Source organism: Vibrio sp. 1874, assembly GCF_033344395.1.
In the GTDB taxonomy this organism is placed as follows: Bacteria; Pseudomonadota; Gammaproteobacteria; order Enterobacterales; family Vibrionaceae; genus Vibrio; species Vibrio alginolyticus.
In genome coordinates, this window is sequence record NZ_JAWPOR010000002.1 from 288,358 (window position 1) to 749,730 (window position 461,373).

The following is a 461,373-nucleotide window of genomic DNA, read 5'->3' on the forward strand; positions in this document are numbered from 1 at the left end:
CATTTTTTATGCTTATCACACTCGTATTATCTAAGAACGCTTGTACATGCTTGAGTCGGAACACTAGTCATAAATATGGCATGCGGATAAAACAAGCTAGCAGCAGTGATTGCAACATTACATGGCTGAGCAATCGTGGTTTTAATCACATTGGTAAGCACAGCACCTGTATTATTTACTGTTTGAGCGGCGGCTTGTTGTGCCTGGTAAGACACGCAACCTGTCGTTGCATTGATCATCGCAGTGCTAAACAAAAGTTTGCGAAAAAACATATTCATATCCTTTGTGAATGCTTTGAATTACTTATATGTGGATTGATTCATAAATGAAACAAAACAGTGTTCAAAATATGTGTGCATTCACGAAATGAACATTGTTTTATAAAAAGACGTTTTTTTGTGATCTTAGTACTGGACAGACCAGGTTATGAAACTAAAGCCAATCCGTGCATTACGATTACGCCGAAGGTCAGTTTGCTCCTCATTCCTTGATATCCCTTGGGCTCGGCGTCTTGTTCGACTTTCCTCACGAGCTTTTCTGCATACCAAACAGCAAGATACCCAATTGCTAAGAGTAGGGTTGCGACTGCGTAATGTTTGTGGCCCTGCAGTAATGCGCCCCAAGCCAGTAAGACAAAAAGGTTGCTGAGAATTAATACATTTCGGCTAAGGCGATGGTAGTAATGCTCAATGCCATTACCCCAAAGGATGCCGGATAAAAAACTTAATATAACGGCGCTATATGCGATGAAAAATTGCTGACCACTTAAATTGAAGAGTGAGATGTCAGTGAAAATCAGCCCTAAACTAAACACAAATGGAACCAGGCCTAAGTAACCGAGTTGTAGCATGGTTGAGCGTGTTGTCATGGTCGTCACCTTATAATTGTTGCTCTATCATATTGGTAAGCGTAGTACTTGTCGGTGATGTGGAGCTTGGAAAAGTAGCAATAACTTTACCTTCAGAGCTAATTAGAAACTTGTAGAAGTTCCATTTTGGTTTTATGCCTGCTTGGTTAGTAATCTGGTTGAAGACTGGGTTCGCATCTACACCTAATACTGAAGAGCGAGCCATCATTGGAAAGGTTACCCCGTAATCGAGATAACAGACTTTCGCTGTGTTTGTTTCGCTTCCTCTATCTTGTCGAAAGTCATTGCTCGGGAAACCGATAACGGTGAAGTTTTGGTTTTTGTAAGTTTGATAGAGGGTTTCTAACTGTTCGAACTGAGGAGTGAAGCCGCACTGGCTTGCTGTATTGACGATTAGTAGTGTCTTTCCCTTAAAGCTTTCGCATAGATCGACTTCTTCCGTTGAGTTTAACAACCTTTGCTTACCTTGAAGAATATCAGGGCACTCAGATGCAAGAGCAAGCGAATTCATGGAGAGAAAGCTAACGAGAGCGGCGAGTTTCAGTAATCCTTTCATGGTGTTGTTCCCCTTGTTTTCAATAAGTATAACTACTCAAGTGCAAAGAGGATCGATCAAAAAAGCCGCACAAATGCGCGGCTTTTTTCAAGAGCTGAGATCTGACTATGCCAGTTTCAACTCGAACTGGTTCAGGTACATTACCATGTCTTCAATCGTCAGTACCGGCATGTTGTGCAGGCGACCGAATGCTACGATCTCCGGTGCCTTTGCCATCGTGCCATCTGGATTGGTCACTTCACACAGTACGCCAGCGGGTTGAAGCCCTGCCATTTGCATCAGATCAATCGTACCTTCTGTGTGACCACGGCGAGTCATTACACCACCTGGACGTGCACGCAGAGGGAATACGTGACCCGGGCGAGCAAGATCTTCCGGTTTTGCGTGCGGGTTTGCCGCCGTTTTAATGGTCGTTACGCGGTCTGCTGCTGAAACACCCGTTGTTACACCAACTTTCGCTTCAATAGAAACCGTAAATGCGGTTTGGTTTGCGCTGTTGTTGTTTACCACCATTGGAGGCAGTTCCAGTTTGTCTGCTTGAACATCTGTTAAGCACAAACAAACGATGCCGCTACATTCGCGGATCATCAATGCCATTTGCTCGTTAGTGAGGTGCTCGACTGAATAAATGATATCGCCTTCGTTTTCGCGATCTTCATCATCAAGAAGCAGTACGCCACGGCCTTCTTTTAAAGCGATAAGTGCGTTTTCAACGCGAGTAATTGGGTCGCCGAATTCGGCAAGTAGTGATGACTGATTCATGGTTAACTCCTAAATTTCACCAGAATCAGGGCGGTATGAGAGATCGCCGTAAAATACGATCAAAAAGAAGTGCACCAGCATTCTTAGCGATCTGACTCGCTATGCTGGTGTATTCTTATTCTCTTTCATCCGGACTATAACCGTCGGCTCTGGCATCTCACCAGATCTGCTGACCTCGACGAATCGAGCGCTCGCGGGCTCACTTGAAAAAGTATACCGCCGGTGGGGAATTTCGCCCCGCCCTGAGAACAATTAAAAATGTACCACTTCATCCAAGTTGTGAAGAAGTGGAGCTAGGATAGTACTGCGAACTGAATAGCTTGGAAAGTCGATTCCATCTGTATGATGGAAAAGTGTGCTATCGACGGAAATAATCTGTGCGAATAAAGTGATCAATCTGCTGCGGCACGAAGGTGTTGTAAATCAGGCTCGTATGCGTTTGCTTCACTTCGATATGATCTTGCATACCGTCCAGTCTTGTCTCTTCCACGGTAACGGTACCGTCCGACATGGTGTTGTCATTACGGATCAACAATGGGCGAGCACCAATCGGCATCGTTCCTGCGATACTGCCGAGTTTTTGAGGGAGATCCCAAGCGTCATCATGTTTGTTTAATCCGTGGTGTGGCGAATTGCCTAAAATTGCACCCAACCCGAGATCTTGAATTCGGCCTACAATGGACGCGCCTTTAAGAGGCGAACCGATAGCGACAACATGAGAGATTAAGTTAGTGCTCGGTTTTCTGTTGGCGAGATAGCGCTTAATCATCAAGCCTCCCAAGCTGTGTCCCACGAGGACGTTTGTGGTCAGTGGATTAAGCGAGTGATCAATAGAATCAAACAGTGAAGACTCATCGATAGCAACAGTGTTATAGCTGAGTACTTGCGTTTCGTATCCGAGTTTTCTCAGCTTTTGGCTAAGAGGCTGCATGACCAGCCCATGCATATAAAGACCATGTAAGATGATGATTTTCATAATACCTCCTAGATTTATGACGTCGTAGATATCCTACTCTAATTAACAAAGAACTACTTGTGCTTTGTGGTGCATATTTACGTTTTGCTGCAAAGTTTGACTGCTGTAGCAAGCGACTCAGCCCAGTAAATCCTGTACTTGTTGTTGCAATTGATGACGATTTAAAGACGCAGGACTTAACACTTCACCGATAACAACATCCACTTTTGACCAAAAACGAGTCGGTCGTTTTGTGAGAGCATGTCCGCCTTTGTGGCTGAAAAAAGAACCCCAAAGCCCTTTTAACGCCATAGGGATGACAGGAACAGGGTTACGTTCAAGGATTTTCTCTACACCAGGGCGAAACTCACCCAATTGACCGTTAGACGTTAAACGACCCTCAGGGAAGATACAGACAACCTCACCGTCGTTAAGTGCTTGTTCAATCTGCTCAAATGCTCGTCGGTAAGTGTCGGCACACTTACGTGGAGAACAGATCGGGATAACACCTGCATGACGGAATACATATTTAAGAACAGGTAGCTCGCTGATGGACTTGTCCATCACAAAACGAACCGGGCGAGTAGAGGTTCCCATCAAAATCAATGCATCGACATAGCTAACATGGTTAGCCACGATTAACGCAGCACCTTGTTCAGGAATATGTTGGCGCCCCTTTACGGACACACGATACATACAATGGCTGAGTAAATAACTGATAAAGCGTTGTGTGAATTCCGGTACTTGACGATAGACATAGATTGCCACGAAGAAGTTACCTATTGCCATCATGACAAACAGTTCCACAATAGAAAGCTCTAGTACGCTGAGTACAACGATCGAAACCAAAGCAGACACCACCATAAACAACGCATTCATGATGTTGTTAGCAGCAATGGCACGTGCACATTCCCCTTTGTTTGAACGCGATTGGATGAACGCATAAAGAGGAACAATAAAGACACCGCCGCTTACACCAACAAGGAACAGGTCAATCATGACGCGTAGATGTTTTGATTCAGCAACGAAGTTTTGCACATCATAAAAGTGCACCGGAAGTGATAGATAACTTGGGACTGCCCATAGCAAGTCGACGCCAAAGACTGTCAGACCAAGGATACCGAATGGCAAAATACCAAGCTCAACGTGGTTGAAAGAAAGTTTTTCACACAACCAAGAGCCTGTCGCGATACCAATGGAAAACAATGCCAACAGTAAAGAAACGACAGTGCTATCTGCGAACAAATGTTCGCGTGCGAAGTTAGGGAATTGAGTTAGGTAAGTCGCACCCATGAACCAGAACCAACTGATGGCAAGAATAGACATCCAGATGCCTCTCTGTTTTTTTGCCACTTTTAACGTGTTCTTTAAACCAGAAATCGGTTCAAATTTCGCTTTGTCATTCGATTGGCTAGGCATCGTTGGAATATTCACGCTGCTCATGAACCCAAGCAAAGACAAGGCAATCACGGTACAAGAAGCAATCAAGGTACCATTAGGAATGGCTAGCAGCAGGCCTGCGCTAAGCGTACCTATAAGAATCGAAAGAAACGTGCCCATTTCAACCCAAGCATTTCCTTTAACAAGCTCATTTGGTTTGAGCGCTTGTGGTAGCAAGGCGTATTTCACGGGACCAAAATAGGCCGATTGAGTGCCTGTCATAAACAGCAGAACCAGCATCAGCATGGCACTTTGGGTGGCAATAGCGGTTGCTGCGCAAGACATGATAGCTAGTTCGATGAGCTTTAGACGTCGGATTAATTTGGCTTTGTCCATGCTGTCAGCGACGGCACCAGCATGCGCTGAGAATAGAAAGAAAGGTAGGATGAATAAGCCTGCCGCCAAATTAACGAATAGATTGACAGATATTGGTAGGTTATCAATTTGGCTGTATGTCACCATCAATAACAGAACGTTTTTGTAGATGTTGTCATTGAGTGCGCCAAGGCATTGCGTCACAAAGTAAGGAAAAAAGCGTTTTGAGAAAAACATACGGGCCCCGATTAAACAAAGTCGAATGAGATGGGAGCACTTTATGCTCAATGAACGATTAAACCAGCTTTCTCTTTCTAGTGACGTTGTATGCCACCAAAAGTAACGAAATTCGTTACTTTTATTTCCATTTGTTTATTGAGTTACTAATTGCGAGACTTATTGGTGAGTTTTCTTTCCCATGGTTCAAATAAAGGGAACGTCCAGCGACGCATCGCAATAATCAGAGAGGTGCCGTGTTTTTCGTCCATATCGAGAGAGCTATCACTTTGGCAAGCCTGATAAAACTCATCGATGACCTTTTGCAGTTTCTGTTGTAGCTTCTTGTTGGTTGGTACACTCATCAATCCTGTTGCCATGGAGAACTTTTCATCTTCACCAGAAAAGTAGCTTTGGAAAAAGGCGTCTTGAACTTGCTGTTGGAAGAACCGTTGAATAGGGCCGCCCATCTGCCACTTAAATGTCGGAGATATACGCAAACGAATTTTGTTATTTGGCTGCAAGTCGATGATGTTCAGCCGATCCAAATGAGCAAGCTTTTGCACCAGTTCCAACTCATTGAAGGTATATTGCTGAACGATTTGTTCAAACTGATAGCCATTTACAACACAGATCGCCACGAGCAGCAGGGCTTTATCGTCAACCAGCTGCTTTTCTTGCTCTAACGTTAGCGACTCTAGACCTTTATTGTGCGCAGCCGCGAGCTTAAATAGTTCCGCCATTTCTAAACCAATCAATTGGCAAATTCGTTCTAAGCGCTCAAGGCTAATGTGCTGACCTTCAGCGAGTAAACGTTTGACGCTTCCTTCACTTAAATTAAGGTGTTGTGCAACATCCGCATAATGCAGCCCAGCTAACTTTAGTTGGCGTTTAAGCTCTTTAATTAACGTATAGCTTTCTGACATTTACGCTGTTACCTCGTCGTGTAACTGCTCTAGGTACGTTTGCATAAAGGTTTTGCGTTTTTGCGCTTCGCGTCTCGCTGACTCCGTGTTCATGGTTTCAGCGATTTTGAATAACTTGGTTTGAAAGTGATCCAGAGTGAATTGTTTATCGTTAAGTTCACGTTCTTCGGCAAATATATCGCTGTCGTTGTAAAGTTGCGCGTTAAATTGAGTGCTGACTTGAATGCATCGCGTCACGCCAATTGCGCCTAAAGCGTCCAGACGGTCGGCATCTTGGACGATTTTGGCTTCCAACGTATTTGGCCTGATGTTTGCGCTAAAGCTGTGTGCCTCTATCGCATGAGCAATGGCATCATGATATTGCTGCGGATAATCGATACTCTCTAAAAATGCGACCGCTTTTTTGGCTGCGATGATTGAGCTCTCTTTGCGATTTGGGTGATCTTTCGGGTAAGTAAAGCAATCATGCAAATAGGCAGCCGGTAATACAATCGCGATGTCTGCATTTTCTTCTTTGCAGAGCTGTTTCGCTGTTTTGACCACGCGTTTTACGTGTTTAAGATCATGAGCTGCATCTACTTGCATCTCTTGCTGCATAAATTCCAAAAATTGCGGTTCTATCTGGCTTAATGGCGTCATGGTTCATATCTACAACTAAAATGAAGTCAGAAGTATGCCCAACGCTTAGAATAATTTCCAAGTGCGATGGTGTAATTGAGATTCAGCCACCAGAACCTTGTGCAACGTTTGGTACTGAGCCGTTTTATATGGCCTTTCAATGTGTTCAGTGGTTTATGAGACAAGAATAGACAGAGCGAGCAGTGATGTTTACCAGTAGAAAAAAGGCCTGACGATGTCGTCAGGCCTTTTTCGTTTCGCCGATCTTTTTAGCGTTTGAACGTTACTTGCTCTGCTTGTTCAAGATGAATATGAGTTGTCGCAGGCTGTGTTTCTGCAATCACTTTACCGTGACGAACAGAGTAACGAACCGGCACTTGGCGACGTACTGCGTCAAAACCATTTTCTGCGGGAAGAATCAGTAAACTACCTGGTTTGCCTTCTTCAATGCCGTGCTTGTCTTGAATGTTCAGTGTACGTGCTGAATTGTTGCTGATCAGATCCAGTGAGTTGTTGATTTGGTCGTAACCCATCACCTGACACACGTGCAGACCCATATGCAGTACTTGCAGCATGTTTGCAGTGCCTAGTGGGTACCAAGGGTCAAATACATCATCGTGTCCAAAGCAGACGTTGATGTTGGCATTCAGCATCTCTTTCACTCGTGTTACGCCGCGACGTTTTGGGTAATCATCAAAACGTCCTTGTAAGTGAATGTTCACCAATGGATTTGCCACGAAGTTGATACCGGACATGCGTAATAAACGGAACAGGCGAGATGCGTATGCACCGTTGTAGGAACCCATCGCTGTGGTGTGACTGGCCGTGACTTTATTCCCCATATCAAACTTGTGCGCTAATGCTGCCAGTGTTTCAACGAACCGAGATTGTTCGTCATCGATTTCATCACAATGCACGTCGATCAGGCGGTCGTATTTTTTCGCTAACTCGAATACGTAGTGCAGCGATTCAATGCCATATTCGCGTGTGAATTCAAAGTGTGGAATCGCGCCAATCACGTCCGCACCTAATTTGACGGCTTCTTCTAGCAGCTCTTTGCCATTTGGGTAAGAGAGAATTCCTTCCTGCGGGAAGGCGACGATTTGGATATCTACCCATTCTTTCATCTCTTCACGCACTTCTACCATCGCTTTTAGGGCAATTAGGGTAGGGTCTGAAACATCGACGTGGGTACGAACGTGTTGTACGCCGTTTGCTATCTGCCATTTTAAGGTTTGTTTTGCGCGCGCTTTCACGTCTTCAATCGACAGCATTTCTTTGCGCTCAGCCCAACGTTCAATACCCTCAAACAATGTGCCAGAGATGTTCCAGCTTGGCTCGCCTGCGGTTTGAGTTGTATCTAAGTGAATGTGTGGCTCGCAGAAAGGCGCAACCGCCATACCGCCTTCAGCATCGATGATGTCACCGTTATGACTAAGCTCCACATCGTTGCTTTCAATGTGCTTGAATTGACCATCTTCAATCAAAATTTGCTGCAGACCTTCTTGTCCTTTTAGCGTTACGTTTTTGATCAGTAGTGTTGTCATGATGGTTCCTTACGCTGGCTGTGTAGCCAGTGCTTTTTTGTTAAGAATAGGATTAAGAATCAGGAAGCTAATTGCGCCGCCAAGTACAGCGTTAATCGGCACTACGCCAGGCAGGAAGTGTCCCGCACCAACGCCAATCACGACAGCGATAATGCCAGCCCAGTTAACGTTTTGGAATTGGGCGGCTTCAAAGTTTGCGTAGCGTTTACGGTTCGTGAAGAAGTCAGCGATGATCACACCGCCAATCGGTGGAATTGCCAAAGATAAGAAGGTCAGCCAGCCAACAAAGTTATTGTAGAGCCAGAGAGCGCAAAGTGTGCCAACAAGACCGTTCGCCATTGAGATGTATTTACTTGGTAAGCCTGTGATGTTGGAAAATCCAAGACCCGATGCGTAGAGCGCGTTGTCGTTGGTCGTCCAGATGTTCAAGCCAAGAACGATGATAGCTGGAATAAGAAGACCTTGCGCGATCATCACTTCAGAAATGTCTGATTGACCCGTCACCGACGCACCTGCCGCGCCAAAGATAAACATTAACGAGTTACCGATGAAAAATGCCACCATGGTGATCATCACGGCGCTGCGCGGCTTTTTACCAAAGCGTACGAAATCCGCCGTTAATGTACCAGCACTGACAAAAGAGCCGACAACCATCGCGAGAGCTATTGAAAAATCGAGTGGCTCGGTTGGTTGAACTTGTTGTAGTTCGCCAATACCACCAACGCTATTTACTGCCTCGATGACAGAGTAGCCGCCAAGTAGCGCAATGGCAGGAACGGCAATTGCTGACAACACCATCAGTGCGGAGATGCCAAAGTAAACGGTCGCGGTCATGAGCAAACCGGATACAAGGATCAACGTGTTGGTATCGATGCCCGTTGCTTTATGCACCGGAATCGCAAACATCGCGACACCAACTCCAAACCACCCAACTTGAGTACCGCCAAGAAGAGCGGAAGGAAGCCAAGAGCCTTTAGAACCAAAAGAGAAACGAGCAAGAAGGTGAGTAGAGAGACCAGTAGAAGCGCCGATGTAACCGAGGAAAGAAGTGTAAATACCGAGGATTAGGTTACCGATGAGAACAGCGAGGAAAAAATCATTGAAGGAGAGCCCAGTACCGAGAGAACCCCCAGTCCACATACTTGCGGAGAAAAAAGTGAGTCCTAACATCACCATTGTAAGTGATGCCACGCCTTTTCTGGCAGTGTTGGGAACTGGTCCAAGACTGTAATTATTGTCTCCAGCCATTATTACCTCCGCACATTGAAATATTTAATTATAGCACCTGGTTTTCAGGCAAACGGCGCGTATTATCGTGATGTAAATTTAATAGTCAATGATAAAATTGAAATTTAAACGTTTGCTTGGTTTTTGGTTTGTATTTTTTCCTTTAATAACAATGGTTTAATTTTTAAATTATAAAATTGAAAAATTTATTTTTACGTATTTTCTATGATTTATAGACAGGTTTTCTATGTGAAATTAGTGTTTTGAATTGCCATTTGTTTTTATGGATTAAATTTATCTATAACTCTGGGTTGTTCAGTCGATTTCTATGAAAAGAAAACGATTTCATGATGAGATTTTTGGTTTGGACGTTATTTGTTCTTTTTTTGGGTGTGTTTTCTTGGTTTTATTTTATGTAGGTGATTTATTTTTGTTGAAGCTGGTATTTCTAATGGTTTAGTGGGCGAATATTTGAATTTTATAAACAGTAAACAATCTGTTGTGGGTAAGAAAAGTACAACCGAGTTCGGTCAGAGGATAAGAGGGCAATAGCCACATAAAAAAATAGCCAACCGCAAAGAGTGCGATTGGCTTATATACATGTGAACAAAATCAAGTTCACTAACAACGTCAGTTGGCTAGGTGACCCTCGGCTTAAGAAGGGTCGATTTATATAATGCAGTTACTGTGCCAACTTTAATATGCCCTAAAATACGTAGTTTCTGTGACATGCGTTGCTTAAAGTTTGAGTATGTTTGCAATTTGCAACTGCGTTATGCAATTTGACTCTATTATGCTAATGATTGATTAATAAACAATGAACCTTTTAAAGCATGACTAAACTCGCCGTTCCTAAAAAGGCGAAAAAACCAACTACATCTGTCACTGTTGTTAGAATCACCGAGCCAGCCAAAGCGGGGTCCAATTTAAACTTATCCAGAATAATGGGAATCAGCACACCAAATAAAGCTGCGGTAATAATATTGACGATAATGGCCAGCGCGATGGTTCCCCCAAGAACCGGAGATTGAAACCACAATCCGGCGAGCCCGCCGATGATTAACGCCCAAGCAATGCCGTTCAGAGAGCCAATACCCAACTCATTTTTCAAAAGCTTGAAGCGGTTACCTGGGGTGATCTGATTAAGCGCCATCGCACGAATCATTAGAGTGAGCGTTTGGCTGCCAGCAATGCCCCCCATGGATGCAACAATTGGCATGAGCACCGCCAAAGCCACCACCTGCGCAATTACATCTTCAAATAGTCCGATAGTGACAGACGCCAAAATCGCAGTAAGCAGATTGATGCCTAACCAAACACCGCGCTTTTGCGAGCTTTTTAATACTGGCGCAAACAAGTCATCGCCTTCATCCATACCTGTACCGGCCATCAAACGTGCTTCGTAGATTTCACGCTGTGTACTCAATGCAAACTGCCAATCGACTTCACCGATCAGTGTTTGGTCTGCATCAGTTACAGGGAGAGCGGGCAGTGTGCTGTGTTCTAATGCCTCTACCGCTTCAGGAAGCATCATTTTACTGTCTAGCACCGTCACAGCCTCAATAACGAGTGTTTTTAAGCGAGTATCGGGGTCACCACGTAAGATATCGAAGTAGTTGACCGTTCCACGATACTGTTTATTACGATTAATCAGATACACCTGTTGAGGCGTGTCGTAGCTATAGCGCTCCATTAACTGCTTAGCTGTCCCAATCGTAATGTTGAAGGGCAGGGTGATGATCTTACGTTCAGCCCAGTGGCCGAGTTCTTCATCAGCATACTCGTTTGCTTGATCGTAAAGTTCCAACTCATCTTTTTCTATCAACGAGAGCGCTTCGTTGATGATCGACTCTGGCAACGAATCGGCCCATTCGATGAGCGACAAGTTGTCGAGTTTAGCGAGAGTTAGCTTTAGCTCGACTTCAGATAACGCATTGATGATAGAGAAACGTACGTCCGCACGCATTTCCGTTAACACGTCGATATGTAGCTCTAGTGGTAAAGCTCGCCATAAGCGAACACGATCGTCGATTGGAAAGGCTTCTAGAATCAGGGCAACCGCGCCGGGCTCGAGGCCCGCTTCAATAGATTCATTGAGCGTTGCGACTTGATCCGCTTCTTCGGCTTGGCCAATTTGCTGGATTAGAGTGGAGAGATCTTGAAACTTGCTCACCGAGTACCCCGATAGTTAATTCGTTTTATGGAAGTATGGCATGTTATTGAGATGCACAACTATGCATCTTAACCTTGCTCAAGGTACTTGAAAGTAACAGAAAAACAATAGGCTATTCGCTGTTGATGGTGAGATATGGCTGTACCAATTGGCGAATGTTCACTTTTGCGCCAATACGGGCTGCCAGCAAGTACATTCCGCCGATTTTTCTGTGCAAAAATAGGGCATCTGCTGGTGGAGTATGCCAGTATTCTTGCTCCATGCTTAGAATGGTGCCAGCCTCGCGAAGCTTTTGTGCTAAGCCGCTGGCTTTAAAGTCATAAGGCTCATCGACCAACATAGGTTCACATGCCATTTTCACTAGATCGAGAATCGCTTGGCGTTGGTCTGGAAGGATGGTTTGGCTGAAGAAGCCTATTTGTTCAAGCGCATCATTCAAGCCTTGTTCGTCATTGTTAACGACAGATGCGAAAGCTTGGCGATAGCCGGTACTGAACCGTTCGCTGTATTCGCGGGTCGCACCAAAGTCTAGCAAGCCGATTTGACGAGTGTTTTCGATATATAAGTAGTTGGCGAAGTTGGGATCGGTTTGCACCATCTTAAATTCGAACAGCTCTCGAAACAGTAATTCGAGTAGGCTGTGCATGACAAAATCTCGCGTACTCTGATCATAATGTTCGATTTGCTCAATCGGGCTACCATCAATGAATTCCATCGCGAGAACGGAGTCTGAGCAACTTTCAGTATGAATCTTGGGCACCACAAAATGAGGGTGCTCCTTCAAAGCGTCATGATAACGAATGGCAAATTGTGCCTCTCGTGCGTAATCGGCCTCGTCATGTAGCTGCTTTTTCGCTTCTTCGAGCAATCCTTTGTAGTCGACAGACTCGGGAATCAACCCAACGACCTTGAGCAGTGTACCGACATTATCGACGTCGCTATCGATACTTTTCCGTATGCCCGGATATTGCACTTTGACGGCTAGGTTATCGCCCGCATCGCTGTAGGCTTGGTGCACTTGTCCTATTGATGCACTGGCGATTGGTTTGAAGTTAAATGACAGAAACTCAGCTTTCCAATTCGTTCCTAGCGAACTTTCCATTACTGCGTTGAGTTGTTTTGCAGGCATTGGGTCTGCGTTGGAACGAAGACGGGAAAGAATATCGGCGAGTTGAGGTTCTAAAACATCACCAGCATCCATTGATAGCATTTGTCCAAGCTTCATTGCAGCGCCACGTAGATGAGCAAGTTGGTCGGTTAAACGCGCGATGTTCTGTGGCGTCAGCAAGAGGTCTTTCGCTTTTGGTTTGTTGCCTTTGGCTATCTGCTTCGTGCCTTCTGCAATCACATTGCCTGCGACACGGGTAGCAAGTGAAGCGAACTTGCTGAATCTTGAGATGCGATGGGTAGGTAGGCTTCTTTCCTTTGCCGACATGAATCTTCTCCGCTATTTACTAACTAATTGTTATACGGGAAAAGGATATGTTTGGATACAAATGAAAAGAAAACCGCCAGCGTAACTGGCGGTTTGCGAGTTTAGATAGAGTAGAAGAAGTACAGTTGAGACTTCATTCGGATGATGATCCCGCGAATCACATCTAAGAAGGCCATAAAGCCTATCGGTTTTTCACCGCTGACCCATGCGAGGCCAACAGAGCCAACAGGGATGTCGTAGCCTTCTGGCTCATCAATCTTAAGACGAACAAAGTGGTGTTTGTTCTGTAAGTTCTTTCCAGTGGTGACACGTACGGAATCATCGAAACCCAGTAGATTACCTTGTGACTCACCTGTTGCTTCAACAATGCCTTCGACGGTCGCTGAGAAGATCTTACCTGGGTAAACGGACGAAGAGAATTCCGCTGGCTGACCCGGTTTGATGTTACGAATCGCCTGGTGGTTGACTCGCATCAGCACGTACTTCTCGTTAGTGTACATGTTGATACGCGGCATCATCGATACACGCTGACCTTCACGCAGGATAAAGTTGGTGACAAAGCCATCTGTTGGGGCATGAACTTTTGTGCTATTCAAATCCCATTGCGCTTTTGCAATTTGCTCTTCAGCTTGGCGCAGTTCGGCTTGTTTAGTTTCAACTGCAAGTTCCGCTTTATGAATCGCCAGTTTTGCACGGGAAATATCGACTTGTTTCTTCTTGATTTGAGACTCAAGGGTCAACACGTTGTGACGTGCCATATCAACCGCACTCGATTGTTTGTCGATATCGCTTTCCGTGATGGTGTTGTGCACTACTCGGTTTTGCTCAACATAACGATCTAGCATTTTTTTCTGCAATTTGTAGTCAACTTTCGCCGCTTCCAACTGGCTCTTTGATGTTTCTAGATCTTGCACTAGCGCTTCGTGGTTAGCTTCTTCAATCTCGATGTCGCCTTTTGCTGTAGCTAATGCAACGCGAGCAGAATCAGCGGATACGTTCGCTTGATTTAATGCGATTTTGTATTGCGTTGGGTCAAGTTCATAAATGAGCTGACCTTCTTTAACTTGCTGATTCGGCTCAATGTAAATGTGGTCAACTTTACCTTTTACATTGGTTGAATCTGGACGCAATTGGATGTGTGGTGACTGCACGACAGAACCGCCGGATAAATCCATCGGGGTGAAGTTAATCAAACCTACCCAGACGAACATTAGCCAACCCAAGCCGCCAAGATAAGCGAACGATTTGGTTGCTTTGTTCCAAGGCATGCCAACCAAACGCAACAGATAGATGAAGAGTGCCCATACCGCTAAACCTTCTAACATTATGCTTCCTCTTTTGGCTGTGTTTCTGTTTGCGGTTTACTTTTCCATGTATCACGCAGATTGATGATGGCTTTTTCCATATCAACAAATGCAAAGATCACGGCTAGCACCCAAACCCAGTGCCAGATAAACCCTATCCAGGTCAGCGCAGTGATGAGCCCTATCTGATGATGATCTTTGCTGTGTGCTTTATTGATAGGTAATTCATGGATTTTCCAAAAGCCGTAACACGCGCCCGCGACACTCGCGATTAAAACGACAGCAGCAACAACATGTAACGCTGTATCTGCGCCTGTACCGACAAATGGGACACTCAGTAAACTCATTAAACGCTCCTCTATCAAACTGTTGGCGTATTGTGTTCTGAATTTGATTTGCGGCTTTCTTTGTGACAGATTCAATCACTACAGGATTAAATTTGATGTGATTGGTTATGAAAACGGTTCGGTTTATTCGCGCGATGGGCATTCTAAACATGCATAACCTCGCGTTATCTAAATACAATTTGGACTCGGATGAGTTAGGGATCCCAGCATCGGTGTTTCGTAATCCAATGACACTGATCCCGCTAAAAGCCGTTGCGGAATGGTACCGTTGTGTTGAACAAGCCAGTGGTGACCCGGATGTGGTGTTGAGTCTCAGCCGAGGTATTGAACTGCAAAAGCTAGGGCCAGTGGGACGCTGGTTATTCTCCGGCAATGATTTAGCCAGTACCATTCGGCGAGTGAATTATGGTGTGAGCAACCTACAATCAGGGGCGTTTTTTGCTGGCGAACAGTCGGGTAAAATCATCAAATGGACTTACCACAACCCGTTTATAGAAACGTCAGTAAAGGTGCACGATAGTATCCGCTGTGCGGTATTTATGATTAAGGTGTTACGCGAATTTCTTGGCAAAGATTACCAGCCTTTACGTGTCAAGGTTTCAGGCTCGAGAAAAAATACTGAGAGATACCGGGAATATTTCGGCTGCGAGGTGGAATGGAGTCAGCCAAAAACAGAGATATGGATCCCGGGAGATGACCGACTAGCTTCTCGCCAAGTGAGCCATCGAGAAGACAACCGTCTAGCGATGAGTTTTTCCGATTTGGATGATTTGCTTAATATGCCCGACCCAGAAGATGAGTTGAAAGTGATTTATGAAGTGGTGAATTACAGCAGCCATTATGGATTGCCAACGTTAGAGCGCGTTTCTTCTCTGCTTGATTTATCTGAACAGCAGTTTCAACGTCGTTTGCATAAATTAGGACTCAATTTTTCGACGGTTTCTGGCTATGTATTGAGTAATATTGCAGCTGGTTTGTTGAGTAAGCGCGTGAGTATTGATGACATTGCCACGCGCCTTGGTTACACCAATGTGGCGAGCTTCAATCGTATGTTTAAGAAACATCGTGGATTAACGCCCAAGCAGTATACGGGAAGATTAGAGAAGTAGTGCTCCACTTATCTCTATGAGTACAAGCAATAAAAGCCCTCAAAGTTGAGGGCTTTGTTATTTTTTTGTGTCGTTTTATGTGGTGGCTATTTCTTAGGACGCCAACTTAGTGCACTTGCAACAGCGCCGATGGCAATTACATCCTTTTTTTGTTCGCTAAGTTCAGGGAGCATCTGTACCGCAATGGTACCGTTCGTCTGCACTGCGGCAATTTCTTGTGTGCCTTCCTTAAAGCTATAACCCAATGGAATGTCTACCGCCATCATGGCGTCAGGACTAGTATGTACAGTTTCTACATTAAAGTGGGTGCTACCAATACGCACTACGCCTGTCTCTTTTTTCTCAAAGCTGATGTCGATGAGAGCGGATTTTGGCTCCATCGCAAACTCACCGACTTTTTTACCATCTTGAGTAATGTCACAGGTGTAAGGATCATTCCCACCAAAATCGACGCCCATGTAGTTAACCGACATACCGCCTCCAGTGCAGTTCAAAAGCCAAGTTTCCCCGCTGTCGATACGAGTCACTTCTGCGCCCATTGAACCTTCTTTGAAAGAGATACGGTTAAACCAACTTGAGTTAGAAGCACTGCGTGAATACTTGCCTTTGTACTTACCAGCAAAATCAAAATGGCCATCCGCACCGAATCCCCAAAAATCACCGTCGGTTTTGATCAGCATTTCTGGTTGTGCTTTTACGGCATCAGTACGATCCATGACGGCTAGGCCACCACAACCAGCAAGGAGCAAGGGAGCGAATAGAATAAGTTTCTTCATGTTTTTCATTTTTTATAGCTTGGTTACATCTAGGGTTTGGTCGGTGAATTGGATGTTCTGAATGTCGTACAACTCGTCAGTGCCTGTACTCGGGCACTCAACAGAAACGCTCTTTGCTTTGATAACAGTACATTCCGCCAGTTTGTGTGGCACTATATAGGTGTTGATACCGCCTTCACCATAAATGCTGTTGTCTTTGCTGTTGCCTTCAAAAGTATTGTTTTGATCATTACCGATCACATTCATCGCGTCGCCGCCAATGATCTTCACTTTTGTTAGCCACTGAGATTTGTAGGTGTACGCTTCTATCAAACCGTCTTTGTTGGGAGCCATACGGAAGGTAGGTACTGTGCCTGGACTTGTCTTTTCTGTGTAGAGCTTGACGCCCGCAGAGTCGATATTCGCGGTATATTGCAAGTATCCGTGGAATAAGCCACTGATCCAATCAACGGCTTGTGGATCTTGGGTTTGCATTTCTTCACGCGTTAACGCTTGGTAGCCATCTAAACCATGTCCGTTTGCTTTTGCTACACCCATGTAAGCTTCAAAAGCGGCAGCAAAATATTCGTGAGAATATGAAGGGCCCGTTTGTTTCACACTTTCAGGATCGAAGTCGTCCGATTTCCAATCGTCCCAGTCATACTGAGTAGGGCGCCACACCGTCGGTTTGCCCGATTGAATATCGTTATAGATGCTTAACGCATGAGCTTGAATGTCATTTTGCAGTGCCGCAGTCGCCGTGTTAGGTGCAATACCTTGCGCTTGGACCAAGTGTAAAATTTCTTCAAAAGCGGCGTCTCGTTCGGCTTTTTTACCAAGATTGGCGCAGTAATCGGCAAAATTACTCATGTAATGGCAATCGCCTTCAACTGTCAGTTCTCGATACATTAAAGATTGGCTATTCCTTAGCCAGTTTGGTGTTTCTTTACTAGTTACTAATGTTGACGCGATAGATGTGACAAGTGTATCCATATCATCTTCGTTAAGTACCATCATGCTTACAACAAACTTTTCTAGAGAACTCGTATCAAAAGAGTGTGCTAAGCCCGAGCTTGTAACTGCATCGTTCAATTTGCCTTGGCGAATCAGTTCGTTGATAAAGATTTTGGTTAGCATCTCATCATTCTGTTCGTCGTTTTCGGTCAGCATTAGTGTGGCATCACGCTCGGCTAATGTCTTAGCGATACGAGACTTGTCAGCACCGTACTTAGAGTCTGGTTGGTTTGTGAGAAGGTGTTGGATGATTTTGGCTGCACGAAAGATTTTTTCATTATTCGCACCGTCATCAACAGCCACAATGTGAAATGTATCGTTGTTGTTTGCTTCGGAAAGGGAGATTTTCACATAGTGAGTGAAGCCAGCATCAGCAGCCACTTTTAACTTGGCCGGAAACTCTGTAGAAACGACAGTTGGGATTGTGACAGTGCTCAATGTTGGCATTGGTGGTGTTGGAGGTGTCGTTGTCGATGGTTTCGAATTAGATTCACTGCCGCCACAAGCAGTTAGACTTATCGCGCAAAATATGGCTAAAGGTGTTAATTTGGAATATCTCATTTCATGTTACTCGTAGACTTTATTAGAGCAGGAAACTTAGAAGCAACATAAAGTCCTGTCTATATAAGAAAACTAAGTCATATATGTTGATATTGTTTTTTGGTAAGACCTATTATTCGATATATTTAAAAATATAGTGGATTTTTATTCCGAATTTTATTTTCTATGTGAAGCTATATTCTGATAATGAATAAAACCTCAGGTTATTGCATGGTTTTAGGGGTATAGAATGATTAGGATTATCGTATATGTATGGTTTGTAAGCGTATGTAAGCCTGCGTTTTATTAAAATTATCATTTAAGTAGGTTGCGCAGTATAGGACGAGCGATATACTCCCTCCATCATATTGGTGGAGTAAATGATTCATGGTGGGTAATACAATCTTACTGGTAGAAGACGACTCAGAGATTGCTCGATTAACCAAAATGTACCTCGAAGCCGAAGGATATACGGTAACTGTCATCGATAACGGTCAAAATGCATTAGAAACGATTAAGGGGCTCAAGCCGGACCTAGTGCTGTTAGATTTGATGTTACCAGGAAAAAATGGCGCAGAAATATGCCAAGAGGCGCGTAAGTTTTATCATGGTATTATCATTGTTTTGACTGCGACCGATGATGAAATGAGCGAGGTGAGCTTATTTAAGTTCGGTGCTGATGATTACCTTACCAAACCGATAAAAGGTAATATTTTGCTCGCCCGTATTGAAGCAGCGTTGCGTCGCTATTGTCGTCAAGTTGATATCGTTGAAGAAGAAAAGCTGAGCCGATATGGCATTAGTCTTTGTCTTCGTCGCTCCCAAGCATTTTATTTGCAAAAAGATATTGGTTTAACGAGTTCTGAGTTTGAAATTTTAGAGCTCCTGATGCTGAATGTCGATAAGCCAGTATCTCGTGAATCATGTTGCCGTCTTGCCCGAGGCATTGAATACTGTATTACTGATCGTTCGATTGATATGCGTATATCCTCACTAAGGAAGAAATTCTCCAAGGCTCATATCCATACGGCTACCATTAAAACCATACGTCACCACGGCTACATGCTGACAGGTAAATGACGCATGTTTTCCCTGTTTACTCGTCTATATGTGGGGTTAGTAACTGGCCTTGCGCTGACTGTTGCTTTGTTTCTCTTTATGGGGGAAGAGTACATGCGCAAAACAGAAGTCGGTGTTTTTTTGAGTGACGGTGCTTATTTTGTCGATCAATACATTGAGCAACGAGGCACTCCGGATTCTCTCTACAAGAAGTTAACCGAAAACGGCAAGCAAGATTTCTTTATCTTTGATTTAACATTGGTTGAAAACTGGGACGGATCACCGCCTTGTCGAGATTGTAATCTGCTGTACCGTATGCAAGGGATACCTGTTTATCTTATTGATGGCAGTACCTATGCTGCGGTATTCCCTTTGCCTAACACTTCGAAGAGTTTAGTTTTCAAAGAAAAAACGGATTTCTTTAGCCCACACGTTGATTGGAATGAAGATTCTGAGATTGTATTTATACTTACTCTACTTTTGGTTGTTGTATGCAGTTTAGGCATTATGGTTTACATACCTGTACGACGTCTTGACCGCCAAATTCGGCAACTAACGGCTGCGCAACAACAATTTGGTTCTGGTGAGTTGAATACGCGAGTCGAGCTAAAGCAATTTTCGCAACCCGTGAAAGAGCTCGCCCAAGGCTTCAACTGCATGTCTGAAGAGATTGAGAGACGAGTGCGCCAAACACACATCTTTACTCAAGCTATTCCTCATGAAGTGCGCACTCCGCTGAGTCGTATTCAGCTAGCGACGGATTTAGCTCGACGCACGAGTGGTGAAATGCAGGCAGAGTTACATGACGATATTGAACGATACGTTGATGTCGTGACGGATTTAACGTCCGACATTGTCATGCTGTCTCGCTTGAGTGTGAAAAACCACTCATGGATCGATTCTGTTGAAACCATGGAACTGCCACTTTGGTGTAAAAGCCGCATGAATTACCTAGGCTTAGAGTCCGCCATGTTGAGAGCAGAAAATAAACTCGCGAACCAATTGATTCACTTTCAGCCTACTTTGGGTAACCTTGTCCTCGATAATTTACTGCAAAACGCCAAGCGTTATGGTGAGTCCTGCGTTGAGGTGACGATTCGAACGGTAGCGGATTGCTGGAGCATCGATATTGAGGACGATGGTCCGGGCATCCCTGAGGCGATGCGAGAAGAAGTATTTATGCCATTTTCGCGCTTAGACAAAAGCCGCAACGCCGACATGAAAGGCTTTGGTTTAGGGCTTGCCATCGCTACCAGTGCAGCGCGGCAACTGGGGTGGGAGCTTTCTGTCGGCGAGAGTCACTTAGGCGGCGCACGTTTTACGGTGCTTATTCCTGCCAACGGTTAGAGTAGGCACTGCGGTAGTCTGGCTCTGCGATACCTTCATACAAATCGTCACAAGCTTGCAGTGGACCTACGACGGTTCGGTAGGGTAGGACACCTGCCCAAACAGGGATGTCCATGTCTTCCGCATCGTCGTTGACGCCAAAATTGCTGATTTTCACTGATGCCTCCGTGAGCGGGATACGCAGTAGCATGGTGGCTTTGAGTTCTTTTTCATTACTCAAACGGACTTGTTCTGTTCTCCCCGGAGCGATCTGTTCAATAAAGTGATTCAGCAACCTGTCTTTCTCTTGGTTATCTTCCACCATCTCAAACTGGCCAAAGACCACAACACTGCGATAATGCGCACTGTGGTGAAACGCACTTCGAGCCAATACCCAACCATCAAACAAAGTAAAGGTTAAGCACGTTTGCACTCCTTGTTTGAGTGAGCGTAACAGTCGACTGTTGTTGGCGCCATGGATATACACGTAATCATCGACACGCCATGCCAGCATAGGGATGACCACAGGGCCTGACTCGTTGGTTATCGCAATATGAGCGATTAGGCTTTCATCTATGATGGCGTGCAGTTTGCTAACATCAGAGACGGCTTTATGTGCGCCTTTCTTAATTTCCGTTCTATTGGTGTTGGATAGCATTTTCTCTCCTTGTTTGCTCACGATTACGAGCGATTGATCCTCATTCTTTGATTGCAATGTAGCGTTTAACTGGTAGCTTAAAGAGAGCCACTTTTAACTAATGGATGGATCCAGTTTGTCTTTGATTGATATCGGTGACCTGCATTTAAAAGACAGTGATGGAACGCGTCAGCAAGCGTTGTTTTTTGCTATTCGCAAGAAAATTGTTCAAGGACTGTGGATGAAGAATGGGAAGCTGCCTTCTACGCGGAAGCTTTCACAAGAGCTTAATCTAAGTAGGAATACCGTGATTTCTGCCTACGAACAGTTAGTGGCGGAAGGGTACTTGAACAGCCAAAAAGGTTCTGGTTTTTATGTTGCCGTAGAACTGCCAGAGCAGTACTTGCCTGAACCTAGTTCAGTTCAGAGAGACTCATCACCGAAAGCTCACTTTGATATCAACCGCGCATTTGCACCGGGTGTACCGGATTTGGACGCATTTCCGATGGCGCAATGGCAAAAGTTACTCACTCGCCATATGTCTCGTACTTGCTTGTTGGGGAATCAAGATATTCAGGGTAGTTGGGCATTGCGCTGTGCTTTAGCTGACTACCTCGCATCAAGCCGTTCAGTGAATTGTTATCCAGAGCGCATTATTATTACCTCTGGGGCGCAGCAAGCGTTGTCAATTGCGACGATGGTAGTGCTCAAACAAGGTGATAAGGTTCTGATGGAGCAACCAGGTTACGCGCAAATGCGGAAGTTGATTCAGTTCCAAAACTATCAATTTGAGCCTTTGTTCGTAACAGAGAAATTAGGTTTTGATGTGGAAGCGGTGACCTCAAGCGATGCCGATGCGCTGTATATTACACCAAGTAATCAATATCCGATGGGCACCACACTCAATACCGAGCAAAGAGGAAAGATCATCAACTGGGCGGTCGAACAATCAAGTTGGATCATCGAGGATGATTATGACAGCGAATTTCAGTTTGCTCATCGTCCCTATACCAGCTTACAGGGGCTAGCGGCTCAAATGGGTCGAGATGAGCGTGTGTTGTATGTGGGTTCCTTCAGTAAAGTGATGTTTAACGGATTGCGGCTTGGCTACCTTGTAGCTCCTGAACGTTTAGTAGAGCAATGCTTGGTGGTTAAGGATGCGTTAAGTGGTGATTCGCCGACGCATACACAAGAAGCATTGGCAGATTTTATTACTGAAGGTGGGTTATTACGTCATATTCGAAAAATGCGTCGGCTGTACAAAACTAAGCATGAACAGATGCATTTATCCATTCAACAGCATTTTGGCGACCGTGTTTGCGTCGTTAGCCAAGCGGCGGGGCTTCATATTACGTTGAAATGGCAAGACGGTATGGATGAGCAGCGTTTTACGAAACTAGCAGAGCATGAAGGGATCATCTTGCGACCTTTGAGCTATTATGAACACCCAGATTTTCAAGCACGTCACTGGCATGGTGCCGTGCTTGGTTACGGCAATATCGCGTTAGAGAACATAGACGCTGGTATCCAACGTTTAGCTCACATATTTCGAAATGGGAAGCGATGACTATTCAACTACACGTGTTTGTCGCTTATGTCGCCACTGTTTCCAAGGCAGTAAAAGTAGAGTAAAAATGCCAAGTGCATAAAACATTGACCAGCCTAAACATATAAAAACACCGGTACAAAGCAGTAGGGACAGTCCCGCAAGTGTTTTACCAAATCCTCGAAGCAATTTGAAAGCGGCTAACATCGCCAACATGTAAACCAGAACGAATACACTGTTTGCGAGTTTTAGGAAAAACTCCAGATCGAGCTGTGATAGGGTTCCTATCACACAAGATATCAATAATATGCCGCCAACTAATATGGTGGCTGAGAAAGGGACACCACGACGTGAAATCTTGGCTAGTGGACTAGAAGGACGATGTTCACGAGCTTGAGCCCAGACCATTCGCGCTAGGCTCTGTGTGTATAAGTTAACGCTCGCGAAACAAGCGGAGAAACCTATCAAGCTGATTATCCATTTGGCTCCATCGCCTAGTAGTTGGGCACTAAGCCAGGGGATGGATGCGTTATCAAATTGAGCGTTACCATACGCGCCAAATTTTAAAATAACGACAGAGCATGCCCAATAGGTAGCCCCTGCTACAAAACAACCGACCACAATGGCAATAGGGAAATCTCTTTGAGGGTTTTTGAACTCTTCCCCCATATGGGCAAAAGCCTCTATGCCAACAAAACACCAGAACATCACGCCTAACGCTGCGGTAATAGGCCAAATTGACTCTTGTGTGATGGCGGGCATCACAAGATCGGCGTTGTTAACGTCGCCTTTCCATAAAAATGCGCCAACAAGTGCGAAGACACTCAAAGCAATAAGAGTTTGTAAATGACCTGATGATTTTGTGCCCATCAAGTTGACGAACACAAGAAGTACTACTGTGAGAACTTGTGCAAACAGATTGTTGCTAATAGGCTCTGGCAATATTTGTTGTAGGAAGCCTGCGGCGAGTGCAATCGCGGCCGGAACCCCTACCGGAATGACACTAACAAATAGCCAAGCGACACTACTTTCCAGTTTGGCGTTAAAGGCTTTGCGTACAAAAAAGGCTGTTCCGCCCGCGTTGGGGTATCGTTTACCCAGTTGAGCAAAAGTCAGCGCAATAGGACAAATCGCGATGAACAATAAAATCCAAGCCCATAGTGAAAAATGGCCAGCTATACCTGCTGCGATAGCCGGGATCATAAACAGCCCCGTTCCCATTAATGTGGTGGATAACTGTGCGATACCTGATGTGAGTGAAATGTCTTTTTTGAGCTCTTCCATGCGAATTGATTCATCCAATGTTATGAGGCTTATTACGAAAAAGCTTGTGGCTTCTGGTTATTTCGTTTTATGTGTTTAAGCGATGCTATTTATGTGCTGAGTACTTAAGTTGGGAATTTGATTTCAATGTGTTATCTATTTTCTGTTGAAATGGATAACAGCACTCATCTCATGCCCGCCAAATAGCATATCCAAAATGTTAATAACAAAATGATTTACTAAACCGTCAATATGACGGTTGTTTTAAATAATTCCAACAAAATGTTGGTTTCTTATGCAGTTAGAATCGGTATAGAATGAGAAAAATAAGGAAAGCTTGGTAACGGTATGGACAAGTTTGATCATAAGATTGTGGATCTGCTCAGGCACAACGCTCGGCTGTCGGTGACTGAAATTGCGGATAAAGTAAACCTTTCTCGTTCTGCGGTAACGGCCCGTATTCGTAAGCTAGAGCATGACAAAGTGATTCTAGGGTATCACGCTGAAATTGCGCCTTCGGGTGGGGATTCGATTTGCGCCTATTTTGCCTTAAAGTTCGATAAATCAACCTCTACGTATTATTGCGAATCATACGCGGACGAGTTATACAAAATTGATGGCGTAAAATGGTGTCATGCGATCAGCGGTGAGACGGACATGATGGTTTTTGTCGAAGTGCCTACGATGGCTCGCTTGAACGAAATCAGAGATCAAATTCAACGATATCCAGAGCTTCGAAACCTGATGACTCATACCGTCTTAGCTGAATTCTTTAACACGACTGGGAACCTGTTTGTGAAGTGACCATGAATGGATGCTATGTTGAAAACCCTTCTGAGCGAATATGTTAAACAACATTAATTTTGAATCTACTTAGATCCTTGCATGTACTTTTAGAGGAGTGTCATGTCAGCCGGACCGCAGACCGTTTGCACATTACGCAGTCTGCCGTCAGTCGACAGCTTGCACAATTGCGCGATCTGTGTGGTGACCCACTGCTTATTCGTCAAGGTAATCAACTGATACCAACGCCACGAGCAATAGCGTTAAAATCAAAGCTTGATGCATTACTGGCTGAGTTTGACCATTTACTCGATGACCAACCTTTTGAGCCGCGGCAGTGGCAAGGTGAGCTTGTTATTGCTTCTAGTGACTACGTGGCGCAATACGTATTGCCCGATATTGCCTCTCACTTGGGTGAACAAGCGCCACAGTTAGATATGGCGTACCGACTGTGGCAACCCAACTTTCTTGATAAACTTCATGAGACGGGCATCCATATCGCGTCTTCTATGTATCCAGAAAAACCACAGAGTGTGTCGAGCGTTAAAATTGGTGAGGATTCATCAGTTTGTTTGATGAAATCTTCTCATCCGTTAGCAAAGCAGGACCAGATCAGTATTGAAGACTTGATTTCATATTCACACATCAAAGTGACTGGCGGCGGAGACAAAGATTCCTACACTGATTTAGCATTGAAAGAGCTAGGGCACACCCGCCACGTTACCTTTAAGGTTCCATTCTTCTCTGCTGCGATCAATCGCTTAGTTGCAAGTGAGCACCTGATGGTGGCTCCTGAACATATTGCCGTTAACCTCGCTAAGCATTGGGACTTAACCCATAAAGCATTACCACTCGAAACACCTATTCATCAATATTGGTTAATGTGGCACCCCAAATACGACACGGATCCTGCGCATAAATGGGTGCGAGAAGAGATTCGCTCAGTAATGCAAATTTCTGAATATTCCATTCGCTAATACGTACACCGTTTAGCTATGACTTGAAGTCATGATTAGTATGAATAACTTTGATTTCTAATTATACCTCTTCCGTTGATAGAGTGAGCGTCAAAGAGGGGAGATTCTTATGACACTAACAGTTTGGTTATCACTTTTTACCGTGTGTTTATTAGGGGCTATGTCACCAGGTCCCAGCTTAGCTATTGTCGCTAAGCACTCGTTGGCTGGTGGACGTATCCATGGATTAGCTACGGCTTGGGCTCATGCGTTTGGCATTGGTATATATGCGTTTATTACCTTGATTGGTCTCGCTGTTGTTTTGCAGCAAAGCCCGATGCTGTTCAAGACGATTAGCCTTGTGGGTGCGGCATATCTTGCGTATTTAGGGTTTAATGCTTTGCGTTCAAAAGGTGGTGTGGCTGCGAAGTTGGAGTCAGGTGAGGAGACAACGGTAATCCAGTCTGCGCGAGAAGGCTTTTTTATCTCGATTTTAAGTCCCAAAATTGCTTTGTTTTTTATCGCATTATTCAGTCAGTTTGTCGCGCTCGGTAATGATTTGAGTAATCAGATGATCATTGTTGCCACGCCGTTTGTTGTGGATGGGCTTTGGTACACCTTTATTACCCTAGTGCTATCGAGCTCTAAAGTCGTTGACAGAATTCGCTCTAAGGCAGTGTTGATTGATCGTTTGTCAGGGGTAGTACTCATGCTGCTGGCTCTTAGAGTGGTCGTAACGGTATAGACAAGCTCGCAAGACAGAAATACTAAAAGCAGCCCGTGTGGCTGCTTTTCAAAAAAGCACCCTGCCATTTTAAGGACAGGGTGAAAGCAAGAAGTTTCTCAGGAGCGGTCGGGGGAGAGAAACTCATCTAAATCTTATTTACTTACCGGCGAACCTCTTCAAATTCACCTTCAATCGCATCTGCTTTACCTGTATTAAACTCATACTCTTCGTGCATTTCTCTCTGCATTTTCTTGACGCGCTTTTCAATACGTTTACCGGTAATTAATGCTGCGATGGTCAACGGAATCGCAATGATCAAGCTAAATACTAACGTAAAAAAGCCGGTAATCAGTGCTAGTGCAGTTACAATAATCCGATTCATAATCATGACCTCTCTGTAATTTATGTGCTCAGATTAATGCTGTGAACATGAACAAAACATGAATGCTGACGTTCACTTTGTCCGGAGAGTGTCAAATGAATGAAACGAAAAAACGCCTGAGGGTGATCAGGCGTATAAACGGGGAAAAATATTAGTAATGCGCATGGCGCTTATTATTTAGAACAAATATGAGATATTGTCCGCTACGCTATGTGGTTAACGTTGTGGAGCAAAGTTCACCTATCGAGGGAATGTTTGGTAACGAACACCCATCATTTGTTCCATACAGTGCACAACTTGGCAGCTGTAACCGAATTCGTTGTCGTACCAGATGTAAAGTACACAACGCTTGTCTTGTGCGATAGTCGCTTGACCATCTACGACGCCTGCATGACGAGAACCAACTAAGTCAGTTGATACAATTTCTGTTGAATCGGTGTAGTCAATCTGTGCCGAAAGCTCAGAGTTCAACGCCATTTCACGCAAGTAATCGTTCAGTGAATCACGGTCTACGTCTTCACCTAAGTTTAGATTAGCGACTGCCATAGATACGTTTGGTGTCGGTACGCGAATCGCGTTGCCTGTTAGCTTGCCTGCAAGCTCTGGCAATGCTTTAGCAACTGCTTTTGCCGCGCCTGTTGAAGTCAGAACCATGTTTAGTGAAGCACTACGTCCGCGACGGTCACCAGAGTGGAAGTTGTCGATCAAATTTTGGTCGTTTGTGTATGAGTGCACGGTTTCAATATGGCCAGAAAGAACACCATATTTATCGTTCAGAGCCTTAAGGACTGGCGTGATTGCATTTGTTGTACAGCTTGCCGCAGAGATGATGGTGTCATCTTCTTTAATTACCGACTCATTTACACCGAATACAACGTTTTTGATGTCACCTTTACCTGGTGCTGTTAGCAGTACTTTCTCTGCGCCTTTACACGCTAAGTGTTGGCTCAGGCCTTCAGAATCACGCCAAACACCTGTGTTATCAACAACTAGCGCGTTATTGATACCGAAAGCTGAGTAATCCACTTCGCTTGGGTTATTTGCGTAGATGATTTGGATGTAGTTGCCGTTAACGATCAGTGCTTTACGCTCTTCATCGATAACAATGCTACCGTTGAACTGACCGTGAACTGAGTCACGACGCAGCAAGCTAGCACGCTTCTCCAAATCGCCTTTTTTACCGCCACGAACCACAATCGCACGTAGTCTTAGTGGGTAACCTGGACCACTTTTCTCAATGAGAAGGCGAGTAAGTAGTCGACCAATGCGACCGAACCCGTAAAGAACCACATCACGCGCTTTCAATGAAGAATCTGCGTCGCGAGCACCATCAAGTGCAGTGATAAGGAAATCGTTTAGAGAGCTTGTATCGTCATGTTCATTCCAGTACATAGTTGCCAATTGGCCAACATCGACACGGCATGAAGAAATGCTCATTTCACAAAGCGCTTGAATAATAGGCATCGTGTGCTCAAGCGAAAGTGGGTTACCGGTATAACGTCTTGCAACGCGATGAGTTTTGAGAATGTCTATAGTAGTAGCATTAATAAGCGTTTTACCAAACAGAACCACTTCGATTCCTTTTTGACGATATAGCTTACCAATTAGAGGGGAAATAGATTCAGCAATCGTTTGGCTAGTTTGCCAGTCTTGGAGATATTTCTCTGGACTCATTGTTGTATTAGACCTTTCACGTTTTGGGGGCTAACCATACTCTCTGCTGTTGCCTCTTCGGCAGCGTGCAAGAGTGTGGTGGGTTATGTAATCGGGTTGTAATAGTTATGTGTGCGGATTCTAAGGTCGGAGTCCTTATTCTGCTAGGAAAATTAAATCCAGTGTAAAACACTACTTAAGGGGACGTTAGTGGTGGATTAATGTGACTAAAACAGTGGTTTTCACGTATTGACATTTAGAAAGTAACTTACTTTTTTTGCGATGATAACGTTTGCTTTCAAATTATTTTTGTTGACAAAAATGAATATTTTGCATTTTTGTGTGATTTAACTCGATAAGGCAACTCAATAGGTAAACATACAATAGATGATTTCCTGAAAAGTGATGCGACTCTTAGTTGTGAGTGAAACTTTATTGTTTGCATCCAACTTTAAGATCAAAAAATATGACTTGAATCACAATTGCCACTTCATTAGCCGATGATAAAACACTCACAATAACCATAATCTAGGTAGGTGAATGTTGTTTGAAAGTAACAATGTCGTATATGCCTTTCAATGCGAGAAACTAGTCTAATATTAAATAAACGGATGAAATCAACCATTAGGCTGATGGATGTTGAGATTATCAATAAAAACACGCTTAGCACTCCTCGCACTATTACCCGCTGTGGTAATAGTGGTATTTGCAGTTCAGCAGTTTTCTGATAATGCGTTGCGCGTGAGCCGTCTCAATCAAACGGTTAGCAATATTCAAGGTTTCCAATTGATATCCAAGGCCTCCCACTTTATTTACTCCATAGAGAAAGTACGCCGACAGCCTGATCTTCAAGTCTCTGCAGCCATTAATATTGAAGAACAAGGTGAAGTTATTTCTTCTTTGCATCAAAAGTTTGTGAGTAACCCTAATACTGCTGAGTATGCTGATGAACTGAAAGAAGCCATGCTGGGGGTATTGTCAGGTAGATTGAGTGAGATGGACGACCTGGGTGATTGGGCATTTCAACAGCTCCAAAATATGTCGCGCTCTTTGTTGCAAAATCATCAATGGTATGGCAGTGACGATGGCATTCGCATGCAAAATTTTATTGCCTACCTTGCTCAGCTCTCTTTTTGGACACAGAAAGAAGCTTGGCTGACGAACCGTTTAGTCCAAGACCCTAAGAGTCGGCTAAGTCAAAGTATGTTTTATCAGGCGATTGACCGACAGCAGCAAAATTTGGATGCGTTTTTAAACTTAGGTGGGTCATACGAGCAAGTGGATAAATTGCTTGGCTTGTTTACTTCGCCGAGATATCAGAGAAACTTGGCGTCTCGCGGACAATTAATATCAGGAGACATGTCACAAAGTGACTACGCCGCGTATTTAAAAGAACTCGATTTTCGTGTGCAGCGCTTACAAGTGCTCATCGATGGGTTCACCAAACAAACTGAGCAGTCGCTTCTCACGCAGGTTCATGAACAAAAGGCCAATATAGCCATGATCAGTTTTGGCGTTGCCTTAGTGGTTATCCTGCTTTGTTGGCTCGGATTTAGTACTTGGTTCCGCGTTAACAGCAAACTCGATGCGATCATTCATACTTTAAACGCGTTGATCAACTCCGAAGAGAAGCAAACAAAAGTCAAAGTTGATGGAAGTGATGAACTGACCATTTTTGCTCAGCAAGTGAATCGAGTGGTTGAAGAAATGCAGAGACAAACTGAAGAAATACTGCATGCAAAAGAGTCAGCAGTATCGGCTAATCGTGCAAAATCTGTGTTTCTTGCCAACATGTCACATGAAATCCGCACGCCCCTTAACGGGATCATGGGCATGACAGAAATACTCTCTCAAAGTGAGTTGTCTTCGCATCAACAAGAAGTTGTTGATGACATTGACTCCTCATCTCAAACGCTGCTTACTTTACTTAACGATATATTGGATCTCTCTAAAATCGAGTCTGGACGATTGGAGCTGTCACTAGTAGAAGCGGATATCCGAGAAGTCGTGTATCAGTCGATGATTTTATTCCAATCCAAAGCAACATCTAAACAGCTAAAGTTAGGTATTAATTTAGCTGAAAATATCCCCATTCGCGTGATGGTCGATGATCATCGTGTCAAACAGGTAGTTACGAATCTGGTATCGAATGCGGTTAAGTTTACCGAAAGTGGGCATGTATGCGTTGATGTTAGTTATGAGGAGTTACTTGAGAAAGAACGTGGAGTGCTGAAGTTTAAAGTAGAAGATACCGGAATAGGCATTGATCAAGATAAGTTAACCACGATTTTTGAACCCTTTACTCAGGAAGATGAAGGAGTGTCGAGGCAATTTGGCGGCACAGGGTTGGGTTTGGCTATTTGTTGTCAGCTTGTGTCGATGATGGGGGGCAAGCTCGTAGCAACATCTACAAAAGGAGTGGGAACATGCTTTGAGTTCTCGATTGAGGTTGAAGCAATTCCGGTGTTTGGCTGGCGTTCGGAGGTAATTAATAAAGGGCTTTTGATCTGCTCAAATTACGACTACGCCGACCAAGTATTAAAAGAGTGTCGCTTAGCGAAAATCAATCTCTTTGGTGTTAATAATGTGAATGAAGTGCAAGCGATAAATGATGACTTTGATGTCATATTTCTGTGCCACAGTAACGACGCTAATACCGATGAAATCTTGGATAATCTATCATTTAATTACGATCTTCGCCGTGTGATTATTTGCCAGCATCATTTATCCACTCCCTACGAAAATGCAGAAAAAGTACATGCCGTACTCACATTACCTTTCCTTGGCAATCGATTTAAGCATGTCATTGATGATTTAGCTAAGGTTGAAAAGACTATGTCAAGTGACAATGTCACCAATAATGTTGTCAGCTCTGAATATCGAGCGTCGCGCTCTCATCGGAGGATCTTAATTGCGGAGGATAACTTGATGAACCAGAAAATAGCGAGTTTCTTTCTGGATAAAGCAGGTTATGACTATTTGATAACAAGCAACGGTCAAGAAGCGTTAGAAGCCATCACAAAGGGAGAAGAATTCGATGCAATTTTAATGGACTGCATGATGCCCGTGATGGATGGACTGACCGCGACGAAAGAAATTCGTCGTTGGGAAAAGAAAGCAGGACGTGAAAAAACGATGATTATCGCACTCACTGCGAGTGTTTTGGAAGAAGACATCCACAACTGTTTTGCGGCAGGCATGGATGCTTATTTACCTAAGCCGTATAAATCGAACCAGTTATTTGAGCTCTTTAGTGAATTAAAACTCGCCTAGCTAACATTTCAACTTAGACAAGGTGTCAAAACGATTAAGCCCCATTTCAGGGGCTTAGTTCTGATTATTCATCGTTACGCGTTGGCTTGAGCGCCTGCGAGTTTGCGTATGGTTTGGCGATAGGTTAGGTATGCGGAAACACCAGCTAACAGGTTGCCGATACAAGCGCCTAAGAGTAAACCTCGGATTCCATCCATTTGAGCGCCAACCCACAAGCACGGTAGGAAAAAGACAAACAAGCGCAGCGCTGAAATAGTGAGCGCGGTGTAAGATTTGCCTAATGCATTACAAAGAGAAACCATTAGCATACAAACCCCTAATGAACCCAAACTGATCGGCACTATCAGTAAATGCATTTCCAAGACTTGCTCGACTTGCACATCACTTGTCATCAATAATGCGAGTGGGTTTGCGACGGCAAATGTAATGGCAGCAATCAAAAGTTGGAAACCTAGAATGAATTTTACGGCAATACTGACGAGCCTTTGGATATCTTCATAGTTCTTTGCTCCAAGTAAGCGTCCAACCATTGGAGGCATAGACATTGTCAGCGCCAAGACCGAAACGATAGCAAAGAACTCATAGCGTGAACCAAGCGCCCAAGCGGCGACTGCTGCGGTTCCAAAGCTTGCCAATAATTTTGTTGCTAGCATGGAAGACAACGGTGGCAGCAGTTGGCTAATCATCGCAGGGCCCATAATGTTACCGATAGATGCAACACTTTTGGCTACGTTAAGATCTTGCCATTTTGTCGTTGCCCAGTGATTCTTTTTCACGCGAGGAGCGACGACTAAAATACCAAACCCAAAAGCGACGATGGTTGCTATTGCCGCTCCGTTAATACCCAAGTCAAACGTGAAAATAAATAGCGGATCGAGTACAAGGTTCACGCCGCTGGTTATCATCATCATTGTGCCAGGTAACATTGTATTGCCATTAGCTCGGCAGATACTGTAATAAAAATACAAAACCGCACCAGTCCATGAGCTTAATAACCACCAAGGCCAGTAACTGTCGATTATCGGCATAACAGATTCTGGAGCGCTTAATAGAGCTAAAATGGGGTAGCGCAAAAGCCAAATTAGCCCGCCAAAAATAGCGACACCAATTGAGCCGATCATCAATACCAATCCGCCAAGTTGTTTGGCATACCGACTTTCATTCGCCCCAAGAGCTTTAGAAATGACCGCTGTCGTTGCGATCCCTAGACCGACTTGAATGCCGATAATGACCATTTGCAAAGGCAGAGTGAAACCTTGAGCGGCTAACGGTAAAACGCCGAGCTGACCGATAAACGCGCTATCCACAAGCTGAAAGCTCATTAAAGACAGAACGCCAAAAAGCATTGGCCAGGTCATCGTAAATAATTGTTTTGCAAGCGTTGGTTGTGTACTTGTCGTAGTTGAAGACATAGAAAGCTGAATGCGTTAGGAATAAGAGTTAGATTGATTGTACACGGCGGTTAGTTTAGAGACAAAATAAACCCCGAGGAAGATATTCTTGCTCGGGGTTCGAAAATCTAGCTTACGCGTTTATTTTTTGCCGCTAGTTTGCTTGTCTTCTTCAGTCAGCTCACGAATGCGACGGCTGATGTCACGACGTGCTTTAGAGATCTCAGCGCTTTTAATGATGTGGTCATCAACACGATCTTCATAGTCTGCTTTCATATTTTTGATGATTGCGACGATTTCATCGTGAGTCATTTCTGGTTTGATGTAGTCTAGAAGGTTTTCTAGAAGATCAACACGTTTGCGGTTATCACGAACTTTCTTCTCGTTATCAAGAAGCTCACGTTTTAGTTTGTTTTTACGACGAGCTTGGTTAACGATTTCAAATACGCTACTCATAGTTCTCTTTCCTAATTTTATGAATATCTTCCTCGATTAAAGCACAACATCCAGTGGCATAACAGTCTTTAGATCAATAGCAATGCAGAGTTGAACATTTCTCAACCAATTGCGCTGTGTCCATATAATCGTGCTGCTTTCTTCGAGTTTTGGCCAACATTGTAGAATCCATCGATTCATTGTCATAACGAGGCCTTCACTATATTATCAACACCATTGAATGCAAAATGATGAACTTGATATGGACTCTGGTAACACTGCGGAGCAAGTAAATAGTCAAGATAATGAGCAAGTCACTCGCTCTGTGGCTGAAAAGTTAAAAACGGCGTATATCAACGCCCGTGAGCAACTCGAAATCATCGAAGTTGAGCTTAATCGTTCAAAAATAATGATGGTCGACCAAGATGGCAATTTGACGAGAGTGCCGATTCTCTCGGAGCATTGATACCTGACCCTATTCGTAAGGGGTGTCAGGTCTTACGCTATGCTTTAGCCTGACACCAACACCTGAACCGCTAACGCTTCTTGCACTGCTGTGTGAATTTATGGCGTATGATTTCGAAGCGATTTAGGTACAAAGTCAAATGCAAAAATAATAAGGAAATGCATTATGAAAGTTGAGCTAACGGCAATTGAAGCACGAGTTATTGGTTGCTTGATCGAAAAAGAAGTCACTACCCCAGATCTTTACCCCCTCAGCCTGAACGCATTAACCAACGCGTGTAATCAAAAAAGCAACCGTGATCCCGTGATGTCACTCTCTGAGTCAGACGTACTCGATGCCGTTGATGCTCTTATTGAGCGCAGGCTCGTCAGTGACGAAAGTGCGTTCAACAGCCGCGTCAGCAAGTATCAACACCGTTTCTGTAATACGGAATTTGGTGATTTAAAGCTGACAGAGCAGGAGAAGGGCATTGTATGCTGTATGCTTTTGCGCGGTGCTCAAACACCTGGGGAAATTCGTACTCGTACTAATCGTCTCGCGACATTTCATGATGTAAAAGAAGTGGAAACGGTCCTTGAGCATTTAGCAAGCGAAGAGAAAGGACCATTAGTGGTCAAATTACCACGTGAGGCTGGTAAGCGGGAGTCGCGTTATATGCATTTGTTCTGTGGTGATGTTGATGCGTCCGAACTTGCAGCGCCTGTGTCTGCTGCAAGCTCGAGCTCCGATCGAGTAAGTCAGCTAGAGCTCGAAGTCGCTCAGCTGAAAGAAGAGCTGGATGAATTAAAAGCTAAGGTTGAGTCACTGCTTTCATGATGGAAAATACAACGCAGCGTTGGAGTGTCTACCTGATACGAAATAACCGCAACGCGTTGTATTGTGGTGTTACCAATGATGTTGAACGAAGATTCAATCAGCACCAAACCGGAAAAGGAGCGAAAGCTTTGAAGGGAAAAGGCCCTTTGGTATTGGAATGGTCATCGGATTTTGAGTCAAAGACGCTTGCCATGCGAGCAGAGTACTATATTAAGCAACTAACTAAAGCGAAAAAAGAGCTGCTCGTTATGTCAAAAGCAAATATTGTCGTCGACGAACATCAACAAATGATGTTAGAGATAGTGGCACTCTGATAAGCCCTTGCTACGCAAAGATACACGGAAACCGCCTATGTCACATTGGCGGTTTCTTTTTGTTTTTGGAGTACCATGTAGGAATAAACTGACGCATAATGGGCTGGTGTTCTGTTTAAAGGTCCTGAGTATGAAAAGCGCGAAATGTCTCTACGTCATCGAGACAAAGGAAGCGACTCAATGTACTTTATTTGCATCCACTCAGACCAAGAACCAATTTACTATTGAAACAGACACTAAGAGGAAGGTAGATTACAAGAGTATAGGATGACTCGGCTAGGTAATGAATAGAGCTGAATTAGGCTCATAAAAAAGCTAAAAGAGCAGTAGATGAAAAAAGCGTTAGTATTCTCCCTGATTTCAATGGCCGCTTTTACGCCGAATGTGCAGGCCACCCAAGTTCTTAATGGGTATTGGGCATATCAAGAATTTTTAGACCAGTTTCCACAACAGAAGCAGCTAACTAGTGCGTTGGCTGAAGTGGTAAGAGAAACCCCTGTAGCCGTAGCAAAAGACAAAAAGCGTCCACTGAAAATTTCTGTTGTTTATCCAGGGCAGCAGATCTCTGATTATTGGATTCGAAACATCGATGCGTTTGAAAAACGCCTAGATAAGCTTGATATCGACTATCAACTAAATCAAGTGTTTACTCGTCCTAATGCAGATATAAAGCAGCAAAGTTTGTCTTTAATGGAGGCGCTGAAAAGCAACTCCGATTACTTGATCTTTACTCTAGATACCACAAGACATCGTAAGTTTGTTGAGCATGTCTTAGATTCAAAGAAAACCAAGTTAATTTTACAAAATATCACCACACCTGTTAGGGATTGGGAACATCATCAGCCGTTTCTTTATGTTGGTTTCGACCACGCAGAAGGAAGTCGTGAATTGGCCGTTGAGTTTGGCAAGCGTTTCCCTAAACATAGCCACTATAGTGTTCTCTATTTCTCGGAGGGCTACATTAGTGACATCAGAGGCAACACTTTTATCAACCAAGTGAACCGCGATAATCAATTTGAACTACAATCTGCTTACTACACCAAAGCAACAAAGCAATCTGGGTATGAAGCTGCAAAAGCCAGTTTGGAGAAGTATCCGGACGTTGACTTCATTTACGCGTGTTCTACCGATGTAGCATTAGGTGCTGTTGACGCTCTTAAAGAGTTAGGTCGTGATGATGTCATGATCAATGGTTGGGGCGGCGGTTCAGCAGAGTTAGAGGCGCTTTCTAAAGGGGAGTTAGACGTTACCGTTATGCGTATGAACGATGATACAGGTATTGCAATGGCTGAGGCCATTAAGTGGGATTTAGAAGGAAAGCCAGTTCCCACCGTTTACTCTGGTGATTTTGAAGTCGTTACCAAATCGGACTCTCCAGAAAGAATTGAAGCATTAAGAAAACGTGCATTTAGATACTCAGATAATTGATGACAACTACATCAAAAACAAGAAAGCGTCGCTCACTGTCGACGCTTATTACCAAAATAATTATTCTCGTACTTGCTCCGATCATTCTAGGCATCTTTGTTCAGAGTTATTACTTCTCGAAGCAGATTATTTGGCAGGAAGTCGACCGAACCAAGCAGCAGACCTCTGCCCTGATCCTGAACATTTTTGATAGCCATTTTGCAGCGATTCAGATTCATCACAACAGCAATTCGAAAAGTGATGTTGTATTGGATTTTTATACAGAACGTGATGAAGAGGCACTCAATTACTTTTTCATGAGTATTGACCAGAGTGATCCTTCCCATACACCGGAGTTTCGTTTCCTAACCGATCATCAAGGTATTATTTGGGACGATGGCAACGCGCATTTCTATGGCATCAACAACCTGATACTTAGCCGACTTGCCAGTCAAGTGACCTTTAGCAACAACTGGTATTATCTACCCTCACAGACCCCGATGGGAACTCGCCATCTTTTACTTCGTCGTGTACCCGTTTTACAACCTAAAACCGGTGAAGTGATGGGGTACTCTTACAATGTTGTTGTTTTAGATAATAACTTTGGGTTGATGGAAAGGTTAAAAAATGAAGGCTATGTCGACAATGTTGTGTTGGTCGCTAACAACACACCATTGGCAAGCTCATTAGTAGGAGATGAGGCTTATCAAATATTTGACGTACTCAAACGACGAGAGTCCCAGCACAAGCTTGACCAATTATTGATCATCAAAACCCCTATTGAGGTAAATGCCGCCGAGACTGACTTGTGCTTGCTTACTGTGCAAGACAATCAGAGCGTGGTGACATTGCAAATCCAACACCTGCTAGCAATGCTAGCCTCAGTTATCGGTATGGTTATGATTGCGCTAATGACTAAAGAATGGATCGAGAATCGAGTAGTTGAAGAGTTAGGATCCCTGATGGCATATACCCGCTCGGCTCGTGAAGAAAAAGGATTTGAGCGTTTTGAGGGGTCAGATATTGAGGAATTCGATCATATTGGTTCGACACTAGAAAACACTTTTGAAGAGCTTGAAGCACAAAAGCGGTCTTTCCGAGACCTGTTTAACTTTGCGTTATCACCTATTATGGTGTGGTCTGAATCGGGTGTACTTATCCAAATCAATCCGGCAGCACGCAAAGAGTTAGTCATGGAAAACGATATTGAAACCATGCACCCAGTGTTCAAAGGTTTCAAAGAAAAGTTGATGCCACACCTTCGCATGGCGGCTCAGGGAGCTACGTTGACAGGCGTTAATGTGCCAATTGGAGACAAAGTATATCGCTGGAACTTATCGCCGATTCGAGTTGATGGAGATATTAGCGGTATTATTGTTCAAGGTCAGGATATAACCACGCTAATTGAGGCGGAAAAACAGAGTAACTTGGCGCGCAAAGAAGCAGAGAAATCTGCTCAAGCCCGTGCCGACTTTCTGGCTAAAATGAGCCATGAGATCCGAACGCCAATCAATGGAATTTTAGGGGTTGCTCAATTGCTAAAAGACTCTGTGGAAACAGAAGAGCAGAATAACCAAATTGACGTACTTCGACATAGTGGTGAGCACTTACTTGCTGTTTTGAATGATATTTTGGACTTTTCGAAGATTGAGCAGGGTAAGTTTAATATCCAAAAACACCCGTTTTCTTTCACTGATACAATTCGAACGTTAGAAAACATTTATCGTCCTATTTGTGAAAGTAAAGGCGTCAACCTTGTCATTGAAAACAAAATAGATCCCAATGTTGAAATCTTTACTGACCAAGTTCGTCTGAACCAAATTTTATTCAACCTAGTCAGTAACTCAGTAAAGTTTACGCCCTCGGGTAGCGTGCGCTTGCATGCTGAACTGGAGCAGTTCTATGGTGCTGACAATAGCGTGCTGGTCGTGGAAATTACGGATACAGGTATCGGCATCGAGTCTGACAAACTCGACCAAATGTTCGAACCTTTTGTTCAAGAAGAAGCAACAACGACTCGAGAATACGGTGGCAGTGGCTTAGGGCTGACCATTGTGAAGAGCCTTGTCGACATGCTGGAAGGTGATGTTCAAGTCCGTAGTCAGAAAGGCTTAGGAACGACTTTTGTCATTACAATGCCAGTGAAAGATCGTGAGCGAGTACTCACCCCTCTTGATTCGAGTTTGCGAGTTAAGCCAGGTGAACTATTTGCAGAGAGTCTCAAAGTGTTGTTGGTAGAGGATAACCATACTAACGCATTCATTCTAAAAGCGTTTTGTAACAAGTACAAAATGCAGGTTGATTGGGCGAAAGATGGGTTAGAAGCAATGGAATTCTTAAAAGATCATACTTACGATTTGATACTGATGGACAACCAACTTCCGCATCTTGGTGGAATTGAAACGACCAAAGAGATCCGACAAAAGCTAAAACTAGGCACGCCAATTTATGCGTGTACTGCTGACACCGCGAAAGAAACCAGTGACGCCTTTATGGAATCGGGTGCAAATTACGTGCTTCTCAAGCCGATTAAAGAAAATGCGCTCCATGAAGCATTTGTGGATTTTAAACAGCGGTTCTTAGTCGAGCGAACATGAATAATTGGCTCACTACGAGATAACCCAATTATTCATTATCTGAAAAGCACAACACCATGACTGTGGGTTGTGCTTTTTTGTATCTGACCCTTTTACTCTTATACAAATCAGACTTTATTGGTCTCGACGTTTGTTGTGTACATCGCTGCATTTCAAGTTCAAACATAGTGTTGTGTTACTTAGATTTCTGCCCCTTCACTGACACACCCAACGTGATTTCAATCACAAAAAGATATTTACTTAGCGTGCTAACTATTTTATATTACTTAGCACGCTAAGTAATTGAGTAGATCTTATGATTCAAGACATCAACAGTTTGCGAGACCTTTCTCTGGCTGAAAAATTATCTCGTGTTGCTCGTTTGTGGAAAATGGTTGCAGATCGCGAGTTAGAGCCTTTAAACCTAACGTATCCGCGTTGGACTGCGTTATGGAAGCTTTATCGAATGGGTGACAACATCAGTCAGAAGCATTTGGCTGAAGCGCTTGAGATCGAGTTAGCGTCGTTGATGCGAACATTAAAATTATTAGAAGAGCAATCTCTGATCGTTCGCCATTGCTGTGAACACGATAAGCGAGCACGTATTGTTAGCCTCACAGAAGAGGGGAAAACCCTACTAAAGCAAATGGAGGCTCGAATTCTTCAAGTTCGAAGCAAGCTCCTAACGGACATCAACGACCAGGAACTTCAGCAGCTTTCATTGATTCTTGATCAGATTGCTCACAATGCGCTTGATTCACTTAGCGAATAAGTCAGAAAACCGAATAAAAAGAGAAGTAAACGCCTATGACTCCAGATCAAAAATTCGCACGTTGGATCAAATATTCTTGCGTCGCGTTTGTCCTTGTCTTTGCCTATTTTCTAGTTGCAGATCTCGCCATGCCGTTGACGCCTCAGGCAATGGCAACGCGTGTGGTAACTAAAGTGGCCCCCCGTGTGAGTGGGCAGATTACGCATCTTTATGTTGCCAACAACCAAGAAATAAGCCAAGGCGATCTACTATTTCAGATTGATCCCCAGCCTTATCAGCTCGCCGTAGAAAAGGCTCAACTTAACCTTGAGCGTGTGATTCAAAACAACGAACAACTTGATGCTTCTATTGCTGCGGCAAAAGCAGACGTTGAAGCGAGCAAAATCGTGGCGGAACAAAAAGTTCGCGAAGCAAAACGTCTTAATACCCTGTTTCACCGTAATGGTACTTCGCAACAGCAGCGCGATGACGCACAGAGCAGTGCAACGGCAGCTAAAGCGAACTTACTGGCCGCACGTGCTCGTTTAAAAGAGTTGGAAGTAAACCGCGGTGATTTAGGCGCGACGAATGTGAATATCCGCGTAGCGCAAAACCAGCTAAAACAAGCGGAACTTAATCTGTCTTACACTCAAGTCTCGGCGGAACATGATGGCGTTGTCGCTAACTTGCAGCTGGAGACGGGGGCCTATGCGGCAGCTGGTACACCTCTTGTCGCTTTAGTCTCCGATGACGTGGATATCATTGCCGACTTTCGTGAAAAGAGTTTACGACACTTTAATCAGAACAGCCGTGCGTTAGTGGCTTTTGATAGCTTACCTGGTGATGTATTTGAAGCTCGTATTACGAGTGTGGATGCCGGGGTCAGCTCGGGTCAATTCGATGCGGATGGTCGCTTAGCAACACCAACTGACTCAAACCGTTGGGTGAGAGACGCGCAGCGCTTACGTTTACATTTAGCTATCGATGAGCCTCAGCAGCGTGCATTTCCAGCAGGGGCACGAGCAACCGTGCAGTTGTTGCCAGAAAACGCATTATCTGGCTGGTTAGCGAGATGCCAGATCCAATTCTTGAGTCTTCTTCATTATATTTATTAACGAGGAGGCGATATGAAGTTATGGGACCACCCCATGTCGGAAAACGACTTCCGTCAGTGTTTGCGCATTGCAACTGGTGCGACTATTGGTTTCACTTTATGTAAAGTATTTGGTTGGAACTATGGCGTATTCTTTACTGTAACCCCGATGCTGTTACTTGGAATGGTGCCAGTCATGAGTCTACATGCCGCACGACAACTGATTTTTTCAGCGGTTGTGTGTGGATTAGAAGTTGGGGTGCTTGGTGGATTGTTTGGTGGGCACCCAGGCATGATGACAATCATTGCATTCGGGTTGTTCCTATATAAATTCGCCTGTATGTCAAAAGGGAGCTTGTTCTTATTTGGAGCGAACAGCGTACTGAGCTTAAGCATCATGCTGCATTTTGCTAGTTATCCAACCACTGACTTAAATGACCTAATATTTAGCAACCTGCAAGCGAATGTTATTTCAGTGATCGTTGCTTATGTGGTGACATTTTTGATTCCCGATGCGGAACCTCGTCAGCCACCAGCGAAACCGTCGCAGCCTAAACAGAGTCATCGAATGCGTCATGAAGCCCTTATGGGGGCGAGTATCGCTACAATGTCTTTCCTTGTATTCCAGCTATTTGACCTCAGTGACTCTATGTCTGCTCAGGCGACAACCTTACTTTTATTGTTTCCTATGCATTGGAACGGTGCTTTAGGGTATGCGCGAAAAAGAGCAATGGGGACCTTGATGGGGGTGACCTTTGGTATTGTCGGACAACTTGTATTATACGATTGGTCGGATACCTTATTGTTTATCGTCCCATTGCTTTGGATTGGGGCTATGATGTTCAGTTATATGCACGTGAAAGAGTCTAGCGGTTCGGGAGCCGGATTTGGCGGTTTAACCACATTAGGCATTTTGTTCGGCCAATATCTTACTCCGGATGGTGACTTAATGTTCAGTGCGCTGTATCGCGTGAGCAGTATTTTGTTTGCTATTGTTGCGACGCTGCTTGTGACCTATACGGTTCACAGAATACTCAACAGCTTTGAGGCGACGCGCTTTAGCGAGCAGTAAGTTCAGACGTTACTGGTTAGAAAGGATTGCTCCAGTAACTCTGTTTTTAGTTCGTGAGTCATCTCAATGGGACTGGCAAACTTAATTCCAACTACCCATCCCTTCACCAATTTCTTAATGTTGGCAATGACACATCGATTTTCTTCTCCGATATAGTGGCTTAACGGGCATTCGATGGTAACACTCTCACCCACGTTGAATTCGGGCTCAATCAAGGTTGATATACCAACACCTGCTAGAGAGAAATCGATAAGGCTACCGTCGTAGACATTCCCTGCATGAATAACGTTACAGTCCATTTGCAACTTGTAACGCTCATGTTCTCGAACTGGTTTGGTTGCAAATGTTCCTGGAATGCGGATAAACAAAAGGGGGGATGGTCGAACGGTCGTCGTCAGTACGCTGGACTTAAACGCAATGACATGGCCTAACTCCGTATCTGATACACCACGCACGATGACATCGGCGTTGGGGAGTTTCCTCATCACTTGCTCTTCAAGCAAACGCGTTGGTATATCAAGAATCAAATAAGCATTTTCTTTCATCCCAAGATAGGTGGTGGAATACGTATATTGATCCTTAGGCCCAAATTCTAAATTAGTAGAAAGTTTCATTCCCGGTTTGAGAAACCTATGCAGTTCATCTTTACTATGAGTGGCTGGCATCACATTGGCGTTTTAATTATTAGTTAAGCTGAGGCTATCAAAACGCCATTTTGTTATTCAAGATAGTAAGGCATAAGTTTTTGTAAAATCATCGCTATCTGTGAAGTGGTGGGCGATAAGTTTGGTTCATTCCACCTTTCATAAAGATTTGGCTTGCCACAATACTGCCGCATGTGACCAACATCAGCGCTAACCAAGTGAGAGAATCTGGTTGTTCACCAAAAATTGGAACGGCAAGAAGTGTCGCGACGACTGGAGTTAATGAACCAAAAGCAGCGCTGGCTTCGGCACCGATGATCCTAATTGCATAAATGAAAGTGAAAGAAGCGATTAAACCTGCGCCAACACCTTGTAGCATCGCGTGGCCAAATAACTCCTCCCATGGCCACTGGCTGAACGGTGTTACCACCAAATAACTGTCTACCCACCCGAAACCAACGGCGATGATGAGCAGAGCCAAAGACGCGATTGCAACGAATCCTGCACAGACGTGTGCATTAAGATTGGCGACACGAGCGCTGATGGTGAAAGCAGCCCACATGATGCTGCCAGTTAGAAACAGGATATGCCCTTGCAACTGAGACCAGTTGTACTCTGCGCCGCTATTCGAAAGAAGAAAAACAAAAATGCCTAACAACACCGTAGAAAGCCCGATTAAGCGGTGAGCACTCAGCGACTGTTGATAACAAAGTACCGCGATAGCAGAAACAAACAATGGCAAAGTGCCAGGTACTAATGCACTGCCGTGCGCCACGGGAGCGAAATGCATAGCCGTTCCGACGACCAGAAGATAGGGAAGGCCGCTTCCAACCACAACACTAACCAGGTAGCGTTTAGGCACGACGCGCAGCGACTGTTTATGCTTAATCACAAATGGTAATAAAATTATACTTGGGATTAGAAAGCGAACTAACGCGATATCGGCTGGCTGCAAGGCAGAAATTGCGCCCCCTTTTAAAGAAATAAAGAAACCAGACCAAAGCAGTAAGGTCGTTAATATAGCTGCGTATCCCAAGATCATTATCGACATGTCCATTTGTAAATGATGTGTTAATTGTTGAATAAAACTCTTGCCAAAGGGAGGCAAAGTTTGACGTAATTAGGCTTGATGTTAGTGATAAATTGCGTATAAGTGTTAATTGTTAGTGATTAAAGGCACGGAAGAATAAATGGATAAAATTGACAGGCAACTTATCAACCTAATGCAGAAGGATGCCACTCTGACAACGGCAGAACTTGCTGATCAAGTAGGGCTATCGGCATCACCTTGTGCAAGGCGCATTAAGCGTTTGGAGCAGGAAGGTGTAATTAGTGGTTATCGAGCTATTGTGTCCAGAGACACTGTAGGCATCGCGATGACTGTATTTGTTGAAGTGAGTTTAAATAACCACCAAGCTTCTTCGATTGATGAGTTTGAACATGCCGTTGTTGAGATGGATGAAGTGATCTCATGCCATGTCGTATCAGGGGCCTATGATTACCTGTTAGAGGTGGTCAGCAAAGATCTTGCTGGCTATGAAACATTTACTAGAAAGTTACAGCGATTAGAAAATGTGAAAGATATTCATACCCACCTGGCGATTAGACAAGTGAAAGGAAATGGCAGTTTGCCGATTTATGCATAAGAAAGATGAAATTTTTCGATAGACTTAAGATTGCTCACTATCATAGAAAGAGATATAGGCAGTTTGGTAAAGACAGAGCCCGAACTCTGGGATGGGCAGATAAGTATAGTCAGATCAGCCGTTTTGAGGCGTTGTGCCGAGGGTTAACGTTAGACGGTTCAAGTATTTTAGATATTGGGTGCGGCTACGGAGACTTGTTAGCGTTTATCGAACTTACGGGGGGGCTTCCTCAAAGCTATATTGGCATTGATCAGCAAAAACAGTTTATCTCTGAAGCCAGAAAACGAGATTTTCGTACGCAAAGTAAGTTTATATGTGGCGACTTTTCAACGTTGGTATTGCCTCGTTGCGACTTTGTTTTTGCTTCCGGATCATTGAACTATCAATCCACCAACCCAAATCATACCATTGAAATGATTGATAAAATGTACCGAGCGACAGAGAAAGGTTGTGTGTTTAACTTGTTGGATGAATCCAAACTACCCAGCATGAAAATGTTAGCGTCGCACAATAAAGAAGGTGTCTTTCGCTATTGTCGGTTGCTGTGTCCGAATACACGATTGATTGAGGGATACTCCGAGCACGACTTTACGATTGCCATGATCAAAAAAGCGGAGTCCGTTTCCTGACTCCGCTTAATAAATTCTTAAGCCTTATTGGTTTTTGTATTGTGAGATTTCACAGTTACCTGTGTATCTATCAACCTTGAATGAGAACGCGGCTGAATGGTATTCCCTCCCATCACTCCATATTGTTTCTCCGAAGATTTTACAAAGATCCAAATCACTGATTGAACCGAACTCTTTTACGTGCCTAACTACTGACAAAAACTTGGCTTTGGTAGCATTAGGACATTCCCTGTTACTTAATCGATTGATAACCATGTTTGTAGCATCATCTCCAGCCAAATGTGACTTTTTATTAAATTTTATTAATGGCTAAACTAACCAAAAAATGTCCATAAGTAAAGCATTAATGTGACGTATGTCTCTATAAATTGATTGTCTTGGTCATGGTTTAGTCAAGTTTGTCAAAGGGAACAATCCCATTATTTACATTTGATATCGTTCACGACTAAGGAAAGATAAAAAGCACGAATAACGTCCAATATTGGAGTGAAAAACCAACATCGTCTATTCAAAACTGGCTCTGTTTTTACTTCGAAACATCTTGAGCGTATTGAAGCGCTCGGGCTTCTTTATCATAGACTTGTGACAGAGTTTGATATTGTGAAGAGAGGCGCTTGTAATCTTCAGCAAGTTCCAAAGCGTTGGTGTTATACCATTCCGCAGTTATTTGATTGGCTGTTTTGTTTGACTCGCGGCACTTCTGGGCCAGTATCTCCCACCCATTTGCTGACCATTGGGATTGTGTGCTCAATTTAAGCAGCTGATTCGCTTTAGTTGTGAGCTCTTCTTTGTATTGAATCGATGCTTTTAATTGCGCTTTGAACACATTTTGGTTCGACTTGGCACGCCAAAGTAGCACGAGCTCATGCAGTGAAAAGGTTTCGGACAATAACTGACGCTGTTTATGTTCGGTCAAAAGTGTATTGAATACCTCAACATGCTGATTGTAATTGGACTCTAAACGATTGAATTGGGTAAGATTGTCATTCCACGACGATGGGTTACATTGAATATTGGCGTGCCCCGTTATCGGGAACAGAAGAAATAGTAGTATCCAATTGAGTCTGTTGATCATTATTGCTCGCGTTAGTTGACTTGCTCTTTTGAGTATATACCCAAATTTCTACGACATGCGTGCTGCTGGTGGGATAAGAATAAAGAATGAAAAGGAAAAGGGCATGAAGAAAATTCTCGTCGCATTGATTGTCATGCTGTTGCTCGGCGGAGCGGGGGCTGGATACTATTTCTTCTTTATGCAGAAAGATGAACCTGAAGCACCAAAGGCTACACAAGTCGAGCAATCGTCACTGCAAAAAGAAACATCCAAACCGATTCTGGATTTAGAAGCCGTTCCCCCGGAAGTTACCGAGTACTACGTTATTGAGCGTCGTGTCAATGTTTACAACAAGCCTAACCCTAATGCTTTAGTTGTCGATACGCTCTATAAGGGAGAAAAAGTATCGGTGTTAGAAAAAGTAGATGGGTGGTACCGAATCTCCGGCTATCTTGTCTATGAAGAGGGTGGAGAAGAAAAAGCCGAATGGTTGAATGCTGAAGGGTTATCGGATGCAGAGCCAGTTATTAAAGAGCAAGAGCGCTTAGAGATATTGGATGAATACCTACAGAAGTCGGATGATTTAAAAGTTCACTTGGATATTTTCCGTAAGAAAACACAGCAATTGTTAGACGATGAAACCTGTGATCCGAGTGATTTTGAGGAGCTCGGAGGCTGGGTTCGTTCTGTGACGTTCAAAAAGCGCAACGTTTACTTCATCTATTGTGGCGGTTTGGAGCAAGAGAACAAGATCTACTTAGATGTTGATAAGGGCGATATTTTTTATCGATAACTCACCACCAATTACACTAGTTTTCTAAAGACGTTTTGATAAATGCAATAACGATGCAAACCTGAAATCAGAGATTTATAACTTTTTAGTTGTGAACCATAATCAATAGGAATACTATCAACGAGTCAAGTGACCTAACTTGGCTCTTTGTGTTTTTAGTGAGTTCCTATGCCTTGGATTTACCTTAGAAAGTTGATTTTGCTGCTATTTGCAATGGTATTGCTACCAGTGCATGTATCTGCTGCGCAAATCGACCACAAGGCTCACGTACCGCACTTTTCTAAGCTACAACCTTTTGTAGCCGTAAGTGTATCGCCAAACTCTTCCGTCGATTTTTCTGAAGTTTCAGAAGAAAGCTCTCAATCTCCAGTATCTGAAGGCCATGCAAGTCTCGATTCCGTTGCTTTGTTTAACTCTCAGCGCTGGACGTCTTACTTACGGGAAGGGCTTGATGACGAGCACGTAGATTTTGTCGGCGATCTCACTACTCCGTTTTACGCTGATGCGGGTTACGCATACAGCTTGATGGACATTAACTGGCGTCACAACCAGTCCACATTTTATCATTTCACAAGCGATCATCGCATTTCTGGTTGGAAAGAGACCAATGCCATGTACGTCGCACTCAATAGTCAGTTTTCTGCCTAAACACCATTTATTTGCACCATTGTGCACTCTTAACACGACGATTGTATTCGACAGGACGTGAGCGTTCTGAGCATTTCATACCCTGAATTTATTCTGGGAGCATCTGTCGTGTGTTAAGCCTTGTTATTAAAAGCTTCACTTCATTGTGAAGGGATGATGTTTACATGAAAAAAACACCAAAGCAGCAAAAGAACAGAAAGCTGATGAATCACTACTCAGCTTGGAAATATGTCGTATTAATCACGACGGTCATTATTTTAACCCTAAGTGCTATACCAACTTGGTTTGGCGAACAGCCTTCTATCCAGTTGACGTTTGCGGATCAAAACAACAGTGAAATGTCGGTTGTTCATCTGAATCAACTGCTAAAAACCAACCATATTTCAGCCGACAAAATCATCGAAAAAGACGGCAAAACAACCATTGTATTCGATGGTGAAGATGCGCAAAGTAAAGCTCGTGCGTTGTTAAACAAAGAGCTAAATAAAGACGACAGCATCACTTTCTCATACGTATCGGTTGCGCCAGAATGGTTGAATGAGATGGGCTTTAGCCCAATTAAACTCGGTCTTGATCTTCGTGGTGGCGTTCAGTTCTTGTTGAATGTTGATGTGAATAAAGCGTTTGAAGAGCAACGTGATGCGTTGATTGATGAAATCAAAGCGAATCTGCGTGATCAACGTGTTCGTGGTGTGCAAGTTCGAGCAGAAAGCGGCAACCGAATTACGGTAAACAGTGACAGCGAGCAAGCATTGTCGGAAGTAAACAAGTTCTTGCGTCAAAACTACCCGGGCTGGATTTCAAAAAGTTCATCTCGTGGCTTTGTGCTTGAACCGAGTGAACAAAATATCCAAGAATTTCAATCGTCGACTCTTCAACAAAACCTGAAGATCATGCGTGGTCGTATTGAAGAACTTGGTATCACAGAAGCACTAGTGCAACGCCAAGGTAAAGAGAGCATTCGAATTGAGCTCCCTGGTGTACAAGATCCTGCTCAAGCGAAAAACGTTATTGGTGCAACAGCAAGCTTGGCGTTTTATGAAGTGAAAGATGCGAGCCAAGCACACAGCAGCCAAGATCTTGTTCTTCAAGATAATGACGGTCGTACTGTGATTTTGGCAAAACGACCAGTTCTAACGGGCGAGCACATCGTGAACGCTCGTGCTGGTGTCGACAAAATGGGCATGTCAGAGGTAAATATCTCTCTTGACCACGCTGGTGGTAAGAAAATGAGTGACTTCTCAGCGACTCACATCGGCAAGCCAATGGCGACCGTTTACCGTGAATACAAAACAAACGATCGCGGTGTAACTGAGCGTAGTGAGCGCGTTATCAGCGTCGCGACTATTCAATCTCAGCTTGGTAGCCAGTTCCGTATTACTGGGGCAGGTAGCATGGACGATGCGCAGCAGTTGGCGCTATTGCTTCGCGCGGGGTCACTGACCGCGCCAGTTACTATTGTGGAAGAGCGAACAATCGGTGCTTCTCTGGGTGCAGAAAACATTGAAAACGGCTTTGCAGCACTGGCTTTAGGTATGGGACTAACACTGACCTTTATGGCACTTTGGTACCGCCGCTTAGGTTGGGTAGCGAACGTGGCGCTTTGCGCCAACATGCTTTGTTTGCTTGGCTTAATCGCCTTGTTACCAGGAGCGGTTCTAACGCTTCCGGGTATTGCCGGTTTAGTGTTAACCGTCGGTATGGCAGTAGACACCAACGTTATTATCTTTGAACGTATTAAGGACAAAATGCGTGAAGGCCGCAGCTTCGCTCAAGCGATTGATCTTGGCTTTGACAGCGCATTCTCGACCATCCTTGATGCCAACATTACTACCATGATCACCGCCGTGATTTTGTACGCCATCGGTAATGGCCCAATCCAAGGCTTTGCCTTAACACTCGGATTAGGTTTGTTAACCAGTATGTTTACAGGCGTATTTGCCTCTCGAGCAATGATCAATTTAATTTGGGGCCGCGATGCCCGTCGTGATGTGAGGGTTTAATCATGGTCGAAATGCTAAAACAAAATATTCGTAAAATTCGTTACTTTACTACGCTAGTTTCCATCATTTTAACGGTGATCGCGATCGTCGCTCTAGGCTTTAAAGGGTTGAACCTAGGTTTGGACTTCACTGGCGGTATGGTGACAGAAGTAAAGGTAGATAAGCAGCTAACTAACCATGATCTGCTTGACGTTCTGCAACCAAAGCTTGGTGAATCTGCGTCAGTGACACGCTCTGGTGAAGATGGCCGTTGGGTGATTCGTTACTCTGCGCCGGAAGATGGACAAACGTTGCCAAGTGTAGAAGAGGTGTTGAAGCCAATCTCTCACCAAGTTGATGTTGTCAGCAACAGTATAGTTGGCGCTCAAGTTGGCCAAGACTTGTTTGAACAAGGTGGCTTAGCATTGTTGATTTGTGTGTTGAGTATTCTCGGTTACTTGTGTTTCCGTTTTGAGTGGCGTTTGGCCAGTGGTTCACTGTTTGCTTTGGCCCATGATGTGATCTTAGTGCTTGGTTTCTTTGCAATTACTCAAATGGAGTTCAACTTAACCGTTTTTGCAGCGGTGTTAGCAATTTTAGGTTACTCATTGAATGACTCGATCATCATTGCAGACCGAATCCGTGAGCTGTTGATTGCGAAACAGAGTTGGAAAACAGAAGACATCAATGATCAAGCTGTTATCGCGACGTTTTCACGCACTATGGTGACATCTGGTACGACATTGATCACTGTTGGTGCATTATGGATTATGGGAGGAGCGCCTTTGGCTGGTTTCTCAACCGCCATGTTTATTGGCGTTCTGTCGGGTACATGGTCTTCGATTTCGATTGGTACTGTGCTGCCGGAGTGGTTGAAACTGGAGCCGAAACATTATCTTCCAGTTGAGATTGACGCAGCGCCGTAGCATTATTTTTAAGGTAAAAGTGCTTGCGCCACTCATCTTGAGTGGCGCTTTTTTGTGCTTATTTCACGCGCATCAAGCGATGTTTCACAAGTCCCAAATCGAACTCTAAGACTTGTGAGCGCTTCATTGCTTCGACTTTATTCAACATCGACTCTTGGTAGCCTTTCTTCTTCATCCACTGAAGAGGTACAGAGAAAGCATCTTCATTAACGACATAAGACTCGCCTTTATGCTCACCGCTATAGACGTTCACAACCCAAACTCGGGCTTGAAAGTCCAATACTTCACCCATGACTTTAGCGATTTTATTCAGAATATTTTTCATTGTTTCCAGTTTGCCTTAGCTTAGTAGCAACCAGACACCAACCCCCATCATTAAAGTGCCTGCGATACGGTTCATTAGGCGTACATTCTTAGACTGACCTAATACGTGTTTCAACCCTTTACCACCAGTAGCGTACAGAGACATGCAAATGAACTCAAACAGTAAAATAATGGAGACAAGTATGATCAGTTGCGGTGCAAGTGCTGCGTTTTGGTCTATAAAAGGCGGTAAAAGAGAAATCATAAATGCCCAGCCTTTTGGGTTTGCGATTGCGGTAACGAAGCCTTGCATGATAAGTGCGATATTGTCACTCTTTGGTGTTTCTAAGTTGTCGACATTAATCGCAAGTTTCCCTCGCGACCGCCACATTTCAACACCAAGATAGAGTAAATAACCGCCACCAATGAACTTTAACGCGATAAACATCCAAGGATAATTGAGCATAATCGCAGCGATACCTAACACCGCAGAGACTGACACCAGCGCAACACCGAGAAGCTCTCCTATCATCATCCATAACGTGCGACGATAACCGATACTCATACCTAACGTTAGGGCGAGAGTCATGCACATACCAGGCGTGATTGAGACAAAAAAGAAAGTAGGGATGAACATACTGAGCAATGCAAGATTCATATCTGTTGATGATTTAGTGATTAAAGAGAAGCCACAAAGATAGTGCAAAGTGGAAAAGGATGCTACTACAAAGCGAACGATTACTTTCACTAGTAGCTAGTTGATGTTCTTCGAATATATAAATTTAAAATGAAATTATATTTTAATCTATGCGTCATAATAGTGCGTATTGCTCCAGTATGAGACAAGCTCTTATATCATTTTTAGATTAAATATATTTAATTTATTATATTTTATCGGTATTAATCATCACTGTATTAAAATAATCGAATTGATAACTAAATTATCATTAAATGCAGTAATTAAATGATATGTTTGATAATTATTTTTACTGATAATTGAATTATTATTCTAATATCAAGTTTGTTGTAATCATATAGGCTTAAAATTCAGATCTTAAATCATGACATAATGTAACGTCTACCATTCTGTATGTAAGTTCATGATATTTAATAATTATGTTTCTATTTCTGTTGGTGTGGCTTTTGTGGAAGTGAGATTTAAAACAATGACTTATGTAAAATTAACCATTTTATAACATTTCACGGGTAATGAGATCTAAATCAATCTTATGCAATTGGATGAGTTTTTTATTTGAAATGTAATATTTCTAGGTTAACTTAAAATAAAGGAAGCACGGGATTGGTTGTCAAAAGAATAAATAAACACGTCAGTTGGTGAACTATTTCATCAGTGTATTAAGTTTGCTTTTTAAATGCCGTTAAGAATGGAGTCTTCAATGAAGAAAGTCGCTTTGATCACTGGATCAAAAGGCGGAATTGGTTCTGCTATTTCCTCTCAATTAGTCAATGACGGTTACCGTGTAATCGCTACTTATTTCACAGGTAACTACGAATGTGCGCTGGAGTGGTTCAACAGCAAAGGGTTTACCAAAGATCAGGTTCGCCTTTTTGAGTTGGATGTAACAAACACGACAGAGTGTGCAGAGAAATTGGCGCAATTGCTTGGGGAGGAAGGAACCATTGATGTTGTTGTCAACAACGCAGGAATCACACGTGATGGCGTGTTTAAAAAGATGACTGCGCAAGCTTGGAATGATGTCATCAATACCAACCTCAATAGTTTATTCAACGTTACGCAACCCCTCTTTGCTGCAATGTGCGAAAAAGGCGGTGGTCGTGTCATCAATATCTCTTCAGTCAATGGTCTTAAAGGGCAGTTTGGTCAAGCAAACTACTCGGCGGCGAAAGCTGGGATGATCGGTTTCTCTAAAGCCTTAGCATACGAAGGTGCTCGCTCGGGTGTGACAGTTAATGTTATCGCTCCGGGTTACACGGGTACGCCAATGGTTGAGCAAATGAAGCCAGAAGTGCTGGAATCCATCACGAACCAAATTCCAATGAAACGTCTTGCGACACCAGAAGAAATTGCAGCATCAGTGAGCTTCTTGGTCAGCGATGCGGGCGCCTACATCACCGGAGAGACTTTGTCGGTGAACGGCGGCCTATACATGCACTAAGGAGAGAAGATGATGGAAAAAGTATTTATCGTAGCGGCGAAGCGTACTCCAATTGGTGCTTTTGGTGGCAGCCTGAAAAATACTTCTGCTGGCGATCTGGCAGCAGTAGCGATTAAAGGCGCGTTGGAAGCGGCAAAGTTGCCTGGCGACAAGGTTGACGAAGTGATTGTTGGCAACGTTGTTGGTGCAGGTCAAGGAATGGGTGTTGGCCGCCAAGCGGCACTGTTTGCGGGGATTCCTGAATCTGTTCCTGCATATGGCGTAAACATGGTTTGCGGTAGTGGCATGAAAACGGTCATGGATGCCGTGTCCCATATCCGTAGTGGCGATGCTGAGATCGTTGTAGCAGCGGGTGTTGAGGTCATGTCTCAGATTCCGTTTGCTGCACCAAGCAGCATTCGTGATGGCAACAAAATGGGCAATCTGGAGCTAAAAGATCTGCTCATAGCGGACGGTTTAACCGATGTTTACAACCAATATCACATGGGTGTGACGGCAGAAAACGTAGCAAAACAAATCGGCTTAACTCGCCAGCAGCAAGACGAATACGCGCTGTCTAGCCAACAGAAAGCGGTAGCCGCTATCGAAGCTGGCAAATTTCAAGACGAAATTGTGCCAGTGGAAGTAAAGCAACGCCGTGAAACCGTGATGTTTGATACGGATGAATACCCAAAAGCGAACGCGACAATGGAAGCCTTAAGCAAGCTACGTCCTGCTTTTGACCGCGAAGGCACTGTGACTGCGGGTAATGCATCAGGCATTAACGATGGCGCGAGTGCGATTATCGTGGCGTCTGAAAGCGCAGTTAAAGCGCATGGATTAACGCCGCTTGCTGAGATTGTAAGCTATGCGCAATCGGGTCTTGATCCGAAGATCATGGGCCTAGGTCCTGTTGAGTCGGTCAATAAAGCACTCGAAAAAGCAGAACTCACAGTAAATGATATCGACGTTTACGAGTTAAACGAAGCATTTGCAGCGCAAGCACTTGGCGTGATTCATCAGTTGGCGGAAACAAACCAAGTTCCAGTTAACGCGATTCAAGATAAAGCGAACTTTAACGGTGGTGCTATCGCGCTAGGACACCCGCTTGGTGCATCTGGAAACCGAATCTTAGTCACGCTGGTTCACGAGCTTCATAAGCAAAATGGTCAATATGGCGTTGCTTCACTTTGTGTGGGCGGCGGCATGGGCACGGCTGTGGTTGTAAAGACAGTTAAGTAATTATTTAAAAGGACATTTTTAATTCTTTCTCTAGGAGACAAACCATGTACACAGATTTCTTCAAAACATTTAGCGATCAAACTGAAAAAAATCTAGAACCTTACTTGAAGTTCAACAAGCTAGTGACAAAAAACGTAGAAGTGTTGACCGAGCTTCAATTGAACGCCATTCGCACATACAGTGAAGTGGGTCTAAACCAGATGAAAGCAGCGACAGAAATCAAAGACGTAACGTCATTGACTGCTTTCAACAGTCAGCAACTAAGCGTACTTACTAAACTTTCTCAACAAATGATGGATGACAGCAACAAGCTTCAAGCGATTGCAAAAGAGTTCAAAGAAGACGTTGAGAAAATGACTTCGGAAAATCTAAAGACTGTTACTCCAGTGTAATTTGTCCGATTCTCGCCGCCCCTAGATTTGGGCGGCGTTGTTTTTTCCGAATATAGGAGTAAGACTATGTTTCAACACTTCTTTTCGGACTATCTTGTGAAGCTTCAGGAAACCAATCATCAGTGGTGGCATGATTTCGAAGTGAACAAGGCAGTCGTGAACTCTCCTTTAAACAAGGCCATGCAAGAAGTGAACTTTGAGGATACTGCCAAACTGTTCGAACAAGCTGCGAATCAGCCTGCTGCGATTTTAAAGCTGCAAGCACAGTGGTGGGAACAGCAGCTGCAAATTTGGCAGAATGTTGCATTGGCAGGGAACCAAGCACAAATCGTCGAAGCTGAAAAAGGGGATAAGCGTTTCTCAAACGAAGCATGGCAAAATGAAGCCATGTATAGCTTCATCAAACAATCCTACCTTTTATTTAGTAAGACCTATCTGGACACCATCGAGTCTTTGGAAGGCTTAGATGAAAAGACGAAAGAACGTATTATTTTTTTCTCTCGCCAAGCCATTAACGCCCTTTCTCCTTCCAACTTCATCGCCACTAACCCAGAGCTTTTGAAGCTGACACTTGAGCAAAACGGTCAAAACTTACTGGCAGGCTTAGAGCAGTTGAAAGAAGACGTTGAGTCGAGCGCAGACATTTTAAAAATTCGTATGACGAATAACAATGCATTCCGCGTGGGAGATGACGTTGCGACGACACAGGGCAATGTGGTTTTTCAAAACGAATTGTTTGAGTTGATTCAATATCGACCTCTAACAGAGAAAGTGAATGCGACGCCGCTGCTCATCGTCCCACCTTTCATCAATAAATACTACATCCTTGATTTAACGGCAAAGAACTCAATGGTTCGATGGTTGTTAGAGCAGGGGCACAGTGTATTTATGATGTCTTGGCGCAATCCAGGCAAGGCACAAGCGCACATAGAGTTTGGTGACTACGTGACAGAAGGCGTAGTGAAAGCCGTCGCTGCAATTGAAGATATAACAGGACAAGAGCAAATCAATGCCGCTGGTTACTGTATTGGTGGTACTGTTTTAGCAAGCACGGTTGCGTACTACGCTGCAAAACGTATGAAGAAGCGCATTAAGTCTGCCACTTTCTTCACCACGTTGCTCGACTTCTCTCAACCAGGTGAAGTCGGCGCGTATATCAATGACACCATTGTTAGTGCAATTGAAGCGCAAAATAACGCAAAAGGGTATATGGACGGCCGTTCCTTAAGCGTGACGTTTAGTTTACTGCGTGAAAACAGCTTGTACTGGAACTACTACGTCGACAATTACTTGAAGGGTAACAGTCCGGTTGATTTCGACTTGTTGTACTGGAATAGCGATAGCACCAACGTCAGCGCTGCATCTCACAATTTCTTGCTTCGCGAGCTCTATTTAGAGAACAAGCTGGTGCAAGATAAAGGCGTCAAAATTGGTGGAGTATGGATTGATCTCAATAAGATCAAAATTCCTAGCTATTTTGTGTCAACGAAAGAAGACCACATTGCGTTATGGCAGGGAACTTACCGTGGTGCGCTGAACACGGGTGGTAACAAAACGTTTGTCCTCGGTGAGTCTGGTCATATTGCGGGCATCGTGAACCCTCCAGCTAAAAATAAGTATGGTTATTGGTTGAACGATAATTTGGATGACTCTGCTGATGAGTGGTTGAATAACGCGGAACACAAAGAGGGATCGTGGTGGACACACTGGAACGAGTGGTTACTCCAATTCAACCCTAAAGAGCAAGTTGAGCCTTTCCCTATTGGCTCAGAAAACCATCCGGTTATTGATGAGGCGCCAGGACAATACGTCAAACAGGTTCTGCCAGTAAAAGAATCTTAAACAACTCCCTATAGCAGTAAATCTTAGCGGCCTTTATGGTCGCTTTTTTTATGTATGATTGCTTGTTTATTGTTGGCAAGTACCATTGAGTAATAAATAAAAAGCGCCGAGCATTTGCTCGGCGCTCAGTGTCAACAAATAGGCTAGTTGACGAGTAGAGATGTGTTACGTTACACCTCTTTATCCTTACCAAATGACAGCAGCCAGAGAGAGATTGCTGCTACCGCCACAAAGCCGGAAAGAATAATCACTGGCATAGCACTGTAGCCAAGGATATGCCAAATTACAGATTCTAATGTACTCATGGTAAGTCTCCTTAGTGCCAGCCTTCAACGCCGCTCATGTCTGGTAGTTTGTGCGCAATACCTTTGTGACAGTCTACACATGTTTTCTCGCCTGAAGCTAGAGCGGTGGAGTGTTGTTCTGCCGCACGTGATCCTTGCTGAGAGTAATCCATGAAATCAAACTCATGACAGTTACGACATTCAAGAGAGTCATTCTTTTTCATACGTGCCCACTCTCGTTCTGCGAGGTGTCCACGACGCTCTTGGAACTTCTCTGGCGTATCGATCGTCTTCGTTACGAAGTGTGCAAATAGCTCTTTAGATGCCTGTACTTTACGAACGATCTTATCCGTCCATTCATGAGGAACGTGACAGTCTGAACAAATCGCACGAACACCAGAACGGTTGGAGTAGTGAATTGTTTCTTGAATTTCAGCAACGATCGGCGCGTGACAGCCAGAACAGAATTCTTCTGTGTTGGTTGCTTCCATACCTGTGTTGAATGCGCCCCAAAATAGAAGGCCACCAGCGAAGCCTAGAAATAAAACCACACCAGCGGCAGCTTTACTCGGGCTCGACAGTCTCTTCCAAAACGCTTTAAGTATTTTCATAAGTAACCTCTTAGTACTCGCGTTTCAATTACTGAAGCGAATCGACTGCCTTAAACTCGTTTTCCACTAGTGGTTTTGCATCCGTTTGTGGAACGTGACATTGCAAACAGAAGTAACGACGAGGAGACATATCTGCCAGTACCGCATCTTCTCTGTTTACATAGTGCGTTACGCTAATTTTAGTCGCACCTGACTCTTTTGCATTTTTCCAGCTATGGCATGCAAGACACTTGTTAGCATTTAACGAAATTTCGTAGTGACGAATGCTGTGTGGGATCAACGGTGGTTGATAAACATAGCTGTCTTCAACAATTTGATCTTTAGGGAAGTCTTTGAACTCGTCTGCTGGACGCGTATCTTCCAATTGAGACATTCCACGTAAAGATTCTAGACCTCCAATACCACCTGGATTATCCAACTCAGCTTGCGCAATGCCTGTCACTAACGCACCTACAGATAAAACTGCGACAAGTAATTTTTTCATCATTTCATCTCCGCCTTTATGGCTTAAATTCTTTATTAGGCCGCCATAATGACGGCCGTAGCATTCAGTATCTGAAGGTTAAGCAATCTTAGTGATTTTGACTGGGCACTTCTTAAAGTCTGTCTGTTTAGACAGTGGATCAGTCGCATCTAGGATAAGCTTGTTAATCAAAATACGTGCATCAAAGAACGGTACGAATACCAAACCTTTTGGCGGACGGTTACGACCGCGAGTTTCAACACGAACGCGTACTTCACCGCGTTTGTTTGCCATGAGTACTTCTTCACCACGACGAACATTGCGTGCTTTTGCGTCTTCTGGGTGCATGTAACACACTGCGTCTGGTACTGCTTTGTATAATTCAGGTACACGACGAGTCATGGTGCCTGTGTGCCAATGTTCAAGAACACGACCAGTACATAACCACATATCAAATTCATCGTTCGGTACTTCTGGTGGCGCTTCGTATGGCGCGGAAATGATCTTCGCTTTGCCGTCAGCATTGCCGTAGAAGTCCCAACCAGAACCTTCTTTCGCGTATGGGTCTGAACCTTCTTTAAAGCGCCACTGTGTTTCCTTACCATCAACAACAGGCCAACGTAGACCACGTACTTGGTGGTAGCGGTCGTATGGAGCCAAATCATGCCCGTGACCACGGCCAAATGTTGCGTATTCCTCAAACAGACCTTTTTGAACATAGAAACCGAAGTGGTGAGCATCGTCATTCAGTTCACGAGCTTCTTCGATAGGGAATTTGTCGACGTTACCATTGCGGTAAAGTACGTCGTACATTGTTTTACCACGGTATTGAGGCGCTTTCGCTAGAAGCTCTTCAGGCCACACTTCTTCCATTTTGAAGCGTTTCGAGAACTCCATTAGTTGCCAAAGGTCCGATTTTGCTTGACCGACTGTGCCCACTTGTTGGTACCAAGCTTGGGTACGACGCTCTGCGTTACCGTAAGCACCTTCTTTTTCAATCCACATTGCGGTAGGAAGAATAAGGTCTGCTGCTTGTGCTGTTGCTGTCGGGTATGGGTCAGACACAACGATGAAGTTTTCTGGGTTGCGGTAACCTGGAAGACGTTCTGTGTTGATGTTTGGACCGGCTTGCATGTTGTTGTTACATTGAACCCAGTAACAGTTCAGAACGCCGTCATTCAGCATACGGTCTTGCAATACGGCGTGGAAGCCAGGTTTTGGTGGAATCGTACCTTCTGGCAGTTTCCAGATGTCTTCTGCAATCTTACGGTGTTTAGGGTTAGCAACCACCATATCCGCTGGTAGGCGGTGAGCAAACGTACCAACCTCACGAGCGGTACCACATGCTGATGGTTGGCCCGTTAGTGAGAATGGGCTGTTCCCCGGAGTCGAGATCTTACCGGTTAGTAGGTGGATGTTGTAAACCAAGTTATTCATCCATACACCACGAGTATGCTGGTTCATACCCATCGTCCATAGAGACATCACTTTCGTGTTTGGATCCGCGTATTGCTTCGCAAGCTCGATAAGCTTCTCTTTCTCAACACCAGAGATTTCAGATGCTTTCTCTACTGTGTATGGCGCTACTGATTTCTTGTACTCTTCGAATGAGATAGAAGTGAGTTTGCCAGAGTTCGGGTTCTTCGCTGCTTTTTGTAGCGGATCATCGTCACGTAGACCGTAGCCGATGTCAGTGTCTGCTTGAGTGAAGTTCGTGTGTTTGTTCACGAAGTCCCAGTTTACTGCATCGTTTTCGATGATGTAGTTTGCGATGAAGTTAGCAATTGCAAGGTCAGACTGAGGATTGAAAATGTAGCCGTGGTCTGCCAACTCAAATGAACGATGGTAGTAAGTAGAAAGCACGTTCACTTTAACGTGAGGGTGGCTTAGGCGGCGGTCAGTAATGCGAGTCCATAGAACCGGGTGCATCTCTGCCATGTTTGAGCCCCAAAGAACGAAAGCGTCTGCGTTCTCAAAGTCATCGTAACAACCCATTGGCTCATCGATACCGAATGCGCGCATGAAACCTACAACGGCAGAAGCCATACAGTGGCGAGCGTTTGGATCAATGTTGTTTGATCGGAAGCCTGCTTTCATTAACTTTGATGCAGCGTAGCCTTCCATTACTGTCCATTGGCCTGAGCCAAACATACCTACGCTTGTTGGGCCTTTTTTCTCGAGGGAAGCTTTCCATTTCTCAGCCATGATGTCGAAAGCGTCATCCCAAGAGATAGGTGTAAATTCACCATCTTTGTGGAATTTGCCATCTTTCATTCGTAGCATCGGTTGAGTTAGACGGTCTTGACCGTACATGATCTTAGAAAGGAAGTAACCTTTGATGCAGTTCAGACCTTTGTTTACTGGTGCTTCTGGGTCACCCTGTGTTGCTACCACTTTGCCGTTTTGAGTGCCAACAAGAACAGAACAGCCTGTACCACAGAAACGACAAGGTGCTTTGTCCCATGTGATTTTGGTTTGATCAGAGCTTGCAATCAGGTTGGCTGCAGATGCTGGTAGTGTCACACCTGCGACAGCAGCAGCTGATGCAGCCGCGTTTGCTTTCACAAACGCACGTCTTGTCATTTTCATACTTCACCCTCGATTTGGGAATGTTGTGTTCCAGTGTCTTCTTCATCCGTTTCTTCAAGCCCAGTTTCGATTTGGTGATAAACCAATACCGTGCTTAAGACGTTCGGTAAATTGTTAATGGCATCGATAGTGTCTGTGATGAAACCTTGGTTCTCAGTTTCAAGTACGACGATAATCTTGCCTTCAGGACTGTCACCATAGATTTCCGCATTTTCGTGTGCTTCTATCTTTTGTTTGATTTCGTCCAAATGTTCCGGCAGCACATGTACTACCAAACTTGAAATATGCACTTCATTTAGTGACATATAGCTCTCTCATTTATTTTTATTGCCTTTGGCCGACGACATTCGGCTTAGGCTGTTGTATTGCTCACATTGATGGATGAAGTCGGGCACACTGAAACACAGGCGCCGCAGCCGTTACACTCATCAAGGTCTAAATTGGGTTGTGCTACTTTCCCCAGTTCTAATTTGAACTGAATTGCCATCGGGTCGCACATATCCCCACAACTTCGGCATTCGACATTTTGTTTTGCTAAGCAGTTATCGTTGATACTTGCTTTTGCTTGCCAAGGTTGTTCTGTTTCTGGCAAGAAAAGGGGCTCAGGACAGGCGTTTGCACATTGATAGCAAAATGTGCATTCATCGATGGAAAAATCGACCGAGGGGAATCCGCCATCACTTTTGGTTATAATCTTTGTTTCACAGGCCTCAATGCATTTACCGCAGCGAGTGCAATCGTCCGTAAACTGTTGCGGTTTAGTTAACCAAGGCAAACGTACGGCGTTGTCGGGGTGCGCTTTTCTTGCAAAGAGTCTTCTTCTGGAAAGGTCTACCACTTAGTCACCTCGAAACTTGGAACCCAAACTAAGCATAGTCCACAATTTTCATTAATAAACTGTCATTTAAACTAACGAAATTGTAGTTTTTGACATATTTGTATAAATACCTCTTAGGGGGTAAATGGTATGCAATATTGTTTTGGATCAATAAATTCCGTCGCAGGTGATCACATATTGATAAAGTTGAAAGGTAATGGGTTCATTGCACGTACATATAGGATTGTTAATGGGCGAGGAACTCAGATTGTTTAAAAATGTGAAAAAGTCGGTGACGCGCACGATTGCATCCGCGATGCTTCTTATTTTGCTGCTCTCAGTCGCTACGACTGGTTTTGCGATTTTTACGTTAGCGTCGAGTTTGAACGATGCTGAAGCCGTCAATGTTGCTGGCTCGATGCGAATGCAAAGCTACCGTCTGGCGAATGATATTCAGGTTAAATCTGTTGACTATTCTTCACATATTGACGCATTTGAACATTCGATATATTCACCTTCAATGAAAGCGCTTCAGCATTGGTCTGTGCCAGAAGACATCACTCACGATTACTACCGTCTTATTATCAGATGGCATGAACTCAAGGCGGTGCTGAGAGGAGACAACCCGGCAGAATATCAACTCCTAGTGGCCGGTTTTGTTGAACAAATCGATGAGTTTGTATTTAAGCTGCAGAGCTTTTCGGAGCAAAAACTGATTAACTTAGCCTGGATCGGCGGGTTAGGGTTGGGGGGCATTCTTTGTGTCAGTATGTTTGTCGTTCATTTTGTGCGCCTCGAAGTTGTTCGGCCTCTGCGTGCCTTAGTTTTTGCTAGCGAGCAAATTAAAAATCGCTCATTTAATATATCGCTCAATGTATCCAGCGATAATGAAATGGGAATACTGACTCGAACCTTTAATCGGATGGCGACAGACCTTGGTAAGTTGTACCGAGGATTAGAACAAGCGGTTGATGAGAAAACACGTAAATTGCAGCATGCCAACCAGTCTTTAGAGGTGCTGTATGACTCGTCAAAAGAACTCACGGCGTCGCGTATTAATCAAGACAATTTCCAGGCGATTTTGCAGCATATCGTCAGTCTTGAGGGCATTAAAGCGGTCAAACTTGAAATCGAGCAGCTGGGAGAACCGAGCTGGATATTGATGGAAGGAGAAGAATGCTGCCAAGATTGTGATGAAGATTGCCACGGTAAAGCCCTGATGCTAGATGGTGAGCACTTGGGTTATTTATATTGGAAAGCAGGGTTACCTTGTCCGAACGAGGCTCTTATTGACAACTTCGTGCAGATTTTATCACGCGCCGTGTATTACAATCGGGCGCAGCGCCAAGCAGAACAAATTCTGCTGATGGAAGAGCGAGCCACTATTGCTCGGGAGTTGCATGATTCATTGGCTCAAGCACTCTCTTACTTAAAAATTCAGGTCGCTTTGTTAAAGAGAAGCGTAAAGAACTTGCCTGACGAAAAGGCGATCGCGCAGGCTAATCAAGTTATTGCTGAGCTAGATACGGGCTTATCTGCGGCTTATACGCAGTTACGCGAGTTACTGACGACGTTTCGTCTTACGATTAAAGAGGGCAGTTTTGGCCAAGCATTGCAAGACATGGTTGAAACGCTCAGTGAACAAACTGCTGCGGACATTACGCTAAAAAATAGACTTTCATCAACTGAACTGGATGCACATCAGCAGGTTCATTTACTACAGTTGATAAGAGAAGCGGCAATTAATGCTATCAAACATGCGCAAGCAGATAATATTCACATTCAATGTCTCGATAATGATGGAAAAGTCACAGTAACCGTTAGCGACGATGGAATAGGCTTTGAACATCAAGACGAAAAATTAAATCATTACGGTATGAGTATCATGCAAGAGCGGGCCGCTAGACTGCATGCCGATCTTCACATCGAAGCATCGATAAACAAAGGTTGTACCGTAAAATTAGAATTCCAACATAGTAAGGAAGTAAACAGTGACAGTGTGTAAAGTAATGCTGGTGGATGATCACCCACTCATGCGAAGAGGTATCCACCAGCTTTTAAGCTTTGAGCCTGAGTTTGAGGTCATTGCAGAAGCAAGTAATGGCGCGGATGCAGTAGCGAAAGCGCATGAGCTGGAACTGGATCTTGTACTTCTTGATCTTAATATGAAAGGCATGTCTGGCCTTGATACTTTGCAAGCACTGCGTGCAGATGGCTGTGAAGCCAGAATTGTCATTCTAACCGTTTCGGATAGCCCAGCAGATATAGAAGCAATAGTTCGAAGTGGTGCCGATGGCTATTTATTGAAAGACACTGAGCCCGATGAGTTGGTTGAGTTGCTAAAACAAGCGCATCAAGGGGACAAGGCATACAGCCAAGAAGTTTCTAAGTATTTGAGTGAACGTTCAGAGCAAGAGGACGTGTTTGATACACTGACCGATCGTGAATCTCAGATCTTAAGAGAGGTGGCAAGAGGTTTCCGCAACAAGCAAATTGCCGATCGTCTTTTTATCTCTGAGTCTACGGTTAAAGTACATATGAAGAGTTTACTTAAAAAGCTTCAAGTTCCTTCTCGTACTGCAGCAACCGTCCTTTATCTTGAGCGCTTTGGCGACATCAAATAACATTGTTGGATTTGAATCTGTAATAATAAATAAAATCAAACAGTTATATTGATTCTGACGAATAAAAAAACCGCCTGTTAGGCGGTTTTTTTACTTGTCTGGGCGAATAGAGTACAAGTCACTGTTGTGCTTACCACACTCCAAATAGTACTGATAAGCCACTTTTTTGCTTTCAGCAATGACTCTCATGCAGTGCATTTTCCCCTGTTCAAAATATCGAATCTCATATTCTACACTGGTATCAAGTTGCTCAGCGGCTGCCATACTTCGCCTCCATAAACCATCCAAAAAACATCCATGCAAATTATATGCCGTTATAGGGAGCGTCGTTCGGTACGTTTTTTAGCCGATAATTGCGCTCTAACTCACTTTTTTGCGGATAGCTGTGATCAAAAAGTTAATTTCAAACTCTATATATTATTAAGGTGGCAATCAATATTTGTCACACTGGTGTAAGTTTGCCGCAATACTAAGTGATACAGGTTGAGTATAGAACTTAATCAACAGAAAAGGGAATACGAATAAGTGACTAAATTAAAGGGTGTATCTAATAAGGCGCTTCGTTATGGCCTTCTATTTTGCTTCGTATTTCTGCTTGCCGGTTGTGCGAAAAAGTTTTTATACAGCAATATCGATTGGTTCGTGCTCGATTACTTAGAGGACTATGTCTCGTTGCAAGGGGAACAAGAAGTCCTGGTGGAAGAGCGCTTATTATTGTTGGCAGACTGGCACAAGAAAGAGGAGTTACCATTATATATCGAACATTTAAAAGACCTTGAGAGATTAAAAGCGAGCGATATCACCTTAAATTACTTACAACAAAATCGAGATAGAATGCGAGCGCATTACGATAGAGTGGTCAGCAAAGCAGCACCAGATCTTTTTGCGTTAAGTTTGCAATTAACGAAAGAGCAAGAACGCGAGTTTTTGAGTAATGTACAAGAACATTATCAAGAGCGAAACGCAAAATATGCCGATAAGACAGAAGACGAAGTGCGTGAAATTATTCTGGATAACACTGAAGAGTGGATGGAAGAATGGCTAGGGAATCTATCAGGAAATCAGCGTCAATTAGCTCAAAGATTTTCTCAGCAAGTTATTTTAAACAGCCCTTTATGGAGAGATTATCGAGCCACGGTATATCAAGAGCTCGAATACTTGTTCGACAACAAATCTAATGTTGTGACTTATCAAGATATATTTATGCGACTCTTGTTCGAGCCAGAGAGTTATTATAGTGAGCAGCTTTCTCTGAATATTGACTCTAACTTTGCATTGGTTGATCAACTGACATTAGATGTTTCTCGTTCGATGACCGATAAGCAATGGCGTCATTTTCGTGAAAAGGTTAAAGAGTGGCGAGTACTGGCTGAGGAACTTTTAGATTAAATTCATACTTCAATGAGCGAAAGCAAAGCGCAAAAGCCTTTCTTATCAAAAAATGATTCAAAGCAAATTCTTATTGAGCTAAGAGCGTAACATAGCGTGAGGTTTGATGAGGCAACGTCAGCTTATCAATGCGTGATAATGCCTCATCGTACAAAACAATGAGAATAAATATGAAACATTTAGTTGAAAGATTTCTTCGATACGTCACGTTTGATACCCAATCCAATCCACATGTGACGCTTTGCCCAAGTTCACCTGGTCAGCTTGTGTTTGCTGAGTTACTTAAAAAAGAGATGATCGAGCTTGGTTTAAGTGACGTGACTTTGGATAAAAATGGCTACTTGATGGCTAAACTGCCAGCCAATGTTGATTATGAGGTTCCTCCTATCGGCTTCATTGCCCATATGGATACCGCGCCGGATGCATCTGGCAAAAACGTAAAGCCGCAATTCATCGAAGATTACCAGGGTGGCGATATTGCATTAGGGTTGGGGGATGAAGTGTTATCTCCCGTGCAATACCCAGATTTACATCACCTACATGGCCACAATCTTATTACTACCGATGGCACTACATTACTTGGCGCGGATAACAAAGCTGGTATCGCAGAGATTCTTTCCGCGGTAGCTCTGCTACTGGAAAACCCAGACATTCCACACGGCGACATTTGTATCGGCTTTACTCCGGATGAAGAAATCGGTCGTGGTGCAGATTTGTTTGATGTTAAAAAATTTGGCGCGAAATGGGCATACACTATAGATGGTGGCCCGCAAGGTGAATTGGAATACGAAAACTTTAATGCAGCAAACGCTGATGTAATTTTTCATGGAGTTAGCGTTCATCCAGGTACCGCAAAAGGCAAAATGGTCAATGCGATGAACTTGGCTGCGAAATTTCAAGTTCAAATGCCCCAAGATCAAACTCCGGAAACAACCGAAGGTTACGAAGGGTTCTTCCATCTAAAATCGGCAGAAATGGGCGTTGCACGAAGCGAGCTAGGTTACATTATTAGAGACTTTGACCGTCAAAGACTTGAGGATCGAAAAGCCTTTATGCAGAAACTCGTCGATGAAATGAACACGGGTTTACGCCATGGTTCTGTAGAGCTAAAAATAAAAGACAGCTATTACAATATGAGAGAAATGGTTGAGCCTTACCCTCATATCATTGAGCTGGCAAAGCAAGCGATGGAAGCGTGTGATGTGGAACCGATTATAAAACCTATTCGTGGTGGTACAGATGGTGCCCGTTTATCTTTTATGGGTTTGCCGTGCCCGAATATCTTCACCGGTGGTTTTAACTTCCACGGAATTCATGAGTTTATTTCTGTTGAAATGATGGAAAAATCAGTACTCGTTATTGTCAAAATTGCTGAGCTCACAGCGAAAAAACACAGTTAAAAGACTACGTCGAGACCTCTTGCAGATTTAATAACAAAATAGCCCAGATCTCTCTGGGCTATTTAAATATTAAGATGGAATACTAGCGCACGTCTTTGTCTTCAATTTCAATGTCTTCTAGCGGTAACCAGTCGACTTTCACACCCGCTTGGTCGAACATATCTTGACTGACTTGGATTTTATCTCCCCAGCGAGATAAAAAGTCTTCAGACTGCTCAGGGCAGTGTACGTGTGAGATCCCTGTTTGAATGATCTTTGCCGCGCAGTTAGGGCAAGGAAAATGCGTTACCCAAATATCACATCCGTCTAAGTCACGTTTTGAGAACAAAATTGCGTTCTCTTCCGCGTGCAGTGTTTTAAGGTATTTCAACTCGCGCTCATCGGTGTCGACACTGTCAGAAACACCATGCGGATAGCCATTAAATCCAACAGATACAATGCGATTCTGTTTAGTAATAACGGCACCGACTTGTGTTGATGGGTCCTTACTCCAAGACGCCACTAGTTCTGCCATCTGGTAAAAGCGTTTCGCCCATTTAGAAATCATAGTCATCCTCTCTGTCGAAGGCGTTGAATTAATTGAATGATAACCCATTTATATTAAAAAAATAGTCAAAATCGGGGTCTTGAGTATGAAGGCGTCACTTTTTACCTTTTTAGCCACAAAACGTTCTTATCTTGAGCACTGAATCTCACTTTACGCCCGAATACAATACTCCCGTTAGTGTTTCCAAGCACACGCTAAAATTCGCGATCTCCTAAGGCGTATATTAAATAGTTATGATTGAGTTGTATGTATATTGCTCATTGAATACCACTGTTAACTAAATTACTTTATTTTCCTTTTGTTTCTCATGTTTACATTTAGAAACACCTTGGGCGCTTTTCAGTGAAGTTTTCAGTGGCAGCAAGGAGTAAGGTTGATAGGAATTCAACAATATCCTGTTCTATAAAGACGGTAAATACATGCAAAAGAAACCACTTGTCGCACTAATGGCGGCTACAGCAATCCTCGCTGGATGCGGGGAAGCTAATAATGCCCAAACGAAAGGTCAAGCGCCTCTCGTAGTGACTCAGGATGTCACGGTTATCGACTACCAACCGAGCAAGTCTTATATCGGTCGCATTGAAGCAGTAGAAGATACCAATATTACCGCGCAGATTTCTGGCTACTTAAAAGCTCGTCACTTTGAAGAGGGGCAAATGGTAGAAAAAGGGCAGCTCCTTTACTCTATCGAGCCATCTTCTTTTGAAGCCCAAGTCGCGAGTGCTAAAGCCGCACTTGCACAAGCTAAAGCGGCGCTAAAAAAAGCCGAATTAGATCATACTCGAGGTAAAAACTTGTTGCCTCGCGGTAGTATCTCTCAATCTGAGTTTGATGCTTTAACTGCGGCACTTCTTGGTGCGAGAGCAGAGCTAGAAGCGGCAAATGCTCAACTTAAACTTGCTGAAGTTAACCTTTCCTATACTCAAATCCGAGCACCTTTTAGCGGACGTATTAGTGATACCAAAGTGAGTACGGGTGATCTGGTTTCTCCATCATCTGGCGTGCTGACAACTCTGGTGAGTTTAGATCCAGTTCATACCTCATTTAGTGTGAGTGAGCGTGAGCGTTTAGCTATGGGTATGGATCAAGTAAAAGGTGATGGCTCGGCTGAATCAAACCGCGTTGAAGTTCAGCTTGAACTGGAAAATGGACAGTTTTTTGAGCATCTAGGTAAGCTTGATTTCTTAGGTAATCGTATTGACACCAAAACGGGTACGATTGCTATGCGCGCGCTAGTGCCAAACCCAGAGCAGAAGTTACTTCCGGGTCAACACATCAAAGTGAACTTGAGAGATAAGAACACGAAAGACGTTATTGTTATCCCACGACGTGCCGTACAGACTGACTTAGAAGGTGACTTTGTGATGGTGATGGCTGAGGGAAGTGTGGCAGAGCGTCGTAACGTCGAGCTTGGCCCTCAGGTTGAACAAGGCATTATCATTCGAGAAGGGCTCGATCAGGAAGATACGGTTATTACACAAGGCCTACAACGTGTGCGTAATGGTGTAGAAGTGCGCCTTCAAGCACCTGCTGAAGATAAGCAGTAGGGGGCACTATGTTAAGTCGTTTCTTTATTCAGAGACCTAAATTCGCGCTGGTTATTTCGATCATATTAACGCTAGCCGGCGCGATCTCACTGGCGATTTTGCCAGTGGCTGAGTACCCACAGATAAGCCCGCCATCAGTAAGCGTTTCGGCTTACTACACTGGCGCGAGTGCGGAAGTTGTCGAGCAGGCCATTGCGGACCCCATAGAGACGTCAGTCAACGGCGTTGAGGATATGATATACATGTCTTCAAAGAGCGCGAACGATGGCTCTTACAGCCTAAACGTCACGTTCGATGTTGGCACCGATCCAGATATGGCGCAAGTTAACGTGCAAAACCGCGTGTCACAGATTGAGTCAAAACTGCCTCAAGAAGTTCGCATGGTTGGTGTGACGGTGAAAAAGCGTTCACCTGACTTGCTGATGGTACTTAACTTCTATTCACCTGATGGCAAATACGATGATCAGTTCTTGATTAACTACATTAACTTGAATGTAAAAGATCAGTTGGCTCGTGCGAAAGGTATCAGTGAAGTTAACGTGATTGGTGGTGGCGAATACGCAATGCGTGTTTGGTTAGATCCTGAAAAAATGGCCAACCTTAAGCTAACCACGTCAGACGTATACGCCGCTTTGGCTGAACAGAACGTTCAAGTTGCGGCAGGGCGTGTAGGTGCAGCACCATACAACAATCCGCAAGAAGTTCAGTTTAACCTTGTGACCAAAGGTCGCTTGGAAAGCGTGAGTGAGTTTGAGAACGTAGTCCTTCGAGCTAATCCCAATGGCTCTACGGTTTATCTGAAAGATGTTGCTCGCGTTGAACTAGGCAAAAAGTTCTACGATGGTAACGGTAAGTTCCGTGGCCAGGACGCGTCAATCGTTGCGTTGTCTCTTCAATCGGATGCGAATGCGTTAGAAAGTGGTCAGGCCGTCATGGAGCTCCTTGAGGGCTTGAGCAAAAACTTCCCAGAGGGAATGGAATACGAGACCAGCTACGATACAACCGTGTTCGTATCTGAATCGATCAAAGGGGTAGTAAAAACACTGATTGAAGCGATTCTATTGGTGATCGCTGTAACTTACTTGTTCTTGGGTAGTGCGCGTGCAACGTTGATTCCTGTTGTCGCGATCCCCGTTTCTCTGATTGGTACGTTTGCCATCATGCAGGCAACGGGCTTCACCATTAATACGGTTACTTTGTTTGGCCTGATCCTTGCGATTGGTATCGTGGTGGACGATGCGATTCTGGTTATCGAAAACGTCGATACTACCATGGCGAAAGACCCAACCATTTCACCGCGTAAAGCGACGTTGCTAGCGATGAAAGAAGTAACGGGACCAATCATCACGTCGACCTTGGTTCTACTTGCGGTATTCATACCCGTCGCCATGCTGCCAGGTATCACCGGTATCATGTATCGCCAGTTCGCTTTGACCATCTGTATTTCGGTTGTGATTTCATCCATCAATGCATTGACGCTGTCTCCAGCACTTTGTTCTCTGGTATTGAAGCAGGGTGGGGGCAATACCGCTAACTGGTTCCAGGCTTTCAACCGAGGCTTAGAGCGCATCACTACGCGTTATGGCCAGATCGCTGGTTTCTTGGTGAAGAAGTCTTTACTGCTCGTGACGTTCTTTATAGTTGCTATCGCAGCGGTCACTTTCTTTGCGAAAACCACCTCTACAGCGTTTGTTCCTCAAGAAGATAAAGGCATTTTGCTGGTTAACGTACAGCTACCAGATTCAGCCTCTTTATCACGTACTGAAGAAGTCACCAATGATTTAATGAAAATGATCGGTGAAGAACCTGGTGTGGATGGTGTGACGGTTGCGAACGGTTACTCGTTTATGACAGGCGCAGCAGCATCAAACGGTGCTTCTGTATTTATCAAATTGCATGACTGGGATACTCGTAACTCGCTGCAAGGAGAGCACTCTGCTAATGCTATCGCGGCACGTATTAACGGTCGAGCGGCGACAGAGTTACCTCAAGCGGTTGTTTTTGCGATGGGACCACCGGCGGTTCCTGGTATGGGCGCTGCGTCTGGTTTTGAGTTTGTGCTTGAAGACACGCTAGGGCGAAGTCGTACCGATTTGTCGATGGTCATGGGAGAAATGATCCAAGCGGCTAACCAAGCGCCTGAAATTGCCTACACGTTTAGCACGTTCCGCGCGAATGTTCCGCACTACTACGTTGATATCGATCGTGAGAAAGCGCAGCAATTAGGTATTTCGCTGTCGTCTATTTTCCAAACCTTGCAAGGCAACTTAGGTTCGCTTTATGTGAATGACTTCACCATGTTTGGTAAGAACTTCCGCGTAACCATGCAAGCTGATAGCCAGCACCGTAGCAGCATGGAAGATCTAGAGCGTTTCCATGTTCGTTCTTCGAACGGTGATATGGTTCCGTTAAGTACGCTAGTGAGCTACGAGCAAGTGTTTGAGCCTGATGTGGCATGGCGTTACAACATGTACCGCAGTGCTATCATTCAAGGCCAACCAGCTCCGGGTTACTCTAGTGGTGATGCGATTGCCGCAATGGAACGCGTTGCTGCTGAAGTTCTTCCGCAAGGGTACACGTATGAATGGACAGGTATGGCTTATCAGGAAGTGCTTGCGGGCAACCAAGCCATTTATGCGTTTGCGCTGGCTTTGATCTTCATTTACTTGTTTATGGTGGCTCAGTATGAAAGTTGGAGTATTCCACTGGCTATTATTTTGGTGGTCCCAGTAGCCACGTTAGGTTCCTTCCTTGCGTTAAATCTAACTGGCACGCCGCTTAACTTGTATGCCCAAATTGGTCTTGTCTTGCTCATAGCCTTGGCGGCGAAAAACGCAATTTTGATTGTGGAGTTCGCCAAGCAAGAGCGTGAAGAAAAAGATGCTGATATCGATAGTGCAGCGGTTAAAGGAGGCACGTTACGTTTCCGCGCTGTGAATATGACATCTTGGTCATTTATCCTGGGTATCTTCCCGCTTATCTTTGCCGCTGGCGCGGGGCACGTGAGTCAAAACTCACTCGGCGTGTCGCTGATTGGTGGTCTATTGTGTGTGCTTCTAGCAGGTACATTCTTGATCCCAGGCTTCTACGCTTTGGTGCAAAGACAGCGTGAGAAAGTTCATGGCGGCAACACCAAGCTGGTTCCTCTTGATGATGAATAATCACATCCGAAGTGCGCAGTAAGCACGAAGTGACAATTGAAAAAAAGCCCGAAGCAATGATTGCTTCGGGCTTTCTATTTTGAAAAGGGTTATTTTAGCGCAGTTTTGAATTGTGCAACGGCTTCATCCATATCATGAGCTTGAGCAGAGACAGAGTTCACTTCATGCAAGCATTCCTGAGCGGATTGCATGTTATTCTCAGATATTGCGTTTAGCTCGGTGATTGAACCGCTAACTTGGTTCATCACGATACCTTGTTCTTCAATTGCTGAAGCTATGCGCTCCGAATTACCTTGAATTGAATGCATGTCAGTAATGATCTGTTGCAGGCTAGAATCCAGTTTTTCAGAAGCATTAAGTGTTTGTTGCCCTTGATCGTTACATTGATCAATATCAGCAACAACTGTAGACATTTGAGTTTGAATGTCTGCAACGACCCGTGTGATTTCCTCTGTGGATTGATGAGTTCGGCTAGCTAGGGCGCGTACTTCATCGGCGACAACTGCAAACCCGCGGCCTTGTTCTCCTGCTCGCGCGGCTTCAATTGCTGCGTTGAGAGCTAGTAGGTTGGTTTGCTCTGCAATTTCTTGGATGATGTTCACGGCACCACCAATTTTATCTACATGCTGATTCAGCGAGCCAATCGACTGCTGGCTGTTTGATAAAATCGTGGTTAGTTGACCGATGTTGGTTACCGTCGCCTCAACAACTCCTCGACCTTGCTCGGCATTATTCGCTGCCTGATGTACGCCTTCTACCGCAACTGATGTGCTTTCAGAGATTTCACCTATTGTGGCAACCATTTGCTGAACTGCCGTCGCCATTGATGCTGTGTGGTCAGTTTGCGTGTGGAATTGCTCCATAACGCCTTCTAACTCACGATGCATATTATCGGTACTTGCAGTGAGTTGCGCCGATTTTTCTTGGGTACTACTAATTAGATGCTCAAGCTTATCCAATAGGTCATTGAGGTGATGACTGATATCAAATAGCTCGTCTTGACCTTTCAAATCAGATCGAAGTCCCATGTTGTTCGTTTCGCTGATACTTCGAATGGTGCCAAGTAAGCTATTCACTCGCGTATTGATTGAACGTGAAATTTGCCAAATCAATGCGAAAATAACGACTAAGATCAGAGCTGTAATGACCTGCTTGATGGTCGACATTTGTTCATCACGTTGTGCGGCAGCAGAGCTAAGGGCTGTGGAAAAGGTTTCAAATTGCTCTTCTACGGCATGGGATAATGCGCGAGTTTCACCGAGTAGGCCTTTGTCATAAGCAACCCCAACAACTTGCTTTTGGGCCGCCAATTGCTTACCTGTTTTGATAAGCTCCGGAGCATATTGCCCCTCAAGCAAGTCACTATTGAATAGTCCTGCTTTTACCGCAGAGTCAAAACGGACTAATGCCAATAACTGCTGGTGGTCTGAACGTTGTTTAGCTTCTAATAGTGCTTGTTCGTAACCGGCGAGAAGCCCACTCTTTGAATCAAGCCCGTATCGTTGGTAAGCGCTGACCAGATTCTGAAAGCCCCTTTGGTATGCGAGCAAGTCTTGCTTAAATTGTTGACTGGAAGGTAATTCATTACTCTTGAGTATGCTCGCAAGCTCTTTTTCTGTGTCTATAAACTTGTCAACATTGGCGTCAAACTTATTTAGATATTTGTCATTACTACGCAGTAGGAAATCTTTTTCATTTCTGCGTAAGTTGAGTAAGCGTATTTCTAGATCACCAACGAGTTTGATGGCGTGATTAAGATCATTGCTCTTATTTTCAAAATGGGATGACGTACCCAAAAGGGCCACGATGCCTAAAATGGCGATAACTCCGAGGAAGTAGAGTTTTTGCCTAATAGTCATATTGTTGTTTCCTGAATAAGTAACTAAAAAGAGAAATCCAATGAGATTTCCAAGGGCTAGCAAACGTTGTTCAACTAACATGTCGAGAAAACGACATGCACTAATACAGCACTTTTTTACGTTGCTGTTTTTTCGCTCCGTGCTTGTTTTTTGTATCAAGTCGTCGGCGTTGAGAAGCGCGGGTTGGTTTCGTTTTAATACGCTTCTTCTCCTGTAAAGCGGCAGCTTTTATCAATGCTTGAAGCCGATTTAGGGCGTCTTCCTTATTTTGTTCTTGTGTCCGAAATTGTTGCGCTTTGATGATGATCACGCCATCTTTACTTATACGACTATCAGAAAGTGCAAGTAATCGCTCTTTGTAAAAGTCAGGTAAGCTTGAATGCCGGATATCAAAGCGCAGGTGTATAGCGGACGCTACCTTGTTAACGTTCTGGCCACCATTTCCTTGAGCTCTAATTGGGGATAATTGAATTTCCCACTCTTGAATTGTGACGGAGTTCGAAATTTTGAGCATGATAAGTAAATGCCGGTAAGGACGATTGAAAGAGCTGATAAATTAACATTACAGATGCACAAATAGAAGAAAAGACATGAGCACGATTGATTTTAGACCCTATGAGGGATTCATATTTGATATGGATGGTACTCTAATCGATACCATGCCAGCCCATTTGGCAGCTTGGCAAGCAACTGCTGAGCGTTTTGATTTTCCGTTTTGCCAGGAATGGTTTCACAGTTTGGGAGGGATGCCGAGCTTTAAAATTGTTGAGGAACTAAATCGTGTGCATGAGCTTTCATTAGATCCTAAAACTGTCGCGACATTTAAAATGGAAACATTCGCTGCTATGGAGCTTCATGGTGACGTTATTCCTTGCACGAACATCGTGTTAGAGGAATATTTAGGCCATAAGAAAATTGCAGTCGGGACTGGCAGCCAACGAGAAAGTGCCATGCGCTTATTAAGCCATGCAGGTTTATTAGACAAGTTGGATGTTGTAGTAACCGCGAGTGATGTAGAGAACCATAAACCCTTTCCAGATACCTTTTTGGTGGCCGCGGAACAACTCGACTTGGAGGCGTCACAGTGTCTTGTGTTCGAGGATACTGAGTTGGGGAAGCGAGCGGCGCATGCAGCTGGTATGGATTGCGTTATGGTGCAAGATAATGAGTTGATCTTTTTCCCAAAACCATAGTGGCAATATCCCTTAATATGAGATCAAAATGGGGTGCAAATGCACCCCATTAATTTTTTACCACATCATCGATCATGAATCATAGATGCTTATTCTGGTTGAACTAGCTCTTGGTATTCAAATGAAGGTACCACAACTTCTACGCGACGGTTTTTCTCACGACCTTCGCGAGTGCTGTTGTCAGCAACTGGGTTTTCTTCACCCATACCTTTAACTGTCAAACGATCTGAACCAATGCCAGCTGCGGTTAGGTAATCAGCAACAGATTGAGCACGACGCTCAGACAGTTTTTGGTTGTATGCCGCAGGGCCTGAGCTATCCGTGTAACCAGTAATCTCTACTTGAGCTTGAGGATATTCGTTCAAGAATGAAACAAAGTTGTCCAGACGTTCAGAAACGGACTCTGTTAACTTAGCACTATCGAATTCAAACGTACCTGTACCGTACTCTTCTTTGTGCACCTTGCTCATCATCACTGGTTCTGGATCTGGCTCGATCACTTCTTCCGTTACAACTGCTGCAACAACTGGAGCTGCTGCGAATTTGTAGTTAACACCGATACCAAAGAAGTTAGCATCCATGTCGTCCCACACGTCGTCAGACATATCTTGGTAGCGTTGGTATTCAGCGCGAACACTCCAGTTTCTATCGATCGAGTATTCAGCACCCAAAGAACCTGTTGGGACAAAGTCTGTTTCGTCATCAGACATCATGTAAGCACCACCGATCTTAGCAAATAGATTCCAAGAGTCGTTTAAGTGCCAGTTTAATTTAGGTGCAAGTGTTAAAGCCGTTAGATTGCCGTCAATCGTATTAATCGTATTAGCCCCTGACCTAGAGTTTCCTTCATAGTCGCCTAAGAAGTCTACGCCGTACTCTAGCCCGATGATATCGGTAAAGTCATAACCGATATGTAGTCCTGCACCGAACGCTTCATCATCACAAGGGCTATTTAGATAGCAAGCGTCGTCAAGTGTAGTCATGCCCACTTTGCCCCCGATGTACATTTCAGCTTGAGCAGAGTTTAAAAGCGCGCTACTACCAGCTACCACTGCTGCTACTGCAATTGCTACTTTGTTCATAATGTTTCCTTGTATTGATTGCATATTAACTTCTACTTCGTTTTATCAAAAAATTAGAAAAAACCAGCGTTTATAAGAAATTAGTTTAATATTCTAATCATTTCATATCAAGCAACAATATATTTGAACTTGATCAACATTTACTACCCAAAAATACCTCACAAACTTCTGATATTTCTTACATTGTAGTAAAGATTTTTTGGTGCATAAGAAAATTGATGATTATTTTGAACTTTTTTTTCGTAAACTTTACTTTACATTGTGCGCAGTGGTTAACAGGTGGTTTTTATTTGCATTTATTTGCAAAAACTGATTGCAAGTCTACGCCTAAGCCGATAAGTTACTTAAACGCTAGACAGAAAATGACCACAGCCCTTGATGCTGCTCGCTTTGTGAACAATGTTGCAATGAGTTCAGTTGGTAAAAATGGGGTCGGAAATAAAACCAGGAAGTAGAAGTAATGTTTCAAACTGATGATGTAAGAATAAATAGAGTAAAAGAGTTATTGCCACCTGTTGCAGTATTAGAGAAGTTCCCAGCGACTGAAACCGCTTCTTCGACCACTTTTGATTGCCGTAACGCCATTCACAATATTCTTGAAGGAAAAGACGATCGATTACTCGTGATCGTTGGCCCGTGTTCTATTCACGATCCGGCTGCCGCGGTTGAGTACGGCAAAAAGCTAAAAGTACTACGTGATGAACTGGGCGAGCAGCTTGAGGTTGTTATGCGAGTTTATTTTGAAAAGCCGCGTACGACCGTTGGTTGGAAAGGCCTTATCAATGACCCTTACTTAAATGACACCTATAAGCTAAATGATGGTCTACGTATCGGACGTAAACTTCTTCTTGATCTAACCGATATGGGCTTGCCAACGGCAAGTGAATTCTTAGATATGATCACACCTCAGTACGTGGCGGATTTGATCAGTTGGGGCGCTATCGGTGCTCGTACGACAGAATCTCAGGTTCACCGCGAGCTAGCTTCTGGTCTTTCTTGTCCTGTAGGTTTCAAAAACGGTACAGACGGGAATATTAAAATAGCGAGCGACGCGATTCGTTCTGCAAGCGCTTCCCATCACTTCCTTTCAGTAACAAAATACGGTCATTCCGCGATCGTAGAAACCGCTGGTAATCCAGACTGCCATATTATTCTACGTGGCGGTAAAGAACCAAACTACAGTGGAGCACATGTAGCTCAAATTAAAGATGAGCTGGACACCGCAGGTCTGCCGAAAAAAGTGATGATTGATTTTAGCCATGCTAACAGCTCGAAGCAGTTCAAGCGTCAAATGCTGGTGTCTGATGATGTATCCGAGCAAATCTCTGCTGGCGAAGAAGCCATTTTTGGTGTGATGATCGAGTCTCATTTAGTTGAAGGTCGCCAAGACTTAGTGGATGGCAAAGCAGCCACTTATGGTCAGTCGATTACTGATGCATGTATTGGTTGGGAAGATACGGAAACGGTACTTCGTCAGCTTTCTGATGCAGTAAAAGCGCGCCGCAACAAGTAAGCTCAACAGAAAAACTTTTTAAAAGCGAAAAGTGAATAGTGAAGAGCCAGAGGTACTATGCCTCTGGCTCTTTTTGTTGAGAATTACTCTCATATCTTTCTATTGTTTCTGCTTTCCTATATGTTATCTGTATACGTCGTAACCAAAAGGAATTTGGAATTGAATCGTAATGTATGGCTTCTATCCCTCTGCCAAGCCTTATTAATGACAGGGAATATTTTACTCATATCTGTTATTGCCCTTATTGGCAAAACACTTGCGCCGTCATCAAGTTTTATCACATTACCAGTTGCACTGCAGTTTTTGGGACTGATGGCCGCGACAATTCCTGCGTCGCTAATTATGGGCAAGTTAGGGCGTCGCCTTGGTTTTAGCCTTGGTAATGTCATTGGCATTTTGGGTGCTAGTCTAGCGACGTATGCATTAAGTCAACAAAACTTCTATCTGTTCTGCATGTCTACGTTTTTGCTTGGTGTTGGTATAGGTTTCGGTACTCTATACAGGTTTGCTGCCATTGAAGTGTGTGAAGAGTCGGCAAGGCATAGGGCGATTTCGATATCTATGGCGGGTGGGGTGTTAGCGGCGATCCTTGGGCCTAATCTGGCCGTGTACTCGCAGCAGTGGTCAGATGATGGCTTATACATTAGTGCATTTGCTGTGCTTGTCGTGCTTTATATAACCGCGTTGGTTGTGCTGCAAACCATTCGTTTTCCACCTGCACACACGCAGGCGCTACACGCTAAGGCGGATAAGCTGAGACTGATTATTCGTCGACCTAATTTCATGCTGGCAGTTATCGCGGCAATGGTTGCGTACGCGGTGATGAACATTTTAATGACAGCAACTCCTTTAGCGATGATTGGTTGTGGCTTTGATTTTGATAAAGCGGCGGGAGTGATCGAATGGCACGTGTTGGGTATGTTTGCACCTGCGTTTGTCACGGGCCGTCTGATAGAACGGTTTGGCGCTAAGAATATGATTTTGGCGGGTGGATTGCTATTTGTTGCTTGTATTGGAATTAATATACATGGAGTGTCTATCTGGCATTTTAGTCTTGCTTTAATCCTGTTAGGAATAGGGTGGAACTTTATGTTTATCGCAGCAACCGGGCTGTTTAGTCAAAGCTATGAAGCGAAAAACAGAAGCAAGGCTCAAGCGTTTAATGAATTCTTCGTGTTCAGTTGTGTCACCATCACCGCATTACTATCTGGTTGGCTTGAGTCTACCGTAGGTTGGCAGAATCTTAATTTGTATGTTCTTCCATTTGTGTTACTCGTTATCGCGATGTTTGCGTTAAAAACGAATAAAAAGCCAGAATCACAAACCGCTTAATTAAGTCTTAATATATAACCCGGCCTATCGTGTCGGGTTTGTTTATTAGCTCAAATCAACAATCTCCTCTTTATGTTTTTATCGATAATGTGAATTCCCACAATAAAAATGTCGATTTGATAAGACTTTTTATCTAACTTTTTGTAATAAAAATAAAAATCCTGTATATATCTTGCCGATAATCAATAAAAACTAAAGAAGTTTCGTCTATGTCAGCCAATATTTCTCATAAAGCTCAAGAAACTCTCGTGAGGGAGTCTGAGGAACTCGTCTCAACAACGAACTTACAAGGCGTTATTACATATTGTAATAACGCCTTTTGCCGCGTTGCTGAATACACTCACGAAGAACTTGTCGGTCAGAACCACAATATAGTTCGTCATAATGATATGCCTAAAGCCGCTTTCGGTGACATGTGGGCACGCCTTAAACAAGGTAAAGCCTGGCGTGGAATGGTTAAGAATGCCACTAAGTCTGGCGGTTACTATTGGGTTGATGCTTATGTCACCCCTATCTACGAAGACAACCATGTTGTTGGGTATCAATCAGTGCGCGTGAAACCAAAGCGAGAGTGGGTTGATATTGCGACAAAAGCCTACAAAAGCATGCGTACTGCAGAGGAGTCTGGTCGAACTTGGTCGTTGAAAATCAATGAAACCATTCGCTATGCGATTCTACTTGGTGCACTAACCGCACCTGCAACCGCATATGCGTTGTCTGTTGAAGGGCCGTTGGCTTGGCTTGCAAGTGCGTTACCTGCAAGTGTTCTGGCTCTGTTATTCCGCCAAGAGTTAATTGATACACCTCAGCAACTTAAAAAGTTACAAAAGCAATATGACAGCGTAAGTCGCTTGATCTATTCCGGTAACACGGCATTTTCGATTGCCGATTTCCATATCAAAATGCTATCCGCAAGAATTCGAACCGTGTTAGGAAGAATGACTGACTCCGCATTGCCTTTGCAGCATTGCGCCGAAGAGCTTAGTCAAACAACGGCAGAAGTCTCGGCTGCATTAAATCAGCAAAATACCGATATTCATCGTGTGCGAGATGCTACCCAAGAGGTGGAGTTGTCGGCAAATTCGGTTTCTTCGAGTACCAATGATGCCCATATGTTGATTGATGATACATTGAAGTCATGCTTGATGGCGAAGGAGACCATCGATCAAACGCACACCAATCTAGCGCAATTAAGTCTTCAAGCTGAAAAAGCGACGGAAACGACGTATCAACTGAGTGATCAGGCGCAGAAGGTGAACCATTTGATGGAAGAGATTGGTGGGATCGCAGAGCAAACCAATTTACTGGCACTTAACGCGGCGATTGAAGCAGCAAGGGCAGGGGAGCAAGGTCGTGGTTTTGCTGTTGTAGCTGATGAGGTCCGCGCGCTTTCTGGGCGTACATCCAATGCAACTGAACAAATCCAAGCTTCTATCTCCACTATGTTGGCAACGATTCAAAGTTGGCAGAAAGATATTCTGGCAAACAAAGAGCAAACCGATGCCTGTTCTCAAGTAGCAGAACAAAGCGCGTTGCGTTTGTCTGAAGTTGAACAGATGATGCAAACCATGAGTGGGCTGATGGTTGATGTAGCAGAAGCGGCGAATAACCAGTTAAAGCTATCTAGTGATGTAAACCAGCACATTCATTCTATCGCTTCGACCGCAGAACAAAACTTGGCAGCAACACATTCAGTTGAACAAAACAGCCGACAGTTGAAAGACCAAGTACAAGATTTCTATCAGCTCGCACTTCGATTTGAAGACAAATAGTCGTAACGAAAGTTGTGATGTTTATGTCCTGGCTGCGTTTATGCGAATAGGAGCCAGATAAAAGAAAGCCCCGCCATTGCTGGTGGGGCTTTTCAGTTTTCACATTCGCAATAGAGAAAACTGACTATCTTTTTACTGCAATTACGCGAGTAGCTCTTTTGCTGTGTTCACTACGTTTTCAGTCGTGAAACCAAACATTTTGAATAGTTCGCCAGCTGGTGCAGATTCACCGAATGAAGTCATACCGATGATGCGACCGTCGAAGCCTACGTACTTGTACCAGAAGTCAGCAATACCTGCTTCAATTGCGATACGTGCTGTTACGTCTGATGGCAGTACAGCTTCACGGTAAGCGGCGTCTTGTTTGTCGAATGCGTCTGTTGATGGCATTGAAACAACGCGTACTTTCTTACCTTCAGCAGTTAGCTGTGCTGCTGCTTCTACTGCTAGTTCAACTTCAGAACCTGTTGCGATAAGGATTAGCTCTGGCTTGCCTTCGCAATCTTTCAGAATGTAAGCACCTTTCGCGATGTCTGCTACTTGTTCTGCTGTGCGCTCTTGTTGCGCAAGGTTTTGACGAGAGAAGATAAGTGCTGTCGGTGCATCTTTACGTTCAATCGCTAGTTTCCAAGCTACAGCGGACTCAACTTGGTCACATGGACGCCATGTGCTCATGTTTGGTGTTAGGCGTAGCGATGCCATTTGCTCAACTGGTTGGTGAGTTGGACCATCTTCGCCAAGACCGATAGAGTCATGCGTGTACACTTGGATGTTCTGAATTTTCATCAGCGCAGCCATACGCATTGCGTTACGTGCGTACTCCATGAACATTAGGAATGTTGCGCCGTAAGGAACGAAACCACCGTGTAGCGCGATACCGTTCATGATCGCTGTCATACCGAATTCACGTACGCCGTAGTGGATGTAGTTACCAGAGAAGTCGCTTGCTTCTAGAGACTTAGAACCAGACCACATGGTTAGGTTAGAAGGTGCTAGGTCAGCAGAGCCACCCATGAACTCTGGTAGTAGAGCACCAAATGCTTCTAGAGCATTTTGAGACGCTTTACGTGATGCAATGTTTGCTGGGTTAGCTTGAAGATCAGCAATGATTTGGCTTGCTTTCTCTTCCCACTGTGCAGGAAGCTCACCGCTTACGCGGCGTTTAAATTCAGCTGCCAGCTCAGGGTACGCTGCTTCATAAGCTGCAAATTTCTCGTTCCACGCTGCTTCCTTAGCTGCGCCTGTTTCTTTCGCTGACCATTCTGCGTAGACTTCTTGCGGAATTTCAAAAGGACCGTGCTCCCAACCTAGTTCTTTGCGTGTTGCTGCGATTTCTTCTGCACCTAGTGGCGCACCGTGACAATCGTGTGAACCAGATTTGTTTGGTGAACCAAAACCGATGATAGTCTTAGTACAGATAAGTGTAGGACGTGGATCCGCTTTCGCTGCTTCAATTGCTGCGTTGATTGCGTCAGCATCGTGACCATCGACTGCAGGGATTACGTGCCAACCGTAAGCTTCGAAACGCTTAGGTGTGTCGTCAGAGAACCAACCTTCAACGTGACCGTCGATAGAGATGCCGTTGTCATCCCAGAACGCGATCAGCTTGCCTAGACCTAGAGTACCTGCAAGAGAACATGCCTCGTGCGAAATACCTTCCATCAGACAGCCGTCGCCCATGAACACGTAAGTGAAGTGGTCAACGATGTCGTGGCCTTCTTTGTTGAATTGCGCTGCTAGCGCTTTTTCAGCTAGAGCCATACCAACCGCGTTAGTGATGCCTTGACCTAGCGGACCCGTTGTGGTCTCGATACCTGGCGCGTAACCATACTCTGGGTGACCAGGAGTTTTAGAGTGAAGCTGACGGAAGTTTTTCAGATCGTCGATAGACAACTCGTAACCTGCAAGGTGCAGTAGAGAGTAAATCAGCATTGAGCCATGGCCGTTAGACAGTACGAAACGGTCGCGGTCTGCCCACTCAGGGTTTGATGGGTTGTGGTTTAGATGAGAGCGCCAAAGAACTTCAGCGATGTCAGCCATACCCATAGGTGCACCTGGGTGACCAGAGTTAGCTTGTTGAACACCATCCATGCTTAGCGCACGGATTGCATTTGCTAGATGTTTACGATCCATAGTGATTACTTCTCGATATTTGATTTAAATAGAGGGAACTCGCCGAAACAAGTTCAAATAGAATTTTTTGAAAATAGTGCTGATGGTAAAAGCGAGTAGACGGGCTACTCGCTTTTGGTAAGCAATTAAAGCTTAGCTTCGATCATCGCTTCTAGTTTGCCTTGGTCAACGGCGAAGTTGCGGATACCTTCAGCCAGCTTCTCAACAGCCATTGGGTCTTGGTTATGTTCCCATAGGAATTCAGCGTGAGTCATTGGTGCTGGACGCTCAGCTGCGCCTTTAGAATCAACTAGTTTCTCAACTACTTCACCTTCAGCTGCTTCTAGTTCTGCAAGTAGAGCAGGAGCGATAGTTAGACGGTCACAACCAGCTAGTTCTAAGATCTCACCGATATTACGGAAGCTTGCGCCCATAACTACAGTTTTGTAGCCGTATTCTTTGTAGTAGTTGTAGATCTTAGTTACAGATAGTACGCCTGGATCTTCTTGAGCTTCGAAGTCACGGCCTTCTTTCGCTTTGTACCAGTCCATGATACGACCAACGAATGGCGAGATTAGGAATACACCCGCTTCTGCACAAGCACGTGCTTGAGCGAACGAGAATAGAAGCGTTAGGTTACAGTTGATGCCTTCTTTTTCTAGGATCTCAGCTGCGCGAATGCCTTCCCAAGTTGAAGCCAGTTTGATAAGGATACGGTCGTTAGTGATGCCAGCATCGTTGTACATTTTCACTAGTTGACGAGCTTTCGCTACGCTGCCTTCCATATCGTAAGATAGACGAGCGTCTACTTCTGTAGAGATACGACCTGGGATAGTTTTTAGGATTTCTTTACCGATGTTTACTGCAAGCATGTCACAAGTATCTTGAACTTGTTGAGCTTTGTCGTTGCTCTGTGCTTTAGCGTATTCGATTGAAGCATCGATTAGAGGTGCGTACTCTGCGATTTGAGCGGCTTTAAGGATAAGAGAAGGGTTAGTTGTTGCGTCTTCTGGCTGATACTTTTTAATTGCATCAATCTCGCCAGTGTCTGCTACTACAGTCGTTAGTTTACGAAGTTGCTCTAACTTGTTGCTCATAATCGATCATCCTATTTAAATGGGCTTAAGCGTGATTTTTGTTATCACAGCTTGTGCATTTGCAAGCGAGTTAGCTAACCGTCTCATCGCATTTAATGAGACATCTGCTCAGCCAACTACGGAAAATTTCGTTACCGAACAAATGCTATGAACATTTGATCGATAGCTGAGTAAATGATGTGTCCATATTTATCCTATCTATGCTGAAAGTCAATCGCTGAAATGGACTTATAGTGAACTTCATCAACGTTTTTTTACTGTGTGTTTAGTGGTTAACCCAAATAAACGTTTGCCCTTATTGTTCAAAGCTTGAGCGTTGTCCAAGAGGGTAAAAAATTGTAGTGAGAAAATGTTATTGCGATGAGCAAATGTAGCGTTTAAATTGATAAAGAACATATGCTAAGTCAATGAGCATATGTTCACTTATTGCATACAATATCGATCCTCTTAAAGGGCGAGAGAAACCATGAGCAGTTCTAATCAAGATATTTCCATTGAAAACACGGATTTGTTGACAGAGATTTCCGTCGCGTATTATCAAGACGGTGCGACTCAGGAAGAGATATCGAGAAAATTTGCCATATCACGCGCAAAGGTTGGGCGAATGCTCAAGCAGGCGCGTGATGAAGGCATTGTTGAAATTACCGTTAAATACCATCCGGTGTTCAGCGCCAAGATCGAACAACGTTTGATCGAGCGATTCGGCGTTAAGCGCGCGCTTGTGGCTCTTGATCAACCGAATGAAGAAGCGCAACGACTACAGGTATCGGGATTGGTGTCCAATTATCTCACTAGCACGCTCAAAAACGGCATGGTGGTGACGGTCGGACAAGGGCGCAACGTGTCGTCTGTCGCTCACCATATTGGTGTTATTACGCCGCGTGATTGTAAATTTGTGTGTGGCATTGGTGGTATTCATCCGCGTGGCGGTATGTATAACGCCGACCATATTTGTCGTCAGTTGGCGAAGAAATATGGGGGGACCTCTGAAACCCTTTATGCGCCGGCTTACGCAGAAAACAGAGAACAGAAGTTGGCCTTTATGCAAAATGCAACCGTGAAACAAACGCTCGACCTAGCACGTAAAGCCGATGTCGCTTTGGTTGGTATTGGTGACATGAGCGAAAACAGTTACATGGTCGACTTAGGTTGGTTTACGCCTGATGAAGTGGTTCAGTCGAGACTTCAACAAGGTGTGGTAGGGGATTTTGCAGGTTATGACTTCTTTGATATTCACGGTAATGTAGCGAACACGGTAATGAGTGACCGAGTAATTGGACTTGGTATTGAAGAGTTTCGGCCGATCTCGGAAGTCATTGCGATCGCAGCAGAGAACAGCAAGCCGCTCGCTCTACTCGGAGCATTAAGAACTGGAGCGATAGACGTGATCGCCACGAGCGTTAGCAACGCATTAACCGTGCTCAACTTAGATGAGCAAATGCACGGCAACGCGACATCTGAACGCTAACGGAAATAGTCGGCTTTTGATTTAGTCAGGCTATGAGGAGGGACAAATCACTCATAGCCAGTTTCTATTTCGAAATGACAAGTTTGGTTTAAAAGCTGCGTTTAGTTTATTGGAACACATCATCTTTAGATAAACGTAAGATACTATGTTAAACAGACACTTGTCTTAACGCTCGATAGGTAGAGAGTGGTCAGCACCCCATTCGGTCCAAGAACCGTCGTACACCGACAGATTGTCTAGACCAATTTGATACGCCGCGAGTAATAAAATGCATGCGGTTACACCGGAACCGCAACTAAAAATAATCGAATTGTCACTATCTATCGTTAGTGCGCTAAATATCTGTTGCAACTCTGAGTTTGGTTTAATGTGACCGTTGGTCAAGAGTTCTTGAAACGGTAAGCAAACCGAATTTGGAATGTGACCACTACGTAGACCTTCCCGTGGCTCAGGCACTTCACCAAGGAATCGTGCTTTGGCTCTGGCATCGATGATGTTGGCACTTTTATTGGTTGAATGAGCAAGAACATCTTGTGCACTCAAAAAGGCATTTTGGTTGAGCTTACCCGCAAAGTTACCTCTTTCGCTTGGTTGCGATAGGGTACTTTCAACAGGGAATCCGGCTTCAATCCAAGCTGGAAGACCGCCATTTAAGACTCGAACATTATCATGTCCCATAGCTTTGAACATCCACCAAGCTCTTGGCGCGGCTAAAGTGCCAGAGTTGTCGTAAACCACAATCAAATCTTCGTTGTTCAAACCGAGTTGTAGCGCACTTTGGTTGAAGCCTTCTTCTGTTGGCATCATATGCGGCAGGGAAGAACCGGGTAAGCAAAAGTCATTGTCGTAATCAAAGCGTAAAGTATTTGGAATCCACTTATCTTGAATCTTTTTACCTTCAGAAGGGATTTGAAACGCAATACTAGCGTCGAGGAGCTTGACGTTAGGTTGGCCGAGAAGGCTATTGAGTTCATCAGTACTAATCAGTGCTTGCATTGTCTTTAGTTTGCTAGGTGGATAATCTTACTGTTTTACAACAAAAAAATCGCATGTTCAAAAGAACGATGCGATTTTTAAGTTAAAGATTGAAGATTTGTTCTGAAAGACAGCTTTCGATTTACCCAGTTACATGGTCCAAGTGTTGTCTCCAGAAGTAATCACTTTCTGAATTGGGTCACTACCGTCATAGAACCAAATTTCAACAAGTAGGCTACCTTGGCTATCAGAAACATTAAAGTCGACATTTGCTGTACCATTGTTGAGTGGAACCGATGCGACTTTGCTTGGGTATTTTGCATCGTAGTTACCTGAACTGTTCTCGACAAACTCTTTGTACACGCTTAGGTGTGCTCGTTGTGAAGAGAAACCACTGATGTCTACATTGAGCGTACCTTCCGTCACTGGGTTGTAGCTAAAGCCATCTGGTACTACTAGATCCTGCATGGTTGCATTTTCTACAGTTACGGTAGTCTCTTCTACGGTTGTTTCTTCCTGTTGGGTTGTGTCTTCCTCTGCAACGGTGGTTTGGGTTGGTGGAGGTGGTGTACTGTTACCACCTCCGCCGCCACCGCCTCCGCCACAAGCCGTTAGTGCTAATCCCATGATGATTGTGATAAGTGCTTTCATAATGTTATCTCCCTATGGAATGTAGCATTTGTTAGGTGTTGGAGCGGTGTGCCAATCTGTGCTTAGTTCGCCACCAGACTCAGCCCAAGTTTGGAAGTGAGGGTATGCATCGACCATGTCTACACGCTCTAGCGGCCAATCCCAATCTTCTACTATTAACAGTGCCCAAGGTAAGTTGTTTGCTGTTTTGAAGTACACACCTTGTGCAGGGTCACTTGCATCGACGCCGACACCGAAGAGGTTTTGGTCATCAAACTGTTCTGTTGGTGCTTGGTCTGCTAAGTGAACTTCCCACTTACGCCCTGGTTGGAAAGTAATACCATCGCCATGGTAAGTGCCCGGTGTTGCAAAGATGAACGGGTCGTATGGCATGGCTTGAATGGCTGAACGGTCAGATCCTTCAGTGAAGTACACATTCAAGGTAAAGGTGAGTGAGACGTTATCATCACAGCCAGACTCTGTGCGGAAGTAGCTACAGCTGCTCGCTGCGTGTGTGCTTAAGTCTTCACTGATGATGAAAATTGCTTCATCAGAAATACTTTCCAAGCCATTAGATGCTTGTTCTACACCATTGAAGGATAGTGTTGTTAATCCGTTTTCAATCGAGCTTCTCAATACACCCGGTAGTCGGATTGCGAAGCCATTTTTGTAACTTGCACCGTAAGCCGCTAGGTCGCCAGTAATTTGAATACTCTCAACATGACCCGCAAGACTGGTTTCGGTGATGCGGAATTTTACGACCACATCGTTCATGTCGTAGTCTGCGGTGTATGGCCAGTTATCTTCGTAAGCGACGGTGGCGTAATCTTCTGCACTCGGGAAATATTCCACTGAGTAACCATTACCAGTGATGGTAATTGGGTAATCTTCCACCTCACCAGATGTCGAACCACCATCGTAGTTTAATCCGGTTTGTTGGCTAAAGCGGAATCGGCTCCAGCTAGACCCTTCCGTTGCAGCGGTTGAAACTACAAACGGTAGGGGATTATTACCCGCAGACAGTAATTGGTCGGTAAAGACTTGCTCACCTTCATCATCAAAGTCACCATCGCGGTTCCAGTCAAACCATGCTGATAGGTAGCCAGAAGTAGAAGCTGTCACATTCACAATTGAGCTTAAGCCTGGATCAAGTGCGGATACAAAACCAACACCATCTTCATCGGCTGTGCCCACAGAGTTGTCGTTTGCTTGACCGTCGGCATCACCATCTGGAGCAACAGAGCCAAGCCAAGTTGCACCGTCCACTTCGTGACGAGGACCGTTTGACGCAAGTGTTGTGTGGTAGCTGTCTGGAGCATCACCGAAATCAATTGGCTCGTCTTCGTTAATCACCGGAGCATTTGCACAACGTGCACCGTCATTTTGGCTTGAGCTTGGACCGTTGGATACAAACTCAACCGCAGGAACGATACCTGCTGCGATATTGGCTGCGTTACCTTCCGAAAGGTCAACGCGATAGATTTTTCCGTCTTGGTTACGTGAGACGTAGTAGTTGCCGTTTACATCGAAGTAGCCAGCACCAAATGTGCCTTTCTCACCTGTGTCACCTATCGCAGTTGCGCTACCATTTGATGGGTTGAACTGATATAGCACACCAGAGTTGTTGTCGATGCCGTAAAGGGAGCCATCACCTGGATGGAATGCAAAGTCGGTTAGGTTCACAGTCGCTGTTGAGCTGATTTTCACGATGCTCAATGTCGCATTTGGATCAGAATCGAGCGGAGAAAGGTCAATGGAGAAAAGTCCTTTGCCTTTGCGGTACAAGTAGTAGACGTGGTTGTAAACGTCACCTACGTAAAACGTGTGGTCGGTAGGAAGACCCGAAACATCAAGTGTCTCTGCTTGGAAGTCTTGACCAAGGCGAACAATCTTTTTGTTTGTGGTGTCGTAGCCGTAGATATAACGGTCAGTGAAGTTAAAGCCTACACCGTTGATGCCCGAAGCCAAACCTGTGTCGTCCTCTAAAAGAGTCGTAGAACCTGTAACCAAATTGACGCCATAGATTTGAACCGGGGTTGATTGGAACAGGTATGCTTTGCTTGGGCATGTGTCAAATGGCGCCGCTTGTGCATAAGAGCTCGCTATTAGAGACCCAAGTAGTAGTGATGTCCTTTTCATAATTCGCCCTCTCATTGGTTCGTGATATATGCAATGAAAGGAATGTGCCAACTTTTAAGTTGTTGAATTTTATTGGGTTAATATTTGTAAGAAGAAGGGTTTTAAATCTGATTGTCAAAATGAGAAAAAAGCCCAACATCGAGTTGGGCTTTTTGGGAATGATTAGAGGTGCAGAACTAACTACAAACCGGACAGGTGGGCATTTTCATCAGATTCATTTCTCGCCAAGACATGCTGAGCGCGTCCAAAATCAGAATTTTGCCTTTCTTTGGTTGGCCGTAATCAGCAATCACTTTGATCGTCTCCATCGCTTGTACTGCGCCAACAATACCCACAACAGGAGCCATGACTCCGGCTTCGACACAACTTAACGCACCGCTGCCGAAGAGGGCACTTAAGCACTGGTAACATGGTTGAGTTGGGTCGTCGTAAGTAAACACACTCACTTGGCCTTCCATACGAATAGCCGCGCCTGAAATTAGCGGTGTTTTAGTCGCAAAACATAGGCGGTTAAGTTGATTGCGCGTATCGACGTTATCTGATGCATCGACAACAATAGTGTGTTGCTTAATCAGGCTCTCTAACGCGGTATCATCAAGACGTTTTGCGATGGTATCTACGACAATGTGCGGATTAAGTTCACGTAGTGCATTGGCCGCCGAGTCTACCTTCTTACGACCAATATCCGCATCGTGGTGCAGCACTTGGCGCTGAAGGTTAGACAACTCGACGATATCATCATCAATCAGCGTGATTTTACCGACACCAGCAGTCGCCAAATATTGGCTTGATGCGCAGCCTAAACCGCCAGCACCAAGCATCAATACCGATGCTTGTTTGAGTGCTTCTTGTCCTTCAAAGTCAAACTGACGAAGAATGATTTGGCGGTTGTAACGCAACATTTCCTGATTGGAAAGAATATCCACAACGTCTTCCTAGTAAAGGGTTGAGTTGAATAGTTGAATCTGAACCGTTTCGCCCACTTCAACTCGGCCGCGTTCACGTTCCAATACAACAAAACAGTTCGCTAGGCTCATTGAGCGGAATGCACCAGAGCTTTGGTTACCGGTTGTTTCAACGACAAACTTGCCATCTTCCAATGTATAGATACCACGTTGGTAATCGGTACGACCTGGCGCTTTCTTAAAGGCGGTTTTGGTTGTTGCTGGAATAGATTCGGGTGCTTTCCATTCTGTATGGCCTGCAAGTTTTGCCAGCATTGGTTGAACAAGCACGTACATAGTAAGAACTGCAGAAACAGGGTTACCCGGCAGCCCACAGAACCAAGCTGTACTTAGCTTACCAAATGCGAAAGGTTTACCCGGCTTGATTGCTAACTTCCAGAAACCGATTTCACCAAGCTCTTCAAGAATGTCTTTGGTGTAATCCGCTTCGCCCACACTAACACCGCCTGAGGTCACAACCACATCTGCCAATGTTTGCGCTTGTTCAAAGGTTGCTTTCAGAGTCTCTGGGCAATCTGGAATGATACCAAGATCAACGGCTTCACAACCGAAGTTCTCGATAAGTGGTTTAATACCGTAACGGTTGCTGTCGTAGATCTGACCTTCGTCTAGCGGTTCGCCCAGTGGTTTAAGTTCATCACCAGTAGAGAAGAAAGCAACTTTTGGCTTACGTACTACTGTCACATGGCTAACACCAAGCGACGCAATCATCGGAATATCGCGAGGTGTCAAACGTGCACCTTTTGCCAGTACGATGTCGCCTTGTTTGATGTCGTCACCTGTTGGGCGGATGTTGTTTTGTGGCTTCACGTCGGTTTGGTTGAACTGAATGCCAGCATCTGTTACTTCAGTGTTTTCTTGCATGATAACGGCATCACAACCCTGTGGGATTTTTGCGCCAGTCATGATGCGAACACAGGTACCTTGAGGCCATTCACCTTCAAAAGGTTGTCCTGCAAATGATTTACCTGCCAGAGGCAATACAGAAGATGACTCAAGATCTTGAATGCGAATAGCGTAGCCATCCATTGCTGAGTTATCGAATGGCGGTACGTGAATAGGAGACAGGATGTCTTCTGCCAGTACAAAACCGAGTGCTTCAGCAAGTGGAAGAGAAAGCGTTGTTTGGATAGGTTTGATTCGCGATAACATTTTGTCCATCGCTTCTTCAATTGGCATCAAGCCAGGTGCGTCGCAGCAGCCCATTGAGAAAATCCTGTGTTCTTTTGTTTTGTGGCAACTTTACCATAAAAGGGGACTGAGTAAGAATGTCCACCTATAAAATATGGGTGTAATTATTCAAAAATCCGAGTATCCTTGTCAGCCATCCAAAAGGGGTAAAAAACCTGCGGAGCTCAAGAAAATCAGCTCAGTACCTTCATCTGATGTGACTTGGTGTAAAGACACGAACTGAGCAACTCAAAGCGAAAAGTATGAATGCAATTTTGATTGGGTTTGTACGAAGGCTGAAGTAAAACAAAAGAGGAAGTGGAATGTCAGGTCTGAGCGAGTCAGCGAAGTTAGTAAAAGAAGCGCTAGAGCAACGCGGTTTGGAAACGCCAATGCGTCCAAACAACGTAAGTCGTGAAGAGAAGAAAGAGAAGATCGAACACCACATGCGTGAGATCTTAGGTCTACTTCAACTTGACCTTACCGACGATAGCCTAGAAGAAACCCCTCACCGCATTGCTAAGATGTACGTTGACGAAATCTTCTCTGGTCTGGATTACTCCAACTTTCCTAAAATCACAGTGATTGAGAACAAGATGAACGTGAGCGAGATGGTTCGCGTGAAGGACATCACCGTAACCAGTACTTGTGAACACCACCTTGTGACCATTGATGGCAAGGCCGCTGTGGCTTACATTCCACGTGGAAAGATCATTGGCCTGTCAAAGATCAACCGTATCGTTCGCTTCTTTGCTCAGCGTCCACAAGTACAAGAGCGTATGACTCAGCAGATTCTTGTTGCACTTCAAACGCTGCTTGAGTCCGATGATGTGGCAGTGACGATTGACGCAACACACTACTGCGTGAAATCTCGCGGTGTGATGGATGCAACCAGCGAAACGACAACAACTGCATTGGGTGGCATCTTCAAGAGCAACCCAGCAACGCGTGCCGAATTTCTGCACGGTTTACGCTAGGTAACCAAGTACTATTCTAAGAGGATGGCAAACGCCATCCTTTTTTTATGCTTGTTTAGAAAATGACTTCATGATTTCTGGCCAATACATTTTGACGTAACCTGCCGATACCCAAACAACCAATACAGTCGCGATACTGAGCTCTAGAAAACCAAAGTCGTGTAGCCAGTGCCAGTGAGGGTGCGATTCGGCAAAAAAAGAGGTTAAGCGATGCATTGCGATAGCGCTGATCACGGAAGGAAAGGTTACTGCCGCGATAGAAGGTTGAAACTTCAAGCGAAGTAAGCGGAAGTAACATAAGTAGATCAATAAAGTCATAGTGATGGCGATCCCGGCCAATGCGCCTGTCAGTATCGGATCAGGTAAGGGAAAGTTCACCAAGTATGCTGCTAATGACAAGTTTACCGGCGCGGCCATAATCGCGAGGGTCGGTCTTGCTCGCCTTGGTAGAGAGCCGAAAAACACCAAACGATACAACACGAGTGGCAGCATGAAGAAATAAATGCCGATGCACATCATCGCTAACGTTTCGGAAAATAAGTTGTGACCTAGTTGAGAACCGGCTAGTGAACTACTGATCAGCCCCACCGGATAAAGAAACCAACTCGGTACGATATTGGACATTTTGAAGTTCATTAGCTGAAAGCTAAAAAACAGCACCATCATAGTAAAATGCAGCAAAAGCGCCATAAACCAAAGTGGATAAGCGATGATAGGCGCTACAGCGGCAAGGTAATCTGCAAGGATCAGTAACGCCATACTCATTGGTGCCATTAAACTACCACTCAGCGGGTGACGAATGTCGACCATGAATAATCGTGGATTAGCGGCATATTTTATGAGTACAGGGGCGAGTAAAAGTGCGCCGAGTGACGCCAAAAATGGACGTATCGGTTCACCAATCTCAGGAACATAGAGTGCCCAAGCTTGCCCTAAACCTATCATACCTAGTGCCAACGCGGCTTGAGACGGCGGGACACTATAAAACTGCACAAATCTTCTCCAGTTCAAATCTACTCCATTTGATTTTTGCCTGAATGAAACGAAACATGACGATTTGGATGAAATGCTCTATTTAAGTAGCGAATACTAACAAGTATGGAGAGGGGTTTCTCATGAAAGGTGGTGAGCAAATATCAGAGAATGATAATTTTGTGAGTTTGGTATCGAATATTTGGGAAAAGATGTAAAAATGCAGAGTTTATCGCTCCAAACCCTTCGATAGTCTGGAGCGAAGTGATAACAAAGAGAATGTTATGTTGATTGATTCTCCGGTAGATCCTGTTGGCGTAACTTTTCGTTTTTGATTGTGCGATGCAGCAGCTGGCTGTAAATAGGTTGTCCACCCAACAATTGAGCAATAATCACAGCGCCCAAACAAGTAATGATCAATGGCAGGATTAAGTAGTAGTTATTCGTCATTTCAATCACTAACAGAATACCTGTAATCGGTGCACGTACCGTTGCTGCAAACAGGGCACCCATGCCCGCAATCGCAAATACACCAGGCTCGATATCAAGCGCAGGGAGTAAGACATCAGCACTTGCTCCGAACGCATAGCCAAATAAGGTTCCCAGAGCAAGCATAGGTGCAAAGATGCCTCCCGGCGCACCAGAACCAAAACAGAGCAGGGTTGTAATTACACGACCAAAGAAAAGCAAAACTAAAATGGATACCGAGTAGTTACCGTTAGTAATGTCAGGAATAAGGCCGATACCACCACCAGTTAGTTGGGGTACGTACAAAAGAAGCAAGCCAAACACGCCTCCCAGTAACGAACCCACAATCAAGTAGCGCTTACGATCGTTTTTGTGAATTGCGACAAAACTGTCTTGTGCCACGGTAATCAGTTTGTTGAAGATCACGCCAAACACGCCAAACAATGCGCCAAGCAATAAAAATAGCCATAGGGTTTGAAGCTCTGGCGACTGGTATTGCGGCATAGTGATAACGGCGTCTTGCCCGTTGATGGCGCGAAACACTATGTTCGCCATAATGGCAGAAATGATCACTGCACGAATTGAGATCAAAGAGTAGCGAAACTGAGGTCGCATTTCCTCCACAACGAACATAATGCCTGCGAGTGGGGCATTAAAGGCCGCAGCCAAACCACCAGCAGCACCAGACGCGAGCAGGGAGTGGCGGGTATCGTCATCCTTTACGCGGAATATATCGGTCACCATTCGACCAACAGCGCCCCCCATTTGAACGGTTGGGCCTTCACGACCCAGCACCATACCTGAGCCAAGTGCGCCCATGCCGCCGAAGAATTTTACTGGTAGAACTCGCCACCAGCGCACTGGACGAATATTATCCATTGCCCCTTCGATTTCAGGAATACCAGAGCCTGCCGCTTCTGGCGCAAAGCGGTGCACAAGAAAATAGCCAATAAAAGCTAAAAGTGCGCTAATGAGAACCGCTGCCAGCCACAATGGTAGAACATTACCAATTTCGCTTCTTAACCATTCTGTTCGTGTTTCAGAAACGAAATGAACGGCAAGCTCGAAATACGTACCGACAAAACCAGCCAACGTACCCACAATGGCGGCCATAATGAGAACAGAAAATGGTGTTGACCCTCGAGAGACAAACTGGTTAATCGCATCTTTCGGTACGTGCGCTAACACAGATTTCACAATTCTCTCGCGTTTGGTCATTAACAAGCTCTCCTGTTGCTGGGGGAAGGTACGAAAGAAAGTATACGCTTCGCAGAGTCTAGACCTAATCAATAAAGATGCAATTTAGCTTTTCACTATTGAGTGTTCGAAGTGTCGCGATATTATTCATTCACTCAGATTGTGCTATTGCTCTCATAATTTAGGATAAAAAACTTGTTTTTTGAGAAAAATGAACCATGCTTTAAATGTAAAGCAACATGACTGCTTCAGAAGGAGGGATGTGAGGTTTTACACACAATTTGGATGGATTCAAACCCTACGGTAAGTCCTCGTTTTATGTCCGGGATGCATCAATAGACATCGCCGATTCGCACACTCACGATTGAGTAACGAGGTAGAGGCGCACGCACATGTGCGCCTTCTTAATTTCTGCGTTATAACTTTCATCACCATAACTTTCATCGCCACCTGCCACTATTTTTCTCTTGAACATTTTCTTGCAGTCAGTAATGTCTTGGTTCGATGTCAACCAACTAGAGCAGTGCATGCGCTTTTATCTTCGACTCTTACTTTCTTTATGTTGTTGTTCGGTAACGTTTCCGGCACTTTCAACGCCGAGCTGGTGGCAAGACACGTTGTCAGCAATGCCATATTCCAATCTAAAAGAACGTATAGAAAAAAGTGGAAGCTGGTATGGTTGCGAAGTGCAGTTGCGAGACAACTCAACGTTTATCAGCGCATTTTGTTTGGATGATTTTTCGTACTACCAGCAGCACTTGTATGGTGAAGTGATTTTGAGAAGAGAAAGTGCTCAGTTCTCGTTTCTTACTGAATACGAGTGGCAGCGTCTGAATGACTTACTTCTCAACTTAAGAAAGGATGGGTTAGTTTTACGCAGAGTTACTATCGGACAAGAACACTATGATGTCGTTGAAGCTCTGGAAAAGAAATCTTCCGAGCTTGTCGATAAAGAAGTTATTTTGTTGATGAACCGCTATCCACAAGAAACGATTCGAAGTTTGCTTTGGGTAAAACCGGACGAGTTTCTGACGCCATCACCGTCCTTAAATGTGCAATTGCGCAGTGATGGCGAAATTATCGAGGTCAAAGTGACTCGTTTTTAGATTCTTTATGGAGAGATAGGAAGGTCGCCATTGCAGATTCGTCCAAAAAACCATCCGATTTTTTGTGAGCGCGCAGGTATTGATAGCCTGCGATTAGCTTGCGGTGTAGCTCTTCTGCATCGTCTGACAACGGCTGATTCATAACGTGTTGAAAGGCAAGTTTGTACGCATCCATATCCACGACTTCAGCACGGCGATATAGATAACCACATCCCGTTGCTAACCATTCGAGAGAGCAATTGGCGCGCATTGCAATTTGATTTGCTTTGGTTAGGCTAGGTTCACTGCCTTTAAGGTATTTGCGTATTAAAGCTTCAGACACATCGACGCGTCGAGCGAACCCGCTGATGCTTTCTTCTCCGATCAGGGTGGCTAGGCGTTGGGCAAAAGACATATTTCGTACTCCAGTTCGAATTGCGAAAGTTTACCCGTTGAGCCGGTACGAAAACAAGACTACGATGAATGCAGATCAATTGAAGGAGAAAACCCATGGTTGCAAAAGTAGTAACTGCACCAAAAGGCCCAGAGTTCTCAGAGCTGGTTCAAGGATATTGGCGTGCAGTTGAGTGGGGAATGACGGCTCAAGAGCGTTTGTCATTCCTCAAGCAACACATTGAGTTAGGCATTACGACAGTCGATCACGCCGACATCTACGGTAATTACGAGTGTGAGGCGTTGTTTGGTGAAGCGCTAGCTTTAGACAAGAGTGTTCGTGAGCAAATTCAGATCGTGACGAAATGCGACATCAATTTGTGTGGCGATAAAACGCCAGAGCGTAAGATCAATCACTACGACACGAGCTCAGCACATATCTACCAATCGGTGAATAACTCGCTAGAACGTTTGAATGTGGATGAAATCGACGTACTTTTAATTCATCGTCCTGACGTGTTAATGGATGCAGACGAGGTTGCAGAAGCATTTTCTGAGCTTCATAAAGTCGGCAAAGTGAAGCACTTTGGCGTGTCTAACTTCACTCCACGCCAGTTTGAACTGCTGCAATCTCGCTTAGGTAAGCCGTTGGTTACTAACCAAGTGGAAATCAACCCACTTAACTTTGAGGTTGCTCACGATGGAACGCTTGATCAAATGCAAATGTTGCGCACGCGACCAATGGCTTGGTCTTGCCTCGGTGGTGGTTCAATTTTTAGTGGTGACAGTGAGCAAGCTGTTCGTGTCCGTAACGAATTAGAAGCAATTCGTGAAGAAGTGGGCGCAGCGAGTATTGACCAAGTAATTTATGCCTGGGTACGTCGTTTGCCATCTAACCCTATTCCAATCATTGGCTCTGGTAAAATCGAGCGTGTGCAAACTGCAGTTAATGCATTGAACATCGAACTTACTCGAGAGCAATGGTATCGCGTATGGGTGGCTTCTAAAGGTCATGGTGTGCCATAGAATTGATATCTTATCGATGAAATTATTATTAAAGGCATCCTCTAGTAGGGTGCCTTTTTAGTTTTAGCGCGTTACTGTTTACCCATTATGGAAATGGAAAGAATGAAATTCGAGCAAAAATGGGCTTTGGATGTTAGCTGCAACTTTTTGCTTACTTTGGGTGGAGGAGTTTTACCCATGTTTGTTTTATGTCACTAAACAGCGAATGTGATGCTTGCTTTTTAGTCATTTTGTTCACTCATTCATTCATATTGCGTATGCTTATCGAATAATAAAGAAATAAAAAACTCGTCAGTTTTCTCGTATTACATGCTGTAACAATCTGTTAGACTCCGGCGCAGATTGTGGAATATAAAAAGGTGATTGAATGTCTTTTCCCGTACTCATCTGTGATGATTCAGCGTTAGCACGCAAACAGATGGCGAGATCACTACCAGCCACATTGAATGCCGATATTACGTTTGCTATCCACGGAAAAAACGCGCTAGAAGAACTCGAAAAAAACGAGTTTAAATTGATGTTTCTTGATTTGACCATGCCAGAAATGGATGGCTTTGAAACACTAGAGCACATGCAACGGTTGGGGGATAAAACTCCGGTGGTTGTGGTGTCGGGGGATATCCAACCTAAAGCGAAAGAGCGCGTGTTCGCACTGGGTGCAAAAGCGTTTATTCAAAAACCGATCGCCAAAGATGAACTCAAGAAGGCGCTTAAAGAGTTGGTCGAGCCAGAACCTCGTCCTCAAATTATCACGCCTGTCTCTATTGAGTTACCGATTTTACGTCGTCGCGATATTTACATGGAAGTGGCTAACGTTTCAATTGGTCGAGCAGCCGATGCGTTGGCGCGTCACTTTGATGTGTTTGTGCAACTACCTTTGCCGAACGTCAATATCTTTGAAGTGAGCGAACTTCACATGGCCCTACGCGACTTGGCGTCGCATGACAACGTATCGGGTGTTTGTCAGGGATTTTGTGGCGAAGGTATTGCTGGCGAAGCGCTAGTGATCTTGAGTGACTCAAGCGTATCTGATCTCAAAAAGTTGATGAAAGTACCAGCAGACAGCGAAGAGTTAGAAGAGCTTGAGCTGCTAATGGATATTTCTAATATTTTGGTGGGGTCGTTCTTAAATGGTTTAGGCGAGCAGTCTGAAGTCCGATTCTTCCAAAGTCCACCAGTACTCCTTGGTCAGCATATCTCAATTGACTCGATCATTGAATCTACAACTGGAGCATTCAGCCGCACGATGACATTCGAAGTGAGCTACAACATTGAAGGGACGTCGATTCGTTGTGACTTGTTGTTTATGTTTGTGGATGAATCCTTGCCGCTGCTTGATAACAAACTGTCTTATCTAATGGAGGAGTTCTAATGTTGAATATGCCAGCAGAGTTTGAACAATTCCATTGGATGGTGGATATGGTACAAAACGTCGACATGGGCTTAGTGGTCATTGATCGAGATTACAATGTACAGGTCTGGAATGGGTTTATGACTCATCACAGTGGTTTGCAGTCTCATGATGCGATAGGTCGTTCTATATTTGATATCTTCCCTGAAATCCCACAGGAGTGGTTTAAATTAAAAACAAAACCAGTGTATGACCTAGGCTGTCGCAGCTTCATCACATGGCGACAACGACCTTACTTATTTTGCTGTCGCAATGTTCGACCAGTCACGCAGCAAGCGGAGTTTATGTACCAGAATGTTACGTTGAACCCAATGCGCACACCGACTGGAAAAATCAACTCGTTGTTTTTGTCTATACAAGACGCGACGGCTGAAGCTCTGATGTCTCAGAATCAATAGCGATAAAAAACTTTCTCAAAAGCCAAGGTCCGCCCTGGCTTTTTTGTATACTTATAATTGTGTTTCCCAATGCGTAGAACGTGAATATGGACTTTAATCTCGCCCTAAAACTCTACACCGCAGAGCAAGTAAAAAACGGTGAAACGCTGGCTGCGCAAATGGCTGGTGTTTCTATGTATAGCTTAATGCAACGCGCTGGTATGGCCGTGTATGAGCGCTTTTTACATCTGTATCCTAAATCAAAAAATATCTTAGTGATTTGCGGTAAAGGGAATAACGGTGGCGATGGTTACGTATTTGCATCTCTTGCGAAACAAGCTCAACTCAATGTACATGTTTTCCAAATTGGTGATGTATCTGCGCTAAAAGGTGATGCTTTGCGCGCATACCAAGATTGGCAGTCAATCGACGGTGTTAACAATGATTGGGATGAATGGAATACCGCATTGCTAGAGGCGGATGTGATCATTGATGCCATGTTAGGTACTGGTTTAAGCGGTGAGGTTCGTTCGGAGTATCGTCGCTATATTGACCAAATTAATCAAATTCATACCCCTGTGATTGCAGTCGACGTTCCTTCTGGTCTGTGTGCTAATACAGGTGCAGTTTTAGGTGATGCTATTCGTGCCGAGCATACTGTAACCTTTATTGGGGTTAAGCAAGGCTTATGCACTGGACAAGCGAGAGATCGAGTTGGCGAGCTCTACTTTTGTGGTTTAGGCGTCAATACTAAGTTTGATACTATCGAAGTAGAAAGTGCATTAGGTATTGATCATCAGGTTGTTTCAAGATTAATGCCCAAGCCAAATCCAACGGTCCATAAAGGTGACAACGGGAAGTTGCTTTGTGTTGGTGGCAATCAAGGGATGTCTGGGGCGATTCGTTTATGTTCCTCCGCTGCGATTAGAGCCGGAGCGGGTTTAACTGCCGCAATTACTCACACGAGTAGCCTTATTCCACTGCAGGTTGGTTGCCCAGAAGTAATGAGCCAGAGCATCACCACTGACTTGCTCAGGGATACTGAGAACGACTTAACTAAACGCATACGCTGGGCTGACGTATTAGTGTTTGGTCCTGGCTTTGGAGATGATGAGTGGGCTTATCAAGCCTATCAATATCTGGCTCAAGAGCAGAAACCTAAAGTTGTTGATGCTGATGGCCTCAATATTCTAGCGATGCTGAGCCAGCGATGCGATGGCACTCTAGTGTGCGACAACCATCGAGTGATCACGCCGCATCCTGGAGAGGCAGCTCGACTACTAAATGTAACCATTCAACAAATAGAAAGTGACCGATACTCTGCTGCAAGACAACTGCAAGAGCGTTATGGCGGTGTAGTGGTTTTAAAAGGCGCGGGGACGCTTATTTACGATGGAACGAGAATGTACGTCTGTCTAGCGGGTAACGCCGGAATGGCGACGGGGGGAATGGGAGATGTGTTATCTGGAGTCATTGGTGCATTACTAGCCAAAGGTTTACCAATTTCTGTTGCCGCACGTTTAGGTGTGGTACTTCACAGTCATGCTGCTGATATAAACGTGAGTCAGAATGGTCAAATTGGTCTTTTGGCAAGTGATGTCGTTAGCACTCTTCGTACCGCTATCACCCAAGAGCTCTATCGAAATTAATTAGATTTCATGCATTGCTGAGAAAATTGGTCGATTTTTTTGAGTACTTTTTTACGAATTAGCAGGGCATCTTAGTATTAGGTGATTGAGTTTTAGGCAGATTTGAGAGGTGATGCGTTTTAATTTTTAAGATATGACGCAAAGGTTTGCGCAATGGGTTAACTTAAGTGCTTTCTCAAGTTGTTGATAGTTATAAATAATAAGAGGTTTTGGTAACTTGGGGAGCGTTTTTGATATGCGATTTTCAAGATGGTATCACAAAAAAAATTCAAATATCAGACTTGTAGGAAATAAATCACAGCCTATAATGCTGAAAACCGGAGCGTCTGCCAACGCTCCGGTTTTTTTGTGTCCGAAGAACAGTGAACTCGTCTGCCAACGAAGTCACTACGCACTCTGAAATGACACATATACATATGAATCAAGGAATTACACAATGCGTATCGAACAAGAACTTAAGTTAGGTTTTAAAGATGTACTGTTTCGCCCGAAACGTTCTACCCTTAAGAGCCGTTCTCAAGTAAATTTAACCCGCGATTTTACATTCAAGCATAGTGGTCGTCAATGGTCTGGTGTGCCAGTAATCGCAGCAAACATGGATTCGGTTGGTAGCTTTGCAATGGCTAAAGCGCTGGCTGAGCATGGTGTAATGACCGCTGTTCACAAACATTACACGGTAGAAGATTGGGCTGAGTTTGCTAAATCAGCAGATAAAGTAACCATGAATAACGTTATGGTGTCTACGGGAACATCTGATGCAGACTTCCAAAAAACCAAAGACATCATGGCACTTTCAGATGAATTTATTTTCATTTGTATCGACATTGCAAATGGTTACTCAGAGCATTTGGTCGAGTATGTTGAACGCGTGCGAGCAGAGTTCCCAGACAAGGTCATTTCTGCAGGCAACGTGGTTACTGGTGATATGTGTGAAGAGCTAATCCTAGCTGGTGCAGACATCGTTAAAGTGGGTATCGGCCCAGGCTCTGTATGTACAACTCGTGTAAAAACGGGTGTTGGTTACCCGCAGCTTTCTGCAATCATCGAGTGTGGTGATGCAGCGCACGGCCTTGGTGGCATGATCGTCGGTGACGGTGGCTGTTCTTGTGCGGGTGACGTAGCGAAAGCATTCGGTGGTGGCGCGGATTTCGTAATGCTAGGTGGGATGCTAGCGGGTCACGAAGAGTCAGGCGGCGAAGTGATCGAGAAAGACGGCGAGAAGTTCATGAAATTCTATGGCATGTCGTCGAAGAGCGCGATGGACAAGCACTCAGGTGGTGTCGCTGGCTACCGTGCGGCCGAAGGTAAAACCGTATTATTGCCATACCGTGGTAGTGTTCACGGCACTATTCAAGACATCCTTGGCGGCGTTCGCTCAACATGTACATACGTAGGTGCAGCAAAGCTTAAAGAGCTAACCAAGCGTACTACATTCATCCGCGTTCAAGAACAAGAGAACAACGTGTTCGGTAAAGAGTAAATCGACTGAATGTAAAAAGTGTAAAAGCAACCATATATTGATACTTGGTGCAACCATAATTTGATATTGCCTCTTCATAAGTCTATTGCTTTTTATGTTTATGACATTTTTGAAGAGGCAGTTTTATGTCTGCTTTACCTTCCCCTTCTACAGCCAGCCTGCTTTAACTTGAAACTGCGTTTGACACTCCTGCTCGAAACTAAACTAAATCACGTGAAAAACATACACCGTTACGTCAGTGCTAAGATGGGAAAAAGAGTCACGGTAGAATCATTTTAGAATGTGCCGCTTGTTATCATTTTGATTTCGAGCTTAGCATCGTTCGTTTTTGCTCCTAGCCGATACGGCTTTCATACTGCTTCAATAGCAAAACCCATACCTATGTTCCAGACTTTCTAGTATCAGTTTGATACCGGTGAATATACGCTGTATAAAGTAAAATCCGATATGGAGAGTTCAAAATCGGCATTTCAATGTGAATGGGAAGCAAAAGTACAAGGCGCGTTTGCGTTAGGTTTGGATCTAGAACTGGTTACAGAGGAAGAAATACTGGATGAGGTTATCTCTAGCAACCTTAAACTTTTGCATCGATATTCCTCAAGAGATAACCGAACCACTTTCATCAAACTCTCCTTACGATGTTAAAACTGAATGGTACCCAAACAGCGAAAAGTTTAGGACATCACCTCTGTCTAAATGGAAGAAAAATATTTCCATTCCTGTGTGATTTGCTCTCTCGAAGCCTACTGAAAACAAGCTTAGAGACCTCACCTCCTCTCGAATCTGAATTGGGTTGTTATGCCTAAGAAATCGTTCTCGAGTTTTCATCGGAAGTCGGCACTTCAGCAAGAAAAGCCTGAGCCAAATGAGAGGGTGTCGATACCAGCGATGTTGATGAAGAAACATATCGAGATATATCTGCATTTCCTGACAATATAGCCACTCAAATTACTTTTCGTCTAAGCATTCTTCGTTATTTAGCACTGTAAGTGCGAAAAATCATTCCAAAGACTATTGAACCACATCGTGTTGTACTACAACGGTTATATGACAGGATTATTCCAAGTGCAATATCAATACACCGGTGGTTGGTTTTCAGAGTATCTGATCATATAGATCCAAGGAATAAAGATAAGGGTAATAGTAAAGTCTAGAACTAACATTCGTTGATGCTTTGATGAAACAAGCTGTAGAAAAAGTTATCTTTGGGCGAAAAGCGCGTATCAGAAGGGCCTACAAGCGCGTGCGAAGGCAATTACGTCAGCATAATCTGAACAATGGAACGAAGTACAAATACCCAACTTATGAATCCCTTCGGAAACGGGTTAAAAAGAAGGCCCCTTTCGAATTACTGACCGCGGAGAAGGGGGAGCGAGTCGTGAAAATAGAGTTTCGTCGGATGGGGAAAAAGATGTTGAGTTTTTACGTCTTTGAGAGGGTAGAAATAGATCATACGGTGGTGGAACGCTTTGTTGTACATGAAGAGCATTGCAAGTCATTGGGCCGGCCTTGGCTTACTCAATTAGTTGATTGTTACAGCAAAGTTGTTATTGGTTTTTACCTAGGGTTTGAACCACCTTGTAATTAGGTGGTTAAGTAAATCTCGATGTTTGCTCAGTAACTCATTAGATAAATAACCTAAGTCCGTGACTTCCATACCTACAGTTAAGATTGATTCCAATATTTCGACTGCAACTGAAGTTGAACCGCTCTTGACCAATTTAACTAACACATAATTAATATTGCTGACGGTGCGATTATGCTCAGGTGAAACATTGAGAAGTTGTTTTCTTACCAAAAGCTCTATGGTTCGAAAAAAGTGGGAACGAAAGTATGGTTACCACAGGCCTTCATCGTCGGAGACCGCTATGTATCGCGTAAAACAACTACTAGGCGCTTCACTCACGCTTCGAAATTACAACGCACAAGTTGGGGAGGCATACGCCATTATCAAAGCACTCAACACGCATACTTGAAAGAGGTTTTTGGTTATATCGATGCGACAACGTTAATAGACATGATGATTACTCCTGTTCTTACTGGTTGCACCATTAGTTTGGTACAACGGTGCTAGAAGGGAGGTGCGAAGATCACATCAAAGCTACTAAGTGCATTAAGATAGAGTTGAGACTTGAACTATCTACATATGAGATCAAATCGCAGAATTCAGCATTGGAAAGGTTCGACCGATTTTGTCAACACGCTGTCCGTTACTTCTACTCATACTAAGTGCGCCATTAGTTTGGCGCAACGAAGCTAGATAGGAGATACGTTCATCACATCAAATCCCCCTGTATTCTTCAAGCTATTTTAGCCTGAGGAATACATTTCAAGTGAAGCTTATTGAGGCGCTTTCATCGCTTCAGATTGCTCGCCCGTCATCACGAAGTGCAACTCACCACCCGGTTTGAACTCGGAATGGTCGAAGAAGAAACCGTTATCCAACGCTTTGCCATTGATGGTGACAGACTTGATGTACATGTTGTCATCGGCGTTGTTCTCTGTGGTGATGGTGAACGTGCCGCCTTTCACCGGAATCACGGCTTTGTCGAATAGCGGACGACCCACAGTGTAAATAGGTTCTGCTGCGTTCACTTGGTAGAAGCCTAATGCAGACATCACATACCAAGCGGACATTGCGCCCACGTCTTCGTTACCAATGACGCCTTCTGGCGCAGCGAAATACATGTCATCCAGAATGTGGTCGACGACTTGTTGTGTCTTCCAAGGTTCTGCTGTCCAGTTGAATAGGTAAGGAATGTGGTGCGAGGGTTCGTTACCAAACGCAACTTGACCAATCAAACCAGACATATCCGGTGTTTCTGTGCCTTGGCTTTCTGCGGTGAAGGTGGCTTCTAGGTTCTTCTGGAACTCAGCATCGCCACCCATGATGGTCTTCAAGCCTGCGATGTCATGCGGTACAAACCAAGTCCACTGCCACGCGTTACCTTCGGTGTAGTTGCCTGTCTCATGTTCTGTGCCGTATGGGTCGAATGGCGTCATGAAGGTTTCATCAATCATCACTGGGCGCATAAAGCCCGTCACGCCATGCTCTGCGTATTCCGTCGGGTTGTAATCGAAGTACTTTTTGTAGCCTTTTGAGCGTTCAAGGTATTGCTCTTCCACTTGAGTATCACCGGCTGCTTTGGCGATTTGCGCGATAGCCCAATCATAGAACGCATTTTCCAGACCGTAAGAAACAGACTCAACCGTGTAATCTTCAAATACTGGCTCACCATCAACACGTTGGATGGCAGGTGTGAAGCCGTTTTTCTCAATGTAATCGATGTGCTTGGTTAAAGTGCGATCCAATACGCCCAGATCCCAATCCGCTTGCAGTGCTGGGTAGTTGTCGTAAGTCGAAGAGTCGATCGCTGCTTTCAGCGCCAGCTCTTTCTCTTGTTGAGTAAACTCATCTGGGAACTTAGTGATCGCATCCGCAATCACTGCTACCGCTGGGTAGCCAACCATGGTGCCTGTTTCGTCACCTAAGTGCTCCCATTTCGGCAGCAAGCCGCTTTCAGTGTACTTCTGAACTAGGTTCTTCGCGTATTGCACCGCGCGGGTTGGCTCTGTGATGGTTTTTAGTGGGTGTAATGCACGTTGGGTATCCCATAGAGAGTAAACCGAGAAGTTTGGCTGCTCTTCTGTCGCTTGACCATAAGCGATGGAGTATTCCCCTTCACCTTCACGAATCGAGCCTTTGCCCATGCCACGGAATCGACCATCTACATCTTGATGCACCATCGGCGCAATCTTGGTGTGGTAAAGCGCGGTGTAGAAGATCTCTTTTTGATCTTCTGTGCCACCTTCGATAGAGAAGTTGAGTGCTTTTGCCCATTTCTCGCGTGCGTTGTTACGCGCAGTATCGAAAGAGACATTCGCTTCGGCATCGTAGTTGTTTTCTGCACCTTGAGGGTCAACCGCAGACAACGCCACTTGCGCATTCAGCTCTTGTGAGCCTTCATCTTCAAATTCGATGTAGGCAGTGACGTCTGCTTTGACACGCTTAACTGGATTACCTTGGTCATCGTAAATTAATTCAGAAACGTGCTCTGCCGATAGACCGTCAACAGGCTTACCATTGGCAAGGATGTAGACGTCTTTGATCTTCTTATCGAAAGTCGCATAGAAGAAGATTTTTTGGTTTTTCGCCCAACCAGAGAAGTGCGCTGCATCGCGCTCGCCCGTGATGGTATGGCCGTCTTCGCTCACCGTCAGTTTGTTGCGCAGAGAGGTCGAACCCCAGTCACTGTTTAGGATGGAGTTGAGGTCAATCTTCAAACGTTGTGGTTGACCTTGCGGATAGGTGTAACGATGGAAGCCGACACGTTCAGACGCCGTAAGCTCGGCTTTGATACCGTTCTCGGCAATCTTCACCGAGTAGTAACCCGCTTCTGCCACTTCTGAGGTTTTGTCCATCTTGACTGAAATCGCTTCGCGGTAGTCGTCGCTGTCTTCGATGTATTTAGCTTTATCTTCGGTAAACGGCAGGAACAGAATGTCACCTAAACCGCCCATCCCCGTGCCAGATAGGTGAGTGTGGGAGAAGCCAAATAGGGTCTTTTTATCGAAGTGGTAACCTGATGAAGAGTGCCAGCCGATCAGCTCGGTATCTGGAGAAAGTTGCACCATGCCTTCTGGCACAACAGGACCCGGGAAGGTGTGTCCGTTAAAGCCTGTTCCAATGAATGGATCGACGTATTTTAGGTTGGAAGTATCGACGCTTGGTGAGGTGTTATCGTCGTCATCGTTGCAGCCAGCCAAACCAATAACACTTGCAATCACAGCGGTGGCGATAGCGGTTTTCGTAAAGTTCATAATCTTGATTCCTTAGGCAGGAAGCGCCTCACTTCCTGCCACTGAGTTAATCTATCTGCTTATTCTTTAAACACGAATTACATAAAACGTTACTGAGCTTGAAGCGCTTCTTGCTTGTCACCCGTCATGACGAAGTGAAGCTCGCCGCCCGCTTTGATTTCGCTGTGTTTGAAGGTGAAGTTGGCATCCAGCGGCTTGCCGTTGATGGTTACGGACTTCACGTACTTGTTGTGTGGGCTGTTGTTGTCTGCGATGACTGTGAATTCGCCGCCTTCCACTGGAATGGTGATTTCATCAAACATAGGGCGACCGATGGTGTAGACCGGATCTGCAGGTGTCACTTGGTAGAAGCCCATTGCCGACATCAAGTACCAAGAACTCATCTGACCTACGTCTTCGTTACCAATCAAACCCGTTGGTTCGCTGGTGTACATCTCTGACATGATGCGGTCTAGGTACTCTTGCGCTTTCCATGGCTCATCCGTTAGCGCGTATAGGTAAGGAATGTGGTGCGATGGCTCGTTACCGTGCATGTACTGACCGATGTAACCCGTTAGGTCTGGCAGTTCTTCACCAGTGTTTGAAGAACGCGCATTAAATAGCTCGTCCAAGTCTTCACGGAAGGCTTTCTCTGGCGTGGTGTCTTTGCCTTGTGCCAAGTCTGCTTGGTAGATTTCTTGTTTCAGACGGTTGAAATCGTGCATTGGTTGGAACTTCCATTGCCACGCGTTCCCTTCGGTGTAGGCAAACTCGTCCACGTAGTAAGGGTCGAATGGTAGCAGAGGGCATTTCTCTTTCATCACGCCTGAGCCTTCAGGCCATTCAACCATTTCACACTCATCCAAACGATCTTCATCAATCGGTTGGTTGAACTCCAAAGGCGGTTTGTTTGGTGATGAACTCATCGGATGGTTCTTTGGACGTAAGAAGCCTGTCTCTGCATCCCAATGGTTAAGCCAGTTGTCGGCACGAGTCATAAACTCTTCTTGCAGTTTTACATCGCCAGCCATGCGCGCTATTTCTGCCATTGCCCAGTCACCGTAAGCAAACTCAAGCGTGTAAGACGCACTGTTCCAGTAACCGTGATGAACAAAGCCGTTTTCTTCGTACACCTTCACTTGCACAACGTTTGCTGCGCCGATGTTGTTGTCTTCTGTCCAATCTGGGAATTCAGATGCCTCGTGGTAACGCACCGTAAACTCAGCCGCTTCTTTGGCCAGTTGTGGGTCGATGTCTAAGCCTTTCGCCATCGCGTCAGCAATGATAGAAACCGCAGGGAAGCCGATCATAGTGCCCGTGTAATGGCTGTGCAGTTCCCATTTCGGCAAGATGCCACCGTCTTCGTATTTACGAATCAGGTCGTTGGCAAACTCTTCGGCACGTTCTGGGTCGATGATGGTTTTCAGTGGATGCGCTGCACGGAAAGTATCCCACATGGAGTACACAGAGTAGTTTGGTGTGTCGCCCGCGTCTTTTTGAATGCGAGTACGCATCGCAGGGTATTGGCCGTCGACATCTTGGAAAATCATTGGCGCGATAGAGGCGTGGTAAAGCGCGGTGTAGAAGATCTCTTTCTGATCTTCCGTGCCGCCAGATACCATCATGCGGCTAAGCTCTTGGTGCCATGCGTCGTTGGCTTGAGCGCGCGCAGTATCAAATGACACGTCTTTTGCTTCTGCTTCTAGGTTCTTCTCCGCACCTTCTGTGCCTGTTGGTGACAAGCCTACTTGGATTTCTAGCGGTGTTGATGATGGTGCGAATTCTAGGTAAGCGATGGTTTTCACTGCGTCGATGTTGTCGTTGTTTACATCGATTTCCGTTTCTGCGCCGTCAACCAAAGCGATGGCTTTGACGATAGGTTGGTTGAAGGTGGCGTAGAAGTAGACGTGCTGGTTGTTCGCCCAGCCATTCGAGCTACGTAAACCGCGGATGGTGTAAGCGTCGATGAACTCCAAATCGCCCTTCATGGTGCGGTTGTTGAAGTGACCTTTGTTGAGAGTGTGGTCTAAATCGAACTTGATGTGTGGCGTGGTGCCTTCTTTGAAAGTGTAGCGGTGGAAGCCAACACGTTGCGTGGTAGTTAGTTCCGCTTTGATTTCGCCTTTGTTCAGTTCAACCGCGTAGTAACCTGCTTCTGCGGTTTCGTTGTCTTTATCGAAGGTATTGAAAACGGCGTTTTCTTTCTTGGTGAAAGGCAAAACTAAGATGTCACCAAGGTCGGTAATGCCTGTGCCAGAAAGGTGAGTGTGGGAGAAGCCATACACTGGGATTTCAGTCAGCTTGCCGTGGTCGAAGTAACCTGCGGCAGAGCCCCAGCCTTCCATTTCGGTATCAGGAGAAAGTTGTACCAAACCGTAAGGCACAACCGCCCCTGGGAAGGTGTGACCATCTGCGCCTGTACCAATCAATGGATTGACGTATTGAGTTAGTGTGGTGTCGAGGGATGGAGTACCAGATTTGCTGTTGTCGTCATCGCTGTTACAACCAGCAAGACCAAATATGGCAGCGAGTATAGCTGTAGAGATAAGGGTTCTTTTTAGTTTCATTTTTATGGTTCCACTGAAGTGAAGTTTTTTAGGGGGCTAGATGCCCCCTTTCGTTATTTGGATAGGTCTCGACTACTGCGCTTTCATCGCTTCAGATTTGTCTGAAGTCATGACGAAATGCAGCTCACCACCGTCTTTCAAATCGCTGTGCGCGAAGCTGAAGTTGTCACTCAATTGTTTGCCGTTGATGGTCACCGACTTCACGTAGATGCTCTCTTGGCTGTTGTTTTCTGAGGTGATGGTGAATTTACCGTCCGCGACTGGAATCACGGCTTTGTCGAACAGAGGACGACCGATGGTGTAGCTTGCTTCGCCCGGAGTGACTTGATAGAAGCCCAACGCAGACATCACATACCAAGCCGACATCTGACCGACGTCTTCGTTACCAATCAGACCTTCATGGGTTGGGTGGTAGAACTCGTTCATCGCTTGGTCGACGATTTCTTGTGTCTTCCAAGGCTCTGCCGTCCAGTTGTAGAGGTAAGGCACGTGATGATCTGGCTCGTTACCCATCACGAATTGACCGATGTAGCCAGACATGTCGTGTGATTGGCTCGTATCGGCGTTGGAGTCCGCATTAAACAGCGCATTCAAGTTAGCGAGGAATGCCGCTTTGCCTTGTTCGGTTACATCTTCAGGAAGAGAGAAGTCAGTACGGTCGATGTGCTCGCCACCCATTACGTTAGCCAGACCGTTCAAGTTGTGCGGTGCAAACCATGTCCATTGCCATGTATTGCCTTCGGTAAAGTCTTCACCACGGTGCTCGGCGCGGTAAGGCCAGAACACGTCACTTTCGTTGAGTGCTTTGCGGTCTTTACACGCGTTGTAGTCCATACCGTCTGGGATAGACAGCGCCATGTTCTCGTCCAAACATTCGGCTTTCAGGTTGTTTGCCCAAACTTTGCTGCCGCTGTTCATATAAGCCGGACGCATAAAGCCCGTCGCACCCAATGCGTTGCCTTTGGTGTCTTGTAGTTTGCCGTATTGCTCTGGGTTGTAATCGAAGTAGTTCTTGAACGATTCAGAGCGCGCCATGTAGCGGTCGTATTGTTGGTCGTTGCCCGCAAGTTTAGCGATCTGAGCGATACACCAGTCGTAGTAAGCATTCTCAAGACCGTAAGACACCGATTCGTTCACGAGCTCGTCGTATTTATCGACTTTTAAGCCTTCCACGTAACCCGGTTTGTCACCAGAATCCGGCGCCCATTTGGTGTTAGCTGGAATAAAGCCGACGTCTTCTTGGTAGTCGTTATGACGCGTCATTACTGTGAAGCGTTTGTCACCGTTCCAAGCATCTTGGTAAGGCACCCAGCTTTCAGTTTTATCAAGGTTGAAGTTGACTGTTTCGTCAGCGGCTTTCAACGCCAAATCAAACTCGGCAGCAGTAAAGGCTTCTGGGTGTTTAACCATGATATCGGCGATAACCGAGACCGCAGGATGACCGACCATTTCACCGGTGTAATCTGAGTGCAGTTCCCATTTTGGCAACACGCCACCCGTTTGGTATTTGTTCAATAGATCGCGTGCGTGTTCAATCGCGCGGTCTTTATCGATGATGGTTTTCAGTGGGTGTGCGGCGCGGAAGGTATCCCACATTGAGTACACTGAGTAGTTCACTAAGCCATCTTCTGCTTGGTGCACTTTGCCATCCATGCCACGGTATTTGCCATCCACATCTTGGTATAGGAATGGAGCAACAAACGTACGGTAGAGCGAGGTGTAGAACATGGTTTTGTCGGCTTTGTTGCCGCCTTCCAGTTCAAACTCGCCAAGGATGTTTTCCCAAGCCAAGCGGTTTTGTTGTACGACGTTGTCGAAATCCCAGCCGTTAGTGTCTGCTTCTAGGTTTTTCAGTGCGCCGTCAACGCCAGTGCCAGAAATCGCTACTTTGACCACCAATGGCTCATCGCTCTTGCCAAAGTTCAAGTGCGTCAGGACATCGTTTGCGCGTTTTGCCAAGCGTTCTGGGTCAGGTTCTGGTTCGCCCGGCATTGGTTTGTGCTCAGCGTAGCCACGGTAATCTTCCAAGCCGACTTCAGTCGCGTCAGTTGGAGTCAGTTTGCTCTCAGAAGCCAGCTTGGTGTACAGGTTTTCTTCAATGATTGGATCAGAGAATTCAGCCGCGAAGAATACAGTTTGCCATTGACCCCATTCGTTTGAGGTACGCGCGCCTACGACGGTAGTGTCGTTAACGCGTTTGTAGTAGATGCTGCGAGAGTGGTTGCCGTATTGCTCCAACAGTTCGTGTTGCAGGTCTATACGTACTTTGCGGTCTTCACCCGGCTTGAAGGTGTAACGTTGGAACGCCACGCGGTCGGTTGCCGACAGTTCAGCTTTTACGCCGGTTTCTACCAGGTCAACCGAGTAGTAGCCAACCTCTGCCACTTCCGAGCTTTTATCCATGGTCACGGCATCGGTATTGAAGCCGGTGTATGGCAAGAAGGCGAAGTCGTTTAGGTCGCCTTTACCTGCGCCAGAAATGTGAGTCATTGAGAAGCCAGAAAGCAAGCTGTGCACAGGATCGTATTCAACAGGCGAGCCTTTGCCATTCCAACCGTTTGGATCGAAGTTATCTGGTGAAGGTTGAATCATACCTTCTGGCATCACTGGAGATGGGTTAACGTTGCCAAGACCTTTAGTGCCGATCAAGGTATCAACGAATTCCAAAGTAGGGGTAGAGATAACCGGAGTTTCTGGGTCAGAGTCGCTGCCACAACCAGCAAGACCAAGCATGGCGGTTAACACTGCAGTAGAGAGTAGGGTTCTTTTTAGTTTCATTGTTTTTATTCCACGAGAAAAGGGGACACGAGGTCCCCTCAAAATCATTATTCGCCTAGGTTGGCTTGCATTGCTTCAGACTTGTCAGCTGTCATCACGAAGTGCAGTTCGCCGCCTGCTTTGAATTCGCTGTGCTGGAAGGTGTTGTACACATCCAGAGGCTTACCGTTGATGGTCACTTCTTTGATGTACATGTTGTCTGGACCGTTGTTCTCAGCCGTTACCGTGAAGGTGCCAGAGCCAATGTCTACCGTCGCTTTGTCGAAGATTGGACGACCGATGCTGTAGGTTGGATCGGTTGGCGAGATTTGGTAGAAGCCCAGCGCTGACATCAAGTACCAAGCTGACATTTGACCTACGTCTTCGTTACCGATGATGCCGTCTGGCGTCGGTTTGTAGAACTGGTCGTAAACTTGGTCTAGATATTCCTGCGCCTTGTAAGACTCTTCAGTACGGTTGTACAAGTAGATGACGTGGTGCGAAGGCTCATTACCGTGAATGTACTGACCGATGTAGCCAGTCATGTCTTGGTGCGCTTCGCCGCCATTTGGATCGGCAGTAAATAGGTTGTTCAGCTTGTCATTCAAACCTTGCGTGCCGCCCATGATTTCAGTCAGCTTGTCCAAGTCTTGCATGAACGCCCATTGCCACTGCCACGCGTTACCTTCTGTGTAGTAGAACGCGTCAGACTTGTAAGGGTCGAAGTCAGTGGAAGCGTATTTCAGCGCACATGGGTCGCCTTCTTTCAGTTCTGTCGGTACAAAGAAGCCAGTGCCGTCTGCGTTACCTGCTTCTGCATCCCAGTGTTTCAAAGAGTTGTAAGAACGAGCTTTGAACTCTTCATACGCGTCCATATCGCCAGCGGCTTTTGCCATTTCTGCGATCGTCCAATCGTAGAATGAGAATTCCAACGAGTACGACACTGAGTTCCAGTTCGGGTAACGAACACACTGTTCTTTCTCGTGGTAGTTCAACTGACCTGCCATGAGTGAGCTTAGGATGTCGTCATGAATCTGTGGGTATTCATGCGGTGTGTAACGTGCTGATTTCACCGACGCCGTGTAAGCCTGCTCTGCATCAATCAAGCCTTTGGTCACCGCATCGCCAAGAATCGCTGCCGATGGGTAGCCGATCATGGTGCCGGTTTCTGAACCGTGACCTTCCCATTTCGGCAATAAACCAAACTCGTCGTTGGATTTACGAATCAAGTCTTTCACGTATAGCGTTGCTTGGTCTGGGTCGATGATGGTCCACATTGGGTGAACCGCGCGGAACGTATCCCACGTTGAGTAAATCGAGTAGTTTGGTGTGTCGCCATCTTTCAGTGTGCGCACTGTGCCAAGCATATCGACGTATTGACCGTCCACATCGTAGAACTCAATTGGAGCGATCATCATGTGGTACATGCCCGTGTAGAAGTTGGTTTTCTCTGCGTCTGTGCCGCCTTCTACTTTGATTTTCGCCAGCTTCTCAGCCCATGCGTATTCCGCGTCTTCTTTCACTTGTGCTAGGTCGAAACTTGGTGCTTCTGCTTCTAAGTTTTTCTGTGCACCTTGCCAGTTAACTGGAGAGATACCGACGCGGATTTCAATTGGCTCTTCGCCTGTGCCGAAGTTTAGGTAAGCGGTCAGATCATCGCCTGAGTAAACCGCGCCATTGCGCATTTCGCGCGTTGGTTCAAGGTCTTGTTCGCCTAACAGTGCTTTGGCGATTGGTTGGTTAAATTTCGCGTAGAAGAAGATGTCCTGACCTTGGTGATCTTGCCCTTGGAACCAGCCTGTTGATGTTTTACGACCGCGAATGGTGTATTCGTCCACCACTTCTACTTTGTTCTTCAAAGACTTGCCGTTGTTGTTCATTAGGGTATGACCCAAATCGAACTTCACGTTGCGGTCTGCGCCATCAGCAAAGGTGTATTTGTGCAAACCAACGCGTTTGGTTGCGCTCAGTTCTACTTCGATTTGACCTTGGTTTAGTTTGGTTTTGTAGTAGCCTGCGCTTGCTTCTTCATTGGCTTTGTCGAAAGAGTTCAGCTGTGTGTTCGCCATGTCTGCATATGGCAGAACCAAAATGTCGCCTAGGTCCGTTGCGCCTGTACCTGAAAGGTGAGTATGGGAGAAGCCGTACAGCGGAACGTCAGTGTTAACTACTTCGCCAGTTTCGTAGTTGGATGAATCCCAGTAGCCAGATGCCGAGTGCCAAGGGTTAAGTCCTGATTCATGGTCTGTGTTAGAACCGATGAAAGTATCTGGAGACAGTTGAACCATACCTGCCGGTACCGTCGCGCCCGGGAATGTATGACCAGAAGCTGCTGTGCCGATCATAGGATCGACGTATTTCAACACCGCAAGATCAACAATTGGATCGCCCGGCAGTGAAGAGGAGGAATCGTTGTCGCTGTTACAGCCAGCCAAGCCACCCGTCAGACCAACCAGGATAGCCAAAGAGATAAGATTACGTTTAAACATGTGCATACCGTTTTGTCGTTATTCGTATATAAAAAGTGTTTATAAGAGACTGTTTATAAAGGACTGCTTATAAAATTTGCTTGTAGGGATAGCCGGGAGATGCGCTCCCCCGGCTGAGTTGTCACTATTGGGATTAACGAGAACCTGCTGGCATCTCGTCTTCATGCAAGAACTCACCGATGCCTTGTGCTGGTGGAAGATCTTGCTCTAGAGAGCCCCAACGTTGATTTGGTTTGTCGCCCATCACGAACTCCAGCTCACCGCCGTACATGATTTCGTCATGAGTCAGGTAAGTGCGGTTGAAGTCTTTGCCGTTGTAGCGAGCCGATTGAATGAAGATGTTTTCACGGCTAACGTTCTTCGCGGTAACCGTGAACTTCTGGTTGTTGCCGACATCGATAGACGCGCTTTCAAACAGCGGAGTACCGATTTCGTAGATGCCAGAAGAAGCGTTCACTGGGTAGAAGCCAAGTGCACGGAACACGAACCACGCAGAGAGCGTACCGAAGTCGTCGTTACCACAAATGCCGTCAGCGGTGTTCTTGTAGCAAATGTTGGTTGCTGCGGCGATGGCTGCCTGACCTTTCCAAGGTTGACCGACGTAGTTGTACAAGTAAGGCACGTGGATATCTGGTTCGTTACCTTGAACGTGCTGACCAACGTTACCTGTGTTGAACACTGGGAATTGGTTGTCGCCTGCGTTGCGGTCTGGGTAGGTTGACCAGTACTCATCCAAGCGTGCTGCGAACAAGTCACCGCGTTCTGCTTCAGGGTTTTGTGTCTTGTCGAAGCGTGTCATCAGGTCAATCAAGCCATGAATGTCGTGCTGAACGCTGAACGAGTATTGCCAGCCGTTTGATTCAGAGAATGCCCAGTTAAACATGTCTGGACGCCAGTCTTTACCAACCGCGCGACCAGTGATTGGGTCTACCCAACCTGCATCGATAAACTCGCCATCGTAGTCACGGGCTTTGAACCAACCTTGGTATTGCTTACCACCGAAGTCGAATTGCGCTTGCCAGTTTTTAGAACGGTTAGCGAACTCGGTGTAACGTGGATCTTCTTCACCAAACACTTCTTTGATCGATTGTGCGATTGCCCAGTCGTTCATTGAGTATTCAAGCGAGTAAGATGCTGTCCAGGAGTCTTTAAATGGTGAGTGACCGCCGTAAGAATCTGGTGGAGTGTCGTGCAATTGCGCTGGCACATAACCTTGTTCTTCGTACTCTTTGATCCATGCTACGCCTTGGCTCGTTGCGGCGCGCGCATCTGTGATCATTGCTTCAACTAAGCGCTCTTTGACGTCTTTGCGCTCAGCTTCTGTGAAGCCAAGGTCGATCATGCGTTTTTCTAGTGAGCCTTTCGACAACACATCATGAATCACAGGCGTTGAGTGCATGCCCATCATCATGCCAGTTTCGTTGCCTTTGAATGTCCACTCAGGCAGGCGACCTTTGCGCACGTTGCCTTTGTCATCCACCCATTCTTCTTCGGCGTAAGACAGCATAGACAGCACCACGTCGGCTAGGCGGTCAGGTTCAAGAATCGAAGACAGCGGTTGAACCGCGCGGTAGGTATCCCACAACGAGAAAGTGTCGTAGCGCGTGAAGTCTGCTTTGCCATCTTTGTTAGCATCGGCAGTGCGGATTGACTCTTTCAGCGTATCAATCTTATCGCCCCAAGGTGTGTTGCCATCTGGGTAAGCGTTGCGACCTTGGTGAACTTGGCGGTAGCGACCATCTAAGTCAGAGTGAATGGTTTGACCTAGGTACGAGTGGTACATCGCGGTGTAGAACGTCTGTTTGTAATCTTCGTCGCCAGAGACTTGGATCTTGCCGAGTTCGTCTTCCCATTTCTTCGTTGCCGCTTCACGTACTTGGTCGAAGTTCATGCCAGCAACTTCTGTCATGTTAAGAGAAGCACCTGATTTACCATTCTCGCCAATCTCAACGTTTGATAGCGCTAATTTCGCTTCAACCGTTAAGCCGTCTTTTGATGTGTCGAATTCGACGTAAGCACGCGCGTATTGGTACTTGCCGCGTGTCTCGTTACCGATTTCCGTAATGCCTTCTGGCACGTCCATGTAACGACCTTGCTCTTTATCGTAGTAAGCAAAGCGAACGTTTTTGATTGGTTGGTCGAATTCCATCACGAAGAATTCTTTTTGGCTTGGTGCCCAACCATCAGAGAAACGGTGACCTTCAAGACGGTTATTGTCTTTGTCCCATTTCAAGTAAGAATCTGATGTGTAGTCCCAGTTAATTTTGAAGCCAGTGTTCACGATGATTTCTGACTTCTCATCACGAGGGAAGGTGTAGCGGTGTACACCAACGCGATCAGACGCCGTCAACTCGGCTTTGATGTCGTAATCCAATAGATCGACTTTGTAGTAGCCTGCCGTCGCTTGCTCGTCACGATGTTGGAAGCGAGACGCTTCTAGGTTTAGCGTTGCCGAACCTTCATCAATCATGTAATCCGAACGCGAGTTGATTGGCATTACGAGAATGTCGTTCAAGTCGCCAGCACCTGCTCCGGAAAGGTGGGTATGAGAGAAACCGGAAGTACGTGCGTCGTGGTAGTAGTAGCCTGAAATGTATTCCCAGCCGTTAGAACCGTTGTTTGGAGAAAGCTGCACCATGCCGTGTGGTGTGGTTGCACCAGGGTAGGTGTTGCCTAGGTTACCTGTGCCGATGAATGGGTTGACGTAGCGTGTTACGTCCATATCGGCGAAATCTACCGGGATGTGAACGCCCATGTCGATTTCAGGTGTTTCTGGGTTTGGCTTGTCATCACAGTCGCCATCGCCAACTGGAGGACATACTGGCTTGCCGCCGTCAGGAATATCCGGCAGTGCAGGGTTGGTGTCACCGCCTTCATAAATGTTAGTTGTGTCGTCGTTACAGCCAGTCAGACCGACTAGACCACTGAGAACTGCGCAAGCGAGTAGGGAAGGTTTGAATTTCATTTTTAAAGCCTTGTAAATTGTAGGGTTATATAATTAAAAAAATCAGGGGTATTACTAAAACTTAAAAACTTGAAATAGAGCCCTTTGGGGGAAAGGGCTCTTAGGGGGAGGAGCTTAAGGTTTAAGCTTTCACAAGAGTCGCTGCGTTACGCATCGCTTCTTTCGTTGAACACTCAACAACGTTTGCTTTTGCAAAGCGGTGAGCGTCTTTTACTTGGATATCGTGAGCTAGAATAACCAGCTTCGCGTTTGCTACATCTAGGTCAGTGATGCGGTTCTGGATACCGTTTTGACCTTGAGTTTCTACTTTGATTTTCAGACCCGCTGCTGCACCTGCTTTCTCTAGTGCTTTCGCTGCCATGAATGTGTGTGCTACGCCAGATGGGCAACATGTTACTGCTACGATGTCGTACTCGCCTTCGCCTGCTGCTGGAGCCGCTTGAGCTTGTGCAGGTGCTGCTTCTACGATTTCGTCTTCTGCTTCTTCTTCAGCAACTGGTTTCCAGAAGCCAACGATAACTGCTGTTGTTAGTGAGCCTAGTGCGATACCCACAACGTACATTGGGATGTTGCTTGATACAGGAGCTGTGATTAGACCGCCCCATGGTGCGTGTAGTAGAACGTCTGTTAGGAAGCCGAACACACAGCCAACGATGCCACCAGCAACGATTGAAGGAAGAACGCGTACAGGGTCGTTTGCAGCGAATGGGATAGCACCTTCAGAGATACCGATAGAACCCATGATTGCTGCTGCTTTACCTGCTTCTTGTTCTTGCTTAGTGAACTTCTTCTTGAATAGGAATGTTGCTAGTGCCATACCTAGAGGAGGCGTACAGATTGCGATACCAACACCACCCATTAGCCATGGTTGAGTATCAACTTGAGTTTGAGCGAATAGCGTTGCTACTTTGTTGATTGGACCGCCCATATCGAATGCAGTCATACCACCAAGAATCGTACCTAGAACCACTTTAGAAGCGCCAGCCATAGAAGCTAGGAATTCGTTCATAGACGCCATGAAGATCTTGATTGGCTCACCGATACCCCATAGAACGATACCTGCAGAGATAAGCGTACCTAGTAGAGGGTAGATGAAGTAAGCGCCCAACGCAGTCATGTTAGCAGAAAGAGGGATCTTCTTAAGTTGGAATACCACACCACCTGCGATGAAACCCGCTACGATACAACCAAGGAAGCCGCCGCCCATGTCAGCCATGATGCCAGAAGAGATCATCGCTGGTGCTAGAGCAGGTTTGTCTGCAATTGAGTAACCGATGAAGCCACCAAGAATAATTGGGAACAGCACCAGACCTTTAATACCGATATTAGAAATATCAGCCAATAAACCGTCCGCAGGAACCGCACCTTTACCTGATGCCATTACCGCCAGCGCCAGTAGTACACCACCCGCAACGATAAATGGAAGCATGTGAGAAGTACCGAATAAAAGGTGACCTTTCATGGTACTTAGGATTTTTTTGAAATCGCTATTATTACTAGCTTGAGCTGTGATTGTACTCATAATTTCACGCCTTATGAATTAATTAAAATATTTAGTATTTGGTTTTCGTCTTTTGCGTTATGAATATCTTCAATAAACTCTTCGCTAAATTTACCGAATAATTCTTGAAGAACATAAATATGGTGGTCGGCACCGTTATCTGGTGAGGCAATCATGAAGAATACGGTCGGTTTGACTCCCTCTTCGTCGCCATACTCGATGCCTTCGCGCTTTACGCCAACAGCGATTGCAGGCTCTGTAACCGCTTTGCTTTTTGCGTGTGGGTAAGCGATGCCGTCCATTGAAGTTACGCTTAATGCTTCACGCGCTTCGATGTCGGTTAAAAAAGCCTCTTTGCTGCTGATTCGATTATTTTCGAATAGCATTTGCGCTAGCTCTTCAAAGACTTCTTTTTTATTATTTGCTTGAAGGTTGCCTTTAATTAAATTGACGTTTGTTAGTTCTGTAATCATTTTTTGACTCATTGGTACTGAAGTAATGAGGCAAATTTAATTAATGTTACGGTTTTCTGAAATAGTAAAAAAAATCCAATAACTATATTTTTGTATCACACAAGCTTAAGTGTGATTTAGCTCTCCAATATATCAATATAAAACTAGGATGAATGAATATCAAAAGCCAATAACGGCGGTTATTGGCTGAACTATAAAATGTAACAGTATGAAGGAAGCTTAATTAGCGTTCACTAACTGTGAGCGCGCGCAACACGACCTTCACAATCCAAAGTGACCTGTTTTGCGTAAGCCGGAATGAAAACTGATTGTCCTTTTTCAACCACGCATGTTTCACCGTTTGCGTGAGTTAGCACAAGTTTGGTATCCAGAGGCATAAGGATCTCAGCGGTTTGAACTTCTAGAGTACGCTGGTGAGCTTGTTTAACGATGGCGAATTTGAAATCGTCCACAGGAATTGGGTATTCCAACATATCGTCGATTTCAGTCGGTGCAAGCAATAGGCTGTCGAATGGCTTCTCATTGAAGCGTGTACATGCAACAAGCTCTTTCACGTCCATGTATTTTGGTGTCAGACCTGCGCGCAGTACGTTGTCTGAGTTTGCCATGATCTCAAGACCTGTACCTTTTAAGTAAGCGTGTGGCGTTTCTGCATCCAAGAACATAGCATCACCCGGTTGTAGGGTAATCACATTAAGCATCAGTGGTGCAAACAAACCAATATCGCCAGGGTATTGCTTCTCTAGCTCAAGAATAAGGTTGAACAGAGGTAAGTCGGTGATGCGAGCTTGAGCCAATAGCACCGTCAACGCCATCTCTTTCTGTTCGCCCTCTAGTGACAGTAGACCCGAGAAGAAGGTCGCAAAGCCCGTTGGCGTTTGGTTTGCGATTAGATCATCTACCAAACCTTGTAGCTCAGGAATCGCCAGCTCAGAGAAGAAGCTGATGATTTCACTTGTTGGGCGGAATCCATTCATCGCTTGGTATTCGGTTAGCGCGTAAACCAATTCTGGTTTGTGGTTTGGATCTTTGTAGTTACGGTTTGCAGCGGTTAGGGGAATGCCTTGTTTTTCTTCCAGTGCAAAACCTAGTTCTGCTTGTTGCTTGTTTGGGTGCACCTGAATCGACAGCGCTTTCTCAGCGGCAAGCACTTTAAACAGGTATGGAAGTTCACCAAAACGGTTTGCGACTTCTTCACTCAGAAAAGCATTCATGTCTTGAGCAATCAGTGAAGAGAGTTTGGTCTCCTTGCCATTTACCATCACCACTGAGCAACCGTTTGGATGCGCGCCCATCCATACTTCTGCTTGTGGTTCGCCCGTTGGGTTTTCAATGCCAAACAGTTGGTTAACAGAAGTAGTACTGCCCCAAGCGTAGTTTTGAATCACGTTGTTCATCAGGAAAAACGTCGGATGCGCAGCTTGAGTTTGAATCGTTTGTGTATCGGACATCGTTAAATCAGACATAGAGTGTCACCATGAGAGAAAATCATGGCTTGGGCGACATTGCCCAAGCCATAGGAGCCATTGGGGGTAGGGGTGATTAAGCGGCTGCTTGCAACATTTTTGCTTTGCGAACTTTCTTCAGAGTTACACACGTTACTGCGGTAACTACTGCGCCAGCTGCCATACAAATCAGAGCAAGTACTGGGTGGTTCATCGCGCCAAGAAGAGCGACAACTGGACCGCCGTGAGCAACACTGTTGGTAATGCCGAATGAGAACGCCATTACTGCCGCCACCATTGAGCCAAGTACGTTTGCAGGAATCACTGACATTGGATCTTGCGCTGCGAATGGAATCGCACCTTCAGAGATACCAACTAGACCCATTGCGCCTGCTGCTTTACCCGCTTCGGTTTCTGATTCTTCGAACAGGTCGAACTTACGACCAAGCGCCGTTGCCAGTGCCATGCCTAGAGGTGCAACTGGGATTGCACACGCCATCGCACCCATAAATTGAGTTTGGCCGCTCGCAATCATGCCCACAGAGAATAGGAATGCGACCTTGTTGAATGGACCACCCATATCGAAGCCAGCCATACCACCAAGTACGATGCCTAGCAGAACGACGTTACCTGTACTCATGCTCGTTAGTAGCGCAGTCAGACCGTCCATTAGGCTTGCGATTGGCGCGCCGATAACGAAGATGAAAAGACCAGCGATGAATAGCGAACCTGTGATTGGCGCAATCATGATTGGCACCAAAGGTTGAATGAATTTGTGGTAGTTAATCGACGTAATCCACTTCACGAAGTAACCCACAAGCAGACCAGCGATGATGGCACCGATAAAGCCTGTACCTGCGTCTGCGCCGTAGAAAGAACCGTTGTTTGCAATCCAACCACCGATCAAGCCAGGAGCTAGAGCAGGACGGTCAGCAATCGCGTAAGCAATGTAACCGGCTAGGATTGGGATCATCAGCGTAAAGGCAACCACACCAACGTTGAGAATTTGGTTCCACATGCTGCCTTCAGGAATTGCCATGCCCGCTTCACTTGGCTGACCACCGACTGCAAGAGCAAGTGCAATCAACAGACCACCCGTTACAACGAATGGGATCATGTGTGATACACCGTTCATCAAGTAGCGGTAGAGGTCAGAGCGAGCCTGAGAGGCTTTGTTTGCAACAGACGCTTGTGCATTGCTGCTTGCTTCTGCTTGGTATTCTGGAGCGCTTAACGCTTCGTTAATCAGACCTTGAGCATCGCGAATAGGGGCTTTTACGTTGGTTTTAACCACGCGTTTGCCGGCAAAGCGGTTCATGTCGACTTGTTTGTCACATGCCACGATGATTGCGTCTGCACGCTCGATTTCTTCTGCGGTTGGGCTGTTTTTCACACCGATTGAACCGTTCGTTTCAACCTTGATTTCGTAACCCATCGCCGCTGCACCTTTCTCTAGCGCTTCTGCCGCTAGGTAAGTGTGCGCTACGCCCGCAGGACAACCAGTAACACCAATGATGAAGCCTTGGTTTGCTGGTGCGTCTGTCACTGCTTGAGGCTCTTCTTTAGCAAGTAGAAGTGCCAGTGCGTCTTGGCTGTTTGCTGCACCTAAGAACGCATCAATGAAACCATCTTCAATCAGTTTTGAGGACAGCTCTGCAAGTACTTCGATATGGTGGTTATCGCCACCGTCTGGAGAAGCGATCATGAAGAACAGTTTTGAAGGCAAACCGTCTTCCGCGCCGTATTCGATACCTGATTTGCTTACGCCGATCACAACCGCCGGTTCAATCACAGCAGAGCTTTTCGCGTGTGGAATTGCCACGCCATCTTCAAATCCGGTATTTCCTAATTCTTCACGTGCTTTTATATCTGAAAGAAATTGTGTTTGGTCAGAAATACGACCTTGGGCATGAAGAACGGCAACCAGTTCTTTAAATACGTCTTCTTTTGAAGACGCTTTAAGATCAAGCTTAATTAAGTCTTCATTTATTAGTTTGGTGATCATTGTCGAACCCCTATAAATATAATTTTTATTTCAGGGGTATTTTTAAATTACAGAGAAAAAGACTGTAGTGAAGAAAAAATGCATTTACTGGAGGATTGTAACCGACTAACTATAGTGTGATTTAGATCGTTCACTGGGCAAATCTACCTGCATATCTGTGACATGATGGATAAGAAGCTAAACGATAAGTGAAATGTGGTTTTTCTCCCATTTGAAAAGGGATTGAGTGTTGTTGATAGAGTTTTTGTTACTGGAGATTTGATGTGTTAACTGGATTTTTGTAACATCAAAGTGGAAGTGTGATTTTGCTCAATAGCACAAGAGTCCAGTCCGGTGTATATCTATAGTAAATAGCATCATTGATGCATATATAGAGTGTGAAACAATGATTTTTCATGATTTAATTTCAGCGGTATTAAATGAAAGAGAGCCATTTCATAATATTTGGTTTGCAGGAGATTTTCATACGCCGCCTGAATTTAGCTATCAAGTTAATTTCTCTCGCCTAGAGTTGGTTCTGGATGGGGAATATATTAATGAAATGGAAAGTCATGATCGAAAAGTAACGCACATCGTTGCTAAAAAAGGCGACGCGATATTTATTGCACCTAACTGTTGGAATAAACCAGACTGGGATACCAATTGCTCAGTGTTAAGTATTTTGTTTGGGCGTCGACAACTTGGGTTGAGTTTGGTGAGCAAACGCAAAGGTGAGGCAAACTTTTACGATATTCAAAAGCATAGCATCCAAACGCGCTCAGGATTTGCGATAGATAACATCTTAGAAGCGTTGAGCTCACTGGCTCGTGAGAATACTAAAAAACCAATGGATGAGCTTTTACTGCAAGCATTGCTGCAATACGCGAAGACGATGTTGGATGCACCAGTCGAGCAGCAGTCACATAGCCGTGTGCAAGATCTCTATCAAGGGATCTGCATCTACATTCAAGAGAACTTCCATCGCCCAATCACGCGTGACAGCATTGCGTCGAGATTCTGTATTTCCTCGAACCATTTGTCGCGCTTGTTCCGTCAGCAGGGGCACATGACCTTGGCAGACTACATTACTTGGGTGCGCGTGGATCGCGCGAAGTTTATGCTCAAGAAATACAACTTCAAACTCAATGACGTGTCAGTGCGCTGTGGATTTAAAGACGTGAACTATTTCTGCCGAGTATTTAAGAGCCGTACAGGCAGAACGCCGACGGAATATCGTGGTTCGATTTGAGCTTTCACTCTGAGAGCGTAGATCATAGAGAAGTTTAAGCAAGCAGCCTCGACATGGCGTACATCAGCAGCGCTTGTAAGTCGACGCTGCTTTTTGTTAGTAGTAGGCGTTCCGCCATTTGTTCGGTAAGCAGATTTCGTGTGAGGTTAGTAGCCACAATGATCTGTTCTCGGGTCGGCTTTTCTGGTATCACCAGTGCTATAGCCAGATGAACATCGCCCATTTTCGAAGCCCAATCCATCGACTTTTCATTTGCAATAACGGCAATGGAAATATGGTCAACACCTGAAAACATTACATGAGGTAGAGCGATCCCCGGAGTCACGCAAGTTGATGAACGTTCTTCGCGTTTAATAAAAGCAAGAATCAGTTCGTCGGGATAAATGGGGTGGATGAGCTGAGCTAGTCCTTTGAGGCATTCAAACTTGGTGAGCTCGGTATGCGCTTTGGCGTACTGCCATTTGATTTCACAAGGTGGGCAAATCTGCGGTAAACGCTCGGCTAGTTGGCTAGAAAACTGATAGTTGATATGAGACCCCACCACAGTAAAGTGTTCAGCAATTATGTCTTTGATGACGAAGCAGGCCAGCTCTGCGTCAATGCCAATCGCTGTGATTTGACACAAATCACCTTTTTGTAGACCTGCTTGCAAAATCGCCACGGACTTGGTGAGTTCCGCAACACGATTTTGCGTTACATTAATGATATGTAAGGTACTTTTGAACTTTTTTGCCACTCGATTGAGTGGCAGAGCAACATGCGCACTGGCATTTGCATTATCGACGAAAAAGGTGATTTGGTATTCGTTCATCTACAAATTTAGTCGCGGCAGTGGGCGAGGAATACTTTGTCGACGTTTAGCAAAGCCTCTTCAATGGGGATTTGAATTTTGCGTGTCCCTTCGAATCGGCCTGGTTGTTCTATCTCAATATCCGACACGATCAAAACCCGATCCGCTTGAGCGATATCGTGAGGAGTGAGCTGATTTTCTATCCCCATCGCACCTTGAGTTTCTACTTTAATTTGCACGTTATGTTTTGGCGCAGCTTTCATGAGTGCATCTGCCGCCATATAAGTATGAGCGATGCCTGTAGGGCATGCTGTCACCGCTACGATTTTCATGTTCTATCCATTTTATTTTTTGTGGATATTAACACAGCCACCGCAGATTGAATTGATTTGAGCTGGATTAACGCAAGAGCTCTATCACAGTTTGAATCTCATGTTACATTAATCCAGTTAATGCACTTTTAGTCCTATATATCAAAGGGTAGGCACTGGTTAATCTATGCCCAAATAAAATGAGTAGGAACGCATACGAGCCAGGGGATCCTGTATCTCAAACTCACTTGGGTATATATTCGAGCGTGAATATTGGAAGGTAAAGCAATGGACATCACAAACCTAATTGAGCTGGAAACGATATGTTTAGATCTAAAAGCTCAAACCAAAGATGAAGCGCTCAAAGAGCTGGTCGATATGCTAGAGGCCGCCGGCAAGCTCAACAGTCAAAGCCAGTTCTTGGCAGATATCTGGAAACGAGAAGAGATCGGTAACACAGGATTTGATGATGGTATTGCGATCCCTCATGCCAAAAGTGATGCTGTAGCGCAACCAGCTGTCGCGGTCGGGATCAGCCGTAATGGGATTGATTATGGCGCCGAAGATGGCGAGCTGTCCGATGTGTTTTTCATGCTGGCGTCTCCAGATGGTGATGATCATCATCACATTGAAGTATTGGCACAAATTTCCACCAAAATTATCGAAGACGGCTTTGTTGAAAAGCTCAAGTTGGCTCAATCGCGAGAAGAAGCGCTTGAGATGCTGACTGATATTCAAACCCAATCCAATGAATTTCTCCCGACTTCTTTAGAATTTGCATCAGAACCCCTGAGCCCTTGGGCGCAAAAACTTGGCCGCATTAAAGAGCACCTGCTGTTTGGCACATCCCACATGATCCCGTTTATTGTTGCGGGTGGTGTGTTGTTGTCGTTGTCGGTGATGATCTCTGGACACGGTGGTGTACCACAGGAGGGCATTCTGGCCGATATTGCCCAAATGGGGATTGCTGGCCTGACATTGTTTACTGCCGTTCTTGGCGGTTACATTGCTTATTCCATTGCCGACAAGCCGGGCCTTGCACCGGGTATGATAGGGTCTTGGATTGCGGTCAGTCATTACAATACGGGTTTTTTAGGTGCAATTGTGGTCGGCTTTTTTGCTGGCTTTGTCGTTTGGCTATTAAAGAAAATTCAGCTACCAGACAGCATGAGTTCGCTTGGCTCGATTTTTATTTATCCGCTAGTGGGGACGTTTGTTACTTGTGGCGCGGTGATGTGGGTGATAGGTGCTCCGATTGCCAGCGCAATGACCACCATGAACGAAGTGCTGACGGGCATGGCGGGCTCAGGCAAAGTAATGCTCGGAACTGTGCTTGGGGCAATGACCGCGTTTGATATGGGCGGCCCAATTAACAAAGTGGCGACGTTGTTTGCTCAAACCCAAGTGAACACGCAACCATGGTTGATGGGCGGGGTCGGTATTGCGATTTGTACGCCGCCATTGGGGATGGCACTAGCAACGTTTTTGGCGCCGAGTAAATTCAAGCGAGATGAACGCGAAGCGGGGAAAGCCGCAGGTATTATGGGGATGATCGGCATCAGCGAAGGTGCGATTCCTTTTGCCGCTGGCGACCCTGCACGAGTGTTACCCGCTATTGTGGCGGGTGGCATTGTCGGTAACGTGATTGGCTTTATGTTCCACGTAATGAACCATGCACCGTGGGGCGGTTGGATTGTTCTCCCTGTTGTGGATGGAAAAATTGGTTACATCATCGGCACGATTGCTGGTTCTGTTACCACCGCGTTGATCGTGATTGCACTAAAGAAAACCGTCACAGAAGATGAGAGCTACAAAGGTCATTCTCAAGTATATGGTTCTGTTCAAGGCGAAGGTGAGGCGGATGTTTTGGCGGTTACATCTTGTCCATCAGGTGTGGCACATACGTTCTTAGCGGCGAAGTCATTGGAAAAAGCAGCTTGTGCACTCGGCATTAAGATTAAAGTCGAAACCCAAGGGGCGAATGGCGTCATCAACCGAATTACCGAGAAAGACATCAAGAAAGCGAAGTTTGTGATCTTTGCTCATGATGTCGCGATCAAAGAACCGGAACGTTTTCGAAAAGTAAAAGTGTTGGATGTCAGTACTAAGGATGCCTTGCTTCATCCCATTGCTTTATTGCAAAACAAGAATGAATAGCTATCTTTTAGTTAGCACTTTCTTCGTTAAATTTACTATATATTTGGTCGACTAAGTCGGTAAACTGGCTCCAATTTGGACTATCGAGCACTACCTCAGAGTAGTACGATCTTGAAACCAGTTTGGCCATGGATGACATCTCTAATCAACCGTGGTTCTCTCACTTTCTGGATTGATGAAGAAGCCATTCGCAAGTGGAAGTAGAATAAGCAAGGTAAACGTGGTAAACCTTGTCAGTTCAGAGGTTTAGCCATTATCACTGTGCTTATAGTGAAACGAGTTTTCTCAATACCGTTGAGAACATTGCAAGGGTTTATCGATTCTGTTTTTTTCATTGGCTAACGTCCCTATAGCCTGTCCACATTACAGTTGTATCAGTCGAAGAGCTAAGCAAGTCGAGGTTTTATTTAAACCAAAGACTAGATGTGTAATATATCATCTAGCCCTCGATGCGGCAGGTCTCAAGGTCTATGGTGAAGGTAAACGGAAGGTCAAGAAGCATGGACTGGCGGGAAGTGTAGAGTCTGGAGAAAATGGCATTGAGCTATCGATACCAGCACTTACGAAATCGTTGCGGCAGAACTGATTTTATCTAATGTTACCTATGCAGAAGTCCTCCCTTACTTGCTCAAGCAAACAAGTCGTAAAATCATAGCGATATTAGGTGATGGCGCTTATGACACAGGGGATTGTCACGATGTCATACGTATCCAAGTGTAAGTGGAAAAAAACGATACGGCTACCATAAACGCTCACTATCAGAGACAGCAATGTATCGAGTGAAGAAGTTGTTAGTTGAGCGGTTAAGCCAGAGAAACTACAATGCTCAGGTTGATGAAACTTACGCCATGATTAAAGAGTTGAACAAACTTACAGGGTTTGGTATGCCTGAAACTCAGTGTACTGTATAAGAATTGCTCAACTTCAGGCAGTTTGGTGCTCTGACCGAATTACGCAACAAAGACCCGCTTGGTTCTAAAAGCACTCGTCTGGACTACCGATGTGAAGAATATGAAGAGTTAGCTAAAACAGAATCAAATAAATTTAACCGAGGAGAGAAAATGAATCGAGATATAGGCTTATAGGTTTCGCCTAGCTATTTAACAAAGTATTTAATATTGATTCGAAACACGTGGCATTACCAGTTAAAATTGAGTTTAGTGTTTACGGTGCAATGGATTTGTTCTGATCCATTGATACTGAATACTCTCGTAAGGGACTTTTTCCATACTTTTAGTCATTACGCTTGGCGTTGGTGCAATGCTATGGAATCACCATATCAGCACGTTAGAAGCCTGGACTTTGATTGGTGGATTCATGCTTTTGATTGGTTGGTCAATCTGGAGCGCACTACGCTCAAAGGGAGACTACTTAGAGCAATAGATGGGCTACGAACTGTCTAGCCAACGTATGTCACAGAAGTCTTCCATTTTCTGGCTGTTTACAGGGTTAGTGTTACTGATTATCAGCTCGCGCATTTTGGTGTGGGGAGCTGTGGAAATCCCACAACAACTCGGTGTCAGCGATTTATTGATTGGCCTAACTATTGTGACCTTAGGAACGTCGTTACCCTAATTAGCGGCATCTATAGTGGCGGCTCGTAAAGGCGAGCATGATATAGCTGTGGGTAATGTGGTAGGCTCAAATATGTTTAACTCCTTAGCAGTCATCGGTATTGCGGGCACCATTACACCTATTGCCAATATTGGTGCTGAAGTCTTCTGGCGTGACTGGACATCGATGCTTTTTGTCACGGGATTACTGTTGTTGACCGCTGCTCGTTTTGGCAAATCACAGACAATTTCTCTCAGTGAGGGCGTTGTTCTGTTGGTGTGTTATTTGGGATACAACAGTTATCTAATCTATGGAGCGCTTTAATACATAAATATTGAACAGTGAACTTATTGAGTCACGCAGTAACTATGGAACACATTACGGTTTTTTATGATACGCATTAGGCACTCGTTGTGCTGATCTTGCAAAATACGCTCTTGACAATTTTATCTTGGCTTATGTGGTATCCAAGCTCGTCAACCTCGGGATATTTAAAAAGACAGACAAAGTCAGTGGTGGAGATGAAATTATCGCTCGCTGTCTCAAGTGGCTTCTTATGCGGTTTGTTTAGTCGCACTTGTAGATGTTGCCAGTTTGGTAGCTTTAGTGGGGGCAGCGGGTTTAGCGATTGGTTTGGCTCTGAAAGGCACCCTGAGCAACACTGCCGCAGGTACCATGATTTTATTTCTGAAGCCGAACAAAAAAGGTGGGTTTGTTGAATTCGGAAGCTGCTCAGGTAGCTTGGTTGATATTGGTTTATTCACTCCCGTGTTTTAGACGGCAGATGGCCTTTACATTTCTAGTTAGTACAGTGTTATTTGGAGCTCAACTGTTTGTAATTTTAGTCATAGCAACAAACGTCGTATGTATATCATGGTTGGTATCTCTTACCAATATTTAGTCGAGGTCGGGTTGAATGTACTTAAAGAACTGGCGTTATCCCAAGCGCATATTATTAAAGATCCTGAGTCTCAAGTAATTGTTCGCATGCTGGCTGATAGTTAGATTGGCCTCCAGCTTTGCGTCTGACGTCCAACGGATAAATACTGAGAAACCTATTGGTCGGTGCAGAAGCAAGTGAAGCTAAATATCAATACGGCTGGGTTAGCTATATTCCTTTTCCCGCAGAGAAATCTTTACATGAAGTGGTTGTACAGTAATACTGAAGGTAACTTTCTTACCTATGGTTTTTTAGTAAACTGTCGGGTTCACAAAAATATCAACTTATGGTTCCTTTAAGTGATATCAACAAATGGTTGCTTTTTGAGTAAGCTATTGAAGTGAAAGAAATCGTAGATATCACTTTATGGTTGTTTCGATAGGAGGTTTGAATCATTATGAGCCGTAAGTAGCGCTCTTTTTGTCTCAGTTTTCTTAGCGGCGATGTATTCGTGTATACATGCAACGGTTTTTAGAGATAGGTTGGAATATTAGTCGAAATTTGAAACTGTAAACGCGTTTTTGGGACTAGAATTAAGTGTCATGAAGATAATATTTGTCATTATCTTCAAATTCTTGTGAAGAAAGAACCAGTTTGGAAACCAGCTTAATGAGTATATACCAGGTAAGAAACCTCAATCGTTACTTTAAAGTTCTTGAGCATGATCCGTATCAGAGGGCCATAGATGCGGGCGATGATGACCTGTTGAATAGGCTTTTCAATGAGCCAGTAAGAGCAGAGGGCTTGTCTGATGTTTGGGTAGAAGAGAGTGTTCAATTTACGGCTCACTACAAGACATCGGTAAAAAAACCTGACATATCTGTTTGGGGAACGTGTTTAGTGCTGACGCTGCGAGCGGCTGAAGTGCTTAAACCATACATTGAAACAGATGGTGAGTTTTTACCTATAGTGATTGATGGTGAGAAGTTTCAGGTTTTCAATGTCATGAGTTTTGGAGAAGAAGACCAGGAAAATACGAAACACGAGTATATTGATGAGCATCCGGTTGGCTTGAAGTCGCTTAAGTTCATCGAGTTGAGCGTTGCAGATAAGTACGTTTTCAAGTCGTTGATGGAAGGATGTGCGTTGCTTTATTGCGATGACAAGCTAAAGAACTTGTGTAATGAGCATGACCTGCGTGGTGTCGAATTCGATCTCGATCTACTAGATGTGTTCGACTACTAGTATACTAGTAAGCCGTTTCATTTTTATTGTCTCGTAGTTACCAATTGATTTTTTCTATGACTACTTAGTAATACTAGTTATGAGTTTCTTTTATGTAATAACGTTTATGGTTGAATTTCTGAGTTTGAAACGTGATGTCACAAAGTATCAATTCATGGGTATGTAAATAAAGATTAGAATCATTAAGAGCCGCATGTAGCGGCTCTTTTTGATCATGAAATTAGTTAGTGGCGACAGACTACGAAGCGCTCAGAGGGTTACGAGGACTCGCTTCAGATAAATGAAGAAAGAGCGAATCGAAGTGGCTGTTGTTACCTATTTGACTGCTCATACCGTTGCCATTCCGCTGTTAACTCTGCTTTTTCTTTTCTCGCTGCAATCAGCATTTCTATATTTACGTCAGTGTTTGGGTGCCTTTGAATGTATCGTTCGTAATCAACCGGAACACCATTGATGTGCAGTTCAAGATGTAAATGCGGCCCTGTTGTTCTTCCTGTGTTACCCGTTTTCCCTATCACTTGTCCTCGGCTGATCTTCTCACCAACATGGACGTTGCGCTGAGATAAGTGTAGGTAGCGTGATACAGAGCCATTTGTGTGGCGGATATTAATGTAGTTGCCGGCAAAACGGTTGTAGCGGGACTTTAAAACGACGCCATCAGCAATACTACGAATCGGTGTACCTACAGGTGTGGCATAATCAGTGCCTAAGTGCGGAGTCGTTATATTGGTCACTGGATGTGTTCGCTTTAAGTCATAGTCAGAGCTCACTCTGTAGTTTTTATCAAAGGGTGAAGAAAACATGAACTGATTATTTATCGACACACCATGCTCATCAAATACGTTACCGTGACCATCATTGATAATAAATAAATCAGTTTTACTGCCTAAATAGTAAAAAGAACTAATGTAAGTTTCATTTTTACTATTTAATTTAGTTCTTAAGATAAAGTTATCACCTCTTTTAATAGAGTCAATAATATTAAACTTGCTTTTGATAAGTGCTAATAGCAAGTTGATCTCTTTTTGACTCACTCCTGATTTTAATAATGAAGCGACAAAAGAGTATTCAACAACACCGATAGTGATTTTTTGCCTACGAGTATTCTTATTAATTGGTGGCTGCACATTCTTACTTTCGAATTCTAAAGGCTTGATGGTAGGTAGCCTATCCACAGGAGTGAGGAAGTAGTGAGAAAGCGATACGCTAATCAATATGATTAACGCAGTAGTGATAAAGGCTACGGTAGGAGCTTGCACACTCCTTTTTATTATTAAAATAGTCATTAGTTTTGTTGATTTATCAATACTGACAGTTGTGCGTAGAGTATAATATTTTAAATAAAAACTAGCATTAAAGCATGAGTAATTCCTCTGTTTTAACTAAGTTAATAATTATAGGATGTAAGAATAATTTTAATAATTCAGTCAAAGTGACGGTTGGCTTGGTGTTTATGCCTATTTTGTTGGTGTTAATGTCACGTTGAGAAAATATTTTTCAATAATATAATCTCGGGAAAATATATTTTGCCAAATTACTATGTTCGCTAAAAATACGCTGAAATTAACATTAGGTCTTACGCTTACATCTCTTTTATTGAGTGCATGTGGTGGTGGTGATGGAGGAGACAACACACCGCCAGCTAGAAGCAAAGGAAGCATTTCCGGTATGGTGTTTGACGCCCCAGTCAATGGCGCCAAGATTGAGGTTTTCGAGTTCAAAAATGGAAACTTAGGTCGGAAGTTGGCTAACACAACGTCTGATGCCTTCGGAAACTATCTGCTAGAGTTTGAATCTTCGTCAATGCCTCTTTTTGTTGTTGCAAAAGAGGGGAGTTATACCGATCCGTTTACAAATGAAACGGTATCTGTGAGTAATGCGAAGACACTTAAATTTGAAGGTGTTGTGAACTTTAAAGAGGGGAGTGAGCAAAAGTTAATGCTTACTCCGCTGTCGAACTTGGCAGCAGGCTTGGCAAAGTACAAAATTTCTCAGGGGGCCACAGATGAAAGTGCCTTTTCAACTGCTTTGGATAGTATCAATAGCATGTATGGCTTTGACGTAAATGAGACCAAACCTATTGATATTACCAAAGGTGGGCAAAGCAGCTTTGCTAGTGTAGGGCATCAATACGGCGCTTTATTAACAGCATACTCGTCTTACTCTTACGATCTTATTAAAAAATACGGCAACAGCGATAACGTCTACACTTCGATGCACTTCGCTGACATCCAATATCGGGATGTTATTGCAGATGGTGTTCTTGATGGTCTTGAAGTGAGCCAGACTTCCGGAGCAGTGACTCCCCTCAGCTTTGGACAGAAAAAGATAAACAGCGACGTTTATACACGTGACTTATCTCAACATGTTTTGATCGTGGTAAACGACCCAAGTATCAATATTTCTGGTACTGATGCTGCCGACTATGTCGACTTTAGTAAGAAGCTTAATGACTTAGGTACATATGGCAGTACAGATGGCGTCATTCCACCGCGAGATGGGACGGAGATTGATACCACAGCGCCTATCGTGACACGCATTGACCGTGATGTACTTGCTGGCACCGATAAAGTTGATCTAAAAATTGTTGATGATATCGGTGTAGAAGACGTATCCGCCTTTATTCAGTATCAGATTAATGGCTCTTGGTCTGGTGAATTTCAATGTAACGACATACAAGATTTTGGAAGCACATTCTGTTCGGTTGAATTTGATGATTTTGAAGTTGGCCTTCGAGAGACCAACGTTAAAGTTAACATTAATACCAAAGAGATCGATAGTGTAGATATGAACCCTGCCACAGGGCTCTCAAACGTAACAGCAGCACGGTTAGTCTTATATACAGCGGATGTACTGGGTAATGAGTTAATTCCAGGCAGCCATTCGGGTCTTCATATCAACTTTGAATGGGATAACGATGCGCCTGTTATCGATATTACATCGGCGAGTGCAATTAATAACCAACTTAAAGAATACGTTCTGAAAGGGGTTGTAAAAGAAAGCTCGCAAGAGATTAGTTCGGTCAGTATTTCATTTAAAGATGGCTTACATGAGGGCGTCACATGTTCTCCTGTCACTGTAGAGTCTGGAAATGCTTGTGAGTTTAGTAAGGCTTACCCAACTGATGAATTCCTATCTACGACGGTCTTTGAGGTTCGAGCGAGGGATAGCAAAGGCAATACGGGCTCTGCGCAGCATGCAGTAAGTCGTGACGATCAAGCGCCAGCACAGACGATAACCTATCCTGAAGGTACGTCAATGACGTACGTAAATGTGGGTTTAGATGGTGAACGAACCACTTACGATGGTATCTACTCTCAAGATACGTACACCCCAGACAATGTTCAAGCAAGCCGCGATTTCCTGAAGATTGATTATGCGTACGCAAGTTTAGGGATTCAGAACTCATTAAAAGGGATAGATTTTAGTAACTTCAACGCTAATTTATTGAAAGAGAATAAAATCCCTTATGTTCGTGTGAAAGTTTCAGACGTAAACACCGATACGGTTTTAGGCTCCAACGCTAATAAGCTTAAGCTCGTCGTCAAGTACTTCGTAAGCCAAAACAACGATAACAACTACTCACTTCAGCAAGTTATTGACACAACCGCATCCGATGACGATTACATCGCAAAAATTCCGCACGAAACGCTGTTAGATAGCAATGGGCGAGTAGAGGATGTCATCTATTACATTCCTTTTGTAAGAGATATTTTGGGTGACAGCTTTAAATCGGTATCAGAAAACAGTAGTCAAAAGTTAGTCATTCAAACCGTCGATGAGTCTGATAACGAAAGCACTCCAAGAGAAGTATATTTTAGAAGTAGCTTTGACCTACCAACCATAAAAGTGGTGACACCATTTATTGGTGCGCGAGCTCAACTTGAAGGGTTGAGCCCAAGTGGTGAATTCACTTCACTTGCAAGTTGTACCACTATCCAGCAACTGGAAAGTGACCAGTCTATGGCTCTTGACGTAGCGAGCTGTGAAACCACAACTGACGTAGTGAATTATGATTTCATGCGTGTTCGTTTAATTGGTATCGAAGGTAGTGAGCCATACTATTACCAATGGAAAAGAGATCCAGGGACCAAGAAAGTAACGGTTGACTTAAACAAGGCCAATATTGGTGTGTATTTTAAGCTCAAAGGTTCTCAAACTTACTATATTACTGAACTATCGACATATCAGACTGGTTTGTTTGATTTCCAGTGGGATCAAGTGACAGCGGGAGAGAAAACTTCAGAACGTGCGATTCAAATTCTTGATGAGGTGCGCTACGCGTTATCAGGTACGAATAACAACTCATTCTTTGGGTTTGATCCAACGGTTGTGTCTTATGCAACCAATGAAATGCTTACGACTAAAGCGATTCCAGACAAGCCATCAAATGACTATCTACACCGATTCCTTGTTGAAGCAATTGATAGTATTGCCGAGAGAATGCCAAGAAATAACTCATTAGATTTTGCATCTGCTATTTACGATGATTTTAGCTACGATGGAAAAGCAAATGGTATAGGGGCCGGAGGAAGTCAAGTTACGCTCGATTCTTACACGTTTGGCGCTGAAACTTACCGAAAAGATCTGGCGCAATCCTATTATGAAATCATGGCGAGCAAATACGGTATTGAGACCAATATCGCGCAGCTCTATGCTGATGATATTTCGATGGCTAATCCTGACTTAAATGGTAAGAACATTTTTGATACAGAGGGTAGCAGTATCGATACCTTGCCGCCGCAGCCAAAATTAACCATTGAAAGCGGTAGAGAGACGATGGTTGGTAATAGGCTTTATATCGCTGGCGAGGTTGTTTCTAAAATTGTCCTAGACGATCCTTCTGGTATTGTAGGAACCGACGCTTACGGCCCGAAGTTTAGCACGATGTGGTATCAAGCTAATGAGCCAAATATTGAAATACCACTGGACATCAACATCGTAGAAAACTCAGGCAGCAGCAATGCTTATCGAAAAGAGTACTTCTTCACCCTCAACTCCCAGTCTAGTGAACTAAAAGACATTATAGAGTTTGCCGTGGAGACCAGTGCTATGGACCCACATGGCAATGCGTATGGTTATAATGGTAAATCTCCGTTTATAGAATCGGTGTTTATTGATAACGATTTCCCTAAGGCCAGTTATCTTCCACCGAATGATGTCGATGGTAAACCTGTAGAAAACGGTATTTATTTAAATGCGAACAATACTCATGAATTAACCTTCAAGGTTGAGGATATTGTTGGTGATAAGCTTGCCTCGAGGGGCCTTGTTTTCTACCAGCAAACCGGTGAAAAAGTAACATACACACCAGAAAACTTTGCAAGTAACTCGAAAGACGCGTTTAAAGTCAAACTATGTACGGGCGAGATTTGTTCAAATCAAGGCTCTACGATTTATCCTGGTGATGGAGATTGGTTAGTTGTTGCAGCAGCAGAGGACAACTTAGGTAACTCCGTTTCAGAGTTAACTAGCACCGCTCCGAGATTCAATATTCGTATCGACTCTGAAGCCCCTATTGTAAAAAGTGAGCAGGTTCAAAGCCGTTTAGGTGGTAATAACCAATGGGCACCTGTCATTGATTGGGGGACGTTAAGCTCTGGCAATAACGTAAAAATAGATTTGCGCCGCGGATCTGGTCAGGCTCTGACATTAGAAAGCTGTGACCCTCTAACAGAGGCGTGTGACGTACCATACCTAGTTGGTGAACAGCCTGACGTCAAAGTCCAACTGGTTTCAAAAGCATTTGATTACGATGAATGGAATGAATTTTACGTCACTGCGACGGACAACGCTTACCCTGCCAATGTTAGTACAACAGGGAAATTTACCTTCCAAGTCGATAACAAAGGCCCTGAAATCATCCTAAATACGCCTTGGGTTGAAGACACATTGTCTAAAGAGAACTATGTCATAGGGCGTGAGTTCAATGTGCGATTTAAATCCGTAATAGATGATTCAGACCTTGAGCAAGTCTCGCTGTATCAAAGTGGTAAAGATTCGCCAATTAAGACAATTGTGCCAACGGATTCATCTAAAGAGTTTGTCATGTCTCTTATCAAGAGTGACACAGATAAAATAGACATTTCTGAAGATGAAAAAACAACGTCATTGTATGTAAAAGCAACCGATATTTATGGTTTTGAGTCTAGTTCTAACACGCACAAGGTTATTCTTGATCGTGATGGACCAACATTAGGATTAAGTGGTTTCAATGCGAATGACTACTACTTAGGTAACTATGTCTTTGACCTAACGGCGCTAGACCTAAATGCAAACGGTGATGTTTCAATTAATGGTGTCAATCGAGAAAGCCTAGAGTATTGGACGTTTAGCGATCTGGAACCATTACCTGGCTCTCCCGGTACAAAAATCAATGAGGATCTCAAAGTGAGCCTTGGTGATTTAGGTACGGGTACACACAAGGTTCGTTTAAAAGGGTCTGATGTTCGTGGCAACACAACCTTAACCAGTGATGAGCAAGATTTTACCGTCAAAGTGTACAACTCCATCCCGCAGGTGACGCTGGCGATGAGTTACACGGATGGAACGCCAATTACAAACAACACCATCTATCAAGATGGGAATATCGTACTTACGCTTGATATTGTTGATGATAGTGGCGTTGATCGAATTGACTCAACTTATAGATTCTCTGGAGAGCAAAACGGGACTAACTTTACGTTCTCAGAAACCGCAGATGGCACTTGGACTGCAACGTTGCTTTCTACACAAATTGCCAAAGATGGTAATTATGAACTTGATATCAAAGTTTATAACAAAGTTCGTTACCTTGATGAAAAAGACCGAAAGGTTGGAAAAGTAAACCAAACCTTTAGCGTACAGCGTGAAGGCGTGGTTCTAACAGTTGAAAGCCCGCTGGACTTCCAAAATTACTTATCTGATGGTGTTCTTGATGTCACCTTTACTACATTGAGTGCGGTCAAAGCCAAAACGTTAGAGTGTTGGGTTCGTGAAGAATACAACTCTCTGGATGCGCCACCAACTAATGAGCAACCAACTTCTGGTGTTATCAACGTATCGCAAGAACCTTACAGTTGTAGTGTCAATGTTGGGCAAAACATGACCAAAGCACCTGTTACTTTGATCACTAAAACCTTGGGTACAAATGGGCGTGAAACGATCAACAAGTTCAATTTCTCGATGGTGGATATTGATGCACCGACAGTCGTAGATGGTAACTCATACAGTTTTAAAGGAAGTGATGTTTGGTTTGATGAAGCTTTGAAGAAGAAGATGCTCACATTTGAGCTCTCTTTCAATGATGCTTTATCAGGCGTGAATACCGAAAGTTCAGATGAATATCCAAAGTTGGTTCGTAATCTTGGCAACAAAGCTTATACACCAACGACTTGTGCCAAAGGTGTTGGAAATATCAAGTGTACGTATTCTGAATCCTATGCCGATATTATTGATGGCCTGAGTACAACTCAAGAATACAAAATCAAGAACTTATCTGATTTAGCAGGAAACTTGACGCCAGAGCACGATCTACTGCTTGAATTACCTAAAGGTTCGGTAGTCGTTGAAATTACTGATCCGGTTGGAAACACAACCATTAATGGTCAGCAGCTTGTCGCCAAATTCAGAATTAAGCTGTATGAAAACTCTAGACTAGACAATGTGATGGCCAGGTTTGGAACGGAATCCTACAACTATAAAGATAATCCGGAGAAGTTTGCACAATTAGAGGTGTGTGCAGATGATCCAACCTACAAGTGTTCAACATTTACAAGTGAACTTCCTAGCGATGCGGATGGAAAAACGATCAGGACAACGATTACCGCAACGGATGTGTGGTCGAGAGTCGGTGAAGCGACCGTTGATATTAAAGTTGACAACACACCTCCAAGTGTTGGCGATGAGATTATCGTAACCGAATCGCCAACAAATCCTGATAATGTTCGTTTTCGTTTTGACATAACGGACACTGGTAGCAGCCTGGCAACAGTAAACTACTCGGTTTTAAACCCGAGTTATCAAGAAGAAAGAGTAGAGGATGGGAATGGTTCATCTACGTACTTTGAACTACCGAAATCTCAGTTAGAGGGGCGTGGTTCAATCACAGTAGACATCAAAGCGACAGATAGCGTCGGACTGTATTCTGATATCAGAAAAGTCATTGATATTAGTGTTCCTAAAGTCACAGTTGATTTCGATGGAATTACGAGTTTGCAGGGTGGGAAACTGTTCTTAACCAAGGCAAGCCAGCCGTTTACGGTATCTACGGTGGAAGGAGAAAGAGTGAAAGCTTCACAATATTCTGTGGAGCTTATTCCAAGCCTCGGTGATTCCTTGCGTTACTCAGGTGATGTTATCTCATCTAGTGGTAATGGAATGATGAACTTTGCCGTCGATAACCAAGGGTCATATACCCTTAAGGTGACGGTGACGGACTCAGTTGGAAGAGAGAATACAAGCTTTGAATTACTAGGCAAAAGTTATGATGGAAAGGTTATCGAATCTATTGTTGATTATGACGCTCCAAGTATTTCGGGCTTAAGTGCTAATCAAACCTCTAAGGTGCCGACAAACGATAAGTATCAACTAGAAATTAGTGCATACATTACAGATAAAAATTTAAATCTCGTCACGTCAAAAGCGGTGAGTGGTGGTAGCACAGTAGCTCCTCAAGCGATTACTGAGCCGACAACCGAAGCGGGGCCTTATGTCATAAGCTATTTGTTACCGAAAGGCGATCATACGATCACGGTGGCAGCAACAGACAAGGTGGATAACAAGAGTGAAAGTTCTATTGACGCGCATGTGGAAGCGGCAACCGTTCCCGGGCTAAGTATCTCTACCGCCTCAAGCGCCCCTCTTTTTGGAGGCGAAGAGATTACGCTTGCGTTTAACTTTACAGAAGAAGTTACGAACTTTGATATCTCAGATGTCCATCTTGTCGCTAGTGATAGCGGTGTAACAGGAACGTTAAAACAAGATACTTGGTCGACTTCAGACAATATTACGTGGACGGTTAATTACATCAGTCCAGAAAAGCAAGATAAAAACATAACAATACAGGTAGAGGATGATAGCTACCAAAGTACCAACACCATTCCTGGAAAAGGAAGCAGTTTAAGTATCGCGGTTGAAGGAACCTTACCAAAACTGACCAATGTGACATTTAACCCCGAGCATCAGAGCGTGGGGCAAAGCGTGAGTGTCTCGCTTGAGTTTGATAAAGAGCTCCAAGAGGCGACCGCTACGCTTGGCGGCAATCGCATTAGTTCTCTATCAGCAACGGCAGATAAAAAGGTCTGGATTGGTGATGTACAAGTTCCGAGCACCGCGCTGTTAAGTGTCGACTTGGTTGTTAGTCAATTTAAAGATTTGACTGGCAACATAGGTGAGGATAATACTGCTCACGAATTACCGATCACGCCGACCTTAGCCATCACGCCAGTGGGCAATGTGGATGAAACGCATGCCGCCACGCTACAATTCGAAGGTACGTCAACTCGTTTTGATGGTCAGTCCCTGCGTCTTGAAGTGAAAGCCCAAGGCAGCGCGACGGTACTAAAAAGCGGCAGCGCGACAGTACAAGCCGGTGGCACTTGGATCAGTGACGCAATGGACATGAGTCACCAAACCAATGGTACTTATACTGTGATGGTGACGGGGACGAACTCAGCGGGCATTGAAGTGAGTGAAAGCCAGAGCTTTACACTGGCGCAGTCTCTGCCAACGCTGACTAACGCGACGTTTACGCCTGAGCACCAAGCCATCGGCCAAAGCGTGACGGTGACGCTGGAATTCGATAAAGATCTGCAATCCGCCGCAGCAGAGTTAGGTGGTACGACGATCACTTCATTAGTGGCAACCGCGGACCCAAGTGTTTGGACTGGTGATGTGGTGGTACCAAGCACGTCAGAGCTGAATGTGGCGTTGCTTGTTCGTGACTACCAAGACTTATCAGGAAATACCGGTAGCCAGAACACGGCTTACTCCATGCCGATCACGCCAACTTTAGTTATTACGCCAGTGGGTAATGTGGATGAAACGCAAGCCGCCACGCTACAATTCGAAGGTACGTCGACACGTTTTGACGGTCAGTCCTTGCGTCTTGAAGTGAAAGCTCAAGGCAGCGTGACGGTATTGAAAAGCAGCAGTGCAACAGTACAAGCCGGTGGCACTTGGATCAGTGACGCAATGGACATGAGTCACCAAACCAATGGCACTTATACCGTGATGGTGACGGGGACGAACTCTGCGGGCATTGAAGTGAGTGAAAGCCAGAGCTTTACACTGGCGCAGTCTCTGCCAACGCTGACTAACGCGACGTTTACGCCTGAGCACCAAGCCATCGGCCAAAGCGTGACGGTGACGCTGGAATTCGATAAAGATCTGCAATCCGCCGCAGCAGAGTTAGGTGGTACGACGATCACTTCATTAGTGGCAACCGCGGACCCAAGTGTTTGGACTGGTGATGTGGTGGTACCAAGCACGTCAGAGCTGAATGTGGCGTTGCTTGTTCGTGACTACCAAGACTTATCAGGAAATACCGGTAGCCAGAACACGGCTTACTTCATGCCAATTACACCGACAATACACCTAGACGTTATCAACGATGTTACTGGAGTGGAAAGCGTGACAGTAAGTGGTAGCAGTGAACGATTTGAAGATGGTGAGTTCATAGATATCAAAGCAGTCGACGCTGATGGTACAGAAGCCACAGGCATGGCAACTGTGCTTTCAGACTCATGGACAACTGATTTAGATCTTTCAGGACTGAAGGAGGGGGTAGTGACGATTTATGTAAATGGTACCAACAAGCTTTCCGCCTCTGCCGAAGAGGCTCAAGCAACATTTAACTATGATCGTTTCGCAAGTACAGCCTCCTTAGGTGCTGTTTACAACCGATATTTTAGTGATAACAAAACTTTAAAAAATGCGGCATAAATAAAGCGAGCGTTTAGCTCGCTTTATTTCTTTGGGACTTTTTGTGATATTTATCAAAATAATTGCCTTTATTGATAAGTTACTCGAATTAATGAATCGTCTTAATACAAGGCTGAATAACTATAATAACTAGGCCAATGTTGCTTTTAGGTGTGTATGACGTGATTGTGATGGTCGCTCGGCAGGAGCTGTGGTGAATGTGTCGCGTTGAAAATCTTTTTAAATATTATATATTTACGCTCGTTTCTATACTCTGAGTATAGTGTTCTGCATGAGGTCGATGGGTAATACCTCACCTCTTTAACTCGCGATGAAGCAAATTTAATCCTAGCAAGCTTCAGAGCAGTTACTTTTGTGAGTGCGTAATGCGCTCACCTTTTTATTTAAACTTCCTCAGTAACAGTCAATTTGTTGTTTGTTGCTGAGGAGGGCACCTCATAAACTTCTGAATTTCCTCGTGCTTACCTGAAGCACACGTTACTACGATTTTTGTTAACTTCAGTCCATAAATTAAATTTTTTTAGATAGTAAGATTTTACCATTTTGACAGAGTGGGTGATGTTACTGGCTTTTATTGTGGTCAAATCGCATGTTTTAATAGTAAAAATCACCATTTTTTTGGTGTTTTTGATTTCGGGCGATTTTTCTATCTCGTTGAAAATAAATGGCTAAGTAAGTAGGATACGCAGACCAAATCGTACTTGTAAGCCTTATCAGCTTAATTGTCACCGCAGCCATATTTACGATGTTGGTTGTGGAGAATTCAAATGCATTTAGTTTGCAAATTTATACCTAGCTCGAAGCTATCCTCCAACGAGCTATCTTATGTTCTTACACCGGACGAGTGTATAGGACAGCTTTCGCGTTTGCGAAATTCAGATGACATCCTTAGAAACCTCCCTAAAGAATTGGCGCAAAAGATTTCCATCTCTGCCAAAAAAACGACCAGCGCATTACTAGCTGCTATAAGAATCGAATTGGGAAAAGGCAATTGGGTGTCATTATCTACCGTTGCACGTCGGTCGCCATTGACGGACTCTCAGCTGCAAAGCTTCCCTAGACTTAAATCACTCGTTGACTCTGTATCTGCTTCGAATGAAAGCAAAGCTTTTAAAGCAGGATACAAGCAGGTTATCGACGATGTTGCTTTAGTTCGTAGTTACACGCATGTACCTTCTGAGCCAAGCCCAGATCAAAAAATCGTTGTTGAGTTTGCAGGGCAGTGGTCTAGTAATGCAGCATGTTTGATGTTGGGAAAAACCGAAGCTCAAAAAGAAAAAGTGACTGTAGGCAAGGCTGATACAGAAAACAAACACCGCAGCCTCGCGACGTTTAAAGATCTCGAAGCTGAGGGCAAAACGCTCTATATCAAAATCCCTTGTTCCGACCAACCTCAGCCAATCTTGCTTAAACTCGCCGAAGACCTGCAACCCGTTGATAAAGAAACTCAGATGGATGAGTGGGACAACGTGTTGGTGCCGGTAGTTCCAGTTCATAAGAGTGATTCAGGGTATGTATCTATTGATCGCGGTTATATTTATGTCGTTTGGCAATCAGAAGTTTGGCGAGAAATCCAAGTTCAAAACGACGGACGCTTTTCTGATGTCGATCTATCGCTCTACCAAAGCACTAAGTCCTCGCCTCAAAGATCGGTCGATATCAGCTTATATGATGAAGACTCCGAAGCATTTCTGTCAGGGGAAGCGTTTCAACTGTACCAAGACGGTAAAAAAGTCTATGAGGGCGTGTTGGACGAATACGCTTGCGCCCGTGTTTTTGGTCTTACGGGAGAAGAAGTTGAGGTAGTGGTTGCTGATTGGCCTAATGAAGGCGAAACATACAGAGAATTATTTCAAACCGAGTTGAGTCCATTTAAGGCTGGAAGTAAAACTAAGAGAGAGCCGCTTGGTGTTCCTTTGCCTCATATTTGGCTTCCATACAAAATCAACGGCAGCGTACAGAGTGATGTTGCTCTTTATTATTCTCGGGCTCAACTCAATACTCAGCAACTCAACGAGTTAAAGAGCGGGAATAACGAGAAAGCGGTTAAAGTAGACCTCAGTGATTATTCTTCTGCTCATAACTTTGATGCGAGCTCCGAACCTGTGATTTCGCTGCCGAATCTAGATACTCAAGTGTTAAGCAAATCAGATTACAATGTCGTCAGTCAAAAAGAGCAGGGTGTTGCTGCCGCTGTTGTTAACTCCCCAAGTGAAGGCATCGTAATTACTTATAAGAGTAACCCCCAATGCGATCAACCAGATGATTATTTCCAACTGGCGTGTGTTGATGAAACATGGAGCCAAAAGATTTTTTTGCGCGAGGCTGAGTTTGTGGATCAGTATTGTAAAGAAGTCGTGTTTAGTGGTTGGTTACCAGAAGTTAAAAGGGTCAATCTAACCCGTCATTGCCGATCTCATAACTCAGATAAAACGGTCTTAATGTCAGTAATTTTTCAAGACATTGAACTCACGGAACTATTATAAAATGAAACGAACAACGTTAAGTATCATGCTTCTGTCGACAGCTATGTTATTAACAGGCTGTGGTGACGAAAGTAATCAAACTTCGAATACTGCAACAACACAATCCGTAGAAAAAGAACCCACTCAAAAGGCTTGTTACAATGTTGGTGAAACAACGTCATTAGAACGCAAAGATGTGACAGGACCACGCTGCCAATGGCAAAGTGAGCACAACTTTATTGTTTACTCTGAAGATCTGTCCAAGCCTGAATACCCAGGTACACTTCCCGTAAAACCAGGCTATGCTGTTCGCAGAGCAAAAGAGTGGCCTCGTGAAGATTTATCTGATGCAAGTTCCTATGACAAACCTCGAATTCAGTTTTGGTGGAATAATGTTGGCTCTCGAGACCCTCTCGTAAACGATTACGAAAATGGCTATAAAATCTGGAGCATGAAAATTGATGGGACAGATTTACGCTTAGTCACGGATGATATGCCAAGCACCGCGTCACCACAGAATTTTACGATGAGTCGTTCACCTAACAATCGTTATGTGGCTTATGCATACAGTTATGGAGAGCCTCTGATAAAAGCCATTTTTGACTTAAAAACGCAACAGACCATTAAGCTAGGGAGCGCGCGGACTAAGCCATATTTGGTCTGGGCGGACGACTCTAGTTACATCTACTTCTCAGATGGTTTTAAGCGTTTTAAATACACACTCGCGACAGGAACCAAAGAAGAGGTAGATGTACCGTTGTCTGAAGATACGGTCATTGTAGATGGCAAGTTAATCAATGCCGCGGGCTTGGGGGTGGGAGTTTATGACGCCAAGACTCTCGAACGGTTATACACGATTTTACCTGAAAAAGAGTTTGAAGACTCCATCGATATTGAGAAGCGCATCTACCGCCAAACTGCCATCAGCCCTAATGGTAAGTACGTATGGGCGGTGAACTCATACCGTAAAGTTTTGATCAATGTTGAGGAAAAAACGTGGCTTGCGTTCTCTGACGAAGGAGAGGAAAAGAAAGTTTACGATAAGGTGGTTAACATTAGTAATGATGGCCGAGAAACCCAGACTGGAGCAGCAGTAATAACCATAAAACGCTATGGATCTGATTATCGCTATGAGTTGACCGGAAAAGGTCGACAGTCATGGAAGGTGATTCATTCTGGAAGAGTAGCTAAAACCCCAGTTCTTTATAATGCCGATGCTAACGGTGGGCGTTTTCTGGAGGTAGAAAACGATGAGTAATGACCTTAAGTATTTACCAACAGATGTCTATTTGTTTGGTGTCGATTTTCCTAATGTTGGGGATGCACAGAACCCTCAATATAAAGAACTCAATATCGAAAAAGACCTGACCTCATTGGAAGAGTTGAAAAAAATTCGCCCTATGTCACGGCTTCCCATTGCCAAAAACTTAGGAGAGGAAAGCGCAGCCCTTTGGGCGACAGACGACTTAGGTCGTTTACATGTACTGGGCGATTCTATTCAGAAAAACCAAAAAACCAGCATCAATCAGGTTTTGGCACTGCGCTCGCCAGTACATGAACTAACACAGAAGACGTACAAGCTGTCTTTTCCTGAATGGTCAATGCTTACAGAGTTGGCGATTGGTGCACAGAGTGATGCTCGGCCAATGAAAAAGACGTGTGCAGACCTTGTCTCTATCTTAGAAAAGCTAAAGGGGTATGACGGTGATCAAGCACTGAACTCGCTAGAAAAAAAAGTGGAATACGCTGTTACAGAAGTAAAGCGCTCACAACTCGCGCCTAAATATGAAGCAGGCACTCAAGCACTAACGGATGAGCAAGCTACATATAACAAATGGTATGACTCTGTTCCTGAAGATAAGCCCATTCGTGGCTTTATTGTACCCACGTTCTCATTTCTCGCCGTAGCATTTTCTACACAAGAGTATGCTGATGCAATTGTTAAAGTTACTCGTTTTGATGAGGAGACCGGACAGCACCTAAACCTGCAGGGCAAAAATACCATAACGCAAGCACAACTTGAGCAAAACAGCGGTTCGCATCGCCCAATTGCGTTGTTTCCGTTGGCGTCGGACGTTTTTATTGATGGTATGTACACCATTGAGGTGACTTTTGACATTGAACTCATTGATGAGATCCCTGAGTTTGCATTAAATGCCACTAATGTAACTAAAGAATATGATGAGGTTGGACTTATCTCCAAAGTTAGCTACGAGCTACGAGAATACATCACGCTTAGCCAAACGACACCTTTTGGTAAGATCGCGGTTGTTGCGGGCGACATGATCTCACTTGAAGAGTCTTTGATATACCAATTTCCTACGCAGTTTAAAGCTCTACAAGCCTTCCGAATGGGAGAGCTTGAAAACCTAGAGAATAGCGGAACGACTGCCAGTATGAGTGCTGCGCTGTGGGAGATTGGTACAAAAGTTACGCCAAGTTTGGTTAATGCTGGCATTAATATTCATCAAAATCCCTCAAGTAAACACGACGTGATTGGAAGTTTAGCAAACACGTTTTGGGGGCAAGTAGACAAGGGCGCTTTACCCCCAGCCATGATTTCTGCATTGGAGTTTTCATTTGGGGTATCGGCGACTGCAGCAGCTTACCAAACTCTTCAAGATTTACGCCAAGCAGCATCGGAATCCGAGCGTGCAGCTCAAGTGGGCTTAAAAGCGCTCCTCAAAGAGAAAGGATTTGATAAAAGTAAGTTCTTTACCAAGGTGATTGAACCTGCGAGAAATGGCAATGCCCACGTTGTGGCGGGTAGTGCTGCTAGAACGTGGTTGACAGGTAACGGCAGTGTCAAAAGCTTTTTGTCGCCCTTTGCTGGGGCCGGGCTCAATGCAATTAACACCTTCTATGAGATAAAAGAGATCACTGACAAAAGCGAGCAATTACGCTTAGCAGAAGAGAAAGCTAAACTCAGGAAAAGTTATTTTGAGCAGGTATCACGCGATTATCTGAACTGGGTACCAGTCTGGAAAGAAAGTCTGAAGAGCGGGGAATTACTACTTAAGCAAATCATAGATAAGTTAGGCGACAATGTAACGTTTACTGACAGCATTCCGAATGACGTTGCTGAAGACAGTGCAATGTTTGTTAAAGACCATAAAGGTGCCGGTTTACGCTTGGTTTTTCCTTTTGATAACAATCAGGTTCAAGCCCCTCACTTGTCATATTTGGCTGCTGTCGATAAAGAATTATCTAAGATTCCAAATGCCGTTGTTGAAATCGAAGGGCATGCCTGTCAAAACGGTGATTCAGAATATAACCAAAACCTTTCGCAACAGCGAGCGCAGCATGTTGCTGAGTTCTTTTCTTCAGTCAGTGACATTCGATTTTTTGGCGAACGTCGACCGATAGTCGAGGTACCAAACAACGAAATCAAACGCGAAAACGCTCAACTTAATATTAACCGACGTGTTGAGGTTCGAATATACCTACAAGAGTTTGCGGCGAGAATTCCACCGAGTCGACTCGGCTTTAAGGCTATGGAGCAAGCGCGTTTAGCTCAGTTAAATGCGAACTTGGGAGAAGAAGCAATTGCAAAAGAGCTCAAGCTAGCTATCTTCGAGATGATCGTTGGTATGGCTTGCTATGTTCCGATAATAGGACAGGCAGCAAGAGGCTTTTTCGTTGTTAAAGAAGGCGGGAAAATGCTGATGAGTGGCGCCCAGTTGCTAGACTCTGCGCTCTTCGATTATTACTTGTCTTCCTACAACGAAGTTAGAAAAAGCATATCTGCGATTGAACAACTTAGTCATGAAACCACAGAGATTATTGATTCATTGGCTGAAATTAATACTCAATTGACCGAGATGTATTTTACGTCTTCAGAGGCGTTAGTCGAGCACCTAGGAAAAGCAACGGGTGCAAAGGAGTTGATTAAGCGCTATCAACGCCGTGCACTTGCTATTAATGGTTTGGTACTTTTGATTCAAAGAGCTTGTGCTGAGGGCGAACAAGAGTTCACAAAGCAGTGGCAAGTATTAGCCATCGATGAATACATTCAGCGATATATCGAAACCGACGGCTGGATATTAAACACAGAGTTAAAAGAAAACTTGTGCAACTTGTGGATCCAAGAACTCATGCGTCGTGAGGGACGCAAGCAATTAGTTGAAAGTTACGGTGAAGAAATAGCTGAACAAATCATTACTCGTAACAAAGCCAACTATATTGCTCCAAAAAGGAAAGACGTTTCTGGGGCGTTTAATGTCGCGTTTCCAGTGCAAGACAAGCTCTATAATCGCGATCAACAACGAGGCTTAGTGGAGTTTGCGACACAGTTTAATGTTGAGTCTAAAAAATTATCAGAAGAGGACCTAGGGTTCGTTAGGTTATTAGTCTCTGAGCCTCATGACAACTCTAAATGGGTCACCTTTGATGAGTGGGAGAAGGTACGATTAAAAGCAAATAAAAAGGTGCGATTATCGCCTTTCCACCGTTTGAAGTGGCAAATGGTGTTAGGCAAACAAAGTCTGAAACAGATGACGTCAAATGTGTTTCAGTGTGAGATGTCTTATCAGCGCACTGACGGTTTACTTAATACCAGTGGACCTAAGTTTAATTTGATGTTCAAGCCGATGAAACACGAGGAATTTAGTGTAGATCCCAAAGGTGAGTTGGCCGAATTTTTTGAGGCGGAAAAAGCAGACGGCAAAGTCCTTATTGGTTGTGAGTTTGAACCGTATTTTTACTTTGGCGATGATGTCTTCTCTGGAGTGAAGCCTTTGATCGCTAAGCACGATTTAGTCGATTATAGCGGATACTTATCTAAAGTTGCTCTCGGTCCGATTTTTGGGCAGGTGATAAAAATTGACTCCCAACAAGATGTACTCAAAGAATATGTAAACAGCGGTGGCTTCAAAAATATGACCTATGAGTTCACTCTATCTGGAAGCAACTATAAGCTACCAGTACGAGTGGACAAGACAGTCGGACGATTTATTACGTCACCTAGACAGATTCCTGTAGGAGTCGATACAAACCATAACTATACACTCTCTGCTAAATCGGGCTTTATTGCGAACGGAAATAGTGTGTCAGAGAAAGATTTGTTAACGCTAGATTTTGTCTTACATAGTAAAGTTCATAAAGGCCCGACAAAGCCTGTTATCGATGACATTAAGCACAGTGCGATTGCGGTCAACTACGGAAATAAACGACAGTTTATGAACGAAGACAGTATGTTCACTACTGCTGATGAGCTCAAAGGTTTTGATTGGACTTCGAATAAGCCATTCGCTATGGAAGTTATGCTTATTGGTGGCAAGCACAGAAAAGAGTCGTATGAGGGACAAAACCTCGAATGGCAAAGTGTTCCAGTTTCACTAAAGCTATCTACTACTTTTGATAATGAAGCCGTATTCGGATCTGAAACTACCGCTGGTCCTGAGTATCTAAGTAACCTTACTTATATTGGGATACTAAAGAAAGACGGTTCTAAATGGACGCTAGATGACAGCGATGTGATTAACAAAAATATAGACGCAGATTTTGTCTCTGAGGCTCTATCCAACATAGACATGGATGAAGATTTCGATGGTAAGGTGGTCTACGCGTCTCGTTTCGAGTTCGCATTTAAAGCGCTGAACGGGCAAGAAATCAAGGGGCTTCGACCATTTGGACCCGTTGTCTCGACATCTGGTCGATTCCAAGAAGCAGTTCTAAAGGTGTCCTCTCTAGTACAACGTAATACAGCGGAAAAAACGCCGTTTAAACTTGAAAGCTTTGAGATGTCGTTGGGCAGGCAGTACAAAAATGTAGATGAGTTATCTTATTTTTCTGATTGTGAAGACCCAAGCTATAAAGTTGATAAAGATATGTACATCAACTGGGCAAAACTGAAACCTGAAGAGCGTACAGAACGTTTGTTAACTTGGATTAGAGACCCATACTTAGCAACTATCATTGAAGCGTCGATTCTCAATAAATAAAAAAACCGCCTTCGGGCGGTTTTTCTTTTCTTATCAATGGAAACTGAAGTAAGATTTCTCGCTTCTCGCTTCTCGCTTCTCGCTTCTCGCTTCTCGCTTCTCGCTTCTCGCTTCTCGCTTCTCGCTTCTCGCTTAACCCGCAGCAGAAATGTCGTATTTCTTCATCTTGTGGTTGAGTGTGCTCATTGGCAGCGCCAATTGCTCAGCGGCCTTCTTGGTGTGCCAATTGCAGGCATTTAAGCAATCGATGATCACTGTACGCTCGTATTGGCTGACAACGTCCTTAAGGCTCTTTGAAACGTCTTCTAAATCCGCTTGTGCTTGCTGCTCGTAAGCAGGTTGCTCTGGGGTAGGTGAAGCTACTTTCATGTCGATATTTGGCACATCTTCTGGGATTTGTTCGCCAAACTCAATGTGAGTAATGGTTTCAAAATCGGACAGTAGCACCGAGCGCTCAATGATGTTCTTAAGCTCACGCACGTTCCCTGGGTATTGGTAGGCAAGGAGCTGTTTACGTACGTTGGCACTTAACCCTGGCGCTTGCGGCAGACCTAGCGTGTTGGTTGTGTGTTGCACGAAATGTTCGGCAAGGGGAATAATATCCGACTTGCGTGCTCTCAATGGTGGTAATGTAATAGGGAACACATTCAAACGATAGAACAAATCGGCACGGAATCCGCCATCTTTGATTTGCTGCATAAGATTACAGTGGGTTGCGGCGATAACGCGAACGTCCACTTCAATCTCTTTGCTGGTACCGATAGGGCGAACTTTACGCTCTTGCAGTACACGCAGTAACTTCGCTTGTAGTAGCATTGGCATATCGCCAATTTCATCTAGGAAAAGCGTGCCGCCGTTGGCTGCTTCAAACAAACCGACTTTGTCTTTGTCCGCGCCCGTGAATGAACCTTTCTTATGCCCAAACAGTTCAGACTCTAACAACTGTTCGGGAATTGCCGCACAGTTTTGTACGATCAAAGGCTGTTCTGAACGGTTAGAGTTTTCGTGAATGTATTTCGCGATCACCTCTTTACCTGCGCCCGTTTCACCACGCAACAGAACGTCGACAGGAAGAGATAGCACCTTATCAAGACGATTCAAGACATTGAGCATTTCTTCGCTCTCTGCAATAGGACCTTGATAGGCTTTCTGAGTACGTTTTTTGAGCTGAGTGTTCTCGCGCACTAGGGCTTGATTGTCGGCATTGAGATTTTTAATCACTTGCCCATATTGCTCTAACCAAACGGCTTGACGAATGTTACTCGCTGCCATTCGACAAAACTCAGTCAAGGCTGCCTCGTTGTCAATGACATTCAAATCGAGTAAGACTAACAGCCCAATGGTTTTGCTTTCGCTATCAATCAAAGGCCAAGCCAGTAAGTTCTCGCTTTTTAGTCCCAATGTCTGCTCTGTTTGATAAATGCTTTCACAGTCGTAGCCGTTGTATTTGTATAACTCGTTAATCAACACCACTTCACCATTACGAATCGCAAAGTTAAATGGGTCGTTCTCACTGGCTGAGTCTAACTGTAATGCTTCCCAAGGGTGGGAAACGATAGTTTTATCGTTATGGTGAGCGGTACTTGGAATCAACGCCTGCCCAGTCTGGTCCAAAACGTAAATGATGCCGTGCTTTGCGAGGGTCATTTGTCTCGCAGCGGTCAACACAGCATCCAACGTTTGGGTAAGCTGGCTGCGATCAGCCAAAGACTGACTGATCGCAAGTAGGGCGTTACTAAGTTCGCTATGGTTAGCTGAACGCATAGGTTAGTGTTCCTTGCTCATCGACAGACACTTCGATTTGCGTATGTGAATCATCCTTGTCATGCACTAGTAGCTGAGTCGAGAGCTGAGGCAGTAACTGACGGTTGATAACCGCGTCGATGTTACGCGCGCCCGTTTCAGCAAGGCGACAGTTACCGAGTACGAACTCAACCAAACTTTCTTCGTAGCTCAGAGACAGCTTGTGATGGCTCTGTAGACGCTGAGAAACTTTGTTCAACTTGTGGTGAATGATTTCTGTCATTGCTTCATCAGAAAGCGGAACAAATGGCAGTACCGACATACGTGCCAATAGCGCCGGTTTGAAGTGTTGGTTCAAAGTAGGGCGGATAGCTTCTGCGATGATGTTTGCATCAATGTCTTTTGATTGATGAACCAAAGATTCGATCTCGTGCGTTGCAAGGTTACTGGTCATGATGATCAGCGTGTTCTTGAAGTCGATTGTGCGGCCTTCGCCATCGTTCAGCGTACCTTTGTCGAACACTTGGTAGAACAGGTTCAACACTTCTGGATCGGCTTTTTCTACTTCATCAAGAAGTACAACAGAATATGGACGCTGACGTACCGCTTCTGTCAGCATGCCGCCTTCACCGTAACCTACGTAACCCGGAGGCGAACCGATTAGGCGAGATACCGTGTGCTTCTCTTGGAACTCAGACATGTTGATGGTCGTCATAAAGCGCTCACCACCAAACATTTGATCAGCGATCGCACGAGCCGTTTCGGTTTTACCCACACCACTTGGGCCAACCAGTAGGAATACGCCCGTCGGTGCGTCTGGGTTGCCTAGGCTGGCTTTTGCGGTTTGAATGCCTTCAGACAGTGCATCGATAGCGTATTCTTGGCCTTTGATGCTCTGTGTTAGGCTTTCTTTCAGTTTTAGTGTGGTTTCTGCTTCGTCTTGAAGCATCTTACCCATTGGAATACCAGTCCAGTCCGAGATCACGTGGCTGACTTCATCAGGACCCACTTCAAAGTGGACCAGTGGGTTGCCACTACGGATTGCGTCTAACTGTTCTTGGCAGGCTGAAATTGCAATGCGAACGGCTTCTTCATCCATTTCTGCATATGGAGAAACGTCTTGCTCTTGTTCTGAATCTTCGTCTGCAACAAGCTCTTCTTCATTTGTTTCGCCAAACACCAGTTCATGCAAGCGAGAGCGTAGAGCAATCATCTCTTGGATCTGCTCTTTTTCTTTGTGCCATTGGGCTTCTTGCTCTGCTAGCTCTTCTTTCGTTGTTTCCATTGCCAGTTTTAGGTCTGGAATGTTAGCAAGGCTGTGCTTGTCGCCAGTTTGCTGCAGAGCATCACGCTCAAGAGCTTCTAGCTCGCGCTGTTGAGCTGCAAGTTCTTGCTGTAGAGTCTCAACAGAAGCAGGAATGGCATTAAGGCTGATGTTCACTCGTGCACACGCTGTATCTAGCACATCGATCGCTTTGTCTGGCAGTTGACGGCCAGAGATATAACGAGCAGAAAGTGCTGCCGCAGCAGTGATGGCGTCATCACGCACGTAAACATTGTGTGACTTCTCGTATGCAGGGCGAAGACCACGAATGATCAATGCTGCTTGTTCAGGAGATGGTTCGTCGAGTTTCACCAATTGGAAACGACGCGCAAGGGCAGGATCTTTCTCGAAGTACTTCTTGTATTCCGACCATGTTGTTGCAGCGATGGTTTTCACTTCACCACGTGCTAGGGCTGGTTTTAGCAAGTTTGCCGCGTCGCTGCCGCCTGCTTGGTTACCACCGCCAACAAGGGTGTGTGCTTCATCGATGAATAGAATGATTGGAGTTGGTGAGTTTTTCACTTCATCCAATACTGCGTTTAGGCGTTTTTCGAATTCGCCTTTTACGCTTGCACCAGCTTGCAGAAGACCCATGTCCAGGCCGTAAAGCTCAACACCTTTGAGGTTGTCTGGTACGTCACCTTGTACAATCTTAAGTGCCAAACCTTCTACTACTGCGGTTTTACCAACGCCCGGTTCACCAACAGCAATAGGGTTGTTTTTACGGCGACGAGCAAGAATGTCCACGATTTGGCGGATTTCTTGGTCGCGGCAGAAAACAGGGTCGATTTCGCCTTTGCGTGCTTTACCAGTGAAGTCGGTTGTGAACTTGCTCAGTGCTGAGCCATCCTCACGAGCTTGTGTTTTCTCTGAAGTAGCAACTTGCGCCTCAATAGAGTGGCTTGTTAGCTCTGCAAAGTTACGCTTAAGGCTGTCAGGGTTTACCGCTTCAAGGATAGAGGCGTAACCATGTTGGCCGTAACGGAGAGGGTTGCTAACAAGAGTAAGGAGTAAGGCACCAGAGCGGATTTGTGTTTCGGATAGATCTAAAGAAGAAACCAGCCAACTTTCTTGCAACCATTCGATTAATAAAGCAGAAAAAACAGGTTTGCTGCCATTTCCTTTGGCGTTGGTGTCGAGTGTGGATCGAACCGATTGTCTTAATAAGTTCTCAGAACAATCAAAATGACTTAATAAGACGTCAAAATCACTATTTGGCCTTTCTAATAGACTCAGTAAATAATGCTCAATTTGAACTTCGTTTGCTTTTTCAGAGACTGCAAGTGCAGCGGCGTCTTCTAATGCTACTTTTGCAATCGGGTGTAGACGCTGAATTAATGAAGAAAGGTTTATATTTATCATAGCCATTTTATTCTTTAGAGGAAAAGAGGTAGCAGCTATTATACTAAAAGTGATTGCGTTCTTTTTTTATCAAGATATTTTGACTATCGTTTGTTGGTTATTTTTAATGATTATTGTGACATTAATGTTTGTGGTTATTTTAATGGCGTTGTTATTCTAAATTAATTGATAGTAAAAGTGTCGGATTTATTAGTTTTAATGACTTTATTTACACGGTTTTATATGGTTATTTTCACTTTTTAAAGTTAGAACAATTTATTATTATCTTAATCCAACTTTTTGGTTTTTTATCCAATAAATTGTACTCAAGATATTAGTGAATAATGTCTTAATTTATTTAAATTGTTGTTTTTATTGCATTTTTAAAGTTGGCACGGACTTTGATTATACCAAGTAGTCGCGGTGATAAGCGATTTGGTGATTTAAACAAAACAGATTTTAGAAAAGGAAATAGCGATGCCAACTCCAGCATATATGTCTATCCAAGGTGAGACTCAAGGCCATATTACTAAAGATACTTACTCTGCAGATTCAGTAGGTAACACATGGCAAGAAGCTCATGTTGATGAGTTCCTAGTACAAGAACTTGATCACGTGCTAACAGTTCCACGTGATCCACAAAGTGGTCAGCCAACTGGTCAACGTGTACACCGTCCACTTGTTGTAACTAAAGTTCAAGATCGCTCATCTCCACTACTATTCAACGCACTAGTATCTGGCGAAAAACTTCCTGAGTGTGTGATCCGCTTCTACCGTACTTCAGTTCAAGGTAAACAAGAGCACTACTACTCAATCAAATTGATTGATGCGCTACTTGTCGATATCCAAACTCGTATGAACCACTGTCAAGACGCAGCAACAGCTGACCGCGTGACAGAAGAAGTGCTTAAGTTCACTTACCGTGCGATCGAAGTAACTCACGAAAACTGTGGTACTGCGGGTAACGACGACTGGCGTGCTCCACGCGAAGCTTAATTGCTCGTCGCGTAAAGATTCAGGGCCAACGATTGTTGGCCCTAATTCGATTATTTGTATCAGGTAAAAGATATGGTGAATGACGTAGAATTTAAATTTGAAGTGCCTGGATGTGGGCATGAATTTCGGGTTGAGAGCTTTCATGTTCATGAAGAGTTATCTAAGCCTTTCCACATCAATCTCTCATTACTTTCACTTGATCCAGATATCTCGTTCGATGAGTTAATACGTAAAGCAGGAACGTTGACACTTTACGGACAAGGTGTTGGGGCTGCGCGCGTGTTCAACGGCGTGGTGAATGAAGTTCGTTACTTAGGGACTGGACGTCGTTTTTCTCGTTATCAATTAGTCTTGGTTCCTCAAGCTTGGTTCTTATCTCAGCGCCAAGATTGTCGTATTTTCCAGCAAAAGTCAGCGCAAGACATCATCACAGAAGTACTCGATGATGGGGCAGTCACCGATTACCGATTTGAAGTGTCGGGTACTTATCCTCCAAAAGAATACGTTCTGCAATACCGTGAGTCTGACTTGCACTTCGTGCAGCGTATGATGGCTGAACACGGTATGTGGTATTACTTTGACCATAGCGATTCAAATCATACGATGGTCATTGTCGACAGTAATGACGCGATTGCACCTTTGATAAGCTCGCCACTAAATGCTTCTTACATTGGGCCGATTGTTTATCATGCCGATGGTGGCGGTGTTGCCGATCGCGAACATATCTCTGATCTCGAGTTAGTTAACCGCGTTAGAACAGGACAGGTTACGTACACAGATTACAACTACGAACACCCTAAAATTCCACAAGAGATGACACAGGCTGGCGAGCTAGACCAAGATCTCAAGCAGTTTGATTATCCTGGACGATACGTTGACCCGCTGATGGGTCAGGTGAGAACCACGGAGTGGATGTCGGAACACATAGTCGATAATCAACAAGTGGAAGCAACGAGTGACGTAATGCGCTTAGCATCTGGTTACAGCTTTAACGTCAGTGACCACCCGCGTTCTGAGATTAACCGCGATTACCTTATGTTGTCTGTAATGCACACAGGTCAAGATCCGCAAGTGCATGAAGATGAAGCGAGTGGTATGCCAACCACTTACTACAACCAGTTCTCGTGTATTCCACGTGATGTGGTGTTTAAAGCGCCTAAACTAGCAGCACCAGTGGTTGATGGCCCTCAAACGGCGGTTGTTGTAGGACCAGAAGGTGAAGAGATTTACACCGACAAGCTTGGTCGAGTGAAAGTACAGTTCCATTGGGATCGCTACGGTGATAACAACGAACATTCAAGCTGTTGGATTCGTGTAAGCCAATCCATGGCGGCGCCAACATGGGGCGCAGTTTATTTGCCGCGTATTGGCCATGAAGTCGTAGTGACTTTCCTTGAGGGGGATCCAGATCGTCCGTTAGTTACGGGCGCAGTTTACAACGGTTTGCATTTCCCACCGTACTCTTTGCCAGAAAACAAAACTCGTACCACGTTCCGCACGCAAACGCACAAAGGAACAGGTTACAACGAGTTGAGTTTTGAAGACGAAGCGAACCAAGAAGAAGTCTATATTCACGCTCAAAAAGACATGTCGACCAAGGTGCTCAACAACCGTTACCGTGATATCGGTCAAGATGAATTCTTGAAGGTTGCACGTCACCAAACGAATGAAGTTCATGGTGACCATAAAGAAACCATTCATGGACATAAAACGACACAAGTAAACAGTACGTTTACCGAGACAGTCGAGCAAGACGTTACCGTCACATACAACGCGAACGAAGCCCAGTATGTGAAAAACAATTCTGACTTAGAAATTGGTGATAACCGTACGACTAAGATCGGTAAAAATGATGACTTAGATATTGGCGAAAACAGTAACCTTACTATCGGTGCGTCTAAGAGTTCAGATATTGGTGCGGATGATAACCAGACGGTTGGTGGCAACTTAACGGTATCAGTGAAAGGGAACACCGCTTATAAAGCTGATGGGGCAACGCAAATTATCAGTGGCGACAAGATTGTATTGAAAACGGGTGGTTCCTCTTTAGTGATGAACAGTGATGGTTCAATAAAGTTATCAGGCTCGGCTATTACGATCGAAGGCAGTGACAAAGTCGTCGTGAAAGGTGGCAACGTAGTGGTTAACTAACAATGGAAAAACAACCTCTTACAACAGAAGTAATATCAGAGCAGCAAGCCGAATCAACGGCTTGCTTTTCGCGTTTTGGAAGAATAGTGGCTATCAATGAGTCTACGGGCAGTGTGCGAGTTGATTTTGATGGTAACCCATTTAAGCAGCCACTCACTGCGAGACTAGGACGTGGCTTTCGTCGTTCTGAGCTGCAAATGGCTATCGATAATCGATTAAGTTGTCGAGTTGAATTTTTGAACGACGACTTAAGCTTGCCTCTTGTGACGGACATTTTCTTCTCCATTCTGGATGACTCTGACGAGTTTGTATTGCGAGCGAAGAAGATGGTTATCGAGACAGAACAAGAGTTGGTAGTCAAAAGTGGTGAGACAGAAACTCGCTATAGCGGGCGCGATGGACGAATTACCACTAAAGCGAAGTACGTCACTTCTCAAGCAGAAAAAGCACAAAAAATTCAAGGCGGAACGATCGCAATTAACTAATTACCTAGCATTAGCTAATTTACGTCGAGTTAGCTAATTACTTTGTATTAACTAATTGCAATCGCGTTATGGCACGCTAATAACGGATAACTAGATGCGACAAAGAATCGGTGTCGAGCACCTAAAGGCACCCATAACCAATCAAGAAGTCGAAGGCGCGTTAGCAAAAGCTGATCGCGCTGTGAATGACCTTTCCCAGTTGCCAGTAACATGGCTGGATTTCTGTAATGAAAAGCTGTCCATTGCTTCTGAAAGTATCGGGTTTTTAATCAGGCAGCGAGTTCAAATTCACAAAAGGGGTTATCCAAGTCGTGAGTTGGCGTATCTCAAGCTGATCGAACGCCAAATTGAAGAACTGAAGCAGGTGTACTTGTCGTTTTATCGGCTAGCACCGGGGTTGATTCATCAGTTAAGAGGCCAGGAGCCAGAAATCTACAGCTGGCTGATGCTACAGGGCGAGTTGGGCTCAGAGTTGGATAACCTTTTGTGCGGATTGAGTTTACTCGAAGATATTGACGCTAAAACCGCAATGGTCATTGCCGTACAATCTCCGGTTGAATCTATGGATAGCACGCTTTCGGAGCTTATTGAGGGTAATGCGACATCCAGTGCGTTTTATTTTGAATGCTTACGTGTACGTCAAACATTAAGTGTTTCTCTCATCAAGCGCTGGCACAAAGCCAGCATCATTAGCTCTCATGTTGCTTTGCCACTGCTCGCTTTACAAGACGTGAAAGAGGGGATTGATTGGCTCAATGACAATGCAGGCAGCGAACAATATCTATTTGAACGTTTGATTACCAAACGTGACAGAGGCACTTGGTTCCGTCAGTGCTTTGGCATCGAACCAAATGGATTACCATCAGCGCAAGTGCTCACTTATGCCAAGTTACTTGAGTTAAAAGAGTTTGAGGCGTTTGATATCTCTTCTTCATTAGCACCTGTTGATTTTGCGCTGGGTGGTAATTGGAAACTGGTGCCCCAAATCATCGAGCACTTGGAAAGTCTGGAGGAAGCTGAAGGTGAAATTTGGCTTCAAGCCTTGTATGTCGTCTACGGAAAGCTTCTTCCTCTGAATCCGCAAGATGTTGGTGTCGAGTATGAATGGGAAGAGATCGTCGATCTTCTTAATGAGTGGGTGGAAGATGAAAAATACATCCAAAATCTACCAAGCCGCTTGGGTTACGCATTGAGCTTCGAGTCTACGTTAGCTGCGATGCAAGATGCTAACGTTGATGTGCTGTTCCGAGATTGGCTATGGCGTCAACTCTGTATTCAATCCAGAGCCTACGTGCCTTGGGATATGGCAATGCCGATTCATCAACAAGACTGGAACTTCAACAATTTAAAGGCCGCACCTTCTGCGAGCGAACGATTCAACTTAAGGAATAGCAATGCAGTTATGGGATATTGAGGCGCACCCTGAGCTATCACTTAAAGGTCGTTTTCAACGTGACGAAAACGGCGATGAAGTCTGGGTTGTAGTCGCCAAACGCACATGGCAATTCGATGGTGTGGTTTGGCACGAATTAGGTGAAAGTGAAATCTTCGATGATCCCCAATATTTGGGCGAAGAAGGCTTCTCTGCGATGAAAGTTGACCACGAGTTCGCGTATACCAAAGAAAACACAGATGTACTTGTTTACGGCAAAGCGCGCAGCTACGCGAAAAAGCCAGTGACATACCAAGAGTGTCGTGTGCTGATTGATGGTCATATCGATAAGACTCTCGCTATTCACGGGGAGCGAGTATGGGTTGAGCATGCTGGTAGTATAACGCTGAGCAACCCAGTCCCATTTATTGAAAAAGACATTGATTACACTTGCGCGGTAGGCGGTGATTTACGTAACCGAATAGGCGGTGGTGTTGCCGATTCCAACAAAGAATTGCTTGAACAGAAAGTACCCTCGATTTTTTATCCCCGAGAGGACTGGAGTGCCGCCGCGAAAAAACTACGCGTTGCGGGGTTCGGGCCAGTGCCTCCGTTCTTTGAGGCGCGCCAGAAGCTGGCCGGCACGTTCGATGACGATTGGATTGAGAATCGCAAGCCAATGTTGCCACTCGATTTTGATAAGCGGTTCTTCCAAAGCGCGCCTATTGATCAACAGTGCAAAGGCTTTCTTCGTGGGGGGGAGCGTTTGATGATGAGTGGCTTTTGTCATGATGACACGCTTTCATTTCGAATTCCTAAAGAAAAATACCGTGCGATCGCGACGTTCAAAGATCAAAGTTATCAAGCTGATATGGCGATGTACACCTTATTCGTTGATACGGAAAAGAAAACTATATCAATCAGTTACACCGCTGCGTTTCCTTGTCAGGGCAAGGAACATTTGTTGGTGTCGACATCGATCACTAAGCTGGAAGAGGTAAGCGAGCATGCATAATTCAACAGGCCGTTACGTGCTAGGGATGGAAGTGATGACGCCAACCGGTATGAATTTAGATATTGCTAGTGCAGTTTCGTATGCTGATTTAGGAAGATTTGACCAATGTGTAGGGGATGATGGTATCGAGCGTTTTACTTACGCCAAAATCGAATACACCAAAGAAAGTGAGCAGTTTGAGAAAACGTGCGAGTTAATCACCCACTTGCTTGATTCATTGTTAGCGCAGTTACCACGTTCATTGAGACCAATACCTTTGCTTATAGCGGTGCCTGTGTCTGTTTCACTAGTAAAGGTGCAAGAATGGCTTGGTGAAAGTAACTATGCTGAATTTCTCTCTGTGGTGAATGCTGTTCATGCCAGTGGGCCCAGTTTCGTTCTCCAGGCCATGAAATCATTGGATAAATATGATGCTATGATGTGTATCAGTGTCGATTCTTTGGTGAGTTCGATGCAAACACTCATCGACGATGCGATGGTAATGAGTACCAATAATCCATGGGGCGTTATTCCGAGCGAGGGTGGGGCGGGTTTAATTCTTTGTCGAAAAAACACCGTAGAAACATTGAAACTTAAGCCTCAAGCGCAGCTTGGCTACATTGATACGGAATTAAACACTTCAGACCGAAGAGGCATGTTTCGACTTGTTCAACGTGCGAGTAAAAAGCTCGATTCATTTGGTGAAGTGTATTCCGATATGACGAACCTGCGCATGCATTCGGAAGATTACGGCTTTGCTCTGGGGGCGAAAGCAGAACGATTCACGAACCCAGAACAACCGCAGCTTATCAATGAGTTGTGGGGCACAATGGGTAGTTGTTCTTCTCTCGCTTTAATTGCCTTTGCGGTCAGAGAGCACCACTTTAAGCAACCAACTACATTGTTAATGTTCGACTTTCATGGTGACAAAGGAGTTCTTCAATTACTGCAATGTTAGTGGGCACTCATCGATCAAATGGCAATGAAAATATACTCATATTATTAGGTTGAAGTTTGTAACACGAAAAAGCGTATAACTCATGCAGTGAAAGCGTAAGTAAAAAGGTCTAATAAGTTAGTAATAATAACTAAAATAATAGGCTTACTGTTTGTTTTAAATACCAACCTTGATACAAGTACGTTCAAGAAAATATTATTCAACTCTAATAATATTTATTCTATGAAAGAGTACTAAGTGTCTAATAATCAGAGTACAGCCAAAGGATATATCGATCAGTTGGTTGTTAAAGCTATTGAGAAAAAGAAACTGAATGAGCAAAGGCTAGCAGAAAAAAATAAGCCGAAGCTTGAGTACGTGCTTTTTTCACAGTTTGATGTATTAGACAAGCTTCCTTCTAAAAATGGTAAGACAACGGTTTACCATCTTGCAAAAAAAGGGCAGCCAGAGAAGCAAATCTGTTGCAAAGTTATCAATGATGACTCGCCAGAATTTGCGAGCAAAATGTTGATTAACGAAGCGAGCAGGCTGGAGCTTTCTCAACACCCTAGCGTGGCTAACTTTGTAAAAATCGGCAACGAATTCGAACGCCCATATTTGATGTACGAGTGGATCCAAGGTGAATCACTGGCAGAAAAAATGGAGCGTCATTCTTCTAAAGGCTTCCGCCACGACCACATCGCTTGGTTGGTGTATCAACTCGCTGGCGCTCTAGAGTTTATGCATACAAGAGGTATCTGCCATCTTGATATTAAACCATCTAACGTATTAGTGAGTGAAGGCGATTACGTTAAGCTCATTGATTTCGGCGCTGCTCGTTACATTGGAGAGACAGAACCTTACGCAGAAGCAAGCTTGAGCTACGCTTCCCCTCTTTATATAGAAACTGGCATCGCGGAACCGCAAGATGATGTTTACTCTCTCGCTTTGCTCGCTGGACACCTATTTTTAGGATCAATATTTGGTGATGCTTGGAATAAGCAGTTAAAAGATCGAAAGCGTCCGGCTTTGATCCCGGTTCATATTTGGAAATTGCTGAAAGAAGTCATCAACAAACCAAGAGGGCATGGCTATACCGCTATTTCTTTTGCTCAACAGTTAGCGCGAATCGATACGCAATCAATTAGCTCAAATTCTAACGCACCAATTTTCAGTAGCTTGCGTAACGCGGATTTGCTGCTTACACACTGTAAGCCAAATGATAAAACGGCGTACGGTCGCTTTAAAATATTAGAGGCGAGCTTAGTGCTGAGTGTGCTGGCAACAGCAGGAAGTTATTTATATCAACAGAATAAAGATCAATTGGATGCCATTTTTTCCCGAGGTGTCACTACTGTAACTCACGTTATTACGCCCTCTGAAACGGCTTCTTTTTTAGCTCAGCCTCCATGGGAAATCAAAGAAGAATTGTCTCAAGCTACTCAGAGTATTGATATGACAGAAGCTTATCGAACAGCATATCAAGCTCAGCAGTTAAGCCTCTCGAATTTATATGAAGAAAAACAGGCTCAGTTAACGTCGTATCAATCGTTAGCGGATGGCTTACCAATGGCATTAGTCGAATTACGTAAGGAGCTTGTCACCTTGCGAGAAACCCTTGTTCGTGACGGTGCCCTGTTTCCATATGCGGATGAGGCGTTGACTAAAGTGATGTCTGGATTAAATGTCGCGTCTATCGATTCCATGAAAGTATCTGCCATAGCTGGCAGTCGAGATAAGCAGATTGCTCGCTTAATTTTAGATGGTGAAGCTAAGCTCGCAGAAAATGAAATGAAAGAGGCATGGTTATTAAACCAGTCACAAGCCTATTTCTACAACCAAATCTTACCAAAGGCTGTGATGGAAAATATTAATGACTCCATCGATAAACATGCAGAGGCGCACTTTTACACCAAAGCAATTGAAGAAGCTGAATTAGCCAAAGCCTACTTCGGTAATACGCCAGAACTAGACAAAAAAATAAAGGATTTAATCGTCGCAAGAAGCGAATTTATTTTGTTTAGCACCGTGATGGAGCAATCCGTTTACGACAAACAAAAGCTACATGAATCCCTTGCCGATTTAGAACGGAATGCACCAAGTAAATTTACAGAAATCACGAAAATTCTAGATAGCATGGCGTCGGATGCGATTGAGCAGAGCCATCGATTATCTAAGCCAGCAAATGGCGCAATTGCGGTAGCGCGTGCGTTGAGAGATTACTTGACTGAAGGAGACGTGAATTTTGTCCAACATTGATATCGATCGTCTGCTTAATCCTATTTCTGATGAATCTCCAGTGGGTAACGATGCCCGTTACGAGTTTTGCTATGAAATGATGGAATCCGAAGTGAAGAAATTCGGTTCCTTGTTTGGCGAAACAGTAGATTGGAGCGTAGTAAAAACGCACGCGACTGAAGTTCTAGAGCACCACAGTAAAGACTTAAAAGCCATTTGTTACCTTGTTCGCGCGCTAACAGAAGAGTTTGGTCTGCAAGGCTTTGAACAAGGGCTAAAGCTGCTTAGTGAGGCGTTAAGTCGCTTTGGCGTTGAATTGTATCCTTCCCGAAAGCGGGGTCGAGATGGCGCGGTCGAATGGTTGAACCATCAGTTTAAACTGGTCAGCAGCAAGTTAGCGGAAAGCGCTCAGTCATGGGATTTGGTATCAAACTGCATTTCGACTATTGAAGAAGTGCAGCGCCAGTACGACGAGGTTTACCAAGACTCAGAAGCGGATTTCTTTGAGATTCGCACTCAACTCAATGTTTTATCTCAACAAGCGGCGGCTGATGAGCAGAGCGATGAAGCAGTCGTTAACATCGAACAAGCGGCGCCTGCACCAGCTACGCAGCCTGCCGCCGCAGAAACGCCAGCGCAGAGTGAAGAGCAAACCGCACCGGTGAAGACGGTTCCACCGGCTCCTAAACCTGCGCCAGTTAAGAAAGCGGTAGCAAAAGAAGTCGATGTCGATACGGACTTCTCTTCGCCTACGGCTTCTAAGCGCACCTTGAAGAAGGTTGCGGAAGTCATGCTTCATGCGAACCCAAGTGATCCGCTGGCTTACCGGATTTATCGTCATCTGACTTGGGATGACATTGATGGTCTACCCGGCCACCAAAATAATCAAACGCCTTTGAGCTTGGCAGTGTCGTCCGATCAACAAGCGGAATACCGAGATAAAGCTGACCAAGAAAGCGACATCGACACCATTAAGCGTTTGGAGCGCACATTAACGGATGCGCCGTTTTGGCTGACGGGCCATTACTTCGTGTATTCGATGCTTAATAACTTGGGCTTTGATGATGCAGCGCTTGCTGTGAAACAAGAAGTGACGCGTTTTGTTGAATCGCTAGAGGGCATCGAGCACCTCTCATTTAAGAATTCTATACCATTTGCAGATGAAGCGACCTTGAGCTGGTTATCGACTCAAGATACTACTTCTTCGACTTCTCAACCCGTTGTTCAAACGGTTGTGATTTCGCAGGAAGACTCGCTGCCAATGGAGGATATCACTCTAGAAAATCTAGGGGAATGTGCCGCAGAGCTTGCCCACAAACTTGAGCTGGATAGCTCGGGACGTGGGCAGTTCATGCTGTATTTACAATTGATAGCAGCTTACCAGTCTGTTGGATTATACCCGTTGTGTTTGCCGTATCTTGAGAAGGGGTGGGAAGTACAAAAAGCGTTTAATCTCGCGAGCTGGGAACCCCACTTATCGTCACAGTTAGAAGACCTAATTCGAAAAACACTCCATCGGTTATTTGGAAGCAAGGATCTTCTACCTGAGAAGTATGAAGAGTGGAAAGCAATTTACGACTAATTAAAGAGTTAGATAAGGAACGAATTATGTCACGTGACGGCTCGGTGGCTCCTAAAGAGCGAATTAATATCCGTTATGTTCCAGCAACTGGCGATACGCAAGAAGACGTAGAGCTGCCGCTAAGCATGATGGTAGTTGGCGACTTTACTGCGCGTGCAGATGAGACACCAATTGAAGAACGTACTCCAATTAACATCGACAAAGACAACTTTAACGAAGTGCTAGAGGGCATGTCTCCAAACGTTAAAGTCAACGTTGAAAACCGTCTTTCTGATGAAGAAGGCGGCCAGATTGGTGTTGATCTGACGTTCCAAAACATGAAGGACTTCTCACCTGAAGCGATCGCGAAAAGTGTACCTGAACTAAACAGCCTACTTGAGCTTCGCGAAGCCTTGGTTGCACTGAAAGGTCCTCTAGGAAATGTTCCTGCGTTCCGTAAGAAGATCGCATCGGTTCTTCAAGATGAAGAAGCGAGAAAGAAACTGTTGGATGAACTAAGCATTGGCAACGACCAAGACGCGAAAGAAGAGTAAGGGATATCATGTCTGCAGAAGCACAAGCGCCAGAACAAGAAGCAGCCTTAGTTGAATCAGGCTCACTTCTGGATAGCATTCTTAACGAAACACGTTTAAAGCCAAGTGATGAAGGTTTTGACGTTGCAAAACGCGGCGTAGAAGCATTCATCAGTGAGCTACTAAGCAGTTCGAACACAGAGAAAGTCGACCAATCTCTGGTTGATCTGATGATCTCTGAAATCGACCAAAAATTGTCTAAGCAAGTTGATGCAATTCTTCACAACGAAGAAGTTCAAGCGATTGAATCAACGTGGCGTGGCCTTAAGTACCTGGTTGATCACACTGACTTCCGCGAGAACATTCAAATTGAACTGATCTCTGCGAAGAAAGACGAAGTTCTTGATGACTTCGAAGACGCTCCAGAGGTGGTGAAGTCTGGCCTGTACAAGCAAATCTACACACGTGAATACGGCCAGTTCGGTGGTAAACCTGTTGGCGCCGTCATTTGTGATTACGCTATGTCTGCCTCTTCGCCTGACATCAAACTGATGGAATACATGGCGAACGTAGGCGCAATGTCTCACGCACCATTCATCACGTCGGCATCGGCTAAATTCTTTGGTCTAGACAGCTACGAAGAGCTGCCAAACCTAAAAGATCTTAAGTCTGTATTCGAAGGTCCACAGTACGCGAAATGGCGTGGTCTGCGTGAGCACGAAGATGCACGTTATTTAGGTCTATGTACGTCTCGCTTTATGTTACGTACGCCTTACTCTGTTGAAGATAACCCAATCAAGGCGTTTGACTACGATGAGCAAGTGACAGACAGCCATGATAACTACCTATGGGGCAACTCAGCGTACGCGATGGCGTCCAAGATCAGTGAATCATTTGCTAAGTACCGTTGGTGTCCGAACATTATTGGTCCTCAAAGCGGTGGTACTGTACAAGATCTACCGGTTTACAACTTTGAAGCTATGGGTCAAATCGAGACTAAGATCCCAACCGAGATCCTGGTTTCTGACCGTCGTGAGTATGAGCTAGCAGAAGAAGGTTTCATTGCGCTAACCATGCGTAAAGGTTCTGACAACGCGGCGTTCTTCTCTGCAAACTCTGTTCAAAAACCAAAAGTGTTTGCGAACACGCCTGAAGGCAAACAAGCCGAGATGAACTACAAGCTAGGTACTCAGCTTCCTTACATGTTCATTATCAACCGTTTAGCGCACTACATAAAAGTGCTACAGCGTGAGCAAATTGGTTCTTGGAAAGAGCGTTCTGACCTAGAAATCGAATTGAACAAGTGGATTCGTCAATACGTTTCTGACCAAGAGAACCCGCCAGCGGAAGTTCGTGGTCGCCGCCCACTTCGCGCTGCGAAGGTTGAAGTATCAGACGTAGAAGGCGATCCAGGCTGGTACAAAGTATCGATGTCTGTACGTCCTCACTTCAAGTACATGGGCGCAAGCTTCGACTTGTCTCTAGTTGGTAAGCTAGACCAATAACCCATTACTGAAACCATCAAGCAGCCAGTGAAGACTGGCTGCTTTTTTCGTAGGATCGCATATGGAAAAAGGTTACCGTCTTTTAGAGCGGATCGAGCTAGGAGAACCAAAAAACTGCTACGAGAAAGTGGTGTCTCATAAGCATTTGATTGAATCCATTCACTCGCATCTCGCTGACTTGTTGAATACGCATTCCGGCAACGCAATGATCGACAATGAGTATGGTCTGCCAGATTTTAACGACGTACTTTCTAACAACACAAACCTCGTTCGCCATATTCAAAAAAACATCACGTCAACCATAGAACGCTTTGAGCCCCGACTGCTGAATGTCGAGGTTCATTACCGTGAAGACCACCATAATCCATTACAACTCGGCTTTGGTATTCGCGGCGAAGTTTCCCATAACGGCGGTAAAGTCCCAATGTCGATCGATGTCTACATGGGAACCGACGGCCAATTTAACGTTTAGTAGGTGCCACTTGAGTAACAGTAAATACTTTCAAGATGAACTCACGTATTTACGCGAGTCAGGTAGTGAGTTTGCCAAATATCATCCGAAGTTAACTCACTTTCTCTCTGAAGGAACTTTTGATCCAGATGTCGAACGATTGCTGGAGGGTTTTGCTTTTTTGACCGGACGCATCCGCGAAAAGATTGACGATGAACTTCCTGAGCTAACGCAATCTCTGATGACTTTGCTGTGGCCACATTACATGCGTTCGATTCCGTCTTTGTGCATTAGCGAACTAAAACCGCATACCGGAAGTGTTACTGAGAAAACCGTGGTGAAACGTGGTGCGGAAATGGCCAGCGAGCAGGTAGAAGGCACGCAGTGTTTGTTCCGTACTTGTTATGACGTCAATCTATACCCAATTACGATTACTAACATTGAACAAACTAATAGCCGCACCAGCTCGATGATTGATGTGACGTTATCGACGGAGCATGGCCTTGAGCTGTCTCGTATCGGTTTAGATACGTTGCGTTTGCACCTGCATGGTGAGATTCATATTACTCGCACTGTCTTCTTATGGCTGTTCCGTTATCTAGATTACGTCGAGTTGGATGTTGGTGGTGGCTACAAACATCGTTTAGGGCCAGAGTACGTTAAGCCAGTCGGGCATGAAGAGGACGAGGCGCTGCTGCCTTATAGCAAAAACTCCTTTGCAGGCTACCGTTTGCTGCAAGAATTCTTCTCTTTGCCAGATAAGTTCATGTTCTTCGACATTAAAGGCTTAGAGTGGCTAAAAGGCATTCCGCAACGCAGCACGGTCAAAATCAAATTCCACTTTAAGCGTGCTTTGCCTTCAGAAGTGGTACTTAAAGATAAACACTTAAGGTTGCACTGCACACCTGCCGTTAACTTGTTTGAAAAAGACGGCGATCCAATCCGTTTAGAGCATCGACGAAACGAGTACAAGGTGCGTCCACAAAGTAACATTCAAGAGCATTACGAGGTTTATTCCATTGAGCAAGTGGAGAGCTGGAGTAAAGACGAGCGTCGCCGAAAACCACTGATTGAATTTGAATCGTTTGAGCACCAAATCAACCAGCGTGATAAGCGAGAGTTCTACAAATCCAAAGTGGGCGAGCGAGTAAGCGGAAGAGGGTTAGAGCGCTATATCTCATTCCATACTCACAATGGCGACATCGCGGATTTAGGGACTGAAACAGTATTGATGAAACTGCAATGCAGTAACGCGGACTTAGCGGAGCGCCTGTCAGTAGGGGACATCACGTACGCGACGCACAAATCGCCAACGTATGCGACGTTTAAAAACATTACTAAGCCAACACAGTCAGTAAGTCCTCAGGTTAATGGTGAACTTCAATGGCAGTTGATTGCCAACATGTCGCTCAACTACTTGTCTTTGGCCAATATCGATGTGTTGAAAGTGTTGCTCTCGACTTACGACTTCCACTCTCGAGTCGATAGACAAGCCCACCGCGCGTCGATTCATCGACTTGATGGCATTATTTCTTCAGAGATGAAACCAATCGATCGCGTATTTCGTGGTGTATCTGTGCGTGGTAACCAATTCAAGCTCGTGACGGACTCTAAGTTCTTCGTAAATGAAGGCGATATGTTCCTTATGGCCACGGTATTGAATGAATTTATCCGTTTGTATTCGAGTGTGAACTCCTTTACCGAACTAGAGGTGTTCGATGAAGCGACGGGCGAGGTTTACAACTGGGCAAGCCTAATCGGGCAGCAGACGATACTATGATTAACACACTTTCTGATAAGTCGAATGAGTTTAGTTTCTACCAAGCGGTGTTGCTGTTAGAGAAACACTACCAGTTGGAGCCAAACTCAAATTTTGTTGCCGTGGGCGAGAACAAATACTTCCATCAAGAGCGAATTGAGTTCAGCGTGTCGCCAAACCTGTGCTTTCCAAAGAGTGATATGGATTTTATTACTCATATGGAAAGAAACGGACAGCAATATTCACGTATTGAGACGAACTTTCTTGGCTTGCATGGTTCAAGCTCGCCCCTGCCAGCGTCTTACACTGAGAAACTCGTCGGTCGTGATCCCGATGATAACCCAGTGAAGGATTTCTTCGACTTTTTCCACAACCGCTATACAAGCTTACTGTATCGTGTTTGGAAGAAATACCGATATCACGTGCAGTACAAAAGCGGGGCGAGCGATGCGTTTTCTGGGCGCATACTGCATTTGGCTGGTCTGTCAAGCGTTATGCAAGATTGTGAAGTAGCGGAGTTAGATCGAGCGAAAGTTCTGTCTTACGTGAACCAGTTATCTACGCGTACGCGCTCACCCAAGCTTATTTCCGGTATTGTTTCGCACTACTTTTCACTGCCGAATGTGCGAATCGAAGAATGGGTTTATAGACGCGTAGAAATCGCTGAAAGCCAGCGTAACAAACTCAATCGTTCCAATTGTGTATTGGGGCAAAGCTTACACTTGGGACAAAGCATTGCGGATTTGAACGGCAAGTTTAACTTGTGTATCGACAACATTGATTTTGAAACGTTTAAGCAGTTTTCCTACGATGGTGAGTTACATAAGACGCTGGTGGGCTTGATGCGCTTTATTCTGCGTGACCCAATGTCGTGGGACCTAAAGTTGACAGTTAACCTAGACAGTATTCCAGAAAACAAACTGGGTAATGGAGAAGGGAACCAACTAGGTCAAACGTTCTGGCTTGGCAACCCAGGTGATAAAGACGCCAAAATTCGACTTATCGGAAGCATATAAGAAAGCCGCTCAACGAGCGGCCCTTTATGTTTTCCTCAAAGAGGTCAGAAAAGCTTAACGACTGATCGGCTGGTGCAGTACAACGGTAGTATCAAGCCTTTGAATGCCGTTAAATGATTCAATTTCATTACAAAGATGATGAATAGACTGCAGGTCGGGCGCTTCAATTAGGGCAATAATATCAAAGTTGCCACCAACAACGCTCGTTAAGCGAACCTCAGGAATTTCTTTAAGTGCATTCGTTACATCATTCTTCTTACCCTTTTCACAAGAGATCAGTAGATAACTAGCGGCTTTTCGCCCTTCATTTTCTACACGAATCTGTGCGGTATAGCCTTTGATAATACCGGTCTTTTCTAAACGATTAATTCTTTCTGCTACTGCTGTTCGAGACAAACCAATGTTTCGGGATAGATTCGCAATCGACTCTCGCCCATTCGACAATAGACTTGAAAGTATTTTTCGATCTAATTTATCTAAACCTTGTAAAGTCATGTTTGAAATCATGTGTTCTGCCTATTTTGTTTTTATATTGTTATTAAATCGACTCTGGGAGCGTAAAGTTATACAGCTCAGCAAGAGTGAATGGGTTTTTCTGTGTCAACGGAGTGATGCGTAAGCTCAAGTCCCTCCCTGACACTTTTATGTCACTGACAAAGCTGCCGTTATGAGTGTTTGTCAAGGTCGAGTCACCTAGCAATCTGTATATCGCCCATTGACCACTCTTATTTAAAACGTGCTGTCTGCCTTCATCGGTTACATCCTGGAGTGTGATACTAATATTGAAGTCACCATTTTGCGGTGGCCATGCCATTTCACGAATGCGGCTTGGACCGTGGTAGTAACTTATATTGGTATCTGCAATTTTTAAGCTCGCTCTAATCGCACTAGAATCAAGATCGAGTACTCTTGCACTAAACGGAATATGAACGCGGTTAGTGCTTTTATTAATTAATGTGTCTCGAATAACGTTATAGTTACGCAGTTGCACTAACAGAGCCGGAGAGATTGGCATCGTCTCGCCATCCACCTGTTTTGGCGTCCACAAATTGGTATCGTAGAACGGTGCAAAATTTTTCTGAATAAATGTGTCTAACAAGCCACCTGAAGCAAACAGTAATTCAAAATCTTCAATTGAGATTTCCTCGGTCGCTGTTAGATCAAATGGGTATCGTCCTAGCCCTATCTCTTTAAACTTGGTGTAAATCTCGCTGTACCATTGGGTTTGAATGCCTTTAGCGGACTCTTTAATCATGACTGACCAGCTTTGTTGAACCACATCTAACAACCAGCTACGAACGGGTTCCGGTGATTTTTGGGCAATCTGTTTAAGTTTTATTAATGGGTCAGCTTCACTGCTGTTCATTCGATGCTGAGCTGCCGCTAGCGCCGCCATTTGCGGGTCAGGTGCATCAGCAATGTCTTTCATATACGTGCGAACACGGCTTAACGCTGCTACGGTCTCATCCCAAGGAGTAGGGGAGTTTGGTGTTTCACTGACCTGAAGTTGGTTTAATAAGTGAAAAGCTTGTTCAACACGTTTCATCAACAAGTAATCAGGCTTAACTACTTCCTCTACTGCGTCTGATGCGGAGTCTGCCGCTGCCACGAGTTTCGGGTCTAGCTTTGAAATCAGAGCATTTTTTTCACCAACGGGTGAAAATTGTGTGTTGGCATAGACCTGCTTCAGTACGGTTGTCATTGGTGAAGAAGGGCCCGAGATTAAGTCTATCGCGTTCGTTAGGTCGCCGACATTGTCATAGTTCTGGACTTTTAGTTCACTCAGCGCATTGCGCCAATTACTGATGTAGTCGTCAGTATATTTTTTACGTACTTCCTCTTTGAAGGCTTCTTGTTCTTCACTAGTAGGAATAACGTGTTGTGACAGACCTAAAACCCAGTTGTCACTGATGACTTGTTGTGACATTAGGTCCACGCGTGGTCGATAAAAAGTGCTAAAACCAGTGGAGGTATAGATCTTATCTACGATCAAGCGTTCACTATCGATTGGTGTGTTGAATACATTGCTAAACTCAAAACCCACAGCTCGTTGCAGATCTAGGGTTCCTAAATCAATCGAATTTGCTTCGTTTAAAATGCCTGCATAAACGAGATCAACATTCGAATTTGCTAGCAATGAGCGACGTGTTGCGCGAACAAGATCCATATTGATATCAATTGGCTCAAACTGCGTGCGAAAGTAAGCGTCCAAATAGCGCATCGCCTGATTGACGACGTCACTTTGGTTGCTCAAGTCGTTCATCATTTGGAGAGTTTGATGACGCAAAAAACGGATATCACGCTTTGTTGGATCGTTTAGCATTAGATACCCCTTCAATAGAGGTAAAGCGCGTGTAAAAGTGTTTTGATTTTGCGTCAGTTGTAGACGGTAACCTTTCTCAATGAGAGGTATCAACTGTTGAGCAACGTCCTTAAGTAATGCTTCGTAAGCGATGCGAGTGCTTTGATCCAAACGGCTAATGTTGAGTGGTAATATCTCTTCATCCAAAGCCTTAGAACCTTTAAGCCACGCCCCATAAGAAGGCTCTATTGCTTTCGTCGCCTTCGCTAAAAGCTCATTGAATCTTGCATCTTGCTCCACTTGCGATTTGTCATCGATACTCAAGAGTTGATTCATCACATGTAAGTTACTGTCTAATGTCGTGAAAAAGAAGTAACTGCCCCCAGTAAGCAGGATAATAGAGCCGAGTATTGCCAAACGGCTTTGTCTCTGAATTAGACGAAGATACGTCTTGTTTTCGCCCGCAAAGTCGCTTTCCGGCAATATTTGTGAATCAATCAGAAAGCGAGAGAAATAAGGCGTTTCTGTTAACTGAGTATGCTCTGACGCGATAATAGGTAAGTTGAAGTAATTACTACAACTTTTTGCAAGTAAATTGTACTTGCGACCGCCTTGCAGACTCGAACTAAAGAAAATCTCACGGATGTCTAGTGAATAGACACCGTTGTTAACATCACATAGACGCTCAAGCACATAGCTGACTTCAGATTGACATAGCTCAAACTGCTTAGGGAAAGCGAGTATTGCTTGTTTCTCATCACTGTCCGTTGAATTAGCGGATGCATCTAGCGCATTACTTTCAAGCACTCTCACTAGATTTCGATAGCTATCGCGGTAGTACTCTGCAAATACACCTTTGGCTTCTTTTAGTGGGATAGAGAGGAACTCAACACGTGTCTTGAGAGAGCTAAAGTGCATGTATTCTTTAAAGCCATCTAACTTGTCTAGCTTTGACATAATCAAATAGATTGGCAATGCTGAAGACGTTTTAGAGTTGATGGTACTCAAGCGCGCCAATAAAGACGAAATAGTGTACTCTTTTTGCTCTGGCTCAGAGACGATCATGAACTCGAAATCGGTGAAGAATAGACAGCCTGAAAATGGCTTTCGAGGTCGATGATGAATAACTTCTTCAATGAACGTATTCCATAAAGAAGCATCACTGCTTGATACTTCCTGGAACACTAAGCGTTGGTCTGGTTTGATGTATACAGCGCTGTCAGATTCGTACCATTCAAAAAAGTCATTCTTAGCGGTTCTAGTGCGATCCATCGGTTTGATTGCACTAGAATTAAATAAAAATTGACGTCGCCCTGACCCTTTATTACCAAGCATCAGGTAAATTGGTTTCTTGCCTGAGTTAGCAAGAAGAGGCTGGATAACCATAGAAAGTGCTTCTTCCTCGGTTTCCAAATGTTGAGCTTTAGCGTTGTTCTTTTTCTTCAACCATAATGTGAATTGAAAAGTGACGTAAACAATGGCGATAGCACCAAGGGTCAGCCAAAGATAAAGTTGATCGATTTCGTCAAGAAAAAGCAGATAAATAGTGGTGATAATTGCAGCCACTAAAAACATCAATATAGTAGAAATCACCACTGGATTTCTAAACAGTTTTTGTTTGAACATAAGCCTAAAACTTCTTTAATTGTATTGTTATTTATTGTCAGTTTTTTCAGCTTGTAGCTGACTCAATTTATATAGGTAGATGTTCAGTAAAAGGGTTGCGCGGTCAATTTCCTTTTGCTGTGAATACTTTTCAGCGTATTCAATACGACCTAAAAGCGGGAATAACGAGTTACTGTATTCGTACGCCTTTTCAGAGTTCTTATCTACATTCTGTCTAGCTACGTTGGCAAACACCGTTCTTGCGTCTGAGAATCGCTTATAAACATCCATAAACTGGTCTTCTAAATGGGCGCTCTGTGTCAAAAAGTTCTGACGTAGTTGCTGTGCAGAAGACGAATCCGGATAGATCGCGATTAATTCATTGGTCAAGCTATCGAGCTCGCTGACGTTACTTACTTTTGCCGAGTCTAAAAACCAGTTATTCATCATAATATCGACACGATTAATGGCCTGCGTTTTCAATGACTGAGCATATTTTTTATTTTCGTAATCTAACGAGGCGACCAAATTTACAAGTTCATTAAGTGAAGCTTGATTAATTTTTTGTTCCAATGTTCGATAACGTTGTTGCTCGTACATGAAATGTGAACATATCGCAGTAACAATCAAACCAATAACGAAGTAGATCATAAATCGACCAGACTTTGCCGGTGATGCTTTCTCTTGGCTATTTAGGTTGGGTGATGACACCGGTGCTGGAGAGGGAGACACATTCACTTTAATTTCAGGTGCCTTCTGCGTTGCTGCAGGAGCGCTAGTGTTGGCTTGTTTTTTCTCGCGTAACTCAGCCGCAATCTGTTGTTCTTTTATCTGCTCAATCCATTGATTCAAAATACGGCGAATGCGACCTAATGACGGCGCTTCAATACCGTAATGAAGACGAAGCTCTTCCTCAATCCTCAAGCATAATTGATGTGCTGCCTCTATCAATGGAAGCTCTTCTGGTAACGCCCGATGCTTATTAATTCGTTTTTCAGTATGCTCTACCATCCATTCAATAGCGCTCATTCGTGCCTTTGACTTTGAATGCTCTGGATACGCGTTGAACCAATATACGACACACACATCAAGTATTGAGTTTAACCCTTCAACAAGGCCTCTTAAGCCGTCGTTATAGGTTGATGCAACGGTAAAGTAACAGCAACAACGTAGGTCTTTCGCTTGGGTACTCAAGATCTTTTTTGAGAGTGTTTGAACCGTTTTCCACGAGACTCTCCCTGTGACTTTATTCAGGTTATTTATTTGACGTTTAATTTCGTCAAAATCCTCAGAACCATTAGGATTAGAGCCGCTTGGGTTATTTTCATCGATTGGTCTTCGAGCGAAGTCGGTAAAAAACATAAGGAAAGTTCCAACTGATCATATAGAAGTATTAAGTTATATAGGATTTCACTACTGTTATATTAAATTATAAGCAGTGCACATCTGTCGCAATTCTATAGACAAAATAAGCGGATTAGATAATAAAAATTCATTAAAAGAAATTAAATTACTTTTAGTGTGATCTTTGTTCATAATATTAATATCAATAGTTAAGTCTATTTATAAGAAGAAACTTATATATGAAGATGAGAACGTTGATTAAAAAGTAACTAAATTGTTATCGAAGATTACGCTTTGTTCAATTAGCAATCAAATACTGTTACTTCTATTTAAATAGAAAGATTTACTGTCTCGTCACTTAATCTGTAGTCGGTTCTTTAGTTTTTGTTTGTAGGTAAAACAACCAACCTGATAGTTGAAATGTATTAAATTATAGGTGTTTTTTTAGGCTTATTGAAAAAGAGAATATAATTGATATCTTTCGCCTCTAAGTAGAATATCGGTTTTCCTAGAGGGACGAAATGCTAAAACCAAGTCAAATTGGGCTGATTTCAGCCATGTGTCTATTTTCTTCTGTTGCAATGGCAAAAGGGGAGCGATATGGACTCTCTACCAGTATGTTGACTATCGATAGCATTAAATACGATGAAGGTAAAAGTGGTGAGCAGGATACGCTTAGGTTCGGCTTGGTTCATACTCGTCCTATTGATGAAAACAATAACCGTTGGCGTTGGTGGTTAGGGCTAAACTATCTAGCAGAAGATATTGAAGCGCCAGCAAACGGCTTATATCAAGAAGCGACGAACTATGAACTTCGTGTTGTTCCTCAATATGCGTTGACTTCTTGGAGTGTTTTCACGCCATACGTTGGTGCGGGCTTGTCTGTCGGTTACTCGCAATATTCTAATCGCTGGCAAGTAGACCAAGAGGGCTATCGTTATGAGAGTGTTGAAGACATCGACCAGTTTGAGTTAGGTGCGGTTGTGACCCTTGGTACTGCTATAAAGTTAGGCAGTAATCCTGACGCCCATATACAAATTATCCCGCAGGCCTCTTATATCCTTCCGGTTGTAAATGATGGAATTGGTGGGCTTGAACTATCAGTTTCTTTGCTCTTTTGAGGTTCGTAAATGTACTCAAATCAGCTAGTTTTATTTATCTCAAAGTGCCCAGAGGAATACACCGGTGCAAAGCATATTGAAATGCCTGAAAGTGGTGGTTCGATAGGTCGTTCCCCAAGCTGTAGCGTGTCTTTAGTCGATCACAACCGCTTTATATCGGGCACTCATTGTTTGCTCAGCGTGTATGGAGATACCTACTATATAAGTGACGTATCAACTAACGGCACAATGGTAAATGGGAATAAAATACTAAAAAATCAACCCGTTGCGATAGTTGATGGTGACATCATTTCTTTAGGGCAATATGAGATTGGTGTTTCTCTTGAGCACGTTACCTCAACACTAGACATCGCCGCTGATATTGCTCCTGAGCGAGTATCTAGCGATCCTCTGGTTAGTCTAGGAGATGCGGTTGTCGAAGAGGAAGAAAAAGTCGGTGCCTTAGAAGATTTGTTTATGGAGACTAAACAGGATGACATTGATTGTCATGATCCTGTTGCTCACCTTAACTTTTCGATGCAGCGAGATGACGATTACTTAATTCGTGATAATGAGCGTACAGAATCTGAACAACCTAGAACCGTGGAAAGCACGCGTCAGGTGGTCGATGACAGTTTCAGCATATATTCCGAATTCGATCAGCCAAGCCTAATCCCTGAAGACTGGATGGCTGCGGAAACCAAGAGTAACGCATCAGTCAATGATGCATTAGCGCCAGAAAGCGGTAAGGCACATAGAGCCGATATTGCCTCAGCTGAGGTGATGCAACCTGGCACGGTAGCCCCAGATAGCACGATTCAAAGACAACATCGTACGCATAATGTTACTGAGATGGTCGTAGAGCAGGCTAATACAGGGTCAAAATGGGAAGAGATGACCCAATCTTTTACGCCTTCTCCTAACACTAATCAGCAACTTCAAATACCTACGGCAGAGCATGCGATAAACACTACGACGAAAGCACAAGTCGATGCTGATGCGGCCGTTTGCTCTCAAGATATAGCGCAAGCGTTTTTTGATGGTTTGGGTATTCGAAATCCAGAGTTGATGACAAACGAGGCGCAGTTATTCAAGCAAATGGGCACTTGCTTGCGTTTATGTATTGATAACCTACAGAAAGAGTTGCACGAAGTGGAATCGTTAAAAGATGAGCAGAGTGCGAGTGAGGCTAACTCGAACATCGCAGAGCTAATGCTCACTTTGAATAGTCAGCAATTACTGGCTCCAAATGAACTGGTTGAACAAATGCTCGATGAGTTGAACGACCACCAAGTTATGTTTAACAAAGCACTGAATGAGCTCGTTTTAGAACAGTCTGAAACGAACGATCCCGTAGCATTTGCTAACAGGGTCGCTAGCCAGTCTTTGTTCTCAACTAAGTCAAAGCTGTGGGCCGAATACCTAGATTTCTACACTAATAATCGTCGCCTGCTTAATGAAACATCCTTAAAAGGGCTGATTAAGAAAAACTATAACAAAGTGATTAAGGGAAACCATGCGTAGTATCGCCGTATTACTCGGATTTGCCATGTTGTCCGGTTGTTCCATGTGGGATCAATTTAAAGAGTCCACTGGTATCACACCAGAAACTTCGTCGATTGAATTGGTTATTGAGGCATCACCTGTACTCAATGTGAGAAATGGGGGCCAGTCATCTCCAGTTATTCTCCGTCTTCACGAATTAAGTTCGCCAGTATTGTTCCGAAGCTTAGATTTCTTTGCCTTGTTTGAGAGCGATAAAGCGTCATTGGGTGATGAGTACATCAAACGTTACGAATATCAAATACAGCCAGGTGGAAAAGTTCATGAAATGCTAACGCTAGACCCTGACACTCGTGCCGTCGGTTTTTCAGTGGCTTTTCGTGATATTGATGGTTCGTCTTGGCGAAAAGTGGAAGTTATTGAAGAGAAGAGCGAGTACTACATCAAGCTCAAGTTAGAGGGCAGTGAGTTAATTTCTGATAACACTCGCGGCATTGAACAGGTTTACTTTTAAGGGATAGAAACATGTCTTTATACAATCCAGTTGTTTGGCAAGATGGAATGTTCATGAAGCCGCAGCATTTTCAACAACTCGATCGTTCGCAAAGTAAACTATCGAGCCTACTGAGTGCCAATGCATCGCCTTTGCATTGGGGAATTAAACGTTTAGAAATCAACTCTCAGTTACTAGCACTGGGTAAAATCGGTATTACTCGTGCTGAAGGTATTTTACAAGACCGGACACCATTTGAGCTTCCGTTGCTTGCCGAGCTGCCTGAAGTGAAAGATGTAGATCCTTCTATTGCCGATAAAGTCGTTTATTTGTGCTGTCCGTTACCATCGGAACGTTCTGAGTTGTTTGGTACCAAAAAAGACGGTGCGCGCTATACGATGGAATCTCAAGAAGCGGTTGACGCTTGTTATGATTCGGAAGACATGGCAAATATCGTCGTCGGTAAGCTTAACTTTTGCTTAATGTACGATCATGAAGATAAGAGTGCTTACACGTCTATTCCGATCTTAAAGATCTCAGAAGTGAAGCCTGATGGCAGCGTGATCTTAGATGATAGTTTCATTCCTACCTGTATCGATATTCATGCGTCGACAGTACTGAGTAAATTTGCGACCGAGTTTGCTTCTATGTTGAAGCATCGCGCGGAATCGATAGTTCAGCGATTAGGGGTGGTGGATCAACAAGGTGTATCATCGGTTTCTGACTTTATGCTATTGCAAGCGCTCAACCGATACGAACCCTTGTTTTGGCATTTCGCCAGCACAGAAGCTGTGCATCCTGAGTCTTTGTATCGAATTCTTCTTCAGGCAGAAGGTGAGCTTTCGACGCTGTGCTCAACGACACGCCGACCTATTGAGTTTACGAAGTACAATCATGGTGATCTTACTAGCTGTCTTTCTCGCGTCCTAGACAGTGCGAAAATGACATTGAGCGTGATGTCTGAGCAAAGAGCAATTCCACTGACCTTAAAAGATCAGAACTATGGCATCAGAACGGCAGCAATCCCTGACAATAAGATCATCGATACGACGACCTTTATCCTCGCAGTTAAAGCTGACGTGACCTTGGATGTCCTGCATACCCAGTTTGTCAGCCAAACGAAGATCGGTTCTATCGATAACATACGTGACTTGATTAACCTTCAACTGCCTGGGATTGAGATCAAACCAATGCCAGTTGTGCCACGCGCGCTGCCGTATCACGCTGGCTACACCTATTTCGAGCTCGATAAAACGGGCGAAGAGTGGATGGCATTGAAGAACACTGCTGCGATTGCGATTCACGTTGCGGGCGATTTCGCTAACTTATCATTGCAACTTTGGGCCGTTCGTCTATGAGTTACGCAGAAACCGACGTCACCGTAGTCTTATTCCAACCAGAGCCTGGCAAACCAATGGAGGTAATGCCAGCGCCTGACTTGTCGAGAAACATAGCAGTACAAGATCTATCTATCGATAACATGGGTATTAACCCGCTAGTGGACCAGTTCTCATGGTTGATCGCCAGTCTGTCTTGTATGTCTTCGATCCCTTGGCTTGATGACCCGATGCCATTTCGTGAACAAGTGGCACGTGAGATTCGAAAAGGTGAACGAAAACTTAATGAAATGGAGCTCGATCGTGCTTCGGTTCTTGTTATTCGTTACTGCTTGTGTGCGGCGATTGATGAATCTGTTTGTCGGCAAGAATGGGGAGCAAATAGTCACTGGAGCCAGAACAGCTTACTGTCTGAATTCCATAACGAAACATCTGGTGGTGACAAGTTTTTCGTTATTCTCGACCGCTTAAAAGCCGACCCTCGCAAATACCGTCACGTTATAGAGTTTCTCTATTTATTGCTTCAACTTGGTTTCCAAGGCAAGTACGGCCGTGAAGAGCGTGGTAACGAAAAGTTAGCGGAAATTGGCAGCACCATTTATCGATTAGTGCGAGATGACCGCCTAGCAGAACAAGAAAAAGTTTCTTTAATCAACCTTAAAGCTAAATATCTAAAGAAGCCGTTAAAAAGGGTAATTTCACCCAAGCTGATCTTAAGTCTTAGTGCGATGACGTTTGCGCTTATGTATGCGGCAACCTACATCGTCATAGACTTAAAATTTCAGCAACTGCTTGAAATGTATAGATAACCAGAGATCTAAAATGAGATCTTCTGCCAGTTTTAGGGCTTATTGTGAATATCACTGGTCTTTTAGTGAAATTCACTAGTTATTTAGAGAGATTGCAGTTTGCGATCTCTTTTATCATTCAATCAATAAAATTCAAATGGATTGGTTATGGGCGTAACAGTTGGTGCGAATGGACTTTCGATAGTTCATAAAGGCTCAGGTGGTGAAGCGAATGCAACGCTCCCAGATGTTTGTTTAACTAAGGTCGGCAAACCAGTCGTCCCTATCCCTTATGGCAACAATGCTAAATCAGCAGACCTTGCTGGTGGGACTACGACAGTCTCTATGGATGGCGGTAACAGTGTCGCTATCAAGGGCAGTACGTTCTCAAAAAGTACCGGCGATGCGGGCGGTGATAGAAAAGGCGTTGCCTCAGGCACGATAGAAGCCGAAGCAAAATTCATTTCAGCCTCACCAACGGTTAAATTTGAAGGTAAGGGCGTATGTCGTCTGTCCGATCAAATGACCATGAACAAAGCCAACACTATGTGTTTGGGTGGCGCACAAAACCCATCGGTTTCTGTGACTGAAGAGCAGGAAGGGACGTATACGCTGGATATAGAATGCAAATATCCAAATGGGCTCCCTTACTCTAATGCACAATTTTCTTTAGTCGAGCCTTCAGGTGCTGTCATTGGGAGTGGAGTGCTGGATTCTAGCGGAAAAGCATCTGTTAATGGTCTCGCTCTAAAAGAATGCAGGTTAGTGCTCAGCGAAACTCAAGACTCTTACACCCCGAACCAATCTTTAGCTGAAAATATTGTGACGGAAACTTACCCTGATCCGAATGATTTTTGTACGTTTGTCGCAGGTCGCCGCTCGCCATTTTGGGAAGATCGTGTTGGGGTTGCTAATGACTGGGGGATATTGATGTCCCCATCCTTCAGTGATGATGACTTTAAAGATATTGTGTTAGAGCAAAGCCGTATATCGTCTCCTTATGCGATTAGTCAAAATCACTCTAAAGATTTTTCTGATGCTTATGTTTCGGCACTTTATCACATCCAAACTGATACTACTGCGCTAGAGAAATATGAACCTTTAGTTGAACTGCTCTTGGAGCAAGTGCACGAAAATGGCGATATATTGAGAGTCTTATATCAAGCTGATGTGTTTGAGCCTCCCTATGAATTATTAGCGAAGCTTCGCTTTTTAGGGACTGGGAATACTGTGAAGTATTTGCAGTTTGTTTTATGGACGTTGATAAACAATCAAATCTGTTCATACATCGATGAGCTAAACAGTGAAATCATCGGTCGTTTAGATTTCATACAAAGCCAAGCTTCTGCAAGATCGTTGAGTTCTGTTGAAGAGGGTATAAACGGTTATAAAAAAGCACTTAACCACTTCAAACAAGCACTTCCTGACGTCATTAGCCAAATTTTTGAAACCAAAAATGACACCCTAATTTCTATATCGGCAATGGCCCTTGGGAGTACCGTTAACATAGCGAGCCAATCTAGCTTTGCTACTAATTTAGGTAGGGTTAATGCGGTGGTGTACACGAAGTCAAACAACTTGAACCGCCCATCATTTGTCACTTTTGACGATAACTTTTCTGACTAGGACATTTAAATCATGGATGCAGTTTTTCCGATAGCGCAACGAGAAGGTGACGCTTACTACACGCTCAGTGATTTTACGAAATTGTTTGATCAAGCTAAGAGCGGTCGTTATTTAATAGGACAAGGGTACGGTTGGCATAGTGGCGTTCACTTAACATCAAAAATGTTACCGTGGGGGAAAGGGCTCAGACCTATTCAAGCGATGCTTGATGGAAAAATAGTGGCATTTCGCATAAATCCTGATTACCTAACCTCAACGTACCAAGAGCAAGAGTTTAAGTATAGTAATAACTTTGTGCTTATCGAGCATGAGGCTGTAAACCCCGAAGATAGTGAAGATGTATTTAAGTTCTATACACTTTATATGCACCTTGCGCCACCTTCAGATATTGGCGCCAATTCATCTATAACCACGCGTTACCGTTTACAAGAAGCGAGAAATGTACGCACTTTCAAACATAGTGATGTGCCTACTAATTCTGGTGAAAAAAAACAGTCGATGTCTAAAGGAACATTACTTGAATACCTGTACGCAGAAGAGAAGGAGACCCATCCATACCAGATCGACAAAAATACCTACAAAATGATAAAGTGCCGTGTGGTAGAGAATAGTGAATCGGCAAGTGGTAGCGAAAAAGCACTGTTAAACAAGATTGTTTGGTTTGCTTCGGGTCTCAATAGTGACTTTGACATTTTAGAAGATTCCTCTGCTGTCCTATCAGAACCAGTTTTAGAACCTAAATGGATGTCGGACAAGGCGGCAATGATTAGGGACGGTAGTGTGGTTTCTTTACTCCCACTCCTATTTAGAGAGGGGATAAAGGTTTCAGCTGGGGAAGATATCGGCTACATGGGACTGCACGAATATAGCAACGATGCAATAGGAACTAAGAAAGACGATAATCGTGTGCATATCGAGATGTTCTCTTATGAGGAGCCGCCCGAATTTTTCAAAAAACAGATTTCTCCCAAAAATGCGGAAAAAAATCCACTCGTTGTTCTCGATGGGGCCGATAGTAGCGGTGCCGTTGATATGAGTAATTCGTTTATTCAGCAATTACTTGAATCTGTGACAGAAGATCAAGTAACGGACTTCTCCTCGTTCACTGCTCGCGATGCCAAAGTATACTTAGACGGTAAGCGTAAACACTTTGAGCGATTTATTGTGAAACATCCTACAGATTGGCATACAGCGTCGTCACAAAGTCTTTATGAATCAATCCATCAGACTGCGAAGGAAGCTCTAGATATTAAGTGCTCCGCTGGTTTTGTGACTATAGAGGACTACCGTAACTCCCCATGGCGCGATCAAGTGATGGATAGCTTTGATCTTTTCTCGCAATTCGAACTGGAAAGAGCAGATAAGTTCTCATGGATGCAAGATTTACAAGGTGATTTGCAACGAAGCGATGATAAGAGCCTTTGGCATTATTGGCCTTTTGTAGGAAATCACACCCAAAGTAAATGTTTCTGTAATCGTGATATTTCCAAGAGTTTTTTACTTGAAGTCTTAGGTGGAAAAGAAACTATTTTTGAGAACTCTCATTATGACAGTATGAGAAATGTTTCTTTAGAAGAGTTATTAAATAGCTTGAATGACATGTTTAGGACGTATGAAATCGATGATTGTTTGAATAAAATCCACTTTCTGTCTCAAGCATTTCAAGAAAGTGATTTTTTCAAAACGACGGAAGAGTACTATTATAACGGGAAATATCCAGAGAAATGGAATAAGTACAGAGGTGGTGCATTCTATCATGGACGTGGTTTATTACAGATAACACATATAGAAAACTATGCTAAATACTTTGGTGTGAATACTAAAGATCTTACAAAAGAAATGGTAGAAAGCGTTGCTAAAGATTTACACACGGCAGTAGATTCTTCAGGGTGGTTTTGGGTAAAAGGTAGTGCTTGGGGAGATATTCGTCCATTCGCTACCAAGAATGATCTATTTCGTGTAACGATCTCAGTAAATGGTGGTTACAATCATTTGTTAGAGAGAAAAAATAACTTATTAAAACTTTCAAAGTTGATTAATTGTAATTCAATATCCGATAACTATGACTTTAGTAAGTTTTATCTTAAGGATAGTTCAATGATCAATAAAAATTACTATAAAAGAAGTAAGAGTGTACATCACAAGCTGGAGTTAATGATAAATGAATAAAATGATTACATTTAGTTTAATCTTTTTATCAACATATTCTTTTGCGGAAAGCAGTATTACGCAAGAACAAAAATTCACAGAGGCTGAGGGGCCTTTTTGTCAATATTCTCTAAAAGCAAATGGAACTTCATATGATTTTAGCTTTTTTGACTCATGTGGCACAAGCGATTTAATTAAATTGAATGAAGAGCTTTATTTGGTTGACTTGACTAATGGTAATATAAATAGCGAAGCATACTTTATTTTTGACACAGAAAAAAAAGAAGTTCCAAAAGAGATTGGTAGTTTGAACCTTAGTTATGACATTTACGATTATGGTTTTGATATTATCGATCATACATTATTGGACAGAGATAATGGTAAAATAATAAAAAACGCTAATAATAATTATACTGGCGTGTTGTCTTACATTTTCCAGAGAGATAATTTTAATATGAACATACCTAAAGATAGGATTTTGTATTGGAATAGAAATGGAGAAGAGAATTATTGTTCTTCTACAATAGTTTTTTCTGCTAATTATGACGAACATAGGCGAGATGTTTGCTGGAATAGTTTTTCATCAAGATATGAATATGTTGAGATTATTGAAGGTAGAGTAAGTTTAAGGATAAAGGGAGAGTTTGATGGAAGGCAGTTTAAGTTTGATAATAATGGTGAAGAACTGACGATTAATCCATATAATGGAAAGTATAGTACTAACAAAACCAACGAAAAATTCCCTGATGAAGACTATTTTAATATAAAGTGAATATATTGTTTTTATTTTTAATGTAGTTGAAATGCTTAAATTCAATGAAATTTATAAATCAATTGTGATGGTCGGGTTTTCATTTATTGTGTCGTTTTCAAATTTTGTAAGTGCAAGCTGCAACCAAAATTCTGTCATATTTACGTGTGATTTAGAAAATAAAGGTGGCAGTTTGAAAGCTTGCTTTAATCAAGCTGAGAATTCGATGTACTTCGTTGTTGACGAAAATGGGTTGAAAACAGTTTATGCCCCACGAAAGGGGAAGAGTTTAGATAACTATAAATGGATAGATATTTCTCTTGAAGAACCTGAATTCATTCCTTTGAAATTTGAAGTAAATGAAAACAAGAATGCGTACTTTTCATTGACTAGAGGTGGTGGACGGTTGAGTGTCGTTGCTAGCTTCGTTGACATGATTGAAGATGAAAATGCTGTTGAGTACTACTGTGAATTGGGAACTGAAACAGCTCTGGATCCCAACGTTAGATTAAAAATAAAACACGTAAAGCCTAATGAGTTTGAAGCTTGGGGTTAAATAGCAATAGATTCCGGTGAGAGCCTAAATAAAATTCATTGTAATAAAAAGTTAGCTTTTCTAGAAAATCTACTCGAGACGTTTGGATAAGAAATGTTCAGATAAAAAGCGCCGAAAGGCGCTTTTTATTTTCTTTAAAATAAAGTATGGTCTCCCTCCTTTTAAAATGGTAAGTGTTGAATAATTCAACAGTGGTTAGGTAAATGAATAAAATAACTAAACTCGCTTTGGCTTTGTCCGTATTGACATCTGTTGTTGGGTGTCAACTGGTCTCAAATACGCCGATGCAATCGACAGCAACGAAGGAAATAATTGAAAAAGCAAAGACAGAGTTTGATGGACAACGTTTTTATAAGTTGAATGAATATGATGAAGAAATCAACGTTTCAGATGACGGGGTCATTACCTTCAAGTCTTACTTACCACGCAGCGGCGGCTATGAATGGGTACCAATTGTTATACGCGATACTAGTTTTCGTGTTTCTTGCGATTATTTCAGTGAATATGTTGAAGCTGGAATGGTTGTTCAGGTTCAGTTTGTAGGTAAACGCGGGCGCATTGAAAATTACGACAAGCAACGTTGTGAAGAGTTTGGCGAGCCAACATGGCAATAAGATCTATGGATAATTAAAGCGCCGACAGGCGCTTTTTATTTACGTTTTAGTTAACCGTTAGAAAAGATGTAGACCAATCTTCGGAAGATTAGGCAAGCAATGCGTAGTATCTGGTCACAAGTTGGTATGAACTTGCCTTTTAGAAAACGCTAATAAAATCGCTAAACAGCTACATGCTAATAGAACGACACCTAAGTTTTGTGCTGTTCCAGCCATCGCTAATCCCGTCCCGATCATGATGTAGTACATGAGCCCAAATAAAGCGCCTGCGCTACCTACCTGTTGTTTATAATCAACGAGTGCGTCACTGAGTATATTGGGTATCGCAATCCCATAAGACATGACGACTAACACCATTGGAGCAACAAACCAGATTGATTGGCTCAGAATCAACACACCGACTGATCCCAAACTAAGCAATACTGCTGAGAGCCAAAGTAGTTGGCTTTTTCGAACATTTTTAGACACTAGGGATTTGTTTAAATAACTCCCAAGCAGAGTGCCTAACCCCAGTACCATGCCACTGTATCCAAATTGTTCGGAGTTATACCCAAGTGCTGAGAAAGTAAATGCGCCAAGCTGGTAATAAGAAAATAGAGCAATGTTATACAAAGCAACCAATAATCCTGAGCGCCAAATTCGCGCGTCTCTTACCATTTTCCAGCTAAGTTGATGCAACCGTACTGGTGTCTGTTCCTTCTGTGTTTCAGGAAGCTTAATAACGTTATAAGCGAGCAATACTAACGCGATTAAAAACAAGGCAAAAAACACATAACGGTATCCACCAAGCGCTGTAAGCTGCCCGCCTAATAGCATGCCAACTACCGGGCTGATTGATATACCCATCCCCATTAAGCTAAAGACTTTACTCAGTTCTTGACCGTCAAACGCGTCACGAAGCATGGTCTGTGTGACAACGGATCCTACCGCGATACCAAATGTGCTTAGGGCTCGCGCGGCCATGACAACAGCAAAGCTTTCGGTTTGAGTTGCGAGTAAAGATGCGCAGCCATAGATAAAGAGCCCAATAAGCATGGTGGGCCTTCTTCCCAGTTTATCTGCGAGAACTCCCCAAACTACAACGCCAATGGCAAAAGCTAGGAAGTAAATCGACAATGTTTGGGCTGCTTGTGCGTGGTTTACATCAAATGATAGAGCGATTGAGCTCAACGCTGGGCTATAGATGGTTTCTACAATTTGCGGAAACATCAACATAACCAGCATGAGCCATAAAGAGGGCTTAGTATTCATATTGTTACCCATCGTTAATGAAGTTGGCGGGCAGTATAAATGAGGCTATGATTGATCTAATAACAACATAAAAACCAAATACATCAACATTCGGACAAAATGGCGCTTATTAACGAAAAAACACAATTTGATGCAGACAAAATTTCTAATTGTGTAGTGGGAATTGCTGCGGATATTGGCAAGCACGACTCAGGTATGCATCAGCACAAAAAAGGGCAGTTATTGTACGCACCTCAAGGTTGTATGAGTTTTGCTCTGGAAGACTCGATTTGTATTTTGCCACCGACAAAGGCGGTTTGGATCCCACCTAATACGCCGCATCGCGCACTAATGACGAATGTGGTGGCGTATCGATCTTTGTATTTTGATTGTGAGGAGTTTGCCTGTCCGAGTAAGATCACGATGATAGAAGTGAATAATTTACTCCAAGCTCTTATTGATAAAATGTCATTTTGGGAGTGGGATAAGCCTAGCAGCGAGATGGTAAATACGACGGCGCTTTTTTGGGAGGAGTTTTATGCTGCGAAACGTTATTCGTTTCAGTTGCCTTTGCCATCGCATCGGCGCTTAACAACGTTTCGTCGAGAGTTGGTTGAACCTTCATTTCTAGCTCCTTCGCTTACTACTCTTGCAAGCAAAGTTGGGGCAAGCACCAAGACGGTAACACGATTATTTAAGTCGGAAACGGGAATGAACTATCAAGATTGGCGGCAACAGTGGAGGCTTTTAAAAGCAGTTGAATTGTTATCAACGGGCATGCCAGTCAGCGCAGTTGCCGATTGGCTGGAGTTTTCGTCAGACAGTGCTTTTATTGCATTTTTCAAAAAGCAAACTGGACAAACACCTCTGACGTTTATGAAAACCAAGCCTTAAGCGTCAAAATGCTCACACTCTTTCTAGAACAAACCCCAGGTTCACAGGCTCAGCCTATAAAGCATACATAGACAGGTACCAACGTGCAGGTTACTTGTCTTTACTCTGCAGTTTGCGAAAGTATTGCGTAGTAAAATCAACAAAGGCTCGGATGCGTTTTGGTTGATGTCGGTCGTGATGATAAAGGAGTGAAAATTCCACACTCGGAATGCTCCAATTGGTAAACACTTCTTTTAGCTTGCCTGTCTGGAGTTCTTGTTGGCAATAAAGTGCTGGCACACGGATGATGCCATTTCCCGCCAAGGCTGCTTTTATCATTACTCTGCCACTCTTACATCGTAACTGTCCACGTATCTGGTGTTCCGTTGACTGCTTTGTATTCGTGTTCTCAAATGCCCACCGTGTCACACTACCTGTCAAACAAACGTGTTTTTCTAAGTCCTTTGGATGCGAAGGATAGCCATATGTTTCTAAATAGTTTGGGCTTGCGTATGTCCCCATTTTCACATCGATCAGTTTGCGAGCGATAAAGTTGGAGTCGTCTAACTTTCCCATTCGAAAAGCGATATCGAATTCATCCGCGATTAAATCGACACGATGGCTACTAAAATCTAAGTTAATGCTCACTTGTGGGTGTTGGATTAGAAATTGAGCAACGATATCTGCGACAACGTCTTCTCCTAAATAGCCCCCGACACAGTTGATACGAATGTCACCTCTTAAGTCTTCTACATCATCAACCACTGCCATAACAGCTTGATCAATATTGTGAAGGGCAGTTTCACACTGTTTATACAGAACCTTGCCTGCTTCGGTGAGGTTCAGTGTTCGAGTGGTCCTTTGTAGCAAAGTGACACCAATCTGTTGTTCCAGATTTGTTATTTGACGTGAAACGTGTGAGCGAGAAACGCCAAGTTGCTCTGCTGCTTTCGTGAAGTTTCCTAGTTGAGCGATTAGGACGAAAGAGCGAATATCCGCAAGGTTGATGTGTGTTTGCATGATGACTTCTTCATAATTCAAAAAAGTATTGTTGCAGTATAACAACAGTGTTTCAACTAGGTCGGTATATATCAACAAACAAAGTTTTCTTAAACTTACCGCCACTGATGTAAACCGTTCGATTAAGGATTCAAAATGAAAAAGTTAATTGTTATTACAGGCGCTAGTTCAGGCATTGGTGAAGCGATTGCACGTCACTTCAGTGACCAGGGCCATGCTCTTCTTTTGTTAGCAAGACGTGTAGAACGTTTGGAAGCATTAAACTTACCAAATACGCTTTGTGAAAAGGTAGATGTGACCGACAAAGCTTCTTTCGAGGCTGCAATAGAGAAAGCTGAAGCGTTGTATGGTCCGGTAGATGCACTTGTAAATAACGCAGGCGTTATGCTTCTCGGTCAGATAGATACTCAGGAAGCATCGGAGTGGAAGCGCATGTTTGATGTGAACGTAATTGGCTTGCTCAATGGCATGCAGTCCGTCCTAGCACCGATGAAAGCACGTAACAGTGGTACGATCATTAACATCAGCTCTATTGCGGGCAAGAAAACATTCCCTGATCATGCTGCTTATTGCGGTACCAAATTTGCGGTTCATGCTATTTCTGAAAACGTACGTGAAGAAGTTGCGTCATCAAATGTTCGCGTTACCACGATTGCACCTGGTGCAGTGGAAACGGAATTACTTTCACATACAACGTCTCAAGATATTAAAGATGGTTATGACGCCTGGAAGGTGGATATGGGCGGCGTGTTGGCAGCAGACGACATTGCACGAGCAGTGCTGTTTGCTTATCAGCAACCGCAAGGTGTATGTGTTCGTGAAATTGCTTTGGCACCGACAAAACAACAACCTTAACATCGAGTTACGGCGATTTTAGGTCACTAAAGCCGTAAAACTTTGCATATCGATTCGTGATTGAGATGGCATCTTTAAACTAAGTTGCGTGAAAATTTAGGTCATCCATTTAAATCCGGACACTAAGTGTGTTATTGCTTATACCCAAGTTACTCAAGGTGAGAAAAAACTTTGAGTAATTTGGGTTTTTATTTGGTCTCAACTTTAGGTAGCGGAATTTATTTAGGTCGAAGGCGATAGTTGTGAAGAAAGGAGAGTGTGACGTAAAACAAAATGAAGCAATATCCGTCTCTTAATGAGAATTGATTTCATCAACGTCACAAGCCGTTACAATTATCCGTTAGGTATTATACTTTGTGGGTGGTTAATATTTAACCAAACAAGGAGGTGTGTATGAAACGATTCGCAAACATACTTTTTGCAACACAAGGATTGCCAGGCCATAGTGACGCCCTCGAACAAGCGATGAGGATTGCATCTAGCAACAAAGTGCCTGTCTCAGGGCTAATAGCGTGTCCTGATTTCCCAACAGACATGATCCAGTATCAGCAAAGTTATGAGCAATCGCTGCAAGACTCCCTCAAACAAAGTATTCACGAATACAGACAGAAGCTGGGACTCTCTGAAGAGGATCTCGCATTTCCTCTTACTGTGAAAAGCAGTGAAAAGCCCGCTGTCTGTATTATTCAAGAAGCATTAGCTGATAACAAAGATCTCATCATCAAAGAAGCTGAACCGCTCGGTGAAGGTGCTGAGGGTTTCAAAGCTATTGATATGACTCTGTTACGAAAATGCCCTTGTCCGCTTTGGTTGCACCGACCAATTGATAAGCCAAGAGATAAACGCCGTGTTGCTGTGGCTATCGACCCATTAACGGCAAGCGATGAACAGCACTCATTAGCCGTGCGTTTACTCGAATTATCGCGTTCGATAGCCGACACCTGCGATAGTCGTTTACACGTGATTTCTTGCTGGGAGTATTACTTAGAAAACTACCTTAATGGTAACGCTTGGATTCAAGTCGATGATGCTGAGTTGAAACATGAACTCGACAAAGCAAAAGCCGATCATAAACAAGCTCTGCAACAGCTGTTGGAGGAGTCTGGGATTACAGGTGAAATTGTGATTCACCACCTGCATGGAAAACCCGACGAAAAGATTCCAGATTACGTAGAGAGTATTGAGGTAGACGTGCTGGTAATGGGAACCTTAGCGAGAACTGGTATATCTGGCTATGTCATTGGTAATACGGCTGAAAATATTTTGCAATCGATTAACTGTAGTTTGGTCGCTCTTAAGCCCGATGGTTTTGTCTCACCGATTCAGTAATTGGGGTGTAACAAAGTTGGGTTTAAGTGATGTTTTAGGTAAAGGAGGGAGATGGATCTCTAGAACATGGAATTATCAATGTATCAATAAGTTATCAGAGGAGAGTGACATGAAAAACCTATGCCCGAAATGCCACACAGAAATGATAGAACGTTCGAATGTTTATGTTTGTCCGAGAAATGATATCGGTGACTGCACCTACGATGCATTCGAGTTAGCTGATGACGATAATCCATATACATTCAGCCAAGAACACGTAAGTAGTGACCTACGTTCTTATGCCGTAGCAGACAGCAAATAGCGGTTTGTATCGGCGTTCCTCTAAGTAGCACTCAGTGATTACTGTTTGCTACTTTTCCCTTGGTTTCATGATCGTTTTTGAAGCGCTTGGGCTAAAACAATACAGTGGAGTTTGTCATTTACGCCGGATAGGGCGTATCTTCTTATAATAACGAATGGGCTGCGATGTTGAATAACATAACGGGTAAAGAAAACCTGCCGAAAAACCTAGATAATCAGTTGGTCTTACTGATTTTCCCTGCGCTGCCAGTTTTAATCTTCTCTTTTCTCTTCTATATCTATACTCCTGTAGGCGTGAGCTGGAATGCGGAATGGATACCAAGCCTCGATATCAACCTTAGCTTTAGATTAGATGGTCTTTCATTTCTTTTTGCGGGACTGATCAGTGGGATTGGCGCACTGATTCAAATCTACGCTTTGGCTTATTTACGAGAAAGTGATAGCCGGTTTTCCTTTCATTTGTATCTAACCCTATTCATGCTTGCCATGCTAGGGATTGTGATGAGCGATAACATTCTGTTGTTATTTGTTTTCTGGGAACTCACCACCATCACTTCTTACTTACTGATCGGGTTTAATCACGAAAATAAAACGTCTCGGAAAAACGCCTTGCAGTCGCTGATTGTTACCGGTGCTGGTGGACTAGCGTTGCTAGCTGGTCTTATCTTGCTGGGAGCAATGGCTGGGAGTTATGAGCTAAATACCATTATCGAGCAGGCAGACACTATTGCGCAGCATGAATGGTTTATCCCATCTCTAGTGCTCATACTACTCGGTGCATTTACTAAATCTGCGCAATTCCCGTTTCATTTTTGGCTACCTAACGCGATGGCAGCTCCCACTCCGGTCAGTGCGTATTTACACTCGGCAACAATGGTAAAGGCAGGCATTTACCTATTAGCACGTTTATCGCCAGTTTATGCCCACAGCGAGATCTGGTTTTATGCTTTAGTCATCACTGGGAGTATCACGGCCATTTGGTGCACATTTGTCGCATTAAAACAAACTGACTTGAAGCTGATGCTAGCCTACAGCACGAATGTTGCTTTGGGTAAATTAACATTATTACTAGGTATGGGCACAGATTTGGCTGTTAGTGCAGTATTGATGTTTATTCTCGCTCACTCTTTCTATAAAGCTGCGCTGTTTATGGTGGTGGGTAATATCGACAAAGCGACAGGAACACGAGATATTGATCAATTGTACGGTCTGAAGTCAGTTCTCGTCATCAGCATGGTTGCGGGGAGTTTGGCTGCATTGTCTAAAGCGGGGTTCCCGCCGTTGTTAGGCTTTTTGAGCAAAGAATACATGTACAAGTCCGCAGTAGAGCTCAATAACTGGATCGCCTTTGTACTATTAATCGTGAATATACTGATGGTCGCGCTAACCATTATGCTTATTGCGAGACCATTCTTTGCTCGCCGTGATCTCGTGCCGATTGAAACTAAACCAGTTGAGACAAAAAAAGCCATGTGGATCTCGCCTTTGCTCTTGGCACTTGGCAGTCTCCTGGTCCCGTTATTCGGTTTAAATTGGTTAGATCGCAATATTATTTTTCCGGGCTCTGCTGACATTCTGCCCACAGCAGCTCTTAAAGAGACATCACTATGGCATGGCGTGAATGTACCGTTAGTGTTAAGCGTTATTACGCTAGCGTTGGGGTATGTGGTGTACCGTGTTTATCCAGCTGTGTCTGCATTTTTTCAGCGGTTACATCTATTCGTCCCCAAAGCGGAGAATATTTTTGAACGACTATTAGATGGCATGATGACAGTGGCGAAGTGGCAAACGGCGCGGTTACAGCAAAAGAAATTGAGTCGCTATGTCCTATTATTTTTCACGGTACTTGCCGTTGCGTTACTGAGTCAGGTAGCGCTTATTCCTCTGCCTTTGGTTGGCGAACTTTCAAGTGTCACTTTCTATGAGATTGGTATTGCCTTATTGTTGATTGGTGCTGCGCTCGTATGTACGTTGTCCCACGCAAGACTTCTTGCGATTTCTGCGCTTGGTATGATTGGCTTCATGACCACGCTTGTTTTTATGATTTATAGCGCCCCGGACGTTGCGAAGACTTTACTGTTAGTGGAAACATTAATGGTGGTCTTTCTTGCATTGTTAATGCGTCATATGCCGCGTCTAGCCACCGTGCCCAAGCATTCAATAAAACGTAAAGTAGCGAATATTTGCATAGCAGGTGTGATAGGTGTTTCGGTTACTTTACTTTTGTTAGGAATCACGTCTCAGCCGATGGACTCTTCGGTGTCAGATTTCTTTGCAGAAAACAGTGTCCCGGGTGGACATGGGCGAAACATTGTTAACGTTATTCTGGTCGACTTTCGCGCATTTGATACATTGGGAGAAGTTGTCGTCGTTGTTATTGCTGGGATTGCGGCAGTGAGTTTGCTTAAGACAAGAGCGAAAAAGCAAAATCGTATCCAATCATTAATTTTTGCAACCACGGCACACATTGTTTCGGCACTCATGCTCGTATTTTCAGTGTATCTGTTGTTACGTGGTCATAATGAACCGGGTGGTGGCTTTATTGGTGCGTTGATTGCCGTTATTGGTTTATCACTTCTCATGTTCGCGGAATCACCGAAATACGTTCGTTCTAGGTTGTATTTCAAACCGTTTCTCATTGCGTTATCTGGCATCGCATTGAGCTTAGTTTCTGGTGCTTTGAGCTTTGCGTTTGATAAACCGTTTTTGACCGGACTGTGGTGGAAGGATGTTATACCCCTAGGGACGCCATTGGTTTTTGATGTTGGTGTTTACCTTGCCGTTATAGGTGGCGTGATGGGTATGCTGCTTCGTATTAATGAGGAGCTAGAGTGATGGAAATAGTCTGGAGTGTTGTCGTTGGAGTATTTGTCGCAACAGGTGTTTATTTAATGCTTGAAAAGCATATCTTGCGCCTTTTGTTCGGCATCATGTTACTCAGTAGTGCGGTTAACCTTGCTATTTTTACCGCTGGGAGGCTGACGCCCGGAGAGCCGCCATTGATTGGCGATAATGCTCTTTTACCACCAGATAGCGCGGCAAATCCTTTACCTCAAGCGCTTATCTTAACTGCGATAGTCATCGGTTTTGGACTACTTATTTTTGCTTTAATGCTGTTCTATCGAGCTTATAAAGACACTGGAACTGCAAACGTCGATGAAATGCAACGTTCTGAGGAGGGTCAATGAGTTCGATTTTGCTTACGTTACCGGTAGTTCTCTCGCTGAGTACGGCGTTGATTATCTTCTTCGTCCGTCGCTCAACAAAAAGTGTTGAGTGGTTGAGCGGTGTAAGTGCGATTTCGAACCTTTTCGTTGCGGGCTTTCTCACAGAAAACATCATAAATAATGGTATTCAAGCCGTTGCTTTTGGTCAGTGGAGTGCGCCATTTGGTATCGTGTTTGTCGCAGATTACCTCAGCGTTGCTATGGTGATGATCACGGCGGTGATTGGTGCGATATGTGTTTTCTACGCGATGGCGGACCTTCACCGAAAGCCCTCCTATAGCAATTACCATGCGTTAATGCACATGTTGCTTGCTGGCGTTTATGGCGCTTTCCTGACTGGAGATATTTTTAATCTGTATGTTTGGTTTGAGGTCATGCTCATTTCATCATTTGGTTTAATGGTGTTAGATGCAACGAAAACTCAAGTTGATGGTGCAGTAAAGTACGTGATGTTGAACCTGATTTCGACGCTGGTATTTTTGCTTGCTATCGGCTTGTTGTATGGCGCAACGGGCACCTTGAACTTGGCCGATCTCTACACCAAAGTAGGGGAAAATGAATTGAGCATCAACATGATGCTGTCCGCGCTATTTTTGTTTGCCTTTTCTATTAAAGCGGCACTCTTTCCTTTATTTGCTTGGTTGCCAGCTTCTTATCACACGTTACCAAGCGGTGTGGTGGCACTGTTTGCCGCGTTGCTTACTAAAGTCGGTGTATACGCGTTGATAAGAGTCTTTACCTTGGTATTTCCGCTCGCCGAGAGTGGTTGGCAACCGACGTTAATTTGGGTCGCAGGGCTAACCATGTTAACGGGCGTTTTAGGAGCGGCTAGCCAATTCGACATTAAGAAAATTCTTTCTTTTCATATTATTAGCCAAATAGGCTATATGATCATGGGGTTGGCTATTTACACTCCCTTAGCTTTAGCCGGTGCCATTTTCTACATTGTTCATCACATCATTGTAAAAGCGAATTTGTTCTTAATAGGTGGATTCATCGAGCGCAAATATGGCTCTAGTCAACTTGAACATTTGGGTGGGGTATACAAAGCTATGCCTTGGTTAGCGTTCTTGTTTCTTGTCCCTGCGTTTTCTCTGGCCGGTTTTCCACCGCTATCGGGTTTCTGGGGAAAGCTATTGGTCATCAAGTCGAGCATACAGGCTGAATATTACTGGTTAGCAGGTACCGCGTTATTGGTGGGGTTGCTTACCGTCTACTCGATGACGAAAATTTGGAGTGAGGCATTTTGGAAAAAGCCATTTAGAGAGAAGCCAGAACAGACTCTGCAGGCCAAAGTACATTGGTTGTACTGCGTTCCAATTATTGTATTGACAACGTTGACGCTAATCATTGGCTTAGTGGCGGAGCCTTTTTATCAATTTTCCGTTCAAGCTGCAGAACAACTGTTAAATCCGACTGAATACATCAGAGTGGTGTTAGGAGGAAATACATGATCTATCTATTCCTCAATTTTTTCTTAGCGTTAGCGTGGATGATGCTTAATGGCAGCTATTCGAGTCTGAATTTTGTTGTCGGATTTACGGTCGGCTTTTTTGCTTTAAGGTTGAGTCAACCATTTGGATTGAAAACGAGCTATTTTCAACGTTTTGCATCTGCATTGAAGTTATTGGTGTACTTCGCTTATGAAATGGTTATATCGGTTGCGAAAGTGGTGTGGGACGTCGTGACACCTACTCATTTGAGTCAGCCTGATATCGTTTATGTCCCTCTGGAGGTCGATTCTGACCTAGAAATCACATTACTGGCGAACATGGTTTCTTTAACACCGGGTACGCTTAGTTTGGATGTTACGGCTGATAAAAAGTATCTTATCGTTCATGCCATGTTTGCACCTGAACATGAAGAGGTTATTCGCGGAATTAAAGATGGGTTAGAGCATCGAATTTTGGAGGTGACGCGTGGATAGTTGGCTGCAAATAACGGTCACTTTTGCCTATTCTGGGCTACTACTCAGCTTTGTTATGGCTTTTGCTCGTTTAATTCTAGGACCAACGCTAGCTGATCGAGTTGTGGCGTTAGATCTGATTTCATTTATCACTATCGGATTTATTACGGTTTACACCTTAGACAGCGGTGAGGACGCTCTGTTAGACATCGCCATTACATTAGGTTTGGTCGCATTTCTCGGCACGATCGCATTTGCACGTTTGATCGTTAAAAGAAAGGAGAAAGAATAATGGACGTGTTGATTGGACTATTTTTATGCTTAGGAACATTGTTGACCTTGGTTGCAAGTCTAGGTGTCCTGAGGCTTCCTGATTTGTATACCCGAATGCATGCAGCGACCAAAGCTGGAACTGTCGGAGTGAGCTGCTTGTTATTAGCGGTCGCTTTCTCACTCCCTGAAGTTACCGTGATCTCTCGGGTTATCGGTACGATGTTGTTTATCGTTCTCACTGCGCCAGTCGCCTCCCACCTGCTCGGCAGAGCAATGCGAGAGGTCGGATATAAGATTTGGCGCAATGATTAACCATTAGCGTCGAATAGTACTACGTCCTAGTTGAAATAAACTCGAAGCTGTATTGATGAAGTCGGAAGTAATTGACGGTATATTCAAATGCACGACCATCTTCTAGGTAACCAGTGGACTCAACTTTTAGAATAGGGGAAGCTTCTGATTCATTCAGGTATGAGGCCGTCTCTGCATCTAACAAATACGGTTTGACAGACTGACTGCTTTTCGCAATTTTCAATCCTTTGCTATTTTCAATGTACTCATATTTAGAACCATTCATTATGGCTATGCTCAAGTCTGGAAATAACACTGCTGGCATATGAGTGACTTCGTAAATTTCAGGCTCATCATTAATACATCTGAGTCTATGTATTTCATATGTATCATCATTGGGCGAGAGATTTAACTGCTTAGCAACCTGTTCATTCGGTTTTTTAAGTTCGAACTTTATGACTTGAGAGCTAGGCGTTTTCCCCTGTTTACTGACTTCCTCGATAAAACCTAGCAAATGTAAGGCATCATGTTGGGCTTTTAGATCGTTTACATAAGTTCCACTACCTCTTGTCCGACTAATTAAATTATTGTCGACCAGAATTTGTAAGCTTTTTCTGATGGTTACGCGGCTTACGGAAAACTCTTCTTGCAAATCACTCTCTTTTGGAAGCATCGATTTAGGTTGTAGTTCCCCATCTTTGATCTTTTTTTCTAATCGTTCCGCAATGTCTATGTATTTGGGTTTCATAATACCTCGCTAAGTCTTGGATCATGATAGCAAGAATGTGATCTGAGATGTAGTTAATACTTTTCCTTAGGATCTTTGTGTGATTTTTATCTCGTATCTTTGTGCTTACACTTTAAATGTATCATAAAAGTATTAATACTTATTTTATACATTTTCAGGATAAACATTTGAGGTAGCGAAATGAAACGTCAAAAATTAACGATTGTTGGTGCTGGCAGTACATACACACTTGGTATGATGAACAGCCTTATTGCCGAAAAAGATAACTTTCCACTCGCAAAAGTCGTGTTTTACGACATAGATGAGAAACGCCAAGAATCGAATGCATTAGCTACTGAAATTCTATTGCGAGAACACTATCCAGAAGTTGAAGAGTTTGTTTATACAACGGATAAATCTGTCGCATTCGCAGATTCGGACTTTTTCTTTATCCAGATCCGCACTGGTGGGTTGGCCATGCGCGAGCGCGATGAACAAATCCCGCTATCCAACTCTTGTGTTGGGCAAGAGACATGTGGCGCGGGAGGAATGGCATATGGACTTCGCTCTATCGGCGACATGATCCAGCTAGTGAACGAGATCCGACAAACGTGTCCAGATGCGTGGATTCTTAATTACACCAACCCGGCGGCAATTGTCGCTGAAGCTTTAAATCGTGAATTTCCGCATGATAAGCGAATTCTAAATATCTGTGATATGCCAGCAGCGATTATGGTCAGCTATGCGCAATTGTTAGGATGTGAAATTTGGGACTTCGTTCCTGAATATTTTGGGCTTAATCACTATGGCTGGTTTACCAAAATTCGTAACAAACAGGGTGAAGACTTAACGGACAAAATTAAAAATATCATCCTAAAAGAAGGGATCAGTGCGGTTGATGCGGAAATAGCGGATGACCCATCGTGGCAAGCCACATTCAAAAACATGAGAACAATGCTTGCTGATAATCCAGAGTTTTTGCCGAATACGTATCTTCAGTACTATTTGTACCCTGAAAAAATGGTGGCGAAAGAGGATATCAACAATACCCGCGCAAGGCAGGTAATTAACGGCCGTGAGAAACGAGTGTTCGAATTGAACGCAAGAATAATTGAAGCGGGCACCACGAAGCACGAAACACTGCATGCCGATATCCATGGTCGATACATGGTGAGAGTTGCGGCTTCGCTTGCCTACAACTTGAGCGATGTGTATCTCGTCATCGTACCGAATAATGGTGCTATTACAAATTTACAAAATGACGCCATGGTAGAAGTTCCAGCTGCGCTAACTAGTGATGGACCGAAAGCTTTTACTGTAGGAAAAATCCCAACCTTCCAAAAAGCCATGATTGAGAGCCAACTTGGTTACGAGAAATTAGTTGTGGATGCTTGGTACGAAGGAAGTCAGCAAAAGCTGATTAATGCACTCACACTTAACCGTACCGTGGTTAATGTGCCAAAAGCTAAAGAAATAACAAAACAATTACTAGAAGAAAATAAAGCCTACCTTCCTCAATTTTTTCAATAACAACTGGACGTTCGGGGCCTACTTGTAGGCTCCGTGAATGAAACAAGAGGTTTATATGAAAGACATTATTCAAAGGTTCGGAGCCGCGATGTTTGTTCCCGTTCTATTATTTCCAGCAGCGGGCATGTTATTGGGTTTCTCTGTTGTGCTGTTAAATCAAGAAGTGTTTCCTTGGGCACTAGAGGGGAGTGCTTGGGTTAAAGTCTCGACGATCATTTTACAGGCATCTCTCGCTGTATTTAAAAATATGGCACTTATTTTTGCCGTTGGGTTACCTATCGCTTTAGCTAAAAAAGCATCTGGTCGCGCTGTACTTGCAACACTCGTTTCCTACATTACGTTTAACTACGTTATTGGTGGAATCCTTCAATTTTGGGGACCAGAACTGGGCGTGAACTATACGGAAGGTGAGCGAGGTTTGACTGAAGTTGGTGGCATTCTAACGCTTGATACCAACTTACTAGGTGCCATTTTAATTGCAAGTCTCTCTGTTTGGGTTCACAACCGATTCTTTGATAAAAAGCTACCGGATTGGGCGGCTGTATTTGGCGGAACGCCATTGGTTGTGATCATTAGTTTCCCCATTATGGTCGTGATGGCAATTCTAACTTGTTTGACTTGGCCAAGTATTCAGCATGGTATTAACAATCTGCAATCATTTTTGGTTTCTGCTGGATCGTTAGGGGTATGGCTATTTACGTTTTTAGAGCGAATCATGATACCAACGGGGTTGCATCATTTCGTATATGGTCCCGTTTTTTATGGGCCAGTTGCAGTCGATGGCGGAACGGTTGCCTATTGGATTCAAAATATACAGACATTCGCCCAGAGCTCGGAAAGTTTAACGACACAATTTCCTCAGGGTGGTTTGATGTTGACGGGAATGGGTAAAGTGTTTGGTTGTACGGGTATCGCACTAGCACTCTATTCAGTTGCGAAAAAAGAAAATAAAAAGATGGTGATGGGGTTAGTGCTCGGAGCCGCAATCACAGCAATTCTTACAGGGATAACCGAACCAATAGAGTTTACATTCTTATTTATCGCACCTGCGCTGTTTGCTTTGCATGCGTTGTTATCTGCGACAATGGCAACGATCGCCTTTATGTTTGGTGTTTCCGGTAACTTTCAGACTGGCTTGATAGACTTCATTTTCCAAAACTGGTTGCCTTTGGCTGGTAACCATGCAGGAACATACGTGATTCAGATTATTATTGGTCTCATGTTTACTGGTGTTTACTTTGTTACGTTTCGCGCGCTTATTTTAAAATACAACATACTTACTCCGGGACGTGAAGGTGCAGATAGTAAGTTGTATTCCAAAGCTGACTACAAAGAAGCGAAAGCGGTCCATAACAGTAGCGCAAGTCCGTCACAAGCTAGTGCCTTTATTGAAGGTCTGGGTGGAAAAGAAAACATTGAATTGTTAACTAATTGCGCGACGCGTTTGCGTGTTAAAGTTAAAGATGTCTCTCTTGTAAAGGAGAACGCATTTTTCACACAGCACGGAGCGGTGAATATTGTTAGAAATCAAGAGAGCCTTCAAATCATCGTTGGTTTAACGGTGCCACAAGTTCGCGAAGATATGAGCCAACTGATAAAAGCTTAACCCCCAAACTAATGCTCCAGCTCATATGGCTCAAAGGTGAGATAGAATTATCTCACCTTTTTTGTGTACATGAAGCATATTTCGCGCAGTTTCCACGAAAGTGGGGAGGAGTTATTGAGCGAGCTAAAAATACAGTTAGGTTATACCCGTCTGTATTGTTGGAAGACTTGTTGAGTCTCTAAGTGACAGTGGCGCCACTTTCTATGTTGAAAAGCGTTTTAATTTCTTCCAGCACTTCTGGGTTAGCAATAGCACCAATGTTTTTTACAGCTTGTCCGTTTACCAATTGTTTCACTGCTAGCTCAACCAATTTGCCTGAGCGCGTTTTAGGAATATCACTGATAGCAAAAATTTGTCGTGGGACATGGCGCGGTGAACATTTTGTTTTCAATGTTTGGCGAATTGAATCGGTGAGTTGTTGGGTTAACTCGACGTTGTGAGCGAGTTTTACTAGTAACCAGATTTCTTCAGACTGCTGGTTTAACTTGCCGACAGCGATGGAGTCTTCAACCTCGGGTAACGCGTTCACTTTCTGATAGATTTCAGCGGTACCGATGCGTACGCCGCCTGGATTTAAGGTTGCGTCACTACGGCCATAAAAAATAAAGCCGCCATGTTCGGTTTGCATCACATCGTCGCCATGGTGCCAGATATCGGTAAACTTGCTCCAATAAGCGTTGTGATAAAGTTCGCCGTTGTCGTGCCAGAAGCCAATAGGGAAGTTAGGTAGCGAGTTATTGCAAGTTAGTTCGCCGCGTTGCTGTGTAATGGTTTTTCCCTCGTCGTCCAAAACACGCACATCGATTCCCAGCCCTGCGCCTTGGCATTCACCTTTGTAAACTGGTGAAATAGGGTTTCCAAGTACAAAGCATCCGCAAATATCCGTGCCGCCAGCGATAGAAGCGAGATGCAAGTCCTGCATGATGTGCTGATAGACATAACTAAATTGTTCTGGGTAAAGCACCGAACCAGTTGAGCAAAGAGTTTTGAGTGACTTCAGGTTATGTTCTAGTTTTGGAGAGCAGTTTGCCTGTTCCAGTGCTTCTAAGTATTTCGCTGAAGTACCAAACAGCGACACGCTATGTTCTTCTGCTAATTGCCATAAGACGGAGTGATCAGGGTAAACCGGACTACCGTCGTAAATCACTAAGGCTGCACCACTCGCAAGAGCGGAAACATGCCAGTTCCACATCATCCAACCACATGTTGTGTAGTAGAAAACCTTGTCTTGCGATTTGATGTCGCAATGCAGTTGATGTTCTTTGAGGTGATTGAGCAAGGTACCGCCTGCGGAATGGACAATACACTTAGGTTGACCTGTTGTACCAGAAGAATACAAAATGAATAACGGGTCATTAAACAGCGTTGGTTGATATTGAATTGATTGTGGAGAAAAGTGGTGAGTAATATCGGACCAAGAAACAAACTCAGAAGTGCTAGCACTCTCAGCGTTTTGTAAATATTCGATTTGGCATACGCTAATAGTAGTCTCTTCGGAGGCACTGCTTAACTTACTACTAAGAGTGGTGTTCTTGTCCGTCATATCGAAAGCTTTGCCTCCGAACTGGTAGCCATCACAGCAAAAAAGAACTTTCGGTTTGACCTGACCAAAACGCTCTACGACGCTATCGATACCAAAATCAGGAGAGGTTGAAGTCCAAATGGCACCAAGACTGGTGGTGGCCAGCATGGCAATAACGGTTTCAGGAAGGTAGGGCAAATAACCCGCAACGACATCGCCTTTACCGACACCACAATTGAGTAGCCATTGTTGAATGGCAGAAACTTGTTTAAGCAACTGTTTACCGGTGAGTTGTCGGTGTTCACCGCTTTCATTGCTAAAAACAATAAACTCACGCTCTGGTGATTGCTCAGCCTGAGATAGGAGGTTCTCTGCGTAGTTCAGCGTGGCGTCAGCAAACCATACTGTGTCTCTATTTACATGGTGATGATTAGAACCTGTTTGTGTCCATTTGGGACTGCCAAGGCTCTTGATTTGCGAACCTATATCTCCGATTACGTTGCAAAACTGCCAAGTATGTCGCCAAAATTCATCATTGTGCTCAATGGACCACTGGTGTAGAGACGTGTAATTGTTGATTACGGTACCTTCGGCTTTGTCTTTATTAACCTTTTCGATGAACCGTAATAAGTTGCTATTGCTGACGCGCTCAGCAGATGGTGACCAAATAGGTGCAGAATTTGGCATAGGTCCCTCTAATTTCAATTCTTTTGAATATGACCAAAAACAAAATAAAGGGGCGAACATAGCAGTGTTCGCCCCTTAACTGATCGTTTAAAGTTGTTCGGCAAGCTGAGGTAGTACCTCAAATAAATCACCAACCAATCCATAGTCGGCAACTTCAAAGATAGGAGATTCTGGATCTTTGTTGATCGCGACAATCACTTTGGATTCCTTCATTCCTGCAAGATGCTGGATGGCACCGGAAATCCCAACCGCTATATAAAGCTTAGGTGCAACGATTTTACCGGTTTGACCCACTTGTAAGTCGTTGGCAACAAACCCGGCATCAACCGCCGCGCGAGAAGCGCCAATGGCAGCACCTAGTTTATCGGCCACTTGTTCGATCAACGCGAAGTTCTCTTTGCTACCGACCCCGCGTCCACCTGACACAACCACCTCTGCCGCGCTTAATTCAGGGCGCTCTGACACGGTTTTATCGACAGAAACCAATTCAACCATTGGAGCTGAGATAGTTACCTGCTGATGCTTAATATCAGCTTGGTTGTGACAAGTAACCGGCTCAAACGCAGACGCGCGCACGGTGATGACGCGAACCTTGTCGCTGGTGGTCACTTTGGCAAATGCGTTTCCTGCGTAAATAGGGCGGATAAAAGTGTTTTCATCGATAACTTGGACAATATCGGAAATTTGCCCAACGCCGAACTTCGCTGCTACTCGAGGTGCAAGGTCTTTCCCTTTTGATGATGAGCTAGCCCAGATTGCGTCAAAACCTTCAGCAATACTCACTACAATAGGTGCGATACTCTCGGCAAATTGATGCTTAAGTTGCTCATCATCGACACAAATTACGTTTGATATACCATCAACGCGACAAGCTTGCTGAGCGACTTCTTCACACTGGTGGCCCACTACGATCAAAACATTGTCTTGGCTGACTTGTTTTGCTGCATTAACCACTTTGAGTGTGTCAGCATGCAATTGGTTATTGTCATGCTCTGCTATGATTAAGTTCTTCATGAAATCACCTTCGCTTCGTTACGCAGCTTATCGAGAAGCTCTGAGACAGATTCAACCTTGATGCCACCTTTTCTTTGCGCTGGCGGTGTGATTTCTTGAATGGTTTGGCTAAATACCACTTCAACACCCAGACTGTCAGGTGTGATGGTATCTAACGGCTTGCGCTTAGCTTTCATGATATTAGGCAAAGAGGCAAAACGCGGTTCATTCAGGCGTAAGTCAGTACTGATCACCGCAGGTAAGTTCATCGCGACCGTCATCAAGCCGCCGTCCACTTCTCTCACGACCTGAACTTTTTGATCTTCTATCTTCACGTCGGAAGCGAAAGTTGCTTGAGGCCAGTCAAGTAGGGCGGCCAGCATCTGAGCCACTTGGTTGTTGTCCGTATCAATGGATTGTTTACCCGTAATCACAAGCTGTGCTTGTTCTTGCTCAACCAGAGCTTTGAGCAGCTTAGCGACGACCAATGGCTCTATTTTGTCTTCAGTATCGATATGAATAGCGCGATCGGCACCTAACGCAAGCGCAGTACGTAGTTGCTCCTGACACTGGCTACCGCCGGCACTGACAACGATGACTTCATCTGCAATACCTTGCTCCTTTAGTCGTACGGCTTCTTCAACGGCTATTTCGCAAAATGGATTAATCGTCATCTTGACGTTATTGGTTTCAACATCGCTATGGTCCGCTTTCACGCGAACTTTAACGTAGGGATCAATGACCCTTTTGATTGGCACTAGTATTTTCACGTTAGATTCCTTTTACAGTGAAGACTATGTGTTTACAGTGAAGACGATGTGATGACGTCTTTAAAATGATGTTAATTTACCTTTACGTTTGCGTCAACTTTAAATATATTGTTGATTAACAAGTTGGCAACATGCAAAGAAAAAGGAATGCAATCATGGAAAGAGACTGCATGGAATTTGATGTTCTGATTGTAGGCGCTGGTCCCGCAGGTTTGTCTGCGGCATGCCGAATCAAACAATTAGCAGCAGAAAAAAAACAAGACCTCTCTGTTTGCGTGGTAGAAAAAGGTTCTGAAGTTGGAGCGCATATTTTATCGGGTGCGGTGTTTGAAACGCGGAGTTTGGATGAGCTTTTTCCCGACTGGGAAGAGAAAGGCGCTCCGCTCAATACCAAAGTAAACCAAGATAAAACCTACTATCTAGGCAATGACATCAATGGTCATGAACTGCCTTCTTGGGCGGTGCCTAATACGTTACATAACAAAGGTAATTACATCATAAGTTTGGGCAGTCTATGCCGATGGATGGCGTTGCAGGCTGAGAACTTGGGGGTGGAGGTCTACCCAGGTTTTACCGCCAGTCAAGCGATCATCGATGAAGATAGTCGTGTTTGTGGCGTGATCACGGGCGATATGGGATTAGATAAAAATGGTGAACAAAAAGGAAATTTCGAACCTGGTATTGAACTGCGAGCGAAGTTTACTTTATTTGCTGAAGGCGCACGGGGGCATATTGGTAAGCAGTTGATTAACCGATTTAATCTTGCTGAAGAGAAAACTCCTCAACATTACGCTATCGGTTTTAAAGAGCTGTGGGAAATCCCATCAGAGCAGCATCAGCAAGGTTTAGTAGTGCACGGATTAGGCTGGCCGTTATCAAACGAAGCCACAGGTGGCAGTTATCTCTACCATTTAGAGGGAAACCAAGTTGCCGTCGGGTTGATTGTTGACTTGAATTATAAGAATCCGCACTTGAGTCCATTTGATGAGTTTCAACGTTTTAAACACCACCCGTTGATTGAGCAATACCTCAAAAATGGGAAGCGTATTAGCTATGGCGCGAGAGCGATCACCAAGGGCGGCTTTCATTCGCTTCCCACGCAGCAGTTTGCTGGTGGCTTGTTAATTGGCTGTGATGCAGGAACACTTAACGGCGCTAAAATCAAAGGCACACACACCGCAATGAAATCTGGCATGCTTGCCGCTGAAGCAGTATGTGAAGCCCTTGAGAGTCAGTCAGTTACTGCTGATTATCAAAAGCATTTCAAACAGTCTTGGCTGTATGAAGAGCTTTATCAAGCACGTAACTTCTCAAGTGGTATTCACCGCTTTGGATCGTGGCTGGGCGGTGGTTTAGCGCTGCTGGAACATAACGTATTAAAAGGCAAAGCTAAGTGGCATATCCGCTGTGATAAGCCTGATCATCAGTCTCTGTTATTGGCGGAAAACAGCAATGAAATTGTCTATCCGAAGCCTGATGGCGTGTTAAGTTTCGATCGCCTCTCTTCTGTTTATCTATCCAATATCTTCCATGAGGAAGATCAACCATGCCACTTACGACTGGAGAACCAGCGGATTCCTATTGAGCAGAACCTTGAATTATATGCAGAGCCAGCACAGCGCTATTGTCCGGCTGGTGTGTATGAAATCGTACAGGGGGAGCAGCAGCCAGAGCTTCAAATAAATGCGGCCAACTGTATCCACTGTAAGACCTGCGACATCAAAGATCCAAGTCAAAATATTACCTGGACTCCACCAGAAGGTGGTGGTGGTCCGAACTATCCAAATATGTAAGCGTTTGAGAATAATTTTTATTAACAATTTATTTACTTAAAGTTTGCGTTAGTTCAAATCTTTCTCGATGAACTCGATTGCAACTTAATCTTTCAGGCACTATTCTGATTTTAAATTGACGTTTACGTAAACTGAATGCAAAGTTGATGCATAGGTGTAAAAGCGGTTACCAGTATCAAAGTTAGGTTTGATCAAATAGTGCTCAATGGAACGCACTTAAAATAACGAAAGGGAGATCAACTATGGTATCGGAATCGCCTCTGTTGCAGGTAAACGATATTTCATTGGCTTTTGGTGGGGTGAAAGCTTTAACTGACGTGAGCTTCCATGTGAATGAAAAGGAAATTTTTTCAATCATTGGCCCAAACGGTGCAGGTAAAACCTCAATGCTCAATTGCATCTCTGGTCGATACACACCAAACAAAGGCTCTGTAATCTTCGCTGGAGATGATGTAACTAAACGGACACCTAGCCAACGAGCTGAGTTAGGGTTGGGAAGAACCTTCCAAAACTTAGCGCTCTTTTCTCACATGTCGGTACTGGACAACATCATGGTTGGCCGACACCACCTACTAAAAAACAACTTCGTCACGGGGCCACTCTATTGGTTCTCTAATGCGCAGAAAGAAGAGATGGCGCACCGCAAATATGTGGAAGACGTGATCGATTTTCTAGAAATCCAGCACATCCGAAAAGCGACTGCAGGCACCCTATCTTACGGCTTACGTAAGCGTGTAGAGCTTGCTCGTGCCATTGCCTTAAAACCTAAGTTATTGCTGCTTGATGAACCAATGGCAGGAATGAACTTGGAAGAAAAGGAAGACATGGCACGTTACATCATGGATCTGAATGAAGAATTAGATATCACGATCATCATGATTGAGCACGACATGGGCGTGGTCATGGACATCTCTAATCGCGTTTTGGTTTTGGATTTCGGTAAACACATTGCTACGGGTGAGCCTGAAGAAGTGATGGCCAACCCACATGTGAAACAAGCGTACTTAGGCGAAGAGTTACCGACATTAGAGGAGAGTGCATAATGGCACAGCAACATAATGATTGGGCAGATATAACCCGCTTAGATACCTTTCCAAAAGTGTTGCAACACAATGCCAAGAACTGGCCCGAACAAGTCGCAATGCGTGAAAAGGAGTTTGGTATATGGCGAGAGTTCACTTGGAAGGATTATGAAAACCGCGTCAAGTGGATGGCACTGGCACTACAAGATTTAGGTATTGGTGAGCAAGATGTCGTTGGTTTGCTAGGTGATAACCGCCCGGAATGGGTATGGGGCGAGTTAGCGGCACATGCGATCAAAGGTTTCTCGCTGGGCATCTATCAAGATTCTATGCACGAAGAGGTGGCGTACCTTATCAACTATGCCAAAGCAAAAGTCGTGATTGCCGAAGATGAAGAGCAATGCGACAAGCTGCTTGAGCTTGGTGATGAAATTCCTAGCGTTGAATACATTATTTACTGCGATCCTCGTGGAATGCGTAAATACGATGATCCAAGATTAATTGATGTTGAACAGGTCTACAAAAAAGGTCAGCTGATTGATAAAGCGGACCCAGACAAATATCTCAATATGGTTGTTGAAACCAAAGGCAGCGATCTTTCAATTCTTTGTACTACGTCGGGTACGACTTCTAAACCAAAATTGGCTCAGCTACACAGTGGCACGTTCTTGGATCACTGTGCGGCTTACTTGCGTGCAGACCCTCGTTCCCCAGGCGACAACTATGTTTCTGTTCTGCCTTTGCCTTGGATTATGGAGCAGGTTTACGTGGTTGGTCAGGCGTTGATTTCTCGTCAAATCGTTAACTTTGTGGAAGAACAAGAAACCATGATGTCCGACTTGCGTGAAATCGGTCCAAACTTTGTGCTGTTAGCGCCACGTGTGTGGGAAAACATTGTGGCAGACGTGTCTGCACGAATGATGGATTCGACACCGTTTAAGCAAAAGATGTACAAACTGGGCATGAGCTTAGCCAACAAAGCGCTGGAGCAGGGCAAACGCTCTAAGTTGGCTGAATGGATTCTTCTGCGTGCTCTGCGTGACCGTTTAGGGTTTTCGAACCTGACATCTGCGGCAACCGGCGGTGCGGCGATGGGACCGGATACTTTCCGTTACCTACAAGCTATTGGTGTGCCACTTAAGCAGCTTTATGGTCAGACCGAAATGTGTGGCGCATACACCGTGCACCAAGCGGATGATGTGGATTACGATTCCGTTGGTGTTGCGTTTGATAATGCAGAAGTGAAAGTCATCAACCCGGACAGCAATGGCGTTGGTGAAATCATCGCGAAAAGTACAGGCATGTTTACTGGCTACTTAAACAACCAAGCAGCATATGATGAAGATGTTCAAGATGGTTGGATGCACACAGGCGATGCGGGCTATTTTAAAGATTCCGGTCACTTGGTGGTGATTGATCGTCTGAAAGATATGTCGGAAACCAGCCATGGCGACCGTTATTCGCCACAGTTTATCGAAAACAAACTCAAGTTCTCGCCGTTTATTGCAGAAGCCGTGGTGGTAGGTAAAGGTCGACCTTGGCTGTCTGCCATCATCTGTATTCGCTATGCGATCGTCGCGAAGTGGGCAGAGCAACGCGGCTTGGCATTTACCAACTACACCAACTTATCTGCTCAACCAGAAGTGTACCAAGCGATTCGTGAAGAAGTTCAAAAAGTGAACGAATCCCTACCGGATGCACAGAAGATCAGCAAATTCATTCTACTTTACAAAGAGCTGGATGCCGACGATGGAGAGCTAACTCGCACACGTAAAGTACGCCGTGGTGTGGTTGCAGAGAAATACGGAGACATCATCGAAACCATCTACAGCGACGATCCAAAAGTCGATGTCGATACGGTGATCACTTATCAAGATGGCACCAAAACACGCATTCAAACGTCGCTAGTTATTGAAACGCTTATTGAGCATGAGCCAACACTAGTGGATAGCGAACAACGGAGGATCGCATAGTGAATACGGATTTATTACTGCAACTCGTCATTAATGGCGTGATCGTTGGCATGTTGTATGGCGTTGTCGCCATGTGCTTTGTATTGATTTACAAATCGACCCAGGTGGTCAACTTTGCTCAGGGTGAGTTCTTGTTGATTGGCGCATGGGTATGTTGGGCGGCATTGGTACACCTACAGTTACCGTTTTTTATAGGCTTTTTACTCACGCTCGCGTTCATGATGATTTTTGGTATCGCCGTGCAAACCATTGTGCTCAGACCGTTGATTGGTGAACCGATTATCTCTGTGATCATGGTGACCATTGGTCTATCGATGTTTTTCCAAGCGCTGATGAAGTGGATATTCGGTGTCTCTGCTGTGTCGTACCCGCAAGTGTTCGAAACTAACGTGGTGAATATCGGAGGTTTGAATGTTGAGTTTGCTTACATTCTGAGCTTGATCTTCTCAATGCTCATCATGGGCGCGTTCTACTGGTTCTTCAAATTCAGCAAAATGGGTCTGGCAATGCGCGCAACGGCATTCAACCAGCAAGTAGCCCAGAGTCTTGGCATTTCCATCAAGAAAGTGTTCGCCATCAGTTGGGCCATTTCGGCAATGGTATCTGCAACAGCAGGGATTGTTATCGGTATCGTTAACGGCGTATCTGACGCGCTATCCATTATTGGTATCAAAGTTTTCCCAGCCGTTATTTTAGGTGGCTTAGACTCGGTAGTCGGCGCAATTGTCGGTGGTATTACCATCGGGGTGCTAGAAAACTTGGCTGAGTTTTTTGATAGCCAATACCTGCAAGTGGGTAACCTGTACAACATCGCACCATTCTATGTGCTGTTAATCATTCTTGCCTTCAAGCCATATGGCCTGTTTGGTACCAAAGATATTGAGCGTATTTAAGGAGAAATAACATGGCTCAACTTAGCATGCGCCCATGTGGGGATTTTCGAACCACATACAAAAGCGATACGCCAATTTTTGAAACCAAAACCATCAGAAGCCTTGCGATTGCAGGTGTCATCGCCATGCTGGCAGCACCGCTGGTCTTGGATATTTACTTCCTAAACCTGTTTATTCAGATTGCATACCTCGGTATCGCGGCATTGGGCTTAAACATTTTGGTTGGTTTTACCGGACAAATCTCGCTAGGTCACGGTGCGTTCTTTGGCTTTGGCGCCTTTGCATCGGCTTGGCTAAATAACCAGTTTAACATTCCAGTCGTGTTTGCGATTCCGCTCGCGGGTTACTTAACCATGATTGTGGGGATGCTGTTTGGTCTGCCAGCTGCTCGAATTAAAGGTTTATACCTAGCTATCGCAACGTTGGCGGCGCAGTTTATTCTAGAGGACTTCTTTGCTCGCGCAGATTGGTTCAGTGGCGGCTCATACGGTGCTAGCGCGAACCCAATTAATTTGTTTGGCTTTGAGTTTACGACTGACGAAAGCTTCTTCTACATCGCTCTGTTTGCGCTGATCTTCATGTATATGTGGGCATCAAACTTAATCCGTTCTCGTGACGGTCGCGCGTTTGTCTCAGTACGAGATCACTATCTATCAGCAGAGATCATGGGCATCAACCTAACCAAGTATCGTCTGCTCTCATTTGGAGTGTGTGCATTCTATGCAGGCATCGGGGGGGCACTCTACGGACATTATCTAGGGTTTGTATCAGCAGAAGGCTTCACCATCATGATGTCTATCCAGTTCTTGGCAATGATCATCATTGGTGGCTTGGGTTCAGTCAAAGGCACATTGATGGGGACGATATTTATCGTATTGCTGCCTGAAGTTTTGGAGTTTGGCGTAACGGGGCTTTCAGCGTTTGGTGATACCACCGCTTTCACTGATGGTCTGGCTTACTTCAAAGAGATGGCGATTGGTTTAGTCATCATGTTGTTCCTTATTTTCGAACCTCAAGGATTATCGCATCGCTGGCAACAGATTCGAGCATATTGGAAACACTATCCGTTCTCATATTAACGTGGAATTAAGTGGAATATACCTCAATAACAAGGACAACGAGTTATGAACAAAGGACATTTAGCGACAACGTTGGTGCTGTCATCTGCACTGTTTACTACCGCAACTTGGGCAAAAGATTCTGTGTTTGTCGGGCAATTAGTCGACTTTTCTGGACCAACTGCCTATGTGAGCAAGCCTTATGGTTCTGGCGTGCGAGACGCATTGCGTTGGATTAACCAAAACGGTGGCATTAACGGTACCGAGCTCGAATTTGAAACAGTAGACATGGCGTACAAAGTACCAGTGGCGATTTCTAACTATAAACGTTGGGTTGCGCGTAAAGACATGGTTGCGCTGCAAGGTTGGGGTACGGCGGATACCGAAGCGCTTATTTCGTTTGTTACCAAAGACAAAGTGCCGGTGTTCTCTGCTTCTTACTCTGGTCACTTAACTGACCCAACTGGCAAAAACCCAAAAACCGCGAAACCAGCGCCTTATAATTTCTTTTATGGTGCGTCGTACTCAGATGCGTGCCGTGCGCTAGTTAAGTGGGCGAAAGAAGATTGGGAATCTAAGGGCAATCAAGGTGCGCCGAAATTTACGCACATTGGCGATAACCATCCATTCCCGAATGCGCCAAAAGAAGCGTGTGCAGAGTACGCCAAAGAACTTGGTTTTGATGTGCAAAACCCAGTCGTTGTGTCACTAAAACCAGGGGACTTCAAAGCGCAATGTTTGTCGCTGAAAGAGTCAGGCACCAACTACGGTTACATTGCTAATATCGGTAGCTCGGTTATCTCACTAGTGAAGTCTTGTAACACGGTTGGGACAGAGTTCCAGTACATGGCAAACATTTGGGGCGGCGATAAGCCAGTGCTTGAAGCAGCAGGCGATGGCCTTAAAGATTACGTTTTCCCAGGTATGACGGCGTTTTGGGGAGACGATAATGAAGGCATGAAGCTGGTCCGTGAGATTTCTAAGCAGTCTGAATCAGAGCCGGGCGAATTCAGAACTCACCATTACATTCGCGGTATTTGTTCTGCGTTCTATATGAAAGAAGCAATGGAGTGGGCGAAAGACAACGGTGGTATCACAGGTGAAAACATCAAGAAGGGCATGTATGTCCATGACAACTGGGTACCACAAGGCTTAGAAGGTGTTTGTGTCCCTGCGAACTGGAAACCGGAAGATCACCGAGGCACAACAACCGTGAACGTCTTTATGGGCAACAACGATGGCGGCGCAGTTGATATTAAGAAAGTATCTCAGGTGACGTTGTCACGTCGTGACGATTGGCTAGGTTACTAATCTACGACTTATTAATAACAAAGCTTACTGAAAATAAGGATGGGTGAGAGAACACTCTCACCCTAGCAAGGAGTAGCTTGATGGCTGAATTAGCAACGAATATCGAACCGGCAGAAATACTGCTTTCAGTGAACAACATTGAAGTCGTCTACGACGAAGTAATACTAGTACTTCGCGGTGTGAGTTTAGAAGTTCCAAAAGGGCAGATTGTGACCTTACTGGGCGCCAACGGTGCGGGTAAATCCACAACGTTGAAAGCCATTTCTGGTTTATTGAAAACCGAAGATGGTGAAGTGACGCGCGGCGAAATCAACTTCATGGGCGAGCGTATAGACAACAAAAGCCCGGAAGAGATCGTCCGTTCGGGCATCTTCCAAGTTATGGAAGGGCGCCGAATTGTTGAAGATATGACGGTAATAGAAAATCTTCGCTTAGGCGCTTATACACGCTCTGACAACGAAGTTGAACAAGACATCGAAATGGTGTTTGACTATTTCCCGCGACTCAAAGAGCGCACTGGCCTGGCGGGCTATTTGTCTGGCGGTGAGCAACAAATGTTAGCGATTGGCCGAGCGTTAATGGCTCGACCGAAGATGATTTTGTTGGACGAACCGTCTATGGGGCTTTCTCCACTGCTAGTTAAAGAAGTATTCAGCATTATTAACAAGATCAACAAAGAGCAAGGTATTACCATGCTTTTGGTTGAACAGAATGCCAACTTCGCTCTTCAAGCGGCCGATTACGGTTACATCATGGAATCAGGCAAAATCGTACTAGATGGCAGCAAGCACGAATTGCTAAACAATGAAGACGTAAAAGAATTCTACCTTGGCGGCGGCGATGAAGATCGCAAGAGCTTTAAGAATCTGAAATCTTACAAACGTCGTAAGCGTTGGTTGTAAGGAGCAAGGATGAACGAACTATTTGATGCGAAAGAATCGTTGTCTCTACAGGCGCGAGAAGAGTCGTTGTTTCAACGTCTGCCAACGTTGATTGAAAATTCGAAAGTCAATAGCGAACATTACGCGGCGCATTTTTCTGGGTTAGAGCCTACATTGGCAAACAATCGTGAAGGGCTTGCTAAGTTCCCGATTACACGTAAGTTCAATGTACCTAATCAGCAGCAACTTAAACCGCCGTTTGGTGGCTTAAATAGCGTTGCCATTGGTCAAATGGCGCGTGTTTTTCAGTCTCCTGGGCCTTTATATGAGGCTCAAACGGATGAGGCCGATTTCTGGCGTATGGGGCGTGCGTTTCACGCAGCTGGGTTCTGTGCGGGTGATTTAGTGCATAACACGCTCTCTTACCATTTCTCTCCTGGCGGATTTATTATGGATGGTGGTGCAAGGGCTTGTGGCTGTGCGGTATTTCCGGCTGGAGTAGGCAATACCGAAGCGCAAATAGAGGCAATTAAACAGCTTCAACCTAATGGTTACACTGGCACACCTTCGTATTTGCTGACGTTGCTACAAAAGTACCAAGAGAAATACGATGAGCTGCCTAGCTTTGAGAAAGCTCTGGTCTCTGGTGAAGCGGTTACAGCAGACATGCAACAGATGTTTGAGGACAAAGGCATTGCAGTCTTTCAAGCCTACGCAAGTGCAGAGCTTGGTTTGATTGCTTATCAAGTGTCTGGTGAACAAGGATTAGTGATTGCCGAAGATATTATTGTTGAAATCGTTGATCCTGATGGTGTTCCTGTACAACCGGGAGAAGTCGGTGAAGTCGTTGTAACGTCGCTCGATGAGAAGTTCCCGCTGATTCGCTACGCAACGGGAGATTTATCGGCATACCTAGAAATGGGCTCGGATTCGCTACGCACGTATGCACGAATTAAGGGCTGGATGGGACGAGCAGACTCCGCGGTGAAAGTAAAAGGGCTGTTTGTTTATCCGCATCAGATCCAAGAAGTCTGTCGTCGCCACGATATTAAAGGCTCCTTGAAAATTGAACGCGATGGCTTCAACGATGCCATTACTTTCTGTTGTCATGATGTGCATGTATCAGCAGAGGACATTCAAGCAACACTCCAGTCTGTCACTAAACTGAAAGGCAATGTCCAGTTTGTACCGAACCAAGCGGAGCAGCCGTTAATCAATGATCTTCGCAGTTAACTCATTGGTGGCATAAGTGCAGTAGAAAGTGGTTGTCATAAAAAACTAACAACGTCAGACAAAAGGCTAGAAAAGGGATACCACATTGCGCTGCGTATCCCTTTATTTTTTACTACCGCAATCAGGGAGCGGGTAAATGAAACAGGCACCAATGATTAACACACAATTCTGGGATGATTTGTTTATCCGAGGCACTATGCCTTGGGATGCCCAATCGACACCTCAAGAACTCAAGGACTATCTCGACAATTCACTTCATGTAGGCCAGTCAGTGTTTATTCCTGGGTGTGGTGCCGCTTATGAACTGAGCACTTTTATTCAATATGGGCATGACGTGATCGCGATGGATTACAGCCAAGAAGCGGTAAAAATGGCGCAATCAGCGTTAGGTAACTACAAAGATAAAGTCGTATTGGGTGATGTATTTAATGCCGATTTTTCTCACTCGTTTGATGTCATTTACGAGCGGGCCTTTCTCGCAGCACTACCGAGAGACATGTGGTCAGAATACTTTTCGACGGTGGATAAATTATTGCCAAGCGGAGGTTTTCTAATTGGTTTTTTCGTCATTGATGATAATTACCTATCACGCTTCCCTCCATTTTGTTTGCGAAGTGGGGAGTTGGAGGGTTATCTAGAACCGGCGTTTAAGCTTGTGGAATCCTCAGTGGTGGCAAACAGTGTTGAGGTTTTTAAAGGCAGAGAACAATGGATGGTGTGGCAGAAACGTTAGTCGTCACTGAGACTTCTTTAGAAAGTATTCGCGGAAACTGTCTGGTTCTTTTTTAATCGCTGAAAAGTAAGTCACAAATGTATGATATTTGGTCGATGCCATGAGCCAGAGAGCGATAATAGGAAAAAGTACAAAACTAACAAAAAAAAGTTTATGTTCATCTTCAAGAAGGAATAGGCCAAGAGCGTAAACAAGGAACTGAAAGTAAATATTGATTAAGTTGATTTCTGCCGCTTTAGGTTTGCCTCTAACAATCATCATGCTTGGGATAACAAGCAGTAGAGTCATGACCCCAGCAAAAGAAAAGTTTAGAGCCAAGAAAGTATCAGTAGTTAAGTGCTCAGACGACTGGTCAATCAATATTGCCAGCAACGTTACTGCCATGCCGCCTCCCATCATAATCAAGGTAATGACTGCCACGCCAACAAGAAAAACCCAAATAGAAAGGTAATGGTTGTCAAAAAACTCTTCTGCCTTCAATCTTTTAAACCTCATCGATACATACTGTGAAATAACAGAGGTTACTTCACTCTATTCCTGTTGAGGGGATACTCACACAGAAAGAATACGTATGTAAAATATCAATAAGCGTTAGTTTTAAAGGCGGGAGTTACCCCCATAATAGGTCGAAAGGTATTTCAGAATGGCTTCGCGATTATCACCCGGCAGTTCATCCATCCCTTGCTCTTCAATCATCCAGTCTAAGGTTTCATCTCATCGTTGGCGGCTTAGTCATTGTTGTGTGACCATGTGTAACGAATGACAGGCTGAGCAGACTGCCGCGACGAGTTCCATATTCTCTCCTGGCGCTAATATCCCATCACCAGCTGATTTGACCTCCATTTCAGATGAAGCAGTATTCCAATCTGGTGGCGTGTAGGGTTTTGGGTTGCTAGCCATGCAATGATTGCGGCTCGCGCCCCCTGGTCTTTTACGCCGGGAAAGACCATGTTTGTGCCCGGAGCAAACTCTGGTGGTGACGCCAAAAAAAGCATCCAGTTTTTCTGCGTCCCATTGACCTTGATGCTGTTTGATGGCTTCGCTGTAATTGAAGCCTGTAAAGCCGGCAATATCACGCTCTGCTAAGCCCCAAAGAGGCAGCCCCACAAGCACTTCCTCCATTTTTCAAACTGGTGACAAGCTTTACACACCATCGCTTGCTGTTCGCCTGCGGCTATCAACTCGTCATTGTTTGCTAAGGCTGAGTAACTTAACAGCGCGAGAAAAGTAAACGAGAGCGGGAAAACCCGCTTATTTAAGGATGTTGCTTTCACTGTTATTCCCCCTTCATGTTTAACCCTTAACAATCAGCGCGATTCGGTGGAAGGTGTTGTTGAGGTAACCTTTCGGGTTCCATGTGATAGCAAAAGGTTGGCCCACCTCTTGGTCATCAGTCGCCTTTGCCCCAACTTCGTAGTAGCCCGCTTGGGGGAATGTCACTTTGGCGTTGAACGTCTGCCAAGCGCTGTCATTGGCTGGGGCTGCGAGTTCGGCATCCATACATGTTGCGCCAAAATCAATCCTTTCTCGCTGCACTACCGAGAGACCAGTGGCCAGATTACTTTGCTATGGTGGATAAATTGCTGACAAGAGACGGTTTGTTAATTGGTTGTTTCGTTATAGATGATGATTACCACTCTCGCTTCCCTCCATTTTGTTTGCGAAGTGGGGAGTTGGAGGGTTATCTAGAACCGACGTTTAAGCTTGTGGAATCCTCAGTGGTGGCAAACAGTGTTGAGGTTTTTAAAGGTAGGAGCGCTGGATGGTGTGGCAGAAAAGTTGCCGTATTTAAACGCTATGGCATCAAATAATGAATACAAAATCAGCGTCACATAATGCATCTTTTAAAGACAATTATTCTTGTGGTAACGATAAGTGTTGTGAATTGGCGAAGTTGCGAGAAATGTGGATCATGTCCTTTGAAAATATAAGGATATATAATATGGACAAATCATTTTCTCTCATCGATAAGCCTACCTTCTTAGGCTCACTCTTTCTTTTACTCAGCGTCGTTATACCCTTAATTTTATTTCCCACACAAGGTGCGGATTGGATAGCTTCGGCCAAATTTTTCATGACCGATAAGCTTGGTGTGTTATACCTCGCACTGGGTATCGCAGCAATGTGTTTTATGATTTACACCGTGTTCAGCGATCTTGGCCAAATCAAACTTGGTGAAGCCGACGAGCAACCAGAATTTGGTAACGCCTCATGGGCTGCAATGCTATTTTGTGGAGGTATTGGCGCAAGTATTCTGTATTGGGGGTGTATCGAGTGGGCATACTACTATCAATCACCACCATTTCAGTTGGAAGCAGGCAGTGAAGAAGCCATTCGCTGGGCCGCGACTTATGGTCTGTTTCACTGGGGACCGATTGCTTGGTCAATTTACCTTATTCCTGCTCTGCCTATCGCTTACTTCTTTTATGTACGCAAACAACCTGTTTTGAAAATCTCTAGTGCGTTAATGCCTGTATTAGGAGAAAAGCGTGCAAACGGTGGTATTGGCAAGTTTATTGATGTGTTGTTTATTTTTGGTATGTTGGGTGGCGCGGCGACTACGCTTGGCTTAGCAGCGCCTCTTATCAATGGTGGTCTACATCATATCTTCGGTCTTCCAAACAATACCTTCAGCCAAGTGGCTGTATTACTTCTCTGTACTGCTATTTTTGGTTACTCCGCGTATGCAGGGCTTGAGAAGGGGATCAAATTCCTTAGTAACATTAACTTCTGGGGTGCGATGGGCTTGTTACTCTTTATACTTGCCGTTGGGCCAACCGTGTTCATGTTAGAAACGGGCTTAGATTCAATTGGTCGTATGTTGTCTAACTTCTTTGTTATGGCTACCTGGGCGGAGCCGTTTGGTGGTTATGGTGAGTTTACAGATACACACTTCCCGCAAGACTGGACTATTTTCTACTGGGCATGGTGGTTGGTCTTTGCTCCTTGTATGGGATTGTTTGTTGCGCGTATCTCGCGTGGAAGAACGATCAAACAGATGGTCGTAGGTTCTATATTTTACGGTTCTTTAGGTTGTTTCTTATTCTTCATTGTTTTAGGTAACTATGGTTTATCGTTGCAATTGACGGGTGAGCTTGATGTCATTGCAATCCTCAACGAATCAGGCGCGCCAGCGGCTATTTTTGCAACGTTAGACACATTACCGTTAGGGCCAATCGTTATTGGTGTTTTTACACTATTGTGTATCATTTTTACGGCGACTTCGTTTGACTCTATCTCGTACATTCTTGCGTCTGTGGTTCAAAATGATGTGACGGAAGAACCGATGCGCTGGAACCGTTTGTTCTGGGCGTTTACTTTGTCTTTTCTGCCAACCGTCCTAATGTTCATGGGAGGTTTATCGACATTACAAACCGCTGCGATCGTGGGAGGTTTACCGTTGTTAGTTATCTCGGTGATGTTGATGGTGTCCTTTGTCCGCGCGGCGAGCCTAGATATTAAACATCAAGCAGAATACGAAGAGCCAACCATTAACATTGAAGAACTGCCGGAAATTGACCCTTGGTCAACAGAGGGAATGGCTTTGGCGAAATTTGAGCGCTTTAAAGACTTAGCTCAACAGGCGGCTGAAGAAGAGCGCGAAGCAATGGCGGCCCTGATGAGCATGCGTAAGAGAATTCGCGCATTTGCCTTAGAACACAGCTGTGAATCTGGGTTTTCGGACCATCATTTACCAGAAGAGATGCAAACAGAGCTACAGCAACTAACCGAAGCGCTTGAGTTGGCTCAAAAGAAGAAACAAGAACTGTCTGAGCAAGCCCAAGAATCTCGAATGGAATTTAATCATGTGTTATTAGGCGGCGCGTCGGCAGGTTTAGCAACATCGCAGGCTTAAGAACAGGCACACAAGAGCCGAGTACAAACTCGGCTCTTTTTTTGCGTGGATACCTTACAGTTAAAAATTCTGCTCAATCAGTGTTAATGCTTACACTATTTTAGGTTGACCATCTGATGCGGTGGCACCGCCGTCTACAGGTAGGTTTACGCCATTAATGAAAGATGCGTCATCACTTGCCAAGAAAGTCACGACAGACGCAATTTCTTCAGGTTCGGCTGCTCGGCCAAGCGCAATGCGCTCATTGAATTTATCGCGGATGTCCTGCGGCCAGCCGTTTGTCATGTTGGTTTTTACTAAACTTGGGCATACGGCGTTAATTCTTACCCCATCCGCACCATGGTCCAATGCCATCGCTCGGGTAAGGTTCACCACTGCACCTTTACTCGCGCAATAGAATGCGGCACCCCAGTCACCACCCAAACCGGAAACGGACGCGGTATTTACCATACAACCTTTCGTTTTTAAGAGTTCAGGTAAAGCAAACTTCGCGCAATAAACAACACCATCAATGTTTACACCAGAGATCTTCTTCCAGTCTTCCACACTACCTTCAATCACGGTACCAGGGACATGTACGCCGGCATTGTTTACTAAAATATCCAGCTTACCGAAACGGGTAACAACATCAGAAATCAGTGCTGCGACTTTGTCTGGATCAGAAACATCAATGGAATGTGCAGACACACGCTGCTTATCAAAGCCCTCAACGGCGTTTGCCAACTGCTCTTCATTCCAATCGGCAAGAGCGACGTTTGCGCCTTCTTCATACAAACGTTTTGCGATGGCCAAACCAATACCATTGGCAGAACCAGTGACGAGTGCGACTTTATTTTTTAATCCTCTCATGCGATTTCTCCTTCGAAACTTACAAAAACGGGATCTTGATTTTTCTCTGTGCGCGGCAACATCAGTTTGTCGTTGTCGCTGTAATCTACTGGGATAGCCACCACTGCTGGTCCTTCAACGTCCATGGCTTTATTCAATGTCGGTAGCAATTCGTGCTGACTAGTCACTGCGAAGCCTTTCGCGCCAAATGATTCGGCGTACGCCTTGAAATCAATTGGTCCAAATTTCACACCAGAGCAGCGCTGATATTTGTTGATCTCTTGCATTTCTACCATGTTGTAGGCGTTATCAACCCACACAATATGGACGATATTACAGTTCAGTCTAACCGCGGTTTCTAACTCCATGCTCGATTGCATAAAACCGCCGTCTCCTGATATCGATACCACTTTGCTACCAGGTTTTAGTAGGCTGGCACCAATGGCCCATGGCAGTGCAACGCCCATCGTTTGTTGGCCGTTAGACACCAGCATTTGGCGAGCTCGAAAACAGCTTAAGTAACGAGCGATCCAGATGTGGAAGCTCCCCATATCAAGACATAGCGTGGTATCTGGTGTGATGATAGATTGCATGGCTTTAATCAGTGCCAGTGGATGAAATCCTTGCTTGTGATAGACATTGGGATAGGTTTTGATCACTTGCCGTTGCAGTGCTACCTCTTCCAGTACTGAAAGTGCCGTTGGGGAAAGGCGGGCATATTCAGAGATATAGCTGCCCATCTTGTCTAATGACTGCGCAATGTTTCCGACGATTTCAACACAAGGCTGATAATTAAGTTGGTATTCTGCCGGTTCAATATCGAGGTGAATCACTGGGTTGCGGTGGCTGTTCCAAAGCTCAGGGTCATACTCTATTGGGCTAAAGCCGATGGTGAGAATTAAATCGGCGTCCCGCAGTAAAACATCGCCAGGTTGGTTATTAAACAAACCGACACGCCCAGCAAAGTGATGATAGTAATTGATGTCTACCGTGCCGGCGGCCTGGTAAGTGCCGACAACGGGTAGCTGCGTATTTTGAAGAAATCGGGCGATAGCAGCAGCGTTTTTACTGCGGCTTGCGTGAAGGCCAAGTAAAACCACACAGCGCTTTGCTTTACTGATTCGACTGACCGCTTCTTCGATTGCTGCGATGTCTGCGCAACCAGGCTGTGTGTAAGGCGAGGGGACAATAATGTCCGTTTGGGTTTGCTCGGATAAAACATCTTGGGGGAGACTCAAAAAGCAAGCCCCAGGACGACCTGACTCTGCGATACGAAATGCGTTCGCCATGATCTCGCTTGCGGCGTCCACATGCTGCACTTCAGCACTGAACTTAGTTATAGAGCGAAAAATACTGACGGTATCCATGCTCTGGTGTGTTTGTTTTTGCTGGTCAGTTCGTTTCACCGCACCACCGATAGCAATCAGCGGATCGCCTTCGGAGTTTGCTGTTGCCACCCCCGTAACTAGATTTCCACAGCCAGGGCCTGACGTAACCATGGTGACGCCTGCTTTGCCGGTTAGTCTTCCCATAACGCCCGCCATAAATGCGCCGTTAGCTTCGTGGCGTACCGGAATCATTTGGATGTTAGTGTCTTCAATCGCATCGAACAGTCGATCGATTTTTGCACCGGGAATACCGAAAATGTACTTAATGCCGAGAGACTCTAGCTGTTGAGCGATCAACTGAGCTCCATTTTTATTTGAAGGTTTGGATTGCATTTGTTGTCCTTATTATTTGCCTGACTTTGTTACTTTTCCGCCTTTTCTATGGCGGTATTTATATCTTCCGGAGCCAAATTGGCGTTGAGGAAGTCTGTCGATACCGGGGTATCAATCACTAGCCGCGAGACTTTGCCAATCTGGAGGAACCCTGACGAAATGCTGTAATCCTGAATATGACCACCTCCTTGGCGGTCATCGGTAATAAAGTGTTCGTGATAGCCGGGCACATTGATGCCAGTCGTATATTTAGGACTGCGAAAGCCGGCGACCACGCCTTGCTTATGCGTGAAGCGGAACGTTGGTTGTTCTTTGACCACTTCAAGCATTGGCCGATAAGGGCGTGTTTGTTTAGGTACGGTGCGAGTACGAACTGAATCGAAAACGCCATCAATGCGCACTGCGCAAAATAGGTTATCGCTTGGAACCATCTCGTCTATGATGCTATGGACTTCATGACGTGACATGCGCGATGTCAGTGGCAGCTCGATATCAGGCTTAAAAAAAGTCATGACAGCAAAGGGCGTTTTTTGCGCCAGGTCTGCCGGGTTTGCGGAGCCATCCGACTTGAGTTGAAAAACTTCCTTATCAAACGCAATCAACTCACCATCCAATTCATTGAACGTACCTAAACCAAAATCCCCATGTTTCAGCAGTTCTTCTATGGTTGTTGAGCCTTCGTAAACACCAGCGATCAAAGCACTCATTAACGAAGTCTGATAAATCTCACCATCTCCGGTAACGTGATGGTATTCAGAAAATTCTTTCGCTACTTCAAGCGAACAAGCACATAGAGGGTTATAAAATCCACGCATGAGTAAGACCAGTTATGCAATGAAGAGTATATTTAGATTGACTTCTACACGGTGCTAAATCCAATATAAAAAAGATTTATTTTGATATGGAAAATATATGGAATTTCGCTACCTGAAGTATTTTGTCGCGGTCGCCGAGACTCGTCACTTTACCCGAGCAGCTGAACAGTTAGGGATTGCGCAACCTCCTTTGAGTCAACAAATCAAAAAGCTAGAGCACGAGCTTAGCGTGGACTTATTTAAGCGCTTGTCTAGAGGAGTAGAACTGACCCATGCAGGGCAAGTCTTTTATACGGATGCGGTAAATATTCTTGCTGATGTGGAACGCGCTAAAGCAAAAGCCCGACAGATTGCCCGTGGTGAAAATACGCAGGTTAAAATTGGGTTCGCGACGTCAACATCAACCTGCATTAAGGTATTGGAGAGGATTGGGCGTATTCAAGAGAATGGGGTTCATTTACAGACGGCGGAACTATCAATGCCAGAGCTTGCCACTCAGTTAAAAAGCAAACAACTTGATCTCGCAATCATGCGGCTACCCTGTTACGCCAGTGAGCCTTTTGAGCACAAGGTGTTGTTTAACGACCCGTTTGTCGCGGTGATTCCGGCGGGCCACGAACTGGCAAAGTATCACTGTATCCAGATGAAACAGTTGAGAGGTCATAAAATTTTACTGTTTCCACGAGAGACTGGACCCGCATTGTTTGATGGCATGAGCACACTTTTTGCCGACGCAGGAGTAAGGCTCGAACCACAGTTCGCAGCACCGCAACTTCGTACGACGATTGCCATGGCGCAGGCCGGGTTAGGTATTGCTCTCGTTCCGCGCTCACTGGCTGAACATCTCGATGATTCCGCGACAGTCGCCGAGATTGAGGATATCCCTCTCACTAGTCGTGTTGTTGTTGCTTGGGAGGCATCTAATCTCAATAAACAAGCGCTAAAAGTAGCCATGCACATCGGTCATGTTGAGGCTTAAAGATGAGTCATCGAACTGGCTCTGATAGCCACAGGCAAATGTGATACTCTCACTCGTTATATGCAAAGCTATGCTTTGGTTGAATAGACAAATCTTACTCAACGAATAGAACTTACTGAGGATGTACCAATGATATACGCTGCGGTCTTTGATATGGACGGGTTGCTGATTGATTCAGAACCTTTGTGGAAGGAAGCGGAAAAGCAGGTGTTTTCATCAGTTGGTGTCCAAGTGACCGAAGTGCTGTCAAAGCAGACTGCAACTATGACGACAGGTGAAGTAACAAGGTTTTGGTATGAACGTAATCCTTGGCAAGAAAAGAGCCTAGAGGAAGTAGAGAATGCTGTTGTGGATAAAGTGGAGGCATTAATAATTGAAAAAGGATGCGAATTAGAGGGTGTTACAGAAACACTCAAATTGCTTAAGGAAAAAGGGTTTAAGATAGGGTTGTCTACTAATTCACCTTATCAACTCATTCCCATCATTTTGAACAAACTCGGTATTGCCAGTTACTTTGACGCGATATCATCGTCAGACGATGTAGAGCAGGGTAAGCCAGAGCCAGATGTCTACCTTTTAACAATCAATAAACTAGGTGTAGATTCAAGTAACTGTATTGCCTTTGAAGACTCTTATTCGGGTATGCTTGCGGCAACACGAGCAAACATAAAAACAGTCGTGATACCTCAACCTGATAAGTTCTACCAAGAGTTTAATGAAGCCAGTCTAAAGCTGCAAAAGCTATCAGAGTTTAATGAAAGCCATTTGGCGAGTTTAATGGACTTGAATTTGAAAGAAACAATTGCACCAACACCGCATGAAAGTTTTTTAGAAGAAGGACTTGATTGTGAATAGTCGGTCGCTGAAAAAATACCTACTGCCAATGTTCTTATTGGTTTTACCTATAGAATCATTCGCAAAAGATACGACTATGTTGGACGAGCTCAATAATCGATTTGTTACATTTGAAAGGCGATTTGATGATTGTATCAACTCTGCTTCTCAAAATGATATGAGTGAAAACATTGTCGGTCAGATTCAAGCGCTTAATATTGATTTTGAAATTTCGGTTGGCTATTTATACAAACAATCACTTTATTTATGCTCTGATGATGAATTCAGTGATTTAGCAAGAATTATCATGATAATTGAAACCTCCGATAATGATGGATTGCAATTATCAAAGGCAAAAGCTAGTCAAATTAGAAAGCTACTTTTTAGCAAAGTGGATTTACGTTTAGAGTCGAAGTTTCAAAGTTTACCGCAAGATAAAAAGGAAGCATTACTGAGCATTGCGAAAAAGCTTGAACCTTTTGATCTCGTAAGCATGCATGAACGACTTCAGGCAATGTAGACTTATGAAAGAATGTTTTGAGTAGATTCTTAACGCTTGGCTTTTTCATTAAGATTGAGTATTAGGTTCAACGCCTCTAGCTCTTACACAAGATCTAGAGGCATCCATTTTTTATTGACTTAAACGTGTCGAGCTAAGATTTTAACCCTGCAGCGGTCATCATGACGCGAAATAACATAGACACTAACCCTAATGCAGCGACGCTAACGACCCAAATTCCAACCATCCAAGCCCATTGGCGGCACCAATTTTTGATTTTCATACTCACTCCTTATCAACTCGTTAATGGTACGCTTCGCCTTCTTTTACTTTTCCGGAGAAGACGTAGTAACTCCAAAAGGTGTAAGCCAGAATGATCGGGATGATGATCACTGCTCCAACGAGCATAAAGCGCTGACTGCTTGCAGGAGCCGCTGCTTCCCATATTGATATGCTAGGAGGAATGATATTTGGCCAGATACTGATGCCAAGCCCAGCGAACCCGAGAATCACGATCACTAGCGCCATCACGAAAGGGCTGCGCTCTTTACGCTTTTTAACGGAGTCAGCAATCTTCAAACATACCAGTCCAGTAATGACTGGTACGGGCAGTAAGTAGAACAAATTCGGCAGAGAAAACCATCTTTCCGCAATGGTAGGGTAAGCAAGTGGAGTCCAAGCGCTCACAATGACTAATGCGGAGATCATCGCCAGTAGTGTTTTGTTAGTGAAGCGGTACATCGTGTTTTGCAGTTCACCTTCCGTCTTCATGATGAGCCATGTGCTACCAAGCAGCGCGTACGTTGCGACTAAACCCAAACCACAAAAGATGGGAAAAGGGCTGAGCCAGTCGAGTTGGCTACCTACGAAGACGCGGTTTTCCACCGCAAAGCCTTGAATTACCGCGCCAACAACGATGCCTTGGAAAAACGTGGTTAAAATCGAGCCGACCATAAAAGAGCGATCCCAGAACTTTAAGTGGCTTTCCAATGCTTTAAAGCGAAACTCAAATGCGACGCCACGAAAGATCAAAGCAATCAACATCAACGTTAAAGGGATGGTTAGCGCTTCAATAATCACCGCGTAAGCCATCGGAAAAGCGCCAAATAGAGATGCGCCTCCAAGCACAATCCAAGTTTCGTTGCCATCCCAAACTGGCGCGACACTGTTGACCATGACGTCTTTTTGTTTTTCATCTTTGATGAAGGGCATCAGTATTCCAATACCCAAATCGAAGCCATCCATGATGATGTACATCAAAGTGGCAAAAACGATGATCGCGAACCAAATCACGGATAAATCAAAATGCATATTCTTTACCTTAACTTTGTGACAAATTCTAGATGCGGCCAGAAACGGTCGTCATGTCGTGCTCATCGTGTTCGATAGCATCAGGGCCTTTTTTGATTTGGTGGATCATGTAGTAATAACCAAAACCAAATACCAAGCTGTATACAACCAGGAAACACAGCAGGCTGATGCTCATTTGTAGGTCTCCGTGTGCAGAAACCGCATCACGCGTTTTTTGTACGCCATACACGACCCAAGGTTGCCGACCAACCTCTGTCGTAAACCAGCCTGCGAGTATTGCGATAAGACCAGATGGCCCCATAAATAATGAAAACTTGAGGAACCAACGCGAGGTATAAAGCGTGTTCTTTTTTCGTAACCACATGCTGTAGAAGCTTTGAAAAATCATCAGAAGTCCTAACCCGACCATGATTCGAAATGACCAAAAGACGATAGGTGAGTTCGGTCGTTCCTCTTTCGGGAAGTCTTTCAGCGCCGGGATTGGCTCAGTTAAACTGTGGCGTAGGATCAAACTTCCTAGAACAGGAATTTCTAAGGCATAGTCTGTGCGTTCTTGTTCCATGTTTGGGATGCCGAACAATATCAATGGGGTTGGTTTGCCATCGCTGTTATCCCAATGTCCTTCGATGGCGGCGATTTTAGCGGGCTGGTATTCCAAGGTGTTTAGCCCGTGCACATCGCCAATCACGGCTTGGAGTGGCGCAAGGAACACTAAGATCCCGAGCGACATCGAAAACATGGTTTTTACCGCAGTCGATTGATTGCCTCTCAATAAATGCCAAGCGGCTGACGCGCCTACAAAGAGTGCTGAACTGACAAAAGCTGCGACGCTCATGTGAGCCAAACGATAAGGAAATGAAGGATTGAAAACGATAGCAAACCAGTCGGTTGGCACCACACGTCCGTCGACAATTTCATAGCCTTGTGGCGTTTGCATCCAACTGTTGGAGGCGAGAATCCAGAACGTCGAAATGATCGTTCCTAACGCCACCATCGAGGTTGCAAAAAAGTGCAGCTTTTCGCCGACGCGACGCCACCCAAACAGCATTACGCCAAGAAATCCGGCTTCGAGAAAGAAAGCCGTTAACACTTCATAAGTCAGTAATGGGCCTGTGATAGAACCAGCGAAGTCGGAGAAACCACTCCAGTTGGTGCCGAATTGATAGGCCATGACAAGACCAGATACAACACCCATTCCAAAGTTAACCGCAAAAATTTTCGACCAGAAGTGATAGAGCTTTTGGTAATCGGGATTACGTGTTTTTAGCCATAAGCCTTCCAGCACGGCGAGATAGGTGGCCAAACCTATGGTGATAGCGGGGAAAATAATATGAAAGGATACCGTAAAGGCGAACTGTATCCGTGCAAGCATAAATGCGTCGAGGCCAAACATTAAACTTCCTTTGATCTTTTAAGTTTTATGAGAGAGCTATTTTAAAAGGAGCGGAATGAGGGAAGTAGGTACAGACAGTGACTATAAACCTATAACAGATTAAATATTGAAGTGTTATTATTTTGAATTCGGCTTTATGGAAGGGGATTTGCGTTTGGCGAAGTATCAAGAGTTAGTGGAACAGCTTAAAAGGCAGATAAAATCGGGGATATGGCATCCGGGTGACAAGCTGCCTTCGCTGCGTCGCCAATCTGAACACTCGGGTTTAAGCTTGATGACGGTGTTGCATGCCTATCAAATTCTGGAATCTCAAGGCTGGGTAACGTCACAGCCGCGCTCTGGTTATCGAGTCGCGCCCAATATTAAGAGTTCAAATGAACCCCAAGCGCCAGCCGCGGTTTCGTGGACAGAACAGGTAGACATCAATGAATTTATCTTTGATGTGCTGCAAGCGAGTAAAAATCCATCCATGATCAATTTTGGCTTTGCCTATCCAGATCCAAGTTTGTACCCACGCTATCACGTGAATCGGGCGATGAGCGCAGCCGCTCGCAATATGCCGATTTCTACCGCCTTTGATAACTTACCGCCGGGAAACGAACAATTACGCACCATCATCGCGAAGCGTTATGCTGCGAAAGGCATTGAAATTTCACCCGATGAAATTGTCATTACGGCAGGCGCGCTGGAGGCGTTAACGCTCAGTTTGCAAGCCTGCACAAGACCGGGAGATTGGGTGGTTGTGGAGTCGCCTGTATTCTATGGCGCATTGCAATCCTTAGAGCGGTTAGGTTTGAAAGCGCTCTCAGTAAGAACAGACCCAGTCACGGGCATTGACCTAGACTCATTGGAACGAGCGCTGCAAACACACGATGTGAAAGCATGTTGGCTGATGTCGAACTTCCAAAATCCTCTGGGTTTTACGCTCACCAACGAGAAAAAACAAAAGCTGATTGAGCTGACACAGCGATATAACGTGCCAGTGATTGAAGATGATGTGTACAGCGAACTGCATGCCGAGAATGACTCAGTTTACCCACTAAGAATGTTTGATGACATGGGCAATACCATGTTGTGCTCCTCGTTTTCAAAATCATTAATCGCAGGGCTACGTATTGGTTGGGTTGCGGCGGGAAAGCGGGCGCTAGAGGTACAAAAGTTACAGTTAATGAGTACATTAGCGACGAGTGCACCAGTGCAAATGACATTGGTGCACTATTTAACAAGCCGCAATTATGAATCGCATTTGAAGCAGTTACGGAAAAAGCTGTTTGAACGTAAAAGTAAGATGACGGATCTGCTTAATGAGCTGTTACCTGAAGAAGTCAAAGTGTTAAGCCAAAGCGGCGGGTACTTTATTTGGTTAGAGCTTCCCAAGCATATCGACGCCTTGCAGATATATCGAGAAGCGCTAAAAGATAATATCAGCATCGCACCGGGAAAGATGTTCAGCCTGACAGAACAATACGATCACTGTATTCGTCTTAACGCTTCTTTTGAGCTCAATGACAAATATGTTCATGCTCTCAATCTGCTCGCTAATATTATTCGCGAGCATTTGGCGAAATAGCGACTTTCTTCAGTTTTTTGGTTTAATGGAGCGCGCCGGATTTCCAACAACTCGATCGCCCGGCGCAACGTCTTTGGTTACGACAGAGCCAGCGCCGACGACGGCCTCATCGCCAATGGTCACGCCCGGCAGTATGATTGCGCCCCCACCAATCCAAACGTTATTGCCAATTGTTACCGGTTTGGCGATCTCATCTCCGGCTAAGCGTCTTTGTGTATCGAGTGAATGAGCGGCTGTGTAAATTTGCACTCTAGGCCCAATCATGACGTTCGCGCCAACCTCAACCTGCCCATTGCCAGAATAATGGCATCCCAGTTGATGTAGGTGTTTTCTCCGATGGACAAGTGACAACCGTAGGTAAGTTGTAGCGGTGGCTCTATACAGGCGCTGTTTTTTAATTGGACGCCCATTTCCGCCAATAGTTGTCTACGGATATCTGGGTTTGGCTCGTGGTTAAATTGGAAGACAAGCTGCGCAGTTTTGGCGCGCATTAGCTTTAGTTCTTCATCCAGACAATTATAGGTTTCTCCAGAGCGCCTCCGAGTCAGTTCTGACATAACAATCATTCCATCAATGTTATTTGCAATAAGGTGCATAATAGGTGAGAGTGATTCGAAGTGAAAATTTGATGCTTAAAAATCAGAAAGTTATCACTGATTTGCCTTGCGTATCCAGTTGGTTGATTGGCTCGTTTAGTTCACAAAGACGTATTCCCTAAATGGCTTAATCGGTTGAAGCCAAAGTGGGAAACCACTCGAAGCGTTTTACGTAGATTACAATATAGTTAATAAGAAGAACTTAATTGAGCCGCTGCGCTATCGATTGATCCAAAAATTTATGACTTATGCGCTCTGGCTTGCTGGCAACGATGAATCAAGAGTGAGCACTTTATGTTCGAACGGGTCATTTCATTTTTAGAAACAACACTGTTTACCTTTAACGAACAACCTATCACGTTGTGGGCGATATTGATGGTGCCGACATGGGTGATTGTCGCTTTATGGTTGTCCAAAATTTTAATCAAAACCGTTACGTCAAGAATGTCCTCATCGGGGAAAGATCCAAACGTGATTCATTTGGTTAAACGGATATTATTTGTCATCGCTCTAGCCATTATTTTTATGACCACACTTTCGATGATCAATGTGCCAATCACCGCGTTCGCCTTTCTGTCTGGTGCCATCGCTATCGGCTTCGGTTTTGGTGCGCAAAACATCATTAACAACTTCATAAGTGGCTGGATTTTGATTGGTGAAAAGCCAATCCGAATTGGGGACTTTTTAGAGGTTGAGGGCGCCAAAGGCACTGTCGAGCAAATAAATACACGCTCAACGAGAATCAGGCGAACCGATGGTGTTCATATGCTCATACCCAACAGTCAGTTGATTGAGAACGTGGTGATCAACTGGACGTTATGCGACAGATTAGTTCGTGGCTCTGTCGTCGTCGGTGTCGCGTATGGGAGCGATGTCAAACAGGTTGCTGCCTTAATGGCGGAAGTGACTTCGCAGCAAGCGCAAGTTCTGAGTTCGCCAGCGCCAGATGTGTTTTTTCAAGACTTTGGTGACAATGCTTTGATCTTCGAATCTTATTTTTGGATTAACTCAACGGTTGAGGGCGGTATTCGCTCGGTCGCAAGTGCCATGCGTTTTGAAATCTACGAAGCTTTCGAAAAGCACGGCATTGAAATCGCGTTTCCACAACGAGATGTGCACATTGATGGGGAAATCAAGTTGTCTAGGGAGAGAAACGGATAGGGCGATAAGCGGTATTGGTGTTCTTATCTTGGTGTCGAGTAACCATAGCGAGGCGGTCACAACACGGATTCACCTCGCTAGAAACAAGTTTGAAGGCGTTATTGGTTGTCCCACATGACTTCGCATTCTTCTTTGATTGCTGATTTTAGCAACTCAATCAGTGGAAACGCTCTGCGTCCTAGGCTTACCGCGGGCTCTGCTTGTTCTTCCTCTTCGTCTACATCAGTAGGGAGGTTTTCTTCAGCTGCATTTTTCGCAGATAGAGCAGAAGTTAATCTTGATAGCGCGTCAGGAACATCTTGAGCGGAAATTGATCCCGGCACCGTGCCGCTGTGACCCATCATTTTGAGCATATCTAATGCAATATCACCAAACATTGTGACGTTTGAGTGGCTTCGACAACGAAATGTTATGAGCATTTACCTGATCCTGTTTTATATGTTCGGTTTGAAACTAAATTGTAGCTGAAATCAGACACTAATTAATGTGATGAAGACCGTTGAGCGTTAAGGTTTTTATGAGTAACAACAAAAAACGGGCACGTACGTCTGCATGCCCGTTGAAATACATTACCTGATTGGTTGTTGATGATTTACAAGCTATACGGATCGCCCAGAGCTAATGCGACCCTAGAAGCAGGAGACTTTCCTAACGCACGGCAAATTTGCCAACCCGCTTCATTGATGACGCTAAGATCAACGCCTGTTTCAATCCCAAGTTGCTCACACAGATAAAGTACATCTTCCGTTGCAACATTGCCACTGGCTCCTTTCGCGTAAGGGCAGCCGCCGAGCCCCGCTACTGCGCTATCAATGGTGTTGATGCCCATTAACAAGGCTTGATAGATATTGGCTAATGCTTGTCCATAAGTGTCATGAAAATGTACTGCGAGCGCGTCTTTTGGCAGTAGCGTTAACAACGAATCCAGCATGGCGATAACGCGATTAGGTGTTGCCTTACCGACAGTATCACCGAGCGAAATCTCATAACATCCCATATCAAACAACGTATTGGCGACCTTGGTAGTTTGCTCTGGCTTGATTACTCCCTCATATGGACACACCATGGTACAAGACAAGTACCCGCGTACAGGAATGTTGTGCTGGTTCGCCAATTCGATAACGGGTTCAAATCGAGCGAGACTTTCGGTAATGCTGCAGTTGATGTTCTTCTGGCTGAACGTTTCTGAAGCGGAGCCAAACACCGCAATTCGCTTTACACCGCTTTCCAGCGCACGTTCTAACCCTGCGAGATTTGGTGTGAGCGCGCTATAAACCACGTTAGGCTTTTTTGAGATACCAGCAAACACCTGATCGGAATCGGCCATTTGAGGCACCCACCTTGGAGAGACGAAAGATCCCGCCTCAATATGCTTTAAGCCACTGCTGCTTAGTTGGTTAATCAAACGGATTTTATCAACCAGCGTCACTGACGTTTCATTTTGCAGACCATCACGAGCGCCGACTTCGACGATATTAACCTTCGCTGGTAGCATATTCGCGCTCCTTATCTTCACTGACGTTATCCGATATCAAAGACAAATTCAGCAGTATGGAACCGTGCTGTACTTGGTCCCCGTGCTGATAAAACAATTCGTCGACTTTTGCTGCTACCGGAGCTGTGATGGTGTATTCCATTTTCATTGCTTCGAGTACCAAAAGCGGATCGCCCGCCGCCACTTCGTCACCTTTAGCCACCATAACTGCTGAAATTATGCCGTTGAGTGGTGCGGTTGGACTTAGTTCATCATCTACATCTTTTGCAGAGTCAAAGTTAGGTTGATGAGCGAACGTGCGCTGCTGACCAAGATAAAATAGTGTTGTTCTTTGTTCATCGCTAAGTGCATTAAAGGTGTAACGCACATTATCAATATCGACGATAAACTGGTTGTCACTTTCAAGCAGGATGACCTGATGCAGCTCCTCGCCGCATCGGACAGTGAAGTGAGATCCTGTATCTTGCGATGATTGTTGCAAACGTACCTGATGGTTGGCATTGGCATCCGTGAAGTTAAATCGGTAAACGTTGTCAACTGACAGTCTAAAACCTCGTCTGGTTGGCGCGGGTAACGTTGAGCTGTCTGATTTTGAAATGAGATCATTCCGGTGAGCAACCGCCGCCAATGTAAGCCAGATTGAATCCGACACGTCTTGCTGCTCATTTATGCCTTGTTGATGTGTTACGAGGAAACCTGTATCGAGCTCAATCTCGGCAAAGGCTGGCTGCGAAATAATACTGTGCAGATAACCAATGTTTGTCGTTACTCCACGTACGTGATATTGAGTTAACGCCTGCTTAAGCTGCTTTAGCGCGATATCACGAGTTTGCCCCCAGACGATCAGTTTGCTGATCATTGGATCGTAATATTCGCTGATGCTATCGCCTTGGGTAACACCACTATCAACGCGTACGCACGCTAGGCGCACATTACTGTCTGATACGGGTTCTTTTAAGTAGTCAATGCGGCCAGTCGACGGCATAAAGTCATTGTCTGTATCTTCTGCGTAAATTCGCAGCTCAATTGAATGGCCGTTGTGGGTGATTTCAGATTGCGAAATAGGTAAATGCTCGCCAGCTGCAACTTTGAATTGCCACTCCACCAAATCAACGCTGGTGATCAATTCAGTGACAGGGTGTTCAACTTGCAGACGGGTATTCATCTCCATGAAGTAGAATTGACCTCGGCTATCGAGTAAGAACTCCACCGTGCCCGCGCCAACATAGTCGATCGCTTGAGCGGCCTGAACCGCAGCTTCACCCATTTGTTTACGCAGTTCATCACTAAGACCGGGAGCTGGTGCTTCCTCCACAACTTTTTGGTGACGGCGTTGAATGGAGCAATCGCGATCAGAAAGATAGACACAGTTGCCATGTTGGTCAGCAAATACCTGAACTTCAACGTGGCGAGGCTGCAATATGCATTTTTCGATTAGAAGCCGCTTGTCGCCAAAGCTTGAAAGTGCTTCACGCTGCGCACCGTCGATGGCCAGCGGCATTTCGGCTGCGCTATTGACTACTCGCATGCCTTTACCGCCACCCCCTTGGGTTGCTTTAAGCATCACTGGGTAACCGATTTTTTCAGCTTCCGCTAATAAGTGCTCTACGCTGTTGTCTGTGCCGTGATAGCCGGGAACCAAGGGCACGTTCGCCTCAGACATGATGGCTTTGGCTTGCGACTTCGAACCCATTGCTTCAATTGCGCTGGTGGAAGGGCCAATAAAGGTGATGCCATTTTCGCTGCACGCTTTGGCTAGTTTCGGGTTCTCGGAAAGAAAACCATACCCAGGGTGGATAGCATCGGCTTGCCATTTTTTCGCAGCGCCGATAATCGCATCGATATCGAGATACGATTCACTCGCAGGAGCGGGGCCAATGAATTCAGCGAAATCCGCTTGTTTAACATGTAAGCTGCTGCGATCCGCTTCGGAATAGACGGCTACCGTCTCGATAGCCATGCTTTTTGCGGTTTTAATGATTCGGCAGGCAATTTCACCGCGGTTTGCGATCAGTATTCTTTTAAACATGATTCCTCCAATTGGCGGCGCGCTTTTCAAAAAATGCAGCTAGTCCTTCTTGTCCTTCACTGGACACGCGAGCGGTTGCAATAGCTTGGCTGGTGTATTCAATTAATGAATGATCGATAGGTTGGTTATCACAGCGTAAACAAAGTGCTTTTGCAGCCTGCATGGCTTGTGGACCGTTGTTGAGCAGGTGATCAATGGTGCGATTGACGGCTTCACGTGGTTGAGCGTCTATCTGATGAAGAATACTCATCGATAGCGCGGTTTCGGCATCAATCAGTTCCGCGGTTAAAAAGTAGCGTCGGCTTTGTCGTTGTCCAATCGCTCGGATTACGTAAGGTCCGATGGTGGCGGGTAACAAACCGAGCTTCACTTCACTCAAACAGAAGCGGCTTTCAGGTGTACCAATAGCGATATCGCAGCAGCAGATAAGCCCAAGTGCGCCGCCAAATGCAGCGCCATGCACCATAGCAATAGTCGGTTTGCTAAAGGTATCCAGCGTATGCAAAAGTTTTGCTAGTTGCTGTGCATCTTGCAGGTTTTCACTCTCGGTTTTGGTGGCCATTGACTGCATCCAGCCCAGATCTGCTCCCGCAGAAAAGTGTTTTCCCTGTGCAGTTAACACCAGTGCACGGAGAGAATCGTCCTTTTCGAGCTGTTCTAGTGTCTCAATTAGTGAGGCAATCAATGCGTCATTAAACGCGTTGTGTTTTTCTGGCCGATTCAGGCTCAACCAGGCAACGCCATTGCTGTCTTTTTCAAGCAGTAGTCCGGTCATGTGACTTCCTTTGTCTGACATTTCAGTCTGTATTTCAATGCTCGCTAACCATTACTTGTTAAACATCGGTATTCGCGAGGAGTTAAGGTTTGCCTTGCATCCGACTACATACGGAAGATGCCAAATTTGCTGTCTGGTATCGGCGCATTAAGCGCAGCAGACAGAGCAATGCCGACAACATCACGGGTTTTCGCAGGGTCAATAATGCCGTCGTCCCACAAACGAGCACTGGCGTAGTATGCATGGCTTTGAGTCTGATATTGCACCGCAATTGGACGTTTGAACGCTTCTTCTTCCTCCGCGCTCCAGCTTTCACCTTTGCGAGTTTTGATATCGCGGGTCACTTGCGCCATCACGCCAGCCGCTTGCTCTCCACCCATGACGGAGATGCGCGCGTTTGGCCACATCCACATCATGGTTGGATCATAAGCGCGGCCACACATGCCGTAGTTCCCAGCGCCATACGAGCCACCAATCACTACGGTAAACTTCGGTACGTCTGCACATGCCACAGCGGTTACCATTTTCGCGCCATGTTTTGCGATGCCTTCGGCTTCATATTTTTGGCCGACCATAAAGCCCGTTATGTTCTGCAAGAAAAGCAGAGGAATTTTGCGTTGTGCGCACAGCTCAATAAAATGCGCGCCTTTTTGTGCTGATTCCGAAAATAGAATGCCGTTGTTAGCGACAATGCCAATCGGCATACCGTGAATATGGGCAAAGCCACAGACCAAGGTTTCGCCGAACAAGGCTTTAAATTCATCGAACTGGGAATCATCAACAATTCGGGCAATGACCTCTTTAACATCAAACGGCTTTTTGAGATCGGTTCCGACGATGCCGTACAGCTCTTGGGCAGGAAAACGTGGTTCCTGTGGTGCTTTTTGCTTGAGTTGAACGGGTTTCAAGTGGTTAATTTGAGAAACGGCTTGTCTTGCCAACTCTAACGCGTGGTGATCATTTTCTGCGTAATAGTCCGCCACACCAGAGGTGCGACAATGAACGTCTGCGCCACCAAGATCTTCCGCGCTGACTTCTTCACCTGTCGCTGCTTTTACAAGAGGTGGACCTGCCAAAAAAATCGTGCCTTGTTCTTTGACTATGATGGATACGTCGCACATGGCAGGAACATAAGCGCCGCCAGCGGTACATAGCCCCATGACCACCGCAATTTGTGGAATGCCTTTGGCCGACATACGGGCTTGGTTGTAGAAAATACGGCCAAAATGGTCTTTATCTGGGAATACCTCATCTTGGCGGGGTAGGTTAGCGCCGCCAGAATCGACTAAGTAAACACACGGCAGTTGGCATTTTTCTGCAATTTCTTGTGCTCTTAAGTGCTTTTTCACGGTGAGTGGGTAGTAACTGCCGCCTTTTACCGTCACGTCGTTCGCGACGATCATGCACTCAGTGCCGTCAATCACACCCACACCTGCAACCACTCCAGCACATGGAACGTAATCTGGATACACATCCCAGCCAGCAAATTGACCAATTTCTAGAAAGGACGAACCAGGGTCGAGTAGGGCAAGAATGCGCTCACGTACCGGAAGTTTGCCTTTCTTCTGCTGATGCTCGCGGGCTTTCTCACCGCCACCATCTTCGATTTGCGCAGTCACGGTATAAAGTTGATCTACAAGTGATGCCATAGAGCGGTAGTTTTCCTGATACTGCTCTGAATGGGTGTTAATATTGGTCGTCAAACAAGCCATAAATAGCCGATCTCCATTCGGTAGACGGGTGTCACCACCCGTCTTTATTTAGGTTGAATAAGATTTAGATTGAATAAGGAAGTTGTTTCGAGTTCGAACCGCCTAGGTATGATGATTAGGCGCTTTCGTTAAACAATTCGCGACCAATAAGCATGCGGCGAATTTCTGAAGTGCCCGCACCGATTTCATACAGCTTGGCATCTCGCAACAAACGGCCCGTATCAAACTCGTTGATGTAGCCGTTACCGCCAAGTAGTTGAATCGCATCCAGTGCCATCTTGGTTGCCAGCTCTGCGCTGTAGAGGATCGCGCCAGCAGAATCTTTACGTGTGGTTTCACCGCGATCACAAGCGGCAGCGACGGCGTAAACATACGCTTTAGCGGCATTCATTTGTGTGTACATATCCGCGATTTTTGCTTGAACTAGCTGGAATTCACCGATGGATTTACCGAACTGTTTACGGTCGTGAATGTAAGGCACAACGATATCCATACACGCCTGCATGATGCCAAGTGGGCCGCCTGCAAGCACCACACGTTCGTAGTCGAGGCCGCTCATCAATACTTTCACGCCTTGGTTTTCTTCGCCGAGAATATTCTCCGCAGGGACCTCGCAGTTTTGGAAGACCAGCTCACACGTATTCGAGCCGCGCATGCCCAACTTGTCGAGTTTTTGTGCTTGAGTAAATCCAGGGAATCCGCGTTCCACAATAAATGCCGTGATGCCTTTGGAGTGCTGGCTTGGGTCGGTTTTTGCGTAGACAACATAGGTGTGTGCATCAGGGCCGTTGGTGATCCACATTTTGTTGCCATTTAATAGGAAAATATCGCCTTTACGTTCGGCTTTAAGCTGCATAGAGACCACATCAGAGCCGGCGCCGGGTTCACTCATAGCAAGGGCGCCGATATGTTCACCGGAGATGAGCTTAGGTAGGTATTTCTCTTTTTGCGCTTGTGTACCGTTACGGTGGATTTGGTTGACGCAAAGGTTGGAGTGAGCGCCGTAACTTAACGCAACCGAAGCGGATGCTCGGCTGATTTCTTCCATAGCGATAACGTGGGCGAGATAGCCCATGCCTGCACCACCAAACTCTTCGCTGGTGGTCACACCTAAAAGACCCATGTCACCTAATTTGGACCAAAGATGGTTTGGAAAGTCGTTAGTTTGGTCGATAGATTGCGCTAGCGGCGCAATTTCTCTTGCAGCAAAACTATTGATTTGCTCGCGAAGCAAATCGGTATTTTCGTCATAAACAAAGTTCAGGGAAGAGTAGGTAGATTTCATTGCGTGTCCTTGCCTTTACGTCACCTACATCCCAGAGTTGAGGTGTTAGGTGACTTTTTCGCCTTTCATGGATCTCAGTGTGTTTTGGCATCGCAACTGCGCAGCATTTAACTCCATCATTACCGCTTGAATGTCGTTTGCTTGCTGTTGCAATGCTGCCTTCTTCTCTTCGATCAACCGAATCATATAGTTCAACTGCTCAGTACTTTGATCGGTATCGTAGAGTTCAAATAACTCTTTGATATCTGCAAGAGAAAAGCCCAATCGCTTACCTCGCAAAATCAGTTTTAGTCGAATTCGATCGCGACCATTGTAGATTCGAGTGTTGCCTTTACGTTCTGGAGTTAGGAGACCTAAATCTTCGTAGAAGCGAATGCTTCGAGTAGTAATGTCGAACTCTTTCGCGAGCTCGCTGATCTTAAATGTGTTCATTCCTTAACCTTACGACTTTCGTATAACATTCACATGAATATACAATTCGTTAACGTTAAAGTAAACAAACAACATCCACTCTTGAGCCTTGATATCACTCGCATTTACTCAAAATCAAAGAGTCACTCGAACAAACAATAACCTCAAACTTGACGTTAACGTAAATGTTAGTATAGTTATGACGTAAACGTCAACAAAAGGTTAATGGAATGAAAAATGAAACATGGATTGTAGCCGCTAAGCGAACGCCTATCGGCTCTTTTCAAGGTGCATTAGCTTCAACAGATGTCACGGAACTTGGTGCGAAAGCCATTCAAGGGGCGCTAGCCGAAAGCCAACTCGATGTGCACAAAATAGACGAAGTGTTGATGGGATGCGTTTTACCCGCCGGTGTGGGGCAAGCGCCTGCAAGACAAGCAAGTCTTAAAGCTGAAATGCCACAATCGATTGGTTGTACGACACTGAACAAAGTTTGTGGATCGGGTATGAAAACCGTCATGCTGGCATATGACCTTATTCAATCTGGTAATGCGCATGCTGTCATCGCTGGTGGCATGGAAAACATGTCGTCTTCTCCTTATCTATTAAAGAAAGCGCGTGATGGTTTCCGTTTAGGTCACGAGCAAGTGCTTGATCACATGTTTTATGACGGGTTGCAGGATGCCTACCAAGGCGAGCTGATGGGTGTCTTTGCAGAACAGACGGCGCAAAAGTATCAGTTCAGCCGTGAAAGTATGGATGCCTGGGCGCAACAGTCGGTGACTCGTGCGCAGCAAGCAATCGAACAAGGTTTGTTCAAAGAAGAGATCGTGCCTGTTAACGTAAAAAGTCGACGCGGCGAAACCCTGGTTGTAGATGATGAGCAACCGAGCAAACTCGACGTCACTAAAATTCCTACCTTACGCCCTGCGTTTGCCAAAGATGGCGGCGTAACCGCAGCAAACTCTAGTTCCATTTCGGATGGTGCGTCGGCAATGATCTTAGTCGATAGTGAGTTTGGTCGTCAGGAAAACCTTCAGCCTCTAGCCAAAATTGTCGCGTACAGCACGCATGCAAGACAGCCTGATGAGTTCACCATCGCACCAGTCTTCGCGATTGAATCGCTGCTGGAAAAAACGGGCTGGGACAAATCAGACGTGGACCTTTGGGAAATCAATGAAGCGTTTGCAGTTGTAACGCAGTACGCAGTGAAAGCGCTTGAGTTGGATGCAAGCAAAGTGAATCCACGTGGCGGCGCATGTGCGTTAGGCCATCCAATTGGTGCAAGTGGTAACCGAATCCTCGTCACTTTGATTCACGCTCTTAAACAGGCAGGCGGCAAACGCGGTGTCGCATCACTTTGTATTGGTGGTGGCGAGGCAACCGCTATCGCGATTGAAATCTGCTAAATCACTCTCAACAAAGTTTCACTTACATAACAGTAGTCAGTAACAAGCTGAAAAATACAAGGATGTCATCATGACAGAACAAGTAAAGCAGTATATCGGTGGTGAATTTGCCATCTCCGATTCAAAACAATGGCTAGATGTAACCAACCCGGCAACCAACGAAGTGATTGCACAAGTACCTTGTGCCACGGAATCGGAAATGAATGCGGCGATTGCCAGCGCAACAGAAACGTTCAAACGCTGGAAAGAAGTTGCAGCGCCGGAGCGTGCGAGATTGATGTTGCGCTACCAACATCTGTTAAAAGAGCAACACGATGAGTTGGCGATACTGCTTTCAAGTGAGACAGGCAAAACCCTCGCGGATGCAAAGGGTGACATTTGGCGCGGAATTGAAGTGGTAGAGCAAGCTGCAAACATTTGTAGCTCAATGATGGGCGAAACGGTGGAAAACGTCGCGACCAATATTGATGGTTACTCTTACATTCAACCGCTCGGTGTTTGTGCTGGCATCACACCCTTTAACTTCCCTGCGATGATCCCATTGTGGATGTTCCCGATGGCGATCGCTTGTGGCAACACCTTTATTCTAAAACCTTCGGAACAAGTTCCGCTGACTGCAATGAAATTGGCGGAGCTGTTTGAACAAGCTGGCGCACCAAAAGGCGTATTGCAAGTTGTTCACGGGACCAAAGAGCAAGTCGACCGCATTCTGACTGATCCAGTCGTTCGTGCGATCTCTTTTGTTGGCTCTGTGCCCGTTGGTGAGCACATCTACAAAACAGGTACAGACAACCTGAAACGCGTGCAGTCATTTGCAGGTGCTAAGAACCACATGGTCATCATGCCGGATGCAAACAAACAGCAAGTCATCAATAACCTAGTTGGTGCGTCAGTTGGTGCTGCAGGCCAACGCTGTATGGCGATTTCGGTTGCCGTATTTGTCGGCGAAACCAAAGAATGGATTCCAGAGCTTAAAGAGGCGTTAGCTCAGGTTCAGCCTGGCGCGTGGGATGATGAAACCGCCGGTTATGGTCCACTGATTAGCCCTCAAGCGAAGCAGCGAGTGGTGAATCTGATTAATGAAGGCAAAGCGTCAGGCGCGAATTGTGTTCTGGACGGGACAGAGTGCCAAGTACCTGGCTTCCCGAACGGTAACTGGGTGGGGCCAACACTGTTTACCAACGTGACCACAGACATGTCGATTTATCAGGAAGAAATTTTCGGGCCTGTGCTGTTAACTATGGAAGTGGATGACCTAGATGAAGCGATTGAACTGATCAATGCAAACCGCTTTGGTAATGGTACGTCTATTTTCACGGCGAACGGCGCTGCCGCGAGAAAGTATCAACACAATATCGAAGTAGGTAACGTAGGCATCAACGTTCCGATTCCGGTGCCATTGCCATTTTTCTCATTTACTGGGTGGAAAGGCAGCTTCTACGGCGACCTGCATGCTTACGGTAAACAAGCGGTTCGCTTCTACACCGAGACGAAAACGGTCACCGCGCGTTGGTTTGAAGATGACATTCCAAGCGGTCCAAACATGACCATTCAACTTAGCTAATTACTGGATTAGCGACACCTCTAGCCAAGCGCCACCGTTTAAGTGGGCTTGGCTCGGATACAAATGCAACGAATTAGACCTTAGGACTTCAAGATGGATTTTGAATTAAACGAAGATCAACTCGCGTTTGCCGAAGTAGCAAAGCAGTTTGCAGACCAAATGTTAGCGCCTCATGCGGCCGAGTGGGATGAAAACCATCACTTCCCTAAAGATGTACTGCGTCAGGCGGGTGAGCTGGGCTTTCTGAGCATCTATACGCCGCCAGAGCATGGTGGCTTAGGGTTATCTCGTTTGGATGCGGCGATCATTTTCGAGCAGTTGGCTATGGGTTGTACCGCGACTACTGCGTTTATGACCATTCACAACATGGCGACGTGGATGATCACCAGCTTTGCCAAAGCAGAAGTGGCGCAGCAATTTAGCGCGGATCTAATTTCGGGTGAAAAGCTCGCTTCCTACTGTTTAACCGAACCTAATGCCGGCTCTGACGCCGCTTCTCTAACGACTAGCGCAGTGCGTGATGGCGATGAGTTTGTCCTCAATGGCGCAAAAGTGTTTATCTCGGGTGCGGGTGATACAGATGTTCTCGTCGTGATGGCGCGTTCGTGTGGTGAAGGAGCGGGTGGCGTTTCTGCATTCGTTGTTCCTGCTGATTGCGAAGGCATTAGCTACGGTAAAAAAGAAGCCAAAATGGGTTGGAACTGCCAGCCAACTCGCATGATTACCTTCGAAAATGTCCGCATTCCGGCTGACTATCTGTTGGGTGAAGAGGGAGAAGGCTTTAAGTTCGCCATGCTTGGCCTTGATGGTGGTCGAATCAATATCGCTACTTGTTCCGTCGGTACTGCGCAACAAGCACTGAACGAAGCCAAGCAATATATGAACGAACGCAAACAGTTCGGCCGTTCACTGGCGCAATTTCAAGCGTTGCAGTTCAAGCTTGCTGATATGGCGACTGAGCTGGTCGCTGCGCGTCAAATGGTGCGACTCGCTGCCGCTAAACTCGATGCCCAGCACGCAGAAAAAAGTGCGTACTGTGCCATGGCAAAACGCTTTGCTACTGATGTGGGCTTTAAAGTCTGCGATCAGGCGCTGCAAATTCACGGTGGCTATGGCTACATCAAAGAATATCCAGTCGAGCGCCATTTCCGAGACGTTCGTGTTCACCAAATTCTTGAAGGTACCAACGAAATCATGCGTCTGATCGTCGCAAGACGATTACTAACGGAAGGCGTTGAGCTGCTTTAGTCAGCGAGACACAGCCTTACCTAAAGAAATTAAAAAGGACTGAAAGATTATGACGGCACAAATCAAATTAGAGCGCGAAGCGCATATTGCCAAGCTCACGATTAGTAATCCGCCAGCGAACACTTGGACGCTTGAGTCTTTGAATCAGCTAAAAGAGTTGGCAATTGAACTTAGTAATGATCGCTCTATTTATGCGTTGGTTTTAACAGGCGAAGGCGAGAAATTCTTTTCTGCTGGAGCAGATCTTAATAACTTTGCATCGGGTGATAAATCACAAGCAGCAAACATGGCGTTCGCATTTGGTGAAGCGTTTGAAGCGCTTTCTGCATTCGATGGGGTTTCTATCGCAGCGATTAATGGTTACGCGATGGGCGGCGGTCTGGAAGTGGCGATGGCGTGTGACATTCGTATCGCAGAAGAACAAGTACAAATGGCACTTCCTGAAGCATCGGTAGGTTTGTTGCCGTGTGCGGGTGGGACGCAAAACCTGACCGCGTTGGTAGGTGAAGGTTGGGCGAAGCGTATGATCCTGTGTGGCGAGCGTGTGACGGCCGAGCGAGCGGAAAAAATTGGGTTAGTCGAAGAGGTGGTGGCGAAAGGTCAAGCACTCGAAGCGGCTATGGAGCTAGCACAGCGTGTTGCAGGTCAATCACCGAAATCTGTGTCTGCGTGCAAAACGCTAATTCAAGGTCGACGCAGCCAAACTCATGCAGCTGGATTGGTTTTGGAGCGTGAACTGTTTTTACAGCTGTTCAATACACAAGATCAGACTGAGGGTGTGAATGCGTTTTTGCAAAAGCGCAAGCCACAATGGACAAACAGCTAGCGGAGGCCAAATGACAGGTACAGTAAATGTTTCAAAACTTGAGTGCGCTGATGGCTCTGTTATTGGTGTGCTGGAGCTGGATAATCCAGCTGCTCTCAACGCGTTGAGTTACGTGATGATTGAGAAGTTGTACAAACAGCTTAGTGAATGGCAAACGGACGACAGCGTCGTCGCGGTATTCTTGCATGCTCAAGGTGAAAAAGCGTTTTGTGCTGGTGGCGATATTCAAGCGATCTACCGTGCACTTGAAAACAAAGAGCAAGACTTTGATTCTGCGTTTTCAGCGATGGAAACCTTCTTTGACCTCGAATATCGCTGTGACCATCTTATTCATACTTATCCAAAACCGATCATCGCGTGGGGACATGGTTATTTGATGGGCGGGGGAGTTGGCCTGTTTATGGGTGCCAGCCATCGCGTAGCAGAAACCACCACACGCTTTGCAATGCCAGAGATTAAAATTGGCCTTTACCCAGATGTAGGCGCGACGTACTTCCTGAACCAGTTGCCAAAACATTTGGCACTGTTCTTAAGTTTGACTGCTTGCCAAATTAACGCAACAGATATGAAAGCGTTGGGGTTAAGCCAATGGATTGCACAGCCAGAAAACAAGCAAGTGCTGCTGGATCTGCTTGCATCGGTAAGTTGGAAAGGTGAAGCGAACATCAACGAAAAAATCGCCACTACGCTGCGTTCGGTACACGTGGACGAGCCAACCGAAGGGATGTTGATGCCCTATGCGGAATTGATTGAGCAGTTATGTTCGGGTGACTTAGCGTCAATTGTTGATGCAATCAGCCGTGCTAACGTTGATAACAAGTGGTTCGTCAATGCGCAGAAGTCACTGAACTATGGCAGTCCGTTGTCGCTCAGTATCACTTATCAGCAGTTAACGCAGTATCAAAACCTCTCTTTGAAAGCGTGTTTTGATATGGAATTTAACCTAACACTACGTTGTGGCTTAGAAGGTGATTTTAGAGAAGGGGTTCGTGCGCTGATTATTGATAAAACCAATCAACCGACTTGGCAACATCGCACGGTTTCTGACGTAACGCCACAAGTTTTGGAGCGCTTCTTCTCGCCAATTGACTCAGCAGAATACCCACTGACCGCATCGTCGGTAGCTATAGCGGCACTTTAGTACAAGGAAGAAATACGATATGGACAAAATTGCATTTATTGGCCTTGGTAACATGGGTGCGCCTATGGCTAAGAATCTACTCAAAGCGGGCTTGAATGTCGAAGTATTTGATTTGAACCCAAGCGCAGTTGAGGAGTTGACCGCATTGGGCGCTTCAAGTGCCGATTCCGTTCAGCAGGCAGTACAAGGTGTGGAGGTGGTTGTCACTATGCTGCCAGCGAGCCAACACGTTCAAAGCGTTTATCTTGGTCAAGATGGCATCTTAGATAGCGTCGAATCAGGCACCTTGCTGATTGATTCATCCACCATCGATCCTACGACTGCTCGTTTGGTTGGCGAAAAAGCATCGCAACTTGGTATCAGTTTTGTTGATGCGCCAGTATCTGGTGGCGTTGCGGGCGCAGCAGCAGGTACGTTAACTTTCATTGTTGGCGGCTCACAAGAGAACTTTGTTCAAGCCAAAGCGGTGCTTAGCCACATGGGTAAAAACATCTTCCATGCTGGTGATGCTGGAGCTGGTCAGGTGGCGAAGATCTGCAATAACATGATGTTGGGCATTTTGATGAGCGGCACCTGTGAAGCACTCAATTTAGGGATGGAAAACGGACTCGATCCCAAAGTGCTTTCCGACATCATGTTGCAAAGTTCAGGGCGTAACTGGGCGCTAGAGCTTTATAACCCTTGCCCAGGTGTGATGGAAAATACGCCTGCAAGCAATGGTTATCAAGGCGGCTTTATGAGCCAGTTAATGGCTAAAGATCTGGGTCTTGCGATGGAAGCGGCGGTTGCCAGTCAAACATCAACGCCAATGGGCAGCTTGGCTCGTAATCTGTTTAATTTTCACAACGGTCAGGGCAACGGGCAAAAAGATTTTTCGAGCTTGTTTGAGTTCTACCAAAAGCAAAATCAGGCCTAAGGAGCGCTTATGGAGTTAGCAAATAAGGTCATTGCGATCACGGGGGCAGGGCAGGGGCTGGGTAAACAAATGGCACTGTCACTGGCGGAAAATGGCGTTCATCTTGCGCTTATCGACCTCAATTCAGATCAACTGGCTGAAACGAAAGCGGAATGTGAATCTCTCGGCGTTACCGCTCGTTTTTATGTGACGAACGTGACTGACGAACAGCAGGTGTGCACTGCTTTTGAGCAAATTGAGGCAGATTTCAAGCAGCTCAATGGCGTTATCAATAACGCAGGTATTATGCGTGATGGTATGTTCATTAAAGTCAAAGATGGTCAGGTTAACACGATGTCGCTGGAACAATTTCAGTCTGTTCTAGATGTGAATGTAACAGGCACTTTCCTGTGTGGCCGTGAAGCGAGCAAGGTAATGCTGAACACCGATAGCAAAGGGGTTCTGATCAACATATCCAGCGTTGCGCGTGCCGGGAATATTGGTCAAACCAACTATTCAGCATCTAAAGCGGCGGTAGCCACCATGGCAACGGTGTGGGCGAAAGAGTTAGGGCGTTTCGGAATTCGCTCAGTGGCGATTGCTCCGGGTGTCATCAAAACTGCCATGACAGACCAAATAAAACCTGAAGCGATGGAACGTTTAATCGGAATGATTCCGGTTGGACGTTTAGGTTTGGCGGATGAAATTTCATCGACCATAAAATACGTGTTAACCAACGAATTCGTGACCGGAAGAGTGTTCGAAGTCGATGGCGGAATGCGAATGTAACCCCTTCTGCAACATAAAAAAGGGGAGCGAGTTTGATTGTCCGCTTCCTTCCATTTTCTCCTTTCTTTTATTGCTTCTATCTGAAAAATGTATTGGATGCATGGTCGACTGCTATCTCATCGAACGGTATAAAAATTGATTCTATTTCTAATGTGAATGGTTAGTTCTATATTGCTTGTCATGTAAATGTATCAACTCACAACTAAGACGATCTTTTGTCTCACTAACGAGATCGTCATTCTTGGTGTGTAAAAAACATTCTTATTGGTCATATTGTAACCGAAAACTATTTCGGCATCTAAAGATGGTGATTTATTATTCAGCGCAAAATACATGGGAATATGAGGCTGACTGAATAACCTTCAGTTGTCTTAATAATAAATAATCAGAATTCTCAATTACACTGAAGTAACTACCCATTAGGGAAGAGCAATAATGTCACTATTTCATTCGCTTAGGACGATGCCGCTATTATTGGGGTGTCTGTGTTTTTCTGTTCAGGCCTCCACAGAAAAGGTGGAACAGGAAGGTAAGTTTTTACAGTCGTTAGAAGGCATCGAAAATCAAATTTACGCATTACCTCAGAGTTCTTTAGCTTTGATTGAAGCGTTAGAAGAAGAGTCTTTACTACAAAACCAACCAACAGCGCTGTTGGTGCGTTACTGGCTTGCCAAGGCCACGGTTTTAGAGCTGCTAGGGCGCGTAGAAGAGAGTCAGAGTGTCGTTCAAAAAGGATTGGAGCTTGTGCGTCCACAGAGCCATGAGTATCTCCTGTTTAAGTTGATTCAGATGCGAACTATGGTTGGAAAGAGCGATATCGATACCGCGCTTTCTGCGTTGGATAGCTTGTTGGAAACATCGCGTGAGAATGGTGATAAGCAACTTGAATCAGAAATCCTGTTGCTAAAAGGACGCTATTACGATGAGCAAGGTGAGTTTAAAAAATCCTATGCTGCACTTATGTCGTCCATGGATGTGGCTGAATCTTCAGGTGTTCACGGGCTGGTCGAACGTGCAGCACTAGAGCTAGGTGACGTACTTGTCAAAATTCAGGGTTACGACCGATCTGAGGCGCTTTTGGAACAAGCATATCGCTATTTTAGGGATAGGCGTATGTCGTTCAATGAGTTGTTGAGCGTTTTGACGATAGCGAAACTTCATAAAGCACAGTTCCAATACGAAGAGGCGATAGCGTCATATCAGCGAGCGTTAAAGCTGGCTCAAATTATCGGTGATGGACGCTTTAGATTTCGAGTTAACCTTGAACTTGCAGCTTTATATCGCGAGACGAATCAAGAAAAGAAGATGGTTAACCACTTGAAGCTGGCGGAGAATTTACAGTACAGAGAAACGTCTAGCGCGTATTTGGCAACATTTAAGTTGTTACAAGCCGAATATATGTTAGAGCAGCAGCAATTTGAAATACTTTTAGCGATGATCGCGCCAATGCTGCCGGAGATTATAGAGAGTCGATACGTCAAGCAACAGCAAATGGAGCTACTAAAAGTCGCCGCTATGGCCTATGCGGGGAGCAATGACTTTAAACTAGCATTCGAAACTTACGGTAACTATCACGATAAATTTATCCAATTTAGTAATCAAAGAGAAGTTGAAAATCTTGAGCGCCAGCAGACGTTATTTGAATTGGAACGACTTGAATATGAGAACGAAGATCTCAACTGGAACAATGTGTTGCAGCGTATGGAGCTAGAAAATAACCGTCGTACTTTTTACTTATTGGGTGAAGCGCTACTTGCGCTCATCGGTGTTCTATTTTTGATGGCGGTAGTATTTCTCGTCGTCAATCGCTCGCGTTTGAGAATGCGTCGCCTCGCAAAGACAGACACATTGACAGGGTTGTTCAATCGCCGTTTTTTAGAGGACTGGTTCACTAAGCCAGTAGAAGTGAGGCGTGAGCGAAAAGAGAAACCGGTACCTCAATCTAAGCAAGAAAAGATACAACACTTTGTTTTTGAGCAAGTCGAGCAAGTTAAGTACGGTTATCTAGCTTTAAATAAATGGGTAGATAGCAAACTCGATAAACAGAAAATGGTGCCAAATAAACCACAATCGGGGCCAGTAACTTTAGCGTTAATCGATGTGGATTATTTCAAGCAGGTAAATGATACCTATGGGCATGTGTTTGGAGATACCGTACTAACGGGCGTTGCCAAAGTGTTGGAGGAAACTGTACGTGAGAACGACATTGTTGCTCGCTTTGGTGGGGAAGAGTTTGTTGTTGTTATGCCCAATACAGACCATAAAAACGCCCTTATTACTGCAGAACGTTTACGTAGCGCTTTATCCCTACATGGCTTTGTTACGGAACAGAAAGAAGAAGTGAGAGTGACCTGTAGTTTTGGAGTCGTTACCACTGAAGATAATGAGATGAGTTTTAAATCACTTTGCGATCAGGCCGATAAATTGCTTTATCAAGCGAAAGCGAACGGACGCAACTGCGTGAAAGGTCGCTCGCTAGCGTAACAGAAATCAAGAGTTCAGGCTCATCGCACGATGAATCTGAACTTATCCCTCCCATTTACTTTGATAGCCAAGTGACTTTGAGATCCTTGCTTCGAATATAAAACGCTGAATCTAACATCTTAAAGTCACTTGGCGATATTACTTAAAAATGGCTTAAGGATATCGAATCGCATATTCATGGCGTTCAATATAACCTCTCTCTTTGCCTTCTTCACCTTCAAAGTGCGAATGCCACTTGTGTCTACAAAACTATAACAAACTAGTGTGTCTATTCTTTGTACAAATAAACCGTGTACAGGTGAAATGATTAGTGGTCGATATAAATTTTTTGTGGCACAGATTTTTGTTGTTCAAAAATCAACTCGTTCATAATCGTTTTAAAAATAGAGTAAGAGTTAAGTATTTGATTTTGTTTTTCTTGTTTGTTTGTTCTTAAACTAAAATCTAGTTATCCCGACAAGTTCTTACCGAGCGATTTTTCGTACACCCTCAACTTTTCATCCTTTTTTACTAACATTTTTCTTTAAAAATAATTTGAGTTCGAATTAATTTTCAGGCATTTTATATTTAACTAACCGTTCAATTAAAAATAACAGGGACGCAAAATGCCAAAGGTGGGGATGCCTGAAATCAGAAAACCGCAGCTTGTGAAAGCGACAATGTCAGTGATTGATAGAGTCGGTTTACACGCGGCGAGTATTTCGTTAATCAGCAAAGAAGCCGGTGTATCAACGGGGATTATCAACCACTATTTCGGTGGTAAGCACGGATTGCTGGAGGAAACGATGCGAGAAATCTTGCGTCAGCTTTCGTCCACTATCACACAGAAGTTACGTGAGCTGCCAAGTGATGCTCATCACCAAAGAATTAATGCAATCATTGACGGTAACTTTGTCGGCTATCAGGCAGAAAACCAAGTTGCTAAGACTTGGCTGGCGTTTTGGTCGTACTCAATGCATGACGAGCAGCTCAAGCGTTTACAGCGTGTCAACGAACGACGTCTATTGTCCCACCTAAGAAAAGAACTCAAAGCATTATTAAATGCAGAGCAGGCTGAATTGGTTGCTCATGGTATTGCATCACTTATTGATGGAATTTGGCTGCGCGGAACGCTCAACCCGCAAGGCATTGATGCAGAAAGAGCGAGAATCATCATCAACGATTATCTCGAAAAACAACTTACGTTTTATTCTGAAAAAATATAAAAGTTACAGGTCTTCAAAATGGAAATGAAAGCACACTATATCAATGGTGCGATGTACGACGGGTGTTCAGATGAACACTTCACCACTTACAATCCGGCGAATGGTGAGCCATTGGCCAACATTAAACAAGCGAACCAAGACGATCTTCAAGCAGCGATTGAATCGGCAAAAAAAGGTTTTGCTGCATGGTCGGCGATGACTGCGATTGAGCGCAGCCGTATTTTACACAAAGCCGTTGCCATTTTACGTGAGCGTAATGACGAGTTGGCTGCATTGGAAGTGGCAGATACTGGTAAGCCCATTCAAGAAGCTATCGCGGTTGATGTCACAACAGGTGCCGATGTTCTTGAGTACTACGCTGGCCTTGCTCCAAGTCTACAAGGTGAACAGCAGCCGCTCAGCGACGATCAGTTTTTCTATACACGTCGTGAGCCATTGGGCATTTGCGCGGGTATTGGCGCTTGGAATTATCCAATTCAAATTGCGATGTGGAAATCGGCGCCAGCACTGGCTGCGGGCAACGCAATGATCTTCAAGCCATCAGAAGAAACACCATTAACGGCGCTTAAGCTCGCCGAAATTTATTCAGAAGCGGGCATGCCAGATGGCGTATTTAATGTCGTGCAAGGGGATTACCGAGTAGGACAGATGCTAACGGCGCATCCTGATATCGCAAAAGTTTCATTCACGGGTGAGTCAGGCACCGGTAAAGTCGTCATGAGTGACAGCGCTAAGACACTAAAACAAGTAACGATGGAGCTTGGTGGTAAGTCTCCACTGATTATTTTTGATGATGCGAAGTTAAACGATGCCGTTTCTGCGGCCATGGTGGCGAACTTCTACACCCAAGGTGAGGTTTGTACGCACGGTACACGTGTATTTGTCCATGAAGGTATTTATGACGACTTTATCGCACAGCTTAAAGCCCGAACCGAGCTGTTAGTCGTCGGCGATCCGCTTGATGAGAACACGCAAATTGGCGCGCTAATCTCTAAAGATCATGAATCGAAAGTTCTAGGAGCGATTGAAGCCGCGAAAGCGAGTGGCGCGACGTTACTCACTGGCGGCTACAAAGTAACAGACAATGGCCTAGCTAATGGTAACTTTGTTGCTCCAACCGTATTTGTCGATTGCGATGATGACATGAGCCACGTTCAACAAGAAATCTTTGGCCCGGTAATGTCAGTCCTAAAATTCCGCGATGAGTCGGAAGTGATTGCGCGTGCAAATGGCACAGATTATGGCTTAGCGGCAGGTGTATTTACTCAAAACCTATCTCGTGCGCACCGTGTGATCCATCAAATTCAAGCGGGTATTTGTTGGGTGAACACATGGGGTGACTCACCTGCAGAAATGCCAGTTGGCGGCTACAAGCAATCAGGTGTTGGCCGTGAAAACGGAGTTGAGACCCTTAAGCATTACACACAAACGAAGAGTGTTCTGGTTCAGCTAAGCGACTTCGAAAGCCCTTACAAATGATACTACTCATAGTAGATAACTGACCACTTTAGCTTGTTAAAATGCTCGATAACTACGTTGTCAATTTTGATTGTAGGTTAACTACTTATCGAAAATTTCCGCCTTGTTCTCAAGCATTTTTCCTACGCTAATTTCGTTCACTTATCTAGGGTGATTAGTATTAACTCCTAGGAGAATAAAAATGCAACAACACTACGATTACATCATCGTCGGTGCGGGTTCGGCCGGCTGTGTGTTAGCGGATCGCTTAAGTGAAAGTGGTCAAAATTCGGTCCTATTACTCGAAGCGGGTGGGTCGGATAAAAGTATTTTTATCCAAATGCCAACAGCGCTTTCTTACCCGATGAACACTGAAAAATACGCGTGGCAGTTTGAGACGGTTGAAGAGCAAGGGTTGGATGGTCGCCAACTTCATTGTCCTCGCGGAAAAGTTCTGGGCGGTAGCTCATCTATCAACGGCATGGTTTACGTTCGCGGACACGCTTGTGACTTTGACCAGTGGGAAGAGGAAGGCGCGAAAGGCTGGAATTATCAGTCGTGTTTGCCTTATTTCCGTAAAGCAGAGTCTTGGATTGGTGGTGCTGATGAATATCGGGGCGATCACGGTCCAGTCGGCACATGTAACGGCAACGATATGAAGCTCAATCCACTGTACCAAGCTTTTATTGATGCAGGCAAAGAAGCGGGCTACCCAGAAACAAAAGATTACAACGGTTATCAGCAAGAGGGCTTTGGCCCAATGCATATGACCGTCGACAAAGGCGTACGCGCTTCGACCTCTAATGCATACTTAAGCCGCGCTAAAAAACGCAAAAACTTCACCCTAATGAAGAGGGTGACGGTTCATCGAGTTTTATTAGAAGAAACTGGTTCAGAAGGAAAGAAAGCGGTAGGCGTTGAATTTGAAAAGTCAGGTTCAATTCAGCAATGTTTTGCGAATAATGAAGTGATTTCGAGTGCGGGTTCGGTTGGCTCCGTTCAGCTGTTGCAGCTTTCAGGCATTGGCCCTAAGGCAGTATTAGAAAAAGCGGGCATTGAGGTGAAACACTCGTTGGAGGGGGTAGGTAAAAACCTGCAAGATCACTTAGAAGTGTACTTCCAATATCACTGTAAGCAACCTATCACGCTCAACAGCAAATTAGGTTTGGTGAGCAAGGGCTTGATTGGTACTGAGTGGATATTAACTCGCAAAGGCCTTGGTGCTACTAACCACTTTGAATCGTGTGCGTTTATCCGCTCTCGAGAAGGGCTAAAGTGGCCAAATATTCAATATCACTTCTTGCCAGCGGCAATGCGTTATGACGGGCAAGCTGCTTTTGATGGTCATGGTTTCCAAGTGCACGTTGGACCTAACAAGCCAGAAAGTCGCGGGTCGGTCGAAGTTGTCTCTGCGAATCCGAATGATAAGCCGAAGATTGAGTTTAACTACATTTCCACTGAACAAGATAAGCAGGATTGGCGTGATTGTATTCGCCTTACTCGCGAGATCCTCAATCAGCCAGCCATGGATGAGTTTCGTGGGGATGAGATCCAACCCGGTCTGAACATCACAACGGATGAACAGATTGATGAATGGGTGAAGCAAAACGTCGAGAGTGCTTACCATCCATCTTGTACCTGCAAAATGGGCGCAGATAATGACCCATTAGCCGTCTTAAATGAGCGATGCCAAGTACGCGGTATTCAAGGCTTGCGTGTGGTGGACTCTTCTATTTTCCCAACCATTCCGAACGGTAATTTAAATGCGCCAACGATTATGGTGGCAGAACGCGCCGCGGATATGATTTTGGATAACGCCCTAGAAACGTCGAACAACGTACCAGTTTGGATTGCACCGGACTGGCAAGAGATGCAACGAATGCATCCGCCAAAAAGAGATCTCGATTCGATCTCATAAAATGAAAAAGTCAGTAATCATTACAAGGAATTCAACATGTCTAAGATGACAAAAATCTTCTCAACAATTGCACTAAGTACTTTAGCAACAGGCGCTTACGCCAACCAATGTGAAACGGTTCGTTTCGCAGATGTAGGTTGGACTGACATCACAGCGACCACTGCCGTTACATCAGAGTTACTTAAAGGGTTGGGGTACAAAACGAAGACCGATCTTCTGTCTGTGCCTGTAACTTACTCCTCTATGGCTAATGGCGATATCGACATTTTCCTAGGTAACTGGATGCCAACGATGGAAGGTGATATCGCGAAATACCGTGATGCAGGTACTGTTGAAACCGTACGCGCGAACCTCGTTGGCGCAAAGTACACGCTAGCGGTTCCAAAATACGTTTATGACGCAGGCGTAACCAACTTCGCTGACCTAGTAAAACATGCCGACAAATTTAAAGACCGCATTTACGGCATTGAACCAGGAAACGATGGCAACCGCTTAATTCAGTCAATGATTGATAGCAACGCATTCGGCCTAAAAGATTTCAGCCTAGTTGAGTCCAGTGAAGCTGGCATGGTGTCTCAAGTATCACGTGCCGCACGCCGCAATCAATGGATTGTGTACCTAGGTTGGGCGCCGCACCCAATGAATAGTAACGTTGAAATGGAATATCTAGCGGGTGGTGATGACTTCTTCGGTCCTAACTACGGCGGCGCGAACGTCTACACAAACGTACGTAAAAATTACCTCGCTGAGTGTCCAAATGTAGGTCAGCTAGTGAAAAATCTAGAGTTTAACCTAGAAATGGAAAATGAACTGATGGAAGCGATTCTTAACCAGAAACAGAAGCCATCAAAAGCAGCGCAAGCATGGTTGAATGCAAACCAAGAGCAAATTGAAGCGTGGCTAGAGGGCGTGAAAACGGTAGATGGCCAAGATGCGCTAACAGCTATTACAAACTACTTAAAAACAAACGCTTAATAAGCAGTATTTGAGCTCGTTTTTTTAAAAGAAAGTGGGCAGAGTTTTGCCCGCTTCATTAACACAAAGGTTTTATTTTGAATTTTATTACGGACAACAAACTACCGTTGGGCCAATGGATGGAAACTGGCGTCGATTGGTTAACCATCAATGCATCGGGTTTTTTCGATGCAATCTCTATTACACTTGAAACGATCATTCTTTTCGTGGTGGACATTTTTAAATGGATGCCACCTGCAGCGCCAATCATTATGACGGCGGCAATTGCTTGGTTCTTACATCGCAGCATTCCTCTTGTCGTATTTATCGTGTTGGCCTTACTCGCAATTCTCAACCTTGGTTACTGGCAAGAAATGCTGGAAACCTTTGTCCTTGTGTTTGCAGCGACAACGATTTCCGTATTAATTGGCGTGCCGTTGGGCATTATGGCGGCGCACCGTCCTTGGTTATACACCTTGTTGCGGCCAATACTCGATTTGATGCAGACCGTACCGACATTCGTTTACCTAATTCCAACCTTGGTTCTGTTTGGCTTAGGTATTGTCCCTGGTCTAATCTCGACCATCATTTTCGCTATCGCTGCGCCAATTCGATTGACGTACCTCGGCATTATTAAAGTGCCGGAGGAGCTACTTGAAGCGGGTAAAGCATTTGGTGCCAGCCGCATGAAGTTGCTGTTTAAGGTGGAGTTGCCTGCGGCATTACCAAGTATTATGGCCGGTGTTACGCAATGTATTATGTTGTCTTTGTCTATGGTTGTCATTGCGGCGCTTGTTGGTGCTGATGGGCTTGGTAAGCCAGTCGTACGTGCACTGAATACGGTAAACATTTCACAAGGTTTTGAAGCGGGTTTAGCGATTGTACTCGTTGCCATCATTCTTGATCGCTTGTGTAAAGCACCAAACCAGAAGGAGGCATAATCATGGACGCTATTACTATTAAAAATCTTGATGTCGTTTTTGGTCAGCAACAAGCACAGGCGCTAGCACTGTTAGATCAAGGGAAGTCTCGACAAGAAATCATTGATGAAACTGGCCAAGTGGTTGGGGTTGATAATGTTTCGCTGAACGTGAAACAGGGTGAGATCTGTGTTTTGATGGGGCTTTCAGGCTCGGGTAAATCAAGTTTGCTGCGAACAGTTAACGGGTTGAACGAAATTTCTCGTGGCTCTCTGAAAATTAAAGACGGCGACGACATGGTTGAGCTCTCTAACTGTGACGAACAGAAGTTGCGCCACCTTCGTACTCACCGCGTGTCCATGGTGTTTCAGAAGTTTGCATTGATGCCATGGTTAACGGTGTTAGACAATGTAGCGTTTGGTCTAGAGATGCAAGGCATTGGTAAAGCAGAGCGTCGTAAAAAGGCGCGTGAACAGCTCGAAATGGTCGGTTTATCTGAGTGGGAAACCAAATTCCCGCACGAGCTTTCTGGTGGTATGCAGCAGCGTGTTGGCCTAGCGCGAGCGTTTGCGATGGACACTGATATCTTGTTAATGGATGAACCGTTTTCAGCACTTGATCCATTGATTCGTGCTCAGCTTCAAGATGAATTGATTCTGCTTCAAGAAAAGCTAAACAAAACCATTCTTTTTGTGAGTCACGACTTGGATGAGGCGCTTAAAATCGGCAACAACATCGCCATTATGGAATCAGGAAAGCTGATTCAACATGGCAAGCCAGAACAGATCATTCTTGCTCCAGAAAACGATTATGTGGCGGACTTTGTTGCTCACACTAATCCATTAAATGTGCTGAAGGGACGTTCCTTAATGCGTGACGATTTGGTTCGCGAAGATACGCGTGTTCTGATTTGCCCTGATAAAGATATTTGGGTGATACAAGAGAGCAAGGGGTTAAGTTTAGCGGATAAAGATAAATCGTTGATTCAATGGAAGAGCGACTCTTCGAACCTTGACGAAGTTAATGAAAATTCTCTGGTTCAGGTTAGCCCAGAAATCAGTATGCGAGAAGCGATTGAACTTAAGCAGCGTAGCAATCAGCCTCTGCTTATGGTTGAAGATAATAAGCTGGTTGGTGTGTTAAGCGACAATGAGCTTTACGATGCATTGCTTGGTAATTTTAAGTCAGAGCAAGTTGCGTAAAGTTGACGCAGAACCAAGTAAAAAAGAGCCGCACATTAATGCGGCTCTTTTTAGTTTAAACAATGAGTTAAGTCGCTAAGCTAAGACAATGGTCGACTATAGAGTCGTAATTACCTCATCCATTGCAAGGCGCGCTTTTGGAAGACCATGATTATAATCTTCCCCATCTTTATGGTAGCCAATCGCTAGCGCAACTTCACAAATATGGCCCTCGAGCTCTTCTTTAAACTCTTCTCCAATCAGAGCCGGATCGACACCTTCCATCGGTGTTGAATCAATGCCAAGTCGTGCCAATGTGTGTAGTAGGTTGCCTAGTGCCAAATAGACTTGTGCTTTTGTCCAGTTTCCGTTGAAGCCATTTTCGTCCGTATTTGCATCGGCAAAAGCGTAAGCACCCATAAAGTTGTTGTACATCTCCGCTGGCAAGTGGCCAGATGTTACTTCTGCATCCACACGCTTCGCAAATTTCTCTTTAGTAAATTTAGGATCGTAAGCAAACAGAATCGTATGTGATGCGGCTTTCGCGTGTGGTTGGTTAAACTGATGCATATTTGCAAACGTATTGTGGAAACGTTGCTTCGCTTCATCACTTTCAATAACGATGAATTTCCATGGTTGTGAATTGATAGAAGACGCCGACAAACGCAGTGCTTCTTTGATTATCGCCATGTCTTCTTGAGAAACGCGCTTGGTTTCATCATATTTTTTTGCAGTGTAACGGTTATTTAGATCGGTAATGATTTGATGGGACACGTTTATATCCTCTTTATGTGATGACAGATGAGGATGCACTAGCATCGACAACCATGCGTACCTCGAATATGGGTTCATGATAATGGATATTTTTTCATTGATAAGAGGGTGTTTATTTAAATCACTTTTTACTTTTTGTTGAAAATCGATGTGAGTTGATCGATTTGAAACTTAAAAGTCCTTATTTGGAAGCTTTTATTTGATATTAAATTAAACTCATATTGAGGCGTAGGGGAAAGCAACATGAACGTGATTGAAGTTTTTAATGATAGCTATGAACGTTGTACTTCAGATCAGGAGTTTTTCGACTTGTTCTACAAAAATTTATGGTCGAAAAGCGCCAACTTTAGACAGAAGTTTGACGGTATAGACATGCACCAACAAGTGAGAATGCTTAGAGGGTCTATCGTATTTTTTATGATGGCAGATACCTCGACCGAAGCGCACAAAATGGTGGAAAAGTATGGGAAAAAGCATGCAAGTGCCGAAATTGGTATAGAGCCGCAGGATTTTGATGTTTGGCTTGAGAGTTTGTTAGAAACGGTTCGGCAGTGTGATTCCGGGTACGATACCGATGTTGAAACCGCTTGGCGAACATGCTTTAAAACGGGCTTAGAAGTAATGAAACAAGAATGTGATAAAGAAGATGGGCACTTCCTTAAAGCGAGTACCAAATAAGGAAGTAACGTGAGTGGTCGTTACTTCCTAGGGTCAGAACCTTACTTATCTTGTGTCTCTTTATTCTTTTTCACCGCTTCGGCGATATCACTGACAGCTTCGACAAGATTGATCGGCATTGGAAAAATAATAGTGGATGTTTTGTCTGTAGTGATTTCAGTGAGTGTCTGCATGTAACGTAATTGCAGTGCATTCGGTGCTTCGTTGAGCATTTGCGCTGCTTCTTTTAATTTATTTGAAGCCTCTAACTCACCAGTAGCGTGAATGATCTTCGCCCTACGGTTACGTTCTGCTTCTGCCTGACGGGCTAGGGCTCTGACCATGCTGTCATTTAAATCAACATGTTTGACTTCAACCGTAGCAATCTTGATTCCCCAGTCATCAGTCTGTTGATCGAGAATGGATTGTAAATCCTTATTGAGGCGTTCTCGCTCTGATAGCAATTCATCGAGTTCATGCTGACCCAATACCGAGCGCAGCGTGGTTTGTGCTAACTGACTGGTGGCATCGCTGTAGCTTTCAATATTGTTAATCGCCATTTGAGGATCGACTACGCGAAAATAAACGACCGCGTTGACGCGCACAGAAACGTTATCTTTGGTAATTAAATCTTGTGTCGGCACATCCAAAACGACAGTACGTAAATCAACCCTCACCATTTGCTGAATAAATGGGATAAGGATGATCAAACCAGGTCCTTTGACTTCTTGAAATCGACCAAGAAAGAACACAACCCCACGTTCGTATTCTCTCAAAACCTTGAACATTTGGGTCGCTAGTGCGAACAGCAGCACCACGATCACCGCAACGGTATAGAGCATCATAAAGCGCCTCCTATTTATTTTGGCGGTCATCAGGCATCACAGTTAAGGTCAGCCCTTTAACATTAACAATGGTGACGTGATCACCTTGTTTGAATTGTTGATGGTCTTTGGCTTTAGCTCGCCATAACGCACCGTTGAGTTGAACGCGTCCTTCGCCATCGATAAAGTCATCGCTTACCACGGCGACCTTCCCAGGGTAAGTCTCTAAACCCGTCGTTACACGCCGGCGACGAATTTTGAGCAGCAGGCCGACGGTCAGCACGATTAGAGCCACGGAAAATATGGCAATACCAAAAATCAAAGGAAGGGCGATCTGGAATCCTGGTAACTCACTGTCCATGAGAAATATCGAACCGAGTACAAAGGCGACAACGCCGCCTAAGCCCAAAATACCAAAGCTCGGGCTGAATGCTTCCGCTATCATTAGTGCAATACCGAGTAACAGCAGACCAAGACCTGCGTAGTTGACGGGCATCATTTGTAGTGCGTACATGGCCAGAAGCAGACAAATCCCACCTAGCACACCGGGTAAGCCAATTCCTGGGTTGTAAAATTCAAGAAGTAAACCGTAGATGCCGATGAGCATTAGAATGTAGGCAACGTTTGGATTGGTGATAACGGCTAGCATTTCTGCTCGCCAATCGGGTGTTCTTTCAATCCATACGGGATTTTCCAGTGACAATGTCACATCACGATTGTTAACTTTAACAGTTTGTCCATTAATGGCTTTGACTAAATCCTCTGGTGAGTTGGCTATATAATCAATAACGTTTAATTCCAATGCCTCTGTGGCGTCCAAACTCGCTGCTTCGCTCACTGCTTTCTCTGCCCACTCTGCATTTCGGCCATGAAGCTTTGCTAAGCCTTTAATATAGGCTCTAGCATCATTAATCACCTTTTTCGCCATTGCGGTTTTCGCGGGAACTTTCTCTGAACCTTCGTTGGTTCCTTCTGACGTTTCTTCCGCGTTTTGATCTTTGCCATCATCCGATGAAGGGGGCTGAGGGGCACCACCTAACGCGACGGGCGTTGCCGCGCCAAGGTTGGTGGCTTCAGCCATTGCGGCAACGTGGCTGGCGAGTAAAATGTATGTCCCTGCGCTAGCCGCTCTAGAACCAGATGGGCCGACCCAAGTTGCAATGGGAGTCGAGGAGGTGGTAATCGCGTGAATAATATCTCGCATTGCGCTATCTAAGCCGCCTGGTGTGTTCATCTCTAAGATCACTAAACTGACACCGTTTCGTTGAGCTTCTTCTATTTCACGAGATAAATAGTCGCTAGTAGCAGGCCCTATAGCGCCTTTGACAGGAACAATCCAAACACTATTCGCCAGTGCTTGACTGGCCATCAAGAGTAAAGGTAAGAACCATATCCATAGTCGTTTCATGCAGTCCTCCTTGTGTGGTCACAGGGACTTTTTGAAATCCTAATTCAAGTATATCCAAATAACTTAGAGATGCTTGAGTATAGGTTCTAATGAATAAGTTCCCGAGGCTAATTAGGAGACTACTTTTTTATATATAAACGCTGTGTGAGATAGTAAACTAAAGCAAATTATTGGTAATTGTGATGTTTATGTTTATTGTTCAGCGTTTGATTAAGTTGGCCGTTATCTGTGCCGTTTTCTTTACTATTTTCGATCTGATCTCCTATGGAGAGGTGACTTGGTTTCAACGGTTTTTGGCTTTTCTACACTAAACTCAGATTTCAATACGTTAGCTACTCATAAGGCGATAGGTTTCTTCCTATTCGCCTTACTACTCCCTCTTCAACCAAAGCCTTAAACAAAGCAATACTTAACTCGTTTTTTCAACTTCCTGTCGGTGGAAAAAACGCCAAAATGCAACTAAATTCATATCAATGACAAGTTTAAGGTATGTAGTTGATGAGGCAATTCAGCGCAATCGCACTAGCTGTTGTAACACTCATTTTGAGCCAAACAACAACCGCAAGAAACGCGAAGATGTTAGGTGATATCTCCCTAGTTCAGCCCATACAGGGTGATCCTAATGTGGATATTAAGCTAGCGAGAATTGGCTGGCATCTCTTCCGCGATCCTCAATTATCGTCAAATGGTAATGTCAGCTGCGCGACATGCCACAATCTGCAAACCAATGGCGCTGAAAATACACCTGTCTCTACGGGAGTGAAAGGTGATGGAATTAGAAATTCTATAACAGTGTTTAATGCAGCGTTAAATTATCGTTTTTTATGGGATGGTACGGAAAACACCTTGATGGCTCAGATTGATGGTCCAATCCATAATCCAATGGAAATGGACTCAAACTGGCAAACAATAGAGCAATATGTAAAAGAGAGTGAACATTATCAAGCTCTATTTAATCGTGACGGTGAGTTGCCGATTAACGTTCATAATATCAAGTCCGCTATTGTGGAGTTTATTGAAGGGCTGCAGACGCCTGGCGCACCATTCGATGCTTACTTATTGGGTTACACGCATGTACTGAGTGAACAGCAAATCAGAGGTTGGAAAACATTTCAGACTTCAGGTTGTGTGCAGTGTCATCAGGGTAAAAATATCGGCGGAGCGATGATCCAAAGGTTCGCCTATTTCAAGGATAAGCCAGTAGTAGAGGACTCGGGCAGGCAGCTCGTTACGATAGAGGATGAAGAGCGATTCTATTTTAGAGTAGCCAGTTTACGCAATGTCGCGCTAACGAGTCCTTATTTTCATAATGGGCAAGTCGATAAGTTATCCGACGCGATACAAATCATGGCTAAAACCCAGCTCGGTATAACGATGAACGATGAGAATGTCGCGGACATTGAAGCATTCTTGCAGTCGTTGACAGCACCTAGACCCATAATTTTAGAGGTGTTGGAAAATGAATAAATTCAAACTGATCAACTTTTGCTTTTTTATTGGGATACTGACGTGCTGCACACTGGCGTATATGTCGTATATGAACTCAAAAAACGCTCAAGAATTTCATGCAGAGCTAATGAACATCGGACATGAGTTGATTGAAGAGCGTGATGTTATCGTGAACCGATATGCCGTTGAAGATAGAAAAAACTATGAGTTAACAACATCTTTAGTAGAGATAGAAATCGCAGCACAGGCACTGTTGGAATCATCAAAGGCATCAGTTTGGTTTCCCGTGACACCCAATCGTATAAAAGTTAGGGATACGCTTGAACAGTTTAAGGAGCGAGTGCTTCAAACAACGTTGAAGCTTGATATGTTAATTGGTGTTCAGGTAGAAAATCGGTATGCATTACTCATGTTGTTCAATTTATATCAGCAAGAGGTTTCTATCGAGAGCGGTCAATCATTGGGTGGCAGTCGTTATTTTGAATTTCTCAACCAGTTGCTTCTAACACAAACTGAAGTTGAGAGTGAAAAGGAAGCGAACTTCCTTAAACGGCTTCAAACGAGTGATAAAAGAATTGAATTGCTGACGAATGAACTGCTTGATCACACTTATATTGAGTTTGTCGAAAGCTCAGAGCATCGGTTACTCAATATTGCTCAAAGTGAGGCGCGTTTTACGTGGTTGTTTGTATTTATTGCGGTGATGTTTCTAGTTAGCGCGTTTGTTTATCAGTCACATCACCGAATGCATAACTTAAAACAGTTGAATCTTGAAATTGAAGAGGCGAGAAACAAAGCCGAGCGAGCGGCAAAAGCGAAATCAAATTTTCTCGCTGCAATGAGTCACGAACTAAGGACGCCGATGAATGGTGTACTAGGGCTTTCTCAAATGATTGCAGAAGAGACCAAAGAGCCGACGACGAAAGAGCACATTAGGGTTATTCTTGACTCTGGCCAGCATCTGATGACTATCCTCAACGATATTTTGGATTTTTCTAAAGTTGAAGAAAACAAACTGGAATTTGAGCAAGCTAAGTTTAAGCTCGATCAAGTGCTTTCTCCGGTGTGTAGCGCAATAAAACCACTTGTTGATGAAAAAAATATCGAGTTAATCTTGGAAAACGAGGTTTCTGAATATACTGAATTTACTGGGGATTGTGCGCGTTTACGACAGATCTTATTTAATCTCGCCGGTAACGCGGTGAAGTTTACCAATGAAGGGCATGTGCTGGTTAGAACCGAGTTAGATGAATCGAATCAGTTGTTGGTCATGCGCGTGAGCGACACCGGTATTGGTATTGCGCCAGACAAGCACGAGCATATTTTTAACTCGTTTGAGCAAGCAGACTCATCAACGACTCGAAGGTTCGGCGGAACAGGGCTTGGGTTAGCCATCGTCAAAAAACTAACCGATTTGATGGGTGGCCATATTACTCTGAAGAGTATAGAAGGTGTTGGAAGTCAATTTATCGTTGAGTTGCCGATTCCTTGGGTAGAATCTGCTCCGAAAAAGCAGCAAGAAGCACCGAAACCTCGCGCAAAATCACACCATTTAAAGATACTACTTGCTGATGATAACCGTGTGAATGCCATTGTGGCAAAGGGGTTTTGCGAAAAGCTTGGGCATGAAGTGGATGTTGCAGAAAATGGATTAATCGCGGTTAAAAAGGCGAAAGAGAACGAGTACGACCTGATCTTGATGGACAACCATATGCCCGAGATGAATGGCGTTGAGGCGACACGCGTTATCCGACAAGAGTTAGGTATCAAGACATTACTCTTTGCGTACACGGCAGACGTATTTCGTGAAGCTCACGATAGCTTTATTGAAGCAGGAGCAGACCATGTGCTTACAAAACCGCTACAGCATGAGAGCTTTTCATACGCTCTCAAACAGTTTGCAGCCAGACTCGAACCGAAACGGAATCCGCCACTAACGAATGACAGCAATGTGCTTCAGTTGCAACGTAAGCCAATCGAGAACTTAAGGTTAACAGAGGAAGAACTCTCCCGTTCAGGCATGTTTACTTCTTTACGAGATGAGCCAGAAGCGCTTGACGAGCTGCTAAAAAGCATTATTGTTGATTTTGAGACATCTGTTGATGAGCTTATTGAATACTTTATGGCTGAAGACTTTGCTTCATTAGCGCTGACGTTGCACAAAACGAAAGGGATGGCACTGAACCTAAGTTTACCTATTTTGGCGAGCCAAACGGAGGCCCTGGAAACTCAACTTAAAGCCAACCAAAGTCCCGAGATTGAGCAGTTGCAGATGCTGATCAATCGGTTACAGGTCAACATCCATCAGTCTCATAGACTTTTGGATGATATCCAGAAGAACAATGCCGATCCTCAACAGATTTTATAGTCCCTGTGAGTGCGATGCTTTCCTTAACTCATTTTGTTGTGGTTTACTGTGGCAAGGACGGATAGTGTTGATTCGTCGTCGGAAAATCAGGGAGTTAGAATGAGTAAGCATTCCGCTTTAATCAAATGGCATCGTAAAGCTGGGGAAGAGTTTAGTGATAATAAGTATAGTAGGGCACACATTTGGCAATTTGATGGAGGGTTGCAAGTCCCAGCATCTCCATCTCCCCGCGTAGTACCATTACCACTATCCGTAGAAGAAAACGTTGATCCAGAAGAAGCGTTTGTCGCGGCACTTTCTAGTTGTCATATGCTCGTTTTCCTGTCTATTGCAGCAAAGCGGCGTTACGTTGTGGACAGTTACTTCGATGAAGCGGTAGGGGAGCTTGAAAAAGGCGAAAACGGAAAAGAGTGGGTATCAAAGGTAACGTTAAACCCTAAGATAACATTTTCAGGTGAAAAACAACCGACACCATCTCAATTAGAAAAACTGCACCACATGGCCCATGAGAATTGCTTTATCGCCAACTCCGTTAAAACAGAAGTGACAACGCTTATTGCGAATTAAGTGGAGCTCTTTATCAAAAAGCGCGGCCTATTGCGGAGTTATATTAAGCCAGCAGTCATCCTGCTGGCTCGTTCATCTAGACGACACCTTGCTCAATCATTGCATCAGCGACTTTTCTAAAGCCTGCAATGTTGGCGCCTAAAACTAAATTTCCAGGTTGGCCAAACTCTTTACTGGTTTCGTTTGCATTGATGAAAATATTTTTCATGATGGTTTGCAACTGACTATCCACTTGTTCAAACGTCCAGTTTTGCATGCTGGCGTTTTGCGCCATTTCAAGTTGACTGGTTGCAACGCCGCCTGCATTGGCTGCTTTGGCAGGCCCATAAGCTATGTCTGAGTCCACGATAATATTGGCAGCATCACGGGTGGTTGGCATGTTCGCCCCTTCACTAATCAAAATACATCCGTTTTCGATAAGAGCCAGTGCGTCGTCTGACGTTAGTTCATTTTGAGTCGCACAAGGGAAGGCAGCATCAGCCTGATATCGCCAAACAGCATGTCCTTCATTAGGATAGTCGCCCTCTGGTGTGTATTCTGCTTCAGGGTAAGTTTCTAAATATTCTTCTAAGCTTGCTCTTTTCACTTCTTTCAGTTGTTTTAGGAGCTTAAGATCAATACCGTGCTCATGATAGATCATACCTCGAGAGTCGCTGCATGTAACTGGCGTTGCTCCCATATGGTACAGTTTTTCAATGGCGTAGATAGCCACGTTGCCAGCACCAGAAACGAGACAAGTTTTCCCTTTCAATGAATCGTTGCGGTCGTTGAGCATGCATTCTGCAAAATAGACGGCGCCATATCCTGTCGCTTCTTTTCTGGCGAGTGAGCCACCCCAAAGAAGACTCTTGCCTGTAAGCACACCTTCGTAGCGGCCCGTCAATCGTTTGTATTGACCAAACATATAGCCAATTTCGCGTGCCCCGACACCGATATCGCCTGCGGGCACATCGGTGGTAGGACCGATGTGACGGTACAACTCGTTCATAAATGATTGGCAAAATCGCATGATCTCGCCGTCGGATTTTCCTTTAGGATCGAAGTTTGAACCGCCTTTGCCGCCACCGATAGGAAGGCCAGTCAGTGCGTTTTTAAAGATTTGCTCAAAGCCGAGAAATTTTATGATGCTCGCATTGACTGAGTGATGGAATCTCAATCCTCCTTTGTACGGCCCCAAAGCAGAGTTGAATTCAACTCGATAACCTTTGTTTACTTGTACATTTCCAGCATCATCAACCCAAGGAACTCGAAACATGATTTGACGTTCTGGCTCGACGATCCTCTGGATAATCGCTTGTTCCTTATATTTATTATTGCCTTCTATTACCGGCGCGAGAGAAGTTAATACTTCTTCTACCGCTTGGTAAAATTCTTTTTGCGCAGGGCTACTGTGTTGCAACGCAACAATAGTATCGTGTATGTATGACATAGATTTCTTCCTTGATGTGAATAAGCAATCAGTTTATATGAATGTATTTCCATTAAATAGTGATTTTGACCAAGATTCAATGGTTGTAGTGGTCTTTCCTGCGGATGAGAATGTGCAGCTTCTAACCCAGGCAGTGTTGGTTGAGATAGGTAGGGCGAGCTAAGTAAGCGGGTGGTTGAGTGATCAGTTTCACATATAACAAGCAGAAATCACTTTAGTCGATGTTGTTGTGCAGTTACGCAAATTGTTTATGTTAACGTCATGTTAAAGTTTGTGTGTGTGATAACTTGTGAAAAGACAACTATATGGATGAGCTTAAGGTTCTGAACTCGTTTATTCAGCAGAATGGCCTACCAGCGTTTGGCCACCTTGATGGAATTCCAACATCGTTACAGCTAGATAAATTTACCTACCTCGATGAGATGGATAAGCCGGTGTCTAAGTGGCGCCGTTACCGCGATTATAAGCAGTTTCAGTTCGTCAATTTGGTCACACCTAATTACGTCATTGGAGTAGCGATTGCTGATATACGGTATTTAGCATCCGGCTTTTGCTACCTGTTTGATATTAAAAAGAATAAGTTGATTGAGCAACAATGGTTGAAACCTTTTAATATAGGTTATCAAACTCAGCCTTCCAGTTGGTGCAGTCTTGCCCATCTTGCTAACAAAAGAGTTCAGTTTTCTATTAAGGATGGTATTTGGCACGTCCACTTTGTGACAGAGTCAGTCAATGCGGATCTCTATTTACGTCCAGAAAATATGAGTTTGCCATTAATGTTGTGTACGCCAACAGGTTATGCGGGTTGGACATATACTCAGAAGCACAATGCGTTAGCAGTAGACGGTAACTTGTTCATATTAGGAAAAGAGCAAGATCTTTCAGAGGTGGCTGCTGGTTACGATTTTTCCGCTGGGTACATGCGGCGAGAAACAAGTTGGCGCTGGGCGAGTATCAATTGCTTTGAGGATGACAGGCGTCTGGGGTTGAACTTGGCAGCTGGCGTTAATGAAACTGGCTATTGCGAAAATGTATTGTGGATTAATGGTCAGCGTCACTTTTTGCAACCTGTGCAGTTTCAGTTTTCACGAAGTGATGAAGGGCAAAAGTGGCATATTACGTCGGAAGATAAACGAGTTAACTTACAGTTCACGCCTTTGAATCGACGCTCAGAGAAGAAAAATTTTTGGCTTCTCAAAAGTAACTTTCGTCAGTACATCGGTTATTTCTCTGGCTATATTATCGATGGAAATGGCATCAAACATCAGTTAGAAGAAGTTATGGGTCTTACTGAAGATCACTATGCAAAATGGTAGAAACACAATGGATTGGACGCAGTTGATGGACCGCCCAGAATTACTTCTGATGATTCTGGCTCCAGTTTTCTTTTTCTGCATGCTTGCCGAATATTGGTTCGGACAAAGAAGGGGACGCTTGCCTGAAAGCGCGACGTATTACTTCCCTGAAGTAGCGTGTAATTTTGTTCTTGCGGGCTTACACCAAGCGACAGACATACTCACGGGTTTACTGATTGCTCAGTTGTATTTGTGGTGGTTTGATTGGCGTTTGTTTGATATCGAAATGAGCGTCTCAGCTTTTCTTTTACTTGTTGTCCTGCAAGATTTTTTCTATTACTGGTTTCATCGGGCTAGCCATCGTATTCGTTGGATGTGGGCCGCGCACGTTGTTCATCACAGTTCGGAAAGAATGAACTTCAGTACCGCCTTTCGTCAAAGTTTAATGTATCCGCTAGCGGGGATGTGGATTTTTTGGTTGCCCTTGGTGATTATTGGTTTTGAGCCAAAATGGGTTGTCTTCGTTGTGTTGTTTAATCTGGGCTTACAGTTTTTTGTTCACACCCAATCAATTCGTTCGCTCGGGCCACTAGAGTGGGTATTTAACACGCCGTCTCATCATCGCGTTCATCATGGTGTGAACCGTCAGTACATCGACAAAAATTATGCGGGTGTATTAATTATTTGGGATCGAATGTTCGGAACGTTTGAACCAGAGGTGGAAACGGTTCGGTATGGGGTTTCTAAACCTGTAAACAGCTTTAATCCCATCCGCGTGACGTTTGCAGAATGGAAAGACATGTTTTATGACGTAACTCGACCAAACTTATCATGGAAACAACGCTGCCGCCGTTTGTTCGCTCCGCCATCGGATTTTTATGAGTAAATTGGATAAAGAGATTGGAGCGGGCAGCGGGAATCGAACCCGCATCATCAGCTTGGAAGGCTGAGGTAATAGCCATTATACGATGCCCGCGCATCGATAGGACTCAGTTAATATGCCACACTGCACGAAAAAGAAAAGTCTTTTCTCATCAAATGTTTGTCAGTTGCCTAAAAAAGTAGCGGACTGATGTTAAAGTGTTCATTGTCTCTGGTTTTTTGTGGCACTCGCGACTCCGCTACTAAGCCTAGGGGCTTCCAATTAGGTCGTAAACACCGAATTCTTAGGTGTTTAGATGTTGATGATATTCAAGATTTTCTGTGTAAAGGTTAATCTCGTTTATTGAACAGTCACGTTTCATGGTCAAGACTAGATATTGAAATGATTACTTTTTACTGTTGATGCGTATGTATAACACAGGGTAATTCTGCTGAAACAGTCAGCTTAACCAAAGGAGATTTAACATGATGAGAGGTTTGATATTAGGGCTGGTGGTGATGCTGGTATCTGCTTGTACGACCGTGACAACCGATGTAGATAAACAAGCCGACTTTTCAGCTTACAGAACGTTTGACTTCGGTGCTCAGGCGGAAGCTCCTACCAGTATTGATGGTCGACGTATTGAGCAAGGGCTTGCTGAACAGCTTGAGGGTAAGGGTTTAAATAAGGTAAATAGTGGCGGTGACCTTTACGTACATCATGATATCGTAGAAGAATCCGAGCTTGTTTCTTCAGGATCGTCGGTGAGCTTTGGCTATGGCTGGAATAGCTTTGGTGTGATCACTTCAAGCCCAGAAAGATATAAAGAACGTAAGTATGGGAAGTTGGTGGTTGAACTGGTTGATGCAAAGGCTAATCAAGTCGTTTGGAAAGGCGTTTCAAGTCGTAAACTGTCTGAGTCAATGAGCTCTGAGAAAAGAGAATCTCTCATCCAAGAAGAAATCGCGAAGATGTTTGAAAGCTACCCTTACGGTGAAAAATAATTAGTATTCTTAACGATTAAGAATACTAATTGCCAATAGTTACGCACAGGGTTAAAAGAACTTATTATTTTGGCTTTGGTTACCTTTGTGCGTACGATTCTGATTGCTTTACTCGGACTACTTTTCTGCTTGTTGGCTCCGAGCATGAGCCTGGCGCACTCACACCCAAATTTTCTTTCCTTTCATAACCAGAATATCGCTGTTGACGCTAAGTCGAAGCACTTTTCAGAACATCCTGTCTCTCCAATACAACAAGACTATCCGAGTTTAAACAGCCGGAATATATTGAGGGTTAGCCATGCTAAGGAAATGAGCTCGAACGACGATGTAGAACCCGAATGGTTTGAAATGCTTGATGTAGCATGGTGGGCGCATCGTTCGGCAATTTACTCGATGAAGCGGCTAAAACGCATCGGCAATGAGGCTTTAGATTGTTGTATTGAAAGTATTTTTAATCACTCTAAATACAGAATCGGCGTGAGAAAAGAATCGAATTTGATATACCGCTTTATACATGCTCGCTAACACATTCCATGTTTTTGAAACTTTTGGTTAATTATGCTTAGGAGCGGTTTATGTTTGATTCGATAATTCAGGTCTTGAGTGCCTTTTGGCATCAAGATTTCACGGCGTTAATGGCGCCAGGCAGTGCAGGTTTAGTTTATTTTGTTGTTGCTGTGATTATCTTTTTGGAAAGTGGTTTTATTCCCGCTGCACCTTTCCCATGCGACAGTGTCGTCGTATTGTCCGGTACGCTGGCGGCGGTTGGCGTCCTTGACCCAATTATGATCATGTTGGTGATAGCTGTTAGTGCGGGATTGGGAAGTTGGGCGGCTTATTTACAAGGCAAGTGGCTAAATCGCTTACCTAAGGTCCAAGGCTGGGTGAGCGCGGTTCCTCAAAAGCGTTTGGAACAAGTCGACGTATTACTCAGTAAACATGGATTGGTTGCGCTTTTGTGCGCGCGGTTTATTCCGGTTGTTCGTTCCCTATTGCCATTAATGATGGGGTTGCGAGTGAAACGTATTAGTAAATTCCATTACTTTGCGTGGCTGAGTGCGATTTTATGGACACTGATATTATGCGGTTTTGGTTCATTACTTCCTTTGCTACCGGAAAATATGAGCAAAGCAATCACAATGCTATTAATGGCGGCACCAATAATTACTCTTGTGATTGGAGTGCTTAGTTTCTTGTTTGTTAAAGCACGTCGAGCGTTCTGTAAACCCAAGGATGTGTCTGAGTTTTCTCAGTAAGTTTACTTGATTTGCACTTTTAAGCTTGTATGCAGATTAGACATCTAATCGACAGGTTTTTATCAGTAAAAAGAAAGGCGCATACATTGCGCCTTTCTTTTTGAGTGTCGTTAGGGTTTCGAATTTAATAGCCAATGCTATATAAGTATTCGCCAACTTCTTTGCACTGAGACTTGTAGATGTTCTCTACTTCAGACTCATTCTTATCTGCTGCTTTAAATTCAAGTTCGGCAGACGATAGCTGGTCAAAGCTGTAGTCTCTCTCAGACATTAAGTAGTGTCTGAACATTGCTCTGTGTTCCGGAACTGCAATACGTGCGTTAGAAACGTTGGCACACTCTAACAGAGTGTCGTTACTCATTTCTTCTGGCTTAGTTTCTGTGTTTGCTAAGGTTGAGCCCGCTGCAAATAGTAATGCTAGTGCGATGGTTGTAGCGATTCTTGTCATTATATGGACCTCAAATTGGTTCTAGTAACAATGAGCATATTGGCTCTTATCGTTACATTTTCGTGTTCTCTGTATGTCATAAAAAGTTAAACAACAGAGAAGGCGTTGCGACCATGAGTAAAGACGTACATTAAGTTCGCTTCCTTTCTTCCTGAGAGGCGATAAAGAGAGCGTTGACTCATGAGTCCGCCATAACTGTCTAGAGGTAAGCGAGATGCTTGTTTTGCCAACTCCAGTAGTGGTGGAGAAGAGAAAGCAATAAGTAAAAAATAATCAGGAGTAAAATCTGATGATAAAACGCCATCAGTAGCTGATGTTCGGCGACAGGAGACAAGCCCGAACAACTCGCGCTTTATATGTAGGTAGTAACTTTCTGAACCCCAAGAGCTCAGAGAAGCTGAGGCATGAAAATCAGTGTGTGCTAGCTCAAAATCGTCTTGTTGAGAGAGTTTAAGTAGGCGCTCGGAAGTGTAATGTTTGGTGTGGTGCCACTCATGCGCATATGAAGCTGTGATGAGCCCTGAGAGCAGGGACAAAGAAAGCATCAATAATATATGGTGTAGATAACGCAAGAAGTAACCCTAAACATATAAAGCCACAGTTACCCACCATGATTAAGGAATCTTAGTGGAACTATGATAACGATGAAAGCCAGTGTCTGATCAACTCAGCGTATACTAACGAGATGGAAGGGGGATGAACAGAGTTTTCTGATCGCACTTAGGTATATCAGCGAATAACACAATAATTTTCGCTTTCGAGTAAGCGAAAATGGAAAGAGAGTCGTTGCACAAGGACGATTAAGCTAACAGGATTATTACTGGGGAAGAAATAGAATCTTCTTTTTTCTTCCCCATATGTGTCACATAGGTATTACGCGCTTGCGTAAATAACGCTGCCACCTTTTATAGTGTCAATGATCTCGCGAGACAACTTCTCTGGTAAAGCAGGGCAACCCCAACTGCGTCCGAGGTATCCATTCTTCTTGATGAAGGAAGGGTTTGCGTAATCGGCACCGTGCACGACAATGTAACGCTCGCGAGCTTTGTCGTTTAATCCAGAGCTTAGCCCATCTAATCGAAGTGAATAGCCATTTGAGCCGTAGTAAGTGGTATCAGTCAAAAAAGTGCCCAATGATGTTTTTCGCGAGTTCACGACATTTGAAAACTGTGTCGCTGTTTTCTTTCCGCTGTTCACGCCGTGAGAAACATACGTATTGTAGATTAGCTTCTTTTTATCTAAATCAACCACATAAAAACGCTTTTCAGTTGATGGTTTACTATAGTCGATGATCGTTAGTACCGACTTCTTTCTATCGGGTGTCTTCTGATAAGCGATGTAAGCGTCACTGAACAACTTAAAGTCTACTATGCCATCTAGCTTGGCTTGTTTAAACACATGTTCAACTTGCTTTGGTCGTAAATGATCCCTGGGTTCGTTATCTGATTGTTTTGCAAAAGCAAAAGGTGAGACAGACAACAGCGCACATGTAAATAATAAAATTAACTTTTTCATCTTGGCTAAATAAAACTCTATGGTGTTACAAATTTACCGATTGCTTCATGCATTCGTTAAAACAACATGCACATCAATATAATTCTATTCCCAATGTTTCTTATTGCACGCTTAGGTGCTTGATATTGGGTTGACGATAAGTTTTCGAGTTAAAAACTAACTAATTGAAACTTATATAAAATATGAAGTTTAACGATGGTTTCTATAAACTTCGGCGTAAATAATATCTGATATATGTAATTAATAAAACTGTGTTTAAGGATATTTGTGAAGTTGCTAATTTATAAAAACGGCGTTTTATTTTTCGTACTTTAGAAACTCTTTTTATTTCAATGTGTTTTCTTTTTCTACGCTTTATCCAATACCTCAAAAGTTTGTGATTTAACTCGTAACAAATCGTAACGCCGAATCGTTATGTGTATAAGTGCGTTTATAATGTATGAATAAACAACAGGGTGGTAAGAAAAGGCAGTAAAACAGCGGTGAATCGGTTGTTTTTAATTCACGATTGACAAAGCCAAGTCTAAGTCGTACAAAAATTGAACTTGTGAATGTATCGTTTAAGTGAGAGTGATGAGCTCGACAAAAGTGAAGTGATGCGTGCTATTGTTTATTCTCTAATTTATTCGATTACATAAGGAAGGGTACATAGTAAAAATTGAAAAAATAATTCTATCGTGTGGATTAAAATATATAAATAATAAAACTTAGAAATTAAAATATAAGAACGCCAGATCTGAATTCATTAAATTTTTGAACATGAAAGTAAACTCTATCTATTATGTTTGGTTTGGTTTGGTTTGGTTTGAAAGCGCTCAAATTGATTTAAGGACGGTTATGACAGCATTTAATAAAGTGTTTATTGTCACTCCCAATGTTAATGATTTTGCAATGTTGCGAGAGTCGTCATTGGAAATGTCTCTTCAAGTAACGGCAAGCAAACCTATCCAACTCTATGGAGAGCCTGTTAAAGCCAGTTGGAAAAGTATTGATATTGAATGGTTAGACGTTAAGGGTGAAAAGCCATTACCCAGGCCTGATATTGCAGCATGGGGATCTTTTACTCTTGCTGTATCCGCTTCTATTGCGGATAAGCTCAATGTGTTAAGCGAGAATGTCGAATTTTTACCATTAAATCTACAAGGAAAGCCTTGGCGAGCATTAAACATTGTCACTCAAATTGATGCTATTGATACCTCTGCTACCGAGTATAATCTTCGTCATGGTAAGCTAAGTCGTGTTAGACCGTTTAAGAAACTCGTTTTGAATAGAGAAGCCGTTAATGAATCTAACTTGTTCAGAGTAAAAGGTGCTGGGCTCAGAACGTTTTGCACGGACAAAAAAGGTGGCTTGTACGATAGCGTCAAAGCGCTGAATTTGACCGGTTTGGATTTCAAGGAAGTGCTGGTTTAAAAACGAATAAATAGTGATTTACTCAACTAAAGTCATAGATATAGGTATGGGGGAACAAAAGCTGAGCATCTATCAATGAAGCTCATATACAGCTAAATACAGCCGCCACAGTTGTGACTGCTGTACGTCTCCCCCTTAACTTATGTTCTTGAAACCCTAATTGAGCTGACCATGGACGCATCAAATCGACTGTCGTCATTTGCCGATTGCCACCACAAGCTCAATTGTTCTTTAGTCATTGGTTTGCCAAATAAATAGCCTTGCATATAGTCGCAGCGGTATGCCGATAACCATTCATGCATCATATTGTGTTCAATACCTTCTGCTGTAACCGTTTTATTTTGGGCATGGCATAGCTCAATAATAGGTTTGATCACATGTCCGTTGTTGGTGTTCATCAATGTAACGAGGAACTCTCGATCAAATTTGATTTTTTGAACCGGATACTGAACGAGCTGAGTTAACGATGTGTAACCAGAACCAAAGTCATCAATTGCAAGACGGTAGCCACGTTTTGATAGCTCATCAAGTAGGGCCGTGCCTTGTTGTTCTGCGGCAAAGGTTTCGGTTATTTCTATCTCAATACATTCTGGTTTAACACTGTGCAGTGTCGCTTGTTCATGGATGTAGTTTGCCATTTCTATCGAGTTTAGCTCTGCTGATGAAAGATTGACCGAAAGAACAATATCCTTACCGAAAATATTCCTTAATTGATGGTATTCCGCCGTTGCATTGGCGAAAACCCAGCGGTCAATTTTATCAAATAATCCGGCTTGCTCTGCAATTGGAATAAACTCCTTTGGGGGGATAGGGCCGATACCTTCGGCTTCCCAGCGCAACAAGACTTCTAACCCCTCAATTTCGTTGCTTCGATTGTTCATATAGGGTTGAAAAACAAGGTGGAATTCTTCCTCTACATTGCTTTTTCGGAGCGCACGTTCAAGCTGACTTCGTCTTTGAGACTCAATATTGAGAGCGGCTGAATAATAGGCGTATTGATTTTTCCCTGCCCGTTTTGCTTGATACATAGCCGCATCGGCACTGGAGAGTAATTTCGCGATGTCAGTACCGTCTTGAGGATATTGTGCAATACCTACGCTTGCCGTAACGGGAAATGAATTACTCCAAGATGAACTGAGATTACTAATCGGTTTTAGTAACTCTGATGCAAGCAAATCAGGCAAGCGTTTTACCTCTTGATTTGAGCTCAGCAAAATTGCAAATTCGTCACCAGATAACCTGGCGGCAAAGCAGGGGCTGTTGTAATCGTGCGAGAACTTTTGACAAGCATTCTTGATGTGTGATGAGAACACTTTTAATAAGTTATCTCCCAATTCATGCCCGTATTTATCATTCACGTATTTAAAGTTATCAAGATCGACGTAAACAACCCACAGAAACTGCGAAGGGGAGATAAGTTCACGAGTGGCAAGCTCATGAAAACGATGGCGATTGGCAAGTTGCGTCAGGTGATCCGTTTCAGCTAGGCGTTTTGTCTTTTTATAGATGACATTAAGTTCCTCATACATATCAAAAAAGCGTGCAGAGAGGCGTCCTATTTCATCGTTTGTTTCTAGCTTTTCAATATTGTCACGTTGATTAGATTCAAGTTCGTTCAGCTGCTTATCAAGGCGAGAAACAGGGCGCAACACATAGCGGTACAACACCAAAATGATTAATGTGATAGTGAAAAACGCCGCTACGCCAAAGGAGAAAGCAAGTTCTAGCCACACTTTATCGACTTTATTCCACATTAAATATTCGGCAGGAGAAAGCACGGCATAAAAGTGCGGCAGCAGCTCAATGGTTTGAGCGAGAGGAATATCAAGATAAATGGGTTTGTCGGCGAAAGTAATCACGCTGTGTGTGTCAAACTCGATTTCATGCTTAATCTCGTTAAAGGCTTCAAGTGATACGGAAACTACCACAAAAAACACATTTTTCGAGTCAAAGCTCAAAGGGTGAGTCCCCGTTCTTTTGTCGACGACCTCATATTGAAGAAGAATGCTTTGTCCACTGGAGTTATAAATAAAGCCAGTGTGACTGAAAGCCTCTCTGTCATTGAAACTTCGTGATATGTACTCTAATACCTTTGGGTCGACCACGCCCGATGATTCGTAATATTTGTTTTCTGTGTAGTAGAGAAGGTTTTGTTTGCCGTCGAGGATCGCCATGCTCGCATCGCCTTTGTAACCATGGCTTAATACTTCAGCGGTCTCGTCTAATCGATTAAACAAGACTCGCTCACGATAGGGGTTGTTATGATTAACCAAATAGTCTTGTAATACATCACTTTTACTGAGCGTATAGGCATAGCTATTAAGAAAAATATTCGCTTGTCGAAACTGCCCGGCCAGCTTTTCCATCTGCAACTGAATATAGCTGTCTTCCCGCTTGATGAGCGTCACTTTTTGAATGCTATAAATAATATAGCTAGATACTAACGCGCTTAATAAGATCACTGGCGCGACAAGCAAAATGACTCTATTGCTTAACTTCATTATGGTTCTTAGTTTCCGTTTGTGTCCCTACAAACGTCGCGTACCAGGTAAGGTACTGAACGGATGATGTGTTTTGGCAAATTGTAACCAGATTGTAAGGTGAGCGTTCTCCAAAATCAGGCAGCTATCTAAGAATTGTGATGACGTGAAAGGTTTCGAGCTTATTAACTAGAGGTTTTCTCAGTAGTTGGACGTCTCTTTTCCTTCCTCCCTGTATAAAACCTAACCGTAATGACAGGGAAATACCGTCATCGAAACGTTTCGATGGTAAAGTGTGACTCAAGTGCACTTTTCCTATTCAATGACAATTGAATTACAGATCATTCTCACACCTTATCGATCTCACACTGGTCAAATTGCGATGACGAATTATTATTTCATCGAAACGTTTCGATGAGTTTTCTGTTAATAACGAAAACACTTTAAGACAGGCGCTCATGGTTGTATGAACGTGTAACCGAAAGGTCGATGAGATGAAAAAAAGTACCCTAATTAACTCAGATATTTCTTACTTGGTGGCGACGCTAGGCCACACCGACGAGATCACGATATGTGATGCTGGTCTACCAATCCCAGAGCATGTTCAGCGAATCGATTTGGCGCTAACGCATGGGGTACCAAGTTTTCTTGATACTGTTCGCGTAATTCTATCTGAGTCCCAAATCGAAGGGGTCATCATTGCGGAAGAGTTCTCTGATGCAAGCCCAGTTTTGCATGAAGCGTTGCTCAACGAACTGAGCAAAGAGAGTGAAGAGACGGGCAAATCTATTGAGGTGAGCTACGTGTCACATGAAGCGTTTAAAGCACGCACGGCCCAAAGTCGCGCTATCGTAAGAACCGGCGAATGCTCGCCATATGCGAACGTTATTTTCCAAGCGGGCGTGGTTTTTTAAGCCAGAGATATTGAGGACAGATTATGACTCAAGCCATTCTACAACTAAGCGAAATTGAGAAGGCGTTTCCGGGCGTAAAAGCACTCGACAAAGCAAGCCTGAATGTTTATCCAGGCCGTGTTATGGCGCTGATGGGTGAAAATGGAGCAGGCAAGTCAACGTTAATGAAGGTGTTGACAGGCATTTACCACATGGATGCGGGGAGCATTCAATATCAAGGTCAGCCGGCGGCCTTTAAAGGTCCACGCGATTCACAGGAAGCTGGTATTAGCATTATTCACCAAGAGCTGAACCTGATTCCTGAACTGACGATTGCCGAAAATATTTACTTGGGACGAGAGTTCACCGGCTCCTTAGGGCGTATCCAGTGGGGCAAAATGTATGACGAAGCTGACAAGCTTTTAAAACGTCTCAATGTAAAGCATTCATCAAAAACATTGCTTGGCGATTTAAGCCTTGGTGAACAACAAATGGTGGAAATTGCAAAGGCACTTTCGTTTGAGTCGAAAGTCATCATTATGGATGAGCCAACGGACGCACTGACCGATACCGAAACGGAATCACTGTTTAAAGTGATTAATGAGCTCCGCGAGCAAGGATGCGGCATCGTATACATTTCGCATCGTCTTAAAGAAATCTTTGAAACCTGTGATGATATTACAGTGCTTCGTGATGGTAAGTTTATCGGTGAGTGCAAGGTGTCCGACACTGATGAAGATGGCCTAATTGAAATGATGGTTGGCCGAAAATTAGAAGAGCAATATCCACGTATTGATGTCCAACATGGCGAAACTTGTCTTGAAGTCATTGGTTTGACTGGGTCTGGCGTTCAGGATGTGAGCTTTACTCTCAAGCGTGGTGAGATTCTTGGAATTTCTGGCTTGATGGGCGCAGGCCGCACTGAACTCATGAAAGTCATTTACGGCGCATTACCTAGTGAGCATGGTGTTATCAATCTTGATAACAAAACTATTAACCCGGTTAGCCCGCAAGATGGCTTGGCAAATGGTATCGCTTACATCTCTGAAGATCGCAAAGGCGATGGTTTGGTTTTAGGTCTTTCAGTTAAGGATAACATGTCACTTTGTTCGCTAAACCAGCTGACCAAAGGCTTCCAGATTCAACACAGCGACGAAGTGATTGCAGTGGAAGATTTTATTAAGTTATTCAACATTAAAACCCCAACGCGAGATCAAATCATCGGCAACTTATCTGGTGGTAACCAGCAAAAAGTTGCGATAGCGAAAGGGTTAATGACGAAACCTAAAGTTCTGATTCTGGATGAGCCGACACGTGGTGTTGATGTCGGAGCAAAAAAAGAGATTTATCAGCTCATCAACAAGTTTAAGGCCGAAGGCATGAGCATCATCTTGGTTTCTTCCGAGATGCCTGAAGTGCTCGGCATGAGCGACCGTATTTTAGTGATGCATGAAGGTCGTATCACCGGCGAATTTGATGCGAAAGACGCCGATCAAGAAAAATTACTCGCCTGTGCCGTAGGCAAAGAGATCAATGAGGAAGCAGCATGAGTACGAATACCATGAGCAAACCAACCGAAACTGGCAACAAGAAGTTGTTCACAAAAGAGTGGCTGATTGAGCAAAAATCACTGATAGCTTTGATCTTTCTGATCGTTGTTGTGTCATTTTTGAACCCGAACTTTTTTACGGTCGACAACATTCTCAACATTCTTCGTCAAACCTCCGTGAATGCCATTATCGCAGTGGGTATGACATTAGTTATTTTAACAGCAGGCATCGACTTAAGTGTTGGTTCGGTATTGGCATTGTGTGGTGCCTTTGCGGCAAGCATGATTGCGCTTGAGGTTCCGGTGCTGGTGGCGGTTCCAACAGCTTTAGTCGCAGGTGCAGCGTTAGGTGCGATCAGCGGTATCATTATTGCGAAGGGTAAGGTGCAGGCATTTATCGCTACGCTGGTTACCATGACGTTACTACGCGGTGTGACCATGGTGTACACCGAAGGTCGACCAATCTCGACAGGCTTTACTGACACCGCGGATGCGTTCGCATGGTTTGGTACTGGCTACGCGCTAGGCATTCCGGTTCCTGTTTGGTTAATGGTGGTTGTGTTCGCAGCGGCTTGGTATTTACTTAACCACACGCGCTTTGGTCGCTATGTTTACGCACTAGGCGGCAACGAGTCTGCGACTCGCCTATCAGGTATCAATGTAGACCGAGTGAAGATTGGTGTCTACGCCATCTGCGGTATGCTAGCAGCGCTTGCAGGTATTATCGTAACGTCTCGTCTTTCTTCGGCGCAACCTACAGCGGGTATGGGCTACGAGCTAGACGCTATCGCAGCGGTTGTTCTTGGCGGTACCAGCTTGATGGGCGGTAAAGGCCGTATCATGGGTACCTTGATTGGTGCGCTGATCATCGGTTTCTTGAACAATGCACTTAACCTACTTGATGTTTCTTCTTACTACCAAATGATTGCAAAAGCAGTGGTTATCTTGCTGGCGGTATTGGTAGACAACAAAAACAAGTAATTCATAACAATCTGTATATATAAAACAGTGAATACAAACCGAGTCAGGGGATGTGTACTGGCTCACCCTACACAAAGGACTAGAACGATGAAAAAACTTGCAACTCTTATCTCTGCTGCACTTCTTTCTTCAACCGTATCGGTAGCGGCGCAAGCTCAAGATACCATGGCGATTGTGGTTTCGACGCTAAACAACCCGTTCTTCGTAACGATGAAAGACGGTGCGGAAGCAAAAGCGAAAGAATTGGGGTACGACTTAATTGTACTGGACTCGCAAAATGACCCGAGTAAAGAACTGTCGAACATCGAGGATTTAAGTATTCGCGGCGTAAAAGCAATTCTTATCAACCCAACGGATTCTGATGCAGTGTCTAATGCAATTCGTATGGCGAACCGTTCTAAGATCCCTGTGTTGACATTAGACCGTGGTGCAAGCCGTGGTGAAGTTGTGAGTCACATCGCGTCGGACAACGTAATTGGTGGTGAAATGGCAGGCCACTACATCATGGAAAAAGTCGGCGAAAAAGCAAAAGTCATTCAACTTGAAGGTATTGCGGGCACATCGGCAGCGCGTGAGCGCGGTGAAGGCTTTATGAATGCCGTGAAGGGCAGCGATATGGATCTTCTTGCTAGCCAACCAGCTGACTTTGACCGCACGAAAGGTCTAAACGTAATGGAAAACCTGCTAGCGGCTAACCCGGATGTACAAGCGGTATTTGCACAGAATGATGAAATGGCGCTAGGTGCACTTCGCGCAGTTCAAGCTTCTGGCAAAGATGTCGTTATCGTTGGTTTTGATGGTACGGAAGACGGCATTGCAGCAGTTAACCGTGGCAAACTAGCGGCAACTATTGCTCAGCAACCAGACCTTATCGGTGCTTTAGGTGTTGAAACGGCTGACAAAGTTTTGAAAGGTGAAGAAGTAGAAGAGTACATCCCGGTACCACTAAAAGTAGTCACTAAGTAAGTTTTTAGTTCCAATAAATCATCCTAATTTTTGCTCTCTCCTCCGTTTATATCTGTCGTTTAGGAGGTGAGGGCAAACTTACCCAAAATACTGCAAAGTGTGGGGTATAGATGCCTTTGGCTTTTTGTCGAGACTCCTTTATCAGGAAGAGAAGTTAAAGTCATCTAATGTATTTTCCTAAACAGTTTTTAAAAAGGGTTCATTCAGAACCGAGGATAACCGTATGAATAAGTTAGTGGTGTTAGGTAGTGTAAACGCTGACCATGTTCTTCAAGTGCCTTCTTTCCCTCGCCCAGGCGAGACGCTGCATGGTCGCAACTATCAAGTTATCCCAGGTGGCAAAGGTGCCAACCAAGCCGTCGCGGCGGCGCGATTAAATGCAGACATCGGTTTTATCGCTTGTGTGGGCGACGACTCATTCGGCATTAACATTCGCGAAAACTTCAAAATGGACGGCATCGATATCACTGGTGTGACGATGCAGCCAAATTGCCCGACAGGTATCGCGATGATTCAAGTGTCGGACAGTGGGGAGAACAGCATTTGCATTTCAGCTGAAGCGAACGCCAAACTGACAGCAGAAGCGATTGAGCCAGATTTAGAGCGTATTCGCCAAGCAGATTACTTGCTAATGCAATTGGAAACGCCGATGTGCGGCATTGAGAAAGCTGCGCGTGTAGCGAAAGATGCCAAAACCAATGTCATTCTGAACCCAGCGCCAGCTCGTGAATTGTCAGATGAATTACTGTCTTACATTGACGTGATTACGCCAAATGAAACGGAAGCTGAAGTTCTGACAGGTATTACTGTAACAGACAACGAAAGCGCGCAAGAAGCGGCGAATGTGCTACATGGTAAAGGTATAGAAATTGTCATGATCACACTCGGTGCAAAAGGCGTTTGGCTAAGCCAAAACGGTCGAGGCGAAATCATCTCGGGTTTCCGCGTTGAAGCGACGGATACTACCGCAGCGGGCGATACATTTAATGGGGCATTCGTCACTGGTCTCCTAGAAGGTTTACCTTTAGAATCAGCGATTAAGTTTGCACATGCGGCGGCTGCAATTTCTGTGACCCGCTTTGGCGCGCAAACGTCGATTCCAACCCGCGAAGAGGTGGACGCGTTTCTCGCTGAACAATAAGGCGCACAACGCCTCATTAAAATAGGAGTAGTAACATGGCGACGATGAAAGACATCGCAAAACTGGCAGGGGTTTCCACTTCAACAGTGAGCCATGTTATTAACAAGACGCGTTTTGTGAGCGAAGAGATCTCTGAACGCGTTAACAATGCCGCAAAAGAGCTTAACTACTACGCGCCCTCTGCGTTGGCGCGTAGCCTCAAAGTCAATCGTACCAAAACCATTGGTATGCTCGTGACAACCTCAACCAACCCATTCTTTGGCGAAGTCGTAAAAGGCGTCGAACGCAGCTGCTACCAAAAAGGCTACAGCCTCATTTTATGTAACACCGAGGGTGATAACGAACGTATGCGTCAATCCATTAATACGCTATTGCAAAAGCGTGTCGATGGTTTGATCTTGATGTGCTCGTCGCTAGAAGGAGAGCGTATCGATGTATTTGAGCGTTACCCAGATATCCCAGTTGTGGTAATGGACTGGGGGCCGATGCTATTTACAAGCGATAAAATCCAAGACAACTCACTTCGTGGCGGTTACTTAGCGGCGAAATACTTAATTGATTGCGGCCATACCGAAATTGGGTGCATCACTGGCCCTTTGATTAAACACCAAGCGCAAATGCGATACGAAGGTTATAAGCGAGCAATGAACGAAGCGGGCTTGGAATTTAATGCCAATTGGATCATTGAATCGGACTTCGAATGTGAGGGTGGGTATCAAGCGTTCAAAAAAATGGCTCAACGTGGCGCATTACCCAGCTCGATTTTCGTCTCTAACGATATGATGGCGATGGGTGTGATTAACGCCGCAAATGAGCTCGGTATTAAAGTGCCGGACGACCTATCCATTATTGGTTACGATGACATCCATATCGCGAAATTTATGTCGCCATCGCTAACTACCATTCATCAGCCTAAGTACCGTTTGGGGCAGGCTGCCGTTGAGACTCTTGTACGAAGACTGGACGACAAATCTAACGACGCTCAAGTCGTTCAACTGGAACCAACATTGGTTGTACGCAACAGTGTGACGAATTTCTCTTAATTAAAAACAAACGCATGGTTAACAAATTTAGTGCATATAATTTATAAAAAATGGGCTAAAAAATAAATAAGCATGCAAAACAGATGTTCGAATTTATTAACTCAACATTTGAAAAGTGTGATTTTTTGCGAGTAACTCGAAAGATTTCGTGTCGATAGTGCTTAAAAAGCTTATTATTAATAAAGCCTATAATTAGATTTATAAATTATTGAGATGAATGGAAAATCTTTATGTTAGTTAAGAGATATGCACAGTATTCAGTAAAGAGGCCGTGGTTTCACCGTTTCAATATTTCACTAGTATTAACGGTGTTTGTCGTGAGTGTTTATGAACTACTTGCGAATGAAGAGTATGTATACTTGGCTGGCGTGGTGTTTACATTTGCTTCGACTTTACTGTTCGCGTCAGCATCGACGTTCAAAAAGCGCTACCTAGGACACGAGTCCTAGTTCATTTGGAATGAATAATTGAGATAAATAGGTACTTTCAAGTAAGTAATGAATCTGATTTATGATCGAGTGCATCAAGAGGAGGACAAATGTCCTCCTTTTTGTTGGATATCACGTTCTAATATAGGCGTATTCCAAACAAAATAATAAAGGACATGTTATGGACCTCTTTGCCTTACTCGATATTAATAATACTCTCTTTAACATTCCGATCGGCGACGGCTACGCAATGAGTTGGATCGAAGCTTTCGGTACCGTTTTTGGACTGCTTTGCATTTGGTTTGCCAGCCAAGAAAAAACCATCAACTACTTATTCGGTTTGCTGAATGTCACGCTTTTTGCCGTTATCTTTTTTCAAATTCAGTTATACGGATTATTGCTTCTTCAATTGTTTTTCTTCTGTGCGAACATTTACGGCTGGTATGCGTGGACCCGTCCAAACGCACAAGGTGAAACGCTGGAAGTTCGCTGGTTAAATAAACAGAAACTTATTACTACTGCCTCTATTAGCGTTGCATGTATCGCATTATTAACGATCTATATCGACCCATTTTTCTTTGCGCTAGCAAACATTGCTGTTGATAGCTTGAATCTCTTTGGTGCTGGCTTGGCTGAACCGGTGCTTGAACCTGACGCGTTCCCGTTCTGGGATGCAACCATGACAGTACTGTCTGTTGTTGCACAAATTCTGATGACACGTAAATACGTCGAAAACTGGATTCTATGGGTTGTGATTAACATTATCAGTGTGGGTATCTACGCGACGCAAGGTGTTTACGCAATGTCTGTTCAGTACGCGATTCTTATGTTCATCGCTGCCAATGGCACGCGTGAGTGGGCTCGTAGCGCTAAGCGCAATGGCGATAAAACCTTAGCGCACGCTGCTGTGTAAGGAACGAAAAATGGCCAAACAACCTCATATCGGAGTGGATGAAACACAAATCTCTCCTCTCGTTATTGTATGCGGCGAGCCAGATCGAGCGAATCGTATCGCGGCATTATTTGATGATGCAGAAATGGTGTCGGAAAACCGCGAGTACCGTGTGTTTACCGGCAACTACAAAGGCAAGCCTGTTTCAGTGTGTAGTACAGGTATAGGTGCGCCATCGATGATCATCGCAGTGGAAGAGCTAAAACAGTGCGGTGTGACTCATGTGGTACGTGTTGGATCTGCGGGGGCAATGCAATCAGGCATTCACCTTGGCGAGTTGATCATTGCCGAAGGCGCGGTAAGAGATGAGGGCGGCTCTAAAGCGTATGTCGATTCGTCTTATCCAGCCTACGCAAGCTTTTCACTGTTAAAGGAAGTTGAGCGTTACTTGTCGATGCAAAAAGTGCATTATCATTTTGGTGTGGTGCGTTCTCACGACAGTTTCTATACCGATGACGAAGATGCAATATGCCAACATTGGAACAAGAAAGGCATCTTAGGTGCCGATATGGAAACCTCTGCGCTGTTTACGGTCGGTCGACTACGAGGCCTTCATGTGGCTTCGATATTAAACAACGTGGTGCTGTATCAACAAGATGTGAAAGAAGGTGTTGGTCAGTACGTTGATGAAGCCAAAGTAATGATGCAAGGTGAGAAGAGTGCCGCGATTACGGCATTAGAAGCCTTGGTTGCTCAGCGTTAGCCAGTCTCTATCTCAGTAAGTCACATAAACAGAATAGATGTAAAGCGACAGGTCACTGTCGCTTTTTTATTTGGAGTTACGGGGTACAATCCACCTTAAATAGTTGTCCGTAACTTTTTCTGAGAGAGCAGAAAATGAAAATCAGCCCTTATCCGACTGGTCGCTTCAAAACATACCTTGAAGAAAAGAGTGCCACCTTTCGCGATTTGATTTATCAATGCCAAATAAATTCGCGTTTCTTTGATGCTGGGGAAGCAATTCTCCGCCAAGGTGAGCAACTTCAGTACTTGTATGTTGTGCCAGTAGGTCGAGTCTCGATGAACATATTGGCCGCAAATGGACGACGTTTTCAATTAGGGGAAGCTAACTGCGACTATCATATTTATGGTGAAATGGAGTTCTTCACTCGGACTCCTTGTCAATGGAATGTGATAGCAGATGAACATATGCAGGTTGATGTTATCTGTATCCAAAAACTAACCGAAGCGCTGCAAAATTATCCCCAAATGATGGTGTTCTTCGCTTCAGCATTGGCTGAGGATTATCAAGACTCCATGGATATCTACACTAATCGTTTGTTGCATCCCATTACTTACAACATTGCCTATGATCTTCTCGTCCGTAATCAGACGGATAAGCTCCTTGGTGGCTTTGATAAAGTGAACCAAGAGGCTGAGCGGTTTGGCACCTCAGGCCGAGTCTATCGACGTGCAGTTAAGGACTTGATTGAAAAGGGATTGATTACAAAAACGGACAACGGTTTGGAGATTATTGATGAGCTGGCACTCAAAGCGTTTATTGAAGCGCATGAATGATACGCCCAGGTATTGAAACTGATGGGTTTTATAAGTCTTTGATATATCTAAGTCTTGAGTAAACGTAACTAATGTAAAGTACCTTAAATTTTGTTGAATGCATTAAAGAGTAGCGTTATATTGCGAACGCGTATGATAATAGATCTCATTAAGGCTTAACAAAATGAAAAAATTCGTCGGTGCGGCTATGCTGTCGTTATTTACTGTTTCTCCTTCTTTTGCTGCTAAAGTTGTGATTGACCACTACATGGGTCAAACAGAGCTAGAACAATCCCCAGAGCGTGTGGTTGTGATTGGCTTTGGCCCGCTAGATGCGCTGGACAACTTTGGTATCGATCCTGTTGCAGTATCTAACTCTTCTAATCTTCCTAGTTACCTTTCAAAATACAGCAAAGATAACTACACCTCTGCGGGTAGTTTGTTTGAACCTGATTTTGAAACCATCTACATGCAAAAACCGGATTTGATTTTGGTTGGTCCGCGAGCGTCTGCGAAATATGAAGAGCTGAGTGAAATTGCCCCTACAGTTGTTTTTGCGGCGAAAGAGAACCAAGGCTATTGGGAAGGCACGCAAGCGCAATGGCGCAATATTGGTAAGATCTTCAATATCGAAGAAAAAGTAGAGCAGAAAATTGAAGCGCTAGATGCTCAATTCAAAGTAATCCGTGACTACAACCAATCGAACAAAAATGATGCATTAACGATTTTAAGCATGGGTGACAACATCAGCGCGTTTGGTGCCCAGTCGCGATTTGGCGTCATTTATAACGACTTTGGCTTCTTGGAAACGGTTGAGCATGTGAAAACGGGCACTCACGGAGATGTCATTTCTTATGAGTTTATTCGTGAAGCTAACCCGAAAAATATCCTCGTGGTTGACCGAAATTCTCTGACAGGTACGCCGGATAACGATATTCGTAAATCCATGGATAACGACTTAGTCAAAGCGACTGCGGCATATAAAAATCATAAAATCACCTATTTAGATGTGGACGCTTGGTACTTGTCGATGTCTGGTGTGACAGCAACAGAAAAAATGGTCAGTGAGATTAAGCAAACCGTTGAACTTTAATCCAAGATAGCAGAGGTTAACTTTGAAGAAGTTATTGCTAACCCTTGTGGTTTTAAGCACGGTTTCGTTATTTGTTGGGGTGGCAAACATGACACCCCAACAACTCTTTTCAGGTGATGAGAAAGCATTAGAACTTTTCTTTACCAGCCGTATACCACGTTTATTTGCCATATTGCTTGCTGGTGCTGGCTTGAGTATTGCGGGTCTTGTCATGCAGCAAATCAGCCAGAACCGATTTGCGGCACCTTCTACAACTGGTACGATCGAATGTGCCATGCTGGGCTATGTACTGAGCGTGGTTTTCTTTGGTAATGATAATCACCTTTGGCTCGTGTTCGGCATCTCGGTATTTGGGACGCTGGCGTTTGTTTTCTTTATTCAGCGCATTCAATTTAAGAGCGTGGTTTTTGTGCCACTTGTCGGGATTATTTTCGGCAATGTCATCCAATCCATGACTACGTTTATCGCTTACAAATATGATGCACTTCAAAGTCTGAATGCTTGGACAGTCGCAAACTTCGCCAACATCTTGCGTGGTGATTTTGAACTGCTGTACATCGCGGTACCAATGGTTATCCTCAGCTATCTTTTTGCCGCAAGGATCTCTGCCGTAGGTATCGGAAAAGATTTCGCGATTAACTTGGGTTTGAATTATCAGCAGGTTGTGACGATTGGCGTGCTATTGGTGTCCATCATGTCAGCAAGTGTCGTGATGATTGTTGGCCAGTTGCCATTCTTAGGGCTGATTGTACCGAATCTCGTGAGTCACTTTTATGGCGATAACCTCAAAAAGAACATTCCGCTTACGGCCATGTATGGGGCCATTTTAGTGTTGTGTTGCGATTTGGTGAGTCGTTTAATTATTTTCCCTCATGAAATGCCAATCTCTATCGTGATTAGCATATTGGGTGGCGTGGTATTCATCGCAATGTTGTTGCGAGGTAAGCAACATGCGTGATTCAACGAAAATCCTGCTGCTAGGTGGCATTGCGATTCTTTTCGCGTGTCTGTTTATTGGTATTGGGCTAACGGCTGACAACTACCAATATTTTTTGTCTCGTAGAGTTCCTAAAGTATTGGCGATAGTGCTAGCGGGTGTGGCCATTGCTCAGTCTTCACTTGTATTTCAAACCATTACGCACAACCGAATTTTAACGCCAAGTATCATGGGTTTTGATGCGCTGTATGTGTTAACCCAAATTTTGATCGTGTTGATTTTTGGTGGGTTGAGTACCTTAGTTCTTAACTTGTACGTCAATTTCGCGATTGCAGTAATTGTAATGGTGTCGTTTTCGCTACTGCTGTTTGGGTTTTACTTTTCAAAAGGCAGCAAGAACTTGATTACGTTGCTATTGGTCGGCTTGATCTTTGGTCAGCTATTTTCCAATGCGGCGTCATTCTTTTCTTTGCTGATGGACCCAAACACATATGCAATTGTTCAGTCGAAACTGTACGCCAGTTTCAATAATGTCAAAGTGAACTTGGTTTACTTTAGTGCTCCGGCTTTGATGTTTGCATGTTGGTTGTTGTTTAGGATGCATCGCACTTTAGATGTGTTTTGGCTCGACCAAGACAATGCGAAAAGTTTGGGTGTTGATGTACCTAAAGTGACGAGAAATGTGTTTATTATCTCGGCGGTTTTGATTGCTATTTCTACGGCTTTGGTAGGGCCAATCATGTTCTTTGGTTTACTAGTGACCAACTTAAGCCGGGAAATGTTCCGAAGTTACCAACATAAAACGCTATTGGTCGGATGTTCGTTTCTATCCATAAGTTCACTACTTGCTGGGCAATGGATAATCGAAAACGTGTTTAGTTTTGAGACGACGTTGAGTGTCGTAATTAACTTTATCGGCGGTGCGTATTTCTTATACCTGCTGCTGAAAAACAAAGTTGTATAAATATGATAGTAATAGATAAATTAACGAAGGCTTTCGGTTCAAACAAAGTCGTAGACGAGGCCAATACTCAGTTTGAAAAGGGCAAGGTAACATCGATTATCGGTCCAAATGGCGCGGGAAAGAGCACGCTGTTATCTATGGCCTCGCGCTTAACGGAGCGAGATGGCGGTAGTGTTATCATTGATTGCAAGGAAATCGCGGAATGGGACACAAAAGAGCTAGCGAAAAAACTGGCAGTACTTCGCCAAGCTAACTCGATTACAATGCGGTTTACCGTAAAAGAGTTAGTCTCTTTTGGTCGTTTCCCATACTCTAAAGGAAATCTGACTAAAGAAGATCATGAGGTCATAGAACAAGCAATCGACTACTTAGATTTGCAAGATATTCAAGACAAATACTTGGATGAATTAAGTGGTGGTCAGCGACAGCTTGCATTTATTGCTATGGTGATTGCACAAGATACAGATTATGTCTTTCTTGATGAGCCTCTTAATAACTTAGATATCAAACACTCTCTTCAGATCATGAAAGTTGTGCAGCAGTTAGCCCATGACATGAATAAAGCCATGGTGGTCGTGATTCATGATATTAATTTCGCGGCGTGTTACTCAGATGTCATATTGGCGCTTAAGAAAGGCAAGGTTGTGGCGAGTGGTGCGGTTGAAGAGGTTATTCAAGCGTCTACGCTAGAGGACATCTACGAAACGCCATTTAACATCATAGAGTTAAACGGTAAGCGCATGTGTACCTATCATTAAGCGAGCTAGTTCGTTTTTAACGAGATCAATAGATAGGCGGGCTTACTTGGTGAGCTCGTCTATGATTGGGCATCGGCTCTCTGCATCTCCAGGACAAGAAGAAACCCAACCTTCAAGTTGCGTTTTGATCTCCATGAGGTGTGCAATTTTTTCTTCAACCTCTCTCAGTTTGTCCATGGTTCTTGCTTTTACTTCGCTACTTTTGCGGTTGGGGTTATGAGCAAGTTGTACGAACTCTTTGCATTCTTGCAACGAAAAGCCTGCGCTTTTTGCGCGTGATACCAAGTTAAGCTCTTGAATATGATTATCTGAATATTCGCGATAGCCAGAGTCGCTACGCGCTGGTGGAGATATGATCCCTTTGTCTTCATATAATCGAATCGACTTAGATGAAAGCCCAGTGAGCTTCGCGACGGCACCAATATTCATGTTTAACCTCCATAACGTTTAAGGCGAGTATATACCGATGTTGTGGATAAGACACTCCTAAATAACAGTCAGTTACCTAGAGTCTCCTTACTCTTTAATCACTTCATGTGGTGGCACACCAAATGCCTTTTTAAAGGCATAAGTGAAGTTAGAAGGGTGGTGGTATCCGGCTTCATAGGCGGCTTCTGTTATCGTCACTAGGCCACGTTCCAAATGTTGCCTAGCAATCTCAAGACGTCGAAAACGAATGTAGCCGTTTATGGTCATATTAAGTGATTGTTTAAATCGACGCTGTAGGTTTGAAACACTCATTGAGAATTGGCTCGCCAACTTTTCCAAGCGTAGTTCTTGATCAAGGTGAGTTTCAATATAGCTGACAATATCCTCAATTCGACCATCAATGTGTCGTTCAATACTGCTGTTTTTAGCACTGAAATTCTTAGGAATTTGCTTGGTGGCTTGATGTAATATTTGATAGATCAAGCTTTCGACCTCTAGCTTTTCTTGGAACTCTTGCGGTGTTTCTCTATTTGTTAACGTTTCGGCCAGCTCGCATAGCGTCTGGTTAGGCTCCAACTGTTGAAACGCCTGATGAGAGTTAAAAAAGGCTCGATGACTACAATTTTGCTCAAGGCGGGCCTCTAGCCATTGGGGCTTAACCAATATGTTGATCTTATTAATGAGGTTATCTTTGAGCAGTGAACGACGAAAATTTGCAGGTTTGAGTAAGTTCACCACTACACCCTTAGGGCCGTCGCTCGCGTCTAAATCAAATTGCAAATCGTCGTAGCCAAACGAGAGTCTACCTTCTAAAAGAATAGTGACCAGCAGTGAGGCGTGTGCAGTAGAAACAATATTCGAATCAATAAGTTCTAGACAACGCCCGCCATGAACAAAAATTTGATCATTGTACTGATATGATAGGAACTTACCTTCGGCCAGTTGAGTTTGACAAGGTTGGCCTTGCGTGACAATCCATTGTTTCTCTGTCGCCTCTAGTCTTTGGGTTAAAGCTATCTTGGCAATTTTAGTTCGTTTTGTTGTGACTTCCTGCATTTGACACTTCCTCATAACACTTGTGCGATTTCGCATAACCGAATCGCCTTTGTATTTATAAAACTCATGCTTATTATACCTGAGAATTATTATCATTAATATTTAGGAATTAAGTTATGGAAAGCCCTGCTTGTTCACCTATCAAGCTTTCAAGCCTTTGCCTTGCAGTGGGAATGGCGCTATCAACCCCTGTTTTAGCTCAAGATACTGAGTCACATTTTGAAGAGGTCGTTGTATGGGGAACGAAAGTTTCCAGCAACACTGAGTCGATGTTTGCGGACGACATGTCACTGAAGCAAGCGGATCATATGTCTGATTTACTGCGCGATATTCCCGGTGTGGATGTTGGTGGCACACACTCTGTGAATCAACGTATTACGATTCGTGGTTTGAGCGAAACCGATTTGGACATTCGTCTTGACGGTGCTTCTCAGCATGCGAGCATGTTCCATCATATTGGTAACTTGACGTTGAACCCTGACATTCTCAAATCTGCGGACATTCAGGTAGGTAATAACTCTGTGACTCAAAACGGGTTAGGCGGTTCGGTCTACTTTGAAACGAAAGACGCTCGTGACTTACTTCGTTACGATGAAAAGTTTGGTGCGCGTGTTTATGGCGGCTATGCATCCAACGACAACCAACAAGGTTCGTTGACACTGTACGGACTTTTGTCCGAAAACATTGATGCGATGGTCTATGGCCATTACGTTACGCGTGATGATTTTGAAGATGGTGATGGCAATAAAACCTATGGTGCTGCAGGTGATGTTTACAACATTCTGGCTAAGCTGGGGTATGAACTAAATGACATCCATCGTTTTGAGCTCTCTTATGACATGTACCGAGACAGTGGAGATTACAGTCCGCGTCCTGATATGTCTGGTAGTGCAAATAATAGCCTGTCGAGCAAGTTACTTATCCCTACGGATTATGACCGCGATACCGTTACTTTGAGTTACGAGTTGCGAGGCGAACAACACCAAGGAAACGTCACTCTTTATAATACCGAGACAGAAATTAAACGTGACGAAACGGTGATGGCCCCTCGTTGGCCCTCGAACCGTTTATCAAAGAACACCGCCAAAAACCAAAACTTTGGTTTGAATGGAAAATTCCAGTCAGATGTTATGTTAGGTGAGTTTGATAATCGAGTCACTTATGGCTTCGACTACATGGATAAAACGTCTTCGAGTTACTACGGTAGTCGTAAGTTTATGGACGAATCGGCGATTTCAACCGCACTGTTTGTAGAAGATCAGTTCTTCTTCTCTGATGCCTTCTTTATTACCGCAGGTATGCGCTTTGATGATTACAAACGCAAAGCTGAGACAGGAACCAGTAATTATGATGATGTGACTTGGGCTCTAGCTGCAGAGTGGGCGGTGACTCAAGATTGGACGTTGTTTGCGAGTGCACGTTCTCTATTTAAAGGTCCAGAGCTAATGGAAACCTTTATTGCTTACCAAGACGTTGCATTTTTAGAGGATGGGCTAAAGCCAGAAACGGGATTGAACACGCAGGGTGGTGTTCGTTTTGATAAAACCTTTGATAAGCATTTCTTTGGGGCGAATATTACGGTATTCCAAACGGAAATTGATGATTACATTGCAGACCAGTACCAAAACGCGACTCAAACTTACCTGATTTACAACTTAGGTGATGTTGAGATTAAAGGCTTTGAGGCAAGTGCTTCTTATGGTTACGACAAGTTTAACAGCAAACTTTCTTACTCTAAGTCGGACACCAAAAACAAGAATACTGGTGGTCCTGTTGCTGGGGGCAATGGGCGTAGCATTGATATGGGTGATAGCATTGCTCTAACTTTGGATTACCAGTCAGACGCTTTAGAAACGATCTTCGGGTGGAACTCAATGTTTGTTCTAGAGGAAGACAACGTCTTTGATGGTCAGCCAAAGAAAGCAAGTTATGATGTGCATAATCTATACGCTCAATGGGTGCCGTCTGATATTGATGGACTGTCGGTGACCTTTGGTATTGATAATGTATTTGACGAGTTGTACAGCTCTCATGCGTCTCGTTCGGGTACTGCACGTGGCTTCACGCTTGATGACTACGAGCCGGGTCGCAATTTCAAGCTCTCTGCAGCTTATCAATTCTAACAAGGTTCTTCATAGGACGTTTCAAAGTAACGAGTAAGTTCATGATTAAAGAAAGCACCCGAATAGATAGTGAACACGCTGACAAATACTTAGTGACGCTTTGTCGGCATTTTGGACGAAAGGTTCCTGCTACTTGGAATGAAAATAGCGGTTTGGTGACATTTCCGACGGGAAAAGCGGAGTTTAACCTTTGTGCATCTAGCCTAACTATAACCTGTGAGGCGGATTCAGAAGAGAAACTGAATACGGTTAAGGCGATCATTTCATCGCATGTGGACATGTTTTCTCGTCGAGAAACATTAGCACTTAGCTGGGTTCGTTAGCGCTCGTTTAAGGATGCTGTGATAGAAAGGGAATGTTAAAAGCAAAAGCCCGCAATCTTATGATTTGCGGGCTTTTATTGTTTGAATGCTATTGCGCTTTCTCAGGCTCTAGGCTTTTTTTTTCCTGCTGCATTTTTGCTAGGAAGTAGATGTTAACGCAAGCTATAAAACCGTTAGTTAGTACTACAGGCCAAGAATCAATCATTAGTCCGTAAGCGGTAAATAGCGCACAACCAATAAAGTTAAGGATACGAAGCTTAACAATATCTTTCATAGTTAGCGAAATAGCGACCATGATTGAAGCTGCATAACCTAAAATCTCAACCATATTCATGTCCATTTTTTGACCCTCTTAAAATCTGCCGAATTTTGTCGGTACCAATTCTTCTCATCTTGAGATTAATGAGGAAGCTCCATGCCTCGAATGGTCTTTTTTTGTTGTATGGACGCACTATATCAATGGAAAAACCGTGATAAAAGCCTCAAATCAAGGTTAAGAGAAGGTTAGCGATTACGCAAACGTTTAGGACTGGAATTACTGATAATTTTACTTATTGTGTTGATTGATAATAACGATGACATTAATAGCTCAAACACCATTGAAAGTAAGGGAATATTTACATATGATTGAAAATGATAATTATTTTCAAGTGCTGTGTTTATGTATTTTATTATTAGCTTGGTCGTGTTTTTTTTGTTGTATATCAGAACAAAACCGAACTCGTGGTGTGCGGGGATTCATATCGTAAGCCACATTTTTATCGTTGCATTTTGTCCTGCAATTTATGTTGTTCAATATTTAATCGTTACGTTTTTTTCGTCACCGATATTGATTAAGCTGTCATCACGCTCCGGTGTATACAACATTCTCATTGCTTTTCTTCCATCATTGATCGCAACCGGCAGTCTGGCGTTTAGCTGAATGATTTCATCTTTCTTCTTTTCTTAAAACAACTACACTTAATTAGAATAAGGTATCAATTTCATATAATTATTCGATATCTACGCGTCAGCACATGTGTCACATTTCTGTGACTACGAGTAAGTTTTACTTATGTTGCTCGGTAGTAGGGTATTTATCGATTGTTTAATGATTCAATACTTAGTTTAATCGCATAAAGGTGTGCAGTATGCCGCACTAAATTAATAAGAAATTATCTAAAAAGGTTAATGGGAAACGTAAGCCATTAGCGGAGGTCAGATGAGTACGCACACGGTACCGCAGAGCGCGATTGTAAATGCTGTCAAAGGTGAAGTTTTGGTTTTGGGCCTGGATGGAAACGTTAAGGTCATAAAAGCGGGGGATGAGTTAAGACCTGGCGAGATTATTATCACAGAAAATAATGCTTCTCTCGACGTACAGATAAATAATGAGCTTTATCTGGTCGATGCAAATTGTGTTGCTTGTCTTCCTGTGCCTTCTTCTGAACCGTTAGAACCAGTATTGGTACAATCTCCAGTTAATGGCTTGGTGACTTTTGACCCAACGGCTATTGGAAGTGCTGACTTCGACGCCAACGATATTGCCGCTATCCAGCAAGCTATTTTAGACGGAGCTGACCCTACCGCTATCTTAGAAGCAACAGCTGCTGGCGCAGGTGCTGAAGGCTCGGCTAATGCTGGCTACGTGACGGTTGAATATAATAACCCGGAAGTACTCGCGTCTACTTTTTTTGAAACGTCTGCGACTCGCAGCGGAGAAGATGATCGCGACGAAGATGACGGTTTGAATGTCACGATCTTTGCTGATGGTGGGCAGTCACTGCAATCTAGCGTAACAGAAGGCTCAATTTCTCTATCTAGCTACCCGCAAACCATTTCTTCTAGTGTGCTGGTTGAAGCAGGGGATCTCGCACTTGATACTGCTTCATTTGTGCCTGAAACGTCCTCATTAGAGTCTTTGTTAACCGAGTTAAACAGTGACATTACCTCTGGTGGTCAGCCAGTAGCGTTCGTTTACGACGAAGCGCAAAATGCCATTATCGGCACTCAAGGTGGTAACGAAGTGCTTCGTATCGAGATCGAAGCGACATCTTTAGGCCGTGATTTAGAGTTAGAGGTCGTTACCACGATTAGCCAGGGTATTGACCATGTGGCGTCCATCGCTGATGGCCAAGTATCTATCGTCGGTGATCAAATCAATATCGCTTTTGACATTACAGGCGCAGATATTGGTGGTAATAGCATTCAAGCGCCTATCGATTTTACGACAACCGTTATTGATGGCGATGATCCTGCGCCGCAGAACGTTACTTTTGAAAACGTTGAATCTTCTTCTACACCAATGACTGGCACTTTTGTTGATATTGGTAGTGATCAATTGGCAACGGTCACGTTTAATCAAGAAGGACTTAGTCAGTTCGATGGCCTACTGAGTGATAATCAGGCGACAGAAGCGGTACTCTCTGAAGACGGCAGTACTATCACCTTGTCCATTGCGGGCTCGAATGAAACCGTCTTAACCATCAGTTTGAATACTGATGGTACCTACCAATTTGAGCAATTTAAGCCGTTAGAACAAACAAACGGTGAAGATACGATTGAGCTCTCTTTGCCAACCACAATCGTCGATTTCGACCAAGATACGGCAAGCAACACCTTTACGATGACCATCCTCGATGGCGATAATCCAGTGATTGAGAACGTGACGGGCTTGTCTTTAGACGAGGCGGGGGTTGACCAAGGTTCACAGGAAGGCGCGGCAGTAACAAGTGGTACTGGGTCGATCACGACAGCGGTCGGAAGTGACATCATTGATCACTATGAGTTGGAACCTACAGAGTTCAATGTTGGTGGAGAACTCCAATCTCAAGGGCAGGTTGTTCAACTAGAACTAGCGTCCGAGAGTAACGGCGTACGTACTTACGAAGGCTTCATCGAGCTGGATGGTGTGCGTATTACCGTATTTGATGTGGCGATTGATGCACCTGCATTGGGCGAATACCAATTCAACTTGTATGAACAACTTGACCATACGGGTGCTAACGATGACTCGCTCACTTTCTCACTGCCAGTTTACGCGGTAGATGCGGATGGTGACCGCTCCTCGATTACCGACGGCTCGAACACACCAGAAGCAGCGCAAATTGTCATTCAAGTTCAAGATGACGTTCCTACGATTGATGGCGTTGAGGCTCTAGCCGTCGATGAAGACGATTTATCAAGCATAGGCTCCGATCAAAGCGACTCTGTGCTCGCGCAAGGCAACTTCACGACGACTCAGGGCTCAGACCGTGTCGTAAGTTATCAATTAGAGAGCGGCACTGATCCACTCAATGGGTTGGAATCACAGGGTCGATCTATCTCTCTGACGGAAACAACCAATTCAGATGGCAGCTTTACCTATTCTGCAACAGCTGAAGGGGATGCTATCTTCACCTTACAAGTGAACCCTGACGGTTCTTATTCATTTACCCTTGAAGGTCCAATCGATCATGCTGCGGGTAGTGATAGCTTAACTCTAGACTTCAATATTGTCGCAACGGACTTTGACGGTGACACCAGTTCACTTGTTCTACCGGTTACCATTGCTGATGATGTGCCAACCATTAACAACGTTGTTGCTCTTACCGTCGATGAGGATGACTTGAGTTCGGTAGGCTCTGACCAATCACAGCCAACGCTGGTTGAAGGTCAGTTCACGACGACTCAGGGTTCTGATGGCGTCGTACAGTATCAGTTGGATGTAAACGCTGATCCTTTAAAAGGCCTGCAATCTCAAGGTCAGACCGTCTCCATTGCCGAAACGCAAAATGCAGACGGCAGTTACACCTACAGCGCAACGGCAAATGGCAGCGCAGTTTTCACATTAATTTTGAATACCGACGGCTCGTACAGTTTTGAGCTGCAAGGTCCAATCGACCATGCGGCAAATAGCGACAGCTTAACCCTCGATTTTAATGTTATTGCTACTGATTTCGATGGTGACACAAGCCAAATCGTATTGCCTGTTACCATCGTGGATGATAAGCCGACCATTACCGACGTCGATGCGATTACCGTTGATGAAGATGACTTAGGCACGATTGGGTCAGATCAGACTGACCCGATTTCAATCGATGGCAACTTCACCACCACACAAGGCTCGGACCGAGTAGTGAGCTATCAGCTCGATGCTTCTGCAACACCAGTTGACGGCCTTACATCACAAGGCGTGGCAGTTACGCTGACTGAAACCGCAAACGGTGATGGCAGCTTTACTTACGAGGCGACAGCGGGTAGTGAAGCGGTCTTTACGCTGACGGTGAATACTGATGGTAGCTATAACTTCACGCTTGAAGGTCCAATCGACCACGCGGTAGATAGCGATGAGCTGACACTCAACTTCCCAATCATCGCAACAGACTTTGATGGCGACACCACAAATGCCATTATCCCAGTGACAATCGTGGACGATAAGCCTGTGATTACCGACGTCGACACCATTACGGTTGATGAAGATGATCTAGCGTCAATTGGCTCAGACCAAAGCAATCCAATTTCTATTGATGGCAACTTTACTACCACACAAGGCTCTGACCGAGTGGTGAGCTACCAACTCGATGCTTCAGCAACACCAGTGGACGGTTTAACATCGCAAGGCGTGGCAGTTACGCTGACTGAAACCGCAAACGGTGATGGCAGCTTTACTTACGAGGCGACAGCGGGTAGTGAAGCGGTCTTTACGCTGACGGTGAATACTGATGGTAGCTATAACTTCACGCTTGAAGGTCCAATCGACCACGCGGTAGATAGCGATGAGCTGACACTCAACTTCCCAATCATCGCAACAGACTTTGATGGCGACACCACAAATGCCATTATCCCAGTGACAATCGTGGACGATAAGCCTGTGATTACCGACGTCGACACCATTACGGTTGATGAAGATGATCTAGCGTCAATTGGCTCAGACCAAAGCAATCCAATTTCTATTGATGGCAACTTTACTACCACACAAGGCTCTGACCGAGTGGTGAGCTACCAACTCGATGCTTCAGCAACACCAGTGGACGGTTTAACATCGCAAGGCGTGGCTGTCACACTGATAGAAACCGCAAATGGTGATGGTAGTTTCACTTATGAAGCGACTGCGGGTGGCAACCCAGTATTTACTCTGACAGTAGATACTGATGGCTCTTACAACTTCACGCTAGAAGGGCCAATTGATCACGCGGTGGATAGTGATGAGCTGACACTCAACTTCCCAATTATCGCAACCGACTTCGATGGCGACACCGTTACTGAAACCATTCCAGTCACGATTGTTGATGATGTACCGACCATCACAGCGGTGGATGCGTTGAGTGTCGATGAAGATGACCTTAGCGGCGTGGGCTCAGACCAAACTGACGCTGTGTTCGTTGAAGGCGCGTTTACCACTATTCAAGGCTCTGACCGAGTGGTGAGCTATCAACTGGATTCAACGGCTGATCCTGTTGCGGGGCTAACGTCTCAAGGTGAGGCGATTACCTTGGTGGAAACCGCGAATGGCGACGGCAGCTTTACTTATGTTGCGACCGCAGATGGCAATCCTGTCTTCACGTTGAATGTAGCAGCAGATGGTACTTACGACTTTACGCTGCAAGGCCCGATTGACCATGCAGCTAACAGCGACAGCCTGACGATTGATTTCCCAATTATTGCCACCGATTTTGATGGTGATACGACTTCGGCGACCATTCCAGTCACCATTACGGATGATGCACCAATCATCGATAATGTTGTGCCTCTGGCTGTAGACGAAGATGATTTATCAGGCATTGGTTCAGACCAAAGCGACGCTGTGTTTGTTGAAGGCGCGTTTACGACCACCCAAGGTTCAGACCGTGTGGTGAGCTACCAACTTGATTCAACTTCTGATCCTGTCGCAGGTTTAACTTCTCAAGGTGAGCCTGTTACTTTGGTAGAGACGGCGAATGCCGATGGCAGCTTTACTTACGTGGCTACCGCGGATGGCAATCCGGTTTTCACCATGAACGTGAATGCAGACGGTACATACAGCTTCCGTCTAGAAGGTCCAATCGATCATGCGTTAAACAGCGATGAGCTAGTACTGAACTTCCCAATCATTGCAACAGACTTTGATGGCGATACGACGACCGCGACCATTCCAGTCACGATTACTGATGACGTTCCAACCATTAATAACGTTGTTCCACTGACAGTAGACGAAGATGATCTCGCAACAATTGGCTCAGACCAAAACGATGATGCGTTTATGTCGGGCTCTTTCAGCACAACTGAAGGCTCAGACAGCGTTGTTAAATACCAGCTTGATGCAACGGCAGATCCAGTATCAGGGTTAACCTCTCATGGTGAGCCTGTTGTGCTTGCAGAGACAGCAAATGGTGATGGCAGCTTTACTTACACTGCCACAGCAAATGGCAATGACGTATTTGAATTGGTGGTGAAGCCAGATGGCAGCTACACCTTTACTCTGCAGGGTCCACTAGACCATGCGGTGAATAGCGACAGCCTGCAAATCGACTTCCCGATTATCGCAACAGACTTTGATGGCGATACGTCGACAGAAACACTACCTGTCACCATCGTTGATGATAAACCAACCATCACTGACGTAGACGCAATCCATGTGGATGAAGATGACTTAGCGACGATTGGCTCTGACAGCTCAGATCCAATTTCAATCGATGGCAACTTCACTACAACGCAAGGTTCTGATGGGGTAGTGAGCTACCAATTAGATACTGCTGCAACACCAGTTGATGGTCTGACATCACAAGGTGTGGCCGTCACGCTGACGGAAACTGCAAACGGCGACGGTAGCTACACTTATGAAGCGACAGCAGGAACTGAAGCAGTATTTACGCTGACCGTTAATACGGATGGTTCATACAACTTCACGCTGCAAGGTCCAATCGACCATGCGACGGGTAGTGATGAGCTGACACTGAACTTCCCAATCATCGCGACGGACTTTGATGGTGATACCACCACAGAAACGATCCCAGTCACCATCGTGGATGATAAGCCAACCATTACTGATGTCGATGCGATTACCGTTGATGAAGATGATTTAGGCACGATTGGTTCGGATCAGACTGACCCGATTTCAATCGATGGCAACTTCACTACCACACAAGGCTCTGACCGAGTGGTGAGCTATCAGCTTGACGCGTCTGCAACACCAGTGGCTGGACTCACATCACAAGGTGCGGCCGTCACGCTGACTGAAACCGCAAACGGTGATGGAAGCTTCACTTACGAGGCGACAGCGGGTACTGAAGCGGTCTTTACGCTGACAGTGAATACTGATGGTAGCTATAACTTCACGCTTGAAGGTCCAATCGACCACGCAGTAGATAGTGATGAGTTGATACTGAACTTCCCAATCATCGCGACCGACTTTGATGGCGACACCACAAATGCCACTATCCCAGTGACGATCGTAGACGATAAGCCAGTTATTACTGACGTGGATTCCATTACGGTTGATGAAGATGATCTAGCGTCAATTGGCTCAGACCAAAGCAACCCGATTTCTATTGATGGTAACTTCACCACCACGCAAGGTTCAGACCGAGTGGTGAGCTACCAACTCGATGGCACATCAACACCAGTTGACGGTTTAACCTCGCAAGGTGTGGCTGTCACGCTAACAGAAACTGCAAATGGTGATGGCAGTTTTACCTACGAAGCAACAGCGGGCTCTGAAGCGGTCTTTACGCTGACAGTGAATACTGATGGCTCTTATAACTTCACGCTAGAAGGGCCAATTGATCACGCGGTTGATAGTGATGAGCTGACACTCAACTTCCCAATTATCGCAACCGACTTCGATGGCGACACCGTTACTGAAACCATTCCAGTCACGATTGTTGATGATGTACCGACCATCACAGCGGTGGATGCGTTGAGTGTCGATGAAGATGACCTTAGCGGCGTGGGCTCAGACCAAACTGACGCTGTGTTCGTTGAAGGCGCGTTTACTACCACACAAGGCTCTGACCGAGTGGTGAGCTATCAACTGGATTCAACCGCTGATCCTGTTGCGGGTCTGACATCTCAAGGTGAGGCGATTACCTTGGTGGAAACCGCGAATGGCGACGGCAGCTTTACCTATGTGGCGACCGCTGACGGTAATCCTGTCTTCACGTTGAATGTCGCAACAGATGGTACGTACGACTTTACGCTGCAAGGCCCGATTGACCATGCCGCTAACAGCGACAGCCTGACGATTGATTTCCCAATTATTGCCACCGATTTTGATGGTGATACGACCACGGCAACCATTCCAGTCACCATTACGGATGATGCGCCAATCATCGATAATGTTGTGCCTCTGGCTGTAGACGAAGATGATTTATCAGGTATTGGCTCAGACCAAAGTGACGCTGTGTTTGTTGAAGGCGCGTTCACCACTACCCAAGGTTCAGACCGTGTAGTGAGCTACCAACTTGATTCAACGGCTGATCCTGTCGCAGGTTTAACTTCTCACGGTGAGCCTGTTACTTTGGTAGAGAATGCGAATGCTGATGGCAGCTTCACTTACGTGGCTACCGCGGATGGCAATCCGGTCTTCACCATGAATGTTAATGCTGATGGCACATACAATTTCCGTCTGGAAGGGCCGGTCGATCACGCGTTAAACAGCGATGAATTGGTTCTGAACTTCCCAATCATTGCAACAGACTTTGATGGCGATACGACAACCGCGACTATTCCAGTCACGATTACTGATGACGTTCCAACCATCGATAACGTTGTCCCACTAACAGTAGACGAAGATGACCTTGCCTCAATTGGCTCAGACCAAAACGATGATGCGTTTATGTCGGGCTCTTTCACCACAACTGAAGGCTCGGACAGTGTTGTTAAATACCAGCTTGATGCAACCGCAGATCCAGTAGCAGGGTTGACCTCTCATGGTGAGCCTGTCGTGCTTACTGAGACAACAAATGGTGATGGCAGCTTTACTTACACTGCCACAGCAGATGGCAATGCCGTATTTGAATTGGTTGTGAAGCCAGATGGCAGCTACACCTTTACTCTGCAAGGCCCACTAGACCATGCGGTGAATAGTGACAGTCTACAAATCGACTTCCCGATTATCGCAACAGATTTTGATGGCGACACGTCGACGGAAACACTACCTGTCACCATCGTTGATGATAAACCAACCATCACTGATGTAGACGCAATCCGTGTGGATGAAGATGACCTAGCGACGATTGGCTCTGATGGCTCAGATCCAATTTCAATCGATGGCAACTTCACTACAACGCAAGGCTCTGATGGGGTAGTGAGCTACCAATTAGATACTGCTGCAACACCAGTTGATGGTCTGACATCACAAGGTGTGGCCGTCACGCTGACGGAAACTGCAAACGGCGACGGTAGCTACACTTATGAAGCGACAGCAGGAACTGAAGCAGTATTTACGCTGACCGTTAATACGGATGGTTCATACAACTTCACGCTGCAAGGTCCAATCGACCATGCGACGGGTAGTGATGAGCTGACACTGAACTTCCCAATCATCGCGACGGACTTTGATGGTGATACCACCACAGAAACGATCCCAGTCACCATCGTGGATGATAAGCCAACCATTACCGATGTCGATGCAATTACCGTTGACGAAGATGACTTAGGCACGATTGGTTCGGATCAGACTGGCCCGATTTCAATCGATGGCAACTTCACCACCACACAAGGCTCTGACCGAGTAGTGAGCTATCTGCTTGATGCTTCAGCAACACCAGTGGCTGGACTCACATCACAAGGCGTGGCAGTCACATTGGCTGAAACCGCAAATGGCGACGGCAGCTTTACCTATCAAGCAACAGCAGGCACCGAGTCGGTCTTTACACTGACAGTGAACACTGATGGCTCTTATAACTTCACGCTTGAAGGCCCAATCGATCATGCTGTTGATAGTGATGAGTTAACGCTCAACTTCCCAATCATCGCAACAGACTTTGATGGCGATACCTCTGCTGAGACAATTCCTGTCAAGATCGTTGATGACAAGCCGACACTTGGTGGAATCGAAGCAACAAGTGTGCAAACGGTTGATGAGGACGATATCCCAACAATCGGATCTGATGGTACACAGTCGAACAGCATTGCCGGTAACTTCATCGCGACTGATGGTTCTGATGGCATTGTCGAGTACAGCGTTTCTGACCTAACGACGCCAGTACAAGGCCTGACCTCTGGTGGTCAATCTCTGGTTATGGTTGAAGTATCAAACGCAGGTGGCGTTTCAGTTTACGAAGCTCGTATTGATGGCACGACGACACCAGTATTCCGTGTAACCCTCGATGCCTCTGATGACAGCTACACGTTCGATTTGCTCGCTCGTCTCGATCATCCAAATGCTGATGGCCAGAATGAACTGATCATAAATTTACCGATAAACGCGACTGACTTTGATGGAGACGTGTCGAACAACATCACCTTACCAATTACGGTTGTGGATGATGTTCCGACCATTGATGGTTTGCTAGCAGGCAGCGAACAAACCGTTGATGAAGATGACCTACCAGCAGGTACGGATGCTGCAAGTGCAGAAGATACTGTTATTTCAGGTACTTTTGATATCACCGAAGGTGCTGACCAAGTTGCTTCTATTCAGCTGAGTGACCTGACCACGCCAGTTGCGTCACTGACTTCAGATGGTGACGCTATCACCTTAGTTCTGTCTTCTAGCGCAAACGGCGTGAACGTATACCAAGGTGTCGCTGGCAATCCTGCTGAAGTGGTTTTCGAACTGACGTTGGATGCAACGAACAACACCTACGAGTTCGATTTACAGAAGCCGCTTGATCATCCAGATGGTAATCAGCAAAACGAGATTGTTATTAACCTCCCTGTGACGGCGACAGATAATGATGGTGATACTTCACCAGCCTTCACATTGCCAATTACCGTTGTGGACGATGTTCCAGTTGTTACCAATATTGAAAGTCTACGTGTCGACGAAGATGACTTACCTCTTGGTTCTGATGGCACTAAAGAGCCGTTAACGGTATCAGGTGAATTCGAAGTCACTAGCGCAGATGGTATTGATGCTTTCGAATTGGATCTGAGCTCAAATCCTATTCCGAACCTGAAATCGGGTGGAGAAGAGGTAACACTTTCTCAAGACGTTGGCGCTTCAACTGCTGACGCGCTTGTTTACGTGGGACAAACTCCGGGTGGAGTGACGGTCTTCACGTTGACACTTCATCAAGATGGTAAATACGACTTTGAGTTATCTGGTCAGTTAGATCACGCGGTTAACTCTGATGAGATTTTGTTGAATCTACCTGTGAAGATTACAGATGGCGACAACGATACCATCACTGCGACCTTGCCAGTTACGATCGTAGATGACAAACCAACCATTGATGCTATTAGCTCTGGTAGTACCTTGTCTGTGGATGAGGATGATATTCCAAGCCAAGGTTCGGACGACACGCCAGAATCCAATATCATTGGTGGCAACTTTGAAGTTACTGATGGTGCCGACTCTATCGTTAGCTTCCAGTTGGATAGCTTAACGTCGCCTGTTTCTGGACTTACCTCAGGTGGTCAACCGCTTGAGTTGGTTGAGTTTTCAAATTCAAATGGTGTGATTGAGTACCGGGCTTACGTACAAGGTACGACGGATACCGTCTTTAAACTGACGCTAAATGGCTCAGCTGACAGTTATGAGTTTGAACTATTAGGTGCACTTGATCATCCTGCGGGTAACGATGAAAACTCGTTAGTCATCAACTTCCCAGTCAACGCGACTGATTTTGATGGCGATGTGTCCAATAACATCACCTTGCCGATCACCGTGGTGGACGATGTTCCAGCTATTGTGAAAGTGACAGACTCTAGCCAACAAACCGTTGATGAAGATGATCTTTCCGGTGGCTCTGACACGACAAGTAATGATTCTACGGTATTGAACGGCGGATTTGAGGTCGTTGCTGGTGCAGACAAGATTGTCAGCTACCAAGTTTCAGACCTCGATGCAGTCGTGTCTGGTTTAACGTCGAACGGCAGCAGCATCGAGTTGAATCTAGTAGGCACGAATGGTGGAGTAACCAGTTACGAAGCGGTTATTACTGGCACATCAACTAAGATCTTCACGCTGTCTCTTGATGCGAATAATGACAGCTACCAATTTGAGCTGTTGGGACCAATCGACCATGACGCTGTTCAAGGTGAAAACAACCTTGTCATTGATATTCCAATTACAGTAACAGACTTTGATGGTGACACGTCATCATCACTGAATCTTCCAATTACCGTAGTTGATGACATTCCCGAAATTAAATCAGCAGATGCTTTGGCGGTTGATGAGGATGACCTTGCCAACGGCTCTCAGGCAACCAACAAAGACAGCCTAGAAGCAACGGGCAATTTCGATACGGTGGAAGGGGCAGATACCGTTGTCTCTTATCAGCTGGATCTTACTTCTAACCCGATACCAGGAGTCACTTCAGGTGGTCTTGCGGTGACGTTAGTTCAAACCGCGGTAAGCAACAACAACTTTACTTATCAAGGTCAAACACCTGATGGTAACTCAGTGTTCACGCTAGTTTTGAACGCTGACGGCTCTTACAAGTTTACGCTTGAGGGTGCGCTAGATCACTCAACTCAAGGCGAAGATACACTCATACTTGATCTCCCAGTCTTTGCGACCGATGTCGATGGTGATATGGCAGGTATTAACTTACCAGTGACGATTACCGATGATGTTCCAACCTTGCACGATGCATCTATTTCGCGTGTTGAGGGACAAGGCAGTCGCACGGTTCGTTTATTCCGAGACCCTGTAGAGGGGGATGATGACCTTGGTGCTGACGGCGCACAAGTGACTTCATTCTCGGCTGATGATTCAGGCATTTACTTTAAGCAAAACGGTGTTGATTCTGATTCTGTCGATTTGAACGGCAGCGACCAAGTCGTATTTGTTCACAAGGTTCTTGACGGAGTGGATACTGAAATCGGTCGTTTGGTTGTTCGAACCGATGGCAGTGTGTCATTCCGTCCGAATGACGATCTTGACCATACCGAAACCGACTCGATTGATTTCACCATCAACGTTGTGGCAACCGATGGTGATGGCGATATCGCAGATGCCGATGTGGATATCTCGATAAGAGACCGCAATGCGCAAATTGACACGTCTACCGTTACTGCGTTCGAAGACCAAGGGCGTGATGGTGTCGTTGTGGGCGTTGACTCTGCAAATACTCAGGACAACTTGTCGACGCTGGATGTTAGCCCTGCGAAAGTCGACTTGGTTATCAATTTACATGATATCGACCGTAACGAGAGCTTAGGTGACATCACTATTCGAGATGCTGATACTCACAACGGTACGTTCTACTACCGAGACGGCAGTGGCAACTACATTGAATTAACATCTGTGGGCAATACGGTTGTTCTCGACGCATCAAATGTTGAGCAGTCATTCAATGGTGAGCTTGTCTCGCTAGATAACTTGTACTTCGTACCAGATCGTCATACATCAACCGATGCTTCTGGTATCGATCCTCGTATCCGCGTGGAAATTCTTAACAATGGTACGCCAGATCATACGATTAATGGTCGTTTAGACATTGAAGTTGCTGCCGTTGCAGATATTGCAACGTGGACGGCAAACAGTGAATTTAACTACTCGGTTGATGAAGATGGAAACAATGTCGCACTTAACATCACGGCTGAAACCCAAGACACTAGTAACCCTGAAGGCATTGTGTACGAGCTTGTCTTTACACAAGGAGAAGGTAACGCAGAGTTAGTCTATTCAGATGGTAGTGCGATACCAAAATCCAGTGGTGTTTATCTGGTGGATGCAAGCCGAATTGATGAAGTTCAAGTTGATCCGATAGATAACTTCTCGGGCGAAATCAGAATTGATGTCACCGCTATTACGACGGAAAACAACAATCCACTGCTTGGGAAAGATACCGCTCGCTCAGAAACCGAAACCATCATTATTGATGTAAACCCAGTTGCGGATAAAGGTAGTTTTACTGTAAACCGAATTAATGTGTTTGAGGATAATGCTCGAACTCAAAATACGGTAGACCCTGTCACTGATCACGACCCACTCCAATTAAGTGAAGTGATCACCATGAAACCATCAGCGGACTTAGATGGTTCTGAAGCGTTATTTGTGCGCATTTCTAACTTCTCAATTGATGGGGTTACTTTGGTGTGGTTGGACTCAGCAAACCCAAGTCAGATAGTAGAAGTGACCGACTCAGGCGGCAATGTACTCTATTACGAAGTGCCAGAGTCTGAATTAGCGAACGTCGAAGTTCTTCCTCCGTTGCACAGCAATGATGACTTTACTTTCAATGTCGAAGGCATTGTGAAAGACACAGCATCATTGTCTACCGGTACGACAGAAGATGTGTTGTCACTGGGCAGTAAGACTGTCATCGTTGGTGTAAAAGGTGTTGCTGACATACCAGACACGGTATTAATTGACGCGGGGAACGTTTGGAACCGATTCGTAGACGGAGATGTGGCCGGGATAGAGACGACTATTGAAGAGAATGGTGTTGTAAACCTCAACTTCTCGGTTGTATCAGGTGAAGTTGCCGATAGACCTCTGGATGATTCAGAAGCCATTACTGTTATCCTGTCCAACATCCCCGACGGTGTTCGTGTCGTAGATTCAGACGGTTCAAGCGTTGACCTCACCTTTGTTGGCTATGATGGTAACGGTCAACCGATTTACGAAGCAAACATCACTGGGCTGAATTTTAATTCCGGTATTCAAATTATTCCAGAAGCCTCTTCAACCGAAAACATTGCGATTACAGGGACGATCATTGTTACCGAAAATGATGGTCATAGTCGTGTGATTGAAAGAGAGGTAAGGATCAAGGTCGAACCCGTTATTGACGCTCAAGATAACTACGTTGTTCGATCGGAGGGAGATGAAGATACGCGCTTTGACATCGATTGGAAACCGACGCTCGTACAAAGCCCTGATACCGATGAATTCTTTAGTGATGTAACCATCTCTGGATTTCCTCCAGGCAGCACGGTCTATGTAGATGGTGTGGCACAAGCGCTTGTTTCTGGAACACTAACGCTTTCACCGCAAGCTGGTGAATCAGAGCAAGATTTTTCCGCTAAAATCTCTCAAAGTGGCTATGTTCAAGTCCAGTTGGAGCAGGATTCAAGTACTGACTTTGACTTGACCACGACCGTCACTGTGAAAGAGATTGACCATGAATATGTTGACGCTTCGAATCCCGGTGAAGGTATCGCTGAGAAAACCATCAATGGTACGGTGAATGTCCAAGTTAATCCAATCGTTGAGCCAGAGGATAATACGGGGGCAATAGATGACCAAACCCGTCTGCTTGTCACTGAAAGTGGTGGTGGTGCTACCGATATCGTGAAGTCAGATGATCAAGGTAACATTGACTTTACGATCAACACTTCTATGGGGGGCGAATCTGGCGCTCATATCATTAAATACCAAGAGTTTGATGCGTCTTCAGATGAAGTGGTGACTCAACTTGTTGTTCAATTTCACAATGTGGACCCTGAGATCCTCAACCAATTGGTTATCGTCGGTGCACTAAATGAAGGTGGAGGTCGTTGGACAGTAACCAATGAAGACAACTTCTCAATTAAAGCGCCGTCTGGACTTGATTTAACACCAAACGATGACAGTGACGATGGCGATAACGGTGGTCTCTCTCAAATTGGCTTAACCATTTACGCAGAAGTAAATGATTTGGGCGAAGATTTGGGCAACGAAAAAGATGCGACGGTCGTGCGTCAAACGGATGTGACACTAGAGTTTCCAACCGTCCTCACACCGAAAATGAGTGTAGCGGCAGAGATTCAGGTGGCTGATGATGTCCAAATTCAAGCGTTGGAAGACAATTCTATTAACCTTGGTGCTCAGTTGACGTCGAAAGTCGATGCGATTAATGCAGATGGTGTGGAAGATGTCTTAACTATTATCGTCGACCCGACAGCTCCTGGCATTCCTCCTGGTTTGGTGATCACGGGGACGGATGTTGATTTTGTCAATGGTAAATACGTGTTCCAAGCCCATATCGATGCGAGTGGAAATATTACTGGCCTTGATGGCTTGACGATGCACTTGGCAGAAGATTACGCAGGTGATTTCGAATTACCAATTCGGTTTGTCACTAAAGACACTGAGTCCGGTGATGAAAAAGAAAATAATGTCCAGTTTCCAGTTCAGGTTTTACCGGTTGCAGACGTTCCGAGTTCAGCCGGGGATCAGCCGTTGGATAGCGATGTCACACCGAATGTAAAAGTAGATATCGTTGGTACTTTCGGCTTGGATGCAAACAAACAACCTGTAACTGATCTAAATAACGACGTTCCCACGGCGGATGGTGTTGGTTACGAAGATGGCTTAATCCAACTTAAATTGAGTGTTGATTTTGCCGATCAATTTAACAACACTCAAGGTGGTCGAGAAACACTAACGAACATCAAGTTAGAGCTTGATGACACAACATTAGGTGAGTTTGTTGATGCCAATGGTAACAGCTTAGGAACCAGTATTGAGTTTAATGAAGCTGAGATTTTAGCTGGTGCGCTTGACAATGTTCTGTTTAAGCCAAAAGAAAATTACCCCGTAGGTGGTGGCCAAAATACCGTCAAGATTAATATCGAGGGAGAAATTACTGATGAAGCTGTGTTTGATCAGTCTATCTTGAATAACTCTGGCGATAATATAGATGTGAGAACCTTCACTGACGATGTCACATTTGAAGTTACGCCAGTCGTTGATGACATTACCATTACAGGTGCCGATCCGACGCAGCCAATCACGGTGATTGGTGACGAAGATACTTTAATTTCGCTGAATCAATCGGGCTCTGGTGTTTCGATCAGCCTGAACGATAATGACGGTTCTGAGAGTTTCGTTTCACTCAAGTTAACGGGGCTTCCTGATGACTTTATCGTTAAATCCAATTCCTCTGATTATGTTGTTAAGAACAACGGTGGGGGCGAATGGAGTATTCAACTAAAAGATCTCACTCAGACGTCCATTGACCTGAGTGACATCCAAATTAAACCGCCAAAACACTTTAGTGGCGAGGCTGAGATAGGTATTACGGTCTTCATTCAAGAGGAGTTGCTACAAGTTCCAACGGAACGAAACAACAACTTTACGCTTATTGTCAATCCTATTGGTGATGATGTTGATGTGAATCCCGATACTTCGGCTGCAGGTAATGAGGGCGAAGACATTGTTATTAATGTAAATGCGTTAGTGGTTGATAACAAAGAGTCCATCGGAGATGGTGCAAACTACCAGGAAAATGATCCAGAGACGCTGAGAGTTGAGGTCTCCAATGTCCCTGATGGGGCGAGTGTTTCATTACCTGATGGGACAGTGTTTACTGACCAAGGCGGCGGCATTTTTGTCTTAGAAATCAATGCTCAAGACTTGGATCAAGTGGTGTTTAATTCTGGGGATCGCAACGATAACTCATGGGATGGTTCGCTGCATTTCAAAGTGCAAGCCGTTGATACTGGGCTCGATGGCAGTCAAAGCTTGGGCTCCGCAGAGGAGTTTGATGTCACTGTTGATGTTGAAGCAGTGAACGATCGTCCAGAGTTCGTCAATACCGTGGATGTGGAAACACCAGAAGATACGCCAATGCTGCTTGATGGTTTCAGCATTACCGATATTGATGCCGTACTCGATGATCCGAATGCTGAATATGTACTCAATGTGAACGTCGACAGCGGTATCTTGGAGCTTAATCCAACGCTCATCGCTACTTACAACCTAACCGTGAGCGGTGATGGTACGGACTCCGTTGAACTGAAAGGTACAGTGGCCGATCTAAACAATGCCATTGCAGACGGTCTGATTGAGTTTAATCCAGACCTGAACTTCTTTGGTGACGTTCAGGTGGACGTGACAGTCGATGACCAAGGTAATGAAGGTATCGTAATTGGTGGGGTAGATGACACCCTAAATACCAACAGCAGCAGCTTCAATATTGAAGTGACAGCGGTGAATGATACCCCAGAAACTACGCCAGTGACGCTACCGGATATTGAAGAAGATAGTGGTGTGTTCTCCATCTCTGAAGCGGATCTTATTGCGAATGCGACAGACGTAGAGAACGATAACCTCACGGTCAGCAATGTTCAGTTAACGGATCCGAATTCGGGTAGCATTACTTTCAACAGTGGTACGGGAGAGTGGGAATTTACCCCAGCACCAGATTACAACGGTCCAGTTGAAATCACGTACACCATTACAGATGATGGCACGACAAGTGGTGCATCCGATCCTAAATCGGTTAACGGCAGCGCATCGTTCAACGTAACGGAAGTCAATGATGCTCCAACGACGTCTGAAGTGGTACTTTCTGATATCGCAGAAGACAGTACGGCGGTTGAAATTACCCAAGCTGATTTGTTAGCGAATGCTTCTGACATTGAAAACGACACCTTGATGGTGAGTAATGTCCAGTTGGTTGACCCAAGCAGCGGCACATTGGATTTCGACAACGTAACAGGTACATGGTCATTTACTCCTGCGCCTGGCTACAACGGCAAGGTCGATCTGACCTACGACATTACCGACAACGGTACAACGAACGGTGTTTCTGATCCTCAAACGGTGTCAGGAACGGCGACCTTCGAAGTCACTGAGGTGAACGATGCACCGGTAACATCAGAGGTAACGTTGAGTAGTACGGAAGAAGATGGTGGTTCGGTAACTATTACGGCTACTGAGTTGCTGAGCAACGCAAGTGATCCTGAGTCAGACAACTTGACCGTCGATAATGTTGCGTTAGTGGACCCAACTTCCGGCACGTTGACTCAAGTGAGTGCGACAGAGTGGACGTTTGAACCCGCAGCAGATTTCTTTGGTGACGTTAATTTCACTTATGAAATCACAGATGACGGAACCACTAACGGCGCTCCAGACCCAATTACAATCGCGGGCACAGCAGTGTTGAATGTTGAAGCGACCAATGACGCACCTGAAATCACTGCAGCGTCGGTAACGGATACGATCAATGAAGCTGATGGCCAGAAAGTAACGGGTATTAGTGTGAGTGACGTCGACTTTGCGGGCGCACAAGCAAATGAAAGCATGACCGTGACTCTTACAGTTACCGAGGGCGACCTTCGTGTCGAGCCGCCAGCAGGTAGTGGTGTGACTGTTGGGGCGGGGATGGCTGGTGAAATAACCCTAATGGGCACACCAGATAATATTAACTCCGTTCTTGGAGCAACAGACGCTTCTGAGGGTGTATTTGTGGATGCAGGAGATGTCAACGCAGCTTCAATCACTTTATCGGTGAAAGTCGAAGACAACGGCGTGTACTTCGAAAATGCATCGGGTACCGCATTGGAGGCGAATCAAGACTTCACTATCAATGTGACACCTGTAGCTGATGCACCTACATTGAGTATCAATCCTCAGTTTAATTACATTCGTCAAATTGCGGCTAGCCAAACCGCGAGCAGTCAAGGTTTAGCGATTGTCGGAATCATGGCGGCGCTTACTGATGTTGACGAGGTGCTGTCTTTGGAGCTAACGGGCGTACCAGCTAGTGCTGAGGTAACAAGTGGCGTTTCTCCATCAGGCATTAGCTTCGATGGTACCACTTGGACAGTACCAAGCGATGAAATTGATACGCTAGAAATTGTCGCAACAGATACTAACAGTGGTATTGATGTCGGTTCTTACGATATTTCGCTTACGGCGATATCAACGGAATCTAATGGCGATGAAGCGCAGTCTTCACCTGTCCAAATTAGTTTGGATGTGAGTAGTGATAGCGACGATATTGACCAGTCAACCGCAGTGGACGACAGCTATTTAGTCGGCGGAGACACAGGTACCAACTTGATTGGTGGAGACGGTGACGACGTTATTCTGGGTGGTGATGGTGATGACGTGCTTATCGGTGGCTTAGGCTCAGATATCTTAACGGGTGGAGACGGCAGCGATATCTTCAAGTGGACGGTAGATTCCGTTGATGAAGGGGCAGTGGATACCATTACTGACTTCACTGTTAACGAAGACAGTATCGATTTACGTGAAGTTATCTCTGATCTCAATAACTCAATGATCGACATGGATGATCTGCTTGGTCACATTTCGGCAGACTACGATGCATCGACGGAAAGTGTTTCTCTGAACATTACGACGGATGCAAATGTTCAACAGACTATTGTCGTGGAAAACTTAGGTACTTCAATCGACTTCAACGGTCTCAGCTCCAACGAGATTGTAGAGTCATTGCTGAACAACGGTGTTATTGATAACGGATAAACCTGTATACAACATAAGAATGGGCGGCTCTGATAAGCCGCCCATTTTTTTCGGGAAAGCTTGATTTTAAACAGGAGATATTTGAATCGAAATAGAAAGCAAGAACGAAGCAAAGGGGTTATCTTGTTACAACGTTATAGTGATAGTTGGAAATTAAAATAGCGATAATTTGACGTTAAATCGCCTAAACGTGGATGTCTAGCAAGCTGCCAATGATTTCATTGTTTTTCTCTATGACAGACGCGCCAACTCGGTTATAACCAGCGGCTTGAGCTAGGTTGATGAGAAATTCAACTTTTTGAGAGGGAAGGCTAGGTGTTGAGGCTGTTATTGCGACATCCGCAACCGCAGCTAAATCGATGTTGTGATCAGAAAGCTCTTCTTTTACCTTACTTACATTATTGCTAATGCCATGTGCAGCTTTCTCGGCCATTTGTTGTGACATCTGAACGATGTGGTATCCAGATTGAATTCCCGATACAGGCATATCACTACTCCCAACATTATGATAGTGAGAGCATAAGTGGAGTTTATAAAACGTTCAAGTGTTTTATATCAATGACTTGATTAGGCAAACAGTTTGGCAAGCATTTCTCTTTCTTCACCAGATAGAACCGGTTTTTGCGCTTTATTTAGTTTCACGCTGATCTCACCTTGTAATGACTTTAACTGACTTGCCGTTAAATCACTGAGCTTTTGTTTAAGTTCATTAAATTGTTGTGCGTTCATCTCAATACCTTCGTCGTGATTCGGTTTATCCGTCGTTGCCCGAAATTCTTCATCCTTTGGATACAACATATTTATTCAACCAAAATAGATTAGAATTTGATCGATTGCTTTTTGTCCGAATATTGTCAAGGTGTGTTAAGTGATACGTCAGATTTTTCCTAAGAAGGTACATAATTACCCACTTTGGGGTAGGTGGAAACGTAAAAATAAAAAGGGAAGCGATATAGCGCTTCCCTCTTACATATGGTTTGAATGTTACTAACTTACTCTGACGGCAAACTTGCTAGCAAGTGAATGAAGCTCTGGGAGCATGCGATAGATAAGATGGAGTTGTTGCAATACCATGCGGGCAGAGCTGTCGTCTTCATCGCGCCATTCATTTAAGCGTTGCTCGAGTCCAGCATCATCAATATTAGATAGGTCACACTCCTCACAATGCTGGTGAAGCTGTTTATGAAGTACATCCAGATGTTGATGAATACAACGGTGAGCATCTAAAACGAGTTTATGAATTGACTCATCTTCGATGCGAGTTCTGTGCGCGCCTAATGCAGAAATATAGTTCAACATTGCGTGATTTAACGTTAGGAAGCGAAAACTTTCATCAACAGCTGCGCGATATTTGCCAGGCTCCGCCAGCATCGTACTAATCGCAGAAGAGAGTGAGGCATCATTATTGTGGGCCTGGCGGCGAGCGATACGGTAACTCAAATTGTCTTTCTTGCCGATTCTATACTGACCAATGATCTGATCGAGATACTGCTTGTTTGCCTCTATCGCATCCGACATAACTTTGTGAAGCCTTCTCGACTGCCAGTCGGGCAAAATAACTAATACAGCTCCTACTGCAAGTACACACCCGATGAGGGTATCTGCTAGTCGAGGAAGGACAACTGCGTAACCTTCACCTAGTTGATTAAATAAGAAGAGGACGAGCAGTGTAATAAAACCAGTCGCGTACCCATAGTTGTTCATCCGGAAGGCGAAAAACATCACACCAGAGATAACGATAAATACTAACTGGCTTTCTTGAGAAGGGAAAAAAGTCAGCAATGGTACACCAATCAACAAACCAGCTAATGTACCTATTACTCGCGCCGTCAATTTTTGGCGAGTGGCACTGTAGTTCGGTTGGCATACGAATAAAGTGGTTAAGAGTATCCAGTAACCTCGGTCGATGTTGAATATTTGAATGATTCCATAGCCAATCGTTAAGGCAATTGACATACGTAATGCATGCCGAAACAGCATCGAATCTTTGTGTAAATTTGCTGATATACGCTGCCACATCGCTTTTAGCGTGTGTGGGTTGGTATCGGCGAGGGTATCTTCTTCTAGGCCTTCGACATCTGGGTTGTTAATGTTATTAAGTTGTTTTTCTACCGTCGCTAAGTTGTTGAATAAATATGTTAACTGCATCAGAAGACGTTTCCAGTGCCCTTGCTTTTGTTCTTCTAGATAAGCAAGAGAGTTCTGTACTTCAGCTAATGCCAGAATAGATTGATCGGTATGGGAGTATTCATTTCCTAGCTGAATGGCTAGTGCAATATCACGACACGCTTGGGCTTGAGACTCCAAAAGATATTTAAAACGAAACAGCACATCAGAACGTTCAAATTCGGTCGCTAAATCCTGATAGCGATAATGGCTAGAACTGACGCGTTCGTGAATGTCTTGAGCGATGAAATAAATATTTAAAAATCGGTCACTAGGCCCATCAATGTGACCCCGTTTCGATCGGTTAAGTAATGTGGTTTTACAAGCGTTTAGTGCCGTAACCGTGGCAGCATTGCATTTTGCAGCTTCAATCCGTAGCGGTTGTGGCGTCAAGTTGGTCACAGGGTGAAAAAGCTTGGCTTTCGCATCAAGATAATTCGCCATTTGGAAGAACACATTGGCTAAGCTTTGTTGCACCGGTTGAAGAGGCCAAAATATCTGCCAAATCATGGACATGAAGTAATACCAGGCGGCACCAGTTAAAAGCAGTAGTGGCTGAAACCAAATGTTGGTGCTTTCATGTGCGCCAAGCATAGTATAAATAGCGATCAGCAACGAACCAAAAGCAATACTCGCGTACTTAGGACCTATCGCCCCAAGAATGATGAAGCCGAAGGTTGAGATAAATAATCCCAACGCAAAAGCCCAAGGGGTATCGAACAAGATTTCAATTGAAAAAGCAGCAAGCGCAAAACAGAGAAAGGTGAGAATCAGAGCCTTGATGCGTCCAGTGAAACTGTCATCACTTTCAGCCAAAGCAGCAGCAATAACGCCTAATATTAATGGCGTTATCAGCGTGTTTTGCTCGAAGTACCAAGTTGGGATAACCACACCCAGTAAGGTAATGAGGATAAGAACGCTGTAATTTATCGTCTTGTTTGCCCAATATAGCCGAAATTTAGAAGTTGCTTGCACAGTGCGCCTTATGTTTCCGATGAAGAACAGGGGGAATACTACCAGACCCACTATAGCGCGTTTATGATTTACTTTAAGAAAAATTCGTGGTTGCTGATAAAATCAGCAGAGATGTCATTGACTTATATTAAAGCTGCCAGGTCATGTGTTGAGGATTGTAAAGCCAGCTTCAAATAACCTCAGCTTTAGGTTATTAAATCGACAGTAATGTGAATTTTATTAAAGAATAGAAGAAGAAGCTTACTTAGGTGCTCGCAGTTGCTACAATTTAGCGCCTTAAAATGATATAAATCGACAACTTCTAAACTAAAAGGCGCACGTTTCATGCAGCTTACTGCCACTAGCAAAGCACAGTTTTTTATTCAAAATGAGTACCATCAGGTCGAAATAAAAGAGAACAGTGTTTTATTAAGCTCGATAGGCAGTGAAGAACATATTCCTTTTACGATCTGGAATGGCAAAGTTAGCGTAAAGCGTGGGTTATTATGGAGCTCTTTACAGTTTTTTGCTCATGAACACGAAGGCAAACAACAAAGCTGGCTAGTCCAAGGTTTACCGTGGCCACAATGCCGAAAGTTCGCGCTTGAGGCCGTTCGTCAATATCAAGAGTGGCACAACACTCAGTGCCGAAAACTGGCTGAGTATCTACCTAAGTGGGAAGAAGAGCTTTACAAACTAAAGCACTTGCCTGCTTACTTATCGCATTCTCAAGTGGTCTCCTGGGTTGAAAGTCTTAACCAAGAGTTAAGCGAGATGAAAACCACCCTAGAAGAAGCCAAAATGCGAATGCCGAATCGTATGTCGCAAATAGAGCCTTGGCTCATTGATACCTCTGAGGCGCTTGGTGAGCGTAATCGCGATTGGCTAGAAGCAGAACGTCCAAATTGGGAAATGCTGTTTAATCAAATTGAATCCTCTCCTTTGAATTTATCCCAGCAATATGCGGTATTACTCAACGACGACCACAACTTAGTTCTTGCTGGGGCCGGCTCGGGCAAAACCAGCGTTTTAACCGCACGAGTTGCCTATTTGTTGCAAAGCCATCAAGCTCAAGCAGAAGAGCTTCTCATGTTAGCGTTCGGTCGTGATGCGGCGACTGAAATGAAAGAACGCTTAGTAGATAAAGTGGGCATGGCGGCAGACGGTGTGCGCGTAAACACATTCCATCAGTTGGGTTTGTATATTCTTAAACAAGTCGAAGAGCAACCTGTCGAAATTAGTCCTTTAGCGTTGGACGAAAATCAACGAACAGCATGGTGTGTAGACTGGTTGAAAAAACATTGGATGACACCCACCAACTTTAAACGTTGGCAAAAACATTTAGACAAATGGCCGATTGCGTACCTAAAAGGGGATGATGAGTTAGGAAGCCATTCAGAAAATCCAAAACTGATCGCTTGGCTAGATTCGCAGCTGTCTCATTTAGCGTCGGTAGGGTTGACCAAAAAGCAAGTACAAGAAAAGCTCGTAAACCACCAAGACTATACGCGTTTAAATAGTGAACTCGCCTTATGCTGGCCATGTTTTACAGCGTGGCAGAAAATGCTTAAAGAAAGCAACCAAGTGGATTTCCCAACCATGATCAGTCGTGCGACAGATTATGTGAATAAAGGGAAGTTTGTCTCGCCATGGCGCTTTATTATGGTCGATGAGTATCAAGATATCTCTCCAGATCGTCTGGCATTGATTGAAGCACTGTGTGAATCCACTCAGAAACAAGCAGGTGCCACGTTATTTGCTGTTGGCGACGATTGGCAAGCGATCTATCAGTTTGCAGGAGCGGATGTCGATCTTATCACTGGCTTTAAAGAACGCTTTGCTCACTCTACCGTTCATCACTTAGATACAACTTATCGTTTCAACAATCAGATTGGTGATGTAGCGAATACATTCGTGCAGCAAAACCCATCGCAGTTGCCGAAAACACTAAACAGCCACAAACAACGCAAGCAGAAGAGCGTACATACCGCGCCGAGCAATCAAGTGGAAAAGATCTTGGATCACTTGAATCAACAAGCCAAGCAAACCAAGTCAGTTTTATTGCTAGGACGTAACCATTATCATAAGCCCGATTTGTTCGACGATTGGTTGCGACGTTTCCCTAATCTCGATATTCGCTTTATGACTTGCCATGCGAGTAAAGGACGCGAAGCTGACTTTGTGATTATTCTTTCTGTGGATGAGGGGCAATTCCCCGCTAAGAAGAAGCAAATTCACATTGATGGTGCGTTGACGGAGTCCAAAGACAAATTCCCTTACGCAGAAGAGCGCAGGCTATTTTACGTGGCGATTACACGTGCGAAAGAGAAGGTTTGGATTACGCATACTGGTGCGGGATCTGCATTCGTTCAAGAGCTCGTTAATGGTGACTATCCCATCGTGACTTCTCGTTAAATGCAACGTTTAGAATGTTAAAAACAGTAAAGGCGATACTTGGTATCGCCTTTGCTTTATTTGGTTAGCATCAAAGCTTACATGCGCTCAGCAAGATAGGCTTCGTAATCCGGCACTTCGATGTCTACTTCTTGCTCAAGAAGAGGGGAGTTAAACAGGAACTTAGCGGTGGCTCGGTTCGTTGCTACAGGAATATTCCAAACACTAGCAATACGAAGAAGCGCTTTAACGTCTGGGTCGTGAGGTACGGCATTCAGTGGATCCCAAAAGAAAACGAGAACGTCGATTTTGCCTTCTGAAATAAGAGCGCCTAGTTGTTGATCACCGCCCATCGGACCACTGATCATGCTCTTGATCGCAAGTCCAGTTTCTTTACTTAGCATGTGTCCTGTCGTGCCAGTTGCGTAAAGGAAGTGACTCTGTAGCTTTTCTTTGTTTTCTTTTACCCAGCGAAGTAGCTCAGGTTTGCAGTTGTCGTGAGCAACCAAAGCCACATGTTTATGGGTTGGCATGGTACGAATGGTTTTTTGCATCAAGATGTTTCCGTTTGTATGATTTTAAAATTGTTGTGACTCAATAGAACACGTTTTTGGTCTTTCAATCAACAGCCTTAACACGGAATGTCGGCCTATATTCTGACGGAGATAACGATTCTTCGATCGTGTCGTCATGAAGCGTCTTCGGAGTCAGTGGTTTGATGGTTGGTGAGGCATGTTTGTCATACGTTTTACCTCTTAAGTAATGCGTTGCTTGCATCATGGAAAGCCGACCTTGCTGCACCATTTTATCTGTTGGTGCGAAGAGCACTTTGTTACGTAACAGGCCTCGATATACACCATGACTTAAGTACACAGAAACTAGACCGATCTCCTCAGCTTTGCCGGCACTGCGCAGCTCACTGATGGCCGCTTCAATCGCCACTGCACTGCCAACAATGTAATCTATATTTCCCATATCGATCACACGTTGAACTAGGTTACGTTGTAACTCCTTGTCGTTGTCTGCCCAAAATGAGTCAACAATGTTGATATCACTTCCTTGTATCGCTTCATAGAATCCGGCAGTAACGGGTTTCGTACCACCACGAGTTCGCGGCCCCAAAAGTAAGGCAATGTTGGTTTTTCCTGACCCCTTTGGATGGCGAGCTGCCAAATATTGACCCGCTTCGTATCCCATCCAATGCCAGTCAACACCGACAGTCCCTTTTAGCAACTCACTTTGTTCTTCATCCAAGTCGAGTTGGTTCACAGTAGCAAAAACGGGAGTATTCCCTACCCAATTTTTAAGTGAATGCTCGTAAGCCTGTGGGTCCACGGTCCCAAGGATAACTGCATCTGCTCCCCATTGGTTACACAGTGCGAGTTGTTGTTCTTGACGGGTTTTGTTTGGGTAGCCGCCCGCTTCAAGAACTCGTAGCTCGACACCTTCTCTTTTCGCTTCGGACACCATTCCATAGTTTACTGACAACCAGTATGAATCCTTTAGGTGAGGGTATATTGCACATATTTTCTCTGCGGCAACCGCTGGCAAAGAAGCAACGAGGGTTAAAGTGGCTGCAGAATGTTTGAAAAATGTGCGAAATGCGTGTTGATTTTTAACCATGAAATGAAGTTCGTTGGCATAGATTAAGTAAACACTGCAAAATATAACGTAATATGTCGCTGAACACGAACATTAAGGTCATGAAAATATGCTGCTAGCAACTGCAAGCATCGGTCGTAAACTTTTGTTGTCTTTCATTGCGATGGCAATACTGGTCATGTTATCGGCACTTATTGGTGTGTCTGGATTTTCTTTGGTTGCCAAAACCGAAAGAAATGTCGTGGATTCTGCGATTCCCGCCATGATTGAGGCGAGGCAAGTCTCTGAGTTGAGTACTCGTATTATTTCGTCTGTACAAATGTTGTCGAACGCAAGAAACGAGCAGGAAAGAAAGGAGTCAGGGCGAGTGCTGTTCGAACAGCTCGAGTCTTTACTCACTCACATCAAGGAGCTCGGGAGTGAGTCGTTCGATTCTCAATTGTTAGAAGCTTTAGAGAATAACGTCCAGAACGTTATCGACAATTTGGCAGAACTCGGTGTTTCGGTTGAAAAAAAGCTGTGGCTTGCAAAAGAGATAGATACTCGTGTTGAAGAAATGCGTCTGCTCAGTGAAGAGCTAGAACAACTAACTCGTACGCAAGTTCAGAATACAAGCACCATTGCTGTTGCTAACGTCACGCATATTTATGACTTATTAGAATCGGATAAAAAATCGCAAGTTTATCAGGCGCTAGATGCACTGGTGGAGGTCGATCTTGATCTGACTGAGCGATTACATGAACTGCACTTGTTGGCCTTTAAAATGTTGAATCAGATTGAAGAGGCTCGGACATTAACGAATATTGAGCGAATTCAACAGGTTCAAAGTGATTTCGATAGCAACCTCAAAATCATGCAACGCCGTGTACTCGCTGTGGAAGATCCTACGCGCTCTAAGCAAATGAGCCAACTGCTCATAGAGCTTGGTAAGCGTCAGGTCGTATTTTCTATACTGATGCAGCAATACGAGAATAACGAACAGTCACAACAGCTGATGCAAAAGACATTAGAGTTGTTCTCAGAGCTTAATGGCACGGTCAACAAATTGGTTGATGATTCAAACAAAACCACTACCGTCGCTGTAGACCAATTGACCAGCACACTGAAATTCGCTCAGTGGTCTCTAACCGTTATTTCAATTGTTGGTTTGATTGTATTGGTGCTGATTTTATGGCGTGTGGTGTACCTTTCTGTTGTGAAGCGGTTAGCGGAATATTCCGCTGCGTTGCTGTCTGTGGCACAGGGTAACTTAGCGGTTGAGTTGGAAGTGAAAGGCAAAGATGAGTTGGCGCATATGGGGCAGGCCATCATCACGGCTCGTAATACCGCGCAAGCACTAAAAGTGGTAGCAGAGGGTGAAGCTCAAGCCAAGCGAGAGCTTGAGGAGCATAAAGAGCATTTAGAAGAGCTTGTTGAGCAACGCACTTCGCAGTTAAAACAAGCCAACCGCCGTTTGAATGAAGAGGTTTTGAATCACGCTAAAGCTCGCAAGCAAGCAGAGCAAGCGAGCCGAGCAAAATCGGCATTCTTGGCGACGATGAGCCATGAGATAAGAACGCCAATGAACGGAGTGTTGGGGACAGCACGCTTGCTGATTGACTCAGGCCTCAACCCAATTCAAAAACGCTATGCGGAAATCATTAATCGTAGTGGTAAAACGTTGCTCGCGATCCTTAATGATGTACTGGATTACTCCAAGATTGAAGCGGGGCATTTAGAAATTCGTCACATGGGCTTCGATTTACACCAAATGGTGGAGGACACTTTCCAGTTAATGAACAGTCGAGCACAAGAGAAGAAGCTGCTGTTCTCCTACCATATTGAAAGTGATGTTAGTCGCTACTGGAAAGGGGATGTCACCAGAATCAGTCAGGTGCTGAACAATCTTGTTGGTAACGCGATTAAGTTCACTGACGAAGGAGAAATTGATATCTACGTTAGCCTGAACCCTGAGGACGAGTCGCAAGTCCTGTTTGAAGTATCAGACACTGGAATAGGAATTGCCAAAAAATATCAGAGAACGTTGTTTGATGCCTTCACGCAAGCTGAAGGTGGGATGAGCCAAACTGGAGGTACGGGGCTTGGACTTGCCATCAGTAAGCGAATCATTGAAGCGATGGGCGGTGTTTTAGAAGTCGATTCCGAAGAGGGAAATGGTAGCCGATTCTGGTTCTCTATTCCGTTAGAGGAAAGCGAACCTGTTGAAACAGGAACCGTGGCAACCGCACGTTGCAAAGTGAAAGCAAAGGTCTTGCTAGTAGAAGATAATGAAGTCAACCGAGTGGTCGCGGAAGGCTTTCTAGAAAGCATGGGGCATCAAGTCGTGATGGCAGAAAACGGCTCACAAGCAGAGCAACTGATCAGCACACAAGATTTTGATATCGCTTTGGTCGACATCAACCTCCCTGATTGTGATGGAACTGAGTTGATCCAACGCTTAAAGCGGATTGAGTGTAATAAGCCGGCCAATAAAGCGCTTGCCGTCACGCCAATGATTGCAGTGTCTGCACACGTTTTTGCGGAAGAAGTTGAGCGCTATCTAGCCGCTGGTTTTGACGGATACTTGCCTAAGCCATTAGCAAAAGAGGCACTCGCGGCATTGATTCAGGATGCGCTAGACGGAAAGCCGTTGTTGTTGCCACAAAATGCCGACTGTACCCCGTTTGATCAAATTTCACCTCAAGAACAAGAGCTACAATCAAAGATCGTTCAAGCACCTAAAATAAAGGAACCCGATGTGGTTATCATTAATCCGAGCGTGATTGAGTCCGATATGAAAATCTTGGGCAGAGATAAGATGTTGCACATTATTAATCTGTTTAGAGCCACCAGCACCGATGTATTAAGCAAGCTGCAAGCGTCTGCTGAGGACAATGATAGTAAAGAAGTAAAGAACCTTGCCCATAAATTAAAGGGCAGTGCAGGAAGTTTAGGACTAACTGCGTTAATGAACGCTTGCCAAGCAATTGAAGCCGCGCCTCAACCTCTAGATACCTATAATGCGACTAAAGATGATTTAGTTTCTCAAGTGTCTGCATCAATTCAAGCTCTGGATGAGTTAATGGCGAAGTAATCCATCGAGCATTGAAAATAAAAAAACCTCCGGCTTTCCGGAGGTTTTTTCTATTCGGTCATGTCATCTTCCCACTCGAATCGAGTGTCTAGGGCATAAGGGTCATCATCAAAAGGATGTTCCACTTTGCCACGTAAGTATTCGAGTTGATGCTCAAGCATATTGACCGTTTCGTAGTCTCCCTCAGAACAAGCAACGTAAATCTGTTGTTCAAGAGCGGCAATGTTATCTCGGATACCCATGAGAACCCCCTTAAATCATCATCGATTCTCAAAACGATTATAGTCAAGTAATCCAAATTCGATCGGTTGTTTTGTACGGTACCAATTGTGTAAACGATCGCTAAATGACCAGAATTTTTCTGAGCTTCTACGAATCGCAAAATTATCCAATAACTTAACGTAATCGGACTCGTTTTGGATGGCACTAAATTGATCGACAAAATCTTTTACTTGGTTTTCGTTGATCGAGAAAAATGCCGCAGGGTAGCTTCCCACAACGCCGCGTACAATGGTCATATCATCGTTAGCAAAGTCACGGTTACTTTCTTCATCAAACAAGCTAGAGATGTTTGTGTGTGCATTGTTGTGAAGTAAGGTGAACAGTTCATCTTCCCCTGATTGACTTCTCACCATAAGCATAGTGATTTGCGGAACGGTTTTTAGGCCTTCACCACGAACGTGGTCAATACGTTTTAGTTGCTTTTCACTACTCGCAGAAAGAGCCGTGTCTTGAATTTCGTAGCGAGGCAGAAGCACATCTGAAACATGTTCGCTCAACAACTCCACCAACTCCGTTTTTGGATCGTCACTCTTATACTGAACGCTGGTTGGTTGGTTAAACGGCTTCACATTTCGTTGTAAAAAGTCACTCAACTGCGGGCTTTGATCTTTATACCAGCTAGATTGAAGTTCATGGCGCATATCGGCGGGTAACAACGAGATAAAGTTACTTTCGCCTTCTAGACGCAAGAAGTCCATAAACATTCGTGTCATGAGCTGATGGCCGAAGTTACCGTAAACGTCAAACCCAGCAACAAGCAAATAGTGGATACGCTCTAGTAGCGCGTAGTCAAGAATCCACACTGTTTTAGGCTGCTCACCAACTAACCCTTGAACAACAGAAGCACTATCAAAATGGCGGAATATCGTTAATGCCGCATTATGGTTGGTGCCATTACCATCCCAAATTACATCGGTGGATAGGTTTTCACCTTCTTTAAACCAGTTATTAGTGAACTCAGATTTAGCCTCTAGGTAGCGAGCTTGTTGACGCGCGTACTTGACCCAGTTGGTAACAGGTAGCGTGTTACTTTCTTGCTCTGCCGGTAGTTTTAGATTATCAGCCTGAGATCGGTAAAACTCATTTACTTCTGGGATGTCTGCTTTATCTGGATCAAGGAAAAACACCCAAAAGCGATCATTGATAACATTCAATGCCAGTTGGCCACGACAAACTGGGCCTTTGATGTATGCCATTATTGTATTTTGTGCATTATCTAGCATGAACTTAAAGCGCGACTTCACTGGAAGGTCGATGAATGATGTCATCGGGTTTGCAGCAACTTCTGGTTCATAACTCGGTAGCTGACTAACCATGTAATCAGCATCAATAAACCAAGTTTTCCAGTTCTCTATGCGTTGCTTGTTTAACGCGAATGGCATGTGAGTTTTATCTACTATGGTCCCTTGCTCTGGAATAATTCGATAAAACACACGTTCAACCCCTGGATCATCGTACGGGCGACGCGTTGAAATACGTTTGACGGGCTGTCCTGGTGGTGTAGCAGAGCGGACGAGCGTGAAGAATCGGGGATCTTCATCGAGTTCCGAAAAGTAGAGATGAGATAAAAACAAATGCTCATATATATACCTAGCCATCAGCTGATTTTTCAAATCAGAGTGGTTAAGTAATGCTTCGTACTTATCTATTTGCGCTTGCTCTTTCTCACTAACAGGTCGGTGAACGTTCATTATTGCGCCGTTTTCCAACCAAGTCATGAGTGTGTGGTATTCACTGTTTGATAGGTTTGGCATACCAAAAGGCATTCCCCAGGTCGGGTTATCCTTTTCGTATTGCTCGTATTCTTCAATCGTTGGACAGGTTTGCTCTCGGTCTATCGAAAAGTCAAAGCCTTCTAACTGGACTTGGTCAGGCAATGGGTGGCGCTCTTTTTGTTGTAGCAAACGTGCGATAAGGCCTGCATCAATGTTGGCTGCCATGCTTTGATCACGTTCGTTGAGAACCGGATGAAAACCCGCATCGCGCCACTCTTGGGTTGTTTCTGCATCTTCGAATAAGCGTGTTGGTGCTGCGGCTGTGAGTCTTGTTCCTTCATATACCAGTGCTTTACTCGCACCACGGTCAATGCCCTCAACAGAAGAGAGCTTAAGTTGACATGGTGCATCGTAGCACGCGTGGCAGACGACACAGCGGTTATCCATAATGGGTTTAACTTCGCTTTGGAAGAAGTTTGCTTGAGGGGTTTCCACGTCAACTGTGCGTTCACGCACGAGCTGTGGACCAAACAGTTGGTCATAGTTAAGACCAGCATAGGTTGCACAGCCGGCAAACAAAGTAGCAATGCAAAGTGTAAAAATTAAGCGCAAATTCATTGAGTTATTTTACGTGATTCGAATTTGCATTAATTAAAGCAAAATAAGCGGTCAATTACCAAAAGTTGGGCCAATTAGCGTTAATTTTTCTGTTGATTGTCTGAGCGCTTGAAAATGTAACCCTGGCGGTGGACTGTCTGAATTCTGTCTGTTGGAACGCCTTCGTGAACTAGACGCTTTCTCATTCTGCTCATGTGCATATCGAGTGCTCGATCATGTTCAGTAAATTCACGTTTTAGTACTGTTTCGTAAAGAAAATGCTTACTAAGTACTTGATCTTGATGGTGAGTGAGAGTTTGCAGCAGCTTAAATTGAATGCTTGTTAACTGAACAGATTTCTTGTTTGGCAAGTAATTGAGTACCACAGAGTGAGTGCGCTTATCTAGTAATAGCTCCTCATCATTATGGTGAACGCCGTTGTGTTGGCATTGGTAAGTTTTTCCATTTGAAACCTTGGAGTCAAGCACGCGGGCACCTTAATTATTAATGGTAGTAAAACGTATTATCATTAATATTTATATAAAAGCAATCAGGTACTTTATGGGCACTGTGATATGCGTAGACAATCTTAATATTTGAGATTAACAGTAGTGATGAATGGTGCGATGGCGCTCTGAACTAAAGTGCTATTGGAGTGCGTATTAGCTACAAATAACGGTGTAATGTTAGGCGAAGATAGAAAGAATTCTCATTTAGTAAATTCGCTTATCCGCTATTTGTGAACTATACATTCTGTTGCAGGAAGCACTTTTCTAATACACACAGAGGTTTATATGACAGCGAAATATGGCGTTAAACGCCGATTAGCGATTCTTGCCGCCGCTTTAATCGGTGCGACAAGTAGCAGTATCGCAGCAGAGAAACCAAATATTCTCGTCATTTGGGGTGATGATATTGGCCAGTCCAATCTCAGTGCTTACACGTTTGGCTTGATGGGGTACAAAACACCAAATATAGACAGTATCGCCAAAGAAGGCATGATGTTCACTGACTATTACGGTGAGCAATCTTGTACAGCGGGCCGTTCTACTTTCATTACGGGCCAAACCGTTCTTAGAACAGGTTTGAGTAAAGTGGGGCTTCCAGGTGCTGATCTTGGCTTGAAGGAAGAGGACGCAACCATTGCCGAAATGCTGAAGCCGATGGGCTATATGACAGGGCAATTTGGTAAAAACCACTTAGGTGATAAAGATGAGCACCTTCCTACTAATCACGGCTTCGATGAATTTTTTGGCAACCTTTATCACTTGAACGCCGAGGAGGAGCCAGAAAACGTCGATTATCCTAAAGATCCTGAGTTTCGTAAAAAGTTCGGTCCGCGCGGTGTTATCCGTTCGTACGCTGATGGCAAAATTGAAGATACAGGACCTCTAACTCGCAAGCGCATGGAAACCGTGGATGAAGAGACGTTAGATGCGGCACTCGACTTTATGGATCGTGCAGTCAAGGCTGAAAAACCTTTCTTTGTCTGGTGGAACGCAACTCGTATGCACTTCCGTACTCATGTGAAAGAAGAGAACTCTGGAAAAACAGGCATCAGCGAGTATGCAGATGGTATGGTCGAGCATGATAATCATGTAGGTCAGCTGCTGAAAAAAGTGGATGATTTGGGTATTAAAGACAACACAATCGTCTTTTACTCCACCGATAATGGCCCACACATGAACTCGTGGCCAGATGCAGGCACAACGCCATTCCGTGGAGAGAAAAATACCAACTGGGAAGGTGCGTACCGAGTTCCTGCGATGGTACGTTGGCCGGGTAAAATTAAAGCTGGCTCTGTTTCGAATGATATCATGCATCACATGGACTGGATGCCAACGTTCGTTGCTGCCGCGGGTGATGACAATATCAAAGAGAAATTGCTCAAAGGTTATAGTGCGAATGGTAAGAAATTCAAAGTTCACCTAGACGGCTATAACTTCCTACCATATTTGACTGGTAAAGAGGATAAGGCCCCACGTGAAGAAATTTTTTACTTCTCAGATGATGGAGACTTAACTGCACTTCGTTATAACAAATGGAAGCTGGTCTTTATGGAGCAACGAGCAAAAGGCACGTTGCGTATTTGGGCTGAACCATTTACCACACTTCGTGTTCCTAAGATCTTCAACTTGCGTATGGATCCTTACGAAGTGGCTGATATCACTTCTAACACTTACTATGATTGGATGCTAGACCGTGCTTACATGCTTGTTCCTGCGCAAGCTTACGTTGGCAGATTCCTTGAAACGTTTAAAGAGTTCCCACCAAGGCAAAAAGCAGCAAGCTTCTCGCTCGATCAAGTGATGGAGAAACTAAAAGAGAACCCAAATAAGTAAGAAAAGCTAAGTGAAGTTCCACATCTAGAAAGAGGCTCATTAACGTGAGCCTCTTTTTTTATCTGTAAAATTCTATCTATTCAGGTTTGTAGAAAGCTTGATGACGAAAACGCCTAACGCTTCAATTGACAAGATTTATAAACAAATTGGTTCGTAGTGGGCTGCCGTTAAGTTGGCTTTGATTTTTTCACGTAGAGCGATGTGGGCTGGGTTGTTTACCTCTCGCTTATGGTAAACGAACTTGTAAGGGATAGAGCGTATCGAAATGGGGCAGGGCAAAATTTGAAGTTTGAGCGCTTTGCTCCACTTGTTTGCAAAAGATTGAGACACGATCCCTAAACTGTCTCTTTGGGCGACATACAGCGCCATGCCCGCTAGCGAAGAGGTGATCAAGTCGACTTTTCTTTCTTGAATTGTTTCCTTTGCTAGTTGCTCGAACCCCGACATGTTGTTCCATTTTCCTGAAAATAAACAGTGAGTTTCCTCATAAAATTGCTCTTTTGTGAGCGTGCCGTGTACACGGGGATGGTTCTCACTACAGATAACCACGGCTTCTTCCTCATAGGCATCTTCAATAATAAACGCTGCATCTTTCGTGATCACCGTATCGATTACTAGATCGACTTTTTGTTGTCTTAACAGCTCAAATAATAGGAATTTTTCGGGTGGTGATTCATAAAAAATAGTGTTCTTTATCGGGTCCATAATGTGCAACAAAATTTCCGAACAACACACTTCAAAATGATTTTTATCAGATATCGCATTGTCAATAATATTAACCGCTTGCTGGAATTGCGGCAGTAATTGATAAGCGGTGGAGGTTAGTGCGATACCTCGCCCTTTTTTAACGAATAATTGCTTATCGACGACTTGCTCTAAACGCTTTATTGCAGCGCTCACAGCAGGTTGTGTAAGCCCTAATTGTTCCGCGGCTTTTGTATAAGATTGAAACTCCGCAACAACAAGAAAAGTTTGGATCAAATTCAAGTCCATAACGTCACTCATAAATTTAATTTATAGGTTAACTAATTTTTACTGCATTTATCGCCTGAAATTAGTGCTTTATCTTATATCAACAATGGTATTGAAAAGCGAATACCATTTTTACGCACTAGCGAACTCTTGGAGATAATATGAAAAATGCGACCAAAACGAGCAGTAAAAAACTCGTACTTAACGCATGTACGTTAGCTTTGGGCGCTGCATCTGCAGTTGCACATGCAGCGGACAAACCCAACATTCTTGTCATCTTTGGTGATGATGTTGGTTACTGGAACCTTAGTACCTACAACCAAGGCATGATGGCGTACAACACGCCAAACATCGATAGCATTGCTAAAGAAGGTGCGAAGTTCACTAACTTCTACGCGCAGCAAAGCTCGACAGCAGGCCGTTCTGCATTCATCACTGGTCAAATGCCAAAACGTACAGGTCTATCAAAAGTGGGCTTACCAGGCGCTCCGGAAGGTATCTCGGAAAAAGATCCGACGATTGCAACCGTGCTTAAACAAATGGGTTACGCAACCGGACAATTTGGTAAGAACCATTTAGGTGACCGAGACGAGCATCTTCCTACCAACCACGGTTTTGATGAATTCTTCGGCAACCTATACCACTTGAACGCAGAAGAAGAGCCAGAGAACGTGGATTACCCTAAAGACCCGGAGTTCAAGAAGAAATTTGGCCCTCGTGGCGTTATCCATTCTTACGCTGACGGCAAAATCGAAGATACCGGTCCACTAACGCGTAAGCGTATGGAAAATGTTGATGGTGAGTTTCTTGATGCCGCAGAGAGCTTCATAGAAAAGCAAGTAAAAGCGGACAAGCCGTTCTTTACTTGGTTTAACACCACTCGCATGCACAACTTCACACATGTTCCTGAAGAATACCAAGGTAAAACAGGTGCCGGTTTCTACGCGGATGGTGTTAAGCAGCACGATGACCAAATCGGTCAGCTACTTAACAAGATCAAAGAGTTAGGTGTGGATGACAATACAATCATTGTTTACACCACTGACAACGGCCCTATGGTTGATTTGTGGCCGGATGCAGGGATGACACCGTTCCGCTCAGAGAAAAACACTGGCTGGGAAGGGAGTTTCCGTGTGCCAATGTTGATTAAATGGCCTGGAAAAATTGAGGCAGGTAAAACATTCAACGGCATGATGTCATTAGAGGACTTTTTCCCGACACTAGTTGCTGCGGCAGGTGATACCAAAGTTAAAGACGAACTGCTAAAAGGCAAAAAAGTTGGCGATATGGACTACAAAGTTCACCTAGACGGTTACAACCAATTGCCATATTTAACGGGTAAGTCAGACAAATCCGCACGAAATGAGTTCGTTTACTGGAGCGACGACGGCGATCTTGTGGCATTGCGCCAAGGAAAGTACAAGTTCCACTTTATGATTCAAGAGAATGAAACGGGTATGGATGTATGGCGTAAGCCGTTCACTAAACTTCGTGTGCCACTGATCTTTGACTTGAGCATTGATCCATTTGAACGAGGCGATCAAGGCATGGGTTATTCTCGTTGGATGTACGAGCGTTCATTCTTAATGATGCCAGCAATGGATACAGTGAAAGAGGTGATGGGTACATTCAAAGAATTCCCGCCTCGTATGGAAGCAGGTTCGTTCGTACCTAAGTCTTCTAAGTAAATTAAGATTATATAGCGCTTTTTGGAGCGCTATATACCCAAATAGCTTCACTTTTGCTGTACAGCGCTCACGAGGTTATTTGGGTATATGTAATAGTGAGAAACGTATGAGTAAGATTTCCCCTCGCCATTCTACTACTATGCCTATTGTTCCTCTTAAAACGGCGTCTAAAGCGCCTGTTCTGGGCGCGTATGACCGTCGATTCCATGTGATGGCAAAGCCAGGCGGAGCAAAGTGCAACATCGATTGTCAGTACTGCTTTTATCTGCATAAAGAAAATCTACTGCACCAAGAAAAGCAGCCAAAAATGGACGACGCAACACTGGAAGCGTTCGTGAAAAGCTATATCGAAAGTCAGGATGGCGAAGAAATTGTATTCTCATGGCAGGGCGGGGAGCCGACGCTGCTTGGGTTGGACTATTTCCGCAATGTCGTAGCTTTGCAAAAGAAATATCAGCCGAAAGGCGTTCGCATTGAAAACGACCTTCAGACCAACTGTATTTTGCTAAACGATGAGTGGTGTGCGTTTTTAAAAGAGCACAACTTCCTAGTTGGCTTGTCGATTGATGGACCACGAGAGCTGCACGACAAATATCGCAAAACCCGCAGCGGTAAGCCAACGTTTGATCTCGTGATGAAAGCGGTAGATAAGCTCAAAGCGCATGGCGTGAAATTCAACGCGTTGGTCACGGTGAATCGTCACAATGCGAAATACCCGCTCGAAGTATATCGATTTTTAACCCAAGAATTGGGTGTGACTTATATTCAGTTTGCGCCGGTGGTAGAAGCCAACAACTTCCAAACAACCGCGCCGCAGTTTTGGAACGAACAGATGATCCCAACCAAAGGCAGTGATCTGGCTAAACCGGGGCATCCAATGTCGATTGTAACGGATTGGTCAGTCGATCCTGAAGACTGGGGACGCTTTTTAATGGCGACCTTTGAAGAGTGGGTGAATAACGATCTTGGCCGTGTGCTGGTTAATCTGTTTGAAACCGCGGTGGCGCAAGTAATGGGGAAACCGTCTCAGCTTTGCGTGACGGCGGAGTTTTGTGGCAAAGGGTTGGCGATTGAGCACAATGGCGACGTGTTCAGTTGCGACCACTATGTGTATCCAGAATACAAACTCGCCAACATTCATGAACACTCACTGAATGAAATGGCCTTCTCTACAAGACAATATACTTTTGGCATGGCAAAACGCGATTCATTGCCGACGTATTGTAAGCAATGCCCTTACTTGCCTTATTGTTGGGGTGAGTGCCCAAAAAACCGTTTGATCAAAACGCCGAATGGTGAGAGTGGTCTAAACTATTTGTGTTCGGGAATCAAAATGTTCTTTGATTATGCGTTACCGATGTTGGTTGGTCTTGCACAACTTCTCCAATCTCAAGAACCGCAAAGATAACATAGTGAATATAACCTTAAGTTATTTCATTTGTTCTTATACTTAACTATCGAAAAGACGGCTTAAACCATTGAAAAGGTATCCTATGAACCACGCACAACAAGCGATAAAAGAACTCATCGAACAAACAGAAAAAAGCGTCATTGGACAAAGCCACGTGGTTCGAGCTTTAGTCATCGGGTTATTAACAAATGGGCATATTCTGCTAGAAGGTTTACCGGGAACGGCAAAAACACGTTCCGTAAAATCGTTGGCGAACTTGTTAAACACCAGTTTTGGTCGAATCCAGTTTACGCCGGACCTTTTACCATCTGACGTGACGGGTACTGAGGTTTATCAAGAGCTGGATGGTAAGCCGCAACTCCACTTTCAACCTGGGCCCATTTTTAACAGCATTGTACTTGCTGATGAGGTCAACCGTGCACCAGCCAAAGTACAAGCGGCACTGCTTGAAGCCATGGCCGAAGGCACAATCACGGTAGGCGATAAAACTCACGTATTGCCGGACTTATTTATGGTGCTTGCAACGCAAAACCCAGTAGAGCAAGAGGGCACGTACCCACTGCCAGAAGCGCAAATGGACCGCTTTATCATGAAGGTTACCGTCGATTATCCAGAAGATGACGCCGAACGTGACATCATTCGTTTGGTGCGCAGTGAAGAATTGGGTGCGGAAACCAGCAGCGAAATTATTACGCCAAAACACATTGAGCCAGACGTGGTGCTAGAAGCGCGCCGTCAGTTACCAAACATCGTGGTATCGGACCTAGTGGAAAACTACATCGTTGCGTTAGTGATGGCAACTCGTAAGCCAGAGCGTTATGCCGATTCAAACTTAGCAAAATGGATTGAGATTGGCTCTAGTCCTCGTGCTTCCATCGCACTCGACAAATGCGCTCGTGCGTATGCGTGGATGCAAGGACGTGACCATGTGACTCCTGACGATGTGCGTGCCATGGTTCCGTCTGTATTGGGCCACCGTTTTTCTTTGACCTACGACGCACTAGCAGACGGAGTCGATCACCAACGAGTCGTACAAGAGCTGCTAGATTGTGTAGAAATTGGGTAAGTGGGAGGCATTATGGCTAAGCCAACTCTTGCGCCAAAATCACAGGGGATGGATCCCCGTTTGTACTGCGATTACGCTCGTTTAGTACGTCTGCAAGCACAAGCAGAATCATTCAGTTTACTTCCTCACCTAAAGGCGGGTAGCGTACTCTCTGGCCGACACAATTCGTTGTTTCGCGGTCGTGGATTGAACTTCGAAGAGCTGCGCCATTACCAATTGGGTGACGATATTCGTAACCTTGATTGGAAAGTTACGATGCGTACGGGTAAGCCGCATGTACGCAGTTATACAGAAGAAAAAGATCGCAACGTAATCGTGTGTGTCGACCAGAGAAGCACAATGTTTTTTGCTTCGACGCAAGTAATGAAATCAGTTGTCGCGGCAGAGATCGCAGCGATGTGTGGGTGGCGAGTATTAAAAGATGGCGACCGAGTCGGTTTTGTCATCGCATCCCAGCAGGCGTTGTTTCACAGCAAGGCACAGCGTTCGCAAAACGATCTTCTGGCGCAACTTAAACGTCTCGCTAAAGCCAATCAATCGCTCAATGTGGACTCCCGCAATTCCGAAAAAGTAACGTTCAGTCAATGGATTGAGCTTATTAAACGCATGAAGCTCAAGCAATCCACTTTGATTTTTATCAGCGACTGGAGCGACTGCGAGGAGCACCACCTTGATCACCTTAAACAGCTACAACAGCACAACGATGTTCTTGCTGTGATGGTCAGTGACCCATTAGAACAAGCGCTACCAGACGATTTGGCAAAATCGAAATGGGTGGTTGGTGATGGGCAGTATCAACTCAATTTAGACAGCAACGCAAAGGTAGAAGCTGCGAGCGCAAAGCTTGAGGCTCGAACTAGCTTACAGCGTCAATCACTCTCTCAACTTATGGCGATGAAACACCTTCCGCACATCGAACTCGATACGACAGGTGAGCACATTAAACAATTCCAAAAACTGGTAGGAGGGCGTTAAATGAGTGATCTTCCTACGCCTCCGAGTACCTACATACTCAGAGAGCTGCATGATGTGGCTGTACCATCTAGCGTGAGTTGGTACCCGCAAACTATTGGCTGGAAAATTTTAGCGGCGGTTGTGCTCATTGCATTGGTGTATGTCGTATATCGATTGGCTCGGCAATGGTGGCATAATCGTTACCGAAAAGAAGCTCTACTGGCGATTTCGCAAATCAAATCGAGCGACAAAGACATGCCAAAAGTATTGTTCTCTGTGCTTAAAGTAGTGCTGATTCATATTGATAGCCGCAACGCGAAATTGTTTGATACCGCCTTTCTGCGCAAGCTCGATGCGCTGTATCCGCAAACCGAAGATTCTCAAGCAAACTCGCAAATGGTTTTTAACGATGAGCTTTCAAAGTGCTGGCTACAAAGTATTGTTGACCCAAGCGTTACGCTAACCAACGAAGAGCGAGTAACGCTTATTGCTCGTGCGAAAAACTGGGTGAGTGAGCACCGTTGTGATGCTCAAAAAAGCGCGGCAAATAAATCACCACGATTGAAACGCAAAGCACATCAGGGAGGTCAACATGAATGATCTTCTTGCATCGATAACTGGTTTGTCAGGTTTTGAATTTGCTCACCCAATGTGGTTTCTGGTTTTGCCCTTGCCGTTGGTGGTGTACTACTTGGTGCCCGCATATCGCACTAAGCAAATGGCGATCAAAGTGCCGTTTTTTAGTCAGCTGGTGGAAGCGATTGGCGAGACGCCATCAGAAGGTGCAAGCCAGTTGACCCCGAGTTGGTGGCAACGAGCAACGTTAATTCTTTCATGGCTTTTGGTGGTGTGTGCGATGGCAAAACCCACCGTGTTAGGCGAGCCTCAAGTTCGCGAGAGTTTAGGCCGCGATGTGATGGTGGTGGTGGATCTTTCGGGCTCCATGGCCGAGCCAGATTTCACCTCACGTACAGGCGAAAAAATTTCTCGTCTTGATGCGGCAAAAGAAGTGCTGTCGGAGTTTGTTCAGTCTCGTAAAGGTGACCGATTAGGCTTGGTGCTTTTTGGTGATGCTGCTTTCGTGCAAACGCCATTTACCGCAGACCAAAAAGTGTGGCTCGAACTGCTTAACCAAACCGATGTGGCAATGGCAGGGCAGAGTACCCATCTAGGTGATGCGATTGGCTTAGCGATTAAAGTTTTTGAGCAAAGCGATAAGTCGCGTGGTGCTTTAGAACAAGATCAAAACCGTGAAAAAGTCGCGATTGTATTAACCGATGGTAACGACACGGGCAGTTTTGTTGAACCGATTGATGCGGCGAAAGTTGCGAAAGCCAAAGGCGTGAGAGTGCACGTGATTGCGATGGGTGATCCGGAAACGATAGGTGAAACCGCGTTGGATATGGACACGATTCATCGCATTGCGAAAGAATCCGGCGGTGAAGCGTTTGAAGCACTCAACCGTGATGAACTATCGGCTGCCTACGACGAAATTGGCAAACTGGAACCTCAACTTTACGAAAGCACCACATACCGCCCAAAACAAAGCCTTCACCATTACTTGATGGCGTTAGTGGTCATCATGCATTTGCTCGCGTTCAGCGTCGCAACACTCAAAAGAAGGGCTGCAACACGATCATCATTAGGAGAGAGCGATGTTTGATTCTCTTAGTTGGACGCAATTCTTTACGCAGTTTCATTTTATTCGACCACTGTGGTTACTGGCTTTGATCCCCATGTTTTTCTTGGTGTGGTTACGCTGGCGAGAAGAAAGCAAGCCAAGCTGGAAGGATATTTTGCCCGAACATTTACGCAATGCTTTGACGATAGGTGAGCGAGGCTGGCGTAAGCAACTGCCGCTTAAGCTCTTGATGCTGATTGTGTTCATCGCCATTGTGATTTGTGCAGGACCAACGTGGCAACGTGAATCTTCCCCCTTTGGCGAAGATCAAGCCTCTATGCTTGTGGTGCTTGATAACAGCGACTCGATGCTGCAAAAAGATCTCCCACCAAGCCGCCTTGAGCGTTCCAAACATAAAATACGCGATTTGCTAGCCGCGCGAAAAGGCGGAAAAACGGGTTTAGTCGTGTTCGCGGGCAGTGCTCATGTCGCAATGCCTATAACTCAAGACAGCAAAGTATTTGACCCATTTTTGGCGGCCATTACGCCAGAGATTATGCCCGTGCAAGGTAAGCTTGCCGAAAAAGCCTTGCCGTTAATTGATCTGCAATTGCAAGGTCAACCAGGCTCCACCGTTCTGTTGGTGAGCGACGGCGTGAACCCGGCCACGATTGAGCAATACCAAGCGTATTTCTCGGGCAAACCTTATCAACTGTTAATTCTTGCGGCAGGGAACGCTGACATTGTGAGTAACAACCCAATGGATTTGGATTCTCTACAAAAACTGGCCAGCCAGACCAACGGTCGATTGGTGGAAGTGACCGTCGATAATAGTGATATCGAGCAACTGAATCGATACGTTGAGCGCAATATGCAGCTTAATGGCGAATCTTCAATGCCTTGGAAAGACATGGGGTATCAAATTCTGTTCCCAATCGCGTTGATCATGATGCTGTGGTTTAGAAAAGGGTGGTTAGTGCAATGGTGTGTGATTGCGATGGTGAGCGGTACACTGTTGATGCCGACCAGTGCAATGGCGGAGAACATTTCTGTTAAAGCCGAGCAGCCACAAGTTGTGCAAAAAGTGACGACCTTCGACAAGGTGGCGCAATGGTGGTGGGATTTGTGGCTGACGCCAGACCAACAAGGACAGCGTTTGTTCAACCAACAAGCGTATTTAGAAGCTGCAAAACACTTTGTCGATCCATTACGCAAAGGCACGGCGTATTACTACGCTAGCGAGTTTGAGCTCGCGCACAGTGCGTTTTTGGAAATGCAAAACGACCCGTCCGAAGAGGTTCGAGATTACGGTCTTTATAATGCGGCGAGTGCATTGGCGCGTCAGCGTGAATATTTGGCTGCACGTGACTTGTTAAAATCCCTAGCCAACAAGCCAACGTTGAGCGAGAGGCTAAGACCGGATGTTGAGCATAACTTGAAAGTGATTGGTGGTATTGTAGAGGACATCAACCGGATGAGTGAGAGTCAGGCAGGAACGGAGCAAGAAGCATCAACCGAGCTAGGCGATAACCCTCAAACCGCAGAAGGGGCGGATGAAAAAACGTCAGCGGAGTTGATGATTAAAGAGACGTTAAGTGCAGACGACATCTTAGGTAGCCAAGAATTAGCCGACAAATGGTTAAAGCGAGTCGAAGCGGATCCTAAATACTTCTTAAATGCGAAGTTTCAGATTCAATTGCGTTCAATAGAAACCGGAGAATCAACCTCTACTGCGAACGAAAATACAGAGGAGGCGGTGCAATGATGGAAAGCCACCGTTTTACGCACTTTGCTTTACCCTTGTGGTTAGTTATCTGTTTCGGCTTCCTCCTGAGCAGTAGTGTGTTGGCTCAAGATATTCGTGACGTTCAACGAAAGCATGGAGTTGAGTTACAAGCGTGGGTTGGTAAACAACCAATGGCTGGAGAGAAGAGGAAAACACCAAGTTTTAGCGTCAATGAGCAAGTTATTTTAACCATCGAAGTGGCAACGCCGCGTTGGTTTACGGGTGGTACGAGAATTGGCAATATTGAAATACCCAATGTTATCGCCAAACAGCGTAATCAACTAGCAACCAACTTTACTGAGCAAAAAGAGGGACAAACTTGGTCGCGTCAACGCTGGGAAGTGACTTTGTATCCACAAGCATCTGGTGATTTTGTGATTCCACCTGTCGCTGTGGGCGTTCAGGTGTCGGCGCCGGATGGCGAGAAGGTGTCAGGCACACTTTATACGCAGCCGATTAAGTTCAAAACTGTCTTGCCATCGGGATTGTTGAGCGGTGATACGCCTTGGTTTTCTGCAACGCACGTAGACGTAAAACAAGAGTGGGAAACCTCCACTGAGTCACTCAAAGTTGGGGATGCAATCACGCGTAAAATCACCATTTTGGCTCAAGATTCACTATCTGTATTGCTACCAGACTTGTTGAAAGGAGAATCAACAACCCGTTATCAAGCATATCCTCAACCCCACCGTTTGACAGATACGCAAACACGTGGTGATTACCAGTCAACACGCACAGAAGAGAGCGTGTACGTGATTCAACAAGGTGGTGAATTAACCCTGCCGGATTATGAGTTCCGTTGGTGGAACAGTAAGACTCAGCAAGTGGAAACGGTGATGTTAGAGGGCAAAACTTTTGCCGCGAAGCACACATTGAAGTCCTTCATCAGAACGTACTTTGAATGGATTGTTTCCACGCTTGTGTTGCTGGGTTTTGTGATTATTTCATTGGTAGCCATTAAACGTTACTACCGCAACAGACCGACACCAGCATGGCTGACGTTTCACCGTTTGTTAAAGGCTAAACGTTGGTCTGAAGCAAGGACCATATTGTACAAACAATTGCGTTTAAATACGGCCGAGCTAGAAATGACCAAAGCCGATACGAGTGAATCGTGGCAAAAAAGTGCGTCGCGAATGCAAAATGGTGAAAATAGCGCTCATTTACTGAAGTCGATGTGGCGCAAAATCCAGACCAAACAAAAACGCTTTAAATTCCGTATTCCGCGAGCGTTACCAGAACTGGACAAAGTCATTGGAAGAGATGGCAATGAATAAAACGGGGCGCTAATATAGCGCCTCGTTTTTATTAGAGAATAGAGTTCAAATGAGCCAAGAGTTTATGCGCCGCGCATTGGAAGTGTCCAAAAATGCGCTTCCTGAATGTCAACCCAACCCGCCGGTTGGCTGCGTGTTAGTGAAAGACAATCAAATCGTTTCTGAAGGTCATACTCAAGCGATTGGTGGCAATCACGCGGAAGTGGAAGCGCTGAATGCGTATCAAGGCTCGTTAGAATCGGTGACGGCATACGTTACGCTGGAACCGTGTTCGTTTGTTGGTCGCACGCCAGCTTGCGCGGTGACATTAGTCAAATCCGGTATAAGCAAAGTCGTCGTAGCCATATTGGACCCCGACCCACGCAACAGTGGTCGAGGTATCGAGATTCTAAAACAAGCAGGTATAGAGGTAGAAACTGGTTTATGCGGCGAGGAAGTCAGCGAGTTTCTTACCCCTTACCTAGGCAAAGCCTAAGTCAAGCTTTACGTTGCACTATGGTGCCAGTTTATGTGGTGAATGAAGTGCGTCAAAATTGAGTTAAAACTCATTAAAACAAGCGATACCGCCCATTTATTGCACTTGGCTACGTGAAGGATCATGCTGTTAGATTAAAATAGAGAAAGTGACTTTTGAAAAATTTAATAGCATGAAACCGACCGACCTTAATCTTATTCCCATTTTCACTGCCATCTATGAAGAGCGTAACTTGTCTCGGGCGGCGGCGCGTTTAAACATCACCCAGCCTGCGGTGAGTAAAGCGCTAGCAAGGCTACGTGATATCTACGATGATCCATTGTTTCATCGTTGCGTTAAAGGTGTCGAGCCTACCTCGTTTGCGATGGATATTTATCCTGCTCTTCTAGCTTCAGTACAAAATTTCACTTCGACATTATCGGCCTCTAGTGAGTTTGACCCTAAAGTGTCGAATAGAGTGTTTTCTATTGCCTGTGTGTCCGTTGCAAGTTTTGAGTTGCTACCTCAAGTCATGAAACAAATCCGTGTGTCGGCGCCAAATGTTGCATTAGAAGTACATCCGCTTTTTACGGAAGATTTTGAAAGTGATCTGCGGTTACAACGATACGATTTGATCATTGATATCACACCAAGAGCAAGAACGGTGCTAAAACTGGAAACTGTACTTACGGAGCGTTTGGTGGTGGTATGTAGCGAAGCGCATCCACGCCTGAATGACGAGATTACGGCTGAACAATTTTTTGAAGAAGAACACGTAGTGGTTTCGCAGTGGCAGAGTCGTAAGAGCTTGTTAAACGCCGATGACATTGTCGACTTGGATAAGAGAAAGATTAAGTATCGAGCCTCAGGCGTACTAGAAATGCTCCCAATTATTTGTGGTAGTGAATACATTGGTTTAATGCCAGAGTCGATGATCAACTTGTTCAATAACACCTATCATGTTAAATCTTTATCAATGCCATTTGATGAACAAATGTATGAGCTTTGCACAATCTGGCATCCTAGTCGCACAAACGACAGCGCCCATCAGTGGTTGCGTTCACAGATTAAGCAAGCAGGAAAAGTCATCAACCAATAGGAAGTGCAATGAAAAAGACAATACGTGCCATCCTTAACGGAAAAAAAGCTGGGAATTCAGAGTTAAGAGATGCAATCATGAAAATGAGAGAAAAAGGCATCGACGTACAGGTGCGTGTGACGTGGGAATCTCAAGACATGCCGCGGCTAGTTAAAGAAGCGGTTGATGAAGGCATTGAACGTATTGTTGTCGCTGGTGGCGATGGGACCGTCAATGAGGCGGCTTCTGCGATTATTCAAATTGACAAAGAAAAACGCCCTGAGTTAGCCATTATTCCCCTTGGTACCGCCAATGACTTTGCTACCGCTATTCAAGTACCTAATTCCATTAAGGCGTCTTTATCTCTTGCTGTTGAGGGGCAGTCCGCTTTGGTCGATTGCGTCAAAGCGAACGATCGCTGCTTTATTAACGTGGCAACAGCAGGGTTTGGTGCAGAAGTTACAGCAGAAACGCCTGTTGAACTCAAAAACTTTCTTGGCGGCGGAGCTTACACGTTAACTGGTGTTATAAAAGCACTTGGCTTTAAACCATATGACGGAACAATAAAGATTGAAGGTGGCGCGTATCAGGGAGAAATGTTGCTCGGTGCGTTTTGTAATGGGCGCCTTGCTGGAGGTGGGCAAGAGTTAGCTCCAAAAGCGATGATTAATGATGGGATGATGGATCTAACATTGGTGCGCCCATTTTTACCTCATGAGCTGCCTAAAGTAATCGACGAGATCAATAACCCGAGTGAGAAAGGAGAGTTTGTGAAGTACACTAAAGCAAGCTGGTTGGAGATAGATTTTCCGAATCCATTGCCTCTTAATTTAGATGGAGAACCTTATCATTCGAGAACCATTAGATTTGATGTTCAGCCTAAGAGTATACGATTAGTCGTACCGCAAGATTGCCCTTGCTTGACTAGCTAAACGAGCGTTTTCCATGATTATTGCGTAACACAGCCACTAAAATGTGGCTGTGTTATTTGTGTTGAGGTATTAGTCAACTTCTTAACGTTTTTGAATGGTCTCAACGTCTATTTGCGTAGTTGTCCAATCTGAATCAACCTCTCCTCGAATCATTACGGTATCTTTTGGTGTCACTTCTTGACCCATCCAATCTTCGTTGTCGATCTCTACTTCGATCTCACCAGTGTTGTCTTTGAACAAGTAAGTCTCGTTACCAAATTATTGAACAATATGCCCGGTTAGCACTACAGCGCTGTCGTCGGTTGCGTTGCGCGCCTCTTTCACCGTATTGATTGCACTGACTTCTGGACCATTAAACGCGGCGAAAACCGAGCTTGAAAGTAGGGCAAGCATGGATGTTAACAATACTCTTTTCATTATCCTCTCCTGATATTAGAAGTAATAAGTTGTGCCTACATTAAAGGATGCAGTGTTTGCGTAGCTGTCTAGTTGGTATTTTGCGTTTGCGCCAATGGTGAGCTTTGGCAACACTTGGTATTCCGCGCCCACAGAGAACATTGCGCCTAACTCGTTGTTTTTCTCTGAGCTATGGAAAAGCGTGTTGCTTATTTCCACATCGTCATTCACGACAAGCTCATATTCTTGATGTTGAGCAACCTTGGCGTCGTATTGTGTGTAAGTTAAACCCGCTTTGAATTTTGTTGTCCATTTGTCACTTAATGCATAGCTAAACACTGATGCTAGCGAGACTTGTTTGGCTGTGATAGAGGAATCCCAATCCATTTCATGATTGTAATCTTTGCCATCAATTGTCTTGATACCAAGGTCCTTAGAACGGCCGTCATCAAGGTCAAACTGGCTGTAACCTAGCTCAATTGCCCAATTGTCATTAAACGAGTAACCGATAAATCCTGAGAAAATACCATCCTCAAGTTCTGGGTTAAGTGTTACATTTTCAGCTGAAAAGTGAGGTTCCAAGTCATGGTCAGTGGTGCCTAGTCCATATTCCAGACCTACATAAGGAGCCGCAGATACCGAAACTGAGCAGGTAACAAGTAACGCAAGAAGTGTTTTGTTCATTTTATTTTGCCTCTTCAAATCAACTTAGTGAGTAGAAGCGCATTTTGTGTGAAGAAGCGTGAAGCGATCGTGAAGAAACGAAAAAATGTTTAGAAAAAAGAGCAAGGGGCGATAACCGAGGGGCGGTTTGAGTGAACAAACACCAAGCTCTTTATATAGAGTAAGTTAAGTTGCTGCGACGTAACACACCGCAAACGAGACATTAAGGCGAGTAAACTCTTTGATCCAACGCCATTGGTTATCCTGGAGTTTATCGCCTGGCCCTTTTACTTCAATCCATTCGAACTCGTTTCCTTTAAAAGCAATCAGATCAGGCATCCCATTGCGGTAAAGCTTTAGGTCACTCAATTGTATTTTAAATAGCGCCATCAACATGTTAGTTGGGATTGTATCGAGTGCCATTTCGAGTAGCTCTTTACTTATTAAGCTCCAATGCACAAATGGATTGCTGATACCAAACTTCTCATCGTATCTAGTTAACAACGTATAAGTATTGCCCGTTTCCAACATATCAAACGTCGCATCTATCAAAGCTTGGCGTTTGGTAACAAAATCCGAGTGATATAAATCTAAAGGACGGTGTTGATAAGCGTTAATGAATGCCCCTTCAATAGGAGCAAAAATCGCATCCCAAAAAGTGAGACCAAGTAATGCATTAAGCAGTGCATTTTCGGCGTAAAATACATTCCAGCCTAAGGACTCAAAATACGCTTTGCTGGCGAGTTCGACTCTCTGTTGAGATAAATCCAGTTCAAGGCGGTATTCCGTACAGGTTGGCTTCGTCACTCTTGGCACTTTCTCGCCTTGTTTTCGTTTTAACCGTTGCTCAAGTTTTTGTGCAACTTCGAGCTCAGACACATCGATCGGTGAGTTAAGCATGTCTGTGACAATGTCACAAAATAAATCATCATGGTTTAATTTGTCATAGATACGTGCGCGTCGTTCTCGGCTCGGTGTGAGTTGAGTTTGGCCAAATAGATATAGGGCGGTCTCTAGATCATTAAGCCGTTCGTAATCACGTGCTATGTCATTCAACATGTGCTCGCGTTTACGATCTACGTAACGGTGTTTAACGGGCTGAGGCATTGCCTCAATTAATAAGTCGAGATTGGCTTTGTCTTTTCGGTCAAATTGCCAGTACAGGTTGGCCAACTGGCTCAGTTCAATTAAGCGGTCTATTTGCTCACGTGAATCAAAGAAACGGCGCACTTTACTCAATTGATATTGCTCGAACTGATGCAAACCTAAGTCATCAAGCACAAACTGACTTAAGTCTTGATGGGTGTTGGCAAAAAACAGAGTGAGTAACACGTCAATCATATGAGCAGAATTGAGTTTGACGATCGTAAACTCAAGCCGCTCTATACGATCAAATTCCGCATTACTCAAACGTTCGACAAGGGCGTCTTTCTTGAGTGATTTCGGCAGTTCGGGATAAAGCGTGGAGATTTCTGGCTTGGTCAGTAAATTAGCCGCTAACCCTTGATGAGAAAGGGGTGGGGAAAGGGCTACAAACTCATGTTGACTCAATTCTGCCAGTGCTTCATTGATAGAAGGTATTTCTGGATAACTCAGCTTATCACTTCGAAACCAACATCCCTTTCGGCTGTATAAACGTACCAAAAGGCACTGGGCGTGTTTGCTCAAAGAATCAAACGAGCAAAGCCATGCGTGTTCTTCCTTGGTCAGTAAATTGCTGTACCAAGTTACTGCGTGATGAGTCAGCTTAAAGAAGTTCTCTAGATAGTAGTCTGGTGCAAGTTCGATAGGGCTTTCCATAAACGACCGATAACAAAAAAGGCTTAACCCATAGGTTAAGCCTTTTTGCTATCAAATCAATTCGCAATTATGCGTTTTTTAGCTGTGCTACTTTCGCTTCAGACAATGGCTTAGTGATGAACGCAAGTACGATACATACTGCCATCATTGCTGAAGAAATTGTGTAAGCCAAGGTGTAGCCGTCGCCATTTGTCATCGAGAAACCAACAACCGCTGCGCCGATTGCACCACCGATACCCCATGCTGTGTAAAGCACGCCGTAGTTAGTGCCGTAGTTTTTCAGACCGTAGAACTCAGCCGTTAGAGTAGGGAATACCGCTAGAAGTGTACCGTAACCTACCGCTGCGATTGCTGTACCGATGATCAGTGTAAACTCAGAGTCGAACGTCGCGAACAGCACCATGTTTACGCCTTGTAGAACGAACGCAAGTAGAAGCGTACGAACACCGCCGATTTTATCTGCAAGCATACCCGCGGCAACACGACCGCCAGAGTTAAATACAGCAAGAATAGACGCTAGGTAAACCGCGTTTGGCAAGTTTGCTTGAACGCTTGCGATTGTCGTGATGTTACCGATGATCATTAGACCAACAGAAGCTGCAAACGCGTACATGATCCATAGAGAGTAGAACTGTGGCGTTTTCAACATTGCTTTCCAAGTTAAGTCATCTGACTTTTTCACCGCTTTAGGTGCTTGGCCTTCTTTTACTTTAGGCTCCGCAGGTGTGTAGTCTGCTGGTGGGTTGTTGATGGTTGCTGCAAGAGGAACCGCAATCGCTAGGATACCAACACCAAGAACCATAAAGCTAGTTTGAATGCCCATGCTGTCTATTAGCGCAGAAGTTACTGGCGCAAGGTAAATAGCCGCTAGACCAAAACCTGCCGCAATAATGCCGTTAACCATACCTTTCTTCGAAGCGTGGAACCACTTCATCGCAGAAGGTGATAGGCATGCGTAACCAAAACCGATACCTGCACCTGTGATCACACCGAAGGTAATGTTCAGCATGAGTGGAGTGTCAACAAAGCCTGACGCGATCATGCCCAGACCTGTAAGAACAGTACCTAGGATAAGGATCATTCGAGGGCCCATGCGGTCTTGAAGAATACCTGCAATAAGAAGACAGATAGAGAAAGTGATGGTTGCAGTTGCGTAAGGTGCAGAAGCTTCTGCAGCACTCCAGCCTGATTCAGTTACCAGTGCCTTGTTGAATACACTCCAAGCATACAGGATGCCAAGACAAAGGTTGATACAGAACCCTGCTAACAGGATGCGCATAGCTTTATCAATCTTGCTCATTTTTATTCTCAGTTTTTCCTCTTATTGGCAATGCCGCAAAGAAGGTTGGTTTAAAGATGTTTTTTCTCAAAATTAGTTTGCGTTTTTCAACGTTTAACGCAATGAGCGCGGATTATAACCAATAAATATGTGATTGGAATCTCTTTTTACGGTTACTGATAAAATAATTTGCAACATTAAAAGTGGATGTGAATTCATGGTTTTGTATGTAGTAAGAACGTTGTAAAAAAGTGATATTTTTTGTTCGCTAATAACGAATGATGAGTCAAGACAGAGAGGTTTTACGCTGTTGAGTGCACAGTTCACATTTCAAATAAAAAATTTCAAAATGTTTCCATGTTAACCATCTGTAACAAAAATGGCGGATTTATCATCTAACTGTCGTAAGTATCAGATGCAAAGGGTTTCTTAATTTTTAATTGTTAACCTTTTGTAATAATTGAAGCTGATTAGCTTTTATGTTCATTAAGTGAGCAAAAAAGTAACTTGTAATTGCTGATTTTAGGCGCAGAATATAGTGAAAAATGAGTTTTCATTTATGAAGGGATGCTTTTTAGATTTGTTGTGAGGTGACTTATGAAACTGTTCCTATTACTCATGGCTTCGGTATCCGCTGGTATCGCATCAGCAGACCACATCCATTCATTTATGTTGGGCTTATCTATTGCTTCTTTAGCGGTAGGTAGCTGTTATTTCTTCGCATTTCGCAGCTCGCGCTTTCCACAGCTTGCTTTATTCCTACTCATTTGCGGTATGCTTTCTAAGTTGACGATAACCGTAGTCGGTGTGATGTGGGGAATGTCCGCGGAATTAATCACGTCTCCAATCGTATTCGCACTTTCATATTTATTCTTTTCGCTTGCCGTTACCTACTTATGGTTTAGCTACAGAGAGAGCATCACTAAGATTCCTGACCGATTTAAGTCAGCGTAAATCAACACATTAGAATAAAAAAAACGCCAGCACATTTGCTGGCGTTTTTAATTAAACGTAATTTTGTTCGGATATTGCTTTTAGTTTGATCGTGGCAATACCGTTAGGCACTCATTGGAACAAGCACCATAGTACCAATAATCACCGTGATAAGGCCTGCTAGAACTGGAACGGATGTGCGTTTTACAACCTCAAACGGGCTGATGTTTGCCATACCTGATGTCGCAACGATTACGCCAGATACTGGTGAGATAGTACGGCCTAGGTTTGATGCTTGAAGCATCGGGATAATTAGGAAAGCAGGGTTTAATCCCATTTTCGCAGCCAAAGATGGTGCTAACTCCACGAACGCATAAAAAGGCGCGTTACCCGAACCCGTTGCAATTGCTGCTGCAACTGTCAATGCAGTTAGAATAAGCATTAAAGCAACGCCGCCTGCACCAGCATTATCTGCTAGATGAAGTAGGTTATCGATAGCTCCGATAGACATCAGACCTTGTGCAAAAACCCCTGCGGCAACCAAAAGCATCACAACGCCTTTGAACGCGTCAGCCATGCCTGCGTAACAAGAATCTAAATCTTCTAGTGATTTCTTACCATCGAACTTATTTACAACATAATGGATCAGAGCTCCAAGGAAAATCGAACCAACCACAATAGTGTAGATGTCTAGACTAAGTCCTGGAATGGTACGACCGTTGAATAGGAAAACGCCGATGATAGGTAGGAAAGGAAGAGCTGCATAAAACGCTGGTGCGTCAGCTTTGATCTCTGATACATCAATTTTTTCCATTGGTGTATTTTCTTTCTTATCTAAGTATTTGTTCCAGAAGAACGCTGCCGCTGCCATGACGATGATTGCGCAAATAGAAACAGGCAACACAGTTTGTACCGCAAACACATCAAGCTCTAAACCAGACTTTTCTGCTGCGATAACAACATCACCAGAAGTAGGAGAAAGGATGATTGCCGCTGGAGAGGCACACACTGCAACGGCTGCTGGACGAGAAATGCCCATCGCGACCATCATTGGGAATAATGTCGCCATTAATAGTACGCCAAGGCCTGTTGCAGAACTTACCGCAAGAGACATTAAACACGCCACAATGTAAGCCGCTACCAAAAGGACGTAAGGAGACTTGATGACAGAAAGCGGTTTAGAGAACTGTTTCACTACCACGTTGTTCGCGCCGATATGAGTCATGTATGACGCAAAACCACAAAGCAGCATGATTTGCATACCAAGACCGCCACCGCGGTATTGAAGCATGTATTTCACGTATTCAAGCGCATCTGTCACCATGTTACCAGTTGAGGTGATTTTTGACGGCAGCACGTCGTGCCCCAAAACGCCAGTCATAAGAAGTAAAGCAATACCAGCTGTCAGTAACACGCCCGCAGCTTTATAGCCTTTGACAATAAAGTAACCCACCGCAATGGTAACCACTAAGCCAATTAAGAGCTCTAACATAGGGATCTCCGAATGTTATGTAAAAAAGAAAGAAACTGTTTCAGTTTATGACAAGGAATTTACAGAATTCTTAGCTGTGGCACGAGACAAATATGGGGCTTGCATGATCTGAGACAAATAATAATTTAATAAATAATTTCGTTAGATTGTATTGTTGGAATTTGGTTTTCTAAGTGTTATGTGCTGGTTTGAAGCTATTTATAGGAAGGAAAATATGACTAGGAAAGTGAATGAATAATGAGTGAATTGATTCACAATAGGAAAAAGACTTTACTCAATAAGCAATTATTGGAAAACACTCTTCACAACAAAAAAGCTTCGCCGAAGCGAAGCTAAGTAATCGTAAGAATGAGGATAAACTATGCGTATCGACGAACCATAAGGTTCCAACTACGTTGCTGCCGTTCGAACTCTGCTTTAATTTGCTGGTACTTCATTTTCGTTACAGAACATTCGTATTTCTTTACCACACTGGCAGTTTTGGCACCGAGTACTTCTTTGCGCATCTCGTAGTATTCCTGCATGTGATGAACTAGAGTATCAAACTCGTGCTGCAGCTGATCGAGGATTGTTTGCGTGTTCGGTTTCGATTCTAGCTTTTCTCTTGCTTTCTTCAAAAGTTGACTCGCACGGGCTTTTTCAATTCTAAATGTAGGCGTTGTGCGCAACTTAGATGTGAGTCCTAGCCAAGAACATGACTTTATCAACCACTTCGTTGGGTCGTAATGCCACCAATACACGCCATTGCGATAGTCATTCTCGAAAATATGATGGAAATTATGGTAACCCTCTCCAAATGTGAAAAAGGCGAGTACACCATTATCGCGAGCAGTGTTTTTGTCTGTGAAAGTTTGCTTACCCCAAATATGTGCGAGGGAGTTAATGAAAAAAGTCGTATGGTGACTCATAAAGAGTCGAGCCGCACCAACGACCAATAACATCCCCCAGATATCACCGTAGATCAGTCCGAGCATGACTGGGAAACCAATATTAGTCAGTAGGGCAAGTGGAACATAATACTTATGCTGCCACATGACGATTTTGTCGCGCTTTAGGTCACGGCAGTTTGTATATTCGTTTTCCTTTGACTTATTGTAATCACGTAACATCCACCCAATGTGAGAATACCAAAAACCCCGCTTGGCTGAGTACGGATCTTTATCGTTATTGTCGACATGTTTGTGATGCACACGATGATCAGAAGACCAATGTAATGCACTATTTTGCAAAGAAAATGCTCCTCCAATCGCAAAAATGGCGCGCAAAATAGGATGAGCTTCGTACGTTTTGTGGCTCCAGAGACGATGATAGCCTGCTGTAATAGAAAGGTTAGTGAAACTAAATGCAATCACTCCCCAAATTAGATGTTCCCAACCTAGTCCAAAATGATATGCATACCAAGGCATTACAATAAAAGTCAGAACAAAACTGGCAGAAAATATTAATGTATTCAACCAGATAATAGGTGGTTTGTTTTGAGTCACAGGTGTATCCCTAACTTTGAGCTAACAACTGTTCGCTAGAATATCAGCGTACACATGTAAGTCAAATTAAAGTTAGACAAATGTGACTATTCCTTTGGGTGTAGATTAAGGAACTTGATGGGATATTTTGCTTTTAATTGAATAATGAGTAGTATTAAAAAATGAGCTCTGGCTTAAGGTGTATAAAATCTGCCAAGAAACAAGTGTTATAAAGGTGGAATATACCGAGACTCTATAAAGAAGCAAAAATGTAAGAAAATAGGAATACGTAATGGATTTACGATTAGCGGAATATAAGGACTACGAGCGCATTGCGCATCTTCATGCGGATAGCTGGAAGCGTCATTACCGTGGCATTCTTAGTGATAACTATCTTGAGAAAGAAGCGATTGACGACAAACTACTGATTTGGCAAACCCGTTTGACCAACCCACCATTCAATCAGCACATTGTCTTGGCGGAGGAGGGAGGTTTGCTACTTGGCTTTGTTTGTGTGTTCGGCAACCATGATTTCGAGCGTGGAACCTTTATTGACGCATTGCATGTTGATGACAGTTACCGTGGTCGTGGGATTGGTAAGCAGCTATTACTTGCTGTCGCCGAATGGCAACAGCAGTACTTTAAAGACACAGGTCTTTATTTAGAAGTTGTGTCGCAAAACATTTCTGCGATTGAATTCTATCGCCACATTGGTGGACAAGAGGATCAAGAGCGAACTTGGCGCGCACCTGATGGCAAAGAGGTGTTAGAAAAAGTATTCCGTTGGAAGAACGCCCAGTCATTAGTTAGTGGGATTGAGGAAAACGTGATTTACTCCTAACCTAGCGTTCTGAAACACTAGATAAGAGCAGTCTCAACACTGCTCTTTTTTGTTTATACACCCTAAAGTTATGTTTTTATTAAAAGCTTTCTAGAAGTTAACCCCCATAGCTTTTAGTTCGAGCTCACATTGCTGAGCATTTTCAAACTGAATAGCAGCCATGCCAACCGCTCGGGCACCTTCAACATTGTAAGGCATGTCATCAAGAAATACTGTCTCTTCGGGGTTAAGCTGATACTTTGAAAGTAGAGTTTGGTAGATCTCCGCTTGTGGTTTTAGTAATTGAACTTCAGAAGAGATGATTGCTCCATCAAACAGTGGCCAAAACTCATAAGTAGTACGAAGGTGTTCCACAATTTCGTTGATGTTGTCTGTGAGCGCATATACGCCATATCCGGCTCTTTTTACTCGTTTTAACAGCTCTATACTGCCGTAAAGTAATATTTGAGTGTGTTTTACATAATAAAAGAAGCGGCCCATTTCTTCCGTCGTTACTTGGTGTTCACGTTGATAACGCTGTTTTGCTTCCCTTTCGGAGATCGTCCCTTTATTTAAATCTTTCCAGATTTGTGATGAAAATAGCATCTGAGCCATTTTCTCTGACTCTACGGAACCACCAAATGTTAAGCGAACGATTTCTACTGGAGACCAGCGTACCAATACATTACCTACATCAAAAATGACATTTTTTATCTGGACAGAATTCATAACACATCCCAAGCCAATTGTTCTTCACCACGCTATATGCGGTGAGTACTGTTTTTGAATCGTTGGAAAGTCGTGCCAAAGGCGCGACTTAAGTTTCTTGCACAAAATGAGATTAACATCCAATTGGATACAGAGCGATTATCGCAAAATTGCACTAAACTATATGCAACTTTGTTTATTTGGTTGTAAATCAAGTGTAGCTGTCTTAAAAGATTGAAACTAAAGATAAGTATTGCGAGCTGTTTACGTCATTTCGCGCTGCTTATAAATGATGATTAATATATAATTAGTTAATAATAAAACGATAAAAGTGAATCAAAATCACACTATTGTGCGTCAGGCGGAGTAAGCAAAACAGATTATATGGACTCGATACGTAAGGTTTATCAATATGCAGAACCAAACCTAACTCTCGTTGGCTGGATGGGGTTTCTTGGCTTTCCGCTGTACTACTTTGTCTGGGAGTTTGCCTTTCCACAGGCTTATGAAAATTTACCTCTTAGATTGTTTTGCTCGTTATTGTTTTTCGGCATCATTTTTAGAAACCGCTTATCATCGACTTGGAGAGATTATGTTCCTATTTACTACCAAGTGACGATAACGCTGTGCTTACCGTTTTTCTTTTTTTATATGTTACTGATGAATGACTGGTCCAATGTATGGGTTATGTCGTTTATGTCTGCAATTTTCTTACACATTTTACTGGTTCATGTTACTAGGGTCATGTTTGCTCAAACCTTTGCTGGGATAGGTTTAGCAACATTCTTCGCTTGGGTTGCAAAAGGGTTCCATCTTGACTTGACCATGGATTGGACTCATGTGCCAATCTTTCTGTTTATTTATGTCTTCGGTAATTTGTTCTATTTTCGTAACCAAGTTGAACATGAAGCGAAAGTCTCGCTGGCAAAATCATTCGGGGCAGGGATTGCACATGAAATGCGTAACCCGTTGAGTGGGCTTTGCACTTCAATAGATGTTATCCAGTCGATCTTGCCCAACATGAAAGAGGCAGGAAAAGAGCAGTACGTCATGAGTGTAGAGGATGTCACCTTATTACGTGAAGTGAGTCAGGATGCAATGAACATTATCCAATCGGGTAATGAAACCATCGATTTATTGCTAACTTCGATTGATGAAAATCGAGTTTCTCGTTCTAGCTTCAAAAAATATTCAGTTCACTCGGTCGTTGAACGGGCAATTGAAAGCTTCAGTTATAAACGTGCCACTGATCGATTTGCCATATCGCTGGATGCGAGAAGTGAGTTTGAGTTTCTAGGTAGTGATACATTACTTAAATACGTTATGTATAACCTCTTCAAGAATGCCTTCCATCACCGTAAATCTGAAGATTTTCACATACATGTATCCATGATAAGTTCAGAACGCTTTAATCAAATTGTTGTAACCGATAATGGTGCTGGCATTGCTCCTGATGTTCTACGCAATATCTTTCAAGACTTTTACACCACTGGCAAATCAGGAAGTTATGGTTTGGGTCTACCGTTTTGTAAAAAAGTCATGCGTTCATTTGGGGGGAACATTGAGTGTCAATCTCAGTTAGGGGAGTGGTCTCAATTTACGTTAACTTTCCCACTAACGACATCTGATACCGTTACTGAAATCAAAAACGATCTGACTAAACTCAAAACCATTCTAACGGTGACTAGCCAAGATATCTTGGTGTCTAAAGTAACAGATATTAGCCGTTTTATGGGCTTTGACTCGACGATTTTAGATGCCAACCAAGTACTCAAAAAGAAAGAGTACGAGTTCGAATTCGATCTGATTTTTATCGATCTTGAGAGCTTAGATCCAAGAGCAAACCAATTGGATAGATTAGAATCTCTCTTGTCTTTCACTGAAGCACGCATAGTTTATCTTTTTGAGCATCATCCGACTCAGAGAGCACGTAAGGCTGCATATGAACCTATTTGGATCGAAACGCAAGCCTGGTTATTGAATACTAAACCAACTATTGAGCGTCTCTTATATGATTCAAGCTATGTATCAACACCAACGGCCTCGGTGACGTTAGATAATTCAAATAAGCGCACAATTATGGTCGTGGATGATAATGAATCTTTGCGTAAATTCACGGCAATGTTACTTGAAAAGCAAGGCTTTGAAGTGATTCAGAAAGAAGACGGGCAGCAGGCTCTGGATACACTAGAGCAAGAAGATGTTGATCTCATTCTGATGGATATCGAAATGCCAATTATGGATGGTGTAGAAGCGTCTAGGCGAATTCGAAGCTCGGATAAAAACTATGCGTCGGTACCTATTATTGCGCATACAGGGGATAGTTCACCTGTCACGTTGGACAAAATTGGGTCTTCGGGTATGTCTGACTTCATCGTAAAACCGGCGGATAAAAATCGTTTGTTCGATAAAATCGCAAACTGGATCTAATCATTCGCGACTTGTTTTCTTGAGGCGAGTTGCTCACAACGAATAACACGAATAAAGAGCTCAGCAAAACTGTTGAGCTCTTTAGTTTTATCTACACACTAACTTACACAAACTCTAAGTCAGGGTGTGCAAATGCTTGTTGGCAGACAGTGAGTACATGATCAACTTCAGCAGCTGTCATGTCTGCATTGACTGAAAAACGGATGATGTTTTTGTTCCTTCCAGTTGCAGGGCGGCAAAACACTGCGCCGTAAACATTTCGCTCTTCGAGAAAGTCGCGGACTCGCTCAGTGTTTCTCTCGTTACCACATTCTAATGCGATAATTTGTGATTCACTGCGAATAGTAAATCCAATGCGTTTTAAACCAACGGCTAAAGACTTGGCTCTTTCAAACAGAATATCTCGCTTATCATCTGATTTTCTTATGACGTCCAGTGTTTTCTCTAGCCGAATGATCTCTTGCGGTAATACGGTAGAACTAAATATTGCAGGGTACGCCACAAATGGAAGCGTCTTCGCCAGTTTTTCTGGGCCTAAAATCGCGCCAGCACGATAAGCAAATGTCTTGGCAAGACTAACGGTAATAAAATCTACCTTATGAGTTAAGCCAAGACCCTGCAGTATCCCCGCACCTTGTGGACCGTGTGTACCTAAAGAGTGTGATTCATCTACAACCAGGCCGCAGTCAAACTCCTGTGCTATTTCGTAGATATCACGTAGAGGAGCGATGGTCCCGATAGTGCTGTAAACCGAATCCACAACAATGATCCCTGAACCGTGACGTGAAATCTGTTTTCTTAGGTGACTGGTGTTGTTATGCATGAACGGATGAATTTGTGCTCCGGCAATACGTGCGCCTTCCCACAAAGACATATGTGCAAAGAAATCAATGTACACAGGTATGTTCGGTGCACAAATAGTCTGCAATAAACCGACATTCGCAGCCCAACCAGATTGAGAAAGTAGACAACTAGGCATACCAACGAAACTGGCTAGTTGCGTTTCAAATACAGGTTTCGATTCATCGTCTTGTAAGAAAATCGCGGACATCACGACGTTGTCATCGTGCTGGGAAATCGCATCACGATGCGCGTTTTGAATCTCCTTATTATGAGACAGTGCAAGGTAATCATTGCTTTGCAGGACAACGGCATTACACGGTGGGCGTTTACCAAGAACAAGGTGTTTTTTGTTCTCATTCGGTTCGATTAGATCTTGAATATAAAAATCTAGGCGTTCCTCGATAAAGGAGGGAAGTGGTTTGCTTTGTATAGTTTCACTCATAATAAATCTCTTCTTCATATGGAAAAACGCCAGCGCTGACACTTATTCATATTGCGGATTTTGGGGAGAGTGTCACTAACCAGGTTGCATAAGTTTGCAGACCCTTGCAAACTCGACATTTGAGGGTTGGATGGTGGCTGTAACTCTATAGGGGCCCGGGGTCTAAACTAGTTTGTGCTTAAAGTTTATACGGCGATTTTGCGGTGTTTTTTCGTGCTTCATATCTGGGATTTTGGATGAGGAATATAAAGTTTGAAAAGTGAAAAAAATGGGCGCATTAGATAACAAAAAAGGCGCGAAAATCGCGCCTTGAAACATGAGTAGATAAGAGACAAGCTTATCGCTTATTACGTAAATAGCGCTTACGACGCTCTTCTTTACGCTTCGCTTTTTCTTCTTCTTTACGGGCGGTCTCAATCTCGACTTCAATCAGCTCTTGAGTGATCATTTCTGGGCGTTCTAATGTAATTTGGCCCAAAGTGCCTTGACGAAGTTCGTGCAATAAGATCTCTGATACTTTGTGCAAGTCAACACGTCCACCTGCACGTAGTGCACCGCGGCGACGACCAATTTCTTCCATGATCTCGATATCTGATTCTGGAAGCTCTTCAATTTGATAACGCTCTTTAAGCTTGTCTGCATAATGAGCTGCTAGGTATTCAATGGTATAGAATGCGACTTCGTCATATTCCATCGCTGTATCTTTTACCGCGCCGGTAGCCGCAAGGCGGAAGCCACTGTGTGGATTTTCCACTTTTGGCCATAAAATTCCTGGAGTATCAGATAATACGATGCCATTTTGCAGGTTGATACGTTGTTGACGACGTGTAACCGCGGGTTGGTTACCTGTTACAGCGATTGTTCGACCTGCGAGGGTGTTAATGATCGTCGACTTTCCAACGTTTGGGATGCCCATGATCATGGTGCGAATGTTTTTACCAATTTCTTCTCGGTGTGGGGCAAGTTTGCGACAAAGCTCCATGATTCGATGCACTTCTTGTGGTTCAGAAGTCGTGATCGCCATTGCTTTTACATGTTGCTCTTGCTCCAAGTGCTCAATCCACAGTTGAGTTAACTCTGGATCGGCCAAATCACGTTTGTTCAAAACTTTAACGACAGGTTTGTCACCACGGATTTGAGAAATCAAAGGGTTTTCACTACTGAAAGGAATACGAGCATCCAGTACTTCGATGATCACATCCACTTGAGGGATTGCTTCTTCGATCTCTTTACGTGCTTTGTGCATGTGGCCAGGAAACCACTGGATTGAGTTATTAACCATTTGAATTTAATACCTTAATTTTTCTAATGCTCCAGCGGTTGTAAAAGTAGCAATGTGAATCTTGAGTAATACAATACTAGAACGCATTTTCTAAAACTGTGTTTACTTCAAGCTGCTCGAAACCGCGGAGTTGAGCTTTCTTTCATGTTAATGCGTCAGTTTATCATGGAATGATGATGAATCATTCAAGATGAAAGTAAAAAGCTATGGCGTGCAAACCTAAGCGCACACATCTCTTATATATACCGACTCGCAGTGAATATCCGTCTGGGTGAGAGACCGAACGCAAACGCTGTGTAGTCAAAGGTGGATTGTGTTGTCAGATTGTTCTGACGAATTTTGGTTTTCTGCTTTTATATCAAAGTGTTATTTTTATTTCGCTGTTGAGCGAAGTTTGACTTTTATCTGACAAAAACTAGTCTGAGCTTCCATTCAGAGGAAGCAGTCATGCTCAGTATTCTTAGAAGTATTACGGTATCGTCCGTCGCCTTAATTTTTTTAGCGAGTTCTTTTTGCTCAACTGCCAAACAGAGTCCTAAACCGAAGGTCATCGTTGGTGTTATTGCGCAAGACGAAGCTAAAGACTCGTTTGACGGTAGCGTTGGTCCTTCGTACGGAATTAGTCTTGAGTATTTGTCTAACATTACTAAAGCTCTGGATTATGAGTTAGAACTTCGGACTTACAAGCATATTCCGTCTTTACTTGCGGATGTCGAAAGCAAGAGGATTGATGGTGCGGTTGGATTTAGTAAAACAGCAGCAAGAGAAAAGCGTTTCTTGTTTTCGATGCCTTTTTTTTCGAGCACTATCGCTGTTTGGTATCGGAATGCCACTTACCGAGATAGTGATGCGCGTGATCTTAAATGGGTGTGTGTTGAGGGCAGTGTATATTGTGACAACCTCACTGAACGCGGTATCGATAAGATACATTACGTTAAAACACGTTTAGAGGCGTTTAATGAAGTTAAGCGAGGTAAAGCGAACGCGCTGATTTACACTTATGTTGGTATTACCCAATATTTGGATTTGAATGACATTGTAAAAGGGGTTGTCGATATTCCCAGTTGGTTGAAAAACGAAGAGGTGAGTTTTATCGCTTCGTTGGACAAACAAAGTCTGATCGATGACATCAACAAAATCCTTCAGTGGGAGCAAAATGGAAAAAACATTCGCTCCGTCGCCTCGAAAAATCCTTACCATATCAGTGATAAGTTATTGGTAGATTACCGACGTAATCATCAAAACAAACTAGTGATAACTTACAGCAGCAGTGACGAAGCTTATCCGTTTCTCTACCGAGATTCGCAAACGGGCGAGTTAGATGGTTTCTTTCCAGACTTCATCGACTTATTGCAGTCTCGTACTGGCTTGAGCTTTAAGTATGTGAAGCCGACGTCGAGCCTTTCCAATGGATTAACGGCATTTGATGCTGATATAGTCCCCGTTTCTTATGTGGGTGATCTACCTAAGTCAGATTGGTTGTTCACTAAACCATTCATGCACAGTAATTACGTGGCTATCCAAGCGGAGCAGAGCAAGCGCGATAAATCTGCATTGAAAGAAGCGGGTATTCTGCTCACTTTGAAAAAGCAAGGGTTAGTTCATTTGGGCACTTGGCAGCGAGGCCAAGTTGATCATTATGATGATTTGAAAAAGCTGCTTACCGATTTGAAATCGGGCGTTTTGGATGTGGCTTACATTCCTGACGACATCGTTCACAACATGATTGCACAAGATCAAGTCGATGGCTTGGTGATCAATGCGGAGGACGTTTTGACGTTCTCTAATGCATTTGCGGTTGCAAACCACAATACACAACTGCAACACATGTTGAACAGCATCATCGAAACCATTGATTCTAACGAGATCGAAAAACTGCTGCGTTCTCACCGAAGCTTCAAACTGACTTATGGCTATGACGCGGAGCAGATCGCTACATTTGTTGTTGCTGGTTCATTCATATTCTGTCTCATGTTAATTGCGACGTATTTCATCTTATCTCACATGCGACTTAAAGTGAGGTTAGCCGAATTTAATGCTGACAATGAGGAAGCGGAAAAGCAATGGCTGATGGACATCATCAAAGAGATCAATAGCTTGGTTTTTATCCATAGTGAAAATAACCATATGGAGATGAGCAATTGTGCCAACTACAACAGTAAACAGTGCCAACAATGTAAGTTGAAAAGTGATTCTGCGCACGCTCCTCTGGTGAATAATTTTGATGAACTAACCACTGTTATTGCTGGAAAGCGTATTTCAGAAGAGGTTGCCTCGTCGGGCTGTGAACTTGATATTAAACATGTATATCGAGAACGCAAAGTCATCGCTTCTCCTAGCGGTAAGAACAAGTTTGTACTGACTGTTATTCAAGATATTACCCAGCAAAAAGAACGTGAGCAGGCGTTAATCGATGCGCAAAAAGAAGCGCAAACCGCGGTACGTGCGCGCGAAAACTTTTTGGCAACCATGAGTCACGAATTAAGAACGCCATTGTCGGCAGCACACGGCATCCTCGATTTGCTAAATCGCCAAGTGATGGCAGATTCAAATCGCGAGTTAATTGCCCAAGCCATACGCTCGCTCAATCATTTGAATACGCTAGTAGACGAAGTACTGGATTATTCAAAGTTAGAGGCAGTGCACTTAACCGTCGCCCCAGTTAAGACCGACTTGCTTAAAACCTTGTGCGATGTGTTTCGAAGCTTTGAACCACGAGCGCTTGCGAAAGGTTTGGATTACAAAGTGACAATCAAACCATTTTCGAATGCTTTCATTGAAATCGACGCGCTGCGATTGGTGCAAATTACCACCAATCTGCTCTCCAATGCGGTGAAATTCACTGCCGAAGGAGAGGTTGGAATCAGTGTCATTCTTCATGAAAAGCAGCTTATTTTGAAAGTGGCGGATTCAGGTATCGGCATGACGGATGACCAACTCGAAGGCATTCTCAATCCTTTTGTTCAAGCGGATGACACTATTACGCGTAAATATGGCGGTACTGGATTGGGGCTAAGCATTGTTGACCGATTGATCGACTGCATGGGCGGCGTGCTCTGCATCGATTCACAATTTGGCTTGGGCACGACGATTACTGTCAGACTGCCAATTGAGCATTGCGACTCTGAGCCAGACGTTTGTTTGAACTGGACGTATAGCGAGAGCTTACCACTTAATATTCGCCAGTGGTGTGACGCGTGGAAAATGCGTCCAGCGACGTTAAAAACAATGGTGGCGAACCTTCACCCTATACACGACAGCGATGCCAGTTTTAATGGCCTAATGCTGCGTGACGAACAAAGGGTACTTGGCAGTCTTACGCTAAGAGAGATTCAATATCCAGATACATTGTTCAATTTGCTCAGCCAAACGCAGCAAGAAACCAAGCTTAGTGACGTAAATCAAGAAGTGGTTTCTTGGGTTCTCGGCACGGTACTGGTCGCAGAAGATAATCCCATTAACCAAAGTGTGATAGCAATGCAGCTTCATGAACTTGGAATCGAACCTGTCATTGTGAATAACGGCCGCGAAGCATGGGAATACATCAACCAAGATGAAAACGTTGTGTTGCTGCTGACCGATTTTCATATGCCAGAAATGGATGGCTATGAGCTTGTTAGGCACGTGAAAAACTCCGAATTTAAAGCAATTCCAATCATCGGTGTGACAGCAGAAGATGCTCGTCTTGCCATTGAGCGCACACAGGATATCGGCATTGATGATGTGCTCTACAAGCCCTATGACCTTAATCAATTAAAAACCGTTTTGATTCCATTTATTGGCGAAAAAGAGAGGGGTAGGCTGCCCGGCTGGATTAAACGGTTCAAAGCACAGGACGCAAAAGAGATTGCGCGCGTGTTTAGTCAATCAATGTCTACAGATATAAAAAACTTAAACGCCGCATCGACTGAGCGAGACAAAAAACGGGTCATTCATGGCATCAAAGGAGCGGTTGGGGCGATAGGGGTAAGCATGCTGACTGAGCTTTGCATTGAGGCAGAACGAGTTACTGCTGCGGAGTTTGACAGGCGAACAGCGGAGCTAATTTTACGAATCGAGCAGGAGATCGAAAACATAAACTATTGGGTAGAGACAAATGAATACACAATTTAATGTGATGGTGATTGATGACCATCCGCTACAAACCACAATACTTACGCAAATATTGGATCGCTATTGCGCGCAAGTCATCCCTTTTAACTGTGTGGATGCCGCTATTCAGAGTGTGCAGGAACAACATTTTGACGTAATTTTTTGTGATATCCAAATGCCCGGAAAAGACGGCATCGATATGATGGAAATGCTCGATAAAGTCCAGTACCAGGGGCAAGTTGTACTGGTCAGTGCAATGGAATTGACCATTATTTCTGCGGTAAGAGCCATGTGCGAGGGATTTAGCTTTGAAGTATTAGGGAAGCTGCCTAAGCCATACGATGAAAATGAAGTCGTTGATTTGTTGGGTAAAATAAAAGATGAAAAAGCGAAACAAGTCAGCTTTGCTCAACCTATTGAAGTGGAAGATCAAGAATTCCTGTTTGCTCTGGCTGAAGGGCGAGTGAAAAATTATTACCAGCCTTTAGTCGATGTGCAAAGTGGGGAAGTGCTTGGGTATGAAGCGCTCGCGCGTTGGAATCATCCTATTTATGGTGTGTTACCCCCTCATTATTTTTTGCCAATTGTAGAGCGTTGCCGCCTTTCTGGAGAGTTGTTTCAAGCTGTATTGAGTAATGTTATCTATGACATGAAACACCGCGGATTGACGCAAAACGTATCCATCAATGTAGACCATGAAAACTTAGAAGATACGGCGTTCTCTCATTACTTTTTACAGCAATGTTTAGAGAGCGAAATTGACCCATCACAAATCACCATTGAAATTACAGAGCGAGATACATTTCAGACTAGCGCGTCCCTGTACAAGAATTTACTCAAGTTGAGGATGAACGGTGTCACTGTCTCAATAGATGATTTTGGCACGGGGTCATCGACGTTTGAAAAACTGGCTCAACTGCCATTCAACGAGTTAAAAATCGATCGTTCGTTTGTACAAGGTGTCGAATGCGACATCAAAAAACGCAACATCGTTGTTGCTATTTGCGCGTTAGCGAAAAGTTTGAATATACGACTGGTCGCGGAAGGTATTGAAGACGAAGTCACACTGCAAGCGATACGTGAGTATGGGATTGATCTTTGCCAAGGCTTCTACATTGATAAACCCATGCCACTAGAAGCCATAACCATACTAAATGAAAGATATGAATAAATTGAATTACTTGATCTTTGACGATCATCCTCTCGTTTGTGTTGCAATCAAGTCATTGTTGGAAGAGTTAGGGAAAACAAATGGGGTATTTACTGCAACATCAGCGAAGATGGCATTACAAATATTGAAAAAGGAAGAAATTCAACTGTTGATCTTAGATGTGAACTTGGCAGATTGCGATGGGTTTGATTTCTACAAACGTATCAAATCCCATGGTTATGAAGGCAAAGTCATTTTCTTCTCCGCTGAAACTAGCCAAATGTACAGCCAAATGGCTTTTCGTTCTGGCGCTGATGGCTATGTGTGTAAATCGGAAAATCACGACATTCTTAAAGACGCGATAGAAGCGGTAGAGAAGGGGTATACCTTCTTCAAATTTAAGCAAGTTGTTAACAGCGTTCGAGAAATCCCACAACTTTCAAGCAGAGAAAGTGCAGTAATGAAGTATTTATTACAAGGAAAGTCCAATAGAGAAATCGCTTCAGTGCTATCAATAAGTGATAAAACAGTCAGCACATACAAACGCCGTCTATTGGATAAATTTAACGTAAAGAACATTGTTGAGCTAACAAGAGTGGCGGGGGCGTAAGACCGCATCATGACACTTAAAAGTATCGCGTTGTCTCTTTTCATCGCAACATTACTATTCGTCACTTCTGTCACAATGATTGGTGCGGTGTTAATTTCTTATGAAGTAAAGCAGTTCAACACTTACGCGAATAATTTAGCCAAAATAAAACAAAAAGTAATTCTCATGGGGCTATTGACGGAAGCGCAGCTCGAGCAATACAAAGGCATGAGCGTGAGTGAAGTAGAAGCGCAAACAGAGCTGAGCTTTCAAGATGCGATTTACTCCCTGTCACCTTATGAAAAACTCAATTACGTTGAATCTGTTGCACGGAAATCGCTTCATCAGGCTGAAGCGTATTTATCAAATGCGTTCAATCGACAAAATGCCGTTATGTATTTTCGTTCTTATACTGGAAACAAACTCATCTTAGAGAGACCGATTGAAGCGTTAGAGGGAGTGAAAGCCACATTTGATGTTGATTGGTGTAAAAGTAATTATTCTTGTGTGTTAGCTGCGTGGAAAGAGCAACTGACGGACCGGGTATTGTTTTCCCTACCATTTAAAACGACATACTCCGATGACATGGCGATAAGCATCATGAGTCCGGTTTACTTTCAAGGTGAGTTAGTGGGAGAGTTTTCGGAACAATTGTACCTCTCGCCGCTTTATAATGATGGGAAAGCGGTGGATGTTCAAATAGCGAATGGGAACAAGCAAATGGTGATTTACTTCGCTGGCTACCCCTTTCCATCATTCGCGTACACCCAATCATATGTCGCAGACAACAACAATCTCATTGTTTACATGTACCCATTCAGTAAAATTGTACTGGATTATGTGTTCTTGTTTATCATCTTCTTTTTCGTAACTTTAGCGTATTACAACAAAGCTTATGAATCTAAAGAGAGCAAACTTCGCCTCGCGAAAGCACTGACGAACGTGACGAAAGATGATTTAACGGGATTGTTTAACCGCAGAGTCTTTCAAGATAGCGAATTCAAACGTCGTTTGGAAACCGCGCCATATTCCGTCATTGCAATAGATGGCGATAGGATCAAGCGAATCAATGACCATTACGGTCACCATGTAGGGGACGAAGTTATTGGGATTATTGCTGATGCTATGTCTAAAGTGTTTCGAAATAGTGATTATCTAGTTCGAACTGGTGGTGATGAGTTTGTTGCGATTCTGCCAGGTTGCAGTATCAGCCAATCTTCAATATTGGCGAAGAAGCTTCGTAGTGTCGTTAAAGATAACCGACTAAAGACCTTGGATATCGAAGTTAGTGTGAGTACTGGTATCGCGGCGAATGAGTTACACGAAACGCTTCAGGACGTTATTGTACGTGCAGATGAAGATCTCTATGAGATGAAAAAACACAGACAAAAGTCCCATTAAGCAGGTCTGGTATTGACTAAATGCAAAGTTACGGAACATAACCATGACATAACTGTTTGATTAATTTGACCAAACAGAATGAGTGGTCTTTTATATTAGAGCAGTCAACAAATAGTGATTGCTCTATTTATTCTCGACCTTACATCTGGTGTCGCACGTGAACAAAGATCTCGACTTAAACTTACTTAAAATACTTGTCTTACTGGATAAGCACCGTCAGCTCAAGCCCGTTGCGAAAGCGATGGGGAAGAGCGAAGCGTCAATTAGCAAATACCTTGCCCGATTGCGACTCCAGCTAAACGATGAATTGTTTATTCGGCATCCTCACCACATGGAACCGACGGACTATTTAAAACGTCAATTACCTAAAATTTCCGATGCACTCGAGAAGCTTGAAACTTGTCTAATTAGAGATGAGTTTGAACCGGAAAATTACGAAAAAGACATCACCATTTGTTTGCCGCAAACCGCTCAATACTCATTTGGGCATTTACTTGCAATGGATTTAATGGCGCTGTTTCCCAAGGCGCACATTTCGATAGCAACGATTACAGAGTATACGATAGAAGAGATAATCCTAGGCAAAGTGGATGCGCAGTTACATTACTTCAACGAGGATGTTCCGAAATCTGTTTATCAGAAGTTCATCGGCTATGCGCCTGCTGTGGTAGTTGTCCCTGAAGAGCTGGGAATTACCACCCTGGAAGAAGCGGCCAAACTTCCCTTTATCATGTTAGAGATTATCGGTTGGAAAGAGAAAGAGCAGCTCGTTAAGCGTGCAATGGAAAGCCACGGTATGGTCATCAACCGTATTGCGGCTCTAGACAACGTAAGCAGCGTATTGAAGCTAATTAAGCAAAAAAGCGCCGCAACCGTATTACTTGAATATCAGGCGCCAATTGATGGATATAAATTTATAAGAGTGCCAGAGCATTTTTACCCAGATGGCTGGCCAAAAGTGGTTGTACAGGTGAAGCAAAGCTTAAGACATGATGCAATGCACCAGTTGTTAATCGGTGCTATTGCAAAATACATGAGCGCTTAGCGGCAAAACTCAATGTTTTCTGACTGAGGAATAGTATGCAGAAGTTCAATCAACGTGTCCGCATGGTACTTTTTCAGAATACGCGTTTTGTAGGTGCTGATTGTTTTAGCGCTGAGTGAAAGTTGTTCAGAAATCTTCTTATTTGAGTAGCCTTGTACAAGATAATGGAACACCATGGCTTCGCGATTTGAAAGTGTTACGTTACCCGACGATGGTGTGTGAGTCGACTTAAACATTGAGTAACCGCGTGAAACACTCACAATTGCGTCGATAATGGTCTCTCTTGTTTCATGTTTGCTTAAGAAGCCGTTGGCGCCCATTTCGTACGCTGCTTTAGAAAGACTCGAGTAGTCGCGTGAAGAAACAAATAACAGTCGGCCACGATATCCCGTCGCTAAAATGTTTTTGGCTAAACGCATACCATCGCGGTCGCCAAGCACTACATCTAAAATAATCAAATCAATTTTATTACTGCGAACAAGCTCCATAATCTCCGCACTGTCAGTAGTTTGAATTACTTCAGCTGCATTGATTGCATGTTCAACAAGAGAAGCAAGTGCCTCGCTATACAATGGTTGAGCGTCAATAATAAGAACATTACTCAAAGTGAACCTCACCTAATACTTCAACTAGTGTGCCGTCAGGCGACAGCGCAATTGGATGAGTAGGATTGTAGGAAAAACCTTGCTAAGAGGAAGGAAAATGACTCTTTCAAAAAATGAAAATCAGTGTCTTGATTATGGGAATAGCGATGTCAGGTATTGAAATACCTAGTGATAGGATGATTGCTTAAAACTTACGCTGACAGAAAACTAACAAACTGAAAGTGTTCTTTCAGTGTTCTATGCCTTCAGATTTTCTTGCGATGCCTCTAGCGCTTCGATTTAAACCCGTGTTCACAAGCGCAGTTTTATACCATGCCACTTGAAGAGAGCTTGTTCTACACCAGGCATGAGCACGCTAGCCAACTTTGCACTGATATCTGTTGGATAGGTTTGGCTATTGACGCTGAACATCACTTCAAATTATTTCTAAACTTTTCATTGACTCGGCCGCTAAAAGTGGAGGTGTTAATTCGCACTTTGGCCACTCATAATTTCGTGTTCAAAAATGAGACAATTTTACATGGTTTGGTATGGAAATGTGCGTTAGCCGTCCTTTTGATGGTTTACAAATTTTGTTGTAACGACTAAAAAGGACTTTTGGATTTTTAGCCAGAGAATGGCTTCTCATGGCGTTTGCATCAAACTTTTTCTGATGCGTATTTTTGGTTGGATAATTGGCTTTATGAGTAACGTAACCAGCACCATTTTGACAGAAAGTGGTACCAATGAGCTTGAAATCATCGAGTTTCATTTAGAAAAAACATTGCCAGATGGCAGCACAAAAACTTGTTATTACGGCATTAACGTTGCGAAAGTACGAGAAGTGATTCGCGTGCCAGAAACAACCGATTATCCAAACGCACAACCTCATATGATTGGTGTGTTCTCATCCAGAGATGTACTGACGCCTTTAGTGGATTTAGCTGGTTGGTTAGGTGTACCAACACGACAAGATCTGGAGCGCAAGTTTGTAATCGTTACGGATTTCAACAAAATGACCAACGGCTTCTTAATTGACAGCATTTCGCGTATTCATCGCATCTCTTGGAATGATGTGGAATCACCAAGTCAGTTTTTGGAAGCGGGCGAACAAGATTGTGTAGTAGCCGTTGTCCGTAAAGAAGGCAACCTGATCATGATTCTCGACTTTGAAAAAATCATCGCAGACATCAACCCAGAATTGAGTATGGAAAAATACGATGTGAAAGGGGACAAGTCGGTGGATCTCAACCAGAGAATGGTCGGTAAGCGTAATGCTAAAACGATCATGGTGGTGGATGACTCAGCATTTATTCGCTCTTTGATCCAAGATACATTAGCTTCTTCAGGCTACAATGTGATCACATGTAAAGACGGTGGTGAGGCGCATGAGAAGTTGATGAGCTTGATCGAGGTTGCGAAAGAAGAAAACTTGCCAGTTAAAGAGCTATTAGATGCGGTGGTTACGGACGTAGAAATGCCTCGAATGGATGGTATGCACTTAGTGAAGAGACTACGAGATACCGAAGCGTTTCATGAAATGCCGATCATTATGTTCTCGTCATTGATGAGTGAGGATAACCGAGCGAAAGCACTATCTCTTGGCGCAAATGATACGATTACCAAGCCAGAGATTGGCCGCATGGTGAATATGATGGATAAATACGTGTTTAACTTTGCGTAAAAAACCGATCAGATGAAACAAATAAGGCTGCCGATTGGCAGCCTTATTTTTATTGAGGGCAGGGAAGAATATCTAAGGTGTAACTCTCGTTTGGAGTCTGCGGTGGCCCATATAAAATTCCGCATTGAGTTAGGCTACTATTTTTATCATCTCTTGCTGAAATGACGACTTTAATGTTGTTAGTCTGAACAATTTTCCAGTCACTATCACCATGCTGATTCTCAAGTTCCGAGACTAATAGAGCTAAGCTTGTTTCATCTGCATCTGGGTAACCGTACCTAAATGTACAGTTAAGAGAGCCATTTAACTCACAGCTTGAGAAAGGCAGACTTTCTGGGCCCTTACCTGAACCTGCGTCGGTGTGTTTATTTGATATATATGGATAATGTTCCAACCCTGCAATCGCCATTTTCCCATAACCCACGCCTAATGCTGACGCAATAGCGCCTTTCATTCCTTCCAAACGTGCTTCACGTGCATCACTTTGAAGGTTTAAAAAGCGTGGCGCGGCAGTGACAGCAAGAATACCGAGCACGACAATAACTACGACTAACTCTATTAGAGTAAATCCCGTTTGTTTTTTCATATTATTTTCACAGCAAGTTAAAGGTAGAAAAACACTGACCGTACACTTGTCTATTGTGTAAATAAGTACGGTAATGATAAATCGATTAATAGTATAAAGAGGTGAGTTGTAAAGTGCTATACCGACGCCGCACTAATTGACTGAATCCATTAAATGCTACGGAGAATTCACGGGTCTAATTCGGCTAGATTTTAAGAGGTCATTAATTCCGCTGAAGAAATGCTGCGTGAACAGGCGAGCATGAATCCTCTTCGATGTAAGCAAACATGTACATCAGCGGAATGAAATACAAAATGCAAATGAGGGCGAACCGCACAAATGGATTGTCTTTTTATTCACTTTGATGAATGCTACGCGGAATTCATATCGCAGTATGCCTGAGGTATTCATCATGCGAATGTGCTTTGGTTTTGTGTTTATTTTTCAAATATAAGAATAATCTAAATGGAATTCGATTCGATAAACTTTCTTGCAATAGGTTTGATATTTCTTGGCTCTTATGTCCAGACCGCAATCGGTTTTGGCTTGGCTATTGTTGCCGCACCTTTACTGATTCTTTGGGCACCAGAATATGTTCCTGCGCCAATCTGTTTAGTCGCGTTGTTTATTTCGTTGATGAATGCGATGAAGCACCGCAGTAGTGTTGAAATCGGCGGTTTAAAGATGGCGTTGATTGGGCGAGTGCCGGGATCAATTGCTGGTGGCTTGCTACTCTTTTTTGTATCTACACAAACTCTCACGCTTTGGATTGGTTTGTTGGTGCTGTTTGCAGTCGTGGTGAGTGTTTTACCGTTTCGGGTTGAGCCTACGCCTTCGCGTATGACATGTGCTGGTTTCTTTTCTGGGTTGTTTGGTACCAGTTCTGCGATTGGAGGCCCTCCGATGGCGTTATTGTTGCAGCATCAAGAAGCGAATCAGTTACGCGGTAATTTATCGGCTTTTTTTGTTTTCAGTTCGATTATTTCACTAATAGTACAAATCCCAGTGGGCTTCTTCACATTGCATCATTTGGTCATTACTATTCCTCTATTACCTGCTGCGGCGCTTGGTTACTGGCTAGCAATGAAAACTACCCAGTCGTTACCAAAAGAAAAGATTCGGTTTGGGGCACTTATGTTGTGTTTTGTAAGTGGCTTTACCGCCGTCGTACAAGCGTTGAGCCAATAATGCCATCTGCATCATAAAGTCACTGCGGGATTGCATTCCTTTTTATGTATGGCGGACTTGTTTACTTATGCCAAATTGGTCGTTTAGATGGGCGATAGTTTTATGAATAACACTCGTTATGGCACTTTTATGGCAGCATTCTCCTTTGTGATCTGGGGATTGCTACCAATTTATTATCGTTATTTACCAAATGCTTCTATGGATGAGTTGCTAGCATGGCGAATCATTGGGTCTGTACCTGTCGGGTTTCTAATTGTACTTGGGATAAGCCGTCGAGGGCTGAATTGGAAAGAAATCTGGCTTGATAAAAAATCCTTGTGGTACACGTTTGTGGCGAGCAGTTTGATGTGTATTTCTTGGAGTGCGTTCACTTGGGCTTTGACCCATCATCGGGTCATCGATGCCAGCTTAGGCTTCTTTATTGGGCCATTAGTATCTGTTGCACTAGGCGTATTTATTCTTGGGGATAAGCTCTCAAAAGGCAAACTTATTGCAATCGTGCTGGCAACAATTGGTGTTATGTACCAAGTGATTCACTATGGTCAGCTGCCCGTTATTGCACTAACGATGGGGTTGTTCTTTGCTTTGTATGGGCTGTACAAGAAGAAGATAAATTATGACTGGAGTACAACCTTGTTTGTTGAAGCATTGTTACTGACTCCAGTTGCACTCGCCTATTTGCTCTATAAACAATGGGCAACTGGTGAACTGGCTTCGGGCACAGATACCACAACATTGCTTTTGTATTTTGGCAGTGCACCTATCACACTTTTACCACTCGTATTTTATTCTATCGCAATACGTATAACTGATTTATCAACCGTCGGTCTAATGCAATACATCGAACCAAGCTTGCAGTTTGTGTTGGCAGTTATGTTTTTTGGCGAGTTGTTTGACGAAGTGAAAGCGGTGACCTTTGCATTTATTTGGGCAGGGCTGTTGTTCACAATTTTTGAAAGTATTATCAAAGGGCATCGGCGCAAAAAGCTGGTCAAACACCCCTTATAGTGGTTTCAATATTCTCACATATTAGCTTCTTTATTCTTATGCCCTCCATTCGAGGGCATTTTTAATGTCATGAAGCATTGGCTTTCGTTTTTTTCCGAGTAGAAATCATAACTTGAGATTATTTGACGCATTATCATAATGATACCGCTATAGTTATAGCCAAGTGACACGCTTATATAAGTGAAAACCAGATCAAGAAGGACGACATATGATCACAGCTCTGTATGCCAACATTCTCGCAATACTCATTATTTGGTTGGCTGTTCAAGTAATTAAGCAACGTCGCTTAAATCAAATTGCTTATGCAGATGGTGGGGTAGAGGCTCTACAAATTGCTCGTAGTGCCCAGAGTAATGCGACAGAATATATCCCCATCACCCTGATTTTAATGGCACTTTTAGAATTCAATAGTGCTTACCCAACATGGATACATCTCACCGGTATTATTTTTGTAATTGGTCGAGTTATTCATGCTAAAGGCATATTGAAAAAAGACTTGAAAAAGCGCATTAGAGGGATGCAGGTGACATTTCTGGTGATACTTTCATTGGTTGTGTTAAATATGATTTACCTGCCATACGATAAGTTATGGTAAGTCTGCGACGTTACATTCCACCACCATGGGTACTCGTTCTGATTGGATTAGTACTGAATATTGGCGCGATCATCGTTACTAGCTTAGTCCTTGATAAGTTGGGTAAACAGCACTCGCAGTTCGCAGAGCAAACAGCAGAAAACTTGTATTCCATCCAACTCGCATGGAACAGTGTGGAAACCCTAGAAAGGAAAAGAGAAGCTTTACTGCTGCATGTGCACATAAGTCAGAGCGTAGCGATACCTTTAGAGCTAGAAGAGGTATTAGCAGGTCATTTATCTTCTTGGGTTCATAACGAGTCGGATGAAATAAAAATTGATCAACTTCCTCAACTAATGTCAAAGATAAATCAGGCACAAGCTTCGTATAGAGACCGCATCGATAATTACTACATTGAGAATGTAGAGCTCAATGAGGTAATGGCAAAGCAGGATGAAAAGATCGCTTGGTACAAGAATATCGGACTCTTCTTGCAAGTATTCGGACTTGCGTTAATCCTTGCACGCGACTTAGCTAGGAAGCAATAAAAGCAAGAGCTAAAGATCAGGTTTATTGCGAAATGCCAATGGTAGTTTGCAAATTGCAATTTATTCTGTGAGCAAACAGTAGCTATTGGTTAAGTTTTAATGAAAGTGATTAAATAACAACCTGTTTTTGTGCGCTGAAAAGTTGGCACGCCTCATGCTTTAGTATGAGTGACCCTTTCTAAGCCGAGGGTCACCTAGCCAACTGACGTTGTTAGTGAACCATCTTGTTCACAAATATATACAGCCAATCACGACTCCTTGTGGTTGGCTTTTTTTTTATGCGGTCTAGAACTGTGCTTTAATCCAGATCATGCGATGGTCGGAAGATACATCCTTACCATCACCATACTTACCGATACGTGCATCGTTAAATAGTTTATGGCCTTCTTCATAAGACGCTGACCAGTACACAACAGAGTCTATTACATTCAAATTTGCTGAAGGCAAGGCATAGTCTACCCCTAAGCCAAACGTTGAAGTGATGCGATTCGGATATGGGTGAGTTGAACTGCGGTCAACAGCGTGTTCAGCTGCACCAAAGCTTGTTGGGTAAAGCTCACCATTCATCACGGTTTGGTTAACCAATGGATCGTTGTGCAGCTCTTGCATTACAGAGCTAATACCGTCACCAGACACTGGATCAAGGTTTTGATCACCCATCATTACGAATTTAGCGCCGTTCGTTAAGCCACCTGTTTTACCCGCATCGTCGTAAAAATAGTCTTTGCCTTGAATGTAATGATGCCAAAACTCCACTTCTGCTGCGTTTTGCGCTTTGTTTTTACCGGTGTCGAATACTGGTGGAGTAGGATGAGACATCAACAAGTGTACAACTTCTTCGCCGTTGCGAGTTGGAATGATGATTGGTGCGTCAACGTGGTTTTTCGAAGATAGACGCACTTGATCCCATTCTTCCGCTGAGTACCATTCATCACCACACTTCATGCCGTCTGGAATCTTTTGCGAACCGTCACAGATAGTAATGGTTGGAATTTTCGCACCTTCCATATCTTTCCATTTAAATGCTTGGAATGTACGTGTGTTTGCTGTGTCAATTTTATACTTAGACATAAGAGCAAATGCATATTGACCATGGTACATGCCAAAGCCCCATGCATCACCTGGCATTTGACCTGCGGTTCCGTTGTTGTCGAGATCAAACTCACTCAACAACCCTGTATTGGTTGAATAAGATTCAGCATAAGGGTATTCAATAGGCTCAAGGTTTGCTTCACCGCCCGCGCCATTGATGCTTTGCGCGACAGACAAGTAGTTCTTCTGGAATCCTTCAATGGCTGCTTTGTTTTCGCCTGTTCCGTCGTTGTTGTATTCCGCCATCATAAGAACATCAGGACGATTCTTTTGAATGATTGCTGCAACGTTACGAATTTGAATGACTTTTTCCGCAGTGGTTTTGTCTTCGGCTGCGATTGAACCGTCTAAATAAGAGGTGACCAACGCAGTTTGCTGCGTTGGTTCAATTTGCATTTCATCTACCAAAGTTTCGAAGGTAGCGCGGTCAAAAGAGAGGTTGTAAGTCGCTATTTTTACTTCTTTAGGCTGAACATTGACGTATTCAGTATCGTCATTACATCCAGATAGTAGAGCGGCGCCAACAAGGACAGCGATAGAGGTTTTGATTGCTTTCATGGGTACGTCATACCTTATAATTAATTCGGCTGAATATTAAAGTCATCAGTCATTGTTTTAAGCGATATTAGTCACACAAACGTTTTCATATTTACATGTTCAATTAGTTTTTGTGTGATTTGTGCAATAAATGCAACACTTTCAACACCAGAAGGTTATATGTAAATTGTTAAAAAACGGTGTCGTTATTGATGCGAAATAGAGAGTCCGCCACCGTTAAAAAGAAAAGCGTAGAATTTAAGCGTGCATGAGATGTTTGAGTTGTATGCTTATCGCCGTGTTTTATTTTTTATGTTTAAATTTCTGTATATAATAAGCTGTCAATCAGAAGTGAGGACGACCTCACCGCTCTATCTTTTCTCGGGGACGACCCCATCTCGTTGGGAAATGTGACATGGCTTGGGGAATTCTCTTCATTGCGGGCTTGTGTGAAATCGCATGGGCTGTCGGTCTTAAATATTCACAAGGGTTTACCAAATTCGGTGCTTCGGCATTCACTATTGTCTTTATGTTATTGAGCTTTTGGTTGCTTGGCATTGCGTTAAGAACCTTGCCTTTAGGCATTGCTTATGGCGTATGGGTAGGGATTGGCGCAATAGGCACGGCAGTCGTGAGTATTTATCTGTTCAATGAGCCAGCAACACTTATCAAAGCCTTAAGCTTGCTAATGATTGTCGCTGGTATCGCAGGGTTAAAAATATCAGCTTAACGTTAGGCTAAACACAAAACAGCCAGAGTCACTCTGGCTGTTTTTCTAAATGTCGTGTTTACGGTTCTGGGTAGGTATATCAAGCGTTGCGCTTAATAAAAGGTAACCGTAAGTGATGACCAAACGCATTAATTAATGCGCCTGTAACAATCAGACCACCACCGACGTACGTCCAAATGATCGGAACCTCGCCAAAGAAAATGATGCCTAACAACACAGAAAATACGATCTGGATATACGAATAAGCGGAGGCTTTACCCGCTTGTTGAGTTTGCATCGCTTTGGTTAACCCCAATTGTCCAATTTGGGTAAAGACACCAACTAGAACCAACATGAAAGTCAGATATAGATCGGGCATTACAAAATCGTCGCCAATCAGTAAGAGTGAAGCGGGGAGAGCAACCAACGGGAAATAGAAAATGATCACTGAGCTGTCTTCTGTCTGACTCAGTTTTCTGACAATGACGTAGGCAATTGAGCTACCAAATGCGCCTAAGATCGCAATCATGACGCTAAACATTGGTAAAGCGCTATCTGAGCCTTGCCCAGTTTCTGGGCTTACCATGATATAGATGCCGAGTAAGCACAACGCAATACAAAGGAAAGTTGACGGCTGGATGCGCTCTTTCAAGAAAAATACGGCGAGTAGTGCAGTAAATACCGGATGAATATACTGGAATATCGTCGCTTCTGCCAAAGGTAAGGTGGTCACTGAATAATATACACACATCAGAGCCATCGTACCCACAGCACCGCGTGCAAATAGTAATGGCTTATTATTGCCCCATACAGAAATTCGTTTTCGCTTTACATCGAAATAACTAATGATAAGTGAAACGAGCGCTCTTGCTGCAACGATTTCAAAAACGGGGATGCCGTAGTTGCCGACGTGCTTTACTGTAGCTGACATCAGAGCAAAGCCGAACGCGGAAAGCACCATAAAGCGCACACCGATGGGAATCATAGTGTTGAATGAATTGGACATTTTACTGCTCATTTGTTGCGACAGATCTCACTTTAGCATACTTAGTTAGTGATTAAATCCTCTCAACTCAAACACTTCTGTCGACAAGATGAATAAACAGTAGAATACGTAGCAATTAATCTGCCTCTCTTCAGCGTAACAATAAAAACTCGATATTTAAGGAGCTTACATGATCCCGATAAAAGCAACGCATGTTTCAGGCGTTGTCATTTCAAAAATTGATGGCATAGAAAAAATGCTGTTACTCAAACGCGTAAAAGGTGGCTATTGGTGCCATGTTGCAGGTGGTATCGAAGCGGGTGAAGCCGGGTGGCAAACCATTTTAAGAGAGTTAAAAGAAGAGACACTAATTGACCAAGTTGAGTTACATACAGCAGACTTTCTAGAGCAGTTCTACGAAGCAAAAAATAACCGTATCATGGTTATCCCATGTTTTGTGCTATTTTGTCCGCCTAACCAATCAGTTGTTCTTAACGAAGAGCATACAGAGTATCGCTGGTGTACGCTTGAAGAAGCTAAGCAGCTGGCTCCGTTTGCCAATCAGCATCACCTCTATGAACATGTATGGAAACATTATGTAGATGTGGCATCACTAACGCCATTTACGCTGATCGATCAAAAGGGCTAAATGAACGGCAACGGCTTTGATTAGTTTTTATAGAGAGGTTTGTTCTCATAAAATGAAGCGTTAGGATTTGCGCTGAGCGTTCACAATAAAAAGGAATAACATCTATGGATGAAGTCACATGCCAAGAGACGTATCAAGGAAATCACTTACAGAAGCGTTTTTCCGTCTCGCAAAGGGTCTCAATTGAGCCCCTCAACACGAAACACGCGTCCGCTTTACTAGAGGTTGTGAACACTCACCGAGAGAGCCTTGAGGGCTATCTACCTTGGACGGATTCTGTCACGAATCATAGAGAGGCCGTTAACTACATTTCCCAGCGAGTGAACAGTAACGCGCTGGATTCCCACTGGTGCGCAATTTATTTTGATGAGCAACTTACGGGTGTTATTGGCATTAAAGGTGTGGATTCACATACACGTGTTACTGAAATTGGCTACTGGCTTGCCAACAATGGGCGAGGCCATCGTGTGATTGATCAAGTACTCGCAGTATTGATCCCTTTCTTGAAGAAGAAAGGGCACGCACAATTCATTCAGTTCCATTGTATGGAAGATAACATCGCTAGCATCAATATTGCTGAGCGTGCAGGCGCCACATTAAAAGAATACGTTGATCATGAGTTCGATATGCTTGACCGCTCTCAACGACTAGGCATTTATGAACTACGTTTGACGTAGTATCCACCCTAGAGATATTTTAATCAGAGTTCGAACTCTAACTTCACGAGCGCTACAATAGTAACATTGTTGCGCTCGTGTTAACTTGGGGCGTCATTGGCAGAAACTAGGCTAGGAGAAGCATCATGAACGCAATCACAGAGGTTGAAGTAGATAACTTGTTACAGCAAAGCCTCGAACGCTTAAAAGCGGCATATGCAGCCGAGCCTTATCCTAGTTTGGATGAACGTAAACAGCGCCTTGTTTTGTTAAAAAAATCGCTGCTTGAGAACAAACAAGCTTTGGTTGAAGCGTTAAGTGACGATTTTGGCTATCGCTCAGAATTTGATACCGCCATGACCGACGTTTTGCCAACGGTCTCGCATATTAATTATACCCTCAAACGACTAAAAAAATGGTGCAAACCCAGCAAGCGCGAATCCGGCTTATTGCTCGCACCTTCTAAAGTCACCGTTCAGTATCAACCGTTAGGTGTCGTCGGGATCATTTCACCGTGGAACTTTCCTGTGATTTTGAGCCTTGCGCCTTTAGTGACAGCATTGGCTGCTGGCAACCGCGTGATGATGAAGCTCAGCGAATTTACGCCAAAAACCAATAAAGTCATCGTCGATATTTGCCGTGGGTTGTCTGAGTATGTCGAAGTTTTTGAGGGTGAAGCAGACGTCGCACAAGCATTCAGCCAACTGCCATTCGATCACCTTTTGTTCACGGGTTCTACGAGTGTTGGTCGCGCAGTGGCAAAAGCGGCAGCGGAAAACCTTACCCCGGTGACGTTAGAGTTGGGTGGAAAGTCCCCGGTGATCATTGCAAAAGATGCAGACATGAAGAAAGCCGTTGATGCTATCTTGTTTGGTAAATGCATTAATGCAGGCCAGATTTGTGTCGCGCCTGACTACGCATTTGTACCGCAAGAACGTGTCGAAGAGTTCATTTCGCTATTCTTAAAACGTTTTGAAAAGCTCTATTTAAAATCCAACAAGAATCAAAAGCTGACCCATATTGTCAACCAACGACAATATGATCGTTTGACTGCGCTACTTGAGGATGCAAAAGCGCAAGGTGCTAACCTTCACACTGTTGAAGCGTCGCCCCAAGAGGAACGACTTCTGTATCCTCATTTGGTCACGGATGTGTCGCCGAATATGCGAATCATGCAAGAGGAGATCTTCGGGCCATTTCTACCTGTTAAGCCCTACAATGCGGTTGATGAAGCGATTGATTACATTAATCAGCGCCAAAGACCACTTGCGCTGTATGTTATGTCGGACGACAAATCGACCATCAAACATATTGTACGCAACACCCACAGTGGTGGCGTCGGCGTTAATGATACGGTTTTACATGTTGGCGCTGAAGATGCGCCTTTTGGTGGCGTTGGTGAATCGGGTATTGGGCATTATCACGGAGAGGAAGGATTCAGAACTTTTAGTCATGCGAAAACCATTCTTCACACACCGAAATGGTTGCCAAGAACGAGCGTATTAATGCGCCGTAGGGCTATGGCGATAAAAGCGATCCAAAAGATCTTTGTTCGATAATAATTATGATTTGATTGATAAAAAACCGCCCGAATAGGCGGTTTTTTGTTTCTATGTGCTCTGAAACGCTGAGCACCAAAGTCCGAGAAACTTCCATCGCGTGCTACCAACAAAACAAAGAAAGGCTCTTGTTGAAAGAGCCTTGTTCAGGAAATGTCGAGAGATCTTGGCAAGTTTAATGCAGAACTTCACTGCTGAATCTTAGATATCTACAGTCGTTCATCAGTTCTTTAAACGCCTTTCGGTCCAGCTTAATCAGAGTTTCATGATCGCCAGCTTCAAGGTAGACATGTTCCAAGTTTGCTAGTCTTTCATCGCAAACTGTCGACATGTGGTAAGGACTACCAATCGGTGGAATAGCGCCGTGTTCACAATCGGTGAAGAGTCGGTAAACCATACGCTCTTTCACCAAGTGGAAGGTGGCATTAAATTCGTCGTTTAATCTCGACAAACTGATTTTGTTGTTGGCAGGTAAGACCGCCATCATATGACGCCCTTCATGATCCTCTAGAATCACACCTTTTGCGATATTCATTAAAGGCACACCTGCTGCAACACCACTTTGTAGCGAGCTATGACAGTGGCTGTGATTCACGGTTTGAAAGTGAATGTTATGCTCAGTCAAATATTCATCTAATCGGGTTGCAATCGTCATATAGCCTCCACGTGTATGAGACCCATAAAAAGTATAGTTTAGTCGGGCGACAATCGCGCATTTTACTCGGCGACACTGACGCTCTTTACGCTCCTGTTCTACGCTTATTGCAAGCCAGCGAGAAAGCATGGTTAACAATAATAAATAGGGGGCAACATGAGCAAGCCAATCATCGCTGATAACAAGCCGATCAAAGTAGAGTTGAAAGCTGGGCAAGAATATTACTTCTGCCGATGTGGGCGTTCTAAAAAACAACCTTACTGCGATGGGTCTCATTCGGGAACCGGCTTAAAGCCAATGAGCTTTAGTGCGGAAAAAGACGAAGATGCCTATCTCTGCCAATGTAAGCATACCGCCAATGCTCCTTTTTGTGATGGTACACACAAGCGATTTACCGCAGAGCAAGTCGGTAAAGAGGGACCGGAACAAAAGCCAGAGAAAAGAGACAAACCAACAGCGTCTGCTACTCAAGAAGAACCAACCCTCGAGTTTATCCACCAATTAGCGAGAGAAGGACTCTCTAAACTCGGTCATCATGGTCCGATGGCTGCAATGGGGGTTCCTAGGCATTTGCTACCACATTGGGATGCTATACAAATCATGGTGGCGCAAATGGCGACACAACCGTTGTTGGAAGACGTTCCTGTGTCTACCGAGTTGATTGTGGGACCAAATGCGCGTAAGCCGCTCAGACTCGCTATTCCTTTGTTGGTGTCGGACATGAGTTTTGGCGCACTTTCTGAAGAGGCGAAAATTGCGCTAGCAAAAGGTGCAGAGTTGGCAGGGACTGGGATTTGCTCTGGTGAGGGTGGCATGTTACCGGAAGAGCAAGCCGCTAATTCACGGTATTTCTATGAGCTTGCTAGTGCTCAATTTGGCTACGACGAATCTAAGCTTCTTAATGTTCAGGCGTTTCACTTTAAAGGCGGGCAAGGAGCAAAAACGGGCACGGGTGGTCATCTGCCTGCAAATAAAAATGTAGGTAAGATCTCTCAGGTGAGAGGCATCCCCGAGGGACAACCAGCGATATCACCACCAACGTTCAAAGATCTTCACACTACTCACGATTTCAGAAAGTTTGCTGACAGAGTTCGTGGCATCACAGGCGGCATTCCAATTGGATTTAAACTCAGTGCCAACCATATTGAGCAAGACATTCAGTTTGCGCTTGATGCTGGGGCTGATTACATCATCTTAGATGGTCGCGGTGGTGGCACGGGTGCGGCGCCAACTATGTTCCGTGATCATATTAGTGTGCCCACCATTCCTGCATTAGCTCGTGCACGTAAGTACTTAGATGAAAAAGGTGAAAGTGACCGCGTCACATTAATCATCACCGGTGGGTTGCGAGTTCCTACGGATTTTGTCAAAGCGTTGGCACTTGGAGCAGACGGAGTAGCGATAGCAAACAGTGCGATGCAATCGATCGGTTGTGTCGCCGCTCGCATCTGCAACACCAATAATTGCCCGGCAGGCATTGCGACACAAAATGCCGATTTGAGGCAGCGTCTCGACGTCGAAAAGTCATCCCAGCAACTGAAAAATTTCTTCGAATCCTCGGTAGAGCTCATGAAAGTCATGGCGAGGGCGTGTGGTCATCACGCTCTGAATGAATTTAGTCATCATGATTTAGCGACCTGGGATCACAACATGGCGAGGCTGTCTGGGATTAAGTATTCAGGTATGGACTTAAACTGATCTCTATCCATATTTTCTGCATATAGGTACATGTTTGATAACAATTATTTATTCGCTGAAATGTTTGAAATTTTGACTTGGCGTTAACTAAAAAAACAGTGTATGAACTACGCTGTTTGAGGTGGATATTCGATTTATTGAATAACAAAGAGTGGTTACCACAACCACGACACGAAGGAGCATTATATGAGCAAAGCAAACGGCGGTTCGGTAGGTAAATGTCCAGTTATGCATGGTGGGCAAACATCTACAGATAAGTCGGTGATGGATTGGTGGCCGAATGCCTTGAACTTAGACATCCTGCATCAACACGACTCCAAAACCAACCCATTTGGTCAGGACTTTAATTACAAAGAAGAACTGAAAAAGCTAGATGTCGAAGCACTTAAAAAAGATTTAAAAGATTTAATGACTGATAGCCAAGACTGGTGGCCTGCCGACTGGGGACACTACGGTGGTTTAATGATCCGAATGGCATGGCATGCAGCGGGCAGTTATCGTATTGCGGATGGTCGTGGCGGTGCTGCTACAGGCAACCAACGCTTTGCTCCTCTCAACTCTTGGCCAGATAACGCCAACCTCGATAAGGCTCGACGCCTTTTATGGCCAATCAAGAAAAAATATGGCAACAAACTAAGTTGGGCAGACCTGATTGTCCTTGCCGGTAACATGGCGTACGAATCCATGGGTTTTAAGACCTTTGGCTTTGCGTTTGGACGAGAGGACATATGGCACCCAGAAAAAGACACTTACTGGGGTTCTGAGCAAGAATGGTTAGCCACAAGTGACGCTGATAACAGCCGCTACTCTGGTGAGCGAGATTTAGAAAACCCGCTTGCTGCGGTAATGATGGGTCTTATCTATGTGAACCCTGAAGGGGTAGACGGTAACCCAGATCCTCTCAAAACAGCGCATGACATGCGAGTGACCTTTGCGCGAATGGCAATGAACGATGAAGAAACCGTCGCGCTCACAGCTGGTGGTCACACGGTGGGTAAGTGTCATGGTAATGGTGATGCCGCAAACCTTGGCCCAGAGCCCGAAGCAGCAGACGTTCATGAGCAAGGTCTTGGCTGGATTAATCACAAAACACGTGGTATTGGCCGTGACGCGGTAACGAGTGGTATTGAAGGTGCTTGGACAACACACCCTACACAATGGGATTACGGATACTTCCACCTACTATTTAAGTATGACTGGGAACTGAAAAAGAGCCCAGCCGGCGCATGGCAATGGGAGCCAATCGACATTGAAGAACAAGACAAGCCTGTCGATGTTGAAGACGGTTCTAAGCGCTACAATCCAATCATGACCGACGCCGATATGGCGCTCAAAATGGACCCTGAATATCGTAAGATTGCAGAAAAGTTCCAAAATGACCCTGCGTACTTTGATGACGTTTTTGCTCGTGCCTGGTTTAAGTTGACACACCGCGATCTAGGACCAAAATCATGTTATTTCGGCCCAGATGTGCCAAGCGAAGATCTTATTTGGCAAGACCCAACGCCCGCAGGTAAGACAGACTACGATGTCGATTTAGTGAAAACAAAAATTGAAGCAAGTGGCCTATCCATTAGTGAGTTAGTCAGTACGGCGTGGGATAGCGCGCGTACTTACCGTGGCTCTGACCGTCGAGGAGGTGCAAATGGCGCGAGAATTCGCTTGGCTCCGCAAAAAGATTGGCAAGGGAACGAACCTGAACGTCTAAGCCGTGTTCTTGCTGTGCTAGAAAAAATAGCAGCAGAAGAGGGCTGTAGTGTTGCAGACGCTATCGTGCTTGCTGGGAACGTAGGTATTGAACTGGCTGCGCGTGCCGCAGGTCATGATGTTTCCGTGCCATTCGCGCCAGGCCGAGGTGATGCCACCCAAGAGATGACGGATGTGGAATCGTTCGAAGTACTTGAGCCTGTTGCTGACGGTTTCCGAAATTGGTTGAAGAAAGACTACGCGGTTAAGCCAGAAGAGCTTTTATTAGATCGTGCTCAGCTTATGGGGCTAACGGCGCCAGAAATGACGGTACTTATCGGTGGTATGCGCGTTCTAGGCAGTAACTACGGCGGTGGAAAAGAGGGCGTATTTACTGAGCGAGTCGGCACTTTGTCGAATGATTTCTTCGTGAACCTTACTGACATGGCATATACGTGGAAACCAGTGAGTGCTAATCAATATGAAATCCGTGATCGTAAAACCGACGCTGTGAAGTGGACGGCTACTCGAGTGGATCTTGTCTTTGGTTCAAACTCGATCCTGCGTTCGTATGCGGAAGTGTATGCGCAAGATGATAATCAGGAAAAATTCATCCATGACTTCATCGCCGCATGGACGAAAGTCATGAACGCGGATCGTTTTGACTTGCAATAAGTGAAACGATGCCCGTCGGTAGATGGGTTGATGAATAAGTAAGAGAGGCGGGCGAAAAGCTCGCCTTTTTCTTTACCTATCTTTTTACTTTGATTGAAAGTTAAGCTCATTTGAACCATAATAACTGGACCATATGAACCATAGGAGCTTGATATGGCAACTGCAGCATTAAAAAGCTTCAAACCGAAACAACCTCATAAAGCCAATTTCTGGTTTATGTTGGGTATTGAAGACGCTGAAACAGGTCGTACTGATGCGGTTCACAAAGGCTTTGAGCCAAAGGTGTATCGCAATATTGTTGAGCGTGTGAAGCTTTCTCAGAGTGAGTTTCAAAACGTCACATTGATACCTGTCAGCACGGTCAAGCGTCGTCTAAAAAACGATGAGCGCTTCAATACGCAAGAAAGTGATGCAATCTATCGATTAGCGATGTTATTGAAACTCGCGACAGAACTGTTTGACGACGAAGAGCGCGCGTTAAAATGGATGAGAGAGAATGTGTATGGCTTAGGTGGAAAACGTCCACTTGATATGGTCTCGACCACGGTGGATTTTGAAATCGTAAAAGATTTGATCGGCCGTTTAGAGCACGGGGTATTCTCGTAATATGAAGCTCTATCGTCTCACACAAAAGAAATTTGCTGACACGCCATTCAGCCCCGTTGGCGCAAAGTTATTTGGAGGGCGATGGAACTCAAAAGGAACCGAAGCCCTCTATTTCTCTGAATCGGAATCCCTTTGCTCGTTGGAAGTGTTTGTTCACGTAAACAACGATCCTGCTATCACCAAACTTTACGATTTATATCGTATTGAAATGCCAGAATACCTCATCGCCACCTTAGATGAAGAAGATCTCCCTGTGACGTGGCGAGCAATACCGGCGAGCGAGTCTACGCAGTACATTGGTGACCAGTTTCTCAATGATCCTCATCCTGAGTTTGCCGCGCTGCAAGTGCCTTCAACGATTTCACCTCGTGATAAAAACTACGTGGTGAATCCAAATCATCCCAAAATGAAAGAGATCATCAAGAAAGCCGAAAAGCTCGATTTCGCGTTTGATCCGCGCATTTTCAAATAGACGCCTAGCTTTGTCTTGCTTTAAAGCATTCAGCGCTTACCTGAGATAAGCGCTGAAGCATAAAAGTTTATTTCCTTGGTTATTGTCGATCGTAAGTGAACTGTTGCGCTTCATTTGTAGTGTTGAGGTAATGCCCAAGCACCAACTCAGCACCTTTGTAAGATAAATGGCTGTCATCCGTATACATCGCATTGTTTGCTCCAACTCTCATTCGACATACGCCATTTCTGCAAATGGCATCGGTCAAGTCGACAAACTCAACGTGCTCAAATTGCTCAAAGTAGTTCACTAACTTCGCCACGTTTTGAGGGTGATGTTGTTTGGGAGAAAAGTCGCAGGCAGACTCTTCTGTCTCGCCAAACAAACGCGCTTTCCAAAGGCATTCTCCTACCGCAAACGGTGCAGAAGGGGTTGGACCGAAAACGACCACTTCCTTTCCTTTCAGTTCATTCAATAATTTGGTTAATGATGCTTCATAATCGGCTTGTGAAAGCTCTTTATTGAAATTAGAAGAGATAACAACGCGACGAATGGAAGGGGTACTTAGAATTGTATCGACAGCCTCATTGAAGAACTGTCGGCAAGAAATTGAGCCAGCAGCTTCTAGGATGTCGACATAACCGACCGCACAGGAATCTTGAGTAAGTTGCACCACGCCAGTTGGTGTTACTTCGGATAGACGCTTCACGTAAACCATGCTGTGACTATTGCCTAACACAGCGATGGCGGGCTGCGGCGCAGACGAGCACACATCGTTAACGTTGGTGTTGCCGTTGCAATCTAAACCATAACCGTTGTTAACGCGCATGGCCTCGAAAAATGCGCTTCTTTCTGGAAAACCACCGTTTTGATGACCGATAACGCCGAGCGTTAGCAAGGGCAACGTCAACAACACAATAACCGCGGACACAGTGCGCATGCTCATGGCTTTTCGGCTACGGAACGGCTTTTCAATAAAGCGCCAAGTGAAGTAAGAAAGTACAAAAAGAGTGACAACGTAAAGTGGGATATTGATGTCTTGTGTTGTGTCCAACATGTAGCGGTAAAAGACAAATAATGGAATGTGCCACAAGTATAAGCTGTAGCTGATTAAGCCGACGAACACGACCCACTTTAGGCTCAGTAATCTACCGCAGACATTGTCTTTAGAGGCAAACAAAATCACCAACGCGCTACCGATGACCGGCACCAGCAGCGTAGTGCCCGCGCCATCTTGCGATTTTTCAAACAAAAGCGCGGAAGCCAATATCAAAACGATGCCAATGGTTGCCAGCGTATCGTTAGATTGAACTTGGACTTTTCTCATCACTAATGCGAGTAATGAACCGGTTGCCAGTTCCCAAGCACGAGAGAAGATCATGTAGAAGGCGAAATCAGGATCGTTGCTCGTATAGACAATAGTCATCAAACTCAGCGCAAATACCGCGATGAAAAAAGTCAGGTAAAACGCGTTTTTACCACGAGCGAGTAGCATGAGTAGCAAAGGAATGACAATGTAGTATTGTTCTTCAACGCCCAAGCTCCATGTGTGGAACAGCGGGTTGGCTTGATCTTCTAAACCGAAGTAATTGTGGCCTTTCAAATACAGAAGAATGTTGGATGAAGAGAGAATGGAAGACACTGCAAATTGACCAACGTCTTTGTGTGCTTGCGGCAAAAATAGCCACCAAGACATCAAATAGCTGACGGCGATCACCACCAGTAAGAGGGGGAGTATGCGACGAATGCGTTGCTCATAAAAATCACCAAGGCTGAACTTCTGGTTTTCTAAGTCGTTAATCACGATGGTGGTGATCAAATAGCCGCTGATCACAAAAAACACGTCGACGCCAATAAAGCCACCAGCGAATTGCTCAACTCCTGCATGAAACAAAATCACCAACGTGACAGCAATCGCCCTTAATCCGTCTACTTCTGCTCTGTAAGTCATATCGTGTTGCTCCAACATTCCGTTTAATGAAGTAGAGCAAAATATGAACCAGAAATAATGTTTATTTAAATCAGTACCTTAAAGTGATTGTCAAAATGAAAATGCTAGGTGGGTTAACGAATTCCCAAATTGAATTTCAATATGGAAACCCCATAAAGAATGATCTTAAGAAGAGCTAAATCAAAGAACGTAAAGCGCGAGGCACTTAGACTTCATTGAAAATGATTACGCTAAAGAAACGATGACAGAGAATACGATTCAGGAAAAAATTGCCAGCTTTACTTGTATCGAAGAGGCTTTGGATTACTTCGACATCGAGTTTGATAGCCGATTTATCGAAAACAACCGAACCGAGTTGGTTAAGAGGTTTAACGGCTACTTAATCCTCACTAAACCGGATGATTGGTTTTTAGGTCGTCGTGCTTTAAAGAATGCTTACTGTAAAGTACAACGCCGTTTGCTCAGTAAAACGACGCGCTCTGCGTGCCGAGGTTGTACATCTTGTCAAAGACGTTAATTCTGGTGGCTTGCCTAAAAAGAACCCTGCATCTTGGCGTCACAGGGGGAAGAGCAAGGTTCTTTTGGGTTAGCTATTGGTTTGTCGCGAGTTGCGAATCAGCTTTACGTAGATGAATTAACCCGCGTGATACGCAGGGTAGTCCACTAAGCCTTTTTCACCGCCGCCGAACAATGTGGCAGGGTCATGTTCTGCCAGTGGATAGCCATGCTTGATGCGGCTTGGTAAGTCTGGGTTTGCAACAAACGGACGGCCAAAGCCAATCATGTCAGCTAAACCACTTTCGATCGCGTGTTGCGCCTTTTCAGCGTTGTAACGACCGGCATAAATCAGTGTACCTTTGTACGCCTCACGAACTGCGGTTTTAAAGTTGTGCGGAGTGTCTGGCGCGTCGTCCCAATCTACTTCTGCAATGTGAATGTAAACCACATTGAGTTTATCAAGCAGCGCTGCAGCGGCGGTGTAGGTTTCGACTGGCGTACTATCAACGGTGCCATTTAACGAAGTGAATGGTGCAAGACGAACACCAACACGCTCAGCGCCAATAGCTTGCGTCATCGCTTCTATCACTTCACCAAGAAAACGCAGACGGTTTTCAATAGAGCCACCGTATTCATCGGTGCGGTTATTCGCTTCAGAATCGATAAACTGGTTAACCAAGTAGCCATTCGCTGCATGAAGCTCGATACCATCGAATCCGGCTTCTATCGCGTTTAGGGCGGCTTGGCGGTACTCTTCAATAACGTTCTTGATGTCTTGTTTGGTCATTTCACGTGGCTCAACCACGTCGACAAAACCCGGTTCGTCTGTGCCGTTATCGACAAATACTTTCACGTTTTCTGCTTTTAGCGCAGAAGAAGAAATAGGTTGCTCACCGCCAATGTTATCAGGGTGAGTCACGCGACCAACGTGCCACAATTGCGCGAAGATAGTGCCGCCATTCTCGTGCACCTCATTAGTTACCCTTTTCCAGCCAGCAATTTGCTCTGGGCTGTAAATGCCTGGTGTCCATGCATAGCCTTGACCCATTGGCGAAATTTGTGTGCCTTCAGCAACGATTAGGCCCGCTTGAGCACGTTGAGCATAGTAGGTCGCCATCATATCGTTAGCGATATTACCTGGTTGAGAAGCACGAGAGCGCGTCATCGGAGGCATAACGATACGGTTTTTTAATGAGAGAGAGCCAAGTTGAATGGGTTGAAATAATGCGTCTGTCATAGGAAACCTCGTTATTTTTGAGTTTGGATGAGTTCGATTTGGTAACCATCGGGATCTTTAATGAACGCGATGTGAGTTTCTCCGCCTTTCATTGGACCTGGCTCGCGAGTAACGTTGCCACCAAGCGTTTTAATTTTTTCGCAAGCGGCGTAAATATCTTCAGACCCCAGTGCCATGTGTCCGAATGCGTTACCCAAGTCGTAACTGTCGGTATCCCAGTTATAAGTTAGCTCGATGGTCGCGCCATCTAGTTGATCAGGGTTACCAACAAACACCAGTGAGTAACGGTATTCTTGGTTTTCAAAACGATCCAAAACACTCATTCCCAGAACTTTTGTATAAAATTCGATAGATTTGTCTAGGTCAGCTACACGGATCATCGTGTGGAGAAGCTTCATAAGTCGCCTTTTCATAACGTTGCGTAATCACTATGCAAACCATATCGCCACTCTAAATAAACTGGAAATTATCGTTAATTATTAAAATGATTATTTAGTGTTATGAAAAGCGAGGTTGCTGGCCCTGCAACATGCAAACAAAGATTACTCGCCGTTTCTTTTTAATTGTTGGCATATGCTAATTACTCTTTTGAGAAACCGAGTAACTATCATGTCCACAAACAGCTACTGTCATTACACTCACGAGTCTCATCATCAATGTGCGGTTTGTTCTTCAATTAATGTGAATCCGAACTCTTTGGCCGTGAACTACCAATACCTAGCCGATGGTTCTGTTGTCGGAGAGTTTCACGTTTTACCGCGTCATCAAGGTTACACAGACCTGTTGCATGGTGGTATTGCCAGTTCGCTTCTCGATGGTGCAATGACGCATTGTTTGTTATCTAGAGACATTCAAGCCCTTACGGCGCAGTTGGATGTGCGCTACCATGCACCTATTCAGTTAGATGATCGAGTCACGATTACTGCACACTGTGAAGGTGAACGACGCGGTATATATCAACTGGTGGCTCAATTGCGGGTCAATAGCGAAGTTAGAGTGACGGCTAAAGGGAAGTTTATTCGTCCTAAAAAGGCATAAATAAAAACGTGTTCTACGGAGAGGCAATGAAGAAATTTGATGAGCTGTATGCAATTGCGACGAGAAAATCTCAATATGACCAAACCAACACTTGGTTTAAAGGCGTAGAGACTTATCTGGAGGCCATTGGCAAAGAAGTTGATGAAGTCCGCGAAGAGATTCGTGAGGATCGCCTTTGTCATTTGGAAGACGAGTTAGGCGATGTGTTGTGGAACTATCTTAACGTATTAAAAGCGCTGGAAAGAGAAAAGGGCATAGATCCTGAGAAAGTACTCGAAAGAGCCTGCAACAAATACGATCAGCGTGTATCTGCGATTGAGTCGGGACGCAGTTGGGATGAGATAAAACAGCAGCAGAAACAAGCCTTGAACGCAGAGTATGAAGCCGCGCAGTTAGAAGATGTAAAGAGCCAATAACTGCGCTTGGTATTGAAAGGGTTGGTTAATAGGGAATACCTAGTCAGCCCTTGGAACTGTTGACCAACAGTAGGTCACAAGGTGGTTGATCAAGTAACGTGTCTACAGTGCTGCCAGACCAAAATTGAGATGACATGCTTCGTTTACATGCCCCCATAATCAAAATCGCCGCTTGTGATTGCTTAACTGCTTTTGGTAACGCCGTTTCAGGGTTTCCTTCCGGTAATAGTAATGGAACTCGCGTTAACTTTTGCGCACTAATAAAATCTGTAATGCCTGCTTTTTGATTGCTTAATATCTCTGCACGATAGCGAGAGAGGTATGGTGCGACGTATCGGCAGTAAACGAGCGTCATTTTCCCGCTTAAGGTTTGTTCTAATTTTGAGCCTCGCGAGACGATGGCTTTATCTACTATCGACTTTTCATCCCCTCGATGAAGTGGGTCGATTGCACAAAGCATGTTGGCGTGAGAAGGCCATGACCGCTCACTCAGTAGCAACAAGTCGCAATCTTGTTGTGCTAGTTCTGTGAGCATCGTTTGAATCTCGTGTTTGTTAAAGTGTCCCACGAGCAGTAAGTCAGTGTGGTCAACAAGTCGTTTCGCAACTTGCTCAACCCAATGGCTCCCTTTGAAATGCTCGTAAGAGAGCGTTGGTATTTCAAGCTCTTCTTCTTCACAAAATTCGAAAATTAATGCGTTGAACTTTAAGGTCCAAGCTTCAAACTCAGCTTGTCTTTTTTCTATATGGTCAGAGTTGAAACTGAGAAAATGAGCGAATGCGTGATCTTCACTTCGGCGATGGTCTTCCACTAAAACTACAATAGGCTGGGCCAGCGCTGTCGAAAATTGAATCACTTTACGAAGCACCTTACGACTTGGTAAGGCGGCCTGCTGAGTCAGAAAAAATACAGGTGCCATTGATTACTCCATTATCAAACAAGGCGAATGAGCCTGACACACATTCAAGTCTATACCATGAACTGATGCAGAGGCGTTTTGTTTCTGCGAGCGAAATATAAATTCCGCAATTAAGTCAACTATCGCCTAGAATTTTAACATCAAGAATTCATGCCTTCGGATAGCACATATCGTCAATGCGGCGAATGTGGTAGTGAAAGCTATAGGTAAAAGTAATGATAGATTCCAACCAATTGCAAATTAACCGCAAAGTGCCACATTTGCTTGCTGAGATCATTAAAGCGATAGAATCGACCGAAGACTTGAGCTTTTTGAAAGACTATCAAGAAGCACAGATTGCGAACATTTTGGAGTCGGTCAACATTGCTTACCGTAAACGTGTCATAGAAGCAGTGCCGCCTGAGAAGTATTGGACGGTATTAAATTTGCTCCGATACGACACCGCCAAGCACATTCATCAATCACTCAATAAAGACTTACAACATGAACGCTTGACGTACATAAAGGATTCAGAACTGATCATCTTTGCGGACTTTCTACCGACCGAGTTTGTAGATGAATACCTTATTGATCAAAGTGAAGAGTCTGTCGCGCATATCCAACAAGCATTGTCGTATGAAGACAACAAAGTTGGACGTTATGCCGAGCCTCACTTTCTGGTCGCAAACCCTAAAAACAGCGTAGGAGGCATCAAAACCGAGCTGCTAAAACGCGGGCAAAGTCCAGTGCGGTTGATTATTGTGCGTGATGCAAGTGGTGTGATTGGTACGATAGAGCCGCAAACCCTGTTGCTGCACGAGAATCATATCAAACTTACCGACTTGACCGTAGTTACGCCAATTCTAGAAGATATTCAAACGATTCAAAGCGTCAGCAAACAAGTCTCGATTGATGGTGGAGCACATTGGTTTCCTATCATGGCTGGTGGCAAAATTATGGGCGTCTTGTCGATGGCGACCATTGCGATTACGTTGCGCGAACTCAGCCTACAAGCCGTAGTGGCAGAAAACGTACGAAGCGAAGAAGATTTGTTCACACCATTAAGCGTGGCGACAAGGCTAAGAGCACTTTGGTTGGTGATTAACTTGCTGACCGCTTTCGTAGCCTCCGCCATCATTGGGCTTTTTGATAATGTGGTCGAGCAGGTCGTTGCGCTTGCGATCTTAATGCCTGTCGTGGCGAGCATGGGCGGCATCGCGGGTAGCCAAACCTTAGCGGTGGCCATTCGAGGTATCGCACTAAACCACTTGCACCAAAGTAACTTGAAGCTATTGGTGAATAAGGAATTAAAAATCGCCACCATTAATGGTTTAATTATGGGATTGGTGATCGCGGGTGTCGTTTATATGGTGTTTGATTCTTGGCCATTGGCACTTATTATTTGCTGTGCCATTTTCCTCAATAGTTTGGCGGCCGCGGCATCGGGTACGTTGATACCATTCACGTTGAAGAAGTTTAACATTGACCCCGCCGTGGCTGGCTCGGTAGTATTGACGACCGTTACCGATGTCGTCGGTTTCTTTGCGTTCTTAGGCTTAGGTGCCATTTTCTTGATATAGATATCCAATTGACGTGTTAACCAGCAGAACCAATCGCACCATTTCCTAACCCAATATTTTGGGTACGTTTGGTTCGCTCAAAATTCCTCCGTTTTCCATAACCGATGAACACGTCGTTTCGGTTCTTACTTTGTATATCTCTTCACTGCCCAGTTCTATTCCCCCAAATTTCCCACTACCGATCTCGCTTAACGCTGGCGTGCCAAATGCCAATTTCAAACGCCAGATGATGCCCATTTTCTTGGCTGTATACGCATTACTTCACTCAAACAAAAAATAAGGAAACAATTTTGAATAAACTCATCGTATTCACTGGTGGTCCCGGTGCAGGGAAAACTTCGGTAATCGAACAGCTAAAAACACAAGGCTTTATCTGCGCGCCAGAAACCGGTCGTCACGTGATACAAACGCAGGTTGCCAATCACGGTTCAGCATTACCTTGGAATGACAAACAAGCTTTTCGAGACGAAATGATGAAGGCAGAAGTGAGCAATTACCGAGCTTTCAATGTCCACCAAGGGAATGTGTTTTTTGATCGCAGTATTGCGGACGTATATGGCTACAGTAAGTTGGAACAACTGCCAATCTCGCATGAGCTCATCACGCATTGCCAGACGCTTCGTTATCATTCTCAAGTGTTCATTTTTCCACCTTGGGCATCGATATTCAGCAACGACGAAGAGCGAAAGCAAGATTTTTCTGAAGCGGTGGCTACGTATCAACAGATGGTCAACGCTTATCACAAATTTGGTTATCAATTGATCGAAGTGCCCAAAATGTCAGTCGAAGACAGAGTAGCGTTTATTCGCGGCTCAGTCATCGAACGAGGCTGAAAGATGATTGACGCAAACAAATGCGTAAGGCGATTGTGAGCACGACAACAATATGCGTAAAGGGAGTTATTTATACTGGATAAAATTCAATAACTTAATTGAGCATTATGTCTTTTAAATATCTTACCTTATTGCTCGCAACGATGAGTATGAACAGCTTTGCTGATGTAGGCCTGCCTTCGGGGGATGATTGGTTAAACCATGTGACGAATGGCCTAGCCCCATATTGGATGATGGAAAGCGCGCATGGGCAACCTGCGGGGAATTTTCCGACTTTTCGTTGTGATAACGGTGTCATTCTCGACCCACAAAAGCCGTGTGAAGAATTAAACAAAGGGTGGATTAGCCCGCACTTCGATCGCGAGTACACCCGCATGAAATCGCGCCAAACTTACGCTTATGGCGTACTTTTTCATCTTACGGGTGACAAGCAAGCATTAGAGCTGGCAAAGAAAGGGGCTTATTACCTGATTGATCATCAACAAGATGAGAAAAACGGCGGGTTTGTGAGCTTTACGCGTAGTGGGAAACCGGGGATGGAGTGGCAACAACGAACTTCTCAAGACCAAGCTTACGCCTTAGTGGGTTTGGCGATGTACTACTACTTGACTCAAGATCCAAAGGTCGAACAAGCGCTTATCGACCAGCAAGCGTTTATATTTAAACAATACCGACGAAGCGATGATCGCGGTCTGGCTTGGGTTTTGAAAGACGGTGATGGGGAAAGTGCGAAGCAGCAAGAGCTAGTCGCTCAACTTGACCAAATTAATGGCTACCTGTTGTTAACGGCGCCATTTTTACCAGAACCAGCGCAAGCCAAGTGGAAACAAGATCTGGAGTGGCTGACGCAAGTGATGCTGGATAACTACCACTCCGACAAAGAGCAGCGCTTTTATGGCGCGATACACCACAAAGCGGTAATGATGCCAGATGCGAAACACAATGATTTTGGACACACCATCAAAGCGTATTGGATGACGTATCTCACTGGTCAGTTGTTGGAGAATTCCAATTGGACAGAGTTTGGCTTCAAAGGAATGAAACACACACTTAAACAAGCGCAATACCAGCAAAACTTTGAGCAAGTCAAAGCGCGCTTCTCACCAGAAAGGCAGAGCTATGCTTCTCTTTGATATTATCCGACAAAACGTTAGAGTACTAGCTAATCGAGTACACAATGCAAATCTAGAATCATCTGGCTGCATTTTGATTGTTAATGTGAAGTATTTGAAAGTCGAAAGGGAATATGGGAAAGCTCCTCAAATATCTAGAGTTTCATTAGCAAGTATAATTTCTCAAGAAGACAAGTATAACTTTGATTCGAGTGCTTATGTTCGTGGTCAAATTGCCAATATGTGTGAAGCTAGTGCTAAAGCTCCGATCAATACAAAGTTTCAAATTGTAAGCGGTCAGTATGACGATTCATACTCGACAGCAGTCTTGTTTATCAAATGTACATGGGAATAACATGAGAATTGTTAACGTTTTATTCGTAGTGCTCCTTGTTACGGCATGTAACGATACTACGTCAAAGTTTGAGGCAACTAAAACGACAGAAAGCCTCCTAACTAAGAACCGAGAAGCTCCAGAGCAGTTGTACAGCGAAGCAAATAAATTTTATGAACAAGGTGATGTGCAAGGAGCAAAGTCTTTATTGATCAAAGCTATCGAAGTGGATGATGTTCATAGTAAAGAGCTTTTAGGGGTAATCCTTCTGAAAGAGCCAAAAGTCATGGATGTTAAGCGGGGCTTTTCTTTAATCTCAGAGGCTGCTGATGATGGGTTGGCTAGTGCACAATTTTATTTAGGATCATGTTTGTATGATGATGGCTGTGGTTTACCTGAAAATAAGGTGCTTTCAGCCTATTACTTGACGCAAGCGTTAAATAATGGTGAAGGTGGTGCACAAATGCTACTTGGATTTCTAGATGAAGAAATAGGTGACACTGCGATTGATCAAAAAACATATGCGGTAGAGCTGAATCGCTATATAGAACAACTCAATTAATATTGCGGCTTAATGTTTTATAGGGTTTTAATCGAACCTCAAACAGAGAGTGCTGGACTTCTACAAAGCAGTAGAAGCCACAGCGAATCTGCAACAATAATCGAGTGTGTAATAGAAAATAAAAAGCCGTCAGAACCAACTGGTTTTGACGGCTTTTTATTCTATGACAGGTAGAGGATTCAATTTTCAGCGCGATAGGTCCATGAAAACTTAAGTGAGATTCCAATCACGTCGCATAATCTCACTAGTGTCATTGGAAATAAATGAATTGTTTCTGATACATAGAACGTATTAACATGGTTGCACTAGGCCCATATGAGTAAACTTATTGAATATACAATTTGAGAGAGAGGGTTTAGTTTTAAAAAATAACAGTTAGTTGGAATCTAGGTTAAATGAAAATAAAACTATTTAAAAAGCTACAAGTTGTATTTCTTGTGGTGTTGTTTCTCTAGGTTGTCCAAGCGGAAGCATGATCTAAAACGCTTATTTTATTCAAATAAATGGAAAGAAATGAAAGTGGAATTAAAAAATAACTATTCAGAATCAGAAATAAACCAGCCACCATCGGTACTTCTTGTTACGTCTCTGTTGTGTCTGGCGTCCGTTTGTTGGGCTGCATTGCTGTTGGCCATTGAATATATTGTTGGGATAGAAATGAGTGGTACAGGCTTTCTTAGCACGTTAATCCCAGCCATGAGTGTTGGTTATTACTTCGGCTACAAGACTGGAGATGTAATGCCATCAAAAACAAGATGGTATGCTGTTTTACTGTGGACTTTAGCAAGTTTGGTAGTGTTCTCTCTTATCTTAATGTCGTTAGATATTTCTCCGTTTTATTTATTATCTGAGCTCGGTGGGGTAAGTATTTTTATTGCTATCATAATGCTAATAACGATTGGCATCGCCTACTTAATTTTAAAAAGTGGTGAGAAAATGGCGATTAGAGTATTACTCAAAGCCAAGGAAAGTCAGTAGATAAAATACAACAAACGATTCAATTAGGATCATGACAAGACGCCAGCCATAATGTGCTGGCGTTTTAGTTTCCTGTTTGTAGGATTTTTTGTCTAAAAGGCAACCCCATTTATTGTGTTGTCGTTTGAGTTAATGGTTTATGCCTTGTACGCAAGATAGCTTAGCAGGTTTATGTATCGAGAAACGTGTGTATAATTCGCCACGAATTACGATTTATAGATATGAAAGGTAAGTATGGCAGTCCTCGAAATTCTCTCCATTCCAGACCCAAGGCTTAAAGTAAAAGCAGAAAAAGTCACTGATGTATCGACAGTACAAACGCTGATAGACGATATGCTAGAAACACTTTACGCAACGGGCAATGGTATCGGTTTAGCTTCAACCCAAGTAGGCAGAAAAGAGGCGGTTGTTGTCATCGATATCTCTGACGAACGCAATGATCCTTTAATCTTGGTTAACCCAGAAGTGGTGAGCGGAGAAAACAAAGCACTTGGTCAAGAGGGATGCCTCTCTGTTCCTGAGTACTACGCAGATGTAGAGCGTTACACGTCAGTTGTTGTTTCTGCACTAGACCGTGATGGCAACCCGATTACAATCGAGAGCGATGAGTTCTTGGCGATTGTGATGCAGCACGAAATTGATCACCTATCTGGTAACTTGTTCATTGATTACCTTTCACCGTTAAAGCAAAAAATGGCGATGAAAAAAGTGAAGAAGTACGTAAAAGCGAAAGCTAAGTAATATGAAAGGAAGTAACTCACAACCGCGAGTTACTTCCTTTTAAATCAAGAATAGGAAGGTAGTGAGAGCGGTTTATCTCTGTTTTTGGGGGACATAACGCTTTACGACCTTCATAAGCTTCTGAAATGAAGAACAGTCCATATGTGACTCATGAGGGCAGGTGGCAACATGGTTTAGGCTGTCTCGCACCGCTTTCAAACGTTTTATTTGCTCATCAATCTCAAGTGCCTTTTTCGTTAGTAAGTCACGATCGATATATGGCTTTGAAACTTCTGATTGATTCAACATTTCTGCCATTTCGTTAAGCGATATTCCAGCGATACGCCCCAAACTAATTAAATTGAGTGTATTGAGTACCTCTGATGAATATTGGCGTCTCAATCCATTCCTTCCTATCGAGCGAATTAACCCCAGCTGTTCGTAATACCTGAGCGTTGAAGTCGGCAATCCTGATTTTCTAACCACTTCTGCAATATCCATATTATTCCCCATTGACTTCAAGTTGGCTTTAAGTTGTAGCATGCAACTAAGACCTTAACAAATCAAAAACTTGAGGAGAGAAAAATGCTGCTTTTAATGGGATTGCAAGCTGTGCTAATAGGGATTGGTGCCACTTTGATAATGGATTTATGGGCATGGTTACAAAGGAGAGTGTTTGGTATTCCTTCATTAAACTATGCGTTGGTTGCGCGCTGGGTTTTGTACATGCCCCAAGGAAAGTTTATGCATGCGCCAATTATGGCGTCAGAGGCGATGCCGGGAGAAAAGTCACTTGGCTGGTTTTTGCATTATGCCATCGGCGTTACTTTCGCTTTGGCTCACGTTACTGTTTTTGGTCATCATTGGTTGGTAGAGCCCAGTCTAATGCCCAGCTTAATTACAGGCGTGGTAACGTTGATCTTCCCATTTTTGGTCATTCAACCTTGTCTAGGATTTGGTTTTGCTGCGAGTAAAACCCCAACACCTTGGAAAGCCCGTTTTCTTAGCACATTGGCGCATTTGGGTTATGGTTTGGGTTTATTCATAGCCGGGTTTGCAATCAAAGTTACGAGCCAGTATTTTGCATAGAGAACATGAGCATCATGCAAACGAGTGGTTTTTATCTATGATGCTCAACTCTTGGTTGTTTTTTGCGCTTTGATCATAGTTGACCGATATGTCTAAAGTCTGTTGCATTTATCCAAGACGTAAAGTCGGCGGACATTTAACATTGCCTTAACGTCAGAATGGCAAGCGGTTTACCAAGAAAAACTAAAATTATCTGGTTTGACATAAAGAATATTAAGGGTTTCAGATGGCTTCAAAAGTGGCAGGGATATCAATACTGAGTTTATTGGCAGCGCCAGTTGCGATGGGAGAAACAGCCAGTGCTTATGATTTATGTTTGCTAGACAAAATAAAGCAAAGCAAAGGTGAGGAAACCATAAAGAGCATTCGCGTGCAGTGTGAGCTTGACACAGTAACCAGCACAGTGCCCGCAGATCCAGAAATTGAAGAGCCTGAAGAACTTCAGGAAAGCTTGGTCGACAAGCGTTTGGAATCAGAACGAGAAAACGCGTTCGAACCGTTTAGCCTAGTCGCGCATCGCGTTAACTATATTCTTCCGTTTACGTACAGTGATCGAGTAAATAAACGCGCGTATGCCGACACCAAATACGGCGATGAACTGCGTAAGGAAGAGGCGGAGTTCCAAATCAGTTTTAAAGTACCAATGAACTATGATGACTTGTTGTTTGATGGCGATGGTCTGTTTTTTGGAATGACTCTTAAATCATTTTGGCAGGTATACACGGGTGCAGCATCTCGTCCATTCCGTGAAACCAATTATCGTCCAGAGCTTTTTTACTACACCCCAACTGACTGGATACCACTTGATGGTTCGACTTGGTTAGGTTTTGGTATTGAACATGAGTCTAACGGTCAGAGACAGGAGCTATCGCGCAGTTGGAACCGTGTCTATGCCAACGTAACCTTTGCAAAAGACAATTTTGCGGTTTCTATCCAGCCTTGGTGGCGTATACCTGAAGATGAAAAGACATCGCCTAATGATCCCAAAGGTGATGATAACCCGGATATCGAAGACTATATGGGACACTTTGAGCTATCGAGTGCTTACAAGTGGAATGGTTACGAGTTTACCTTTTTAGGTCGCCAGAACTTTCAAACACATAAGGGTTTTGCAGAACTGGGTGTGTCATTTCCGATTTGGGGCAAAGTTCAGGGGTACGCACAATACTCAGCGGGTTATGGTAAGAGCTTGATCGACTATGATCATAATCAGCAGCGGATTGGTGTTGGTATTGCAATCAACGGTGTTTTGTAGTTTTTCGTAGATGGATAGAAATTAACACTGGCAATTGAAATTTCAATATTTAGAATGCGAGGCTGAAATTGATTTCTAACCTAGAGTGATTTTATGCTTCGTGATTACACCTTCGATTGTCTTGTAACTATGCCTCGCCATGAGCTGGAAGAGTTTAGTGCTCGTATGATCAGTAAAATGGTGCCAGAAGACGTGATGAATGAGCTGTTCACTTTTGATCAAGAAGAAGTGGATAGTGAAGACCGCATGTTGTCTGCACGTCTTGATGCAATGCTACGCATGACAGCAATCGCACTGAGTGAAATTCAACAAGCGTTTGATGACTCAGACAACGCAAAGCAAAATAGCGAGCGAATGACGCGATTGGTGCTTTGGCATTTCTACGCGATCTCATTCCGTTTGGAAGAGGCCATCACGCTAGAAACACACTGTGCTCTAGTGGAAAAACTAATCGAAAATGCACCTTCGGATGTTTTTGCGTGGGTAAAAACATTGACGGAGCTGCTGCACACTTACGCTGAAATCAACGCGAAAGAGAATCCTCAAGACTAAACACCTGTCGTTTATCGTTCAGTAAATTAGAAACAAGGCGAGCCATTTGGTTCGCCTTGTTTTTTCGCGTCAGATAAACCTTCGGGTTTGAAATACCAAACAAGCCTAGACTCAGATTTGTTCGTTCACTAGCGAACGGCGTGATTCCTTCTTACACTGAATCAAGGTGTTTGTTGCTAAACAAGCAAATGCATGACTAAGTCGTGTATTGTTTTCCACTTAAATGCGGATAATTTATGTCGAAGAACCTTCTGGTTTTTAAATTGGAACCGACTATTGAGCGTTCACGCTTTCCAGCTGAGCTTCATCTATCTAAAGGAAGTGAACGATGGATCCGTTAACGCAAGGTTTATTGGGTGCAGCTTTGCCACTGGCCGTGAGCAACAAGCGAAACCTTGCAGTTGTTGGCGTGTTGGGCGTGGTCTCTGGGATGGCTCCGGATTTAGATGTGCTCATCCGTTCTTCAACTGATCCTTTGCTGTATTTGGAATACCATCGCCAATTTACTCACTCGCTCTTGTTTATCCCGTTTGGTAGTTTCATTTGTGCTTTGGTGTTGTATCCATTGTTCGCAAAAAAGCGAGGACTAAGCTTCCGGCAGAGTTGGTTTTACTGCGCGCTTGGTTATAGTACCCATGCGTTATTAGACGCATGCACCAGTTATGGAACACAGCTTCTATGGCCGATAAGCAACACGCGTTATGCTTGGAACACTATTTCGGTAATCGACCCCGCGTTCACACTCCCTATTTTAATATTGCTTTTGTTTGTTGCACTGAAGCGAAGCCCAAACTATGCCCGCATTGCATTTTTATGGTGCCTGGCTTACCTAAGTCTTGGAATGATCCAGCGAGATAGAGCAGAAGTAGCTGGTTGGGAAATCGTCAAAGAGCGACAACACAACGCTGTACAATTAAAAGCCAAACCAAGTTTCAGCAATCTTTTGGTTTGGAAACTAATTTATGAAACGGAAGAGAGCTACTATGTAGATGCCGTAAGGGTGGGGCGTTCAATAAAAATTTACCCTGGCGAATCAACTCCAAAGTTAAATATAAAAGAGCAATTTCCGTGGCTAAACCCGCAATCGCAACAAGCAAGAGACATCGAACGTTTCCGTTGGTTTTCAAACGGTTTTGTAGCGACGGATCCGAATAATGAAATGCGAATTGTTGATATGCGTTATTCCATCGTACCAAACCAAATTAATGCGTTATGGGGCATCAATCTATCCCCAAAAGCCAGCGCAGACGCGCACGTTGAATACACTGCTCATCGAGGAAGTACTGCAGAAGATCGCCAAGTTTTCTTCAACATGCTTACGGATTTTGAGTGATGGCTTTACTTTGGATACCGATGCGGTGTCGTAGTAACCATTACGTAGACTGAAAGTCCTTTACTAGGGTCGGCTTGCTAGCGAAGAAAATCTTGCCAAACAGGGACTTGTACTTCCAGCCAAGAGACAAAAGCCGTTTAGCTAAGTTCTTGTTTTCAATGATTGCAACCTCAACACCTTGGTAGTGGTAAGGATTGCTTTTGATATAGTCGATAAATGCAGTAAGCACGCCTTGCCCGCGAACGGAGGGTGCAAAGTTGACTGCTACAATAGAAAAGCGTTGGCTACCTGCTGGGCAACGGACTAAACAGTGCCCAGGAGGATGAGTAATAGTCTCAGAAAATTCAGGAAAAGGGCGAGACTCAAGCTCTTGAGAAAGCGCATCGTATCGCTGACATAGATAAGAAAATAGTTGTTTCGCTTCGCTGTTCATATCGGTGCCGCTTTTGTGTTGCTTGGTTTGAAGGCATTGATGTCTCAAACATTGTAACCATAGATAGCAACACAAAACGCGGTAAACTTTTTCAGTAATGATTTCCTATTTTTGAAACCTGAATTGTTACAAATGAAGTTGATTGGGTTTTATATGGTAGTTGTGAACGAGTATTTCTAGTTGAAGGGAGAATACGCTGGTTACTGGATTCTTACTGGAATTCCTTTGTTAAAAGGCGAGCTGCTTGGTTTAATGCCGCTCGTTTAACTGCGAGTGGCATCTGTTGTATTTCGTCACCTTGTACAGCGACGATGGGACATGATGTGGGATCTTCTATCCTAGCTCTTCATGGTCTAAATTATCTCATTAACCACTCAGAGCTAGATTCTTAGTCTCGCCAAGGCTCGCTGGACTGACACAAAAACATCGTTAAACTCCTGTTATTAAATTATTTGGTCCGCCTTTGCTTACTTTTGAACGCTTAACTAGGCGTTACTCCAAGTGCTTAAATTGCAATGCCACAAGTCGCTGATACAACTCACAGCTTTGCATTAATGATTGGTGGTTACCGACATCGACTAACTCGCCATTGTCGAGCACCGCAATTTTATCCGCATGTTGGATAGTCGAAAGACGATGAGCAATAATCAGCGTTGTGCGTCCTTTCATTAGAGCTTCAAGTGCTTGTTGAACGTGATGTTCACTTTCACTATCAAGGGCGCTGGTAGCTTCGTCTAGCAGTAAGATTTTTGGATCTTTTAGAATCGCGCGAGCAATCGCAATACGCTGCTTTTGTCCGCCCGATAGCCTAACGCCGCGCTCCCCTAAAAAGCTGTGATAGCCCTCGGGAAGCTTCTCAATAAACTCATGGGCATGGGCTTTTTTCGCGGCTTCGATAACTTGTTCATCCGTGGCTTCTGGATTGCCGTAACGAATATTGTGAAACACATCATGGCTAAACAGCGCTGGTTGTTGAGGTACGAGTGCCATTTGGCGTCGAAGCTCGTTTGGATCGAACTGTCGAATGTCTTCGCCACCAAACAACACTTGCCCCTGTTGTGGGTCATAAAAGCGTTGCAGCAGTTCGAATAGCGTTGTTTTACCTGCACCAGAAGGGCCGACCAACGCCAACACTTTTCCTTGTTCAGCAGTTAGATTTAACTCTTTGATAGCTGGTTGATTTGGGCGAGAAGGGTAGTTGAAACTCACCGAATTAAAGTTAACCTCAGCAGGCATGTCGGCACGGACAGGCAAATGGTTGCTTGGCGCTTTAATATCACTGGCTACTTGAAGGATCTCAATCAGCCGTTCGGTAGCACCTGCGGCTCTTTGCAATTCACCCATGACTTCGGAAATGGTTGCAGTCGATGAGGCAACCATAATGGCATAAAACACAAATGCGGCTAGGTCACCCGCAGACATTTTTCCGTGAATCACATCGCTGCCGCCTACCCAAAGCATGCCTGCAATCGCGCTGAACACAATCACAATAACGCCTGATATCAGGATCGCTCGCTGCTTTACTCTCTGTCTACCTATTTCATAAGCTTTTTCCACCTCGACAGCGAAAGCCGCTCGTTCATGCGACTCTGAGCTAAAACTTTGCACGGTTTTAATATGTTCTATCGCTTCTCCAGCGTAGCTTCCGACATCGGCCATTGAATCCTGACTTTTGCGAGAGAGCGCACGCACGCGTCGTCCATAAAACAAAATTGGTACCAAAACCAAAGGCACAGAAGCAAGCACAATCAGCGTGAGCTTAACGTTGGTAGCGAATAACATAATGATGGCACCAAAACACATCAAAGCGCTACGCATCGCCATCGAGAACGATGAACCAATAATGCTTTGCAGCAATGTGGTATCGGTAGTCAGGCGCGACATTATGTCGCCACTACTGTTAGTCTCAAAATAGCTCGGATGCAGCGTAATCACATGGTTAAACACTGCAAGGCGAATATCCGCACTAACGCGCTCACCTACGGCAGAGACAAGGTAAAAGCGAAAGAAAGTCCCAATGGCAATACACAATGTGACACCGACAATAAACTGAATCGCATTGGTGAGCTCTTGCAATGATTGCTGAGCAAAGCCTTGGTCGATAAGAATGCGCACTCCATAGCCAACGGATAACGTCAAACTTGCTGTCGCGACAAGGGCAACCAAGGCTGCCGCAACCCGCCATTTATAAGGTGCAATAAAGGTGCTGAGTTTAAGAAGAATGCTGAGGTTTTTGTTATTTTTTCTGCTCATGAGTGACTCACAAAGCGTTTTAGGTACCTGGCATAGTAAGCCAGTTTGGTTGGTGAGACCAGCGATCTACCGCGTTCGGATTAGGAAGTTGAGGAGTTTGATAGAGTAAACATTACTCTATCTGTTTACTTTTAAGTAATCACTTAAGTCACATTGACTACTTACGGAATCCCCATAGGATTGAAATTCAAACTTTCTGATGGGGTTGGTGGCTTCGCAGTTTAAATTAGACATATTTACTCTTTCCTTCATACCGATGACATGATGCCTGAAAATTCCTTTCCAAATAACAACCTTTTGATTGGCAACGGTTGTGGTCACTTCTACACTGCATATTGTTTGAAATAGGCCATCGAAAATACTTAGAACTTTGTTCCTTTTTCTGAAAACAGGATCAAACTTGAATTCCCCATTTGTATTCGTGGTGAAGCTACGTTCGAAAGAACGATTTGCTGACCGAATGTTAAGTACTACATTTGCATTCTTTATGGGAGTATCGTTCTTCGTAATACGTCCTTTTATGCTTGGTGTAAACTCTTGAGCTTCCTTACCAAAAAATAAAAAGCCAACAGCAAAAACAGAAATCAGTACGAGTATGAGTAAAGCTGCAAACTGTTCTAAGAACAGAAAAACATTGTTGATCATCGCTTACAAATCAGTAGTCAGTGAATACACCTCGAATTGTTGCGTATTGTCTCGAATGACTATAGCGAGTATCTAAATCGGTGAGACATAATTCACGATTTTTTTAGAAGTTTTGGAGGATAGAGTGACCCAGGCGATCTTTGTTTTGAAAAAGAAGCACTGCGATAGTGACAGATATAGCCAATATCGCATGTATATCGAAAATCACTTAAACGTCTAAGAGACTAGAATCAGCTTTCAGTTCGGAGGGGGTTACGCACGGCTTTTGGCGAGTAGCAGGTCGACTTTTCCTTTGGCTGTTTTACTGACCGTTTGCATCAACTGAAAACTTGGTTTTTCGACGCCTGAGTTTTCTATCCCTTCGACCATTAAGAGCCAAAGCTTGGCTGTCATTTGCGCATCGGCTAGTGCACGGTGGAAAACACCGTCGTTGTCGATATTTTTATAGCGAACAAGTTCACCTAGCTTATGTGATGGGGCTTCTTGAATGAGCCGTCTTGCTACCAGTAAGGAGCAAGCAAACTCACCCGAATAACCACAGTTGATTCGTTCAAGCTCTGCATCTAAAAATCGTTTATCGAAGGACGCGTTGTGAGCGACAAGGTTCTCGCCAGCAATGAACTCACTAAATGACGCCATTACCTCTTCGCAGCTTGGTGCCGATCGCAACATATTGTTGGTAATGCCGGTGTAGTTCTCAATGAAAGAACTCACTCTGAAACCGGGATTCATGAGTTGCTGAAAGCTATCGACAACCTCGCCATTGACTAACTTTACTGCACCAATTTCTATTGCGCGATCACCTAAAGTAGGAGAGAGACCTGTGGTTTCAAAGTCGAGTACGACCACAGAGTTTGCTTGAGGCATAAAATTTTCCAGCTGAGTAATATTGCACAAGAGTATTATTGAAAGCGACAGAAAAAGAAAGGCGAACACAATGGTGAATATCTGTCTATCTTTACTCCACAAAGTCAGTGTTCGTCGTCCACTGTTTATGGACAGGCACGTTCTGGCTTACCCATCGCGGCTTGTGCGGTAGCCTTATATTTCAAATGTTTTTCGGCTTTTCGATTCATTTCAATTAAGCATTAACTTTCGATATAAAATACTGATTATAAATTGATTTTATAAATCCACTTCGGCATCATTCACGGCTTGATTTTAAAGATGAATGTCATCACGGCAAAAAATTAGAACAACTTATAATGCGAGGCTAGGGAACGATGGAACAAATGAAAAATCACTATTTAGAGATACCTGAAGAAAGAAAATTGCGTATTTTTCGTGAAGAAGACGAACGTTTCTACAGCTTTTGGGAAAAAATGCTTGATGAAAAGCAGTCCTTTTATCAACAACCTCTCAAAAGAATGAAAGGCGACGCTTGGTATTCGCTTGATGCATTCTTCACTGCTTCAAAATACGGACAACATCAGGCCTCACCAGCTTATATAAAAAGAGCGCTTGAGTTACTGAATAACGTGTACTTGCTGGCCAATCATTCAGACAAAGTGGTTGAATTCTCCGTTGGGCAACGACATTTTTCGGAAGTAGGTAACCGTTCTATTGCAGGGGGAACGATGGATGCTTGGTTGGATGAAATCTGTTTAGCGATGGCCGCGAGAGATTGGCGCTGCGTAGAGCTGATGACCATCATGGATGAGTCGTTAGTGCGTTTAAAAGATCCATTCGATGTTGCGCTAGTCGAGTTCGTTAACGGTGTATTTAGCAATTCATCAGCGTTACCAGAGTTATTGCAAACTGTGATGGAGAAATCCTCCCCGCAATACTTAGAATCAACCAGAGTGCCATATGTACACTCTTTGTTTATTCCATTTGTGAATGTGTTTGTTGCCATTATCGATGGCGATGAGGCACATTATCAAGAGGCACTGAGGGATGCGTTAGAGGCGCATTACCAGTTCTACATGAATGAAGATGTTCGCTATTCGCCAAAAGGAAATGTTTCTCTGAAACTGACTGGTCTTGCTGCATTAGCATACGATAAGTATGGCTGGACGATTCCAGAAGCCGCATATTTACCGAAATGGCTTGTTTACGGTGAGCATGATCTTCGTTCTGCGTAAATCACTCTTAAGTTAAATCTATGTCCAATCGGAGGTTCAGCATGGAAGCATAAGCAGAAAATGCATCGCGAAAATGCAGTTTACGCCTCCGTTTTAACAAGTTACATTGTTGAAACTTTGATTCAAAGGACAGAACAATGAGTGCCCACCTAAAACAGCTTTGTCATACCCATCTCTCCGGTAATAAAGAAGATTCTCCAGCCGAACACTTTGCGAAAATGGCGAAGTGGTGCGAAGAAAACAACGTTAATCACGATGTCTACGGTGAGGGAGAAACGATTCAAGCGTTCGAGCAAAAGGTTGCCGATCTGCTGGGTTACGAGGCAGGGCTTTTTGTTGTAACAGGAACGATGACGCAACCAACGGTGCTTGAAATTGTCACAAGACAAAAGCGTAATCCTATTGTCGCCATGCACGCATCTAGCCATATTCCGGTGCATGAAAAACAAGGTTATCAGCTTCAACATCGCTTTAGTATTTTGCCAGTAGGGAACCCTTATCAAACATGGAAGCTTGAGGATCTCACTGCGTGGCCGGATGAAATCGCAGCCGTTCTTTATGAACTCCCAATGCGAGAAATTGGCGGTCAGCTACCTTCATGGCAAGAACTAGAAGAAATTAAAACGTACTGCGCCGAAAATGACATTCATCTCCACATGGATGGCGCAAGACTATGGGAAACCGCAGCTTACTATCAGAAAAAATACCGCGAGATCGCCGCTAGTTTTGATACGACCTATGTTTCACTTTACAAAGGCATCAACGGCATGGGCGGCTCTATGCTGCTTGGCTCAAAGGCGTTCATTGAACTGGCCTCAATGTGGATGAAGCGCCAAGGTGGCAACCTGTATCACAGAACACCTTATGTGGTGTCTGCGGCGATGCAGTTTGATGAAAGGTTGGCACAAATGCCAGCTCTGTTTGAGCGAACAAAGCAGATCTACAAGATCATTAAAGAGTTCCCAACTTTGGCGGTAAGACCAACCCAGCCTCAAGCAAACATGTTGCACCTTATCCTGCCATTTAGCTGCGAAGAGTTGAAAGAACTCCAATACACGTTTGCCACGGAAAAGGGCATTTGGTTTGGTAACCCGCAAGTCACGGCACATCCAAATCAATCGATTATTGAATGGTATGTTGGTGACTACCTGCTCAATCTTGGTGATGACGAATTAAGGTCGTTTTTCAATCAGTTACTCGGTAATAAGGCATAAACTTATCAATATGCGAGCTTTCTAACACGCCATACGTGGCACTTCATGTATTCTTAATTGAAGCGAAGAAGAGGATTTATCAATGTCAAAAAGCTCCAAACTTCACAATGAAGACAAACTGGTTAAGAAGGCACTAGAGATTGGTGGGAAGATGGCGAAGCTACAAGGCTTTGACCTTCCTCAGTCACCACAACCTCTAAGAGTAAAAGCGATTTACCTATTCTTGGTTGATGCCAAACAGATCACCCCATTACCGGAAAGCAAGCTAGACGGCGCAAGCATCAAACACCGACTGGCAGTCTGGATACACAGTGTATTGCCAGACAACGACCCTCTAAAGTAGAAAACCTCATAAGTCATATAGGTCATTAATTAACTAGGCGAGCCAAATGGTTCGCCTTGTTTGATCTTGGCGAGTGCACCGAGGTCTTTTGGCGTGGCGGTATCATTGATTTACAAAACAAAATCAAAAGGACTAAAGATAAATCTCGAGAAGCGCTACAATGCAGGTGTTGCGAGAGTGCAACCAAGATTACTCATTTACAGAAGCCTTGAAGTAACCATACATGTCTAAAGATTTCGAATTCACTACAGAATACATACTCGACAAACCTTTCTTTGCTGAGTGTTATGATCAAACTAGCCAGCCAACGAAGTTCCCACAAGCGTACCTAAAAGGGATGCTGTTTCTTATCTTTGGTGTGGTTTTATTGGAGTTTGAACTGCTACCTAACGGTTATGTCGGTTGGTTCTTTATCGTATTGAGTGTGATTGAAGCGTGCAGCGTTTACTTCAAAAGAACTTGGTGGCTGTGGCGTCAAACCATCAGCTCAAGTCGCGGCAGTAAAGTGGTGTTTGAAGTGAATGCAGATGGCGTACGCTACAAAAGCGGTAAAGTTGACCGCAGCCTCGCTTGGAATGATATCGACCAACTCGAACAAACTGATTTGGGCTTTATCCTTCACCTTGGTAAACAACGCCAATACATCAGCAAATCTTGCTTAAACGAAGAAGTGATCGCGTTTATGGTAGAGCGGCACGCGGCATCAAAAGCGAGCTAACAAAAAAAGCGAGTCCGTGGGTTTGCTTTTTTGATCTTAGGGTTTGATGCTTATGGGGTAGCTCTGATTCAGACTCAAAATCTGAACCACTACACTCGGTGTTTCTGGTTGCGTCTTTCCAGTATATGGACTCCTTAAGTGTGCTGCGGAGTTAGTGTGTAAACTGAACCAAAAAAGTGGCAATGAGATAGTTTATTGTGAGCCTAAAGTGATGACGCCAACTTCTAGAGCATTTTTGCTCGATTACTATGTTCGGCAAAGGTTTTACATTCGTTAGTTTGTTGGATTTTCCCTAATAAAGTTCATGTGGCCAGTGTTGGACTTATGCGTCTAAAGGTAACTTCTATGCGGAAGAAACTTATTCGATTTGAGGGGGCTATCCATGGAATTGCGATTCGAGCCCCATGGGAGGCGTTCGAAGTTTTAGGGAAAGTAGCCTATGAGAATGGAGTGTGCAGCGAGAATCGAACCTACATCATCATCAGCTTGGAAGGGGGCGCAGTTCGGGTTTTGTAAGAGCTATTTCCCATTAAATCTATTTAATCTCAATTGTTTAAGTTACTTTTCCAACAGATATCCAAAAACAGTTGAAATTGTAAACCTACATTTTGGCTCCTAATCACGAATTTGAAAATAGTGAAAAATTCATTATTTTCAAATTCGTTTTGATAAATCGCGACCCGATTTGGTTAGAAAGTTTCATCTAAAAAGTGCTTAATAAGAATCCCATTTAGCGGCGTTATGTCAATGTCACCAGTTAACTTATGAGGTGATGAGTTCACCTCTAACTAAGCAATCACGTTACTATGCCATTGCAATGGTTAGGTTAACTTAGCAACGATATCGCTTGTTTAGATACTCTGACTAGTCGTCCAATGGTTCTTTCGAAAACCCATCTAATGAATCGGGCGGATAGATCCTCAATGATGGTCCCATAGTGGCCGGCAAAAACAAGCATATGGCCTAATAAGCCTTTTAGTTGCTCTTTATTGCGCTTAGATGATTTAGCAACGGCTTCTAGCTTTCTTGAAAGCCAATCATAAAAGGTCAAGCCAGCAATCACGCCTGCTTGAATCGTTACCGTTGACAAAAGAGCCACATCTTTCAAATAGGTGATAAGTGCGCCCTGTATTCTATCGGCCCAATACTCCGAAAAAGAAGCTTGATTTCGTTGCTCATACTTTAGACGGATAGGGGTAAATAAGTGGTCATTCGATTTCCTCTTCAACGCTCCCCAAGAATCCGAGGAAGCAGTGTTTAAGTAACCCGGATTTTTGTTTCTTGCCATCAAATGGGCTGATATGCTTAACCCAGTGCCAGAGTCCAAGCGGTACTCGCCTGTTGAGATTGGAGCATGAATAAATGGCCAAAGCGGTATTTTTGGTACAGGATCAGCACCATGCGTACATCGATAAACACCATCGTTTAGCTTTTCCGATGAGCGTGCGTATGCTTCCAGACCAACTCTAGGAGCGCCAAAGGTGTATAAGGTGGTTCTGACCTTCATCTCATTACGCACCCAATCAGCGCAAAGTGATGCGAGTGCTCCACCTAAGCTGTGCCCAACGCAATGTATACGTTTTGGTTTAGGATTCATCTGCATAATATACTGCTTCAACTTGGGGCTAAGACTTTGAAAACAATTGTTGAAACCAGCATGAGCGGGCGAACCGTTTGGTGATCCTTTCACCCCTATATTCGCATTTGTGATCCAGTCATTAGCATTTTGTGTTCCTCGAATTGAAATGACAATTTCATTCTCAAATGTAGAACCTTTACCAGTGCCAACCACTGCAAACGCCTCTGAAGTTCTCATCAAGCCAGGGATAACTTTACGCAATACCGGTACATTGGATAAACCCGCTACACCGCCTGTAAAACCATCAAATACATCATCTTCAGAAAAAGAAAAGTGATTTGAAAAACTGTTTTTGCCCGGCATGATAAAACGGCCATTATTTTCATAGGCTTTGTAAGGAATATCCGCTATTTCTGAAGCCATTTTTGGTGTTAACTTTGCCATTACGTGTCCTTATTTAGTAATATTTTTTCAGAAAATCCTTTCAAATCACACCTACTAATAATTTCAAGATCGAGGCCATTCTCAACAAATTTATTTTTAAAAAAGTAACGATATTCGTCCGAATTAATCTCACAACTTAAATCAAGAAGATTATCTGAAATAAATTCATAGGGTTTCACGTCAGAAAAGCGAGCCTCTAGTAAGTAGTATTTTTTTCCATCTACAAAAATGTAAATACCAATGTAGCTAGAGGATTCATGAAGGGCAGGTTCTTTAAACGTCTGATAGTGGTATGTAGGTTCGAAATGAAAATAACCATTTTCTGACGTAATTGTCTCGGTGATATAACGGTTTTTAGAAAAAGCCGTGTGTAGATAAACTACCTCGCTAGTAAACGCTTTCCCGTCTAAGTATAAGCGACCAGTAATCTCTGAGCTAAGTATGTATTGAAACTTTTTTGATTTGAAGAAATTAAACATATCTGCGTTACAACCTGTTGAGAGCAATAATATTGTGGCACTCATAAGGGAAACCAGTATTTTAGTCATTTGTTTGCCAATATTGTACATAGGTCAACCCATATCCACGCGTGAGACGATACTATGTCCTAATGCTCTCAAGTGCTAGCCTAGAACCGCCCCAATTCTCAAAAATAAGTCATGTCAAAGCTTATATCTAGGCATACTTTAAAAAATAATGTAAATGACATGTCTATTACTTTCATGGGTTAAACATAAGTAGACTCCCTCTGGCAAAAAATACCGAGCTATTCGTTAAAGTACTTATCCACGTCCATTTCGTAAGCTTGCATACTCATTGTCTCGTTCTGAATTCTTATCATGAAGATCAGTTAACAATAGCCACCGCGAAAATGGTTTTTTTTTATAACCGATAAAACATGGCGCCATCTCAACTTTTTTCAGCACCATTGCTATATCACAGCGAAAATACCTCGAGTTCACTATAAAGCTCATCTATGTGCTTGGGCAGGTTGGAGTGGTGTCAAAGATGAGCTTCCGAAAGCGAATGTTACTCTCGACTGGTTCCATGTAGTGTATTTATTTACACGAGCTGTTGATGACGCTCGAAAAACAATGATATGCAAAAAGCTCTTCGTTGGGCGGTGTTAAAGGATGCTGAGAGTCCGATGACAGATAGGCAAGTACAAGCTCTAGTTGACTAGAGCAAGTAAGAAAAGTCCTAACAACCTTAGAAAAGCACCCAGAGAGAATACTTCAACGTTGGAGCTCGACCTATGCTAATACCGAGAATTTTGACTGACCGAGGCACTGAATACTGTGGCCGTGTTGAACAGCATGATTACCAACTCTACCTAGCTATCAATGATATCGACCAACTCGAACAAACTGATTTGGGCTTTATCCTTCACCTTGGTAAACAACGCCAATACATCAGCAAATCTTGCTTAAGCGAAGAAGTGATCGCGTTTATGGTAGAGCGGCACGCGGCATCAAAAGCGAGCTAACCAACTCACATCAAGCTGGAATGAGCGATCGAAAAAGTAGGTGATATATGATCGAACATTGTAACAAGTATATGGTCGATTCTGAATCAATGGGGTTTGATGTAGAAAGCTAATAAGGTTTAGAGGTTTCTCTTTCGGACATACTGCTTCGGTGTCATGCGCGCAATCTGCTTACACTCTCTAGTCATGTGTGCTTGATCGGAAAAACCTTGCTCCAGCGCCAACTCCGATAAAGTAAGATCGGGTTGCGCTCGGAGTTGCTCTAAAGTGTGCTTCACTCGTTTAATGCGTTGGTAATGTTTAGGAGTAATCCCCAACCATTTCTGAAAATTGCGCTCTCTCTGGCGCTGACTGATGGTCCCTGTAGGTTGGTCAATAATGTGGCCGACATACTGCGGTTCATATTCCTCAATCAGTGTTTGAACCCAGCGATATAACGTAGAAATCCTTGCATATGGCGAACGAGCTATTTGCAGAGACTCAAATGTTGCTAGTGCAGAAGAAGCCAAAGGGTGGTCGTCTTGAATCCGCAATAGCTGTTCTAGACGTTTACCAAATAGTTGATAACCAACAGCAGGATGAAAGCGTACGCCAGTCATCACCGCGCCTGGCGGTAGGCAGACCTGATGTGCCAGAATGCTTATAGGCAGTAGGACAACCCCCGGCGTCTGCCACTCACCATCCATTTGTACTTCATTCTGTAAAATGAATACCACACCTGTACCAGCATCACTGAGTAATTGTTTACGTACGGTTTGCGTCGTATCAGGTTTGACGGATGCTGACCAAATGGCTTGAACATAGCCAGCTAAAGCCTTTTGAGGTTTTAAAATATCAAATTCTAAGTTCAAATGAATCATCCTATTTAACCTCAACTTAAATGAGAAAGTGATACACATGTACTTTTCATCCTATTAAGTTGAGGTATAAGCAGTGGCTTACAAGTAAGAACCGTCAAATAGAATTATCGAGGTTTATAGACTCCAACCTTTGGCTTAAATGCCTTAACTATTCGGTTCCAACTATTGATCGCGTTGATCGCAATTGTTAGGTTGACCATAGCTTCTTCTCCAAAGGTATTCAAGGTCAGCTGATAGGTATCATCATCTACTGGTAGGCCAGCAGTTAGTAATTCAGCCCAGCCAAGCGCAACGTGTTCTGCATCGCTGTAGAATGGCATATCTTTCCATGCACTAAGCCCCCATATGCGTTCCGGCTTTTCACCTAACTTAAGCGCATCTTTACTATGCATGTCGATACAAAATGCACATTGATTGATTTGCGATATGCGTAACTTAACCAGTTCCCATATGATCATGTTCATAGTTTCTGATTGGCTAAATTGTTCATGGAAGTAAGCTTCCTGAGCGTATAGGATTTCTATTGCTTTTGGCGCTACTTCAATATAGTTGAGTCGTTTTTTCATGGTCATTCTCCTCTGTTTTTTACATAGTAAAAAACGCTCTTAGCAAAAGATTGAAGATTTTCGACATGCACTCAATAAAGTTAGATAAAAGAGTGAACGACGAAAGCGAAAAGTGTACCTATTGGAAACCAAGAAAACTTATGCCAATTAACAAAGTATTGCTCTAAATAATGCGACTTAAGGTTGGCGTCTATTTTTACTCCACCACCTTCCGTAAACGAGCAAAAGGTGCTGAGTTACCTATATACACACCAGCCGCAACGATAAATACGCCTAAAACATTTTCCCATTGGCCTGCTCACCAGAAATGAACGAAATCAGTAGAGTGAATACCGGCATAATATTAAATAATGGAGACATCTTATCTGGACCAAGAACGATAGCGCCTTTCATCCAAAAGTAATAAGCGATCAAAGTTCCAAACAGGCTCATGTAAGCTATTAATGCTAGGTCTTTAAATGTTATGGCATTTAAGCTACGGCTAAAGTCGCCGTGGTACATCGCTATAGCGACCATTTGAATGGCACCAATACTTAACACCCAACGTAACTGCTGAGTTACTGGGATATGAGATGTTAAACGCTTCGCTAGAATTGTGTATAAACACCCGCTAATTAAAGCAAATAACATGTATAGATCACCAATATTACTATTGCTGCTAATAGAATGAATATTTCCCCCTGTAATGACGATTACCACTCCACAAAAACTGATTAGTGCACCTAAAATAGTTTTAACCGAAATGGAAGTCTTGAGAATAAAGCCCGACAACAAGATAGTGACAAGTGGTAGGTTTGCCTGAACAACCGCTGCGTTAACTGGGGTAGTAAATCTCATTGCAGAGAAAATAGAGAAGTTTTGGATAGTTACACCCACGGTTGCTATAACAAACAACGACAACATACTTTTTCGTGTGAGTTTGGCTCCATATGGAGAGCGTTTAGTACCTCTTATCAGTAAGAGTATTAAAGCTGCAACGGAAAATCGTAACGTCGCTGAATCCAAAGGAGAGACATCGCTATTAATAGCCTTTATTACGTTAAAGTTACTAGACCAAAAAAAGATAGCGACAACAACACCGCACCAAATTGATAAATGCTTAGACATAGATCTTCCTGATAAAAATTAACTTGACGCGATAATGCTATATATTTCATATTTGATTTTTAATCGCCAAATTTAAGAGGGTTAATCCCAAATATGGAACGTCACTCTTTGGATGATCTTTTGTTATTCGTTTCTGTTGCTCGCTATCAAAGCCTAACACAAGCATCTGAGCGTCTTAATGTCCCGTTAGCCACGCTAAGCCGGAAGTTAAAAAGGCTGGAAACAAACTTAAATTGCAGACTATTTAACCGCAGTGCACACCACTTTGCGTTAACAACTGATGGCGAAAAATATTATCAACTCTGTGAGCCGCTACTTCTTAGCTTAAATAATGTGACATCGAGAATTGCGACTGAGCGTCAGTCTTTAAGCGGAACGATCAAAATATCAGCGCCAATTAACATGACACAGATGTGGTTAAAGCGGTGCGTTTATGAATTTGCAGAGCAACATCCGAAGGTATGTATCGATTTAGATGTACAGAATGAAAAAATCAATCTTGTATCTAACCGTGTCGATGTTAGTTTTCGTCTTGGTGATCTTATTGAACAAGACTGGATTGCTCAGAAATTATGGTCGATTCCATTTGCGCTTTGTGCATCACGAAGCTATTTAGAACAACACCAACCGATTACCCATCCAGAACAACTTGTTCATCATCGCCTAATTACGGTAAACAACGACAGCCAATGGAAATTAGTTAATCAAATCACCAATGAAACATTTGATCATCCGCTAAAGTTTCAATTCACTTCAAATGATGTACTGCTAGTTAGAGACGCCGTCATCCATGGTTTAGGAATTGCGTGGATTCCAACCTATTACTTTCATGAGCTAAATCATGATCAACATAACCTGCTGCCTTTGTTGCCAGAATGGCAATGCTCGGGTAAAGAAGTATTCATTATGTATCGAGACCGCGATAAAAGGCCTGCAAGAGTTGATGCATTTATTGAACATGTCTTAAATTGGAAAAATCGCATTCAAATGTTTGCTTGAAAGAGGTTTATCACATTGTGCTGTGCCGGTAACCTCAAGTGAAGCTTCATGACTCTGCTTCAATTGAGTTCATTTATTTAACCTCTAAAAGAATCATGAATACATAGGCAGTTAATGGGATTCGAGTTTACAAGTGATTCGGTCAGCTAAAACTCAAGCTAAGTAGAAAGTATTTGCAGTTGTATTTGCCTCTGAAAATCGTTTAGAGCTTTCTCATCCGCGAGGTTCTATAAGAAATTATTAAGGATATATTTGTGTGTGATTTCGTGAAAAAAATTATTGTAGGTTTACTTTTCAGTGCTTCGTCTTTTGCTTCCTTAAGTCAATATGTTCCAGCAATGAATGATAAGAACGGTTATGTAGAACCATTTCAAATGTTTGATAATGTCTATTATGTAGGAGACAAGTGGGTCTCATCATATGCCATTGCTACAGACGACGGACTCGTTATCATTGATACGCTTGACTTCCCTTACTCTGAGTGGATACCTATCAACCTAGAGAAGCTAGGGCTAAAAGATAAGCCAATAACGCACATATTGGTAACTCATGGGCATTCTGACCACGTTGGAGGCGCCCAGTTACTTCAAGAGAAGTATGGTTCCAAAGTCGTGATGACCAAAAGCGCTCATGAACTATCTATACAGCAATCAAACAAAAGCGAAGGTGAGAACAAGTTCCTTCCTCCAAATTTAGACATAGAGATAAAAAGCGATAGCTCTATGGCTATTGGTGAACATGAGTTTAAGTTCTATCTCACACCTGGCCACACGGAAGGTGATTATTCCTTAGACTTCACTGTTGAAGATAATGGCGAACAATATCGTGCTTTTATCGTTGGTGGGCATAGCGTAAGTAGCAATGATCCAGAAGTTATTGGCCAGTTCCTGACTAGCATGGAGAAAATTAGAAAAATTTCACTACAGGCACCTATTGTGAACGTTAACCTTTCGAACCATCCACATAAAAATTTCCTTTTTGAAAATAGGAAGAAGCTCGGCACAAGCGGTAACCCGTTTATCAGTGAGGCAAACTTCTTCATGTTCCTTAAGCAACAAGAAGATTTAGCTAAGGGAAAACTAGAAGAACTATAATACCGTGGTATACGAGCAGCCTTCTTTATTAGGTTAGAGATTTGCTCTTGAGTTATAGCTAAGGCTTTAATAAGTTGCTCAATCAAGATTCGACACTGGTGGCAGCTATATTGTTTGTCGGTTCTAGTGACAAAGGCGCCGTGCGTAAGCATTCGTATTGTGTGCCTTACACATTTGCAAGGCGTTATGTGCTTTCTAGAAAAGTCTCAAAATAGAGTACAATTAGCGTTTTGACACAGCGGAAATCATCATGGCCAAAACTGTTCAGCAGCAAATCGGAAACATTGCTCTAGTCGTTGAAAATTACGACGATGCTATCGAATTCTATACTCAAAAACTTCAATTCACTCTGGTTGAAGATACCAACCTAGGTGGTGGTAAACGCTGGGTTCAAGTTTCTCCTCCAAACTCCAATGGTACAAACCTACTTTTAGCTCAAGCGAGTACACCGGAGCAAACGCATGCAGTAGGAAATCAAACAGGTGGTCGTGTTTTCCTGTTTCTGCAAACTAATGATTTTTGGCGTGACTACGAGTTGATGAAGAAAAATGGTGTTGTATTTAATGAAGAGCCTCGTGTGGAAGAATACGGGACAGTGGTGGTGTTCCAAGATCTCTATGGTAATAAGTGGGACTTACTGCAACTGAACTGAGAAACTACACAGCACCTGCATAACATAGTGTTCATGAGGAGTTTCCAACAAGCTTTTAAGGCTCTGAGATATTAGTGCTAATTCAAAGGTTCTCAGAAGTCACTGTATTTCTAAATCACTTTTGTGCAAACAATAACTAGCCATCATTCCTTCTCGATGTATCAACAAATGTTACGGCGGCACACCAAAAACAAAGGCGAACCAATCGGTTCGCCTTTGTTTATTTAGATTCTACAAAAATTAATCTTCGTAGTTATCGATGCTTGGGCATGAACAGATTAGGTTACGGTCGCCGTATACGTTATCTACGCGGTTTACCGTTGGCCAGTACTTCCAAGATTTGGTCGCTTTAGACGGGAAGCAGCCAATCTCGCGAGAGTAAGGGCGGTCCCAATCTTCAGCTGAAAGATCAACTTGTGTGTGTGGCGCGTTAACAAGTGGGTTGTTATCCAGTGGCCATTCACCGTTTTTCACTTTCTCCATTTCTTCGCGGATAGCGATCATCGCATCACAGAAGCGGTCCAGCTCTTCTAGATCTTCCGATTCCGTTGGCTCAACCATTAGCGTGCCCGCTACAGGGAACGACATAGTTGGTGCGTGGAAACCGTAGTCCATTAGACGTTTCGCGATGTCTTCTTCGCTGATACCTGTTTCTTCTTTCAGCGGACGAATGTCGATAATACATTCGTGCGCTACGCGGCCATTTTTGCCACGGTAAAGAACAGGGTAGTGTTGGCGAAGTGTTTCCATCACGTAGTTTGCGTTCAGAATTGCTACTTTTGTTGCATCTGTTAGGCCAGCTTCGCCCATCATTGCGATGTAAGCCCAAGAGATAGGTAGGATAGAAGCGCTACCCATATCCGCTGCGGATACTGCGAAATCTGCGCCTTCTACACCGTCTTCAATATGCCCTGGTAGGAAAGGAGCTAGGTGAGATTTCACACCGATAGGACCCATACCCGGACCGCCACCACCGTGCGGGATGCAGAAGGTTTTGTGTAGGTTTAGGTGAGAAACGTCTGAACCGATGAAGCCTGGTGATGTTAGACCAACCTGCGCGTTCATGTTAGCGCCGTCTAGGTAAACCTGACCACCGGCGGCATGAACCATTTCACACACTTCTTTCACTTTCTCTTCGTAAACGCCGTGCGTAGAAGGGTAAGTGATCATAATGCTTGATAGGTTGTCTTTGTGTTTCTCGATTTTCGCTGCTAGGTCGTCGATGTCGATGTTGCCTTCTTCATCACACTTAACCACAACCACTTTCATTGACACCATAGATGCTGTCGCAGGGTTAGTACCGTGCGCAGAGCTTGGGATCAAACATACGTTGCGGTGACCTTCGCCACGGCTTTCGTGGTAGCGTTGAATCGCGATAAGACCTGCGTACTCACCCGATGCACCAGAGTTTGGTTGTAGTGAGAATGCGTCATAGCCAGTGATTTCACATAGCTTTTCTTTAAGGTCTTTTGCGAGTGCTGCGTAACCAGCTGCTTGTTCTGTTGGTGCGAACGGGTGGATCGAACCAAACTCAGGCCAAGTAACTGGGATCATCTCTGCTGCTGCGTTCAGCTTCATCGTACAGCTGCCCAGTGGGATCATGCCGTGCGTGAGTGAGAAGTCTTTGTTCTCTAGCTGTTTTAGGTAACGCATCATCTGTGTTTCGCTGTGGTGCGTGTTAAACACAGGGTGTGTTAGATATTCTGTTGTGCGGCGCAATGCTTCTGGAATGGCTGCAAACTCGTTGCCCGCGATTTCAGTTGATAGTGCTGCCACTTCTTCTTTCACACCGAATACTGCGAATAGGGCTTCTACATCTGCCACGGTTGTGGTTTCGTCGAAGCTCACACCTAGCTGAGTACCCAACTTACGTAGGTTGATGTCTGCGGCTAGTGCTTTCGCGTATAGGTCTTCAGTTTGTGCACCTGTGTTGATAGTGATAGTGTCGAAGAAGCTGTTGTGAGCAAGCTCGAAGCCGCCTTTAGTTAGGCCAGCGGCTAAGATGGCTGTCATATGGTGCGTACGACGAGCAATCGTGCGTAGACCTTCTGCGCCGTGGTAAACCGCGTAGAAAGACGCCATGTTCGCTAGCAGTGCTTGAGCAGTACAGATGTTTGATGTCGCTTTTTCACGACGGATGTGCTGTTCACGCGTTTGCATTGCCATACGCAGTGCTTGGTTACCGTTGGTATCGATAGAAACACCGATAACACGACCAGGCATTGTACGCTTGTGCTTATCACGCGTTGCCATGAAAGCAGCGTGTGGACCGCCGTAACCCATCGGCACGCCAAAACGTTGTGCTGAACCGATTGCTACGTCTGCGCCCATTTCACCTGCAGGTTTAAGCAGGGTAGAAGCAAGAAGGTCCGTTGCTACAGTCACTAGTGTTTTGTTTGCTTGCGCTTTAGCGATGATGTCCGTTAGGTCACGAACTTCACCTGTTGTACTTGGGTATTGAACTAGTGCGCCGAACACGTCTTGCTCTGGTAGTGATTCTAAAGAACCAACCAAGACTTCAAAGCCGATGAATTTCGCACGAGTTTTTACCACTTCGATGGTTTGTGGGTGAACGTCGTCAGCAACGAAGAATACGTTGCTCTTGCTTTTACCCGCACGCTTACAAAGCGTCATCGCTTCTGCTGCTGCCGTTGCTTCATCAAGCAATGACGCGTTCGCGATTTCCATACCAGTAAGATCCATCACCATTTGTTGGTAGTTTAGAAGTGCTTCTAAACGACCTTGTGAGATCTCTGGTTGGTAAGGGGTGTAAGCAGTGTACCAGCCCGGGTTTTCCATCACGTTGCGTAGAATCACGTTCGGCGTGAAGGTGTTGTAGTAACCCTGACCAATAAATGTACGTTTAACTTGGTTCTGATCGGCGAACTTACGCATTGCTGCCAGCATGTCTGCTTCGCTTTTCGCTTCTGCCAAGCTCATTGGTTGCTCTAGGCGAATTTGTGCTGGTACGGTTTCGTCGATAAGCGAATCTAGGCTAACTGCGTTGATCGCTTCCAACATTTTCTGTTGGTCAGATTTGTTTGGTCCATTGTGGCGAGCAACGAACTCGTTTTGTGTGCTGAGGCTTTGAAGTAATTCAGTCATTGTCCTTTACCTACTCCTTGGTTCGGGTAACGGATTTGCGTTACTGATAAATTAAATTATACGTCCGAACCTAGAAAAAAAGCTGTTCTCTAAACAGGCTAGGGAACAGCTTTCGTCACATCCTAATTACTCTTCTTCGATAGAGTTTAGGTATTCGTCTGCGTCTTTCAGGTTATCTAGTTCAGATACATCAGACATCTTCACTTTTACGATCCAGCCACCTTCGTACGGCTCTTCGTTAATTAGCTCTGGGCTGTCTTCTAGTTCTTCATTGATTTCTACGATTTCACCAGTGATTGGTGCGTAGATGTCTGACGCTGCTTTTACAGATTCAACGAGAGAGAAGCTTTCACCTGCTTCAACTTCGTCTTCTACGTCTGGTAGGTCAACGAATACCACGTCACCTAGCATTTCTTGTGCATGCTCAGAAATACCAATTGTTACTGTGCCGTCACCGTTGTCACGTACCCACTCGTGGCTATCTGCAAACTTCAGTGTTTTGTCCATTGCTTAATCTCCGAATAACTTGTCAGGAATTATTATGATTTCAAAAAAATCGTTTACTGGTATAGAGGAAAGCGACTGCAAAGTTCTTTTACTTCTTTGCGAACGCGTTTTTCAACTTCTGCGTCACCTTCAGGGTTGTTCACTAAACCGTCCAGTACGTCACCAATCCAATTACCGATGAGTTTGAATTCTTCAGCGCCAAAGCCGCGGCTTGTACCCGCAGGCGTTCCTAAACGGATGCCCGATGTAATCATAGGCTTCTCTGTATCGAATGGGATGCCATTTTTGTTACATGTGATCCCAGCACGCTCTAGAGCTTCTTCTGCTTTATTGCCTTTCAACCCTTTCGGACGAAGGTCAACCAGCATTAGGTGCGTGTCTGTGCCACCAGTTACGATGTCGCAACCGCGAGTTTGCAATACTTCCGCTAGGACTTTTGCGTTATTGATCACCGAATCAATATAAGTTTTAAATTCAGGGCCAAGCGCTTCACCAAATGCGACCGCTTTGGCTGCGATAACGTGCATCAGTGGGCCACCTTGTAGGCCAGGGAATACGGCTGAGTTGATTTTCTTAATGATGTCTTCGTGGTTAGTAAGAATCATACCGCCGCGAGGGCCACGCAATGTTTTGTGTGTTGTAGTCGTAACAACGTGTGCGTGTGGCAGTGGGCTAGGGTGTGCGCCTGTTGCAATAAGACCAGCGATGTGCGCCATGTCGACCATAAGAATTGCATTTACTTCGTCTGCGATTTCACGGAATTTTGCAAAGTCGATAGTACGTGGAATAGCGCTACCACCTGCGATGATCATTTTAGGTTGGTGCTCAAGTGCAAGCTCACGAACATCTTCGTAGTTAATTTCTAGTGTTTCGCGATCAACACCGTATTGAACTGCATTAAACCATTTACCAGAAAGTGCAGGGCGTGCGCCGTGCGTCAGGTGACCACCTGCGTCTAAAGACATACCAAGAATGGTGTCACCAGGTTGAAGCAGTGCCAGCTTTACTGCGCCGTTTGCTTGTGCGCCTGAGTGTGGTTGAACGTTTGCGTATTCACAATTGAAAAGTTTTTTTGCGCGTTCGATAGCAATGGCTTCCACTGTATCTACGTGCTCACAACCACCATAGTAACGGCGACCTGGGTAACCTTCAGCGTATTTGTTTGTTAGGCATGTGCCTTGAGCTTGCATTACCGCTTTAGAAACAATGTTCTCTGAAGCGATAAGTTCGATTTGTTCGTTTTGGCGAGCGGATTCCGCTTGAATTCCAGCAAAGACAGCATCATCTGTCGCAGAGAGGTTGGTAGAGAAAAAGTTTTCCAAGCTGTGGTTAGGGTAACTCTTATTCATGGTAGTTGACCTTCCAAATCTGAAAATGAACCCGCAATAGATGAGTTATGATTTGCGGTTGTGGTTCATTTGTCCTCAAAAACAGCTGAACTGCGTAGCAGAACAGAGTGAACATCCGGCCCTAAATTTGGGCAAAAACTCCGTTGGATTGCGTGTTTCCTTTACCAATCTCTTACGGAAATATGCATCTCTACATCTAACAAGTTGGTAACATAGCGCCTGTGACGGGAACAATCAACCAAAAATTTCCTATAGGAAACAAGATTTCAAAATTTGTTAACAAGAGCACGCTTTAATTCACTTGGTGGACTTCTATCCACTATGTGCTTCATGCACAATGCGAGTAAGACAAAAAATATGGATATCTATAGAGGGATTTATGGCAGAAAGTATTTACGATGAATACCCATCGATGACGTTGGCAAAAGAGCAACATGACCAAAATATCGAGCCGTTAAAACTGGGCCAGCGTATTAAGGATATCCGCTCGAAACTCGGTATCACATTAGAAGAAGCGAGTCAGCGAACAGGGCTTGCTCGATCTACACTGAGCAAAATAGAAAATGAGCAGATCTCCCCGACGTTTCAAGCGATGCAAAAATTGGCACTAGGCTTACAAATTGACATGCCACAACTCTTTGAGCCACCTAGAAAAAAGGTAGCGACAGGGCGCAGGGATGTTACCAAGAAGAATGAAGGTAAACCACACCCAACACAAACCTATGAACATGAACTGCTCGCGACACAACTTTCCAATAAGAAAATGATGCCGTTTAAGAGCCAAATTCGAGCTCGTAGTTTTGATGAATATAAAGACTGGGTTCGTCATGACGGCGAAGAATTTTTACTTATCTTATCTGGCGAGGTTATGTTCTATTCTGAGTTTTACGAACCTGTTGTTTTAAGCGAGGGAGACAGCGTTTATTACGATGCAAATATGGGACATATGTTGACCAGTGTTAGCGAGGAAGATGCGCTCATTTTGTGGGTGACAGCCAAATAGTGATAAATACTTGTAAATTTCCTATAGTGAAAGCAAACGATTGCTGTTGGTGGTCGTTATGATGAAAAAGCGCTTTTTTGATGAGAACTTGCTCATTAAAGCGCTTTTTTTGTACGATTTGTTGTGATTAAAATGTTAAGAGTCACACTTTTGCAAGTCGATCTACGTCTTGTTCGTGCAAAATAGAATGAGCCATGTTTATTATTGGAAACACATCGAATGCCGATAGCATTCTCGGGTCTATCTAAATGGAGACGAAAATGACTCAAGAACTACTGAAAACACCACTACACGCACTTCACGTTGAAGTTGGTGCCAAAATGGTCCCGTTCGCGGGTTACGATATGCCTGTTCAGTATCCTCTAGGCGTAAAGAAGGAACACTTACATACTCGTGATGCGGCAGGTCTGTTTGATGTTTCTCACATGGGACAGCTTCGCCTAATTGGTGACGGTGCAGCTGCGTTCCTAGAAACATTAGTCCCAGTGGATATTGTGGATCTTGAGTCTGGTAAACAGCGTTACGCTTTTTTCACTAATGAAGAGGGCGGCATCATGGACGACTTGATGGTGGCTAACCTAGGTGATCATCTGTTTGTGGTTGTGAACGCAGCATGTAAAGCGCAAGATATCGCACACCTACAAGCGCATTTACCATCTGGTGTTGAGCTAGAAATTATCGAAGACCGAGCTCTACTTGCAATCCAAGGCCCTAAAGCGGCGGCTGTATTGGCGCGTTTTGCACCAGAAGTTTCTGAAATGCTGTTCATGGATATTCGTAAAGTCGATATTTTAGGCGCCGAGTGCATTGTTTCTCGTAGTGGTTATACAGGCGAAGACGGTTACGAAATCTCGGTTCCTGCTGACAAAGCGGAAGAGCTAGCACGTAAACTGACTGCGGAAGATGAAGTTGAATGGATTGGCCTTGGTGCTCGTGATTCACTTCGTCTTGAGTGTGGCCTTTGTCTATACGGTCATGACCTAGACACAACAACAACACCTGTTGAAGCGAGCTTGCTATGGGGTATCCAAAAAGTTCGTCGTATTGGTGGTGAACGTGAAGGTGGTTTCCCTGGCGCAGACATTATTCTTAAGCAGATTGAGACTAAAGATGTGGCGCGTAAGCGTGTGGGTCTAGTAGGTCAAACCAAAGCGCCAGTGCGTGAAGGTGTTGAACTGTTTGATGCCGACGGCGTTAAAATTGGCGTTGTAACCAGCGGTACGGCGGGTCCGAACGCAGGTAAGCCAGTCTCAATGGGTTATGTTCGTGCGGATTTGGCGGCGATTGGTACTGAAGTGTTCGCTGAAGTGCGTGGTAAAATGCTACCAATGACAGTTGAAAAAATGCCGTTCGTACCACAACGTTACTACCGTGGTTAAAACGAATTGAAACAAAAATGCCGAGCTTTGTAGCTCGGCATTTTTTATGTCTTCTTTTCGCTTGTTTACTTTTAGTTTACTGCTTCATCAATAGTACAGCACATATCAATAACGATATCTTCAAGCTTTTCCGGATGAATCATCTCTTCTTTTGGGATCCCAAATTGAGAGGCCATAATGGTATTAAACAATTCCCAATGCTTGATCAGCAGTTTTTCGCGATTATCTGCAATATCCGGCCATGTTTCTTGCATCATTGGCGCGAGACTGACAGCACCATGTGCGAAGATCAACATTTGCCACTTTGATTCCCACTGATCAAATTGTGCATTAGGGTTTTCGCTGTTGTACTGCTCGAAAATTCCGGTAAATATTGCAGCGAACTCATCTTTTGATTTTAAGAAATACTGCAGCAGAGCACCGTCATCGCCTTGTCGAATGGCATCGGCGATCATCTGTACTGGGTGAGGATTGACGAGAGCAAATGCTAGCATGCGAACCATAAACAGATAAATTTTTCTATTCGAAGGTGTGTTCTCCGGCATTTCATTGATGAGTTCAGCCATATAGCACTGCATGAACTCGTCCATTGCATCGCTAACCGCTTGCCAGATTTTCTCTTTGCTACCGAAGTGGTGACGGATCAAACTATGTGAAACACCAGCCTTTTCACTGATATTGCGCAGCGAGACACGCTCGTAACCAAGTTCACAAAACATATCTGCTGCCACTTTAAGGATCAGACACTTAGTTTGTTCTGCTGCTTCAGCACTTCTACGCCCCTGCTTTCTTTCATTCATAGTTCGAATTTTCCCGAATATTAATCACGCGCTTACTTTTACCAGAAACCGAACGCTTTGACTAATTAATTTGCTATCCATCTGGAAAATATGTTGATCAATTTCAAATTCTGCTTATACTGCACGGCTGTGTAATATATAAAACCTACGGAGAAAGCGGGTGCGAAAACAATATTTAAAGCGCACTTTAGTTGGCGCAGTGGTGACATTAAGTCTTTCTGGGATGCTAACTGGGTGTAATAAAGCCATTTCTGAGCCGTCTGAACCTTTAATCAAACCTGTAAAATTACTGGCGGTGAAAGACCTAGAACTTGAAGACTCGCACGCCTTTTTAGCGCGTATTGATGCAACACATCGCGCGCAGCTTTCTTTTCAGGTTGGTGGAGAGGTTGATGAATTACGTGTACGCATGGGTCAAAAAGTCCAAAAAGGTGAAGTGCTCGCAACGTTAGACCCTAAAGATCTTCAGCTTGCGTTAGATGCCGCTCAAGCGCAGTACGCGTTAGCGAAAACACAATGGGACCGCGCGAAAAACCTTTACGGAAAAAAACTCATTAGTACTGATGAGTACGATCAGAAAGAAACTCAATATAAAGCGGCATTGGCGAACTACGAACAAGCTAAAACCGATTTGAGCTATACCAAAATTCACGCACCGTTTGATGGCATTGTGTCATATACCTATGTCAACCCGTTTCAAGTAGTCGCAGAGAAGCAGGAGATCTTGAATCTCATTGATAACACGACGTTGGATGTATCTTTCACCTTGCCAGTAAGTTATGCGGAATCTGTATCACTTGAGTCACTGCAAAACTCCGATATGTGGGTGACGATGGATAGCGAGCCAAGAAAACGTATTCCTGGGCAATTTAAAGAAATTTCGACGCAGCCAAACATCGATACCAATAGTTATGAGGCGATCGTGACCATCACTCGACCAGAAGATCGCAATTTGCTGACAGGTATGACTGGGCAGGTACACATTGCTAAACAACATGTATCGGACGCGATGACGTTACCTCAGTCTGCTTGGGTCAACAAAAATGGGACGCAAGGTGAAGTTTGGGTAATGGACAGAAGCACGCAGCAGGTCAATAAAGTCACTGTGTCACTTGACGCAGCAGGTGGTGTGAAAGCCGGGCTTGATAACAATGATTACGTTGTTATTGCTGGTGTTGAGAGACTGGTTGAAGGACAAGTGGTGAAAGCTTGGGTTCGTGAGGGAGGCATTTAATGAAACGTTCTCTACTTACGATCTCTGCGATTGCACTTGCAGTTTTAACAGGGTGCAAAAATGAAAACCAAGCTATCGTCGAGCAGCCACTTTTTGTGTCGACTATCTCGGTGGATGCACCAGTACAAAGTCAACATCGCGCGTTCAAAGGCATAGTAGTGCCTGCAGAGCAAACGCCAATGGCATTTCGCCGCGCTGGGGAAGTTCAGCACGTATTGGTTAAAGCGGGTGACGTTGTGAAGCAGGGGCAAATGATCGCAAAGCTAGATGATAGCAAAGAGAAGCAAGCCGTGAATGACGCAGAAGCACAATACACACTCGCAATTCGTCAGCTTAAACGCGGTGAAGACTTGCATGCACGTCAAATGATTTCAAAAGCGGAACTTGATGAGCTAACCGCCAATAAAGAGCTAGCTGAGGCTACTTTCTATAACGCGACCAATCAATTGAATTACACCCGTTTATTCGCCCCGTTCGCCGGTAAAGTATCCGATGTTTTCAAAGAACGTTTTGAGCGTGTGGCAATTGGTGAACCCGTGTTAAACCTATACCAAAACGATTTGGTTTACGTGCGTATTGAGCTTTCCGACAATGTTTTAGCGATGGTAGACCCAAACTCAGACAGCATGAGCTACAAGCCTAGAGCAACCTTCTCCGGCATCGATGGCAGATTTGCTTTGGACTATTTAGAGCACACAAGTGAACCCAACGCTGAAACTCAAACCTACGAAATGTACTTGACGATGCCACAGCCAAAAACAGAGATATTGCCGGGAACCAGCGTAAGCGTTTTGGTCGATATGGTGAAGGCGGGCATTACCTCTATTGATGGTTACAGTGTTCCTGTCACGGCGCTTCAAGCAGGCAGTGAAGGGAATGAGTTCTTTGTGTGGAAAAAAGAAGGTGACATTGTCACACGAGTGCCTGTCATGATTTCTCAAGTGAATGGCAATGGAGCCATTGTGTCGTCAGGTGTTAGCCAGGGCGATATTCTGATTAATTCAAATCTGCGTAAATTACGCGAAGGTAAACATGTGGATGTTGTGGAGAATAACCAATAATGAACATTGCTGAGTATTCAATAAAAAACAAAGTCATCAGCTGGTTGTTCATTATTATCCTTGCTGTTGGTGGTTTAACGTCATTTTTGGAGCTTGGACGATTAGAAGACCCGGCATTTACGATCAAAGATGCCATGATCATCTCAACATACCCTGGCGCGACGTCAAAAGAAGTTGAAGAAGAGCTGACGTATCCTCTAGAAAAAGAGATTCGAAAACTCCCTTATATCGACAAAATTACCTCTACGTCTTCTAATGGTATGTCTCAAATAACGGTGAGCATGGAAATGGACTATGGTCCTGATGAACTGCCGCAAATTTGGGATGAAATGCGCCGTAAAATTAATGATTTACGACCATCATTGCCTCAAGGTGTTCAGTCTTTACAGATCATTGATGATTTCGGTGACGTTTATGGCGTGATGTTAATGCTCACTGGTGACGATTACGACTATGTAGAGCTGAAACGTTATGCGGATTACCTGACCCGTGAAATCGAGCTTGTTGATGGTGTTGGTAAGGTAGACATCACGGGCGATCAGCAAGAAATGCTATTCGTTGAGATCTCACTTGATCGCCTTGCTGCACTGAACTTAGACATGAATGTGGTTTCGAGCTTGTTGAACCAGCAAAACAATGTGGTTTCAGCAGGTGAAGTGATGGTCAATGGCGAAAGCCTTGTTATTCGCCCAAGCGGCACCTTAAACACTGTAGAAGCACTAGAAAATCTGATCATTCATGGCCGTGACACAGGAAATCTAATTCGTCTAAAAGACGTAGCAACGATTTCTCGCGGTATTCAAGAGAAGCCAAGCAACGTCGTACTCTTTAACGGTCAAAAAGCGATTAATATCGGTATCTCGTTTGCATCGGGTGTGAACGTGGTTGAGGTTGGTGAACGTTTGGATGCGGAGCTCGCGAGCCTAGAGTCTATCAAGCCTGCTGGCATCGATATGAACTACTTTTACAACCAAGCCAATGAGGTGGATGAATCTGTTAAAGCGTTTGTAATTAGTCTAGCGGAGGCAGTGGCGATCGTAATCATTGTGTTGCTGTTTACTATGGGTTTACGCAGTGGTGTCATCATTGGAGTTGTGTTGTTATTGACGGTATTTGGTACCTTCATTTTGATGAATTACAACAACATCGAACTGCATCGTATTTCTCTTGGCGCGTTAATTATTGCCTTGGGTATGCTGGTTGATAACGCGATTGTTGTCGTGGAAGGCATATTGGTTGGCCTAAAGAAAGGGCGTACCAAAGTTCAAGCGGCTGTCGATATTGTAAAGCAAACACAATGGCCTTTGCTGGGCGCAACTGTTATTGCAATTACGGCTTTTGCACCTATCGGTTTGTCGCAAGATGCGACAGGTGAGTTCATGGGCTCTCTATTCTGGGTGCTGTGTTTCTCATTATTTTTAAGCTGGATTACCGCTATTACACTGACGCCTTTCCTTGCCGATCTTTTGTTGAAAGAGGAAAGCAAAGAGCAGGGTACTAGCGAAGATGATCCTTATAAAGGCTGGTTGTTTGTCGTATTTGGGGCATCGCTGAAATTTGCATTGCGATTCCGCTGGCTTACCGTTGCTGGCATGGTGGCGCTATTAGTGGGTGCTGTCGTGGCATTTGGTAATGTAAAACAGCAGTTCTTCCCACCATCGAATACGCCGATGTTCTACGTGGATATGTGGATGCCAGAGGGTACTGACATCCGTGAAACGATTAAAAAAGCTGAAGAGGTCGAAAGCTACATTCGTCAGCAAGATGATATTGACTTTGTTTCTGCTTCGATTGGGCAGGGCCTACAGCGTTTTGCTTTAACCTATCAACCAGAAAAAAGTTACGAAGCGTACGCGCAGTTCCAAGTTCGCGCGACTGATCGTGAGAAAATGTTTGGTTTACTGCATAAGTTAGATGCGAATCTGGCGAAAACATTTGATGCGCCTACGTTCCAGTTTAAATTGATGGAATTTGGTCCATCACCAGCGTCTAAGATCGAAGCGCGTATTACTGGCCCTGAACCACAAGTTTTACGTGACTTGGCGGTGCAAGTTGAAGACATCCTTCATACCGACCCTGGTGCTCGAAACATTCGTCACGATTGGCGAGAGCGCACCAAGGAACTTGTACCCGTTTTCAATGAGTCTAAAGCTCGTCGCTTAGGTATTTCGAAAGAAGATCTTTCAAGCACACTGCAAATGGCGTTTGGTGGTAGCACCTTAGGTTACTTGCGTGATGGTACACATACGTTGCCAATTATGACACGCCTTCCTGAAGAAGAACGCGTAGATTTTGAATCACTACAAAACGTGACCATTTGGAGTCCTTCGTTGCAAACGTATATTCCGGTTGATCAAGTGATTGATGGCGTTCAACTGGATTGGAGTGAGCCGCTAATTCAGCGCCGTGACCGTAAGCGTACGTTAACCGTTCTCGCGGACCATGATGTGTTGAGTGACGACACGGCAGCAAGCTTATTTGCTCGTGTACAGCCTAAAGTGATGGCATTGCATGTTCCAGAAGGATACGAAATCACATGGGGTGGTGAGTACGAATCATCCAAAGATGCACAAGAAGGCCTATTCGGTTCATTGCCGATGGGTTACTTGTTGATGTTCATCATTACTATTTTACTGTTTAACTCAATCAAAAAGCCGTTGGTCATTTGGTTCACCGTTCCGTTAGCGATCATTGGCGTTGCTTTTGGTTTGCTTACCACGAACATGCCGTTCAGTTTTACAGCATTCCTTGGTTTGTTAAGCCTAAGTGGCATGATTTTGAAAAACGGTATTGTGTTGCTTGACCAAATAAACCTTGAGTTGGAGTCAGGTAAAGATCCTTACCTCGCGATTGTCGATAGTGCGATAAGCCGCGTTCGTCCGGTAAGTATGGCTGCGCTAACAACTATCTTGGGGATGATTCCACTGGTCTTCGACGCCTTCTTTGGCTCGATGGCAATAACGATTATGGCAGGTCTTGGTTTTGCTACTGTACTGACACTGATAGTGGTGCCAGTGATGTTTGCAATTCTGTTTAGGGTAAAACCGACCACTGCATAGGGACTCCTGGCTATTTGCCAGCTTCCTGCCTAGCCCTGAAGGTTTTCTTCGGGGCTTTTTTGATCTTACTAATATATACCAAACCATTCATTTGCTTGATTTTAATGATTTTCTTAAGATTACAATGCAAATCATGCGTATACTGATGTAACGACACATCAAAGATTGAGATTACATGAATAAGCGCATATTAAACGGACTCTTCTTCGTTGGTTCTTTCACCTTGGTTGGCTGCACCGCGACGGATAGCATGCCGACAGAAACCAAACAACCTGCCCCTAAAGTCAACAGTGTTAGTGCTGAAGTCATTTCCAGTTGGATTGATAGTAAGGTTTTAGCCTCTGAAGGGCTGTCGCTCGAGCAAGACAATCTACGTTATCTATCGGGTAGCGCCGACCTAAACAGCGACGGCAAGGCAGAATACATAGTGTTGCTTCAAGATCGCTATTTCTGTGGTAGTGGTGGCTGTGCTGCATATATGTTTGATAATGAGGGAAAAGTTATCAATCGAATGTCGGTAACTCGCACGCCTATTGTACTAGCCGACAGTTACAGTAATGGTTGGCAGGACTTTATCGTTTGGAGTAATGGCTCCTATCGACTCATGAGTTACAACGGTGAATCTTATCCAAGTAATCCGTCATTAGAGCCAAAGGTTGATCGAGACGCTAACCAGCAGGCGGCAATCGCAAATGTAATGGCGACAGAGCTTTATCAGCAAGACGGCTATGACATTCTGCCCGCAGAGTCAAAAACCTTGTGGACGCCAGCTAACGTTTACCACTTTACCTTCAAGCACTACGGTGACCCGCATAGCGCTTATCAAGCAACGGTGGATATGAGCAGTGGGGAAGTAGACATTGTAGCCGTTCCGGCTGCGGAATAAAAAACACCTCCCTTAACCGGAATTAAAGGGAGGTGCTAAATGCCAAATTCGAGGGTGGCATTGTTAACCGGAGTCGCTCTAATTAAGCTGTGACTTCTTGTTTCGCTTCTGCTTTGCTTTTTAAGAATGCGTAAGTAAAGCCAGTTACCGCTGTACCTGCTGCAATAGCCACTAAATACATTAATACTGGTGAAATTGCGTTAGGAATTAGCAGCACGAATAGACCGCCGTGTGGTGCCATTAATTTCGCACCGAATAGCATCGATAGGGCACCAGTAAGTGCGCCACCTGCCATACAAGATGGAATCACGCGCATTGGATCTTTCGCAGCAAATGGAATTGCGCCTTCAGAGATGAAACAAAGGCCCAAGACAAATGATGCTTTACCTGCCTCACGTTCATTTTGTTCAAATTTGTTCTTCGCAATGAAGGTCGCTAAACCCATACCTAGCGCAGGAACCATACCTGCGGCCATGATTGCCGCCATTGGCGCGTAAGTTTGTGAAGCCAAAAGGCCAACACCAAATGCGTAAGCGGCTTTGTTTACCGGGCCTCCTAGGTCGAAACACATCATTGCGCCAAGGATAATACCCAGTAGTACTGCACTGTCAGATCCCATGTTGTTTAGGAAGTCAGTCAGGCCGTTCATGATGCCTGAAACTGGGCCGCCTACGATGTAGATCATCACAAGACCAGTGAACAATGTTGCTACAAATGGAATGATCAGAATCGGTTTAAGCGCCTCCATCGATTGTGGCAGTTTCACCTTATCTGCGAGGAGTTTCGCTGCGTAACCGGCAATGAAGCCAGCTGCGATACCACCTAGGAAACCAGCACCCGTTGAACTTGCTAGCATACCACCAACAAGACCAGGAGCCAGACCAGGACGGTCAGCGATTGAAAACGCAATATAGCCAGCAAGTACAGGAATCATCAATGCGAATGCAGAGCCACCACCAATGTTCATCAAGGCTGCTGCTAGTGTGCCTTCTTCTTTAAATGCTTCAATACCAAACACGAACGATAGGGCGATGATCAAACCACCAGCGACAACCACAGGCAGCATGTGCGATACCCCTGTCATCAAGTGTTTGTAAGCGCCTTTCTTCTCGTCTGCTGCCGAAGCAGAATTTGCAGAACCTGAATGTTGGTAAATCGTGGCTTGCTCGAATGCTTTGTCCATCTCTTCGGCTGTTTTTTTCAGAGCTGGGCCTGTTTTCGTGCGGTACATCTTTTTGCCGTTAAAGCGATCAAGTGGCACTTCAATATCCGCAGCAATGATCACCAGATCGGCATCTGCAATTTCTTGCTCAGTCAGTTGGTTTTTAGCGCCAACTGAACCACGAGTTTCCACCTTGATTTGATGGCCACGACGCTTGCCTTCTTCTTCTAAAGCTTCTGCCGCCATAAAGGTATGCGCAACGCCAGTAGGGCATGCCGTGATTGCAACAATCTTCTTTGATGCTGATGTTGTATCTGTAGTGATAGGGGCTGCAAGTGTGGTTGCTTTTTCAAGTAAAGTGGCGTTTTCAACCGCTTGCTGGAGAAATGCAGTTGCGTCTTTTGCTACTTCGCTAATTTCCGCTTGGTAAACCTTTTTTCCTACAAAACGAGAAGTGTCGACGCTAGTATTTGCCGCAATGACAATGACTTCTGCTTGTTCAACGTCAGCTTCCGTCAATAGTGTTGGTTCAACCACACTTGATTGACATTCTATTTTGGCATTCCAGTTTAATTTTGCGGCGGCTTGTTCTAGTAATCCTGTCGCAAGGATGCTATTTGCTACACCGCTCGGACAGGCAGTAATAATGGCAATATTCATACGATAACCTTCTGTTCCTTAGTTTTGTTCTAAGTTTGTAATAGGGTAAAGCGCGCTAACTTCAGTTTGTCGCTTGATATTTTCCAGTTCTTCCTGACTGGTTAGCCCTACGCCAACTTGACTAACTGCCAAAGCAGAAAGTGCCGTAGCGAAGCGCAATAAATCGTTTTTAGGCATCAGTTGCATGTGGCCCCAACACAAGCCAGCGACCAGCGTATCGCCTGCGCCAACGGTGCTCACGACATGCATTCGAGGCGGTTTTGCACTAAGCCATTCGCCTTGGTTGAGCCACATAACACCGTCAGGTCCCATAGAAACCACGATGTTTTCTATGCCTTTGTCGCTCAGTGTTTGCGCTGCAGCTTGGCACTGTTCAGGTGTTGCTAGATGTTCGCCAACAAAATCACCAAGTTCTTCATCGTTAGGTTTAATCAACCATGGGTGAGCATCAATACCTGACTTCAATGCGGCTTTGCTACTGTCGAACAACACCTTTTTGCCTTGTTGATGCAGTGCTTCTATCCATGCAGCGCATTGCTCTGCAGTAACACCGCCCGGTAGGCTGCCTGCCAATACAAAGTAATCGTGTGTTTCAGCAAGGCGGAATAGGGTTTCTTCAAAGCGCGCGATTTCTTCTGCCGTAACTTGAACACCAGGGAAGTTGATATCACTGACGTTGCCATTAGCCTCAACGAGCTTGACGTTGATACGAGTTGCACCTTGTACTTCTACAAACTCATTCTTAACGCCGATGTCATTGAAAAGCTGATGGAATAGCTCAGGGTTATCTTTACCAAGAAAGCCGGTAACCGTGACATCTGCGCCTAAATCGCTCAACACTTTTGCTACGTTGACACCTTTACCTGCAGCGTGGAGATTGCTTTGCTGTACTAAGCTCACGGAACCAACGTTTAGTTCATTTACTGAACCTGTTAAATCCAATGCCGGGTTGAGCGTAATAGTGACAACCTTATTTGTTTTGTTTGTCATATCGGATCCTTAACCTTCACCAAGGCCAGAAGCGATTGCATTTCCGATAGACTCCAAGGCTTGCGGGGCATCAGGACCTTCTGCTGTAAATTGAAGTTGGTGACCGTGCTTAACGCCCAGCGCGATAACTTTCATTAGGCTCTTCGCGTTTACTGCTTTTCCATCTCCGTCTAGGTTGGCAACACGTATAGTGGATTCAAACTTTTTCGCTTCTGCGACTAACATTGCCCCCGGACGAGCATGTAGGCCGTGAGAGTTTTTGATTTTAAATACAGCGGTATTGCCTTCTTCTGAAGATGCAGCTGTGACTTCTTCACCTTTGAACAAAGCAAGAATCTGTTCTACTGATGCATCTAAAAGCTTGCCGTGTTCATTGTTAAACACAATATTAGAAAGCGTTTTTAGGATAGATTGGTGAGCATTGTTACATGCTGCGAACGCGACAAGTGCACGCACTTTTTGACCTTCATATTCGCAGTCGTTTGCCGTCGAGACAAATGACACGCCTGTGCGAGTGACATGTTTGTCACTGCCAATTAACCACAGGCCATTACCTAAGTGAGTTGGTTGTTTGGTAACGAGATCAGCAACGAATTCGTTATCAGCACATCCCGTATTTTTTAACAGACCACCAGCAACAGCACTCATCTGTAGCATGTCGCTCGCAGGGAACATGAGTTGAATTAAAGAAGCGTCAAAGTCTGCTTCAAGCTGAACATCACCGTGCAGTAGGGCGATGATCTCGTCTTCGTTTTTTGCATTACGCAGACGCTCTTCTACGCCATCTGCGCCTAACACTTTGGTGAGCTGTTTAAGAATGCCAAGGTGCTCATCAGATTTAGCTGCGATACCGATAGCGACGAACACAGTATTGCCATCACCCCAGTCGACACCTTGTGGGAAGTGATGCACAGCAACACCCGTTGTTTTCACCATTGAGCGAGTGTCAGTCGTGCCATGTGGGATAGCAATACCGTTCCCCAAAAACGTAGAGTTTTGGTTTTCACGGTTTAGCATGCCTTCAACGTAACCGTGTTCAACTAGGCCTTTATCAGTCAGGCTATGAGCAATACTCTTTATTGCTTCAAACTTATCTGTCGCTGATTGCGAGAGGGTAATGTCGTTCTTATTTAGCTTAAGCATGGTGCTTCTCCAGCCTTAAGGTATCAATTTAAAAATGTATTCTGTGTGAGAAGTTGAACGCCGCTTCTTCTGAGCGCTTATCACTCCTCAAACCTTTTATATTTCAAGCTAAATCGATTCAGCTTGTTGGTAAATTTTTTAAAAGACTCAGAAAAACTGTTTTAAAAACTGACGTTAACAAACGAGCCTTTGCCGCTGTCCTATAGCCTAGCTCACAAATTGGTTTGTTGCGTGTTCGGGTGATTTACGTCAATTTTTAAGTTTTGCTGAATCCTTTCAGCTTTTATACTGAATCGGTTCAGCTTATAATTCAACTTATCGAAAGATCGTTGATGTATTAATATGATCGCGCGCACAGAATAAGGTTTAGAATATGACACTGGATGAAATAGCCAAATTAGCGGGTGTTTCTAAGACAACTGCAAGCTATGTGATTAACGGAAAAGCGCAGAAATACCGCATCAGCGAGAAGACTCAGAAAAAGGTGATGGCCGTTGTAGAAGAGTACAATTATAAGCCAGATCATGCGGCGTCTTCCTTGCGGGCAGGTAATTCACGCTCATTTGGGCTTATCATCCCAGACTTAGAGAACACCAGTTATGCGCGTCTTGCAAAGCTGATAGAGCAGAACTCTCGGAAGGCGGGGTACCAAATTTTGATTGGCTGCTCTGATGATGATCCTGATACAGAGCAAAAGGTGGCGGAAGCATTAGTCAGTCGTCGTATTGATGCGTTGTTTGTGGCAAGTGGTATGCCCACTGCAAACGAGTATTATCTTAAGTTGCAAAATTCTGGTACGCCAGTTATCGCGCTAGACCGTCCAATGGATGATGAGCACTTTTGTTGTGTCATCAGCGAAGATTTTGATGCCGCACTTGAACTCACTCAGTCAGTACTGTCAGAGGATATTAAGTCCATTGGCTTAATCGGTGCATTGCAAGATCTTCAAGTCTCAAAAGAGCGTGAGCTTGGTTTTCTATCTGCTTCTCAACAAGGTGGTAAAACGGCAACAGTGGGTTATGGACAACACTTCTCCCGGGAAGAAGGCAAGAAAGTCTTAGAGAGATGGTTAACAGAGAACGCATTGCCAGATGCCATTGTTACAACGTCATACACACTGTTAGAAGGTGTGTTGGATGTAATGCTAGAAAAACCAGAACTGATGGGAAAGGTGCGTTTAGCGACATTTGGTGATAATCGACTGCTGGACTTTTTGCCTGTGAAAATCAACTCTTTGCCTCAACAGTTTGAGTTGATCGCGGACAGCGCAATGGAGTTAGCACTCAATGCTTCCGCCAAGCGTTACAAGCCTGGCGTAGAACTTATCCCGCGTAAAATTGTGAAACGTCACTAAGTAACTAAATAGGTTGCTCAAAGCTTTACTTCAGCCGTCAGTGCCACAAATGCGTGGTCGCTGGCGTTTTTATCTCTGTCATAAATCGGGTTGATCAGATGTTGGTTAGACACCTGATAGTCAACAACCTCGGCAACCGATATATCTGATAAGGTGTCAAACTCTTGTGAGAGCAAGATATAGTCGAGTACATTCCCAGTGGAAAAATGATAGTGCGTGGCTGGGCGTTCATCCTTCAGGGTGTCACTTTGCAATAACCAACCATCTTTGAGTTGTAATTCAGTGACGCTGTCACCAGTATTGGATACCAATGCGCTGTTAACGCTGATAGGAGTGATAGGCTGATTCATATCGCCCATTAACACTGTCGGCATTGGTTCTTTTCGATACCTCTTTTGCATCGCGTCTCTTAACATCGCTGCTTCCCAGCCTCTTTGCTGGGTGGATAACCAGCGCCCAATAATCGTGCTAGACGTTTCTGGTTGTTCTGAGTCGGCCGGGCGTTGAGATTTCAGGTGCGTTACGTAAACGGCGATATGACCAAGTACAGGATGTATTACTTGGGCATAGATGGGTTTGCGACTGAACTCTGGAGCAACACTTACTCCAAAAGGTTTAAGCGTTGCTAAGTCAAACTCTACCGCTTGTACTTTTTCTATTGGAAACCGAGATGCGATTGCCACAACAGGGCTTGAGTAAATGTACTCATCCTCAACATGTGGAGTGTCAACGGTCGCAAAGTAGGGGTAGCCGATGGTTGAAAAGAATGCCTGGGTCTTCTCGATACTGAATACTTCTTGTAAGCCAATCACGTCGCCTTCCAGTTTTTCAACTTGACGTTGCGTCCACGAAAGTTTGTCTCGCCATTGCTCTAACGAGTATATGTTCTCGAAATCATAGTAGGCGTTAGGCGGTGCGACAAAATTAAACAAGTTCGCAGTGACAAAGGTAATTCTACTTGGTTGAGACAAAGTATTCGCTCTTTTCAACAATAACTTAGAGAGTATATACCTTCAGGTTGCGTAATTGCATCTTCGTTTGAGCTACGCATCGGTATACAAGCTAACAAGCGACAAGTTAAATGGGTTAAGAGGTGCTCAAACGCCAAGGCGAATCGGTGATTGAACATCGGCAGAGGTTTCTATTTTTAAGCATTGCGTTTAAACTTCAGGGCATCAAATAGTAAGAGTAAGTAACATGACCCAAGATTACGACCACGAAGAGTATTTAGAAGGCGAAGAGATTGAGATCGAAGCGATTGGCATCGATGTTGATGCGCATCCAATCGAACTGTACAAGCTTTTTAAAATCGCAAACTTGGTCAGCGGTGGCGGCGAAGCAAAACATATCATCGAGGAAGGCTACGTTGCGGTGAATGGTGAACTAGAAACACGTAAGCGCCGCAAGATGTATGATGGTGACTTTTTTGAGTTTAACCAGGAATATTATGTTGTGGTTTGCGATGCGCCAGTAACCGAACCTGAAACGGCAGAGCAAAAAGCAGAAAAGAAAGCGAAAAAAGAAGCGCAGTCTTCTCGTAAAGATAAGTCTCGTCAAAGTAAGTCACCTAAAGCCTCTGGGCCTAAATCAACAGGCCGTAAAGCGGCACATAAAGAGCGTAAAGCGCAGAAAGAAGCGTTGTCTCAGTCTGCTAAGAAAGGCAAAAAAGAAGACAAACCGCAAGCCACTCGTGATCCGAAGAGTGGACGTAATTCTATTGATTTTTTCTAGGGAAATGAACGCTTAACTAAATAAGTGACATCTGAGTAAAACTAAAAAGCGCCGAGCATATTATATCGGCGCTTTTTTGGTTTCACTGTGCTGTAAGTGGGTAGTGTTAATGCACTGTCGTCTCGATGTTTAGGCTATCTGTCCAGTGATGAATGGCGCAAGGCTTTCCTAAGTAAAAGCCTTGGTAATAATCCAAATTAAGTTGATACATAGCTTGTAGCTGCACGTCTTCTTCAACCCCTTCTATAATGACTTTTGCTCCCATATGATCCGCTAGATCAACGGCGCTATGTATGGAAAAGGTTTCTCCGGCGCAGTAGTCTAGTAAATAGGAACGATCGATTTTGATGATGTCAGGGCAGAGCTGCTGAACACGTGCGATATCAGAATGTTGGGCGCCAAAATCATCGATAGCAAAGATAAAACCATTTGCTTTCATTAACTGTACGGCTTTGATTAATAAATCCGTATCTCCGCATGACTCTTCGACTACTTCAAAAACTACGTCTGATGGGCTCATACCAAGTTCGGAAAGGCGTTTGTAAAGCAGGCCGTTATCTTTAAAGCCCATGTCTTTGGTTAGTGTGAGTAGCGTTTGAGGCATGACGTTAAGAAACAGTTTGATCGGCGTCCCTGCGAAATAGCGTGCGAAATTTCGAATGTGCATTGCTCTAGATAAAAACTCTACACATAAGCGAAAGTAGGGATCAAGACCATTATTGGCCAGAAACACGTCAGGACGAATTAGGGAACCATCAATGCCACGAATACGCAGTAAGGCTTCCATACCAATAATACGTTGGCGTCTATCAAAAATTGGCTGATAAACACTGTGAAAAGTGAATTGATTGAGAACTACGTAATATTCACCAAGATTATCTTGTTTTATGTATCGCTCGTAGTCGGATTGATTCTTTAACTCCATGAAAAACGCCGAAAATTTAGCATCTTGCCAATGTAACAGGGTGCAATTCTGATTTGAAGAATCAAATGTGCCTAATTACATATGCGGTTGAGTTAATTTGAAATGGCTTCCGATTTTGCTTCAATATGGCGGAAAATAAGTGACAGACCAAAACAGATTAAGAAGTAAGCAAGGCCGACAATCAACCAAATTTCAAATATATACCCTGATGAATTTGCCATCTCTGTCCCAACAAACGTCATTTCTTGTATCGAAATCAGTGAAACAATAGAGGTGTCTTTCACCAAAGAGATGGTTTGACCGGCAAGTGCAGGTGTTATTGATTTAAGCACCTGTGGCGCGATAACAAATCGGTATTTCACCCATCGAGACAAGCCCAATGAGTCAGCCGCTTCCCACTGACCTTGGTCGATACTTTGTAAACCACCGCGCACAACTTCTGCAATGTAGGCAGAAGAGAGTAAGCCGACGCATAACACGCCAGAGGCAAGGTTTTCCCAAAGGTTAGAAGGCCCAAACAGAAAGCGCTGTAGCGCATTTGGTTCGCCGTTGTAGTTTCGTAGAAGATCTTCCAAACCGAGTAACGGGATCAATTGGTTAGAAATGAAAAAGTAGAAAATAAAAACAAACACCAACGGAGGGATGTTTCTCACTAACTGGATAAACGCATTGGCAGGTGTGCGCAACCAAACGGAACGAGAGAAGCGTGCTAAGCCTAACAAAGTGCCAAACACTAATGCGAAGCTGATGCCCCAAATACTGAGCCTTAACGTCGAAATCAAACCTTGGAAGAAGTAGGGCAAACCACCATCTGCTCTAGGCGTGAAAAGTAATTCAAGCGCCTCTTTCCACTGCCACAAATAATGCACACCAACAGCGGACCGATGGTACAGCCAAACACCACCGATACCGCACATAACAAGTAGTATCCAGTCTAGTGTGTTTAATTGCGGTAAAAGGTAGCCTGTGCTGGATTTCGCGGGTGCTGTGCGAGTGGTAGTGTGTTCGCCCAAAAATTTGACTCCGATAAGTTATGGAAAAGTAAAATGGATGATTGGAGAGTATAGGCTCGCGGCGTCCACGAGCCATTTAGATTACTGGCCTTGCGCGACTTGATCTTGCCAATCTAATGTCGAGAACCAGTATTCATAACGTTGTTTTAACCATCCATCTTGGGTTCTTGCTTCAATCCATTTATTGAAAAAGGCCTTTTTATCTTCTTCCCCCAAGCGAACTGCAAAGGCTTCGTTACCTTGTGATAGTCGCTCAGAGAATGGAAGGAATAGTTTGTCGCTGTGTTTCACTGTCTCATGTTCTGGTTTTGGGCTAGAAGCAATGACCGCGTGGGCGTTACCATTCAGCACCTCTTGGAACGCTTGCGCGTCGTCATCAAATTGCAGGATCTTCGCTTTCGGGAAGGTTTCTCTGGCTACTTGAACGGTGAATGCGCCGCGACGAGCCGCAATTTTTACGCGTCGTGAGTCAAAATCCGAAAATTCGCTAAAACCAGAGGCGAGTTCTTTGTTTGCTGCTACTTGAACGCCTGAGTGCGAGTAGGGCTCAGTAAACAAGACGCTTTTGGAACGCTCAGGCGTAACCGACATGCCACCGATGATCACGTCGAACTTTTTCGCCAGTAGTGCGGGAATAATGCCATCCCACGCAGTCGGTACGAATTCCACTTTCAAACCTGAATCTTGTGCTAAGCGTTTGGCAACATCGATTTCAAAACCGATTAACTCACCTTGCTTGTTACGCATTGCCCAAGGTACAAATGTTGACATACCAACGCGCAAAGTGCCTCGTTCTTTGATTTGATCTACATTGGGTGTGGCGACATCTTCTTTCGCGATTGTAGGCATAGCGATGGCTAGCCCTAATAATGCAGTAATGGTCGCTTTGAATAACTTCATGTTATCTCCTTATAATTTGCGCCAACTGGCTCCGAGTTTGTGTTCTAGCCTTGCAGACAAGCCAGAAAGTGACAGAGTGAGAGCAAGATAAATTGCTGCCACGGTAAACCAAATTTCGAACGGCATCGCCGTCTCTGAGACGATGTTGCGTGCCTGTGTTGTTAGATCAAAAATCGCCATCACGCTTACAATGGAAGAGTTTTTGATCAAAGAAACCACTTCATTGGTTAATGGCGGTAATGTGCGCTGTAAAACCTGAGGAAAAATTACGTCTTTGTAGGTGTAAAACGGTGATAGCCCGAGAGTTTGTGCTGCTTCGAATTGCCCTTTAGGAATACTGTTTAAACCTGCACGGAATATTTCCGCGGTGTAGGCACCTTGGAAAAGGGACAATGCCAAAACGGCGGTGCTGAATCGGTCCAAACCAATCACCGGGCCAAACACGAAGTAGAGTAAATAGATTTGCACCAACAACGGCGTGTTACGTATTACTTCGACATAAGTGGTACCAATAACATTGCCGACTTTCGAATCGCTAAGCCTTAGTAACGCGGTAACCAACCCTAATACTAAGGTAAAAAATAGACTAATAGCCGAGATGTTAAGCGTTACCAATAGCCCATCAATAAGTTCTGCCGGCCACCATTCGCCATCTTCATAAAAAGCGATGTAATCAGGTACGCGCTCCCATTGCCATTGATAGCCCATAGCGTCGGCACCAGAGTCCAACACCCACACAATCGCGATGAAGAGGAGCGTCATTTGCAGTATAGCTTGAAGGACAGGTTTGATTAAGCGAACTATCATCAGTAACTTAAAATTTGGTTCAAAAATGCTTGGGTTCGTGGATGCTGTGGTGTCTCAAATAAGGCGACTGGAGAGTTCATTTCCACGATTTGGCCTTCATCCATAAATACCACGCGGTTCGCTACTTTTTTGGCAAATCCCATTTCATGCGTGACGCAAATCATCGTCATTCCGCTTTGAGCCAGCTCAACCATGACATCCAACACTTCGTTGATCATTTCCGGATCAAGCGCTGAAGTTGGCTCGTCAAACAGGAGTAAATCCGGTTCCATACACAAGGAGCGGGCAATCGCGACGCGTTGCTGCTGACCGCCAGAAAGCTGGATAGGATACTTACTCGCTTGCTCTTCAATATTGACTCGCTTTAGGTAATGTCTTGCGCGTTTTTCAGCTTCTTGTTTTGATAATTTGAGTGTGCGAATCGGCGCTAAAGTGAGGTTTTCCAGTACAGTCAAATGAGGAAAAAGGTGAAAGTGTTGGAACACCATGCCGATTTTACCGGGCTTGAGAGATTTTGCGTGAGAAGGCTGGTCGAACACATGAAGCTGGCCTTCTTGAATCGATTCAAGATGGTTGATGCAACGAATGAGCGTTGATTTTCCGGAACCAGAAGGGCCACACACCACGACGATCTCGCCAGAATGCACGGAGAAGTTGATGTCTTTTAGAGCGTGGTAATCGCCATACCACTTATTTACGTCGCTAAACTCAACGACGGGAGTATTCTCTTTCAAAGGGGCACGCTATAACGGAAAAATATCCTTTTACAATAGCAAGTTGTGCGCGTAATTTCATTAAGAATAAGCTAATGTTTAGGCGATGATTTTAAGACTCTATTCAGATCGCTTACAAGATACATCCATGTTTCTTTAATGTTGGTGCAGTCTAGAGTATGACTAACTCAGTTCAACGAGATACGGATAACGAACAACAATCGCAACAACAGACATAACCATTAGTGTCTGTGCAGAATAGTAGGTCACCATGACAACTTGTCGTGAAAATATTGACCGTCCACCAAAGCGTTCGAAAGCCAATACGATGCCAGAGATAATAAAGATAAAGCTTCCGAGCACTGCAAAAGAGGAGGATTGTGTTTTCCCACTCAAATAATACTCGATCGAAGCCCAGCACATAGTCATCAGTACCAATATATAACTGGCAACTGGCCGTTTTTCTTTACCGAGATCCGGTCGGAACAACCAGTAGACGCATATACCCAGTCCGAACAAGGCAATTGGGAGCCAAGGTGTAAAATGCCACGCTGACATGATGGCAAAACCATAACTATAGGAGAGATGGGCAGAGCAAAAGAGCACTAAGCCTGTAATGAACTTGTCTCTAGGGAGCATTAATAACACGTCACCAAGCAACGAGAGCGATAAGCCAATCAAAATCCAATGCGCATATGGCATTGGGTAAGCCGGGGACTGAATTAAAATACCAAGCATACAGAGCACTGGTAATGGTTTAGAAACGTAAAAGAGCCATTTAGAGCCTTTACGGATACTGATGATATGTATGAATGCTAATACGACAACAACTAGCCACATAAAGTGTTTTCTCGAACAGACAAAATTATGTAGTACATCACTACAACAAATCAAAACTTAATTAACGAGTTAACTCGTTCTTTGATCTCAATTATTTTTATTTGTGTAAAGCTGGACAGTTGTCTCTTTACTAACCAACACGGCCGATTTTTTGTCTGGAGGGAATCGTTGTTTTTAGAAGCCTCCTCGTTTTGAACGTGATGTGGCTTACAAAATAGCATAAAAAAACGGTATTGTGACTGTTAAGTCACAATACCGTTAAACCCTAGGAAGGGCAGTGAAGAATTGTTGCAGTTATGAGACAGCTAACTCTAAGATTTCTCGGCTACGTTCAAGTGTGATCGCCTGGTTTTCACCTAAAACAGTCATGCCGTGTTTGTTTAGTTGATCAATGATGGCATCGATAGCTTGTTCACGGCTCTCACCATAGTTTTCGAGCTTAGTTGCGACATCAAGTTGATGATAAAACGCTTCGATAGATTCGATTGTGCGCTCTGCTAAATCCTCACCTGCTTCAAGACCAAATACGCTGCGACCCATTTGTTCTAACTTAGGGCGCTTAAACTGCATTTGGTTACGAAGTAACGACGGTTGGACAATTGCAAGAGAACGCGCATGATCAACGCCCCATAGAGCCGTTAATTCATGGCCGATCATATGTGTTGCCCAGTCTTGTGGAACGCCACTACCAATTAACCCATTCAATGCTTGGTTAGCAGACCACATTAAGTTTGCGCGCCACATATCGTCGTCTCGTTCCGCAAACTGTTCTCCGAGTGTTTTTAAAGTTTTCAGCAGTGTTTCTGCGTAACCATCTTGAACCATTGCACCGGTAGGAAGCGTCAAGTATTGCTCACATACGTGCACCCATGCGTCAACAATGCCGTTGATAAGCTGGCGTTCTGGCAGTGTTTTCATTACATCTGGGTCTAACACGGCAAATTTTGGCTGCACTGCTGGAGACATGAACGGAAGTTTGTCTTGAGTTTCTTTTTTAGTGATAACTGCGCCCATGTTTGACTCTGAGCCTGTTGCTGGCAATGTCAAAATTGCAGCTAGAGGCGTCGCTTCAGTGACTTGGTGCTTACCAATCATGATATCCCAACCATCACCATCATACTTTGATGCCGCTGCTACGTATTTGGAGCCATCGATGACTGAACCACCACCTACCGCTAAAATAAAGTCAACGCCATGCTCTTTTACCATTGCGACTGCTTTATCGAGTGTTTCTTTGGTTGGGTTTGGTTCAACACCTGAAAACTCTAGCCATTCATGTCCCTCAAGAGCTTCTGCTACTTGGTCGTACACGCCATTTTTTTTGATGGAGCCACCACCGTATACCACTAAAACTTTTTGGTCGGATGGGATAGCTTCTTTGATTGCTGCGATTTGTTTTTGACCAAAGAAAATCTTGGTTGGGTTTACATAAGAAAAGTTCATTATTAGCCCTCTTGCTTCCAGTGAAGGAGATTGAATACATGCATATTAGTCCCGATTAACGATGGTTAACAGGTCGATTTCTGCAAATAATTTGCCTATTTCTACAAAATTGATGCTCTTGAGCTAGAAAGTTAAAGTCGAGAGGAAGTATAGTGCTCGAAACGATAATAGAGACCAAACTCGTTGGTCATTGATGGAGCGCTCTAATGCACACTCTCGCAGATATCATGCAGCAATATGTTGAAAAGCAGGGGCTGCATGACCTAGAAGGTATGAAGAAAACAGCGATAGATGGCGTATGGTTTTATCGCAGTAGCAAAGGGAATCATCGCCAGCCGTTTGTCTATCAGTCCGGCATCATCGTCTTGGGTCAAGGGCATAAGAACATTCATATTGGTGATACACCAGTGCAATATGGGCCCGATGATTACCTTGTTGTCGGGGTTCCCATGCCACTAGAGTGCGAAGCGTTTGCGACAAACAATGAGCCTTTACTTGGCATTTCGATAGATATTTCGCCAACGCTTCTTCATAAACTCGTTAAAAAATTAGAGGCTGAGAAATTCAGTAATAAGTGTCTGGATGCTACCCGTTGCGGCCTTAAGTCGGTACGTATGAATGAAGGTATGTTGGATGCGTGCAAGCGGTTAATGAAAGCAATGTGTGACGAGCTTGATGTTATCATGCTTGGCGAGCTGCTTCTTGAGGAAATTGTGTATCGTACTTTGGTGAGCAAAGAGGGGTATGTTTTATTTGACCTAGCACATCAAGAAGGTTCTTACGCGAGGGTCGCTAAAGCACTAAATCGCGTGCATCAAGCGTATCACGAACAGTTGAACGTACAAGCATTGGCTGAAGAAGCCAACATGAGTGTGTCTGCTTTCCATCAAGCATTTCGCAATGTCACGCTTGAATCTCCGCTGCAATATATTAAGAAAGTTCGACTTAACAAAGCGCGCGAATTGATCCAGTTAGAGGGGCGACGTGTTAATGATGCAGCGAGAATGGTCGGGTACACGAGCCCATCACAGTTTAGTCGCGAGTACAAGCGGCATTTTAATGAAACGCCAAGGTCAACAAAGGCTTAGTGATCTTTATTTCAAAATGGCGACTTTTTTTACCTTTTTTATTAATTTGCGAGTGACATATTTATTTGAGTTATAAAATTAGTTACTGGTGCCAAATAATAGGTACGTTGTTGCAATCATTTAGTGGATTGTTGCGAGGCGGTGTGGAAAACTCGTAAATAGATAGTGTGAAATCACCAACTTGTACTTAAGTTATTTTACGTCGAAATAAAAGTATAGATGCGCTTCGTTTAGCGCATTTAGTATTGTTTTAACAATAACTTAAGGAAGAGCGATTATGCACCTTAAAAACGGCAACGCAGTGAAAAACGTGTTCACACTAAGCACACTCACCGCTTCTTGTCTTATGGCCTTCAATAGCTACGCAGCAGTTGACTGTGCCCCTCTAGAAACTTGGCAATCATCAAAAGTTTATAACGGTGGCGACCAAGTTCAGCATGAAGGTAATGCTTATAAAGCGCGTTACTGGACGCAAAACAACAATCCAGCGCAATCTGGTGAGTGGGGCGAGTGGGAAACACTTGGCGCTTGTGATGGCACTGGACCGGTTGATCCACCTCAGAATGAAGTCCCGACGGTTACTCTGACATCGCCTTCTGCGTCGGCTTCTGTGACTGCGGGTGATGTTGTTAGCCTAGCTGCAGATGCGGCAGATACTGATGGGACTGTTAGCAAAGTAGAGTTCTTTGTTGATGGTGTATTAGTTGGTCAGGCAACGTCTGCGCCGTATGCTGCATCGTGGACAGCAACTGAAGGACAGCACGAGTTCTCTACCAAGGCCTATGACGATGCAGGTGCCGTTAGTACGGCAAGTGTTGTGACGTTAACTGTGGCATCAGCGCAACCTGGTAACGAAGCGCCGACAGTGGATGTCGCGCTTTCTGCGAGCTCTATTGACCTGGGTGGTTCCGTAACACTGACTGCAAATGCTACGGATGCGGATGGTACCGTTGCTAAAGTTGATTTTTATGTTGCAGGTGTGCTTGCTGGCACTGCTACAACAGCGCCATACACGCTGGATGTAACCCCTTCACAAGCTGGCTCATTAAGTGTTTATGCGAGAGCAACCGATGATGCTGGAGCAACAGCAGATTCTGCAATTGCGACGTTAACAGTAAACGGCGGCGCAGTGACATCTAATTGTCGTCCTGATGGTCTTTATCAAACAACGGGTGTAGATGTTCCTTACTGTTCTATTTATGATGAAGAAGGTCGTGAGAAAATGGGGGCTGATCACCCACGTCGTGTAATCGGCTACTTCACCAGTTGGCGATCAGGTGACGACCCACAAGCGACTTACCTTGTTAAAGACATTCCTTGGGAACAACTTACTCACATTAACTACGCGTTTGTGAGCATTGGTTCTGACGGCAAAGTAAACGTTGGCGACGTTAATGATCCTAACAACCCTGCTACAGGTAAAACTTGGCCAGGCGTTGAGGTAGATCCTGCTCTTGGTTTTAAAGGTCATTTTGGTGCACTAGCAACTTACAAGCAAAAACATGATGTTAAAACGCTAATCTCGATTGGTGGTTGGGCTGAAACGGGCGGTCACTTCGATACGAACGGCGATCGTGTAGCTGATGGTGGCTTCTACACCATGACGACGAATGCGGACGGTTCTATTAATCATGCTGGTATTGAGAAGTTCGCAACTTCTGCCGTTGAAATGATGCGTCAGTACAAGTTCGATGGCCTGGATATTGACTATGAATACCCGACGTCAATGGCTGGTGCTGGTAACCCTTACGACAAAGACTTCATGGAACCACGTCGTCAGTATTTATGGGCGTCTTACCAAGAGCTGATGAAAGTATTGCGTGAGAAACTTGATGCGGCATCCGCGCAAGATGGTATTCATTATATGCTGACTATCGCAGCACCATCTTCAGGTTACTTGCTACGTGGGATGGAAACCTTCGATGTAACTAAGTACCTAGACTACGTAAACATCATGTCTTACGACTTGCATGGGGCTTGGAATGATCACGTTGGTCATAACGCGGCTTTATTCGATACAGGTAAAGACTCTGAGTTAGCGCAGTGGAACGTATACGGCACTGCTGCATACGGTGGTATCGGTTACTTGAACACAGACTGGGCTTACCATTACTTCCGTGGTTCTATGCCAGCAGGTCGTATCAACATTGGTGTTCCTTACTACACCCGTGGTTGGCAAGGTGTTACTGGTGGCGAAAATGGCCTATGGGGCCGAGCGGCACTACCAAACCAAGCAGAGTGCCAACCGGGCACAGGTGAAGGTGAGAAGAACAACTGTGGTCACGGCGCTATTGGTATCGACAACATGTGGCATGATACCGACCCTAAAGGAAACGAAATGGGCGCTGGTTCTAACCCAATGTGGCATGCTAAGAACCTAGAAAACGGTATTTGGGGCTCTTACGCAGCTGCTTACGGTCTCGACCCTGTCAACGATCCTTCAGATAAGTTTGTTGGTACTTATACCCGTCATTACGATAGCGTTGCTGTGGCACCTTGGTTGTGGAACGCAGAGAAGAGCGTATTCCTATCTACGGAAGATAAAGCTTCTATCGAGGTGAAAGCCGATTACGTTATCGATAAAGAGATCGGCGGTATCATGTTCTGGGAACTAGCCGGTGATTACAACTGTTACGTACTGGATGCAAATGGTAATCGTACGGCAGTAGATGCCACTGAACAAGCTTGTGCGGCGGGTAATGGTGAATACCACATGGGTAACACTATGACCAAAGCTATCTACGACAAGTTTAAGTCTGCGACGCCTTACGGCAACAAAGTAGCGACTGGCCCAACACCAACTGAAGCAGTAGACATTACTGTTAGTGTTGGCGGCTTCAAAGTTGGCGACCAAAACTACCCAATTAACCCGAAAATCACGTTTACGAACAACACTGGTCAAGCGATCCCTGGCGGTACTGAATTCCAATTCGATATCCCAGTATCTGCGCCGGACAACGCGAAAGACCAATCAGGTGGTGGTTTGAAAGTCATTGCTTCTGGACATACTCGTGCAAACAACATTGGTGGCTTAGATGGCGTAATGCACCGTGTGTCGTTCTCTCTACCAGCATGGAAAGACTTGCCAGCGGGCGGCACTTACGAGCTTGATATGGTTTACTACCTACCAATCTCTGGTCCGGCTAACTACTCAGTGATTTCTGGTGGTAAAGAGTTTGCGTTTAAGTTTGAACAGCCAGGTCTACCAATTGGTGATCTCAATGCGGGCACGGGTGGTGGTACCACTGAACCAGGTACGTGTGATACGACAGGTTTAGTGACATACCCAGCTCTGCCACAAACGGATTGGGCAGGTAATCCAAGCCACGCTAACCAAGGCGATAAGATCATCCACAACGGTGTGGTTTACCAAGCGAACTGGTGGACAGCGGCTGAACCGGGTACAGATGGTAGCTGGTCAACGGTATGTAACATCTAATTATTATGGATTATTTGTTATAGCCTAATGTTTACAGGCACTTAAACAAAAGCGCACGATGATTATCGTGCGCTTTTTTGTTGTGATAGTTTGTCGTTTAATCGAATTGGTAACTTTCAGGTATGACGACAATACCTTTGTCTGAGATTTTAAATCGCTTCGCATCTTCAAGTTTGTTGATGCCAATTTGAGTATGTGGCGGAATACGAACATGTTTATCAACTATGCAGTTGACCAACTGACTTCCTTCACCGACTTCTACGTCATCAAAAATGATGGAATCGACTACCGTTGCACTATCTTGAATGCGTACATTAGAGGAAATAATGGAGTGCTGTACTGAGCCTCCGGAATTGATGACACCGGTAGCAATGATGGAGTTAATAAAAATGCCTTCATTACCCGTAGCCGACGATACAGTACGAGCTGGTGGAAACTGCGGCTCGTAAGTACGAATCGCCCAATTAGACTGATAAAGGTTCATTGGCGGCACAGGTTCTAGTAGATCCATATTCGCTTCATAGAAGGAATCAATGGTACCCACGTCGCGCCAATAGCAATCTTTATCGACGCGCCCTTTACTGCCACAGAATTGATAAGCGTAAACGGATTCGGTATCAATTAGCTTAGGTATGATGTCTTTTCCGAAGTCATGGCTTGATGAATCGAGTTTTGAGTCTTCTTCAAGCGCTTCTTTCAAAACATCCATATCAAAGATATATATTCCCATAGAAACAAGGCTTCTGGTCGCGCTTCCAGGAAGAGTAGGTGGGGTTTCAGGTTTCTCTATAAACGAAGTAACGAGCCCGTTTTCTGTGGTGCCCATTACACCGAATGCTGAAGCATCCTCTACGGGAACATCCATACAGGCAACGGTGAGCTTAGCACCTTTCTCTTTATGCTCTTCAAGCATTGCGGCGTAGTCCATTCGATAGATATGATCGCCGGATAACACAACCACATACTTTGCATCATTTCGCGATAGCAACCACATGTTGTGATAAATCGCATCGGCGGTTCCTTCATACCATGCACCACCTTTGCGCATTTGTGGTGGAACAGCAGTAATGTACTCGCCTAGCTCTGGATTGAATATCGACCAGCCGTCTCGTAAGTGTTTTTGAAGTGAATGAGATTTATATTGGGTTAAAACAAGGATCTTGCGTAAACCCGAATGTAAACAATTGGTTAGTGTGAAATCTATAATTCTATATTTTCCGCCAAAAGGTACGGCTGGCTTGGTTCTGTCATCGGTGAGTGGGCTGAGTCTAGACCCCATCCCTCCTGCTAAAATTACGGCGAGTGCGTCTTCCATAATATTCCCTTTCCCTTTTCTGACATGCATCAAAACGGTGCTAACCTGAAGGAGGTGGTATGCAACGCAGAGGTTTTGAAAAGCATGTGCTAATGTGCTTATTAGTGAAAAGTCTACTACAAGAATCGAGCCATAGAATATCTCCTTAAAAATCAAGGAGGTTAAAATTTCACTGTAAGACAACTGCACCATATTAGTGAAGCGCTAAATAGCCCGTGCATCAAATTGGCGCAAAATTGTAGAAAGGAGAAGTCAACAAGTATGGATTTACAATGTAAAGTGGCGACAAAACAAGAAGATAAATAGGGTTTTCTAGCTTAATAACTATGGCCAAACAAGGCTTAGGGTTAGCGTCTTAACTCTAAAGGTCTAAAACAGGCGCGTTGATGTAAGGCAGGAGAGCTTTGTATCAACGATTCAAGAGTAGAAGGCCTGAGACAACTCTTTTCACAGTTGTTGAGAGTGAGTGGATAGGTAAGTAGACCACTCACTCAATGAATATGCTCACTTCACTGATAGCGATACGTTATCACTGCACTAAGAGAGACCGACGATATTTCCTTCATCATCAAGATCTAAGTTCATAAATGCGGGTTTATCAGGTAAGCCTGGCATCGTCATCACGGTACCAGATAATGCATAAACGAATCCTGCACCCGCACACAAGCGCAGCTCGCGGATTGGGACGGTAAAACCAGTTGGTGCGCCTTTGACTGCGGAGTCTGTGGTTATCGATAGTGGTGTCTTCGCGATGCAAACCGCTAAGTTGTTAAAGCCTAATTGCTCAAAATGTTTGAGCTGTTCAGTCGCGATAGGAGTCATTTCTATATTGGTTGCTCCATAGCCCGCTTCACATACTGCCATGAGCTTTTCGAGTAATGATTGCTCTTTGTTGTATAACGGACAAAACTCTACAGGCGTGGTACACGCATCAATAACATGTTGAGCTAGTTCCGTTGCGCCTTGTCCGCCTTGCGAAAAAGCGGTGCTGATGGCTACTTTAACTTCGGGATTAAATTGGTGAATCAGATCTTCAAGAGCTTTAAGCTCTTTCACACAATCTTGTGGAAACTGGTTAATGGCAACGACAGCAGGTAAACCGTATTTATGAACGTTATTTATGTGCCATTTTAAATTTTCAAACCCAGCCTCCAATGATGCTTGGTCCGGATTAAAAATGGAATCTGAAATAGCCATACCTGGTCGTAAATCGTAGTGTCCGGAATTCGCTTTGAGGCCGCGTAATGTTGCTACGATCACTACACAGTCCGGGGCTTTGTTGGCGGCAGCAGCTTTAATGTTACACGCTTTCTCAAATCCCATATCCGAACCAAAACCGGCTTCAGTTACCGTGTAACCTGACAGTTTTAGCGCAATATCGTCCGCGATAATGGATGAATTTCCATGGGCGATGTTTGCAAATGGACCTGCATGGATCAACGTAGGAACACCTTCTAGAGTTTGCATCAGTGTTGGTGCAATCGCCTCTTTTAGTGTTACTGCCATTGCTCCTGCAACTTGTAGATCTTCCGTAGTGACGGGGTTTCCGTTCAAATCGTACGCTACGACAATTTTCCCAATACGTTGACGTAAATCTTTTAAATCTTTGGCTAGTGCAATGATAGCCATTAACTCAGAAGCGGCTGAAATATCGAACCCTTCGTCACGCTCGAAACCATTGATGGTTTTTCCTGCATCATTGAGGCCAATTTTGACTTTACGTAGTGCACGATCATTATGGTCCATCACTCGTTTCCAAGTAATACTTGCCGTGTCGATTTTAAGTGCTCTTAACCCGGTGCGAGATTCAAAGGCATCATAACCCTCGCGTTGCTCATGGAACAAGCGAGCGTCAAGAGCGGCTGAAGCAAGGTTGTGCGCCGCTGTCACTGCGTGAATGTCACCAGTAAGGTGTAAGTTTAACTCTTCCATTGGAGCTACTTGAGAATAACCGCCGCCCGCTGCGCCACCTTTAATACCGAAGACGGGTCCCATCGAAGGTTGCCTTATACATGCAATAACAGATTGATTAAGCTTTGCTAAACCTTGCGCCAGTCCTATCGTCGTAACGGTTTTTCCTTCGCCAAGAGGAGTCGGCGTGATCGCAGTGACGAGTACAAGTTTACCGTCATCATTTGCTTTGAGTCGTTCCAAACATTTTGGGTGGACTTTGGCTTTGTGCTTCCCGTGAGTGTCATACTCTTCGGGCAATAGTCCTACTTTTTCCGCGATAACATCAATAGAAGAAAGTGGTGTGTTTCGGCAAATTTCGATATCTGACTGCATGGAGAATCCCCAAAGTGGCACACAGGTAGCGTTGAAAAACTACCTGAGTTATAACGAGTATTATTGTGAGGCAAAGGTCTGCTTGGTGATGGTACTGTTTCGGTTAGGCTTGTAAAGAGTTTACTGCTTCGTATTGTGCGACATACTAACAAAATCTACTCGTTACAGTGCTAGATAAAAACAAAAAGGCCACCAAATGGTGACCTTGATATATTTTCAGCTTTAAAGCTGTCGTTTTAACGATCCCAATAAGTCTCTTCTAAGCTATCTTCTCGTTCAGGAAGCGCTCGCGATAGGCGAGGAGAGTGCTGCGTCAACACTTCATAGCTTACTCGGTTTGCGTATTTACAGATCTGAGAAAGCGAGGAGTAGGTTAAGCATCGTACTTCGTGCTTTTCTGAGTTAGGCACTTCTTTTTGGTGGAAAGAGTTTGCTGCCATGTCATGCAGTAAGGCTGAAAGGGCTGCATCACCTGCACCGTTAGTGTTCTTAATCTCTAGTGGTCCACCAAGGTAAGGGCCGATGTGAGAGTAGACCTTCATTGGGTTTTGACAGTCTTCTTTACGCATCGCACGACTAAACTCGTACTGGTTAAAGGCTTCGAGGGAGCTTTCAAGGATGTCGTGTGTGGTTTCTCGTTTTACTTTCTCATCGGTGTAACCAGCCATGTACAGACCATTTGGTCCTGCTGTACAAAGTACGAGATCAACCCACTCAAGCGCTTTATCTGCAGCTGCTAGCGGCTCTGTTTCACCTGTTAGCGCCGCACCTTCTTCTTCATTCATAGCGACAACAGAAATGTTTTCGCGAATGTATTCTTGCCACCACTGTGCGTTACCTTCGATAACGTACTTTGTCCCTAACGTAAGTACAACAGGGACATCGTGCTTCTTAGCAAAGTCGATCGCTCTTTGTACCGCTTTAGGCATTGGATCTTCTTCTTTACCACGCATTAGGTAAGAAGAAACAACCAGGGCTGATGCTTTCTCAAAGATCTCTTCAGGAATGCTCTCCGGAAGTAGTTGATTCATATGACCTTCGTTGATAGCAAATGTACGCTCACCGTCTTGAGAAATTAGGGTGTAGCAGCGACCAATAGGGCCATCTACCGTTTGTAAATGGTTAAGGTTCATGCGTGAAGACGTACGGCAAAGGTAGCGGTAAGCAAAAGAACCGACTTGAATGTTCTTAGACATCACACCGAGCAAAACGGATTTGCTATCGGCTAAAACTGAGTAGTTGTGAAGAGTATTGCCAATCGTGTCACCTGGGTATTGGTGTGTGATCAGGCCTTGCTCAACCAGTTCTTCGTAAAGTGCATCTGCTTTGCTTTCTTCAAGAACGAGCGAATGTCCTTTACTCAGGTTGTATTTCTCTAAAAACGCGTCATCTACACGTGCTTCGATATCTACAATGGTTTGACCGACACCAACAATAGTTGGGCGATATAGCTTAGGTGCCTGTCGGATTTGGTTTACTAATGGATCTCGAGCGTGAGTTGGGAAGTAGTGTTTAGATTTACGCTGACCAGGAAACTTCATGCTTGTTCTTGAGTGAGAAAAAAAGAGGCGGGATTGTATCACAAAAAAATGAAAATCGTGGCGATTTATTACAAAGAAGTCTGCTCGCTGAAAAAATCAGCGAGCTGAGTAAATAGCAACCAAAGCAGCTGCAATTTATGGCGCTTGTCGTATTGCAATGGGTTGTTTTTTAAACTTGTTGCTCAGCAGCGCCCGGAAAGAGCCTGCTCCGCGCTAACTAAATTTACCTGCGTTACTTTTTCACTTCAGTTGGCTCAACGTAAGCCTTGGTACCCCAAAGTGGGACTGTCGAAAGGCTATGCTTAAAACTACCATCGGTCTCTTTTGTTGTATAAGACAAGTAGAGTAAGGTTTGGTTATCGGCATCATAAATACGGCGAACCTTCATTGTTTTGAAGAAAATGCTTTTTGACTTCTTAAATACAATTTCACCGGACTTACTCTTATCTATTTTTGCAATCATTTCCGGTGTGATTTCGCCAGTCTGACGACATGATATTGAGCTATCACTTGGATCCGCTAAGCTGAAATCCGCTTCGATAGAGGCGATGTGACATGTGACACCTGTTACCACCTCGTCTTTCAACTCACCGACTTTGATGTCTTTCAAAGTAAACCAACCGAGCCCCACGTCAGCAACATCGTTATCTGAACAACCAACTAGAGTAGTAGCAAGCAATGCACTTAACAGCATCTTTTTCATTATTTTTGTCCTTAACTAGGAAAGATATTGATGAAATCTATCAGAGGTTTGCACCTAAAACAAAATTTAGCCACGGAAAGGTCTATGTGCGCTAGGTTTGTTGCGGGCTTCATGCTAATGTACTGCTCTAAACGAAGGTATCAAGATGAATGAACAACAGTTAGCCAGTATCGAGCGTAAAAATACATGGCTGTATGATCTGGTCGAAGTTGAATTTCCGACACCAGAGAGTTTGAAAGGGCGCGATGTCTATTTCAAAACGCTAGAAAAAGCAACGTATCAAGTAGTCGACAAAGACACACTACTGGAAAGTGACTCTGAATTTAACCCCGACGATATTTTTCTGGTCGATTTTCATCGACTCACCATTATGTTCTCTATCTTGCAATCTCAGCGCTGGGAACAGCAGTATGATAAAGATATGATCATTGAATATCTGACACAGATTATCCTCACGCCAGATTTTGAATTATATGTTGGTTTTAAATCTGGAGTCCCAATTGGTGCTGCTATTGTTAGCCATCTCGAAGGAAATACACTCATCTCTGATGTTGCTGTTTCTGAATCAAAGTACAAAAGCTCGTTTGTGGCTGATCTGGCTAAAAGACTAAGCACCGAGCAAAAACTGTTAGACTCAGTGGTTATCGAAGACTAACTTACACATCAATGTGCATAAAAAGTAAAGCAAGATGACGTTGGGTGATCTTGCTTAGAAAAACTGTAATTGCTCCCTTCTATTTCCATGAAATGCCAAGCTCGTCGTTTCAACAATCCCAAACTCAAATAAGATTAATCCAAACATTCTTAAAATCAGCTTGGGCTTGAGCCTTTAAGACGTCTGGAGATGGCTATGGCAATTACCAATATTAAGTGCGTGATATTTGACTGTGATGGTACGTTGGTCGACAGCGAAAGACTGTGTTGCCAAGCGCTCGTCAATGTATTTAACCAGCATGGGGCTGAGTTAACGATGGAAGAGTGCGTTTCTCACTTTAAAGGAGGAAAGCTCGCTGACATCCTTTTAGATACTAAAGAATTGAAAGATATCAAAGTCCCAATTGATGTTTTAGAACCGCAATACCGAGAAGAAGTCCAGTCTCTTTTTGTGCGTCACTTACAGCCGATGGATGGCGCAAAACGATTAATTCAGTTTTTGGATTCGCATAATATCGAATATTGTGTGGCGTCTAATGGACCTAAAGATAAAATTGAATACGCTTTGGAGTTAACCGGTTTACTCGATGCTTTCCGAGGGAAAGTGTTCTCGGCATTCGATGCGAATAGTTGGAAGCCTGAGCCCGATTTAATCATGTACAGTGCTATGAGCATGGGCTTTTTACCAAGTGACTGTCTTTATATTGATGACACGCCTAAAGGAGTCGAGGCGGGACTAAACGCCGGTATCAAAACGGTGCAGTTATTTAATGGTGAAGCTATCAATCGTGTTGATGACGAGCGTGTAATTCGCATCCATCATTTAGATGAATTAAAAGAGCAGCTGTGTGGCTGCTCTGTTTGACCTATTAATGGCAAACCGGACTTAAGCTGTGGATGTGCTTAAGTTTAGACTGTAGGTAAGGCGTTTGATGTAGACATTGGATAGATGAGAAGTTTTTTGTATGAAATCCGCAAGCAGCGCATGTGAATTTCTCGCCATCCGATGAAATGAGATATTCATCTCCTTGGCAGAGTGGGCAATTCAGGTTCTCTATGTCTTTTGTGTCTTTGTAATTATTCATATTGTTTTCCAGCAGCAAATTGGAATTGGCAAGATCAAGCATAGCGGAACGCTCTGTTTAAGAACATTATTTCATCGGGTACAGCGAGAACTTGAGATTCACTTCAAATATCCACTTGGATGTCGTAGAAAATATCGAAGGTAATAGTTGAACACGGTTTAAAGAAAAGGGCTCCCTAAGGAGCCCTTGTTGATCATAAGTTCCACAACGTTATGCGGTGCGGTAGCGTTGTAATATCTCACCAAGAGAAACGGAGGCTTGCGTGAGATTAGCGACGCCAGCGGTAGATTGCTCCGCCACTTCTCTGATTGTGCTTGATTGACTACGAATTTCTGAAAGTTCCGATGCAATATCGTTAGCAACTGCGCTTTGTTCTTCAGCAGATGTGGAAATCTGAATGCTCATGTCCATTAATGAGCGTGCTGACTCGGCAATAGAGGTAACATCATGGCCGATTTCATCAATAAGCTGGCTGCTGGTTTGAGCTTGCTGAACGGTTCGGTTGGTGATTGAAGCAATGTTCTGACTCTCTATTTGAAGCTTCTCAATCATGGCTTGGATCTCTACTGTTGCCTGTTGAGTTCTGCTTGCTAATGTACGTACTTCATCGGCAACCACTGCAAATCCACGACCTTGTTCACCAGCACGGGCTGCTTCGATTGCTGCGTTTAGTGCCAACAGGTTAGTTTGTTCTGAAATGGCGTTAATCGTTGTGATCACGTCATTAATCTGCGTCGTATTCTCGTTTAAATTGGTTACTGACGTAGAGGCTTGTTCAATATAGCTAGATAACGTCTCTATCTCGCCAATCACGTTTTGTACACGGCTTCTGCTTAGTTCGATCTTCTGGGCATCTTGGTCTGACTGCGTCGTTGCTTGTTGAGAAATACTTGATACCTCCTTTGCAGAGGCTGTCATTTCTTCCATTGCCGTCGCGACTGAATCAAGCGTTTGATATTGATGAGATATCTGGGTTTCACTCAACTGCATATCTTTTTCGAATGCAGAAGATGTCTCGCTCAACATCGTTGCATTATTTTTAACACTATTAACCAGTTCACTTAAGGTATCCATAGACTTGTCTAGCGCACAGCCGATGGTACCGAATTCATCTCGACCTGGATGGAAACCAAGGCGAGAGGTTAAGTCACCGTCACCAATTTTTTCGGTTGTTGTATATAAAACCCACAGAGCTCCTCCGATAAACGTTGCCACCCAGTAAGAGAATAGGGCAAAAGGAATACCCCATAAGAAGCTGAGTAATAGTGACGATAGAGCTGATGATTTTAACGATTCGTATTGTGTGGACACATTTTGAGTCAGCTTAATCACTTCTCCAGAATGCAACTTGGCATAAGCGGTCACAGACCCATCGACAAAAGAACTCTCGCTTACGCGGTTCGATTTCGATACGCCGTCAATTTCTGTAGCGCGGTTTGATTGAGCATCAACGATACCAGAAAGCTTCGCTTCGCTCGCCGAGATGGCTTGCTGCTCAAATTGTTGTATTTCATTGAAGTAGCGGCTTCCAGCCACTGAAGTGAGGGCTACTAAAAACAGTAGGAATATCACCCACATTTTGTCGTTGATAGACATCTTGATAAACAGCCTGTCTATCGTTCTAAACTCAACTTCTCTCATTTAAAGCTCCATTAGAGATAAAAGATATTGACCAAATCTATTGCTATATCGAAACAAAATATGCGAAGTTAATCAGCAAAATATGTAACGAATACTAAATTTAGTTTAAGAAATGAGATCTAAGGACGCCTATAACAGTATGTTATATCTTTAAATTGACATGAATGTTGATAAAAGAGTCATTTCTCTAAAGTGTTAAGCGGATATGAAACTTAATTGCAATCGTTTACTTTTGATTATGCTCATAGGTTTTTAAATCTTTACTTCTCGCTGTCATGAATGTGTCATATAAAGACTATAAAAAGGAGTTGCTGATGTGGATATGGCAAGAGTCAGGCCGTCAGCAAGTAAAAGCAAGAGAGCTTAAAATAAAGGAGGTCACAATGAGCGACCAATACCAAAACGATGAGAGCCTAGAGCTGCTAGATGCGCTTGAAATTGGCATTATCTTGTCGGAATACGTTGGCTCAGACAACGAAGCCGAATAGCGGAACACTCTCATCTCGTCGTAATTGACGTTATACTAGGTTCATGTCACACCAAGCCCTAGAGGCCAAAACTGGCGTCGAATGAACTTTCTAGCCCACCTGCATATCGCAGAACACAGTAACAGCCATTTATTGGGAAACTTGCTTGGAGACTTCGTAAAAGGAGATCCAAGCAAGCTGTATGATCGCGATATCTCAAATGGCATCAGATTACATAGATTTGTTGACCGTATTACTGACCATCATCCAATCGTCAACGAATGTAAGCCTCATTTCACTGGTGTTGCGAGACGTTTTGCACCTATCGCTTTAGATATGTTTTGGGATCATTGCCTCGCAAAACACTGGAACGACTTTCATTCCGTGTCTCTCGAACACTTTGTAAAAACGGCATACGAGAGAGTAAATCGAGAGGTTCATGAACATTTGCCGCCACGTTTTTTGGTGCTCCACAGCAGAATGTGGCATGGCCGATGGCTTCAATCCTATCAAGATCTAGACAATATAGAATTTGCACTACATCGGATGTCGCAAAGAAGTCCTAGAATGGCAGACTTAACCACAACATTTAAAGTGATTGAAAGTGATTACACCGAATTAGAAGAGAAGTTCTCGTCACTTTATCGAGATGTTTTGCGCCAGTCGTATGATTTTCAGCAACAGCTTAATGACTCAACTCAATGAGATAGAAAAGTAGTATGGCTTTAGGGGCTCTGGTAAACTCTGCGCTCCAAAAATAATGAGGTTACACATGTCTGTTAATTTTGCTGATTTAGGCATCGAACAAAAGCTAATCGAGACGCTAGGCAATCTAAATATCGTGACGCCAACACCAGTGCAAGAAAAGTCAATTCCACACGTCCTTGCAGGAAAAAACTTACTTGCTGCTGCACAAACTGGTACGGGAAAAACGGCTGCGTTTGGTTTACCTATCATACAAACCGTTCAGCAAAAGAAACTTAATGGCACACCTCGAGCATTGATTTTGGTTCCAACACGCGAGCTTGCACAGCAGGTATTTGATAATTTGAATCAGTACTCGGCAGAAACAGAACTTCGCATCGTGTGTGTTTATGGTGGTACAAGCATTGGCGTACAAAAGAGAAAGTTAGAAGAGGGTGCTGATATTTTGATTGCCACGCCAGGCCGCCTTTTGGATCACCTGTTTAATGGTAACGTAAACATCTCTAAAACCGGTATGCTCGTGTTAGACGAAGCCGACCGTATGTTAGATATGGGATTTTGGCCTGACTTGCAGCGCATCTTCCGACGTTTGCCTGCTGAGAAACAGATCCTATTGTTCTCTGCGACATTTGAGAAGCGAATCAAAACTATTGCGTATAAACTCATGGAATCGCCAGTTGAAGTCGAAGTTTCAC

367 protein-coding genes, 1 tRNA gene, 11 pseudogenes and 1 riboswitch (1 of these 380 only partly in view) are annotated in these 461,373 nt (G+C 44.3%); of the genes and pseudogenes, 222 read left to right on the forward strand and 157 right to left on the reverse strand.

Annotation, left to right across the window (positions count from 1 at the left end; all coding sequences use genetic code 11):
* Positions 1-26 precede the first annotated feature (26 nt).
* The 14 genes from R8N46_RS05335 to R8N46_RS05400 all read right to left on the reverse strand — a co-directional run bounded on the left by R8N46_RS05335 (position 27) and on the right by R8N46_RS05400 (position 14,689).
* A complete protein-coding gene (locus R8N46_RS05335) occupies positions 27-272 on the reverse strand; it encodes a hypothetical protein (RefSeq protein ID WP_005373664.1) in 246 nt (81 codons plus the stop codon).
* Positions 273-424: 152 nt separating this feature from the next.
* A complete protein-coding gene (locus R8N46_RS05340) occupies positions 425-868 on the reverse strand; it encodes a DUF3429 domain-containing protein (RefSeq protein WP_017819861.1) in 444 nt (147 codons plus the stop codon).
* A 10-nt stretch (positions 869-878) separates the two neighbouring features.
* Entirely contained in the window at positions 879-1,424 is a 546-nt protein-coding gene (locus R8N46_RS05345) for a glutathione peroxidase (RefSeq protein ID WP_213972235.1), read from the reverse strand.
* A 105-nt stretch (positions 1,425-1,529) separates the two neighbouring features.
* Positions 1,530-2,186 (reverse strand): 3,4-dihydroxy-2-butanone-4-phosphate synthase, encoded by a 657-nt coding sequence (gene ribB / locus R8N46_RS05350; protein WP_005385579.1) that lies wholly within the window; start codon positions 2,184-2,186, stop codon positions 1,530-1,532.
* Positions 2,187-2,299: 113 nt separating this feature from the next.
* A riboswitch (FMN riboswitch) is annotated at positions 2,300-2,440 on the reverse strand.
* A 104-nt stretch (positions 2,441-2,544) separates the two neighbouring features.
* On the reverse strand, positions 2,545-3,162 hold the full coding sequence (locus R8N46_RS05355; RefSeq protein ID WP_005385580.1) for a cob(I)alamin adenolsyltransferase/cobinamide ATP-dependent adenolsyltransferase: 618 nt from the start codon (positions 3,160-3,162) through the stop codon (positions 2,545-2,547).
* A 117-nt stretch (positions 3,163-3,279) separates the two neighbouring features.
* Positions 3,280-5,133: an MFS transporter gene (locus tag R8N46_RS05360; RefSeq protein WP_213972234.1), complete on the reverse strand. Its 1,854-nt coding sequence runs from the start codon at positions 5,131-5,133 to the stop codon at positions 3,280-3,282.
* Positions 5,134-5,279: 146 nt separating this feature from the next.
* Positions 5,280-6,038 carry a helix-turn-helix domain-containing protein gene (locus R8N46_RS05365; RefSeq protein WP_042522681.1) on the reverse strand — a complete coding sequence of 253 codons (759 nt, stop codon included), beginning with the start codon at positions 6,036-6,038 and terminating at the stop codon, positions 5,280-5,282.
* Complete coding sequence (locus R8N46_RS05370; protein WP_213972233.1) at positions 6,039-6,677, reverse strand: HD domain-containing protein; 639 nt, start codon at positions 6,675-6,677, stop codon at positions 6,039-6,041. It lies immediately after the preceding gene.
* Positions 6,678-6,925: 248 nt separating this feature from the next.
* A complete protein-coding gene (locus R8N46_RS05375; protein WP_213910134.1) occupies positions 6,926-8,203 on the reverse strand; it encodes a cytosine deaminase in 1,278 nt (425 codons plus the stop codon).
* A 9-nt stretch (positions 8,204-8,212) separates the two neighbouring features.
* Positions 8,213-9,451, reverse strand: coding sequence for a cytosine permease (gene codB, locus R8N46_RS05380; protein ID WP_047101164.1), 1,239 nt, complete (start codon positions 9,449-9,451; stop codon positions 8,213-8,215).
* Positions 9,452-10,256: 805 nt separating this feature from the next.
* Positions 10,257-11,603, reverse strand: a complete 1,347-nt coding sequence (locus tag R8N46_RS05385; RefSeq protein ID WP_005373641.1) for a magnesium transporter — start codon at positions 11,601-11,603, stop codon at positions 10,257-10,259.
* Positions 11,604-11,715: 112 nt separating this feature from the next.
* Positions 11,716-13,038 (reverse strand): ABC1 kinase family protein, encoded by a 1,323-nt coding sequence (locus R8N46_RS05390; protein ID WP_054577754.1) that lies wholly within the window; start codon positions 13,036-13,038, stop codon positions 11,716-11,718.
* Between the two features lie 101 nt (positions 13,039-13,139).
* Positions 13,140-14,363 carry an HlyD family secretion protein gene (locus R8N46_RS05395; RefSeq protein WP_054577755.1) on the reverse strand — a complete coding sequence of 408 codons (1,224 nt, stop codon included), beginning with the start codon at positions 14,361-14,363 and terminating at the stop codon, positions 13,140-13,142.
* Complete coding sequence (locus R8N46_RS05400) at positions 14,363-14,689, reverse strand: MFS transporter (RefSeq protein WP_054577756.1); 327 nt, start codon at positions 14,687-14,689, stop codon at positions 14,363-14,365. The genes R8N46_RS05395 and R8N46_RS05400 overlap by 1 nt, the downstream gene beginning before the upstream one ends.
* A gap of 107 nt (positions 14,690-14,796) precedes the next feature.
* Here R8N46_RS05400 and R8N46_RS05405 point away from each other — a divergent pair, with 107 nt between their 5' ends.
* A complete protein-coding gene (locus R8N46_RS05405) occupies positions 14,797-15,798 on the forward strand; it encodes an AraC family transcriptional regulator (protein ID WP_054574582.1) in 1,002 nt (333 codons plus the stop codon).
* 86 nt (positions 15,799-15,884) lie between these two features.
* Here R8N46_RS05405 and R8N46_RS05410 read toward each other — a convergent pair whose 3' ends face one another.
* On the reverse strand, positions 15,885-16,574 hold the full coding sequence (locus R8N46_RS05410; RefSeq protein ID WP_031778833.1) for a hypothetical protein: 690 nt from the start codon (positions 16,572-16,574) through the stop codon (positions 15,885-15,887).
* A gap of 12 nt (positions 16,575-16,586) precedes the next feature.
* Positions 16,587-18,128, reverse strand: a complete 1,542-nt coding sequence (locus tag R8N46_RS05415) for a hypothetical protein (RefSeq protein WP_213972232.1) — start codon at positions 18,126-18,128, stop codon at positions 16,587-16,589.
* 366 nt (positions 18,129-18,494) lie between these two features.
* Between R8N46_RS05415 and R8N46_RS05420 the strand changes: the two genes are divergently transcribed.
* Together R8N46_RS05420 and R8N46_RS05425 are read left to right on the forward strand one after the other, a co-directional pair.
* On the forward strand, positions 18,495-19,187 hold the full coding sequence (locus R8N46_RS05420) for a response regulator transcription factor (RefSeq protein WP_005373624.1): 693 nt from the start codon (positions 18,495-18,497) through the stop codon (positions 19,185-19,187).
* A gap of 3 nt (positions 19,188-19,190) precedes the next feature.
* Entirely contained in the window at positions 19,191-20,513 is a 1,323-nt protein-coding gene (locus tag R8N46_RS05425) for an ATP-binding protein (protein WP_005373622.1), read from the forward strand.
* Here the strand turns inward: R8N46_RS05425 and R8N46_RS05430 are convergent.
* Positions 20,494-21,150: a pyridoxamine 5'-phosphate oxidase family protein gene (locus R8N46_RS05430; protein ID WP_213893526.1), complete on the reverse strand. Its 657-nt coding sequence runs from the start codon at positions 21,148-21,150 to the stop codon at positions 20,494-20,496. The genes R8N46_RS05425 and R8N46_RS05430 overlap by 20 nt on opposite strands.
* A 100-nt stretch (positions 21,151-21,250) precedes the next feature.
* On the opposite strand from R8N46_RS05430, the gene R8N46_RS05435 reads away from it, so the two are divergent.
* On the forward strand, positions 21,251-22,696 hold the full coding sequence (locus tag R8N46_RS05435) for a PLP-dependent aminotransferase family protein (RefSeq protein WP_182015836.1): 1,446 nt from the start codon (positions 21,251-21,253) through the stop codon (positions 22,694-22,696).
* On the opposite strand, the gene yjeH is transcribed toward R8N46_RS05435, so the two are convergent.
* Entirely contained in the window at positions 22,697-23,959 is a 1,263-nt protein-coding gene (yjeH, locus tag R8N46_RS05440) for an L-methionine/branched-chain amino acid transporter (RefSeq protein WP_005373616.1), read from the reverse strand.
* A 327-nt stretch (positions 23,960-24,286) separates the two neighbouring features.
* On the opposite strand from yjeH, the gene R8N46_RS05445 reads away from it, so the two are divergent.
* From R8N46_RS05445 to R8N46_RS05455, 3 genes and pseudogenes are all read left to right on the forward strand, one after another.
* Complete coding sequence (locus R8N46_RS05445; protein WP_005373615.1) at positions 24,287-24,742, forward strand: Lrp/AsnC family transcriptional regulator; 456 nt, start codon at positions 24,287-24,289, stop codon at positions 24,740-24,742.
* A 40-nt stretch (positions 24,743-24,782) separates the two neighbouring features.
* Positions 24,783-25,698 (forward strand): annotated as a pseudogene (locus tag R8N46_RS05450) (LysR family transcriptional regulator).
* A 109-nt stretch (positions 25,699-25,807) separates the two neighbouring features.
* The gene (locus tag R8N46_RS05455) at positions 25,808-26,422 is read left to right on the forward strand and encodes a LysE family translocator (RefSeq protein ID WP_017819876.1); all 615 of its coding nucleotides are present in this window, start codon (positions 25,808-25,810) and stop codon (positions 26,420-26,422) included.
* Between the two features lie 142 nt (positions 26,423-26,564).
* Here R8N46_RS05455 and R8N46_RS05460 read toward each other — a convergent pair whose 3' ends face one another.
* Positions 26,565-26,786 carry a hypothetical protein gene (locus R8N46_RS05460; RefSeq protein ID WP_005373607.1) on the reverse strand — a complete coding sequence of 74 codons (222 nt, stop codon included), beginning with the start codon at positions 26,784-26,786 and terminating at the stop codon, positions 26,565-26,567.
* Positions 26,787-27,026: 240 nt separating this feature from the next.
* The gene (locus R8N46_RS05465) at positions 27,027-28,460 is read right to left on the reverse strand and encodes a glyceraldehyde-3-phosphate dehydrogenase (RefSeq protein ID WP_025767937.1); all 1,434 of its coding nucleotides are present in this window, start codon (positions 28,458-28,460) and stop codon (positions 27,027-27,029) included.
* A 615-nt stretch (positions 28,461-29,075) separates the two neighbouring features.
* Between R8N46_RS05465 and R8N46_RS05470 the strand changes: the two genes are divergently transcribed.
* Positions 29,076-31,712, forward strand: a complete 2,637-nt coding sequence (locus tag R8N46_RS05470) for an ATP-binding protein (protein WP_206225807.1) — start codon at positions 29,076-29,078, stop codon at positions 31,710-31,712.
* Positions 31,713-31,786: 74 nt separating this feature from the next.
* On the opposite strand, the gene R8N46_RS05475 is transcribed toward R8N46_RS05470, so the two are convergent.
* Both R8N46_RS05475 and R8N46_RS05480 read right to left on the reverse strand, forming a co-directional pair.
* A complete protein-coding gene (locus tag R8N46_RS05475) occupies positions 31,787-33,124 on the reverse strand; it encodes an MATE family efflux transporter (protein WP_169628905.1) in 1,338 nt (445 codons plus the stop codon).
* A 120-nt stretch (positions 33,125-33,244) separates the two neighbouring features.
* On the reverse strand, positions 33,245-33,559 hold the full coding sequence (locus R8N46_RS05480; RefSeq protein WP_005373603.1) for a DUF496 family protein: 315 nt from the start codon (positions 33,557-33,559) through the stop codon (positions 33,245-33,247).
* Positions 33,560-33,779: 220 nt separating this feature from the next.
* Between R8N46_RS05480 and R8N46_RS05485 the strand changes: the two genes are divergently transcribed.
* The 8 genes from R8N46_RS05485 (at position 33,780) to R8N46_RS05520 (ending at position 42,033) form a co-directional block, all read left to right on the forward strand.
* Positions 33,780-34,004 (forward strand): hypothetical protein, encoded by a 225-nt coding sequence (locus R8N46_RS05485; RefSeq protein WP_005385630.1) that lies wholly within the window; start codon positions 33,780-33,782, stop codon positions 34,002-34,004.
* Positions 34,005-34,169: 165 nt separating this feature from the next.
* Complete coding sequence (locus R8N46_RS05490; protein ID WP_005373594.1) at positions 34,170-34,820, forward strand: YceH family protein; 651 nt, start codon at positions 34,170-34,172, stop codon at positions 34,818-34,820.
* On the forward strand, positions 34,817-35,134 hold the full coding sequence (locus R8N46_RS05495; protein ID WP_053304534.1) for a GIY-YIG nuclease family protein: 318 nt from the start codon (positions 34,817-34,819) through the stop codon (positions 35,132-35,134). Before R8N46_RS05490 ends, R8N46_RS05495 begins: the two co-directional genes overlap by 4 nt.
* 330 nt (positions 35,135-35,464) lie before the next feature.
* Complete coding sequence (locus R8N46_RS05500; protein ID WP_213972231.1) at positions 35,465-36,562, forward strand: autoinducer 2-binding periplasmic protein LuxP; 1,098 nt, start codon at positions 35,465-35,467, stop codon at positions 36,560-36,562.
* Complete coding sequence (luxQ, locus tag R8N46_RS05505; RefSeq protein WP_318098342.1) at positions 36,562-39,138, forward strand: quorum-sensing autoinducer 2 sensor kinase/phosphatase LuxQ; 2,577 nt, start codon at positions 36,562-36,564, stop codon at positions 39,136-39,138. The genes R8N46_RS05500 and luxQ overlap by 1 nt, the downstream gene beginning before the upstream one ends.
* Positions 39,139-39,433: 295 nt before the next feature.
* Positions 39,434-39,889: a transcriptional regulator SlyA gene (gene slyA / locus R8N46_RS05510; protein WP_017635177.1), complete on the forward strand. Its 456-nt coding sequence runs from the start codon at positions 39,434-39,436 to the stop codon at positions 39,887-39,889.
* Positions 39,890-39,924: 35 nt separating this feature from the next.
* A complete protein-coding gene (locus R8N46_RS05515) occupies positions 39,925-40,983 on the forward strand; it encodes an HlyD family secretion protein (protein ID WP_005373588.1) in 1,059 nt (352 codons plus the stop codon).
* A gap of 12 nt (positions 40,984-40,995) precedes the next feature.
* Positions 40,996-42,033 (forward strand): DUF2955 domain-containing protein, encoded by a 1,038-nt coding sequence (locus R8N46_RS05520; protein WP_017635179.1) that lies wholly within the window; start codon positions 40,996-40,998, stop codon positions 42,031-42,033.
* 2 nt (positions 42,034-42,035) lie between these two features.
* Here R8N46_RS05520 and R8N46_RS05525 read toward each other — a convergent pair whose 3' ends face one another.
* Both R8N46_RS05525 and R8N46_RS05530 read right to left on the reverse strand, forming a co-directional pair.
* Entirely contained in the window at positions 42,036-42,698 is a 663-nt protein-coding gene (locus tag R8N46_RS05525; protein ID WP_213972230.1) for a flagellar brake protein, read from the reverse strand.
* Between the two features lie 94 nt (positions 42,699-42,792).
* Positions 42,793-43,719, reverse strand: coding sequence for a DMT family transporter (locus tag R8N46_RS05530; protein WP_054729663.1), 927 nt, complete (start codon positions 43,717-43,719; stop codon positions 42,793-42,795).
* Between the two features lie 148 nt (positions 43,720-43,867).
* On the opposite strand from R8N46_RS05530, the gene R8N46_RS05535 reads away from it, so the two are divergent.
* Positions 43,868-44,323 carry an Lrp/AsnC family transcriptional regulator gene (locus tag R8N46_RS05535; RefSeq protein WP_005373581.1) on the forward strand — a complete coding sequence of 152 codons (456 nt, stop codon included), beginning with the start codon at positions 43,868-43,870 and terminating at the stop codon, positions 44,321-44,323.
* Positions 44,324-44,328: 5 nt separating this feature from the next.
* Positions 44,329-44,952, forward strand: coding sequence for a class I SAM-dependent methyltransferase (locus tag R8N46_RS05540; protein WP_005373579.1), 624 nt, complete (start codon positions 44,329-44,331; stop codon positions 44,950-44,952).
* A 526-nt stretch (positions 44,953-45,478) separates the two neighbouring features.
* Here R8N46_RS05540 and R8N46_RS05550 read toward each other — a convergent pair.
* Entirely contained in the window at positions 45,479-46,027 is a 549-nt protein-coding gene (locus R8N46_RS05550) for a hypothetical protein (RefSeq protein ID WP_017635183.1), read from the reverse strand.
* A 103-nt stretch (positions 46,028-46,130) separates the two neighbouring features.
* On the opposite strand from R8N46_RS05550, the gene R8N46_RS05555 reads away from it, so the two are divergent.
* From R8N46_RS05555 to secF, 4 genes are all read left to right on the forward strand, one after another.
* Positions 46,131-46,799 carry an SH3 domain-containing protein gene (locus R8N46_RS05555; protein ID WP_005385650.1) on the forward strand — a complete coding sequence of 223 codons (669 nt, stop codon included), beginning with the start codon at positions 46,131-46,133 and terminating at the stop codon, positions 46,797-46,799.
* Between the two features lie 168 nt (positions 46,800-46,967).
* Complete coding sequence (locus R8N46_RS05560; protein WP_005373572.1) at positions 46,968-47,447, forward strand: hypothetical protein; 480 nt, start codon at positions 46,968-46,970, stop codon at positions 47,445-47,447.
* A 164-nt stretch (positions 47,448-47,611) separates the two neighbouring features.
* Complete coding sequence (gene secD, locus R8N46_RS05565) at positions 47,612-49,450, forward strand: protein translocase subunit SecD (RefSeq protein WP_005373570.1); 1,839 nt, start codon at positions 47,612-47,614, stop codon at positions 49,448-49,450.
* 2 nt (positions 49,451-49,452) lie between these two features.
* Positions 49,453-50,355 carry a protein translocase subunit SecF gene (secF, locus tag R8N46_RS05570; RefSeq protein ID WP_005373567.1) on the forward strand — a complete coding sequence of 301 codons (903 nt, stop codon included), beginning with the start codon at positions 49,453-49,455 and terminating at the stop codon, positions 50,353-50,355.
* A 58-nt stretch (positions 50,356-50,413) separates the two neighbouring features.
* On the opposite strand, the gene R8N46_RS05575 is transcribed toward secF, so the two are convergent.
* Complete coding sequence (locus tag R8N46_RS05575) at positions 50,414-50,680, reverse strand: hypothetical protein (protein WP_017635186.1); 267 nt, start codon at positions 50,678-50,680, stop codon at positions 50,414-50,416.
* Between the two features lie 15 nt (positions 50,681-50,695).
* Positions 50,696-51,316 carry a LysE family translocator gene (locus R8N46_RS05580; protein WP_021035942.1) on the reverse strand — a complete coding sequence of 207 codons (621 nt, stop codon included), beginning with the start codon at positions 51,314-51,316 and terminating at the stop codon, positions 50,696-50,698.
* A gap of 739 nt (positions 51,317-52,055) precedes the next feature.
* Here R8N46_RS05580 and R8N46_RS05585 point away from each other — a divergent pair.
* The 4 genes from R8N46_RS05585 (at position 52,056) to phaC (ending at position 56,251) form a co-directional block, all read left to right on the forward strand.
* Positions 52,056-52,796: an SDR family oxidoreductase gene (locus R8N46_RS05585; protein ID WP_005373555.1), complete on the forward strand. Its 741-nt coding sequence runs from the start codon at positions 52,056-52,058 to the stop codon at positions 52,794-52,796.
* A gap of 12 nt (positions 52,797-52,808) precedes the next feature.
* On the forward strand, positions 52,809-54,017 hold the full coding sequence (locus R8N46_RS05590; protein ID WP_053349411.1) for an acetyl-CoA C-acetyltransferase: 1,209 nt from the start codon (positions 52,809-52,811) through the stop codon (positions 54,015-54,017).
* A 44-nt stretch (positions 54,018-54,061) separates the two neighbouring features.
* Complete coding sequence (locus R8N46_RS05595; protein WP_213972229.1) at positions 54,062-54,409, forward strand: phasin family protein; 348 nt, start codon at positions 54,062-54,064, stop codon at positions 54,407-54,409.
* Between the two features lie 66 nt (positions 54,410-54,475).
* Positions 54,476-56,251 (forward strand): class I poly(R)-hydroxyalkanoic acid synthase, encoded by a 1,776-nt coding sequence (gene phaC, locus R8N46_RS05600; RefSeq protein WP_017819891.1) that lies wholly within the window; start codon positions 54,476-54,478, stop codon positions 56,249-56,251.
* Positions 56,252-56,421: 170 nt separating this feature from the next.
* Here the strand turns inward: phaC and R8N46_RS05605 are convergent, their stop codons facing one another.
* The 6 genes from R8N46_RS05605 to napF all read right to left on the reverse strand — a co-directional run bounded on the left by R8N46_RS05605 (position 56,422) and on the right by napF (position 61,036).
* Positions 56,422-56,556, reverse strand: a complete 135-nt coding sequence (locus tag R8N46_RS05605) for a TIGR02808 family protein (protein WP_005373546.1) — start codon at positions 56,554-56,556, stop codon at positions 56,422-56,424.
* 11 nt (positions 56,557-56,567) lie between these two features.
* A complete protein-coding gene (locus R8N46_RS05610) occupies positions 56,568-57,146 on the reverse strand; it encodes a NapC/NirT family cytochrome c (RefSeq protein WP_005373542.1) in 579 nt (192 codons plus the stop codon).
* Positions 57,147-57,174: 28 nt separating this feature from the next.
* Positions 57,175-57,630 carry a nitrate reductase cytochrome c-type subunit gene (locus R8N46_RS05615; RefSeq protein WP_005389061.1) on the reverse strand — a complete coding sequence of 152 codons (456 nt, stop codon included), beginning with the start codon at positions 57,628-57,630 and terminating at the stop codon, positions 57,175-57,177.
* A gap of 78 nt (positions 57,631-57,708) precedes the next feature.
* A complete protein-coding gene (gene napA / locus R8N46_RS05620; protein WP_005389060.1) occupies positions 57,709-60,198 on the reverse strand; it encodes a periplasmic nitrate reductase subunit alpha in 2,490 nt (829 codons plus the stop codon).
* On the reverse strand, positions 60,195-60,503 hold the full coding sequence (locus tag R8N46_RS05625; RefSeq protein ID WP_005373535.1) for a chaperone NapD: 309 nt from the start codon (positions 60,501-60,503) through the stop codon (positions 60,195-60,197). Before R8N46_RS05625 ends, napA begins: the two co-directional genes overlap by 4 nt.
* A gap of 47 nt (positions 60,504-60,550) precedes the next feature.
* Entirely contained in the window at positions 60,551-61,036 is a 486-nt protein-coding gene (napF, locus tag R8N46_RS05630) for a ferredoxin-type protein NapF (protein WP_005373529.1), read from the reverse strand.
* Positions 61,037-61,283: 247 nt separating this feature from the next.
* Between napF and narQ the strand changes: the two genes are divergently transcribed.
* Together narQ and R8N46_RS05640 are read left to right on the forward strand one after the other, a co-directional pair.
* Positions 61,284-63,020 carry a nitrate/nitrite two-component system sensor histidine kinase NarQ gene (gene narQ / locus R8N46_RS05635; RefSeq protein ID WP_025767926.1) on the forward strand — a complete coding sequence of 579 codons (1,737 nt, stop codon included), beginning with the start codon at positions 61,284-61,286 and terminating at the stop codon, positions 63,018-63,020.
* A 4-nt stretch (positions 63,021-63,024) separates the two neighbouring features.
* Positions 63,025-63,639, forward strand: a complete 615-nt coding sequence (locus tag R8N46_RS05640) for a response regulator (RefSeq protein ID WP_031777156.1) — start codon at positions 63,025-63,027, stop codon at positions 63,637-63,639.
* Positions 63,640-63,729: 90 nt separating this feature from the next.
* Here the strand turns inward: R8N46_RS05640 and R8N46_RS05645 are convergent, their stop codons facing one another.
* Positions 63,730-63,903 carry a hypothetical protein gene (locus tag R8N46_RS05645; protein ID WP_005373524.1) on the reverse strand — a complete coding sequence of 58 codons (174 nt, stop codon included), beginning with the start codon at positions 63,901-63,903 and terminating at the stop codon, positions 63,730-63,732.
* A gap of 261 nt (positions 63,904-64,164) precedes the next feature.
* On the opposite strand from R8N46_RS05645, the gene R8N46_RS05650 reads away from it, so the two are divergent.
* Complete coding sequence (locus tag R8N46_RS05650; RefSeq protein ID WP_047101217.1) at positions 64,165-65,028, forward strand: DUF6279 family lipoprotein; 864 nt, start codon at positions 64,165-64,167, stop codon at positions 65,026-65,028.
* Positions 65,029-65,198: 170 nt separating this feature from the next.
* On the forward strand, positions 65,199-66,428 hold the full coding sequence (gene pepT, locus R8N46_RS05655; protein WP_031781280.1) for a peptidase T: 1,230 nt from the start codon (positions 65,199-65,201) through the stop codon (positions 66,426-66,428).
* 82 nt (positions 66,429-66,510) lie between these two features.
* Here pepT and R8N46_RS05660 read toward each other — a convergent pair whose 3' ends face one another.
* Positions 66,511-66,975 (reverse strand): dCMP deaminase family protein, encoded by a 465-nt coding sequence (locus tag R8N46_RS05660; RefSeq protein WP_005373515.1) that lies wholly within the window; start codon positions 66,973-66,975, stop codon positions 66,511-66,513.
* Between the two features lie 419 nt (positions 66,976-67,394).
* On the opposite strand from R8N46_RS05660, the gene vmeY reads away from it, so the two are divergent.
* On the forward strand, positions 67,395-68,522 hold the full coding sequence (gene vmeY / locus R8N46_RS05665; protein ID WP_017635193.1) for a multidrug efflux RND transporter periplasmic adaptor subunit VmeY: 1,128 nt from the start codon (positions 67,395-67,397) through the stop codon (positions 68,520-68,522).
* Between the two features lie 8 nt (positions 68,523-68,530).
* Positions 68,531-71,683 carry a multidrug efflux RND transporter permease subunit VmeZ gene (vmeZ, locus tag R8N46_RS05670; RefSeq protein ID WP_017635194.1) on the forward strand — a complete coding sequence of 1,051 codons (3,153 nt, stop codon included), beginning with the start codon at positions 68,531-68,533 and terminating at the stop codon, positions 71,681-71,683.
* Positions 71,684-71,772: 89 nt separating this feature from the next.
* On the opposite strand, the gene R8N46_RS05675 is transcribed toward vmeZ, so the two are convergent.
* Together R8N46_RS05675 and arfB are read right to left on the reverse strand one after the other, a co-directional pair.
* Complete coding sequence (locus R8N46_RS05675; RefSeq protein WP_171346088.1) at positions 71,773-73,542, reverse strand: methyl-accepting chemotaxis protein; 1,770 nt, start codon at positions 73,540-73,542, stop codon at positions 71,773-71,775.
* A gap of 100 nt (positions 73,543-73,642) precedes the next feature.
* Positions 73,643-74,056 (reverse strand): alternative ribosome rescue aminoacyl-tRNA hydrolase ArfB, encoded by a 414-nt coding sequence (arfB, locus tag R8N46_RS05680; protein ID WP_017635196.1) that lies wholly within the window; start codon positions 74,054-74,056, stop codon positions 73,643-73,645.
* A gap of 76 nt (positions 74,057-74,132) precedes the next feature.
* Between arfB and R8N46_RS05685 the strand changes: the two genes are divergently transcribed.
* Positions 74,133-74,735 carry a beta-phosphoglucomutase family hydrolase gene (locus tag R8N46_RS05685; protein WP_017819896.1) on the forward strand — a complete coding sequence of 201 codons (603 nt, stop codon included), beginning with the start codon at positions 74,133-74,135 and terminating at the stop codon, positions 74,733-74,735.
* Between the two features lie 89 nt (positions 74,736-74,824).
* Here the strand turns inward: R8N46_RS05685 and R8N46_RS05690 are convergent, their stop codons facing one another.
* The gene (locus R8N46_RS05690) at positions 74,825-75,817 is read right to left on the reverse strand and encodes an OmpA family protein (protein ID WP_171346089.1); all 993 of its coding nucleotides are present in this window, start codon (positions 75,815-75,817) and stop codon (positions 74,825-74,827) included.
* 460 nt (positions 75,818-76,277) lie between these two features.
* Here R8N46_RS05690 and aroG point away from each other — a divergent pair, with 460 nt between their 5' ends.
* The 3 genes from aroG to R8N46_RS05705 all read left to right on the forward strand — a co-directional run bounded on the left by aroG (position 76,278) and on the right by R8N46_RS05705 (position 80,434).
* A complete protein-coding gene (gene aroG, locus R8N46_RS05695) occupies positions 76,278-77,330 on the forward strand; it encodes a 3-deoxy-7-phosphoheptulonate synthase AroG (RefSeq protein WP_213972228.1) in 1,053 nt (350 codons plus the stop codon).
* A gap of 159 nt (positions 77,331-77,489) precedes the next feature.
* A complete protein-coding gene (locus tag R8N46_RS05700; protein WP_021035943.1) occupies positions 77,490-78,662 on the forward strand; it encodes an MFS transporter in 1,173 nt (390 codons plus the stop codon).
* A gap of 209 nt (positions 78,663-78,871) precedes the next feature.
* Positions 78,872-80,434: a PAS domain-containing methyl-accepting chemotaxis protein gene (locus R8N46_RS05705; protein WP_318098338.1), complete on the forward strand. Its 1,563-nt coding sequence runs from the start codon at positions 78,872-78,874 to the stop codon at positions 80,432-80,434.
* Positions 80,435-80,575: 141 nt separating this feature from the next.
* Here R8N46_RS05705 and tkt read toward each other — a convergent pair whose 3' ends face one another.
* Positions 80,576-82,567, reverse strand: coding sequence for a transketolase (gene tkt / locus R8N46_RS05710; protein WP_132937179.1), 1,992 nt, complete (start codon positions 82,565-82,567; stop codon positions 80,576-80,578).
* Positions 82,568-82,692: 125 nt separating this feature from the next.
* Positions 82,693-83,643 (reverse strand): transaldolase, encoded by a 951-nt coding sequence (gene tal, locus R8N46_RS05715; RefSeq protein ID WP_005373488.1) that lies wholly within the window; start codon positions 83,641-83,643, stop codon positions 82,693-82,695.
* A gap of 466 nt (positions 83,644-84,109) precedes the next feature.
* Here tal and R8N46_RS05720 point away from each other — a divergent pair, with 466 nt between their 5' ends.
* Positions 84,110-85,111, forward strand: coding sequence for a sugar-binding transcriptional regulator (locus R8N46_RS05720; protein WP_005387670.1), 1,002 nt, complete (start codon positions 84,110-84,112; stop codon positions 85,109-85,111).
* A gap of 165 nt (positions 85,112-85,276) precedes the next feature.
* On the opposite strand, the gene R8N46_RS05725 is transcribed toward R8N46_RS05720, so the two are convergent.
* The 5 genes from R8N46_RS05725 to moeA all read right to left on the reverse strand — a co-directional run bounded on the left by R8N46_RS05725 (position 85,277) and on the right by moeA (position 91,026).
* Positions 85,277-86,107 carry a sulfurtransferase gene (locus tag R8N46_RS05725; RefSeq protein WP_053304520.1) on the reverse strand — a complete coding sequence of 277 codons (831 nt, stop codon included), beginning with the start codon at positions 86,105-86,107 and terminating at the stop codon, positions 85,277-85,279.
* A gap of 129 nt (positions 86,108-86,236) precedes the next feature.
* Entirely contained in the window at positions 86,237-86,737 is a 501-nt protein-coding gene (locus R8N46_RS05730; protein ID WP_213972226.1) for a hypothetical protein, read from the reverse strand.
* Positions 86,738-86,749: 12 nt separating this feature from the next.
* Complete coding sequence (locus tag R8N46_RS05735) at positions 86,750-88,855, reverse strand: LruC domain-containing protein (protein ID WP_213910141.1); 2,106 nt, start codon at positions 88,853-88,855, stop codon at positions 86,750-86,752.
* Between the two features lie 176 nt (positions 88,856-89,031).
* Positions 89,032-89,781, reverse strand: a complete 750-nt coding sequence (moeB, locus tag R8N46_RS05740) for a molybdopterin-synthase adenylyltransferase MoeB (protein WP_065275195.1) — start codon at positions 89,779-89,781, stop codon at positions 89,032-89,034.
* A 9-nt stretch (positions 89,782-89,790) separates the two neighbouring features.
* Complete coding sequence (gene moeA, locus R8N46_RS05745) at positions 89,791-91,026, reverse strand: molybdopterin molybdotransferase MoeA (protein ID WP_017635208.1); 1,236 nt, start codon at positions 91,024-91,026, stop codon at positions 89,791-89,793.
* Positions 91,027-91,313: 287 nt separating this feature from the next.
* Between moeA and folE the strand changes: the two genes are divergently transcribed.
* Positions 91,314-91,967 (forward strand): GTP cyclohydrolase I FolE, encoded by a 654-nt coding sequence (gene folE / locus R8N46_RS05750; RefSeq protein ID WP_005373478.1) that lies wholly within the window; start codon positions 91,314-91,316, stop codon positions 91,965-91,967.
* Positions 91,968-92,012: 45 nt separating this feature from the next.
* Here folE and R8N46_RS05755 read toward each other — a convergent pair whose 3' ends face one another.
* Both R8N46_RS05755 and clcA read right to left on the reverse strand, forming a co-directional pair.
* Positions 92,013-92,960: a TDT family transporter gene (locus tag R8N46_RS05755; protein ID WP_005373475.1), complete on the reverse strand. Its 948-nt coding sequence runs from the start codon at positions 92,958-92,960 to the stop codon at positions 92,013-92,015.
* A gap of 261 nt (positions 92,961-93,221) precedes the next feature.
* Complete coding sequence (gene clcA, locus R8N46_RS05760) at positions 93,222-94,625, reverse strand: H(+)/Cl(-) exchange transporter ClcA (protein ID WP_005373473.1); 1,404 nt, start codon at positions 94,623-94,625, stop codon at positions 93,222-93,224.
* 470 nt (positions 94,626-95,095) lie between these two features.
* Between clcA and R8N46_RS05765 the strand changes: the two genes are divergently transcribed.
* Positions 95,096-95,710, forward strand: a complete 615-nt coding sequence (locus R8N46_RS05765; protein ID WP_005373472.1) for a hypothetical protein — start codon at positions 95,096-95,098, stop codon at positions 95,708-95,710.
* Here R8N46_RS05765 and R8N46_RS05770 read toward each other — a convergent pair.
* Entirely contained in the window at positions 95,691-96,104 is a 414-nt protein-coding gene (locus R8N46_RS05770) for a helix-turn-helix domain-containing protein (RefSeq protein WP_005387686.1), read from the reverse strand. The two genes, R8N46_RS05765 and R8N46_RS05770, sit on opposite strands and share 20 nt — an antisense overlap.
* Before the next feature lie 95 nt (positions 96,105-96,199).
* Between R8N46_RS05770 and R8N46_RS05775 the strand changes: the two genes are divergently transcribed.
* The 7 genes and pseudogenes from R8N46_RS05775 to R8N46_RS05805 form a co-directional block, all read left to right on the forward strand.
* Complete coding sequence (locus R8N46_RS05775; protein ID WP_005387688.1) at positions 96,200-97,108, forward strand: aldo/keto reductase; 909 nt, start codon at positions 96,200-96,202, stop codon at positions 97,106-97,108.
* Positions 97,109-97,475: 367 nt separating this feature from the next.
* Positions 97,476-98,480: a response regulator gene (locus R8N46_RS05780; protein WP_005373466.1), complete on the forward strand. Its 1,005-nt coding sequence runs from the start codon at positions 97,476-97,478 to the stop codon at positions 98,478-98,480.
* The gene (locus R8N46_RS05785) at positions 98,480-98,917 is read left to right on the forward strand and encodes a PAS domain-containing protein (protein ID WP_005373463.1); all 438 of its coding nucleotides are present in this window, start codon (positions 98,480-98,482) and stop codon (positions 98,915-98,917) included. Before R8N46_RS05780 ends, R8N46_RS05785 begins: the two co-directional genes overlap by 1 nt.
* Before the next feature lie 86 nt (positions 98,918-99,003).
* Entirely contained in the window at positions 99,004-100,545 is a 1,542-nt protein-coding gene (locus R8N46_RS05790) for an NAD(P)H-hydrate dehydratase (protein WP_115386550.1), read from the forward strand.
* A gap of 436 nt (positions 100,546-100,981) precedes the next feature.
* Positions 100,982-102,025: a GMP reductase gene (locus R8N46_RS05795; protein WP_005373458.1), complete on the forward strand. Its 1,044-nt coding sequence runs from the start codon at positions 100,982-100,984 to the stop codon at positions 102,023-102,025.
* 1,177 nt (positions 102,026-103,202) lie between these two features.
* Positions 103,203-103,613: a hypothetical protein gene (locus tag R8N46_RS05800; RefSeq protein WP_225452424.1), complete on the forward strand. Its 411-nt coding sequence runs from the start codon at positions 103,203-103,205 to the stop codon at positions 103,611-103,613.
* 207 nt (positions 103,614-103,820) lie between these two features.
* A pseudogene (locus R8N46_RS05805) lies at positions 103,821-104,001 on the forward strand (IS5/IS1182 family transposase); the annotation flags it as partial.
* 364 nt (positions 104,002-104,365) lie between these two features.
* Here the strand turns inward: R8N46_RS05805 and R8N46_RS05810 are convergent.
* The 9 genes from R8N46_RS05810 to R8N46_RS05850 all read right to left on the reverse strand — a co-directional run bounded on the left by R8N46_RS05810 (position 104,366) and on the right by R8N46_RS05850 (position 123,027).
* Positions 104,366-106,846 carry a GH92 family glycosyl hydrolase gene (locus R8N46_RS05810; protein ID WP_213972224.1) on the reverse strand — a complete coding sequence of 827 codons (2,481 nt, stop codon included), beginning with the start codon at positions 106,844-106,846 and terminating at the stop codon, positions 104,366-104,368.
* 89 nt (positions 106,847-106,935) lie between these two features.
* Positions 106,936-109,392, reverse strand: a complete 2,457-nt coding sequence (locus R8N46_RS05815) for a GH92 family glycosyl hydrolase (RefSeq protein ID WP_213972223.1) — start codon at positions 109,390-109,392, stop codon at positions 106,936-106,938.
* 72 nt (positions 109,393-109,464) lie between these two features.
* A complete protein-coding gene (locus tag R8N46_RS05820; protein ID WP_203491320.1) occupies positions 109,465-112,170 on the reverse strand; it encodes a GH92 family glycosyl hydrolase in 2,706 nt (901 codons plus the stop codon).
* A 47-nt stretch (positions 112,171-112,217) separates the two neighbouring features.
* The gene (locus tag R8N46_RS05825) at positions 112,218-114,638 is read right to left on the reverse strand and encodes a GH92 family glycosyl hydrolase (RefSeq protein ID WP_025553349.1); all 2,421 of its coding nucleotides are present in this window, start codon (positions 114,636-114,638) and stop codon (positions 112,218-112,220) included.
* Positions 114,639-114,771: 133 nt separating this feature from the next.
* Positions 114,772-117,603, reverse strand: a complete 2,832-nt coding sequence (locus tag R8N46_RS05830) for a GH92 family glycosyl hydrolase (RefSeq protein WP_005429443.1) — start codon at positions 117,601-117,603, stop codon at positions 114,772-114,774.
* Positions 117,604-117,724: 121 nt separating this feature from the next.
* The gene (locus R8N46_RS05835) at positions 117,725-119,125 is read right to left on the reverse strand and encodes a fructose-specific PTS transporter subunit EIIC (RefSeq protein ID WP_005453038.1); all 1,401 of its coding nucleotides are present in this window, start codon (positions 119,123-119,125) and stop codon (positions 117,725-117,727) included.
* 11 nt (positions 119,126-119,136) lie between these two features.
* Entirely contained in the window at positions 119,137-119,577 is a 441-nt protein-coding gene (locus tag R8N46_RS05840) for a PTS sugar transporter subunit IIA (RefSeq protein WP_005436338.1), read from the reverse strand.
* A gap of 233 nt (positions 119,578-119,810) precedes the next feature.
* Positions 119,811-121,028, reverse strand: coding sequence for a mannose-6-phosphate isomerase, class I (manA, locus tag R8N46_RS05845; protein WP_374188914.1), 1,218 nt, complete (start codon positions 121,026-121,028; stop codon positions 119,811-119,813).
* 91 nt (positions 121,029-121,119) lie between these two features.
* The gene (locus R8N46_RS05850) at positions 121,120-123,027 is read right to left on the reverse strand and encodes a fructose-specific PTS transporter subunit EIIC (protein ID WP_115386555.1); all 1,908 of its coding nucleotides are present in this window, start codon (positions 123,025-123,027) and stop codon (positions 121,120-121,122) included.
* A gap of 385 nt (positions 123,028-123,412) precedes the next feature.
* On the opposite strand from R8N46_RS05850, the gene R8N46_RS05855 reads away from it, so the two are divergent.
* Complete coding sequence (locus R8N46_RS05855; protein ID WP_104976208.1) at positions 123,413-124,255, forward strand: helix-turn-helix transcriptional regulator; 843 nt, start codon at positions 123,413-123,415, stop codon at positions 124,253-124,255.
* A gap of 34 nt (positions 124,256-124,289) precedes the next feature.
* Here the strand turns inward: R8N46_RS05855 and R8N46_RS05860 are convergent, their stop codons facing one another.
* Together R8N46_RS05860 and R8N46_RS05865 are read right to left on the reverse strand one after the other, a co-directional pair.
* Positions 124,290-125,066, reverse strand: coding sequence for a PTS sugar transporter subunit IIA (locus tag R8N46_RS05860; RefSeq protein WP_104976207.1), 777 nt, complete (start codon positions 125,064-125,066; stop codon positions 124,290-124,292).
* An 8-nt stretch (positions 125,067-125,074) separates the two neighbouring features.
* Positions 125,075-125,377, reverse strand: coding sequence for a PTS fructose transporter subunit IIB (locus R8N46_RS05865; protein ID WP_104976206.1), 303 nt, complete (start codon positions 125,375-125,377; stop codon positions 125,075-125,077).
* A gap of 267 nt (positions 125,378-125,644) precedes the next feature.
* Between R8N46_RS05865 and R8N46_RS05870 the strand changes: the two genes are divergently transcribed.
* The 6 genes and pseudogenes from R8N46_RS05870 to R8N46_RS05890 all read left to right on the forward strand — a co-directional run bounded on the left by R8N46_RS05870 (position 125,645) and on the right by R8N46_RS05890 (position 131,192).
* Positions 125,645-127,513 carry a fructose-specific PTS transporter subunit EIIC gene (locus R8N46_RS05870; protein WP_136976732.1) on the forward strand — a complete coding sequence of 623 codons (1,869 nt, stop codon included), beginning with the start codon at positions 125,645-125,647 and terminating at the stop codon, positions 127,511-127,513.
* A gap of 132 nt (positions 127,514-127,645) precedes the next feature.
* A pseudogene (locus tag R8N46_RS05875) lies at positions 127,646-128,424 on the forward strand (IS5 family transposase).
* Positions 128,425-128,740: 316 nt separating this feature from the next.
* Positions 128,741-129,391 (forward strand): annotated as a pseudogene (locus R8N46_RS05880) (sodium:calcium antiporter); the annotation flags it as partial.
* A gap of 222 nt (positions 129,392-129,613) precedes the next feature.
* Complete coding sequence (locus tag R8N46_RS25730; RefSeq protein WP_372059718.1) at positions 129,614-129,844, forward strand: mechanosensitive ion channel domain-containing protein; 231 nt, start codon at positions 129,614-129,616, stop codon at positions 129,842-129,844.
* A gap of 87 nt (positions 129,845-129,931) precedes the next feature.
* Entirely contained in the window at positions 129,932-130,072 is a 141-nt protein-coding gene (locus R8N46_RS25735) for a hypothetical protein (RefSeq protein WP_372059719.1), read from the forward strand.
* A gap of 544 nt (positions 130,073-130,616) precedes the next feature.
* The gene (locus R8N46_RS05890) at positions 130,617-131,192 is read left to right on the forward strand and encodes a hypothetical protein (RefSeq protein ID WP_064354833.1); all 576 of its coding nucleotides are present in this window, start codon (positions 130,617-130,619) and stop codon (positions 131,190-131,192) included.
* 311 nt (positions 131,193-131,503) lie between these two features.
* Here R8N46_RS05890 and R8N46_RS05895 read toward each other — a convergent pair whose 3' ends face one another.
* Positions 131,504-132,478: a M23 family metallopeptidase gene (locus R8N46_RS05895; protein WP_054865523.1), complete on the reverse strand. Its 975-nt coding sequence runs from the start codon at positions 132,476-132,478 to the stop codon at positions 131,504-131,506.
* 253 nt (positions 132,479-132,731) lie between these two features.
* Between R8N46_RS05895 and R8N46_RS05900 the strand changes: the two genes are divergently transcribed.
* The 4 genes from R8N46_RS05900 (at position 132,732) to R8N46_RS05915 (ending at position 150,522) form a co-directional block, all read left to right on the forward strand.
* Positions 132,732-142,115: a tandem large repeat gene (locus R8N46_RS05900; RefSeq protein ID WP_250156707.1), complete on the forward strand. Its 9,384-nt coding sequence runs from the start codon at positions 132,732-132,734 to the stop codon at positions 142,113-142,115.
* Between the two features lie 767 nt (positions 142,116-142,882).
* Positions 142,883-144,601, forward strand: a complete 1,719-nt coding sequence (locus tag R8N46_RS05905) for a hypothetical protein (RefSeq protein ID WP_042522646.1) — start codon at positions 142,883-142,885, stop codon at positions 144,599-144,601.
* Position 144,602: 1 nt separating this feature from the next.
* Positions 144,603-145,838 carry a TolB family protein gene (locus R8N46_RS05910; RefSeq protein WP_042522645.1) on the forward strand — a complete coding sequence of 412 codons (1,236 nt, stop codon included), beginning with the start codon at positions 144,603-144,605 and terminating at the stop codon, positions 145,836-145,838.
* The gene (locus R8N46_RS05915; RefSeq protein WP_115386558.1) at positions 145,831-150,522 is read left to right on the forward strand and encodes an OmpA family protein; all 4,692 of its coding nucleotides are present in this window, start codon (positions 145,831-145,833) and stop codon (positions 150,520-150,522) included. The genes R8N46_RS05910 and R8N46_RS05915 overlap by 8 nt, the downstream gene beginning before the upstream one ends.
* 132 nt (positions 150,523-150,654) lie before the next feature.
* Here the strand turns inward: R8N46_RS05915 and R8N46_RS05920 are convergent, their stop codons facing one another.
* Together R8N46_RS05920 and tssH are read right to left on the reverse strand one after the other, a co-directional pair.
* Positions 150,655-152,286 carry a sigma-54-dependent Fis family transcriptional regulator gene (locus R8N46_RS05920; protein WP_213972222.1) on the reverse strand — a complete coding sequence of 544 codons (1,632 nt, stop codon included), beginning with the start codon at positions 152,284-152,286 and terminating at the stop codon, positions 150,655-150,657.
* Positions 152,273-154,951, reverse strand: a complete 2,679-nt coding sequence (gene tssH, locus R8N46_RS05925) for a type VI secretion system ATPase TssH (protein WP_213972221.1) — start codon at positions 154,949-154,951, stop codon at positions 152,273-152,275. Before tssH ends, R8N46_RS05920 begins: the two co-directional genes overlap by 14 nt.
* Before the next feature lie 456 nt (positions 154,952-155,407).
* On the opposite strand from tssH, the gene R8N46_RS05930 reads away from it, so the two are divergent.
* From R8N46_RS05930 to tssG, 13 genes are all read left to right on the forward strand, one after another.
* Positions 155,408-155,926 (forward strand): Hcp family type VI secretion system effector, encoded by a 519-nt coding sequence (locus R8N46_RS05930; protein ID WP_005373415.1) that lies wholly within the window; start codon positions 155,408-155,410, stop codon positions 155,924-155,926.
* A 72-nt stretch (positions 155,927-155,998) separates the two neighbouring features.
* Complete coding sequence (gene tssI, locus R8N46_RS05935) at positions 155,999-158,077, forward strand: type VI secretion system tip protein VgrG (protein ID WP_005373412.1); 2,079 nt, start codon at positions 155,999-156,001, stop codon at positions 158,075-158,077.
* Between the two features lie 2 nt (positions 158,078-158,079).
* Entirely contained in the window at positions 158,080-158,562 is a 483-nt protein-coding gene (locus R8N46_RS05940; protein ID WP_025767908.1) for a hypothetical protein, read from the forward strand.
* A gap of 94 nt (positions 158,563-158,656) precedes the next feature.
* Positions 158,657-159,976 carry a hypothetical protein gene (locus tag R8N46_RS05945; RefSeq protein ID WP_213901148.1) on the forward strand — a complete coding sequence of 440 codons (1,320 nt, stop codon included), beginning with the start codon at positions 158,657-158,659 and terminating at the stop codon, positions 159,974-159,976.
* Complete coding sequence (locus tag R8N46_RS05950; protein ID WP_213972220.1) at positions 159,957-160,949, forward strand: DUF2169 domain-containing protein; 993 nt, start codon at positions 159,957-159,959, stop codon at positions 160,947-160,949. The genes R8N46_RS05945 and R8N46_RS05950 overlap by 20 nt, the downstream gene beginning before the upstream one ends.
* A complete protein-coding gene (locus R8N46_RS05955) occupies positions 160,942-161,886 on the forward strand; it encodes a hypothetical protein (RefSeq protein ID WP_017633759.1) in 945 nt (314 codons plus the stop codon). The genes R8N46_RS05950 and R8N46_RS05955 overlap by 8 nt, the downstream gene beginning before the upstream one ends.
* Before the next feature lie 237 nt (positions 161,887-162,123).
* Positions 162,124-164,124, forward strand: a complete 2,001-nt coding sequence (locus R8N46_RS05960) for a serine/threonine protein kinase (RefSeq protein WP_213905091.1) — start codon at positions 162,124-162,126, stop codon at positions 164,122-164,124.
* Entirely contained in the window at positions 164,111-165,685 is a 1,575-nt protein-coding gene (gene tssA, locus R8N46_RS05965) for a type VI secretion system protein TssA (protein WP_176311475.1), read from the forward strand. Before R8N46_RS05960 ends, tssA begins: the two co-directional genes overlap by 14 nt.
* Before the next feature lie 26 nt (positions 165,686-165,711).
* Complete coding sequence (gene tssB / locus R8N46_RS05970; protein ID WP_005373381.1) at positions 165,712-166,218, forward strand: type VI secretion system contractile sheath small subunit; 507 nt, start codon at positions 165,712-165,714, stop codon at positions 166,216-166,218.
* 8 nt (positions 166,219-166,226) lie between these two features.
* Positions 166,227-167,702, forward strand: a complete 1,476-nt coding sequence (gene tssC, locus R8N46_RS05975) for a type VI secretion system contractile sheath large subunit (protein WP_005373378.1) — start codon at positions 166,227-166,229, stop codon at positions 167,700-167,702.
* Positions 167,703-167,763: 61 nt separating this feature from the next.
* Positions 167,764-168,174, forward strand: a complete 411-nt coding sequence (tssE, locus tag R8N46_RS05980; RefSeq protein WP_005373376.1) for a type VI secretion system baseplate subunit TssE — start codon at positions 167,764-167,766, stop codon at positions 168,172-168,174.
* 10 nt (positions 168,175-168,184) lie between these two features.
* A complete protein-coding gene (tssF, locus tag R8N46_RS05985; protein ID WP_213972219.1) occupies positions 168,185-169,933 on the forward strand; it encodes a type VI secretion system baseplate subunit TssF in 1,749 nt (582 codons plus the stop codon).
* On the forward strand, positions 169,930-170,928 hold the full coding sequence (tssG, locus tag R8N46_RS05990; protein ID WP_005373373.1) for a type VI secretion system baseplate subunit TssG: 999 nt from the start codon (positions 169,930-169,932) through the stop codon (positions 170,926-170,928). The genes tssF and tssG overlap by 4 nt, the downstream gene beginning before the upstream one ends.
* Before the next feature lie 54 nt (positions 170,929-170,982).
* Here the strand turns inward: tssG and R8N46_RS05995 are convergent, their stop codons facing one another.
* The 3 genes from R8N46_RS05995 to R8N46_RS06005 are packed head-to-tail and all read right to left on the reverse strand — an operon-like array spanning position 170,983 to position 176,197.
* Entirely contained in the window at positions 170,983-171,435 is a 453-nt protein-coding gene (locus tag R8N46_RS05995) for an Lrp/AsnC family transcriptional regulator (protein WP_005373369.1), read from the reverse strand.
* A 31-nt stretch (positions 171,436-171,466) separates the two neighbouring features.
* Positions 171,467-174,856, reverse strand: coding sequence for a type VI secretion system membrane subunit TssM (tssM, locus tag R8N46_RS06000; RefSeq protein WP_213972218.1), 3,390 nt, complete (start codon positions 174,854-174,856; stop codon positions 171,467-171,469).
* A 27-nt stretch (positions 174,857-174,883) separates the two neighbouring features.
* Positions 174,884-176,197 (reverse strand): type VI secretion system ImpA family N-terminal domain-containing protein, encoded by a 1,314-nt coding sequence (locus R8N46_RS06005; protein WP_005386112.1) that lies wholly within the window; start codon positions 176,195-176,197, stop codon positions 174,884-174,886.
* A 503-nt stretch (positions 176,198-176,700) separates the two neighbouring features.
* Between R8N46_RS06005 and R8N46_RS06010 the strand changes: the two genes are divergently transcribed.
* The 10 genes and pseudogenes from R8N46_RS06010 to R8N46_RS06055 all read left to right on the forward strand — a co-directional run bounded on the left by R8N46_RS06010 (position 176,701) and on the right by R8N46_RS06055 (position 187,095).
* Positions 176,701-177,300 (forward strand): hypothetical protein, encoded by a 600-nt coding sequence (locus R8N46_RS06010; RefSeq protein ID WP_017633753.1) that lies wholly within the window; start codon positions 176,701-176,703, stop codon positions 177,298-177,300.
* Between the two features lie 9 nt (positions 177,301-177,309).
* A complete protein-coding gene (locus R8N46_RS06015) occupies positions 177,310-178,803 on the forward strand; it encodes a type VI secretion system-associated FHA domain protein (protein ID WP_115386565.1) in 1,494 nt (497 codons plus the stop codon).
* On the forward strand, positions 178,796-179,296 hold the full coding sequence (tssJ, locus tag R8N46_RS06020) for a type VI secretion system lipoprotein TssJ (RefSeq protein WP_005386118.1): 501 nt from the start codon (positions 178,796-178,798) through the stop codon (positions 179,294-179,296). Before R8N46_RS06015 ends, tssJ begins: the two co-directional genes overlap by 8 nt.
* 11 nt (positions 179,297-179,307) lie before the next feature.
* Positions 179,308-180,633 (forward strand): type VI secretion system baseplate subunit TssK, encoded by a 1,326-nt coding sequence (gene tssK / locus R8N46_RS06025; RefSeq protein WP_005373357.1) that lies wholly within the window; start codon positions 179,308-179,310, stop codon positions 180,631-180,633.
* Positions 180,630-181,421 carry a type IVB secretion system protein IcmH/DotU gene (gene icmH / locus R8N46_RS06030; protein ID WP_005373354.1) on the forward strand — a complete coding sequence of 264 codons (792 nt, stop codon included), beginning with the start codon at positions 180,630-180,632 and terminating at the stop codon, positions 181,419-181,421. Before tssK ends, icmH begins: the two co-directional genes overlap by 4 nt.
* Before the next feature lie 147 nt (positions 181,422-181,568).
* A pseudogene (locus R8N46_RS25740) lies at positions 181,569-182,136 on the forward strand (DUF4150 domain-containing protein); the annotation flags it as partial.
* 902 nt (positions 182,137-183,038) lie between these two features.
* On the forward strand, positions 183,039-185,195 hold the full coding sequence (locus tag R8N46_RS06040) for a hypothetical protein (RefSeq protein ID WP_213972217.1): 2,157 nt from the start codon (positions 183,039-183,041) through the stop codon (positions 185,193-185,195).
* A complete protein-coding gene (locus tag R8N46_RS06045) occupies positions 185,188-185,946 on the forward strand; it encodes a hypothetical protein (protein WP_005373345.1) in 759 nt (252 codons plus the stop codon). The genes R8N46_RS06040 and R8N46_RS06045 overlap by 8 nt, the downstream gene beginning before the upstream one ends.
* Before the next feature lie 31 nt (positions 185,947-185,977).
* Positions 185,978-186,481: a hypothetical protein gene (locus tag R8N46_RS06050; protein ID WP_005373343.1), complete on the forward strand. Its 504-nt coding sequence runs from the start codon at positions 185,978-185,980 to the stop codon at positions 186,479-186,481.
* A 203-nt stretch (positions 186,482-186,684) separates the two neighbouring features.
* A complete protein-coding gene (locus R8N46_RS06055) occupies positions 186,685-187,095 on the forward strand; it encodes a hypothetical protein (RefSeq protein ID WP_005373341.1) in 411 nt (136 codons plus the stop codon).
* A 114-nt stretch (positions 187,096-187,209) separates the two neighbouring features.
* Here R8N46_RS06055 and R8N46_RS06060 read toward each other — a convergent pair whose 3' ends face one another.
* Complete coding sequence (locus tag R8N46_RS06060) at positions 187,210-188,346, reverse strand: multidrug effflux MFS transporter (RefSeq protein ID WP_318098320.1); 1,137 nt, start codon at positions 188,344-188,346, stop codon at positions 187,210-187,212.
* A 99-nt stretch (positions 188,347-188,445) separates the two neighbouring features.
* Between R8N46_RS06060 and R8N46_RS06065 the strand changes: the two genes are divergently transcribed.
* Complete coding sequence (locus tag R8N46_RS06065; protein WP_064376645.1) at positions 188,446-189,219, forward strand: AraC family transcriptional regulator; 774 nt, start codon at positions 188,446-188,448, stop codon at positions 189,217-189,219.
* A 90-nt stretch (positions 189,220-189,309) separates the two neighbouring features.
* Here the strand turns inward: R8N46_RS06065 and R8N46_RS06070 are convergent, their stop codons facing one another.
* The gene (locus R8N46_RS06070; protein ID WP_213972216.1) at positions 189,310-190,218 is read right to left on the reverse strand and encodes a LysR family transcriptional regulator; all 909 of its coding nucleotides are present in this window, start codon (positions 190,216-190,218) and stop codon (positions 189,310-189,312) included.
* A gap of 135 nt (positions 190,219-190,353) precedes the next feature.
* Between R8N46_RS06070 and R8N46_RS06075 the strand changes: the two genes are divergently transcribed.
* The 9 genes from R8N46_RS06075 (at position 190,354) to mnhG (ending at position 198,420) form a co-directional block, all read left to right on the forward strand.
* Entirely contained in the window at positions 190,354-191,073 is a 720-nt protein-coding gene (locus R8N46_RS06075; RefSeq protein ID WP_053307575.1) for an SDR family oxidoreductase, read from the forward strand.
* A gap of 393 nt (positions 191,074-191,466) precedes the next feature.
* Complete coding sequence (locus tag R8N46_RS06080) at positions 191,467-192,402, forward strand: universal stress protein (RefSeq protein ID WP_005373330.1); 936 nt, start codon at positions 191,467-191,469, stop codon at positions 192,400-192,402.
* Positions 192,403-192,511: 109 nt separating this feature from the next.
* Positions 192,512-192,703: a hypothetical protein gene (locus R8N46_RS06085; protein WP_005373328.1), complete on the forward strand. Its 192-nt coding sequence runs from the start codon at positions 192,512-192,514 to the stop codon at positions 192,701-192,703.
* Between the two features lie 164 nt (positions 192,704-192,867).
* Positions 192,868-195,537, forward strand: a complete 2,670-nt coding sequence (gene mbhE, locus R8N46_RS06090) for a hydrogen gas-evolving membrane-bound hydrogenase subunit E (RefSeq protein ID WP_213907001.1) — start codon at positions 192,868-192,870, stop codon at positions 195,535-195,537.
* Positions 195,537-195,890: a Na+/H+ antiporter subunit C gene (locus R8N46_RS06095; protein WP_169572761.1), complete on the forward strand. Its 354-nt coding sequence runs from the start codon at positions 195,537-195,539 to the stop codon at positions 195,888-195,890. Before mbhE ends, R8N46_RS06095 begins: the two co-directional genes overlap by 1 nt.
* On the forward strand, positions 195,887-197,383 hold the full coding sequence (locus R8N46_RS06100) for a Na+/H+ antiporter subunit D (RefSeq protein ID WP_085569114.1): 1,497 nt from the start codon (positions 195,887-195,889) through the stop codon (positions 197,381-197,383). The genes R8N46_RS06095 and R8N46_RS06100 overlap by 4 nt, the downstream gene beginning before the upstream one ends.
* Positions 197,380-197,856 (forward strand): Na+/H+ antiporter subunit E, encoded by a 477-nt coding sequence (locus R8N46_RS06105; protein WP_005373320.1) that lies wholly within the window; start codon positions 197,380-197,382, stop codon positions 197,854-197,856. Before R8N46_RS06100 ends, R8N46_RS06105 begins: the two co-directional genes overlap by 4 nt.
* The gene (locus tag R8N46_RS06110) at positions 197,849-198,127 is read left to right on the forward strand and encodes a cation:proton antiporter (protein ID WP_005373317.1); all 279 of its coding nucleotides are present in this window, start codon (positions 197,849-197,851) and stop codon (positions 198,125-198,127) included. The genes R8N46_RS06105 and R8N46_RS06110 overlap by 8 nt, the downstream gene beginning before the upstream one ends.
* Positions 198,127-198,420 (forward strand): monovalent cation/H(+) antiporter subunit G, encoded by a 294-nt coding sequence (mnhG, locus tag R8N46_RS06115; RefSeq protein ID WP_005373314.1) that lies wholly within the window; start codon positions 198,127-198,129, stop codon positions 198,418-198,420. Before R8N46_RS06110 ends, mnhG begins: the two co-directional genes overlap by 1 nt.
* Positions 198,421-198,439: 19 nt before the next feature.
* Here the strand turns inward: mnhG and R8N46_RS06120 are convergent, their stop codons facing one another.
* Positions 198,440-199,147, reverse strand: a complete 708-nt coding sequence (locus R8N46_RS06120) for a GntR family transcriptional regulator (RefSeq protein ID WP_005373312.1) — start codon at positions 199,145-199,147, stop codon at positions 198,440-198,442.
* Between the two features lie 180 nt (positions 199,148-199,327).
* Between R8N46_RS06120 and R8N46_RS06125 the strand changes: the two genes are divergently transcribed.
* Together R8N46_RS06125 and R8N46_RS06130 are read left to right on the forward strand one after the other, a co-directional pair.
* Positions 199,328-200,656 (forward strand): 6-phospho-alpha-glucosidase, encoded by a 1,329-nt coding sequence (locus tag R8N46_RS06125; protein ID WP_005373308.1) that lies wholly within the window; start codon positions 199,328-199,330, stop codon positions 200,654-200,656.
* A gap of 55 nt (positions 200,657-200,711) precedes the next feature.
* Positions 200,712-202,262: an alpha-glucoside-specific PTS transporter subunit IIBC gene (locus R8N46_RS06130; RefSeq protein ID WP_017633701.1), complete on the forward strand. Its 1,551-nt coding sequence runs from the start codon at positions 200,712-200,714 to the stop codon at positions 202,260-202,262.
* 178 nt (positions 202,263-202,440) lie between these two features.
* Here R8N46_RS06130 and R8N46_RS06135 read toward each other — a convergent pair whose 3' ends face one another.
* The 3 genes from R8N46_RS06135 to R8N46_RS06145 all read right to left on the reverse strand — a co-directional run bounded on the left by R8N46_RS06135 (position 202,441) and on the right by R8N46_RS06145 (position 206,234).
* Positions 202,441-204,471, reverse strand: a complete 2,031-nt coding sequence (locus R8N46_RS06135; RefSeq protein WP_115386573.1) for an acetoacetate--CoA ligase — start codon at positions 204,469-204,471, stop codon at positions 202,441-202,443.
* An 87-nt stretch (positions 204,472-204,558) separates the two neighbouring features.
* Positions 204,559-205,485, reverse strand: a complete 927-nt coding sequence (locus R8N46_RS06140) for an electron transfer flavoprotein subunit alpha/FixB family protein (RefSeq protein ID WP_017820355.1) — start codon at positions 205,483-205,485, stop codon at positions 204,559-204,561.
* A complete protein-coding gene (locus tag R8N46_RS06145) occupies positions 205,482-206,234 on the reverse strand; it encodes an electron transfer flavoprotein subunit beta/FixA family protein (protein ID WP_005373300.1) in 753 nt (250 codons plus the stop codon). The genes R8N46_RS06140 and R8N46_RS06145 overlap by 4 nt, the downstream gene beginning before the upstream one ends.
* Before the next feature lie 155 nt (positions 206,235-206,389).
* Here R8N46_RS06145 and R8N46_RS06150 point away from each other — a divergent pair, with 155 nt between their 5' ends.
* The 9 genes from R8N46_RS06150 (at position 206,390) to R8N46_RS06190 (ending at position 217,131) form a co-directional block, all read left to right on the forward strand.
* A complete protein-coding gene (locus R8N46_RS06150; RefSeq protein WP_115386574.1) occupies positions 206,390-208,027 on the forward strand; it encodes an electron transfer flavoprotein-ubiquinone oxidoreductase in 1,638 nt (545 codons plus the stop codon).
* 242 nt (positions 208,028-208,269) lie between these two features.
* Complete coding sequence (locus R8N46_RS06155; RefSeq protein ID WP_005373297.1) at positions 208,270-209,070, forward strand: ABC transporter ATP-binding protein; 801 nt, start codon at positions 208,270-208,272, stop codon at positions 209,068-209,070.
* Positions 209,070-211,022, forward strand: coding sequence for a long-chain fatty acid--CoA ligase (locus R8N46_RS06160; RefSeq protein WP_005382741.1), 1,953 nt, complete (start codon positions 209,070-209,072; stop codon positions 211,020-211,022). Before R8N46_RS06155 ends, R8N46_RS06160 begins: the two co-directional genes overlap by 1 nt.
* Positions 211,022-211,915, forward strand: a complete 894-nt coding sequence (locus R8N46_RS06165) for a branched-chain amino acid ABC transporter permease (RefSeq protein ID WP_005373295.1) — start codon at positions 211,022-211,024, stop codon at positions 211,913-211,915. Before R8N46_RS06160 ends, R8N46_RS06165 begins: the two co-directional genes overlap by 1 nt.
* Positions 211,916-211,926: 11 nt before the next feature.
* Entirely contained in the window at positions 211,927-212,994 is a 1,068-nt protein-coding gene (locus R8N46_RS06170; protein WP_005382737.1) for a branched-chain amino acid ABC transporter permease, read from the forward strand.
* 45 nt (positions 212,995-213,039) lie between these two features.
* Positions 213,040-214,284, forward strand: a complete 1,245-nt coding sequence (locus R8N46_RS06175; RefSeq protein WP_005373285.1) for an ABC transporter substrate-binding protein — start codon at positions 213,040-213,042, stop codon at positions 214,282-214,284.
* Between the two features lie 80 nt (positions 214,285-214,364).
* Positions 214,365-215,186 carry an ABC transporter ATP-binding protein gene (locus tag R8N46_RS06180; RefSeq protein WP_017633695.1) on the forward strand — a complete coding sequence of 274 codons (822 nt, stop codon included), beginning with the start codon at positions 214,365-214,367 and terminating at the stop codon, positions 215,184-215,186.
* Between the two features lie 9 nt (positions 215,187-215,195).
* Positions 215,196-216,398, forward strand: coding sequence for a phenylacetate--CoA ligase family protein (locus tag R8N46_RS06185; protein WP_115386575.1), 1,203 nt, complete (start codon positions 215,196-215,198; stop codon positions 216,396-216,398).
* Between the two features lie 136 nt (positions 216,399-216,534).
* Positions 216,535-217,131 (forward strand): methyltransferase domain-containing protein, encoded by a 597-nt coding sequence (locus R8N46_RS06190; protein WP_115386576.1) that lies wholly within the window; start codon positions 216,535-216,537, stop codon positions 217,129-217,131.
* Positions 217,132-217,134: 3 nt separating this feature from the next.
* Here the strand turns inward: R8N46_RS06190 and R8N46_RS06195 are convergent, their stop codons facing one another.
* The 3 genes and pseudogenes from R8N46_RS06195 to R8N46_RS06205 all read right to left on the reverse strand — a co-directional run.
* Positions 217,135-217,626 carry a hypothetical protein gene (locus R8N46_RS06195; protein WP_104980559.1) on the reverse strand — a complete coding sequence of 164 codons (492 nt, stop codon included), beginning with the start codon at positions 217,624-217,626 and terminating at the stop codon, positions 217,135-217,137.
* Positions 217,627-217,728: 102 nt separating this feature from the next.
* Positions 217,729-218,348: pseudogene (locus R8N46_RS06200) on the reverse strand (c-type cytochrome).
* A gap of 76 nt (positions 218,349-218,424) precedes the next feature.
* Positions 218,425-218,649: pseudogene (locus tag R8N46_RS06205) on the reverse strand (molybdopterin containing oxidoreductase); the annotation flags it as partial.
* Here R8N46_RS06205 and R8N46_RS06210 point away from each other — a divergent pair.
* Entirely contained in the window at positions 218,634-218,942 is a 309-nt protein-coding gene (locus tag R8N46_RS06210; RefSeq protein WP_226083206.1) for a TPMT family class I SAM-dependent methyltransferase, read from the forward strand. The pseudogene R8N46_RS06205 and the gene R8N46_RS06210 sit on opposite strands and share 16 nt — an antisense overlap.
* Positions 218,943-219,073: 131 nt before the next feature.
* Positions 219,074-220,987: a BCCT family transporter gene (locus R8N46_RS06215; RefSeq protein WP_064354691.1), complete on the forward strand. Its 1,914-nt coding sequence runs from the start codon at positions 219,074-219,076 to the stop codon at positions 220,985-220,987.
* A 90-nt stretch (positions 220,988-221,077) separates the two neighbouring features.
* Here R8N46_RS06215 and R8N46_RS06220 read toward each other — a convergent pair whose 3' ends face one another.
* Genes R8N46_RS06220 through budA form a run of 3 tightly spaced genes read right to left on the reverse strand, consistent with a single transcriptional unit; the run spans position 221,078 to position 224,351 of the window.
* Positions 221,078-221,836: an SDR family NAD(P)-dependent oxidoreductase gene (locus R8N46_RS06220; RefSeq protein WP_047101310.1), complete on the reverse strand. Its 759-nt coding sequence runs from the start codon at positions 221,834-221,836 to the stop codon at positions 221,078-221,080.
* Positions 221,833-223,536, reverse strand: a complete 1,704-nt coding sequence (gene alsS, locus R8N46_RS06225; protein WP_017633686.1) for an acetolactate synthase AlsS — start codon at positions 223,534-223,536, stop codon at positions 221,833-221,835. Before alsS ends, R8N46_RS06220 begins: the two co-directional genes overlap by 4 nt.
* 29 nt (positions 223,537-223,565) lie before the next feature.
* Positions 223,566-224,351, reverse strand: coding sequence for an acetolactate decarboxylase (gene budA / locus R8N46_RS06230; RefSeq protein ID WP_017633685.1), 786 nt, complete (start codon positions 224,349-224,351; stop codon positions 223,566-223,568).
* Between the two features lie 97 nt (positions 224,352-224,448).
* Here budA and R8N46_RS06235 point away from each other — a divergent pair, with 97 nt between their 5' ends.
* The 3 genes from R8N46_RS06235 (at position 224,449) to R8N46_RS06245 (ending at position 226,684) form a co-directional block, all read left to right on the forward strand.
* Positions 224,449-225,330 (forward strand): LysR family transcriptional regulator, encoded by an 882-nt coding sequence (locus R8N46_RS06235; protein WP_115386577.1) that lies wholly within the window; start codon positions 224,449-224,451, stop codon positions 225,328-225,330.
* Positions 225,331-225,459: 129 nt separating this feature from the next.
* Positions 225,460-226,185, forward strand: a complete 726-nt coding sequence (gene hxpB / locus R8N46_RS06240) for a hexitol phosphatase HxpB (RefSeq protein WP_053349210.1) — start codon at positions 225,460-225,462, stop codon at positions 226,183-226,185.
* The gene (locus tag R8N46_RS06245; RefSeq protein WP_020480907.1) at positions 226,178-226,684 is read left to right on the forward strand and encodes a hypothetical protein; all 507 of its coding nucleotides are present in this window, start codon (positions 226,178-226,180) and stop codon (positions 226,682-226,684) included. Before hxpB ends, R8N46_RS06245 begins: the two co-directional genes overlap by 8 nt.
* A gap of 133 nt (positions 226,685-226,817) precedes the next feature.
* Here R8N46_RS06245 and R8N46_RS06250 read toward each other — a convergent pair whose 3' ends face one another.
* From R8N46_RS06250 to R8N46_RS06260, 3 genes are read right to left on the reverse strand one after another with little or no spacing between them, the layout of a single operon-like run.
* A complete protein-coding gene (locus tag R8N46_RS06250) occupies positions 226,818-226,946 on the reverse strand; it encodes a DUF2474 domain-containing protein (protein ID WP_005373267.1) in 129 nt (42 codons plus the stop codon).
* 20 nt (positions 226,947-226,966) lie between these two features.
* The gene (gene cydB / locus R8N46_RS06255; protein WP_115386578.1) at positions 226,967-227,974 is read right to left on the reverse strand and encodes a cytochrome d ubiquinol oxidase subunit II; all 1,008 of its coding nucleotides are present in this window, start codon (positions 227,972-227,974) and stop codon (positions 226,967-226,969) included.
* A gap of 28 nt (positions 227,975-228,002) precedes the next feature.
* Positions 228,003-229,367, reverse strand: coding sequence for a cytochrome ubiquinol oxidase subunit I (locus R8N46_RS06260; protein WP_005463611.1), 1,365 nt, complete (start codon positions 229,365-229,367; stop codon positions 228,003-228,005).
* A gap of 136 nt (positions 229,368-229,503) precedes the next feature.
* Between R8N46_RS06260 and R8N46_RS06265 the strand changes: the two genes are divergently transcribed.
* On the forward strand, positions 229,504-230,937 hold the full coding sequence (locus tag R8N46_RS06265) for a PLP-dependent aminotransferase family protein (RefSeq protein WP_181881334.1): 1,434 nt from the start codon (positions 229,504-229,506) through the stop codon (positions 230,935-230,937).
* Positions 230,938-230,946: 9 nt separating this feature from the next.
* Here the strand turns inward: R8N46_RS06265 and R8N46_RS06270 are convergent.
* A pseudogene (locus R8N46_RS06270) lies at positions 230,947-231,494 on the reverse strand (sugar O-acetyltransferase).
* Positions 231,495-231,827: 333 nt separating this feature from the next.
* On the opposite strand from R8N46_RS06270, the gene R8N46_RS06275 reads away from it, so the two are divergent.
* Positions 231,828-232,694, forward strand: a complete 867-nt coding sequence (locus R8N46_RS06275; RefSeq protein ID WP_017633679.1) for a mechanosensitive ion channel family protein — start codon at positions 231,828-231,830, stop codon at positions 232,692-232,694.
* Positions 232,695-232,792: 98 nt separating this feature from the next.
* Here the strand turns inward: R8N46_RS06275 and R8N46_RS06280 are convergent, their stop codons facing one another.
* The 7 genes from R8N46_RS06280 to R8N46_RS06310 all read right to left on the reverse strand — a co-directional run bounded on the left by R8N46_RS06280 (position 232,793) and on the right by R8N46_RS06310 (position 240,422).
* Positions 232,793-233,113, reverse strand: coding sequence for a DUF1840 domain-containing protein (locus R8N46_RS06280; protein ID WP_005373256.1), 321 nt, complete (start codon positions 233,111-233,113; stop codon positions 232,793-232,795).
* 173 nt (positions 233,114-233,286) lie between these two features.
* Positions 233,287-234,189, reverse strand: a complete 903-nt coding sequence (locus R8N46_RS06285) for a hydroxymethylglutaryl-CoA lyase (RefSeq protein ID WP_115386579.1) — start codon at positions 234,187-234,189, stop codon at positions 233,287-233,289.
* Complete coding sequence (locus R8N46_RS06290; RefSeq protein ID WP_213891423.1) at positions 234,170-236,218, reverse strand: acetyl/propionyl/methylcrotonyl-CoA carboxylase subunit alpha; 2,049 nt, start codon at positions 236,216-236,218, stop codon at positions 234,170-234,172. Before R8N46_RS06290 ends, R8N46_RS06285 begins: the two co-directional genes overlap by 20 nt.
* Positions 236,211-236,993 (reverse strand): enoyl-CoA hydratase-related protein, encoded by a 783-nt coding sequence (locus tag R8N46_RS06295; RefSeq protein ID WP_213969772.1) that lies wholly within the window; start codon positions 236,991-236,993, stop codon positions 236,211-236,213. The genes R8N46_RS06290 and R8N46_RS06295 overlap by 8 nt, the downstream gene beginning before the upstream one ends.
* 104 nt (positions 236,994-237,097) lie before the next feature.
* Positions 237,098-238,705 (reverse strand): carboxyl transferase domain-containing protein, encoded by a 1,608-nt coding sequence (locus tag R8N46_RS06300; RefSeq protein ID WP_104980574.1) that lies wholly within the window; start codon positions 238,703-238,705, stop codon positions 237,098-237,100.
* Between the two features lie 115 nt (positions 238,706-238,820).
* Positions 238,821-239,990: an isovaleryl-CoA dehydrogenase gene (locus R8N46_RS06305; protein WP_005373245.1), complete on the reverse strand. Its 1,170-nt coding sequence runs from the start codon at positions 239,988-239,990 to the stop codon at positions 238,821-238,823.
* A 45-nt stretch (positions 239,991-240,035) separates the two neighbouring features.
* Complete coding sequence (locus R8N46_RS06310) at positions 240,036-240,422, reverse strand: MerR family transcriptional regulator (RefSeq protein ID WP_005373242.1); 387 nt, start codon at positions 240,420-240,422, stop codon at positions 240,036-240,038.
* Positions 240,423-240,631: 209 nt separating this feature from the next.
* Between R8N46_RS06310 and R8N46_RS06315 the strand changes: the two genes are divergently transcribed.
* From R8N46_RS06315 to choV, 14 genes are all read left to right on the forward strand, one after another.
* The gene (locus tag R8N46_RS06315; protein WP_171345619.1) at positions 240,632-241,810 is read left to right on the forward strand and encodes a thiolase family protein; all 1,179 of its coding nucleotides are present in this window, start codon (positions 240,632-240,634) and stop codon (positions 241,808-241,810) included.
* 70 nt (positions 241,811-241,880) lie between these two features.
* Complete coding sequence (locus tag R8N46_RS06320) at positions 241,881-243,374, forward strand: CoA-acylating methylmalonate-semialdehyde dehydrogenase (RefSeq protein WP_171345620.1); 1,494 nt, start codon at positions 241,881-241,883, stop codon at positions 243,372-243,374.
* A gap of 93 nt (positions 243,375-243,467) precedes the next feature.
* Positions 243,468-244,622, forward strand: coding sequence for an acyl-CoA dehydrogenase family protein (locus R8N46_RS06325; protein WP_005373226.1), 1,155 nt, complete (start codon positions 243,468-243,470; stop codon positions 244,620-244,622).
* 49 nt (positions 244,623-244,671) lie between these two features.
* A complete protein-coding gene (locus R8N46_RS06330; protein WP_017633670.1) occupies positions 244,672-245,448 on the forward strand; it encodes an enoyl-CoA hydratase in 777 nt (258 codons plus the stop codon).
* 10 nt (positions 245,449-245,458) lie between these two features.
* Positions 245,459-246,589 (forward strand): enoyl-CoA hydratase/isomerase family protein, encoded by a 1,131-nt coding sequence (locus R8N46_RS06335; protein WP_054577807.1) that lies wholly within the window; start codon positions 245,459-245,461, stop codon positions 246,587-246,589.
* 19 nt (positions 246,590-246,608) lie between these two features.
* A complete protein-coding gene (gene mmsB / locus R8N46_RS06340; RefSeq protein ID WP_025767888.1) occupies positions 246,609-247,505 on the forward strand; it encodes a 3-hydroxyisobutyrate dehydrogenase in 897 nt (298 codons plus the stop codon).
* A 9-nt stretch (positions 247,506-247,514) separates the two neighbouring features.
* Positions 247,515-248,273: an SDR family oxidoreductase gene (locus tag R8N46_RS06345; RefSeq protein ID WP_005373217.1), complete on the forward strand. Its 759-nt coding sequence runs from the start codon at positions 247,515-247,517 to the stop codon at positions 248,271-248,273.
* Positions 248,274-248,735: 462 nt separating this feature from the next.
* The gene (locus R8N46_RS06350; RefSeq protein ID WP_031812775.1) at positions 248,736-250,757 is read left to right on the forward strand and encodes a tetratricopeptide repeat-containing diguanylate cyclase; all 2,022 of its coding nucleotides are present in this window, start codon (positions 248,736-248,738) and stop codon (positions 250,755-250,757) included.
* 605 nt (positions 250,758-251,362) lie between these two features.
* On the forward strand, positions 251,363-251,962 hold the full coding sequence (betI, locus tag R8N46_RS06355; RefSeq protein ID WP_017820329.1) for a transcriptional regulator BetI: 600 nt from the start codon (positions 251,363-251,365) through the stop codon (positions 251,960-251,962).
* Between the two features lie 18 nt (positions 251,963-251,980).
* The gene (gene betB, locus R8N46_RS06360; RefSeq protein WP_025767886.1) at positions 251,981-253,441 is read left to right on the forward strand and encodes a betaine-aldehyde dehydrogenase; all 1,461 of its coding nucleotides are present in this window, start codon (positions 251,981-251,983) and stop codon (positions 253,439-253,441) included.
* Between the two features lie 181 nt (positions 253,442-253,622).
* Entirely contained in the window at positions 253,623-255,338 is a 1,716-nt protein-coding gene (gene betA / locus R8N46_RS06365; RefSeq protein ID WP_005382647.1) for a choline dehydrogenase, read from the forward strand.
* A 36-nt stretch (positions 255,339-255,374) separates the two neighbouring features.
* On the forward strand, positions 255,375-256,313 hold the full coding sequence (locus R8N46_RS06370) for a choline ABC transporter substrate-binding protein (protein WP_005382646.1): 939 nt from the start codon (positions 255,375-255,377) through the stop codon (positions 256,311-256,313).
* Between the two features lie 77 nt (positions 256,314-256,390).
* A complete protein-coding gene (gene choW, locus R8N46_RS06375) occupies positions 256,391-257,233 on the forward strand; it encodes a choline ABC transporter permease subunit (protein ID WP_005392552.1) in 843 nt (280 codons plus the stop codon).
* Between the two features lie 2 nt (positions 257,234-257,235).
* Positions 257,236-258,414, forward strand: a complete 1,179-nt coding sequence (gene choV, locus R8N46_RS06380; RefSeq protein ID WP_115386584.1) for a choline ABC transporter ATP-binding protein — start codon at positions 257,236-257,238, stop codon at positions 258,412-258,414.
* Between the two features lie 96 nt (positions 258,415-258,510).
* Here the strand turns inward: choV and R8N46_RS06385 are convergent, their stop codons facing one another.
* Positions 258,511-259,167, reverse strand: coding sequence for an NAD(P)H-dependent oxidoreductase (locus R8N46_RS06385; RefSeq protein WP_017633663.1), 657 nt, complete (start codon positions 259,165-259,167; stop codon positions 258,511-258,513).
* A 243-nt stretch (positions 259,168-259,410) separates the two neighbouring features.
* Here R8N46_RS06385 and R8N46_RS06390 point away from each other — a divergent pair, with 243 nt between their 5' ends.
* Positions 259,411-259,845, forward strand: a complete 435-nt coding sequence (locus tag R8N46_RS06390) for a globin (RefSeq protein ID WP_115386585.1) — start codon at positions 259,411-259,413, stop codon at positions 259,843-259,845.
* 41 nt (positions 259,846-259,886) lie between these two features.
* Here the strand turns inward: R8N46_RS06390 and R8N46_RS06395 are convergent, their stop codons facing one another.
* Together R8N46_RS06395 and R8N46_RS06400 are read right to left on the reverse strand one after the other, a co-directional pair.
* Positions 259,887-260,669 carry a slipin family protein gene (locus tag R8N46_RS06395; protein ID WP_005373196.1) on the reverse strand — a complete coding sequence of 261 codons (783 nt, stop codon included), beginning with the start codon at positions 260,667-260,669 and terminating at the stop codon, positions 259,887-259,889.
* Positions 260,670-260,679: 10 nt separating this feature from the next.
* Positions 260,680-262,056, reverse strand: coding sequence for an NfeD family protein (locus tag R8N46_RS06400; protein WP_115386586.1), 1,377 nt, complete (start codon positions 262,054-262,056; stop codon positions 260,680-260,682).
* 498 nt (positions 262,057-262,554) lie between these two features.
* On the opposite strand from R8N46_RS06400, the gene R8N46_RS06405 reads away from it, so the two are divergent.
* From R8N46_RS06405 to R8N46_RS06415, 3 genes are all read left to right on the forward strand, one after another.
* Positions 262,555-263,523: a cytochrome-c peroxidase gene (locus R8N46_RS06405; protein ID WP_115386587.1), complete on the forward strand. Its 969-nt coding sequence runs from the start codon at positions 262,555-262,557 to the stop codon at positions 263,521-263,523.
* Entirely contained in the window at positions 263,516-265,873 is a 2,358-nt protein-coding gene (locus R8N46_RS06410; RefSeq protein ID WP_318098302.1) for an ATP-binding protein, read from the forward strand. The genes R8N46_RS06405 and R8N46_RS06410 overlap by 8 nt, the downstream gene beginning before the upstream one ends.
* Before the next feature lie 99 nt (positions 265,874-265,972).
* Entirely contained in the window at positions 265,973-266,440 is a 468-nt protein-coding gene (locus tag R8N46_RS06415) for an OsmC family protein (RefSeq protein WP_054574650.1), read from the forward strand.
* A 76-nt stretch (positions 266,441-266,516) separates the two neighbouring features.
* Here the strand turns inward: R8N46_RS06415 and gdhA are convergent, their stop codons facing one another.
* Entirely contained in the window at positions 266,517-267,869 is a 1,353-nt protein-coding gene (gdhA, locus tag R8N46_RS06420; protein WP_115386589.1) for an NADP-specific glutamate dehydrogenase, read from the reverse strand.
* 305 nt (positions 267,870-268,174) lie between these two features.
* Between gdhA and R8N46_RS06425 the strand changes: the two genes are divergently transcribed.
* Together R8N46_RS06425 and R8N46_RS06430 are read left to right on the forward strand one after the other, a co-directional pair.
* Positions 268,175-269,185, forward strand: a complete 1,011-nt coding sequence (locus R8N46_RS06425; protein ID WP_033906458.1) for a DUF2804 domain-containing protein — start codon at positions 268,175-268,177, stop codon at positions 269,183-269,185.
* A gap of 7 nt (positions 269,186-269,192) precedes the next feature.
* A complete protein-coding gene (locus R8N46_RS06430; protein ID WP_005373167.1) occupies positions 269,193-270,050 on the forward strand; it encodes a sterol desaturase family protein in 858 nt (285 codons plus the stop codon).
* Positions 270,051-270,065: 15 nt separating this feature from the next.
* On the opposite strand, the gene R8N46_RS06435 is transcribed toward R8N46_RS06430, so the two are convergent.
* A tRNA-Gly gene (locus tag R8N46_RS06435) sits at positions 270,066-270,140 on the reverse strand.
* A 371-nt stretch (positions 270,141-270,511) separates the two neighbouring features.
* Here R8N46_RS06435 and R8N46_RS06440 point away from each other — a divergent pair.
* From R8N46_RS06440 to R8N46_RS06450, 3 genes are all read left to right on the forward strand, one after another.
* Complete coding sequence (locus tag R8N46_RS06440) at positions 270,512-271,030, forward strand: DUF4136 domain-containing protein (protein WP_053304498.1); 519 nt, start codon at positions 270,512-270,514, stop codon at positions 271,028-271,030.
* Positions 271,031-271,117: 87 nt separating this feature from the next.
* Positions 271,118-271,555, forward strand: a complete 438-nt coding sequence (locus R8N46_RS06445; RefSeq protein WP_258870113.1) for a hypothetical protein — start codon at positions 271,118-271,120, stop codon at positions 271,553-271,555.
* Positions 271,556-271,605: 50 nt separating this feature from the next.
* Complete coding sequence (locus R8N46_RS06450; protein WP_115386592.1) at positions 271,606-272,286, forward strand: DedA family protein; 681 nt, start codon at positions 271,606-271,608, stop codon at positions 272,284-272,286.
* A gap of 124 nt (positions 272,287-272,410) precedes the next feature.
* On the opposite strand, the gene R8N46_RS06455 is transcribed toward R8N46_RS06450, so the two are convergent.
* The 3 genes from R8N46_RS06455 to R8N46_RS06465 all read right to left on the reverse strand — a co-directional run bounded on the left by R8N46_RS06455 (position 272,411) and on the right by R8N46_RS06465 (position 274,249).
* Positions 272,411-272,734: a hypothetical protein gene (locus R8N46_RS06455; protein WP_005373158.1), complete on the reverse strand. Its 324-nt coding sequence runs from the start codon at positions 272,732-272,734 to the stop codon at positions 272,411-272,413.
* 86 nt (positions 272,735-272,820) lie between these two features.
* Entirely contained in the window at positions 272,821-273,279 is a 459-nt protein-coding gene (locus R8N46_RS06460) for a hypothetical protein (RefSeq protein ID WP_017633653.1), read from the reverse strand.
* A gap of 328 nt (positions 273,280-273,607) precedes the next feature.
* Positions 273,608-274,249 (reverse strand): murein L,D-transpeptidase catalytic domain family protein, encoded by a 642-nt coding sequence (locus R8N46_RS06465; protein WP_005373154.1) that lies wholly within the window; start codon positions 274,247-274,249, stop codon positions 273,608-273,610.
* Positions 274,250-275,086: 837 nt separating this feature from the next.
* Here R8N46_RS06465 and R8N46_RS06470 point away from each other — a divergent pair.
* Entirely contained in the window at positions 275,087-275,662 is a 576-nt protein-coding gene (locus R8N46_RS06470; RefSeq protein WP_213972281.1) for an imm11 family protein, read from the forward strand.
* A gap of 140 nt (positions 275,663-275,802) precedes the next feature.
* Here R8N46_RS06470 and R8N46_RS06475 read toward each other — a convergent pair whose 3' ends face one another.
* Positions 275,803-278,163, reverse strand: coding sequence for an EAL domain-containing protein (locus R8N46_RS06475; RefSeq protein ID WP_115386594.1), 2,361 nt, complete (start codon positions 278,161-278,163; stop codon positions 275,803-275,805).
* 473 nt (positions 278,164-278,636) lie between these two features.
* Between R8N46_RS06475 and rbsD the strand changes: the two genes are divergently transcribed.
* From rbsD to vctC, 14 genes are all read left to right on the forward strand, one after another.
* Entirely contained in the window at positions 278,637-279,056 is a 420-nt protein-coding gene (gene rbsD / locus R8N46_RS06480) for a D-ribose pyranase (RefSeq protein ID WP_005382620.1), read from the forward strand.
* Positions 279,057-279,079: 23 nt separating this feature from the next.
* Complete coding sequence (rbsA, locus tag R8N46_RS06485) at positions 279,080-280,585, forward strand: ribose ABC transporter ATP-binding protein RbsA (RefSeq protein WP_213972215.1); 1,506 nt, start codon at positions 279,080-279,082, stop codon at positions 280,583-280,585.
* Entirely contained in the window at positions 280,582-281,565 is a 984-nt protein-coding gene (gene rbsC / locus R8N46_RS06490) for a ribose ABC transporter permease (RefSeq protein WP_005382618.1), read from the forward strand. The genes rbsA and rbsC overlap by 4 nt, the downstream gene beginning before the upstream one ends.
* 87 nt (positions 281,566-281,652) lie before the next feature.
* Positions 281,653-282,531, forward strand: a complete 879-nt coding sequence (gene rbsB, locus R8N46_RS06495; protein ID WP_005373143.1) for a ribose ABC transporter substrate-binding protein RbsB — start codon at positions 281,653-281,655, stop codon at positions 282,529-282,531.
* A 223-nt stretch (positions 282,532-282,754) separates the two neighbouring features.
* Positions 282,755-283,672: a ribokinase gene (rbsK, locus tag R8N46_RS06500; RefSeq protein ID WP_115386595.1), complete on the forward strand. Its 918-nt coding sequence runs from the start codon at positions 282,755-282,757 to the stop codon at positions 283,670-283,672.
* 35 nt (positions 283,673-283,707) lie between these two features.
* Positions 283,708-284,715, forward strand: a complete 1,008-nt coding sequence (locus R8N46_RS06505; protein ID WP_064354714.1) for a substrate-binding domain-containing protein — start codon at positions 283,708-283,710, stop codon at positions 284,713-284,715.
* A gap of 230 nt (positions 284,716-284,945) precedes the next feature.
* A complete protein-coding gene (locus R8N46_RS06510; RefSeq protein ID WP_005499106.1) occupies positions 284,946-285,164 on the forward strand; it encodes a hypothetical protein in 219 nt (72 codons plus the stop codon).
* Between the two features lie 160 nt (positions 285,165-285,324).
* Positions 285,325-286,056, forward strand: coding sequence for a nicotinamide riboside transporter PnuC (gene pnuC / locus R8N46_RS06515; RefSeq protein WP_104976157.1), 732 nt, complete (start codon positions 285,325-285,327; stop codon positions 286,054-286,056).
* A 10-nt stretch (positions 286,057-286,066) separates the two neighbouring features.
* Entirely contained in the window at positions 286,067-286,798 is a 732-nt protein-coding gene (locus R8N46_RS06520; protein WP_064354716.1) for a nucleoside phosphorylase, read from the forward strand.
* A gap of 134 nt (positions 286,799-286,932) precedes the next feature.
* Entirely contained in the window at positions 286,933-287,613 is a 681-nt protein-coding gene (locus R8N46_RS06525) for a Crp/Fnr family transcriptional regulator (protein WP_104976156.1), read from the forward strand.
* Positions 287,614-287,776: 163 nt separating this feature from the next.
* Complete coding sequence (locus R8N46_RS06530) at positions 287,777-288,685, forward strand: siderophore ABC transporter substrate-binding protein (protein ID WP_115386596.1); 909 nt, start codon at positions 287,777-287,779, stop codon at positions 288,683-288,685.
* Positions 288,686-288,707: 22 nt separating this feature from the next.
* Entirely contained in the window at positions 288,708-289,643 is a 936-nt protein-coding gene (gene vctD / locus R8N46_RS06535) for an iron chelate uptake ABC transporter permease subunit VctD (protein WP_017820306.1), read from the forward strand.
* Positions 289,636-290,586, forward strand: coding sequence for an iron chelate uptake ABC transporter permease subunit VctG (vctG, locus tag R8N46_RS06540; RefSeq protein ID WP_005376631.1), 951 nt, complete (start codon positions 289,636-289,638; stop codon positions 290,584-290,586). Before vctD ends, vctG begins: the two co-directional genes overlap by 8 nt.
* 2 nt (positions 290,587-290,588) lie before the next feature.
* Positions 290,589-291,344: an iron chelate ABC transporter ATP-binding protein VctC gene (gene vctC, locus R8N46_RS06545; RefSeq protein WP_017635379.1), complete on the forward strand. Its 756-nt coding sequence runs from the start codon at positions 290,589-290,591 to the stop codon at positions 291,342-291,344.
* 42 nt (positions 291,345-291,386) lie between these two features.
* Here the strand turns inward: vctC and cueR are convergent, their stop codons facing one another.
* A complete protein-coding gene (gene cueR, locus R8N46_RS06550; RefSeq protein ID WP_005376627.1) occupies positions 291,387-291,773 on the reverse strand; it encodes a Cu(I)-responsive transcriptional regulator in 387 nt (128 codons plus the stop codon).
* 87 nt (positions 291,774-291,860) lie between these two features.
* Complete coding sequence (locus tag R8N46_RS06555) at positions 291,861-292,829, reverse strand: helix-turn-helix domain-containing protein (RefSeq protein WP_005382609.1); 969 nt, start codon at positions 292,827-292,829, stop codon at positions 291,861-291,863.
* A gap of 116 nt (positions 292,830-292,945) precedes the next feature.
* Between R8N46_RS06555 and R8N46_RS06560 the strand changes: the two genes are divergently transcribed.
* Entirely contained in the window at positions 292,946-294,952 is a 2,007-nt protein-coding gene (locus tag R8N46_RS06560; protein ID WP_005382608.1) for a TonB-dependent siderophore receptor, read from the forward strand.
* Between the two features lie 41 nt (positions 294,953-294,993).
* On the forward strand, positions 294,994-295,275 hold the full coding sequence (locus tag R8N46_RS06565) for a DUF2218 domain-containing protein (protein ID WP_005376622.1): 282 nt from the start codon (positions 294,994-294,996) through the stop codon (positions 295,273-295,275).
* An 88-nt stretch (positions 295,276-295,363) separates the two neighbouring features.
* Here the strand turns inward: R8N46_RS06565 and R8N46_RS06570 are convergent, their stop codons facing one another.
* The gene (locus R8N46_RS06570; RefSeq protein ID WP_005376619.1) at positions 295,364-295,615 is read right to left on the reverse strand and encodes a YgjV family protein; all 252 of its coding nucleotides are present in this window, start codon (positions 295,613-295,615) and stop codon (positions 295,364-295,366) included.
* Positions 295,616-296,476: 861 nt separating this feature from the next.
* Here R8N46_RS06570 and R8N46_RS06575 point away from each other — a divergent pair.
* Complete coding sequence (locus tag R8N46_RS06575; RefSeq protein ID WP_318098297.1) at positions 296,477-315,526, forward strand: retention module-containing protein; 19,050 nt, start codon at positions 296,477-296,479, stop codon at positions 315,524-315,526.
* 184 nt (positions 315,527-315,710) lie between these two features.
* Here R8N46_RS06575 and R8N46_RS06580 read toward each other — a convergent pair whose 3' ends face one another.
* The 3 genes from R8N46_RS06580 to yccS form a co-directional block, all read right to left on the reverse strand.
* On the reverse strand, positions 315,711-316,013 hold the full coding sequence (locus R8N46_RS06580; RefSeq protein ID WP_062731017.1) for a hypothetical protein: 303 nt from the start codon (positions 316,011-316,013) through the stop codon (positions 315,711-315,713).
* Positions 316,014-316,093: 80 nt separating this feature from the next.
* Positions 316,094-316,324: a hypothetical protein gene (locus R8N46_RS06585; protein WP_005376575.1), complete on the reverse strand. Its 231-nt coding sequence runs from the start codon at positions 316,322-316,324 to the stop codon at positions 316,094-316,096.
* Between the two features lie 189 nt (positions 316,325-316,513).
* Positions 316,514-318,667, reverse strand: coding sequence for a YccS family putative transporter (gene yccS / locus R8N46_RS06590; RefSeq protein WP_005376573.1), 2,154 nt, complete (start codon positions 318,665-318,667; stop codon positions 316,514-316,516).
* 324 nt (positions 318,668-318,991) lie between these two features.
* On the opposite strand from yccS, the gene helD reads away from it, so the two are divergent.
* Positions 318,992-321,061 carry a DNA helicase IV gene (helD, locus tag R8N46_RS06595; protein WP_115386600.1) on the forward strand — a complete coding sequence of 690 codons (2,070 nt, stop codon included), beginning with the start codon at positions 318,992-318,994 and terminating at the stop codon, positions 321,059-321,061.
* A 77-nt stretch (positions 321,062-321,138) separates the two neighbouring features.
* On the opposite strand, the gene R8N46_RS06600 is transcribed toward helD, so the two are convergent.
* Together R8N46_RS06600 and torT are read right to left on the reverse strand one after the other, a co-directional pair.
* Positions 321,139-321,594 carry a methylglyoxal synthase gene (locus R8N46_RS06600; protein WP_005376571.1) on the reverse strand — a complete coding sequence of 152 codons (456 nt, stop codon included), beginning with the start codon at positions 321,592-321,594 and terminating at the stop codon, positions 321,139-321,141.
* A 64-nt stretch (positions 321,595-321,658) separates the two neighbouring features.
* A complete protein-coding gene (gene torT, locus R8N46_RS06605; protein WP_081051359.1) occupies positions 321,659-322,708 on the reverse strand; it encodes a TMAO reductase system periplasmic protein TorT in 1,050 nt (349 codons plus the stop codon).
* 43 nt (positions 322,709-322,751) lie between these two features.
* Here torT and torS point away from each other — a divergent pair, with 43 nt between their 5' ends.
* Positions 322,752-325,715, forward strand: coding sequence for a TMAO reductase system sensor histidine kinase/response regulator TorS (gene torS, locus R8N46_RS06610; protein WP_115386601.1), 2,964 nt, complete (start codon positions 322,752-322,754; stop codon positions 325,713-325,715).
* A 50-nt stretch (positions 325,716-325,765) separates the two neighbouring features.
* Here torS and R8N46_RS06615 read toward each other — a convergent pair whose 3' ends face one another.
* From R8N46_RS06615 to R8N46_RS06625, 3 genes are all read right to left on the reverse strand, one after another.
* Positions 325,766-325,957: a hypothetical protein gene (locus R8N46_RS06615; protein ID WP_005376565.1), complete on the reverse strand. Its 192-nt coding sequence runs from the start codon at positions 325,955-325,957 to the stop codon at positions 325,766-325,768.
* An 18-nt stretch (positions 325,958-325,975) separates the two neighbouring features.
* The gene (locus R8N46_RS06620; protein WP_017635366.1) at positions 325,976-328,330 is read right to left on the reverse strand and encodes a fatty acid cis/trans isomerase; all 2,355 of its coding nucleotides are present in this window, start codon (positions 328,328-328,330) and stop codon (positions 325,976-325,978) included.
* An 80-nt stretch (positions 328,331-328,410) separates the two neighbouring features.
* A complete protein-coding gene (locus R8N46_RS06625) occupies positions 328,411-328,797 on the reverse strand; it encodes a winged helix-turn-helix domain-containing protein (RefSeq protein ID WP_017635365.1) in 387 nt (128 codons plus the stop codon).
* 306 nt (positions 328,798-329,103) lie between these two features.
* Here R8N46_RS06625 and R8N46_RS06630 point away from each other — a divergent pair, with 306 nt between their 5' ends.
* Positions 329,104-330,651 carry an arylsulfatase gene (locus R8N46_RS06630; protein ID WP_005376560.1) on the forward strand — a complete coding sequence of 516 codons (1,548 nt, stop codon included), beginning with the start codon at positions 329,104-329,106 and terminating at the stop codon, positions 330,649-330,651.
* A 135-nt stretch (positions 330,652-330,786) separates the two neighbouring features.
* On the opposite strand, the gene R8N46_RS06635 is transcribed toward R8N46_RS06630, so the two are convergent.
* Positions 330,787-331,644, reverse strand: a complete 858-nt coding sequence (locus R8N46_RS06635; RefSeq protein WP_017635364.1) for a LysR family transcriptional regulator — start codon at positions 331,642-331,644, stop codon at positions 330,787-330,789.
* Positions 331,645-331,784: 140 nt separating this feature from the next.
* Here R8N46_RS06635 and R8N46_RS06640 point away from each other — a divergent pair, with 140 nt between their 5' ends.
* From R8N46_RS06640 to yegS, 11 genes are all read left to right on the forward strand, one after another.
* Positions 331,785-333,311: an arylsulfatase gene (locus R8N46_RS06640; RefSeq protein ID WP_017635363.1), complete on the forward strand. Its 1,527-nt coding sequence runs from the start codon at positions 331,785-331,787 to the stop codon at positions 333,309-333,311.
* A gap of 106 nt (positions 333,312-333,417) precedes the next feature.
* Entirely contained in the window at positions 333,418-334,719 is a 1,302-nt protein-coding gene (locus R8N46_RS06645) for an anaerobic sulfatase maturase (protein WP_115386602.1), read from the forward strand.
* An 85-nt stretch (positions 334,720-334,804) separates the two neighbouring features.
* A complete protein-coding gene (locus tag R8N46_RS06650; protein ID WP_005376549.1) occupies positions 334,805-335,788 on the forward strand; it encodes an AAA family ATPase in 984 nt (327 codons plus the stop codon).
* Between the two features lie 12 nt (positions 335,789-335,800).
* Positions 335,801-336,763 (forward strand): DUF58 domain-containing protein, encoded by a 963-nt coding sequence (locus tag R8N46_RS06655; protein WP_005376547.1) that lies wholly within the window; start codon positions 335,801-335,803, stop codon positions 336,761-336,763.
* The gene (locus tag R8N46_RS06660; protein ID WP_005376546.1) at positions 336,764-337,342 is read left to right on the forward strand and encodes a DUF4381 domain-containing protein; all 579 of its coding nucleotides are present in this window, start codon (positions 336,764-336,766) and stop codon (positions 337,340-337,342) included. It begins immediately after the preceding gene.
* Positions 337,335-338,405, forward strand: a complete 1,071-nt coding sequence (locus R8N46_RS06665) for a vWA domain-containing protein (protein WP_115386603.1) — start codon at positions 337,335-337,337, stop codon at positions 338,403-338,405. The genes R8N46_RS06660 and R8N46_RS06665 overlap by 8 nt, the downstream gene beginning before the upstream one ends.
* Complete coding sequence (locus tag R8N46_RS06670; RefSeq protein WP_115386604.1) at positions 338,398-340,128, forward strand: VWA domain-containing protein; 1,731 nt, start codon at positions 338,398-338,400, stop codon at positions 340,126-340,128. The genes R8N46_RS06665 and R8N46_RS06670 overlap by 8 nt, the downstream gene beginning before the upstream one ends.
* Positions 340,125-341,426: a BatD family protein gene (locus R8N46_RS06675; protein ID WP_115386605.1), complete on the forward strand. Its 1,302-nt coding sequence runs from the start codon at positions 340,125-340,127 to the stop codon at positions 341,424-341,426. The genes R8N46_RS06670 and R8N46_RS06675 overlap by 4 nt, the downstream gene beginning before the upstream one ends.
* Positions 341,427-341,475: 49 nt before the next feature.
* Positions 341,476-341,901 carry a bifunctional diaminohydroxyphosphoribosylaminopyrimidine deaminase/5-amino-6-(5-phosphoribosylamino)uracil reductase RibD gene (locus tag R8N46_RS06680; protein WP_005376542.1) on the forward strand — a complete coding sequence of 142 codons (426 nt, stop codon included), beginning with the start codon at positions 341,476-341,478 and terminating at the stop codon, positions 341,899-341,901.
* A 172-nt stretch (positions 341,902-342,073) separates the two neighbouring features.
* The gene (locus tag R8N46_RS06685; RefSeq protein ID WP_005376541.1) at positions 342,074-342,979 is read left to right on the forward strand and encodes a LysR family transcriptional regulator; all 906 of its coding nucleotides are present in this window, start codon (positions 342,074-342,076) and stop codon (positions 342,977-342,979) included.
* Positions 342,980-342,987: 8 nt separating this feature from the next.
* Complete coding sequence (yegS, locus tag R8N46_RS06690; RefSeq protein WP_115386606.1) at positions 342,988-343,890, forward strand: lipid kinase YegS; 903 nt, start codon at positions 342,988-342,990, stop codon at positions 343,888-343,890.
* Between the two features lie 81 nt (positions 343,891-343,971).
* Here the strand turns inward: yegS and R8N46_RS06695 are convergent.
* The 4 genes and pseudogenes from R8N46_RS06695 to R8N46_RS06710 all read right to left on the reverse strand — a co-directional run bounded on the left by R8N46_RS06695 (position 343,972) and on the right by R8N46_RS06710 (position 348,049).
* Positions 343,972-344,307 (reverse strand): annotated as a pseudogene (locus R8N46_RS06695) (YgiW/YdeI family stress tolerance OB fold protein).
* Positions 344,308-344,322: 15 nt separating this feature from the next.
* Entirely contained in the window at positions 344,323-344,970 is a 648-nt protein-coding gene (locus tag R8N46_RS06700; RefSeq protein ID WP_213972212.1) for an AcfA family outer membrane beta-barrel protein, read from the reverse strand.
* A 165-nt stretch (positions 344,971-345,135) separates the two neighbouring features.
* Positions 345,136-346,749 (reverse strand): VRR-NUC domain-containing protein, encoded by a 1,614-nt coding sequence (locus tag R8N46_RS06705; protein WP_318098287.1) that lies wholly within the window; start codon positions 346,747-346,749, stop codon positions 345,136-345,138.
* 67 nt (positions 346,750-346,816) lie between these two features.
* Complete coding sequence (locus R8N46_RS06710) at positions 346,817-348,049, reverse strand: OFA family MFS transporter (protein WP_017635352.1); 1,233 nt, start codon at positions 348,047-348,049, stop codon at positions 346,817-346,819.
* A 576-nt stretch (positions 348,050-348,625) separates the two neighbouring features.
* Between R8N46_RS06710 and R8N46_RS06715 the strand changes: the two genes are divergently transcribed.
* A complete protein-coding gene (locus R8N46_RS06715; protein WP_005376535.1) occupies positions 348,626-348,982 on the forward strand; it encodes a hypothetical protein in 357 nt (118 codons plus the stop codon).
* A gap of 103 nt (positions 348,983-349,085) precedes the next feature.
* Here the strand turns inward: R8N46_RS06715 and dcuC are convergent, their stop codons facing one another.
* A complete protein-coding gene (gene dcuC, locus R8N46_RS06720) occupies positions 349,086-350,453 on the reverse strand; it encodes an anaerobic C4-dicarboxylate transporter DcuC (RefSeq protein WP_005376528.1) in 1,368 nt (455 codons plus the stop codon).
* A 359-nt stretch (positions 350,454-350,812) separates the two neighbouring features.
* Positions 350,813-351,937, reverse strand: coding sequence for an acyl-CoA desaturase (locus R8N46_RS06725; RefSeq protein WP_115386608.1), 1,125 nt, complete (start codon positions 351,935-351,937; stop codon positions 350,813-350,815).
* Between the two features lie 271 nt (positions 351,938-352,208).
* Here R8N46_RS06725 and R8N46_RS06730 point away from each other — a divergent pair, with 271 nt between their 5' ends.
* Complete coding sequence (locus tag R8N46_RS06730) at positions 352,209-352,757, forward strand: GNAT family N-acetyltransferase (RefSeq protein WP_005376525.1); 549 nt, start codon at positions 352,209-352,211, stop codon at positions 352,755-352,757.
* 90 nt (positions 352,758-352,847) lie between these two features.
* Here R8N46_RS06730 and R8N46_RS06735 read toward each other — a convergent pair whose 3' ends face one another.
* Positions 352,848-353,465, reverse strand: a complete 618-nt coding sequence (locus tag R8N46_RS06735; RefSeq protein WP_025767847.1) for an HAD family hydrolase — start codon at positions 353,463-353,465, stop codon at positions 352,848-352,850.
* 363 nt (positions 353,466-353,828) lie between these two features.
* Here R8N46_RS06735 and R8N46_RS06740 point away from each other — a divergent pair, with 363 nt between their 5' ends.
* Entirely contained in the window at positions 353,829-355,874 is a 2,046-nt protein-coding gene (locus tag R8N46_RS06740; RefSeq protein ID WP_025767846.1) for a response regulator, read from the forward strand.
* Positions 355,875-355,977: 103 nt separating this feature from the next.
* On the opposite strand, the gene cqsA is transcribed toward R8N46_RS06740, so the two are convergent.
* Both cqsA and ylqF read right to left on the reverse strand, forming a co-directional pair.
* Positions 355,978-357,159 (reverse strand): alpha-hydroxyketone-type quorum-sensing autoinducer synthase, encoded by a 1,182-nt coding sequence (gene cqsA / locus R8N46_RS06745; protein ID WP_017635350.1) that lies wholly within the window; start codon positions 357,157-357,159, stop codon positions 355,978-355,980.
* Between the two features lie 337 nt (positions 357,160-357,496).
* On the reverse strand, positions 357,497-358,441 hold the full coding sequence (ylqF, locus tag R8N46_RS06750; protein WP_005376521.1) for a ribosome biogenesis GTPase YlqF: 945 nt from the start codon (positions 358,439-358,441) through the stop codon (positions 357,497-357,499).
* A gap of 447 nt (positions 358,442-358,888) precedes the next feature.
* On the opposite strand from ylqF, the gene R8N46_RS06755 reads away from it, so the two are divergent.
* From R8N46_RS06755 to R8N46_RS06775, 5 genes are all read left to right on the forward strand, one after another.
* On the forward strand, positions 358,889-362,554 hold the full coding sequence (locus tag R8N46_RS06755) for an ATP-binding protein (protein ID WP_318098283.1): 3,666 nt from the start codon (positions 358,889-358,891) through the stop codon (positions 362,552-362,554).
* On the forward strand, positions 362,538-363,704 hold the full coding sequence (locus R8N46_RS06760) for an EAL domain-containing protein (protein WP_017821555.1): 1,167 nt from the start codon (positions 362,538-362,540) through the stop codon (positions 363,702-363,704). The genes R8N46_RS06755 and R8N46_RS06760 overlap by 17 nt, the downstream gene beginning before the upstream one ends.
* The gene (locus R8N46_RS06765; protein WP_053349160.1) at positions 363,697-364,293 is read left to right on the forward strand and encodes a response regulator transcription factor; all 597 of its coding nucleotides are present in this window, start codon (positions 363,697-363,699) and stop codon (positions 364,291-364,293) included. Before R8N46_RS06760 ends, R8N46_RS06765 begins: the two co-directional genes overlap by 8 nt.
* A gap of 9 nt (positions 364,294-364,302) precedes the next feature.
* Positions 364,303-365,673, forward strand: a complete 1,371-nt coding sequence (locus R8N46_RS06770; protein ID WP_053349159.1) for a GGDEF domain-containing protein — start codon at positions 364,303-364,305, stop codon at positions 365,671-365,673.
* Positions 365,674-365,830: 157 nt separating this feature from the next.
* Positions 365,831-366,718 carry a LysR family transcriptional regulator gene (locus tag R8N46_RS06775; RefSeq protein ID WP_017635345.1) on the forward strand — a complete coding sequence of 296 codons (888 nt, stop codon included), beginning with the start codon at positions 365,831-365,833 and terminating at the stop codon, positions 366,716-366,718.
* Here the strand turns inward: R8N46_RS06775 and R8N46_RS06780 are convergent.
* The gene (locus R8N46_RS06780) at positions 366,715-367,323 is read right to left on the reverse strand and encodes a response regulator transcription factor (protein WP_213972209.1); all 609 of its coding nucleotides are present in this window, start codon (positions 367,321-367,323) and stop codon (positions 366,715-366,717) included. The genes R8N46_RS06775 and R8N46_RS06780 overlap by 4 nt on opposite strands.
* A gap of 682 nt (positions 367,324-368,005) precedes the next feature.
* Between R8N46_RS06780 and R8N46_RS06785 the strand changes: the two genes are divergently transcribed.
* Positions 368,006-368,986, forward strand: a complete 981-nt coding sequence (locus tag R8N46_RS06785; RefSeq protein WP_025998672.1) for a chemotaxis protein — start codon at positions 368,006-368,008, stop codon at positions 368,984-368,986.
* 49 nt (positions 368,987-369,035) lie between these two features.
* On the opposite strand, the gene R8N46_RS06790 is transcribed toward R8N46_RS06785, so the two are convergent.
* Positions 369,036-369,572, reverse strand: coding sequence for a prepilin-type N-terminal cleavage/methylation domain-containing protein (locus tag R8N46_RS06790; RefSeq protein WP_154204316.1), 537 nt, complete (start codon positions 369,570-369,572; stop codon positions 369,036-369,038).
* 444 nt (positions 369,573-370,016) lie between these two features.
* On the opposite strand from R8N46_RS06790, the gene R8N46_RS06795 reads away from it, so the two are divergent.
* The 4 genes from R8N46_RS06795 to R8N46_RS06810 all read left to right on the forward strand — a co-directional run bounded on the left by R8N46_RS06795 (position 370,017) and on the right by R8N46_RS06810 (position 372,869).
* Positions 370,017-370,739: a sulfite exporter TauE/SafE family protein gene (locus R8N46_RS06795; RefSeq protein WP_042520743.1), complete on the forward strand. Its 723-nt coding sequence runs from the start codon at positions 370,017-370,019 to the stop codon at positions 370,737-370,739.
* 102 nt (positions 370,740-370,841) lie between these two features.
* On the forward strand, positions 370,842-371,747 hold the full coding sequence (gene rarD, locus R8N46_RS06800; protein WP_213972208.1) for an EamA family transporter RarD: 906 nt from the start codon (positions 370,842-370,844) through the stop codon (positions 371,745-371,747).
* Between the two features lie 208 nt (positions 371,748-371,955).
* Positions 371,956-372,342: an MAPEG family protein gene (locus R8N46_RS06805; RefSeq protein ID WP_005376510.1), complete on the forward strand. Its 387-nt coding sequence runs from the start codon at positions 371,956-371,958 to the stop codon at positions 372,340-372,342.
* Positions 372,336-372,869 carry a DNA mismatch repair protein gene (locus R8N46_RS06810; RefSeq protein WP_213972207.1) on the forward strand — a complete coding sequence of 178 codons (534 nt, stop codon included), beginning with the start codon at positions 372,336-372,338 and terminating at the stop codon, positions 372,867-372,869. The genes R8N46_RS06805 and R8N46_RS06810 overlap by 7 nt, the downstream gene beginning before the upstream one ends.
* 285 nt (positions 372,870-373,154) lie before the next feature.
* On the opposite strand, the gene R8N46_RS06815 is transcribed toward R8N46_RS06810, so the two are convergent.
* Entirely contained in the window at positions 373,155-374,519 is a 1,365-nt protein-coding gene (locus tag R8N46_RS06815) for an endonuclease/exonuclease/phosphatase family protein (protein WP_213972206.1), read from the reverse strand.
* Positions 374,520-374,913: 394 nt separating this feature from the next.
* On the opposite strand from R8N46_RS06815, the gene R8N46_RS06820 reads away from it, so the two are divergent.
* Positions 374,914-375,228 carry a DMT family transporter gene (locus R8N46_RS06820; RefSeq protein WP_005376506.1) on the forward strand — a complete coding sequence of 105 codons (315 nt, stop codon included), beginning with the start codon at positions 374,914-374,916 and terminating at the stop codon, positions 375,226-375,228.
* A gap of 79 nt (positions 375,229-375,307) precedes the next feature.
* Here R8N46_RS06820 and R8N46_RS06825 read toward each other — a convergent pair whose 3' ends face one another.
* A complete protein-coding gene (locus R8N46_RS06825) occupies positions 375,308-376,213 on the reverse strand; it encodes a DMT family transporter (protein WP_005376505.1) in 906 nt (301 codons plus the stop codon).
* Positions 376,214-376,382: 169 nt separating this feature from the next.
* Here R8N46_RS06825 and R8N46_RS06830 point away from each other — a divergent pair, with 169 nt between their 5' ends.
* The 3 genes from R8N46_RS06830 (at position 376,383) to R8N46_RS06840 (ending at position 379,056) form a co-directional block, all read left to right on the forward strand.
* The gene (locus R8N46_RS06830; RefSeq protein ID WP_005376504.1) at positions 376,383-376,841 is read left to right on the forward strand and encodes an NUDIX hydrolase; all 459 of its coding nucleotides are present in this window, start codon (positions 376,383-376,385) and stop codon (positions 376,839-376,841) included.
* Positions 376,842-376,945: 104 nt separating this feature from the next.
* Positions 376,946-377,518, forward strand: a complete 573-nt coding sequence (locus R8N46_RS06835; protein ID WP_025767834.1) for a GNAT family N-acetyltransferase — start codon at positions 376,946-376,948, stop codon at positions 377,516-377,518.
* Between the two features lie 125 nt (positions 377,519-377,643).
* Entirely contained in the window at positions 377,644-379,056 is a 1,413-nt protein-coding gene (locus R8N46_RS06840; RefSeq protein ID WP_033906502.1) for a coniferyl aldehyde dehydrogenase, read from the forward strand.
* A gap of 175 nt (positions 379,057-379,231) precedes the next feature.
* Here R8N46_RS06840 and R8N46_RS06845 read toward each other — a convergent pair whose 3' ends face one another.
* A complete protein-coding gene (locus R8N46_RS06845) occupies positions 379,232-379,711 on the reverse strand; it encodes a YbaK/EbsC family protein (protein ID WP_318098279.1) in 480 nt (159 codons plus the stop codon).
* Between the two features lie 156 nt (positions 379,712-379,867).
* Here R8N46_RS06845 and R8N46_RS06850 point away from each other — a divergent pair, with 156 nt between their 5' ends.
* From R8N46_RS06850 to R8N46_RS06865, 4 genes are all read left to right on the forward strand, one after another.
* Entirely contained in the window at positions 379,868-381,409 is a 1,542-nt protein-coding gene (locus R8N46_RS06850) for a glutamate synthase-related protein (protein WP_171345650.1), read from the forward strand.
* A gap of 186 nt (positions 381,410-381,595) precedes the next feature.
* Positions 381,596-383,770, forward strand: coding sequence for a catalase/peroxidase HPI (gene katG / locus R8N46_RS06855; RefSeq protein WP_132937214.1), 2,175 nt, complete (start codon positions 381,596-381,598; stop codon positions 383,768-383,770).
* Positions 383,771-383,923: 153 nt separating this feature from the next.
* Complete coding sequence (locus R8N46_RS06860; protein ID WP_005376498.1) at positions 383,924-384,376, forward strand: antitoxin Xre/MbcA/ParS toxin-binding domain-containing protein; 453 nt, start codon at positions 383,924-383,926, stop codon at positions 384,374-384,376.
* Between the two features lies 1 nt (position 384,377).
* Positions 384,378-384,848, forward strand: a complete 471-nt coding sequence (locus R8N46_RS06865; RefSeq protein ID WP_005376497.1) for an RES family NAD+ phosphorylase — start codon at positions 384,378-384,380, stop codon at positions 384,846-384,848.
* Between the two features lie 79 nt (positions 384,849-384,927).
* Here R8N46_RS06865 and R8N46_RS06870 read toward each other — a convergent pair whose 3' ends face one another.
* Positions 384,928-386,778 (reverse strand): acyltransferase family protein, encoded by a 1,851-nt coding sequence (locus R8N46_RS06870; RefSeq protein WP_213972205.1) that lies wholly within the window; start codon positions 386,776-386,778, stop codon positions 384,928-384,930.
* A gap of 241 nt (positions 386,779-387,019) precedes the next feature.
* Here R8N46_RS06870 and R8N46_RS06875 point away from each other — a divergent pair, with 241 nt between their 5' ends.
* A complete protein-coding gene (locus R8N46_RS06875; protein WP_115386613.1) occupies positions 387,020-387,295 on the forward strand; it encodes a nitrogenase-stabilizing/protective protein NifW in 276 nt (91 codons plus the stop codon).
* A 117-nt stretch (positions 387,296-387,412) separates the two neighbouring features.
* Here R8N46_RS06875 and R8N46_RS06880 read toward each other — a convergent pair whose 3' ends face one another.
* Together R8N46_RS06880 and gloA are read right to left on the reverse strand one after the other, a co-directional pair.
* Positions 387,413-388,513: an alkene reductase gene (locus R8N46_RS06880; protein ID WP_115386614.1), complete on the reverse strand. Its 1,101-nt coding sequence runs from the start codon at positions 388,511-388,513 to the stop codon at positions 387,413-387,415.
* Between the two features lie 11 nt (positions 388,514-388,524).
* Positions 388,525-388,911 (reverse strand): lactoylglutathione lyase, encoded by a 387-nt coding sequence (gloA, locus tag R8N46_RS06885; RefSeq protein ID WP_115386615.1) that lies wholly within the window; start codon positions 388,909-388,911, stop codon positions 388,525-388,527.
* 211 nt (positions 388,912-389,122) lie between these two features.
* Between gloA and R8N46_RS06890 the strand changes: the two genes are divergently transcribed.
* Complete coding sequence (locus tag R8N46_RS06890) at positions 389,123-389,551, forward strand: PaaI family thioesterase (protein WP_017820983.1); 429 nt, start codon at positions 389,123-389,125, stop codon at positions 389,549-389,551.
* 26 nt (positions 389,552-389,577) lie between these two features.
* Positions 389,578-389,967: a MazG nucleotide pyrophosphohydrolase domain-containing protein gene (locus R8N46_RS06895; protein ID WP_115386616.1), complete on the forward strand. Its 390-nt coding sequence runs from the start codon at positions 389,578-389,580 to the stop codon at positions 389,965-389,967.
* Between the two features lie 43 nt (positions 389,968-390,010).
* Here the strand turns inward: R8N46_RS06895 and R8N46_RS06900 are convergent, their stop codons facing one another.
* Positions 390,011-390,886, reverse strand: coding sequence for a universal stress protein (locus R8N46_RS06900; protein WP_115386617.1), 876 nt, complete (start codon positions 390,884-390,886; stop codon positions 390,011-390,013).
* Positions 390,887-391,101: 215 nt separating this feature from the next.
* On the opposite strand from R8N46_RS06900, the gene R8N46_RS06905 reads away from it, so the two are divergent.
* The 6 genes and pseudogenes from R8N46_RS06905 (at position 391,102) to def (ending at position 397,005) form a co-directional block, all read left to right on the forward strand.
* Positions 391,102-392,445 (forward strand): magnesium transporter, encoded by a 1,344-nt coding sequence (locus R8N46_RS06905; RefSeq protein ID WP_115386618.1) that lies wholly within the window; start codon positions 391,102-391,104, stop codon positions 392,443-392,445.
* 290 nt (positions 392,446-392,735) lie between these two features.
* Positions 392,736-393,278 carry an AAA family ATPase gene (locus R8N46_RS06910; protein ID WP_181881315.1) on the forward strand — a complete coding sequence of 181 codons (543 nt, stop codon included), beginning with the start codon at positions 392,736-392,738 and terminating at the stop codon, positions 393,276-393,278.
* Between the two features lie 107 nt (positions 393,279-393,385).
* Positions 393,386-394,393 (forward strand): annotated as a pseudogene (locus tag R8N46_RS06915) (AGE family epimerase/isomerase); the annotation flags it as partial.
* 353 nt (positions 394,394-394,746) lie between these two features.
* Positions 394,747-395,286 (forward strand): tetratricopeptide repeat protein, encoded by a 540-nt coding sequence (locus R8N46_RS06920; protein WP_064354738.1) that lies wholly within the window; start codon positions 394,747-394,749, stop codon positions 395,284-395,286.
* 513 nt (positions 395,287-395,799) lie between these two features.
* Positions 395,800-396,264 (forward strand): ABZJ_00895 family protein, encoded by a 465-nt coding sequence (locus R8N46_RS06925; RefSeq protein ID WP_017635325.1) that lies wholly within the window; start codon positions 395,800-395,802, stop codon positions 396,262-396,264.
* Positions 396,265-396,498: 234 nt separating this feature from the next.
* Positions 396,499-397,005, forward strand: coding sequence for a peptide deformylase (def, locus tag R8N46_RS06930; protein ID WP_017635324.1), 507 nt, complete (start codon positions 396,499-396,501; stop codon positions 397,003-397,005).
* A 72-nt stretch (positions 397,006-397,077) separates the two neighbouring features.
* On the opposite strand, the gene R8N46_RS06935 is transcribed toward def, so the two are convergent.
* On the reverse strand, positions 397,078-397,485 hold the full coding sequence (locus R8N46_RS06935) for a helix-turn-helix domain-containing protein (protein ID WP_169644070.1): 408 nt from the start codon (positions 397,483-397,485) through the stop codon (positions 397,078-397,080).
* 84 nt (positions 397,486-397,569) lie between these two features.
* On the opposite strand from R8N46_RS06935, the gene R8N46_RS06940 reads away from it, so the two are divergent.
* From R8N46_RS06940 to R8N46_RS06955, 4 genes are all read left to right on the forward strand, one after another.
* Positions 397,570-398,073: a DUF2938 domain-containing protein gene (locus tag R8N46_RS06940; protein WP_025767821.1), complete on the forward strand. Its 504-nt coding sequence runs from the start codon at positions 397,570-397,572 to the stop codon at positions 398,071-398,073.
* A 226-nt stretch (positions 398,074-398,299) separates the two neighbouring features.
* Entirely contained in the window at positions 398,300-399,328 is a 1,029-nt protein-coding gene (locus R8N46_RS06945) for a phospholipase A (protein WP_064354739.1), read from the forward strand.
* A 93-nt stretch (positions 399,329-399,421) separates the two neighbouring features.
* Complete coding sequence (locus R8N46_RS06950) at positions 399,422-399,880, forward strand: hypothetical protein (RefSeq protein ID WP_005388759.1); 459 nt, start codon at positions 399,422-399,424, stop codon at positions 399,878-399,880.
* A gap of 328 nt (positions 399,881-400,208) precedes the next feature.
* The gene (locus tag R8N46_RS06955) at positions 400,209-401,213 is read left to right on the forward strand and encodes a metal-dependent hydrolase (RefSeq protein ID WP_064354740.1); all 1,005 of its coding nucleotides are present in this window, start codon (positions 400,209-400,211) and stop codon (positions 401,211-401,213) included.
* Between the two features lie 40 nt (positions 401,214-401,253).
* Here R8N46_RS06955 and R8N46_RS06960 read toward each other — a convergent pair whose 3' ends face one another.
* From R8N46_RS06960 to R8N46_RS06975, 4 genes are all read right to left on the reverse strand, one after another.
* Positions 401,254-401,646 (reverse strand): hypothetical protein, encoded by a 393-nt coding sequence (locus R8N46_RS06960; protein ID WP_318098268.1) that lies wholly within the window; start codon positions 401,644-401,646, stop codon positions 401,254-401,256.
* Between the two features lie 492 nt (positions 401,647-402,138).
* Positions 402,139-403,899, reverse strand: a complete 1,761-nt coding sequence (locus R8N46_RS06965; protein ID WP_115386621.1) for an ABC transporter ATP-binding protein/permease — start codon at positions 403,897-403,899, stop codon at positions 402,139-402,141.
* A gap of 117 nt (positions 403,900-404,016) precedes the next feature.
* Positions 404,017-404,544 (reverse strand): DUF6795 domain-containing protein, encoded by a 528-nt coding sequence (locus R8N46_RS06970; protein ID WP_104976122.1) that lies wholly within the window; start codon positions 404,542-404,544, stop codon positions 404,017-404,019.
* Between the two features lie 252 nt (positions 404,545-404,796).
* Positions 404,797-405,411, reverse strand: a complete 615-nt coding sequence (locus R8N46_RS06975) for a PolC-type DNA polymerase III (protein WP_169644072.1) — start codon at positions 405,409-405,411, stop codon at positions 404,797-404,799.
* Between the two features lie 356 nt (positions 405,412-405,767).
* On the opposite strand from R8N46_RS06975, the gene R8N46_RS06980 reads away from it, so the two are divergent.
* The 5 genes from R8N46_RS06980 to R8N46_RS07000 all read left to right on the forward strand — a co-directional run bounded on the left by R8N46_RS06980 (position 405,768) and on the right by R8N46_RS07000 (position 409,419).
* Positions 405,768-406,628 (forward strand): immunity 49 family protein, encoded by an 861-nt coding sequence (locus tag R8N46_RS06980; protein WP_104976121.1) that lies wholly within the window; start codon positions 405,768-405,770, stop codon positions 406,626-406,628.
* A gap of 137 nt (positions 406,629-406,765) precedes the next feature.
* The gene (locus R8N46_RS06985) at positions 406,766-407,842 is read left to right on the forward strand and encodes a threonine aldolase family protein (protein ID WP_115386622.1); all 1,077 of its coding nucleotides are present in this window, start codon (positions 406,766-406,768) and stop codon (positions 407,840-407,842) included.
* A gap of 82 nt (positions 407,843-407,924) precedes the next feature.
* The gene (locus R8N46_RS06990; RefSeq protein ID WP_115386623.1) at positions 407,925-408,185 is read left to right on the forward strand and encodes a DUF5062 family protein; all 261 of its coding nucleotides are present in this window, start codon (positions 407,925-407,927) and stop codon (positions 408,183-408,185) included.
* Between the two features lie 223 nt (positions 408,186-408,408).
* A complete protein-coding gene (locus R8N46_RS06995) occupies positions 408,409-408,903 on the forward strand; it encodes a YcxB family protein (protein WP_005376446.1) in 495 nt (164 codons plus the stop codon).
* A gap of 345 nt (positions 408,904-409,248) precedes the next feature.
* Entirely contained in the window at positions 409,249-409,419 is a 171-nt protein-coding gene (locus R8N46_RS07000; protein ID WP_171345594.1) for a hypothetical protein, read from the forward strand.
* Positions 409,420-409,729: 310 nt separating this feature from the next.
* Here R8N46_RS07000 and R8N46_RS07005 read toward each other — a convergent pair whose 3' ends face one another.
* Together R8N46_RS07005 and R8N46_RS07010 are read right to left on the reverse strand one after the other, a co-directional pair.
* Entirely contained in the window at positions 409,730-410,926 is a 1,197-nt protein-coding gene (locus tag R8N46_RS07005; RefSeq protein WP_115386625.1) for a lipase family protein, read from the reverse strand.
* Entirely contained in the window at positions 410,926-411,495 is a 570-nt protein-coding gene (locus tag R8N46_RS07010) for a DUF6795 domain-containing protein (RefSeq protein ID WP_115386626.1), read from the reverse strand. The genes R8N46_RS07005 and R8N46_RS07010 overlap by 1 nt, the downstream gene beginning before the upstream one ends.
* Before the next feature lie 378 nt (positions 411,496-411,873).
* Here R8N46_RS07010 and R8N46_RS25745 point away from each other — a divergent pair, with 378 nt between their 5' ends.
* Entirely contained in the window at positions 411,874-412,056 is a 183-nt protein-coding gene (locus R8N46_RS25745; protein WP_374188915.1) for a transposase, read from the forward strand.
* Positions 412,057-412,259: 203 nt separating this feature from the next.
* Positions 412,260-412,412 (forward strand): annotated as a pseudogene (locus R8N46_RS07015) (YcxB family protein); the annotation flags it as partial.
* A gap of 119 nt (positions 412,413-412,531) precedes the next feature.
* Here the strand turns inward: R8N46_RS07015 and R8N46_RS07020 are convergent.
* From R8N46_RS07020 to R8N46_RS07030, 3 genes are all read right to left on the reverse strand, one after another.
* Complete coding sequence (locus R8N46_RS07020; protein WP_169644074.1) at positions 412,532-413,272, reverse strand: helix-turn-helix domain-containing protein; 741 nt, start codon at positions 413,270-413,272, stop codon at positions 412,532-412,534.
* Positions 413,273-413,376: 104 nt separating this feature from the next.
* Positions 413,377-413,838, reverse strand: coding sequence for a carboxymuconolactone decarboxylase family protein (locus R8N46_RS07025; RefSeq protein WP_005376442.1), 462 nt, complete (start codon positions 413,836-413,838; stop codon positions 413,377-413,379).
* A gap of 273 nt (positions 413,839-414,111) precedes the next feature.
* Entirely contained in the window at positions 414,112-414,945 is an 834-nt protein-coding gene (locus R8N46_RS07030; RefSeq protein ID WP_318098263.1) for a DMT family transporter, read from the reverse strand.
* Positions 414,946-415,053: 108 nt separating this feature from the next.
* Here R8N46_RS07030 and R8N46_RS07035 point away from each other — a divergent pair, with 108 nt between their 5' ends.
* The 3 genes from R8N46_RS07035 to R8N46_RS07045 all read left to right on the forward strand — a co-directional run bounded on the left by R8N46_RS07035 (position 415,054) and on the right by R8N46_RS07045 (position 417,690).
* Positions 415,054-415,944, forward strand: a complete 891-nt coding sequence (locus R8N46_RS07035) for a LysR family transcriptional regulator (RefSeq protein WP_250154718.1) — start codon at positions 415,054-415,056, stop codon at positions 415,942-415,944.
* 266 nt (positions 415,945-416,210) lie between these two features.
* Positions 416,211-417,038 carry an MBL fold metallo-hydrolase gene (locus R8N46_RS07040; protein ID WP_171345658.1) on the forward strand — a complete coding sequence of 276 codons (828 nt, stop codon included), beginning with the start codon at positions 416,211-416,213 and terminating at the stop codon, positions 417,036-417,038.
* 250 nt (positions 417,039-417,288) lie between these two features.
* Positions 417,289-417,690, forward strand: coding sequence for a VOC family protein (locus tag R8N46_RS07045; RefSeq protein ID WP_005388788.1), 402 nt, complete (start codon positions 417,289-417,291; stop codon positions 417,688-417,690).
* Positions 417,691-417,930: 240 nt separating this feature from the next.
* On the opposite strand, the gene gcvP is transcribed toward R8N46_RS07045, so the two are convergent.
* From gcvP to R8N46_RS07060, 3 genes are all read right to left on the reverse strand, one after another.
* Positions 417,931-420,795: an aminomethyl-transferring glycine dehydrogenase gene (gene gcvP / locus R8N46_RS07050; RefSeq protein WP_115386629.1), complete on the reverse strand. Its 2,865-nt coding sequence runs from the start codon at positions 420,793-420,795 to the stop codon at positions 417,931-417,933.
* A gap of 126 nt (positions 420,796-420,921) precedes the next feature.
* Positions 420,922-421,302 carry a glycine cleavage system protein GcvH gene (gene gcvH, locus R8N46_RS07055; protein WP_005376432.1) on the reverse strand — a complete coding sequence of 127 codons (381 nt, stop codon included), beginning with the start codon at positions 421,300-421,302 and terminating at the stop codon, positions 420,922-420,924.
* Between the two features lie 53 nt (positions 421,303-421,355).
* Positions 421,356-422,651, reverse strand: a complete 1,296-nt coding sequence (locus tag R8N46_RS07060) for a serine hydroxymethyltransferase (protein ID WP_005376430.1) — start codon at positions 422,649-422,651, stop codon at positions 421,356-421,358.
* Between the two features lie 379 nt (positions 422,652-423,030).
* On the opposite strand from R8N46_RS07060, the gene R8N46_RS07065 reads away from it, so the two are divergent.
* Together R8N46_RS07065 and gcvT are read left to right on the forward strand one after the other, a co-directional pair.
* Positions 423,031-423,654 (forward strand): helix-turn-helix domain-containing protein, encoded by a 624-nt coding sequence (locus tag R8N46_RS07065; protein WP_005376429.1) that lies wholly within the window; start codon positions 423,031-423,033, stop codon positions 423,652-423,654.
* 260 nt (positions 423,655-423,914) lie between these two features.
* Positions 423,915-425,033 carry a glycine cleavage system aminomethyltransferase GcvT gene (gene gcvT, locus R8N46_RS07070; RefSeq protein ID WP_017820967.1) on the forward strand — a complete coding sequence of 373 codons (1,119 nt, stop codon included), beginning with the start codon at positions 423,915-423,917 and terminating at the stop codon, positions 425,031-425,033.
* A gap of 71 nt (positions 425,034-425,104) precedes the next feature.
* Here gcvT and vdeR read toward each other — a convergent pair whose 3' ends face one another.
* Complete coding sequence (vdeR, locus tag R8N46_RS07075; protein WP_005376423.1) at positions 425,105-425,833, reverse strand: efflux transporter transcriptional repressor VdeR; 729 nt, start codon at positions 425,831-425,833, stop codon at positions 425,105-425,107.
* Between the two features lie 160 nt (positions 425,834-425,993).
* On the opposite strand from vdeR, the gene R8N46_RS07080 reads away from it, so the two are divergent.
* The 4 genes from R8N46_RS07080 (at position 425,994) to R8N46_RS07095 (ending at position 432,073) form a co-directional block, all read left to right on the forward strand.
* Entirely contained in the window at positions 425,994-427,067 is a 1,074-nt protein-coding gene (locus R8N46_RS07080; RefSeq protein ID WP_104976115.1) for an efflux RND transporter periplasmic adaptor subunit, read from the forward strand.
* Positions 427,067-428,128 carry an efflux RND transporter periplasmic adaptor subunit gene (locus tag R8N46_RS07085; protein WP_005376420.1) on the forward strand — a complete coding sequence of 354 codons (1,062 nt, stop codon included), beginning with the start codon at positions 427,067-427,069 and terminating at the stop codon, positions 428,126-428,128. The genes R8N46_RS07080 and R8N46_RS07085 overlap by 1 nt, the downstream gene beginning before the upstream one ends.
* On the forward strand, positions 428,128-431,187 hold the full coding sequence (locus R8N46_RS07090; protein WP_171345660.1) for an efflux RND transporter permease subunit: 3,060 nt from the start codon (positions 428,128-428,130) through the stop codon (positions 431,185-431,187). Before R8N46_RS07085 ends, R8N46_RS07090 begins: the two co-directional genes overlap by 1 nt.
* A 175-nt stretch (positions 431,188-431,362) precedes the next feature.
* A complete protein-coding gene (locus R8N46_RS07095) occupies positions 431,363-432,073 on the forward strand; it encodes a hypothetical protein (RefSeq protein WP_171345661.1) in 711 nt (236 codons plus the stop codon).
* A gap of 82 nt (positions 432,074-432,155) precedes the next feature.
* Here R8N46_RS07095 and fruA read toward each other — a convergent pair whose 3' ends face one another.
* The 3 genes from fruA to fruB are packed head-to-tail and all read right to left on the reverse strand — an operon-like array spanning position 432,156 to position 436,028.
* Positions 432,156-433,895 carry a PTS fructose transporter subunit IIBC gene (gene fruA / locus R8N46_RS07100; protein ID WP_171345662.1) on the reverse strand — a complete coding sequence of 580 codons (1,740 nt, stop codon included), beginning with the start codon at positions 433,893-433,895 and terminating at the stop codon, positions 432,156-432,158.
* 18 nt (positions 433,896-433,913) lie between these two features.
* Positions 433,914-434,885 carry a 1-phosphofructokinase gene (gene pfkB, locus R8N46_RS07105; protein WP_042520798.1) on the reverse strand — a complete coding sequence of 324 codons (972 nt, stop codon included), beginning with the start codon at positions 434,883-434,885 and terminating at the stop codon, positions 433,914-433,916.
* 9 nt (positions 434,886-434,894) lie between these two features.
* Positions 434,895-436,028, reverse strand: coding sequence for a fused PTS fructose transporter subunit IIA/HPr protein (fruB, locus tag R8N46_RS07110; RefSeq protein ID WP_025767801.1), 1,134 nt, complete (start codon positions 436,026-436,028; stop codon positions 434,895-434,897).
* A 373-nt stretch (positions 436,029-436,401) separates the two neighbouring features.
* On the opposite strand from fruB, the gene cra reads away from it, so the two are divergent.
* The gene (cra, locus tag R8N46_RS07115) at positions 436,402-437,382 is read left to right on the forward strand and encodes a catabolite repressor/activator (protein WP_062730994.1); all 981 of its coding nucleotides are present in this window, start codon (positions 436,402-436,404) and stop codon (positions 437,380-437,382) included.
* A 17-nt stretch (positions 437,383-437,399) separates the two neighbouring features.
* Here the strand turns inward: cra and R8N46_RS07120 are convergent, their stop codons facing one another.
* The gene (locus R8N46_RS07120; protein ID WP_171345663.1) at positions 437,400-438,353 is read right to left on the reverse strand and encodes an endonuclease/exonuclease/phosphatase family protein; all 954 of its coding nucleotides are present in this window, start codon (positions 438,351-438,353) and stop codon (positions 437,400-437,402) included.
* A gap of 226 nt (positions 438,354-438,579) precedes the next feature.
* Between R8N46_RS07120 and R8N46_RS07125 the strand changes: the two genes are divergently transcribed.
* The gene (locus tag R8N46_RS07125; protein WP_005376400.1) at positions 438,580-439,113 is read left to right on the forward strand and encodes an RNA-binding S4 domain-containing protein; all 534 of its coding nucleotides are present in this window, start codon (positions 438,580-438,582) and stop codon (positions 439,111-439,113) included.
* A gap of 106 nt (positions 439,114-439,219) precedes the next feature.
* Here R8N46_RS07125 and R8N46_RS07130 read toward each other — a convergent pair whose 3' ends face one another.
* From R8N46_RS07130 to R8N46_RS07160, 7 genes are all read right to left on the reverse strand, one after another.
* Positions 439,220-440,038 (reverse strand): EAL domain-containing protein, encoded by an 819-nt coding sequence (locus R8N46_RS07130; RefSeq protein ID WP_017820958.1) that lies wholly within the window; start codon positions 440,036-440,038, stop codon positions 439,220-439,222.
* Between the two features lie 92 nt (positions 440,039-440,130).
* Positions 440,131-441,051 (reverse strand): amino acid ABC transporter permease, encoded by a 921-nt coding sequence (locus R8N46_RS07135; RefSeq protein ID WP_053303584.1) that lies wholly within the window; start codon positions 441,049-441,051, stop codon positions 440,131-440,133.
* Positions 441,052-441,132: 81 nt separating this feature from the next.
* A complete protein-coding gene (locus R8N46_RS07140; protein ID WP_086047417.1) occupies positions 441,133-441,951 on the reverse strand; it encodes a transporter substrate-binding domain-containing protein in 819 nt (272 codons plus the stop codon).
* A 9-nt stretch (positions 441,952-441,960) separates the two neighbouring features.
* Complete coding sequence (locus R8N46_RS07145; RefSeq protein WP_213972204.1) at positions 441,961-442,758, reverse strand: amino acid ABC transporter permease; 798 nt, start codon at positions 442,756-442,758, stop codon at positions 441,961-441,963.
* Positions 442,758-443,492: an amino acid ABC transporter ATP-binding protein gene (locus tag R8N46_RS07150; RefSeq protein ID WP_203345420.1), complete on the reverse strand. Its 735-nt coding sequence runs from the start codon at positions 443,490-443,492 to the stop codon at positions 442,758-442,760. Before R8N46_RS07150 ends, R8N46_RS07145 begins: the two co-directional genes overlap by 1 nt.
* Positions 443,493-443,654: 162 nt before the next feature.
* Positions 443,655-444,311: a lysoplasmalogenase gene (locus R8N46_RS07155; protein WP_005376394.1), complete on the reverse strand. Its 657-nt coding sequence runs from the start codon at positions 444,309-444,311 to the stop codon at positions 443,655-443,657.
* A gap of 294 nt (positions 444,312-444,605) precedes the next feature.
* Positions 444,606-445,754, reverse strand: coding sequence for an iron-containing alcohol dehydrogenase (locus tag R8N46_RS07160; RefSeq protein ID WP_213972203.1), 1,149 nt, complete (start codon positions 445,752-445,754; stop codon positions 444,606-444,608).
* Between the two features lie 206 nt (positions 445,755-445,960).
* Between R8N46_RS07160 and R8N46_RS07165 the strand changes: the two genes are divergently transcribed.
* Both R8N46_RS07165 and R8N46_RS07170 read left to right on the forward strand, forming a co-directional pair.
* Positions 445,961-446,842 (forward strand): AraC family transcriptional regulator, encoded by an 882-nt coding sequence (locus R8N46_RS07165; protein ID WP_033906538.1) that lies wholly within the window; start codon positions 445,961-445,963, stop codon positions 446,840-446,842.
* 277 nt (positions 446,843-447,119) lie between these two features.
* Positions 447,120-450,281, forward strand: a complete 3,162-nt coding sequence (locus R8N46_RS07170) for a chitinase C-terminal domain-containing protein (protein ID WP_213972202.1) — start codon at positions 447,120-447,122, stop codon at positions 450,279-450,281.
* A gap of 97 nt (positions 450,282-450,378) precedes the next feature.
* Here R8N46_RS07170 and glgC read toward each other — a convergent pair whose 3' ends face one another.
* The 4 genes from glgC to R8N46_RS07190 form a co-directional block, all read right to left on the reverse strand.
* Entirely contained in the window at positions 450,379-451,596 is a 1,218-nt protein-coding gene (gene glgC, locus R8N46_RS07175) for a glucose-1-phosphate adenylyltransferase (RefSeq protein ID WP_025767797.1), read from the reverse strand.
* A gap of 537 nt (positions 451,597-452,133) precedes the next feature.
* The gene (locus R8N46_RS07180; protein WP_115386640.1) at positions 452,134-453,882 is read right to left on the reverse strand and encodes a formate--tetrahydrofolate ligase; all 1,749 of its coding nucleotides are present in this window, start codon (positions 453,880-453,882) and stop codon (positions 452,134-452,136) included.
* A 236-nt stretch (positions 453,883-454,118) separates the two neighbouring features.
* Positions 454,119-455,423, reverse strand: a complete 1,305-nt coding sequence (locus R8N46_RS07185; protein ID WP_005376376.1) for an inosine/guanosine kinase — start codon at positions 455,421-455,423, stop codon at positions 454,119-454,121.
* Positions 455,424-455,655: 232 nt separating this feature from the next.
* A complete protein-coding gene (locus R8N46_RS07190; RefSeq protein WP_005397614.1) occupies positions 455,656-456,126 on the reverse strand; it encodes a CreA family protein in 471 nt (156 codons plus the stop codon).
* A gap of 145 nt (positions 456,127-456,271) precedes the next feature.
* Here R8N46_RS07190 and R8N46_RS07195 point away from each other — a divergent pair, with 145 nt between their 5' ends.
* Positions 456,272-456,781 (forward strand): hypothetical protein, encoded by a 510-nt coding sequence (locus R8N46_RS07195; protein ID WP_005386088.1) that lies wholly within the window; start codon positions 456,272-456,274, stop codon positions 456,779-456,781.
* 195 nt (positions 456,782-456,976) lie between these two features.
* Positions 456,977-457,645 carry an HAD-IA family hydrolase gene (locus R8N46_RS07200; RefSeq protein WP_047103569.1) on the forward strand — a complete coding sequence of 223 codons (669 nt, stop codon included), beginning with the start codon at positions 456,977-456,979 and terminating at the stop codon, positions 457,643-457,645.
* 430 nt (positions 457,646-458,075) lie between these two features.
* Here R8N46_RS07200 and R8N46_RS07205 read toward each other — a convergent pair whose 3' ends face one another.
* Positions 458,076-459,506, reverse strand: coding sequence for a methyl-accepting chemotaxis protein (locus tag R8N46_RS07205; RefSeq protein WP_213967991.1), 1,431 nt, complete (start codon positions 459,504-459,506; stop codon positions 458,076-458,078).
* A gap of 314 nt (positions 459,507-459,820) precedes the next feature.
* Between R8N46_RS07205 and R8N46_RS07210 the strand changes: the two genes are divergently transcribed.
* From R8N46_RS07210 to R8N46_RS07220, 3 genes are all read left to right on the forward strand, one after another.
* A complete protein-coding gene (locus R8N46_RS07210; RefSeq protein ID WP_005376381.1) occupies positions 459,821-459,994 on the forward strand; it encodes a hypothetical protein in 174 nt (57 codons plus the stop codon).
* A gap of 81 nt (positions 459,995-460,075) precedes the next feature.
* Positions 460,076-460,678, forward strand: a complete 603-nt coding sequence (locus R8N46_RS07215; protein ID WP_053303599.1) for an ACP phosphodiesterase — start codon at positions 460,076-460,078, stop codon at positions 460,676-460,678.
* Between the two features lie 67 nt (positions 460,679-460,745).
* A protein-coding gene (locus tag R8N46_RS07220; protein WP_181881319.1) for a DEAD/DEAH box helicase crosses the window boundary here: on the forward strand, positions 460,746-461,373 show its 5' portion. Its footprint extends 626 nt past the window's final position; 628 of the gene's 1,254 nt are visible here — the first part of the coding sequence; it begins with the start codon at positions 460,746-460,748; its stop codon lies off the right edge, out of view.

Coding starts and splice junctions, on each gene's coding strand:
- R8N46_RS05335 (WP_005373664.1), bottom strand. CDS start 272: ATGTTTTTTCGCAAACTTTTGTTTAGCACTGCGATGATCAATGCAACG.
- R8N46_RS05340 (WP_017819861.1), bottom strand. CDS start 868: ATGACAACACGCTCAACCATGCTACAACTCGGTTACTTAGGCCTGGTT.
- R8N46_RS05345 (WP_213972235.1), bottom strand. CDS start 1,424: ATGAAAGGATTACTGAAACTCGCCGCTCTCGTTAGCTTTCTCTCCATG.
- ribB (WP_005385579.1), bottom strand. CDS start 2,186: ATGAATCAGTCATCACTACTTGCCGAATTCGGCGACCCAATTACTCGC.
- R8N46_RS05355 (WP_005385580.1), bottom strand. CDS start 3,162: ATGAAAATCATCATCTTACATGGTCTTTATATGCATGGGCTGGTCATG.
- R8N46_RS05360 (WP_213972234.1), bottom strand. CDS start 5,133: ATGTTTTTCTCAAAACGCTTTTTTCCTTACTTTGTGACGCAATGCCTT.
- R8N46_RS05365 (WP_042522681.1), bottom strand. CDS start 6,038: ATGTCAGAAAGCTATACGTTAATTAAAGAGCTTAAACGCCAACTAAAG.
- R8N46_RS05370 (WP_213972233.1), bottom strand. CDS start 6,677: ATGACGCCATTAAGCCAGATAGAACCGCAATTTTTGGAATTTATGCAG.
- R8N46_RS05375 (WP_213910134.1), bottom strand. CDS start 8,203: ATGACAACACTACTGATCAAAAACGTAACGCTAAAAGGACAAGAAGGT.
- codB (WP_047101164.1), bottom strand. CDS start 9,451: ATGGCTGGAGACAATAATTACAGTCTTGGACCAGTTCCCAACACTGCC.
- R8N46_RS05390 (WP_054577754.1), bottom strand. CDS start 13,038: ATGTCGGCAAAGGAAAGAAGCCTACCTACCCATCGCATCTCAAGATTC.
- R8N46_RS05395 (WP_054577755.1), bottom strand. CDS start 14,363: ATGTTAGAAGGTTTAGCGGTATGGGCACTCTTCATCTATCTGTTGCGT.
- R8N46_RS05400 (WP_054577756.1), bottom strand. CDS start 14,689: ATGAGTTTACTGAGTGTCCCATTTGTCGGTACAGGCGCAGATACAGCG.
- R8N46_RS05405 (WP_054574582.1), top strand. CDS start 14,797: ATGAAAACGGTTCGGTTTATTCGCGCGATGGGCATTCTAAACATGCAT.
- R8N46_RS05410 (WP_031778833.1), bottom strand. CDS start 16,574: ATGAAGAAACTTATTCTATTCGCTCCCTTGCTCCTTGCTGGTTGTGGT.
- R8N46_RS05415 (WP_213972232.1), bottom strand. CDS start 18,128: ATGAGATATTCCAAATTAACACCTTTAGCCATATTTTGCGCGATAAGT.
- R8N46_RS05420 (WP_005373624.1), top strand. CDS start 18,495: ATGGTGGGTAATACAATCTTACTGGTAGAAGACGACTCAGAGATTGCT.
- R8N46_RS05425 (WP_005373622.1), top strand. CDS start 19,191: ATGTTTTCCCTGTTTACTCGTCTATATGTGGGGTTAGTAACTGGCCTT.
- R8N46_RS05430 (WP_213893526.1), bottom strand. CDS start 21,150: ATGCTATCCAACACCAATAGAACGGAAATTAAGAAAGGCGCACATAAA.
- R8N46_RS05435 (WP_182015836.1), top strand. CDS start 21,251: ATGGATGGATCCAGTTTGTCTTTGATTGATATCGGTGACCTGCATTTA.
- yjeH (WP_005373616.1), bottom strand. CDS start 23,959: ATGGAAGAGCTCAAAAAAGACATTTCACTCACATCAGGTATCGCACAG.
- R8N46_RS05445 (WP_005373615.1), top strand. CDS start 24,287: ATGGACAAGTTTGATCATAAGATTGTGGATCTGCTCAGGCACAACGCT.
- R8N46_RS05455 (WP_017819876.1), top strand. CDS start 25,808: ATGACACTAACAGTTTGGTTATCACTTTTTACCGTGTGTTTATTAGGG.
- R8N46_RS05460 (WP_005373607.1), bottom strand. CDS start 26,786: ATGAATCGGATTATTGTAACTGCACTAGCACTGATTACCGGCTTTTTT.
- R8N46_RS05465 (WP_025767937.1), bottom strand. CDS start 28,460: ATGAGTCCAGAGAAATATCTCCAAGACTGGCAAACTAGCCAAACGATT.
- R8N46_RS05470 (WP_206225807.1), top strand. CDS start 29,076: ATGTTGAGATTATCAATAAAAACACGCTTAGCACTCCTCGCACTATTA.
- R8N46_RS05475 (WP_169628905.1), bottom strand. CDS start 33,124: ATGTCTTCAACTACGACAAGTACACAACCAACGCTTGCAAAACAATTA.
- R8N46_RS05480 (WP_005373603.1), bottom strand. CDS start 33,559: ATGAGTAGCGTATTTGAAATCGTTAACCAAGCTCGTCGTAAAAACAAA.
- R8N46_RS05485 (WP_005385630.1), top strand. CDS start 33,780: ATGCAAAATGATGAACTTGATATGGACTCTGGTAACACTGCGGAGCAA.
- R8N46_RS05490 (WP_005373594.1), top strand. CDS start 34,170: ATGAAAGTTGAGCTAACGGCAATTGAAGCACGAGTTATTGGTTGCTTG.
- R8N46_RS05495 (WP_053304534.1), top strand. CDS start 34,817: ATGATGGAAAATACAACGCAGCGTTGGAGTGTCTACCTGATACGAAAT.
- R8N46_RS05500 (WP_213972231.1), top strand. CDS start 35,465: ATGAAAAAAGCGTTAGTATTCTCCCTGATTTCAATGGCCGCTTTTACG.
- luxQ (WP_318098342.1), top strand. CDS start 36,562: ATGACAACTACATCAAAAACAAGAAAGCGTCGCTCACTGTCGACGCTT.
- slyA (WP_017635177.1), top strand. CDS start 39,434: ATGATTCAAGACATCAACAGTTTGCGAGACCTTTCTCTGGCTGAAAAA.
- R8N46_RS05515 (WP_005373588.1), top strand. CDS start 39,925: ATGACTCCAGATCAAAAATTCGCACGTTGGATCAAATATTCTTGCGTC.
- R8N46_RS05520 (WP_017635179.1), top strand. CDS start 40,996: ATGAAGTTATGGGACCACCCCATGTCGGAAAACGACTTCCGTCAGTGT.
- R8N46_RS05525 (WP_213972230.1), bottom strand. CDS start 42,698: ATGCCAGCCACTCATAGTAAAGATGAACTGCATAGGTTTCTCAAACCG.
- R8N46_RS05530 (WP_054729663.1), bottom strand. CDS start 43,719: ATGATCTTGGGATACGCAGCTATATTAACGACCTTACTGCTTTGGTCT.
- R8N46_RS05535 (WP_005373581.1), top strand. CDS start 43,868: ATGGATAAAATTGACAGGCAACTTATCAACCTAATGCAGAAGGATGCC.
- R8N46_RS05540 (WP_005373579.1), top strand. CDS start 44,329: ATGAAATTTTTCGATAGACTTAAGATTGCTCACTATCATAGAAAGAGA.
- R8N46_RS05550 (WP_017635183.1), bottom strand. CDS start 46,027: ATGATCAACAGACTCAATTGGATACTACTATTTCTTCTGTTCCCGATA.
- R8N46_RS05555 (WP_005385650.1), top strand. CDS start 46,131: ATGAAGAAAATTCTCGTCGCATTGATTGTCATGCTGTTGCTCGGCGGA.
- R8N46_RS05560 (WP_005373572.1), top strand. CDS start 46,968: ATGCCTTGGATTTACCTTAGAAAGTTGATTTTGCTGCTATTTGCAATG.
- secD (WP_005373570.1), top strand. CDS start 47,612: ATGAAAAAAACACCAAAGCAGCAAAAGAACAGAAAGCTGATGAATCAC.
- secF (WP_005373567.1), top strand. CDS start 49,453: ATGGTCGAAATGCTAAAACAAAATATTCGTAAAATTCGTTACTTTACT.
- R8N46_RS05575 (WP_017635186.1), bottom strand. CDS start 50,680: ATGAAAAATATTCTGAATAAAATCGCTAAAGTCATGGGTGAAGTATTG.
- R8N46_RS05580 (WP_021035942.1), bottom strand. CDS start 51,316: ATGAATCTTGCATTGCTCAGTATGTTCATCCCTACTTTCTTTTTTGTC.
- R8N46_RS05585 (WP_005373555.1), top strand. CDS start 52,056: ATGAAGAAAGTCGCTTTGATCACTGGATCAAAAGGCGGAATTGGTTCT.
- R8N46_RS05590 (WP_053349411.1), top strand. CDS start 52,809: ATGGAAAAAGTATTTATCGTAGCGGCGAAGCGTACTCCAATTGGTGCT.
- R8N46_RS05595 (WP_213972229.1), top strand. CDS start 54,062: ATGTACACAGATTTCTTCAAAACATTTAGCGATCAAACTGAAAAAAAT.
- phaC (WP_017819891.1), top strand. CDS start 54,476: ATGTTTCAACACTTCTTTTCGGACTATCTTGTGAAGCTTCAGGAAACC.
- R8N46_RS05605 (WP_005373546.1), bottom strand. CDS start 56,556: ATGAGTACATTAGAATCTGTAATTTGGCATATCCTTGGCTACAGTGCT.
- R8N46_RS05610 (WP_005373542.1), bottom strand. CDS start 57,146: ATGAAAATACTTAAAGCGTTTTGGAAGAGACTGTCGAGCCCGAGTAAA.
- R8N46_RS05615 (WP_005389061.1), bottom strand. CDS start 57,630: ATGAAAAAATTACTTGTCGCAGTTTTATCTGTAGGTGCGTTAGTGACA.
- napA (WP_005389060.1), bottom strand. CDS start 60,198: ATGAAAATGACAAGACGTGCGTTTGTGAAAGCAAACGCGGCTGCATCA.
- R8N46_RS05625 (WP_005373535.1), bottom strand. CDS start 60,503: ATGTCACTAAATGAAGTGCATATTTCAAGTTTGGTAGTACATGTGCTG.
- R8N46_RS05640 (WP_031777156.1), top strand. CDS start 63,025: ATGCTGGTGGATGATCACCCACTCATGCGAAGAGGTATCCACCAGCTT.
- R8N46_RS05645 (WP_005373524.1), bottom strand. CDS start 63,903: ATGGCAGCCGCTGAGCAACTTGATACCAGTGTAGAATATGAGATTCGA.
- pepT (WP_031781280.1), top strand. CDS start 65,199: ATGAAACATTTAGTTGAAAGATTTCTTCGATACGTCACGTTTGATACC.
- R8N46_RS05660 (WP_005373515.1), bottom strand. CDS start 66,975: ATGATTTCTAAATGGGCGAAACGCTTTTACCAGATGGCAGAACTAGTG.
- vmeY (WP_017635193.1), top strand. CDS start 67,395: ATGCAAAAGAAACCACTTGTCGCACTAATGGCGGCTACAGCAATCCTC.
- vmeZ (WP_017635194.1), top strand. CDS start 68,531: ATGTTAAGTCGTTTCTTTATTCAGAGACCTAAATTCGCGCTGGTTATT.
- R8N46_RS05675 (WP_171346088.1), bottom strand. CDS start 73,542: ATGACTATTAGGCAAAAACTCTACTTCCTCGGAGTTATCGCCATTTTA.
- arfB (WP_017635196.1), bottom strand. CDS start 74,056: ATGCTCAAAATTTCGAACTCCGTCACAATTCAAGAGTGGGAAATTCAA.
- R8N46_RS05685 (WP_017819896.1), top strand. CDS start 74,133: ATGAGCACGATTGATTTTAGACCCTATGAGGGATTCATATTTGATATG.
- R8N46_RS05690 (WP_171346089.1), bottom strand. CDS start 75,817: ATGAACAAAGTAGCAATTGCAGTAGCAGCAGTGGTAGCTGGTAGTAGC.
- aroG (WP_213972228.1), top strand. CDS start 76,278: ATGTTTCAAACTGATGATGTAAGAATAAATAGAGTAAAAGAGTTATTG.
- R8N46_RS05705 (WP_318098338.1), top strand. CDS start 78,872: ATGTCAGCCAATATTTCTCATAAAGCTCAAGAAACTCTCGTGAGGGAG.
- tkt (WP_132937179.1), bottom strand. CDS start 82,567: ATGGATCGTAAACATCTAGCAAATGCAATCCGTGCGCTAAGCATGGAT.
- tal (WP_005373488.1), bottom strand. CDS start 83,643: ATGAGCAACAAGTTAGAGCAACTTCGTAAACTAACGACTGTAGTAGCA.
- R8N46_RS05720 (WP_005387670.1), top strand. CDS start 84,110: ATGAGCAGTTCTAATCAAGATATTTCCATTGAAAACACGGATTTGTTG.
- R8N46_RS05725 (WP_053304520.1), bottom strand. CDS start 86,107: ATGCAAGCACTGATTAGTACTGATGAACTCAATAGCCTTCTCGGCCAA.
- R8N46_RS05730 (WP_213972226.1), bottom strand. CDS start 86,737: ATGAAAGCACTTATCACAATCATCATGGGATTAGCACTAACGGCTTGT.
- R8N46_RS05735 (WP_213910141.1), bottom strand. CDS start 88,855: ATGAAAAGGACATCACTACTACTTGGGTCTCTAATAGCGAGCTCTTAT.
- moeA (WP_017635208.1), bottom strand. CDS start 91,026: ATGGGCTGCTGCGACGCACCTGGCTTGATGCCAATTGAAGAAGCGATG.
- folE (WP_005373478.1), top strand. CDS start 91,314: ATGTCAGGTCTGAGCGAGTCAGCGAAGTTAGTAAAAGAAGCGCTAGAG.
- clcA (WP_005373473.1), bottom strand. CDS start 94,625: ATGACCAAACGCGAGAGAATTGTGAAATCTGTGTTAGCGCACGTACCG.
- R8N46_RS05765 (WP_005373472.1), top strand. CDS start 95,096: ATGTCTTGGTTCGATGTCAACCAACTAGAGCAGTGCATGCGCTTTTAT.
- R8N46_RS05770 (WP_005387686.1), bottom strand. CDS start 96,104: ATGTCTTTTGCCCAACGCCTAGCCACCCTGATCGGAGAAGAAAGCATC.
- R8N46_RS05775 (WP_005387688.1), top strand. CDS start 96,200: ATGGTTGCAAAAGTAGTAACTGCACCAAAAGGCCCAGAGTTCTCAGAG.
- R8N46_RS05780 (WP_005373466.1), top strand. CDS start 97,476: ATGTCTTTTCCCGTACTCATCTGTGATGATTCAGCGTTAGCACGCAAA.
- R8N46_RS05785 (WP_005373463.1), top strand. CDS start 98,480: ATGTTGAATATGCCAGCAGAGTTTGAACAATTCCATTGGATGGTGGAT.
- R8N46_RS05790 (WP_115386550.1), top strand. CDS start 99,004: ATGGACTTTAATCTCGCCCTAAAACTCTACACCGCAGAGCAAGTAAAA.
- R8N46_RS05795 (WP_005373458.1), top strand. CDS start 100,982: ATGCGTATCGAACAAGAACTTAAGTTAGGTTTTAAAGATGTACTGTTT.
- R8N46_RS05800 (WP_225452424.1), top strand. CDS start 103,203: ATGAAACAAGCTGTAGAAAAAGTTATCTTTGGGCGAAAAGCGCGTATC.
- R8N46_RS05810 (WP_213972224.1), bottom strand. CDS start 106,846: ATGAACTTTACGAAAACCGCTATCGCCACCGCTGTGATTGCAAGTGTT.
- R8N46_RS05815 (WP_213972223.1), bottom strand. CDS start 109,392: ATGAAACTAAAAAGAACCCTTATCTCTACAGCTATACTCGCTGCCATA.
- R8N46_RS05820 (WP_203491320.1), bottom strand. CDS start 112,170: ATGAAACTAAAAAGAACCCTACTCTCTACTGCAGTGTTAACCGCCATG.
- R8N46_RS05825 (WP_025553349.1), bottom strand. CDS start 114,638: ATGTTTAAACGTAATCTTATCTCTTTGGCTATCCTGGTTGGTCTGACG.
- R8N46_RS05830 (WP_005429443.1), bottom strand. CDS start 117,603: ATGAAATTCAAACCTTCCCTACTCGCTTGCGCAGTTCTCAGTGGTCTA.
- R8N46_RS05835 (WP_005453038.1), bottom strand. CDS start 119,125: ATGAGTACAATCACAGCTCAAGCTAGTAATAATAGCGATTTCAAAAAA.
- R8N46_RS05840 (WP_005436338.1), bottom strand. CDS start 119,577: ATGATTACAGAACTAACAAACGTCAATTTAATTAAAGGCAACCTTCAA.
- manA (WP_374188914.1), bottom strand. CDS start 121,028: ATGTCCGATACACAAACGATTCAAACTCAAGCTGCGCATCCGACGTTT.
- R8N46_RS05850 (WP_115386555.1), bottom strand. CDS start 123,027: ATGATCACCAAACTAATAAATGAAGACTTAATTAAGCTTGATCTTAAA.
- R8N46_RS05855 (WP_104976208.1), top strand. CDS start 123,413: ATGATTTTTCATGATTTAATTTCAGCGGTATTAAATGAAAGAGAGCCA.
- R8N46_RS05860 (WP_104976207.1), bottom strand. CDS start 125,066: ATGAACGAATACCAAATCACCTTTTTCGTCGATAATGCAAATGCCAGT.
- R8N46_RS05865 (WP_104976206.1), bottom strand. CDS start 125,377: ATGAAAATCGTAGCGGTGACAGCATGCCCTACAGGCATCGCTCATACT.
- R8N46_RS05870 (WP_136976732.1), top strand. CDS start 125,645: ATGGACATCACAAACCTAATTGAGCTGGAAACGATATGTTTAGATCTA.
- R8N46_RS25735 (WP_372059719.1), top strand. CDS start 129,932: ATGTATATCATGGTTGGTATCTCTTACCAATATTTAGTCGAGGTCGGG.
- R8N46_RS05890 (WP_064354833.1), top strand. CDS start 130,617: ATGAGTATATACCAGGTAAGAAACCTCAATCGTTACTTTAAAGTTCTT.
- R8N46_RS05895 (WP_054865523.1), bottom strand. CDS start 132,478: ATGACTATTTTAATAATAAAAAGGAGTGTGCAAGCTCCTACCGTAGCC.
- R8N46_RS05900 (WP_250156707.1), top strand. CDS start 132,732: ATGTTCGCTAAAAATACGCTGAAATTAACATTAGGTCTTACGCTTACA.
- R8N46_RS05905 (WP_042522646.1), top strand. CDS start 142,883: ATGCATTTAGTTTGCAAATTTATACCTAGCTCGAAGCTATCCTCCAAC.
- R8N46_RS05910 (WP_042522645.1), top strand. CDS start 144,603: ATGAAACGAACAACGTTAAGTATCATGCTTCTGTCGACAGCTATGTTA.
- R8N46_RS05915 (WP_115386558.1), top strand. CDS start 145,831: ATGAGTAATGACCTTAAGTATTTACCAACAGATGTCTATTTGTTTGGT.
- R8N46_RS05920 (WP_213972222.1), bottom strand. CDS start 152,286: ATGCGTTCAGCTAACCATAGCGAACTTAGTAACGCCCTACTTGCGATC.
- tssH (WP_213972221.1), bottom strand. CDS start 154,951: ATGATAAATATAAACCTTTCTTCATTAATTCAGCGTCTACACCCGATT.
- R8N46_RS05930 (WP_005373415.1), top strand. CDS start 155,408: ATGCCAACTCCAGCATATATGTCTATCCAAGGTGAGACTCAAGGCCAT.
- tssI (WP_005373412.1), top strand. CDS start 155,999: ATGGTGAATGACGTAGAATTTAAATTTGAAGTGCCTGGATGTGGGCAT.
- R8N46_RS05940 (WP_025767908.1), top strand. CDS start 158,080: ATGGAAAAACAACCTCTTACAACAGAAGTAATATCAGAGCAGCAAGCC.
- R8N46_RS05945 (WP_213901148.1), top strand. CDS start 158,657: ATGCGACAAAGAATCGGTGTCGAGCACCTAAAGGCACCCATAACCAAT.
- R8N46_RS05950 (WP_213972220.1), top strand. CDS start 159,957: ATGCAGTTATGGGATATTGAGGCGCACCCTGAGCTATCACTTAAAGGT.
- R8N46_RS05955 (WP_017633759.1), top strand. CDS start 160,942: ATGCATAATTCAACAGGCCGTTACGTGCTAGGGATGGAAGTGATGACG.
- tssB (WP_005373381.1), top strand. CDS start 165,712: ATGTCACGTGACGGCTCGGTGGCTCCTAAAGAGCGAATTAATATCCGT.
- tssC (WP_005373378.1), top strand. CDS start 166,227: ATGTCTGCAGAAGCACAAGCGCCAGAACAAGAAGCAGCCTTAGTTGAA.
- tssE (WP_005373376.1), top strand. CDS start 167,764: ATGGAAAAAGGTTACCGTCTTTTAGAGCGGATCGAGCTAGGAGAACCA.
- tssG (WP_005373373.1), top strand. CDS start 169,930: ATGATTAACACACTTTCTGATAAGTCGAATGAGTTTAGTTTCTACCAA.
- R8N46_RS05995 (WP_005373369.1), bottom strand. CDS start 171,435: ATGATTTCAAACATGACTTTACAAGGTTTAGATAAATTAGATCGAAAA.
- tssM (WP_213972218.1), bottom strand. CDS start 174,856: ATGTTCAAACAAAAACTGTTTAGAAATCCAGTGGTGATTTCTACTATA.
- R8N46_RS06005 (WP_005386112.1), bottom strand. CDS start 176,197: ATGTTTTTTACCGACTTCGCTCGAAGACCAATCGATGAAAATAACCCA.
- R8N46_RS06010 (WP_017633753.1), top strand. CDS start 176,701: ATGCTAAAACCAAGTCAAATTGGGCTGATTTCAGCCATGTGTCTATTT.
- R8N46_RS06015 (WP_115386565.1), top strand. CDS start 177,310: ATGTACTCAAATCAGCTAGTTTTATTTATCTCAAAGTGCCCAGAGGAA.
- tssJ (WP_005386118.1), top strand. CDS start 178,796: ATGCGTAGTATCGCCGTATTACTCGGATTTGCCATGTTGTCCGGTTGT.
- tssK (WP_005373357.1), top strand. CDS start 179,308: ATGTCTTTATACAATCCAGTTGTTTGGCAAGATGGAATGTTCATGAAG.
- icmH (WP_005373354.1), top strand. CDS start 180,630: ATGAGTTACGCAGAAACCGACGTCACCGTAGTCTTATTCCAACCAGAG.
- R8N46_RS06040 (WP_213972217.1), top strand. CDS start 183,039: ATGGATGCAGTTTTTCCGATAGCGCAACGAGAAGGTGACGCTTACTAC.
- R8N46_RS06045 (WP_005373345.1), top strand. CDS start 185,188: ATGAATAAAATGATTACATTTAGTTTAATCTTTTTATCAACATATTCT.
- R8N46_RS06050 (WP_005373343.1), top strand. CDS start 185,978: ATGCTTAAATTCAATGAAATTTATAAATCAATTGTGATGGTCGGGTTT.
- R8N46_RS06055 (WP_005373341.1), top strand. CDS start 186,685: ATGAATAAAATAACTAAACTCGCTTTGGCTTTGTCCGTATTGACATCT.
- R8N46_RS06060 (WP_318098320.1), bottom strand. CDS start 188,346: ATGAATACTAAGCCCTCTTTATGGCTCATGCTGGTTATGTTGATGTTT.
- R8N46_RS06065 (WP_064376645.1), top strand. CDS start 188,446: ATGGCGCTTATTAACGAAAAAACACAATTTGATGCAGACAAAATTTCT.
- R8N46_RS06070 (WP_213972216.1), bottom strand. CDS start 190,218: ATGCAAACACACATCAACCTTGCGGATATTCGCTCTTTCGTCCTAATC.
- R8N46_RS06075 (WP_053307575.1), top strand. CDS start 190,354: ATGAAAAAGTTAATTGTTATTACAGGCGCTAGTTCAGGCATTGGTGAA.
- R8N46_RS06080 (WP_005373330.1), top strand. CDS start 191,467: ATGAAACGATTCGCAAACATACTTTTTGCAACACAAGGATTGCCAGGC.
- R8N46_RS06085 (WP_005373328.1), top strand. CDS start 192,512: ATGAAAAACCTATGCCCGAAATGCCACACAGAAATGATAGAACGTTCG.
- mbhE (WP_213907001.1), top strand. CDS start 192,868: ATGTTGAATAACATAACGGGTAAAGAAAACCTGCCGAAAAACCTAGAT.
- R8N46_RS06095 (WP_169572761.1), top strand. CDS start 195,537: ATGGAAATAGTCTGGAGTGTTGTCGTTGGAGTATTTGTCGCAACAGGT.
- R8N46_RS06100 (WP_085569114.1), top strand. CDS start 195,887: ATGAGTTCGATTTTGCTTACGTTACCGGTAGTTCTCTCGCTGAGTACG.
- R8N46_RS06105 (WP_005373320.1), top strand. CDS start 197,380: ATGATCTATCTATTCCTCAATTTTTTCTTAGCGTTAGCGTGGATGATG.
- mnhG (WP_005373314.1), top strand. CDS start 198,127: ATGGACGTGTTGATTGGACTATTTTTATGCTTAGGAACATTGTTGACC.
- R8N46_RS06120 (WP_005373312.1), bottom strand. CDS start 199,147: ATGAAACCCAAATACATAGACATTGCGGAACGATTAGAAAAAAAGATC.
- R8N46_RS06125 (WP_005373308.1), top strand. CDS start 199,328: ATGAAACGTCAAAAATTAACGATTGTTGGTGCTGGCAGTACATACACA.
- R8N46_RS06130 (WP_017633701.1), top strand. CDS start 200,712: ATGAAAGACATTATTCAAAGGTTCGGAGCCGCGATGTTTGTTCCCGTT.
- R8N46_RS06135 (WP_115386573.1), bottom strand. CDS start 204,471: ATGCCAAATTCTGCACCTATTTGGTCACCATCTGCTGAGCGCGTCAGC.
- R8N46_RS06140 (WP_017820355.1), bottom strand. CDS start 205,485: ATGAAGAACTTAATCATAGCAGAGCATGACAATAACCAATTGCATGCT.
- R8N46_RS06150 (WP_115386574.1), top strand. CDS start 206,390: ATGGAAAGAGACTGCATGGAATTTGATGTTCTGATTGTAGGCGCTGGT.
- R8N46_RS06155 (WP_005373297.1), top strand. CDS start 208,270: ATGGTATCGGAATCGCCTCTGTTGCAGGTAAACGATATTTCATTGGCT.
- R8N46_RS06160 (WP_005382741.1), top strand. CDS start 209,070: ATGGCACAGCAACATAATGATTGGGCAGATATAACCCGCTTAGATACC.
- R8N46_RS06170 (WP_005382737.1), top strand. CDS start 211,927: ATGGCTCAACTTAGCATGCGCCCATGTGGGGATTTTCGAACCACATAC.
- R8N46_RS06175 (WP_005373285.1), top strand. CDS start 213,040: ATGAACAAAGGACATTTAGCGACAACGTTGGTGCTGTCATCTGCACTG.
- R8N46_RS06180 (WP_017633695.1), top strand. CDS start 214,365: ATGGCTGAATTAGCAACGAATATCGAACCGGCAGAAATACTGCTTTCA.
- R8N46_RS06185 (WP_115386575.1), top strand. CDS start 215,196: ATGAACGAACTATTTGATGCGAAAGAATCGTTGTCTCTACAGGCGCGA.
- R8N46_RS06190 (WP_115386576.1), top strand. CDS start 216,535: ATGAAACAGGCACCAATGATTAACACACAATTCTGGGATGATTTGTTT.
- R8N46_RS06195 (WP_104980559.1), bottom strand. CDS start 217,626: ATGAGGTTTAAAAGATTGAAGGCAGAAGAGTTTTTTGACAACCATTAC.
- R8N46_RS06210 (WP_226083206.1), top strand. CDS start 218,634: ATGTTGCGCCAAAATCAATCCTTTCTCGCTGCACTACCGAGAGACCAG.
- R8N46_RS06215 (WP_064354691.1), top strand. CDS start 219,074: ATGGACAAATCATTTTCTCTCATCGATAAGCCTACCTTCTTAGGCTCA.
- R8N46_RS06220 (WP_047101310.1), bottom strand. CDS start 221,836: ATGAGAGGATTAAAAAATAAAGTCGCACTCGTCACTGGTTCTGCCAAT.
- alsS (WP_017633686.1), bottom strand. CDS start 223,536: ATGCAATCCAAACCTTCAAATAAAAATGGAGCTCAGTTGATCGCTCAA.
- budA (WP_017633685.1), bottom strand. CDS start 224,351: ATGCGTGGATTTTATAACCCTCTATGTGCTTGTTCGCTTGAAGTAGCG.
- R8N46_RS06235 (WP_115386577.1), top strand. CDS start 224,449: ATGGAATTTCGCTACCTGAAGTATTTTGTCGCGGTCGCCGAGACTCGT.
- hxpB (WP_053349210.1), top strand. CDS start 225,460: ATGATATACGCTGCGGTCTTTGATATGGACGGGTTGCTGATTGATTCA.
- R8N46_RS06250 (WP_005373267.1), bottom strand. CDS start 226,946: ATGAAAATCAAAAATTGGTGCCGCCAATGGGCTTGGATGGTTGGAATT.
- cydB (WP_115386578.1), bottom strand. CDS start 227,974: ATGCATTTTGATTTATCCGTGATTTGGTTCGCGATCATCGTTTTTGCC.
- R8N46_RS06260 (WP_005463611.1), bottom strand. CDS start 229,367: ATGTTTGGCCTCGACGCATTTATGCTTGCACGGATACAGTTCGCCTTT.
- R8N46_RS06265 (WP_181881334.1), top strand. CDS start 229,504: ATGGAAGGGGATTTGCGTTTGGCGAAGTATCAAGAGTTAGTGGAACAG.
- R8N46_RS06275 (WP_017633679.1), top strand. CDS start 231,828: ATGTTCGAACGGGTCATTTCATTTTTAGAAACAACACTGTTTACCTTT.
- R8N46_RS06280 (WP_005373256.1), bottom strand. CDS start 233,113: ATGCTCATAACATTTCGTTGTCGAAGCCACTCAAACGTCACAATGTTT.
- R8N46_RS06285 (WP_115386579.1), bottom strand. CDS start 234,189: ATGCTACCAGCGAAGGTTAATATCGTCGAAGTCGGCGCTCGTGATGGT.
- R8N46_RS06290 (WP_213891423.1), bottom strand. CDS start 236,218: ATGTTTAAAAGAATACTGATCGCAAACCGCGGTGAAATTGCCTGCCGA.
- R8N46_RS06295 (WP_213969772.1), bottom strand. CDS start 236,993: ATGACCGGACTACTGCTTGAAAAAGACAGCAATGGCGTTGCCTGGTTG.
- R8N46_RS06300 (WP_104980574.1), bottom strand. CDS start 238,705: ATGGCTTGTTTGACGACCAATATTAACACCCATTCAGAGCAGTATCAG.
- R8N46_RS06305 (WP_005373245.1), bottom strand. CDS start 239,990: ATGAAATCTACCTACTCTTCCCTGAACTTTGTTTATGACGAAAATACC.
- R8N46_RS06310 (WP_005373242.1), bottom strand. CDS start 240,422: ATGAACACATTTAAGATCAGCGAGCTCGCGAAAGAGTTCGACATTACT.
- R8N46_RS06315 (WP_171345619.1), top strand. CDS start 240,632: ATGAAAAATGAAACATGGATTGTAGCCGCTAAGCGAACGCCTATCGGC.
- R8N46_RS06320 (WP_171345620.1), top strand. CDS start 241,881: ATGACAGAACAAGTAAAGCAGTATATCGGTGGTGAATTTGCCATCTCC.
- R8N46_RS06325 (WP_005373226.1), top strand. CDS start 243,468: ATGGATTTTGAATTAAACGAAGATCAACTCGCGTTTGCCGAAGTAGCA.
- R8N46_RS06330 (WP_017633670.1), top strand. CDS start 244,672: ATGACGGCACAAATCAAATTAGAGCGCGAAGCGCATATTGCCAAGCTC.
- R8N46_RS06335 (WP_054577807.1), top strand. CDS start 245,459: ATGACAGGTACAGTAAATGTTTCAAAACTTGAGTGCGCTGATGGCTCT.
- mmsB (WP_025767888.1), top strand. CDS start 246,609: ATGGACAAAATTGCATTTATTGGCCTTGGTAACATGGGTGCGCCTATG.
- R8N46_RS06345 (WP_005373217.1), top strand. CDS start 247,515: ATGGAGTTAGCAAATAAGGTCATTGCGATCACGGGGGCAGGGCAGGGG.
- R8N46_RS06350 (WP_031812775.1), top strand. CDS start 248,736: ATGCCGCTATTATTGGGGTGTCTGTGTTTTTCTGTTCAGGCCTCCACA.
- betI (WP_017820329.1), top strand. CDS start 251,363: ATGCCAAAGGTGGGGATGCCTGAAATCAGAAAACCGCAGCTTGTGAAA.
- betB (WP_025767886.1), top strand. CDS start 251,981: ATGGAAATGAAAGCACACTATATCAATGGTGCGATGTACGACGGGTGT.
- betA (WP_005382647.1), top strand. CDS start 253,623: ATGCAACAACACTACGATTACATCATCGTCGGTGCGGGTTCGGCCGGC.
- R8N46_RS06370 (WP_005382646.1), top strand. CDS start 255,375: ATGTCTAAGATGACAAAAATCTTCTCAACAATTGCACTAAGTACTTTA.
- choV (WP_115386584.1), top strand. CDS start 257,236: ATGGACGCTATTACTATTAAAAATCTTGATGTCGTTTTTGGTCAGCAA.
- R8N46_RS06390 (WP_115386585.1), top strand. CDS start 259,411: ATGAACGTGATTGAAGTTTTTAATGATAGCTATGAACGTTGTACTTCA.
- R8N46_RS06395 (WP_005373196.1), bottom strand. CDS start 260,669: ATGATGCTCTATACCGTTGCGGTGATCGTGGTGCTGCTGTTCGCACTA.
- R8N46_RS06400 (WP_115386586.1), bottom strand. CDS start 262,056: ATGAAACGACTATGGATATGGTTCTTACCTTTACTCTTGATGGCCAGT.
- R8N46_RS06405 (WP_115386587.1), top strand. CDS start 262,555: ATGAGGCAATTCAGCGCAATCGCACTAGCTGTTGTAACACTCATTTTG.
- R8N46_RS06410 (WP_318098302.1), top strand. CDS start 263,516: ATGAATAAATTCAAACTGATCAACTTTTGCTTTTTTATTGGGATACTG.
- R8N46_RS06415 (WP_054574650.1), top strand. CDS start 265,973: ATGAGTAAGCATTCCGCTTTAATCAAATGGCATCGTAAAGCTGGGGAA.
- gdhA (WP_115386589.1), bottom strand. CDS start 267,869: ATGTCATACATACACGATACTATTGTTGCGTTGCAACACAGTAGCCCT.
- R8N46_RS06425 (WP_033906458.1), top strand. CDS start 268,175: ATGGATGAGCTTAAGGTTCTGAACTCGTTTATTCAGCAGAATGGCCTA.
- R8N46_RS06430 (WP_005373167.1), top strand. CDS start 269,193: ATGGATTGGACGCAGTTGATGGACCGCCCAGAATTACTTCTGATGATT.
- R8N46_RS06440 (WP_053304498.1), top strand. CDS start 270,512: ATGATGAGAGGTTTGATATTAGGGCTGGTGGTGATGCTGGTATCTGCT.
- R8N46_RS06450 (WP_115386592.1), top strand. CDS start 271,606: ATGTTTGATTCGATAATTCAGGTCTTGAGTGCCTTTTGGCATCAAGAT.
- R8N46_RS06455 (WP_005373158.1), bottom strand. CDS start 272,734: ATGACAAGAATCGCTACAACCATCGCACTAGCATTACTATTTGCAGCG.
- R8N46_RS06460 (WP_017633653.1), bottom strand. CDS start 273,279: ATGCTTTCTTTGTCCCTGCTCTCAGGGCTCATCACAGCTTCATATGCG.
- R8N46_RS06465 (WP_005373154.1), bottom strand. CDS start 274,249: ATGAAAAAGTTAATTTTATTATTTACATGTGCGCTGTTGTCTGTCTCA.
- R8N46_RS06470 (WP_213972281.1), top strand. CDS start 275,087: ATGACAGCATTTAATAAAGTGTTTATTGTCACTCCCAATGTTAATGAT.
- R8N46_RS06475 (WP_115386594.1), bottom strand. CDS start 278,163: ATGAAGTTAAGCAATAGAGTCATTTTGCTTGTCGCGCCAGTGATCTTA.
- rbsD (WP_005382620.1), top strand. CDS start 278,637: ATGAAAAAAAGTACCCTAATTAACTCAGATATTTCTTACTTGGTGGCG.
- rbsA (WP_213972215.1), top strand. CDS start 279,080: ATGACTCAAGCCATTCTACAACTAAGCGAAATTGAGAAGGCGTTTCCG.
- rbsC (WP_005382618.1), top strand. CDS start 280,582: ATGAGTACGAATACCATGAGCAAACCAACCGAAACTGGCAACAAGAAG.
- rbsB (WP_005373143.1), top strand. CDS start 281,653: ATGAAAAAACTTGCAACTCTTATCTCTGCTGCACTTCTTTCTTCAACC.
- rbsK (WP_115386595.1), top strand. CDS start 282,755: ATGAATAAGTTAGTGGTGTTAGGTAGTGTAAACGCTGACCATGTTCTT.
- R8N46_RS06505 (WP_064354714.1), top strand. CDS start 283,708: ATGGCGACGATGAAAGACATCGCAAAACTGGCAGGGGTTTCCACTTCA.
- R8N46_RS06510 (WP_005499106.1), top strand. CDS start 284,946: ATGTTAGTTAAGAGATATGCACAGTATTCAGTAAAGAGGCCGTGGTTT.
- pnuC (WP_104976157.1), top strand. CDS start 285,325: ATGGACCTCTTTGCCTTACTCGATATTAATAATACTCTCTTTAACATT.
- R8N46_RS06520 (WP_064354716.1), top strand. CDS start 286,067: ATGGCCAAACAACCTCATATCGGAGTGGATGAAACACAAATCTCTCCT.
- R8N46_RS06525 (WP_104976156.1), top strand. CDS start 286,933: ATGAAAATCAGCCCTTATCCGACTGGTCGCTTCAAAACATACCTTGAA.
- R8N46_RS06530 (WP_115386596.1), top strand. CDS start 287,777: ATGAAAAAATTCGTCGGTGCGGCTATGCTGTCGTTATTTACTGTTTCT.
- vctG (WP_005376631.1), top strand. CDS start 289,636: ATGCGTGATTCAACGAAAATCCTGCTGCTAGGTGGCATTGCGATTCTT.
- vctC (WP_017635379.1), top strand. CDS start 290,589: ATGATAGTAATAGATAAATTAACGAAGGCTTTCGGTTCAAACAAAGTC.
- cueR (WP_005376627.1), bottom strand. CDS start 291,773: ATGAATATTGGTGCCGTCGCGAAGCTCACTGGGCTTTCATCTAAGTCG.
- R8N46_RS06555 (WP_005382609.1), bottom strand. CDS start 292,829: ATGCAGGAAGTCACAACAAAACGAACTAAAATTGCCAAGATAGCTTTA.
- R8N46_RS06560 (WP_005382608.1), top strand. CDS start 292,946: ATGGAAAGCCCTGCTTGTTCACCTATCAAGCTTTCAAGCCTTTGCCTT.
- R8N46_RS06565 (WP_005376622.1), top strand. CDS start 294,994: ATGATTAAAGAAAGCACCCGAATAGATAGTGAACACGCTGACAAATAC.
- R8N46_RS06570 (WP_005376619.1), bottom strand. CDS start 295,615: ATGGACATGAATATGGTTGAGATTTTAGGTTATGCAGCTTCAATCATG.
- R8N46_RS06575 (WP_318098297.1), top strand. CDS start 296,477: ATGAGTACGCACACGGTACCGCAGAGCGCGATTGTAAATGCTGTCAAA.
- R8N46_RS06580 (WP_062731017.1), bottom strand. CDS start 316,013: ATGCCTGTATCGGGAATTCAATCTGGATACCACATCGTTCAGATGTCA.
- R8N46_RS06585 (WP_005376575.1), bottom strand. CDS start 316,324: ATGTTGTATCCAAAGGATGAAGAATTTCGGGCAACGACGGATAAACCG.
- helD (WP_115386600.1), top strand. CDS start 318,992: ATGCAGCTTACTGCCACTAGCAAAGCACAGTTTTTTATTCAAAATGAG.
- R8N46_RS06600 (WP_005376571.1), bottom strand. CDS start 321,594: ATGCAAAAAACCATTCGTACCATGCCAACCCATAAACATGTGGCTTTG.
- torS (WP_115386601.1), top strand. CDS start 322,752: ATGCTGCTAGCAACTGCAAGCATCGGTCGTAAACTTTTGTTGTCTTTC.
- R8N46_RS06615 (WP_005376565.1), bottom strand. CDS start 325,957: ATGGGTATCCGAGATAACATTGCCGCTCTTGAACAACAGATTTACGTT.
- R8N46_RS06620 (WP_017635366.1), bottom strand. CDS start 328,330: ATGAATTTGCGCTTAATTTTTACACTTTGCATTGCTACTTTGTTTGCC.
- R8N46_RS06630 (WP_005376560.1), top strand. CDS start 329,104: ATGACAGCGAAATATGGCGTTAAACGCCGATTAGCGATTCTTGCCGCC.
- R8N46_RS06635 (WP_017635364.1), bottom strand. CDS start 331,644: ATGGACTTGAATTTGATCCAAACTTTTCTTGTTGTTGCGGAGTTTCAA.
- R8N46_RS06640 (WP_017635363.1), top strand. CDS start 331,785: ATGAAAAATGCGACCAAAACGAGCAGTAAAAAACTCGTACTTAACGCA.
- R8N46_RS06645 (WP_115386602.1), top strand. CDS start 333,418: ATGAGTAAGATTTCCCCTCGCCATTCTACTACTATGCCTATTGTTCCT.
- R8N46_RS06650 (WP_005376549.1), top strand. CDS start 334,805: ATGAACCACGCACAACAAGCGATAAAAGAACTCATCGAACAAACAGAA.
- R8N46_RS06655 (WP_005376547.1), top strand. CDS start 335,801: ATGGCTAAGCCAACTCTTGCGCCAAAATCACAGGGGATGGATCCCCGT.
- R8N46_RS06660 (WP_005376546.1), top strand. CDS start 336,764: ATGAGTGATCTTCCTACGCCTCCGAGTACCTACATACTCAGAGAGCTG.
- R8N46_RS06665 (WP_115386603.1), top strand. CDS start 337,335: ATGAATGATCTTCTTGCATCGATAACTGGTTTGTCAGGTTTTGAATTT.
- R8N46_RS06670 (WP_115386604.1), top strand. CDS start 338,398: ATGTTTGATTCTCTTAGTTGGACGCAATTCTTTACGCAGTTTCATTTT.
- R8N46_RS06675 (WP_115386605.1), top strand. CDS start 340,125: ATGATGGAAAGCCACCGTTTTACGCACTTTGCTTTACCCTTGTGGTTA.
- R8N46_RS06680 (WP_005376542.1), top strand. CDS start 341,476: ATGAGCCAAGAGTTTATGCGCCGCGCATTGGAAGTGTCCAAAAATGCG.
- R8N46_RS06685 (WP_005376541.1), top strand. CDS start 342,074: ATGAAACCGACCGACCTTAATCTTATTCCCATTTTCACTGCCATCTAT.
- yegS (WP_115386606.1), top strand. CDS start 342,988: ATGAAAAAGACAATACGTGCCATCCTTAACGGAAAAAAAGCTGGGAAT.
- R8N46_RS06700 (WP_213972212.1), bottom strand. CDS start 344,970: ATGAACAAAACACTTCTTGCGTTACTTGTTACCTGCTCAGTTTCGGTA.
- R8N46_RS06705 (WP_318098287.1), bottom strand. CDS start 346,749: ATGGAAAGCCCTATCGAACTTGCACCAGACTACTATCTAGAGAACTTC.
- R8N46_RS06710 (WP_017635352.1), bottom strand. CDS start 348,049: ATGAGCAAGATTGATAAAGCTATGCGCATCCTGTTAGCAGGGTTCTGT.
- R8N46_RS06715 (WP_005376535.1), top strand. CDS start 348,626: ATGAAACTGTTCCTATTACTCATGGCTTCGGTATCCGCTGGTATCGCA.
- dcuC (WP_005376528.1), bottom strand. CDS start 350,453: ATGTTAGAGCTCTTAATTGGCTTAGTGGTTACCATTGCGGTGGGTTAC.
- R8N46_RS06730 (WP_005376525.1), top strand. CDS start 352,209: ATGGATTTACGATTAGCGGAATATAAGGACTACGAGCGCATTGCGCAT.
- R8N46_RS06735 (WP_025767847.1), bottom strand. CDS start 353,465: ATGAATTCTGTCCAGATAAAAAATGTCATTTTTGATGTAGGTAATGTA.
- R8N46_RS06740 (WP_025767846.1), top strand. CDS start 353,829: ATGGACTCGATACGTAAGGTTTATCAATATGCAGAACCAAACCTAACT.
- cqsA (WP_017635350.1), bottom strand. CDS start 357,159: ATGAGTGAAACTATACAAAGCAAACCACTTCCCTCCTTTATCGAGGAA.
- ylqF (WP_005376521.1), bottom strand. CDS start 358,441: ATGGTTAATAACTCAATCCAGTGGTTTCCTGGCCACATGCACAAAGCA.
- R8N46_RS06755 (WP_318098283.1), top strand. CDS start 358,889: ATGCTCAGTATTCTTAGAAGTATTACGGTATCGTCCGTCGCCTTAATT.
- R8N46_RS06760 (WP_017821555.1), top strand. CDS start 362,538: ATGAATACACAATTTAATGTGATGGTGATTGATGACCATCCGCTACAA.
- R8N46_RS06765 (WP_053349160.1), top strand. CDS start 363,697: ATGAATAAATTGAATTACTTGATCTTTGACGATCATCCTCTCGTTTGT.
- R8N46_RS06770 (WP_053349159.1), top strand. CDS start 364,303: ATGACACTTAAAAGTATCGCGTTGTCTCTTTTCATCGCAACATTACTA.
- R8N46_RS06785 (WP_025998672.1), top strand. CDS start 368,006: ATGAGTAACGTAACCAGCACCATTTTGACAGAAAGTGGTACCAATGAG.
- R8N46_RS06790 (WP_154204316.1), bottom strand. CDS start 369,572: ATGAAAAAACAAACGGGATTTACTCTAATAGAGTTAGTCGTAGTTATT.
- R8N46_RS06795 (WP_042520743.1), top strand. CDS start 370,017: ATGGAATTCGATTCGATAAACTTTCTTGCAATAGGTTTGATATTTCTT.
- rarD (WP_213972208.1), top strand. CDS start 370,842: ATGAATAACACTCGTTATGGCACTTTTATGGCAGCATTCTCCTTTGTG.
- R8N46_RS06805 (WP_005376510.1), top strand. CDS start 371,956: ATGATCACAGCTCTGTATGCCAACATTCTCGCAATACTCATTATTTGG.
- R8N46_RS06810 (WP_213972207.1), top strand. CDS start 372,336: ATGGTAAGTCTGCGACGTTACATTCCACCACCATGGGTACTCGTTCTG.
- R8N46_RS06815 (WP_213972206.1), bottom strand. CDS start 374,519: ATGAAAGCAATCAAAACCTCTATCGCTGTCCTTGTTGGCGCCGCTCTA.
- R8N46_RS06820 (WP_005376506.1), top strand. CDS start 374,914: ATGGCTTGGGGAATTCTCTTCATTGCGGGCTTGTGTGAAATCGCATGG.
- R8N46_RS06825 (WP_005376505.1), bottom strand. CDS start 376,213: ATGTCCAATTCATTCAACACTATGATTCCCATCGGTGTGCGCTTTATG.
- R8N46_RS06830 (WP_005376504.1), top strand. CDS start 376,383: ATGATCCCGATAAAAGCAACGCATGTTTCAGGCGTTGTCATTTCAAAA.
- R8N46_RS06835 (WP_025767834.1), top strand. CDS start 376,946: ATGGATGAAGTCACATGCCAAGAGACGTATCAAGGAAATCACTTACAG.
- R8N46_RS06840 (WP_033906502.1), top strand. CDS start 377,644: ATGAACGCAATCACAGAGGTTGAAGTAGATAACTTGTTACAGCAAAGC.
- R8N46_RS06845 (WP_318098279.1), bottom strand. CDS start 379,711: ATGACGATTGCAACCCGATTAGATGAATATTTGACTGAGCATAACATT.
- R8N46_RS06850 (WP_171345650.1), top strand. CDS start 379,868: ATGAGCAAGCCAATCATCGCTGATAACAAGCCGATCAAAGTAGAGTTG.
- katG (WP_132937214.1), top strand. CDS start 381,596: ATGAGCAAAGCAAACGGCGGTTCGGTAGGTAAATGTCCAGTTATGCAT.
- R8N46_RS06860 (WP_005376498.1), top strand. CDS start 383,924: ATGGCAACTGCAGCATTAAAAAGCTTCAAACCGAAACAACCTCATAAA.
- R8N46_RS06865 (WP_005376497.1), top strand. CDS start 384,378: ATGAAGCTCTATCGTCTCACACAAAAGAAATTTGCTGACACGCCATTC.
- R8N46_RS06870 (WP_213972205.1), bottom strand. CDS start 386,778: ATGACTTACAGAGCAGAAGTAGACGGATTAAGGGCGATTGCTGTCACG.
- R8N46_RS06875 (WP_115386613.1), top strand. CDS start 387,020: ATGACAGAGAATACGATTCAGGAAAAAATTGCCAGCTTTACTTGTATC.
- R8N46_RS06880 (WP_115386614.1), bottom strand. CDS start 388,513: ATGACAGACGCATTATTTCAACCCATTCAACTTGGCTCTCTCTCATTA.
- gloA (WP_115386615.1), bottom strand. CDS start 388,911: ATGAAGCTTCTCCACACGATGATCCGTGTAGCTGACCTAGACAAATCT.
- R8N46_RS06890 (WP_017820983.1), top strand. CDS start 389,123: ATGTCCACAAACAGCTACTGTCATTACACTCACGAGTCTCATCATCAA.
- R8N46_RS06895 (WP_115386616.1), top strand. CDS start 389,578: ATGAAGAAATTTGATGAGCTGTATGCAATTGCGACGAGAAAATCTCAA.
- R8N46_RS06900 (WP_115386617.1), bottom strand. CDS start 390,886: ATGGCACCTGTATTTTTTCTGACTCAGCAGGCCGCCTTACCAAGTCGT.
- R8N46_RS06905 (WP_115386618.1), top strand. CDS start 391,102: ATGATAGATTCCAACCAATTGCAAATTAACCGCAAAGTGCCACATTTG.
- R8N46_RS06920 (WP_064354738.1), top strand. CDS start 394,747: ATGAGAATTGTTAACGTTTTATTCGTAGTGCTCCTTGTTACGGCATGT.
- R8N46_RS06925 (WP_017635325.1), top strand. CDS start 395,800: ATGAAAGTGGAATTAAAAAATAACTATTCAGAATCAGAAATAAACCAG.
- def (WP_017635324.1), top strand. CDS start 396,499: ATGGCAGTCCTCGAAATTCTCTCCATTCCAGACCCAAGGCTTAAAGTA.
- R8N46_RS06935 (WP_169644070.1), bottom strand. CDS start 397,485: ATGGATATTGCAGAAGTGGTTAGAAAATCAGGATTGCCGACTTCAACG.
- R8N46_RS06940 (WP_025767821.1), top strand. CDS start 397,570: ATGCTGCTTTTAATGGGATTGCAAGCTGTGCTAATAGGGATTGGTGCC.
- R8N46_RS06945 (WP_064354739.1), top strand. CDS start 398,300: ATGGCTTCAAAAGTGGCAGGGATATCAATACTGAGTTTATTGGCAGCG.
- R8N46_RS06950 (WP_005388759.1), top strand. CDS start 399,422: ATGCTTCGTGATTACACCTTCGATTGTCTTGTAACTATGCCTCGCCAT.
- R8N46_RS06955 (WP_064354740.1), top strand. CDS start 400,209: ATGGATCCGTTAACGCAAGGTTTATTGGGTGCAGCTTTGCCACTGGCC.
- R8N46_RS06960 (WP_318098268.1), bottom strand. CDS start 401,646: ATGAACAGCGAAGCGAAACAACTATTTTCTTATCTATGTCAGCGATAC.
- R8N46_RS06965 (WP_115386621.1), bottom strand. CDS start 403,899: ATGAGCAGAAAAAATAACAAAAACCTCAGCATTCTTCTTAAACTCAGC.
- R8N46_RS06970 (WP_104976122.1), bottom strand. CDS start 404,544: ATGATCAACAATGTTTTTCTGTTCTTAGAACAGTTTGCAGCTTTACTC.
- R8N46_RS06975 (WP_169644072.1), bottom strand. CDS start 405,411: ATGCCTCAAGCAAACTCTGTGGTCGTACTCGACTTTGAAACCACAGGT.
- R8N46_RS06980 (WP_104976121.1), top strand. CDS start 405,768: ATGGAACAAATGAAAAATCACTATTTAGAGATACCTGAAGAAAGAAAA.
- R8N46_RS06985 (WP_115386622.1), top strand. CDS start 406,766: ATGAGTGCCCACCTAAAACAGCTTTGTCATACCCATCTCTCCGGTAAT.
- R8N46_RS06990 (WP_115386623.1), top strand. CDS start 407,925: ATGTCAAAAAGCTCCAAACTTCACAATGAAGACAAACTGGTTAAGAAG.
- R8N46_RS06995 (WP_005376446.1), top strand. CDS start 408,409: ATGTCTAAAGATTTCGAATTCACTACAGAATACATACTCGACAAACCT.
- R8N46_RS07000 (WP_171345594.1), top strand. CDS start 409,249: ATGCGGAAGAAACTTATTCGATTTGAGGGGGCTATCCATGGAATTGCG.
- R8N46_RS07005 (WP_115386625.1), bottom strand. CDS start 410,926: ATGGCAAAGTTAACACCAAAAATGGCTTCAGAAATAGCGGATATTCCT.
- R8N46_RS07010 (WP_115386626.1), bottom strand. CDS start 411,495: ATGTACAATATTGGCAAACAAATGACTAAAATACTGGTTTCCCTTATG.
- R8N46_RS07020 (WP_169644074.1), bottom strand. CDS start 413,272: ATGATTCATTTGAACTTAGAATTTGATATTTTAAAACCTCAAAAGGCT.
- R8N46_RS07025 (WP_005376442.1), bottom strand. CDS start 413,838: ATGAAAAAACGACTCAACTATATTGAAGTAGCGCCAAAAGCAATAGAA.
- R8N46_RS07030 (WP_318098263.1), bottom strand. CDS start 414,945: ATGTCTAAGCATTTATCAATTTGGTGCGGTGTTGTTGTCGCTATCTTT.
- R8N46_RS07045 (WP_005388788.1), top strand. CDS start 417,289: ATGGCCAAAACTGTTCAGCAGCAAATCGGAAACATTGCTCTAGTCGTT.
- gcvP (WP_115386629.1), bottom strand. CDS start 420,795: ATGACTGAATTACTTCAAAGCCTCAGCACACAAAACGAGTTCGTTGCT.
- gcvH (WP_005376432.1), bottom strand. CDS start 421,302: ATGGACAAAACACTGAAGTTTGCAGATAGCCACGAGTGGGTACGTGAC.
- R8N46_RS07060 (WP_005376430.1), bottom strand. CDS start 422,651: ATGAATAAGAGTTACCCTAACCACAGCTTGGAAAACTTTTTCTCTACC.
- R8N46_RS07065 (WP_005376429.1), top strand. CDS start 423,031: ATGGCAGAAAGTATTTACGATGAATACCCATCGATGACGTTGGCAAAA.
- gcvT (WP_017820967.1), top strand. CDS start 423,915: ATGACTCAAGAACTACTGAAAACACCACTACACGCACTTCACGTTGAA.
- vdeR (WP_005376423.1), bottom strand. CDS start 425,833: ATGAATGAAAGAAAGCAGGGGCGTAGAAGTGCTGAAGCAGCAGAACAA.
- R8N46_RS07085 (WP_005376420.1), top strand. CDS start 427,067: ATGAAACGTTCTCTACTTACGATCTCTGCGATTGCACTTGCAGTTTTA.
- R8N46_RS07090 (WP_171345660.1), top strand. CDS start 428,128: ATGAACATTGCTGAGTATTCAATAAAAAACAAAGTCATCAGCTGGTTG.
- R8N46_RS07095 (WP_171345661.1), top strand. CDS start 431,363: ATGAATAAGCGCATATTAAACGGACTCTTCTTCGTTGGTTCTTTCACC.
- fruA (WP_171345662.1), bottom strand. CDS start 433,895: ATGAATATTGCCATTATTACTGCCTGTCCGAGCGGTGTAGCAAATAGC.
- pfkB (WP_042520798.1), bottom strand. CDS start 434,885: ATGACAAACAAAACAAATAAGGTTGTCACTATTACGCTCAACCCGGCA.
- fruB (WP_025767801.1), bottom strand. CDS start 436,028: ATGCTTAAGCTAAATAAGAACGACATTACCCTCTCGCAATCAGCGACA.
- cra (WP_062730994.1), top strand. CDS start 436,402: ATGACACTGGATGAAATAGCCAAATTAGCGGGTGTTTCTAAGACAACT.
- R8N46_RS07125 (WP_005376400.1), top strand. CDS start 438,580: ATGACCCAAGATTACGACCACGAAGAGTATTTAGAAGGCGAAGAGATT.
- R8N46_RS07130 (WP_017820958.1), bottom strand. CDS start 440,038: ATGGAGTTAAAGAATCAATCCGACTACGAGCGATACATAAAACAAGAT.
- R8N46_RS07140 (WP_086047417.1), bottom strand. CDS start 441,951: ATGAAGTTATTCAAAGCGACCATTACTGCATTATTAGGGCTAGCCATC.
- R8N46_RS07145 (WP_213972204.1), bottom strand. CDS start 442,758: ATGATAGTTCGCTTAATCAAACCTGTCCTTCAAGCTATACTGCAAATG.
- R8N46_RS07155 (WP_005376394.1), bottom strand. CDS start 444,311: ATGTGGCTAGTTGTTGTCGTATTAGCATTCATACATATCATCAGTATC.
- R8N46_RS07160 (WP_213972203.1), bottom strand. CDS start 445,754: ATGAACTTTTCTTATGTAAACCCAACCAAGATTTTCTTTGGTCAAAAA.
- R8N46_RS07165 (WP_033906538.1), top strand. CDS start 445,961: ATGCACACTCTCGCAGATATCATGCAGCAATATGTTGAAAAGCAGGGG.
- R8N46_RS07170 (WP_213972202.1), top strand. CDS start 447,120: ATGCACCTTAAAAACGGCAACGCAGTGAAAAACGTGTTCACACTAAGC.
- glgC (WP_025767797.1), bottom strand. CDS start 451,596: ATGGAAGACGCACTCGCCGTAATTTTAGCAGGAGGGATGGGGTCTAGA.
- R8N46_RS07180 (WP_115386640.1), bottom strand. CDS start 453,882: ATGCAGTCAGATATCGAAATTTGCCGAAACACACCACTTTCTTCTATT.
- R8N46_RS07185 (WP_005376376.1), bottom strand. CDS start 455,423: ATGAAGTTTCCTGGTCAGCGTAAATCTAAACACTACTTCCCAACTCAC.
- R8N46_RS07190 (WP_005397614.1), bottom strand. CDS start 456,126: ATGAAAAAGATGCTGTTAAGTGCATTGCTTGCTACTACTCTAGTTGGT.
- R8N46_RS07195 (WP_005386088.1), top strand. CDS start 456,272: ATGAATGAACAACAGTTAGCCAGTATCGAGCGTAAAAATACATGGCTG.
- R8N46_RS07200 (WP_047103569.1), top strand. CDS start 456,977: ATGGCAATTACCAATATTAAGTGCGTGATATTTGACTGTGATGGTACG.
- R8N46_RS07205 (WP_213967991.1), bottom strand. CDS start 459,506: ATGAGAGAAGTTGAGTTTAGAACGATAGACAGGCTGTTTATCAAGATG.
- R8N46_RS07210 (WP_005376381.1), top strand. CDS start 459,821: ATGTGGATATGGCAAGAGTCAGGCCGTCAGCAAGTAAAAGCAAGAGAG.
- R8N46_RS07215 (WP_053303599.1), top strand. CDS start 460,076: ATGAACTTTCTAGCCCACCTGCATATCGCAGAACACAGTAACAGCCAT.